Genomic DNA, 454953 nt, shown 5'->3' with positions numbered 1-454953 from the left:
TAGCCGGCCGGACCGGCACCGATGACGACGACGTCGTATTGCTGTGTTTCGCTCATTTCATTCGCTCACGGGATTCGGGATTCGGGATTGGAGATTCGGGATTCGTAAAAGCCGGAGGGGAGAGATCGGGACGGGAACGCTGTTACGAATCCCCAATCCCGGCCTCACAGACCGAACAACATCCGGCCCGGGTTCTCCAGCTGGTTCTTGATGTCCACCAGGAACTGCACCGAGTCCTTGCCGTCGATGATGCGGTGGTCGTAGGACAGGGCGATGTACATCATCGGCGCGATCACGACCTGGCCGTTCTCGGCGATCGGGCGCTCCTTGATGGCGTGCATGCCCAGGATGGCGCTCTGCGGCGGGTTGACGATCGGGGTGGACAGCAGCGAGCCGAAGGTGCCGCCGTTGGTGATGGTGAAGGTGCCGCCCTGCAGATCGTCCAGGCCCAGCTTGCCGGCGCGCGCCTTGGCGGCGTAGTCGGCGATGCCCTGTTCGACCTCGGCGAAGGACTGGCGCTCGACGTTGCGCAGCACCGGGGTGACCAGGCCCTTGTCGGTGGACACGGCGATAGAGATGTCGCTGTAGCCGTGATAGACGATGTCCTCGCCGTCGATCGAAGCGTTGACCAGCGGGAAGCGCTGCAGCGCGTTGGCGGCGGCCTTGACGAAGAAGCTCATGAAGCCGAGCTTGATGCCGTGGGCCTTCTGGAACTCGTCCTGCAGTTCCTTGCGCGCCGCGCTGACCTTGGCCAGGTTGACCTCGTTGAACGTGGTCAGCATCGCGGTGGAGTTCTTCGAATCCATCAGACGCTTGGCGATGGTCTTGCGGATGCGCGTCATCGGCACGCGCTCCTCCGGACGGGCGCCGGCGGCCTTGCCCACGCCGCCACCGGCGGCGAACTTGACGATGTCTTCCTTGGTCACCGCGCCGCGACGGCCGGTGCCTTCCACCTGGGCCGGATCCACGCCCTGCGTGATGGCGGTGAAGCGCGCGCCCGGGGGCAGGTTGTCGGTGCCGGCGGCGGCCTTGGGCGCCTCGGCCTTGGCCGGGGCGGGGGCCTGCGCCTTGGCCGGGGCCTCGGACTTGGCGGCCGGCTTGACCTCTTCCTCGGCCGGCTTGGCCGGGGCGGCCTGCGCGGTGGCGCCTTCCTCGATGATCGCCAGGACCTGCGAGGAGGTCACCGTGTCGCCCTCGGCGAACTTGATTTCCTTGAGCACGCCGTCCACCGGCGAGGGCACCTCCAGCACGACCTTGTCGGTCTCGAGGTCGACCAGATTCTCGTCGCGCTTGACGGCCTCACCGGCCTTCTTGTGCCAGCTGGCGATGGTGGCGTCGGAAACGGATTCGGGAAGGACCGGAACTTTGACTTCGGTGGCCATGCGGGAGCGTCCTAGGGATTTCTGGAGTGTTGATCGAAAGGGTGAAAGGCTTATTCGGCGACGAGGTCGTTGCCGAAGGTGTTGACCAGCGCGTCGGCGACCAGCTGCTGCTGCTCGGCCACGTGCTCGGCCATGTGGCCGGCGGCCGGAGAGGGCGAACGGGCGCGGCCGGCGTAGTGCAGCGACTGGCCCTGCGCCAGGCAGGCCTGCAGATGGTGCTTGATCTGATACCAGGCGCCCTGGTTCTGCGGTTCTTCCTGGCACCACACCACGTCGGTGGCGTTGGCGTACTTCTTCAGCTCGGCCGCCAGCAGCTCGCGCGGGAACGGATAGAGCTGCTCCACGCGCAGGATCGCCACGTCGTCCTGGCCGCGCTTGGTCGCATCCTCCAGCAGGTCGTAATAGACCTTGCCCGAGCAGGCCACCACGCGCTTGACCTTCTTCGCATCGGCCTTGGCGTCGGGGATCAGGTGCTGGAACTCGCCGTCGGCCAGCTCCTCGAGCGTGGACACGGCCAGCTTATGGCGCAGCAGCGACTTGGGCGTCATCACGATCAGCGGCTTGCGCGTGGTCATGCGCATCTGCCGGCGGATCATGTGGAAGCACTGGGCCGGGGTGGTCGGCACGCAGACCAGCATGTTCTCCAGCGCGCACAGCTGCAGGAAGCGCTCCAGACGCGCCGAGCTGTGCTCGGGGCCCTGGCCTTCGTAGCCGTGCGGCAGGAACAGCGCCAGGCCGGTGATGCGGCCCCACTTGGCCTCGCCGGCGGCGATGAACTGGTCGATCACCACCTGGGCGCCGTTGGCGAAGTCGCCGAACTGGCCTTCCCAGATGCACAGCGCGTTGGGATCGGTGGTCGAGTAGCCGTACTCGAACGCCATCACCGCCTCCTCGCTGAGCAGCGAGTCGATCACGGTGGCGTCCTGCGGGTCATCCACCAGCTGGCGCAGCGGCAGGTAGTAGCTGTCGGTCTTCTGGTCGTGCAGGATCGCGTGGCGATGGAAGAAGGTGCCGCGGCCCGAGTCCTGGCCGACCAGGCGCAGGGTGTTGCCCTCGGACAGCAGGGTGGCGTAGGCCAGGTTCTCGGCGAAGCCCCAGTCGCCCGGCAGCTCGCCCTCGGTCATCTTGGCGCGGTCCTCGTAGATCTTGGCCACGCGCGCATGCAGGCTCACCCCTTCCGGGATGGTGTTGATGACCTTGGCCAGCTGCTTGAGCTTGTCCAGCTTGACCGTGGTGTCGACCGGATCGGACAGCTTGCCCGACAGGTACTTGGACCAGTCGATGGCCAGCGGGTCGCGCTCGGGCTTGGCCAGCTCGGTGGTGTAGGCGCCGGAATCCAGCTTGTCGCGGTAGGCGTCGACCATGGCCTTGGCGTCGTCGGCGCCGATCACGCCGTCCTTCTCCAGCCGCTCGGCGTAGAGCTCGCGGGTGGTCTTGTGCTTGCGGATGACCTGGTACATCAGCGGCTGGGTGGCGGCCGGCTCGTCGGCCTCGTTATGGCCCCAGCGGCGGTAGCAGACCAGGTCGATGACCACGTCCTTCTTGAACGCCTGGCGGAACTCGTAGGCCAGGTTGGCCGCGAACACCACCGCATCCGGGTCGTCGCCGTTCACATGCAGCACCGGGGCACCGACCATCTTTGCCACGTCGGTGCAGTACAGGGTCGAGCGCGCGTCGTCGCGGGCGCTGGTGGTGAAGCCGACCTGGTTGTTGATGACGATGTGCACGGTGCCGCCGATGGCGAAGCCGCGCGCCTGCGACATCTGGAACAGCTCCATCACCACGCCCTGGCCGGCGAAGGCGGCGTCGCCGTGGATCAGCACCGGCAGCACGTGGCTGCGCTCGGTGTCGTGGTAACGCTCCTGGCGCGAACGCACCGAGCCTGCGACCACCGGGTCGACGATTTCCAGGTGCGAGGGGTTGAAGGCCAGCGCCAGATGCACCGGGCCGCCCGGGGTGGCCACGTCGGCCGAGAAGCCCATGTGGTACTTCACGTCACCGGTGTGGGCGCGGTCGTCGTGGGCGTGCTCGAACTTGCCTTCGAACTCGTCGAACAGCTTGCGCGGGTTCTTGCCCAGGGTGTTGACCAGCACGTTGAGGCGGCCGCGGTGGGCCATGCCCACGGCGATGTCGCGCATGCCGTCGCCGCCGCTGCGGCGCAGCACCACGTCCAGCATCGGGATCAGCGAGTCGCCGCCCTCCAGCGAGAAGCGCTTCTGGCCCACGTACTTGGTGTGCAGGTAGCGCTCCAGGCCCTCGGCCGCGGTCAGCCGCTCCAGCGTACGCTTGCGGGTGTCCGCGTCCAGGCCGTACTGGCCGCCGGCGGTCTCCAGGCGCTCGTACAGCCAGCGGCGCTGCTCGAAGTCCGGGATGTGCATGAACTCGGCGCCGATCGAGCCGGTGTAGGTCGCCTTCAGGCGCGCCACCAGGTCGCGCAGGACCATGCGCGGCTGGCCGCCCACGCCACCGGTGCTGAACTCGCTGTCCAGGTCGCGCTCGGACAGGTTGTGCCAGTCCAGGGTCAGGTCGGGCGGGTTGACCGGCTCGGTCAGGTTCAGCGGGTCGAGGCGGGCGTTCAGATGGCCGCGCGAGCGGTAGGCGGTGATCAGGCGGCCGACGTGACGCTCGCGCTCATCGGAGGGCGCCGCGCCATTGGCCGCGTTGGCGGCCTGCTTGGCGGCCTGGGTGATGTGCGAGATGGCGGCCGAATGCGGCACATCGCCGGCCTCGCGGCCCTTGAAACCGTCGAAATAGGCGCGCCATTTGGGATCCACGCTGTCCGGCGAGACCAGGTACTGCTCATAGAGGTCTTCGACGTAGGCGGCGCTGCCGCCGTTGAGCTGGGAGGACTGCACGAACTGCTTGAGAAGATTGTCCACGATGGTGGCCTTGAGGCGTCGTTTTGTGGGTTGGAAAGGCGGGCGCGGCGGTCGCGTCGCCCGCTCTGGCGGGTCCAACGCGCACCAATGCGGCGCAACCATCAAAGTATAGGCGTGGGCCTGAATCTCACCGGCGTGTGTCCGGCGTCAGCGGCGCGGCGTGGCGACAATGACCCACTATGCGGGACATTGCCGCGGACACCGCATTGCGGCCCTGCACAGGCGCTTCACAGGCCAAGCGCGCGCAGCTCGGTGCAGGGACGGGCGCGTTCCCAGTAGCGTGCGAAGGCCTCGCGCAGCTGGCGGCTGCGGCCGGGGGCGTCGGGCTCGAATTCGCCCTCGATACGATGGCCGAGCGGGCGGAAGTAATGGCCACCGGTGTCGTTGACCGCGAAGGCGGCGGCATAGACCCGGTCCACCGGCTCGGTCACCAGGCGCAGCTGGAAGCTGGTGGGCAGGCGCTGGGCCAGCGGGATCAGGGCCGAGCCGGCGTGCTGCGGTGTTTCCAGGTCCTGCATCAGGAGGCGGATCTCCACGCCGCGCTGGCGTACCGCCAGCGTGCGCAGGGCCTCCAGGACCGGCGGGGCGTCGAGCAGCCCCGGGTCCAGCTCGCGGGTGTAGCAGCACAGCAGGCTGCGGGTGGTGGCGGCCAGGGCGACCAGGGCCTCGACCGCCTCGGACTGGCGCTCGACCAGCATGGCGCGCTCAGTCGCGCAGCTTCAGGCGCATGAACTGGTGCGGGATGCCGACGTCGTCGAAGGGCTCGCCGATGGAGACGAAGCCGTGCCGGGTGTAGAAGCCTTCGTTGGCGACCTGCGCGTACAGGGTCAGGTCCTTCCAGCCGTTGGCGCGGGCCTTGTCGATCATGGCCTTGAGCAGGGCCTCGCCGACGCCGCGGCCGCGCCAGGGCTTGAGTACCGCCAGGCGGCTGAAGCGGCCGTCCGGGGTCAGGCGGGCGGTGCCGATCGGCGCGCCGGTCGAGCTGATCGCCAGCAAGTGGTCGCCGGCCGGGTCCAGCGAGTCCCACTCGGTATCCGGCGGGATGTGCTGTTCGGCGACGAACACCTCCTCGCGCACCCAGCGCAGCGCCTCGCGGTCGGCGATGAACGAGGCCGGTCGCAGCGTGAAGTCAGTCGGTGTCGAAGTCGTGGTCATCCTCATCGCTTCCTGGCAGCAGGTAATGGCCGGAACTTACCAGAACCGATGTCGCCGCACGGCCGGCTTCGCCCAAGGTCTGATATGCCGCCTGGTCCAGGACCTCGGCGGCGGCCAGCAGGCGGGCATCGCGCAGCGGCATCGGCAGGGCCTGGCCGCTGGCGAACAGCACCGCGCCCTTGCGCGCCCGGCGCCAGGCCATGCGCGTCATCGGGTGGCGCTGCAGCACCGCGCCCTGGGCCAGGGCGGCCTCGACCTCGGCCCGGTCCGGGGCGTGCTCGGGCACGGCCGCGGTGCCGGCGCTGCGGTAGGTGGTGATGAAGCGGCCGAACCATTCGCCCAGCCGGTCCGGATCGTTCATGCGCAGCGCGTTGAGCGCCTCGACCACCCGGCCCATCGCCGCCGCATCGATCTCGAAGGGATCGGCCGGGACGGTCAGATCGCGGTCCTGGTAGCGGATGCCCTCGTCGGCGTCGGCCACCAGCGTGTCCAGGTAGTCGCCGATCAGCTCGGCGGCCGAGGGCGCGCGCATGCCGACCGAGAAGGTCAGGCAGGCATCCTCGGCCACGCCGTTGTGCGGCACGCCCGGTGGCAGGTAGAGCATGTCGCCGGGCGCCAGCACCCAGTCGTGGCTGGCGCTGAAGCTGCGCAGCAGCTTGAGGTCGACATCGTCGCGGAAGGCCAGCGGCGGATTGGGCGAGGCATCGATCTGCCAGCGGCGATGGCCGTGGGCCTGCAGCAGGAACACGTCGTACTGGTCCACGTGCGCGCCGACCGAGCCGCCGGGCGCGGCGAAGCTGACCATGATGTCGTCGATGCGCCAGCGCGGCAGGAAGTCGAAGGCCTCCAGCAGCGCGGCGATATCCGGATCCCACTTGTCCACGTCCTGCACCAGCAGGGTCCAGTCATGGTCGGGCATGGCCGGGAACTCGGCCTCCTCGAACGGCCCGCTGCGCACGCTCCAGCCATCGCGGGCGCGGTCGTGCTGGATCAGGCGCGACAGCGCGGCCTCCTCGCAGGCCAGCCCGGCCAGATCGCCCGGCTCGATCGGCGAGACGAAGCCCGGGAAGGCGTTGCGCACCAGCAGCGGGCGCTTCTGCCAGTAGTCGCGCAGGAAGGCCTGCGGCGACATGCCCAGCAGCGAGCGGCCGCCGGCGTCGACTTCGATGGGCAGGGCGCGCGGGGCGCGCGCAGGCGGGGTGATGCGTTTGGACATGATGGGGTCGGATCGGGTCAGGAAGTCGGAACGGCGGCGTCCAGCGTGCGCTGGCGCAGATAGAGATAGAGCGGCAGCCCGGAGGACACGCCGATGCAGCAGGTGGCCAGCGCCGCGAGCCAGGCGCGCCGGACCGGCAGGCGCCGGTGCTCCAGCTGCATCCAGACCAGCAGGACCACGGCAGCGCACAGCACGTCCAGCCCGAAGAAGCCGCCCACGCGCGTGGAGAACAGCTCGCTTACCAGCGCTGGCAGGTCCAGGCCGTGGGCGTTCAGCCAGGGCCAGAACCACAGGAGCGGCACGGCGCTGCCGACCACGAACAGCGTCAGGTACAGGGTGCGGGCGAACCGGGAAGCAGGCGAGGGCATGGCGGCGGGCCTGGGCGTGCCGACGGGCGGCGGAAGACGCGCATTGTCCCGCGATTGCCCGGTGCTTACAGCACCTTGTTGTCGCGACCGTGGTCTTCCACCGCGGGCTTGCCGGACGGATTGAGGGTATTGCCATTGCCCAGGAAGCGGATCCTGCCGATCCGCGTGGCCAGCACGACGTTGTCGTCGCCCTCCAGCTGGACCAGGTCGACCTGGGTCAGGTTGAGGGTGTTGCGCTGGCCGGTCACCGTCGCCTGACCGAGCTTTTCGTTGAGCACGGTGATGTCGTGGCCTTCCACGCGCAGGGACTGGGCCTGGCTCAGGTTGAGCTCGACGTGCGAGCCGGTGATCACCACCGCGCCGCAGGCCCCGTCGATGACCACGCTGGTGCGGTCGCGGGTCAGCCGCAGGTCCTTGCCGCCGCACTGCGCGCCGCTGGCAGGATCGACCAGGGTCTGCGCTGCCGCGGCGGGCGAAGCGGTGGGCGAGGCGCTGGGCGAGGCGCCGCCGCAGGCCGTCAGTGCCAGAATTCCCGGCATCAGTCCAATCGTCACCATGGTCCGGATCGCGCGCATGATCCAACGCCTCCTCCTTTGCGGGAGGGCGGAGCCTAGCAAGCTCAGCGTGCGATCGCCGCGTAGCCCTGCGCGCTGAACTGGATCAGGCACCAGCCATGGCCGAACGGGTCGTGCAAAGTGGCGATGCAGCCCCAGTCGGCCTGCCGCACCTGGCCTTCGCGCACCAGGCCGGCCGCTTCGGCGCGGGCCAGGGCCTGGGCCAGATCGTCGACCACCACGTCCAGGTGCAGCGGCGTCCAGTGGCGCGCGTAGTCGCGCGGCCGGTCGGCCGCCGCGGGCGTGCCGGCCGAGGCCTGCAGCAGATAGATCGGCACGGCCGCGCCGAGCAGTTCCAGCACGCCTTCGCCCAGGCGCCGTCCGGGTCTCAGGCCAAAGGCGTCGCCGTACAGCGCCTGCGCGCGATCCAGGTCCGGCACGTCGATGTTGATCAGCAGCCGCATGGCGCTGGCGCCCGATCGCGGCGGTGGCTCGGCATCGGCCCCCGCGGCAGGGGTCAGATCTGGCGGGCCAGGGTCGCGGCCAGGCCGGTGTAGCGGCCCGGGGTCAGCGCGCGCAGCTGTTCCTTGTCCTGCGCCGGCAGGTCCAGGGTCTCGACGAAGGCGCGCATCGACTCGGCGGTGATGCCCTGGCCACGGGTCAGGGCCTTGAGCTGCTCGTACGGGTTGGGCAGGCCATGACGGCGCATGACGGTCTGCACGGCCTCGGCCAGCACTTCCCAGGCCGCGTCCAGGTCGGCCTCCAGGCGCTCGGGCGCCACGGTCAGCTTGCCCAGGCCCTTGGCCAGCGAGTCCAGCGCCACCTGGGTGTGGCCGAAGGCCGTGCCCAGCGCGCGCAGCACGGTCGAGTCGGTCAGGTCGCGCTGCCAGCGGCTGATCGGCAGCTTGGCGCTGAAGTGCTCGAACAGCGCGTTGGCCACGCCGAAGTTGCCTTCGGCGTTCTCGAAGTCGATCGGGTTGACCTTGTGCGGCATGGTCGAGGAGCCGATCTCGCCTTCCTTGAGCTTCTGCCTGAAGTAGCCCAGCGAGATATAGCCCCACACATCGCGCGAGAAGTCGATCAGGATGGTGTTGGCGCGGCGCGCGGCATCGCCCAGCTCGGCCACGTTGTCGTGCGGCTCGATCTGGGTGGTGTAGGGGTTGAACACCAGCCCCAGGCGCTCGACGAAGCCCTTGGCGAAGGCCGGCCAGTCCACCTCCGGGTAGCTGATGGCGTGGGCGTTGTAGTTGCCCACCGCGCCGTTGATCTTGGCGGTCAGCTCGACCGCGCCGAGCTGGCGGATCTGCCGCTCCAGGCGCGCCACGACGTTGGCGATCTCCTTGCCCAGTGTGGTCGGCGAGGCGGTCTGGCCGTGGGTGCGCGAGAGCATCGGCTGGTCGGCCTGGGCGTGGGCCAGCGCGCGCAGCGTGGCGGCGATGCCCTCCAGCGCCGGCAGCAGCACCTGCTGGCGGGCCTGGTGCAGCATCAGGCCATAGGACAGGTTGTTGATGTCCTCGCTGGTGCAGGCGAAGTGCACGAATTCCAGCGCCGGGCCCAGCTCGGCGTCGCCGGCCAGCTGCTCCTTGATGAAGTACTCCACGGCCTTGACGTCGTGGTTGGTGGTGCGCTCGATCTCCTTGACCCGCGCGGCCTGCTCGACGCTGAAGTCCTCGGCCAGCGCGCGCAGCCGGGCGATGGCCTGGGCGGAGAAGGGCGACAGTTCGACGATGCCCGGCTCGGCGGCCAGGGCCAGCAGCCATTCCACCTCGACCTTGATGCGGGCGCGGATCAGGCCGTACTCGGAGAAGATCGGGCGCAGGGCGTCGACCTTGGTGGCGTAGCGGCCGTCGAGCGGGGACAGGGCGAGCAGGGAGGCGTTGGTCATTGCGGCAGGCTGGCGAAGGAAGAAGCGGGGCGGACGCCGGCGCGCGGTGCGCAGGCCTGGCGTGGCGGGTGGGCCGCACAGTTTACCCGTCCCGTCCGGGTCACGCCCCGGGGCGTATCCTTCGCCGCGTCCAGCCAGCCGCTGCGGAACACGCGCGTGCCAGCCGTAGCCCTCGAAACAGAAGGAAACACGCTGATGTCGAACAAGGTCCGTCTAGAACACGACAGCATGGGCGAGCTGCAGGTGCCCGCCGAGGCCCTGTGGGGTGCGCAGACCCAGCGCGCCGTGCAGAACTTCCCCATCTCCGGCCGGCCGATGCCGCGCGGCTTCATCCGCGCCCTGGGGCTGATCAAGGCCGCCGCCGCGCAGGTCAACGCCGAGCTGGGCCTGCTGCCCAAGGCCACCGCCAAGGCGGTGCGCAAGGCCGCGCTGGAGGTGGCCGACGGCGCCTACGATGCGCACTTCCCGATCGACATCTACCAGACCGGTTCGGGCACCTCGTCCAACATGAACGCCAACGAGGTCATCGCCAACCTGGCCTCGCGCGCCGGCGGCAAGGGCGAGGGCGCGAAGAAGGCGGCGCAGGCCGTGCACCCCAACGACCACGTCAACCTGGGCCAGAGCTCCAACGATGTGGTCCCCACCGCGATCCGCGTCAGCGCGCAGCTGGCCGTGATCGAGGACCTGCTGCCGGCGCTCAAGCACCTGCGCAAGACCATCACCGCGCGCGGCAACGCGGCCGGCGGCATCGTCAAGACCGGCCGCACTCATCTGATGGACGCCATGCCGCTGACCTTCGCCCAGGAGTTCGGCGCCTGGGCCGCGCAGCTGGCCTCGGCCGAGGACCGCATCGCCGATGCGCTCAAGCGCCTGCGCCGGCTGCCGCTGGGCGGCACGGCCATCGGCACCGGCATCAACGCCGATCCGCGCTTCGGCAAGCAGGTGGCCAAGACGCTGAGCGAGCAGACCGGGGTCAAGTTCGAGAGCGCCGCCAACAAGTTCGAGGGCCTGGCCGCGCAGGACGACGCGGTCGAACTCTCCGGCCAGTTCAATGCGCTGGCCGTGGCACTGATCAAGATCGCCAACGACCTGCGCTGGATGAACTCCGGCCCGCTGGCCGGCCTGGGCGAGATCGAACTGCCCGCCCTGCAGCCGGGCAGCTCGATCATGCCGGGCAAGGTCAATCCGGTGATCCCCGAGGCCACGGTGATGGTCTGCGCCCAGGTCATCGGCCACCACACCGCGATCACCGTGGCCGGGCAGACCGGCAACTTCCAGCTCAACGTGGCCCTGCCGCTGATCGCCGCCAACCTGCTCGAATCGGTGCAGCTGCTGAGCAACGTCTCGCGTCTGCTCGCCGACTCGGCCATCGCCGGGCTGACGGTGCGCGAGGACAACGTGCGCGCCGCGCTGGAGCGCAATCCGATCCTGGTCACCGCGCTCAATCCGGTGATCGGCTACGAGAAGGGCGCGGCCATCGCCAAGCAGGCCTACAAGCAGAACCGGCCGGTGATGGAGGTGGCCATCGAGGTCACCGGGATGAGCGAGGCGCAGCTCAAGCCGCTGCTCGATCCGGCCGCACTGGCCAAGGGCGGCATCCATGGCAAGGCGGGCGGTGGCGGCGGCTGAGGTCGCGTCTTCTGTGCGCGATTCGCCCTGCGTCTTGCGCGCGATGAAAGAAGCCGGCGTATTTGCCGGCTTTTTTCTTGTTCTTCGCAGGATCGAGATCGCGGTGGATGCGCGTTGCGGCTTCGGACGGGCCGCGGTCCGACGGGCGGTGTCCGCTTTGCCCTCGATCAGGGCATTCAATCCGTTGCGAACGACAGGCCCGGCGACTTCGCGATGCAATCCAGGTCCAACGCCGCGCTGGGGTCGTGCAGAAACGCCAGGGTCAGCTGCCCGCCGCAGCGATTAAACATGGCGCCGTGCGCCTGGCCGGGGACCACCACGAATCGCGCGTTGGGCAAGGTCCGCAACAGACGCCGCCCCCAGGCCGGCGGCGTGACGGGATCGAACTCGCCGGCCAGGATGAGCGTTGGCACCTCGCTGCGGACCGGCGCGTTGGCGGTAGCATCGGCGGCGGCGACATGCCAGGCCGCGCACGTTTCGGCCGTGGTGGTGCGGGCGTCGAAGCCGCCCAGACCCAGTGCGGGCGAGACCTGCGCGGCCATGCGCTGCGGCGACTCGAACGGCATTTCCTCGCTGCACCAGATCGACAGGCGCAGCCCCCAGTTGAAGCGCGAGGGCGTCTGGTCGCGCAACGCCAGCAGTGCCTGCGGATGGCCGTCCGCCGCATCGGAGATCAGGCGCGGGAGCGTCGGAATCTTCGCAGGCTGCTGAAGCGCGCTGGCGAGTGCGTCCACCACCTCGCGCCCGCGCAGCACCTGGCCGTCGGGTCCTGCGATGCCCTGACGATCGGCCTGCGCGACCAGCGATGCGAAACGCTCCCGCAGCCGCGGATAGCGCGTCGCGCAGCCCGGCTCGCTCGAGCAGCCATCGAAGACCAGATCGAGCGCGCGCTGCAGCGCGGCCGTCGCCATTTCGTCGTAGTGGATGTCGATCGGCAGCACCGAATCGAGGATCGCGCTGCGAACGCCTTGCGGATGGCGCGCCAGCACGGTCTGCACCAGGCGGGTGCCGGAGGAATAGCCGATCAGATTCCACTGCGCGATGCCCAGCAGTCGACGCAGGTCCTCCAGGTCATCGGCGGTCTGCGCGTAGGTATAGCCGTCCAGATCGATGCCCGCCGCGGACAAGGCCGCACGGCAGCGCGCCGCGGTCGCGGTCTGCGCTGCCGAAGCCGCAGCGGAGGCGCGCAAGGTGTTCAGTTCCGGGCACGCCAGCGACGGCTCGGCGTGCAGGTTGCCGCGGCCCTCGAGCAGGATCTGATCGCGCTCGGCGAGAAACGGATTGCCTTTCCCCGAGACCCGGCCTTCCACGCTGCTCAGGCCCGGCCCGCCCGGCAGGTAAACCACCGGATCCGGCGCGGGCGCGGCGGCGGTACTGCGGAAGATCATCACCGGCAGGCGGATCGGCCGGGTCTGGCGGGCCTGGCGGTTCTCAGGAACGATCAGCACGCCGCAGCCGATGCGCTCGTCCCTGGCGACCGTCGCCGGGCAGGCGCCGGGTTCGAAACGCGGGGTCACCGAACGCGCGGTCGGCACCCCGGCGGCGGCGGACAGGGCGGCGCCCAGGCAGAGGGCCAGGACAGGAAAACGGCAAACCTTGAGCATCGCGCTCTCCTCGATCGGGAACGTGCGGTGGGCTTTACGTGTCGATTTCAACTGCTCGATGAGGCCGCCGAAGAACGGCGTGCCACGCACTGCGCTGCCCCTGCCGGCGTGCTGGCAGGTCTTGGATCAGGCGCCTGTCAGCCCCCCCCGAATCGCCGACTCAGCGGGCCTCGAGCCGGATGGTCTCCATGCTGGCCGAGTAGGCGCGCAGCTCGGGAAAATCCGTCAGCAGCTGCTGCTGCAGGGTACGCAGCTGCGCGTCGGGTGCGATGGTGACCGGCTTGCCACCGCTGGCCTGCAGCTGGTCGAGCACCTGCTGACGACGCATCTGCAGCTGGCCGAAGTAGTGCTGCAGCTCGGCGGTCTTTTCCGACGATTGCGGCAGCACCACGTCGTCGATCTTCAACGTCCCGCCCGGGCCGATGCCCACAGGCGCGCCCGGCGACTGGCGCAGGATGACCTCCATCGTGGTCACCGAGGTGGCCGGCTTCATGCGCTCGGCGCGGGCCGAAGGCTGGCCGCCATTGCCGCAGGCGGTCAGGACGAGCGCGGCCGCGGCCGCGAGCAGGGACGGGCGAAGGAATCTGGACATGAGGCGCATTGTAAGCACCGTGCCCCGTGACGCCCTTGCCCATCGCGGCCGCGTTGTCGTCAGAAGTCCCAGTCCTGCTTGTTCATGCAGTCCTTGACGTCGCTTTCGTCCATGGTCGCGTACGGCCGGAACTCCGGCTGGGCCGCGGCCCAGGCCTGCTGCGCCTGCAACAGGGCCGGCATGCGCGCGCACAGCTGTTGGACGCGTGGCTTGATCTTCTCCTTGACGGTGGCCTCGGTCTGCTTGCTGATCTCATCGTCGGACTTTCCGGACAGCACGCCCTTGAGCGCGCTGGCGGCGGCGTCGATGCCGAGCTTGGCGCCTTCCAGGCCGATGGCGATGCCGTCGCGGGCCACGCTCTGGATCTGCGTGCGATAGGCCCGGCCGAGCGCCTTCTGCTCGGCGTTCATCGGCACCGGCTTGCCCTCGATCAGCAGTTCGCCGTCCGGGGTCAGTTCGGCCTTGGGCAGGTGGCTGCCATCGTCCTTCAGCGAGAAGTTCTCGGTGGCCAACTTCTCCTGGGCCTTGGCCAGCTCGCCCTTGCTGTCTTCCATCTCGGCCGAGGCCTTCTCCAGGCCCTTCTGGGCCTCGGCCAGGCCGTTCGTGGCCGGCTGGCAGGCGGCCAGGATCAGCACGCCGGTGCTCAGCATCACGCGCAACGGGGACATCTTCATGGCGGATGGTTCCTTGCAGGAAGTGGATGTGGAGTTCAGCGGTCCTTGGGGACGCTGACCGTGCCGCTGACGTGCCCGGTGTCGACATCGCCGCTGCCGACGCTGTGGACGGTGAAGTTGCCGCGCACGTCATCCACGCGCAGGTCGCCCGAGCCGATCGAGCCGACCTCGACGTTCCCGGACACACCGCGCAGGCCGACGTCGCCCGAGCCGATCGACTTCACCGTCACCGCGCCGGTCTGGCGCAGGGTCAGGTCGCCCGAACCGACATCGCCGACCTCGACCGCGCCGCCGATGCGATCGCCCTCGACATCGCCCGAGCCGATCGAGAGCAGCCTGAGGCTGCCGGCGCCATGTAGCTTCAGATCGCCGGAGTTGACCTTGGCGGTCACCGGCCCGGCGATGTCGCGCAGCTCCACATCGCCCGAACCCACATCGGCGCTGGCCGCCCTGGCGCCGTCCAGCGTGGCATCGCCCGAACCGACGTCCAGCTGTACCAGCACATCGGCGGGCACGGTGCCGCTGATGTCCAGATAGGTATAGCTCTCGCCCATGGAGAAGCGCAGCGGCCGGTCCTCGGCCAGGCTGACCACCAGCTTGTCGCCCTGGCGCTGCTGGGTCAGGGTCAGATCCTTGAGGCGATCCTGGCTGGCCGCGCACGCGCGTCCGGAGAGCGCGCCGGAGGCGCCGGCCGAGGCCTTGAGCTTGAGGTCGTTGGAGCCGACCTTGAACAGCACCGACTTGGCCCCGGCCAGGTCAAGATCGAGCTTGCGCGGCTCGGAGAACTTGCAATGCGCCTCGTCGGCGGCATGGGCCAGCAGCGGGGTGGCGCCGGACACGGCCAGGGCGGTGAACAGCAGGCAGCGGGTGAGCGTTTGCATCGTCGAATCCTTGCGAGGAGATGAAGGGAAAATCAGGCGTCGTCGCGGCGGCGGCGGATGACCACGGCCAGGGCGATCAGCGCGATGCCGACCGCGGCGCCGATCCACAGGTCCGCGCTGGCGTAGATGGAAGGGTCGGTCAGGTTGTGCAGGCCCATGCGCAGGCTGTCGGTCGGATCGCCGGCGGCGTTGAGTGCGCTCTCGGCCGTCTCGTTGTGGGCCATGCGCGCCGGCTGCCACATGCCCGGGATCACGCTCAGCAGGCCGCGGTACATCACCGTGTACCAGACCGGACCCAGCGGCAGGCGCACGCCCGGCATCGCCGCCATGATGCTGACGACCAGGCACAGCAGCAGCGGCACCAGCACCGCCCACAGGAAGGGCACGCGCCGCGCCCAGGCCGAGCACAGCATCAGCCAGCCGATCGCCGGCAGCGACCACAGCATGTAGATGGGCAGGGTGGCCAGCACAGAGCCGATGATGCGGAACGGATGCGAGGCGGTGAAGATCGCGCCGGCACCGGGCAGACCGGCCGCCGACGATGCCACGGCGATGATCACCCACAGGCCTAGCCCGACCAGCAGGCCGACCACCAGCGACACCACCTGCGTCAGCAGCAGTGCCCAGGTCAGCTTGGAGGCGACCGTCATCGTGTCCGACACCGGCAGCGACTTCCAGAACAGCACGCTGCGGTCGTGGCGGTCGTTGTACAGGCTGCCCAGGCAGTAGAAGAACACCACGAAGGCGACCACCACGCTGGCGATGGCGAAGCCGGACAGCAGCGCGATGTCGCCGGCGATGCCGTAGCCGGTGGCCAGCTTGCTGAAGTCGCTGCCGACGGTGTCGCCGCCCATGTGGCTGCGCATCTGGATCGCGCCGATCACCGCGCCCAGCGCGGCGAAGAACAGCACGATGCCGCCGGTGATCACCTGGGCCCAGAGGAAGCCGCCGCGGTTTTCCCAGTATTCGCGGCGCAGCAGCCAGGCGAACACGCCGGGCTTGGTCAATGTGCGGGCAGGGGCGTTCATGCGTAGGTTCCTTTCATGATGGCCACGAACAGATCGGCCAGGCCGGGGTTGCGGGTTTCGCCCAGGGCGTCGAGCTGGGCGCGCGGCACGCCGTCGAACAGCATCACCGTCTTGCCGAACGGCAGGGCGCGCTGGTCGATCGGGCGCAGGCTGCGGGCCTGCTCGACGCTGGCCTCGGAGACCAGCAGCTCGGTGTAGCGCGAGCCGACCTCGTCCATGGTCGCGGTCAGGGCGATGCGCCCGTCGCGGATGAACATCACGTCGGTGAGGATGTGCTCGATCTCCTCCACCTGGTGGGTGGTGACGATGATCGTCTTGTCCTCGTCGAAGTAGTCCTCCAGCAGGCGCTGGTAGAACTGCTTGCGATAGAGGATGTCCAGGCCCAGGGTCGGTTCGTCCAGCACCAGCAGCCGGGCGTCGATGGCCATCACCAGGGCCAGGTGCAGCTGCACGATCATGCCCTTGGACATCTCGCGCACCCGCAGATTGGGCTTGAGCTGGGTGCCCTCGAGGAAGCGCAGGCACTTGGCCCGGTCGAAGCGCGGATGCACGCCGCCGACGAAGTCGATGGCCTCGGACACCTTCATCCAGCGCGGCAGCACGGCCACGTCGGCGATGAAGCAGACCTCGCGCATCAGCGCGTCGCGGCTGTGGCGCGGGTCCATGCCCAGCACCTTCAGCTCGCCCTCGAACGGGGTCAGGCCCAGGATCGCCTTGAGCGCGGTGGTCTTGCCGGCGCCGTTGGGGCCGATCAGGCCGACGATGCGGCCGGATTCGATCAGGAAGCTGGCGCCGTCCAGCGCGGCCTTGTTGCGGTAGGTCTTGCGCAGGTCGCTGGCCTGCACGACCGGGGTGGTCACGGCATTCATGGATTGCCTCCCTTGGGCAATTCTTCGAAGGTCAGGCCCAGGCGGGCGATGCGTTCGGCCACGGCCGGCCATTCGTCCTTGAGGAAGCGCTCGCGCTCGGTGGCCAGCAGTTTCTTGGCCGCCTCCTCGGTGACGAACATGCCCAGGCCGCGCCGTTTCTCGACCAGGGCCTCGTCGGCCAGTTCCTGGTAGGCACGCGAGACGGTGATGGGGTTGAGCTGGTATTCGGCGGCCACCTGGCGCACCGAGGGCAGGGCGTCGCCGGGCTTGAGTTCACCATCGAGCATCATGGCGATGACCTTTTCCTTGAGTTGGCGGTAGATGGGAGCGCCGTCGCTCCACTGGATGGGTGTCATGGTTCAGCTCCCGGGTCGCAGCAGTCGGGCAAAGGAGAAGTAGGGCATCGACAGCGAGTGCCGTCGTGCGCGGGTGCCGTCCTGGGCGGGTGAGGCGGTGGCCGCGGCGGTGTCGTCCAGCACCTGCGGCAGGGCGGGGGCGGCCGCGGCGGTCGGCAGCGAAACGGCCGAAGCGGCACGCAGATGGCCGAACAGGCCGACGGTGCCCATGGCCAGCAGCAGGAGCGCGAAGGCCACGGTCGGGGAGGTCCTGAGACGCTTGTCCATCGCTTCCTCTGCTTTGGGTTAGTGGTGTTGTAGATGACTATAACACCAAAGCGAGCGGCGTCAAGCGCCGTCCCCTGTTTTTTCCCCCAACCAATGGCAGGGGGGGTGCCACGTGCTGCAAAGCGGCAGCGCCGCCGTGCATGCCACAATGTGCGTCTGTCGCGCCGGGAGCCCCGGCGCTTTTTGTCGCACGAGGGATGCACTGGATGAAATCGATTGGCACTTGGGTGGCGGGCCTCGGCCTGGCTTCGGCCCTGATCGCAGGCACTGCGATGGCGCAGGACAAGACCACGCTGGAGACCCAGCGTGACAAGGTGAGCTATGCCATCGGCATGGACATCGGCCGCTCGTTCGCGCCGATCGCCGACTACATCGACCCGGCCTCGCTGCAGCAGGCCCTGCAGGGCGCCATGAAGGGCGAGAAGCCCACCCTGAGCGAAGCCGAGGCCCAGGCCACCGACACCGCGCTGCGCGCCAACATGGCGGCCAAGGCCGGCCAGACCCCGCCGGGCCAGCCGCCGGGCGCACAGCCACCGGCCGTGAACAAGCAGCACGTCGGTCAGCTGATCGGCAGCTACATGGTCGGCCCCAAGCTGGCCTCGCTGAAGGACGAAGTCGAACTGCCGGTGGTCATGCAGGCCGTGCGCACCGTGCTGGCCAAGGGCAACACCCTGCTCACCGAGGACCAGGCCAAGCAGACCGTGCAGGCCTACGCCAGCGAGCGCCAGGCCGGCCTGTCCCAGCGCAACCGCGACGAGGGCGCGGCGTTCCTGAGCAAGAACAAGGACGTCAAGGGCGTGGTCACCACCCCCTCCGGCCTGCAGTACATGGTGCTGCGCCAGGGCAGCGGCGAGCGTCCGACCGCCGCCAGTACCGTGCGCGTGAACTACGAAGGCAAGCTGCTGGACGGCACCGTGTTCGACAGCTCCTACCAGCGCGGCGAGCCGGCGACCTTCCCGCTGGCCAATGTGGTGCCGGGCTGGACCGAAGGCCTGCAGCTGATGCCCGTGGGCTCCAAGTACCGCTTCTGGATCCCGGCCAGCCTGGGCTACGGCGATGCCGGCGCGCCGGGCGGCGGCATCGGCCCGAACGCGACGCTGACCTTCGACGTGGAACTGCTCGGCATCGCCAAGTAATGTCCACGCCGTCCGACCCCCTGCCGGACAGCCTGGAACGGCGCTTCGTCGAACTGGAGATGCGCCTGGCCTTCCAGGAGCACGCGCTGGCCGAGCTGAGCGAGGCCCTGGCCGACGCCAGGGCCGAGGGCAGCCGCAATGCCGAACTGGTCCGCCACCTGCTGGCGGACCTGAAGAAGGTCCGCTCCGAGCTGTATTCCGACCCGGGCGACGAACCGCCGCCCCCGCATTACTGATCCACCGAACTGATCCACCGATGACCGATTCGTTGCGAGACCAGCTGCTGGGCCTGGGCTTCAAGCCTTCGCCCAAGCCCGAGCGCCCGGCCGAGCGCAAGCCCGGCGGCAAGCCGTCGCAAGGACACAAGCCGCAGGGCGCGCGTCCGGGCGGCGGCAAGGGCGAGGGGCGACCGCACGCCGGCGGCAAGCCGGGCGGGCAGTCGCACCACCGCGGCCCGCAGCCGCAGGGCGGGCGCCCGGGCGGTCAGCCGCAGCGCTCGGGCAAGCCGCGCTCGCGCGAGGACATCGACCTGGCCAAGGCCTATGCGATCCGCGCGCAGAAGGAAAAGGACGAGCGCATCGAGGCCGAGCGCCTCAAGCAGGAAGAGGCCCGCCTGCGCCGCGAGGCGCGGGCCAAGGTCGATGCCATACTGGTCGGCAAGACGCTCAACGACCCGGCCGCCGAGGTCGTGCGCCACTTCCCGTATGGCGGCAAGATCAAGCGCATCCACGTCACCGCCGACCAGCTCAAGGCGCTTAACGCCGGCGAGCTGGGCGTGGTGCAGCAGGCCGGGCGCTATCTGCTGGTCGAGGCGGCGCTGCTGGCGCAGATCGAGGAGGTCTTTCCCCAGGCGGTCGCGCTTAAGGTCGATCCCAACGCCCCGGCCGAGGACGATCCCTACGCCGACCCGAAGTACCAGGTCCCGGACGACCTCATCTGGTAGCACCCCGCCTCCCGGTAGAGCGGAGCTCGCTCCGCTGAGGCTTTCCCAAGTTCTCCCCAAGGCACTCCCGGGTCCGTTGGAAGAGCAGTTGGGCCCCAGAAAAAAAAGGGGATCAACAAGCTCCGTGCCATGCGCGCAGCGTGCTTCTCACAGACCAGGATCCGCCTTGATCCTGCGTAGCCTCAGCGGAGCTTGCTCCGCCGAGGCTTTGCCAAAGATCTGTACGGAAAGCAGCGGAGCAAGCTCCGCTCTACTGTAGATCCTTGATCGCCAGGCCGCGCAGCTTGGGGGCCTTGAAGGCGGTGATGCCGACCACGCAGAGCGTCACGCAGCCGCCCAGCACCACCGCCGGCACCAGGCCGAGCAGACGCGCCATCACCCCGTCGTAGAACGCGCCCAGCTCGTTGGACGAGCTGATGAAGATGCTGTTGATCGACGACACGCGGCCGCGCATTTCATCGGGCGTGGCCAGCTGCATGATCGTCCCGCGCAGCACCATCGACACGCCGTCGCACAGGCCATAGACGACCAGGATCGCGGCCGAGAGCCAGAAGTGCCGCGACAGCCCGAAGGCGATCGTGCACAGGCCGAAGGCGGCCACCGCGATCATCAGGATGCGGCCGGCGTTCTTGTCGATGGGGTGGCGCGCGACCCACAGGCCCGCGGCGACCGCGCCCAGCGACGGGCAGGCGCGCAGGATCCCCAGGCCTTCCGGACCGTAGTGCAGAATGTCGTGGATGAAGGCCGGCAGCATCGAGACCGCGCCGCCCAACAGCACCGAGAACATATCCAGCGCCATCGCGCCGAGCATGATCTGGTTGGAGAACACGAAGCGCATGCCCTCGGCGATGCTGCTGAACACCGGCGCGCGCGGCCCGGTGGCGACCGGCTCTTCGACCTTCAGCGGCACCAGCACGCCGATGGCGACCGCCGCCAGCACCGCGGCGACGGAATATGCCAGCGTGGTGCCGCCCCAGGCCACCAGGCCGCCGCCCAGCGCCGGGCCGAGCACCAGCCCGGTCTGGAAGAACACGTTGGCGATGCTGGTGCCGCGCGCGTACTGGCGGCGCTGCAGCACCCGCGCGAACAGCGCGTTGTACACCGGGGTCAGGAAGCAGCGGACCATGCCGGTCAGGCACACCGCCGCGTACATCGGCCACACGCCCTGGGCGGGCAGCCAGCCGCGGGTGACGCACAGCAGGATCAGCGGGGTGAGCAGCAGGCCGAAGGACGCGGCCATGCCCAGCTTGCGCCGCGGCAGGTGGTCCACCAGGTAGCCGGCGAACGGCGCGGTGCACACGAACGGCAGCACCTCGGCCAGGCCGATCAGGCCCAGCGCCAGCGGATTGCCGGTGATCTGGTAGATATGCCAGCCGACCGCGACCGAGACGACCTGGTAGGAGAGGATGGCGCCGATGCGGTAGGCGAGGGTGCGGATGAAGCCCGGCTGGGCCAGCACTTCGCGGACGCTGACGTCCGCTTCCGGGGCCGGCGGCGGCACGCTCACGCGGCCTGCGCCTTGGCGGTGTCCTGGATGAAGGCCAGCAGCGCGGCCAGGCCGTTGCTGCGGGTCGGCGAGAGATGTTTGGCCAGGCCGATGTCGGCGATGTAGCCGGGCTCGGTGGCCAGGATCTCGGCGGCCGGGCGGCCGGAGTACACGCTCAGTGCCAGGTAGATCAGGCCCGAGACGATGGCCGAGTCGCTGGCCGCCTGGAAGTCCAGCCGCTGCGCGTTGCCCTGCGGCACGATCCACACCATCGACTGGCAGCCGAGCAGGCGGTGTTCATCGGTCTTCCATGCATCGGGGAAGGGCGGCAGCTTGCGGCCCAGGTCGATCAGATACTGATAGCGCTCGGCCCAGTCGGAGAAGAACGCGAACTCCTCCTTGATCGCCGCCTGCGCTTGCACGGCGGTGGGTTCGAGCGGGAATACGGTGTCGGTCATCGGTCTTCCATAGTGCAGGGATCAGCCCCTCTCCCTCGGGGGAGGGGTGGGGTGAGGGCCGGGCGGAGCAGGGAGGTTCGGCACCGCGCGGACTTCGCTCCGACCTTTCTTTGCAGGCCTGCGGCTCCGATGTTCGCGCCTTGCGGGGCACCTTTCACCGGAGGATGCTCGGCGCCGACGGGAGCAGGCGACCGCCAAATCAGCCGCGCTTCCAGCGCACGCCCTGCGGGGTGTCTTCCAGCACGATGTTCTCGCTGGCGAGCTGGTCGCGGATCGCATCGGCGCGGGAGAAATCGCGCGCCTGCTTGGCCGCCGCCCGCGCGTCGATCAGCGCCTGGATGCGGGCATCGTCGTCGCCGCTGGTCCCGCGGCTGAACCAGTCGGCCGGCGCCTGCTGCAGCAGCCCCAGTGCCAGGCCGGCGCCGAGCAGCTGGGCCTTCAGCGCCGCCTTGTCCTCGTCGCGCTCGGCCTTGCGGGCCTCGGCCGCGATGCGCGCCAGCTCGGCCAGCGCCAGCGGCGTGTTGAGGTCGTCGTCCAGCGCCGCCTCGATGCTGTCGGGAATCCGGGCGCTCGCCTCGACCTCGCCCAGGTCGCGCAGCGTGCCGTACAGGCGATCCAGCGTGCGCACCGACTGCTCGATCAGCGCGTCCGACCAGTCCAGCGGCTGGCGGTAGTGCGCCGAGAGCAGGGCGTAGCGCAGCGCCTCGGGCGGGTGCTGCTGCAGCAGGTCGTGCACGCGCTCGATGTTGCCCAGCGACTTGCTCATCTTGGCGCCGCCGAAGTTGAGCATGCCGTTGTGCAGCCAGAAGCGCGCGAAGGTCGCCCCGCCGTGCGCGCACTCGCTCTGCGCGACCTCGTTCTCGTGGTGCGGGAACTGCAGGTCCACGCCGCCGGCGTGGATGTCGATGGTGGTGCCCAGGTGGGCGGCGGCCATGGCTGAGCACTCGATGTGCCATCCCGGCCGGCCGCGGCCCCAGGGCGAGTCCCAGCCGGGCAGCTCGTCGCTGGAGGGCTTCCACAGCACGAAGTCGCCGGCGTCGCGCTTGTACGGCGCCACGTCCACGCGCGCGCCGGCCAGCAGCTCGTCCGGGTCGCGGCGCGAGAGCTGGCCGTAGCGGGCGAACGAGCCGACCGAGAACAGCACGTGCCCGTCGGCGGCATAGGCGTGGCCGGCGGCGATGAGCCGCTCGATCATGGCGACGATCTGCGGGATGTGTGCGGTGGCCTCCGGCTCGATGTCCGGCGGCACCACGCCCAGGGCCGCCATGTCGGCGCGGTAGGCCGCGGCGAACTTGTCGGTGATGGCGCTGATCGGCACGCCCTGTTCGGCCGCGGCGGCGTTGATCTTGTCGTCCACGTCGGTGATGTTGCGCGCGTAGCGCAGGCCGCCATAGCGGCGGCGCAGCAGCTGCGCCAGCACACCGAACACCACCGGGCCGCGCGCGTTGCCGATGTGCACGTAGTTGTAGACGGTGGGGCCGCACACGTACATGGTCGGGCTGGCCGGATCCAGCGGCGCGAACGGCTGCACGCTGCGCGTGAGGGTGTTGAACAACTGCAGGGGCATGGAGGCGGGGGCGCGGAAGCAGGTCAGCGATTCTACCCCGGACCGCAGGCGACAGCCCGGATTCAGCGTGGGTGTGGGACCGCTGCCTACACTGTGGAGTCGTTGCTCGCTCATCTCCCCCGCGCTGCATGCCTCCAGCTTCCCGTGCCCTCCTGATCGCGTGCCTGTCCGTATGCCTCCCGGTGGCCGCGCAGCAGGTCGCTGTCGTGCCGGTGGAGAACGTGCGCATCGACTACGCCCAGGTCCTGTCGGTCGAACCGGTCTACCAGACCCTGCGCGCCACCCGCAGCGAGCCGCAGTGCGACCCGCCGGCGGCCGGCGAGGCCGACGACGCGCCCAAGGCGGAGGGGCGCATCGCGCGCCTGGTCGATTCGGTCAAGGGGGTCTTCAGCAGCGACGAGAAGAACGCCAAGCCCGAGGAGGCTCCCGCCAAGCCGCCGACCACCGGGCAGAACTGCCGCATGGTCACCGTCGAGCGCGAGTTCCGGCGGCCGATCGCCTACGACGTGGACTACGTCTACAAGGGCACCAAGTACCGCTCGCGCCTGCCCGAGGATCCGGGCAACCGGCTGCGCATCCGTGTCTCGGTCACGCCGTATGCGCCGGGCCAGCAGCGCGCCGGCAATCCTTGAGTGCCGCGGCGGCCTTGCGCCGCAGCATGGCGCGTGCGAGGATGCGCGCCCGATGAAGACCTCTTCGCACCTGTACGCAAGCGCCGCCCGGATGGCCTCGGGCATGACTTCGCGTGCTCGCCGACCGGAATCCGCACACTAGCTGGGTCCCCGGAGGTCTTGTCCTGCACACCGGAAAAACCCAGCCCCCAGGCTGGGTTTTTTCGTTTTTCCATGACGCCAAGGTTTCAACCGCAACCGCGCGCCCCGCGCCCCGACCTCTCGCAAAGGATGACCCGATGCCGCTGAAGCACTTCTTGAACACGCAGGACTGGAGCCGTCCGGAGCTGGACGCCCTGCTGACCCAGGCCGCGCTGTTCAAACGCAACAAGCTGGGCAACGAGCTGAAGGGCAAGTCGGTGGCGCTGGTGTTCTTCAACCCGTCGATGCGCACGCGCACCAGCTTCGAGCTGGGCACCTTCCAGCTGGGCGGCCATGCCGTGGTGCTGCAGCCGGGCAAGGACGCGTGGCCGATCGAGTTCGACTTCGGCAAGGTGATGGACGGCGAGGCCGAGGAGCACATCGCCGAGGTGGCCCAGGTGCTGGGCCGCTATGCCGACCTGGTGGCCGTGCGCGCGTTCCCGAAGTTCGTCGACTGGGCCACCGACCGCGAGGACCGGGTGCTGAAGAGCTTCGCCAAGTACAGCCCGGTGCCGGTGATCAACATGGAGACCATCACCCATCCGTGCCAGGAGCTGGCGCACATCATGGCGCTGCAGGAGCACTTCGGCACCAGCGACCTGCGCGGCAAGAAGTACGTGCTGACCTGGACCTACCACCCCAAGCCGCTCAACACCGCGGTGGCCAACTCGGCCCTGACCATCGCCACGCGCATGGGCATGGACGTGACCCTGCTGTGCCCGACGCCCGAGTACGTCCTGGACCGGCGCTACATGGGCTGGGCCGAGGCCAACGTCGCCGAGAGCGGCGGCTCGCTGCAGGTCAGCCACGACATCGAAAGCGCCTATGCCGGCGCCGATGTGGTCTACGCCAAGAGCTGGGGCGCGCTGCCGTACTTCGGCAACTGGGGCCCGGAGAAGCCGATCCGCGATGCGTACAAGCACTTCATCGTGGACGAGGCCAAGATGGCCTTGACCAACAATGGCGTGTTCTCGCACTGCCTGCCGCTGCGCCGCAACGTCAAGGCCACCGACGCGGTCATGGACTCGCCCCAGTGCATCGCCATCAACGAGGCCGAGAACCGGCTGCATGTGCAGAAGGCGATCATGGCCGCCCTGGTGGGCCAGGGCAGCCGGGATTCGTGATTCGGGATTGGGGATTCGCACAGCCGCACCCCGCTTCCGCTCCTACTTAGTCAACCGCAGAGAGACACCCCCATGTCGCAGCAAACCGCTCCCACGAATCCCGACTCCCCAATCCCAAATTCCGGCACTAAGGACATCGTCCTCGCCTTCTCCGGCGGCCTGGACACCAGCTTCTGCATTCCCTATCTGCAGGAGAAGGGCTATGCCGTGCACACCGTGTTCGCCGATACCGGCGGCGTGGATGCGCAGGAGCGCGATTTCATCGAGAAGCGCGCCGCCGAGCTGGGCGCGGCCAGCCACGTCACCGTCGATGGCGGCCCGGCGATCTGGAACGGCTTCGTCAAGCCCTTCATCTGGGCCGGCGAGGGCTACCAGGGCCAGTACCCGCTGCTGGTCTCCGACCGCTACCTGATCGTCGATGCCGCGCTCAAGCGCGCCGCCGAGCTGGGCACCAAGGCGATCGCGCACGGCTGCACCGGCATGGGCAACGATCAGGTGCGTTTCGACCTGGCGGTCAAGGCGCTGGGCGATTACGAGATCGTCGCCCCGATCCGCGAGATCCAGAAGGAGCACACCCAGACCCGCGCCTACGAGCAGAAGTATCTGGAGGAGCGCGGCTTCGGCGTGCGCGCCAAGCAGCAGGCCTACACCATCAACGAGAACCTGCTCGGCCTGACCATGTCCGGCGGCGAGATCGATCGCTGGGAGGCCCCGGGCGAAGGCGCGCGCGGCTGGTGCGCGCCGCGCGCCGAGTGGCCGCAGGCGCCGCTGTCGGTGACCCTGACCTTCGTCGAAGGCGAGGCCGTTGCGCTGGATGGCGAGAAGCTAGCCGGCGAGAAGATCCTGGCCAAGCTCAACAAGCTCTTCGCCCCCTACGGCGTGGGCCGCGGCGTGTACACCGGCGACACCGTGATCGGCCTGAAGGGCCGCATCGTGTTCGAGGCGCCGGGCCTGGTGTCGTTGCTGGCCGCGCATCGTGCGCTGGAGGATGCCGTGCTGACCAAGCAGCAGAACCGCTTCAAGCCGGAAGTGGCGCGCAAGTGGGTCGAGCTGGTGTACGAAGGCTTCTACCACGACCCGCTCAAGACCGACATCGAGGCTTTCCTGAAGTCCTCGCAAGCCAAGGTCAACGGCGAGGTGGTGTTGCGCACCGACGGCGGCCGGGTCGAGGCCGTGGCGGTCAAGTCGCCGCACATCCTCAACGCCAAGGGCGCGACCTATGCGCAGTCGGCCGACTGGGGCGTGGAGGAGGCCGAAGGCTTCATCAAGCTGTTCGGCATGAGCTCGACGCTGTACGCGCAGGTCAACCCCTGAGTCGCGCCGCGGGTGGCCGTGCCTTGGCCCGGTCATTCGTGGAGGATCGTCCACATTCCACCTGGACCCTACCGCCATGTCCGCCGTGATCGATCCGGTCGTGCGGCAGTTCGAAGCCTACAACCGCCACGACCTGACCGCCTTCCTTGCCTGCTTCGCCGAGGACTTCACGTCCTACCGGATGCCGGCCGTGTCGCCCGCGCTGCAGGGCAAGGACGCGCTCGCCGCGTTCTATGCCGAACATCGCTTCAACAACCCGGCCTTGCGGGCGGAGCTGCTGTCGCGAACGGTGCTGGGCCGGATGGTGTTCGATCACGAGCGGATCCACGGACTCGGTGCGCAGGCGCAGGAGACCATGGCGGTGTTCGAGGTCGAGGACCGCCTGATCCGTACGGCCTGGTTCTACGCCGCGTGAGCGGCGCCGGCCTGATCCCCACGCGTGTGGCAGCCGAGTCCATGCGCCCGATGCGTTCCATGAAGGATCCCGACACCATGCAGTCCCCATTGCGCATCAGCACCGACAAGCAGGAACTGGACGTGGCGCTGATCCACCGCTTCCTCTCGTCCGAGGCCTATTGGAGCCGGGACATCCCGCGCGACACCGTGCAGCGCGCCATCGACGGGTCGCTGTGCTTCGGCGGCTATGTGGACGGGGCAGGGCAGGTGGCGTTCGCGCGGGTCATCACCGACGGTGCCACCTTCGCCTACCTGGCCGATGTGTTCGTGCTGGAAGACCAGCGCGGCAAGGGCTACAGCAAGCAGCTGATGCAGGCCGTCATGGCCCATCCGCGGCTGCAGGACCTGCGCCGCTTCATGCTGGCCACCTGGGATGCGCACGGCCTGTACGCGCAGTTCGGCTTCCAGCCGGCCGCCCGGCCGGACCGGCTGATGGAGAAGCTGGACATGGAGCTCTACAGCCGCAACGCCGCGCAGCTCGCCGCACCCTCGCCTTGAGCCGAAGGGCAGGGCCGCGCGGCCCCGCTCACTCCTCACTTCTCGTTCCATCACTTACCGCCTGCCCCATGACGACCCTGCTCGAAAACACGCTGACGCATCTGGAGAAGCTGGTGTCCTTCGACACCCGCAACCCGCCGCGTGCGCTGACCACCGGTGGCATCTTCGACTACCTGCGCCAGCAGCTGCCGGGCTTCAAGGTCGAGGTGATCGATCACGGCGCCGGCGCGATCAGCTTCTACGCCGTGCGCGGGACGCCGAAGTACCTGTTCAACGTGCATCTGGACACGGTGCCGGATTCGCCGCACTGGAGCGCCGATCCGCACGTGATGCGGCGTCAGTCCGATCGCGTGATCGGTCTGGGCGTGTGCGACATCAAGGGCGCGGCCGCCGCGCTGGTCGCCGCGGCCAATGCCGGCGACGGCGACGCGGCCTTCCTGTTCTCCTCCGACGAGGAGGCCAACGACCCGCGCTGCATCGCCGCGTTCCTGGCCCGCCAGCTGCCCTACGAGGCGGTGCTGGTCGCCGAGCCGACCATGGGCGAGGCGGTGCTGGCCCATCGCGGCATCAGCTCGGTGCTGATGAAGTTCAGCGGCCGCGCCGGCCATGCCTCGGGCAAGCAGGATCCCTCGGCCAGCGCGCTGCACCAGGCCATGCGCTGGGGCGGCAGGGCGCTGGACCATGTCGAGTCGCTGGCCCACGCCCGCTTCGGCGGGCTGACCGGTCTGCGCTTCAACATCGGCCGGGTCGAGGGCGGCATCAAGGCCAACATGATCGCGCCGAGCGCCGAGCTGCGCTTCGGCTTCCGGCCGCTGCCCTCGATGGACATCGACGACCTGCTGGCCACCTTCGCCGGCTTCGCCGAGCCGGCCGCGGCGCACTTCGAGGAAACCTTCCGCGGCCCGAGCCTGCCTTCCGGCGATATCGCCCGCGCGGAGGAACGTCGCCTGGCCGCACGCGATGTCGCCGACGAACTCGGCCTGCCGATCGGCAACGCGGTGGACTTCTGGACCGAGGCCTCGCTGTTCTCCGCCGGCGGCTACACCGCGCTGGTCTTCGGGCCGGGCGACATCGCCCAGGCGCACACCGCCGACGAGTTCGTGACGCTGGAGCAGCTCGAGCGCTACGTGCAATCCGTCGATCGCATCATCAACGGCCGCTAAAGCCGCGTCTTATCCCTCCTTCCCAGACTTGCGCACACCGTGAACATCCCCGTCGCCAACGCCCAGACCCGCCAGACCATCGTGCGCCTGCTCTCCAGCATGGCCAGCGCGAAGGAGATCAGCCAGTACCTCAAGCGCTTCTCGCAGCTGGATGCCAAGCGCTTCGCGGTGGTGAAGGTCGGCGGCGCCGTCCTGCGCGACGAGCTGGACGACCTGACCTCCTCGCTGACCTTCCTGCAGGAGGTCGGCCTGACCCCGATCGTGCTGCACGGCGCCGGCCCGCAGCTGGACGCCGAGCTGGCCGCCGCCGGCATCGAGAAGCACACCATCAACGGCCTGCGCGTGACCTCGCCGCAAGGCCTGGCGATCGTGCGCCGCGTGTTCCAGGCCTCCAACCTCAAGCTGGTCGAGGCGCTGCAGGCGGCCGGCGCGCGGGCGACCTCCATCACCGGCGGCGTGTTCGAGGCCGATTACCTGGACCAGGCCACCTATGGCCTGGTAGGCGAGGTCAAGGCGGTGAACCTGGCGCCCATCGAGGCCAGCCTGCAGGCCGGCTCGATCCCGGTGATCACCAGCCTGGGCGAGACCCCGTCGGGCCAGATCCTCAACATCAACGCCGACTTCGCCGCCAACGAGCTGGTGCGCGAGCTGCAGCCATACAAGATCATCTTCCTCACCGGCACCGGCGGGCTGCTGGACGAGCAGGGCAAGGTGATCGATTCGATCAACCTGTCCACCGAGTACGACCACCTGATCCAGCAGCCGTGGATCCACGGCGGCATGAAGGTCAAGATCGAGCAGATCAAGGACCTGCTGGACAAGCTGCCGCTGGAGTCCTCGGTGTCGATCACCCGGCCGGCGGACCTGGCCAAGGAGCTGTTCACCCACAAGGGCTCTGGCACCCTGGTGCGCCGCGGCGAGCGTGTGCTCAAGGCCACCGGCTGGGACGAACTGGACCTGCCGCGGCTGACCGGGCTGATCGAGTCCAGCTTCGGCCGCAAGCTGGTGCCCGACTACTACCGGAACACGCCGCTGCTGCGCGCCTACGTCAGCGAGAACTACCGCACCGCCATCCTGCTCACCGAAGGCGAGGGCATGGTCTACCTGGACAAGTTCGCCGTGTCCGACGATGCGCAGGGCGAGGGCCTGGGTCGCGCGGTGTGGAACGTGATGCGCGAGGAGACCCCGCAGCTGTTCTGGCGCTCGCGCCACAACAACCAGGTCAACATCTTCTACTACGCCGAGTCCGACGGCTGCTTCAAGCAGGAGAAGTGGAAGGTGTTCTGGTACGGCATGGACGACTTCGCCCAGATCCAGCGCTGCGTGGCCCACTGCGCCACACGCCGGCCGACACTGGAGGGCTGAGGACGATGCAGGCCGCAGCCAACCACTGGCGGACCGTGCCGACCCTGCGCGGCGAACACGTCGCGCTGGAGCCGCTGTCGGGCGCGCATGCCGAGGGCCTGCGCGCGATCGTGGCCGACGGGGTGCTGCCGGCGCTGTGGTACACCGGCGTGCCCAAGGTCGAGGCGGTGGACAGCTATATCGCCGACGCGCTGGAGCAGCAGGCGCGCGGGGCGATGCTGTGCTTCGTCGTGCTGGACGCCCAGGGCAAGGTCGCCGGCAGCACGCGCTTCTACGATCTGGAGCCGGGCGTGCCGCGGCTGAGCATCGGCTACACCTGGTATGCGCCGCGCGCGCAGCGCACCGGCCTGAACACGCAGGCCAAGCAACTGCTGCTGGGGCATGCGTTCGAGGTGCTGGGCTGTGCCTCGGTGGTGTTCGAGACCAGCTGGTTCAACCATGCCTCGCGCGCGGCCATCGCGCGACTGGGCGCGCGCCAGGACGGCGTGCTGCGCAACCACAAGCGCCATGCCGACGGCACGCTGCGCGATACGGTGATCTTCTCCATCCTCGACCGCGAATGGCCCGCGGTCAGGGCTCATCTGCAGTTCCAGCTGGACAAACACGCATGACTTCCCCTGTTTTCACCGTCGGCATCGTCGGCGCCCGCGGCCACACCGGCACCGAGCTGATCAAGCTGATCGCCGCCCATCCGCAGCTGCGCCTGGTCTTCGTGTCCTCGCGCGAGCTGGACGGCCAGCCGGTGCGCGAGCACAACGCCGCCTACGCCGGTGAGCTGCGCTTCGAGAACCTGGACGCCGGCGCGGTCGCCGCCAAGGGCGCCGACGCGGTGATCCTGGCGCTGCCCAACGGCAAGGCGCAGGCCTATGCCGACGCGGTCGCCGCCGCGCGCCCCGAGACGGTGCTGGTCGACCTGTCGGCCGACTACCGCTTCGAGCCGAGCTGGTATTACGGCCTGCCCGAGCTGACCCGCGACGCCTACGCCGGGCAGAAGCACATCAGCAATCCGGGCTGCTACGCCACCGCGATGCAGCTGGCGATCGCGCCGCTGCTGGACCAGCTGGCCGGCCCGCCGCAGTGCTTCGGCGTGTCCGGTTACTCCGGCGCCGGCACCACACCGTCGGACAAGAACAACCCGGCGCTGCTGGCCGACAACCTGATGCCGTATTCGCTGACCGACCACATGCACGAGCGCGAGGTGTCTGCGCATCTGGGCGTGCCGGTGGAGTTCATGCCGCATGTGGCGCCGCACTTCCGCGGCATCACCATGACGGTCAACCTGTGGCTGCAGCAGCCGATGACACGGGAGGCGATCAAGGCCCGCTACCAGGCGCGCTACGCCCGCGAGCCGCTGATCGAAGTGGTCGACGACGCGCCCTGGGTCAGCCGCATCGCGGGCCGGCATGGCGTGCAGATCGGCGGCTTCACCCTGGCGCCGGGCGGCAAGCGCGTGGTGGTGGTGTCCACCCTGGACAACCTGCTCAAGGGCGCGGCCACCCAGGCGATGCAGAACCTCAACCTGGCGCTTGGCCTGCCCGAACTCACCGCGATCCCGCACTGAGACCGCATTGTTTGTAGAGCGGAGCTTGCTCCGCTGCTTATCCCGGTGAAGCCCCAGCGGAGCGAGCTCCGCTCTACAAGGGGCCAAGCGCTAAAACCCAATCAAGGTCGGTTTGACCGCCGCCTTCGCAGGAGCAAGACCGATGACAGACCTGTTGTGGCAGAAACCCGGCGTTGCCGTCGATGCCAAGATCCAGACCTTCCTGGCCGGCGACGACGTCATCCTGGACCGCGAATTCTTTCTTCACGACATCGCCGCCAGCACCGCGCATGCCGAGGGCCTGCAGCATATCGGCATCCTGTCCGAAGACGAGCTGGCCGGCCTGAGGCGCGAGCTGGCGGTCCTGGCCGACGATTTCCGCAGCGGCGCCTTCGTGCTGGATGCGCAGTACGAGGACGGGCACTCGGCCATCGAGGCGCGCCTGACCGAGCGCCTGGGCGATGCCGGCCGCCGCATCCACACCGGCCGCAGCCGCAACGACCAGATCCTGGTCGCCACGCGCCTGTGGCTGAAGGACAAGCTCGGCGCGCTGGCGCAGCTGAGCCGGCAGATCGCCGGCGTCGCTTTGGAGCGCGCGCAGGCCGAACAAAGCCTGCCGATCCCCGGCTATACCCATATCCAGCGCGCCGTGGTGTCCTCGGCCGGCATGTGGTGGGCGGGCTGGGCCGAGGCCTTCATCGACGATGCGGTGCGCGCGGCCGATACGCTGAAGCTGATCGACGCCAACCCGCTGGGCACCGCCGCCGGCTATGGTGTCAACCTGCCGCTGGATCGCGCCCATACCACCGCCGCGCTGGGCTTCGCCCGCCTGCAGGTCTCGCCGATCTACGCGCAGCTCTCGCGCGGCAAGTTCGAGCTGGCCGCGCTGGAGGCCCTGGGCAGCGCCACGCTGGACCTGCGCCGCATCGCCTGGGACCTGTCGCTGTTCACCAGCGGCGAGTTCGGCTTCGTCGCGCTGCCGGCGCAGTACACCACCGGCAGCTCGATCATGCCCAACAAGCGCAACCCGGACGTGATCGAGCTGATGCGCGCCACCCACGCCAGCGTCGCCGCGGCCCGCACCGAGATCGAGCAGCTGCTGTCGCTGCCGTCGGGCTACCACCGCGACCTGCAGGCCTCCAAGGGCGCGATCTTCCACGGCTTCGGCCGCGGCCTGGCCGCGCTGGAGCTGCTGCCGGCGCTGCTGGCCAATCTGGAATGGCGCGAGGACCGCATCCGCGCCGCGATCGATTCGGGCATGTACGCCACCGACGTGGCGGTGGAAGCCGCCGTGGCCGGCGTGCCGTTCCGCGAGGCCTACAAGGCCACCGCGGCCAGCGCCGACACGGCCGGGCAGGGCCGCACGCCCGAAGGCAGCCTGGCCGCGCGCGTCTCGCCCGGCGCGGCGGCGGACCTGCAGCTGGAGGTGCTGCGCCAGCGCTGGGAGGCGCTGCGCGTTTGAGGGGCCGCCGCCTTTCCTGAAGAGGAGGGCGGCGTTTGGTGGTCGCGACACGATCCGGCGATTGGATCGCGTTCCGATCACGAAGGGCGTCATCCCCGCGCAGGCGGGCATCCAGTGGCTTGCGCAGCGCACCCATCGCGCTCGGCCACGCAACGACAAGCAGGAGATGCATCGATGAAGCTGTATCTGGTGATGGCCATCCGCAAGGCCGACTTTCCCGCCGACGTGGTCGGCCCGCACAAGGACTGGCTGATCAATCTGAAGGTCGAAGGGCAGCTGCATATGGCCGGCGGCTTTACCGACGGCAGCGGCGGCGCCTACATCCTGAAGAACCTCGACAGCCTGGAGCAGGCCAAGGCCCTGGTCGCGACCGATCCGCTGGCGCTGCGCGACGCGTCCGAGTTGACCGTGTACGAGTGGAATACGCCCTAGCGCTTGCGATGGACCGTGGGATGCGAGCAGCCACCAAAATCCGTCATTCTCGCGAAAGCGGGAACCCAAGAACGTTGGTCCCCGCTCGCCAAGCCCCTGGATTCCCGCCTTCGCGGGAATGACGATAGGGCGGGTGCCGCCGGCTTCGCACTCATCGCACGATCCACCACGCGCTCCAGCCCCTTCCATCCCCAAACCCCCATGAACGACGCCGCCACGACCACCGCCACCGCGTTCACCGAGCAGCTGCTGCCGCCGTGGCGTCGCGCGGTGCTCAAGGTGGGCAGCAGCCTGCTGGCCGCCGATGGGGGGGGCCTGTCGCCGAAGTTCGCGCTGGGGCTGGCGCAGTTCGTCTCGGCCAACGTGCTGGACGGACGCGAGGTGGTGATCGTGTCCTCCGGCGCGGTTGCCGCAGGGCGCGCGATCGTGCCGAAGGCGGCCGAGGCCGGGGCCGGCATCGCCGCGCGCCAGGCGCTGGCCGCGCTGGGCCAGGCGCAGCTGATCGGGCTGTGGCAGCGCTTCTTCGAGCGGCCGGTGGCGCAGGTGCTGCTGACCCATGATGACCTGCGCAACCGCCGCCGCTACCTCAATGCCCGCGCCACGCTGCTGGAGCTGCTGGCGCTGGGCACGCTGCCGGTGGTGAACGAGAACGACACCGTCTCCATCGACGAGCTCAAGCTCGGCGACAACGACAACCTGGCCGCGGTGGTGGCCGCGCTGGTCGATGCCGACGCCCTGTTCATCGCCACCGACATCGATGGCCTGTACACCGCCGACCCGCGCAGCAACCCGGCCGCACGCCCGTTGGACGAAGTCACCGCGCTGACGCCGGAGGTGTTCGCCATGGCCGGGGGCAGCGGCAGCAGCGTCGGCACCGGCGGCATGCGCACCAAGCTGGAAGCGGCGGCCAAGGCCGGCGCGGCCGGCGTGGAGACCTACCTGTTCAACGGCCGCAGCGCCGAGGTCGTGCGCGGGCTGGCGCAGGACCGCCTGCGCGGCACGCGCCTGCATGCGGCGCAGACGCGCATCGCCGCGCGCAAGGGCTGGCTGCGGCACGCCCCGGTCGAACCCGGCGCGATCCTGGTCGATGCCGGCGCGGCCGGCGCCCTGGTCGAACGCGGCGCCTCGCTGCTGCCCGGCGGCGTGATCGGCGCCGAGGGCGACTTCCGCCGTGGCGACATGGTCGAGGTGCAGCTGCGCGGCGAGGACGGCCAGCGCCGGCTGGCGCGCGGCATCGCCCAGTACTCGGCCGCCGACATCCGCCGCATTGCCCGCCGGCACTCGCGCGACATCGAGGCCGTGCTGGGGTATAGCTATGGCGAGAACGTGATCCACCGCGACGACCTGGTGCTGCTGTGACCCCTGTTTGTTGTCTCTTCCGCTCGCATCGTGGCCTCCCTGTAGAGCGGAGCTTGCTCCGCTGCTCTTCGTTCGGTTCGTGGGGAATGCCCCAGCGGAGCAAGCTCCGCTCTACAGGGGGAGGCGCACGTCCAATGGTGGCTTCCACCGGAACCCTCTTCATTCGAGTTGAGTCCCTGCCATGACCGACGACATCAAGACCCAGGCGCTGGCCTGCCGCGACGCCGCCCAGGTGCTGGCGCAGCTGTCCAGCGCGGACAAGGCCGCGCTGCTGGAGGCCATGGCCCAGGGCCTGCTGGACCACGCGCCGGAGATCCTGGAGGCCAACGCCAAGGACCTCGACGCGGCGCGCGCCAAGGGGGTCGGCAGCGCCATGCTCGACCGGCTCACGCTCAACGCCGAGCGCATCGCCGGCATCGCCGCCGCGGTGCGCGAGGTGGCCGCGCTGCCCGATCCGGTCGGCCAGGTCACCCGCACCGACACGCGTCCCAACGGCATCCGCGTCAGCAAGGTGCGCGTGCCGCTGGGCGTGATCGCGATGATCTACGAGGCCCGCCCCAACGTCACCGCCGACGCGGCCGCGCTGTGCATCAAGGCCGGCAACGGCGTGATCCTGCGCGGCGGCTCGGAGGCCATCCACTCCAACACCGCCATCGCCACCGTGCTGCAGGCCGCGCTGGAGGCCGCGCACGTGCCGGCCGCCGCGCTGACCCTGGTCACCGACCTGCGCCGCGAGACCATGCTGGCGCTGCTGCAGCTGAGCGACATCGTCGACCTGGCCATTCCGCGCGGCGGCGAGGGCCTGATCCGCTTCGTCGCCGAGCACGCGCGCGTGCCGGTGATCAAGCACTACAAGGGCGTGTGCCATCTGTTCGTGGACGACAGCGCGGACCTGGACCTGGCGCTGAAGCTGCTGGTGGACGGCAAGGTCTCGCGCCCCAGCGCCTGCAATGCGCTGGAGACCCTGCTGGTCCATCGCGACATCGCCGACGCCTTCCTGCCCGCCGCGGCCAAGGCGCTGCTCGCGCGCGGCGTGGAGCTGCGCGGCGACGAGGCCACGCGCATCCTGGTCGCCGAGGCCAAGCCGGCCTCGGACGAGGACTACGCCGCCGAATTCCTCGACCTGGTGCTGGCCGTGCGCGTGGTCGACGGGCTGGAGCCGGCCATCGCCCATATCCGCCACTACGGCTCGGACCATACCGAGGTCATCGCCACCGGCGATGAGGCGCATGCGACCGCCTTCGTGGCGGCGCTGCGCGCGGCGGTGGTGATGGTCAATGCGTCCTCGCGCTTCTCCGACGGCGGCGAGCTGGGCCTGGGCGCCGAGATCGGCATCTCGACTACGCGCCTGCATTCCTACGGCCCGATGGGGCTGGAAGCGCTGACCGTGGAGCGCTTCGTGGTGCAGGGCGAAGGGCAGACGCGGGTCCCGATCGCGATCGATTGACCCGACGAAGCGCGATGGCCGACCGAGCAACGATCATGCGCCGATCGCGCTGGACCTTGGCTTTGCTGTGTCTGCTCTGCGGTTGTGAAGACCACGGGGCCCGCCAGACCACGAAGCCGGCCGTGTCCGAGCAGGGAAGTGCGTCGGCGCGCGCCACGCCGCAGGCGGTCGCGCCCACCGATCCACGCTGGCAGCGTGGACAGGGGCTTCCCTATGAATTGCTGGGCACCCAGGTCTGGGATGTGCCCGATCCGGTATCGGGCCGCGATTACCAGGTCTTCGTTTCCCTGCCGGCGAGCTATGACGACCGGCCGCAACGCGAGTACCCGGTGCTGTACGTGACCGATGCCGATTACGCATTTCCGGTCGCCCGCCAGATCGCGCGCCGGTTGAACGGCGAAGGGGCGCGGGTCCAGGACTTCATCCTGGTGGGGCTGTCCTACGCCAGGGGCGAAACCGGCATGAGCAGCCGGCGGCGCGACTACACCCCGACGCCGGCGGGTTCGCCAGGCGCACCGCCCGAGGCGGTCCATGGTGGGGCAGAGGCCTACATCGCCTATGTCCGGGATCAGGTGTTCGGCTTCATCGAGGGCCGCTACCGGGCGGCTTCGGATCGCCGCATCTTCCTGGGTCACTCCTACGGCGGCCTGCTGGGGACGCAGATCATGCTGACCGAGCCGACGATGTTTTCCGCCTACATCCTCGGTAGTCCTTCCTACTGGTACGACCAGCACGCCATGGCCAAGCTGGAAAAGGCCTATGCAAGGCAGCACGACGACCTCCCCGCGAAGGTCTACATGTACGTGGGGCAGTACGAGCAGGTGCGCTACGGCAAGCAGTACGACATGGTCACCGACGCGCGCGCCCTGACCGCCGCGCTGTCCTCGCATGGATACCGCTCGCTCGGCTTGAAGCTGGAAGTGCTCGATGACGAGGATCATCTGAGCATCGCCCCGCGCGGCATGACCCACGGTCTGCTGCAGATACTGGCAGCCGATCCGCCTTGAGCCCGCGTGCGGCGTGTGGCCCCTGGGCTGCACGTCGCTGCTCTATGCCATCAGTCACGGTGCCTTGTGGGTCGGCGCGCCCATAGACTGTCCGTTCAGTCACCCCGCCTGGAGCCCCACGATGCGCATCGCCGCGTTGCGTCCGACCCTGCTGTCCCTGCTCATGGCCGCCGCGCTGCCCGCGCTGGCCCAGACCTCGCCCATGACGCCGGACATCACCGGCAAGCCCTTCGTCGCACCGGACGCGGCCAACGACTACATCAAGCGCGTCGTGGAAATCCCCATGCGCGACGGGGTCAAGCTGCACACCGTCATCGTCATCCCCAAGGGCGCGCACAACGCGCCGATGCTGCTGACGCGCACGCCGTACAACGCCGATGGCCGCACCTCGCGTCTGGATTCGCCGCATATGCGCGATCTGCTGGGGCAGGGCGACGAGGTGTTCGTCGATGCCGGCTACATCCGCGTGATTCAGGACGTGCGCGGCAAGTACGGCTCGGAAGGCGACTACGTGATGACCCGGCCGCTGCGCGGCCCGCTCAACGACACGGCCGTGGATCACGCCACCGACGCCTGGGACACCATCGACTGGCTGGTCAAGAACGTGCACGAGTCCAACGGCAAGGTCGGCATGCTCGGCTCGTCCTACGAGGGCTTCACCGTGGTCATGGCGCTGACCAACCCGCATCCGGCGCTGAAGGTGGCCAACCCGATGAGCCCGATGGTCGATGGCTGGATGGGCGACGACTGGTTCAGCTATGGCGCGTTCCGCCAGGTCAACTTCGACTACTTCACCGGCCAGCTGAGCAAGCGCGGCAAGGGCAGCGCGATCGCGCGCGAGGGCTTCGACGACTACAGCAACTTCCTGCGCGCCGGCTCGGCCGGCGACTACGCCAAGGCCGCCGGCCTGGACCAGCTGCCGTGGTGGCACAAGCTGACCGAGCACCCGGCCTACGACGCCTTCTGGCAGGAACAGGCGCTGGACAAGGTCATGGCCAAGACCCCGATCAAGGTGCCGACCATGTGGCTGCAGGGCCTGTGGGACCAGGAGGACATGTGGGGCGCCAACCACAGCTACGAGGCGATGGAGGCGCGCGACACCGGCAACGACAAGAACTACCTGGTGATGGGCCCGTGGCGCCACAGCCAGGTCAACTACGACGGCAGCAGCCTGGGCGCGCTGCAGTGGGATGGCGACACCGCGCTGCAGTTCCGCCGCGACGTGCTGCTGCCGTTCTTCAACCAGTACCTCAAGGACGGCGCGCCCAAGGCCGACACCCCGCCGGTGCTGATCTACGACACCGGCGCCAACCACTGGGACCGCTACAAGGCCTGGCCGCAGGTGTGCGACAAGGGCTGCAAGGCCAAGCCCAAGGCGCTGTACCTGCTGGCCGGCGGCAAGCTGGGCTTCCAAGCGCCTGCCGCGGAGGGCGCACAGTACGACGAGTACGTGTCCGACCCGGCCAAGCCGGTGCCGTTCGTGCCGCGCCCGGTGGACTTCTCCGATCGCCAGATGTGGACCACCTGGCTGGTGCAGGACCAGCGCTTCGTCGATGGCCGACCGGACGTGCTGACCTATGTCTCCGAGCCGCTGACCGAGCCGCTGACCATCGCCGGCCGCCCGCAGGTCAACCTGCAGGCCTCCACCAGCGGCAGCGACAGCGACTGGGTGGTCAAGCTGATCGACGTGCAGCCCGACGAGGTGGCCTCCAACCCGAAGATGGGCGGCTACGAGCTGCCGGTGGGTCTGACCATCTTCCGCGGCCGCTATCGCGAGAGCTTCGAGCATCCCAAGGCGATCACGCCCAACCAGGCGCTGGCCTACGACTTCGACCTGCCCAACGCCAATCACACCTTCGGCAAGGGCCACCGGATCATGGTGCAGGTGCAGTCCACGCTGTTCCCGCTGTACGACCGCAACCCGCAGACCTTCGTGGACAACATCTTCTTCGCCAAGCCGGGCGACTACCAGAAGGCCACCCAGCGCGTGTGGCATACGCCGCAGCAGCCGAGCTTCATCAGCCTGCCGGTGAAGTAAGGCGCACGAAAAACCCGCAGGCGGCGAGCGCCTGCGGGTCCGGGTTGAAGCGCTGATGCAGGCTTGCCTTACTGCGGCGAGAACTCCACCGGCACGCGCACCAGCTGGGCCACGGCCTTGCCATCGCGCATGGCCGGGCTGAAGCGCCAGTCGCTGGCGGCCTTCAGCGCGGCGCGGTCCAGGTCGCGGTTGCCGCTGCGCTGGGCGATGGTGATCTGCGAGGGCTCGCCACGCGCGTCGACCTGCACGTTGAGCAGGACCGTGCCGCCCTCACCGGCGCGCAGCGCCGACGGCGGATACTTCGGCTGCGCATTGCTGGCCAGCAGGGCCGGGGCGCGATCCGGCGCGACCTTCCTGGCCGGCGCGGTGCGGGTGGACTCGCTGCGCTTGGCGACCACCGGCTGATTCGGACGATCGGCCGCCGTGGAGTCGGCGGTCGGCTGCGTGGCAGGCACCGTGCCGTCGGTCGGCGCGGCCATCTCGGCGCGGCGATCGCCGCTCAGCCACCATGCGCCCGCGGCCAGCATGACCAGCAGCAGCAACCACAGCAGCGGGCGCGCCCCAGGGCGCTGCCCATCCGGCCGCGCGTCGGCGTGTGCGTCGCTCTGGGCCTGGGCATTGAATTCGGTCTGGGTCTGCGACATGTCAGGACTCCTTGCTAGGCGCCGTTGGCGGCGCGTAGGGGAGTGTCTGCAGCCATTCGTTGCTCACACGTGAGAGGCCGGTAAAGGCCGGCCATGCTGCACCTGCACGGTTCAGCGATGCGAAACGCGTGTGGTGGGCGCTCAGCGCTCCAGGTTGAACTCCACGGGAATGTCCACTGCGCCTGCCACCGGCTGGCCATCGTCGATGGCCGGCTGGAACTTCCACTTGCGCACCGCCTCCATCGCCGCGCGGTCCAGATCGCGCGAGCCGCTGCGCCGGATCAGCGCCACGCCGCCGGGATTGCCCTGCGCATCGACCTGGATGCGCACCATCACCGTGCCGGTCTCGCCCTTGCGCAGCGCGGACGGCGGATAGGTGGGCGGCGGGCTCTGGCCATCGATCGGCAGGGGCGTGGCGCGGTTCTGCGGCGGCGCGGCGGCGGCCGGCGCGGAGGCGACGGGCGGGGCGGTCTCGCCGCTGGAATGGGCGGGGGCGTCCTCCACGACTGGCGCCGGGAACGCGCTGGCGCCGCTGGTGCCCGCGTCGGCCTGCGCCTGCGCGTCGGCCGAGGGCGCCTGCATGCCGCTGGCGCCCTGGTTGGCGGCCGCCGGCTCGGGCAGCGGCGCGGTGGCCGCCTCGGTGCCGCTCTGGTCGGCCGGCTGGACAGAATAGAAGCTCTCGTCGCCCCGGTTGGACAGCCACACGATGCCGAACAGCAGCAGCCCGGCCACGAACGCCCCCAGGGCGATCCACAGCGCCTTGTGCGGCAGGCGGAAGGTGAAGGCACGATCGCGGGAGGTGGACATGGTGCGGGCAGGGCGTGAGGAGCAGGCCGCGATTCTTGCACAGGCCGGCCGCGCGCTCCCGACTGCGCGCTGGCTGGCGGCGGGCGTGGCGCTGTGGAAAAGGCGATAATCCACGCCTTTCCCGCTCACCGCCGCACGACCGCCACGATGCTCGATCCCGCACTGCTCCGCACCCAGCCCGCCGAACTCGCCCAACGCCTGCGCCTCACGCGCGGCTTCGACTTGGACGTGTCCGCGCTGGAATCCCTGGAGGCGCGCCGCAAGCAGCTGCAGGTGCGCACGCAGGAGCTGCAGAACCTGCGCAACACCCGCTCCAAGGCGATCGGCCAGGCCAAGGCCAAGGGCGAGGACGTCGCCCCGCTGATGGCCGAGGTCGCCGGCTTCGGCGAGGAGCTCAAGGCCTCCGAGGTCGAACTGGACCAGCTGCGCGCGCAGATCGAGGCCATCGCCTTGGGCATCCCCAACCTGCCGCAGGCCAGCGTGCCGCCGGGCAGTGACGAGTCGGGCAATGTCGAGCAGCATCGCTGGGGCACGCCGCGCGCGTTCGACTTCGCGGTCAAGGACCATGTGGAGCTGGGCGCGCGCAACGGCTGGCTCGATGGCGACACCGCGGCCAAGCTCTCCGGCGCGCGCTTCACCGTACTGCGCGGGCCGATCGCGCGCCTGCACCGGGCGCTGGCGCAGTTCATGCTGGACCTGCACACCGGCGCGCACGGCTACCAGGAGACCAATGTCCCGGTGATCGTCAACGCCGAGAGCCTGATCGGCACCGGCCAGCTGCCCAAGTTTGAGGAAGACATGTTCGCCACCCAGCTGGGCGAGCACCGTCGCTATCTGATCTCCACCGCCGAGATCTCGCTGACCAACATCGTGCGCGACAGCATCGTCGAGGACGCCGCGCTGCCGATGCGCATGACCGCCCATTCGCTGTGCTTCCGCTCCGAGGCCGGCAGCGGCGGGCGCGACGTGCGCGGCATGATCCGCCAGCACCAGTTCGAGAAGGTCGAGCTGGTCGCCATCGCGCGCCCGCAGGACAGCGACGAGGAACACGAGCGCATGACCCGCTGCGCCGAGGTGGTGCTGGAGAGCCTGGGCCTGCCGTACCGGCGCATGCTGCTGTGCTCGGGCGACATGGGCTTCTCGGCGTCAAAGACCTACGACCTGGAAGTGTGGCTGCCCTCGCAGGACACCTACCGCGAGATCTCCTCGGTTTCCAACTGCGAGGCCTTCCAGGCGCGCCGCATGCAGGCGCGCTGGCGTAACCCGGCCACCGGCAAGCCGGAGAGCGTGCACACGCTCAACGGCTCGGGCGTGGCCATCGGCCGCTGCCTGATCGCGGTGATGGAGAACTACCAGAACGCCGACGGCAGCATCGACGTGCCGCAGGCCCTGCGCCCGTACATGGGCGGCCTGGAACGCATCGCCTGAGCCCACGGCGGCGGCCATGTCCGCGTGCGCGCTGTCATGTGCGGCCGCGCGCCAAGCTGTGTCAGCGCCGCCACGTGTGAACCTCCGGCAAGCGCCCGCCGCGCGCGGGCTTGCCTGACATTTCCGACAGGATTATCAAGCGCGGGCGTCCTCGGCCGCGCTCGATCCGAGCGCCTCGCCGCCGGCGCATTCGTCCTCAATCGGAAGGTCATTGTCATGAACACCAATCAGCTGCTGCAGATCGCGACCCTCGGCGCCGCCCTGGCGCTGGGCACCACCGCCTTCGCCAAGACCCACACCGGCACCGCGCAGACCCATCACTGCAAGCTGGCCGACGGCAGCACCGACACCAGCAAGACCCACAAGCAGTGCACCGCGGCCAAGGGCACCTGGGCCAAGGACGCCGCCGCGCCCGCCGCCGCCCCGGCACCCGCGCCCACCAGCACCAGCAACTGACGCCAGCTGGAGGCCACGCGTCGCGCTTGGCGGGCGCGTGGCCCTGGGGCAGGGGCCGATTGGCCCACCGACGGGGCGGAGAATCCCACCCCATTTGGTCCGTTTTCGTTGCATGGGCAAACATGCGGGTGTTAAATACCCTGAATCGTTCCAGATTCGGGATGGCGCCATGCAGGACCTCAACGACCTCTACTACTTCGCCATGGTCGTCGACCACGGCGGTTTCGCCGCCGCCGAGCGCGCGCTCGGCATCCCCAAGTCGCGTCTGAGCCGGCGCATCAGCCAGCTGGAGACCGACATGGGCGTGCGCCTGCTGCAGCGCTCCACGCGCCGCTTCGCGGTCACCGACGTGGGCATGAGCGTGCACCGCCACGCCCAGACCATGCTGGCCGAGGCCCAGGCCGCCCGCGAGGTGGTCGACCGCCTCTCGGCCGAGCCGCGCGGCGTGGTCCGCGTCAGCGTGCCGGTGGCGGTGGCGCAGATGCAGCTGCCCAAGATCCTGCCGGCCTTCCTGGACAAGTACCCCAAGGTGCGCCTGCAGCTGCACGTCAACAACCGCCGCGTGGACATCATCAACGAGGGCTACGACGTGGCCCTGCGCGTGCGCGCCAAGCTCGACGACGACGGCAGCCTGGTGATGCGCAGCTTCGGCCAGATCCAGGAACTGCTGGTGGCCAGCCCCAAGTACCTGCAGCGAGCCGGCCGCCCGCAGGCGCCGGAAGACCTGGCCCAGCACGTGACCATGTCGATGAGCGAGGACGAGGCGCGCCAGCGCTGGGAGCTGCACGGCCCCAACGGCGAGGTGCGCAAGATCGAGCTGCAGCCGCGCCTGGCCGGCTTCGACTTCCCGCTGCTCAAGGCGCTGGCCAAGGACGGCTACGGCATCACCATGCTGCCCGAGACCGTCTGCGCCGACGCGGTGCGCAGCGGCGAGCTGGAAGTGGTGCTGCCGGAATGGTCGCTGCCGCAGGGCATCTGCCACGCGGTGTTCGCCTCGCGCCGCGGCCTGCTGCCGGCCGTGCGCGTGTTCATCGACTACCTGGCCGAACACCTGCCGCAGCAGATCGAGGAATCGCGCCTGGACTGCGGCGGCAAGTGCACCGAGCGCCTGGTCGAACTGGGCCTGCGCAAGGCTTCCTGACCCGCACGCCGCGCGCGGCTACACCTGCGCCCGCGCCCCATGCGAGAATGCGACGCCCGGCCACCACGCCGGGCGTTCTGCTGTCGGGCCAGGCCCCCGACACGCACCCGGAGAGATGGCCGAGCGGTTTAAGGCACCGGTCTTGAAAACCGGCGAAGGGTCAAACCTTCCGTGGGTTCGAATCCCACTCTCTCCGCCATATATCATATAAATCAATGACTTACATTTGATTTTGGCGAGGAATTGAGGTCTGGGGCAGGACACAAATCGGGACACATCTCCCGATGCGCATTCCCTATCACCTCGTTCGGTCCTCCTCCGGCTACTGGTCCTTCCGTCAACGTGTTCCCATCGATCTGCAAACGGTCTTGGGCCGGAAGATCATCAAGCACACCCTTCATACGCCAAAGCCCTTCCTGTTTGAAGACACAGAAGCCGTGGCGAACGCTGTGAGGCGTTATGCGCATGCCGTGACCGGGCCTCATCGTGCACGGCTTAGAGTGTTTAGGGCAGAAGCGAAACTCTCGGAGCATGATCCATCTTCCAACACGCAAGCGGCGCAGCGCGCACGACGGCGCGTGGCGCGCGCGAAGATGCATGTATCTCCTCGGATCCAGGCCATCCAGCGATGGCGGTTAGACAAGGCGCGTCAAGAGATGAGGCAGGCCTGCGAAGCGTTGGAGAAGAACTTCAAGATGGAGCTACAAGAGGGCATCGCGTCAACGAGTGCTATGACTTCGAACGTGGAAGCTGGGGCTGACCAACAGTCCGGGCATTGGGAACTGAAATTCCGCCGCGCAAAGCCATCGATGTAAGAAGGAATGGTGCGATTGTCCTCTTCAAAAAGAGGAGGGCAGTCGCGGTAGGTGATTTATAGTGGCCCAACTTGTTAGCGGAACTTGCTGTCCAGATACTGGAAAACGGTTCTCGCCGCGTTGATCGTGAGCATGGCCTCGTCCTTGCCCAAAAGTTCTTCATTAGCGTGCGCCAAACTCGCATTGTTGCGCACGGGATTGAGACAGTCGATGACATTGCTCAGCGAGGAAAGGATTCGGCCCATGGTTTCCGCCTGACTTCCTAGGTCGCACAAGCGAGGATGCTCTGCGCGCAGCTGCTTGAACAAGCTGGTGATCGTGGCGCTTGGTGAAGACTCGATGCCATGACTGGCGCACACGGCTTTGAGATACGCGTGAAGAGCTGTGTGGATTCGATCCACCGCGTGCGTAGGTCAGGAGCTTTGGATAAGCATGTTCGCGTCAGCAAGCGCACGCTTCAAGACATCGCTGGTGATGGCTGGACTGCTGTCCTGGACCGAGAGCCCATCGGCACAACGCTTGGCCAGCTCTAAAAGCTTTTGGTAGGCCGGTGGCGTCCGGAAGTGCTCCCCACCTTGCGGATACTTCTTGGCGATGCCTCGAAGAATTGCCGCTTGTTGGTGTCCTTCCACGCCACTCAGGACGGCCAGAAACCGCTCGCGCGTGGTGTTGCCGCCGAAGGCGTCGAGATCTAAGTCCAGGTCGCAGAATGCTGAATAGAACTCCCGGTGGGTCCGGTAGGAGAAATCGCCCAAGTAGCCGCCTTCTACGCCGATGTATTGGTGGACCACCCAGTGAATCTCACTGCTGCGCAACTCGCCCACAGATCCCCCTAATCGGCTGGAACACGCGTCACTTTGGGAGCATTATAGGCAGACGCGTTGGGGCAGCGGATGGGGGCGTTCGGACGCCTGGCCATGCTCCGTAATAGGGGACAGTCAATGGATCAGACGGCGCTAGCACAGGCAGGTGAAGAGTCTTCTTCGCTCCGAGGGGCAGGTGATCTCAAAAGCAAGATCGAAAAAGCCCGCCTGGAGCTTTTGGATCTGTCCACACGTAATCGACTGCTTCATACCCCAAGAGGCGGGCGCGCGAAGACCGTGGAGGTCGTCCATGAGCTGGCAAAGGCCATGTATCAGACCTTGGTCATCGACGGGAAGCGCTTCACCTTTGTAGCGGGAAAAGAAGACCCAAAGCAAGGCGGGGCGCTTCCTGAGCTTGATGAAGACGATGAAGCGGTTCTGCTGGATGAGGCGCCGGAAGACCCTGAGCTGATCGCACAGCCTGATTTCGAGCTGGACGAGAATGGGCGCGTTAAGGCGCACTGGGACGCGCAGCTAACCACGCGCTTGACTCCCACAGGGCTCCAAAAGCGCCTGCTGGATCTTTACACCGATGCGCGCACGCTCCAAGAAGAGCAAGGCGTCAATGTTCTTTACTTAGCAGTTGGCTATCTGCGCTGGCGCGCTACTTCCACCCCGCAAACGGACCGCTTCGCGCCGTTGGTGCTCATCCCCGTTCAACTGGAGCGAAGCACTGCGGGTGAGAAGTTCCATCTTAAATGGACCGGAGACGATATTCAGGCCAACTTGTCGTTGCAGTTGTTTTTGCAGCGCGAGTTTGGGTTGCGCTTGCCCAACATCGAGGAGTTCGAAACGCTCGATGTTGATGCTTACTTGGCGTCGGTTGAAGTGATGCTGGAAGGCAAAGACACCTGGGGTGTGCTTCGCGATGACGCCATCCTGGGTCTGTTCTCGTTCGCCAAGTTCATGATGTATCGGGACTTAGACCCCCACGGCTGGGAGGCGCTGGGCGGGATGGAGGCCATCCCGACGCTTCGGGGCGTCGTTCAGGACGGCTTCCCGGGTGCAAGTCTCACGGATGAGGCGATCAATCTGGACCGCATCATCCCGCCCGAGAAGATGCGCCATGTCGTTGACTGCGATTCGTCGCAAGCCTTGGTTGTGCACGACGTGCTCCAAGGGAACAACATCCTGGTGCAAGGGCCGCCTGGAACGGGCAAGTCTCAAACCATCGCGAACATCATCTCAGCCGCTGTGGCTGAGGGTAAGCGCGTGTTGTTCGTGGCGGAGAAGATGGCCGCGCTCGAAGTCGTAAAACGGCGTTTGGATCATGTCGGTGTGGGGGTGGCCTGTCTGGAACTCCATAGCAACAAAGCCAACAAGCGCTCCTTACTGGAAGAACTTCGCCACACGCTGAACTTGGGCGAGCCGAAGCGAAGCAGCGCTGCGCCCATCATCGAGCAGCTCACCGAACGACGTGACACGCTCAACGCCCATGTGGAACGGCTACACGAAGCTCACCAGCCGTCTGGACTGACGCCTTACCAAGTCTTCGGACACATGGTGCGCCTGCGTCGCTTGGGCTACACGACCCAGAGTTTGCCTCTGGACGCCCCGACCTCCTGGGCGTCCCATCAAAAAGAGGAGCGGGAATCGCTCCTGCGCGAACTGATCGAGCGAGTTGAAGAAATCGGCGTTCCAGATGAGCACGCTTGGAGCGGCGTTCAGAACGACGGTCTCTTGCCGAGTGAACGCGACCGGTTGCTCATTCTGGTCGCAGGATTGTCCCAGCGGCTGGGGGACTGGGAAGCGTCAAGCACTTCGCTCCATCACACACTGGACCTTGCCCCTCCGGCGCGCTTTGGTGATGCGGGCCTTGCGGTTCAGCGCGTGAAGGCGCTCCTAGAAGCGCCAAAGCTTGGCTCCAACGCGCTCCAAAGCGAGGTTTGGGACGAGCCAGGTCGTGCTTCGACTGTCATCGATGCGCTGGAAAGCGCTCAGAAGGCCAGGGCGGCGGTCGAAGCTAAGATCAAAGTGGGCGCGTTGGCGCAAGACTGGGACGCCACTAAGGCCACCATGGGTGCCTTGCCAAGCAGTTTCGTCTTGGGGAAAGAGCTTGCAACGCTCGGTGGGGCACACGGCGCGCTGGTTCGGCTTCTGCCAGACCTCACTCGCTTGACGCAGCTTCTGGCTGAGAAGTCGCCGCTGACGTTGGATCTCGCCCTCCGCCTCGTTGCGATCGCTGAGCGGGCCACGAGCATTCCGGAACTCGATCGCGATGCGCTGGTGGCTCACATTTGGGACCGCGGGGTTGATGCGGTCGAAGAGATCGTCGTGGCCGTTGAAAGCGTCCAGCAGGTCAAAGCAAGCCTCTCAACGGTCTTCCGGGACAGCGCCTGGAACAAAGACCCTGCGGAACTTGAAGCGGCGCGTGGGCAGTTGGCCATGCGCGGCACGAGCCTATTTCGCTTTCTCAGTGGTGATTGGCGTCGCGCCAATCAGACAATCCGCACACTGCTCTCTAACCCCAAGCTTCCAGCTTTGGACATGCTTGGGTCTTTGGATGTGCTGCTCGATGCCAAGTCGGCACAGCGCAAGATCGCCGAGCACGACTCCCAGGGCCAAGAGGCTTTTGGCTCGAACTGGCAACGCGAGCGCTCAAACCCTTCGTTCCTCAGAGGCGTTGTGGCTTGGATGCGCACGCTTCGTCCCTTAGGAAGTGGGGTGCGCGAACGCTTAGCTGACATCGGTGATCGGGTGCTGGCGACCGAGATTGCCAAGCGCGTGAAGCCAGTTCTGGAAGAACTCGGTCGTAATCTTTCGTCCGTGCACGAAGCATTGCTTGCGGCTGAGCGCAATCCTTGGGGCGAGGAGACCGTCTTAAAGCGTGTTGCGCTTTCTGATCTCAGTGAAAGGTCTGCGTTATGGCAGGCGGCGTTTGAGCAGAGCGCGCTCCTGCTCAGTGCAGAGGAGCTGACTGTTGAGCAGGCGCTAGCGGTGATTGGGGAGATCCAGCAGGCACAAGCGGCCCATGCTGCTTATAAGGCCGTGGCAGAGGATGGGGTTGATGCGTTTGGCCCGTTTTGGCTGGCGCTCGACAGTAAGCCGGGCGAGCTTCGACCAATCGTGTCTTGGATTGAGCAAAATCCCGAGCTTCGGCCCTTGGCCGCACGCATCAGTGAGCCTCAACCGCTGCTGGACCAAGCCGAACGAGTGTCGTCAGCTGCGGGCATCCTGGCAGGCGAAGTGATGGATCTTCTGGTTGGCTTGCAGTTTGAAGGCAATGCTGAGATCACGCGTGACCCAAGCCAAACACCCTTGGCAACGCTCAAATCACAGCTGGCGAGCTGGCAAGCCGACCCGGAAGGTCTCAGGACTTGGGTGGCGTATTTGGCCATCGCCAATGAGGCCAAGCGCAAAGGCCTTGGCGCAGTGGTGAATGCGCTTGCCAAGGGGGACTTGGCAGTTGCTGACGCTCTTGGGGTGTTTGAGCTGTCTTACTACGAAGCGGTGCTTCAAGCACTGGTGCAGCGCGATCGAGCGCTGGCAAGCTTTGACGGGCAGCGTCAATCGCAGGTGGTAGCAAGCTTTGCAAGCCTCGATCAAGAGCGCATGCAGCTCGCGTGCTACGAGGTCGTCAAGGCGCACCACAGCAAGATCCCGCGCCAAGGTGGAGCAACCGGCCCGACCGCTGTCTTGATTGGCGAGATGGCGAGGAAGAAGGGGCATCTGCCGATCCGGCAACTGATGCAACGGTGTGCCCCTGCGATCCAGGCGCTCAAACCCGTCTTCATGATGAGTCCGTTGTCGGTGGCGCAGTTTCTGCCGGCAGGCGCGCTGGACTTTGACATGCTGGTCATTGACGAGGCGAGCCAAGTGCAGCCGATCGATGCGCTCGGTGCGATTGCGCGCGCCAAACAGTTGGTCATTGTTGGTGACGAGCGACAGCTCCCGCCCACGCGTTTCTTCTCCAAAGCGCTTGGCGACGGGGGTGATCGGGAAGACGATGAGGGTGGGGCACAGGCATCAGATGTGGAGAGCATCTTGGGCCTTTGCCGTGCGCGAGGCTTGCCTGAGCGCATGTTGCGTTGGCACTACCGGAGCCGCCATCAGTCCTTGATCGCTGTTTCTAACCACCAGTTTTACGAAGGCAAGCTCTTCATCGTTCCAAGTCCTTACACGAGCGAAGCCGGTGTTGGGTTGCGACTGCACCATTTGCCCGAAGCCATCTATGACCGAGGCAACACGCGCACCAATCCCAAGGAGGCCAAGGCAGTGGCGTTGGCAGTGCTTGCCCATGCGCGGAGCACGCCGCAGCTCACGCTTGGTGTAGCTACCTTCTCAACGGCTCAGCGCCGCGCCATTCTCGATGAACTAGAACTCTTGCGCCGCCAGCACCCTGAGACGGAAGGGTTCTTCGCCGATCACCCGGCTGAGCCGTTCTTCGTCAAAAGTCTGGAAAACATCCAGGGCGACGAGCGCGATGTCATCTTTATCTCGGTCGGCTATGGGCGCGACGCGCAGCGCCACATGACGATGAATTTCGGTCCCGTGAGCAGTGAAGGGGGCGAGCGTCGCTTGAACGTGTTGATCAGCCGGGCCAAGTCGCGCTGCGAAATATTCACTTCGATCACTGACGAAGACATCGATACCGATCGGGCCAAGGGCAAGGGCACTTTCGCTTTGAAGCTTTTCTTGAACTACGCCAGGACTGGGCGTCTGACGCTCAACACGGAGAAGCGCGACGTCAAGCAAAGCGTGTTCGAGCAAGAGGTCGCCCAAGCGCTTCGCGCGCGGGGCTACGATCTGCACACAGATGTGGGCTTGGCGGGCTTCTTCGTCGATATCGCGATTGCCAATCCGGACGAACCTGGACGCTACATCTTAGGGATTGAGTGCGACGGGCAGTCGTATCGGGACGCCCGAAGCGCGCGTGACAGGGATCGTTTGCGTGCGAGTGTGCTGCGCGACAAGGGCTGGCAGGTCTACCGAATTTGGAGTTCAGACTGGTTCCATCGGCCTGAGGCGGAGCTTGAAAAGCTTGTTGCCGCTATTGAACGGGCGAAGTCAGAGTCAGTGGACTCAGAGCCCAGTCCCAAGCCTTCGCACCGTGCGGTGCCGGTTGAGATCCTGACAGTCGATCGCGGTGAGGTGGCCGAGATGGGGCTCATCGAAGCGCAAAGTCCTCCGGACACCGAGCCTTACATCGAAGCGTCCTTTGCTGTGCCAAGCAATCAGTTTGAGTTGCATCTGGTTCCAGCAGGGCACCTTGCGGCCATCGTGCGGCAGATCGTGGAGGTGGAAAGCCCCATTCATCGCAGCGAGGTCGTGACGCGTGCCCGAACGCTTTGGGGCTTGCAGCGCGCAGGTTCGCGCATCCAGCAAGCTGTTGAGGATGCGATTGCGTCGGTGGTGTCGATGGGGGGTGTGCAGATCCTCGACAAGGACTTCTTGGTCATTCCGGGCAAAGAGGTCCGCGTGCGGGACCGCTCGATGGTCGACTCATTGACGCTTCGACGCCCAGAATTTTTGCCTCCTTCCGAAATCGATTCGGCTCTTATCAAGGTCGTGCAGGACAATTTGGGCGCGAAAGCTGAGGAGTTGGTAACGATGGTCTCGCGGCAGCTCGGCTACAAGAGCACGAGCCCACAACTCCGTCGGGTCATTCTTGATCGCTGTGAGGCTCTAGTGGGGACGGGGCGACTGGCGTCAAAGGGAGATCTTTTAGTAGCGCCCTGATCTGCGGCTGAGGTCTTCATTCTTGTCGCTGATCTTGAGTTGGAGATCGGTGGGTTAGGAAGCGTTTGCTTTACGTTCCACTCTCTCCACAAGGTGGAGCTGAATCGGTGGAATTGCCAAAGATCCGAAAAATAGTTCGGCTCTTCCCCCGCTAAGCCGCTATGAGGTTTAAGGTTGCGCGGGACGTTGGCATTATTGCTAGTGAACCCCCATGCCTCCATTCCATTCAGTCAAATTTGAGGCGAGCATCCGAACCATTCCTGTGCATCTGAAGCTAATTGAGCTTGGCCTGTTGGAGTGTCATAGCTTCGGGAATGATGAAAAGTGGTTTTTTCCGAAGAAGACGATCGGCGGGGTCAATGCCCTGAAAGCTTGTTGTCAAAGGCTTTTAGTTCCTCTGCTCAGAAAATTGGATAGGGATTCTGGTTGAGGTAAATGGCTGGAAAGAATAATGAAGAGCAAAAAAAGAATAACCCATGCCTACTGTGTGGAAGCTGACGCTGTACTGCCTATCGCAGGTGCTAGACAGTTCTATTTCTTAAATCCAGGCCGCGAGTACTTGAGTTTCCTTTGTTCGACCGATATTTGCCGCAATCGAAAGGTGAAGGTCACCGGGGTTAACTATCGCATCCTACCCCAAGAAGGGTCCAATCTTCAGGTCGCCCACTACAGAGCCAATCCTATCGATGAGCACGATCCGAGCTGCGAATGGGTGGGACTAGAAGAGGCGTTGGCGCAACGCCCTGGCGAAAGCACTGAGCAGTTTTTAGAGCGCAAGGCGAAGGGAAAGCTAAATGACCACGTCGATTACTTCGACCCAAGCAGCGCCGACAGTGAGGACGAAGAGAGGCCCGGAAGCTTTGCAACGGACATGGGAAGCAGAGTCGCCGGGAGGTTGCCTCGGAAGGGTGGTGGCTCATCTAAAGCTAGATACGCGACGAACAGTTTGGAGCGGCTGGTTCAGTACTACAGGGAAGCGAAGGATAGCCTCCCTAAGGAAGAGTTCGAGGCGCTGACCTTGAATATAGGGGGCACGAGTGTCATCCCCCTGCGTACCTACTTCCGGTCGATGGAAAAGGCTCGCTCGGGCGAAAACAACCGGGTGCTGGTGGGTGGGGCTAAATACAAAGAGTACGGCAAGGGCTTTCGCTTTGATTTCTTCGATAAGCTCGATGGGAAGCCGATTTCGCTTTACGTAGATTCCACGACCATCGAAGCCTACCGATTCCGAGGATACTGGCGCGAGTTGTTCAAGCAAGCGGGACAGGTCAAGTACTTCCGGGTGTATGTGCTTGGAAGCCTCAAGGAGCGCCTGGAGGGGAAAGGGTATAACGTCGTGGTGGCCGACCTCAGACACCTTGCGATAACGCTAGGGCCTGAGAAGATCAGTTAGTCCGAACTAAGCACGCGCGGATTGATGACCACCGATCCGCCCTGAGAAGCTCGGCGACCTGGCCGATGCACCGCTCAAGACAGCGTGTGCGATGCCGATCCGCACGACGGCGCTGCGACTCAGCGGACAGGAATAGCGGAAAAATTGCTTCGTTCGCGCTCCGCGCGCCCGACGGCCATGGCGCGTCGCACGGCCGGCCTTGCCATCACGGTGTCGAGCCAGGTTTTCAGGCGGGGGAAGTGTGCGAGCTCCTGACCCTGCCTGGCGTGCGGCACGATCCAGCCCACGCAGGCCATGTCGGCGATCGAGTCTTCGCCGGCGATGGAGTCGCGATCCGCCAGGCGGCGCTCGAGCACGCCGTAAAGCCGTGCGACCTCGCGGGTGTAGCGCACGATGGCGTAATCGATGGCTTCGGGTGCGTACTGTCGGAAGTGATGGGCCTGGCCGGCCATCGGGCCGAGGCCGCCGACCTGCCAGAACAGCCACTGGTCGACCTCCACACGCTGCCGCTCGTCATCTGGATAGAAGCGTCGGAACTTGCGGCCCAGGTACTGCAGGATCGCGCCGGACTCGAAGATCGAAAGCGCTGCTCCGTCCGGCCCTTGGGGGTCGACCAGCGCCGGAATGCGGTTGTTGGGGGAGATCCGCAGGAACGCGGGCGCGAACTGCTCGCCCTTGGTGATGTCGACGAAGTTCACCCGATAGGGGACGCCAAGCTCCTCCAGCATGAGGGTGATCTTCCAGCCGTTGGGCGTCGGCCAGTAGTGCAGTTCAAGCGCATCGCTCATCCTCGCGCGCCCCTTCGTCACGCATAAGGAAAGGCAGAGAAGGCCTCGGTCGCCTCCGCGTGGGTGGAAAGACGCGAGAGCGCGGCATGGGCCTTCGCGTCGATGATCTCGGGCAGCATCTCGCGCGAGAAGCGGAAGGCGACGGCGCTGGTGACATCCGCCTGGAGCGGCCGGCCATCGAACAGCCAGGGATCGGCGCGAGCCACTTCGGCTTCGAGCAGGCGATAGGCGGCCACCAGCTGACCCTGGACGCGATCGACCCAAGGTTGATGCTGCTTCTCGGCCGGACGCAGGTTGCGCTCGTAGACGATCTGCACGGTTTTCTCGCAGGCCGCGAGCGCCAGGCCGATGACGCGCTGCGAGCGGACGTAGGCGTCCATTTCATTCGGGATGAGCCGCAGCTCGGGGGCGGCCAGCCGCTCGCCGAGATCGAGGATCAGGCCGGAGTCGATCAGGACGGTTCCGTCGTCGGTGACCAGCGTCGGCGCCTTCACGATCGGATTGATCGCGGCAAAGGCATCGAAGGTCGAGAACACCGACAGCGGCTGATGGTCGAAGTGCAGGCCCTGGAGGGAGAAGGAGATCGCAACGCGGCGCACGTAGGGAGAATCCAGCAATCCGATCAGCTGCATGGGGGCGTGTTCCTTTTCCGGGTTGGCGTCGTGGGGTGTGACCTCTTCGATCGGCAAGGTAGCGAGCGGGCAGCCGCGTTGTAAGTGGCCGGATTCGCCACTATCGTAAGGATCATGCCAAAGGACGCCGGGCCGCTTGTCGTCATCCCTGTCTACGACGCGCTGTGCACGTTCGAGTTCGGCTGCGCCTTCGAGGTGTTCGGCCTGTCGCGCCCGGAGATGGGGCCGGGCTGGTATCGCTGCCGTACCGCGGCGGTCGAGCCGTCGCCGATCCGCGGCGCGGGTGGCCTGCGGCTCGAGGCGGACGGCGGACTGGAGCTGCTCGAGGCCGCCGATACGATCGTGATCCCGGGTTGGCGAGGCGCGGATGCGGCTGCGCCTCCCGCGTTTCTCGAGGGGCTGCGCCGGGCGAGCGCGGCGGGCGCCCGGATCGTCTCGATCTGCGGCGCGGCCTTCGTGCTGGCGCAGGCCGGCCTGCTCGCGGGCAGGCGGGCGACGACGCATTGGCATCACCTCACCACGCTGGCATTGCGCTATCCGGAGATCGTGGTCGAGCCGGATGCGCTTTACGTCGATGAGGGCGACATCCTCACCTCGGCCGGAAGCGCCGCCGGCCTGGACCTGTGCATCCACATCGTGCGCAAGGATTTTGGCGCCAAGGCCGCCAACAGCGTCGCGCGCCGCCTGGTCGTCGCCGCGCACAGGGACGGTGGCCAGGCGCAATTCATCGAGCGGCCGCTTCCGCCACCCTCGGGCGCAAGGCTGTCGGAGCTGCTCGAAACGATCCAGCGCCGGCTCGACGAGAAATGGACGGTCGAACGCATGGCGGCCGAGGCGCTCGTCAGCAGCCGCACCCTGCAACGCCATCTGCGCGAGGCGACCGGGCTTGCCCCGGGAGAATGGCTCCAGCGGCAGCGCGTGCACTACGCCCGCGATCTGCTGGAGGAGACGAGCCTGTCGGTCGAAGAGATCGCCCTGCGCGCCGGTTTCGGGACGGCGACCAATTTCCGCCAGCATTTCCGGGTCGCCACCGGCTTGCCGCCGGCCACCTATCGAAGCCGCTTCCATCGCGATGCCGAGGCACGCGCTCGATAGGTCGGGACGCGGCCGCAGAAACAAGAAAGCCCTTGGCGGCCAAGGGCTTTGTCTTGCATCACTGCTTGCGAGCCTGATCCGACCCGCCGCGCGCCGTGCGTGGCGGGTCGGTCCGCAGCGTTACGGAGTCTGCGTCGGCGGCGTTGGCGCCTCCGGCGGCGGCGGTGCCATCTCGGGCGGCGGCGGGGGCGGCTGCCGGTCGCCGTGGGCATGCGGCGGGGGCGGCGGCGGGCCGTCGGGGCGGGGGTGGGGGGCGCAGGCGGCCAGCGCGAGACACGCGGCGGCCATGAACACGGACGAGCGAACGAGGCGCATATCGGTTCCTTGGGTGGTCGGGCGCATCGACCCTATCGGCGGCGTCGTGTACGCGGGGTCAGCACGGTTTGCCGGGCTGTGTCAGCCCGCATGCCGCCTGGCTTTCAGGAAAGTGCCTCGGTTCCGCGCGATGGGCCGATCGCCTGGCGCACCTGGGCCGGGGTTCTGCCGCAGATGCGCTTGATCGCGTCGATGAAGCCGGCATAGCTGCTGAAGCCTGCCGCGTCCGCCACCTGCACCAGCGTCGCGTTGCTGTCGTGCAGCAGGGCAAGCGCGCATTGCGCCCGGGCGCGCAGCACGTACTGCCAGATCGAGCAGCCGAGCGCGGCGCGGAAGGCGCGGTTGAGGTAGTAGGGGCTGGTCGCGGCCGCATCGGCGATCTGCGCGATGTCCAGTTCCTCGCCCAGGTGCGCATGGATGAAGGCCAGGGCCGTGCGCACGCGCCAGGGCTCGCCGCCACGGCTGGCGTGCGCGGGGCGCGCGGCGCGGGGCACCAGCTGGGCGGCCACGGCGAGGAAGATGGCATCGCCGATCAGCGTGCCGTGCGGCTGGCCGGCCGAGGCGTCGGCCAGCAGGGCGCGCAGCAGCCGCGCCATGCCGGGCGCGCGATAGTGCAAGCGGCTGCGGATCGCCTGGCGGACGCCTTCGGGCGCCACGCCCAGCGCGCCGGCCATAGCCCCGTCGGTGAAGTAGAGACAGGCCGATTCCATCGGCGCATCCCAGCGCGCCGATCCGGTCACGCCGGCCTGGATCATGGTCAGCGTCTCGGGCGGGGCGCGCCCGTGCTCATGGCCGCTGTCCACCTTCAGGACCACGCGCGGCCGCGTCGGGCCCAGCGGCAGGGCGAGGTGATGGAAGGCCCAGCCCGGTTCCTCCAGCTCGATCGCGGGGATCAGCGAGTGCTCCATGGCGCAGGACGACCACTGGCCGCGTGCGCGCAGCAGGTCGGGGCGGTCGTCGGGGAGCTTGCGCAGCAGCGTCACGGGCGGGTCTGACGTCATGGCGGTCCCTTGGCAGGCCAGGAGGGCACGAATTCGCAATACGCCGGATCCTCGGCGCTCCAGGATGCGTTTTCAAGCGGTATCCCATACCACACGGAGGCACCATGGTCCCCTTGCTGCTTGCGCTCGCGCTGTCGTCCGCGCCGACGTGCGTGGCCGGCGTCGAGCCGGTCATCGACATCCACATCCACAGCTACGAGCGCGATGGGCGCTTCGAGGCGCGCGTGCCCAACCTCGGCGATGGCCAGCCCATGCGGGTGTTCAACGGTGCGGACCACGCCCGGGCCACCGCCGCGGCCCTGCGCGAGGCCGGGGTGGTGCGGGCGATCGTGGGCGGCGCCAGCACGGCGACGGACGACCGCATCATCGCCCTCGATCCGGCGCGCCTGCGCGGCGGGTTCGAGATCGACGACATCCCCGATGCCGCCACGCTCGACCAGATCCGGGCGCGGCATGCGGCGGGCAAGCTGGCGATGATCGGCGAGGTCGAATACCAGTACCACGGCATCGCCCATGACGACCCGCGCCTGGAGCCGCTGTGGGCGCTCGCCGAGGCGCTGGACGTCCCGATCGCGGTGCACTCGGGCGCCGGGCCGGCGGGCATCGTCTACCGCGGCCAGCCGCTGCACCGCGAGCGCCTGGGCAACCCGTCCTCGTTCGAGGAGGTGCTGGTGCGTCACCCGCGCATGAAGCTGATCATCCTGCATGCCGGCTGGCCCTTTCTCGACGACACGGTGGCGCTGCTGCATGCCTATCCGCAGGTCTACGTCGACTTGGGCGCGATCGACTGGGCCGAGCCGCGTCCTTTTATGGATCATTATCTGCAGCAGCTCATGATCTACGGCTTCGGCAAGCGCATCCTGTTCGGCTCGGACCAGATGGTGTGGCCCGAGGCCACCGCGCAGGCGATCGCGCGGTTCCGCACGGCGCCTTACCTCTCCGAGACGCAACGCCGCGACATCCTCTTCAACAACGCCGTGCGGCTGTTCGGCTGGACGGATCTGGCAGATTGCGGCAAGGCGGACGGGTGAGTTGCGCTTGCGGGCGCTGCGAACGGGCCACGCAGCGCACTGCAACGAACGCGTCGGCATGACAGACCGCACAGCTTGGCGTTAACAAAGATTGACGCCGGCGCGTGCCTGCTGTGCTACTGCGCTAACGGCACGGCGAGGAGGGTGGAAGGCCCGACTCACCGGAGATCCGAAGATGAAAGCGTTGACCTACCATGGTTCCAAGGACGTGCGCGTCGAGACCGTTCCCGATCCGCAGCTGGTGGAGGCCGACGACATCCTCCTGCGTGTGACGGCGACCGCGATCTGCGGATCGGACCTACATCTGTTCCACGGCAAGATCCCAGAGACCCGACACGGCGACATCTTCGGCCACGAGTTCATGGGCGTGGTGGAAGACGCGGGCTCGGCGGTGACCGAGGTGAGCGTGGGAGATCGGGTGGTCATCCCGTTCGTGATCGCCTGCGGCAAGTGCTTCTTCTGCGAGAACGAACTGTTCGCCGCCTGCGAGACGACCAACCCCGACGAGGGCGCCAGCGTGCGCAAGCGCTCGAAGATGACGCCGCCGGCGGCCCTATTCGGCTACTCGCATCTGTATGGCGGCGTTCCGGGTGGGCAGGCCGAATATGTGCGCGTACCCAAGGCGAACGTGGGACCGTTCGCGGTGCCCGGCAGTCTGGCCGATGAGAAGGTGCTGTTCCTGTCCGACATCCTGCCGACGGGCTATCAGGCCGTGCTCAACGCCAGGGTCGAACCGGGCTCCACGGTCGCCATCTTCGGCGCGGGTCCCGTGGGCCTGATGGCCGCGGCATGCGCACGCATGCTGGGCGCCGAGCGCATCTTCATGGTGGATTCGGAGCAGTACCGGCTGAACTTCGCGGTGAGCGCCTATGGCGTGATCCCGATCGACTTCAGCGAGGGCGACGCGTCGGAGCGGATCCTGGAACTGACCAACGGAAGAGGCGTCTCCGCGTCCATCGATGCGGTGGGCTTCGAGGCCAAGGGCAGCACCACCGAGACCGTGCTGAGCACGCTGAAGATCGAGACCAGCTCCGGCGAAGTGATCCGCCAGTGCATCTCGGCCACGCAGCGCGGCGGTGTGGTGAGCGTGCCCGGTGTGTATGCGGGCTTCATCCATGGCTTCCTGATCGGCGACGCCTTCGACAAGGGGCTCTCCTTCGCCATGGGCCAGACCCATGTGCACAAGTATCTGCCGGAGCTGCTGGGCTTCATCGAGGATGGCGATCTGGACCCGGACATCATCATTTCCCATCGCATGAAGCTGGCCGATGCGGCGCAGGGCTACAAGATCTTCGACGAGAAGCGGGAAGACTGCCGCAAGGTCGTGATGACGCCGTAGCAGGGGAGCAGAACGCGCCGCTCGCGAGCGGTGCGTCTGCGAAAGCAGGCGGCAAGTAACGCGCGCGAGGTGCGGTAGTGCGCTGATCGGATCACTCAAGGAAGCAAGGTGGCACCTTGCTTCCTTCTTCTTTGCACGAACCGGATCGCGCCGCCCTAGCGCGCCAACCAGCCGAACATGCGCCGCGCCAGCCCCGTCCACGGCGGACCGATCCGCTGGAACACATTGACCGGCCCGACCTTGAACACCGCGCGCGCATGGCTGAAGCGCTTGAAGCCTTCCTGCCCGTGGTAGGCGCCCATGCCGCTGGGGCCGATGCCGCCGAAGGGCAGGCTGTCCTGGGCGATATGCAGCAGCGTGCCGTTGAGCGTGACGCCGCCGGAAGTCACGCCGTCCAGCACGCGTCGCTGTACGGCGCGCTCGCCGCTGAAGCAGTACAGCGCCAGCGGGCGCTCGCGCGCGGCGGCGAAGGCGATGGCCTCGTCCAGATGGTCGTAGCCGATCAGCGGCAGGACCGGGCCGAAGATCTCCTCGCGCATCAGCAGGCTGTCCAGCGGCGGGTCGAGCACCAGCGTGGGAGCGATCTTCTCCGTCGCGCCGCCCGCATCGAGCGCCTGCACGCGCGCGCCGGCCGCGCGCGCCTGGTCCAGCGCCGACGCCAGCCGCTGCCGATGGCGTGGCGTGATCACCGCCGAATAATCCGCATTGCCCGCCACCGTCGGATAGCGCCGCCGTGCCGCATCCAGCACGGCGGCGGCGAAGTCGTCCAGCTTCGCGCGCGGCACCAGCACGTAGTCCGGCGCGATGCAGGTCTGCCCGGCGTTGAGGAACTTGCCGAAGGCGATCGCATCGGCGGCCTTGGCCAGCGGATAGTCCGCCGCGACGAAGGCCGGCGACTTGCCGCCCAGTTCCAGCGTCACCGGGGTGAGATGGTCGGCGGCGGCGCGCATCACCTCGCGCCCGACCGCGGTCGAGCCGGTGAACAGCAGATGGTCGAAGGGCAGGGACGAGAACGCCCTGGCCGTGTCCACGCCGCCGGTCGCCACGGTCACCAGGTCGGGCGCGAAGTAGCGCGCGACCAGCTGCGCCAGCAGTGCTGAAAATCGCGGGGTCAGCTCGGACGGCTTGAGCATCGCCCGATTGCCGGCGGCCAGCGCATCGGTCAGCGGGCCGATCGACAGCAGCAGCGGATAGTTCCAGGGCGCGATGATGCCGATCACGCCCAGCGGCTCGTAGCGCAGCCAGGCGCTGGCCGGCTGGAACACCACGTCCACCGGCCGGCGCACCTGCCGCATCCAGCGCTGCACATGGCGCTGGGCGTGGCGGATGCCGCGCAGCGCCGGCAGCACTTCCAGCATGCGCGTCTCGTCGTGCGAGCGTCCGCCGAAATCCGCGTCGATGGCCTGCACGATCTGCTCGACGTTCTCGCGCACCAGCTGTGCCAGCGTCTCCAGCCATGCGCGCCGCGTCCGCGCATCCGCCGCGGGCGTGACGCGCGAGGCCCGGTGCAGCGGTGCGAACAGCGTCTGCAGGTCATCGTGGTTCATGCGGCGCTCCTGCCGAGGATGAGATCGGCGGCCTTCTCGCCGATCATGGCCGACGGCGCCTGGGTATTGCCGCTGATCAGCGTCGGCATGATCGAGGCATCGGCCACGCGCAGGCCCTGCAGGCCATGCACGGTCAGGTCCGGGGCGACCACCGCGCCGACGCCGCGGCCCATGCGGCAGGTGCCGACCGGATGGTAGATGGTGTCGGCGTGGTCGCGGATCAGGCGCAGCAGTTCCGCGTCGTCCGGACGCGGGCTGGCGTAGAGCAGCTTGCCGCCGTAGCGCGCCAGCGGCGCGGCATCGAGGATGCGGTGCACGGCGCGTGCGCCCTTGAGCGTCAGCGCCACATCGTCCGGCGCGGAGAGGAAGTTCGGATCGATCAGCGGCGCCTGCGCCGGGTCCGGCGAGGCCAGGCGGATCCAGCCCCGGCTCTGCGGGCGCAGCGCGCACACGTGCAGGGTGACCCCACGCACCAGATGCGTATGCCGCGCGTGGTCGTCGACCAGCGCCGCGCAGAAGTGGAACTGCAGATCGGGGCGGTCCACTTCCGGCGCGCTGCGGACGAAGCCGCCGGCCTCGGCCAGGTTGCTGGTGAGCATGCCGTGGCCGCGCCGCCACGCCGGGAACGCCGCCGCGCCGCGCAGCAGCGTGTCCGGGCCGAAGCCGAGCAGGCCCGGGCCCTGCATGCGCTTGAGGCCCACATAGTCCAGGTGATCCTGCAGGTTGGCGCCCACGCCGGGCGCGTCGTGGACCACACCGATGCCGTGTTCGGCCAGGTGCGCGCCCGGCCCGATGCCGGAGAGCATCAGCAGCTGCGGCGAGCCGATCGCCCCGGCCGAGAGGATCACCTCGCGGTGGGCGCGGATCGTCTCGCGCCCGTGCCGGGTCACCACCTCCACGCCCGTCGCGCGGCGGCCTTCGCAGACGACGCGCTCGGCACGGGTGTCGCTGAGGATGCGCAGGTGCGGCCAGCGTGCGGCGTCGGCCAGGTAGGCCGAGCCGGCGTCCAGCCGCGCGCCGTTGCGCTGGAAGACCTGGTACAGGCCGATGCCTTCCTGGCTGGGGCCGTTGAAATCCGGGTTGGCCGCATAGCCCGACTGCAGCGCCGCCTCGATGAAGGCCTGCGAGACCGGGCTGGGCGAGGCCAGGTCGGACACCACCAGCGGCCCGCGGTCGCCATGCAGCGCATCGGCGCCGCGCTGGTTGGCCTCCGAACGCCGGAACAGCGGCAGCACGTCCTGCCAGCCCCAGCCCGGGCAGCCGGCGGCGGCCCAGCCGTCGTAGTCCTGCGGCTGGCCGCGCATGTAGATCATCGCGTTGATCAGGCTCGAACCGCCCACGCCACGCCCGCGCGGCACGTAGCCGCGGCGCCCGCCCAGCCCGGCCTGGGGCACGGTCTGGAACGCGTAGTTGCGCGCCGACTTGAACGGCACCAGCGCGGCGATGCCGGCGGGGATGCGCGAGAGTAGTGACGGGCCGGGCGGGCCGGCTTCGATCAGCGCGACGCTGGGCTTGTCCGCCGCGGCCGCCAGGCGCGCGGCCAGGGCGCAGCCGGCCGGTCCCGCCCCGACGATGACGTAGTCCGCTTCGCGCATGGTGTGGTCCTCCCGGCGCGGAGCATGGACATACTTGAGGAAGTCGTCAAATTTGTTGCGCTGCAGCCAGACTGCCGATGCCGCCGATCACCAGGCGAGTCATCAGCCCGGCCACCTCGTCGATGTCGATACGGTCGCGGCCCTCCAGCAGCAGCAGCGTCTCGATGCCGTTGGACACGATCAGGCTGGCGACCAGCGAGACCTGCCAAGGGGCCAGCGCCAGCCCCGGCATGCCGCGCACCACGTCGCGCCGGATGTCGCCGAGCAGCGAATCGATGCCGTCCAGGTCGTACAGCCGGGTGCGGATGTGGTGCTGGTTGCGCGCGATGAAGGGCAGGGCCGCCTCGATGCCCAGGATCAGCACCAGCAGGTCGCGGTAGGACAGCTGCAGCATGGTCTCCAGGTCGTCGGCACGGGCGCGCGCCTGCGCGGTGACCGCGCGCACCTGCGCCAGCAGGTCGCCCAGCAGTTCGTCGAACACCGCCTGCTTGGTGCGGTAGTCGTTGTAGAAGCTGCCGGTCGACGCGCCGCTGGCGGCGACGATGCCCGAGATCGTCGCCGCATCCAGCCCCTGCTGGGCGAACACCGACCATGCGGCCTGCTTGATGCGCTGGCGGCGCTGTTCGGAGGTCGCTTCGCGGCGTTTGGACGGCTTGTAGCGGCGCGGGGTGGTCATGGACTTCGGTGCATCGATCGGGCGCGGGCAGGCGAGCAGGGCGGCGCGGTCAGGATAGCCAGCCGCTCGTTGAACCCGCAGGCAGGCGCGCAGCGCTTCATGGTGCGATCGCTTCCTTGAGCAGCCGCTCGACCCAGTCGGCGAACACCTGCACCCGCCGCGACAGGTGCTGGCGATGCGGATACAGCAGGGTCATCGGCAGCGGCGCGGCGCGATGCCCGGGCATCACTTCCACCAGCGTGCCGGCACGCAGCGCGTCGCGCACGTCGTAAGCCGGGATCTGGATCAGCCCCAGGCCGGCCAGACAGCAGGCGATGCAGGCCTCGGCGTTGTTGACCGTGACCCGGCCGGGCACGTGCAAGGTCTTCGGCGTGTCGCCTTCCATCCATTCCCAGGGTTCGACCCGGGCGCTGGACGGTGAGGCGTAGTGGATCGCCCAGTGGCTGGCCAAGTCTTCGGGCGCGTGCGGCGTGCCGTGCCGGGTCAGATAGGCGGGGCTGGCGACATTGATCAGCGGCAGCGTGCCGAGCGTGCGGGCGATCAGCCCCGAATCGCTCAGCGGCCCGACCCGGACCACGCAGTCCACCCGCTCCTCGACCAGGTCGACCGCACGGTCGGTGACGCCCAGGCTGATATCGATCTCCGGGTATTCGTCGAGGAAGCCACCCAGCGCCGGGGCGATGATCAGCCGCCCGATGCGCCCGGGCACGTCCACGCGCAGTTTGCCCGAGGGCTTGGTCTTGCCCTGGCGGAACAGCGCCTCGGTCTCCTCGACGTCGGCGATCACCCGCAGGCAGCGCTCGTAGAAGGCCGCACCGTCCTGGGTCGGGGCGACCTTGCGCGTGGTCCGGTGCAGCAGGCGCACGCCGATGCGCCCTTCCAACTCGGCCACGGCGGCCGAGACCGAGGAGCGCGGCATGCCGAGCGTGTCGGCCGCGCGGGTGAAGCTGGCCACCTCCACCACCCGGACGAAGATACGGAACAGGTCGATCCGGTCCACGGCGCTGCGTTCCTCGATTGGTCAGGATCCACGACATGTGAAGTCACACATGCCAGCTTTATGTTCTTGTCCTGGATTATATGGTGTGAGGCACGCCCGCAAGCGGGGGAGGCGGTCTTCGTATCGCGTTCTTCCGAAGCTGGCCGACGTGGTTCCCGTCTTCCACAGCCAAGGATCTTCCAATGACCGACCATTCCCTCCAGGGCAAGACCGTCCTCATCGCCGGTGGCGCCAAGAATCTCGGCGGCCTGCTCGCCACCGACCTGGCCAAGCACGGCGCCAGGGCCGTGGCGATCCACTACAACAGCGCCTCCACCAAGGCCGACGCCGACAAGACCGTGGCAGAGATCAAGGCGACGGGCGCCAAGGCCTTCGCCTTCCAGGCCGACCTCACCACCGCCGCGGCGATGGAGCAGCTGTTCGCCGATGCCAAGGCCGCGATGGGCTCGATCGACATCGCGGTCAACACCGTGGGCAAGGTGCTGAAGAAGCCGATGACCGAGATCAGCGAGGACGAGTTCGACCAGATGAGCGCGGTCAACTCCAAGTCGGCGTTCTTCTTCATCAAGGAAGCCGGCAAGGCGCTGAGCGACAACGGCAAGATCTGCACGCTGGTGACCTCGCTGCTGGGCGCCTACACGCCGTTCTACTCCAGCTATGCCGGCACCAAGGCCCCGGTGGAGCACTACACCCGTGCCGCCTCGAAGGAGCTGGGCGACCGCGGCATCTCGGTGACCGCGATCGGTCCGGGCCCGATGGACACGCCGTTCTTCTATCCCGCCGAAGGCGCCGACGCGGTGGCCTATCACAAGACCGCCGCCGCGCTGTCGCCCTCGTCCAAGACCGGCCTGACCGACATCGAGGACATCGTGCCGTGGATCCGCTTCCTGGTGAGCGACGGCTGGTGGATGACCGGCCAGACCATCCTGGTCAACGGCGGCTACACCACCAAGTAAGCGCGGCGCCGCGGCCGGCCTCCAGGCATCCGGCTTTCACGCCTCCACCTGAAGCCGCCGCAAACCCTCCTACCGTCATTCCCGCGAAAGCGGGAATCCAGGGACTTTGGGGCTTGCGCGCGGAGCCGCAGCAGGCGCCCAGGCCTCCACCGGACGTCGCCGCTAACCCTCTACCGTCATTCCCGCGAACGCGGGAATCCAGGGACTTTGGGGTTTGCGTGCGAACGTCCATGGATTCCCGCCTTCGCGGCAATGACGGGGGCTTGTCTGCGGGTGGGCGGGAATCTCTGGACACTCCCGCCGCTGAGCTCGTTCCCATCCGGGCAACGACACCGGTTGATCCAACTTCCCGGCGCGCCCGTGTCCGGTGACACCCCGCGCACTTCGCCACCGCAACCAGCTCGCGCCCTTGCCCAGTTTCACCCGCCGCGAGTAGGCTGACCACGGGAGCGGCATATGCCTACAAGGGGATGGCAAGGATGACGATCCGGGTATTTCTGGTGGACGATCATGCGCTGGTGCGGACTGGCCTGAAGCTGATCCTCGCCGGCCAGGTGGATATCGAGGTGGTCGGCGAGGCCGAGAGCGGCGAGGAAGCGCTGCCGGCCATCCGCAAGCTCAAGCCCGATGTGGTGTTGTGCGATCTGCACCTGCCCGGGCTCAGCGGCTTCGACGTGACCGAACGCATCGTGCGCGGCGACTACGGCAGCCGCGTGATCATCGTCTCGGTACTTGAGGATGGCCCGCTGCCCAAGCGGCTGCTCGAGGCCGGTGCCTCGGGCTATGTCGGCAAGGGCGGCGATGCGGCCGAGCTGCTGCGCGCGGTGCGCGATGTCTCGCGCGGCAAGCGCTACCTGGGCAGCAACGTGGCGCAGAACCTGGCGCTGTCGAGCATGAGCGAGGAGGCCTCGCCGTTCGACGACCTCAGCGCGCGCGAGCTGGAGGTAGTGATGATGCTGGTGCAGGGCCTGCGCCAGAGCGAGATCGCCAAGCGCCTCAACCTCAGCCCCAAGACCGTCAGCACGCACAAGACGCGCCTGCTGGAGAAGGTGCAGGTGCAGGACACGATGGCGTTGGCGCGCCTTGCGGCGCAGTACGGGCTGATCGATCCGTCGAAGAGTCTTTGATGGTGCGAGGGCGGCACGTGCGCGCGCGGCAGATGCCGGTGTGCTGCAGGCGTGTGATCGCTTTGCGTGCGCCGCTCAGGCTGGGGCTGGGTAGGGCGCTGGCAGAGCGAGCTCGCCGAGTGTTCCCCTGATCCGATCAATCGGCGCTCGTCATTCCCGCGAAAGCGGGAATCCATGGACGTTCGCACGCAAGCCCCAAAGTCCCTGGATTCCCGCTTTCGCGGGAATGACGGGCTGTTGGTCCGGGCGCACAGACTGTTCGTCCCTTCGTAGGGACACGCAAAAGGCCACTCAAAGCCCGCGCAAAGCACCACGGGCGTGTGGGTCCCCGCCGCAGCGAAACCTCTACCGTCGTTCCCGCGAACGCGGGAACCCAGGGACTTTCGCTCCGCAGTGCAGCGGGCGCTGGATGGTCAGATATGCGTCTGCCAAGAAGCACTCCCCGCGTTCGCGGGAATGACGGACCGATGGTCCAGTCGTAAGGACTGTCGGTTGCTTCATACGGGCTAGTCGTCCCTTCGTAGGGACGCGAGAACGTAAAGGCAAAGAGCCACTCAAAAGGTCACGCAAAGCGAAACGGGCGCCTGAGGGCGCCCGTTCCGTTTCATCCCGATGCCGGGCCTGGCGATGAAGCCGGGCCCAGCCTGCGTCGCTGGCTCAGGCGCTGCGTTCGCTGTCGGTCGTGCCGCTGTGGCTGTCGTTCTGCGCGGGCGCCTGTTCGTCGGGCACGCGCGGGGCGGGCGCCGGCTCGAACAGGTGGCGCGTCACCGAGCGCGGGGTCTGCGCGTCGGTGGCGAAGAACAGCGAGCCCGAGGCCGCCGCGGGCTTGGACGTCGGGGCATCGGCCGGCGTCTCGTCCTCGGTGGCCTGCGCGGTTGCCGGGGCTTCCTCGGCGGGCGGGGCCACTTCGGCCTGGACGGGCAGCTCGGCCTCGGGCGCGGTGCTGGCCATGGGGGCCTGCACCTCGGACGGCGCCTCCGCCGAAGTATCGGCGGTCGGGGCGGGGGTCGTCACCGGAAGCTGCTCGGGCGCGATCTCGGCCACGACCGGAGACGGCTCGGGCTGCACTTCGACGCTGACGTGCACTTCGGGACCTGCGGGAGCCGCTTCAGCGGTCACCGGCTCGGTCGCCGGAGCAGGCGTTGCCGCTTCGACGACCGGGGCGGCGACCTCGTGGGTCGGCGCCGGCGCATCGAACGACGACGCGACCTGCGGCTCCTCGGCGGGCGCCGACGGCTTGCTGTCCGGCGCGACGGCGGCGACCACGGCGGTGGCGCTGGCCGCGGCGACCGCGGCGGTGGCGGCCTCGGTGCGCACGCGCGGCTTGACCGCCGGCGCCGCCGGGGCGGGCGTCTCGGCGTCGTCGAAGTCGAACTCCGGCTGCGAGGACGACGGCACGACCACCGGCTCTTCCTCGCCGGCGGCATCCTGCTCGAACGCATCGCCAGCGGCCTGCTCGCCATTGCCACGACGGCGGCGGCGGCCACCGCGACGGCCGCGACGACGGCGCGGCGTGCCGTTGTCGTCGCCGGACTCGGCGCCGTCGGCGTTCAGTTCGTCCTGCTCGTCGCGCGCGTTGTCCCCGGTCTCGGCATCGGCATCGACGGCCAGCGGTGCGGCCGGCGCGGGCTTGGGCGCTTCGGCGACCGGTTCGGTCGTCGCTGCCGGCACGGGCTGGGGCGCCTCGGCGTTCAGGCCGGCGGTCACGGCCGTGGCGGCCAGCAGCTCGGGCGTGGCCTCGACCGGCTTGGCCGGCTCGCGCGGCGGCCTGGGCGCGCGCGGCTGCGCGGGCTGGGCCTGCTGCGCCGGGGCGTCCTGCTGCGGCTTGTCCTGCTGGGGCTTGGGCTGCTTGGGCGGGTTCTGGTTCTGCGCGGCCTTGGGCTGCTGCTGGGGCTGCTTGTTCTGCTGGCCCTCGCCCTTGTTGCGCGGCGCCTGACCGTTGCCGGCCTGCGCCTGGCCGCCGTCCCGGTTGCCACGCGCCTCGCGGTTGTCGCGACGCGCCTGGCCGTTGCCGTTCTGCTGGCCGCCGCGGGCGTTGTTGCCGCCCTGGCCGCGGTTGCCTTCGTTGCCGTTGCGACGCTGCTGACCGGTGTTGCCGCGCTCGTTGCGGGCCGGACGCGCCTCGCGCGCCGGCTGCGGCTGCGCGGCGACCGGCGCCGGGGCGCTGGCGGCGCCGAACACGCGCTTGAGCCAGCCGACCACACCGCCGGTGGCGGCGGCGACCGGCTGCGGCGCCGGGGCGACCGGCGCGGGGGCCGGTTCGACCGGAGCCGGCGCCTCGCGCTCCTGGCGGATCGGCGCGGGCTGGGCGTGCTTGACCGTAGTCACCGCCGGGGCGGCGGGGATGTTGAGCTGGGCCTTGGTCAGCGCATGCACCGGCAGCTTGCGCGGGGTACCGCGCTGGTAGCTGGGCTTGCTCGACTCCTCGCCCAGCTCGTTCTCGCGCAGGCGGGTCACTTCGTAGTGCGGGGTATGCAGCTGCTCGTCGGCGACGATGATGATCGGCGCGTCGTGGCGCTGTTCGATCTCGCGCAGCGCGTTGCGCTTCTCGTTGAGCAGGTAGTTGGCGATCTCCAGCGGCGCCTGCACCAGGACCTGCCCGGTGTTGTCCTTCATCGCGTGCTCTTCGGCCACGCGGATGATCGACAGCGACAGCGACTCGACGCTGCGCATGCGGCCATGGCCGTCGCAGCGCGGACACACGATCTGGCTGGATTCGCCCAGGCTCGGGCGCAGGCGCTGGCGGCTCATTTCCATCAGGCCGAAGCGCGAGATGCGGCCAAGCTGGACGCGGGCGCGGTCGTACTTGAGCGCGTTCTGCAGGCGGTTCTCGACCTCGCGCTGGTGCTTGGAGGAGGACATGTCGATGAAGTCGATCACCACCAGGCCGCCCAGGTCGCGCAGGCGCAGCTGGCGGGCCACTTCCTCGGCCGCTTCGCAGTTGGTGTGGAACGCGGTCTCCTCGATGTCGCCGCCCTTGGTGGCGCGCGCCGAGTTGACGTCGATGGCGGTCAGCGCCTCGGTCTGGTCGACCACGATCGAACCGCCCGAGGGCAGGCGCACGTTGCGCTCGTAGGCGGCCTCGATCTGCGATTCGATCTGGAAGCGGTTGAACAGCGGGATGTCGTCGGTGTAGTGCTTGAGCTTGCGCAGGTTGTGCGGCATCACCTGCTGCATGAATTCCTTGGCCGTCTCGTACAGCTCGGCGGTGTCGACCAGGATCTCGCCCACGTCGGAGCGCAGGTAGTCGCGCAGGGCGCGCACGATCAGGCGCGACTCCTGGTAGATCAGGAACGGTGCCGGCTTGGCCAGCGCGGCCTCGGCCACGGCCTTCCACACGCTCAGCAGGTAATCCAGGTCCCACTGCAGCTCTTCGGCATCGCGGCCCACGCCGGCGGTGCGGATGATCACGCCCATGTCGTCGGGGATGGTCAGCGCGTCCATGGCCGCCTTCAGCGCGGCGCGGTCGTCGCCCTCGATCCGGCGCGAGACGCCGCCGGCGGTGGGCGAGTTGGGCATCAGCACCATGTAGCGGCCGGCCAGGGAGATGAACGTGGTCAGGGCCGCGCCCTTGTTGCCACGCTCGTCCTTGTCGACCTGCACCACCACTTCCTGGCCCTCGCGCAGCAGTTCGCGCAGGCCGGCCTTGTGGTGGTCGACCCCGGACTGGAAGTAGTCGCGGGAGATTTCCTTCAGCGGCAGGAAGCCATGACGCTCGGCGCCGTAGTCGACGAAGGCCGCTTCCAGGGAGGGTTCGAGCCGGGTGATGCGGCCCTTGTAGATGTTGGACTTCTTCTGTTCCTTGGAGGGCTGCTCGATATCGATGTCGTACAGCGTCTGCCCGTCCACGATCGCCACGCGCAGTTCTTCCGCCTGCGTGGCATTGATCAACATACGTTTCATTGTTGCGTTCCTCGCGCTGCTACCGCGCGGGGCGCCATGGCGTTTTGCCTCTGGAACGTTCGGCCGCCCCTCGCGCGCTGCGCGGGTGGGGCGGGTTGGAGCTTCCAGCGCTTCGACACCACGGCGGGCCGCGGGAGCGCTTTGTCATGTGTCGGTGTTGCGGGACCGTCGGCGACCGCCCGGGAAGGGCCGTTACCGCGCGGGACGTGTTCAGCTTCGGATGTCTGACGCATCCGGCGGGTGTCGGGGCCTGCCGGCGAGCCGCTAACATGGCCGCCCCGGGGGCGGTGGTCGCGCACTGTGCCGGGCTTTCGCGAGGGAAGCTGGGCTTCTGGCCCGTGTAGAACTTTCCTGCGAAATCAAACCCTTATCTCGCATCGCCGAGTGTAACAGAGAAGCTGCCGGAAATGACCGTACCGCCACGCCCCGACTCGCCGCCCGCCCGCAGTGCCGTGCGCACGGTGGTCGTGCCCGCCGACCGCGATGGCCAGCGGCTGGATAATTTCCTGCTAGGCCAGCTCAAGGGCGCCCCGCGCAGCCTGGTCTACAAGCTGGTGCGCAGCGGCCAGGTCCGCGTGAACGGGGGCCGGGCCAAGGCCGAGCGCAAGCTCGCCGCCGGCGACGAGGTGCGGGTGCCCCCGGTCAGCCTGGAGGAGGCCGGGCCCAAATCGGCGCCGCCGGCCGGCTTCCTGGCGCGGATGGAGGCGGCGATCGTGTTCGAGGACGCCCGCCTGCTGGTCATCAACAAGCCCACCGGGGTGGCCAGCCACGGCGGCAGCGGCATCAGCCATGGCGCCATCGAGACCATGCGCGCCCTGCGCCCCAACCAGCCGCTGGAGCTGGTCCATCGCCTGGACCGGGACACCTCCGGCCTGCTGGTGCTGGCCAAGAAGCGCTCCGCCCTGACCGAGCTGCAGGCCCTACTGCGCGAGGACGCCGGCCCGGCCAAGGGCATCCGCAAGCGCTACCTGACTCTGCTGATCGGGCGCCTGCCCGACGGCACCATGACCGTCGACGCGCCGCTGCTGGTCGGCCTGCGCCAGGGCGGCGAGCGCCACGTTCAGGTCAACGACGGCGGCAAGCCCAGCGTCAGCCACTTCAAGGTGCTCGAGCGCCGCGGCGGCCAGTCCTACTGCGAAGTCCTGATCGAGACCGGCCGCACCCACCAGATCCGCGTCCACGCCCAGCACATCGGCCACCCGGTCGCCGGCGACGACAAGTACGGCAATCCGGAGGCGAACAAGCGCCTGCGCGAGCAGATCGGCCTCAAACGCCTGTTCCTGCACGCCGCCTCGCTGGAGTTCTCCCTCGACGGTGGCCGCACCCCGTACCTGCTCAACGCTCCGCTGGCCGACGATCTGGCTGCGGCGCTGGACGCGCTGGGCTAAGAGCAGGCGCGAGCGCAGAGCAGTGAGAAGTGAGTCAGGGCGAAAGCAATCCCCTTCTGCTCACTCCTCACTCCTCTTCACTCACTCCTGTTGTTTCGCCAGCCGCCGCAGACGCGGCGTGGCCATCGGGATGGAGAGCATGGTGCTCATCACGGCCATCAGCAGCAGAGCGGTGAAGGTGGCGCTGGTGATGATCGCCTTGTCCAGCAGGATGTTGGCGAAGATGATCATGATCAGGGCCTTGGTCTGCAGCAGCCAGCCGATCAGGCTGGCCTCGCCGGGCTTCCACTTCAGCAGGCGGCCGGCCAGGTGTACGCCGGCCAGCTTGCCGGCGACGGCGGCCACCAGCAGCGCCAGCGCGGCCAGGAACACGGTCGCGCCACCGACGCTCCAGGCGGTGCGCAGGCCGGTGCTCAGGAAGAACACCGGCATCATCACCAGCAGCACGTTGTGGCGCAGGCGGTCCATGTCGGCCTGGTCGAACCAGTGGGCGTCGATCACCACGCCGGCCAGGAACGCGCCGACCATGAAGTGCAGGCCCGACCAGTCCGCGCCGAACGCGCACAGCGCCAGCCAGATCAGCATCACATACCAGCGGTCGCGCTCGCCGATCGCGCGCATCAGCCTGCGGAACAGCACGCAGGCCACGGCGAAGCTGACCAGGAAGCCGACCTGTCGGCCGATCCGCTCCCAGTCCAGCAGGACCAGGGCCAGCACGCCCCAGATGGCGATGTCATCCAGGCTGGCATAGCGCAGGATGCGCTGGCCGATGGGCTGGCGCAGGATCGCCAGCTTCTCCATCAGCAGGATCAGGATCGGCAGTGCGGTCACCGCGCAGGCCATGCCCACGCCGGTGACGAACTGCCAGGATTGGCCCTGCGCACCGATCCAGCCCGGAAAGCGCAGCAGCCCGACCGCCGCCAGCCCGCCGAACAGCAGCGGCACGCCCAGCGCCAGGCCGGCGGTGATGCCGCTCTCGCGGCGGTTGGCCCAGGCCTGGCTGAGGTCCAGCTCGATCCCGGCGATCAGCACGAACAGCATCACCGCCCAGCCGCCCAGGCCGGTCAGGATCTGCACCACCTGCGGGGTGAACACGAATGCGTAATAGCCCGGCAGCGCCGCGCCCAGGATGCCCGGCCCGAGCAGGATGCCGGTGATGATCTGCACCACCACCAGCGGTGCGAAGTACTCGGTGCGGCCCAGCCGCCAGATCAGGAAGGGAACGCAGAAGATGATCGCCATGGCGATCAGGAACACTTCCATGGTGCTGATCGGATGCATCGGCGCTGTCGTCCCTTCGGCAGGTGCCGCGAGGGCGCGGCGGTGCGCGACTGTAGGGCCAGCCCGGCCGTCGCGACAAGCCCGAGGGCAGGCCGCCGGCTGTGAATCGCGATGGGATCTTCAACACCGCTCGCCCCGGGGATGCGACACTGGCCCGCCCGCAACGGACCTGCGACGCAAGTCCCCTGGCATGACGCGATGAAGACTCCCCCCGGCCTGCTGGCCTTGATCGACGATGGTGTGATCGACGAGGTGCTGCGACCGCTCAAGAGCGGCAAGGAAGCCTCGGTGTACGTGGTGCGTGCCGGCGACGAGGTGCGCTGCGCCAAGGTCTACAAGGACATGGCCCAGCGCAGCTTCCAGCAGCGCGTGCAGTACCAGGAAGGGCGCAAGGTGCGCGGCAGCCGCGAGGCCCGCGCCATGGGCAAGGCGACCAAGTACGGCCGCAAGCAGGCCGAGGTGGCCTGGAAGAACACCGAGGTCGATGCGCTCTACCAGCTGCGCGATGCCGGTGTGCGCGTGCCCGAACCCTTCGGCTACTTCCACGGCGTGCTGGTGATGGAGCTGGTGACCGATGCCGAGGGCTTCAGCGCCCCGCGCCTGGGCGAGGTCGAACTGGAAGCCGACCAGGCGCGCGCGTTCCATGCGGTGCTGATGCGCCAGGTGGTGCGCATGCTGTGCTGCGGCCTGATCCACGGCGATCTGTCCGAATACAACGTGCTCGTCGGTCCCGACGGCCCGGTGGTGATCGATTTCCCGCAGGTGGTCAGCGCCGGCGGCAACAACGCGGCGCGGCGCATGCTGCTGCGCGACGTCAACAATCTCACCGCCAGTCTGGGACGCTGGGCGCCGGAGCTGCTGGACACCTGGTATGGCGAGGAGATGTGGGCGCTGTTCGAGGCCGGTGCGCTGCAGCCGGACACGGTGCTGACCGGTGAGTTCACGCCCGATACGCGCACCGCCGATCTGGACGGCGTGCGCGAGGCGATCAACGAGGCGCGGATGGAGGCCATGATCCGTCAGCAGGGGCGCGAGGCCGCGGCCGAGGACGATTGAGCCAGGCATCCCGGCGGGCATGACTTCGGATGGATGCAGCGGCGGCGGTTTGCTGGCACGCTGCGCCGGTTTCCCTTTCCGCCAGGCCTGCCATGTCCCGTTCCCGTCTGCTCGTCTCCACCCTGGCGCTTGCGCTGGCCTGCGTGTCCCAGGCGCACGGCGCCGAGCTCAGTCCCGTGACCAAGCAGACCGGCCTGCCGCGCACGCCGGAGCAGCTGGCGGTGAGCTTCGAGCACGCCGACCTGGGCTTCAAGGTGATTCCCGACCAGCGCCGGATCGAGGGCGATGCGACGCTGACCTTCAAGGCGCTCTCCCCGCTGCAGGCGCTGGTGGTCGATCTGGATCCGGAATATGCGGTCAGCCGGGTCGAGGTGGACGGCAAGCCGGTGGCCCGCGAGGCCTGGCAGAACCCCGAAGGCCGCATGCGCGTGACCTTGCCGCGGCAGGTACCGGCCGGCGCCAGCGTCAAGCTGCGCGTGGTCTACGCGGGCCAGCCGCACGTGGCCAAGCGCGCGCCTTGGGACGGCGGCTTCGTCTGGGCGACCGCGCCCACCGGTGAACCGTGGGTGGCTTCGGCCATCCAGGGCGAGGGCTGCGATCTGCTGTGGCCGTGCATCGACCATCCGCAGGGCGAGCCCGCGCTGGTGGACGAGCACATCACCGTGCCCGCGCCGCTGGTGGCGCCGGGCAACGGCGTGTTCGTCGGCATGCAGGAGCGCAACGGCTGGCGCACCTACCACTGGCGCGCCAAGAACCCGGACACCTACGCCATCGCCCTGGACGTGGGCCCGTACGAGCAGCTCAGCGGCAGCTACAAGAGCCGCTACGGCAACACCATCCCGCTGGCCTACTGGTATCTGAAGGGCGACAAGGACGCGCAGGCCAAGGCGCTGTTCGACGAGCTGCCCAAGATGCTGGACTTCTTCGAGAGCCAGATCGGCCCGTATCCGTTCGGCGACGAGAAGGTGGGCGTGGTGCAGACCCCGCACCTGGGCATGGAACACCAGACCATCAACGCCTACGGCAACGACTACAAGAAGGACAAGTACGGCTACGACTGGCTGATGCAGCACGAGTTCTCGCACGAGTGGTTCGGCAACCAGCTGACCAACGCCGACTGGGACGACATGTGGCTGCACGAAGGCTTCGGCAGCTATATGCAGCCGCTGTACCTGCAGTACCTGCGCGGCGAGATGGACTACCACGCCGCGCTGCTGGACCAGCGCGCCGCGGTGACCAACCGCGTGCCGATCGTCAGCGGCAAGTCGCAGACCGAGGAGGCGGTCTACAACCGCGAGCACGGCGCGGGCCTGGACATCTATTACAAGGGCTCGCTGATGCTGCACACGCTGCGCTCGCTGATCGGCGACGAGGCGTTCTTCACCTCGATCCGTCTGGCGGTATACGGCAGCGCGCATCCGCGGCCGGGCCACTTCAAGCCGCGCTATGTCTCGACCAGGGACTATATCGACATCGTCAACAAGGTCACCGGCAAGGACTACGGCTGGTTCTTCGACGTGTACCTGTATCGTGCTGCGCTGCCGGAGCTGATCGCCGAGCGCGATGCCGGCGGCCTGTCGCTGCGCTGGAAGACGCCGGACGATCTGCCGTTTCCGATGCCGGTGGACGTGCGTATCGGCCCGACCAGCGGGCGCACCGTCACCGTGCCGATGACCGACGGCCGCGGCCACGTCGCGCTGCAGGACAACGACCTCTACACGCTGGACCCGCAGTCCAAGCTGCTGCGTGAGGAACCGCGCTTCGCCGCGGCGGTCAAGGATGCGGCCGAGCGCAAGGCGGCGGCGGACAAGGCCGCCGCCGACAAGAAGACGGACAAGCCCAAGCCCTGATCGGACGCTCCGGCACGAGGCGATAGACTGGTCCGCATGACATGCCTGGGAGGGACTCATGTTCAAGCGCGTATCGCCTCGTGCCGGCCTGCCGGTGTTGCTGTTGATCGCCGCGATGAGCGGCAACGCCTCCGCGCAGACGCCCAGCGCCGAACAGGTGCAGGCCATGCAGCGGCAGCTGGCCGACTGGCCGCGGCTGTCGCGCTACCGCGATGAGAACGCGGCGCTGGCCGCGCCGGCGCCCGGTGAGCGGCGCGTGGTGTTCTTCGGCGATTCGATCACCGAAGGCTGGGGAAAGACCGGAAGCGAGACGTTCTTCCCAGGCAAGTCCTACGTGAACCGCGGCATCTCCGGGCAGACCACGCCGCAGATGCTGGTGCGCTTCCGCCAGGACGTAATCGATCTCAAGCCCGCCGTGGTGGTGATCCTGGCCGGCACCAACGATATCGCCGGCAATACCGGGCCGGCCACGCCGCAGATGATCCAGGACAACCTGGCCTCGATGGCGCAGCTGGCCAAGGCCAACGGCATCACCGTCGTGCTGGCCTCGGTGCTGCCGGCCAGCGACTATCCGTGGAAGCCCGGCCTGCAGCCGGCGCCGAAGATCCGCGCGCTCAACGACTGGATCAGGCAATACGCCCAGCGCACCGGCGCGGTGTATCTGGACTACTACAGCGCGCTGGACAACGGGCAGGGCGGCCTGGATGCGAAGGTTTCCGGCGACGGCGTGCATCCCAACGCGGCCGGCTATGCGGTGATGGCGCCGCTGGCCCAGGCGGCCGTGCAGCGCGCGCTGCAGCAGGCGCGCTGACGCAGGTTGCGGTCCGTCAGCGCTGTGGCGCTTCCGGCGGGAGCGTCGTGCAGGTCTTGTCGTGGGGGTCCTGGGCGAGCGTCAGCGTGGCCCGGTCCATGCCCTTGGCCCAGAAGGCGTTGCCGGCATCGTCGGCGTAGCGCGCGCCATCGGCGGCGAGGGCGGGCTTGAGCACCAGCAGACGCGCGTCCAGCGTCACTTCGGCGCGCGCCTGGCCGAAGAAGGCCACGGCGATGCGGGTGCCCTCGCAGTCGTAGTCGGCGTGGCGGATCGGCGTGTCGGGCGGTGAGGCGTCCGGCGCTGTCTGCGGCGATGGAGCGGGAGCGGCGACTTCCGGGGTCGTTGTTGGCGCGCAGGCGGCCAGGGCCGCGGACAAGGCGATGGGTGCCAGCAGGATCAGGGATCGCAACGCGGAGCGCTCCTGCCGCCGTTGCGGCATATCGAACCAGGGGCCAGCCTAGCCGGGCCTGCCTGGCGCAGGATGATTGGTGGATGAAGCGGCCCGGGATCTGGCGCGTGGCTGGGATTTGGCGGCAAGCAGGCTTTCATTGCTTCACCCGCTGATCCGCGGCTCCTTCAGGTCGTCATTCCCGCGAAGGCGGGAATCCAGCTTTTGCTTTTGCTTCTGCTTCGAACGCCTCGCACCAAGCAATCCGCGACCTGGTCCAACCCCCTCCCGGCCTCCCCCTGCTGCGCAAGGGGAGGGGCGGAGCGCGCGGGCTCAGGTGTAGGCGATCATCCGGCCGGCGACCAGGATGGTCGGCCACGCCAGCAGCGAGAGCGCGGCCATGGCGCGTCCCAGCGGCGGCGGGCGATGGCGCCAGGCTTGCAACCTTCCGCCGAAGCACAGGCGGAAGACCAGCGCGTTGATCACCGCCACGGCGATGGCGATCAGCTTGAACTGCATCATGCGGTTGCCGAGCAGGGCGGTGGCGTCGGCGCTGAACAGCATCGCGCCGGTGACCACCAGCACCAGCAGCCCGACGATGCCCAGCGGCGTGAGCAGGCGCGAGACCTGTTCCAGCTCCAGCCGCCGGCCGAAGCCCAGCAGGCGCAGGTCGAGCAGGCCGATGCTGCCGAGCAGCAGCACCAGCCCGCCCAGATGCAGCACGTTGGCGAAGGGATAGCCCCAGCCGGCCCGCATCCACTGGCCCAGCGCGGAGGCTTCCAGCTGTTGGGCCCAGGCCATCGCGTCCATGGCGCTGCGAGATCAGCGCAGTTCGATGGTCTTGCCGTCCACGGTGATGCGTTCGGCGCGCAACTCGGCCGTGCCGTCCAGGCGCGGATAGCCTTCGATCGTGACGGTCTTGCCGACTACGAGCGCGCCGTCCGGCAGGCCGCGCGAGGTCATGCGGCTGATCGGCGCCAGCACCGCGTTCCAGCGCTTGCCCTGGTAGTCGACGCCGACTTCGGCATGCGGGTTGCGGTACTGCACCTGGGCGAGCGGTGCGGAGATATTCAAGGTCTTGTTGGCGTCATAGCTGCTCCAGCCGTGGTGGGCCAGGGCGGGCAGGGCGATGAGCGCAGCGAGCAACACGGGCAGACGACGCATGGCGCAACTCCGGGCGGTGTCGGGTGTGTGCCGGTGATAGCACGCGTGCGCTTGGGTTCCCGGCAAATGCGCCGCTGCAGGCATGACAATCAGGTCAGGCCCGGATCGCCTGAGGATTCAGGCCTCGGGCGTGGCGTGCAGGGCGACATTGAGCTGATCGACCACCACGGCCCAGTCGGCATCGTCGATGCGTTCTTCGCGCAGCAGCTGAGCCTGGGCCGGCGACCAGAACGGGGCCTCCTCCAGACGCATGGCATTGGGCAGCGGCGCGTGTTCGGCGATGAAGGCGCGGATGCTGCGCTCGTCCGAGGCCAGGCCGAGCTGGGCGAACAGTTCGGAAAAGGGATGGACGGTCTGTTCCATGGTCAAGCTCCGCAAGGTGAAAGGAGAGGGTGACGGCGCCCGCGTCAACGCGGGATCAGCGCCGCGGGACTAGAGTGAACTGGCGATGCGCTGGCGCAAGGCCGCCAGGGCCTGCGCATCGAGCGCGCCCAGCACGCCGCGCCTGGCTTCGGGGATATGCGCGGCCGGGTCTTCCTCGCCGAAGACGTAGTGCTCCAGCAGCGCCCGCCAGGCCTGACGCTCGTGCGTGGGCAGGCCGGCGAAGGCCAGGCGCGCGTGCAGCAGCGCCACGATGCCGGGGCTGGGGGCGCGGCCATCGGCCAGGGTCGGCTGCCACCAGAAGTTCACCAGCGCGTTCAGGCGCTCCAGCGAGGCGACGTGGTGCCACCACAGCGGCGGCAGGTACAGCGCATCGCCGGGCGCCAGTTCGGCGACGAAGGCGTGTTCGCGCGCCTGGGCCAGGCGCGGGAACTGCGCCGTGTCATCGTCCAGGTCGGCCAGACTGATCGCCGCACCGGTCGGCGCGAAGTCCAGCGGGCCGATGTAGAGATTGCGCACCTGCTCGGGCGCGAACACGCTGAAACGCCGCCGCCCGCAGACGACCACGGCGATGTTGTGGAAGGCGTCGAAGTGCGCCGGCGTGGTGACCCGGTTGCCCAGCCACAGCCGCGGCGCAATGGTGGCCGGCAGGCCCTCGATCGCATGGTCGGCCAGCAGGCCGGGCAGGCAGCCGGCGATCGGTGCGCTCTGCAGGGCCACGCCGTGTACCGGGCCTTCGCGGCGGCTGTACTGCGCCAGCCGGGTCAGCACATCGGTCACCGACACCTTGAAGTGCTGGTAGTTGAAGCCCTCCAGCGTGGCGTCGTAGCCGACCAGGCCGTTGGCCTCCGGCGGCATCAGCAGCGTGTCCACCGCCGCGCCGCTGTCGTGCGCGGCCAGCAGTTTGGCGAACTCGGTGTCCGAGCGCCGCGCCGCCTGCACCATCGGCCAGTGCGCGCACAGGCCGCGCAGGACCAGCGGCGTGCCGCGCTCGACCAGCATGGCCGGGTCGACTGCGCCGGCGTCGCGAAGTTCTTCGATGGCAGACGGCATGCGCGGGCGGCCCGGCGGCGGTGGAGCCGTGCATGCTAGCGAAACCGCACCGATCCGGTCGGGCGAGGGCGTCTGGCCCGCGCGGCTCGCTGCGGATTCATCTGGATCGGCGTAGGGTCGGGGACTCGTCCACAGGCAGGAGACGGCCATGGCCACCGGTTGGGCCAACGATGGCGCGGTGCAGGACCAGATCGATGCGACGGTGAAGGACGCGATCCAGCGCGCCCGCAGCCAGTTGCCCAGCGGTCCCGGGCTGACCCATTGCGAAGAATGCGATGCCCCGATCCCGAAGGCGCGACGCGACGCCATCCCCGGCGTGCGCCTGTGCGTACAGTGCCAGGCCGCGCACGACGCCGAGCAGAAGTCCGCCAGCGGCTACAACCGCCGCGGCAGCAAGGACAGCCAGCTGCGCTGAGTCAGCTGCCGGCGATGCGCTGCGCGTCGCGCCAGCGGCGGATGCCGCGCTGGAAGAACCAATTGTTGGGCACCTGCACCGAGGTGGCCGGCGCGCCGTCGCCGGCCGCTTCTTCCTGTAGGGTGGTGTAGAGCAGGTTGACGTCGATCACCTTGCCCTTGATGCCGGGCTTCTCGCCGTTCTCGAGCAGTTCCACCGTTTCGTACAGGCGGAACGGACGCACGATGAAGATCAGGAACGTGCAGAAGATATTGGACAGCACGCTCCACGCGGCGAAGAAGGCCACCGCGCCCACCGTCGCAAAGCCGGTGAACGCCGTCCACAGCACGGTGCCCGACACGCCAAGACGCTCCAGGATCAGCAGGGTGGCCGCCATCAGCAGCACAATGTTGAGCACCCGGCGCACGCCCATGGCCAGCTCGGGCGGCAGGTCGTAGCGCGCTGCGGCCCGGCCAATCAAGCGCTTGAGCAACAGCTGCAGCAGCCGCGTCAGCAGCAGGATCAGCAGGACCTGCGCGACGGGCAGGATCACGCCCAGCCAGTCCTGCAGCAGCGGGGGAAACGGGATCTTCATCTTCGGCACAACGGATCGCACAAGCGGTCGACCATGATGCCAACCCTGCGCAGGGCCGGCAAAGCTGGCGATCGCGGGTCCGCTGCGCACACCGGCGCGAGGCTGCGCCGGTGCGCCGGCGTGAAGCTCACTCGGTGATCGGCGTGCCGACCGGGCCCAGGTAGTCGAGCTTGCCGACGGGCACGCCGTGGTGGCGCAGGATGTCGTAGGCGGTGACTACGTGGAAATAGAAGTTCGGCAGACCGAACTGCAGCAGATAGTCCACGCCTTCCAGGCGCGTGCCCAGCTTGCCGAACTTCAGCGTGATCTCGCGCGTGGCGCCGCCATCGATCTGTTCGGGCGTCAGCGAGGCCAGATAGTCGGCGGTGGCCTGGATGCGCGCCTGCAGCTCCTCGAAGGTCTGCTCGGTGTCGGCCAGCTTGGGCGAGGGCACGCCGGACAGGCGCTCGCCCGTGCCCTTGGCGGTGTCGCTGACGCGCTGCACCTGCGCCGCCAGCGGCAGCATGTCCGGCGCCAGCCGGCCCTGGATCAGCGTGGCCGGGTCCAGTCCGGCCTCGGCGGCGTGGCGCGCGCCGCGTTCCAGCACATGCGAGAGCTGGCGCAGGCCGCGCTGCAGGGACGGGATGGCGACTTGGTAAAGGGACAGCGACATGGTGTGTTCCGGGCTGGAGATGAGCGCGCAGCCTAGCGCCGTCCCCCCGCCCACGCAGCGCCCGTCACGAAGACGCGGCGTTGCAGGCCGATGGCCTTGTGTGAACGCAAGGCCGACCCGCGCTGCAGCCGGGCGCGGCGACGGGCACAATCGGACGATGCGCCACGTGCTCCCCCTGTTCTGCAATGCCCTGGCCCTGCTGCTGTTCGGCATCGGATTGACCGGGCCGCTGGTGCCCAAGGGCGGCACGCCCGGCTGGTGGGTCCAGATGGGCTTCGGCGCCGCGCCGATCGCGCTGCTGTTCGTCTGCGGCTATGCCGCGCGCGGCTGGCCGGCGCGGATCGCCTTCGTGCTGCAGGGCGCGGTGCTGCTGGCGGTACTGCTGGCGATCCTGTCGATCCAGGCCGGCGCGTTGGGACTGCCGCCGCCGCGCTGACGGCGGCGGGCGCCTCACGGCATCTGCGGCTGCAGGCCCACGCCGAGCCGGTTCCAGGCGTTGATGGTGGCCACGGCCATGGTCAGGGTGGCGATGGCTTCCTCGTCGAAGTGCGCCTGCAGCGCCTGGTACGCGGCCTCTTCCGGTTCGCCCGAGGGCAGGGTGGTCAGGCCCTCGGCCCAGGCCAGCGCGGCGCGCTCGCGGGCGTCGAACAGGCGGCTGTCGCGCCAGGCCGCCACGGTATCGAGCTTGCGCGGCTCCACGCCGGCCTTGCGCAGCGCCGTGGCATGCATGTCCAGGCAGTAGGCGCAGCCGTTGAGCTGCGAGACGCGCAGGAATACCAGCTCCACCAGCGTGTGTTCGAGCACGCCCGCGTGGACGTGCTGGCTGAGCGTCAGCAGCGCCTGGGCGGCCTTGGGCAGATGGCGGGTGTAGTCGATGCGGGCGAAGGTGGTGGCGCTCATGCAAGATCCTTTCGGCGTGGCGACCGACAGGGCCGCCTTCCCTGCAAGGACGCGCCAGAGGTGGCTCGCGTGACAGCCCCCGCATCTCTTTCCGCACAGGGGAGGTTGAACAAGATCACCGCCCGGTTAGAACTCGGACACGCACGGTCGGCGCTACGGGCGGCCTGCCTGGACCGCCACCGCAGCCAGCTTGTCCGGATTCATCAGGGTCAGGATGTCGCTGATGCGCTCGCCATCGCTGACCAGCATGGTCAATGAGTGCAGCTGGCCGTCCACGAAGCGCAGGATCGCCGGCTCGCCATCGACCCAGCCCACGCGCGCCTCCACCTGCGCACCACGCCGGGCGATGGCCCAATAAAGCCGCGCGATGCGCCCGGCGCCCAGCAGCGGGCGCAGCGCAGCGGTGACCTTGCCGCCACCGTCGGACACCAGCCGCGCATCGGCGCGCAGCAACGCGGCAATGGCCGCCTGGTCGCCGGACTGCGAGGCAGCCATGAACTTTTCCAGCAGGCGGCGATGGCGTTCGGCCGGCACCTCGAACCGCGCGTGCCCGGCCTGCAGCCGCGCGCGGGCCCGGTGCACCAGCTGCCGGCAGTTGGCCTGGCTGTGGCCCAGCAGCGCGGCGATCGCCTCGTAGTCGTAGTCGAACACTTCCTTGAGCAGGAAGGCCGCGCGCTCGTCCGGCCCCAGCCGCTCCAGCAGTGCCATCAAGGCCCAGGACACCGATTCGGCCTGCTCGGCGCGTTCGGCCGGGTCGGGCGCCAGCGCCACCTGCAGCGGCTCGGGCAGCCATGGGCCGACGTAGTCGATGCGGGCGTTGCGCACCGCGCGCAGCCGGTCCAGCGCCAGGCGCGTGGTGGCGGTGGCCAGCCAGGCCTCCTCGTCGCGGATCTCCTTCTGCGCCGCGCCCTGCCAACGCAGCCAGGCCTCCTGGACCACGTCCTCGGCCTCGGCGCGGCTGCCCAGCAGGCGATGGGCCAGCGCCAAGAGGCGGGAACGGTGCGTTTCGAAACGGATGGCGGGTCGCATGAGTCCCAGGACGCGGGAGCGGGCGCCGGTGTGACAGCGGGGCCGGCGCGGCAGTTTGGCCTAAAATGTCGGGATTCCTCACTCCCCACCGCTAGCGTCGAGCCAGCCATGAACCTCCACACCCATGCCGCCCCGCCGGCGTCCACCGCGCCGGTGTCGATCCGGCAGGAAGACCTGATCCAGTCCGTGGCCGATGCGCTGCAGTACATCAGCTACTACCACCCGGTGGACTACATCAAGAATCTCGCCGCCGCCTACGAGCGCGAGGAATCGCCGGCCGCCAAGGACGCCATCGCCCAGATCCTGATCAACTCGCGCATGTGCGCCGAAGGCCACCGCCCGATCTGCCAGGACACCGGCATCGTTACGGTGTTCCTCGAGATCGGCATGAACGTGCGCTGGGACGACGCCACGATGGGCGTGGAGGACATGGTCCACGAGGGCGTGCGCCGCGCCTACAACGACCCGGACAACAAGCTGCGCGCCAGCGTGCTGGCCGATCCGGCCGGCAAGCGCATCAACACCCGCGACAACACGCCGGGCGTGGTCAACGTCAAGGTGGTGCCGGGCAACAAGGTGGAGGTGATCGTGGCGGCCAAGGGCGGCGGCTCGGAGGCCAAGTCCAAGTTCGCCATGCTCAATCCCTCCGACTCGATCGTGGACTGGGTCCTCAAGACCGTGCCCACCATGGGCGCCGGCTGGTGCCCGCCGGGCATGCTGGGCATCGGCATCGGCGGCACCGCCGAGAAGGCGATGCTGCTGGCCAAGGAAGCGCTGATGGAGCCGATCGACATCGTCGACCTGCAGGCCCGCGGCGCCTCCAACCGCGCCGAGGAGCTGCGCCTGGAGCTGTACGAGAAGGTCAACGCGCTGGGCATCGGCGCCCAGGGCCTGGGCGGCCTGACCACGGTGCTGGACATCAAGGTCAAGGACTATCCGACCCACGCGGCCAACCTGCCGGTGGCCTTGATCCCCAATTGCGCCGCCACCCGCCACGCCCACTTCACCCTGGACGGCAGCGGTCCGGTAATGCTCGACCCGCCCTCGCTGGAGGACTGGCCGACGCTGACCTACAACCCGCAGGGCGCGCGTCGCGTGGACCTGGACACCATCACCGCCGAGGAGGTCACCACCTTCAAGCCCGGTGAGGTGCTGCTGCTCAACGGCAAGTTGCTCACCGGCCGCGACGCCGCGCACAAGCGCATGGTGGACATGCTCAACCGCGGCGAAACGCTGCCGGTGGACCTCAAGGGTCGCTTCATCTACTACGTCGGACCCGTAGACCCGGTGCGTGACGAGTGCGTCGGCCCGGCCGGCCCGACCACGGCCACGCGCATGGACAAGTTCACCCGGCAGATGCTGGAGCAGACCGGCCTGCTGGGCATGGTCGGCAAGGCCGAGCGCGGCCCGGCAGCGATCGAGGCCATCCGCGACAACAAGGCGGTCTATCTGATGGCGGTCGGCGGTTCGGCCTATCTGGTGTCCAAGGCGATCAAGGCCGCGCGCGTGCTGGCCTTCGAGGACCTGGGCATGGAGGCGATCTACGAATTCGAGGTCAAGGACATGCCGGTCACCGTGGCGGTTGATGCCACCGGCGAGTCGGTGCACAAGACCGGCCCGCGCCAGTGGCAGGCAAGGATCGGCAAGATTCCGGTGGTGGTCGAACCGGCGTAAGCGCCGGGGCGCCAACGCGTGCAGGACAGCAGGGCCGGCGTGCATACTCCGGCCCTGTTCGTTTGCGGCAGGAGGGGTGGTGAAAGCATGGATCCTGGCGGCGTGTCTGCCGCTGCTCGCCGCCTGCGCCAGCACCGATCCCGGCGTGTCCGAGACCACGTTGCTGCGCCCGGCCACCCCGCAAGGCCAGGCCTGCGCGCGCCAGTGCGACACGCTGCGCGCGGCCTGCACCGGCGCGCCGATGCACAGCGCGCCCGCCACGCTCGGCGGCGCCCGCTCCGATCCCAAGCCGACGGCGGCCTCCTGCGCCACCACGCACCGCGACTGCGTGCTGGACTGCGGCGGCCGCCTGGTCGGCGACTGACCACCCCAGCCAGACCATCCCATGACCGACGCCGTTCTCTACTACAGCCCCAGCACCGCCAGTCTGGTCGTGCATTGGCTCCTGATCGAACTGGACATCCCGCACCGGCTGGAGCTGGTCGATTTCGACACCCGCGCGCAGCGATCGCCCGAGTACCTCCGGCTCAACCCGCAGGGCCGCGTGCCCACGCTGGTGCTGGACGGGCAGGTCCTGACCGAGTCGGCCGCCATCGTCATGCACCTGGCCGAACTGTATCCGCAGGCCGGCCTGGCCCCAGCCGTGGGCACGCCGGAGCGCGCCGCGTACTACCGCTGGCTGTTCTTCTGCGCCTACACGCTGATGCCGGCGTATCGCAGCTGGTTCTATCCGGACGAACTGGCGGGCGAGGTCAACATCGAACCGGTCAAGGCCGCCGCGCGCGCTGCGCTTGAGTACGCCTGGCAGCAGGTGGCCGACCACCTGGAAGCCAACGGCCCCTACCTGCTGGGCGAGCAGCGCAGCGCGGCCGATTTCGTGCTGACCATGCTGATGCGCTGGTCGCGCTACATGCCACGGCCCACCGACGACTGGCCGGTGCTCAAGGCCTTTGCGGCGCGGATGAAGGCCTTGCCGTCTTTCCACGAGACCTACCGCCGCGAAGGCATCACCGACTGGCAGTAGATCCGGTCCGTTGCCATAGGGAGGGTGACGATGGGAAACGGTCTGCTGATTCGTGCCGTGGCGATCCTGCTGTGCGCCGCGGCGCTGAGCGGTTGCTGGGCCGACAAGGTGCATCGGCCGGCCAGTGCGGCCGGTGCCCTCTGTGCCGAGCAATGCGACCAGCAGCGCCTGCAGTGCAATAACGCGGCCGAGTCCCTGGCGCTGAGCGCACGAGGCAGTTGCCAAACGCAGCGGGATCACGTCGAGCAGCGGTGCTCGCCCTGGGTGAAGGATGCGGACAAACAGCGCTGCCAGCGAGTCAATAATCCGGGCGGCCCGACATGCGTCGATCCCAGTCCCGATTACGCCAGCTGTACCAGCACCTGGCGCGGCTGCATCACCTCGTGCGGCGGCTGGTTCGAGTAGCCCTCAGTCCGTCAACAGCGTCAGCACCTGCTCCGGCGGTCGGCACAGCCGCGTCCCGCGTGCGGTGATCACGATGGGGCGGTTGATCAGCACCGGATGGCGCAGCATGGCCTCGATCAGCCCCGCGTCGTCGATGCCCGGATCGTCCAGGCCCAGCTGCGCGTACTCGGGCTCCTTGCGGCGCATGAGTTCGCGCAGGGGCTGGCCGGTGGCCGCCAGCGTCGCGGTCAGCGTGGCGCGATCCGGCGGGTCGCTGAGGTAGTCGACGATATGCGGCTCGATGCCGGCCTGGCGGATCAGCTCCAGCGCCCCGCGCGAATTGCCGCAGCGCGGGTTGTGCCAGATCACCACGATCTGCGGATCATGACTCGGCGTCTGGCTCATCGCGCGCCGCCCCCGCGCAGCCGTGCGGAACGCGGTGGCTCGGTGCCGGGATCGTGCATCGCGGAGTTCCTTGAGAAGGCCTGGGACGGCCGACCATTCTACGTGAGGCCAGGGAGAGGTCCGCGCCGAACGGGCGCGCGACCAGGCCGGTCTTCCTGACGCCATGTTTCCAGTCGCTGCGCGACAGTGGGCTGCATCCGGTCGACAGGAACGCTGCCATGTCCGCCTCAGACAGTCCCATAGCCGTTCTCCCGGCCGGCACGCAGGCGCCGGATTTCAGCCTCAATGCCACACCCGACCAGGTGCTCGCGCTGCATGAGCTGCGCGGCCGGCCGGTCGTGCTGGTGTTGTATCCGGCGGACTGGAGCCCGGTCTGCGGCGACGAGCTGGTGCTGTTCAACACCGCCCTCCCGTTGATCGCCAAGTCCAGGGCCACGGTGCTCGGCATCTCGGTGGACAGTGTCTGGTGCCACCAGGCCTTCATCGCCGACCGCAAGCTGGGGTTCGAGCTGCTGTCGGACTTCGAAGCCAAGGGCGCCGTCGCCCGACGCTACGGCGCCTACGACGCCGAGCACGGCTACTGCAAGCGCGCCCTGTTCGTGATCGATGCACAGGGCACGATCGCCTGGAGCTATCTCTCGCCGACCGCGATCAATCCCGGCGTGGACGGCGTCCTCGACGCGCTCGACGCCCTGCCCAAAGGCTAAAGGCCGAGCCGGCCGCACAAGGAGACTGCCATGTCCACGCTCCGCATCCCGGTCGGCCCCGACGACCACGCCCAAGGCCCGGCCGAGGCGCCGGTCACGCTGGTCGAGTACGCCGACTACCAGTGTCCGTACTGCGCCCAGGCCTTCCCGGTCGTGCGGCAGCTGCAGGACCGCTTCGGCCACGATCTGCGGCTGGTGTTCCGCAATTTCCCGCTGAGCCAGGCCCATCCCCAGGCCTTGCCGGCTGCGCTGGTGGCCGAATTCGCCGGCCAGCACCGCAAGTTCTGGCCGGCCCACGACGCGCTGTTCGAAAACCAGGACCGCCTCGGCGGATCGCTATACGCCGAACTCCTGGAAGCCCTGGGGCTGGGGGCCGATGCGCTCGAGTCGGCGCTGCAGTCGCGCCCGCTGCTCGAACGCGTCCAGGCCGACTTGAACGGCGGCCTGCGCAGCGGCGTGAACGGCACGCCGGCGTTCTTCCTCAACGGCCAGCGCTACGACGTGCGCAGCGGCTTCGACGAACTGGCGGCGCCGATCGAAGCCCTGATTGCCCAGTCGAGGGCTTGAAGCGCGCTGGCACGCCGCTGCGCGCCAGCGCCGGGCCTCAGTACCACTCCAGCAGCGAGATGCCCAGGCCGATGTAGGTGGCCTTGTGGTTGTAGTCGATCAGACTCTCGCCATAGCCGTGGAAGATCTCGATGTGCCCGCGCAGGTTGCGGTCGATCGGGAAGCCCCAGGAGGCCTGCAGTGCGCCATGCGACTGGTCGCCGCCGCGCAGCGAATGCCGGCCCATCAGCGAGAACTCGTGGCCATCGTGGCTATAGGTCAGCGTGGCGTCGCCACGGCCCATGTAGTTCTCGATGTCCGGATTGTCGTCGTCGTGGCCCTCCGGGATGCGGTACCAGGGCCGCACCACCAGCGCCCAGTTGTCACGGTCGAAGCCGATCATGCCGATCACCCGGTTCCAGCTGCGCGAGAGCGGGTCGCCGCGGCCGTTGGACTGGTGATTGAGGCTCAGCCCGGCCAGGCGCCCGTGCCAGTCGCCGAGCGCATAGTTGGTGCGGAACACCATCATCACTTCCGGCTCGTAGTTGGTCTCGCGGAACGGGCGCGAGGCCTCGCTGTTGTAGGTCTGCCAGCGCGAGCTCTGCGTATAGCCGCCCCAGATGTCGCCGTTGTCGCCGAACAGGTTCTCCACGAACTTGGTCTTGAAGCTCAGCTGGAACTTGGTCTCGATGCTCTGCAGGTCCTGCGCCACGGTCACCGTGTTGTCCGGGTTGGGCGAGGAGGGCATCTCGTTCTTCTTCGACGTCCAGAACGCCGGCAGCAGGTACACCGGCTTGTAGGCGCGCATCTGGAACACGCCCAGCTTGGAGGCGGCCGCCAGCTCCCAGCGCGAGTCCAGCAGCGAGCCCTTGCCCGCATTGGCCAGCACCGCGTCGTAGTCGTCGTCGGCGTACATCGAGCCGCCACGGCGCTTGGCCTTGGCGCTGCTGGCGTCCAGATCCTTCTGCTCCTTGGCGATGCTGGCCGCCGCATCGGCCTGCGCGGTGCTGGGCGCCACGCGCTTGATCGCCGTGTCGTAGCAGGCCAGGCGCTGGGCGTCGACGGTGATCAGACCGCAGGCCTCGACCGAGGCCGGGGTGATGGTGGTGGTGCCGTCCTGGGCAGCCGCCGCGCCAGGCGCGGCGGCAACGCACAGCAGGGACAAGAGTCGGGGCAGGGGGTGCGGGCGGCTCATAGCTGTGACCTGATGGGAAGGATGAGGGTTTCGAACAGTTTCTCCCGCAGCGGCCGTGTGCGCCAGCGCGGCAGGGAATAAGGCGTGGCCTTGGCCAGATCGCTCTCGTACAGCGCCGTCATGCGTTCGGCCAGCGCCGGGTCGTAGACGTTGAGGCTGGCCTCGTCGTTGAGCCGGAACGAGCGGATGTCGAAGTTGGTCGAGCCCACCGACACCAGCAGGCCATCGACGATCAGCAGCTTGGTGTGCAGCATCGTCGGCTGGTACTCGCTGATCTGGATGCCGGCTTCCAGCAGCGGCCCCCAGCTGGCCCGCGAGGCCAGCCGCACCGACAGCGAATCGATATGCGGGCCGGGCAGCAGTACACGGATGGCCACGCCGCGCGCCCGCGCCTCCAGCAGCGACCGGGTGATCAGCGCATCGGGGACGAAGTAGGCCGCGGCCAGGTCGATCGTGCGCGTGGCCGCGGCGATGGCCAGCAGATACATCAGATGCATGCTCTCGCTGCCGCCGGAAGGCGAGGCCAGGAACAGCTGCGCCGGACTCTCGCCGACGGGATCCAGCGGCGGATAGAAGGCCTCGCCATCGAGCACCCGGCCGGTGGACTTGATCCAGTTGTCGTTGAAGGCGGTCTGCACCTGCGCCACGACCGGACCTTCGATGCGGTAGTGGGTATCGCGCCAGTGCTCCGGATCCTGCGCCTGTCCCAGCCACTGGTCGGCCACGCCGACTCCGCCGGTGAAGCCGATGCGGCCATCGATCACCAGCAGCTTGCGATGGGTGCGGTTGTTGATGCGCTGCAGGTTGTACCAGACCAGCGGGCGGTAGCGATGGACCTCCACGCCGGCCTGTTCCATCTCTTCGACCAGGCGCCGGTCCATCTTCAGACTGCCGCCCCAGTCGATGGTCACCTTGACCTGCACGCCTTGCCGGGCGCGCTCGGCCAGCGCCTGACTGAACTCGCGTCCGATCCGGCCCGACCAGTAGATATAGGTCTCGAAGGTGATGGTCCGCCGGGCGCCGGCGATGGCGTCCAGCATCGCCGGGAAGATCTCGTGCCCGTTGTTGAGCACCTCGATGCGGTTGCCCGGGGTGATGGCCGGACCGAGCAGCACGGACATCTCGCGCATGAACTGCGGATCGTCCACGGCATGGCGATGCGGCGGCACGTGTTCCAGTTTTTTCTCCGGCGTGGCGAAGTTCAGTGCGAGCAGCACCACCACCAGCGTCAGCACCACCGCTGCCGCGATCATCCAGGTCATGCGACCGACATCCCCAATCCCCGCAGGCCGCCTTGGGCCCAATGCGGCGGGATTCTGGCAAAGCCGCCTTCACGCGTTGCGTGAAGGCGTTGGGTCTACCCAGGAGCGAGGACGGGCCTAGTAGAACCAGGCGATCAGGAACACCGCCAGCATGGCGAAGGCCAGGCCCACCTTGAGCACCACGCCCACCACCAGCCCGACCCAGGTCGCCAGCCCGACCTTGCCGGCCTGGCGCAGCTCGCGCCCGTGGATCAGCTCGCCCACCAGCGCACCGGCGAAAGGCCCCACCAGCAGTCCCAGCGGCATGAAAAACAGGCCCAGCACCGTGCCGATCACCGAGCCGATGATGGCCAGGCGACTGGCGCCGACCCGCTGCGCGCCCATCGCGGTGGACAGCACGTCCACGGCCAGCGACAGCGCGGTGAGCAGGCCCAGCACGGTCAGCGTGACCCAGCCGACCTGCTCGAATCCGCCGGCCCATGCCGCAAGCAGCATGCCGGCGAAGGCCAGCGGAAGTCCCGGAAGTACCGGAAGCACCACGCCGAGCACGCCGGCCAGGATCATCAGCGCCGCCAAGACGTACATCGCCGTCTGTAATTCCACTTATTTTTCCTTTAGTAACATGGGGTTATGATTTTATGAACGTGCGTTGAAGGGCGTTGCTTTTTCATATTGGCCGCGCTACTGTCAAGCCGCTGCGTTTGCCAAGGTCACCGTGAATCGTGGCCTGATGCGGTAGATCCAAAGATCCGCTACATCGTCGTACCTCGGCTCCTCCTTGCAACCAGCCGCCCGACCCGGCGTACCCAACCCCTGTTCCAAGGAGATCCGCAATGGCAGACCGCGAAACCGGAACCGTGAAATGGTTCAACGATGCGAAGGGTTTTGGCTTCATCAGTCGTGAGAATGGCGAGGACGTGTTCGTGCACTTCCGTGCCATCCAGACGCAGGGCTTCAAGAGCCTCAAGGAAGGCCAGAAGGTGACCTTCACCGTCGTCCAGGGCCAGAAGGGCCTGCAGGCCGACGCTGTCCAGCCTGTCTGAGCCTGCGCGGGTCGTTCCCCCGCGACCAGGCGCAAACGAAAAAGCCCGGCGGAAGCCGGGCTTTTTCGTGCCTGCCATTCGGCTGTCGACAGGTCAGCGGATCACCACACGGCCGTTGACCACGCGCACGTAGGTGTTCTCGGTCACGCCGCCCAGGTCGCGCTGGTTGATCACGATGGTGCGGCCATCGTCCATGCGCACGGTCACGTCGTAGGTATCGCCGGTGACGCGGTCCTGGATCGCGTTGCCGGCCAGCGCGCCGCCCACCGCACCGGCGACGGCGGCCACGTTCTTGTTGCCCTTGCTGCCGCCGGTCTCCTTGGAGATCTCGCGGCCGGCGACCGCGCCGACGATGCCGCCCAGCACCGCACCGGTGCCGGTGGGCGCGCTGCGGTTGGAGGAGACCGGATCGATGCGGGTGACGATGCCGCAGTCGGCGCAGTAGCGCGACGAGGCGGGCGGATAGGAGGAACCGCGGTAATCGTCGCGGTAGCCATAGTTCGGGCTGGTGGTGGCGCAGCCCGCCAGAGTCAGCGCGCCAGCGCTCATCAGGACGAGAGTTTTGAACTGCATCGGATGACTCCTTCGCCCCGCGGGCGTGCCAGGTGGGATGCGGCCAGCGCCGCGTGCCCGGCATCGTGTTGTCATCGCCATGAACGCGGCATCAATTGAAACCGCTTGCCACGGGCCCGACCGAAGGCCTCATCAGACGCCGTTCATCCTCCGCCGCCGGTCAGTGCGCGAAGTCGTCGTGGCAGGCCTTGCAGGCCTCGCCGATGCGCGCGACCACGGCCTTGGTGTCCGGGCAGCCGACCGGCGGCGCCGACAGCGCGCCGTCCAGCGTGGCCCGCAGCTGACCGGCATGGGTCACGAACCTGGAGTCTTCGGCCAGATCGGGGAACGCCGTTTCCAGGTCGTTGCTGACCGCGCGCAGCGTCTGCAGCCGGGGCAGGGCGTCGCTGGCCGTGCAGCGGTTGGCGGCCAGGTTCGCCTTGAGCACATCGGTCTGCTTGGCCATCACGTGCATCACGCTGTGCGGGAACGGATCCTGCCGCGCCTGCAGCGCGCGCATGCCCATCACCGTGATCACCCCGCCGACCAGCAGGCCGAGCAGGAACAGGAACAGGAAACGGGATGCTTGGCTGGCCACGGGGCGTGCTCCTTGGGACGGTGTGATCGATGGTACGACGGCCGAAGCCGCGCTCCTACAATAGCGGCATGAACGCCGCCGCCTCGCCAACTGTCAGCCCTGTCACCACCCTGTGGAAGGAACGCTTCGCCGGCGTGGACCGCCTCTATGGCGTCGGCGCGGTCGAACGCCTGTCCCAGCGCGCGGTCGCGGTGATCGGCATGGGCGGGGTCGGCTCGTGGGTGGTCGAGGCGCTGGCACGCAGCGGCGTGGGCAGGCTGGTGCTGATCGATGCCGACGACATCTGCCTGTCCAATACCAACCGCCAGCTGCCGGCGCTGGATGGGCAGTACGGCCGCAACAAGGTCGTGGTGATGGCCGAACGCTGCCGCGCGATCAATCCGGAGATCCAGCTGGAGGTCGTCGAGTCGTTCCTGACCTCCTCCAACCTGGAGGCGCTGCTGGGCCAGCCGCTGGACCTGGTGATCGATGCCTGCGACAGCTTCCGCACCAAGGTCGAGACCATCGCCTGGTGCCGCCGCCGCAAGCTGCCGATGATCACCGTGGGCTCGGCCGGCGGGCGGACCGACGCGACCCAGGTCCGCGTGCGCGATCTCTCGCGCACCGAGCACGATGCGATGCTGGCGCTGGTGCGCAAGAAGTTGCGCGCCGAGTTCAACTTTCCGCGCAATCCGCAGCGCTACTTCGGCGTGTCGGCGATCTACTCCCTGCAGAACGTCCAGTACCCACAGGCCGATGGCAGCGTCTGCGGCTTGCGGCCGGTGCTGGGCGCCGAGGCGGCCTTGAAACTGGATTGCGGCGCCGGCCTGGGCGCGGCCACCCACGTCACCGGCACCTTCGCTTTCGCCGCGGCGGGCCGGGCCCTGGAACTGCTGCTCAAGCCGCGCAAGTAAGCAGCGCCCGCGACGACGTAGGCGGATGCCGTCTTCCCCGTCGATGGCCGGGACATCGTGGAGCTGCGCGGGAACCGTGAGCCTTGGGCGCCAGCAGCTGGGACCCTGGGCAGGGCTCAGTCCCGAAGTCCGAACAGCCGCGTGGCGTTCTCGGACGTGACCCGCGCGATCTCTTCATACGGCTGGCCGCGCAGCTCGGCGATCACTTCGCACACGCGCGTCAGGCGCGCCGGCTCGTTGCGCTGTCCGCGGTGTTCGGCATCGGGCTGATCGGGCGCATCGGTCTCCAGCAGCAGATGCTCCAGCGGCATGCGCGCGGCCAGGCGGCGCAGGCGCTGGGCGCGCTCGTATGTCACCGGTCCACCCAGGCCGATCATGAAGCCGTTGTCCCACAGCTGCCGAGCCTGTTCCTCACTGCCGGCATAGCTGTGCACCACGCCACGCAGCCCGCCGACCTTGCGGATCGCCACGATCACCGCTTCCACCGCGCGCCGCGCATGCACGATCAGGGGCAGGTCGAACTCCCGCGCCAGCGCCAGCTGGCCCTCGAAGTAGAGCTGCTGCGTCTGGTGGTCCAATCCCTCGACGAAGAAATCCAGCCCGCACTCACCGATGGCCACAGGGCGCTCGCGCTCGATCCATTCGCGCAGCAGGTCCAGGTGCTCCGGCGCGTGCGCCTGCAGAAACATCGGATGCAGGCCATAAGCCGGATACAGCCCCGCGTGCTGGCTACACAGCGTGCGCAGCGCCGGCCAGCCGGCCGCATCGATCGCCGGAACGACCTGGCGTTGCACGCCGGCCGCCAAGGCACGGGCGATGACTGCGTCGCGATCGGCGTCGAACTCTCCGGCGTCGAGGTGGCAGTGGCTGTCGGTCAGCACGCGATCAGCGTGCCGAGCGCGGCCGGGTGTCCAGCGAGGGCTGGGCGCGGCGGTCCTTCCAGTTGGCCAGCAACAGCGTGCCCAGGCCCAGCAGGATCTCGTCGACGAAAGGAATGAAGTCCGGCACCGCCAGGTCCACGACGAACAACAGCGCGGTGAGCTTGAACAGGGTGGGGTGGCGCAGCCGGCGCGCCCAGCGCAGCAGCGGGGAAACGAGAAGGCTTTGCATGACGGCCTCGCAGCGATCTGGATCTGGAAACGCTAACACGGTGCCGCCTGGCACGGCGTTTAGCCGCTAGCGGGGTTCGGCTGTGTCGTTCGGTGCCTTGTTCAGCTTCATGCGACAACAATCCGGGCCAACACAGTGCGGGCAAGGCCCGTGATGGAGAGGCGTCATGAAGAACACCACCACCCTGATTCTGGTCGGCGCTGGGGCGCTGCTGTTCGGCGGCGTTGCCACTGCGGCTTACATGAACCACCGGAGTTCGGCGGAGACTTTCGCCACCGCGCCGCAGGGCGAGCTGGCGGCGACCACGCCGCTGGAGAACGGCGATGCCTTGCCGGCCAGCGCGGTGCCCACGGGCACGCAGGTCGATTACGCCGATATCGTCAATGTCGTGCCGATCACGCAGAAGGGCACGCTGTACGCCACGGTGATCGGCACCGACCCGGTACGCGAGACCACCACGACCACGACCCCGCGTGAGGTCTGTGAGGACGTGGTCGTCAACGACCGTCTGCCCGAGCGCGATGGCAATGTCGGCGGCACCGTCGTCGGTGCGCTGGTCGGCGGCCTGGTCGGCCACCAGATCGGCGGCGGTCACGGTCGCGACCTGGCGACCGCCGCTGGCGCCGTGGCCGGCGGCTTCGCCGGTAACCGCATCGACCGCAACCACGTGGGCGGTCGCGTCGTGCAGCGCACCGAGCGCCAGTGCCATACCGAGAACGCCACGTCCGAGTCATCGCGCGTGACCGGCTACAACGTGACCTATCGCAACCCGGACGGCACCACCGGCACCATGCGCATGGACCAGAAGCCCGGCAGCCGCATCGCCATGGGCAAGTCCAGCGAGGTCACCGGCTACAACGTGACCTACCGCTACGACGGCGCCGAGAAGACCGTGCGCCTGGACCGCAAGCCCGACTCGGACCGCCTGCCCGTGATCGACGGCCGCGAGGTCACCCAGACCGCCGCACTGGATTCCAGCCCGCGCGGCTGAGGTTCCCAGACAACAAGGGCGACAAGCAGGGCCGGCTCGAAAGAGCCGGCCCTTTGCGTATGGGGCAGGTCGATCGCCCAGGCCCGGACGGTCCTACAATGAAGCGCGCGCCGTGGGGACGGCGCATCGGCGTCGGGGTGTTTCGGCAGCCTTGGGCGCACCAACAGGAACTGCCCGCCATGACGCGGGCCACGGGGAAAGGATGATTGGCAAGGTGTGGTTTGGCATGGCGCTGTGGCTGGCGGTCGCGGCGGCGGCAGGGGCGATCGATCGTCCGGACATGGCGGCAACGCCGGCCTGGGTCGCCGATGAACCGACGGAGAGCGGTCATCCCGCACCGGCTGTGGGCAATCTCCGGTATGAGGTCGTGTCCGACCAGGTCGATCTGACTGGCGCGAAGCCGGTTTGGTATCGGCATATCGGATTCACCGTCCTGCGCGAGCAAGGGCTGACCGACGGCGGAAACTTCAGCGTCGATTACCAGCCGGAGTACCAGCGCCTGGTGCTGAGCGAGATCGAGGTCCTGCGCGACGGCCGCCGTATCGACATGCGGGACCGCGCCAGCTATGCCCGTCTGCGCCGGGAGCAACAGCTCGACTCGGGATTGCTGGATGGGCGGGTCACGCTGAACGTCACGGTGCCCGACCTGCGGGTCGGGGATCGGCTCGACTACAGTTTCATGGTGATCGGGCAGAACCCGATCTTCGGGTCCGCTTACTACGACGACTTCGGGGCGCGCTACAACGTGCCGGTCGGCTGGCGGCGCGTGCGGGTGCGCTACCCGCAGACCCAGCCGGTCTTCGCGCAAGTGAGTGTTCCGGGATTCGCGATCTCCAAGACCGGTGCTGGCGGTGTGGAGACGTTGGATATCACCGCGCGCAACCTGCCATCGGTGATCGAGCCGGAGCAAACGCCGGCAGGGTATGACAGCTTGGGCACCATCCGCCTGTCCACGGCCAGGAGCTGGGCCGACATCGTGGCCTGGGCGGCGCCCCTGTATCCACGCAGCTTCCGCGATCCGGCGGTGGCCGCCGCGATGGCCTCGCAGCTCAAGTTGGATCCGGCCCAGCCGGAGGCGTCGCTGCAGCGCGCCGTTGCGTTCGTGCAGGGCCAGATCCGTTACACGGGCCTGGACATGGGCGTCAATTCGCATGCGCCGCACGCGCCGGAGGCGACGCTCGCCGACCGGTTTGGCGACTGCAAGGACAAAACCACCCTGCTGGTCGCCCTGCTCGGGCTCGCCGGTGTGCGCGCCGAGCCGGTCCTGGTCAACACCCAGCCGGGGAAGGAACTGCGCGAAGCACAGCCATCTGCGAACCTGTTCGATCACGTGGTCGTGCGTGCGCATCTGCCTGGCGGCGAGGTGTGGATCGACGCCACGCGCGACCGCGAGTTCGGCGCCCTGGACGAGCGCCTGGCGCTGCCTTATCGCGTCGGCTTGCCGCTGGTGGCCGGTGGTGGTGCCCTGGTCGACATTCCATACCCGCTGCCGGCCAAGCCGCAGATCGAGGTCGCCGAACGGGTGCAGGTGCGCTCGACCGATGATGGTTACGAGGCCACGTTAGATCTGTCCACCCGCTACCGGCAGGGAGAGGGCGATTCGGTCGCGTCGGGGTATCGGCGCAACGGCGACCAGGCCACCGGCGAGCGCTATCTCAGGTACATGCAGGATTTTTACGAAGGCCTTTCAGCACTAGGCAAACCCGTCATGCAGGAGCCCGGCGAGGGCATGGTCGACATGCATGAGCGATATCGCCTGATGTGGAAACGCGTCGACGGGACCGTGCTCGATCTCTGGCTGTTCCAGCTCAACGACTGGATGACCAAGTTGCCCAATAAGGCGCGCAGCACGCCGTATGCGCTGGGCGGTCCCCGCTTCGCGGTGCAGACGATGGAAGTGCAGGCCGGGAACGGATTCGACATTCCGGATGCGCGCGAGGTTGTCGAAAACCCCTGGTTCCGCTTCGTGCGCAGCACGCGCGTGGAGGGCAAGACACTGCACATCACGGGGGAGTGGACGCGCCTGGCCAAGCAGATTCCCGCGAGCGGCATGGAGCGCGCGGCGCGGGACATGGCACAGGCACGCGAACTGCTGGTGTTTCCGTTGGAACTGGAGTCCCGGCAGTCGCTGTGGGGGAGCTGGCGGGACTGGCGCTGGCCGTTTGCCGGCCTGCTGCTCGCCGGCCTGCTGGTCCTGGCCTGCTATCCGTTGCGCCGCGGCAGTCTGCCGATGTCGGTTCTGTTCGCCCCGCGTCATGCAGCCCTCGCGGTCCCGGCAAGGCCCTGGAGCATGGCCTGTGCCTGGCTCGCCTATTTCGGTCTGACCTACTTCGACATGGCGGCCGACAAGCTGGTCCCTGGCACGAAACTTCCGATCCAGGCGGTTGCGCTGGTGCTGATCTTTGCCGCCGTCATCGGCGGCTGGCTGCGGGCCGCGATCAGCGCTGGCCTGCTGCGGATGGCGCTCGGTTGGCTCCGGTGCAAGGCCGCGACATTCGACGGCATTTGCCAGGCGCTGGTGGTCGCAACTTTCTCGGCGCTGCCCTTCAGTCTGGGCGCACTGGTGGCGCTGCAGGGTCATGTCACCTGGCTGAACAGCGAGGCAGAGTTGGATAGCGCGCGATTCCCCAGCCTGATGTCGGCTGGCCTGCTCATGCTGTGTGGATGCGGATGGGGGATGGTTTCTGCGATCAACGCGGTCGCGGCGAGCGCCGCGACGTCGCGGCGGCGTGCGCTGGCGGGCATGGCCATCGCCGCAGGCATCGTGCTGTTGTTGATCGGGGTCGTCGTCGGCATCGTGAGGCTGGCGCGCTGAAGGCGGGTGAGCCAGCGCGCGACTGATCGCCTCGACGGTGGCTCAAAGCTCATCCACCCCACCAGGCGGTGGATCCTGCCGGCACAATAGGGTCGGGCCGACCCACGGGGAGCAGTGATGACGATCAAGGTGTACGGCATGTCCTCTTCGGGCAATTGCCACAAGGTGCGCATGGCGCTGGCGCTGCTGCAGCGTCCGTGCGATTGGGTCGAGGTGGACAGCGCGGCCGGGCAGACGCGCACGCCGGAGTTCCTGGCCAAGAACGCCAATGGGCGCGTGCCGATCCTCCAGCGCGAGGACGGGCAGGTGCTGGCCGAGTCCAACGCGATCCTGTGCTGGCTGGCCGAGGGCAGCGCCCTGATGCCGGCCGATCCCTGGCAGCGGGCGCAGGTGCTGGCGTGGATGTTCTTCGAGCAGTACAGCCACGAGCCCTATGTGGCCGTGGCGCGCTTCATCTGCGGATGGATCCCGCCGGACTCACCGCGCCACGCGGAGCTGCCACGGCTGCGCGAGCGCGCCGCCGATGCGCTGGCGGTGATGGAGCGTCACCTGCAGGCGCAGGCCTGGTTCGGCGCGGAGACGATGTCGATCGCAGATCTGGCGCTGTTCGCCTACACGCACTGCGCCGACGATGGCGGTGTGTCGCTGGAGGCCTTCCCGCAGGTGCGCGCCTGGCTGGCCCGGATGCTGGCCGTCGATGGCATCACGCCGATGCCAGGCCCGCCGCTGCTCGCCCACGCCTGAGCGAGGGCGGCGCCTCAGCGCGCCAGGCCGTCGAGCAGGACGCGCTGGACCAGGCGCTGGTCGCCGCTGTACAGGTCGGTAGCAGGGAGCTCCAGCGGCAGGATCGCCAGCACCGGGCCGGGGGCGCGATGGCTGGCGCAGACCACCTGGCCGACTTCGCGCTCGGCGTCCGCGACCGGCGCCCCCGCCTGCAGCAGGGTGTCGCTCTCCAGGAATGCCAGGCCGCGCTTGGCCTTGCCGAGGAAATGCGTGCGGGCCACGATCTCCTGGCCGGGATAGCAGCCCTTCTTGACGCTGAAGGCGCGCAGACGCTCCAGCGAGAGCTGCTGCGGCGTCCATTGTTCGCGCTGGCTGGCCTCCAGGCGCGGCAGGCCGTGCGCCAGATCCAGGTCGCGCCAGCGCTCCAGCGCGGCCGCATCCGCTTCGCCCGCGGTCTTGCCCAGCAGCAGCGTGCGCGGCTGATGGGCGCTGCCGACATCCATCGCGATGCCGGCGTCGTCCTGGGCGAGCAGGGCGCCTTGCGCGTCCGTCCAGGCGGCGAACAGCCCCTGGGCATGCAGGTCGGACACGGAGACGACGACCTTCTTGCGGAATACGAAGCGCTTAAGCGCGGTGGCCAGCTCGATGGCCGGCACATCGGGCACGACCAGCACCAGTCGGTCCGTGGCCAGACGCAGCACGGCGAAAACGGCGATCACTCGGCCCTTGGGCGTCAGCCAAGCGTTCCACTGCCAGCGACCGTCCTCCAGCGCATGCAGATCGTTGGCGAACTGCGCCTGCGCGAACGCCACCGCATCCGGACCCTCCAGGCTGATCACGCCATGGTCGGGGAGGGCAATGGCCCGTTCACTGGGATTTGCGTGGTTGTCAGTCAAGATCGTGAGGATTAACATTTTGTGCGTTGCGAGACTCACATGATAGGCCAAACCCCTCCCACCCCCGTCCCCGAGCCTGAAACGCAGAAGCCCGAACAGGCTCCGGCGCAGAAGGAGATCGGCGGCCGCGACGGCCCCGAGCCGACCCGCTACGGGGACTGGGAAAAGAACGGGCGCTGCATCGACTTCTGAAAGTCGAATCCACGGCGCCTTCCAGCCAACGCGGCCTTTCCCGACCGCCCAGCCGAGACTAAGAGCCAATCCAATGGCGACACGTCAACGTCCGCTTTCCCCGCACCTGCAGGTGTATCGCTGGCAGATCCAGATGGCCACGTCCATCCTGCATCGCGCCACCGGCGTCATCCTGTCCCTCGGCGCATTGCTGATCGCCGCTGCGCTGGTCGCGCTGGCCTCCGGCCCCGATGCCTGGACCTGGATCTCCGCCCAGGCGAGCACCTGGTATGGGCTGGTCTTCCTGTTCCTGTGGACCTGGGCCTTCACCTACCACCTGCTCAACGGCATCCGCCACCTGGCGCAGGACGGCGGCCTGGGCTATGCGGTCTCGGCCTTCGTGCGCAACGGCTGGCTGGTCAGCGCCGGTAGCCTGGTCCTGGCGCTGCTGGTCTGGGGCGGCGTGCTGGCCAAGGGAGGTGTGGCATGAGCTTCCGCAACCCGCTCAAGCAGGCCAAGGGCCTGGGCTCGGCGCACGCCGGCCTGCATCACTGGGTGGTGCAGCGCTATACGGCCGTGGCCCTGATCTTCCTCGGGCTGTGGTTCGTCTATTTCGTGGTCGGCCTGATCCACGCCGACTACCTGGCCGCCACCGACGCCATCGCCCGGCCCTGGAACGCCACGCTGCTGGTGGCCTTCCTGGTGGCGATGTTCTGGCACGCGCAGTTGGGCCTGCAGGTGATCCTGGAGGATTACGTGCACACCCCGCTGACCGCCTTCGTGTCGCAGCTGCTGGTCCGCTTCGTCTGCTTCCTCGGTGCGCTGGCCAGCGTGTTCGCCGTGGTCCGCATCGCCTTGGGGAACTAACGCCACCATGTCTTCCGCATACAAGATCACCGAACACAAGTACGACATGGTCGTGGTCGGCGCCGGCGGCGCGGGCCTGCGCGCCACCTTCGGCCTGGCGGCCAAGGGCCTGTCCACGGTCTGCCTGACCAAGGTGTTCCCGACCCGTTCGCACACCGTGGCCGCGCAGGGCGGAATCTCCGCCGCGCTCGGCAACATGGGCGAGGACGACTGGCGCTACCACTTCTACGACACCATCAAGGGCTCGGACTGGCTGGGCGACCAGGACGCCATCGAGTACATGGTCCGCGAGGCGATCCCGGCGATCATCGAGCTGGAGCACTACGGCGTGCCGTTCTCGCGCACCGAGGCGGGCAAGATCTACCAGCGTCCGTTCGGCGGCATGACCACCAAGTACGGCGAAGGCCCGGCGGCGCAGCGCACCTGCGCGGCGGCCGACCGCACCGGTCACGCCATGCTGCACACGCTCTACCAGCAGTCGCTGGCGCACAACGCGCGCTTCATGATCGAGTACTTCGCGCTCGACCTGATCTTCGACGAGGAGGGCGTGTGCCGCGGCGTGCTGGCCCTGGACATGGCCGAGGGCACGCTGCACCTGTTCCGCGCCCATGGCGTGGTGCTGGCCACCGGCGGCTACGGCCGCGCGTACTTCAGCGCCACCTCGGCTCACACCTGCACCGGCGACGGCGGCGGTCTGGCCATGCGCGCCGGCCTGCCGATGCAGGACATGGAGTTCGTGCAGTTCCATCCGACCGGCATCTACGGCGCGGGCTGCCTGATCACCGAGGGCGTGCGCGGCGAAGGCGGCATCCTGCGCAATTCCAGCGGCGAGCGCTTCATGGAGCGCTATGCCCCGCACTACAAGGATCTGGCCTCGCGCGACGTCGTGGCGCGCTCGATGACCATCGAGATCCGCGAAGGCCGCGGCGTGGGCGAGCACAAGGACCACATCCTGCTCGACCTGACCCACCTGGGCCCGGAAGTCATCCACGAGAAGCTGCCCGGCATCGCCGAGAGCGCGCGCATCTTCGCCGGCGTGGACGTGTCCAAGGAGCCGATCCCGGTGCTGCCGACCGTGCACTACAACATGGGCGGCATCCCGACCAACTACCACGGCGAAGTGGTGCGCAAGGTCGGCGACGACCCGGATGCGGTGGTGCCCGGCCTGTACGCCATCGGCGAGGCGGCCTGCGTGTCGGTGCATGGCGCCAACCGCCTGGGTTCCAACTCGCTGCTGGACCTGGTGGTGTTCGGTCGCGCGGTGGCCAACCGCTGCGCCGAGACCATCCAGCCCAACCAGCCGCACAAGACCCTGCCGTCGGACGCCTGCGACAAGGCGCTGGGCCTGCTGGACAAGCTGCGCCACGCCAATGGCGACACGCCGACCTCGGTCATCCGCGACAACATGCAGCGCACGATGCAGGCCGACGCGGCCGTGTTCCGCACCAGCAAGACGCTGGCCGAGGGCTGCGAGAAGATGGCCAAGGTGTTCGACAGCTTCCAGGACGTGAAGGTCTCCGACCGTTCGCTGGTGTGGAACTCGGACCTGATCGAGACCTACGAGCTCAACAACCTGCTGCTCAACGCGGTGGCCACGATCAACTCGGCCGAACAGCGCCACGAGAGCCGCGGCGCGCATGCGCACGAGGACTACCCCGAGCGCGACGACGTCAACTGGCAGAAGCACACGCTGGTCAGCGTCGACGAGCAGGGCAAGTGCAGCTTCGACTACCGCCCGGTGCACATGTACACGCTCAGCAAGGATGTTGACGTGGTTCCGCCCAAGCCGCGCGTTTACTGACCAGAGCCGGGATTCGGGATTGGTGATTCGGGATTCGAGAACGCTTCGGCTCCTGCTTTCAACCCATCCCTAATCCCTAATCCCCAATCCCGGATTTTAAAGCCATGGCTGAGTTTGCACTCCCCAAGAATTCCAAGATCGGCAAGGGCAAGCATTTCCCCGCCAAGGGCGCCAAGAACACGCGCACCTTCAAGATCTATCGCTGGAGTCCGGACGACGACCAGAACCCGCGCACCGACACCTACGAGGTGGATCTGGACAAGTGCGGCCCGATGGTCCTGGACGCGCTGATCAAGATCAAGAACGAGATCGATCCGACGCTGACCTTCCGCCGCTCCTGCCGCGAAGGCATCTGCGGCTCGTGCGCGATGAACATCAGCGGCACCAACACGCTGGCCTGCACCAAGGCCATCGAGGACTGCGGCCGCGGCGAGGTGCCGATCTATCCGCTGCCGCACATGGACGTGGTCAAGGACCTGGTGCCGGACCTGACCCACTTCTACGCCCAGTACGCCTCGATCAAGCCCTGGCTGCGCACGCAGAGCCCGGCGCCGGACCGCGAGCGCCTGCAGTCGCCCGAGGACCGCAAGAAGATCGACGGCCTGTACGAGTGCATCCTGTGCGCGTGCTGCTCGACCAGCTGCCCGAGCTACTGGTGGAACGGCGAGCGCTACCTGGGCCCGGCGATCCTCCTTCAGGCCTATCGCTGGATCATCGATTCGCGCGATGAGGACACCGGTGCGCGCCTGGACGATCTGGAAGATCCGTTCAAGCTCTACCGCTGCCATACCATCATGAACTGCGCGCGCACCTGCCCGAAGGGTCTGAACCCGGCCAAGGCGATCGCCGAGATCAAGAAGCTGATGCTGGCCCGCGCGGCCTGATCGCCTCGACTGCTGCACGCACGGCGCCCTCCGATGGAGGGCGTTTTGCTTTCCACGAACTGGACACGCCCATGAGCGATGCGAGCGACCCCACCTTCGACCCGGTGATCAAGCGCCTGCGCTGGCGCAGCCGGCGTGGCATGCGCGAGCTGGACCAGCTGTTCGAGCGCTACCTGGACCACGCCTGGCAGGACGATTCCGAGGAACAGCGGGCGGTTTTCCTAGCGCTGCTCGAATGCGAGGACGATAAGCTCTGGCGCTGGTTCATGGGCTACGAGGAATGTCCCGATGCCGCGCTCGCCCAGCTCATGGAACGCATCCGCCAGCTGCCGGCTTGAGTGGCGCCCCTCGCGCCTGCTGGGCGCGATGCTGGCGCTCATCGGCGTGCTCGCGGTCTGCGCGGTGCTGGCCAGCGGCCTGCCGGGCTGGGGGATCGCGTTGCTCGGGCCGTGCAGCGCGGCGCAGGCGAGCGTGTCGCTGCGGCGCTATCTGCGGCGGCCATCGTGCCTGCTGGTCTTCCCCGGCGGCGACGCCGCGCCCACGCTGGATGGCGTAACGCTGGCGCGCTGCCAGGTGCAGTGGCGCGGACCGCTGGCGTTTTTGGCCTGGCGCGACGCCACCGGCCGGCGCGGTCACCTGGTCTGGTGGCCCGATACGCTGCAGGCGCGCGCACGACGTGAACTGCATCTGGCCGCCGACGGGCTGGCCATTTCCGCGCGCGGCGCGGCGATGGCACCATAGCGCACCGCCAGGCCCGCGACGGCCTGGTTCACCTCACCGCAGGCCGCAATGTTCAAACCCATCCCGGTCGCCATCGGCCTGCGCTATCTGCGCGCCAAGCGACGCAACGGCTTCATCTCCTTCATCTCGATGGCCTCGATCATCGGCATCGCGCTGGGCGTGATGGTGCTGATCACCACGCTGTCGGTGATGAGCGGCTTCCAGCGCGAGATCCGCGACCGCCTGCTGCAGATGACCGCGCACGCGACCGTGTCCTCGACCGGCGAGCCCATGCGGGATTGGCAGACGGCGGTGAAGCTGGCGATGGAGGATCCGCGGGTGGCGGGGGCGGCGCCGTATGTGGATGGCGAGGGCCTGATCGCCGGCAACGCGACGCAGAACATGCCGGCGGTGGTGCGCGGCATCGTGCCCGACCAGGAGGCGCACGTTTCGGTCCTGGCCAAGAAGATGGACCAGGGCTCGGTCGATTCCCTGCAGCCGGGTAAGTTCAACATCCTGCTGGGCAGCGAGCTGGCGCAATGGTTGAACGTGCGCGTGGGCGACAAGGTCAACGTGCTGACCAGCGACGTGCAGAGCACGATCGTCGGCGCCCTGCCGCAGACCAAGCGCTTCACCGTCACCGGCATCTTCACCGTCGGCTACAACGACATCGACAAGGGTATGGCCTTCGTCGACATGCAGGACCTGCAGCGGCTCAAGCGCATGGGCGACGGCGTCACCGGCGTGCGTCTGATGCTGCACGACATGGACCAGGCGTCCGATGTGGCGCGCGACCTGGCCATGCGCCTGCAGCAAGTGAATCCCTATCCATACCGCATCAGCGACTGGACCAGCGACAACGCCAACCTCTACCAGTCGTTGAAGATGGAGAAGACGGTGATGGGCGTGCTGCTGTCGCTGATCATCCTGATGGGCGCCTTCACCCTGGTCAATTCGCAGGTGATGCTGGTGACCGACAAACAGGCCGACATCGCCATCCTGCGCACGCTGGGCCTGACCCCGCGCGGGGTGATGCAGGTGTTCATGGTGCAGGGCTCGCTGATCGGCGTGATCGGCACCGTGGTCGGCGTGATCAGCGGCATCGTGCTGACCATGAACCTGGAGCGCATCCTGGAGCTGATCGAGCACACCTTCCACGTGGTCCTGCTGCCCTCGGACGTGTACTACATCACCGGCCTGCCGTACGTGCTCAACCCGCACGAGATCGTGGTGATCGCCCTGGTCGCGCTGACCATGAGTTTCCTGGCCACGCTGTATCCGGCCTGGCGCGCGGCGCGCACCGACCCGGCCGAGGCACTGCGCTATGAGTAAGCCGATGCAAGACAGCAGCGTGATCCGCGCGCAGGCGCTGGCCAAGACCTATGCCGAAGGCAAGATGAAGACGCCGGTCTTCGACGGCCTGGATCTGGACGTGCAGGCCGGCGAGACCGTGGCCATCGTCGGTGCCTCCGGGGCCGGCAAGAGCACGCTGCTGCACCTGCTGGGCGGCCTGGATACGCCGACCTCGGGCGAGGTCTTCGTCGCCGGGCAGAAGATGTCGGGCCTGTCCAATGCGGCGCGCGGCAAGCTGCGCAACCGGGCGCTGGGCTTCGTCTACCAGTTCCACCACCTGCTGCCCGAGTTCACCGCACTGGAGAACGTGATGATGCCGGTGGCGCTGGGCGGCGGCGACCTGAGCGAGGCGCGCCAGCGCGCGACCACGCTGCTCGAACATGTCGGCCTGGGCCATCGCCTGGAGCACAAGCCAGGCGAACTCTCCGGTGGCGAGCGCCAGCGCGCGGCCGTGGCCCGGGCGCTGGTCAACAACCCCGGCTGCGTGCTGGGCGACGAGCCCACCGGCAACCTGGACGACAAGACCGCCGAGACCGTGTTCTCGCTGATGCTGGACCTCAACCGCGCTCAGCGCACCAGCCTGGTCCTGGTGACCCACGACCGCGGCCTGGCGGCCCGCCTGGACCGCACGCTGGAGCTGCACCAGGGCAAGCTGCGCCCGATCGCGCTCTGAGGCCAAAAACGCACGCAACGAAAAAGCCCGCCGATGGCGGGCTTTTTCGTTGTCTCAAAGCCGGTCGAAACCCAGCTTGTTCTACAGCGCCTGCCCGTTAACGACGGTCAGCAAGTGCACCGGAGATTGCAGCGCCAGCGACTGTCCATCGCGCAGACCCACCGGATCGAAGGACTGCTCAGCCTCGGCAAGCCAAGGAATCGGCGTGCGGATGATGGTCGGAAGTTCCTGCCACCCGTTGATGGGGGATTTGGACTCGCCCAGCCAGAACGTCACCGGAAGGATCAAGGTGGCATCGGCGACATCGCCGAACTCGACATTGGCTGGCGTGAATTGCCATTTCCTGGCGGCTTCGATGGAGGCCTTGCCGAAGGCCTTGGCCCATTGCGCGCTCTGCTTCGGCTTCATGTCGCGATATGGAAACGCGACCTGGGTCGCCATTGCATCCACGACTTGTCCCTGCGCATTAATGCGCACGGCCAGGAGCACGTTGCCCATCACGCCGGCGCGTGCCGCGTCTACGGGATAGCGTGGCGGCTCCATGGATGTCGCGGGCTGTCGGGTCGAATAGAAGCGGACATCGCGTATGTGCAACTGGTAGCCGCTGTCCACCTTGGTCGCCACCAGTGCCAGCTGCATCGACGTCTTGGCATAGCCGGGCTTGCCGTCGTGCATCACAGGCTCGAACTTCCACTGCCGCACCGACTTCTCGATGAGGTCCTTCAGCGGTGGAGTGACGATGGTGCGGATATCGATCGCGAAGACCTTACCCTGCGGATCGATGCCCAGTTCGCCGGAAACCGGCAGGATCATGTCCGCTGTCTCCGCGGCCGGAACCGCGTCCCCAGCCGCAGCCATCCCCGGCGCTGCGCCGGCCAACAGCAGCGCCCAGCCAAGCATCCACTTGTACATACGGCATTCCCCAATGCGTAGACGGGACGACTATAGGACAAGCGCGCATGTGCGGGAATGTCCGCCTGGGTGGCCTCCAGGCGCAGTGGCGGCGAGGAAGACGTGATGGCAATCAGCACCCCAGCGGCCAGGTTCTAGTGGGGCGCCCGGCCCATGGCCAGCCAATGAACTTTCCAGCTCCGACCTCGTGGACACGGGCTGCTGGGCGTCAGCGAGGGTTGGTACGCGAAGTCGGCGAGGCCGCGCCAAAGCTGCAAACAAAAAAGGCCTGATTCTCAGGGAAATCCCTTTAAATCAGACCTTTGTCGAACATTTGCGGATGAACGCAAACGGGAAACTTGGTGGAGCCAGGGAGGATCGAACTCCCGACCTCGTCATTGCGAACGACGCGCTCTCCCAGCTGAGCTATGGCCCCAAGGGGAGCGCCATTCTAGCGATGCGCCTGCGGATTGCCAACCGGTCTGCGTGCGATCGTCAGGCGACGGCGCGAAGGCGTTCTGGGGCGGACCGGGCACGCGCCTGGCCGGTGCTCAGCCCTGCCGCGGCGGGTCCAGGGCGGGCAGGGGACGCTCGCCCGGGGCGCGGATGGCCTTGGTGACCACGTAGGTGGAGTAGCGGGCGATTCCCAGGTCCTCGCGCAGCAGTTGCTCCATGAAGGCCTGGTACTGGGCGATGTCGCTGCACTCGATCATGGCGATGTAGTCGATGCCGCCGCCGGTGGCGTAGCAGAACGCCACTTCCGGGGCGTCGGCCATGCGCTGGGCGAAGGTGCGCATCGAGGCGGCGGTGTGCTGGCCCAGCACGATCTGCACCAGCACCTGGCTGGTCTTGAACAGGCGTTGCCAGTCGATCACCGCGCGGTAGCCGCGGATCAGGCCGGCGGCCTCGAGCTTGCGCACGCGCTCCCAGGTCGGCGTGATCGACAGGCCGATCTCGCTGGCCAGGGTGGACTTGGTCACGCGCGCCTGGCGCGAGAGGATCTGCAGGATCCTCAGGTCGTCCTGATCCAGGCGCAGGCCCGGATCGATACGCAGCGGCCGGGCGGCCGCCTCGGGGGGGACATCGGAAGACATGCGAGGGATGCTGGCGTCGGCTTGCGCAAGGGCAAGGCGGCGTCGAATCGACGCCGCCGTGTTGCATCACTTGAGGCCGCTGACCACCGGCAGCAGCACCGAACTGGCCTGCGCGCCGCCCAGCTTCACGCTGATGGTGGCCTCGCGGTAGTCCTTGGGCTGGGCCAGGAAGATATTGGGCACGAAGGTCTGCGGATTGAGGTCGTACAGCGGGAACCAGCTCGACTGGATCTGCACCATCACCCGGTGCCCGGGCAGGAAGGTGTGGTTGGCCACGGGCAGGTCGAAGCGGATCGGCACGGTCGTGTTGGACGGGATCGCGCTGGGGTGCTCCAGGCTCTCGCGGTAGCGCCCGCGCAGGATGTCGGCCGAGACCATCAGCTGGTAGCCGCCCAGCTTGGGATCGTCCGGTACCACGTCGGGGTAGACATCGACCAGCTTGACCACGAAGTCGCCGTCGCTACCGGTCGTGGACAGGCGCAGGTCCACCTTGGGCGTGCCGCTGATGCGCAGCGGCGCGTCCAGCACATCGGTGACGAAGGTCAGCACGTCCGGGCGCGCGGCGGCCTGGCGCTGGTCGCTGACCAGCCAGCTCGGCCACGGGTTGTCGTCGTAGCCGGTGGCCGGCAGCGGCCGGGGCAGGAAGGGCACGGGGTTGGACGGATCGGACACGTACTCGTCGCTGCCGGCGGTGGCCTGCGCATCGAACCCCGCGGTGCCGTTGTCCTTCAGATACAGCGGCTGCTCGGCGATGCGGCAGCCCGAGGCGCAGCCCTGCGGCCAGGACTTCAGGTGCTCCCAGTGGTTCTCGCCGGTGCGGTAGACGGTGACCGGCGAGACCTGCATCGGCGGCGCGTCGTCCATCAGATAGTGATCCAGGAACGGGCGCAGCACCTCGCGGCGGAAGCTCGCGGCGGTGTCGGTGTCGAACTTGATCGCACCCAGGTGGGTGCCGTCCTCGCGCTGGCCGCCGTGGTTCCACGGGCCCATCACCAGGAACACCTTGTCGTTGCGCGTGTCCTTGGGTTCCAGCGCCGCGTACACGGCCATGTCGCCGTAGATGTCTTCCTGGTCCCACAGGCCATGCACCAGCATCACCGGAATGCTGAGCGGCTCCTTGGCGAGCAGCTTGTCCACCGCCTGTTCCTGCCAGAAGGCATCGTAGGACGGGTGCGCCAGCAGCTTGCGGAAGAAGCCGAGCTGGTCCATGCCGCGGCGCTTGCCGATCAGGCCGGCCGCGCCGCCCTTGAGGTAGAAGTCGTAGTCGTCGGCGTCGGTCTGGATCCAGTGGATCGTGTTGCCGCGCGTGGCCTCCTGCTCGTAGATGTAGGGCAGGTTGGTCTGGCGGAAGGCGCCGTTATGGAACCAGTCGTCGCCGCGCCAGCCGTCGACCATCGGGTTCATCGGGATGGCCACCTTCAGCGCCGGATGCGGATGGAACAGCGCCATCAGGCTGGTGAAGCCGTCGTAGGAGATGCCCAGGATGCCGACCTTGCCGTTGGACTCGGGCACGTTCTTGGACAGCCAGTCCACCGTGTCCCAGGTGTCGGTGGAGTGGTCGACGTTGCTGTCGTTGAGCGGGCCGATCTGCGGCCGGTTCATGACGTAGTCGCCCTCCGAGCCGTACTTGCCGCGGATGTCCTGGACCACGCGGATGTAGCCGTGCTTGTTGAACAGCTCGGGGAAGTTGTCGTAGCCCTGCAGCACGGCGGCCAGGCGGTTGCTCTTGGCCAGCGTGGTCATGCCGTCGGCGTCGTAGGGCGTGCGGGTGAGCAGCATCGGCGCGCGATGGGCGCCCTTGGGCACCAGGATGACGGTATGCAGCTTGACGCCGTCGCGCATCGGGATCTCGACCTCGCGGCGGACGAAATCCGCCTCCGGGTCGTCGGGCACGACGAAGTGCGCGGGGCGATCGGGCTCGGGCTTCTGCTGAGCCAGCAGCGTCGGCATGGTCAGCAGCGCGGACAGCAACAGCGTGGTGCTGGCGAAGAACAGGGCAGGACGGTGCAACCGAGACATCAGCTTCTCCGAGGCGGGCGACGGGGCGTCCCGCGCCGGGCTCGCGTTCGCAGCGCGAGGCCGCGCGTGCGAAGGACCGGTCCGGAGGACGTCGTAGCGTAGCGCCTGGCCTGCCGGCGCGATAGCGGGATTCGCGCCCTCGGACGGGGCTTGTGGTCAGGCCCGTGGCGAAGCCAGCAACGGCGCCAGCACCGGTTCGAGCTGGGCGCGGCGCCAGCCTTCCAGCGCGGCCGGCCACTGGCCGTGCTCCATCAGCGCCTCCAGCCAGCGGCGCGAGGCGAGGATGCCGTCGGGCAGGCCGAGCGCGGCCGAGTGCGCGGCCACGGCGTCCTGCAGCTTCTTCAGGCGCTGCTTGTCCTGGTCGCCGTTCTTGGCCAGTGGGGCGTCGGCTTCGTCCGGCAGCGGCGTGGACAGTGCCTGCCAGAGCGCGTCGGCCAGTTTGCGCGGCGACTTGGGCTGGCGTTCGAGCCAGTCGATCAGCGCCTCACGCGAGGCCATGGGCGTGCGCGCCAGGGTCACGGCCAGCTCGTTGTCCAGAATCCAGCTCTTGGGCCGGTCGCTGGCGCGCGCCTGCGCCTCGCGCCAGCGCAGCAGCCGCAGCAGGCGATGCTGTGCCGGCGCATCGAGGAACTGCGCGCTGCGCAGGGCCAGATGCGGCCAGCGCTCGCCGCCATCGTCCTCGCCCTGGGCGATCAGCCGCGCACCATCGGCCTGCAGCCAGTCCAGCCGGCCCAGCGCCTGCAGCTTCTCGGTCAGCGCCGCGTACAGCGCGCCCAGGTGGACCACATCGTCGGCCGCGTATTCGAGCTGCGCGGGGCTGAGTGGGCGCTTGAGCCAGTCCGAGCGGGTCTCGCCCTTGGCCAGGGTGACCCCGGTGATCTGCGCCACCAGCTTCTGGTAGCCCATGCCGCCGCCGATGCCGGCCAGCGCCGCGGCGATCTGGGTGTCGAACAAGGGCGAGGGCAGCACGCCGCAGGCGCAGCGCAGCGCGATCAGGTCCTCGCTGGCGCTGTGCATCACCTTGACCACGCTGGGATCGGACAGCAGTGGCGCCAGGGCCTGCGGCATGCCGGGTACCAGCGGGTCGACCAGCAGGATGGTGTCGCCGATGGCGATCTGGACCAGGGCCAGTTGCGGCCAGAAGGTCTTCTCGCGGATGAATTCGGTGTCCAGGCCCACCCAGGCGGGCAGCTGCTGCAGGTGCGCTCGCAGCGCGTCGGGGGTGTCGATCCAGAGGGGCACGCGGGTCTCGAGGTTGGGAACCAGGGGGCGCCCCGTCGCGCAGGCTTGCACACGCCTTGGCGCGGTTGGGGCGACAATAGCCTAACGTCCCCGGCCATCGGCCGCCTTTGGATCATGACGGGAGGAACCTTGCGGCGATTCGCCCCGGCGCTGCTGGCGCTGCTGCTGACAGCCTGCGACCGCGCGCCCGAGCCCGCCGCGCGGCCGGCCACGCCTGTGGCCAGCCCGGCGCCCGCGGCCGACCAGACGCCGGCGCGCACGCCCAGCGTGACCATCAGCGACAGCAATGGCGATGCCGCGCTGAACTGGTCGCCGCCCGCGCTGGCGCTGGAACCGAACCAGGTGCGCCAGGCGCGCCGCGAGGCCGCAGCCGCGCTGCGCGCGGGCGACCTGTTCGAACAGCCGCGCGATGCCATCCCGCTGTACCTGGCGCTGCTGCGCCTGAATCCCAACGACGCCGTCGCCAAGCGCGGCCTGGCCAACGCCGGCACCGCCCTGCTGGCCCAGGGCCGTCGTGCGGTGGCCGCCGCCCAGGACGATCCGGAGGCGCTGGCGCGCGCGGTGCGCATCGCCGCGGTGGTGCGCACCGTGCTGGCGCAGGACCCGCGCGCCGAACCGTATCTGGAGCAGGTCGATCTGGCCGAGCAGCTGGCCCGGCTCAATGCCACCGGCGAGAGCCAGCTGCGCCAGGGCCTGCTGGGCGAGGAGGGCAAGGACGGCGCGCTGAGCACCTTCCGCGCCGTGCTGGCGCAGGCGCCGGACCAGCCGCGCGCCTTGCAGGGCATGGCGGCGACGGAGAGCGCCTTCATCCGCCGCGCCGAGGACGCCGCGCGCGCCGGCGACTTCGACGAGGCCGCCCGCTGGATGGGCTTCGCCAACGGCCTGCGCCAGGACGCGCAGACGGTCAAGGACGGCTATGCGCGCATCGAAGCCGAGCGCACCCGCCAGATCGCCGCGCTGCGCGACGCCGGCGTGGACGATCTGGTCTCGCCGCTGGGCCTGAAGGACGCGCGGCAGAAGCTGGAGGCCGCCCTGCGTATCGCCCGGCCGGGCGATCCGGTGGCCGCCGATCTGCGCCAGCGCATCGACCTGGCCACGCACTACGGCCTGTTCCGGCCCGGCCAGTCCTTCACCGATGCCATGCGCGGCGGTGGCCGCACGCCGGTGATGGTGGTGGTGCCGCATGGCGCCTTCCGCATGGGCGCCGACGAGGACGAGCCGGGCGCGTCCGAGGCCGAGCAGCCGGCGCATTACGTGCGCTTCGACCGCGGCTTCGCCGTCTCGCGCACGGCGGTGACGGTGGGCCAGTACCGGCGCTTCGTGCAGGCCACGCAGTACCGTTCGCGGGCGACGCGGCGCGGGCATTCGATCGTCTACGACGAGCGCAGCGGCAACTTCGTGCGCCGCAGCGGCGTGGATTGGCAGTCGGACTACGCCGGCGCCAAGGCGGCCGACGACATGCCGGTGCTGCACGTCAGCGTGCGCGACGCGGAGGCCTACGCCGACTGGCTGGCCGAGCAGACCGGGCACGCCTACCGCCTGGCCTCGGAGGCCGAGTTCGAATACATCCTGCGCGCCGGCAGCCAGGGGCGTTATTCGTGGGGCAACTCGACCCCGCCGCCGGCGGGCGTAGGCAACCTGACCGGCGGCAACGACGTCTCCCCCAGCGGTCGCCACTGGGGCAACGCCTTCGTCGGCTACGGCGACGGCTGGTGGGGCCCGGCGCCGGTGGCCACGTTCAAGCCGAACGCCTGGGGGCTGTACGACGTGGGCAGCAACATCAGCGAGTGGGTCGCTGACTGCTGGCACGCCAGCTTCCGGCGTGCGCCGGGCGACGGCGCGGCGTGGTTCAATCCCGGCTGCCGGGCCCGGGTGATCCGGGGAGGCGGGTGGGCCTCCTCGCCGCAGCAGGCACGGGCGGCGTGGCGTGCCTCGCAGGACTCGGACATGACCAGTGCGCGGGTAGGCTTCCGCGTGGTGCGCGGCATCTGACAAGGATCAAGGCATGAATGCGGCTTATGGCAATGGGGGCATGCAGCGGCGGCGCGGATTCGGGATCCGCTGGTGGATCCTGTTGCTGTTCGCCGGCTATGCGGCGTTTCAGTGGATCTCCAGCCGTCAGACCGATCCTTACACCGGCCAGGACGCGCATTACGGCGCCACGCCCAGCGAGGAATCCGAGCTCGGCGTGCAGGCCTACCAGCAGGTGCTGGGCGAGGCGCGCCAGCAGGGCGCGCTGCTGCCGGCCAGCGACCCGACCAGCCAGGAAGTGGCGACCATCGCCCAGCGCCTGATCGCACGCGTGCCGCAGGTGGCGGCCGACCTGGCCAAGCAGCACGACCAGCCGGTGCCGGACCTGTCCGGCTACGACTGGCAAGTCAGCGTGCTGCGCTCGGACGAGGCCAATGCGTTCTGCCTGCCGGGCGGCAAGATCGCCGTCTACACCGGGCTGTTCCCGATCGCTCAGACGCGCGATGCACTGGCGGTGGTGATGGGGCATGAGATCGCCCATGCGCTGCTGCGCCACAGCTCCCAGCGCATGGCCCAGCAGAAGCTGGTGCAGATGGGGCAGGTGGCCGCCGGCATGTCCGGCATGGACCAGCAGACCATGGCCGCGCTGGGCGCCGGCGTGCAGTACGGCGTGGTGCTGCCGTACGGCCGCAACCACGAATCCCAGGCCGATGAGGTCGGCCTGATGCTGGCCGCGGCGGCCTGTTACGACCCGCAGCAGGCGATCCCGCTGTGGGAGCGCATGTCCCAGCTGGGCGGCGGCGAGCGTCCGCCGGAGTTCGCCTCTACCCACCCCGACCCGTCCAACCGCATCGCTCGCCTGCAGCAGCTGATGCCCGAGGCCGAACAGTTCCGCGCCCGCTACTGCAGCGGCCAGCCGGCGAGCGACCAGCCGCTGTAGCGCGTCTTCAGAAGCCCATGTACAGCCCGCCGTTGACCGGCAGGTTGGCGCCGGTGATGTAACCGGCCGCGTCCTCGGCCAGGAAGCGCACCGCGCGGGCGATGTCCTCCGGCTCGCCCAGCCGGCCTACCGGCACCAGGCCCGTGGTGCGCTGCAGGACCTCGGCCGGCATGGCCGCCGTCATCGGCGTGCGCACATAACCCGGGGACACGCTGTTGACGGTGACGCCCTTGGAGCCGACCTCGCGCGCCAGCGACATGGTCAACCCATGCAGGCCGGCCTTGGCCGCCGCGTAGTTGGCCTGGCCGAAGTTGCCGGTCTGGCCGCTGACCGAGCTGATGTTGACGATGCGGCCGTGGCCGCGCTCGACCATGCCGGCGATGACGTGGTGGCACAGCTGGAAGGCGCTGGTCAGATTGACCTGCAGGACCGCGTTCCACTGCGCCAGGTCCATCTTGCGCAGGGTCGCATCGCGGGTGATGCCGGCATTGTTGACCAGGATGTCCAGCGCGCCGTGCGTGGCCTGGACGCGGGCGATCAGCTGCGCGCATTGCGCATCGTCGCCGACATCGGCCGGTTCGAAGGCCACGCGCCCGTCGGTGGCCGCCTGGAAGGCCTTAAGGCGCGCAGGCTCGGCCGGCAGGTCGGTGGCGATGACGGTGTGGCCGGCCTCGGTCAGGGCGCGGCAGATCGCCGTCCCCAGGCCGCCGATGCCGCCGGTCACCAATGCGATGCGTGGAGTCATGGATGCAGGATCGATGAAGGACAGCGCGCAAGGATACTCCGCAGGCTTGCGGCCCCGTCTGTGCGGGCTGTTGTCGCCGCGGTGCGCGGCAATCCATGCTGCGCAGCATGGCGTGGAGCAGGGCAATGCCGAGGGTGTCGCTCAATGCTCACAATCGCGTCTGTCTTGGGGCCGCGATCTGTGCCGGACACCTGCCTGACCGAACGCGGAGATGCGTACAGGCACCCTGAGCGGACGGCGCTTGCTGCGCCTGCCGCTTGGTTATCGCTTGAAGAAATCTGGCTCAGGGTCGGCGTTGCGGGAGTGCGCGACGCACCAATGACTCGAGCCGTATTGCCGGCGCCATCGCCGTCGGTCGGATCGGACGCCGCGGGGCCAGGCCGGGGCGTCGGTGGGTCGAAGCGGATCGGCCGCTTCGCCGCGGAAAAACGCCGCGCTCAGCGACGCGTGGACTTGCTGGAGCTCTCGCGCGTCGTCGGGCCATCCTTCGCCCCGTTGCTGCCGCCCGTGCCGGGCGTGGAACTCGGACGCGTAGGGCCACGGCTCAGGCCGCTGGTGAGATTGCGCTGGAAGTCCTGCCAGATCTCCAGGTTGCGCTCGGTGAGCTGGTTCATCATCGCCCACGGCGTCTGCCCCAGCAGGTTGCCCATCTGCTGGCGGAACTGCGCCTGCTGGTCCATGAACATCTGCATCGAGCGCTCGAGGTAGTTGCCCATGAAGCCCTGCAGCGAATCGCCGTAGAAACGGATGATCTGGCTGAGCAGTTGGGTGGACAGCAGCGGCTCGCCGTCCTGCTCCTGGTCGCTGATGATCTGCAGCAGCACCAGGCGGGTCAGGTCCTCACCGCTCTTGGCATCGCGCACTTCGAACTCTTCGCCATCGACGATGAGCTGGCGCACATCCTCGATGGTGATGTAGCTGGAGATTTCGGTGTCGTAGAGACGACGGTTGGGGTACTTCTTGATGATCCGGATCGCAGCCATGGAGCAGTCACCTCAATCAATGTGCGCGGAGCATGCGCCCGGGTTTTTTGCGGCGCAACCATACTTTGGGAGCGTTTGGGGTGTGGAGTGGCACTGTCGGGCGAGGCCGCCCGGGCACGCGCCGGGCACCCTGGTCGGACTCACCAGCCCATGTACTGACCACCGTTGGCCGACAGGTTGGCGCCGGTGATCCAGGCCGCCTCCTCGGCCACGAAAAAGGCCACCGCGTAGGCGATGTCCTCGGGCGAACCCAGACGGCCGGTGGGGATCTGGGCCACGATCTTGTTGCGGATCTCCTCGGGCACGGCCATCACCATCTCGGTGGCGATGTAGCCGGGCGAGACGGTGTTGACGGTGACGCCGAACTGCGCGCTCTCCTGCGCCAGGGAGATGGTGAAGCCATGCATGCCGGCCTTGGCCGCGGCGTAGTTGGCCTGGCCGTATTGGCCCTTCTGGCCGTTGATCGAGCTGATCTGCACGATCCGGCCCCAGCGCCGGGCGCGCATGCCGGCGATCACCGGCCGGGTCATGTTGAACACCGAGGACAAGTTGGTGTCGATCACCTCGTTCCACTGCGCCGCGTCCATCTTGTGGAAGGTGGTGTCGCGGGTGATGCCGGCGTTGTTGATCAGGATGTCGACCGGCCCCAGCGTCGCGGTGACCTCATCGACCATGGCCTGCGCCTGCTCGGGATAACGCACGTCGCCCTGCACCAGGGCGATGTCCACGCCCTCGTCGGCCATGCGCTGCTGCCAGGTGCGGGCGCGCACCGGGTCGCGGTAGTTGGTGGCCACCCGATGGCCCAGACCCGCCAGCTTGCGGCAGATGGCCGTGCCGATGCCGCCGGTCCCGCCGGTAACCAGTGCAACGCGAGGAGTCATGGAGAAGTGCATCTAAGGAGGCAAGGGGCCGGCGATTCTAGTCAGCACCTGCAGCATGTTTGTTGTGCGGCGCAGCATGGATTCCCGCCGAAGCGGGCAAGCGCGCGGGGTCGAAGCCATGCTGCGCCGCATGCAGCAGCGTGTCCACCGTATCGGCACCTGCCAGCACGCGCGCCGCCTGGCCCAGCTGGACCCAAGCCGAACGCAGCGCGGGCAGCAGGTCACCGGCGTCCAGGGCCTGCGCGCCTTCGGATTTGGACAGCTTGTGCCCGTGGGCATCCAGCAGCACCGGCAGGTGCAGGTAGCGCGGCGTGGGCAGGCCCAGCGCCCGCTGCAGCAGGATCTGGCGCGGCGTGGAGTCCAGCAGGTCGGCGCCGCGCACGATATCGGTCATGCCCTGGTCCGCGTCGTCCACCACCACCGCCAGCTGGTAGGCCCAGGGTCCGTCGGCGCGGCGCAGGACGAAGTCGCCGACCACGCGCCCGACTTCCTGGCGCTGCGGGCCCTGCAGGCCGTCGTCGAAGGTGACAATGCAGTCACCGGGTACGCGCAGCCGGATGGCCGGATCAGGCCGCCGGGCCCGGGCGACGCACCGGTGGTGGACCCCACCGGTGGCGGCCAGGTCGGCGCGGCTGCAGTGGCATTCGAAGGCCAGCCCGCGCGACAGCAGGCGCTCGAGCGCGACAGCGTAGGCATCTCCTCGCGTGTGCTGCCAGCGCACCGGTCCATCGCTGCGCAGGCTGAGTTTTTCCAGCAGTTGCAGCTGTGAGTGCGCGGCGCCGGGAACTTCGCGCGGTGGGTCCAGGTCCTCGATCCGCACCCACCACTGCCCGCCGGCGTGGCGTGCCAGCAGCCAGCTGCCGAACGCCGCCAGCAGCGAGCCGGCGTGCAGCGGGCCGGTGGGCGAGGGCGCGAAGCGGCCGCGGTAGGAGCTTGATGACATTGACGAAATCGACGCGCAATCGCTGAACAACCGGTCAGCCGGCAGCTTGAAGTCAAACCGGGGCGTCCACAAGATTCATCTCGTTCCCCCTCATTCCTTTTTCCCTGGAGTCGACCGTGTTTACCCGCATCGCATTGTTCCTGCTGACCAACCTGGCCGTGCTGGCCCTGGCCAGCGTTGTGATGTCCCTGCTTGGGGTCAATTCGGCCAGCATGGCCGGCCTGCTGGTGATGGCCGCGCTGTTCGGCTTCGGCGGCTCGATCATCTCGCTGCTGATGTCCAAGTGGATGGCCAAGCGCGCCACCGGCGCGATGGTGATCGAAACCCCGCGCAACGAGGCCGAGCAGTGGCTGCTGGAGACCGTGCGCCGCCAGGCCCAGGCCGCCGGCATCGGCATGCCCGAGGTGGCCGTGTACGAGGCGCCGGAGATCAACGCCTTCGCCACCGGCGCCAACCGCAACAACGCGCTGGTGGCCGTGTCCACGGGCCTGCTGCGGCAGATGAGCCGCGACGAGGCCGAGGCCGTGCTGGGCCACGAGGTCAGCCACGTCGCCAACGGCGACATGGTGACCATGGCCCTGCTGCAGGGCGTGCTGAACACCTTCGTGATCGTGCTAGCGCGCGTGGTCGGCGGCGTGATCGACAGCTACCTGTCGGGCAACCGCGAGGGCAACAGCCGCGGCTTCGCCTACTACATCATCGTGTTCGCGCTGGAGATGGTGCTGGGCCTGTTCGCCACGATGATCGCGATGTGGTTCTCGCGTCGCCGCGAGTTCCGCGCTGACCATGGCGGCGCCACGCTGGCCGGCCGGCAGAAGATGATCGCCGCGCTGGAGCGTCTGCAGGCCAACCACAGCACCAGCACGCTGCCGGCGCAGGTGGAGGCCTTCGGCATCGCCGGTGGCATGGGGCAGGGCCTGAAGAAGCTGTTCCTCAGCCACCCGCCGCTGCCCGAGCGCATCGCCGCCCTGCGTGCCGCGCAGGTCCAGCAGCGCGCCAGCACGGTGATGTAAGCCGGCTGACCGCCATGCCTGGCAACGAAAAGCCCGCCTTCCGGCGGGCTTTTCGCATCCGGCGGGGCCTTCGCTCTTTCGCTCTAACGCTTCAGGCGTTGAAGTCGAAGCTCATCTCCGGCATCGCATTGGCGACGAACGAGCCTTCCACGTAATCCAGCCCGGCGCCGAACAGCAGCGACATCGTGCCCGGGTCCTGCACGTGCTCGGCGATGGTGGTGATGCCGTCGCGCTGCGCGCGTGCGGTGATCTCGCGGATCTTGTCCTGGTTCTCGGCCACGCGGGTGTGGTCCTGGGTGAAGCTGCGGTCCAGCTTGAGGAAGGCCGGGGTGAAGTGCGCCAGCAGCTGGAAGGAATCCAGCCCGGTGCCGAACTGCTCCAGCCCGACCTTGCAGCCCAGGCGCGCCGCCGACTGCAGCAGCTCCTGCGCCGCGCGCAGGTGGGTGAAGACCTTGGCTTCGGTGGTTTCCAGCCAGAGCCGCTCGCCCGGCAGCCCGGTGGCGGCCAGTTCGTGGGCGATGGTCTCAACCAGGCGCGTATCGCCGAAGGAGGCCTGGCTGATCTTGACCATCATGCGCGTGGGGCGCCCGGCACGTTCGCGCGCGGCCAGTGCGGCGATGGCCGCGCGCACCACCCAGCGGTCGATGTCGGCCAGCAGCCCGGCTTCCTCGGCGATGGCCAGGAAGGTCACCGGCTTGATCCGCTCGCCGCTGCCGTTGTCCAGGCGCAGGAAGCCTTCGTAGAAATCGCCCGGCGCGCCGAGCAGCGGGATGATCGGCTGGTAGTGCAGGGCGAAGCCGCTGCCGGTCAGCGCCTCGCGCACCAGGTCCAGGATGCGCTGGGCGTACTCGGCCTCGGCGCGGTCCACCGCGGCCGGGTCGAAGATCAGCACGCCGTTGCCGCCGACGCTGGCCACCGACTGCAGGTTCTCGCTGGCCCGCGCCAGCACCTGGCTGACGCTGGCGATCTTCTCGCCGATCTGCACGCCGCCCACGCTCAGGGTGGCGGTCACCGCGTGGCTGCCGATCTCGAACACATGCGCGGCGAAGCCGGCGCGCAGGCGCTCGGCCAGCGCGGCGGTGTCGGCATGGCTGCAGTGGCACAGCACGGCGAAGCCGTGTTCGCTGAAGCGGGCGGCGACCATGCCTTCGCCGATCAGGCTGGAGAAGCGCGCCGCCATCGCCGCGATCAGCGCATCGGCCGAGCCCAGCCCGATGTCCGGCAGCAGGCGCGCGTAGTGATCCGGTTCGACCAGCAGCAGGCCGTACTGCTGCTCGCCTTGCCCGACCTGGGCCACGGCATCCTCGAGCGCATGCAGGAAGGTGGGGCGGTTGAGCAGGCCGGTGACCACGTCGCGCTGGCGCAGGTCCTCGACCTCGCGCGCCAGTTCGGTATCCAGCTCGCGGCGGCGGAACACCACCTGCACGCAGGCCTCGCCCTCGTAGGTGGCGGTGGCGAACTCCATCACCGCCGGGAAGGCCTCGCCGTCGAGCGTGCGCGCCTCGCACTCGTAGCGCGGCGGGGGCGGCTCGCCCTTGCCGATGCGCTTGAGCAGCTGCTTGAAGTCCTCCACGTCCTTGGGCGCGATCAGGTCCAGCAGCGACAGACCCTCGATGTCCTCGAAGGACGCGAATCCGAACATGTCCAGATACGCATCGTTGGCGCGGATGTGCATGCCTTCGTGCACATAGGCGATGGGATCGCGCGAGGAGGCGATCAGCGCATCGCAGCGGCGCTCGGTCTCGCGCAGCTGGGCCTCCAGGCGGCGCAGGCCGCGGCGGGCCTCCAGGTCCTCCCATTCGGCGCGCAGCACGCTGAGCAGGTGATCGGGACGCGAGCGCACCGCGACCGCGCTGGCGCCATTGATTAGGTCGTCCACCACCGAAGGCGTGCCGGAGGCGTCGACCATCACCACCACCGGGATGTCCTTGCCGACGGCGGCGACCTGCTCCAGCACCGCCGAGACCGGGAGGGTGCGGGCGGTCTTGGCCACCAGGATCAGGTCCACCGGCTGGCTGGCCAGCTGCTGGACCAGTTCCTCCGCATCCAGCGGGCGCAACGGCCGCACGGCGATGCCGTCGTTGCGGAACGTGCTGACCACGCCCTCGGCCGCCTCACCGCTGTCGTCGATGATCATCAGCCGCACGGGCGTGTCTTTGCCGATCTGCATGGCGCTTCGTGCTGGGAGCGGGGGACGGCGTTTAATACAGCATGGTCACCGGAGCGTCCATCCTGACCATCGGCTGGCTTGCGGATTCGTGAAGGCCGTCCTGTGCTACGGCCGCGCACGCTCAGCGCAGCGGGCGCTTGCCGGTGTCGCCCGGGATCTCGCGCACCAGGCGCGGCACCAGGTAGCCGGACAGGCGCGCGGCCAGCTCGGTATGCAGCGCCAGCGCGGTGGCGTCGTCCACCTCGAAGTGGGCCACGCCTTGCACACGGTCGAGCTGGTGCAGGTAGTAAGGCAGCACGCCTGCGGCGAAGCCGCGTTCGGACAGCGCCGCCAGCGCATCGACGCTGTCGTTGACGCCGCGCAGCAGCACCGCCTGGTTTAGCAGGGTCGCGCCGCTGCCGCGCAGCGCGGCCAGGGCCGCATCGACGCTGGCATCGAACTCGTTGGCGTGGTTGGCGTGCAGGACGAAGGCCACCGGCCAGGGCAGCGCGCCCAGCCACTGCAGCAGGGCGGCATCGACGCGCTCGGGCAGGACCACCGGCAGGCGGCTGTGGATGCGCAGGCGCCTGAGGTGCGGCACCTGGCGCAGGGCATCGGTCAGCTCGGCCAGCTTGGGCGTAGACAGCGACAGCGGATCGCCGCCGGACAGGATCACCTCGTCGATGCTCGCATCCTCGCGCACCCGGGCGATCGCCTCGGCCCAGTGATCGCGCGCGGCGGTCTCCTCGCCATACGGGAAGTGCCGGCGGAAGCAGTAGCGGCAGTGGATCGCGCAGCTGCCGGTGGCCACCATCAGGGCGCGGCCCTGGTACTTCTGGATCACGCCGGTCGCCGAGCGCGCGGCCGCGTCGCCGACCGCGTCCAGGCCGAAGCCGGGCAGCAGGCGCAGCTCCTGGTCCAGCGGCAGGACCTGGCGCAGCAGCGGATCGTGCGGGTCGCCGTGGCGCATGCGGGCCACGAAGCCTTCGGGCGCAAGCAGCGGGAACTGCGCCGCGGCCTGCGGGCAAACCCCCAGCGCGGCCTCGTGCAGGCCCAGCCGCGTGAGCAGTTCGCCCGGATCGCGCACGGCCCGACGCAGCGCCTGCTGCCAGCCCGAAGGCTGCAGCGGGGCGGGGGCGGTGGCGCTGGCGGCGGGGGCCGTCTGTCTGGAAAGGGGTGCTGCAGGTATCATGAGCGTTTGAACGAAGCATGCGCTCGCCGGTTGCGGCGGGCGTCCCCATTGTATCCGGCCGCTCGCGCATGGCGGCGGGTCTGTCTTATCTCCAGGAGTTTGCCCATGGCCACCTACGGCATGAACGACGTCAAGAACGGGATGAAGATCCTGGTCAACAACGAACCCGCCATCATCACCGAGACCGACTACGTCAAGCCCGGCAAGGGCCAGGCGTTCACCCGCATGCGCTTCCGCCTGATCCGCTCGGGCCGCGTGCAGGAACTGACCCTCAAGAGCACCGACTCGATCGAGGCCGCCGACGTGGTCGATACCGACATGCAGTACCTGTACAACGATGGCGAGTACTGGCACTTCATGCAGCAGGAGACCTTCGAGCAGGTGCAGGCCGACGAGGCCGGCGTGGGCGATGCCAAGAAGTGGCTCAAGGGCGAGGAAGCCTGCGTGGTGACCCTGTTCAACGGCAACCCGATCCAGGTCACGCCGCCGAACTTCGTCGAGCTGAAGATCACCGAGACCGACCCGGGCGTGAAGGGCGACACCGCCGGCACCGGCGGCAAGCCGGCCACCCTGGAGACCGGGGCGGTGGTGCGCGTGCCGCTGTTCGTGGGCACCGACGAGATCATCAAGGTCGACACCCGCACCGGCGAGTACGTCAGCCGGGTGAAGTAACCCCCATCCAGCGCGCAGGGAGCGTCGCATGCAGGATCTTGGCTTGGTGCAGGAACAGCAGGGCGATGCCCCGGCGCGCGCGGATGTGTTTCCGCACGACCGGGTGGTCTTCTTCAGCGATGCGGTCTTCGCCATCGCCATCACCCTGCTGGCCATCGAGCTCAAGCTGCCCGACGCGGAAATGGTCGAGCGCCTGGGCGAGGGCGCGGCGAACGGCCATACGCTGGCGCTGTTCATCGCCTACTTCGTCAGCTTCCTGGTCACGGCCACCTTCTGGATGAGCCATATGCAGACCTGGCGCCACGTGCGCCATGTCAGCGGCCGGCTGGTGTGGGGCACGATCTGGCAGCTGATGTTCGTGGCGCTGATGCCGTTCGCCACGCGCGAGTACTCCGAGTCGGTCAGCAGCGCCTCGCCCGGGCGCTTCGCCTTCTATGCGGTGGTCTTGGCGACGATCTCCTTCTTCGGCTTTCTCACCCGGGTGTGGGTGGCGCGGCAGGAGTCGCTGGCCGAGCGCCTGGGCGCGGCCCAGGCGCGTTGGTTCGTGGTGCGCAGCACGGTGTCGATCGCGGTGTTCCTGCTGGCGATCCCGCTGGCCTACCTGTGGCCCAACCCGTACTCGGCGTTCTTCTTCATGCTGATCTGGCCCGCTTCGTTCCTGACCCGGCGCCTGATGCTGGGCAAGGCCGGCTGATCCTCTTTGGTAACCAAGGCACCCGTGAATCCGTCCGACGTTGAATCCTGCGACCTGTTGATCGAAGCCGGCTATGTGGTGCCGGTCGAACCGCACGCGGTGGTGCTCGAGCAGCACGCCGTGGCCATCACCGACGGGGCGATCGTGGCCATCGCGCCGATCGCGCAGGCCCGCACGCGCTTTGCCGCCAAACAGGTGGTGCAGCGGCCCGAGGCTGCGCTGATCCCCGGCCTGGTGAACGCCCACACGCACAACCCGATGACCCTGCTGCGCGGCATCGCCGACGACCTGCCGCTCAAGGTCTGGCTGCAGCAGCACATCTGGCCGGTGGAAGGCGCGGTGATGGGGCCGGAGTTCATCGCCGACGGCATCACCCTGGCGATCGCCGAGATGCTGCGTGGCGGCACCACCTGCGTCAACGAGAACTACTTCTTCCCCGACGTGCAGGCGGCCACCTACAAGCACCATGGCTTCCGCGCGCGCATCGGCCTGCCGGTGATCGACTTCCCCACCGCCTGGGCCAGCAGCGACGACGAGTATTTCGACCGTGCCGGGCAGGTCCACGACCAGTGGCGCGACGATCCGCTGATCGCCACCGCGTTCGCGCCGCATGCGCCGTATACGGTCAACGACGCCAACTTCGAGCGGGTGCGCATGCTGTCCGACCAGCTCGACGTGCCGGTGCACCTGCATCTGCACGAGACGGCGCAGGAGGTGGAGCAGTCGCTCAAGGACTACGGCCAGCGCCCGATCGCGCGCCTGGACCGCATGGGCCTGATCAACGACCGCCTGATCGCCGTGCACATGACCCAGCTGACGGAAGGCGAGATCCACCTGTGCGCCGAACGCGGCGTGTCGGTGGTGCACTGCCCGGAATCCAACCTCAAGCTCGCCTCCGGCTTCTGCCCGGCCTGCGCGCTGGCCCGCGCCGGAGTGAACCTGGCCATCGGCACCGACGGCTGCGCCTCCAACAACGACCTGGACATGTTCGGCGAGACCCGCACCGCGGCGATCCTGTCCAAGGCCGTGGCCCAGGACGCGGTGGCGCTGGACGCCTTCGCCGCCCTGCGCGCGGCCACGCTGGGTGGGGCCAGGGCGATCGGCTTCGACCATCTGGTCGGCACGCTGGAGGTGGGCAAGCAGGCCGACATCGCCTGCGTGGACCTGTCCGCGCTGGAGACCCAGCCGCTGCACCACGTCGTCTCCCAGCTGGTCTACGCCACCGGTCGCCACCAGGTCACCGATGTGTGGATCGCCGGGCGCGAACGCCTGGTCGACCGCCAGCCGGTCGGGATCGACATGGCCGGCGTGGTCGCCAACGCGCGCCAGTGGCGCCAGCGCATCGCCGGCCTGCATCCGGCCTGACCCCTCACGCTCCCTGATGCGGCCCTTGCGCATGCTGGCCGCTGTTTCCCGCGGCCCCACGGCCGCGAGGCCTTCGAAAAGGAACGCGCCATGACCCCCGCATCCAACGCCAATTTCCACCAGGCCGAGCTGGACAAGTTCGGCGCCCTGGCCACCCGCTGGTGGGACCCGGACGGCCCGCAGAAGGCGCTGCATGCGCTCAACCCGGTGCGCCTGCAGTACGTCGCCAGCCGCCTGCCGCTGGCCGGCAAGCGCGTGCTGGACGTGGGCTGCGGCGGTGGCCTGCTGAGCGAGGCGCTGGCCGCGGCCGGCGCCCAGGTGGTCGCCATCGACCTGGCGCCCGAGCTGCTGAAGGTCGCGCGCCTGCACAAGCTCGAATCCGGGGTGGAGGTGGACTACCGACAGATCGCCGTCGAGGCGCTGGCCGAGGAGGAGCCGGAAAGCTTCGATGCCATCACCTGCATGGAAATGCTCGAGCACGTGCCCGATCCGGGCGCGGTGATCGACGCCTGCGCGCGCCTGCTCAAGCCAGGCGGCCAGCTGTTCATGTCCACGCTCAACCGCACCCCGGCCGCGTTCGCGCTGGCGGTGGTCGGTGCCGAGTACATCGCCAAGCTGCTGCCCAAGGGCACGCACCGCTATGCCGATTTCATCAAGCCGGCCGAACTGGCCGCCTGGGTGCGCGCCAGCGGCCTGCAGATGCGCGATGTCAGCGGCCTGGTCTACGAACCCTGGCGCAGCGCCGCCCGCCTGAGCCGGCGCACCGAAGTGAACTACCTGGCGTGCGCGGCGAAGGCATGAGCGCCGGGACCGGGGACCGGGGACCGGGGACCCGGGAAAGCAGAGCGACCACTTCCGAAGGGAGCGGGCATGGTCTGACGCGGGGAACTGCGCTTTCCCCGGGTCCCCGGTCCCCGGTCCCCGGTCCCGGCTTTCCGCCTGTGGCGTTGTTCGACCTCGACGGCACGCTGCTGGACAGCGCGCCGGACATGCTGGCCACGGTCAACCGGATGCTGGTCGCGCGCGGCCGGGCGCCGATGGTGCTGGCCGACATCCGGCCCCACGTGTCCAAAGGCTCGAGGGCGATGTGCGGGGCGGCGTTTCCCGAACTGTCGCCGCAGGCGCGCGAGGCGCTGGTGCCGGAGTTCCTGCAGGTCTATGCCGAGGAGCTGGGCCGGCATGGCGCCCCGTTCGACGACATCGAGGCGATGCTGGCGGCGCTGGAGGCCCACGGCAGCCGCTGGGGCATCGTCACCAACAAGCCCGAGGGCCTGGCCCGCGACCTGATGCCGCTGCTGGGCTGGCAGACGCGCTGCGCCGTGCTGATCGGCGGCGACACGCTGGCCGAGCGCAAGCCGCATCCGCTGCCGTTGCAGGAGGCCGCGCGCCTGCTCGGCGCGCGCATCGACGACTGCGTCTATGTGGGCGATGACGCGCGCGATATCCAGGCCGCGCGCGCCGCCGGCATGCCCGCGATCGCCGCGCTGTGGGGTTATCGCCTGGACGACGACGATCCGGTCAGCTGGCAGGCCGAGGTGATGCTCGACACGCCGGCGCAGCTGCTGGACCCCGCGCATTGGCCGCAGCTCGGAGAGCGCTGATGTCCACCGCCCTGGACAGCTTCCTGGACAAGTGGCGCGCCCGCTGGCCCGAGTGGCCGCTGGTGCAGGCCTTCGTGCCCGCCGCGCAGCGACCGCTGGCAGAGGCCTGGTTCGCGCTGCTGCAGGAGCTGTTCGATGCGATGAACATCGCCGGCGATCCGTTGCCTGCCGATGCCAAGCTGGCCTGGTGGGGCGAGGAACTGCGCGACTGGTCGCGCAGGCGTTCGCGCCATCCGCTCGGCCGTGTGCTGGAGCCGGTGCCGGCGCCGTGGGAGGTGCTGGCCGATGCGCTGCCAGGGCTGACCCTGATGCGCTCGTTGCCCGAATCGCCCGATGCTGCGCTGCCGCTGGTGATGCCGCTGGCCAATGCGATCCAGCAGGTTGAGGCGGCGCTGTTCCCCGGCGCGCGCAGGGTCAACGCGCTTGAGCCGATGGCCGCGCAGTTGCTGTTCCTGCGCTGGATGGAAGTCCCGCCGCACGCCGATACCTTCGCCTGGCGCGATGCGCTGCTGGCCCGCTGGCCCGCGCGTGTGGACGGACCGCGCCCCCGGCGCCTGATCGCCGCGCTGCTGCGCCTGCGCCTGGCCAACCTGCATGCCGATGCGCAGGGCAGCACGCCGGCGAGGCCCGCCAGGCTGGTGTGGACCGCGTGGCGCGCGGCGAGTGGCGGTCACTAGAGTCGCGATTGCGGTACTCGCTGCCGCGCGACGCTCGGTACATCAGGGCAATCGAGAGAATTCGATTGTCGTTTCCGCGCAGGCGGGAACCCAGTGTCTTGGCTTCGGCATGCGAAAAGTCCATGGATTCCCGCGTTCGCGGGAATGACGTGTCTGGGGTCTCGCTGTGTAGATCCTCTATCGTTCGGTGGACGAGGGGACGGTCTGCGTTCAAGCGACACACTCTTTAAAAGCCAGTGTCGCGAGCGATCAGAGTCCGTCATTCCCGCGAACGCGGGAATCCATGGACGTTGCACCCCGGTCGTCAGGCGCCCAGGCCTCCCCGCGACGCCTGCGGGCCACGGCGCCACGGTCGCCTCAATCCTTCCCCGGCAACAGGAAGTTGCCCGGTCGCGGCCCATCGCTCTCCAGCAGCACCGGGGCCTGGGCCTCGTCCTTGAGCTGCACGCCGGAGAGCTGGCGGCGCATCGCTTCGCCCATCAGATAAGCGAGCTTGTGCATGGCCGTGTCGTAGGACAGGCCGGCGGCGCGGATGTTGGAGATGCAGTTGCGCGCCGCATCGGTCAGGCCCACGCGCGGGGCGAAGGTCAGGTAGGCGCCCAGGCTGTCGGGCGAGCTCAGGCCCGGGCGCTCGCCGATCAGCGTCACGCACAGGCGCGCGCCGAGCCGTTCGGCGATCTCATCGCCCACCGCCACGCGGCCCTGTTCGACCACGCAGACCGGGGCCAGCGACCAGGCCTGCGTGCGCGCGTGGTCGCGCAGGCGCTGCAGCATCGGCGCGGCGTGGGTGTGCACGGCCAGGGCGGACAGGCCGTCGGCGAGGACGATGCAGACATCGCAGCTGCGCGCCTTCAGCGCCGCGTGGGCGCGCAGGGCCTCGGCGGAGGCGTCGTCGAGGCGACGGCCCAGGTCCGGGCGCTGCAGATAGGTCTCGCGGTCCGCCGCGGCGCTGTGCAGCGGCAGCACGTCCAGCGCCAGCGCGCCGGCGGCCTGTGCGAGCGCCGCGCTGTCCAGCGGCAGATGCACCGCATCGCGCGCCTGCGCATGGGCGAACTGGAACTCCAGCTGCGGGCGTGTCGGCAGGCTGGTGCCGGCGCGGCCCAGGGCGATGCGCGCCGGCGTGAGGCGACGCAGCGCGGCCCAGGCATCGGGCGCGGTCGGCGAGGGTGGATCGTCCTGCGCGCTCACAGCTGCCCCAGCGCCTTGCGGAACGGTGCAGGCACATCGCGCCCGAGTTCGAAACGCCCCTCGCGCAGGCGCAGGATCTGCATCTTCTCCAGCCAGGCCTCGAACTCCGGCGCGGCGCGCAGGCCCAGCACCTGGCGCGCGTAGAGCGCATCGTGGAACGAGGTGGTCTGGTAATTGAGCATCACATCGTCGCTGCCGGGGATGCCCATGATGAAGTTGATCCCGGCCGCGCCCAGCAGGGTCAGCAGCACGTCCATGTCGTCCTGGTCGGCCTGCGCATGGTTGGTGTAGCAGATGTCGCAGCCCATCGGCACGCCGAGCAGCTTGCCGCAGAAGTGATCCTCCAGCCCGGCGCGGATGATCTGCTTGCCGTCGAACAGATACTCCGGCCCAATGAAGCCCACCACCGTGTTGACCAGCAGCGGCTTGAACTGACGCGCCACCGCGTACGCCCGCGCCTCGCAGGTCTGCTGGTCCACGCCGTGATGCGCCTCGGCCGACAGCGCGCTGCCTTGCCCGGTCTCGAAATACATCACGTTGGCGCCGACGCTGCCGCGGCCCAGCGCCAGGCCGGCCTCGTAGCCTTCCTGCAGCAGCGCCAGGTTGACGCCGAAGCTGGCGTTGGCGCCCTCGGTGCCGGCGATCGACTGGAACACCAGGTCCACCGGCGCGCCGCGCTCGATCGCCTCCAGCGTGGTGGTGAGGTGGGCCAGTACGCAGGACTGGGTGGGGATCTCGTAGCCGCGGATCACGCCATCGAGCATCTTCAGCAGCTCGACGATGTCGCCGGTGCTGTCGCTGGCCGGGTTGATGCCGATCACCGCATCGCCGTTGCCGTACAGCAGGCCGTCCAGCACGCTGGCGGCGATGCCGGCCGCATCGTCGGTGGGATGGTTGGGCTGCAGGCGCGTGGACAGCCGCCCGCGCAGGCCCAGCGTATTGCGGAAGGCGGTGGTCACGCGCACCTTGGCCGCCACCAGCACCAGGTCCTGCACGCGCATCAGCTTGGACACCGCGGCGACCATCTCCGGCGTCAGCCCCGGCGCCAGCGCGGCCAGGCTGGCCTCGGTCGCGGCCTCGCCCAGCAGCCAGTCGCGGAAGTCGCCGACGGTCAGGTGCGCGATCGGCGCGAAGGCCTCCGCGTCATGGCCATCCATGATCAGCCGGGTGACCTCGTCGTCCTCGTAGGGGATCACCGCCTCATCGAGGAAGTGCCGCAGCGGCAGCTCGGCCAAGGCCATCTGCGCGGCCACGCGCTCGCGGTCGGTCTGCGCCGCCACGCCGGCCAGGCGATCGCCCGAACGCGCCGGCGTCGCCCGCGCCAGCAGGGTCTTGAGATCGGCGAAGCGCCATTGCGCCCCGCCCACGCTGTGGACGAATCCGCTCATTCGGGCAGCATGCCGATGGGCGGATTCAGGCCGCGTCGACCGCGCGGTCCGGCTGCGGGCCGCCGCCGCGCAGGCTCAGCCGGCACACGCCCATGCCCAGTGCCATCAGCAGCACGAACACGCCGGCGATCTGCGGGTTGAACCACACCATCGCCACCAGGCAGACCACCGCCAGCAGCAGCGCGATGCCCGGCACCACGGGGTAGCCCGGCGCGATGAAGCTGCGCGCCAGGCCGGGTTCGCTGCGGCGCAGCTTGAACAGGCTCAGCATGCTCATGATGTACATCACCACCGCGCCGAAGACCGACATGGTGATCATCGCCGCGGTCAGGCTCATGCCCTGCAGGCTGACCAGCCCGTCGCTGTAGATCGCCGCCACGCCGATCAGGCCGCCGGCGAGGATGGCCCGGTGCGGCGTGCGGAAGCGCGACAGCTTCGCCAGTCCGTGCGGCAGGAGGCCGGCCCGCGCCAGCGCGAAGAACTGGCGCGAATAGCCCAGGATGATGCCGTGGAAGCTGGCGACTAGGCCGAACAGGCCGATCCACACCAGCATGTGCAGCCAGGTCGAGCTGTTGCCGACCACCGCCTTCATCGCCTGCGGCAGCGGATCGTTGATGTTGCTCAAGGCGCGCCAGTCGCCCACGCCGCCGGCGAAGAGCATCACGCCGAACGCCAGCACCACCAGGGTCAGGATCCCTGCGATGTAGGCGCGCGGGATGGTGCGCCTGGGGTCCTTGGCTTCCTCGGCGGCCATGGCCGCCCCTTCGATCGCCAGGAAGAACCAGATCGCGAACGGGATCGCCGCGAAGATCCCGGCCAGCGCCGCGGCGCTGAAGCGGTCCGAGCCCGCCCAGCCGCCGGCGGCGAAGTTGGCCAACGAGAAGCCCGGCGCGACCACGCCCATGAACACCAGCAGCTCCAGCACCGCCAGCACGGTGACCACGACCTCGAAGGTGGCCGCGATGCTCACGCCCAGGATGTTCAAGCCCATGAACACCACATAGGCCCCGACCGCGGCCAGCTTGGGATCCAGCGCGGGGAACTGCACGTTGAGATAGGCACCGATGGCCATCGAGATCGAGGGCGGGGCGAACACGAATTCGATCAGCGTGGCGATGCCGGCGACCATGCCGCCGGTGGCACCGAACGCGCGCCAGCTGTAGGCGAACGGACCGCCCGCGTGCGGGATGGCGGTGGTCAGCTCGGTGAAGCTGAAGATGAAGCAGGTATACATCGCGGCCACCAGCAGCGTGGTGACCAGGAAGCCCAGCGTGCCGGCCACGCCCCAGCCGTAGCTCCAGCCGAAGTACTCGCCGGAAATGACCAGCCCCACCGCGATGCCCCACAGGTGCAGCGTGCCCAGCGTGGGCTTGAGTTGCTCGTTGGACATCGCGCATCTCCAGGGGAAAGGTTGTGACGCTGCGAGCGATGCGCCGCGCCGGAAAGGTGGGCGAAGCCGCAGTGCCGCAGGCCACACATCGCGACCCGGATCCACGCCACAAGGCCGCAGACGCCGAGCGCTGACGATCCGGTTATACCGGCAATGCCTGGCCGATGGGCCGACAGCGAAGGGTAGGGGGTAGGCCTGCATGCCCGTGAGCCGCCATGGCGGCGATGAGGCTCTACTGGTAAAGCCCTATCGCCGCCATTGGCCGAAAAGGCCATAAAGGCGGCTCCCACGGATCAACTCGCTGACCCAACTCGCGGACGCTACTTCCCGCGCTCCAGCACCAGCAGCGGATCGATGCGCACATCGAACCAGTTCATCCCCCAATGCAGATGCGGCCCGGTCGCGCGCCCGGTGGCGCCGACCGCGGCGATCACCTGGCCCTGCCGCACCACATCGCCCACCTTCACGTCGATGCGCGAGAGGTGCAGGAAGTTGGAGCTCACGCCGAAGCCATGGTCCAGCACCAGCGTGCCGCCGGTGAGGTACAGATCGGGCGCGGCGAAGGTCACCACGCCGCCGGCCGGCGCCTTGACCGGCGTGCCGGTCGGCACGGCGATATCCATGCCCGAATGCCCGGCGGACGAGGGCTGGCCGTTGTAGACCCGGGCATTGCCGAAGCGCCCGCTGATCCGTCCCTGCACCGGCCAAATGAAGGGCGTGGCGAAGTCGGTGCGGTCGTCGTCGCGCGTGCGCACCGCCGTCACCGCGGCCTGTTCGCGCTCGATGCGCGCGGCGATCTCAGGCGGCGGGTTGACGGACTTGGGCGGGACGCCGTTGACGCGCTCGGTCGGCCAGTCGCGCGGCGTCACCGCGATCTCGACGGTCTGCGCAGCCGCGCCCGGCGCGCTCACCTGCACGCGCAGCGGCCCGGTTTCGTTGCGGCCCACGCCGAACACCACCGTGCCATAGCCGCTCACCCGCAGCGTGCGTCCGCCGTAGCGCACCACGCTGCCCGGCGCGACCTTGCCGAACACCAGCGCGCCCTGCGACACCGACGCGGGGAAGGTCGCCGCTTCAGCCTGCTGCGCCTGCGCCGCGGCCCCGTCCAGGACCGTGGCGCCGCCGGCCAGCGCCAGCAGCGCGGCCAGCCACAGCCGCCTCAACGCTCGAACTCCAGGCGCATGCCGCGCGGTGTACCGACCAGCTGCTCGCCGTTCCACACCATGCGCCCGTTGACCCAGGTCGCGTCGATCTTGTGGTGGAAGGTGGTGCCCTCGAATGGCGACCACTCGCACTTGGACAATACATCCTCGCGCCTGACGGTGAAGTCCTCGTCCTCCACCAGCACCAGGTCGGCCCAATAGCCCTCGCGCAAGAAGCCGCGCTCCTTGATGTCGAACAGCTGCGCCGGCGCATGGGCGAACTTCTGCACCACCTGGGCGATGCTGAGCTTCTTCTCGTGTACCAGCTCCAGCGCGGCCACCAGCGCGTACTGCACCAGCGGCAGGCCGCCGGGCGCCTTGGTGTAGTCGGTCTGGGACTTCTCGTCCAGGGTGTGCGGCGCATGGTCGGTGGCCAGTACGTCGATGACGTTTTCGGCCACGGCCTTGATCAGCGCGATGCGGTCGGCCGGGTCCTTGATCGCCGGATTGCACTTGATCAGGTTGCCCAGGCGCGCGTAGTCGGTGCGGTCGAAGCGCAGGAAGTGGATGCAGGTCTCGGCGGTGATCTGCTTCAGGCGCTTGCCGGCCTTGTCCACCAGCGGCCCGGCGCTGAACAGCGCCAGCTCGTCGGCGGTGGACAGGTGCAGCACGTGCAGGCGCGTGCCGTGCCGCCTGGCCAGCGACAGCGCCAGGCGCGTGGAGGCGATGCACGCCTGGCGCGAGCGGATGTCGGGATGGAACTCCACCGGGATCTCATCGCCGTACTGCGCGAGGTAGCGCGCCAGGTTGGCGTTGATGGTCGGGGTGTCCTCGCAGTGGGTGATGATCGGCACCGGCGCGTCGCGGAAGATCGCGTCCAGCGTGTCCGGATCGTCTACCAGCATGTTGCCGGTGGAGGCGCCCATGAACACCTTCACCCCGGGCGTGGCGCGCGGATCGACGCGCTGGATCTGCGCCAGGTTGTCGTTGCTGGCGCCCATGTAGAAGCCGTGGTTGCCCCAGGCCCGCCCCTTGGCCAGCGCGTACTTGGCCTCCAGCGCCTCGGCGGTGAGGGTGGGCGGGTTGGTGTTGGGCATGTCCATGAAGCTGGTCAGCCCGCCGGCCACGGCCGCGGCCGACTCGGTGGCCAGATCGCCCTTGTGGGTCAGGCCCGGCTCGCGGAAGTGCACCTGGTCGTCGATCATGCCCGGCAGCAGCCAGCGGCCGCCGGCCTCGATCACCGTCTGGCCGGCGTTGATCGCGATCTGCGGCGCGATGCGCGTGATGCGGCCGTTCTCGATGCTGAGATCACCTGTGGTCTCGCGCCCCTCGTTGACCATACGGGCGTTGACGATCACGGTGGCGGGCATCGGCAGGATCCTGAATGCGGTGAGGAGGCGTGGGGCGCGGGCGGCACCGGGTCGTCGCCGCCCGGATGCAGCGGATGGCAGCGGCCGATCCGGCGCAGCGCCATCCAGCCGCCGCGCAGCGGGCCGAAGCGCTCGATTGCCTGCATGGCGTAGACCGAGCAGGTCGGCTCGAAACGGCAGCGTGGGCCCAACAGCGGGCTGATGAAGCGCTTGTAGCCGCGCAACAGGGCGATGAGTCCGCGTTGAAGCATGGTCCGATGATAAGCCATGGTTTTGCGCGCCTGTGATTGGTGTGGTTGCCGCACCTGTCCGGGTAGGCTATAAAGGCCCGCTTTTCCCGGCCCGGGAATGATTCAAGGACGCTGTTCGTGGCAGCCAAGAAACCCGCAAAAAAGGCCGTCAAGGCCGCCAAGACCGCTGTCGTCGCCAAGAAGGCGGCCGTCGCCAAGTCGCCGGCCAAGGGCGTGGTGGCCAAGAAGGCCGCGCCTGCACCCGCCAAGAAGACGGCAGGCAAGACCGCACCCGTGAAGAAGGCCACGAACCCCAGCACCGCCGCCAAGACCACGGCGGCGAAGAAGCCGGCGCCCGCGCCGGCCAAGAAGGCCACGGCAGGGAAGGCCGCGCCGAAGACCGCTCCGCAGCCGGCTGCCAAGCCCGCTCCGGCTAAATCCGCTCCCGCTAAGGCGACCAGCCCCAGCAAGGCCCCCGCAGTGAAGACCGCCGCGACATCGGCCCCTGTAGCGTCGGCTGCCAAGGCTGCCCCTGCAAAGAACACAGTGCCCGCTTCCAAGACCCCTTCGAAAACCGAAAAACCCGCCGCCCAGGCCAAGCCCGCCGTTGCCCGCGTGACCGGCAAGATCGCCGTGGCGGTCACCGGACGCACCCCGGAGCCCGCCCCCAAGGGCAAGGTCCGCAAGGTCGAGTACACCGTCGATGAGGCCACCGGCCGCCCCGTGCTGCCGGCCGGCTACAAGCCCAAGGCCGACGAGGAATACATGGGCCCGCTGCAGCTGGAGTACTTCCGCCAGCGCCTGCTGCAGTGGCGCGCCGACCTGGTCGAGGAATCCAAGCAGACCATCGAGAACCTCAAGGACGAAGTGCGCGACGTCGGCGACGAGGCCGAGCGCGCCACCCGCGAGACCGAGAACTCGCTGGAACTGCGTACCCGCGATCGCTATCGCAAGCTGATCGGCAAGATCGACAGCACGCTCAAGCGCCTGGACGCCGGCGACTACGGCTACTGCGTCGACACCGGCGAGGAAATTGGCCTGGAGCGCCTGGAGGCGCGCCTGACCGCCGAGCGCACCCTGGACGCGCAGGAGCGCTGGGAGCACCTGCAGAAACAGCAGGGTGACTGACGCCTGACCTGATTGTCATCAAGAAGCCCCGCTGACGCGGGGCTTTTTTGTGGGGTGATAAACGAAGCAGGGCTAGTGGGAGCCCCCCTTGTGGCCTTTTCAGTCAATGGCGGCGATGAAGCTTTCCCATGAAGCTCGTTCGCCACTACTCCGGGTCGTAATCCAGTTTGGAAGTGAGGCGGCATTCGGCGGGGTGCCAAATACACGACTTCACGCTCGGGCGTAGTCAGCGAACCGTTCCTGTTCGGAACTCGGCACGCACGCGCCAAGGCAGACATTTGGCCATGGCCTGCGACGGCCTCGCGTCGGATCGCGTTGCGTGGTCGGACGCGGCTTCGAAGCGCGCCACTCCGCTCCCGGAGCTCCATGCCGAGAACATGGTGATTTTCAGCCAGGCAGCTTGGCCGCCAGCACGTCAATCTTCTCGATGGACGGCGGAGTGGAGAAGAGATCATTGGCCTGGGCCGTGAGCGCGGCCGCCACCTTGCCAGCAAGATGCGCCTGACGGCCTGCCTCATCGGGAAAAGCGTCGAAAATACCGAACGTGGAGGGTCCCAGCCGCAGACCGAACCATGCTGTCGTGGCAGGCTCGGCCTGGACCAAGGGGAGTCCGGAAAGCAGAAACTGCTCCACTTCCTGCGCTTTTCCCGCCTTTGCTTCCAGGCGGACGAATAATGCGACGTTGACCATGACACGTCTCCTGCGGTTAGGAGCGACCCACCATACGCCCCATTCTGTAAGGCCACCCTGGTGACAGATGGACGGTGGCTCCGATGACACGAACTGGGACGTGTGTCATGGCGAATGGATCGAGTGCCAGAGGGAACTAAGAAGCCGACTTGATCGCCGCATTGATCTCAGCGACTCGCTGGACGCGGCCCGGAAGGACACGCCGCCTTCGCCCTCCGATGCCTGCGCCGAGAACGCGTGTGCGTTGTGGCAGCAAGCGCTATTCCGGGTCGTAATCCAGATTGGAAGCCAGCCAGCGTTCGGCCTGGGCCAGATCCACGCCCTTGCGCCGGGCGTAGTCGGCGACCTGTTCCTTGGAGACGCGGCCGACGACGAAGTACTGCGCGCCGGGATGGCTGAAGTAGTAGCCGCTCACCGCCGCGGTGGGCAGCATGGCGAAGCTCTCGGTCAGGGTCATGCCGGCGTTCCGGGGGGCGTCCAGCAGCTCGAACAGCAGGCCCTTCTCGCTGTGCTCCGGGCAGGCCGGATAGCCGGGGGCAGGGCGGATGCCGCGGTACTTCTCGGCGATCAGCGCGGCGTTGTCGAGCGCTTCGTCGGCCGCATAGCCCCAGAACTCGGTACGCACACGCTGGTGCAGGCGTTCGGCCAGGGCCTCGGCCAGGCGGTCGGCCAGGGCCTTGAGCAGGATCGCGTTGTAGTCGTCGTGGGCGGCCTCGAAGCGCGCCACGTGCGGCTCGATGCCGATGCCCGCGGTCACCGCGAACGCGCCGATCCAGTCCTGCTTGCCGCTGTCCTTGGGCGCGATGAAGTCGGCCAGGCAGAAGTCCGGACGATCGGCCGGCTTGTCGACCTGCTGGCGCAGGAAGCGCAGGAAGTGCCGGGATTGGGGATTCGGGATTGGGGATGGGGCTAGCTGCGTTGAATCTCCAATCCCGAATCCCGGATCCCGGTGGTCCCCTACGACCACCTCGACATCGTCGCCCACGCTGTTGGCCGGCCACAGGCCGAACACGGCCTTGGCGGTCAGCCATTTCTCCTCGACGATCCGCTTGAGCATCGCCTGCGCATCGCGGAACAGCTCGCTGGCTTGGGCGCCGACCACGGCGTCGGTCAGGATGGCCGGATACTTGCCGAACAGCTCCCAGGCGTTGAAGAACGGCGTCCAGTCGATGCAGTCCACCAGCTCGGCCAGCGGATAGTCGTCCAGCACGGTGATCCCCAGGCGCCTGGGCGCCGGCGGGGTGTAGTGGTCCCAGCCGCCGTCGAACTTCTGCCCGCGCGCCTTGGCTAACGTGACCAGGCGCTTGGCGTCGCCGCGATTCTTGTGGCGCTCGCGGATCTCGGCGTAGTCGGCGTCGTTGGCGGCGACGAAGGCGCTGCACATGTCGCGCGAGATCAGCGACTGGGCCACGCCCACCGCGCGTGAGGCGTCCTTGACCCAGATCGTCGGCGCGCTGTAGTGCGGATCGATCTTCAGCGCGGTGTGCGCGCGCGAGGTGGTGGCGCCGCCGATCATCAGCGGCATCTCGAAGCCCTGGCGCTGCATCTCGCGCGCCACGTGGGTCATCTCCTCCAGCGAGGGGGTGATCAGGCCGGACAGGCCGATGATGTCGGCATTCTCGGCACGGGCGCGGTCCAGGATGGTCTGGGTCGGCACCATCACGCCCAGGTCGACCACGTCGAAGTTGTTGCAGGCCAGGACCACGCCGACGATGTTCTTGCCGATGTCGTGCACGTCGCCCTTGACCGTGGCCATGATGATCTTGCCGTTGGACTTGCCCACATCGCCGGTGCGCAGCTTCTCCTCTTCGATGAAGGGCAGCAGATAGGCCACCGCCTTCTTCATCACCCGCGCGGATTTGACCACCTGGGGCAGGAACATCTTGCCGGCGCCGAACAGGTCGCCGACCACGTTCATGCCGTCCATCAGCGGGCCTTCGATCACATCCAGCGGACGCGCGGCCTGGGCGCGCGCCTCCTCGGTGTCGGCCTCGACATAGGCATCGATGCCGTTGACCAGCGCGTGGGCGAGGCGGTCGCGCACCGACTTCTCCCGCCAGGCCAGGTCCTCGACCCGCTTCTCGCCTTTCTTGCCCTTGTAGCGTTCGGCAATCTCCAGCAGGCGCTCGGTGCCGTCCTTGCGGCGGTTGAGGATCACATCCTCCACGCGCTCGCGCAGCTCCGGGTCCAGGTCGTCATAGATCGGCAGCGCGCCGGCGTTGACGATGCCCATGTCCATGCCGGCCCTGATGGCGTGGTACAGGAACACCGAGTGGATCGCCGCGCGCACCGTCTCGTTGCCGCGGAAGGAGAAGGACACGTTGGACACGCCGCCGGACACGTGGCAGTGCGGCAAGGTGTCCTTGATGATGCGCGTGGCCTCGATGAAGTCCACCGCGTAGTTGTCGTGCTCCTCGATGCCGGTGGCCACGGCGAAGATGTTGGGATCGAAGATGATGTCCTCGGGCGGGAAGCCGACCCGCTCGGTGAGGATGCGGTAGGCGCGTGTGCAGATCTCGACCTTGCGCGCGCAGGTGTCGGCCTGGCCGGTCTCGTCGAAGGCCATCACCACCGCGGCGGCGCCGTAGCGCAGCACCTTGCGCGCGTGTTCGATGAAGGCGTCCTCGCCTTCCTTCAGCGAGATCGAGTTGACCACGCCCTTGCCCTGCAGGCACTGCAGGCCGGCCTCGATCACGCTCCACTTGGAGCTGTCCACCATCACCGGGATGCGGGCGATGTCCGGCTCGGAGGCGATCAGGTTGAGAAAGCGCACCATCGCCTTCTCCGAGTCGATCAGGCCCTCGTCCATGTTGACGTCGAGGATCTGCGCGCCGTTCTCCACCTGCTGGCGGGCGACCTCCACCGCCTCCTCGTAGCGCTCCTCCTTGATCATCTTGCGGAACTGCGCGCTGCCGGTGACGTTGGTGCGTTCGCCGACGTTGACGAACAGCAGCTGTGGAGTGATGACCAGCGGTTCCAGGCCGGACAGGCGGGTGTAGCGGGGCGAGGGTGCAGCAGTGGACATCACCAGACCTTGTAAATCTGTCCGGTCTGCACGCCCTCGATGCTGCGCTGGAAGGCCAGCGCAGCGCGGGCGGCGGGGACCGGCTCGAAACCGGGGAAGAAATCGGCGTACGCGTCCCACGCCTCGGCCAGGACCGTGGGGCTGACCGCGTTGATGCGCAGGCCGCGTGGCAGTTCGCACGCCGCCGCGCGCACGAAGCCTTCCACCGCCGCGTTCACCGCGGTGGCGTTGACGCCCTGGGCGATCGGCTGTTCGGCCAGGATGCCGGTGGTCAGCGTGATCGAGCCGCCGTCGTTGAGATGCCGCTGGCCCAGCAGCGCCAGGCGCACCTGGCCGAGCAGCTTGTCCTGCAGGCCGCTGTCGAACTGGGCCGCGGTCATCTGCGCCAGCGGGCCGAAATGCACGTTGCCGGTGGTGGAGACGATGGCGTCGAGGCGGCCCACGCGTTCGAACAGTGCCAGCACGCTGGCCTCGTCGCGCAGGTCGACCGGGTGGCTGGCGTCGTGGCGCGAGGCGGCGATCACCTCGTAGCGCGGCGCGAGCAGAGCCTGCACGGCACGACCGAGCGTGCCGCTGGCCCCGATGAGCAGGACCTTCCTCATGCCCATCTCAGGCCGCCTGCGCCAGGCGCTGCGGCAGCTGGCGCGGCGCGATGCCGGCCACGGCCTCAGCGATGGCGCGGATGTGGTCCGGCGAGGTGCCGCAGCAGCCGCCGACCAGGTTGAGCAGGCCGGCGGTGGCGAACTCGTGCAGTGTCTCGGCCATTTCCTCCGGCGTCTCGTCGTACTCGCCGAAGGCATTGGGCAGGCCGGCGTTGGGATGCGCGCTGACATAGCAGTCCGCCACGGTCGCCAGTGTCTCCACGTGCGGCCGCAGATCCTTGGCGCCCAGCGCGCAGTTCAGGCCGATCGACAGCGGGCGGGCGTGCATCAGCGAGGTGTAGAACGCCTCGGCCGTCTGCCCGGAAAGCGTGCGCCCGGAGGCATCGGTGATGGTGCCGGAGATCATCACCGGCAGCCGCGCGCCGCGCCCGTCGAAGGCTTCCTCGATGGCGAACAGGGCGGCCTTGGCGTTGAGCGTGTCGAAGATGGTCTCGACCATTAGCGTGTCGGCGCCACCGTCGATCAGGCCTTCCACCGCCTCGCGATAGGTCTGGCGCAGGGCCTCGAAACTGGTGTTGCGAAACCCCGGGTCGTTGACGTCCGGGCTGATCGAAGCCGTGCGGCTGGTCGGCCCCAGCACGCCGATCACGAAGCGCGGCTTGTCCGGGGTTATGGCCTCGATGGCGTCGCAGCACTGGCGGGCGATGCGCGCGCCTTCCTTGTTCAACTCGTAGACCAGGTGTTCCAGGTGATAGTCGGCCTGGCTGACGGCGGTGGCGTTGAAGGTGTTGGTCTCCAGCAGGTCGGCGCCGGCCTCCAGGTAGGCCGTGTGCACGCCGGCGATGACCTGCGGATTGCTGAGCAGCAACAGGTCGTTGTTGCCCTTGAGGTCGTGGCCGTGGTCGCAACCCGGGCCATGCGTGTGATCCTGCGCCTGAAGGCTGTCGAAGCCCCCGGCGAAGCGCTCGCCGCGGTAGTCGGCCTCTTCCAGCCTGTGGCGCTGGATCATGGTGCCCATCGCGCCATCGATGATCAGGATGCGGCTGGCCAGCGCGTCCAGCAGCAGCTGGGTGCGGGCCGGGTTGAGCCAGGGCAGGGATCGGGTGGTACTCATGCGGCGCTCCTCACGGCTTGATGCCGGTCAGCGAGATGACTTCGAAATGCGGCGGGCGGCGTTCGCGCGTGACCACCTGCAGGCTGGCCACCTGCAGGCCGCTCTTCTCGGCGAACCGGCGCAGTTCGGCGTCGGTGAAGCCCAGATTGACGTGGCCGTAGGCGTTGACCACCGACTGGTGCTCGTGCCGGCCCAGGCTGGACAGCAGCAGCTTGCCGCCTGGGCGCAGCACGCGCGCGGCCTCGGCCACGGCCTTGGCCGGGCGCTGCGAATAGGTCAGCGCATGCATCAGCACCACCAGGTCGAAGGTGCCGGCCTCGAACGGCAGCGCATGCATGTCGCCTTCACGCACCTCCACATTGGGGAAGCGGCGCAGGCGTTCACCCGCGGCGGCGACCACGCGCGCACTGGTGTCCACGCAGACGTAGCGGTGCGAATGCGGCGAGAGCAGCTCGGCCAGCACGCCGTCGCCGGAGGCGATGTCGAGCACGTCGCCGGTGTGCAGCAGCGGCAGGGCGGTGCGCGCCAGCGCCTCCCAGGTGCGGCCCGGCGAATAATGGCGCTCCATGTCGCCGGCCACGCTGTCGGCCCAGTTCTGCGTGGCGGCGCGCGCGGCCAGCACCTCGGCCACGCGCTCGGCGTCCTGGCGCAGCAGCGGGTCGTCGCTGCCGGCGCGCAGGCTGCGCCACAGCTCGCGCTGGGCCGGATCCAGGTTGTCCTCGTCGAAGCGGTAATACGCCGACACGCCGGCGCGGCGGTCGCGCACCAGGCCCGAATCCTTGAGCTTGGCCAGATGCGTGGACACCCGCGGCTGGGCCAGCCGGGTGATGGCCGACAGCTCGGCCACGGTCAGCTCCTCGCCGGCCAGCAGGGCCAGCAGACGCACACGGGTGGCGTCGGCGAAGACCTTCAGGCGCGCCGACCAGGCTTCCAGATCCATATTTATCTCTATATCAAGATATGGAGATATTTTGCCGGCGCCGCCGCTCCCGGTCAATTCCATACGCAACCGCATGGTGGTTCGATACAATCCTCGCCATTACCCAATGGGAGGGGAACGACCGTGGATTTCGGATACACCGACGAGCAGCTGATGATCCAGGATGTGGCCCGCCGCATCGCCCAGGAAAAGATCGCGCCCAGCGCCGAGCACTTCGACAAGACCGGCGAGTTCCCGCTGGAGAACATCCAGCTGCTGGGCGAGAACGGCCTGATGGGCATCGAGGTACCGGACGAGTACGGCGGCGCCGGCATGGACCCGATCAGCTACGTGCTGGCGATGATCGAGGTGGCGGCCGGCGACGGCGCGCACTCGACCATCATGTCGGTCAACAACTCGCTGTACTGCACGGGCCTTTTGAAGTTCGGCAGCGAGGAACAGAAGCAGACCTATGTGCGCGCCATCGCCGACGGCAGCCAGATCGGCGCCTTCGCCCTGACCGAGCCGCAGTCCGGCTCCGATGCCACGGCCATGCGCTGCCGCGCGGTGCGGCAGGCCGACGGCAGCTTCGTGATCAACGGCAAGAAGAGCTGGATCACCTCGGGGCCGGTGGCCAAGTACATCGTGCTGTTCGCCATGACCGACCCGGACAAGGGCGCGCGCGGCATCACCGCCTTCATCGTCGACACCGACAGGGCGGGCTTCCACCGCGGCAAGACCGAGCCCAAGCTCGGCATCCGCGCCTCGGCCACCTGCGAGATCGAGTTCGCCGACTACGTGGCCCAGCCGGCCGAGGTGATCGGCGAGGAAGGGCAGGGCTTCAAGATCGCCATGGGCGTGCTGGACGCCGGCCGCATCGGCATCGCCTCGCAGGCCCTCGGCATCGCCCGCGCCGCCTACGAGAAGACCGTCGAGTACGTGAAGGAGCGCAAGGCCTTCGGCGCGCCGATCGGCACCTTCCAGATGACCCAGGCCAAGATCGCCGACATGAAGTGCAAGCTGGACGCCTCGCTGCTGCTGACCCTGCGCGCCGCGTGGCTCAAGGGCCAGGGCAAGCCCTTCAGCAGCGAGGCGGCCATTGCCAAGCTCACCGCCTCGGAGGCGGCGATGTGGATCACCCACCAGGCCGTGCAGATCCATGGCGGCATGGGGTATTCCAAGGAAATGCCGCTGGAGCGCTACTTCCGCGACGCCAAGATCACCGAGATCTACGAGGGCACCAGCGAGATCCAGCGCCTGGTGATCGCGCGCGCGGAGACGGGATTGCGCTGAAAGCCGCGCGGGGTGCTGGCCGCCCCGTGCGTGCCGGCGGCTTTGCATTTGCAATCGGCACCAACGCTCCTACCGTCGTTCCCGCGCACGCGGGAACCCAGGGACTTTCGCGCGGGCAGGCGCAAGGCACTGGATTCCCGCGTTCGCGGGAATGACGGTTCTAGTTGATGCTTGCTGACTCAAAATTCAGGAATCACGTGCGGCGCCTTTCACAAGAGAGAGGCCAGCCGCTTGGCACCACCGTGGGAGCCACCATGGCGGCGATGAGGCTTTCCCGGTAAAGCCCCTCGCCGCCATGGCGGCTCCCACCAAACAAGACCGACCCCAAGCAACACCCGGCCCCAAACAAGAAGCCCCGGTATGGCCGGGGTTTCTTGCGTTTCAGGACCTCAAGGCAGGCGGTCAGTGACCGGCGTGCCCCTGCGGAGTGTCCTGACGCGGCGGCTGGCCGTCCTGCCCGCCGTCCTGGTGCGCGGCCAGGTATTCCTTGGAGGGCTCGTCCATCTTGTCGCCCAGCAGGCGCCGCACCACGATGAAGAACATCGGGATCAGCAGCAGGCCCAGCACCGTCGCGAACACCATGCCGCCGATCACGCCGGTGGAGATGGCGTGGCGCGCGTTGGCGCCGGCGCCGCTGGACAGGGCCATCGGCACCACGCCCATGATGAAGGCGAAGGAGGTCATCAGGATCGGGCGCATGCGCAGGTGCGCGGCGTTGACGATGGCGTCGTGCAGCGTGCGGCCCTGTGCGCGTTCCATCACCGCGAACTCCACGATCAGGATCGCGTTCTTCGCCGCCAGGCCGATCACGGTGATCAGGCCGATCTGGAAGAAGATGTCGTTGGACAGGCCGCGCAGCATGGTGAAGGCCAGCGCGCCCAGGGCGCCCAGCGGCACCACCAGCAGCACCGAGACCGGGATCGACCAGCTCTCGTACAGCGCCGCGAGGCACAGGAACACCACCACCAGCGACAGCACCAGCAGCAGGGTCTGGCTGTTGCCGGCCAGGATTTCCTGGTAGCTCATGCCCGACCAGTCAAAGCCGAAGCCGGCCGGCAGCTTGTCGCGCACGATGCCTTCCATGGTGGCCATGGCCTGACCCGAGGAGCTGCCCGGCGCCGGCGAACCGTTGATGTTGACCGCCGAATAGCCGTTATAGCGCGCCAGCGACGGCGGCAGCGAGGCCCAGCTGGTCGACACCACGTTGGACAGCGGGATCATCGACGGATTGCCCTGCGCATCGCTCTCGGTGCTGCTGGGCACATAGAACTGCTCCAGCGACTCGGGCCCGGTGCGGAAGGGCGCGTCGGCACGCATGTTCACGCGCTTGATGCGGCCACCGTAGAAGAAGTCGTTGACGTACACCGGCGCCAGCATCAGCTGGATCGAGGTGTAGATGTCGCTAACCGACAGGCCCATCGACTGCGCCTGCACGCGGTCGACCTTCAGCTGCAGCTGCGGGGCGTTCTCCAGCGTATTGGGGCGCACCTGCATCAGCGACTTGTCCTGCGAGGCGATGCCCAGCAGCTGGTTGCGCGCGGCCATCAGCGCATCCTGGCCGGCGCCGGTGCGGTCCTGCAGCCACATGTCGAAGCCGCCGAACTGGCCCAGGCCCTGGATGGTCGGCAGGTTGACCACGAAGATCTGCGCGCCCTTGATGCCCTGCAGCGCGCCGTTGGCCTGGCCGATGAACTGCGTGGCCACCGGGCGCTCGTCCCAGGGCTTGAGGCGGATGAAGGCCATGCCCACGTTCTCGCCCTGGCCCAGGAAGCTGAAGCCGGTGATCTGCATCATGCCTTCGAAGCCATCCAGCTTGCCCAGCGTGCCGCGGATCTGGTCCATGACCTCGTTGGTCTTCTGCATCGGCGTCCCCGGTGGGGTCTGCACGATGGCCAGCGCGTAGCCCTGGTCTTCCTCGGGGACGAAGCTGGTGGGGATGCGCGTGAACAGGAAGCCGGTCAGCACCACCAGCACGGCGAACAGCAGCATCCAGCGCGGCGCGTGGCGCACCTGCCGGCCGATCATCCCCACATAGCCCTTCTCGGTCTTGCCGTAGTACTTCTCGAAGGTGCGGAAGACGATGTTCTTCTTCTTCTCGTGGCTGTTCTCATCGTGCTGCTTGAGGAAGCTGGCGCACAGCGAAGGGGTGAAGCCCAGCGCCAGGAACGCCGAGAAGCCCATCGAGATGGCGATGGTCAGCGCGAACTGCTTGTAGATCTCGCCCGAGGCGCCGCCCTGCAGGGCCGAGGGGATGAACACGGCCGCCAGCACCACGGTGATGGCCACCACCGCGCCGGTGATCTGTTCCATCGCCTTGATCGTGGCCTCGCGCGGCGGGAGCTTCTCCTCGGCCATGATGCGCTCGACGTTCTCGATCACCACGATCGCATCGTCCACCACGATGCCGATCGCCAGCACCATGGCGAACATGGTCAGCTGGTTGATGGTGAAGCCGATGATGTCCAGGCCCATGAAGGTGCCCAGCAGCGCCACCGGGATCACCAGGGTGGGGATGATCGTCGCGCGGAAGTTCTGCAGGAAGATCAGCATCACCAGGAAGACCAGGATGATGGCCTCGATCAGCGTGTGGACCACTTCCTCGATGGAGATCTTGACGAAGGTGGTGGTCTCGTACGGCGTGAACCAGGTGACGCCCGGCGGGAAGCTGGCCGCCAGGTCGTTCATCTTGGCCTCGACCGCCTCGTACACGCTCAGCGCGTTGGCGCCGGGCAGCAGCTGGATGGCGAAGGCGCCGACCGGCTTGCCGTTGTACTTGGTGTCAAAGCCGTAGTTCTGCGCGCCGAAGGCCACCCGCGCGACGTCCTTCAGGCGCACGGTCGCACCGTCGTTGTCCGCGCGCAGGATGATGTTCTCGAACTGCTCGGGCTCGGTGAAGCGCCCCTCGGCCGAGACCGTGACCTGGAAGGCCTGGCCTTCCGGCGCCGGGTCCGAGCCCATCGAGCCGGCGGCGAACTGCACGTTCTGCGCCTTGACCGCCGCCAGCACCTGGCTGGCGGACATGTTGTAGCCCTGCAGCTTCAGCGGATCCAGCCAGATGTTCATGGCGTACTCGGAACCGAAGTGCTGGGTGCTGCCCACGCCCGGCACGCGCGAGATCTGGTCGAGCACGCGCGAGGCGATGATGTCGTTGAGGTGGTTGCGGTCGATCGAGGCGTTCTCGGACTGCACGCCGACCACCATCAGGAAGCCGGCGTTGGCCTTGGCCACCACCACGCCCTGCGCGGTCACCTCACTGGGCAGGCGCGGCTGGGCCAGCGACACCTTGTTCTGCACCTGCACCTGAGCGATGTCCGGATTGGTGCCGGTCTCGAAGGTCAGGGTGATCGTGGCGCGGCCCGGGGAGCTGGACGTCGAGCTGAAGTACAGCAGATTGTCGATGCCGGTCAGCTGCTGCTCGATCACCTGGGTGACCGAACGTTCGGTGGTGCTCGCGCTGGCGCCGGGGTAGGTCGCCTGCACGGTGATCTGCGGCGGCGCCACGTTGGGGTAGGACTCGATCCCCATATTGAGGATCGAGATCACGCCGGCCAGCGAGATCAGGATCGCGACGACCCAGGCGAAGACCGGGTGATTGATGAAGAACTTGGGCATGGGGGTGAATCCTTACTTGGCCTGGTCTTGCGCAGGCTGCTGGGTGTCGCCCTGCTTGGCGTCGGCGCCCGCGGCGGCGGCGCCCGCGGCGGCGGGCTGCTGGGGCTTGCCGCCGGCCTGCTGCTGGCTGGCCGCCAGGGCCTGCGCGTAGGGCACGGCCTTGACCTGGCCGCCTTCCTTGGCCTTCTGCAGGCCGACGCCGATCACGCGGTCGCCGGTCTTCAGGCCGCCGGTGACGATCCACTTGTGGTCCACCGGGGTGGTTTCCATCTGCACGTCCTTGCGCACGACCTTGCCGTCGGCACCGACGACCAGGGCGTAGGCGCCGTTGGTGTCGCGCTGGATGGCCTCCTGCGGCACCAGGTACACGCCGCTGCGCGTGCCCAGGTCGGCCTCGACGGTGACGAAGCTGCCGGGCAGCAGCGCCTTGTCGGGGTTGGGCACGGTGGCGCGCAGCGAGACCGTGCCGGTGGCCTGGTCGACCACCACGTCGGAGAAGCCCAGCGTGCCGACCTGGTCGTAGACCTGGCCGTTGGGGAGCTTGATCTTGACCTTGGTGTCCTTGGTGTCGGTCAGGCTGACGCTGCCCTGGCCCTGGGCCTGGCGCAGCGACTGCAGCTCGGAGGAACTCATGGTGAAGTTGACGTAGAGCGGATCGATCTGGTCCACGGTGGTCAGCAGGGTCACGCCCTCGGCGCCGACCAGCGCGCCCTCGGTGACCTGCTGCTTGCCGGCGCGGCCGGAGATCGGCGCGGTGACGTTGGCATAGCCCAGGTTGATCTGGGCGTTGGTCACCGCGGCCTTGGCCTGCTGCAGGGCGGCCGCGGCGCTGCGCTCGGCGGCCTCGGCGTCGTCCAGGTCGGACTGGGACACGTACTGCTGCGGGGCCAGCTTGCGGGCGCGCTCGGCGGCGATGTGCGCGTTGGTGTAGGTGGCCTGGGCCGAGGCCTGCTGGCCCTGGGCCGAGCTGAGGTCGGCCTGCAGCGGCGCCGGGTCGATCTTGAACAGCACCTGGCCTTCCTTCACGTCGGTGCCTTCCTCGTAGACGCGCTTGAGCAGCACGCCGGGCACGCGGGCACGCACGTCGGCGCTGCGCACCGGCGCCAGGCGACCGCTGAGCGCGCGGGTCAGCGGCACGCTGGTCGGCTGCACGTCGATCACGCCCACTTCCGGCGGCGGCGGAGCCTGCTGCTCCTCCTTCTTGCAGGCGGCCAGGGCCAGCATGAGAGCGAGGCTGAGCAGGAGCGGGCGGGTTGGGGCGGTCATGGGAGAGGGCTCCGGAAAAACTGAAGGGTGGTGAGGTGGCAGGAAGTGGGCGGCGCTAGCAGCGGCAGCGGGCGGCGTGTGCGTCGGGCGCGAAGGCGCGCAGGAAGGCCTCGACCGCCCGGCTCGCCCAGGCGCGGCGCGCGGCGGGCAATCGCTGCGGCTCGGCGAAGCGCACGCGCTCCAGGTCCAGGCCGAGCAGCATGCCGAACAGCAGTTCGGCCGACGCGTGCGGATCGTCATGCCTCAGCAGGCCGGCCTGCATGGCCTGGGACAGCCATTGGGCCAGATGCTGATGCAGGCGCTCGCCGCCATCGCGCCAGATGCCGCGGGCTTCGTCGGGGAACTGCGGCGACTCGGCGCTGAACAACCGACAGGCCGCGACCACGTCGGGCTCGGCCAGCCGCTCGAGGTATTCCTCGGCGAAGGCCAGCAGCGGCGCACGCACGCCCTCCTCGAAACTTCCCAGCCGCGCGGTGGTCAGCTGCAACTGTTCGTGCATCAGATCCCGCAGCAGCGCGTGCTTGCTGCCGAACTGCGAATATAGCGTCTGCTTGGAGCAGCCGGCGCGCTGGGCGAGCGCATCCATGCTCACGCGAAAACCTTGCTCGGCCATCAGCGCGCGCATGGCAGTAAAGACCCGCTGGCGTCGCTCGGCTGCGGTCGGAGTGGCGTCAGACAGGCTCATGGGGGCTGGACTATACCGTCCAGTTCAGAATTTGAATACCCCGAAAATGCAGTCGCGACGCGGTTTATCCGCGCTTGTGAAGATCGAGTGATGGGGCGGTGACGGGATCGACATGCAATGACCGTTTATCCGCGCGTCGAGCAAACGCGTCAGCGCGTGACGCACGGCTTCCAAGGCTTGCAAACGCGCTGGAAGTGTGAGCAATCGGCATGCGCTCAGGTCGATTGATCATGATGCCGCGCAACACGAAGGTTTAAGAGAGCAGGCCTACAATGCGCGATTAACTTCCTCGATGTAAGCGACTGTATGAGCACCACCGGCAGCAGGCTCCGCAATAAATCCGCTTCGACCTCCAAGGCCGCCTCGGCCCCGTCCTCAGGCAAGTCCAGCAGCAAGCCCGCCAAGGCCATCGCGCCGTCGGCCAAGCCCGTTCCCGCAACCCTGCCCAAGCCGCGCGCTACGAAGGCCGGCGCGTCCACCCCAGCGTTCTCGCTGCAGCCCATTCACGACGCCTTGAAGACGCTGGTGCCCAGCGCCAAGCGCGAACAGGCCAAGGTCTTCGCCGATGCCTTCTACCGGCGCATGGAGCAGGACGAGTTCCCGCACCACAGCGCGCAGGGCTGGGCCGCGATGGCGGTGGACATGCTGGAGTTCGCGCGCGTGCGCAAGCCCGGCACGGCCAACGTGCGCGTATTCAACGCCAGCGCCAAGGCCAATGGCTGGGAGTCCTCGCACTCGGTACTGCAGATCGTCAACGACGACATGCCCTTCTTGGTCGACTCGGTGAGCATGGCCCTGGCCGGCATGGGCGTGGGCGTACATGTGCTGGGCCATCCGGTGGTGCGTTTCGAGCGCGACAAGTCGGGTAAGGCCACGGCGGTGGGCGAGGGCAAGGCCGAGTCGCTGATGATGCTGGAGATCGACCGCCAGCCGGCCGAGGCGATGCCGCGCATCGAGGCCGAGATCCGCCGTGTGTTGGCCGAGGTGCGTCAGATCGTCGGCGACTGGAGCGCGATGCGCGAGAAGATGCTGGCCGTGGCCGAGGACCTGGCCACGCGCCGCATGCCGGTCTCCGATGGCATGCGCCGCGAGACGCAGGAATTCCTGCAGTGGGCCGCCAACGACCACTTCACCTTCTTCGGCTATCGCGAGTACCGCGTGCAGAAGCAGGGCGGCGAGGAAGTGCTGGTGCCGCAGGAGGACACCAGCCTGGGGCTGATGCGGGGCCATGCCTCGGGCAAGCCGCGCGCGGTGCGCTCGCTGGCCGCCAATCTGCTCAACGAGGCCGGCGAAGCCGAGGCGATGATCCTGACCAAGACCAATGCGCGCGCCACGGTGCATCGCAAGGGTTACATGGACTACATCGGCGTGCTGTCCTTCGACGCCAACGGCCGCATCACCGGCGAGCAGCGCTTCCTGGGCCTGTTCACCTCCAGCGCCTACAACCGCCGCCCGTGGGAGATCCCGCTGGTGCGCGAGCGCCACGAGCACGTCATGCGCCAGTCCGGCCTGTCGCCCAACAGCCATAGCGGCAAGGCGCTGCGCCATATCCTGGAGACGCTGCCGCGCGAGGAGCTGTTCCAGTCGCGCCAGGACGAGCTGGCGCGCACCGCGATGGGCATCCTGGGCCTGCAGGAGCGCGTGCGCAGCAAGCTGTTCCTGCGCCGCGATCGCTACGGGCGTTTCTGGTCGGCGCTGGTCTACGTGCCGCGCGACCGCTTCAACACCCAGTTGCGCCTGCGCATCGAGACGCTGATGAAGGAGGCCCTGCACGGCGACGCGGTCGACACCACCGTGCAGCTGGGCGAATCGCCGCTGGCGCAGTTGCACCTGACCGTGCGCCCGCGCCCGGGCGAGGAGGTCAGCGTCGATGCGGCCGAGCTGGAGTCGCGCCTGTCGCATCTGCTGCGCAACTGGCAGGACGACCTGCGCGAGACGCTGATCCAGCGCCACGGCGAGGCGCGCGGACTGGCGCTGGCGTCCAGCTTCGGCCGGGCGCTGCCGCAGTACTACATCGAGAACGTCTCCACCGAGCTGGCCGCCGACGACGTCGAGCGCCTGGCCCAGCTCAAGGACGCCGACGATCTGCGCCTGAGCCTGTACCGCTCGCCGCGGCACCGTGCCGGCGAGGGCGCGCTGCGCCTGAATCTCTATCGCCTGGGCATCGACATCCCGCTGTCCGACGCGCTGCCGCTGATGGAGAACATGGGCCTGCGCGTGATCTCCGAGCATCCCTTCCGCCTCGATCTGGACGGGCGCGTGGCCTACATCCAGGAGTTCGAGGTCGAGCCGGCCGGCGGCGACATTGACGTGGCCGCGCGTGCGGAGGATTTCGACGAGGCCTTCGCCCGCGTCTGGCGCGGCGATGCCGAGAACGACCGTTTCAACCGCCTGGTGCTGCGTGCCGGCCTGAGCTGGCGCCAGGTCGCGGTGCTGCGCGGTTACACCAAGTACCTGCTGCAGACCGGCGTGCCCTTCACCCAGGCCTCGGTCGAGGACACGCTGGGCCGCTACCCGCTGCTGGCCGCGCTGCTGGTGCGGCTGTTCGAGGTGCGCTTCGACCCGACGCTGGACGGCAAGGCCAAGGCGCGCGACAGCAAGCGTGCGCAGGACGCGGCGCAGGCGCTGCTGGCCCTGGCCGACACGGCCGACGAGGACACGCACAAGGCGCTGCAGGCCCTCGCACAGGCGGCCACCCAGTCGCGCGACGCGCAGACCGAGGCCGTGCATGCGGCCATGCTCAAGCTGCTCGACGGCGTCTCCAGCCTGGACGACGACCGCATCCTGCGCAGCCTGATGGGCACCATCGAGGCCACGCTGCGCACCAGCTACTACCAGGTCGACAAGGGCGGCGCGCCGGCGCACACGATCAGCTTCAAGTTCGATTCGGCCAAGGTGCCCGACCTGCCCAAGCCGCGCCCGTACCGCGAGATCTTCGTCTGCGGCCCGCGCATGGAGGGCGTGCACCTGCGCTTCGGCGCCGTGGCGCGCGGCGGCCTGCGCTGGTCCGACCGCCGCGACGATTTCCGCACCGAGGTGCTGGGCCTGGTCAAGGCGCAGATGGTGAAGAACACGGTAATCGTGCCGGTCGGCGCCAAGGGCGGCTTCTACGTCAAGCAGTCGCCGGCCAGCGGCGAGCGCGACGCGGTCATGGCCGAGGGCATCGCCTGCTACAAGATGTTCATCCAGGGCCTGCTGGACATCACCGACAACATCGTCGGCGGCAAGATCGTGCCGCCGGTGGACGTGGTGCGCCACGACGCCGACGACCCGTACCTGGTGGTCGCCGCCGACAAGGGCACGGCCACCTTCTCCGATATCGCCAACGGCCTGGCCATCGACCACGGCTTCTGGCTGGGCGATGCCTTCGCCTCGGGCGGCTCGGTGGGCTACGACCACAAGGGCATGGGCATCACCGCCAAGGGCGCGTGGGAGTCGGTCAAGCGCCACTTCCGCGCCCTGGGCCGCGACTGCCAGACCCAGGACTTCACCGTGGTCGGCATCGGCGACATGTCCGGTGACGTGTTCGGCAACGGCATGCTGCTGTCCGAACATATCCGCCTGGTAGCCGCCTTCGATCACCGCCACATCTTCCTGGACCCCAACCCGGATGCGGCCAGGTCTTTCGCCGAGCGCGCGCGCATGTTCAAGCTGCCGCGCTCGTCCTGGGCCGACTACGACACCAGGCTGATCTCGGCCGGCGGCGGCGTGTTCCCGCGCACGCTCAAGACCATCCCGCTGAGCCCGCAGGTCAAGCAGGCGCTGGGGTTGGACGCGGGCATCGCCGCGCTGTCGCCGACCGAGCTGCTCAGCGCCATCCTCAAGGCGCCGGTGGACCTGCTGTGGAACGGCGGCATCGGCACCTACGTCAAGTCCGCGCAGGAGACCAATGCCGACGTCGGCGACCGCGCCAACAACGCGCTGCGCGTCAACGGCGGCCAGCTGCGCTGCAAGGTGGTGGGCGAGGGCGGCAACCTGGGCCTGACCCAGCTGGGCCGCATCGAGGCGGCGCAGAACGGCGTGCTGCTCAACACCGACTTCATCGACAACTCCGCCGGCGTGGACACCTCCGACCACGAGGTCAACATCAAGATCCTGCTCGACGGGGTGGTGCGGCAGAAGAAGCTCACCGAAGCGGCGCGCAACGCCCTGCTGGCGAGCATGACCGACGAGGTCGGCCAGCTGGTGCTGACCGACAACTACCGCCAGAACCAGGCGCTGAGCCTGATGGAGCGCATGAGCGTCTCGCGCCTGGGCTCCAAGCAGCACTTCGTGCAGGTGCTGGAGGCGCGCGGCCTGCTGGACCGGCAGATCGAGTACCTGCCCAGCGACGCCGAGTTCGCCGACCGCAAGGCGCGTGGCCTGGGCCTGACCCGGCCGGAGCTGTCGGTGCTGCTGTCCTATGCCAAGCTGGTGGCCTTCGCCGAGCTGCTGCACACCGACATCCCCGAGGATCCGTACCTGTCCAAGGAGCTGCAGCGCTACTTCCCGCAGCCGCTGCAGAAGAAGTACGCCACGCAGATGGAGCAGCACCGCCTCAAGCGCGAGATCATCGCCACCGCGGTGACCAACTCGACCATCAACCGCATGGGCGCCACCTTCCTGCTGCGCATGCAGGAGGACACCGGTCGCGACATCGGCGAGGTCGCCAAGGCCTACACCATCACCCGCGAGACGCTTGACGCGCGGGCGCTGTGGGCGCAGATCGATGCGCTGGACGGCAAGGTGGCCGAGGCGGTGCAGATCGACGCCCTGCAGGTGATCTGGAAGCTGCAGCGCAGCTTCACCCGCTGGCTGCTGACCCGCACCGGGCCGATTCCGGCCATCGCCACGGCGGTGGAGCGCTACCACGCCGGCTTCAACGACATCCGCGCGGCCGACGGCGTGCTGCCCGATTCGCTGCGCCCGGCCTACGAGGCCGCGCTGGCCGACTGGAAGGCCAAGGGCGTGCCCGATGCGCTGGCCGGCCAGCTGGCGGCCCTGCCGTACCTGGAGCCCTCGGCGGACATCATCGAACTGGCGCGTGCGCACAAGCTCTCGGCCGTGGCGGTGTCCAAGGTGTACTACCGCCTGGGCGATGCGCTGCACCTGCCGTGGCTGTTCGCGCAGATCGACGCGCTGCAGGTCGACGGCCGCTGGCATGCGGTGGCCCGTGGCGTGCTGCGCGACGAGCTCTCCGCCCACCTGCGCGCGATGACCGCGCAGGTGCTGGCCCTGCCCGGCGACAGCGCCGAGGCCAAGGTCGGGCGCTGGATGCAGCGCGACGATCCCACCCTGCGCTTCACCCGCTCCATGCTCGACGACATCGCCGCCCAGCGCACGCTGGACTACCCGACCGCCTCGGTCGCGGTGCAGCGCCTGTCGCAGCTGACCTGATCCAGGCCAGCCGAGAAACACACGCGGGGCCGGGTGGCGACACCTGGCCCCGCTTGTTTTGAGTCGGTTGAAGACGCAACACGCGCCGCGGGCGGGCGCCGGGTATCCTTCACCGCATGACCGCGCCGCGCCTTGCCTTCCTCGCCAGCCATACCGAAGCCGCACAGCAGGCCCTGGCCGAACTGAGCCAGCGCTACGGCCAGCATGCCCCCGACCAGGCCGACATCCTGGTGCCACTGGGCGGCGATGGCTTCATGCTGCAGACCCTCCACCGCCACGGCCTGCTCGGCAAGCCGGTGTTCGGCATGAAGCTGGGCACGGTCGGCTTCCTGATGAACCACCACCGCGACGACGATCTGCCCGCGCGCATCGCGGCGGCCGAGCCGACCAAGCTGCGCCCGCTGGAGATGCGCGCGCAGACCGAATCGGGCATCGAGGTGACCTCGCTGGCCTACAACGAGGTCTCGCTGCTGCGCCAGACCCGCCAGGCCGCGCAGCTGCGCGTGGATCTCAACGGCCAGACCCGCATCGAGGAGATGACCGGCGACGGCGTGCTGGTGGCCACGCCGGCCGGCAGCACGGCCTACAACTATTCCGCGCATGGCCCGATCCTGCCGCTGGGCAGCCACACCATCGCCCTGACCCCGATCGCGCCCTACCGCCCGCGGCGCTGGCGCGGGGCCATCCTCAAGGCCGACACCGAGGTGCGCATCCAGGTGCTGGACCCGTACAAGCGCCCGGTCAGCGCCACCGCCGATTCGCACGAGTTCCGCAATGTCACCGAAGTGACCATCCACGAATCGCGCACGCACACCGTGACCCTGCTGTTCGACCCGGAGCACAACCTGGAAGAGCGGATCCTGAGCGAACAGTTTCTGGTTTGAGGCGGGGCCAGCGGCAAGGGCCCAGAGGCCAGAGCCCGCAAAAACACCGCGACCGGCGGCAACCCGACCATTCGCAGCCACTAACCAAATCGTTCTGATCCCAAATCCCGAATCCCGAATCCCTGCTAGATGCCCGACAACAGCCCCCGCCTGCTCACCGTCGCCGTCACCTCGCGCGCCCTGTTCGACCTGGAGGAGAGCCACGCCCTGTGGCAGGCCGAAGGGCTGGACGCGTACGCCGCCTACCAGCGTGCGCACGAGGACGACGTGCTCGGGCCGGGCGTGGCCTTCACCGTGGTGCGCAAGCTGCTGGCGCTCAACCAGGGCGCGCCGGCCGATACGCCGCGCGTCGAGGTGATCCTGCTGTCGCGCAACTCGGCCGACACCGGCCTGCGCATCTTCAACTCGATCCAGCACTATGGCCTGGACATCGTGCGGGCCACCTTTACCGCCGGCGAGCCGACCTGGCCTTACATCAAGCCTTTCGGCACCGATCTGTTCCTGTCGGCCAACCCCGACTCGGTGCGCAGCGCGCTCAGCCACGGCATCGCCGCGGCGACCATCCTGCCCAAGCCTCCGGGCGAACGCGCCGAGGAGGCCGCTGCGGCGGCGGGGGAACTACCGGCGGGACGGCTGTCCAACCAGCTGCGCATCGCCTTCGACGGCGATGCGGTGATCTTCGGCGACGAGAGCGAACGCATCTCGCGCGAGCAGGGCGTGGAAGCCTTCGGCCGCCACGAGCAGGAGAAGGCGCGCGAACTGCTCTCCGGCGGCCCGTTCCGCGGCTTCCTCGCCGCGCTGCATCAGCTGCAGGCCGCCTTCCCGCCCGGCGAGCACGCGCCGATCCGCACGGCCCTGGTCACCGCACGCTCGGCGCCGGCGCACGAGCGCGTGATCCGCACCCTGCGCGAGTGGGGCGTACGCCTGGACGAGGCGCTGTTCCTGGGCGGCCGGCACAAGGGCCCATTCCTGGCCGCCTTCAGCGCCGACATCTTCTTCGACGATTCCCAGCACAACATCGACAGCGCCCATCCGCACACCGCGGCGGGGCATGTGCCGCATGGGGTGGCGAACGAATAGGTGCGGAGCGTGATCAGTGACGGTCCATCGGCTTGAAATCTTCGCGGATTATTTCCAGTTCTATCTGCAGGACGAATGCTCGTCGGGCGACCTGTCGGCCGCTTGGGACCAGCCTGCGGTGGACAGGATGTTGGCGGTGTCGTCTGGCGTCGTGGGCATCCGCACGGTCCGCAACGTGACCGTCCCGGTGGAACTGGAAATACTTGAATCCGAACCCCGGCCGGACCTCGATGGGTCCGACCAAGTCGTGCAGGGCACGCTGGTTCTTCAAAGCTCGCGGCTCATCGTGGCAGGCTGGGCTGACGATCTTGCCGATGCGCCGCGCTTTGATGTCGCGCCAGGCCCCTATCGCGTGATGCTGTCTGCGTCAGGTCTGACCACATTGTCCCCGGACGGTCTCGAGGGCGAAGACCGCTATCTGGTTCAGCTTTGGCCGGCCTCGCCGATTGATCCTTTCGTACTCAAGCAACACGCCTGACGTCGAGATCTGGCCCTATCCGGGGCGTTATAGAGGCAAGCGGATGTCCGTCAGCTTCCACACCAGGCCCTGGCGCTCGAACACGAAGGTGATCGGGGCGCCGCTGTCGGTGTGGGTGGTGGCGGTGAAACGCGAGAGCGACGCGTAGTGGTGCTCGGCACCCTTGAGCGGTTCGGCCGGCGCGGGCGGGCCGTAGGTATCGCCGTTGGCGGTGTCGCCGAGGGCGCGCTTCCAGACCGAGCGTCCCTGCAGGAGCGCGGCGATGCCGGTCGGGGTGACCATGGCATCGACGCCGACCCCTGCCGCGCCGCCGGCCAGCGAGAGCGCCAGCGCGCCAAGAAAGCTGGACTGCGCGTCCACGCCGGCGGCGCGGACCATGCGGTCCTGCAGCTTCGCGCGCAGATTGAAGCGCAGGGTGGGGAAGTCGACGTAGCGGTCCAGCTTGCCGGTGTCCTGCTCGGCCAGCGCGTCGCGGATGCCGTGGATGGCGATGTACGGCCCGGCCGCGACGAAACCCGCCAGCAGCAGCAAGGCCAGCAGGGGCACAGCCAGCATCCACTTTCGCATCGTGTTACCCGGCGCTTGGAGTGAGTTGAAGAGTACAGAGCGCGGCAGGTGGTGCCGTCAAGGCGCGTGGCGCGAGGGCTTGTGATCGAAGGCGGCCGATGGAACCATAGTCCGGTTCCATGCGAACCCGGGGATCTGCATGTCGAAGTTGGGGTGGGGACTGGCGCTGGCCTTGGCTTGCACCGGTGTGGCGACGGCGGCGGTGCCGGCTGGTCAACGGATCGAGGTCGTCGACCGCGATGTCGCACTGTTCTGGCAGGCCTACGATCAGGTCAAGGGTCTTCCGGACCGGGCGCAGCAGATCCAGGTGCTGCAGACGACCTATCTGGATCGCGGCAGCCCGGGGCTGGCGGCCTTCGCGCTCGCCAAGGACTACGACGCGGCGACCTATGTCGATGCGATCCGCGCCTATCCGCGCTATTGGGACTCGGTGCGGCCTCGCACCGCCCTGGCCGGGGCGGCGATGGACAAGGTGCAGCACCACCTGCGGCGCTTCGCGCAGCTGTATCCGGCGCTGAAGCCGGCCGGCATCTACTTCGAGGTCGGCGCGCTGCGATCTGCCGGCACCACGCAGGAGGACAAGGTCCTGATCGGGGTGGAGATGGCCACCGGCGATGAGCGCGTGGACCTGTCGCAGATGCCCGAGCGCCTGCAGCGCTTCTTTCGCGGCTATTTCGCCAGCCGGCCGCTGGAGAACCTGGACCTGCTGGTGATCCACGAGACCGTGCACACCCAGCAGCGTGGCGCACGCGCCAGCCTGCTGGCCCAGGCGGTCTATGAGGGCGTCGCGGACTTCGTGGCCGAACAGGTGACCGGCCGCCTTCCGGACCTGCCTTATGTCGCCTACGGGCCTGCGCATGACGCCGCGATTCGCGCGGCCTTCCGCAAGGACATGGGCGGCAACGACTACAGCGCCTGGCTCTACAACAACACCGACAACGGCTTCGGCACCCGCGACCTGGGCTATTACGTCGGCTATGCCATCTGCCAGGCGAACTATCGCCGCAGCGCGGACAAGGCCAAGGCGCTGGCCGAGATGATCGAGCTCGACTATGCCGACGCCGCGGCCGTCCAGCGCTTCGTCGATGCCTCGGGCTACTTCGCGCAGGATTCCTAGCGCGCCGGGACCTTCAGAACTCCAGGTCCAGCGCCGCGCACAGATAGTCCATGAAAGGACCCAGCGCGACCAGATCCGTGGCCAGGGTCTGGCGCAGCCGCGGCCCGGTCATCGTCGCATCGTCCAGCGAGCGCCAGAACACGAAGTTCTTGTGCTTGAGATCGTCGATGAACTCGAACTCGGCCGGGAACCCGCGCGGCGCACGGCTGAGCATCTCCGATTCCTCGAACTCGAAGCGCTTGCGGAAGGCCGGCGCATGCGCGGCGGCCTTCCAGGTCATCGGGTTGTCGAAGATGAACTGCCGCAGCTTGCGCAAGGTGTCGGGCTCCGGGTGCCACAGGCCGGCGCCGACGAAGCTCTCGCCCGGCTGCAGGTGCACATAGAACGAGGGCGCGGGCACCTGCTTGCGGCGCTCGTGGTACAGCCGCGCGCCCTGCCAGAGCTTGTAGGGCGACTTGTCGTTGGAGAAGCGCGCATCGCGATAGATGCGGAACAGAGAGCCGCCGACCGTCTTCGGGTCGGAGCGGAACTTGTCGCTGACCGCGGCCAGATCCGGCTGCAGGTCGGTCAGCAGGCGCAGGAACGGCTGGCGGACATGATCCTCGTACTGCTGCTTGTGCGCGGCGAACCAGGTCTTGTCGTTGTGGCGCGCCAGCGCCTTGAGGAACTTGAAGCTGGCGTCGGAGAAATAGGGGCTCATGCAGCGAACGGGTCTCGGATCAGGTCGGTAGCGTGGCGGCCGGGCGGCTAAGGCGGCGTGCAGAGGTTACAGCCCGATCTGCAGTTCACGCCCCCAGACCTCCAGGCGGTCCAGCAGCACCTGCTTGGCGCCGTCGGTGGTGGGCTCGGCGCGCAGCTGCGCGATCTGCGCGAAATAGTCGGGCAGGCTCTGCTCGGCCAGCACGGTGCCCGGTGCCAGGCGGGCGCGGCGGTAGTCGTCCCAGCGTGCGCGTTCGGCGGCGTCGAGCGTCTCGGGCCAGTTGCGGGCCCGATAGCGGAACAGCAGCTCCTGCAGCCGCCCATCCTTGAAGCCGAAGTCGCGCGTGCCCAGCTGCGCCGGCGGGGTGCCGCGCACCTCGGCCAGCTTGCGCCGCTCGCCCTCGGCCAGGAAGCCGTGGTACAGCGAGGCATCGGCGTCCGGCGTCTCCTGCGCGCGCTCGCTGGCGAACACCTGACGCACTTTCTCGGCCACCGCGGGCGCATGCGCGCGCAGCAGGTCGGCCTGGGCCTGTACGGCCTCGGGGACGATGCCCAGGCGCGCGAAGTCGTCCGCGCGCAGGTAGTGCCAGGGCACCAGGGCCGGGCAGCGGTTGAGGTGCACTTCCTTGAGCGGCACGCGGCGCACGTCCTCGGGCAGGTCGCCGCGCGGGGTATAGAGCCGGTCGGCGATGTCCTGCGCATCCAGGTCCAGCAGCGCCTGGGCATCGCCGTCCAGGTCGAGCACGATGACGCGGCTGTCGATGCGCGGATGGCGCGCCACCGGCAGTACCGGCGCGGCGCACAGGCGCTGGGCCGGATAGCGCTGCGAGACGTGCAGCAGCGGCGTCATCCCGACGGTGTCCATCAGGCCGGCGGCGAAGCGCTTGTTGCGCAGCTGCAGCGCGTAGTCCCACAGGCGCGGCTGCGCGCGGCGCATGGCGCGGGCGATGCCCAGCGTGGCGCGCACGTCGGACATGGCCTCGTGCGCCTCGCCGACGCGCACGTCGTTGGCCAGGGCCAGGTGTTCGAGCTTGAACGAGGTGCCCTTGCCGTCCTCGCGCTGCGGCCAGTGCACGCCTTCCGGGCGCAGCGCATGGAACAGCCGCGCCACGTCCAGCAGGTCCCAGCGGCAGTTGCCGCCGCGCCACTCGCGCTCGTAGGGATCGAAGAAGTTGCGGAACAGTCCGTGGCGCACGAACTCGTCGTCGAAGCGCAGCGTGTTCCAGCCCAGCGTGCAGGTCTGTGGCCGCGCCATCTCCTCGAAGATGCGCGCCATCGCCTCGCACTCGCGCACCCCGTCGGCCAGCGCCTGCTGCGGGGTGATGCCGGTGATCAGCGTGGCGATGGGCGAGGGCAGCAGGTCGTCGGCCGGCCGCACGTAGAAGGTGACCGGGTCCTCGATCGGGTTCAGCGCCGCATCGGTGCGCTGGGCGGCGAACTGGGCGATGCGCGTGCGGCGGGGGTCCTGACCGAAGGTCTCCAGGTCGTAGAAGAAGAAGCTCTCAGCCATTGCGGATACGGCGCGACGAACGGCCGCACAGTATGCCGCCGGCGCACACCGGCGGCCGAGTGCCGCGCTTAGAGACTGAGATCGAACCTCAGTCCCGCGACCCAGGCATTGGGCAGGTCCTGCAGGCGGCCGGGCGCGTTGAACTGGTCCGGATGCATCACGTAGTGCAGGCTGGGCGCGATGCGCAGGTGCGGATTGACCGCAAAGCCGTAGCTCAGCTCCATCATCGTCTGGCCGCTTTGCGGGGTGCCGACGCCGCCGGCCGCGGCGCGGGCCAGGCGCAGGTTCTCCAGCGCCGCATCGCTGTACTGCTGGCGGGTGACCACCAGCGCGACATCGTCGTGCGGGCGGCTGGCGAAGGTGCCCTTGTGCACCAGGCCGGCCTGGGCGAACCAGTCCTCGATCAGCTGGCCCGAGGTGCCCTTGAGCACGGCGCCGAACAGGGCCAGCCCGTGCGTGGCGTCTGGCCCGCTGACCTGCTGCTCGAAGCGCGCGTACACGCCGGAGCGGCCATGCCGGCTGGCGTAGTCCTGGCCGCTCAGCACCGCCGGCGTGCCGGCGGCGTCGTACAGCGGATCGCGGTAGGGGGCGTTGTCCTGCCAGCCGCCCAGTTCGTACATCGCCTTGTGGCGCGCATCGGCCGAGCTCTGCCAGCCGACCGCGTAGGGCACGATCCAGCCGGTCGCCTCGCGCGTGCTCCAGCGCAGGCCGTGCTCACCGTCCTTCGCCTGGCTAGGGTCCACCTGATAAGCGCCGACGTGCACGTAGACCTGCGGCGTCACCCAGGCCTTAGCGTCGGCCATCCAGCTGGAGACCGGCCACCAGGTGAAGCTGCTGGTCCGGAACACGTAGGTCGGATTGCCGCAGGCCGAGTTGCCCTGAAAGTACTGGCACAGGTCCGAGCCCAGGAAGTGGATGTTGGCCACGCTGCGCCCGGCCTCGAGCACCAGGCGGTCGTCGAGCAGCTTCTGTTCCAGCGTCAGGTTGGCCAGGCGCGTGCCTTGGCCGCCGTAAATCTCCTGCACCGAGGTGCTGTTGCCCAGGCTGCTGTTGACCAGGTTGGTGCCATGCCGGTTGATCACATAGGCCTTGAGCGTGGCGCCGGACCAGCCGAAGGCCTTGTCCAGATCGACGTCCACACCGGCCATCGCCTGGCCCGCGTAGGCGCTGCCCGAACCCTCGCCGCCGTCGAGCATCGCGGCGGCCTCGCCGGTGTAGGACAGTTTGGGCGTCACCGCCTCCTGGGCATGGGCCAGGGGAGCGAGAGCCAGGGTGAGCGCGGCCGGCAGCACGCGATGGAGGAGGGTGGACATGCGTCGGGTTCCTGATCAGGAGAACGGCGTGGGTAAGAACGCGCGGCTGCGGCGCCGCGCGAGGCAGTCGAAGCGAAACGGGTCGGCGCGGGCGGGTCAGCCCTTGGCCACGACCGGCTTCTTGAACAGGCGCAGGGCCACGGCCGTGACGACCACGCCCACGACCAGGGCCAGCAGATAGGTGCCCAGGTGGGTCACCGCATTCGGGATCGGCAGGACGAACACGCCGCCATGCGGCACCTTCAGCTCGGCGCCGGCCGCCATCGAGATCGCGCCGGCCACGGCCGAGCCCAGCACCAGCGCGGGGATGGTGCGCAGCGGATCGCGCGCGGCGTAGGGGATGGCGCCCTCGGTGACGAAGGCCAGGCCAAGCACGCCGGCCGCACCGGCGGTGCCGCGCTCCTCGGCGGTGAAGCGATTGCGGAACAGCCAGGTCGCCAGCGCGATGCCCAGCGGCGGGGTCATGCCGCCGATCATGGTCGCGGCCATCGGGGTATAGACCTGGCTGGAGATCAGCGCGGTCGAGAACGCGTAGGAGGCCTTGTTGACCGGCCCGCCCATGTCCACGGCCATCATTCCGCCCAGCAGCAGGCCCAGCAGGATGGCGCTGGTGCCCTGCATGCTGCGCAGCCACTCGGTCAGCCAGGTCAGCAGGTGCGCCACCGGCGTGCCGATCACGTACATCATCAGCAGGCCGACCAGCAGCGTGCCCAGCACCGGCAGGATCAGGACCGGCTTGAGCCCCTGCAGGCTGCGCGGCAGGCGCAGCACGCGGTTGATCCAGGCCACGCCGTAGCCGGCGACGAAGCCGGCCAGGATGCCGCCGATGAAGCCGGCGCCCATGTTCGCCGCGACCACGCCGCCGATCATGCCCGGCGCGATGCCCGGCCGGTCGGCGATCGAGTAGGCGATATAGCCGGCCAGCGCCGGCACCATCAGCAGGAAGCCGCCCTTGGCGCCGATCTGCAGCAGGGTCCAGGCCAGCGTGCCGCGATTGGCATCGTCGCCAGCGTAGATGCCGCCGATGGCGAAGGCCAGCGCGATCAGCAGGCCGCCGGCGGTGACGAAGGGCAGCATGAACGACACGCCCGTCATCAGGTGCTTGTACGGGCCGGCGCTCTTGGTCTTCTCGCTCGGTGCGGCCTGCTCGGCGCCGCCGGCCTGCACGCTGGCCTCGGCCAGCGCCTTGCGGATCAGTGCCTGGCCATCGTTGATTGCGGGCTTGGTGCCGCTCTTGAACACGCGCTTGCCGCCGAAGCGCGACAGCTCCACCTCGCGGTCGGCGGCGATCAGGACCACGTCGGCCTGGGCGATCTCCTCCGCGGTGAGCGTGTCCTGCGCGCCGACCGAGCCCTGGGTCTCCACGCGCAGGTGGTAGCCCAGCGCCGCGGCGGCCTGCTGCAGGCCCTCGGCGGCCATGAAGGTGTGCGCGATGCCGGTCGGGCAGGAGGTGATGGCGACGATGTGCTTGCTGGCCTGCGCCGCCGGCGCGGCGGCGGCCGCGCCGACCCAGCCGGCCAGCACGCCTTCGGGATCGTCCAGCACCGCATCCAGGCCGACCTCGGTGATCGCGGCCTGGCCGAAGCGCGCGCGCTCGGCATCGCCGTCGCCGACCAGCAGCACGGCGCTGGCACCGGCGCATTGCGCGGGCTGCAGCGCCCCGGTGATGCCCTGGTCGCTGCGGATCTCCACGGCCGGCTCCAGGCCGCGCTGACGCGCCGCCCGGCGCAGCGCCTCGGCGGCGAGGACCGCCTCGGTGCTGCGCGCGCCGGCAGCGATGACCACGATGGAAGCTTGCATGGGAGAACTCCTGGGACTCTGGGATGTGCCGGGCCGCGAAGGGTCAGGCCACGCGTTCGATCTGGACCTCGCCGGCCCAGGCGCGGACCTGGGCCGGATCGAGCCGGCGGGCATCGCCGCTGTGCAGGCGGCTCATGGAAAAGGCGGTGGCCCGCTGCGCGCAGCCGGCCAGGCCGAAGGACGGCTCCAGCAGCGACGCGGCGATGCCGGCCACCATCGCGTCGCCCGCGCCGACGGTGCTGCCATCGGCCAGGCGCGGCGGCCGGGCGAGCAGGGCGCCGCTGCGGTCGAGGAACAGGGCCCCGTCGCTGCCCATCGAGATGGCGACCAGCGACACCCCGCGCGCCAGCAGGGCGCGGCCGGCGTCCAGCACCGCCTCGCGGTCGTCCAGGGACTGGCCGGTCCAGGCTTCCAGCTCGTGGCGGTTGGGCTTGACCGCGAACGGCACCGATTCGCCGTCCAGCGCGGCCACCAGCGCCGGGCCGCTGCTATCTAACAGCACGCGCGCGCCGGCCGCCTGCACCTGGGCCTGCAGCTGCGCCCAGGCGGTGGGCGGCAGGCCGGCCGGCAGGCTGCCGGACAGGACCACCGGCATCTGCGGCGTCAGCAGCGCCGCCAGGCGCTGGCCGACGGCGTTCAGGGCGCCGGCGTCCAGGCACAGGCCGGGCAGGTTGATGTCGGTGGTGCGGCCGTCCTTTTCCACCAGCTTGATGTTGGTGCGGGTCAACCCCGGCACGCGCAGGCAGGCATCGGCAATGCCGCGCAGCTCGAACAGGCCGCGGAACACCGCCTCGTTGTCCACGCCGATCACGCCCAGCGCCGTGGTCGGAATGCCCCAGTCGGCCAGGCAGGCGGCCACGTTGATGCCCTTGCCGCCGGCGTCGTCCCGGCTGCGCCCGGCGCGGTGCACGTGGCCAGGCTCCAGCGTGTCCAGCCGAACGGTCTGGTCGATCGCCGGATTCAGGGTGACGGTCAGCACGCGTGGGCTCATGCGCCGGCTCCCTCGAGCGCGCGCACCTGGCTGGCGTCGGCGCAGGCCAGGGCCTGTTGCGCCAGCGCCTGCAGATCGGTCAGCGCCGCGGCGCGCAGGCGCGCCTTGACCGCCGGGATGTCGTTGGGCGTCATCGACAGCTCGTCCACGCCCAGGCCGGCCAGCAGGCAGGCGCCGAACGGATCGCCGGCCAGACCGCCGCACACGCCGACCCAGCGCCCGTGCGCGCGGGCGCCTTCGACCGTACTGTGGATGGCGCGCAGCACGGCCGGATGCAGGCTGTCGGCCTCGGCCGCCAGCTCGGGGTTCTGGCGGTCGATCGCCAGCACGTACTGGGTCAGGTCGTTGGTGCCGATGGAGAAGAAGTCGGCGTGCTGGGCCAGCAGATCGGCCTGGGCGGCCGCGGCCGGCACCTCGATCATGATGCCGATCGGCACCTGCGGGGCGTCCAGCTCGGCGCGCAGCCGCTCGCAGATGCCGCGCAGGGCGACCAGCTCGGGCACCGAGGTGATCATCGGGAACATGATCGACAGGCGCGCGCCTTGGGCGGCGGCGCGGTACAGCGCGCGCAGCTGGGGTTCGAGCAGGTCGGGGCGGCGCAGCAGCAGGCGCGCGCCGCGCACGCCCAGGAACGGATTCTCCTCGTGCGGCAGCTCCAGGTGCGCCACCTGCTTGTCGCCGCCGATGTCCAGGGCGCGCACGATCAGCGCGCGCCCGTCCAGCGCGGCGGCCATGGCCACATAGGTCTGGAACTGCTCTTCCTCGTCCGGCGTGCTGCTGCGCTCCAGGAACAGGAACTCGGTGCGCATCAGGCCCACGCCCTCGGCGCCTTGCTCCAGCGCCAGCGGCACCTGGTCGGGCAGGTTGACGTTGGCGCCGATGTCGATGCGATGGCCGTCGGTGGTCTGCGCCGGCTGCGCTCGCTGCTGGGCCTCGCGTTCGCGCACCTGGCGCTGCTCGTCGATCCAGGCGCGCGCGGCGGCCAGGTCGTTGGCCGAGGGCGACAGGTACAGGCGCCCGCTGTTGCCGTCGAGGATGGCCGCGGTGCCCGGCGCCACGGCCAGCAGGTCGGCGCCGCCGGCCACCAGCGCCGGCACGCCGAGCGTGCGCGAGAGGATGGCGGTATGCGAGGTCGGGCCGCCCTGCGCGGTGGCCAGGCCGAGCACGCGCTGCGGATCCAGGTTGGCCGTGTCCGACGGCGACAGGTCGGCCGCCAGCAGGATGCAGGGATGGTCGGGCAGGTCGGCCAGGCCGCCGCCGGCGGCGCTGGGATCGAGCTGGGCCAGCACGCGCCGGCCGACATCGCGCAGGTCCGCGGCGCGTCCGGCCAGCACCGGGTTGCCCAGCGCCGCCAGGCCCGAGGCGGTCTGTTCGATGGCCTGATGCCAGGACCAGGCCACGCCGTGCCCTTCGACCATCAGCTGGCAGGCGCGGGTGATGAGATCAGTGTCGTCCAGCAGCGCGCCCTGGGCCTTGAAGATCGCCGCGTCCGCCGCGCCGAGCCGGCGCTGGGTGTCGTCCTCCAGCGCCCGCAGCTGCTGGCGGGTCCGGCTGAGCGCCTGATGCAGCTGCGCGCCGCCTTCGCCCAGCGGCGTGGGGCGGTCGGCCACCTCGGTCTGCGCGCCGGCCAGCACATGCACCGGCGCGATCGCCAGGCCGGGGCTGGCGCCGATGCCGACGATGGCCGCCTGCGCCTCGGGCGGGGTCCAGCCGTTGACCGGCGCGGCGCGGCGCTGGGCGGCGCGTTCGGCGTCGGCCTTCTCCTGCAGGATCAGCCCGTCCATCGCCTTGCGCAGGGCGGCCAGGGCGGGCTCGGCGTCCTGACCCTCGGCCGAGACCACGATCGCGTCGCCCTGGCGCAGGCCCAGCTGCAGCAGCGCCACCAGGCTCTTGGCGTCGGCCGCCTGGTCGCCGGCACGGACCTGCAGGCGCGCCACGAAGCGGCGCGCGGCCTCGGCCCAGCGCGTGGCGGGGCGCGCATGCAGCCCGTTGGGGTAGGCGATGGTCCAGTCGAAGCGATGCTCCAGGTCGCTGACCGGCGCGGCCGGCTGGCTGGCCGTCTCGCCGGACAGCGCGGCGACGATCTGGTCCGCCTCGGTGGTGGTGAACAGGCGCTGCAGCGTCGCCTCGTCCTGGATCAGCCGCGTCAGCCGGCGCAGCAAGGTGATGTGCGTGTCGGACTGGGCGGCGATGCCGACCACCAGATGGGTGATCTGGCCCGGATTCCATTCCACGCCCTGCGGCAGCTGCAGCACGGCGATGCCGTCGCGGCGCACCAGGTGACGGTCCTCGCCCAGGCCGTGAGGAATGGCCACGCCGTGCCCGAGGAAGGTGTTCGCCAGCTCCTCGCGACGGGACATGCTGGCCTGGTAGCCCTCGGCCACGCAGCCGCCCGCGGTGAGCAGCTGGGCGACCTGGGCGATGGCATCGGCCTTGTCGCGGGCCTGGGCATTGAGGCGAACGAGTTCCAGCGCGACCGGCGCGGGGGAGGGTTGTGGCGACACGAGGAACTCCAAGCAGATCTCTTGGGACGCAATTGGGAACGTTCCCAGCCAAAATTTCAATGTGCACTGCACAAAAGCCAAAAGCCGCGGCCGCGCTACGCTGTGGCCAGGCCACGGCAGCCGGCAACGGCGAGTAAGCGAGGGAAACGATCCCAGTGAGCATCAGCATCAACGACGTGGCCCGCGTGGCGGGCGTGTCCAAGTCCACGGTCTCGCGCGTGATCGGCGGCGGCGCGGTCAGCGCCGAGGTGCGCGCGCGGGTGGAGGCGGCCATCGCCCAGACCGGCTACCGGCTCAACCTGCAGGCCCGGCGCCTGCGCTCGCGCCACAGCGGCATCGTCGGGGTGATCGTGGCCGACATCCGCAATCCCTTCTTCACCGCCCTGATCCGCGCGGTGGAGGCGGTGGCCTATCAGCAGGGGCTGCGCGTCATGCTGTGCAACACCGACGAGGATCCATCGCGCGAAGCGCTGTACCTGCAGATGATGCAGGAGGAGCGCATCAGCGGCCTGATCTTCGCGCCCACCCGCACCACCGTGGGCCGGCTCGAGCGCATGCAATGGGACTATCCCACCGTCCTGGTCGATCGCGCGCCGGCCAGCGGACGGCACGACAGCGTGGTGATCGACAACGCCGCGGCCATGACCGAGCTGGTCGGGCATCTGCTGGCGCAGGGCTATCGCCGCATCGGCGGCCTGTTCGGCAGCACCAGCACCACCGCGACCGAGCGCCGCGACGGCTATCTGGCCGCGATGCAGGCGCACGGCCTGGCGCCGGACTACCGCGAGATCGAGCCCACGGCGGAGGCCGCCATCGCCGAGGTCGGCCCGTGGCTGGCGCAGCCGGACCGGCCGCGGGCGCTGGTGACCAGTAACAACCTGCTGTTGATGGGCGCGCTGCGTGCCGCGCGCGCGGCGGCGCTGTCCATTCCCGATCAGCTGGCCCTGGCCGGCTTCGACAACGAGCGCTGGACCGAGCTGGTCGAGCCCGGCATCAGCGTGGTCGAACAACCCGTTGAGGAGATGGGCCGGGCCGCCATGTCGCTGCTGCTGGAACGGATGAAGTCGCCCGAGCTGCCCGTGCGCCGGCTGGTGATGGCCACGCGCTGCGTGCTGCGCGGTTCGACCGGCGCCATGCAGCCCTGACGCGACGTGGCAGCTTGGAACCGCTCGGACGTGCGCCATCAGCCATGTGGATGGGGGCTCTAAACCCGCGCGCGCTTTCCCGCATCCAAGCGGCAGTCATCGAAACCCAAAGGTCTGTGGATGCGCCGTTTCACCTTTGCTTACGCCCCGAAAGGCCATCGGGTCCGGCTTCGCATGCCGGCCTTCATGGCAGCGCTCCTGGTACTGCTGGCCGGCCTCTCGGGACAGGCTCTGGCACAGGTCCGACCCGCCGAGCTGAAGCAGTTGGTCGACAGCTACGCCACGAACCGGGACTTCAACGGCGTCGTGCTTGTCGCCCAGCACGGACGTGTCGTGTACCGGGCCGCCTACGGGCTGGCCAACCGCGAATGGCAGGTGCCGAACGCGGCCGACGCGGTGTTCCGGATCGGCTCGTTGAGCAAGCCGATCACCGCCATCCTGGTCCTGCAACTGGTGCAGGAGCACAAGCTGCGGCTGGACGGAACACTGGGCGAGTATCTGCCCGCGCTCTATGGCGACACGCCCGCTGCCGCGGTCACGGTGGCGCAACTGCTCAACCATACCTCGGGCATCGTCGATGTCCCCAGCAGCTACGACGATCCCTGGTGGCAGACCCAGGCACGCCAATCGTTCGCGCCGCAAGACTTCGCCAAGGCGTGGATCCCGGGAAAACTGCAGAGCGCGCCGGGCACGGTGTGGCGTTACAACAACTCCGGCTACTTCCTGCTCGGCCTGCTCATCGAGCAGGTGACCGGCGCCAGCTATGAGGCGAACCTGCGGAGCCGGATTCTGGACAAGGCCGGCATGGCGCACAGCGGGCTGTATCACGCCAGCGAGGTCATCCCGCGCCTGGCCGAGGGCTATCAGACCAGGCCCGACCTCAGCCTGGTACGCCCCATGCCGATCGATCCGACGGTCTCGTTCTCGGCTGCCGGTCTGTATACCACGGTCGACGATCTGTTCCGCCTGGACCGCGCCCTCTATGGAAACGCGCTCCTGGACGAGCGCTGGCGGCAGGCCATGTGGACCGACTACCGCTCGGAGTACGGCTATGGCTGGGGGGTGGAGCAGTGGCACACGCCGTCGGGCGGCACCTACAAGGTGGTGTCGCACACGGGCAGCGTGCCGGGTTACCAGAGTTTCTGGCTTCGCTCCGAACAGGACGAATCGATGGTGGTCATCCTGGACAACTATTGGCAGGGCGATACCGTGGTGACCCTGGGCAAGGACTTGATGGACGTGCTGCACGGCAAGCCGGTGGCGCTGGCCAAGAAGAACCTGGGCGACCTGCTGATTCCCCTGGCCCTGTCGCAGGGCGTGCCGGGCATGCGCAAGGCTTACGAGACGCTGGGCGCGAACGCCAGCCAGTACGACACTTCCGAAAGAGCGCTGAACACGCTGGGCTATCGCCTGCTGAGGATGCAGCGCGTGCCGGAGGCCATCGCGGTCTTCCAGTGGAATGCCGGCGCGCATCCGGCATCGGCCAATGTGCATGACAGCCTGGGCGAGGCCTATCGCGCCGACGGACAGCGTGAGCAGGCGATCCGCAGCTACCGGAAGGCCTCGGAGCTCGCCCCCGACGATGCCCGCCTGCGCGGCATTCTGAAGGAGCTGGGAAGCCAGTGAACGGGCAAGCGGCGTCACCGGCGCCCAGGGTGCTGGCGCCTCAGACCGGCGAGTCAAGCGCTGGCAAGGTCTCCTGGATGCGCCGGTCCAGCAGGGGCCAGTCGATCTGCGACAGGTCCGCATGGCCGGCGATCGCCTCCCGCAGCAGCTGGCGCTGGAGCTCGCTGCGTTCCAGCGCCACCGCGTAGGGGATGCGCATGAAGGTGACCATCGTGTAGTGCGGCACGAAGCGGTTGGGGTGGCGCTGCTGCAGCGCCTGCTCGAGCTGGCGCTGCAGCAGGAAGTCCGCATCGTCCACGCGGTCGCGCATCTCGATGTAGTTCTCCAGGGCCATGGCCTGGATCGCCGCGGCATTGGGCTTGCGCTGGGCCTCGAACGCCGCATAGGCCTGCGCCAGCGAATCGGCCCGGTCCAGCTGCTCGGCCAGCGCCACGCAGTCCTCGAAGGCGCAGTTCATGCCCTGACCGTGGAAGGGCACCATCGCGTGCGCCGCATCGCCCAGCAGTACCGCGCGCCCGCCCAGGTGCCAGCGGTCCAGGTAGAGTGTGCCGAGCAGGCCGGGCGGATGCGCCTCCCAGTCGTGGACCAGATCGGGGATCAGGGGCAGGGCGTCGGGGAAGTCGCGTTCGAACAGGGCGCGGGCCTGCTCGCCGCTGGCCACCGTGGCGAAGCTGGTCGGCCCCTCGTTGGGCAGGAACAGGGTGACGGTGAAGGTGCCCTCGTCGTTGGGCAGGGCGATGCACATGTAGTCCCCGCGCGGCCACAGATGCAGCGCGTTGGGCTCGATGCGGAAGCCGCCATCCTCGGCCGGCGGGATCTCCAGTTCCTTGTAGGAATGGCCCAGGAACTCGGTGCGCGCGCCCAGCGGGCTGGCGCGGTCCATCGCCGCGCGCAGCGCCGAGCCGGCGCCGTCGGCGCCGATCAGCGTGTCGAAGCGGATGTCGTGCGGCGAGTCGTCGCGATCGTCGATGAAGCGCGCATAGCCGGCGGGGAAGTCGACCGTATGCAGGCGCCGGTAGAACTGGATCTTCGCCCCGGCCGCCTCGGCCAGGTCGAGCAGGGCGATGTTGAGGTCGGCGCGGTGGATGGACCAGATCACCTCGCTGTCGTCGCGGCCGTAGCGCTGCAGCTGCGGCGCTTCGCCGAGCGCATGCACCATGCGCCCGCGCATCATCACCGCGCGTGCCATCACCGCATCCTCGGCGCCGGCTTGGCGCAGGGCGTGGCGGCCGCGTTCGGCCAGGGCCAGGTTGATCGACCGGCCCGACTCGTAGCCCTTGATGCGCGGATCGCCGCGTCGCTCGAACAGGGTCACCTGCCAGCCGCGCTGCGACAGCAGGATCGCCAGCAGGCTGCCGGCCAGGCCGGCGCCGATCAGGGTGATGGGGCGTGCCGAGACGTTCAACGCATGGCGCCCGCTGTGGCGACCGGGCTCATACGCCGCGCCACAGTTCCACTTCCTCGACGAAGCGGTAGACGTCCTTGAAGCTGTTGTACAGCGGCACCGGCGAGATGCGGATCACGTCCGGCTCGCGCCAGTCGCCCAGCACGCCCACCGAGACCAGATAGTCGAACAGTTCGCGGCCGCGCTCGCGCCCGCCGGCCACGCGCAGCGAGAGCTGGCAGCCGCGGCGCTCGGGCTCGGCCGGGGTGATGATCTCCAGCGTGTCCAGCACGCGCGCCTCGATCAGCTCCTCCAGGAAGCCGGTGAGCTGCTCGGACTTTTCGCGCAGCGCCGCCATGCCGCCGGCGCGATCGACCAGCGCCAGCGAGGCCAGCAGCGGGGCCATCGCCAGCACCGGCGGATTGCTCAGCTGCCAGCCTTCCGCGCCCGGCGTCGGCGTGAACTGCGGCGCCATCAGGAAGCGGGTCTGCTTCTCGTGTCCCCACCAGCCGGCGAAGCGCGGCCGGTCGGTGTGCGCATGGCGCGCATGCACGAAGGCGCCGGCCACCGCGCCCGGCCCGGCGTTGAGGTACTTGTAGTGGCACCACACGGCGAAGTCCGCATCTGCATCGTGCAGCGCCAGCGGCAGGTTGCCGACCGCATGGGCCAGGTCGAAGCCGGCCACCGCGCCAGCCGCATGCGCCAGCCGCGCCACCTCGGCCAGGTCGAAGGCCTGCCCGGTGCGGTACTGGATGCCGGGCCACAGCACCAGCGCCAGGCGATGGCCGTGCGTGGCGATGGCCGCCTCCAGCGCCGCCATCGAGATCGTGCCCTCGGCCTCGTCGGGCTCCAGCTCGATCAGGTCGGTGGCCGGGTCGAAGCCATGGAAGCGGATCTGCGATTCGACCGCATGCCGGTCGGAAGGGAACGCACCGGCCTCGATCAGGATCGCCGGGCGCTCGCGCGTGGGCCGGTAGAAGCTGACCATCATGAAGTGCAGGTTGGCGGTGAGGGTGTTCATCGCCACCACCTCGCTGGGCAGCGCGCCGACCACGCGTGCCAGCGGCTCGCGCACCTGCTCGTGGTAGGTCATCCACTGGCCCTGGCCGCGGAAGTGGCCCTCCACCGCCTCGTGCGCCCACTTGTCCAGCACCTGTTCGACCGCCTTGCGCGCCCCCTTGGGCTGCAGGCCGAGCGAGTTGCCGCAGAAGTACACCTGTTCGGTGTGCTTGTGCCGGGGGATCAGGAATTCCTGGCGGAAGCCACGCAGCGGATCTGCGGCGTCCAGGGCGATGGCGTGCGTGCGGGCGTCGGACATGGAAGCTTGGGAACTTGAGCGAATCGAGGAAGCACCGGCGTCCGACAGCCTCGGAGCGCGCGGCGAAGCCTCGGAGTCTACCCGGGCGCGCCGCCCGCCGCCGCGACCGGGGCCGCAGAAGACCGGGCATGGCGGCGGCGCAGCAGGTGGGTGACGGTATCGACGCTGTCAGCGATGCGGTCGGCCGCATCGAGCAGGGCGAAGGCGGTCTCCTGCTCGTGCGGCACCGCCTCGGCCAGGCGGCGCTCGTCCGGGCGCAGGGTGGGGATCTCAGAGAACTTGCCGGTCTGGCGCAGATAGCGCACCTGGGCGCCCAGGGCTGCGTCCAGCGCCTGGGCGAAGGCGCCAAGCTCGGGCAGATCGGGCAGCGTGGCGCCCTCGCGCAGCTGGGCTTCCAGCGTCAGCGGCGCGCGCATCAGGCGCGTGGCGTTGGCCAGCAGCGATTCGGCCAGCTGTGCCTCGTCGCGGTTGCCGTGGCGGCGTGGCTCGGCGCGCAGCCGGTCGATGGAGGCCTGCACATTGGTGCGCGCCGCGCGCGCGGCCACGCGCGTGTCGTCCAGCACGTCCACGCGCCCGGCCAGCAGCGCGCTCAGATGCCGCTGATCGGCCTCCAGCAGCGTCGCCAGCGCGGTGCGGGTGCGCTTGCCTTCCCAGGTGGGCCACAGCGCATAGGTCAGCATCGCCAGCGCGCTGCCGATCAGCGTGGCGACCACGCGCGCGCTCAGCGCCTCGCCCGGCGCGTAGCCCTCGAAGGACAGCAGCATCACCAGCATGCCGGTCAGCAGGGCCACGCCCAGGCCGTAGTTCATCTGCGTGGTCAGGCGGAAGCCGAAGCAGAACAGCCACAGCAGCAACAGGCGCACCACCGTGCCGTCCATCGCGTAGTGGATCAGCGCCGTGCCGACCACCAGCCCGGCCAGCGTGCCGACCACGCGCCCAGCGCCGAAGCTCAGCGTGCCGCCGAAATCGGGCTTGAGCACGATCGCGGTGGTCATCGGGATCCAAGTCCCGTGCGGCAGCTTCAGCGTCTTCTCCAGCACCAGTGCGACCATCAGCGCGGTGGCGCAGCGCAGGGCGTGGCGGAACGCGGCCGAGGACAGCGTCAGGTTGGCGCGCAGCGTCACCCAGGGCGAATTGGGCCGCATCGACGGCGGCAGCCGCGCCTCGACCTGCTGGGCGTTGATCTGGCCCTGGCTGCTGGCCCAGTAGCCGTTGCGCACCAGCGCACGCAGCTGTCCGGCCAGTCCGGCGGCGCGGCCGCTGGCCAGGCGCAGCAGGCGCTGATCGCGGGTCGTGGCGGCCTGCTTGCGCGCGGCCTCGACCGCCGGCACCAGCGCCTGCAGCCGGGCCACGTCGCCCTCGGCGCGCTGCGGCGAGGCGGCCTCGCGCAGCGCCGCGGCCAGATGGTCGAGCACCAGGGCGGCCTGCTTGAGCACGGTCTCTAGCAGCTCGCGCGCCTTGGCATCCTCCAGGCGCGCATGCACATCGGCCAGTGCCAGCAGGTCGATGCGGGTGCGCTCGCACAGCTCGGCCATGATGCGGAACGACTGCAGCGCCACCCCGCGCGTGTGGTGCTGGCCGTGCAGCAACAGCAGCGTGTCCTGCGCCGCCTGCAGGGTCGGCGAGGGCTGGCTGGCGTCGGGACGGGTGCGCGCGGTGATGGCCAGCTGCTGCAGGATGGTCGCCAGGGCGAAGCGCTCGGGCCGGTAGCGCTGCAGCGGCCAGGCGGCCACCGCCATCACCATCTGCAGCAGACCGCCGGCGAAGATCAGCAAGGCCACGCCTGGCGCCTGGGCGGGCGACAGGCCCATGTTGGCGCAGACCATCAGCAGGATCATGCTGGCCAGGCCGTTGCGCGCGGCCAGCGGCCCCAGCGCCACCACCAGGCCGCCGGCGAAGCCCACCGCGAACACCGCCACCGCCAGCAGCGCCAGGTGCTGGCCGACCAGGATGCCGACCGCCGCCGACAGGCCGGCGATCGAGGCGGTCATCAGCATGCGCCGCATGCGCAGCCCGTAGGCGCCGGGCTGGTCGGCGAACATGGTCTGCAGCGCGCCGATCGCCATGCCGAGGCCGATCGCCGGCTCGCCGGCCCACACCCCGCCGGCCAGCGAGGCGAACACGGCGAAGGAGTTGCGCAGCGCCACCCGCACCGGGATATCGCGGGGCTTGAGGCGGATCAGGCTGCGCAGGAACGGGGACATGGTGGGGCGAGGCGTGAGCGCGAAGAGGTAAGGAGTGAGTAAAGCAAAGGCAAGCGCGCGAGGCCTAAGCCGCTACCGCTCACTCCTCACTTCTCGCCGCACCACGCACTCCTGCTCACGTATCCGGCATCACATAGCGCGTCGGCGCCGGGTTGAGGTGACCACAGGCCTGGCAGGTGCGGTGCTCGCGCGAGGCGTAGAAGCGGTCGAACACCGGCGGGAAGTCGGTCTCGATGTTGCGCAGCGGGAAATACTCTTCGTAGAGCTTGTGGTTACAGCGCTCGCAGAACCACAGCAGCCCATCCTGCTCATCCGACAGGCGACGGCGCTCGATCACCAGCCCGACCGAGTGTTCCATGCGCTGCGGCGAATGCGGCACGCGCGGCGGCAGCAGGAAGATCTCGCCGGCGCCGATCGGGATATCGCGCGGCGCGCCATCCTCCTGGATGCGCAGCACCATCTGCCCCTCGAGCTGGTAGAACCACTCCGGCCCCTCGTCGTAGTGGTAGTCGGTGCGCGCGTTCGGCCCGCCGACCACCATCACGATGAAGTCGCCGGCGTAAATCACCTTGTTGCCGACCGGCGGCCTGAGCAGGTGGCGGTGTTCCTCGATCCAGGCCTGCAGGTTGAGCGGGGCGGGCAGCATGGCGGACTCCTGGGAACGAGGCGGGGCAGGCTAGGCGTCGCGCTTGCCGGTGGTCGGCATCGCCGCCAGGGCGCGCGCGTAGGCCGGCTGCAGATCGTCGGGCCCGGCCACGTCCATGCCCAGCTCGCGCACGCGGCCGTCGGACAGGCTGTAGCACCAGCCGTGCACCGCCACCTGCTGGCCGCGCGCCCAGGCATCCTGCAGGATCGTGGTATGGCACACGTTGGCGACCTGTTCGATCACGTTGAGCTCGCACAGGCGGGCGTGGCGCAGGGCCTCGTTCTCCACCCGCTCCAGCCGCGCCGCGTGCTTGCCCGCCACGTCGCCCACATGCCGCAGCCAGTTGTCCACCAGGCCCATCCGCGCGCCGGTCATGCTTGCATGCACGCCACCGCAGCCATAGTGGCCGACGATCAGGATGTGCTCGACCTTGAGCACATCGACCGAGAACTGCACCGCCGAGAGGCAGTTGAGGTCGCTGTGCACCACCACGTTGGCCACGTTGCGATGGACGAACACCTCGCCCGGGTCCAGCCCCAGGATCTGGTTGGCGGGCACGCGCGAATCGGAGCAGCCGATCCACAGATAGCGCGGCGACTGCTGCTTGGACAGACGTTCGAAGAAGCCCGGATCGTCCTTGCGGACCCTGTCGGCCCAGTCCAGGTTGTTGCGCAGCAAGTCTTTGAGATCGCTCATGCCCGCGATTATCGCAGAAGCCCCCGCGAAGACGGTATGGAATCCCTGGCCCAGCGCTTGGTGCGAGTAGGTGGCCACCTGTAGAGCGGAGCTTGCTCCGCTCGGGCCTTACCCACGAACCGAACAAAGAGCAGCGGAGTCCCCAAAAGGGGATTGCCACAAGCTCCGCTCCATAGGTAGGCCACTGCGAGATGTGAGGAGACAGTTTCTCTCACCCACAGCAACACAAGGCTACCGCTGGCAATGCGCGCAGTCGTACAGCCGTCGCCCCGCCAGCTCGCGGCGACGGATCAGCGTGCCGCAGTCCAGGCACGGCTCGCCGGCGCGGTCGAAGACCTTGAAGGCGAAGCCATCGGGCGTATCGGTCAGGTAGTCGGCACGCATGCCTGCGGCCTTGCGGATGCCGCGGCTGCGATAGCTGCGGCGCGGCACGTCCAGCAGCGCCCTGGCCAGCAGCCGGCGCTCGTCCGGGTTCAAGCCCGCCGCATCGCGCGTGGGCGCGATGCCGGCCTCGAACAACACCTCCGACCGCAAATAGTTGCCCACCCCGGCAAGGAAGCCCTGGTCCAGCAGCAGCGCGGCCAGCGACATGCGCATGAAGCGCGGCTCCTGCAGCCGCTGCTCCACCGCCGCCGCGGTCAGGCGCTTGTCCAGCACGTCCGGCCCGAGCTTGGACAGGAAGGGATGGCGGGCCAGGTCCGCGTTCTTCCACAGCGCGATGTCCGAGGCCGAGTACAGCAGGATGGCCTTGTCGGCCGTCTCCAGCGCCACGCGCAGGCTGCGGGTAGTCTCCGGCCGCTCGCCGGCCTCGGCGATCCGCCACACCCCGTAGAGCTGGTTGTGCGTGTACAGCGTGGTGCCGTTGTCGAAACGCGTCAGCATCGCCTTGCCATGCGTCTCGATGGCGGTGATGCGCGCGCCGATCAGCCCGCGCTGCTTGGATTTGAGCGAAGGCGGGTAGAACCACACCTGCTCCAGGGGCTGGTTGCCGACCGCCTCGAACAGGCGATCGGCGGCGCGACGGATCTCGGGACCTTCAGGCATGGGCGGATTCGATCAGATGGCGTGTGGCCGCGCCGTGGAGGTCGGCCATCAATGGCCTACTTGCAGAAAATCGACCCTGCCCAGGACTTGATCGTCCTCATCGATCGCCACCAGCGCGAACTGGCCTGCAGGTAGGGCGAGAGATGTGACCGTCTGGGCACCCCGAAGCAGCACCATGTCCGCAGGCACGGCGTCATCGGTGTCGGTGCGATGACGCGCAGCAACCGCGCAGGGGAAGTGACCGGCGCAGAGGGTTGGATCCAGGGCCACGGGATGCCGTTCCAGCACCGGCTGCCAAAGCCAGCCGGGCCGGCCATTCCTCGCGGGCGGATCGGGCAGGACGACGCTGACGTCGTATTGACGAGGTTCCAGGCTCCATGGCTTCCCTTGATCATCGACGAAGACCGCAGCCGTCATCTGCGCAGCAGGTAGGCGTTCAAGCAGTGCTCGATAACCGGAGCGCTCTCGCGTATGCGGCTGGGCGTGCTGAAACTCGACCTGATCGATCGTCAGAGGGTCGATGCCGGTCAGGCGCTTGAGTTCGGCTGCCATCGGCAGGTAGTCCGCATGGCGGGCCTCTCTGACATGGCTGTAGCCCACGTGGACCAGGACCCTGGCATCGGGTCGGTCCTTGAGAAGCCTTGCCAAGTTCTGCGCCTGGCCTGTCTCGCGCGCCTGCTGGTCCTGTTGCTCACCGACATACTCGTGGGCGTCAAGGCGATAGCCCAAGCCCGCTGCGCTGCGCAGCAGCTGTCCAAAGACCGGCTCGCGCGTATAGATCCCGTCGCGTTGCACCGCATAACCGCGCCGCTCAATATCGCCGATGGTGTCCCCCGCCGGGGCCTCAGCCGCATAGTCGGTAAATCCCGCTGCTCGCAGGAGGGGGAGCAGCTCGGCCACCAAGGCGCGTGTCTGTGGAACATGGTGTGCCTCGTTGATGATCACCACGCGTCGACCCTTGGCCAGCTTGGCAATCGCAGTCGCTGCATCGACAGCGCGATAGCGCGCGTCTGGAAGCGCGTCATAGGGGCCTGTTCCGAGTGCGTTGAACACTGGGTAAGGGATCTGCACCAGCGCGTCCTCGTACATGCCCGACTGTGCGAGCAGTGTGGCCTCAAGCTCCCGCTTGAACCGCTGTGCGCCTGGATTGGCCGAGGTCTCGATGCTCCTGAGCTGTTCCAAGGCGGGGAGCGGGCTGCGCGATGTCGCCGAGGCCTGGAACGTGGACAGGATGGAGGCCGTGGGATCCGATCCCGCTTGCGCAACCCAGGCGGTGGCCGCACCGGCAAGGCAAGCAACCAACGCCGACATATTTTTCCTCATATCCAACCCATTCGGCCCGCATCGATTACACTTGTAATATATTGCCTAGAGCGACTGCAGGCGGCCGCCGTCCACGGCCAGGCTGACGCCGGTGATGTAGCCGGCAGCGGGGCTGGCAAGGAAGGCGATGGCCGCGGCGATGTCGGCCGCCTCGCCGAGGCGGCGCACGGGCACGCCCTGCGCGATGCCGTCCAGGATCTGCTCGGCGCTCTGGCCGCTGGCCTGCATCCGGTCCTGGACGATGTGGTCCATGCGCGCGGTGCGGGTGAAGCCGGGCAGCACGTTGTTGATGGTGATGCCGTCGGGCCCCAGTTCGCGCGACAGCGTCTTGGCCCAGCCGGCCACCGAGGCGCGGATGGTGTTGGACACGCCCAGGTTGGGGATCGGCTCGTACACCGAGGTCGAGACCACGTTGACGATGCGGCCCCAGCCGGCGGCGCGCATGCCGGGCAGCACCGCCTGCACGCGCACATGATTGGCCAGGGTGTGGTGGCGGAAGGCGGTGAGGTAGGCGTCCAGGTCCGCGTCGATGGCGCGTCCGCCCGGCGGCCCGCCGCCGTTGTTGATCAGCACGTGCACCGGCTTGCGCGCGGCCAGGCCGACCACATCGGTGGAGAGCATCTCGGTCTTGCCGTCGTCGCCGAACAGCCAGCCATGCGTCTGGCCTTCCCGCACGACGGGCAGCTCGGCCACCAGCTGCTGCAGCATGGCCTGGCGCCTGGCCAGCACGGTGACATCGCAGCCCAGCAGCGCCAGCTCGATCGCCGCGGCCCGGCCGATGCCCTCCGAGGCGCCGCAGACCAGCGCATGGCGGCCGGAAAGGTTCAGGTCCATCGCAATACTCCGATTCGGATCGCGGGGCGTTACTGTGACGCCCAGCGTGTTATGGCGTCGCGTTCTGCCTGGCGGAAGCAACCGCGCTCACATCAAGCCGCAACCTCCTTGTAGAGCGGAGCTTGCTCCGCTGGGGCTTGCCGACGATCCGGCCGAAAGGCAGCGGAGCAAGCTCCGCTCTACAGATGGGCGCCGCCTCGTCAGTCTGCGGTATCGGTCAGGCCCGCATCGCCACGCATCAGCGCGGCAACCTCGCGCGCCTCGGGATCGTCACGCGCGGCCAGATCCTCGATCACCGCCTGCTGATTGGCATGCGGATGGTTCTGGCTGAGCTTGAACTTCAGCTCGGCCCGCTCGACCACCAGCCGGAAGCCAACGATGCCGGCCAGTTGCCGGATCAGGCGCGCATCGTCGTGCTCGAAGCGCCAGTCGCGGCCGACGCTGGCCTCGTAATGCGCGCTGAGCCGGTCGACCAGGTCGGCCAGGGCGTCGGTGTCGTCGATGCGTTCGAGCACGCCGTGTAGATGGGCGACGGCGTAGTTCCAGGTCGGCACCCGCGCGGCCTGCGCCTTGTCCGGATAGACCGAAGGCGAGACATAGGCATGCGGGCCGTGGACGATGGCCAGGGCCTTGCCCGTGTGGCGTGCCTGCGGGTTGGGCTTGGCCCAATGGCCTTCCAGCACGATGCGCGCGCCGTCGCGGGCGTAGAGCACCGGCAGATGGCTGACCTCGGGCGTGCCGTCGTCGTGCTGCGTGATCAGGGTGACGAAGGCATCGCGCGCGATAAGCCCATCCAGCCGCGCCAGGTCGGTCTGCGCGAAGGCGCGCGGGGTGTACATGCCACGCGCGCTCAGGCGTGCCCGCCGCCCAGCCGCTGCACCATCAGCGGTTTGAGCGCGGCATCGTCGTCGGCGTGCGGCGGGACGACCTCGTGCAGCGAGAAGCCGCGCAGCAGCGCGTCTTCCTCGTCCAGGCCGTCGTAGGCGACGAACTCGGCGTCGAACAGCGCCCCGCGGGCGCTGTCCTCACTGTCGTAGGCCAGCGTATTGCCATCGCTGTCCAGCACCTCGGCGGTGCCGGCCTCCTTGATCCGCAGCCGGGCCCAGATCAGGGTCTGGCCCAGGGTGGCCAGCCACCACTGGACGCGCGTCGTCTCATTCATTTCACCACCTCGTAGGCCAGCCACAGCAGCCCGGCCATGGCCAGGCCGCACACGATCACCAGCGCGGCGATGCGCGCCGGCGTGGCCAGGCCGTTCAATGCGCCGTCCCGGCGCTGCAAGTAAGTGCCGCGCAGCAGCCAGACCAGCGCGGCGGGTTTCATGAAGGCGCCCGGGCCCAGTTCCTCGGCCACCTGCGGATGGCGGTCGCGCACGTGGATCAGGGTCAGCGGCCAGAAGATCACGAACGCGCAGAACCCGGCGATCGCCGTGGCCACGAACAGCAGGGCGAAGAACAGGATCACGCCAGCACCAGGCGGGCCAGCGAGGGCAGCGCCACCGAGCACACGGCCAGCACCGTGGCCCACAGCAGCGGCGCGCGCAGGCCCTGCATCGCCGCGCGCACCTGCGGATCGGCCTTGGTGGCGCGCACGTCCAGCCCTTGTTCCTGCTTGGCCATCAGCAGCTTCTGCATGCGCAGGCTGCGGGCGATGCCGACCAGGCCGAAGCCGAAGGCCGCGAACCCGGCGATGAACGTCGCCACCTGCACCACCAGCTGCGCATGCATGGCGCTCAGAACTCCGCGTTGCCCGGTGCGCGCGGGTAGGGGATCGCGTCGCGGATGTTGGACAGGCCGCAGACGTAGACCACCAGGCGCTCGAAGCCCAGGCCGAAGCCGGCATGCGGCACCGTGCCGTAGCGGCGGAAGTCGCGGTACCAGCCGTAGTGCGACGGATCCAGGCCGAACTGCGCCATGCGCGCGTCCAGCACGTCCAGGCGCTCCTCGCGCTGGCTGCCGCCGATGATCTCGCCGATGCCGGGCGCCAGCACGTCCATCGCCGCGACGGTCCGGCCGTCGTCGTTCAGGCGCATGTAGAAGGCCTTGATGTGCTCGGGGTAGTTGGTCACCACCACCGGGCGGCCGACGTGTTCCTCGGTCAGCCAGCGCTCGTGCTCGGTCTGCAGGTCCAGGCCCCATTCGACCGGGAAGTCGAACTTCTTGCCGGACTTGCGCAGCAGCTCGATGGCATCGGTGTAGTCGATGCGTTCGAACGGCGCGTTGATGAACGCTTCCAGCTTGCTGATCGCGGTCTTGTCCACGCGCTCGGCGATGAAGCTCAGATCGTCCATGCGCTCGTCGAGCACGGCCTTGAACAGGTACTTGAGGAACTCCTCGGCCAGGCGCGCGTCCTCGGCCAGGTCGGCGAAGGCGATCTCCGGCTCGATCATCCAGAACTCGGCCAGGTGCCGGGTGGTGTTGGAGTTCTCGGCGCGGAAGGTCGGGCCGAAGGTGTAGACCTTGCTCAGGGCCAGGCAGTAGGCCTCGACGTTGAGCTGGCCCGACACGGTCAGGAAGGTCTCCTTGCCGAAGAAGTCGCGGCCGAAGTCCACCTCGCCGGCGGCGTTGCGCGGCAGGTTGGCCAGGTCCAGCGTGGAGACGCGGAACATCTGCCCGGCGCCCTCGGCGTCGGAGGTGGTGATGATCGGCGTGGAGATCCAGTTGAAGCCGTTCTCGTGGAAGAAGCGGTGCACCGCCTGGGCCAGGCAGTTGCGGATGCGGGTGACCGCGCCGAACAGGTTGGTGCGCGGGCGCAGGTGCGCCACCTCGCGCAGGAACTCCAGCGAGTGCGCCTTGGGCTGGATCGGATAGGTCTCCGGATCCTCGACCCAACCGACCACCTCGAGCGACTCGGCCTGGATCTCGAAGCGCTGGCCCTGGCCCTGCGAGGCCACCAGGGTGCCGGTGGCGATCACCGCGCAGCCGGCGGTCAGGTGCTTCACCTCGGACTCGTAGTTGGGCAGGGTGTTGGGCGCCACGACCTGAATGGGGGCGAAGCACGAACCGTCGCTGACGTTGACGAAGGACAGGCCGGCCTTGGAGTCGCGCCGCGTGCGCACCCAGCCGCGTACCGTCACCTCGCCGCCGGCCGGGAGCTTGCCCGCCAGCGCATGTTCGACGCTCACCACCGTCATGTCTTGAATCCCGGCCCGTTCGGCTCGATCTGAATGAACGCGCAAGTCTACCGGTTGGCGCACGCGGCGGGCACGCTCCGTTCGCTCCGTGGGGCCGCCGCCGGCGCACCCACACCTTATAATTCCGGTCCGCAGCATCGCAGGCATCGTCATGGCCATCACTCTCACGCCGCTCGCCCACCAGCGCGTCCAGCGCTTCGTCCAGACCACGCCCGGCGCGCTGGGCCTGCGCTTCGGCGTGACCCGCACCGGCTGCTCGGGCTGGGGCCATGTGACCGACCTGGCCCGCGAGCAGCGCGAAGACGACACCGTGTTCGAGCAGGACGGCGTGCGTATCTATGTCGATGCCGACAGCCTGCCGCTGGTGGACGGCACCCGGATCGACTTCGGCAAGCGCGGGCTGGGCGAGGAGTTCCTGTTCGCCAACCCCAATGCGACGGCCGAATGCGGCTGCGGCGAGAGCTTCACCACCGACGCCAACGCGGCCTAAGGCGCAGGGCCAGGCGGGGCGGGGGCAAGCGCGTCGCTGACGCTGCCTGCGCAGCCCTGATGCCGGCTCCGGCTGCCGGGTCGGCAGCCGCCCGAATCGCGCCCCATCCCCGCGCGATTGCACGCAACCCCTTGACCTGACATAATTTCCTGCTCCCTGCCGGCCGCCAGGCCGTCGGGGCTCTTGCTCCACCGCATCGGCGGGGGGCTGTCCGGCCGGCGGCATCGCGCCTTCGGCCATCATCCGAAAGGGAACGACAATGCGTTTTTACGAAATCGTGTTCCTGGTCCACCCGGACCAGAGCGAGCAGGTGCCGGCCATGGTCGAGCGCTACAAGGGCATCATCGAGAACGGCAACGGCAAGATCGTGCGTCTGGAAGACTGGGGCCGCCGTCAGCTGGCCTATCCGATCCAGAACCTGGTCAAGGCCCACTACGTGCTGATGAACGTCGAAGTCGACCAGGCCACCCTGGCCGAGCTGACCGAGACCTTCCGCTTCAATGACGCCATCCTGCGTCACCTGATCATGAAGCGCGACGGCGACGTGGCCGACACCGAAATGTCGATCATCATGAAGAGCAAGGACGAGAAGGGCGACAAGCCCGAGCGCGGCGAGCGCCGCCGTCGCGACGACGAAGGCGACAACGCCAAGTCCGACGACGATTCCGACTCCGCCGAAGCCGCCTAAGGAACCCTGACCATGTCCAAGTTCTTCCGTCGCCGCAAGTTCTGCAAGTTCACGGCCGAAGGTGTCAAGGAGATCGACTACAAGGATCTCAACACCCTCCGCCAGTACCTGACCGAGACCGGCAAGATCGTCCCCAGCCGCGTCACCGGCACCAAGGCGCGCTACCAGCGCCAGCTGCAGACGGCCGTCAAGCGCGCCCGTTTCCTGGCCCTGATCCCGTACACCGACAACCACGACGTCTGAGTGCGGAAGTGAGTGGCGGCTAGCGCCGCAGGGAGTGCGTAGTGAGCAAGGCCTCGGCTGTCGCTCGCTCCTCACTCCTCTCCACGCACTCCTGCTTCAACGACACCCGTCCTATTCGGACAGCAACCGTTGCGGCGCTCCTGCGCCGCTAACGAATAACGGAGCAAAGAAATGGATCTGATCCTCCTGCAGAAAGTGACCAACCTGGGCGTCCTGGGCGACAAGGTCAGCGTCAAGCCGGGCTACGGCCGCAACTACCTGGTGCCGCAGGGCAAGGCCGTGCCGGCGACCGCCGCCAACGTGGCCGAGTTCGAGGCCAAGCGCGCCGAGTACGAAGCCAAGGCCAAGGCCATCCACGACGAGGCCTCCGGCCGCGCCGGCAAGTTCGAAGGCGCCAGCGTCACCGTCAAGGCCAACGCCTCGACCGAAGGCAAGCTGTTCGGCTCGGTCGGCCCGCGCGACATCGCCGAGGCCTTCACTGCCGCCGGCCTGCCGCTGGAGAAGAGCGAAGTGGTCATGGGCGAAGGCCCGCTGCGCAACATCGGCGAGTACGACGTGCTGCTGAAGCTGCACGCCGACGTGGAAACCACCGTCAAGGTGGTGGTCGAAGCCGAAGCCTGATCCTTCAGGCAAGCGGTTCGATACGACGGGCGCCGCGAGGCGCCCGTTTTCGTTGGGGGTCTTCTTCGCAAGGTTGGTTGATCGCGACGGGCGTGCTTTGGGCATCGGAAGGGCAGCGGTCCGGCCCCCCACGACCAACGCAATCCTGGTTCGGGAAAGATCGACCACACCGCTTGCACCAGTGGCTCTTGGGTGCTGTGGCTTCGGTGGGAGCGACTGTCTCCACAAATCTCAGCGGCCTGCCTGTAGAGCGGAGCTTGCTCCGCTGCTTTTCGGCCGGATCATGAGGAAGCCCCAGCGGAGCAAGCTCCGCTCTACAGGCGGCCGCCATGGCGGCGATGCGGCTCTACCGGCAACGCCTGCGCCGCGATGAAGCTTTGCCGGAAAGCCCCGTCGCCGCCATGGCGGCTCCCACGGTCATGGGGCCAGACAAGCAATGATGCCGTCAGCATCTGCAGCATTTCAGGCGGGGCCGAGGCCCGGCCGCCGATGGATCGTGACTTCTGTCGAATCGAAGCCTTGAATCTCAACGCTGCCCACCCGAACTCAGGACGCCGACAAGCGCGGATTCGAGAGAAAGCCACTTCGATCCGCATCGCGTGCTCGCAGCCGCTGAGACGCGCAGCGCACATCTTCTCCACTACTTGTCCACAGGCTTATGCATACCGGTCGAGCGGCCGGCTGACTAACATGGGCGCGCGCGTCGGCGCGTTCGCCCTTCGAGACCTCACACCCATGGCTGCACCCCGTCGCGATCGCGAATTCCGCAACGATCCCACCGACACGCGCATCGAACAGCTGCGCATGCCCCCGCACTCGATCGAGGCCGAGCAGGCCGTCCTGGGCGGACTGATGCTGGTGCCCGATGCCTACGACCGGGTCAACGACAAGCTCACCCCGAACGACTTCTACCGCCGCGACCACCAGCTGATCTACCGCGCCATCAGCGAGCTGGCCGAGCGCAGCCGTCCGTTCGACGCGGTGACCCTGGGCGAGTGGTTCGAAGGGCAGGGCCAGTCGGATCTGATCGCCGGCGGCGCCTACCTGATCGAACTGGCCAGCTCCACGCCCTCGGCCGCCAACATCACCGCCTACGCCGAGATCGTGCGCGACAAGGCGGTGATGCGTCAGCTGATCGACGTGGGCACCGAGATCGTCAACAACGGCTTCCAGCCCGAAGGCCGCGAGAGCGCCGAGCTGCTGGCCGCGGCCGAGCAGAAGGTGTTCGCCATCGCCGAGGCCGGCGCGCGCGGGCGCAGCGACTTCGTGGCCATGCCCAACGCGTTGAAGGACGCGTTCTCGGTGCTGCAGGACCGCTACAACAACGGCGGCACCATCACCGGCCTGCCCACCGGCTATACCGAGTTCGACGGCATGACCGCCGGCCTGCAGCCGACCGACCTGATCATCCTGGCCGCGCGTCCGGCCATGGGCAAGACCACCTTCGCGCTGAACATCGCCGAGTACGCGGCGATCAAGTCGAAGAAGGCCGTGGCCGTGTTCTCGATGGAAATGTCCTCGGCGCAGCTGGCGCTGCGCCTGATCTCCTCCAACGGGCGCATCAACGCCCAGCGCCTGCGCAACGGCCAGCTGGAGGACGAGGACTGGAGCCGCGTCACCGCGGCCATCCGCATGCTCAAGGAGACCAAGATCTTCATCGACGACACCCCGGGCCTGTCGCCCGAGGTGCTGCGCTCCAAGTGCCGCCGCCTCAAGCGCGAGCACGAGCTGGGCCTGATCGTGATCGACTACCTGCAGCTGATGAGCGTGCCGGGCAACAGCGAGAACCGCGCCACCGAGATCTCCGAGATCAGCCGCTCGCTCAAGGGCCTGGCCAAGGAACTCAACGTGCCGGTGATCGCCCTGTCCCAGCTCAACCGCTCGCTGGAAACGCGCACCGACAAGCGCCCGGTGATGGCCGACCTGCGCGAATCCGGCGCCATCGAGCAGGACGCGGACATGATCGTGTTCATCTACCGCGACGACTACTACAACAAGGAAAACTCGCCGGACAAGGGCCTGGCCGAGATCATCATCGGCAAGCACCGCGGCGGCCCGACCGGTTCGTGCAAGCTGAAGTTCTTCGGCGAATACACCCGCTTCGACAATCTGGCGCACGATTCGGTGGGCAGCTTCGAATAAGCCCGTCGACGCGCGGCTTCACCGCCCCGCGCCGGCCGGGCGTGCACCATCGCGGCCGTCTCCTTCCGCCCCAAGGCCCGCATGCCCGCCGCACTGGTCTGGTTCCGCAACGATCTGCGCCTGGCCGACAATCCGGCCCTGCACATGGCGCTGGAGGCCGGCTTCGATCCGGTCCCGGTCTACATCCACGCCCCGCACGAGGAAGGCCGCTGGGCGCCCGGCGCGGCGTCCAATGCCTGGCGCCACCGCTCGCTCGAGGCGCTGAGCGCCGATCTGCACGCACGCGGCTCGCGCCTGGTCGTGCGCCAGGGCGACAGCAGCCGCGTGCTGGAGGCGCTGATCGCGCAGAGCAGGGCACAGGCGCTGTTCTGGAACCGCAAGTACGAGCCGACCACCCAGGCGCGCGATGCCACGATCAAGCAGGCGCTGAAGGACCAGGGCTTCGATGCGCGCAGCTGCAACGCCGCGCTGCTGGCCGAGCCCTGGGACGTGGCCACCAAGAGCGGCGGGCCGTACAAGGTGTTCACGCCTTACTACCGCAGCGTGCTGGCCGCGCTGCCGCAGCGTGCGCTGCAGGACGCGCCGCGCACGCTGCCGTCGGTGCCCGCGCGCATCGGCAGCGAAGGCATCGACGCGCTCGGCCTCAAGCCGCGGCTGGGCTGGGACGCGGGCTTCTGGGCGCAGCACCAGCCCGGCGAAGCCGGCGCGCACGAGGCGCTGGAGGTCTTCGTCGACGGTGCGCTGTCGGGCTATCTGGACCAGCGCGACCTGCCGGACCGGACCGGCACCTCGCAGCTGTCGCCGCATCTGCACTTCGGCGAGATCGCACCCTGGCGGGTGATCGCGCGGCTGGAGCAGGTGCGCAGCGCCAGGCTGGAGCGCGACATCGACGGCTTCATCCGCCAGCTGGTGTGGCGCGAGTTCGCCTATCACCTGATGCACCACTTCCCGCACACGATCGAGGACAACCTCAACCCGCGCTTCGACGGCTTCCAGTGGGCCAGGGCCGATGCCAGCCGGATGCAGGCGTGGCAGCGCGGTCGCACCGGCGTGCCCATCGTCGATGCGGGCATGCGCCAGCTGTGGCACACCGGCGTAATGCACAACCGCGTGCGCCTGCTCGTGGCCAGCTATCTGACCAAGCACCTGCGCGTGCACTGGCTGGAAGGGGCGCGCTGGTTCTGGGACACGCTGGTCGATGCGGACCTGGCCAACAACACGCTGGGCTGGCAATGGGTGGCCGGCACCGGCGCCGACGCCTCGCCGTACTTCCGCATCTTCAATCCGGTAACCCAGGCGCAGAAGTTCGATCCGAAGGCGCACTACATCACCCGCTGGGTGCCCGAACTCGAAGCGCTGCCGGTGCAGGCGCGCTTCGCGCCATGGGAGTCGCCCGACCTGCTCGAGCGCCTGGCGCCCGAGTATCCGCGCCGGCCCCTGGTGGATCTGTCCGAAGGGCGCGAGGCCGCGCTGGCCGCGTATGCGGCGACGCGTTGAACCTGACAGGAATTTCGCGCCGCTGAACCTCTCCAGGCTCGGCACTGCGCGATTCATCGGCATTTGTCGCAGCGGGCGTTAGCGTGCGCACACCGCAACACACCCGGATCCACCCCCGGAAAGGTTCTCTCACCATGAACACCTCCAAGTTGCTCTCGCGCACCCTGCTGTGCGGCGTCCTCTCCGCGACCATGCTGGCCGGCTGCGCCACCTACACCGGCCAGACCAGCGACCCGAACGATCCCAACCGCACCCGCAACAACGCGCTGATCGGCGCCGGCATCGGCGCGGCGGTCGGCCTGCTCAGCGGCCACGATGCGACCTCGCGTCGTCAGCATGCGCTGATCGGCGCCGGCGTCGGCGGCCTCACCGGCGGCGCGATCGGCGTCTACCAGGATCGCCAGGAGGCGCAGCTGCGTCGCCAGACCGCCGGCACCGGCATCGACGTCAGCCGCGACGGCGATGTCATCAAGCTCAACCTGCCGGACGGGGTGACCTTCGACTTCGGCAAGTCCGCGCTCAAGCCGCAGTTCTATCCGGCGCTCAACAACGTGGCCGCCACGCTGAAGGAGTTCAACCAGACCATCGTGGAAGTCAGCGGCCACACCGACAGCGTGGGCAGCGATGCGGTCAACCAGACCCTGTCCGAGGCGCGCGCCAATTCGGTCGCCGACTACCTGATCGGCCAGGGCCTGATGCGTCAGCGCTTCGAGGTGATCGGCATGGGCAAGCGCTATCCCATCGCTAGCAACGACACCGAGGCCGGCCGCGCGCAGAACCGCCGCGTCGAGATCCGCGTGCTGCCGGTCGAGCAGGGCGGCTGACCGACCGCAAGTTCCACACGTCGCACGACACGACGGGCCGCATCGCGGCCCGTTGCTTTTGTGACAGCGCGCCCGCGATGGTCTCTCGCGACCTCGCGCGTCATGGAAAGCTGCGTGTGATCAGGTCGATGTTGCGGCGCGTCATAATGCACGGCCTTCCGCATCCGCCAGGCATCCCCCATGGCCCCTGCGCCCACGCCCGGCACCGCGCCGGCTGCGCCCGTTTCCCGCCGCGTCTATGTGCTGATCCTCTTCGCCCTGTCGATGGGCGGTTTCGCGATCGGCGTGGGCGAGTTCGCCTCGATGGGGCTGATGCCCCATATCGCCCGCGGGCTGTCGATCAGCGAGCCACAGGTCGGCCATCTGATCAGCGCCTACGCGCTGGGCGTGGTCGTGGGCGCGCCGGTGCTGGCGATCCTGGGCGCGCGCCTGCCGCGACGCACGCTGCTGCTGCTCCTGATGGGGTTCTATGCGCTGGGCAACCTGGCCAGCGCGCTGGCGCCGAACTACGGCGTGGGGCTGGTGTTCCGCTTCATCGCCGGGCTGCCGCACGGCGCCTACTTCGGCGTGGCCGCGCTGGTGGCCGCCTCGATGAGCCCGCCCGACCGCCGCGCCGCCGCGGTCAGCCGGGTGATGCTCGGCCTGACGGTGGCGATGCTGATCGGCAATCCGCTGGCGACCTGGCTGGGCCAGGTGCTGAGCTGGCGCTATGCCTACGGGCTGGTCGGCGCGCTCGCGCTGCTGACCGTGGCGCTGGTGGCCGCCTTCCTCAAGCCGAACCCGAACGAGCCGCGCCAGGATCCGCTGCGCGAACTGCGCGACTTCCACCGCCCCCAGGTCTGGTACGCGCTGGCCATCGGCGCGATCGGCTTCGCCGGCATGTTCTGCGTGTTCTCCTACCTGGCGCCGACGCTGCTCGAGGTCACCCACCTGGACGAGCGCTGGGTGCCGGCGGCGATGGTGGCCTTCGGCGTCGGCGGCATCCTGGGCAACGTGGGCGGCGGCTGGCTGTTCGACCGACTGCAGTTCCGCGCCACGCCGGTGGTGCTGACCTGGTCGACGCTGGTGCTGCTGGCGTTCCCCGCCAGCGCCCATTCGGTGTGGACGCTGCTGCCGGCGGTGATCGCGGTCGGCACCATGGTCAGCCTGGCGCCGGTACTGCAGACCCGGCTGATGGACGTGGCTTCCAGCGCGCAGACCCTGGCGGCCGCGTCCAACCACGCCGCCTTCAACGTGGCCAACGCGCTGGGGCCGTGGCTCGGCGGCCTGGCGATCAGCGCGGGGCTGGGCTGGACGGTCACAGGCTACGTCGGCGCAGCCACCGCGGCGGCGGGCCTGGCGCTCTACGGGCTGGCGCGCCGCGCCGAGCGGCGCGAGGCGGGCGAGGGCGCGGCCGAAGCGGCAGGCTGAGTCGTGTCGGGCGGGTGGCGCGCGCCTTGCGCGTCACCTAGGCTGGCGGCTCCGACCGGCTTTCGCGCGCCTTGGTGCTGCGCTGCGGGATGCAATCCAATGCGCGGTATGCGAAATTTCAATCGATCTAAATCGGTTGAACACGGCCAAATGGCGATTCAGTCCCACCTCCCGCGCGCCCCTGCCGCGCCGTGTGCGCCAGCGCTGGCTCCCGCGCGCATGGCCGCACTGCAAGCCCGTCTCTTCCCGCTCCCTTCTGCGAATTCCCAGCATGCCGCATGACGCTGCGCCCGGCCGCCCGGCCTCTCTAGTCTGCTTCGGCGAAGTGCTGATCGACCTGCTGGCCCAGCCGCCGGTCGAAGGCCAGGCCCGCGCCTTCGAGCAATACGCCGGCGGCGCGCCGGCCAATGTCGCGGTGGCCGCCGCGCGCCTGGGCGCGGACAGCCAGTTCGTGGGGATGCTGGGGCAGGACATGTTCGGCGACTTCCTGCATGAGGCGCTGGCCAACTTCGGCGTTGGCGTGGGCCACACGGTGCGCACCGCGCAGGCCAAGACCGCGCTGGCGTTCGTGGCCCTGGACGAGGCGGGCGAGCGCAGCTTCAGCTTCTATCGCCCGCCTGCGGCCGACCTGCTGTTCCGGGCCGAGCATTTCGACGCCGACTGTCTGGCGCGCGCCGATGTCTTCCATTTCTGCTCCAACAGCCTGACCGATGAGGATTGCGCGCAGGCCACCTTCGCCGGCGCGCAGCGCGCCGGCCAGGCCGGCGCGGTGGTGAGCTTCGACCTCAACCTGCGCCCGGCGCTTTGGCCGGAGGGCGTCGATCCGACGCCCACGCTGTGGCAAGGCCTGGCGCTGGCCCAGGTCGTCAAACTCTCGCGCGAGGAGCTGCAGTTCCTCGCCGGCCACGATGCGCAGGCCGAGGCCGGCGTCATCGCCCGCCTGCTGGCCGGGCGTACCGAGCTGCTGGTGATCACCGACGGCCCCGGCGAGGTGGTGTGGACCACGCGCCAGGCGCAGGGGCAAGTGTCGGGCTTCGCCGTGCAGGTGCGCGACACCACCGCTGCGGGCGATGCCTTCGTCGGCGGGCTGCTGGTCCGGCTGGTCGAACTGGGCGGGGCGGGCGCGGGCTTCAGCGCGTTCTGCGCCGACCCGGCCCGTGTTGAAGCAGCCGTGCGCTTCGGCACCGCCACCGGCGCGCTGGCGGTCACGCGCAAGGGCGCGTTCGCGGCCATGCCGACCCGCGCCGAAGTCCTGTCTCTGCTGTGATCAATCCGATGGACGCTGCCCCGATGCCCAACTTCCGCTCCACCGACTTCCTGCGCGAGCACATCGCCCAGACGATGGCCTTCTACCACCCGCGCGCGATCGATCCGGCCGGTGGCTTCTTCCAGTACTTCAAGGACGACGGCACCGTCTACGACGCCGGCCATCGTCACCTGGTCAGCAGCACGCGCTTCGTCTTCAACTACGCCATGGCCTGGCGCGAGTTCGAGCGTCCCGAATACCGCGAGGCGATGCTGCACGGCCTGCGCTACCTGCGCCAGGTGCACCGCAACCCGGCCAACGGCGGCTATGTCTGGACCCTGCGCGACGGCGTGCCGGAGGACACCACCAACCACTGCTACGGCGTGGCCTTCGTCCTGCTGGCCTACGCCTGCGGGCTGAAGGCCGGCGTGGAAGAGGCGCGCGGCTGGATGGACGAGACCTGGAACCTGCTCGAGCAGCGCTTCTGGGAGGCCGGCCCCGGCCTATACCGTGACGAGGCCGACGCCGACTGGAACTTCAGCACCTACCGCGGCCAGAACGCCAACATGCACATGTGCGAGGCCATGCTGGCGGCCTGGCAGGCCAGCGGCGAGCGCCGCTACCTGGACCGCGCCCTGCTGCTGGCCGACCACATGACGCGCCGTCAGGCGGCCAAGGCCGGCGGCCTGGTGTGGGAGCACTACGACACCGACTGGAACGTGGACTGGGAGTACAACAAGGACAATCCCAAGCACCTGTTCCGCCCCTGGGGCTTCCAGCCCGGCCACCAGACCGAATGGGCTAAGCTGCTGCTGATTTTGGACCGCGAGCTGGACGGCGGCATCGACTGGCTGGTGCCGACCGCGCGTCACCTGTTCGACACCGCCGTGGGGCGCAGCTGGGACGAGAAGCGCGGCGGGCTGTACTACGGCTTCGCACCGCTGGTGACGCCGCTGCCCGCCGACAGCGGCGACATCGCGCAGCAGCCCACCCAGGTCTGCGACGACGACAAGTACTTCTGGGTGCAGGCCGAAAGCGTGGCCGCCGCCGCCCTGATCGCCCTGCGCACCGGCGATGCGACCTACTGGGAATGGTACGACCGCCTGTGGCAGTTCTCGTGGGCGCACATGATCGACCACACCTACGGCGCCTGGTACCGCATCCTCGATGCGGACAACCGCAAATACAGCGACGAGAAGAGCCCCGCCGGCAAAACCGACTACCACACCATGGGCGCCTGCTACGAAGTGATGGATCAGCTGCGCGCGCACGGCGCAGGTTAGGCAGCGGCCGGGTCGCTTCCCAGCGGTCGCGGAAGCCGGTCGGACGCCAGTCGCCGCCCGGGACGAGGGCCGGCGCACCTTGCGACGCCAGAATGAGGACCAGGCGGCGGCCATGCGGCGCGGCCTGCAGATGCGGGCCCGCGGTCACGATGTAGGTCTGCCCCACGGCGAGCACCCGTCGATCGGTCGGCGTTTCAATGTGATGGCCCGGAAACGAAGAAGGCCGCCCTCGCAGGCGGCCCGACTCGTTGAATCCATTCAAGTGTTTGGTGGAGGTGGGGGGAATTGAACCCCCGTCCGAAGGCACTCCATGCCCGGTACTACATGCTTAGCTCACCGTTGGATCTCGTCCCGGAGCAGCACGGCGTGCGAAGCGCACCCCAGGACCAGCCTGTTTTGGTTAAGCGATGACTGACAGGCAGCCGTCAACGCCGGTTCCGTGATAATGACCCTACATCCACGAGCACGGGCACAAGTGGGTTCGGGGCTTACGCCTTAAGCGGCGAGAGCGTAGTTGTCGTCGTTGGCAACTATGATTTTGCCGCTGGATTTACGAGGAAAGCTGCCCCCTCGGCATGCACCAGACAATTTCGCAACCCCCGTCGAAGCCAGTGCACCCCCGGTTCGAACTGGGTCGGAAGATCGTTCCGATGCAATCAGTGTAGGGGCGCAGGACACCGGTCACAAGGCGTGCGACGCGGCCCGGTTAGCCTGCAGTGGCCTGACCGCACCGGCCCAGCGCCGGCGTTGGCACGGACATCCCCCGGCAGGAGACGCGCATGGCCCGCAAGCCCCCGGCCCGCAAGGCCGCCCCGTCCACGTCCACAGCCCGGCGCAAGACCGGCGCCGCCACCAAAGCCGCGGCCGCCCCGCCGGAGACCCCGCTGGCGCGCAGCGGCTACATGGCCGGCGCCCAGGGCAAGGCGATGACCGTGGTCTACATCCACGGCATCGGCAACAAGCCGCCGGCCGAGGTGCTGCGCTGCCAGTGGGACCAGGCGCTGTTCGGCCGGGCCATGGGCGAGCGCACGCGCATGGCCTATTGGGTGGACCGCAAGCGCTATCCGGTGCCCGAGGCCGGCACCTGCAGCGATCGCGACGAGGGCCCGACCATCAGCCAAGCCGAGCAGCGCGTGCTGTCCGCCTTCGGCCTGCCGCCGGCCGGGGGCGACCTGCATGCGCTGGTCGATGCGCTGGCGCAGACCCCGCAGCAGCGCGCCCAGCTGGAAGCGGTGCTGGACCAGGTCCAGGACGGCGCGGCGCTCGAGGCGGCCGGCGGCCCTGGCGCGCGCGGCCTGTGGTCGGGTCTGAACGAGATCCTGCTGCGGCTGGTCTCGGCCGCGCTGCTGCAGGATGTGCACGATTTCTTCTTCGTCCCGGCACGGCGCGCGGCGATGGAAGACAGCCTGCGCGAGCGGTTGATGTCCGGCGGCGGGCCGTTCGTGGTGGTGGCCCACAGCCAGGGCTCGATGATCGCCTACGAGGTGCTGCGCAAGCTCAAGGCCAGCCAGTGCGATGTCGCGCTGCTACTGACGATCGGCTCGCCGCTGGGGCTGCCGGCGGTGCGCAGCATGCTCAAGCAGGACATCAAGCAGAAGAAGCTGCCGTTCCCGCCGTGCGTGCGCGCGTGGTTCAACGTCGCCGACCGCCGCGATCCGGTCGCGCTGGATGCCGACCTGTCCGACGACATCGCCGGCGCCGACGGCCGCTTCAGCAACTACGCCGCGCCGGGCATCAACCCGGACGGGCCGCGCAATCCGCATTCGGGCTCGGGCTATCTGTCCATCGCGCAGGTGCGCAGCCGGGTCCGCGACGTGGTCGGGGCCGGCTTCGATCAGCCGGTGACCAGCACGGTGGTGCTCAAGGACCTGTCCGACCGGATGGAGGCGATGGGCGGGGCGACGCGGCACGAGGTGTTGATCGAGCTGGACCAACTGCCCTCCGGCCTGCGCCCGGCCGAGGTCAAGACGGACCTGGTGGCGCGGATCCGTGCACTGGCCGGCCCGCAGACCGGGCTGTCGGGGCCGGCGCTGGATGAGGCGATCGTGCTGGAGGACACGCTGGACCGCTTCGTGTCGGCGCAGCTGACACGCTTCGAGATCGAATCGCTGCGCAACGACTTCAAGGCGCTGAGCTTCAAGCGGCTGTGGCGAGACGCGGGCAAGCGCGCCCTGCTGGACCGCTCGCGCAGCGTGATCCAGGCCGACGCCGCGCAGAGCGCCTATCACGCGCTGGGGCAGGGCATCGGCTGGGCGGTGCTGGACACCGGCATCGCCGCCGGCCATCCGCACTTCTACCAGGCCGGCAAGCGCGACCTGGTGCCGGCGCAGTGGGACTGCACCGTGCGTGGCGCGCCGAAGCTGCTGCGACGCGCCGATGGGCGCGCCTTCACCCACATGGACCGCAGCGGGCATGGCACGCACGTGGCGGGCATCATCGCCGGGCAGTGCAGCGCGCCGTATCCGGGGCAGGATGGTGGGGCGAAGGTCGCGTTCACCGCGATCGCGCCGCAGGCCCAGCTGTACGGCTTCAAGGTGCTCGACGATGAAGGCCGCGGGCGCGACTCGTGGATCATCAAGGCGATCCAGCAGGTCGCCAGGATCAACGACGAGGCCGGGCAGCTGGTGATCCATGGCGTCAACCTGAGCCTGGGCGGCTGGTTCGACGCCGAAAGCTATGGCTGCGGATTCACGCCGCTGTGCAACGAGCTGCGCCGGCTGTGGCGGCAGGGCGTGGTGGTGGTGCTGGCGGCCGGCAACGAGGGCCTGGCCTGGCTGGTCCAGCAGGACGGCGTGCCGCTGGCGGCCAACATGGACATGACCATCGGCGATCCGGCCAATCTGCAGGAGGCCATCGCGGTGGGATCGGTGCACAAGACCAACTCGCACAGCTACGGCGTGTCCTACTTCTCCTCCAAGGGGCCGACGGCCGATGGGCGCTGCAAGCCGGACGTGGTGGCCCCGGGCGAGAAGATCATCTCGGCTCACTACGATTACCGCCTGCGCGAGCCGTCCACCTGGATGCTGGAAATGAGCGGCACCAGCATGGCCGCCCCGCACGTGTCCGGGCTGGTGGCCGGCTTCCTGTCGGTGCGGCGCGAGTTCATCGGCGCGCCCGACCGGATCAAGGCGCTGCTGATGGCGCACTGCACCGACATCGGCCGCGATCGCTACATGCAGGGCTGTGGCGTGCCCAACCTGGTCAAGATGCTGGCGGCGACCTAGCGGGCGTGCCGAATGCGGCCTTGCCAGGAGGCCAGTCGAGGCACCGCGACCGCTAGAGGACCCGCGGCGCGCTCAGGCGTCGCGGTTGTGCCGGCGCATCACGCGCTGCTTGTCGCGCGCCCACTCGCGGTCCTTCTCCGAGGCGCGCTTGTCGTGGGTCTGCTTGCCCTTGGCCAGCGCCAGCTCCAGCTTGACCTTGTTGCCCTTCCAGTACATCGCGGTGGGGATCAGGGTGTAGCCGTCGCGCTCGACCTTGCCGATCAGCGAGTCGATCTCGCGCCGGTGCAGCAGCAGCTTGCGGGTGCGGCGGTCGTCGGCCACCACGTGGGTGGAGGCCTGGATCAGCGGGGTGAACTGCGCGCCGAACAGGAACAGCTCGCCCTGGCGCACCACCGCGTAGCTCTCGCCGATGTTGGCGCGGCCGGCGCGGATCGACTTCAGCTCCCAGCCCTGCAGGGACAATCCGGCCTCCATGCGCTGCTCGAGGTGGTACTCGTGGCGCGCGCGCTTGTTCAGCGCGATGGTGCCCGTGCTGTTTGCTTTATCCTTGTCCGACTTCTTTGCCATCCGTCCATTGTCGCCGATGGAGCCGGTCGGGGCGAGTCCGCCCTGTTTCGCCGCTCACTCGCACCTCACACACGATGCCCACCATCCGCCGCAGCGCCCTGGTCGAACATCCGGCCGAGTACATGTTCGATCTGGTCAACGACGTCCGCGCGTATCCGCGCCGCTTCAGCTGGTGCGACAGGGCCGAGGTGATTTCCGCCGACGAGGCGCACATGGTGGCGCGGCTGGACCTGGGCCTGGGCGCGCTGCGCACCTGGTTCACCACCGAGAACACGCTCGAGCGCCCGCGGCGCATCGACATGCAGCTCAAGGACGGCCCGTTCCGCAAGCTGCACGGGCTGTGGGAGTTCCAGGCGCTGGGCGAGGGCACCAGCAAGGTCAGCCTGACGCTGGACTTCGAACCGTCCAGCCGGCTGCTGGGGCCGGCGTTCACGCTGGGCTTCCAGACACTGGCCGACCGCATGGTCGACGATTTCGTGCGTACCGCCGACCGCGGCGACTAAAGACGATGAAGGTCGAGGTGGTGCTGGCCTGGCCGCGGCATTACCGCGCCGCGACGCTGGAACTGCCCGAGGGCGCCAGCGTGGCCGATGCGCTGCGCCAGGCGCGGCTGGAAGGTCAGGATCAGGCCACGGGCGTGGCGGTGTTCGGCGTGCAGGCCACGCCGCAGACGCTGTTGCACGAGGGCGATCGGGTGGAGCTGCTGCGTCCGCTGCAGGTCGATCCGAAGGATGCCCGCCGGCGCCGCGCGGCGACGCCTTAAGGCGTTAAGCTCCGACGCGGATCAGCCGCCGCCGCCTTTCTTCTTCTTGTCCTTGGCCAGGTTGGGGCCGAACTGGCGAACGCTGTTGCGGGCCAGTTCCTCGTCCTGGTTGGGGAAGTAGTCGCCTTCCCACTTGCTGACCGCATCGCCATTGAAGAACACGGTGAAGTTCTTCATCTGGGTGCGGCCCAGGCGGTCGGTGCGCTCGGTGGCGGTGTAGTCCCAGCGCTGGGCATGGAACGGGTCGGCCACCGACGGGGTGCCCAGCAGGGCCAGCACCTGCTGCTTGCTCTGGCCGACGGCGAGCTTGTCCACGTCCTGCTGACGCAGCAGGTTGCCCTGGTAGATCGGCTGCTTGTAGATGATGCCGCAACCGGAAGTGGCCAGGCCAAGGGCGGCGATAAGCAGGAATTTGCGCATGAAGGACGGGTCTGCAAAGGTCGGGAACAAGCCCGCCGATGATACACTGCGCCGCATCGCCGCGACCCAACCGCAAGGCAGCTGGCGTTAAACCGCCAATGAATGGGAGCCCCCGATGGAATCGCTCGATCTGCGCAAGGTCGGTTTGAAGGTCACGCATCCGCGCCTGCGCATCCTGGCGCTGCTGGAAGAAGCCAAGCCCCGGCACATGACCGCCGAAGACATCTACCGCGCGCTGATGGGCGTGGGCGATGAGATCGGCCTGGCCACGGTCTACCGCGTGTTGACCCAGTTCGAGGCCGCCGGCCTGGTGCTGAAGCACAACTTCGAGGGCGGCCAGGCCGTCTACGAGCTGGACCGCGGCGAACACCACGACCATATGGTCGACATCGACACCGGTAAGGTCATCGAGTTCTCCAGCGACGAGATCGAGGCGCTGCAGGAGAAGATCGCCGCCGAGCACGGCTACGAGATCGAGGAACACTCGCTGGTGCTGTACGTGCGCAAGAAGCGCAAGTAAGCCGCCTGGCTGGATGTGGTGAAAAAAGGCCGGGAAATCCCGGCCTTTTTTCCGCCCCCCTATTCATTGAAGGGCGCGGCGCGTGAGCGTCTTGGCTTCGGAGGGGCAGCGGTCCGACGGGCCGCTGCCCTGCACATCGTGTGGGAGGCTTCGGGTCGGCAGAAGTCGTGATCCACGCGCCGTGGGAGCAGCCGTCTCTTCCGATCACGCCGCAGCTTACCTGTAGAGCGGAGCTCGCTCCGCTGCTCTCCGTTCGGTTCGCGGGGACGGCCCCAGCGGAGCAAGCTCCGCTCTACAGGAGCGGCGTCACGCGTGGCCGGTCCTTTCCCATCCAGCAGGACTGGGCGTCGTCAGTCCACCGCTTCGAGCAGCTTGCCGGCGGCGGCGCGGGCCTCGGCGCTGACCTGGACGCCGCCGAGCATGCGGGCGAGCTCTTCGCGGCGGGCGCTGGCGTCGAGCGATTCGACCGAGGACTGGGTCATGCCGTCCACCGGCGCCTTGCTGACGCGGTAGTGGGCATGGCCCTGGGCGGCGACCTGCGGCTGGTGGGTCACGCACAGCACCTGGCGCGCGCGGCCCAGGTCGCGCAGCTTCTTGCCGACGATGTCGGCCACCGCGCCGCCGATGCCCGAGTCGACCTCGTCGAACACCATGGTCGGCACCGCGTCCGAGCCCAGCGCGGCCACCTCGATGGCCAGCGAGATGCGCGAAAGCTCACCGCCGGAGGCGACCTTGCGCAGCGGCCGCGGCGGCTGGCCGGCGTTGGCCGCCACCAGCAGCTCGACCCGCTCGGCGCCCTGCGCATCGGGGCGCTCGGTGTCCATGGGTTCGAGCTGGACCTCCAGCTTGCCGCCGCCCATGCCCAGCCCGCCGATCAGGGCGGTGGTCTGCTTGGCCAGGCTGGTGGCGGCCTTGGTGCGGACCTTGGACAAGGCGGCGGCGGCGGCCTTCCAGGCCTGGCGGGCGGCCTCGATCTCGGTGTTCAGGCCGGCCAGGCGCTCGCCGGCGCCGCGCAGGCCGTCCAGCTCCTGTTCGATGCGGGTGGCGACCTCGTCGAGCTGTTCGGGTGCGACGCGGTGCTTGCGGGCCAGGTCGTGCAGGCGGCCCAGGCGGCGCTCGGCGCGCTCGAACTGGGCCGGATCCACGTCCAGATCGTCGCGGACCTGGTTGAGCAGGGCCAGGGCCTCCTGCAGCTGGATCTGGGCGCTGTCGAGCAGGCTGTCGACCTCACCCAGGCGCGGCTCGTGGCTGAGCACGCGCGCCAGTTCGGCGCGGGTCTGCAGCAGCAGCCGGCTGGCCGAGGGGCCTTCGTCGCCGGACAGGCGGGTCAGCCCGTCCTCGCAGGCCTGGATCAGGCTGGAAGCGTGGGCCTGGCGGCGGTGCTGCTGGGACAGGGCCTCGATGGCGTCGGGGCTGAGGTCCTCGGCGCGCAGCTCGTCGAGCTGGTGCTGCAGATAGTTGAGCCGGTCGGAGACATCGCCCTGCGCGGTCAGGCGCTCGCGCTCGGCCAGCAGCGTCGACCAGGCGGCCGCGGCCTGGCGCACCTTGGCCAGCTGCGGCGCGCTGCCGGCGAAGGCGTCCAGCAGGTCCAGCTGGCGCGGCTTGGAGAGCAGCGCCTGGTGCTCGTGCTGGCCGTGGATCTCCACCAGCAGGCCGGCCAGTTCGGCCAGCTGCGAGACCGGCACGGCGCGGCCGTTGATCCAAGCGCGCGAGCCGCCGTCGGCGCGCAGTACGCGGCGCAGCTGGCAGGCGCCGGACTCGTCCAGGGCGTGCTCGGCCAGCCAGGCCAGGGCAGGGGCGGCCGGCGCGAGCTCGAACTCGGCCGACAGCTCGGCGCGCTGGGCGCCGTGGCGCACCACGCCGGCATCGGCGCGCGCGCCGGACAGAAAGCCCAGCGCGTCGACCAGCAGCGACTTGCCGGCGCCGGTCTCGCCGGAGATCACCGTCATGCCGGGGCCGAATTCCAGGTCCGTGGCGCGCACCACGGCGAAGTCCTTGATGGTCAGGTGTCGGAGCATAGTGGCCGGCATTGTAGGGGCAGCCGGCGCAGCGGTTGAGACAGGCGCGGCCCGGTTGCAAGGGCGGCGGCGGGACGCTATCTAAAGCGTCATGAAGCCCTCAAGTCCGGACCTCGATGCGCGCTCGCGGCAGCTGCTGCGCACCCTGATCGCCCGCTACATCCAGGATGGCGAGCCGGTCGGCTCGCGCACGCTGGCCCAGCACGCCGGCCTGGACGTCAGCCCGGCGACGATCCGCAACATCCTGGCCGACCTGGAGGACGCCGGGCTGCTGGCCTCGCCGCATACCTCGGCCGGGCGCATTCCCACCCCGCAGGGCTATCGGGTGTTCGTCGACAGCCTGGTGCAGATGCAGCCGCTGGCCGAGCGCGAGGTCGCGCGCCTGCGCGCCGAGCTGCCGGCCGGCACCGGGACCCAGGCGCTGCTGGGCAACGCCTCCGAGCTGCTGTCGGCCATGACCCGCTTCGTCGGCGTGGTCGGCGCGCCGCGGCGCGAGCAGTTCGCCTTCCGCCACATCGACTTCGTGCCGCTGGACGGGCGCCGCGTGCTGGCGATCGTGGTGTTCGCCGACAGCGAGGTGCAGAACCGGGTGATCGAGCCGCGCCGCAGCTTCGACCCCTCCGAGCTGGAGCGCGCGGCCAACTACCTCAACCACCATTTCGCCGGTCGCCCGATCGCCGACATCCGCGCCACGCTGCTGCGCGAACTGCGCGCGGCGCGCTCGGAGATGGAAGGCCTGCTGGCCCACGCGGTCGAGCTGGCCGACCACGCGCTGACCCCTTCGGACGATGACATGGTGCTGGCCGGGCAGACCCGGCTGATGGGCGTACAGGACCTGTCCGACCTGGACCGGCTGCGCGAGCTGTTCGAGGCCTTCGCTCGCAAGCGCGAGATCCTGCAGCTGCTGGAGCGCACCATGAACGCACCGGGCGTGCGCATCTTCATCGGCGAGGAAACCGGCCTGGCGCCGCTGGACGGCATGTCGCTGGTCGCCGCGCCGTACCGGGCCCAGGCCAGCGGCCAAGTGCTCGGCGTGCTGGGCGTGATCGGGCCCTCGCGCATGGCCTACCAGACCGTGATTCCGGTGGTGCAGGCGGCGGCCGATGCGCTCGGCGCGGCAATGCTGCGTCCCGGCGATGACTTGAATCCGTCCGCGCCGACCCCATAGGTGGGGCTTGCGGCGGACATGCGACCCGCCAGGACGGAAACGACAGACATGACTTCGAACGAACACCCGGCCGGCGAGCACGCCGCCGAGCGCCCCGACGCCCAGGCCTCCACCGAGGCCCTGCTGCAGGCCGAACTTGAGACCCTGCGCAACGAACTGGACCAGCTGCGCGCCTCGGTCCTGCTCGAGCGCGCCGACCTTGAGAACCAGCGCAAGCGCGTGGCCCGCGACGTGGACAACGCCCGCAAGTTCGCCAACGAGAAGCTGCTGGGCCAGCTGCTGCCCGTGTTCGACAGCCTGGACGCGGGCCTGACCGCCGCCGGCGCCGAGCCCAGCCCGCTGCGCGATGGCCTGGAGCTGACCCAGAAGCAGCTGCTCAAGGTCGCCGACGACAACGGCCTGACCGTGCTCGACCCGGTCGGCAAGCCCTTCGATCCCGAACACCACCAGGCCATCAGCCAGGCCGACGCCAACGGCGCCGCGCCGGGCAGCGTCGTGCAGGTGTTCCAGAAGGGCTATCTGCTAGGCGGCCGGCTGCTGCGTCCGGCGCTGGTGGTCGTGGCCCGCCACGACTGAACGCGTCCGGCGGACCTGTCCGGATCGAGATTTTGTGTTCTACGGGCGCTTGAAGCCCACCATCACATCCCTATATCGGGTTCATCGGCAGGCGCGATCCGCCCGCCACACCCCGACAACCACGCTTCCTAACGGAGTCACATCATGGGCAAGATCATCGGCATCGACCTCGGCACGACCAACTCGTGCGTGGCGATCATGGAGGGCGGCAAGGCCCGCGTCATCGAGAATTCCGAGGGCGACCGCACCACGCCTTCGATCGTGGCCTACACCAAGGACGGCGAAGTCCTGGTCGGCGCCTCGGCCAAGCGCCAGGCGGTCACCAACCCGAAGAACACCTTCTACGCGGTCAAGCGCCTGATCGGCCGCAAGTTCACCGACGCCGAAGTCAAGAAGGACCTGGACCTGGTGCCGTACACCATCCTGGCCCACGACAACGGCGATGCCTGGGTGGCCACCGCCGACGGCAAGAAGATGGCCCCGCAGGAAATCTCCGCCCGCGTGCTGGAGAAGATGAAGAAGACCGCCGAGGACTTCCTGGGCGAGAAGGTCACCGAGGCCGTGATCACCGTGCCGGCCTACTTCAACGACAGCCAGCGCCAGGCGACCAAGGACGCCGGCCGCATCGCCGGGCTGGACGTCAAGCGCATCATCAACGAGCCCACCGCCGCGGCCCTGGCCTACGGCCTGGACAAGGGCGACACCAAGGACCGCAAGGTCGCCGTGTACGACCTGGGCGGCGGCACCTTCGACGTGTCGATCATCGAGATCGCCAACGTGGACGGTGAGAAGCAGTTCGAAGTGCTGGCCACCAACGGCGACACCTTCCTGGGTGGCGAGGACTTCGACGCGCGCGTCATCGACTACCTGGTGGACGAGTTCAACAAGGACCAGGGCATCGACCTGCGCAAGGACCCGCTGGCCCTGCAGCGCCTGAAGGACGCCGCCGAGCGCGCCAAGATCGAGCTGTCCTCCTCGCAGCAGACCGAGGTCAACCTGCCGTACGTCACCGCCGACGCCTCCGGTCCCAAGCACCTGAACATCAAGCTGACCCGCGCCAAGCTCGAGGCCCTGGTCGACGACCTGATCAAGAAGTCGATCGAGCCGTGCCGCACCGCGCTCAACGACGCCGGCCTGCGCGCCAGCGACATCAGCGAAGTGATCCTGGTCGGCGGTCAGACCCGCATGCCCAAGGTGCAGTCGGCCGTGGCCGAGTTCTTTGGCAAGGAGCCGCGCAAGGACGTCAACCCCGACGAGGCCGTGGCGCTGGGCGCCGCGATCCAGGGCGGCGTGCTGGCCGGCGACGTCAAGGACGTGCTGCTGCTGGACGTGACCCCGCTGTCGCTGGGCATCGAGACCTTGGGCGGCGTGTTCACCAAGATCATCGAGAAGAACACCACCATCCCGACCAAGGCCTCGCAGACCTTCTCCACCGCCGAGGACAACCAGTCGGCCGTGACCGTGCACGTGCTGCAGGGTGAGCGCGAACAGGCCCGCTTCAACAAGTCGCTGGCCCGCTTCGACCTGTCCGGCATCGAGCCGGCCCCGCGCGGCCTGCCGCAGGTGGAGGTGTCCTTCGACATCGACGCCAACGGCATCCTGCACGTGTCGGCCAAGGACAAGAAGACCAACAAGGAGCAGAAGGTCGAGATCAAGGCCGGTTCGGGCCTGTCCGACGAGGAGATCCAGCGCATGGTCGCCGATGCCGAGGCGCATCGCGACGAGGACAAGAAGTTCCAAGAACTGGTCGGCGCCCGCAACCAGGCCGACGCGCTGATCCATTCGACCCGCACGGCGATCACCGAGCACGGCGCCAAGGTCGGCGGCGATGTGATCGGCAAGGTCGAGGCCGCGCTGGCCGACCTGGAGACGGCGATGAAGGGCGACGACAAGGCCCAGATCGAGGCGCGCTCCAAGGCGCTGGAAGAGGCCGGCCAGTCGCTGTACGCCGCCGCCGCGGCGGGCGAGCAGGGCGGTCCGGGCGCGGACGCCGGTGCGCAGCAGGCACGCGGTGCGGCCGACGACGTGGTCGACGCCGAGTTCACCGAGGTCAAGGACGACAAGAAGTAAGCAGGGATTCGGGATTGGGGATTGGGGATTCGCAAAGGCCTTGGCCTGCGGATCCTCGATCCCGATCCTTGTCCCTGTCTGCGGTGCATAAGAGCGGAAGAGACAGGATCTCTCCGCTTTTGCCTTTAACGAATCCCCGATTCCCGAATCCCCAATCCCCGCCTATGAGTAAGCGTGACTATTACGAAGTCCTGGGCGTGGCCCGCAACGCCAGCGACGAGGAGCTGAAGAAGGCCTATCGCCGTTGCGCGATGAAGTATCACCCCGACCGCAATCCCGGCGACCACACCGCCGAGGTGATGTTCAAGGAGTGCAAGGAGGCCTACGAGGTGCTGTCCGACGGCGGCAAGCGCCGCCTGTACGACCAGCACGGCCATGCGGCCTTCGAGCACGGCATGGGCGGCGGCGGTGCCGGCTTCGGCGGGCCGGACATGGGCGATATCTTCGGCGACATCTTCGGCAACATCTTCGGTGGCGCCGGCGGCGCGCGGCAGGCCCGTCGCGGTGCCGACATCGGCTATGTGATGGAGCTGGACCTGGAAGAGGCCGTGGCCGGGGTCGAGAAGCGCATCGAGATTCCGACCATGGCCGTATGCGAGCCCTGCCACGGCAGCGGTTCGGAGGACGGCAAGGTCGAGACCTGCACCACCTGCGGCGGTCGCGGCCAGGTGCGCATGCAGCGCGGCATCTTCACCATGCAGCAGGCCTGTCCGCACTGCGACGGACGCGGCCAGATCATCCGCAACCCCTGCCGCGTCTGCCATGGCGCCGGGCGCGTGGAGGAAGAGCGCGTGCTGTCGGTCAAGATCCCGGCCGGCGTGGACACCGGCGATCGCATCCGCCTGGCCGGCGAGGGCGAGGCCGGCCCGACCGGCACCCCGCCAGGCGATCTGTACGTGGAGGTGCGTGTGCGCGAGCATGCCATCTTCCAGCGCGACGGCGATGATCTGCACTGCGATGTGCCGATCCGCATCTCGCAGGCCGCGCTGGGGGACACCGTGCGCGTGCCGACCCTGGGCGGCGAGGCCGAGATCCGCGTCCCGGCCGAGACCCAGACCGGCAAGCTGTTCCGCCTGCGCGGCAAGGGCGTCAAGTCGGTGCGCAGCCGCGCCACCGGCGATCTGTTCTGCAAGGTCGTGGTCGAGACGCCGGTCAACCTGACCCAGCAGCAGCGCGAGCTGCTCGAGCAGTTCGAGGCCACCTTCGTCGGCGAGGACGCGCGCAAGCATTCGCCCAAGTCGGCGACGTTCCTGGATGGCGTCAAGGGCTTCTGGGACCGGATGACGTCGTGAGCCTGGGGTCCTGAGTCGGCTGGTTGACTCAGGGCTCCCCGACCTTGAATGCCGGGCCGTTGCAGCGCACTGCGCGCTGATCCCTACGATCCATCGAAACTCGCAAAGCACCCTGATCCGCCCCCTCCCTTGCGCGCAGCGCAGGGGAGGGCCGGGGAGGGGTGCTTTTGCTTTTGCCTTGCTCGCAAACAGCGACAGCAACGACAGAAGCAACAGCAAAAGCTCACCCCTCCCCAACCCTCCCCTGCGCTGCGCGCAAGGGAGGGGGCAGGAGCAGCGATGCGCGGGCGACGCTTCAATCCCCAATCCCCAATCCCCAATCCCAGCCCCATCACCCACCTACAATGCGCGCATGACCCAAAACACGCGCGAAAGCCATCTCGTCCACGGTCGACGCCAGCGCCCGGAAGGGCCGGCGCCGGTCGATGTCATGACCGTGCAGTCGCAGCTGGTCTATGGCCATGCCGGCAACAGTGCCGCAGCGCCGCCGCTACGCGCGCTCGGCCTGCGGGTAGCCGAGGTGCCGACCACGCTGCTCAGCAACACCCCCTTTTATCCGACCCTGCGCGGCCACATCCTGCCGGCGCAGTGGTTGGCCGATCTGCTGCTCGGCGCCAGCGAGCGCGGCCTGCCGCAGCGCGCCCGCGCCCTGGTCTCGGGCTACTTCGGCAGCCTGGCCAACGGTGAGGCCTTCGCCGACTGGCTGGAGCGCACGCAGGCGCAGGCCCCGGCGCTGCGCTACGTGCTCGACCCGGTGATCGGCGACACCCATACCGGCCCTTATGTCGAGCCGGCGCTGGAGACGGTCTTCGTCGAGCGCCTGCTGCCGCGCGCGTGGATGGTCACGCCCAATGCCTTCGAGCTGGGCCGCCTCACCGGGCTGCCCAGCCTGGCCCAGGACGATGCGCTGGCCGCCGCGCGGCAGCTGCTGGCGCGTGGGCCGCAGTGGGCGCTGGTACACAGCGTCGAGGGCGCGCCGGGCGAACTGGTCACGCTGCTGGTCGGGCGCGAGGCGGTGTATCGCTGGGCCACGCCGTGGCTGCCGGTAGACGTGGCCGGCACCGGCGATGTGCTGGTCGCGCTGACCCTGGGCCTGCATCTGCGAGGTGAGCCGCTCGAGAGTGCCATCGGCAGCGCCCTGGCCGGCGTGCATGCCGCGCTGGAGGCCACCCTGGCCGCGGGTGTGGAGGAACTGGACGTGCACGCCGCCGCGCCCGCGGCGCTGGCCACTCCGGCGCGTTTCCCCGCGCAGCGGCTGGCATGAGCCCGGTGTCCTGCGTCGGCATCGTCGGCAGCGCCGGCGCCTATGGCCGCTGGCTGGGCGCCTTCCTCGAGCGGCACCTGGGCGTGCGTGTCATCGGCCAGGATCCGGCCGATCCCGCCTCGCATAGCCCGCAGCAGCTGATCGAACAGGCCCAGGTGCTGGTGTTCAGCGCTCCGATCCGCATCACCGAGCAGGTGATCGGCGACTACGTGCGTCTGGCGGCCGGGCGCGAGGCCGGGCAGCTGTGGATCGACCTGACCTCGATCAAGACCGGCCCGGTCGCCGCGATGCTCGCCTCGCAGGCCGAAGTCGTCGGGCTGCATCCGATGACCGCGCCGCCCAAGTCGCCCACGCTCAAGGGCCGGCCGATGGTGGTGTGCGAGGCGCGCCTGGACGCCTGGCGGCCCTGGCTGCAGCGGCTGCTCGACGCGCTGCAGGCCCAGTGCGTGCGCACCACGCCCGAGCACCACGATCAGGTCATGGCGCTGGTGCAGGCGCTGGTCCATGCCACCCATCTGGCTCAGGCCGGCGTACTGCGCCGCCATGCCGAACACGTCGGTTCGCTGGCCGAGCTGTTCCCGTACCGCTCGGCGTCCTTCGAGATGGACGGCGCGATGATCGCACGCATCCTGGCGCTCAATCCGGCCATCTACGAGGACATCCAGTTCGGCAATCGGCACGTGCCGCAGGTGCTGGACACGCTGGTCGAGGAGGTCACCCGGCTGCGCGATCTGGTCGGGCAGGGCGATGAGGCGGCGCGCAGCGGATTCCGCCAGGATGTGCTGGCCGCCAACAAGGCCGCCATCGGCGCCACGGCGCTGGCCGAGGGCAACTACCGCTTCGAGCGCATCGGCTATCTGCTGGCCGACCTGGCCGAGACGCGCAGCCTGTCGGTGCATCTGCCGCTGGATCAGCCCGGCTCGCTGCGGGCGCTGCTGCACGTGTTCGAGCGGCACGGGGTGAGCATCGCCTCGCTGCATTCGCTGCGTAATCCGGCGGGCGAGCTGCACTTCCGGCTGGGGTTCGATGCGGATGTCGACTTGGGCGCGCTGGCGCGGGCGGCGGCCGAGGTCGATGCCAGCGGCATCGGCCGCGTGCTCGACGGGGCCTCGTCGATGCCGGCGCTGTCGCCGGCGCGGCGCCTGGCCGCCTCGCTGCAGCGGCGCGCGGCCACGCCGGACGACGTGCCGGCGCTGCTGGCCCTGCGCGAAGCGACCATGCGCGAGCACATGCACAATTCCGGGGTCGATACCTCGCCCGGCAGCATGCTGGCCCGCCTGTTGAACGGCTACCAGCATGCGCAGGTCCTGCTGCGCGAGGAGCGCATCGTGGGCCTGCTCAAGCTCGATCGCACTGGGCCGGACCATGTGGTGATGCAGATCCAGGTCGCCCCCGAGCTGCAGGGGCAGGGCCTGGGTCGGGCGCTGCTGGAGGAGTACATCGAGCAGGCGCGCGCCGCCGGCAAGGACGTCACCCTGCACGTGCTCAAGGCCAATCCGGCGCGCGGCCTGTACGAGCGGCTGGGCTTCGTGGTCGAAGGCGAGGATGCGCACGAGTTCCACATGCGGCTGTCGCACCGCTGAGGTTTTCCACACCGCCTGTGGATGACCGGCGGCACAACCCTGTGGACAACCCGGCGTCAGGCGCGCCGGACAAGGCCCGTTTCCGGATTGGTGGATTTTTCGCCAGCAGGATGGCCAGTGCCCACTCAGGCATTCCCGCGTCGCAGCGCGATGCGGCACCGGCGCGCGCGGTATCCTTGGCGGCATGAGCACCCAGATCACCCTGTCCCAGCGCGCCCTGGCCCTGACCAGCTCGGCGATCCGCGAAATCCTCAAAGTGACCGAGCGCCCGGAGGTCATCTCCTTCGCCGGCGGCCTGCCGGCCGCCTCGACCTTCCCGGTCGAGCGCATGCGCGCGGCCACCGACAAGGTGCTCACCGAGGCGCCGCAGGCCGCGCTGCAGTACGGCCCGACCGAGGGCTACGGCCCGCTGCGCGAGTGGGTGGCGCAGCGCCTGGCCGCCGCCGGCGCGCCGGTGCCGGCCAGCCGCGTGCTGATCGTGACCGGCTCGCAGCAGGGCCTGGACTTGCTGGGCAAGACGCTGATCGACGAGGGCAGCAAGGTACTGGTGGAGACGCCGAGCTACCTGGGCGCGCTGCAGTCCTTCTCGCTGTTCGCGCCGGCCTTCGCCGGCATGCCGTCGGACGAGGACGGCATCGATGTCGACGCGCTCACGCCCGCACTGCTGGACGGCGCGCGCTTCATGTACTGCCTGCCCAACTTCCAGAATCCCACCGGCAAGCGCCTGCCGCTGGCCCGGCGCAAGGCGCTGGTCGCCACCGCGCTGGCCGCCGGCGTGCCGGTGGTCGAGGACGATCCCTACGGCGAACTGAGCTACGGCGGTGAGCACCTGCCCAGCCTGCTTTCGCTCAACCCCGAGGGCGGGATCTACATGGGCTCGTTCTCCAAGGTGCTGGCCCCGGGCCTGCGCCTGGGCTATGTGGTCGCGCCCGAGCCGCTGTTCTCCAAGCTGGTCCAGGCCAAGCAGGCCGCCGACCTGCATACGCCGTCCTTCAGCCAGCGCATCGTCTACGAGACCGTGCGCGATGGCTTCCTGGACGAGCACATCCCGACCATCCGCGACCTCTACGCGCGCCAGTGCCAGCTGATGCTCGATGCGCTCGAGCGCTACTTCCCGGCGCAGGCGCACTGGACGCGGCCGCAGGGCGGCATGTTCGTCTGGGTGACCCTGCCGCACGGCATCGACACCACCGCGCTGCTGGCCAAGGCGATCGCGCGCAACGTGGCCTTCGTGCCGGGCGCGCCGTTCTACGCCACCGATCCGCAGATCAACACGCTGCGCCTGTCGTTCGTGACCGTGCCGGGCGAGAAGATCGAGGCCGGCATGAAGATCCTGGGCGAACTGGTGTCCGAGGCCATCGCCGCCCTGCCAGCCGCCGCGGCCGCATGACGGTGAAGGGCGACCGCACGAGCCCGCCGCTGCGGGTGCTGATTCACGGTGCCTCGGGTCGCATGGGCCAGGCGCTGCTGCGGCTGGCGGCCGGCGAGCCTGCGCTGCAGGTCGTGGCCGCGGTCACCCATCGCCCGCCGGCCACGCGCGTGGTCGATGGCGTGGCGTACTTCGCCGCCAGCGAGCTGCCTGGCGCGCCGGTGTTCGACGTGGCCATCGACTTCAGCCTGCCGGAAGGGTTCGACCCGATCCTGGCCCTTTGCCTGCAGCGCAAGGCCGCGCTGGTCTCCGGCACCACCGGGCTGTCCGAGGCCCAGCGCGCCGCGCTGCAGCAGGCCGGCGGCGACATCCCCGTGGTGTGGGCCTCCAACTTCAGCCTGGGCGTGGCCGTGCTGGCCGAACTGGTCGAACGCGCGGCCGCCGCGCTGCCCGGCTGGGACTGCGACATCATCGAGTCCCACCACATCCACAAGCAGGACGCGCCGTCCGGCACCGCCCTGACCCTGGGCCAGGGCGTCGAACTGGCCGGCGCCACGCCGCGCTATGCCAGCCTGCGCGCCGGCGACATCGTCGGCGAGCATCTGGTCCAGTTCACCGGCCTGGGCGAGCGGGTGGAGCTGACCCACCGCGCCACCAACCGCGACATCTTCGCCCGCGGCGCGCTGCATGCCGCACAGCGGCTCACGGACCGGCCGCCGGGGCTGTACCGCGTGCGCGATCTGCTGGATTGAAGCGGTGCAGCGGCCGCGGCGTCGCTCAGTTGCTCATCGCGATCATGCCGAAGCACGCCGCCGCCAGCAGGAGGGTCAGCCCGCCGATCGTGGCCAGGATGCCGATGATGACCTTGGCCCAGATCGGCAGGCCGCCGCGCTGCGGCTCGGGTGCGGGCGGGAGTTCGGGCGGCTGTGCCTGCGGTGGCGAGGTGTCGTCTTGGTCCGCGGTGTTCATGCCGTTGCGTCCTTGAGCGGGGTGCCGTCGACCCAGGCGCGCAGCGCTTGCAGCTGCTGACGCCGGTCGTCGCGGTAGAACAGGTTGAAGGTGTCGAACGGCACGATCGTGCCATCGGGCTGGGCGATGTGGACGCAACTCTTCTTCACCGAGCGCAGGTCGAAGCCCTCCGCATCGATGAAGGCCATGATCAGCACACGGAACACGTTGCGGTAGTCCAGCCCCTGCGGGGCCTGCACCTGCGGCAGGCAGCAGAGCAGGTCGGACAGTGAGCAGGCCTGCGACTGCGGCGAATGGTTGGTGGCGAACAGCTTGAACACGGCCTCGCGCAGCTGATCGTCCTTCTCCACCACGATGCTGTTGCGGCCGCCCTCGATCAGCACCTCCGGGGGGATCAGGCCGGTCAGCGGCACGACGCGGTCCTCCAGCTTCAGCGCGTAGGCCATCGCCAGCGCATCGGGATGGCAGGGGACCGGGATCAGGTCCTCAGGCCGGAACAGCGCGCTCTGCTCGAGGATGCCGCGCCGCACCTCGGTCAGCGTCAGACGGTCGCGCGCCGGGTCGTAGCCCTCGGTACGGCCTGCGTGCTGGATCGGCTGGAAGGTGACCCCGCGCACGCAGGGCTGGCGCCGGGCGAAGTCGATGATCTCGCCCAGCTCGCCATCGTTGAGGCCCTTCTTGACCGTGACCACCAGCGTGGTCGAGATGCCGAGCCGGTTGAGCGCCTCCAGCGCCCGGCGCCGGACCTCCACCAGGCGCGCGCCGCGCAGCTCCTGATGGACCTCGTCGCGCAAGGAATCGAACTGCAGGTACAGCTCGAAGCCGGGCATGTAACCGGCCAGGCGCTCGACGAACGCCGGGTCCTTGGCGATCCGCAGCCCGTTGGTGTTGACCATCAGGTGGCGGATGGGACGGGCCTTGGCCGCATCGAGGATCTCGAAGAACTGCGGGTGCAGGGTCGGTTCGCCGCCGGAGATCTGCACCACGTCCGGCTCGCCCTCGTTGGCGACCACCGCATCGAGCATGCGCTCGATCGTGGCCAGATCGCGAAAGCCGGGGCGATGCGGGCCCGAATCGGCATAGCAGATCGGGCAGCGCAGATTGCAGTGATCGGTGACCTCGATCAGGGTCAGGCAGCTGTGCTGCATGTGCTCGGGGCACAGCCCGCAGTCGTAGGGGCAGCCCCAGCGCCGCTCGGTGTTGAAGCGCTGCGGCAACTCGGGCGGCTTGATGAAGCGCTCGCGGCACAGCCGGTAGTACGCGATGTCGTCGGCCACCAGCACGCGCTCGCGGCCATGCTGCGGGCACCACTTCTCAAGGTAGACGCCGCCGTCCTTGAACAGGATGGTCGCCTCCACCCGGCGCAGGCAGGTCGAGCACACCGACACCGCGGTGTCGTAGAACAGGTAAGGCCTTACTTTTGCCGCCATGCAGGGGTCCATGCGATGCGTGGGAGGTCGCGCACATGGTAGGCCACGCCCAGGACGCACAGCAGCTGCAGGCCGGACAGCACACCGAAGTAGTACAGCGGGATCGGCCGGATCGACTCGACCGCCAGGCGGTAGAGCAGGTAGCCGACCAGGAACAGCTTGAAGCGGTCGCCCGGGCGCGGCAGGCGGCCGCCATAGCGGGTCAACAGCCCGCCCCACAATGCGACGAAGACGATCTCGTAAAGCTGGGTCGGGTGGCGCGCGATGCCATCGCCGAAGTCCACGCCCCAGGGCAGGGTGGTGGGGTTGCCGTAGGTATGGTCCGCCAGCCCGCCAATGAAACAGCCGATGCGCCCGATGATCATGCCCACCGTCAGCGGCAGGACGAAGGCATCGCCGGTCGAGCCGCGGATCCCCGCCAGGCGCTTGGCGAGCTCGACGCCGGCCCAGCCGCCCAGCAGCGCACCGATGATGGACTTGCCTTCCAGCAGGCGACGGAACGAAGGGAAGTCGGCGAAGGCATACGCAGGATCGTAGAGCCAGTAGGCGATCTTGCTGCCGACGGCCGCGCCCAGCACGGTGCCGGCCACCAGCAGCAGCGCCTGGACCCGGTCGGTCTGCCCCGGATAGGGCAGGCGGCGGCGCTCGCGCAGATAGAGCTGGAAGCCCACCGAATAGGCGGCCGCCTCCATGAGGGTGTGAAGCCAGTAGGCGTTCAGCGTCATCAAGGCCAGTGTAGCCGTCGGCGTGGCGTGTCGAGCTCCCGATCGCCGCTTGAATCACGCCACATCCTGCGGCCTTGCGTGGCAGGCGAGGGGGTTGCTCGCCCCGCTGCAACCTTGAGCGAATTTCGTCAGGCCAGGGCACCGTGCGAAAAAAGCGGCTGGCGCGGGGGGCGCCGGGTCCGTACAATTCGCACTCGCCTGTTAACCCACATCGCCTCGGACCGGAGAAGCGCCGCGTCCGCGGTTTCTTGCAGCCGCAAGTTGGACGTGGGCGCAGGGTTCCTCCCATCCCCAAGGCGAACCTGCAGTGACCCAACCCGCAATCCTGGTCCTCGAAGACGGCACCGTATTCGAGGGTGAATCGGTCGGCGCGAACGGCCTGTCCGTCGGCGAAGTGGTGTTCAACACCGCCATGACCGGCTATCAGGAGATCGTCACCGATCCGTCCTACGCCCGTCAGCTCGTCACGCTGACCTATCCCCATATCGGCAACACCGGCTGCACCGACCAGGACGACGAGGCCGCCAAGGTCTGGTCGGCCGGCCTGATCGTGCGCGACGTGCCGCGCCGTCCCAGCAACTGGCGCAGCCAGATCTCGCTGCAGGACTGGCTGGCCGCGCGCGGCGTGGTCGCCATCGCCGGCATCGACACCCGCAAGCTCACGCGCATCCTGCGCGAGAAGGGCGCGCAGAACGGCGCGCTGATGGCCGGGCAGATCGATGTCGAGCAGGCGCTGGAAGCCGCGCGCAAGTTCCCCGGCCTCAAGGGCATGGACCTGGCCAAGGTGGTCTCCACCGACAAGACCTATCCGTGGACCGAGGGCCAGTTGGACCTCGACACGGGCAAGCCGGTCCAGGCCGCGGCCAAGTTCAAGGTCGTGGCCTACGATTACGGCGTCAAGCTCAACATCCTGCGCATGCTGGCCGAACGTGGCTGCGAGGTGATCGTGGTGCCGGCGCAGACGCCTGCGGCGCAGGTGCTGGCGCTCGATCCCGACGGCGTGTTCCTGTCCAACGGCCCAGGCGATCCGGAGCCGTGCGACTACGCCATCGAAGCGATCAAGGAATTCGTCGCCAGGAAGGTGCCGACCTTCGGCATCTGCCTGGGCCATCAGCTGCTGGCGCTGGCCGCCGGGGCGAAGACGGTGAAGATGGGGCACGGCCACCACGGCGCCAACCATCCGGTCATCGACCTGGACTCGGGCCGGGTGATGATCACCTCGCAGAACCACGGCTTCGCGGTGGACGAGGCCAGCGTGCCGGCCAATGTGCGCGTGACCCACCGCTCGCTGTTCGACGGCACCAACCAGGGCATCGCGCTGACCGATGCGCCGGCGTTCTCCTTCCAGGGCCACCCGGAAGCCTCGCCCGGCCCGCATGACGTCTCGCCGCTGTTCGACCGGTTCGTCGAGCTGATGGAAACCCAGGCGCGCGGCTGAGTCCGCGCATCTGACCGCCTTGTCGGCATGGCCGCGGCCATGCCTTCCGATTCCAGCGTCGCCGCCGCCTGCGCGACGCCAACACGAGTAGCGAAATGCCAAAGCGCACCGACCTCAAGACCATCCTCATCATCGGCGCCGGCCCGATCGTCATCGGCCAGGCCTGCGAGTTCGACTACTCCGGCGCACAGGCCTGCAAGGCGCTGCGCGACGAGGGCTACCGCGTGGTGCTGGTCAACTCCAACCCGGCCACGATCATGACCGACCCGGAGATGGCCGACGCGGTCTACATCGAGCCGATCAACTGGCAGACGGTCGAGAAGATCATCGCCAAGGAGCGCCCCGACGCGCTGCTGCCGACCATGGGCGGCCAGACCGCGCTGAACTGCGCGCTGGACCTGGCCGATCACGGCGTGCTGGAGAAGTACAACGTCGAGCTGATCGGCGCCAAGCGCGATGCCATCCGCATGGCCGAGGACCGCGAGCTGTTCCGCGTGGCCATGGGCGAGATCGGCCTGGAATGCCCCAAGGCCGAGGTGGCGCGCAGCTTCGAGCAGGCCGTCGAGATCCAGGCCAAGGTCGGCTACCCGACCATCATCCGGCCGTCCTTCACGTTGGGCGGCACCGGCGGCGGCATCGCCTACAACAAGGAAGAGTTCGAGGAGATCATCAAGCGCGGCCTGGAACTCTCGCCGGTGCACGAAGTGCTGGTGGAAGAGTCGGTGCTGGGCTGGAAGGAGTTCGAGATGGAAGTGGTCCGCGACACCGCGGACAACTGCATCATCGTCTGCTCGATCGAGAATCTGGACCCGATGGGCGTGCACACCGGCGACTCGATCACCGTCGCCCCGGCCCAGACCCTGACCGACAAGGAATACCAGCGCCTGCGCGATGCCTCCATCGCGGTGCTGCGCAAGATCGGCGTGGACACCGGCGGCTCGAACGTGCAGTTCGGCATCAGCCCGACCACCGGCCGGGTGGTGGTGATCGAGATGAACCCGCGCGTGTCGCGCTCCTCGGCGCTGGCCTCCAAGGCCACCGGCTTCCCGATCGCCAAGGTCGCGGCCAAGCTGGCGGTGGGCTATACGCTGGATGAGCTGAAGAACGAGATCACCGGCGGCCTGACCCCGGCCTCGTTCGAGCCCTCGATCGACTATGTGGTCACCAAGATCCCGCGCTTTGCCTTCGAGAAGTTCCCGCAGGCCGATGCGCGCCTGACCACGCAGATGAAGTCGGTGGGCGAGGTGATGGCCATGGGTCGCACCTTCCAGGAATCGGTGCAGAAGGCGCTGCGCGGCCTGGAGACCGGCAAGGTCGGCTTCGACCCCACCGGCCTGGACCTGAGCAGCGAGGACGACCTGGCCACGCTGCGCCGGGAGCTCAAGGCCCCCGGCCCGGAGCGTCTGTTCTACGTGGGCGATGCGTTCCGCGCCGGCATGAGCGTGGAGGAGATCTACGCGCTGTCCTTCATCGATCCGTGGTTCCTGGACCAGATCGAGGAGATCATCGCCGAGGAGCAGCGCGTGGCCGCCGAAGGCCTGGGCTCGCTGGACAAGGCGCGCATGCGCAAGCTCAAGCGCGCCGGCTTCTCCGATGCGCGCCTGGCCCAGCTGGCCGGCACAGACGAGGGCGCCGTGCGCGTGCTGCGCAAGGCGCTGGGCGTCAAGCCGGTGTACAAGCGCGTGGACTCGTGCGCGGCCGAGTTCGCCACCAGCACCGCCTACCTGTACTCGACCTACGAGGACGAGTGCGAGGCCCAGCCGACCCAGCGCGACAAGATTATGATCCTCGGCGGCGGCCCCAACCGCATCGGCCAGGGCATCGAGTTCGACTACTGCTGCGTGCATGCGGCGCTGGCGCTGCGCGAGGACGGGTTCGAGACCATCATGGTCAACTGCAACCCGGAGACCGTCTCGACCGACTACGACACCTCCGACCGCCTGTACTTCGAGCCGCTGACGCTGGAAGACGTGCTGGCCATCGTCGAGCTGGAGCAGCCCAAGGGCGTGATCGTCCAGTACGGCGGCCAGACCCCGCTGAAGCTGGCGCGTGCGCTGGAAGCCAACGGCGTGCCGGTGATCGGCACCTCGCCCGATTCGATCGACCTGGCCGAGGACCGCGAGCGCTTCCAGCAGCTGGTCGACAAGCTCGGCCTGAAGCAGCCGCCCAACCGCATCGCCCGCAACGACCAGGAAGCGCTGCTGCTGGCGCGCGAGATCGGCTATCCGCTGGTGGTGCGTCCGAGCTACGTGCTCGGCGGCCGCGCCATGGAAATCGTCTATGGCGAGTCGGACCTGGCGCGCTACGTGCGCGATGCGGTCAAGGTGTCCAACGATTCGCCGGTGCTGCTGGACCGCTTCCTGGACAACGCGGTCGAGTGCGATGTGGACATCATCGCCGACCAGGATGGTGAGGTCCTGATCGGCGGCGTGATGGAGCACATCGAGGAAGCCGGCGTGCACTCGGGCGACTCCTCGTGCTCGCTGCCGCCGTACTCGCTCTCCGCCCAGACCCAGGCCGAGCTGCGCCGCCAGGTGGTGGAGCTGGCCAAGGCCCTGAACGTGGTCGGCCTGATGAACACCCAGTTCGCCATCCAGACCGGCGACGACGGCCAGGACGTGGTCTACCTGCTGGAAGTCAATCCGCGCGCCTCGCGCACGGTGCCGTTCGTGTCCAAGGCCACCGGTGTGGCGCTGGCCAAGATCGCGGCGCGCTGCATGGCCGGCAAGACGCTGGCCGAGCAGGGCGCCACGGTCGAGGTCGTGCCGGACTACTACTCGGTGAAGGAGGCGATCTTCCCGTTCGCCAAGTTCCAGGGCGTCGATCCGATCCTGGGGCCGGAGATGCGTTCGACCGGCGAGGTGATGGGCGTGGGCCGCAGCTTCGGCGCGGCGATGGCGCGCGCGCAGGAGGCCGGCGGCATCAAGGCCCCGCAGCCGGGCAAGGCCTTCGTCTCGGTGCGCGACCCGGACAAGCAGCGCGTGCTGCCGGTGGCGCAGGCGCTGGTCGAACGTGGATTCACGCTGGTGGCCACGGTCGGTACGGCACAATGGCTGCGCGCGCACGGCTTCGAATGCGCGCAGGTCAACAAGGTCACCGACGGCCGCCCGCATATCGTGGACCTGATCAAGAATGGCGAAATCGTCTACATCGTCAACACGACCGAGGGCCGTCGCGCGATCTCCGACTCGTTCTCCATCCGTCGTGAGGCGCTGCAGCAGCGCCTCACGTATTCGACCACCATCGCCGGCGCGCGCGCGCTGGTGAATTCGCTGGAGTTCCGCGGCACCGGCCCCGTGCTGGCGCTGCAGGAGCTGCACAAGGAGTTGCAAGCATGAGAGCCCCCATCACCAAGCAGGGCGCCCAGCGCCTGCGTGACGAGCTCGACCACCTCAAGTCGGTCAAGCGTCCGGAAGTGATCGCCGCCATCGCCGAGGCGCGTGCGCACGGCGACCTGAAGGAAAACGCCGAGTACCACGCCGCCCGCGAGCAGCAGGGCTTCATCGAAGGCCGCATCAACCAGCTGGAGAGCGAGCTGTCCACCGCCGAGGTGATCGACGTGGCCGCGCTCAACGCCGGGACGCGCGTGGTGTTCGGCGCCACCGTGGTGCTGGCCGACGTCGATACCGACGAGGAGAAGAAGTACCAGATCGTGGGTGACCTGGAGGCGGACATCAAGCAGTCGCTGATCGCCATCTCCTCGCCGATCGCGCGTGCGCTGATCGGCAAGAACGAGGGCGACAGCGTCACCATCCAGGCGCCCGCGGGCGAGCACGAGTACGAGATCGTCAGCGTCTCCTACGGCGCCTGAGCGCGTGGGCGTTCCGATGCGCGGCGTTGACCGCCTGCGGTGCGATGGCGTGATCGCGCGGCGCGGCTTCGGTCGAGCGCTGAAGCACGCCGCGCGTCTTCGCTCGATGCGTCACGTGCGCCTCGCCCTTGGTCCGTCGCACTAGCATGGCGTCCGCGACCTTGCTGCTGCCGGCGCGTGCCCAGCTCGCCGGCGAGCTGCCGCCCCAGGCCGGCAAGGCCCTGGCGCGCGCCGACCGCGACCAGGGCGAGGCGGGCGAACGCGCCCAGCTGCGGCGCCATTTCCAACTGGTCCCCGATCACTGGCCGGTCGCGGCGCTGACCCGGCAGCTCGACGCCGGCGACGCCGCCCAGGCGCGCTGGCTGCGCGCCGACCCCGCCTTTCTCGCGCCGGACATGACCGGCGCGCGCCTGCTCGCGCATGGACCCGCGCTGGGCCTGGAACAGGGCGACGTCGATGCGCTGCTGCCGGCGCTCAAGCCGCTGTTCGGCGCCGCCGGCTTCCTGCTGGACGCGCCGACGCCCGCGCGCTGGTATCTGCGCCTGCTGAGCGACACGCCACTGCCCGAATTCGCCGCGCCCGAGCAGGTGCTGGGCGACGACCTGTTCGGCCATCTGCCGCATGGCGATGCCGGGCGCCGCTGGCGCGCGCTGTTCACCGAAGCCCAGGTGCTGCTGCACCAGCACCCCTGGAACGCCCAGCGCGCCGCGCAGGGCAAGCCGGCGGTCAACGCGCTGTGGTTCTGGGGCCCCGGCGTGCTGCCGCAGGCGGTCACCACGCCGTATCGGCAGGTGCGCAGCCGCGACGAGCTGCTGCTGGCGCTGGCGGGACAGGCCGGCACCTCCGATGCCCTCGAACAGGGCGTCGACGCGCTGGTCGACCTGCGCCATCTCAGGTCGCCGGCGATGTTCACCGACCAGGTGCTGGCGCCGCTGTTGGCCGAGCTGCGCCGCGGCGAGTTGGCGCGCGTGGTGCTGGACTTCCAGGACGGCGCGCGTTTCACGCTCACCGTCGGCCAGCGCTGGCGTTTGCTGCGCCGCGCGCTGACACGCCTGGACGCATGAGGCCGGCCACCCGCATCACCCGGCGCAGCGTCGCCGCCGGCGGCCCGTGGTCGGACGCCGTGCCGCCGCTGCTGCAGCGGATCTACGCCGGGCGCGGTGCCCTGGCCGAAGCCCAGGCGCGCCCGCGCCTGGCCCAGCTGCATCCACCGGAGCTGCTCGGCGGCATGGACGCGGCAGTGGCGCTGCTGGCCGAGGCCATCGCGCAGGACCGGCACATCGTCGTGGTCGGCGACTTCGACTGCGATGGCGCCACCGCCTGCGCGGTCGCCGTGCGCGGGCTGATCCTGCTCGGCGCGCGCCACGTCACCCCCGCGGTGCCCAACCGCGTGACCCACGGCTACGGTCTCTCGCCCTCGCTGGTGTCCGAGCTGGCCGCGCTCAAGCCCGACCTGCTCGTCACCGTCGACCACGGCATCGCCTGCCATGCCGGCATCGCGCAGGCGCGCGCCCTGGGCTGGCAGGTGCTGGTCACCGACCACCATCTGCCCGGCGCCGCGCTGCCGCCCGCGCACGCCATCGTCAATCCCAACCTGGCCGGCGACGGCTTCCCCAGCAAGGCCCTGGCCGGGGTCGGGGTGATGTTCTACGTGCTGCTGGCGCTGCGCCGCAGGCTTTATGGCGATCATCCCTCGAGCGAGTCGAGGGCAGGCGCTGATCGCGAGCATCAGACGGCGCACCTCCATGGCCGCGTTCCTCAGAAAAGCCGGCCCGATCTGACTGCACTGCTCGACCTGGTCGCCGTCGGCACCATCGCCGACTTAGGTGGGGGTGGGTCTGGACACTTTCATCTGAGGTCAAGGCTCCAAGGTCTGCCCTAGATCGGGCTTTGCCCACCAATTTCAGAAAGGGAATCCTAGCTGGTTGCTCTTCTATGCAACTTTCGTTAACGTCATAGGCGCGGTCATTATTGGACTCATTATAAATCCTATTAGAGTCAATGACATCAATCGTATAGGTGTCCACTTGAAGTCAGACAGAGCCAGCTTGGCATACAAGGTGATTTCGTTCTTGGACCAGGACGCAGCCAGCCGATACGTTCTGACGCATCGGGAATCCGGTCGAGTGCCTATCGCTTCGTCCATCTATGAAACGCATCTCGCCCAAAAGAGCGACTCGCAGAAGACAAGGTCAGGATCGCTATACGGGATCGCAACCTTGTACTCCTGGGCTGACGAGCGCGGGATCGATTTGGACACGCGACTTCTGAGTGGAGAAGGACTTGCGCCGTCACAGATCTCCGCTTTTTCTGCTTGGTTGCGCACACGGTTAGGCGAGGGGGAAAAAGTAAAGCTCACGCCCGAATCGAGAACCACGCATAACCAGACGTTGCACTTCTGCCGACAAACCTTCGTCCATTTCATAACTCAATATGCAACGTCAACTTCAGCTGTCGCAGAGCGCGTTCTGCAAATCGAACTTCTCGCAAACTCGCAAGGTCGCGAATGGGCAAGGGTAAGGATCAAGACGCGGAAGAAGAGAGTGGCGCCAGATCTGACGGACGAGGAACTGGCGCGGATCGAAGAATTCCTATTGCCTGAAAACAGAAGTAGGCAGGTCGGCCAAGATATTGCATGGCGGGACTATCTTCTATGGAGATTGACGATTGAGTTCGGCTTGCGACTCGGCGAGGTGCTAAGTCTCAGGCTTCAGGACTGTCCGGCGCTGGGTCGCAACTACATTAGTGTCGTCAGAATCGAAGAGCGTGACGACGGAGTGATTGACCCGAGAGGGGCGCATGCGCCAAGGCCAAAAACCCTGAGTCGTGACCTTCGCTTTCTATGGAAGGAGACAAGGTTTCCGCACCTAATTGCCCAATACACGACTCGCTTTCGTCGCGCCTCGGTCAAGGAGCATGGCCGCCAGGTTTATCGGTGGGTTCTTCCGCATCCATTCCTGATCGTCGCAACGAACGGTAATCCGCTTTCTATCAGTACAGCGAACGATGTGGCGTCCGCGATCAAGGAGGCAACGGGCATCAATTTCCACTGGCATCTGGCGCGACATGCCTTCTTCAACCGAATGTACCTGCGTGCCAAGACCAATCAGGAACTGCAGGATCTCGTGTACTGGGGCGGGTGGGAGAGCGAAAAGAGTCTTGAGATCTATTCGCGGCGCGCTCGAGCCGATCGCGCGAGGGGCGTGATGCGGTCTGAAAACGAGAATTGGTCGTGGACGGCGCTGCAATGATGCAAAACCATGAAACCGGCTTGTGGGAAGAGTCAGATGGGCGAAAATTCATCCGCAATGAATTTAATCCAGACGCCCCAGTGTTTATCGACGTAACTGACGATGTCTGGCGGTTTAGCCTGGGTGGCTTGGCGAGGAAGTTGGATTGGCAGCAGGAGGGACTTACTAACGCTGTTATTAGGCCCTTGCAAGTTCTTGCGTTAGAGCATCTGCGAACCAAATCGGCGTCATGGGCGCAGCATGTGCATAGGATGTTACATGGCCTTGCAAAGGCGGCGAGCAGTCTCGGGATAGAGCTTTCTGGCGGGCTTGGCGCTCTGTCCATCAAGGAATGGGCAGCGATGTGGGTGCTGCTTTCAAACGAAGCCCGGACAATGCTTCGAATCTTCTATAGGGAGATGGCTCAGCGATCAATAGCGGGTGCGAGTCCAGCCATAGCACTCGAAATGGACGAATGGATCGCGTGGCCGCAGCCGGCGGGCATGCAGGACGTACTGACCTGGAATGCCGAAACAGGGGCGTATACATCGGGTGAGTCGGAATTGGCTCGACGCGCATTGGCTTGCCCTATAGGTGACGACGAGTCTGATGTTGAATATATCGTCCGGATCTTTGGCTGGATTCTGTTCGAGACCTACAAGCGTCCTCTGCAACTGCTAGGTATGCGCAAAGATGCCCTGGTCATCTTCAAGGGACATCGTTGGCAGTACTTCTTAAGAATTCCGAAGGTCAAAGCGCAGACGGGCGATGCTGCCGAGTTGTGGCCTGTCAGCGAGGCGCTTGGGAAATCGATACAGGCATTGGGCGATCGCCCAATGCTTCTGGCTCTACAGGAAAAATTCGACCGATTGATTGTCGTTCCCGGCAGAAAGCAAGGTGGCAACAATCGGAAAGAAATCACCATCGGCTCGCAAGAGCAATACGGTCTCGAACTCCCGATGGAATGGCATGAGCATGGGCAGGTACCTACGGGGACCATGACCAGATTGCTGCGCCGTTGGAGCATTGAAAGAAATATCGTCAGTCCAAGAACAGGGAAGGTACTAATTTTTGGAGCAAAACGCGTTCGTCATACCGGCGGAACGCGTCTTGCCATGCAGGGGACTCCTCGAGGCGAAATCCAGACAATCTTCGAGCACGATGATCCTACATCGGCTCAGGCCTACATAGACGCGGTGGCTTCGGAGTTGTTGCCTGCGATCGAACGAGCGGATCGTGCGCTAGGTGGGTTATTCGCCGGACTTAATGCGGCCTTCTTTCAAGGCGTGGTTGTGCCTGCGGTAGGCGAGAAGCAGATTCTTGTGCCGGATTTTCACTCGGGCGCCCCTGCTGTCGTTGGTTCGTGCGGCAGCAACGGGGCATGCCCCACTCATCCGTTTTGGGCTTGTTACGGGGGGTGTCCGCATTTTCAGGCATGGCGGAATGGCGATCACAGCGCCTCCATGAAGTATGTCCAGCGAGAACATGAACGATGGAGCCATGCCGAAGCTGGAAAGGAGCGCAGCAAATTGGGCAAGGATTTTGAGCAGGTTTATGCCGGCATCAAAGACGTGATCACGGCCATTGAGGGGAGCAAATAAGATGTCGGCCACACTTGCTCGTTGGCTTCATGAACATACGGAGGATTCCTCTATTGGGGAGTTGGGCGAGCATCTGCTTGCTTTGGTGCCGCCTGGCGCGTCATTCGAATCGGATCAGTGGAACGCAATTTCGTGGGTATTGCGCCCCGGTAATGGCATCAGCAGATACCTCTACTTCGACAAAATTGTTCATGTCAACTTGAAGGTCGCATGCAAAATTTGGATTCTCCATGGGCGGATGACGCGAAATCTGGGGGAAGGTTCGGCTCAAGCCCGTCTAACGGTCGTGGCAATCTTAGGGGAAGTTCTCGGAGCGCGACCCTTCGACACGCTCAAGAACGAAGATTTCTACGCTGCAGAGCGGCTAATCAAAAAGAATCGCGCACCAGCTGGTGCATACGGGCTATGCAAAGTGCTCGCGACCTTTGCGAAGTGGCTGAATTTGCGGACGCGATCGAGACTTGGCTACGTTTCCCGCATGAAGAAGCCGGCGAAGCACGGGCGCAAGGGTAACGATGCAGGCCGGAATGAAAAATTGATGCCAGACGAGGTCATACGCGACCTGATTGCCGTCAATTCCAGGAAAGATATAAGCGATTACGACCGGTTCTATTTGCAGATTTTCACTATCGATGTCGGGGCCGGATTTCGTGTGGGCGAGTTGGCTAATCTTCCGGAAAATTGCCTCGTTGAGCATGACGGCGCATTGCAGTTGCTGTACTTCCCTGAGAAGAAGGGGCGTCCCGTTCCAAAAGTCGTGCCTCCGAGCCTGGTGCCGGCAATCCGTGCCGCTGTTTCCGCATTGAAATCTTCCACCGAGGACTTGCGAAAGCTAGCCGCGCAACAGCGAGAGAATGAGCCAGTTGATTGGTTCAAGGTTTCTTCCAGCGAAACGGCTGCACACTACTTCGCATCAAAATTTGCCCACGAATGGACCGCAAATCCAGCCAATCGTCTTATCAATCCTGATGCGGTTTGGCATAAGTTCAAAAAGAAGCTAATCGATGCGATCGGAACGTTAGAAGAGTGCGGCGGTAACAAGTCTGAAGTACGTCGCAGACTGGGTGTGTCCGACATGAGCTTGGAAAGGATGCTGGCCGAGCAGAAAGCCGCCCGCGCGGGTGAACTCCGGACACTGACCTGCAAGGGGAAGGAGATACGCAGTTGGAATTTCGATCCTCGACTCATCAACGAGAATCAATTCAAGCTGCGCATGCGAACCACAACGAACAAATTGTATCCGTCTGTCCGGGCGATCATTCAAGACGCCAAAGAAATGCAGTTGCGAGGCGAGACCTACCCGAATCCGGATCGAAATGACGAATTGGAGACCCAATTCAGACGATCATTCGCGCTCATCAGAGGTCCAGAGGGTGAGTCCTGCCTGGAAGCTCATGAAGCGTTGCTGCTTCGGAAGCGCGGCCGGGGTGGAGATTCTCGCGCCGACGATTTCCTGGCGGTCACCACTACCGATCTGGCGAGGTGGCTAAATCGCAACGATGGGAAGACAAAGACGAGCGTCTTCCAGCGATTCGGGATTGTGGATCCAAGAACAGGCGAGATTGCCAAGTTTACTTGGCATGACGTGCGGCACTGGCTCAACACCCAGTATCAGCGAGGTGGCCTCAGCCAGCAGCAGATTGCATTGATCTTTGGTCGCAAGGACGTTGGACAGAATGCTACATATGACCAAACGTCGAGCGAGGAACGAGCGGAGCGCCTAAGAAATGCAGTGCGGGACGGGGTCATCGTCGGCGAGATCAGCGACACTTATTCGCGTCTTGCGGATATCTCAAGAGAGCAAGCGGAGGAATATCTAGCGGGTGCATTACGCATGATAAACATCATGCCGCATGGTCTATGCACCTTGAATTGGGCAATGAGCCCGTGCCCGCACTATCTCAGCTGCTTCACATGCGGTGGGGATACCGAAGAAAACAGTGGTGCTTGCGAGCATTTGATTGTGGACCGCAACAATTTCGGACATGTCGCTGAGATCAGGCGTCTTCGTAACGAGGCGCAGGTCGCATTAAAGGTTATTCCTTCACAGTCTCCCATGTTCAGTCACTACTTGCGCATATTCAGTAACACCACCCTCAAGCTGGAACAGATGGGGCTCGGGGTCGAGGCGACTTCGCAATGAGAAAACAGCTTCGTGGTGAAGAATTGTCAGATCGTATTCGCGCGGTGATCCATGAGCTGGCGGATGAGGCAGCCAAGATCGGTAGAGGCTACGTGTTCAACGCAAGCGAGGTTTCGGCGCGGGTGCCTGCATCGAGAACGACGTTGAGGCGCTATGAACACGTGGTATCGGAAACGCTGAAATCAATGAAAGCGGGGCGCCGGTCGACTTCTGGCGAAGCTTTGATTGCGATGTTTCGCGCTCAGAACGAACGGCTGCAGGAAGAACTCGCCGTGGCTCAGCGTCAAGTTCTGGCGCTTCGACAGCATCATGTAGAAATTTATAGGCGATTTCATCATAGCTCCGCAGACATCACTCCTTTGCTAACACAAATTCTGGTAGAGGAGTGCAAAGAGGCTTCAGCTTGCCTGTTCTGTGGGGGTGATATTTCTGCAGTCAAGGGCCGGAAGAAGAGCAGCAATGTCTTCCCAATCAAGCCTGTTGTAGGAAAGCCTGGACGATGACGGATAGCATGGACATAACGCTTAAGGAGCGCCCGCGCGACGGGCTTGTGGAGGAACAGGCCATAAGCCTCGGCTATACGCCATTACAGGCGCGGGTGATATCAGGCCGATTGCACGGGGTTCCCGCTTCGCAGCTTCGCTCCTTAATTACCCCAGCGTCTAACGAGATTGATGGGCCGCACGCATTGCCCGACATCGATAAGGCCTCCAGGCATCTCGCTGACGCAATCTCTGCGCACACACCAATTGCGCTGGTGACTGACCACGACGCGGATGGCGCCACATCCCACGCGATTCTCAAGCACGCGTTGATTACGATGGGGTATCCAATAGGCAGTCTTTTCAGTTTTCTCTCGCATAGGATGAGCGAGGGGTATGGCGTCAGCGATGCACTCGTCGACCGTATGCTTCCACAGCTTCCACCAAACACATGCATTGTTACGGCGGATCAGGGAAGTACCGATGAGGCGCGAATCTCCCGGCTAGTCGCTGCAGGCCATTCCGTTGTAGTGACGGATCATCACGGCATTCCCGAAGAAGGGCCGCCGCGATCAGCCCATGCAGTGGTGAACCCGGTGCGGCGTGATAGCAAATTTCCCGACAAGGCGATAGCGGGTTGCCACACTGCATTGCTGGTCATGGCGGCAACCCGTGAGCTGCTAATTGATCGTGGATCCTTGGCTTCGGACTCGCCACGCGTCTCCGATCTTCTGGATTATTGTGCGGTTGGAACCATTGCGGATGCATCGTCTCTTGCGTACTCGCTAAACAATCGCATGATTGTGCAGCGCGGACTCCGCTTGATGAATTCGAAGCCGCGACCTTGCTGGAAGGCCATGCGTCGCTTGCTCAATAAGGATGGAGATTGGACGGCCGCCGATATCGCATTCCAGATCGCGACACGCATAAATGCGAGAGGCCGCCTCACAGATGCCATGTTGGGCGTGGAGTTCCTGTGTGCCTCCACCGAGGAAGAGGCATTCAACTTCCTCCAAGAGCTTGATGCCAACAATCGCGAGCGGAAGGAGATTGAAGCGACACTGCGCTGCATTGCGGAGCCTTTGGCTAAAGCCGAAATCCGTGATGGGCGGCTTGGGCTATGTCTATGGCTGGGGGAACGGTCGCATGCCGGCGTGCATGGCATTACGGCGACTCGAATAGTGGAAGGGTTTGGAGTGCCAACAATATGCTTGTCGCCGCTTGCCGGTGACGAGAGCATTGCCACCGGCTCAATACGAACAACGCCATACGTTAATGTTCTGCAGACTTTGACCCTCATCAAGCAGCGTTGGCCTGGTCTGTTGTTGAGCGCTGGCGGGCATCGTGGTGCCGGTGGGCTTAAGGTGAAGCGAAGTGATATTCCTGCCTTGGCTGATGCATGGGATACATGCGTTAAGGAGGCCTATGGCGAGGAAAAGCCCTCACCGCATTTGCTGGTCGATGGGTTGCTCGAAACGCCTTGCCTGGATCAGGTGCGAGAGTTGTCGGCACTAGAGCCCTATGGTCGAGAATTCGAGCAACCAGTATTCATGGGCACGTGGCGTGTGAGCGATATGCGCCTAATTGGCGACGGAACCCATTTGAAGCTGCGGCTCTCAAATAGCGCAACTACTATGGATGCGGTCTGGTTCGGAGCCAACAAGGATGGAGTCCCTCCTGTAGGCGTTGGCGTCACCGCGAGGTTTGCTTACTGTCTGGACGCGCAAAGTTATCGCGGCAACACCCGACTGCAACTGGTCATTCGGGGTATTGATTTGCGTTAATTGCGCAGTGAGTATGACCGAGCCATGTATTGCGCGATGGGTAGGGCACCCGATGACGTGCAAGACGAAATCAGCGGATGGCAATCCGAAGAAGACGTTCGATTGGCGTGCGAGCAGAATGTGCGCGCAGTGATTATGCAAGATCCCATTGCACGGCGGTTGACTTAGGAGTTGCAGCCTGACGCCCTGTCTGAAGGTTCAGAAAGCGCTTAGCCGTTGTGCCTTGGCACGTGCATGACAGAGCAATATTTCCTCACTTGGGCTGCTTGTCCAATAGAGCGCGCCAAGGCCACTCGCCCATCGAACAATGGCCCGTCCTAAACCGCTTTCTGGAAGTGGATTGGTTGGCGAGAACGAACAGTTGGGCCAGACGCCACTGGCCACGGCCGCGGCACGGCGCTTGAGTTCCTGGTAGATGCTGTCCCGCAATCCATCGGCTTGCGGACCGTTTTGCATCGCCACGGAGGCGCCACGACGGACCGCGGCCCACCCGCAGTAGCGCCATTGGGCAATGGTCAGTTGTGCTCCGGGACCTTCGCGATAGGCGAAGGCCAGATCCTGGGCCCAATCGGCGGCGAATCGATGCTTCACCAGTTGCTGCTCGAAGTACCGTTCCGCTTCAGCCGGGGCCAAGTCCGACCACAGACGCACGCCTATCGCGACTGTGAAATCGGTCTGCTCCAGCGTGTCGAAGTAGTCATCCAGGGCTTCCAACAGACGCCAGGGTTCATAGACCGTCCACGCCAAACGCCACTGCAGTCCTTCAATCGGTGTGATCTGTGCGTCCGGCTTGAACTCCCAGCGCGTCTCCGGCCACGGCACTTCGATCACGCCATGGTCTTGCAGCAACGCCATCACTACAAGCGACATGCGCTTGGTCGGAGCGATCGGCAGCCGGCGCGTCTGACCGGTCAAGAGCGCCCAAAGATAAAGGCAGCCCTGCAGCCCGAGCTCATCGACTGTAGCGGGAGCGGGTGATGCCATGCGCGTAGGCGGAAGCCATTGTGAGGCTGCTAAGGATAACTTAGTATTCAGGAATCGGTCACTCCGCCATCCTTAAGGCCTTCTTAGGGGAGGCGGTGGTGGCGCGGACGACACAACATCCGGTATTCGCACTTAGGCTGGCCCAGGCACGGAAACGCGCCGGCCTGTCACAGCGCCAGCTTGGTGTATTGGCGGACTTGGACCCGACTGTGGCCTCTCCACGCATCAACCAGTACGAACGCGGCAAGCACGAGCCCCAGCTCAAGACTGCAAAGCGGCTTGCTGAAGTGCTGGGCATTCCGCCCGCATTCCTTTACACCGACGACGACGTGCTGGCCGAATTGCTACTGCGCTGGAACGACCTGACGCTTCGCCAGAAGAAGGATATGCTCAAGCTGGCTGAAACGGCATCGCCGGCGAAGCGGTCACGTAAGGCCGAGTAGGGCGGTTCCGCCCGAGGGATCAGCCGCATCTATACCAACGACTTAGGCCGCATAGGCTTCAGTGGAGCGTATTGACATATTTCTATATTTCCGGAAATATAGAAATATGAAGAGTGAATCGGCTGTCTCCGCCCTCAATGCCTTGAGCCACGAAACACGTTTGGCCGCGTTCCGCGCCTTGATTCAGGCCGGCCCCGACGGGCTGGCCGTGGGTGAGCTTCGCGAGCGCTTGGACACCCCCGCCGCCACGCTGACCGCGCACCTCAATGTGCTGCGGGCCGCCGCGCTCGTCCACGACCAGCGCGAGGGCAGGGTCATTCGCGTGCGCGCCAACTACCTGCAGATGAACACCTTGCTCGCCTATCTCACCGAGAACTGCTGCGCCGGCGCCGCGAGTTGCGAGCCGGTCGCCGTGTGCACCCCCGAGAAAACAGGAACCCGCGCATGAACCGCTTCCATGTCCATCTGAACGTGTCCGATCTTGCTGCCAGCGTGCGCTTCTATTCGGAGCTGTTTGCCGCACAACCCACCATCCTCAAGACCGACTACGCCAAATGGATGCTCGAGGATCCGCGAGTGAATTTCGCAATTTCCAACACTGGCCGCACGCCGGGCATCGACCATCTTGGCTTCCAGGTGGAGAGCCCCGAAGCGCTGTCGGCCATCGGTGAACGCCTGGACGCCGCGGGCGGCGCCGTGGTGCCGGAGGAAGCGACGATCTGCTGTTACGCACAGTCGGACAAGCTGTGGACCGAAGACCCTCAAGGCACGCGCTGGGAGACCTTCCGCACGGTAGGCGAGGCAACCACCTATTACGCCGGGGATGCGCCGTGCGCGACCGATGGCGCCGCCTGCAGCCCCAATGTGCAGTCCATGCAGCCGCGACCCGAACAGGTCTCGTCTTGCTGCGCGCCGCAATCCGGTTGCTGCTGATCTCTGCCCTTGGAACCCCGCCATGACTGCATCACAGACATTCAACGCCCTGTTCCTGTGCACCGGCAATTCGGCGCGCAGCCAGATTGCGGAAGCCTTGCTCAATCACATGAGCAAAGGTCGTTTCCATGCGTACAGCGCCGGCAGCCATCCCGCCGCAACGGTGCAGCCGCTCGCCGCTCAAATCATCAGCGAGCTAGGTCAGGATGCCTCCCGCCTTCGACCCAAAAGCTGGGACGAATTTGTCGGTCCTGGCGCACCGAAGATGGATTTCATCATCACGGTGTGCGACAACGCCGCCGGCGAGACCTGTCCCGTATGGGCAGGCCGTCCCGCCGTCGCGCACTGGGGCGTACCGGATCCGGCGAAGAACCCCGCCGAATCGAAGGGGTTCAAGGATGCGTGGCTCACCTTGCGTCGTCGGGTCGAGCTGTTGCTGGCGTTGCCGGTGGAAAAGCTCGACCACCTGGCGCGCGAGCAGGAACTGCGCCTGATCGGAAAGGAAGTCTGATCCCATGAAACGGGTTCTATTCGTCTGCGTCGAGAATTCCAACCGCAGCCAGATGGCCGAAGCCTTCGCACACCTCTACGGCGGCGATCAGGTCGAGGTATTGAGCGCTGGCTCCAAGCCTTCCGGTCAGATCAACCCGAAAGCCGTCCGCTTCATGGCCGAATTGGGCTATGACTTGTCGACGCACGCGTCGAAGTCGCTGGACGAGATCGACGGTGCATTCGATGCGGTGATCACCATGGGCTGTGGCGACAACTGTCCCTGGGTGCCTGCCAAGCGGCGCGAGGACTGGGCCTTGCCCGATCCGAAGCACTTCGATGACGACGGGTACCGGGCCGTGCGCAACGAGATCGCCGAACGCGTCAAGACGCTGCTGGCGGAACTCTGATGGCGCTGCGCAAGAAACTGTTGGCCGAGTTTCTCGGCACCTCGCTGCTGCTCGCGTGCGTGGTGGGCTCCGGCATCATGGGCGTCAACCTGTCCCAGGGGAATGATGCGATCGCGCTGCTGGCCAATGCCGGTGCGACTGCGGGCGTGTTGTACGTGCTCATCGCCGTGTTGGGGCCGATCTCTGGTGCCCATTTCAATCCCGCGGTCACCTTGGTGATGCGCTTGCGCGGCGAACTTGGGACACGCGATGCGGCTGCCTACATCGGCGTGCAAGTGCTCGCGGCTATCGCCGGGGTGATGCTGGCCCATGCGATGTTCGATCTGCCACTGCTGCAGCCGGGCACCCATGCGCGCACCGGCCAAGCACAGTGGCTGAGCGAGACGGTCGCCACCTTCGGTCTGGTGCTGACGATCCTGCTGGGAATCCGTCACCGTCCCGCCGCGATCCCGGCGCTGGTCGCCAGCTACATCTTCGCCGCCTACTGGTTTACCGCCAGCACGTCGTTCGCGAACCCTGCGGTGACGTTGGCGCGCTCGTTGACGCAGACGTTTGCGGGAATCCGGCCTGAAGATGTGGGCTTGTTCGTGGCCTCACAATTCGTCGGTGCGCTCGCGGGATTGGCTATTGCGCGGTTGATTGAACGCCCGGTATCGAGTGGCATTGCATTCAACGAACAAGAGACAGCCTGATGTGGCCAACGCTTGTTTGTCGGGACAAACCCTTGACTATGGTCAAAGGATTTAGAGGCAGCTATTCACGTTCCCTGTACACGTTGAGCAGGTCGGCGGGTTAAAGTAAGACCATGTCCACCCGTGCCATTCTGTTGCACTTGTTGCTGTGCATTGCCTTGGTATTCAACGGGGCAGCATCGGCCATGGCGTCTGTGCAGATGATGCAAATGCACGCGGATGGGCAGGGAACGGCGAGCGTTCCTGTCCCAACAATGGTGGCGGGCGCCGAACCTGCCATGCCGTGCCACCACGACGGACAGGCCTCGCACTCGCAAGACGCTGCCGCCGCGGCAACGCCTTCCAAGGACCAGCAGCCCCATCAGACGCCCGATTGCTGCAAGTCGAGCACCTGTACCTGTGCGTGCGTTCATCAAGCCGCCGCCATGGTGCCCATGCTGGTCTTCCAGGGCGCCACGCTCCTGCATGTCGGTAGCGTGCGTTCGATGACCTTGGGTCATCCCGCGCCTGCCTTGCCCCATCTGATCCGACCTCCCATCGGCTAAGTGTCCTTCGGCGCCCCCGGCGCCGGTTCGCCTGCGCGCGTCGCCGTTCGATGCGCCAGCAAGCTGTGGCTCAGCGCTTGCGCTGGCCAATGACACTTCGATGGAGTTCACATGTCTTCCGATGCTTTCGGCCGCAATGCCGACGGGTTGTTCAAACCGTCGCGGCGGCGATTCGTGCAGGGGTTGGCCGCGGGTGGTGCCGCTGCCGGCCTGGGGCTCTGGCCCAAACTCAGTTGGGCGCTGAAAGGTCCCGGCAATCCGAACGTCCTGTCGGGTACCGAATTCGACCTCGCCATCGGCGAGACGCCGATGAATTTCACCGGGCGCATGCGTCCTGCAGTCACCGTCAATGGCTCGATTCCGGCACCGCTGCTGCGCTGGCGCGAGGGCACGACCGTCAATCTGCGCGTCTCCAATGCGCTGCCGGAAGGCTCGATTTTCGGCCATGAAACCTCGATCCATTGGCACGGCATCCTGTTGCCGGCCAACATGGATGGCGTACCGGGGTTGAGCTTCAACGGCATCCACCGGGGCGAGGCTTACCAGTACCGATTTACGGTGAAGCAGGGCGGCACGTACTGGTACCACAGCCATTCCGGATTCCAGGAGCAGGCCGGGCTTTACGGTCCGTTGATCATCGATCCCATCGAACCAGAACCGTTCGCGTTTGATCGCGACTACGTGGTGATGCTGTCCGACTGGACCGACATGGATCCGACCCGGTTGTTCGCGCGCTTGAAGAAGATGTCGATGTACGACAACCACTACATGCGCACGGCCGGGGATTTCCTGCGCGATGCCGAGCGCAATGGTCTCGCGGCCACGATTGACGATCGCAAGATGTGGGGGCAGATGCGCATGTCGCCGACCGACCTGTCGGACGTCAATGCGAACACCTATACCTACTTGATGAATGGCAAGACATCGCTCAGCAACTGGACGGGCCTGTTCCGCTCCGGCGACAAGATCCGCCTGCGCTTCATCAATGGCTCGGCGATGACGCATTTCGATGTGCGGATACCCGGCCTGAAGATGACCGTGGTGGCCGCCGATGGCCAGTACGTGCATCCGGTCACCATCGACGAGTTCCGCATCGCCACCGCCGAAACCTTCGACGTGATCGTCGAGCCGTCGGGGCAGGATGCCTTCACGATCTTCGCGCAGGACATGGGCCGCACCGGTTTCGTTGCCGGCACGTTGGCCGTGCGCGAAGGCTTGCGTGCGCCGATTCCACCGGTCGATCCGCGCCCGTTGTTGACCATGCAGGACATGGGCATGGATCACGGAAGCATTGGCGGCATGGACATGTCCGGCGGCAAGGGCATGGAAATGAGCTGTGGCGCCAACATGGGCATGGCCGGCATGGATCATGGCGCGATGGCGCAGGCGTCGAAACCGGCCGATGCCGACCCGCACGCCGGCCATGACATGGCCGCCATGAAAGACGGCGCGATGGCGGGCATGAACCACGAAAACACGGTCACGCACCCGGCCAGCGAAACGCGTAACCCGTTGGTGGACAACCAGGCCATGGTGGTCAGTTCACGGCTTGACGATCCGGGCATCGGTCTGCGCGACAATGGACGCAAGGTCTTGAGCTATTCGATGCTCAAGAGCGCGTTCGACGATCCGGATGGGCGCGATCCTGGCCGCGAGATCGAACTGCACCTCACCGGCCACATGGAACGCTTCGCCTGGGGCTTCAATGGGCAGAAGTTCTCGGACGTCGAACCGCTGCGTCTCAACTACGGCGAACGCATGCGCATCGTGCTGGTGAACGACACGATGATGACGCACCCGATCCATCTGCATGGCATGTGGAGCGATCTCGAGGACGATCAAGGCAACTTCCTCGTTCGCAAGCACACCATCGACATGCCGCCCGGCAGCAAGCGCAGTTATCGCGTGCGCGCCGACGCACTCGGCAGTTGGGCTTATCACTGCCATCTGCTCTATCACATGGAGGCGGGAATGATGCGCACCGTGAGGGTCGACGAATGAAGACGACCATTTCTGTAGCACCCCTCGCGGCAGGTCTGCTGTTGGCCCTCAATGTCGCCGCACAGGAGCACTCGCAGCATCAGATGCCGATGCCGGCCGCGCAGGATCATTCCCAACATCAGATGCCGGCGATGCAGGAGCACACTCAGCATCAGGTGAAACCGAAAGCCAAGCCGAAGGTAAAACCAAAGCCAAAACCGAAGGCGAAGCCCGTCACCACATCGAAGCCGAAAGCAACGGCGCCTGCTGCGCCAATGGATCACGCGGCCATGGGCCACGAGATGCCAGCGCAGGTGCCGGCCGCCATGGGGCATGACGCCGCGCAACCGGCACCGATGGATCACGCCGCGATGGGGCATGCCATGCCGCATCCCGCGGATCAGCCCATCACGCCGATTCCGGTGCTGACGGCCGAAGACCGCGCGGCGGCCGTAGCGCCACCGAACGATCATCCGGTGCACGACAACAGCGTGCAGCACTATGTGTTGTTCAACCGTCTCGAAGGCTTCGATACCGATGATGGCACCGGCATGGCATGGGAAGGCCAAGCCTGGGTCGGCACCGATCTCAACAAGCTTTGGCTGCGCAGCGAAGGCGAGCGGGTCGGTGGCCACATTGAAGGCGCGGATCTTGAAGTCCTGTATGGCCGTGCATTCGCTCGCTGGTGGGATGTGGTGGGCGGTGTGCGCCACGACTTCAAGCCGGGCGCATCGCAGGACTTCGTCGCGATCGGTGTGCAGGGCCTGGCGCCATACAAGTTCGAGGTGGAGGCGACCGCATACCTCGGCCAGTCCGGCCAGACCGCGGCACGCCTGGAGGCCGAATACGAAACACTGCTGACCAACCGGCTGATTCTGCAGCCGCTGGTTGAAGTCAATTTTTACGGCAAGAACGACGCGCGCCGTGGTATCGGTTCTGGCCTGAGTACCGCCGAGGCCGGTTTGCGCCTGCGCTACGAAGTCACCCGGCAATTCGCGCCATACATCGGCGTCGTTCGCGAGCACGCCTTCGGCAGCACCGCAGATTTCCGCCGTGCCGCCGGCGAAGACGTCAATGACACCCGCGTCGTCGCGGGCATCCGCATTTGGTTCTGATCGGGGAGATCACCATGCCATTCGTGACTCGAAAGTCCCTGCTCACCTTGAGCATCCTGTCCGGCGTCGCCCTGGCGGCAGCCGCCGGTTTCGTCTGGTCAGGCGTCTACAACATCGGCGCCGATGACACCCACACCCGGCCCGTGTATTCGACGCTGCAAGCCCTGCGCGAACGCTCGATCGAGGTACGTGCCAACAAGCTGCAACGACCTGCCGATCTCAGCGATCCGGCGCGGATTCGTCAGGGCGCTGGCAACTACAACGCCATGTGCACCGGCTGCCATCTTGGCCCAGGCATGGAGGACACCGAACTGAGCAAGGGCCTGTATCCGGCGCCGCCGAATCTAAGCAAGGAGACGGTCGATGCCGGCAAGGCCTTCTGGGTGATCAAGCACGGCATCAAGGCCTCGGGCATGCCGGCCTGGGGCAAGAGCATGGGCGACGAATACATCTGGAACATGGCGGCCTTTCTGCAGGCGCTGCCCAAGCTCACCCCCGAGCAATACCAGACGCTCGTCGCCAGCAGTGGCGGGCATTCGCACGGCGGTGGCGAGTCCGACGGCCACGCGCATGCCGAGGGCGGCGAGGACCATCACGAGGACGGCGACGAGCACACACATGCTGAAGGCGACGAACACGACGCAATGGCGGGCATGCCGATGGATGAGTCGAAGCCTCACTCGCATCCTCCGGGCACGCCGCCGCACACCGATGTGCCCAAGGATACGAAGGCGCCGTCCGGTGAAGTGCACATCCATGCCGACGGCAAGAAGCACGTCCACAACGCACCGGCGCCTGCGACGGCCAAGCCGGCCGCCGCCGACCCGCATGCCGGTATGGACATGCCTGAAACCGCACCGGCCAGCGATGGCCATGATCACCAACACTGACCGGAGCCATGAACCCCATGATCCATCGAATTGTTTTCCTCGCCTTGCTCGCGCTTCCATTTACATCGCAGGCGCATGACCCCACGCAGCACGCGAAGGCCAATGTCCCCTCCATCAGTACGGAGGCGAAGCCGGCAGTTGCGGCCGTGGACGCGTTTTCGACCGCATTGCAGGCTGGTGATCTGAAGCGTGCCGGCACCTGGCTGGCCGATGATGTGCTGATCCTCGAAAGCGGTGGTGCCGAGCATTCGAAAGCCGAATACCTGGGCGGGCATGCGACGCATGACGCTGAGTTCCTGAAAGATGCACATGTGCAGTTGAAGCAGCGCACCGCCCAGGCGACGGGCGATCTGGCCTGGGTGGGGAGCGAGAGCGAACTGCACGCGACGAAGGACGGCAAGCCGTTGACGGTGCTGAGCACCGAAACCATGGTGCTCAAGCGCGGTAAAGCGGGCTGGCGCATCGTCCATATCCATTGGTCCTCACGGACCAAGCGATGAGGAGGCTGGCCATGTCGATGCATGTTGCAACGACCGTGCTGCTGTTGGGCGCAACCCTTTCACTGGGTGCTTGTGCCAAGCAGGCACCGGCACCGGAACGCGCCGCCGAGGTCACGGCCGAAACAACCGCAGTGCCCGCACCGACACAAGCGTTGCCGCTCGTCGTCGTTCACAAGAGTCCGAGTTGCGGGTGCTGCGGCTTGTGGGTAGACCACATGCGCCAGGCCGGCTTTCAGGTCGAGGTGCGCGACGAGGACAACGTCAATCCGGTGAAGGAGCGCGTGGGTGTGCCGTACGGCAAGGGGTCGTGCCACACCGCCGAAGTGGGCGGTTATTTCATTGAAGGCCACGTGCCGGCCGCGGACGTGAAACGCTTGCTGGCCGAGAAGCCCGACGCCAAGGGACTGGTGCTTCCCGGCATGCCGACGGGGTCGCCCGGCATGGAAATGCCGGACGGGCACACGGAGCCGTACACCGTCGAACTCGTTCGTCGGGACGGCACCACTGCGGCCTTTGCAGCGCACTGAACGCACATGGTGGGCCGAATGCAAAAGGGCTTGACTCTGGACTTTAGTCAAAGGTGGAGACTGGCGGCATCCCGTCACGAGAGATTCCCCAATGAAGATCGGTGAACTCGCCCAAAGCGCCGGTGTCCCCATCGACACAGTGCGGTACTACGAGCGGCAGGGCTTGCTGCCGGAGCCGCAACGTCAGCCGTCCGGCTACCGTCGCTACCAGACTGCGGATGTCCTGCGCCTGCGCTTCGTGCGTCGCGCCAAGGCGCTCGGCTTCACCTTGGAGGAGATCCGCGAACTGCTCGCGCTTTCCAGCCATCGCGAACACGACATGGGCAGTCTCAAGGCGGCCGCCGAGCAGAAGCTGGCGGGCGTCGAAGCCAAGCTGGCGGAACTGGCCCGGATTCGCGATGGCCTCCGGACCCTGATCAAGGCGTGTCCGGGCCATGGCGCGCTTGACGCGTGCCCGATTCTGCACGCCCTGAATGAGGACGCCGCATGAACACGCACATGCATTCTCACCACGACCATGACGCACATGAGCAGGGCGGTTGCTGCGCCAGCACCGCGAACCAGAAACCGAGCACGGTCCTCGATCCGGTCTGCGGCATGCAAGTCGACCCTGCGACCACGCCGCATCACGCCAGCCATGCCGGCACCGACTACCACTTCTGCTCGGCGCGCTGCCGGGAAAAATTCGTGGCCGATCCCGGGCGGTACACGGCCCCCACGGCCATGGAAGAAAAGAAGGGCAGTTGCTGTGCAAGCAAGGCGACTGCCGCGATCTCCGAGCAGACGGTGATTGATCCGGTCTGTGGCATGCAAGTGGACCCTGCGACCACACCGCATCACGCCAGCCACGCCGGGACCGATTACCACTTCTGTTCCGCGCGTTGCCAGGCGAAGTTCGTCGCCGATCCGCCTCGCTATCTCGCGCCGAAGGCCGAGGCGGCGCCTTCCGCGCCAGCAGGCACGATCTATACCTGTCCCATGCACCCGGAAATCCGCCAGGAAGGGCCCGGGACGTGCCCGATCTGCGGCATGGCGCTGGAGCCGGAAATGCCCAGCCTGGAAGACGAGGAAAACCCGGAACTGCGCGACTTCTCGCACCGCTTCTGGTGGACGTTGCCGCTGACCGTCGTGGTCTTCCTGCTGGCAATGCTGGGCGACCGGCTGACGTTCCTGAGCATGGGTGCCCGTACCTGGCTGGAACTCGCATTGAGTGCACCGGTCGTGCTCTGGGCCGGGTGGCCGTTCTTCGAACGCTGCATGCAATCGATCCGTAACCGCAGCCCGAACATGTTCACGCTGATCGGTATCGGCGTGGCTTCGGCCTTCGGCTACAGCGTGGTCGCCACCGTGGCGCCAGACCTGTTCCCGGACTCGTTCCGTGAACACGGCCGCGTCGGCGTCTATTTCGAGGCCGCCGCGGTCATCGTGTCGTTGACCCTGTTGGGGCAACTGCTGGAACTGCGCGCCCGCTCGAAGACATCGGCCGCGATCAAGGCCCTGCTCGGACTCGCACCGAAGACGGCGCGCCGCGTCAACGACGATGGCAGCGAAGAGGACATCCCGCTCGACCATGTCCACGTTGGCTACCGCCTGCGCGTGCGCCCGGGCGAAAAGGTGCCGGTCGATGGCGAAGTGCTCGAAGGGCGTTCCAGCGTCGACGAATCGATGCTGACCGGCGAGTCGATTCCGGTCGAAAAGACCGCCGGCAGCCGCGTGATCGGCGCCACGCTCAATGGCACCGGCAGCCTGGTGATCCGCGCCGACAGGATCGGCTCGGAAACGGTGCTATCGCAGATCGTGCAACTGGTGGCCCAGGCCCAGCGGTCGCGCGCACCGATGCAGCGCATGGCCGACAAGGTGGCGTTCTGGTTTGTCCTCGCGGTGCTGGCGGTGGCCGTGCTCACGTTCTTCGGTTGGGGCCTGTTCGGACCGGAGCCGTCGTGGACGTACGCCGTCCTTAACGCAGTGTCGGTGCTGATCATTGCCTGTCCGTGTGCGCTGGGATTGGCCACGCCGATGTCGATCATGGTCGCCACCGGTCGTGCGGCGCGTGCTGGCGTGTTGTTCCGCGATGCCGAAGCGATCGAGCAGTTGCGCAAGATCGATACCCTGATCGTCGACAAGACTGGCACGCTGACCGAAGGGCGGCCCGCGTTCCGCGCCGTCATGGCCGCCGACGGCTTCGACGACGATACCGTGCTGCGGTTTGCGGCCAGTCTGGAGCAGGGCAGTGAGCACCCGTTGGCGGACGCGATCCTGACCGAAGCCAAGCGCCGGAACTTGCCGCTGTCCGCGACCGATGACTTTGATTCGGTCACCGGCAAAGGCGTGCGCGGGCAGATCGCTGGGCAGATGCTTGCCCTCGGCAACAAGGCGCTCATGGCCGAGGTGGGCGCCGATGTCGCTCCGCTGCTCGCCCGCGCCGAAACCGCGCGAGGAGAGGGTGCCAGCGTGATGTTCCTGGCCGTTGATGGCCGGTTGGCGGGCGCAGTGTCCGTGGCCGATCCGATCAAGGCCACGACCTTGCCGGCCTTGAACGCCTTGCGTGCGGCAGGCCTGCATCTGGTGATGGCTTCGGGCGATGCGCAATCGACCGCCGAGGCGGTGGGTCGCACGCTCGGGATCGAGGATGTGCGCGGCGAAGTGCGTCCGCAAGACAAGGCCGCGCTGGTACAGCAACTCAAGGCGCAAGGGCGACGTGTCGCGATGGCCGGCGATGGCGTGAACGATGCACCGGCCCTTGCGGCGGCCGATGTCGGCATCGCCATGGGCACCGGTACCGACGTTGCGATGTCGAGTGCGCAGGTCACCTTGGTCAAGGGCGACCTACGGCGAATCCTGGAAGCCCGCGAGATTTCGGATGCGACGGTCGCCAACATGAAGCAGAACCTCGCATTCGCCTTCCTCTACAACGCCATCGGCGTGCCGATCGCCGCCGGCGTGCTGTATCCGGTCTTCGGTCTGTTGCTCAGCCCGATGATCGCGGCATTGGCGATGAGCCTGAGTTCCGTCTCGGTCGTCACCAATGCGCTGCGCCTCGGACGTGCTTCCCCTGCCGAATCTGACGCGGCCTTATCGCGCCAGGAACCCAAGCACGGCGCGTCCTGTCACTAGTTGTTCCTTCCCCACATAGGAGTCATGCCATGAAATACGTTTCCCTGTTCCTTATCTCCGCACTCGTATCAGGCGCTGCCTGGGCAGGTCCGCAGCAATCCGCTACGGCGACCGATCACAGCACGCATGCGGCGCACGCACAGCCGGCTGCACCAGCGAAGCAGGACACGTTTGCCGCCTACGACAAGGACAAGAATGGGTTCGTGTCCAAGGCGGAGGTCGCCAAGCATCCGAAGGTCGCAATGTTCGGTATGTCCGATTCCAATCGGGATGGCCGTCTGGATCGAGCCGAGTTCGCGATGATGGAAAGCATGTAACGAAATGCCGGCATGTGGCGGCAGATCACACTGCCGCCACCGTGCGAGTACCAGTGACCTGCGTACGGACTTTGTAGCCACTCAGGCGGTGAGTCCTGTGGTGATGGTATCGGGTTCGGACCAGTTCCGGCGGATGCTTGCCGGGGGCTTGTAGCCATGTGCGCTGTGTGGCCTGCGCTCGTTGTAGAACTGCCGCCAGCGCTCGATCAGCACCTTGGCCTCGGCCCGGCTGCGGAACCATTCGCGGTTCAGCAACTCGTCGCGCAGTTTGCCGTTGAAGCTCTCCACGAAGCCGTTCTGCCACGGACTGCCCGGGGCGATGAAGGCTGGGCCGATCGCGGCATCGCGCAGCCAGCGCATGACCTTCGCCGCAGTGAACTCGGCGCCGTTGTCCGAGCGCACGAACGCCGGCTTGCCGTACAGCCGCATCAGCCGCGACAGGGTCAGGACCACGTCCTGCGCCCGCAGGCTGGCCCCGACCTCGATGGCCAGGCATTCCCGTGTGTACTCGTCGATCACGCACAGCAGCTTCAGGCTGCGACCATCCACCATCTGGTCGTGCACGAAGTCGTAGCTCCACACGGCGTTGGGCCGGACCGCGCCGGGCAGGCGGATATCGCTGCCGCTGCGCCGGCGCCGCGGACGCCGACGCGGGATGTTCAGACCCAGCGAACGCCACAGGCGCCGGACCCGGGCCTCCCCCACGCCAAGCCAGGCCGCCATCCGCCGGTAGCCGAACCGCGGCACCTGCGGCGACGCCGCCAGCAGTCGCTCGGCCAGGGGCTTGTCCGCAGCCGGCTGGCGAAGCGCATAGCCGGCAATCCGCCGGCTCAGGTCCAGGTAGCGGCAGGCCTTGCGCTGCGACAGTCCCCGACGGGTCAACGCGACCAATGCAGCGCGTCGCCCCGACGGGGATGTCATTTTTTTCGGACGATCTCCTTCATCCCGTCGATCACCAGCATCTGCTCGGCCACCAACCGCTTGAGCCGGGCGTTCTCCGATTCAAGATCCTTCAGCCGCCTGGCGTCCGGCACGTCCATCCCGCCGAAGCGATTGCGCCAGCGGAAGAACGTCTGCTCGCTGATGTTGTGCTTCTTGCACAGCACCTTGATCGGTGCCGCGCCCGCTTCCGCTTCGCGCAGGATCGCGATGACCTGCTCATCGGTGAAACGCTTCTTCATGAGTTCTCCTTGCCTGTCGAGGGTAGAGAACTCACCTGCCGGTCGGCTACATGATTCGTCTCAGGTCACCAGTCTTTCGCATTAGCTGCCAAGGAGGTGAGCGATGGAACACGCCAAACATGAAGCGCATGCTGGAAAGGGTGGGCATGCGGAGGCAAATCACTACGGACGCCTACTGGCGATGCTCGGGTTGTCTTTCGCGTGCATGTACGCACTCATGTACGCCATGGTCGATCGCTTTGCCAACGTCGTGCCGAATATCAACCAGTTCTACATGGCCGCTCTGATGACCGCGCCCATGGCGATCCTGGAACTTGCACTGATGGGCGCCATGTACCAGGACAAGCGAAAGAACGCCGTGATCTTCGTCTTGGCTGGCCTCGTGTTGGTTGGCAGTTGGTTCGGGATTCGCGCGCAGGCCGGTGTCGGCGACAGGCAGTTCCTCAAATCCATGATTCCACATCATGCCGGGGCAATCTTAATGTGCGAAAAGAACCACTTGCAAAACCCTGAGTTGAAGCAGCTCTGCCATAACATCGTTGCTTCCCAGCGCGCCGAAGTCGAGCAGATGAAAGCACTGTTGGAAGAACGGTAATTCACGTCACGGTCAATCGCCTTCAATTCGCACAGGTTGTGCCTCGCTCATGAGGCCGTCGCAAAGCGCCAAGAATCGCGCAGCGGTCGCGCTCGCCACCGGCACACTGGGAGATGACGCGTTCGAGCTCGGCGGCCATGTTGCTCAGTTCGCGGATGCGATCGCGGATGTCGGCGAGGTGCTGGCGCGCAATGACGTCAACATCGCAGCAGGACATCGCCGGGTCGTCGTCGAGGCTGAGCAGGCTACGGATTTCTTCCAGGCTGAAGCCAAGCTCGCGGCCGCGGCTGATGAAGCGCAGCCGGTCGACCTCGGTGGGGCTGTATTCCCGGTAGCCGCTGGCGGTGCGGGCAGGGGCGGGCATAAGGCCCGAGCGCTCGTAGTAGCGGATGGTTTCCAGGTGACAGCCGCTGGCCGCCGCCGCTTCACTGATTTTCATTCGCATTTGCCCTTGACCCTGTAGCGGCTACGGACTTTACGCTGTGCACTTGTGCGGTGCCAACCCGGCGCCCTTTATGGATGTCCGCCGCCGTGCGATTCGTAGCCCGACTCGGTTTGCTGCTCTCCTTGGCCTGCGCATTTGGTGCGGCAGTGGCCGCCGAGCCCGCCAATCCGCGCCAGACCTGGCAACTGCTGGATTACATCGCCGTGGACTACGCCGGCGCGGTGCAGGGCGGGCAGGTGGTTGCGCCGGCGGAGTACGCCGAGATGCGCGAGTTCGCCGCGACCGTGCGAACGCAGCTGTCGGCGCTGCCGGCAACCCCGGCCCAGACGGAGCTGATCGCGCAAGCTGATCAGCTGGTGGCGACCGTGGAGGCCAAGGCCGAGGCGCATACGGTCGCCGCGGCCGCCCACCGGCTGGCCGACGCGCTGCTCAAGAGCTATCCCATCGCGGCGGTGCCTTCGACACCGCCCGACCCGGCACGGGCCGCGTCGCTATACGGGCAGCAATGCGCCGGCTGCCACGGTGCCTCGGGCCGGGGTGATGGTCCGGCGGCGGCCAGCCTGAATCCGCCCCCGATCAACTTCACCGATGTCGACCGCGCGGCGCGGCGCAGCCCACTGGCGCTGTATCAGGCGATTTCGCAGGGCATCCAGGGCACGGCCATGACGGGCTTCTCGCAGATGTCGGAAGCCGACCGCTGGGCCCTGGCGTTCTATGTCGGTGGCTTGGCGTACCCCGAAGAGGCGCGAGCGAAAGGCGAGGCCCTGTGGCGCGAAACCGAGGCGGTACGTCGTCGGATTCCGACCCTCGAATCTCTGACCCAGACCAGCGAAGCCGATCTCGCCGCCTCGCTCGGCGAGGCGCAGCAAGCCCAGGCGATCATCGCGTACCTGCGTTCGCAGCCGCGGGCGGTCACAACCCCCACCGCGGAAGCGAAGAATGACCCGTTCGCACTGGCGCGCCAGCGCCTCGCGGGCAGCGTGCAGGCCTTTGCCGCGGGCGACGCCACGCAGGCCAAGGCCCTGGCCCTCTCGGCGTACCTGGATGGCGTCGAGCCGGTCGAACCGACGCTGGCGGCCCGTGATAGCGCCCTGATGCGCGAAATCGAAACCGCCATGAGCGAGTACCGCGCACAACTCGGACGGAATACGCCAACGACCGAAGTGACGGAACAGGCCGACCGGATCAGCACGTTGTTCGATCGCGCCGCCAGCGTGCTGCAGGATAGTCACACCGACAGCACGACTGCCTTCCTCGGCAGCTTCACCATCCTGCTGCGCGAGGGCCTGGAGGCCTTGCTGATCGTGATCGGCATGATCGCCTTCCTGCGCAAGGCGGAACGACGCGAGGTGCTGCCTTACGTGCACGCCGGTTGGATCGGCGCTTTGCTGGCCGGCGTGGTGACCTGGGCGATCGCCACCTATCTGGTCGGCGTCAGTGGCGCCAACCGCGAGGTCACGGAAGGCCTGTCCGCGCTGTTCGCGGCGATCGTGCTGCTCAGCGTTGGTATCTGGATGCATCAGAAGAGCCTGGCGGGCCGCTGGCAGCAGTACCTCCACGCCAAGATGTCGGCCGCGCTGACGCGGCGCTCGGCGATCTTCCTGTTTTCGCTGGCCTTCATCGCGGTCTACCGCGAGGTATTCGAGACGATCCTGTTCTTCATCGCCATGTGGAGCGAGCACAACGGCGGCGCGATCGTCGCCGGACTGGTGGCTGGTAGCGCTGCGCTGGCCGCAATCGCGTACTGGATGCTGCGGATGAGCAAGCGCTTGCCGATCAGCCAGTTCTTCTCCATCAGTTCGATCCTGATTGCCGTGCTTGCAGTTGTGCTGGTGGGCAAGGGCATCGCCGCATTGCAGGAAGCCGGCTGGATCGGGCAAGCGCTGGTCGCCGTGCCGCGGATCGATTGGCTCGGCGTCTATCCGTCCTGGCAGTCGTTGACGGCCCAGATCGTGGTTGCCGTGATCGCGGTCGGCGGCTTCTATTTCAATGCCCGTTCTTCGCGTGCCCTGGCGCGCGCGGCCGATTGAGGATCTCTCGATGAGCGATTGTGGTTGCCACGACACCGCCGCCACGCTGAGCAAGAACACCGACCACGCCCGTCGCCGGGTGTTGTGGGTCGTGCTGGCGATCAATGTGTTGTTGTTCGTTGGTGAGTTCAGCGCCGGTTGGTGGGCCGACTCCAGTGCGTTGCAGGCCGATTCGCTCGACAGCCTGGGCGATGCGTTGGTCTATATCCTGAGCTTGTGGGTGATCGGCGGAACGCTGCGGCAACGAACCAAGGCCGTGTTTCTCAAAGGCGGCATCCAGGCACTATTCGGCCTCGCAGTGCTGGTCGAGGTTGGGCGTCGCGCATGGTTGGGGGCCGAGCCCGTCGCGCCGATCATGGCGATCGCCGCGAGCATCGCGCTTGTGGGCAATTTGATCTGCTTCGGGTTGCTGACGCGCTTTCGCAGCGACGACATGAACATGCGCTCGGTCTGGCTATGCTCGCGCAATGACCTGGTCAATAACGTCGGCGTGATTGCAGCAGCAGGGCTGGTGAAGTGGTTCGATAGTCCATGGCCGGACTTGCTGATTGGCCTGCTGGTCGCCGTGCTGTTCCTGCGCACGGCGGCCCATGTCCTCACTGGGGCGTGGCAGGACTGGCATCGTCCGGAGTCTGTGGTTGTCACCCAGCCGTCATCGTGTGGCGTGCGACGTTCCCCCGCACCCGACGCTGCCGCCAACCGTCGCGGATGAAATTTCATAACGTCCAGCCGGGTGTGTATTGTGCGCGGGTGACTTCGGCCGCCTCCCGTACCTTGCTCGCCCGCCTGCGCGCTTCTGCGCGGCTGGCCGTGCTTGTGCTGCTGGTGTTCGCGCTGAAGCTGGGTGCCGCCGCCGCCTGCGTCAAGCATGATTTCGCGGACATGGGCTTCGGCACGGATGGCAGCCATGCCGTGGCGGTGAAGGCGTCGCCGCTGGATGGCGGTAATGACGATTCCACGAAGCTCAAGCTCGGGCATGCCGCTTGCAGCCACTGCGGTTGCCATCACGCGGCCGCCATGGTGCCGGATACGCAGGTCGCGCTTGTGCTCGTGCCGCAGGCACTGCCTATGCGTACGTCCGGGTTGCCGCCCAGCGCGTCGCAGCCATTGGAGCTGAGGCCACCGATCGTCTGAGTCAGGTGTTATGCCCCTTGGGCGCGGAGCGCCCGAGGACACTGTCGACTCAGAGGATCCTCCAATGCACCTTGTTCGTTCGCCGCGACGACGTCGCGTCGCGCGGCTGGCCGCCCTAGCCCTGGCAGCAAGCTTGCTGTCGGGCCTGGCCGTGGCCGCCCAAGCTCCCGAGACACAGGCCCCCGCCGCACTTCGCAACGCGCTGCAGGCCGCCTGGCAACACCATCCCAGTTATCGTGCCATCGAAGCGCAACTGGCCGCGGCGCGCGCCCGGTTCGATGCAGCCGGACAGCCGCTCTACAACCCCGAAGTGGAGTTGGCTGGCGATGATGAAGGCCCGGATCGCACCACAACTGCGGGCCTCAACCTCACGCTCGATCTGAGCGGGAAACGCCGTGTGCGTCGCGAAGCGGCCTCCGCGCGGGTCGATCAAGCCACCGCTGAAGCGAAGCTGCGGCGCCGCGATTTCGCCAAACAGTGGTTCGCCAGTTGGGCGGAGCTGCAGACGATGCAGCAACGCGTGCGTACCGGTGAACGCCGATTGGCGTTGGTGACGCGCTTCGGCGATTTGGCGCAAAAGCAGTTTGCGGCCGCCGACATTTCCGGGTTGGAGCGCGATTTGGCGCTGCTGGCCCGTGATGAGGCGCAGGCGGAGCAGTCGCAACTCGTCGCCGAACAGGCGGAGGCCGAGGCGCGTTTCCGCGCGGTCGGCGGCTCACCGGAACTCCTGGCGAGCCTGGCGCTGCCCAGCAATGCATTGCCACCGCCGACGGCGCCCCAAACCGGCATCGAACAGTTGCCCGATTGGCAAGCCGCACAAGCTGCTGCGCTCGCCGCCGAACGCGAAGTCACCGTCGCCCGTCGTAATCGCATCGCCGATCCCACCGTGGGCGTGCGTGGAGGGCGGATCGATTATGGCAATGTCCAGGACAACGTGATCGGCGTGTCGCTCAGCATCCCGCTTTACGTGCGCAATTCGTATCGCGCCGAGGTGGTGGCGGCCCAGGCCGATGCGGATGTCGCGGTCGCGGAAGCCGAACGCGTGCGCGTTGAACTCGATGCCGATCGCCGCCGCGCCATCGACAGCTACGCCGCCGCGCAATCGGCCTGGGCGCGCTGGCAGGCGAGCCGCGGCACGGATGTGGAGCGTCGCGCCAATCTGCTGGAAAAGCTCTGGCGCGAAGGCGAGCTGTCTACCGCCGACTACCTGCTGCAACTCAAGCAGACCCTCGACACGCAGCTCGCCGGCGCCGAACTCGAAGCGCGCCTGTGGCGCAGCTACGCCGACTACCTCGCCGCCACCGGACAGCTCGAGCGCTGGGCCGGCCTGGAGGGCACCCCATGAGAGAAATTTCGATGACCCCGTTCCGCCTGATGTCCCCGCTGCTGGCCGCGGCGTTGCTGCTTGCCATGGCCGCGTGTTCCAAGTCCCCATCGACCGAGTCCGCCACGACCGAAGCCGAGGGCGCTGAAGCGCCTGCCGAAAGTGAAGCCGGCATCGCGCCCGTCAAGCTCGATGCTGCGGCGATGAAAGCGGCCGGCATCGTCGTGCAGGCGTTGCAACCCGCCTCGATGAGCGAGCAACTGCGTGCGCCCGGTGAAGTGCTCGACAACGCTTACGGCACGGCGCTGATCACACCCAGCGTCGAAGCCCTGGTCGTGCGTCGCCATGCCAAGCTCGGCGACGAAGTGCGTACTGGTACACCGCTGGTGACGCTGTCCAGCGTCGAGGTCGCCAATGCCCAGGCAGAGTTGCGCATCGCCGAACAGGAATGGCGTCGCGTGTCCGCGCTTGGCCGTGAAGCTGTGTCCGGGCGCCGCATCAACGAGGCGCAGGTCGCGCTCGATCGCGCCCGTGCCACCGCGCAGGCGTACGGCTTGCCGGGCACGGCGGCTGGGCGCAGCAACGGCCAATTCACCTTGACCGCGCCGCATGCAGGACGCATCACCGAGGATGCGGTCGTCATCGGCGAAAAGATCGAGCCGGGCAAGACGCTGTTCCGCCTGGTCGATGAATCGGTGGTCTGGGTTGACGCGAAGCTGCCGTCCGGGATCGTCCCGCGCATCACGCCTGGCACGGAAGCAACCGTCGTATTCAACGGCGAACGCCTGACGGGCACCGTCCAGCACCCCGCGCATCGCACGTCGGACGCGACCCGCAATGCGGTGGTGCGTATCGAGGTGCCCAACAAAGGCGACCAACTGCATAGCGGCGATTACGTCGATGTATTCTTTGAAGCCAGCGACGCCACCAATGGAAAGAGCCCTGCTGCGACGGTCGTGTCGGTACCGACCGACGCGGTGGTGCAGTTGGAAGGCGACACGGTCGTGTTCCGCCGCAACGCGGCAGGTGCGCTGGAACCGACGCCTGTTCGAACCGGTGAGGCGATCGGTGATCGAACCGTCATCCGCGAAGGCCTCAAGCCCGGCGACGCCGTTGTGGTCGAAGGCGCTTTTGCCGTCAAGGCGCAGATGCTCAAGTCGCAGTTGGGGGAAGAGTGATGACCCCTGACGCCAAGCCCGCCTTTGCGGGAGGTGCGCCATGCTGAATCGCCTGGTCGAACTCTCCCTGCGTTACAAGTTCCTGGTCCTGATCGTGTTCGCGGTGGTTGCGTTCCTTGGCATCAGCGCGGTACGCGACGTGCCGATCGATGCGTTTCCCGACGTGACGCCGGTCCAGGTCAACATCTACACCGAGTCCCCGGGTCTGGCTGCCGAGGACGTCGAGCAGTTGCTCACCACGCCGGTGGAATCGGCGCTGGCCGGCTTGCCGAAGGTGCAGGAAATCCGCTCGGTCAGCCTGTTCGGGTTGTCGTACGTGTCGGTCTATTTCAAAGACGACATGGACATCTACTTCGCCCGCCAGCTGGTCAACGAACGCCTGCAGGAAATCGGCGACCGCCTGCCAGAAGGCTATGGCAAGCCGGGCATGGGCCCGAACACGTCGGGCCTTGGGCAGGTGTACTGGTACACGGTCGAACGTGCCCCTGGTGTCACCAAGGATCAGGTCAGCGACATGGACTTGCGCACCTGGCAGGAGTGGACCGTGCGTCTGATCCTGCGCACCGCCCCTGGCGTGGACGATGTCAGCTCCTGGGGCGGCGGCGAACGCCAGTATCAGGTCCAGATCGATCCGCAACGCCTCTACGCCCGCGGGTTGGGCTTTGGCGATGTCATCAACGCGTTGCCCGCCAACAACGGTCAAGTCGGTGGCAACGTGATGGACGTGGGCCGCGAACAGTTCCTGGTGCGCGGCTTGGGCCTACTGAAATCGACCGAAGACATTGGTGCGATCGTGCTCAAGGCCGAGGACGGCGTGCCGGTGTACCTGCGCGACGTGGCGACCGTGATCGAAGCCCCCGCGCCGCGTTTCGGTGCGGTGACGCGCGACGGCCAGGAAGTCGTGATGGGGCAGGCACTGGCCCGGATCGGCGAGAACGCCAAGGACGTGGTCGAGGCGGTCAAGGGCAAGCTCGATGTGGTGCGCGATGCGTTGCCCAAGACCATGGTGCTCAAGCCCATCTACGAACGCACCGATCTCGTCAACAAGGCGGTGGAGACAGCCGTACGTGCATTGGTGGAAGGCTCGCTGCTGGTCGCGGTGATCCTGTTCCTGTTCCTTGGGGAGGTCCGCTCGGCGCTGGTGGTGATCGTCACCCTGCCGCTGGCTATGCTGATTGCCTTCATCGGCATGGGGCAAGTCGGCTTGTCCGCCAATCTGATGTCGCTCGCGGGCCTGGCGATCGGCATCGGCATGATGGTGGACGGCGCGGTGGTGATGGTCGAGAACGCGTTCCGGATCATGGCCGAGCGATTGGAGCACGGCGAGAAGGTCGACAAGACCTCCGCGGTGCTGGCTGCCGCCAAGGAAGTCGCCAATCCGATCACCTTCGCGATCGGCATCATCATTGTGGTGTTCCTGCCGCTGTTCTCGCTGGAAGGTCTCGAAGGCAAGATGTTCAAGCCAATGGCCTTCAATATCGCCTTCGCCATGGCCGGCTCGCTGATCCTGAGCCTGACCCTGATCCCGGTGTTGGCCTCGATGATCCTCAAGCCCAAGCCGGAGCGTGACACCTGGCTGGTCGCACGGATCAAGCGCGGTTATCGCCCGCTGCTGGACAAGGCACTGGCACGCAAGCGTGTGGTGGTGGTCAGTGCCGTCGTGGCGCTGATGGCGAGCCTCGCGTTGTTCCCGTTCCTCGGCAAGGAGTTCATGCCGCAGCTGCAGGAAGGCTCGATCATGTGGCGGATCACCGGCATCCCGTCGACCTCGCTCAACGAATCGATCCGCACCAGCAACACGATCGCGGCGGCGTTCAAGCAGTTCCCCGAGGTCGAGACCACGCTGGCGATGATCGGCCGCGCCGAGAAGGGCGAGACCGCCGACGTCAACTACATGGAGATCTACACCGCGCTCAAACCTGAGGACGAGTGGAAGTCGGGCCGCGACATCAAGCAACTCGAAGCGGCGATGCAGGAGACGCTGGAAAAGGTGGTTCCCAACGTGGTGCCCGGTTACACCCAGCCAATTCAGATGCGCGTAGAGGAGTTGATCTCTGGTGTGCGCGCCACGCTGGCGCTCAAGCTCTACGGCGAAGATTTGGGTGAGCTCGACAAGCTCAGCGGCCGGATCAAGCGCGTGCTGGACAAGGTGCCTGGCGTGGCTGATCTCGCCCTGGAAGCCAACATCGGCAAGCCGCAGATACGCATCGCGGTCAAGCGCGACGAACTCGCCCGACATGGCATGAACGCCGAGGAGGTGCTCACCATCGTCCGCAATGGCTTGGGCGGCGAACCGGTGAGCGTATTGCTCGATGGCGTGAAACGCTTCGACATCGCGGTGCGGCTGGATGACGCGACACGCGATTCGGTCGAGTCCTTGCGCCGCATCCCGTTGCGCACCGCGACCGGCGCCCTAGTGCCGCTGTCGGAGGTCGCCGACATCAACGTGGCCGAAGGCTACTCGTTCGTACGCCGCGAGCAGTTGCAACGCTATGCCGTGATCCAGATGGATGTGCGAGGCCGCGACGTCGATGGCTTCGTCCAGGACGCTGAGGCAGCGATCAAGCAACAGGTGAAGTTGCCGCCGGGGTACTGGATCGAGTGGGGCGGGGCGTTCGAGAACCAGCAGCGCGCCTTGGCCAAGCTGGCGCTGATCGTGCCGGTCACGATCTTCTTCATCTTCGTGCTGCTCTATACCGCGTTCAACTCGGTCAAGTACGCCGCGCTGATCCTGGCCAACGTGCCGTTCGCCACCATAGGCGGCCTGCTGGCATTGTTCGTCACCGGCCAGTACCTGTCGGTGCCCTCGGCGATCGGCTTCATCGCGGTGTTCGGTGTGGCAATGCTCAACGGCATCGTGCTGGTGAGCTTCCTCAACGAGCTGCGCGAGAAGGGGCTGTCGGTGCGCGAGGCGGTGGTGCAGGGCACGGCGCTGCGTCTGCGACCGGTGCTGATGACCGCGAGTGTGGCGATCCTTGGCCTGGTGCCGATGCTGCTCTCAAGCGGTGTGGGCGCGGAAACCCAGCGTCCGTTGGCAACCGTGGTCGTCGGCGGCCTGATCAGCTCGACGCTGCTCACGTTGATCCTGCTTCCGGTTCTGTACGAATGGCTTGAAAACCGTTCCGACCTCAAGACGGTCGAGCGCAACTCCAGGGAGACTGCGTCATGAAACAGATCAAGGCATTCGTGCACCGCAACCGCGTCTCGGACTTGATCCACGCGCTGGGAGCCGCCGGCTTCCAGCGACTCAGCCTGTTCGACGTGAAAGGCCTGCTGCGCGCACTCAGTGCGCGCGAGCAGGAGTATTCCGTCGAGTTCGGCGATCAGGTGATCAACGAAGTGCAGATGGAGCTGTTCTGCGAAGACAGCGATGTGGCCCGGGCAGTGGGGATCTTCCGCCAAGTCGGGCACACGGGTCGGCCCGACGCCGGCTGGGTCTATGTCAGCCCGGTCGAGCAGGCGTTTGCGATCGATGGCGCCGTGTAGTGGCGTGGCGTAGCCCCGGTTGAGGATCAGACACATGACCCGAGCACACAACGCAGTACGCGAGTTCGTGATTCCGGTGGGTGTGGCGGCGCTGGCAGTTGTGCCAGCGCTGTTCCTGCGCGTGACCGGTGGCAGCGTTGGTGCGCTGGGCGACATGACCCTGTTTGGCGTCGCCATCCTCGCGGCGGGGTTCCTGTTGTCCTGGGGTGCGGAGGCCGCGGAGAAATACGTGTCCACCGGCTTTGTGCTCGCAATCGTGGCGCTGATCACGGTGTTGCCCGAATACGCGGTGGACTTCTACTACGCCTACCGTGCCGGCCACGATCCGACATCCGGGTACGTGGCCTATGCCGCCGCCAACATGACGGGCGCCAACCGTCTGCTGATCGGCTTGGCATGGCCGTTGCTGGTGGGGCTGCATTGGTGGCGTTCGCGCCAGCGCGGCATTGCGTTGCAATCCGAAAATGCGGTGGAGATCGGCTTCCTCGCCTTGGCGAGCCTGTATGCCTTCGTGATCGTGCTGAAGGGCTCCATCGGCCTGATCGATTTCGTGGCTTTGCTGGTGTTGTACGGGTTCTACCTGAGACGGACCCTGCAGTTGCCCAGAGCCGATGAGGACGAAGAAGAGGAGGAACCTGGACTAGGTGCCATCATCGCCTCGATGTCTCCGGGTTTGCGCTGGACAGTGATGGGACTCATGGCGGCAACAGCCATGGTTCTTATCGTGCTGTCGGCCGAACCGTTTGCCGAATCGCTGATCCAGGCGGGGCGCAGCCTCGGCATCGACGAGTTCCTGCTGATCCAATGGCTGGCGCCTTTGGCGAGCGAAGCGCCGGAGGTTGTCGTGGCGATCCTGTTCGTGCTGGACGGCCGAGCGCGGGCGGGGTTGACCATGGTGATCAGCGACAAGATCAACCAGTGGACGCTACTGGTAGGCATGCTGCCGATTGCGATGAGCATCGGTGCCCACTCGTTGTCGACGCTGCCGCTGGACGCCCGGCAGCATGAAGAGTTTTTCCTGACGGCGGCGCAGTCGTTGTTTGCGTTGGCGCTGCTGTTGCCGTTGCGGCTGAGCCTCTGGAGCGCCGTGGCGCTGGTCAGCCTGTTCGTGATCCAACTAGCACTGGCCTTCTTCTATCAGGCAACGCCAGAGCGCGAGATTGCCGTGCTCACAGCGCTGGCCTGGGTGTATCTCGCTTTGGCCGTCATTTTGCTGGTGTGGCACGCGCGACGCGTACCTGCACTGGCACGGGCTGCCTTCGGCACAGTTCCACAGGCCGAATGACTCATCAATTCATCACGTGATTGCAAAGGAACTCTTATGGGCGCAGGACATGATCACGGTACGGGCGAGATTCAGCACGAGCGCCCCCTGTGGTGGGCCTTCGGGCTCACCGCAGCCTTCCTGATTGCGGAAGTGGCTGGCGGCTTGATTACCAACAGCCTGGCGCTGTTGTCGGACGCCGCCCACATGATGACCGACGTGATCGCGTTGGCGATCTCGCTGATCGCCGTGCGCCTTAGCCGTCGACCGCCGGATGCCAAGCGCACGTATGGTTATGCGCGGATGGAAGCCATCGGCGCGATGATCAACAGTGGCCTGTTGTTCGTGGTCGCTGGCTACATCCTTTGGGAGGCGATCGGGCGGTTCCGGCAGCCACCGGAGGTCGCTTCGATGGGCATGCTGGTGGTTGCGGTCATCGGGCTGGTGATCAACCTGATCTCGATGCAGCTCCTCAAGGCCGGCAGCGGTAGCAGTCTCAACGTCAAGGGCGCGTATCTGGAGGTCTGGAGCGACATGCTCGGCTCCATCGGCGTAATTATCGGCGCACTTGTCATCCGCTTCACTGGCTGGACGGTGGCCGATCCGATCATTGCCGTGCTGATTGGCCTATGGGTTCTGCCACGCACGTGGACTCTGTTGCGTCAGGCGGGCCATGTGCTGATGCAGGGTGTGCCCGAGGGAATTGAGTTGGACTCCGTCCGCAGCCTGTTGCTCCAGCATCCGGCAGTGGCCCAGATCCACGACTTGCACGCCTGGTCGCTGGGATCGCGGCAGACCGTGGTGACGGCGCACATCGTCCTACGAGAAGGGAAAGACGATCCCGAGGAGGTGCGGTTGTCGTTGTTGACGGCGCTGGAGGATCGTTTCAACGTGCATGACGCCACGTTGCAGGTCGAAAGGAAGGCCTGCGAGGACGGTCACGCCCATGCGTAATTCGCCGACAAACTGTGTGCCATCCACGTAGACCGCCGCATCCTGGTTCTCGAGAGCCTCGTATTGCACGGTTCCGGCAGGTGGAGCGCATCAAACCAGACCATTGGGGCCGAGTTGGCCATGCGCAATGTCAATGTCCGTGTCGGTGGTGCAAGTCCGGATAGTGTGGGTGCGAATGCACCATGGGCTCATGCTGATGCAGGTGAGAATGAGGTTCGCGCCCATCCCATGGAAAGTCGTGTGCGTGCTGATGGTGCATATCATGGATATGAAGATGTTCGTGAGCCATTGCCTCATGCGCATGCGCGTGGTCGTGGCGTTCACTGACATGCAGCCACACGCCCAGGGCCATCAGCGCGCCGGCGATCCAGAATCCAGGAGTGGGCGCATCACCCAGTAGCACTAGCGACAGGGCCGCGCCGACGAAGGGCGCGGTCGAGAAGTACGCTCCCGTGCGCGCTGCGCCCAAATGGCGCAGGGCTAGCACGAACGCCACCAGGCTGATTCCATAGCCGACCAGGCCGATGGCGCCAGCGGACATGACATGCGGCGCATCCGGCAGTTGCTGTCCGATCAGCAGGGCGATGGTGATGTTGATCGCACCGGCGACGCCGCCCTTGATTGCCGCGACCTGTACGGGGTCGCCCCCGGAGACTTCCCGGGTCAGGTTGTTGTCGATCGCCCAGCAGGCGCAGGCTCCGGCGATCGCGAATGCTCCCCACGGCAAGCCCGCCGCTGGGGTCTGACCCCAGGACAGGATCACTCCGCCGACGACGATTACCACCATGCCGAAGAAGATGCGGATGTCCACGTTCTCGCGGAACACCACCCAGGCGATCACGGCCGTCAGCACGCTTTCCAGGTTCAGCAACAGCGACGCGGTTGACGCGGGGGTGTGGCTCAACCCCAGCATCAACAGCACCGGCCCCAGTACACCGCCGAAGAACACCGCCCCCGCCAGACAAGGCAGATCCCGTCGCTGTAGTGGTGCTTCCGCCGCAGTCTCGCGGGGACGCAGGCGGCGCAACAGTAGCCAGGTGCCTAGCCCAAGGCCTGAACCCGCATACAGCAGCCCGGCCAGCAGCATGGGCGACACGTCGTTGATTAGCAGTTTCGCCAGAGGTGTACTGGCACCAAACAACAGCGCGGCGAGCAAGGCCGGGCCAAGGCCGGGTGTCAGTTTCAGCCAGTTCTTCATATACGAACGATGTGGCACTTCGAGCGCACAAATGCATTACTTGGCACAAGGTATCCCGTTTGCAACGGGACGGCTTCGGTGCACATCAGTGCAACGCCGCAATCAATGGGCACGACACCTTGCCGCGCTGGCGGCTGCAAGCCGTCACCAATTGCGACAACGCGGATTCCATGCGCTGCAAGTCCAGCAAGCGGGAACGCACGTCGGCGAGGCGCGCAGTGGCTAGGTCGGCTGCTTCCCGGCAGTGAGTGCCGTCGTCCAGCCGGAGCAACTGGACGACCTCATCCAGGCTGAACCCAAGACGTTGGGCAGATTTGACGAACTTGACCCGGGCGACGTCGTCGGCACCGTAGAGCCGGACGCCGCCATAAGGCCTCTCGGGCTCGGCCAGCAGTCCCTTTCGTTGGTAGAAACGGATCGTCTCCACGTTGACATTTGCCTGTCTGGCCAGGGCGCCGATGGGAAATTGCTCGGGGGACGCGGGCACAGTCTTGACTCCGTACTTAGGTACGGCCATAACCTTAGCGCATCGTGATACTGGGCAGAAGGTCGGTGGTGAACCAACAAGGAAACGGTCGGGGCGCCTTGGTGATTGGAGGCCTTGCTGCTGTGCTGGCCTCCACCTGCTGCCTGGGACCGTTGGTGCTGGTCTTGCTCGGCATCAGCGGCGCCTGGATCGGCAACCTGACCGCGTTGGAACCTTATCGGCCATGGTTCATCGGCATCGCGCTGATCGCGTTGTTCTTCGCGTGGCGAAGGATCTACCGCCCACTCCAGACCTGCGCGTCCGGCGAGGTCTGCGCAACACCACAGGCACGCACTGCCTACAAAGTGTTGTTCTGGCTCGTGGCGGTGCTGGTGCTGGTGGCATTCGCGTTCCCGTATGCCATGCCGCTGTTCTACTGAGCCAGTTAAATTGCTAGCCCAGACCTAAATTCAAAGGAGAATCCCGTGCGAAAGCTCATCGCGCTCGTCCTTCCGATCGCTCTGCTGTCCACCCCGGCATGGGCCGGGCCGCGGACCGTCAAGCTGACCGTGCCGGGAATGACCTGCGCCACCTGTCCGATCACGGTCAAGAAGGCCTTGCAGAAGGTCGATGGCGTCATCGACGCCAAGGTCACTTGGGAACCCAGGGAGGCGACGGTGACCTTCGATGATGCCAAGACCAATCTCCGCGCTCTGACCGAAGCCACCAGGAACGCTGGCTATCCCTCGACGGCGATAACGCCGTAACGAGCGGCCACCATCCATGTCTTCCATGATCGAGTTGCAGAGCACGCTGACGTGTCCACACTGCGGGCACCAGGCGATAGAGACCATGCCGACGACGGCGTGCCAGTTCTATTACGACTGCTCGGCTTGTGGCGAGTTGCTGAAGGCGGCACCGGGGGACTGTTGCGTCTTTTGCTCTTACGGCACGGTGCCGTGCCCGCCCATCCAGCAGCAGAGGCCCTGCTGCGGATAACGCGCCAACGCTGACAAAAGGGAACTTTTCATTCCGGATTGCGTCCATGAACCCGACCGCCTGATCCACCGACGGAGGAGTACCATCCGCCCATGACCCGCCGTGCCCGCCAGCGCCTGCGCATCGCCCTCGTGGCGGTGCTCTGTCTGCTGTTCCAGCAGGTGGCGTTGGCGTCGTACCTGTGCCCGATGGAGCAGATGCCGGTCGAAATGACGACCATGGCTGAGGACTGCGCCGAGATGGGCATGCCGAAAGCGCAGGACAACCCGATCCTGTGCGCGAAGCACTGCAGTCCCGACCAGAGCGTGGCAGCCGATTCGGCCAAGCTGTCGGTGCCGGCGCTGGCGATCACACCGCTGGCGTATCCCCCGGTCCTTGCCGAGCCCGTCTCGCATGTTGCCGTGCAGTCCGAAGTTTTCGTGGCCGGTGCCGACCCGCCGCCTCGACTCCGGTTCTGCAGTCTCCTGATCTAGACCCCGAAGCGACCTGACCCTCGCCCGGCGCTTTGCGCTGGCTGCTCGTTTGGCTGTCGTTTCGGAGGTTTTATGCCTTGTCGTTCCTTTGCTGGCGTCATCGGCGGTGCGTTCACACGCGCTGCCGGTCGATCCCTGCTCGTTGCACTGTTCGTCGTCCCGTGGATCGCTGCTGCGGCTCCTGCTGACGTGTCCCTGCAAGAAGCCATTCGCCGCGCCACCGAGCACGCGCCGATGCTTGAGGCACGCCGCGCTGCGGTGGACGCCGCCCAGCAGGAGTCCTATCGCGCCGGGGCCTTGCCCGATCCGATGCTGTTCTTCGGCATCGACAACTTGCCGATCACTGGCAACAACGCGTTCGATACGCGCGTCGATGACATGACGATGAAGAAGATCGGCCTGCGCCAGGAGATTCCTGCACGCGCCAAGCGTAAGGCGCAACGCGAATTGGCCGGACGCCAGATCGATGAGGCACAGGCCTTGTCCGAGGCCGAAGGGCTGACGGTGCGGCAGGCCGTCGCCGACGCCTGGATCGACCTGTGGGCGGCTCAGAACACTGCATTCACCCTACAACGGCTGCGCGAGCAAGCGAAGCTCGCGGCCAAGCTGGCCAAGGCCCGCTACGCCGGCGGTGGTGGATCGGCCGCGGACACGCTGGCTGCCGAAGCGGCCGTGCTGGAACTGGACAACCGCATCGAGGAAGCCCGTTCCATGCAGGCTGTGGCGCAAGCGGGATTGGCGCGCTGGCTGGGCGAACCGGCGATCGAAGCAAGCAAGGACATCCCGGACTTCAGCGTCCTGCCGGTGTCCGAAGCGCAGTTGCTGGACAACATCGAGCATCTCGGTCCGCTGCTCGCGGCCAATGCGAAGGTGGAGTCCAGCGCCGCACAGGTCGATGTCGCTCGCGCCGAGAAGCGTCCGGACTGGAGCGTCGCCGCTTCCTATGGCCAGCGCTCCGGTGGTCGCGACGACATGCTGATGCTGGAGGTTGGTATCGGATTGCCGCTGTTCGCGCGCAACCGTCAGGACCGCGGTGTGGCTGCCCGCCAGGCCGACTATCAGGCAACGCTGGCGACGCGCGAAGATCTGCGTCGGCAGGAGGCTGCCCGCATCCGCGCTGATGTCGCACGCTGGGAGGGACTCAAGCGCCAGGTCGCCTTGCACGAACAAGGCCTGCTCCCGCTGGCGCGCGATCGCAGCACAACGGCGCTGGCGACTTATCGCGCCGGCGGCGAACTGCAGCCGTGGCTCGATGCCCGGCGCGATGAACTCGCCATCCATCTCTCCCATGCCGAGCATCTCGGTGAACTGGGCCGCGCCTGGGCGGCGCTGGCCTTTCTGCTGCCGACGGAGGCGCAGCCATGAACAAGATTCCTAGACTCGCGACAGGCGTCGCGGTGGCCATTGCCCTGCTGGGCGCCTTGGGGCTGGGTTACTGGTGGGGGCACTCGCGCAGCGCCCGCGCCGATGCGATGTCGCCTACGAATGCCACTACGTCTGGCGAACGCAAACCGCTGTACTGGTACGACCCGATGGTGCCCGACCAGCATTTCGACAAGCCGGGCAAATCGCCGTTCATGGACATGCAACTGCTGCCGAAATACGCCGACGAAGCCAGTGCGGGCGGTGTCGCCATCGCACCGGGCGTGCAGCAAAACCTGGGCCTACGGACGGCGGTGGTGAAGCGCGGGCAATTGGCCTCGGACATTCGCGTGCCCGGCACGCTGGGTTGGGATCTGCGTCAGGAACGCATTGTCAGTGCGCGGGTCGATGCCATCGTCGAACACCAGTTCGTAAAAACGCCCTTCGAAGCAGTGCGCGCCGGACAACCGTTGGCCAGCCTGATTGCGCCAGTCTGGAGCACGGCACTGGCCGAAGCGCAGGCGCTGCGCCAGGCGGACTCGGCGTCCGCGCGGGCGCTGCAATCGGCGGCAAGCCAGCGTCTGCACGCGTTGGGCATGCCCAGCGGAGCGGCACGCAGCGGACGCATCGTCCTATCGTCGCCGGTCGATGGCGTGGTCAGCGAGATCGGCGTGCGCGAAGGACAGAGCGCACCGATCGGCACGCTGTTGTTCCGTATCAACGGCAACCGCAGCCTGTGGCTGGAAGCGGCGGTACCGCAGGCCGTCATTGCCGGCATTGAAACGACTACGCCGGTCGAAGCGAGCGTCGATGCACGGCCCGGAGAAACCTTCCGTGGTCGCGTCGAAAGCGTGTTGCCGCAGATCGACGCCGGCAGCCGCACCCAGCGCGTGCGCATCGTGCTGGACAACCCCGAGGGGACGCTGGCACCCGGCATGTCCGCGCAGGTATCGCTGCGGCCAACTGCGCCGGTTGAGCAGCCGCTGGTGCCGAGCGAAACGCTGATCGGCATGGGTGCGCAGGCACGGGTGATCGTGCAGGACGACAAGGGCGCCTTCCATCCCGTGGCCGTGCGCACCGGTCGCAGCGCCGACGGCATGACCGAGGTCGTGTCGGGCCTGCGGGGCGGCGAGAAGGTCGTGGTCTCGGGCCAGTTCCTGATCGACTCGGAAGCCAGCCTCTCCGGCGCACTGGAACGCCTGAATGCAGGCGACAAGGCCGAATCGCCGGGGCGGCAACCATGATCGCCCGGATCATCCGTGCCTCGATCGCCAATCGCGGCTTCGTGCTGGTCGCCGCCTTGGTGCTGGCCATTGCCGGCATCTGGTCCCTCTCGCGCACGCCGTTGGACGCCTTGCCGGACCTGTCCGATACGCAGGTCATCATCCGCACCGAGTGGCCGGGGCAGACGCCGCGGATCGTCGAGGACCAGCTGACCTATCCGCTGACCACGACGATGCTGTCGGTGCCTGGGGTCAAGGCGGTACGCGGCTTTTCGTTCTTCGGCGATTCGTTCGTCTACGTGCTGTTCGACGACAACACCGACTTGTACTGGGCGCGTTCGCGCGTGCTCGAATACCTGAGCCAGGTGCGCGACCGCCTGCCGGCGCAGGTCAGTCCTTCGCTCGGACCCGATGCGACCGGCCTAGGCTGGATCTACGAGTACGCACTGGTGGACCGGACCGGGAAGCACGATCTGGGACAGTTGCGCGCCTTACAGGACTGGTTCCTGCGCTATCAGCTCAAGACCGTTCCTGATGTGGCCGAAGTCGCCAGTGTGGGCGGCATGGTCCAAGCTTGGCAGGTCACACCCGATCCGCTGGCGCTGGCTGCACGCGGCATCACCATCGCGCAACTGACTGACGCGATCCGCGATGCGAATGGTGCCACCGGCGGCTCGGTGATCGAACAGGGCGAGGCTGAAGTCATGGTGCGCAGCGAAGGCTATCTGCGCACGCGCGAGGACTTCGAGAACGTCCCGGTCGCGACCGGCGCAGACGACGCGCCGGTGCTGTTGCGCGACATCGCCAGCGTGCAGCGCGGGTCGGCCCTGCGTCGCGGCATCACCGAACTCGATGGCGAAGGCGAAGTCGCCGGTGGCGTGATCATCCTTCGCTCTGGCAAGAATGCGCTGGCAGCGATCGACGCGGTCAAGGCCAAGTTGCAGGAACTGAAAACCAGTCTGCCGCCGGGCATCGAGATCGTACCGACCTACGACCGCTCCGGGCTGATCCGCGAAGCCGTGCGCAACCTGACCCACAAGCTGGGTGAGGAATTCCTCGTCGTCGCCCTGGTCTGCGCGCTGTTCCTCTGGCACCTGCGTTCGTCGTTGGTGGCGGTGATCACCTTGCCGCTGGGCGTGCTGGCGGCCTTCGTCGTCATGCATGCCCAGGGCATCAGCGCGAATCTGCTGTCGCTGGGCGGCATCGCGATTGCCATCGGCGCGATGGTTGATGCGGCGGTGGTGATGATCGAGAACGCGCACAAGCATCTGGAGCATTTCCGCGATGCGCATCACCGTGAACCTGCCGGCGAAGAGCGCTGGCGGTTGATCGCAGAATCCGCCAGCGAAGTGGGGCCCGCGCTGTTCGTCAGCCTGCTGGTGATCACGCTGTCGTTCGTGCCGGTGTTCGCGTTGCAGGCGCAGGAAGGCCGACTGTTCTCGCCGCTGGCCTACACCAAGACCTATGCGATGGCGGCGGCGGCGGGACTGGCGATCACCCTGATCCCGGTGCTGATGGGTTATCTGGTTCGCGGGCGCATCCGGTCCGAACGGGACAACCCGATCAACCGCGGCCTGATCGCGTTGTATCGGCCTGTGCTGGAAGCGGTGCTGCGTTTTCCCAAGGTGACCTTGCTGGCAGCCGGCTTCGTGCTGGCGCTGAGCCTGATCCCGCTGCTGCGTCTGGGCAGCGAGTTCATGCCGCCGCTGGAGGAAGGCACGCTGCTATACATGCCGACCGCGCTGCCCGGCCTATCGGCGGGCAAGGCTGCCGAACTGCTGCAGCAGACCGACCGCATGATCAAGACGGTACCGGAAGTGGACCATGTGTTCGGCAAGGCCGGGCGCGCAGAGACCGCCACCGATCCGGCCCCGCTGGAAATGTTCGAGACCACGGTGACGTTCAAACCGCGCAGCCAGTGGCGTCCCGGCATGACCCCTGAGAAGTTGCGCCGGGAACTCGACGCCGCGGTGAAGGTACCGGGCCTGACCAACCTCTGGGTGCCGCCAATCCGCAACCGCATCGACATGCTAGCCACCGGCATCAAGAGTCCGATTGGGATCAAGGTATCGGGGCCGGACGTGGAGGTGCTTGCCAAGCTCAACGAGCGCATCGAACAGGTGGCACGTGGTGTGCCCGGCGTCAGTTCCGCGCTCGCCGAACGCATCGCCGGTGGCCGCTATCTAGACGTAAAGATTCGTCCCAGCATCGCCGCACGTTACGGCTTGAGCCAGGCCGATGTGCAGCGGCTGATTGCCACGGTGGTCGGCGGCGATCCCATCGCCGAAACCATCCAGGGCCGCGAACGCTATCCGGTGGTGCTGCGATATCCGCGCACCTTGCGCGATTCGCCTGCTGCGCTGGCCCAGCTTCCACTCATCGCGTCGGGCGGCGCGCAACTGACGCTGGGGCAGGTGGCGGAACTGGGCTTCAGCGAGGGTCCGCCGATGTTGCGCAGCGACGATGCACGCCTGAGCACCTACGTGTACGTGGACGTCGCCGGTCGCGATCTCGGTTCGGTGGTCGGCGATCTACAGAAAGCGGTGGCGAAGGAAGTACCGATGCCGGCCGGCTATGCCGTGGGCTGGTCCGGCCAATACGAATACCTGCAACGCGCCCGCCAGCGATTGCAGTGGGTGGTACCGGCCACGCTGGTGATCATCTTCGGCCTGATCTTCCTGGTGTTCCGGCGTGCGTCCGAGGCGGCGATCATCATGCTCAGCTTGCCGCTCGCACTGGTCGGCGGCCTGTGGCTGATCTGGGCGATCGGCCATGCGGTGTCGGTGGCCACGTTGATCGGTTTCATCGCGTTGGCGGGCGTCGCGGCCGAGTTCGGCATCATCATGCTGCTGTACTTGCGCCACGCTTGGGAGCGTCAACTCGCCGTCAATCCCGAAGCCGGTGAAGCTGAACTCGATGCAGCCATCCGTGAAGGCGCGGTGCAACGTGTGCGCCCGAAGGCGATGACAGTAGCGGTGATCCTGGCCGGTCTGCTGCCAATCTTGATCGGCAGTGGCGGCGGTTCCGAAGTCATGCAGCGAATTGCCGCGCCGATGGTCGGCGGTATGTTGAGCGCGCCGTTGTTGTCGATGCTGGTGATTCCGGCCGCCTATCGGTTGTTGCAGCGTCGGCGGCTAACGCGCCAAAGCAAGCCAGCGGGGCATATCCAATGAGCCTGCTGTCGCTTTTCATACGGTTTCAGATCCGCGCGCGTGCAGGCTGCCGCGCCATGGGTCTTTTTTCATGCAGCCAATTCCCAACCCACAGGACCACTCTCATGAAAATCCTCGCCGCATTGTTCGCCACCGTCCTGCTGGCCGCCTGTTCGTCGCCACAAAGCGAAGCGGCCAAGACAGCGGAGCCGGCTGCGCCTGCACAGCCTGCAGCATCGAGTTCAGCTTCACCGGCCTCGGCACCCATGGCCGACATGCCTGCCGGCACCTCTGTGGCCTCCGCCTCAGGTAAAGTCGAAGCCGTGGACATCACCGCCGGCACCGTCACCATCGCCCATGGCCCAGTCGAGGCATTGAAGTGGCCAGCGATGACCATGACCTTCAAGGCCGGCAGCGTCGATATCAGTGGTTTGAAGTTCAACGACCAGGTGGATTTCGAGTTCACTTCGACCGGCATGGACGGCACGCTTACGAAAATCACACGAGAGTGATCATGACTATGAAGCCGCGTCAGGAGCGACTGGCGCGGTTGTTGGTTCTGGTTAGGCATATATGCATGAGTCGCTGTCTGCTTTTGGCCAGCCATGACAAGGCGCGGCAGTCCGACAGCAGTGATTGCCTCAGGCGGTATAGTGCCCCCATCTGAATGGAGTCTTGGGCATGAATCAATGTGACCCCGACTTGTTGGCAGCTTTGCCAGAGTTATCGGATGACGAGAAGCATCAGCGGATACTGCTCGGATTGGCCGATGCGGAAGCTGGTCGACTAATCCCTCACGAAACAGTGATCTTGTGGGCAGCATCACTGCTTGACTCAGGTGACACCAAAAATGGCACCAAATATGGGGGGCTCACTTCTGGGTGGTCAAGAGGCCGTAATGCCGCCGATCAGTACTGGTGAGTTGATCGCTTCGAATTAGCCAATCTCATTTGTATGCGCAAGTGAGCATGTCCGTAGTTGATTAGCGTCACACTACGATTGTCATGGTTTTGGGAGGGTGCGAGGTATCCACCCATTTTTCCCAGTCCCCGCAATTAAACAGCACGACATTGCGGTAGTGGTGATCGGGATCCCCGCGCACGCCGGGAACAATCATTCCATCAATCCCAAGTGACCGAACCACATCGGCGAGCTTCTGGCTTGTTTCATACGGCGTGTCCAGGCGCTCTGCTCGATCGAATGCCAACTGCAGTGCGGCATGTATGCTGGTATCCGATAAGTCAACGACCGAAAGCGAGTCGACAGGGTGATAGCGGGCGTAGTAGAGGTGATTTGTATCGTCTTCGCTTCGCCCCATTTCGGCTTTCAGTCCGAACAGATCCGCGCTCAGATATAACGCCGATTGCCCGACTCTGTTGTAACGCCCTTTGGAGAGGTTCCCTGGTGGCGGCCCAAATTGGAGCGGACTTGTCGGAGGCGTCGCACGAGGAAAGAAGCGTGCACGGTAAGTCGCTGAAACATCGCACCTTGGGAGATCCCGAACCAACTCCTGCACCAGTTTCAAGCCAAACACCGACCCAATGTCGATGCGCCCGTCCAGCCAACTATTGACCAGTCTTTCGCAAACTTGCTCTTCAGCAGTAAACGAATTGGACACTCTGCCCGTGTGAGCGCGCCAGACCGATGTTCCGATTTCTGGATTTGGGGAATCGCGAAGCACCCCTCTGATGAATTCGAGCGTCGAGCCCATATCGCGAAAACCTTAGGAGCGGTCTGGATAACGAATTTGTGGGTCGGTATCGACAACGGGAACAAGCAGGGATGGCGCTGGTTCGCCGTTTGAGACTAGGGCGACACACACGCCCGTCGTGCTGCGATCTGTTCCAACGATGACTGCGACCAATTTGCGCAATGCGATGCCGCCCCCTTGCAGGTTGCGATGGAATGCAGCGAGGTCGCGCGCCGAAGGCCGTGGTGTGCGTTCTGGATGCGTATGCCAGTAGCCAATAAAATGCAGGCCGCGCGAGAAGCGTTCCGCTATTTCGTCCAAGCATCGTTGATGATCCAATTCGAGCCAATTCCAACCCGCACGGTCGTTCGGATGAGGACTGGTCGCGTCAACAATCTCAAGCCGACCGTCGGTTCCGATCGATTCGGCAAATAGCACGCCTCCACGTTCTCGTTGCCACAGTTGTTGGCGCGAATCATCGAACAAGCGCAGTACAGACGGCGCAATTGATACCGTCAGGCAGCTATTCGGATCTCGGTACTGCCAAAAATCAGGAAGCATGGGGAAGGGGGAGTGCTATAACGCTTGCACGGGTATTGGTGGGTGGAGCGTCAATCCAAGCACCTCCAAGACGACTGAGCGTCGCACCATCGCCCAACCAAATGCGGTGTTCATCGCATGAGGCGGGTTCTAGCAATACATCGATGGCGTGTTCCACGATCAGGCCAGCAATATGCTGCAGTCGGTTGAAGGTGCCAGGTTGGTGGCTCGCGGCACACCCCGGCAATGCCCACGCCACTTCCGGCCAATGTGTCCGCCGCCGGATGGACAAACCGTCTTGATCGAAGAGAGCCGCCAGCCGACGCTCCCCTGAGATGTCGACCGCGGAGTGACCCGCCAGCGCATGTGGCTCGGCCCAACTCAAGAGCAGCGGAATACTACGATCTGCCAGCGTATTCATCGCATAGCGCTCTGCCGGCCAGTCTGCCGCAGTGCATATGACCAGGTCGGTATTCTCCAGGGCGGTCGCCGACGGTGGATCTTGGATGCGATACGGCATTGGGCGCACGTTCAAATGCGGCAATTGGTCGCGGAGGTGTGACGCCAACGCTTGCGCCTTCCCCTGACCCAGGACCTTCGCGTCGAGGACATGTCTTCCCAGATTGGCCGGCTCCAATTTCTCAGGGTCGACTAGCGTCAAATGTCCGATGCCCGCATGTGCCAATGCCTGCGCGACCAGTCCACCCAATGAGCCGCATCCAATCAATGTCACGCGTTTGCGCATTAGCGCGATTGCTTCGGCGTCGAAACTGCGGCCATGGATCCAGGCAGGATCCGCGCGTTCGATGGATTGGACACGAACGCGCCAGGCATGTGCTGCCACACGTTGCCACTCCCGCTGCTGTCGCTTTTGGTCACGCTGGTGGGCGGGGCGAACCGCTGTCGGTGGGTTGGGGGCGAGCTCCAAGGCCGCGACCACTTGCGGGCATGCACCCCGTACCGCGACAACGATCCAGAACGGGGCTGGTTCCGGCCTTCGCAGATATTGGTCGAGCATCGCCAATGCGTTGCGCGACTCGGCCAGCAACTTGCGCACGTCATCGAGTGTCTTAGGCGCCCCAATGGGCGCCTGCGTGAGGGAGACGAACAATGCCCCTTCATCCGTGATGTCGGCTTTGGGATCACCAAGCACCTCTCGCCATGAGTGCAACGAAGCAGAGCTCGACCCGAGGAGCAGGCTGGACTGCTGCGTGCCACGATTCAGCACAACGCATGTTGCCAATGCGGTCGTCTCGCTCGAAGGAGGCGTGACGAGAAGGCCTTGCCCCTTTGCACGATAAGACCCTTCCACGCGCTGAGCCCAGTAACTCAGCCATTCACGCGCAAATTCCGCTTCACGTCGTCCGGCATCCGCATCAACCCCCACTAGGGCAAGAATGTCCTGGATGCGCTCGAGGCAATGATCGATTTGTGCCTCAGGCGTGTATGCCACTGGAGCGAGGGCCTCCGGCCATAGGCACAGATGTCCATCGGACTCGGCATGCGGCCATTCCAAAAATGCCACGGGATGAATGAATGCTTGGACAGGCTCCGCAGGAAACTGCGGCGGCAAGATCAGTCGCAACTCGCGCGATTGACCGAGATAGTCCATCGGCAGGGGCAAGGACCACCCATGGGACGCACCCCGCACCGCCTTGTCGATGACGGCGCGGGGGAGGGGGGCGAGTACACCTGCACGCCCGAAGTGGCGCTCCAGTTGGGCGTGCGCCCGCGCAGGCGGGAGCCCTGTCGCGGCGGCGGGCCCCTCAGCCAAGGCGGCCCAACGATTTGGGTTGCGCAGCTTGCCGCGGCTCTGCATCGCCCAATCCGCGGAACGTCGCGCCCACTACGCCTGCTTTGCGCAAGCGTTCGGCCGTGGTGTCGTCCAGCCCCGGCAGCGGATGCCCCAAGCCGGCCTCTTCCAGAAGGAAGCTACGGGTTTGCTTGCGCGCTTCTGGGCCAAACGCGGCCAGCACCTCTTCCTCGAAGGCGCGTTCTTCGCTGAACGCCGCAAACCCAAGTCCGACGGCGCTCGCGAGCTCGCCGTGCCATTTTTCGAACAGTGCAGCATAGGCAGGATCGCGATTCCATTTCTCGGCGAAATTTTCGGCTCTGCGTCGCGGGTTGCACAGCCTCCATTCCGAGCCGGTGCGACCATCTTCGTCAAACTGATTGGGCATGCGCGTGATGATTTCCCGAATGGCCTGCAGCGCCGTCAACGGTTGTTTCTGCGAAAGCTCCGCGACCTCCTTGTAAGCCTTGGCCGCCAACGTGGTGATGACGACTGAAATTGGCACGGGAGCTTCAGCACCATGGCGCTCGCGAAAGACGTCGCGATGCCGCTTCATCAACTTGACCGTTGCCCGCAATGGATCGAAGGCATTGATGGCCTCGTGGCTCGGCAGTTGTTCGGCGTCCGCCCGCTTTCGCGCTTCGGTGAATGAGACAGTTCCCTGTTCAAGGAGGATGGGTGTCTCGCTGATATCGTTGAACCAGTCCGCAAAATCCCGAGGATTGGTCGGATGCCAGTCCGCCTGTTTGTAGTCGGGCACCTCCAATGGCCCCCAACCCTCGTCATCATTGTTGCCATTGCTTGCAATGGCCGGGGTGACGTCGAGATGCGCCGGAAGGCTTGCATCGGCGTAATGCACCGTGACGCAGCGATTGCGCCGTTCGACGCCGCCCTGGGTTCGGGCCCGCGCTTCGAGCTCGGCATGCAAGGTCTCGAGGAGTGCACGCGGTGTCAGTGCCGTTTCCTGGAGCAGCAGGATCGCATCGACATCAATCTCGCCCTTGCCCAACGCACGCACCACAGTGCGCGTCAAAAACGAGCCCTGCGGAAACACATGCCCATCCGCCAACTCAGGGTCATCCGGTTCGATCAGGATCTCGCTGATCGCGTTGTAATGGCTTTCGATGCGCTCGTAGTCCGATGCCGGAACCGAAACGGCCTCCACAATCTCCAGCAACAGTTTTTCCCAAGCCACTTCTTGCGGCGAAGCACGGCGTGTGGGGAACGTCGAAGTGGTCAAACCGTCGTACATGAGTGTCTCCTACGCGGACGAGGGGAGGGGGAGGGTGAGCGCTGGATGAAACAGGCCATTCGGTCCTTCGGCGTCGTAGACCTGAATGGGAAAGCTGACCTTTGGCTTGATGGCCATACCAAACGCCACGGCCAAGGACGCAGGCATCGCCGGGAACACATGGATCGACACAGTCTTCGGCAACAGTGTTTCCAGTCGCGCGATCACCCCCGCGACTTCAATCCGAAATGCGTCGATCGTCGCCGCGCACTGCACGAGATCCAGCTTCGGCAAATCGACAGACATGTGAATAATCGCGGGGACTTCCCCGGGGAATGCGCTGCGCACGCGGTCGAGATCAATCGTGCCGGACAATGAAAAGACCAGCGCCACTGGGGCATCCAGTGTGTCCGGCCAGTCGACACGGAACTCGCTGGCGGGCGCGTCATTCGCCGGAAACAGCCAACTGTGCGCGTAGCGATCCCACTGGAAGGGATAGAGTTCGGCGGCGTGGCCAAGCGCGAAACCCAGCGCCATCAATGCCGGCATGTCGGCCAGTCCAAACAAGCCGATCGTGGATCGCCCTTGGCCTTGCATCTGCAGTTGCCCGACCTGCTTGCGGACTTCCGTGACGACGTGGCGCCAGTATTCGGGGCTTTGAGGTGTGTAGCCGCTCGCATCGACACGAAGTTCGAACGGCTTTTCCGTGAGGACGAGTCCCCGTTGGAGCGCGGCGAGGGGGATGGTATTCGCACTTCCCGCGACGACCTGCCGACCAATGACGCCCAGGTAGTGGAGCGCGATTGCAACGCGTCCGTGGCTATGCCGACCGGCCACGCGAATGACCGCTTCATGTTGCCGCTTCCACTCGGCAAGCATGGCTTCCGGGTAGTCCTGTTGCCAGCCAGGCTTGTCGACCAAGGTGTGGCAGGTGGGGCAGAGCAGGATCAAATTCTCCGGATCATCGGAGAGCTGCGGCGAGCGCGTGGCATCGCCGCGCGGTCCATCCTGGCTGGCCGCGACGTTATGGGCCAACTCGCCGAAGGGACGGGTCTTGAAGAAGACCGGATCCTCGTAAAGGATGCTGTCGCAACCGGGGCGCGCGCAGATGCCCCCACTGCGCGCCCAGACGGCGCGCTGGGTCGCTGACGAAAGCTCCTTTCGCCTGCGTGAGGTCCGCGACGGTTTCGCCGTCGATCCCGTTGAAGCTCCGCTCATAAGCCCCTCATGGAGTGCTAACACCCCTGAGCCTAAGAGCACCCGGTCGCATGTCGTGCGACGCTTACAACCCCAACCCTTGGGTGCAGATCGGCCCAGCTCCACTGCATATAGGGATGCGTGTCACGCTTTTCAAGGGTGTCGCGGGATCGCGTGCTATTCCGGGCGGGCAGATTTCGGCATGACTTCGCTTGAATCGGCGCGGAGCAGGTCGGTGCCTCGGCTGCTGAGCAACGTGGCGGCCTGGAAATACCCCATGACCGTGGCCAAACCGCGATGTTCGGTCAGCGCCATGACCTCGCCGAGCGGCACCCCTTGGCGCCCGGCCTCGGTGACGAACCCGGAGCGCAGGCTGTGCGCCGCCCAGTCGCCGGACACGCCGGCGAGGCGGGCGCGCCGTTGCACGATGCGCGCGACCTGATCCGCGGTCAGCGCGGTGCGCCCGACGCGACCGCCCCGGAACAGGCGGCGGAAGAGGGGGCCGTCCTGCAGTTGCGCCGCCGCCAACCAGGCCTGCAGGGCGATCACGGCGTCGCCCTTGAGCGGCTTGCCCGCGCGACAACGACGGAACTACAGCCACACTGTCAGGCGCTACAGACCACAGTCGACCTGACTGCTTTTGAACCAGGTGATCTCCCGGATTGGTTAAAAGATGCCGAAATTGAAGCGTTCTATCTACGCGCTATAGGCGAGCGGATAGTGCCGGCCCCACAGGGGTTGCAGTGAAGACTTTGCCGTTCGAACTCCTCGCTGAACAGATAGCCGCAGACTTCGTGCATCACATGTTCCCGAGTTTTCGCATACCAGGCTTTCTGACCTGCCCTGATGATCTATGTGCCCAAGCGGTGCTTGCCGCGGTTGAACGCGCGGCTATTGCCAAAGGAGTTTCCATGGAGGTAATTGATTTGCGGCCAGCGCCCGCTGAACTCCTGGATGCGGTGACCCAACGGCTGTGCGGGTTCGAGGGCCAACGAGTAAGAAATCAGGCGCCCGCGGTGCAGGTATTGGCGCTGGATGGGTTCGACCTGCTGGAAGGGCCGAGCCATGATGGACCGACTTACCCGTTCCGCTCGCAGTTCCAGTTCGACGAAGACTTTCGCTGGCTCTTTCTAGGGCGCGACTGGCGCCGGCTCCGACGGCTGTTTGGCAGCTACCGGCTCCCCCCTGTATCACGCGGCGTCTGACCTTACGCCTGAGCCTTGGCGAACGTAAGAAGGGGTAGGGTGCCTGAGTAAGGGGCTGCTCTAAGCCGGGTTATGTGTCCCCTTCCGACGGCAGCACATGGCTGCTAGGGTTGATGCGAGTTGTTAGTTCGCCTTCTTCTCGCACGATGCGCCAAGGCCAAAAGTGCACAATTAAGGGAATATCTAAAGTGTTCGGCTTGACCTCCTATCAGCGGTTAAAGGCGCTTAAATTTGTCAAAACTCGAAAAAGTGTCCAGACGGGCGCCGCGCCCTAGCCGACCTGGTGCCGCTGGATGCCAACAACCGTGCGCTGGTCGCCGCCGGCCTGCGCCGGCTGCGGGCGGGGCAGGGTTGCGCCGGCCTGCGGGCGCTGATCGAGGTCTGCGGCCGCCGCGTCGAGACGCTCAGCGCCGCCGATGTCGGCTTCGCCGTCGCACCGCGTCTGAACGCCGCCGGCCGGCTGGAGGACATGGCGCTGGGCATCGCCTGCCTGCTGTGCGACGAGGACGGCCCGGCGCGCGAGATGGCCGGCGTGCTGCACGCGATCAACGCCGAACGCCGCGGCGTGCAGCAGCAGATGACCGATGCGGCCGAGGCCGCGCTGTCCAAGGTCGCCGCACTCGATGGCGAGGTGCCGATCGCGGTGTGCCTGTTCGATGCCGACTGGCATCCGGGCGTGGTCGGCCTGGTCGCCTCGAAGATGAAGGATCGCGTGCATCGCCCGGTGATCGCCTTCGCCCCGGCCGAGCCCGGCAGCGACGCGCTGCGCGGGTCGGCGCGCTCGATCCCCGGCTTCCATATCCGCGATGCGCTGGCGGCGGTCGATGCCCAGCATCCGGGGCTGGTGCAGAAGTTCGGCGGTCATGCGATGGCCGCCGGCCTGAGCCTGGAGCGCGCGCAGCTGCCGGCGTTCGAGGCCGCCTTCCACGCGTACGCCGCCGCCACGCTCGATGCCGCGCTGCTGCAGGCCGAACTGCTCAGCGACGGCGAGCTGCTGCCGCACGAGTTCGACCGCGCCCACGCCGAGGCCCTGCGCGACGGCGGGCCGTGGGGGCAGGGCTTCGCCGAGCCGCTGTTCGACGGCGTGTTCGAGGTGATCGACTGGCGGCCGATCGGCGAGCGCCATCGCAAGCTGGTGCTGCGCTGCCCGCAGCGCAGCAAGCCGCTGGACGCGATCCACTTCAACGGCCTCACCCGCGAACCGCCACCCCCCCGACTGCACATCGCCTATCGCCTGGCCCCGGACGACTATCGCGGCGGCGACGCGATCCAGCTGATCGTCGAGCACTGCGTTCCAGCCTGAACTTTCCAGGTGCTCGTTCAGGGAAACGGCTAATCCAGGGAGAACACTTGGATTATCCGATTTCCGCTTGTCGCCGTGACGGCCAAGTGCTAGAAAAAAGACGGGAATTGTTCCCGCACAAGGAGAGTTTCGGATGAAGAGCTATACGGTTGGAGCTGGGGTTATCATCGCCGTTCTGCTGTCGTTCGCTAGTTCGGAAGCAAGTGCGTCCTGCGAGAGTATCTGTACTCACCAGTATCAACTCTGTATCAGCGACGGTCACCCGGCGTCGCAATGTTCTGCCGAACGCACCCAGTGTCTGAGCGAGTGTGCGGGCGGAAGCGGCATTTCCGCCGGAACCAGAATGAATATCAAGGATCAGAATGGCCAAGAGATCGTCCTTGGTCAGAGCCATCCGACGAGTTTGTTTCCAAAGCAGTCCAAGCCAGACGACAAGGCCTGAGGATCAAGAGAAAGAGGGCGCCGGCTTCGAGCCGGCGCCTTTTTGTTTCATTGCTTGACAATGCTGATTTGAAACCCTTGTTTTCTAGTTGCGTTCGGAGTGTACGTTGGACGCTCTTAAAACCATCAAACTCGGCATGCATGCGTGACGCTCGCCAAGCTCCCGCGCCGCTCAACCGAACCGCGGCTTGACGCCCCAGATCTGCGGCCAGATCGGCGGGATGTCGCGGCAGACGAAGATCGCGTAGCCGTTCGCCGATTCCTCGTTGGCTACGCCCTCGCGGTTGCGGAAGACGCCGTGTGAGGTGCATTTGGCGACGCTGCCGGGCTGATCCTCTTCGGTATTGCCCAGTTCGATGATCACACTGGGCGGCGGGTTGCCATAGCCGCGATACCAGGCCGAGTTGGTCCGGCTGATCACCGGCGGCAGGCCGAGCGCCGGGCCGTACAGGGCCATGGCGCCGGCTTCTCCATAGTTGTTGGCCAGGATGGCGGTGTGCGCCCGCTCGGCCTCGGGCAAGGCGCGATAGACCGTGGCCACGCGCTGGGCCAGTTCCTGCCAGCCCACCTGCTCGGCATAGTCGCCGTGCAGGCGCCGGTTGAAGTGCCACAGCGGCGAGTTGATCGGCGCGATCGGCAGATGCAGCGCCGCGCCCAGCGGCAGGCCGACCGCCAGCAAGGCAGCCACGGCGATGCGCAGTCCACGCGCGCGGCCTACCGGCATGGAGGCGCACCAGCGCTCGATGGCCACATAGCCGGCCGCCAGCAGCATCGGATAGCCCGGCGCCATGTAGTAGCCGCGTCCCCGCGAGAGCGCGAACAGCAGCAACGGCACCGCATACATCCAGGCCAGCACGCGGTAAGGGCGCATCGAACCGGCCAGCGTCAGGAATCCCAGTCCCGCCAGCCAGATCGGCAGGGTCAGCGCGCTGGCGTTGGCGTAGAGCTGCTCGGGGAAGAACAGGTCCGTGCGGCCGATGGCCACATCGCGCGCATGGATGTGGGCGACGAAGTCCAGGTAGATGAAGTCGTGCCGCACCTGCCAGACCAGGTTGGGCAGGAAGATCGCAAAGGCCACGCCCACGCCCAGCCAGGGCCAGCGCGTGCGCAGCTGCGCGCGCATCGGTCCGGCCAGCACGCCCGCGGCCAGGCCGATGGCCCAGTACACGATGGTGTAGCGCGTCATCAGCCCAAGGCCGAAGACCGCGCCAAGCGCCAGCCACAGGCGTAGATCGCCGCCCTTGGCCAGGCGCAGCACCAGCCACGCGGCCGCCACCACCCACAGCAGGTCCGGGCCGCAGTACATGAGGATGCTGCTGTTGACCAGGCCGAACGGCATGCACGCCGTGGCCAGCGCCGCGCAGACCTGGGCGAAGCGCCGGCCGCCGAGCTCGGCGGCGATCAGTCCCGCCAGCACCATCGCACCGCACTGGGCGAGCACGGCCACGATGCGGAAGCCGATGAGCGAGGTCCCGAACACGGCCAGCTCCAGCCGCGCCAGCCATGGCACCAGTGGCGGGTAGGGCACATAGCCCCAGTCCAGATGCCGGGCGTCGTCCAGCACCTGCAGTTCGTCCCGGTGGAAGCCATAGGCGCCGTTGAGCCACAGATGGACGATCAAGCGCAGCAGCCCCAGCGCAAGCAGCAGCATCAGATCGGCACGGCGGTCACGCGCACCGACCGGAGTAGCCGCAGACAGCGCGGAGCCATCGGGGTGGTGATCGGGGAGAGGAGCAGGCAAGGGAGTGGTCATGGCAGAGCGTCGGCCGGGATGTTGCTCAGTGTTTCCCCTGCGTCCTGGCCGGACCAGCCGAAAGTGACCACACCCCGCGGGTTTGGGACCAACCGCGGGCCTGCGGGGACGGGGCCCCGTGCACGCGCGGCGGCAAGCGCCGCGATGGGAGCGGCACGGACCGAAGGACTCGTAGAATGGCCGGATGCCTGCACCCGCACCAACCGCCTACGAACGCTTCCTGCCGTGGAAGCGCTGGTTCGAGATCGGCTTCTGGGTGCTCAACGCGGTGGTGGGAGCGACCTTCAGCAGCGTCACCGTGATCATGGACATCCACAAGGTCGGGCTGCACTTCGCCGACTGGGAGCCAGTGGTCTGGGAATGCTCGAGTCACCTGATATGGCTGGCGATGGTCTGGCCGATCGCCTGGTTCACCCGCCGCTATCCGTTCCACTGGGACACCTGGCGCAGGCAGCTGCCGCGGCATCTGCTGTTCAGCGTGGCGGTCTCGGTGACGCACGTGTCGGGCATGGTCGCCCTGCGCACGCTGGCCTACTGGTGGATGGGCGGTCACTACGACTTCGGCGACTGGCCCAAGGGCCTGTTCTACGAGTATCTCAAGGACGTGCGCGGCTACTTCTGGTGCGTGCTGCTGATCGAGCTCTATCGCCTGGCCATGCGCCGCCTGCAGGGCGAGGCCAGCCTGCTGGCCCCGCCGGACGAGGGCCAGCCGCTGGAGCCGGTGGACCGGCCCGAGCGCTTCCTGGTGCGCAAGCTCGGGCGCGACTTCCTGGTCGCCACCGATGAGGTCGAATGGGTCCGTGCGGCGGGCAACTACGTCAACCTGCGCGTGCGCGGCCACGACTACCCGCTGCGCAGCACGATGACCGAGATCGCCGCCAGGCTGGACCCGGACCGCTTCGTGCGCATCCAGCGCAGCTACATCGTCAACCTGGCCCAGGTGGCCTCGATCGAACCCATCGACGGCGGCGAGGCCCGCCTGCATCTGAAGGACGGCACCACGCTGCCGTGCAGCCGCACCTACCGCGCCGCGCTGCGCGAGAAGCTGGGCGTGGGCGAGGGCTGAGCAGCGGCATAGGTCCTGCGCGCCTGCGCGTGCAGGGCAGGGGCCTTCAGTCCCACGCTCAGCCGTGCCGCTTGCGCGCCGCCTCGAACGCGGCCAGCTGCTCGGCCGTGGCCTCGGGCTGGTGCCGGGCCTTCCATTCGGCGAAGGGCATGCCGTAGACCGCCTCGCGGGCCTGGTCCTTGGTCATCGGCGTGCCGGCGGCCTCGGCCGCCTCGCGGTACCAGTCCGACAGGCAGTTGCGGCAGAAGCCGGCCAGGATCATCAGGTCGATGTTCTGCACGTCCGGCCGCTCGACGTTGAGATGCTGCAGCAGGCGGCGGAAGGCGGCCGCTTCCAGGTGCGTGGTGTCGGTCATGGTGCCAATCGGGGACAATAGGGGGCCTGCACTCTATACCGCGCCTTCGATGACCGCTTCCGCCCCCGCCCGCATCCTCGATGGCCGTCGCATCGCCGAGGACCTCCTGGACCAGCTCAAGCAGCGGGTCGACGCGCGCGTGGCCGCCGGCCAGGGCGCGCCGGGCCTGGCCGTGGTGCTGGTGGGCGGCGACCCGGCCAGCACGGTCTACGTGCGCAACAAGCGCCGCGCGGCCGAGAAGGTCGGCATCGTCGCCCACGACTACGACCTGCCGGCCGGCACCACGGAAGGCCAGCTGCTGGCCCTGATCGACCAGCTCAACGCCGACCCGAAGATCCACGGCATCCTGGTGCAGCTGCCGCTGCCGGGCATTCCCGACGCGCGCCGGCTGATCCACCGCATCGACCCGCGCAAGGACGTGGACGGCTTCCACCCGGAGAACGTGGGCCACCTGGCCCTGCGCGAATTCGGCCTGCGCCCCTGCACCCCGCGCGGCATCGTCACCCTGCTGGGCCACACCGACCAGCCGGTGCGCGGGCGCAACGCCACCATCGTCGGGGTGTCCAACCACGTGGGCCGGCCGATGGCGCTGGAGCTGCTGATCGCCGGCTGCACGGTGACCTGCTGCCACAAGTTCACCCCGGCCGACGTCCTGGAGGCCAGCGTGCGCAACGCCGACATCCTGGTGGTCGCCGTCGGCCGGCCGCAGCTGATCCCGGGCGAATGGGTGAAGCCCGGCGCGGTGGTGATCGACGTGGGCATCAACCGCCTGGACGATGGCCGCCTCACCGGCGATGTGGGTTTCGAGGCCGCTGCCCAGCGCGCCAGCTGGATCACCCCGGTGCCCGGCGGCGTGGGCCCGATGACCGTGGCCACGCTGATGCAGAACACGATCGAGGCTGCTGATGCGGCGGGGATTGGGGATTCGGGATTCGGGATTGGTTGAAAGCAAGGGCAAAAGGCATGCGTTGGCCGATTCGTTTGCGTCCGGGATCGGCCGGCAGCGGGACGCTTTGTTGTTGCAAATCCCCAATCCCGAATCCCCAATCCCAGCCCCAATACGTTAAAATGTCGCGCTTCCCTAGAACCGGTTAGGTGAGCCGATGCTCCGCATCCTGGCTGAAGCACTGACGTACGACGACGTTTCCCTGGTCCCCGCGCACTCGACCGTCCTGCCCAAGGACGTGAACCTGGAAACGCGCCTGACCCGCGACCTCAAGCTGAAGCTGCCGCTGCTGTCGGCGGCGATGGACACGGTGACCGAGCATCGCCTGGCCGTGACCATGGCCCAGCTGGGCGGCATCGGCATCATCCACAAGAACCTCACCGTCGAGGCCCAGGCCGCCGAAGTGGCCAAGGTCAAGACCTTCGAGGCCGGCGTGATCACCGAGCCGTTCACCGTCGGCCCGGACACCACCATCGCCGAGGTGCTCAAGCTCACCCGCGCGCGCAACATCTCCGGCGTGCCGGTGGTCGACGGCAACCAGCTGGTGGGCATCGTCACCAGCCGCGACATGCGCTTCGAGAAGAAGCTCGACGATCCGGTCCGGCACATCATGACCAAGAAGGATCGCCTGATCACCGTGCGCGAAGGCGCCAGCGACGAGGAAGTGCTCGAGCTGCTGCACAAGCACCGCATCGAGAAGGTGCTGGTGGTCAACGACGCCTTCGCCCTGCGCGGGCTGATCACGGTCAAGGACATCCAGAAGAAGTCCGACAGCCCCAACGCCGCCAAGGACCGCGACAGCCGCCTGCTGGTGGGCGCCGCGGTCGGCGTCGGCGGCGACACCGAGCAGCGCGTCGAGGCGCTGGCCGCCGCCGGCGTGGACGTGATCATCGTCGACACCGCGCACGGCCATTCGCAGGGCGTGCTGGATCGTGTGGCCTGGGTCAAGAAGACCTATCCGCAGCTGCAGGTGATCGGCGGCAACATCGTCACCGGCGACGCCGCGCTGGCGCTGATGGACGCCGGCGCCGATGCGGTCAAGGTCGGCGTGGGCCCGGGTTCGATCTGCACCACGCGCGTGGTGGCGGGCGTGGGCGTGCCGCAGATCACCGCGGTCAACATGGTCGCCGAGGCGCTGCAGGATCGCATCCCGCTGATCGCCGACGGCGGCATCCGCTACTCGGGCGACATCGGCAAGGCGCTGGCCGCCGGTGCCTCCACGGTGATGGCCGGTGGCCTGTTCGCCGGTACCGAGGAAGCCCCTGGCGAGGTCGAGCTGTTCCAGGGCCGCAGCTACAAGAGCTACCGCGGCATGGGCTCGCTGGGCGCGATGGAGAAGGGCTCCAAGGACCGCTACTTCCAGGACGCCTCCGACGCCGACAAGCTGGTGCCCGAAGGCATCGAAGGCCGCGTGCCGTACCGCGGCCCGCTGAGCGCGATCATCCACCAGCTGATCGGCGGCCTGCGCGCCACGATGGGCTACGTGGGCTGCGCGACCATCGAGGAGATGCGCACCAAGCCGCAGTTCGTGCACATCACCGGCGCCGGCCAGCGCGAGAGCCACGTCCACGACGTGCAGATCACCAAGGAACCGCCGAACTACCGCGCAGGCTGATGCCTGCGTGCGGGATTGGGGATTCGGGATTGGGGATTCGTATTAGCCCGCCGCATCTCCACCGGCGATGCGCATCGCCGCCATCCCGCTGTTGCGAATCCCTAATCCCGAATCCCCAATCCCGGCCCCGATGACCAACATCCACACCGACAAGATCCTGATCCTCGATTTCGGCGCGCAGTACACCCAGCTGATCGCTCGCCGCATCCGCGAGATCGGCGTGTACTGCGAGATCTGGGCCTGGGATCACGACCCGGCCGAGATTGCCGCGTTCCAGCCCAAGGGCATCATCCTCTCCGGTGGTCCGGAATCGACCACGCTGCCGGGCGCACCGGCAGCGCCGCAGGAAGTGTTCGACTCGGGCCTGCCGATCTTCGGCATCTGCTACGGCATGCAGACCCTGGCCGCGCAGCTGGGCGGGGCGACCGAAGCCGCCGACCAGCGCGAGTTCGGCCATGCCGAAGTCAACGTGATCCACGCCGATGAACTGTTCAAGGGCCTGAGCGACCACGGCGGCGAGCCGCGCCTGAATGTCTGGATGAGCCACGGCGACCATGTGTCCGTCGCGCCGCCGGGCTTCACCATCACCGCCACGACCGACCGCATCCCGGTGGCCGCCATGGCCAACGAGGACAAGCGCTGGTACGGCGTGCAGTTCCATCCGGAAGTCACCCACACCCTGCAGGGCCAGACCCTGCTGCGCCGCTTCGTGGTCGACATCTGCGGCTGCCAGACCCTGTGGACCGCGGCCAACATCATCGAAGACCAGATCGCCCGCGTTCGCGCCCAGGTCGGCGAGGACGAGGTGATCCTGGGCCTGTCCGGCGGCGTGGATTCGTCGGTGGTCGCCGCGCTGCTGCACAAGGCGATCGGCGACAAGCTGACCTGCGTATTCGTCGACACCGGCCTGCTGCGCTGGCAGGAAGGCGACCAGGTGATGGCCATGTTCGCCGAGCACATGGGCGTCAAGGTGGTCCGGGTCAACGCCGCGCAGCGCTACTTCAAGGCGCTGGAAGGCGTCAGCGATCCGGAAGCCAAGCGCAAGATCATCGGCAACCTGTTCGTGGAGATCTTCGACGAGGAGGCGAACAAGCTCAGCAACGCCAAGTGGCTGGCCCAGGGCACCATCTACCCGGACGTGATCGAATCGGCCGGCAGCAAGACCGGCAAGGCCCACGTCATCAAGAGCCACCACAACGTCGGCGGCCTGCCCGAGCACATGAAGCTGGGCCTGGTCGAGCCGCTGCGCGAGCTGTTCAAGGACGAGGTGCGCCGCCTGGGCGTCGAGCTCGGCCTGCCGCGCACCATGGTCTATCGCCATCCGTTCCCCGGCCCCGGCCTGGGCGTGCGCATCCTGGGCGAGGTCAAGCCCGAGTACGCCGAACTGCTGGCCAAGGCCGATGCCATCTTCATCGACGAGCTGCGCAAGGCCGACCTGTACGACAAGACCAGCCAGGCCTTCGCCGTGTTCCTGCCCGTCAAGTCGGTCGGCGTGGTCGGTGACGCCCGCGCCTACGAATGGGTCATCGCCCTGCGCGCGGTGGAGACCATCGACTTCATGACCGCGCACTGGGCGCATCTGCCGTACGACTTCCTCGGCACCGTCAGCAACCGCATCATCAATGAGCTGCGCGGCGTCTCGCGCGTGGTCTACGACATCTCCGGCAAGCCGCCGGCGACGATCGAGTGGGAGTGAAACTCCGTCTTCCGGGAACGATCACCGGCGATCGGCAGCGGCGGTAGCATCGCCGATCGCGCTCGCTGACCATGCGCGTGTCAGGCGCCTGACGCGTGAGCTGCCCGCCCTTGTCAAACAGCGCGTCGAACTCTTGCTGCGCTTGCGCTTGCCGCCACACGGTTTCCGTCTAGACCGCTGGCGGCGAGTGCGTCGCGAAGCTCCCGCAGGCGTCATGTTCCGCGGTTCGTCGACAGGTCGACGACGACGGCAACATTTCGCCGGCAGCTCAGGGGATGAAAGGCCTGCACGCCGCTGGGCGAAGGCGATGCGTTCTCCGCGGGCGGTTGATCGCGTGCTCGCTGTCGCACGCCGGGGATGAACCGGCCGGGCGCGGTGTGGGCGCAAGACGACGCCACCCAGGCTGCGGCATTGCTCCCAGTGAGCAGCGTGAGCTCGCCTATCGACGCTGGTAGACCACGCCCTGAACCAGCACCTGATCCGGCTCCGGCTGCGCGTCGAAACGCTGATGCGCCTCGGCGATGGCGCCCTGGTTCTCGTTCGCCCAGTGGACCAGCGCCATAACCGGCTTCAACAGCGTCACTCCCAGGTCGGTCAGTGCGTAATCGACGCGCGGCGGGATCGTCGGATACAGCGTGCGTGTGATCAGTCCATCGCGTTCCAGTCCGCGCAAGGTCAGCGTCAGCATCCGCTGGGAAATGCCGTCGATGCCGCGCTTCAATGCGTTGAAGCGCTGGGGACCGTTCGCGAGCATTGCGACGATGTACAGACTCCACTTGTCGCCGATGCGATCCAGGATTTGACGGGTCGCCAGACAGCCACCCGCGTCGGGTGCCGCCATTTCGACATGGGGCTGGATGTGACTCGGTGACATGCGTGTGCCTTCTTGTGGGCCGACCAAGGGGACCATACCATCCTTTGTACTGATCGGTAATTTAGGAATTAATTACTACTCAGTTCTTATTTTATACCTAGGAGCCGTCATGCGTCGCACGTTACTTGTCACGTCCAGTCCGCGCGGAGCGCACGGCCTTTCCACGCGCTTCGCCACCGAGATCGCCGAAGGCCTGCAGGCTCGCTCTGGCGGCCCGTTGACGGTGCGCGACCTGGTCGCGAATCCGCCGCCGCACATCACCTCGGCCTACATCCAGGGCCGGATCGTGGCGCCCGAAGATCGCACCCCGGAACAGGGCCAGGCGGTGCGGGTCGCGCAGGAGCTGGTCGATGAATTGAAGGCCGCGGATGTGATCGTGCTCGGTTCGGGCATGATCAATTTCGGCCTGCCCTCGCAGCTCAAGGCGTGGTTCGATCACGTCACCTGGCCACGCGTCACTTTCGGCTATGGCGACACCGGGCCGAAAGGACTGCTGACCGACAAGAAGGTCTATCTTGTGACGGCCTCTGGCGGCGTGTTCTCCGAGGGTGTCTGGGCGCCGTTCGACTTCCAGACCAACTACCTGCTGCATCTGCTCGGTTTCATCGGTCTGACCGATGTCGAGGTGGTGCGTGTCGAAGGCACGGTCTTGGGCCCCGATGCGGAAAAGGCGGCGATCGCCAACGCCAGAACGGCCATCCAGGCCTTGTTGGCGAAGGCTGGATGACGTCATGAGCGGTGAAAAGACCATCGCCCTGTTCGGTGCGACCGGACCGACCGGGCGCCACCTCATCGAGGAAGGCCTGAAGCGTGGCGATCGCTTGTCGGTCTATACGCGCGACGCCAGGAAACTCGCATCGTTCGCGGGACGGGTCGACATCGTGGTCGGCGACCTGCAGGACCGCGCCGCCATTGCCAAGTGCGTCCAGGGAGCCGATGCGGTCATCAGCGCCCTTGGCCCCAGCGGCCTGAAGGTGCAAGGCGACAGGCCGGTCATGCATGGCCTGGCCAACATCATCGCCGCGATGAAGCAGGCCGGTGTGCGCCGCCTGATCCAGATTTCCACCGCCGCGTATCGTGATCCCCGCGATGGATTCGCCTTCAGCACTCACGCGTTCGCGCTGCTGTTCAAGGTGATCGCGCGCAAGGGCTACGAGGACATCAAGGCGACCGGCGAACTGGTCGCCGGTTCGGACCTGGACTGGACGCTGGTACGCATCCCCAATCTCAAGGATGGTCCCGCCGATGGCGGTGTGGACGTGGGGTGGTATGGACAGACCAGGCTCGGCACGAAGCTTTCCAGAGGCAATCTCGCGAAGTTCCTGATCGACCAAGTGACCGATACGCGAATCGTGCGTGCCGCGCCAGGCATCGCCAACCATTGACGCTGGCATGCCTCCGCGCCATCGAACAGGAAGATGACGCGCGTGCTTGTTCTCATGACGACCCGAAGGATGCCGGCGAGGGGCTGCGGGCCAGCTGAGCCACTAGGAGCACGCCTCCCAGCGCAGGTCGCCGGCATAGCGTCTGGTCATGCGGCCTTGGTCGTCCAGCGCGAACAGATGCAGCCAGCGGTTGTCGAACAGGGCGCGGATCTGCGGATGACGCTGCAGCACCTTGGCGATCGCCTCGGGCGGGGCCTCGATCAGGACGGACAGGCGCAGCGGTTCGTGGATGAGCCGTTCGCCGTCGTGCACCGATTGCCAGGGCAGGCCGCCGCGCAGCAGGCCGCCGTTGCCTTCGACCACGCCGATGCCGCCGGTGACGTTGTGCAGCAGCTTGTTGCCCGCGCCGAAGACCTCCGGCGCGACGGTCGAGCCGTAGTACTGCAGGCTGATCCAGCTGGCGACCACGACCGGGGCGGTCAGGATCAGCTCCAGCACGCCGAAGCCGTCGTCGCGCCGCCAGTCGTAGTCGTGCAGGAAGACCTTGCCCGCCAGATCGCGCCCCGCGGTGCGCGATCGCGGCGCTGCGATGAAGGCCTGGCAGCCGGCCAGCGCCCATTCCGGCCGAAGCTCGGCCCAGTCGCGGGCACGCTGGGCGATGTCCTGGCCGCGCTGGGCGCGGGGCAGGCGCAGGGCGCGTTCGCTCCGTGCCAGTGCGCCGGCGGACTGCAGCCAACGCGCCGCCTGTTCGAGATCGGCGGCATGCTCGGGCGAGGGATGATCGGCGGCGTAGAGCTGGACCGCATCGGTCGTGGTGTCGTGCAGCGCGGCCAGGAACAGCGTATCGGCGGGGACCGCGATGCCGCGCTCGGCAAGCCCGGCGCGCACCTCGGGATCGTTGAGCAGCGAGGCCAGCAGCCGCGCGTTCGTCTCACCCGAGTAGCCGCCGCAGGCGCCGCAGTGCAGGGCGCTGGCATGCGGATTGTTGACCACGTTGGCGCCATGGCCGGCGAGCACGACGAGCCTGGCGAAGCCGGTGGTGAGCGACATGGCCTTGAGCACGCGCGTGGCCATCGTCAGTCGCGTCTCTAGGTCGAGACTGCTGGCCGGATGCGGTGCGGGATCGTTCGGCGCGCGATGCCGCGTCAGCGCCAGCCCGTCGCGCAGCAGCTTGGCGACGTAGACCGGGCCCGTGGCCTCGACGAAGGCGAAGGAGGAAATGGCGGCCAGCTTGAAGCGGCCCCAGGCGCGCTTGGTCCGCGCCTTGATCCGCGCGCGCAGATCCGCATCGGCCAGTGCAGGTGTGTCCTCCCCGGAGCGGGTGAAGACAGCCGGCGCCAGCAGCACGGGCAGCCGCGCCTCGACCACGTCCGAGGCGAAGCGCCGATGGCCGATCCCCAGCCCGAAGAAGCCGGCGAACCCGAGCGTCCGGATGCCGGGATCCAGGCTTTCCAGCGCACGGCGGAACACTTCCGAGCGCACGTCGATGCAGAAGGCCATCTGCAGCTGCGCACGACCAGCGGGCGGACAGGCCGGGGATGCGTCTGCAAGCACGGCGCCGAGCCGCCGCTGCGCCGCGCACTCGGCCGCCTCCTGCAGAAGGCTGTCGACCAGATCCCCAGACGTCGCGGACACCGGCGCGGCGTAAGCGCAGAGGGCCATCTGCCATCGGGACGCCAGCTGTGCGCCGAACTTGCGCAGCAGCGCCACCTCCCAGGCCATGCGGATGGCGAGCAGATCGATGACGGACGCATCGTGGCCGCCGTTCAACTCCGCTTGCCACAGCCGATACCGGGCAAGCTGCCCCCAGCCGCCAAGCGTGCTCAGCAACCGGTGGAAGTAGCTCTCCAGCGCGTCCTGTGCGAGCCCGAGGCTGGCAACGCCATCGACGATCGCGTCCTCGGCGCTGACGGGCATCTGCGCCACGTGCCGCGCGAACCCTGTCAGGCCGGCGACCTCCGGGCTCAGGTCGTGGGTCGCGATGACGCGCCACGCGGCGTAGGCGCCGCCGGATGGCCCGGCGCTCCACAGTGCCTGGCCCTGGTCGAAGTAACTCGATGCCCAGTGCCCGATGCGCTCGTTAACGATGCCCGGCCAGTCGATGGTCGCGACCTGGCGTGCCAGATCGGCCACGGTCGGGATCGCCTGCGGCGCGCCGCGCGCGCCTTGCATCGCGTGCTTGAGGGTGGACAGGCTGGGTGGGCGCGGCCCTGCCGGAGCGCGCTGCAAGGCCGCCTGCAGGTCGGCTTCGGCGATCTCGCCGGCGTGCCAGCGCTGCGCATACCAGGCCCGCGGCATGGTCAATGCGGTGCCGGCCGTGCGCCGCAGGCGTGCCGCCGCGGTCGCCAGCGGCTCGCCCGTCTGGCCGAGGAAGGGATTGACCGCAACGCTCGAGGCCAGCGGCCAGAGCGGGGGGATCGCGCGCGCCGCGCGATGCGCCGCCTCGATGATCCCGTCATGGGACAGGCGCGGCGATTCGGTCGAGGTCATCGGCATGAGCAGTGTCCTGTCGCTTGTGGGGTCACGAGGCCTTGGGGACCGACCAGCCGCCGAGCAGGCGGTCGAGCGCGGCGTTGACGTACAGGCCATTGGAGAGATGGACGCGCAGTCCGGCGGCCGCGGGATGCGAGGCCCAGAGCGGGAACAGCGCCTGCGCCACGGCGACCAGCCCGAAGCTCAGCACCGCGAGCGCTAGGAGCGTCCACTCCAGTCGTCCCGGCGCCGGCGTGGCGGGCAGAACGCCCGCGGTCAGCCACTCGGCGACACTCTGCAGCGCGAAGTAGCCGACCGCCGCGGCGCAGGCATAGAGCGCCGTCCTGCGCGTCAGCGCGCGCGGCGCCGCGTCGGCCAGGCCTTGGGCCAGCAGATAGGCCACCCCGAAGATCAGGATCGCGCCCAGCGCCAGCGCCTGGGGCGACTTGTGCCCGAAGCCGAACGTGAGCCCGAAGACCGCGCCGATCCCGACATAGATCGCCAGCGCGATCAGGAAGGCCCGACCGACCGCCGACACGCTGGGGACCGCGACCGGGCCGGGCCGGCGCGTGGCCGCCACCTGCTCGACCGCGCCGCCGGAGGCGAGGAAGGCATGGGCCTTGTAGAGCGAGTGCGCCACGATATGCAGCAGCGCCAGTGGAAACAGCGCAAGGCCGCACTGGAGGATCATGAAGCCCATCTGCGCGACCGTGGACCAGGCCAGCGAGGTCTTGACCGCGGGCTGGGTCAGCATCACCAGCGCGCCGAACAGCGCGGTGAAGCCGCCCAGCATGGCCAGCACGGCCAGCACGCCGGGGCTGAGCAGCATCAGGTCGGCGAACCGGATCAGCAGGAAGCCGCCGCCGTTGACCACGCCGGCATGCAGCAGGGCCGACACCGGCGTGGGCGCTTCCATCATCTCGGTCAGCCAGCCATGGGTCGGGAACTGGGCGGACTTCAGCACCGCGGCCAGCGCGAGCAGGGCAGCCGCCACGACCAGGGTCCAGGAGTGCGCTCCCGCGCGGGCCATCGCATTGATCGTGGCGATGTCGGTGGTACCCAGGCGCGTCCAGATGAGGGCGACCGCGCCTACCAGCGCGACGGCGCCGAGCGTGGAGAACAGCCGCTTCTTGCGTGCCGCACGCCGCGCGGCCACGCGCTCGGGATAGAACAGCAGCAGGCGACGCAGGGCGAGGCTGGTCGCGATCCAGGCGATCACGAGCTGGACCAGATTGCCGGCCTGGACGAGCAGCAGGACGGCCGCGAGCGCGGCGCAGAGCCAGCCGATGAAGTACCCCTGCCGCGCCTCGCCGTCCAGATAGGTGCGGGCATAGCGCACCACGATCCAGCCGACGAAGGCCACCAGCAGGAGCATCGTCGCGCTCCCCGCATCCAGCCGCACCGACAGGCCGATGCCGCCCCAGCCCAGCAAGGCGCTGGTGCCCGCGCCTTGCACGATCAGCAGCGCAAGCGAGGCCAGCGCGATGAGCAGGGCGCCAAGCGCCGCCCCTTCGGCAACCAGGGGCAGCAGGGGCGGGCGCCGCCCGCTGCGCAGGCCGCCCAGGCCGGCGGCGAGAAGCAGGAGGAGCGGGGCAGACAGCGGCAGCAGATAGAGCGACAAGGCGGTCCCCTGGATCGAGCGCGGTGGCAGGCGGGCGCCACGATAGGGATCGACGGGGACGAACAAAAATTCATTGTGTTCGCCACTTCGTTCGCTAATATCGAACGATATGGCCGCGTTGAACTACAACCACCTGCGCTACTTCTGGGCCGTCGCGCACGACGGCAACCTCACCCGTACCGCGGAGCGGCTGCATCTGACCCAGTCGGCCTTGTCGGTCCAGATCCGCAAGCTCGAGGAGCGTCTGGGGCATGCGCTGTTCGAGCGGCGAGGGCGGCAGCTGCATCTGACCGAGGCCGGGCAGATCGTGCTCGACCACGCCGATGCGATCTTCGCCACCGGCGATGAGCTGCTGGGCACGCTGCGGCAGACCGGCGCGGCGCGGCAGGCGCTGCGCGTGGGTTCGCTGGCCACGCTGTCGCGCAATTTCCAGATGGAGTTCCTGCGCCCGGTGCTTGGCCGCACGGACATCGATCTGATCCTGCGCTCTGGCAGTGCGGGCGAACTGCTGCGGGCGCTGGAGGCGCTCAACCTGGACGTCGTGCTGCTCAATCAGGCGCCGCCCGGCGACGCGCTGACCCCCTTCGTCACTCACCGGCTGGCGCAGCGCCCGGTCAGCCTGGTGGGCACGCCGGACCGGCTTGGCCATGCCGCGAGCCTCGCCGAACGCCTGCGAGACCACCCCATCATCCTGCCGACCGTGGACAGCAGCGTGCGCACCGGCTTCGACGCCCTGGCCGATCGCCTGGGCGTGCGACCACAGATCGTGGCGGAAGTGGAGGACATGGCGATGATGCGTCTGCTCGCCCGCGAGGACATCGGCCTGGCGGTCCTGCCGCCCATCGTCGTCAAGGACGAGATCGCCGCAGGCGTGCTGGTGGAAGGCGATCAGCTGCCCGACATCGTGGAGACCTTCCACGCCGTCACCATGTCGCGACGCTTCCCCAATCCGCTGGTGCGGCTGCTGCTGCAGCCTGCGGACGCGTCGGCGGAGCGCTAGCGAAAATCTTGCGATGCCGACTGCTGGTGCCGCGGTCGCGAGTCGTGCTTTCTGCTGCGGATAGGCCGCCACGCCCGAGACACGGCCGTGCCGTCAGCGCTGCCGCTGCGCGGGACACGACGATCCGCGGCATTAGACTGGCCGGGTCAACGACGACGAACGAGGGTCCCGGTGATCGTTCAAGCCTGTCTCAACGGCGCGAGGCCGCCTGGCTTCCATCCGCGGCTTCCTCTGACGATCGAGGCGATGGCCCGCGATGGCATCGCCTGCGTCGCGGCGGGCGCGGGGGAACTGCATATTCATCCGCGTGGAGCCGATGGTCGTGAGCATCTGGCCGCGGTCGATGCGCTGATGCCGGCCATGCGTCAGGCCTGCCCCGGCACGTTGATCGGGGTGTCCACCGGGGCGTGGATCGAGGACGACGAGGCGGCCACGCGCGCCTGCATCGCGGCATGGCGGCATCTGCCCGACTATGCCTCGGTCAATCTGTCCGAGCCGGACGCGCCCGCGGTGATGTCGCTGCTACGCGAGATCGGCGTCGGGGTCGAAGCGGGGCTGTCCACGGTCGATGACGCCGAGCGCTTCATTGCCCTGGAGGACCATCGGCGTGTGTTGCGCGTGCTGATCGAAGTGGGCGAACAGGACATCGACGAAGCGGACCGGATCGCCACCGACATCGTGCAGGTGCTGACGCGGGCCGGCGTCGCGCGTCCCATCCTGCTGCACGGCTTCGATGCGACCGTCTGGCATTTCATCGAGCGTGCCCACGAGCAGCGCTGGTCCACCCGCATCGGGCTGGAGGACGGGTGCCTGAGCCGCGATGGGCGCGTCACCGGCGGGAATGCCGATCTGGTGGCCGAGGTGGTCGCGCGGTATCGCGCTGGCGGATGAAACGTCTGACCCAGTGCTCCATGCACTGGATCAGCTGCCGACAGACAGCCAACTCGATGCGGCAGCATCCAGGTGCACCGCGCGATTGCAGTGGCGGGCTTGGCCGGCCACTCCTGGCGCCAAGCCGACATCGCGCGGCGCGATGAGGCGATGTTCATCTGGACCGAGCGGCAGCGTCTCTCGCCCGGGTCGGGCGAGCCTGTTCTTACCGGACTGCTCGCGCGCTAAAGGCGGTCCTTGATGTTGCGATAGTCGCGCGGGGACATCCCGAGGGTGGCCTTGAACTGGCGCGCGAAGGCGCTCTGGTCGGCGAAGCCGCACTGCTGGCCGATGCTGGCGATGCTTTCATCGCCGTGCAGGAGCCGCATCGCCGCCTCGATGCGCAGCTTGGTCAGCAGTTGCTGCGGCGTGACCTGGAAGACGCGGCGGAAATGGCGCTCCAGCTGCGCCACCGACAGTTCGGCCAGATCGGCCAGCGACTGCACGCGGATCTGCTCGCCGAAGTTGCCCTGCATGTAGTCGAGCACCTTGCTCAGGCGCTCGAACGCCGAATGCCGGTTGTCGGGTTGGCCCAGGTCGCGCGAGATCCCGATCACGCCGACCACGTCCTCGCCCCGGCAACGCGGACGCTTGAAGGTCAGGCACCAGCCGGGCATGCGGTTGGGATAGAGGTGCATCTCGAGCTGGTTGTCGATCACCTCGCCGCACAGCACGCGGCGGTCCTGCACCATGTAGCTACCGCCGAACGGCAGGGGGAACAACTCCAGCACCGTTCTGCCGATTACGTCGCTGCGCTGTTTTCGCCCCAGGCGCCGGACCAGGGTCAGATTGCAGTGCGTGTAGCGCCCCTCCTGATCCTTGATGAAGAAGACCACCTCGGGCAACGCATCGAACAAGGCCTGCATTTCAAGGCCGGAGAGGCTGACGTCCATCGGATCGGCTGGCGGTTGGCTGGGGGCGCTTGGCCTTGATGCTAGCGCAAAGCGGGCCCCGCGACGGGAACGCGATTGTGCGGATTTCCGCATTTTCCGCCGACATTCGGAACTAGTCGGGGCAGCGCGTCGAATGGGAGCATCCCCGGATGCACAAGATCGACGTGATCGACTCCCACACCGCTGGCGAACCGACCCGGGTCGTGGTCGCCGGTTTTCCCGAACTGGGCGAGGGCGACCTGGCGCAGTGCCGCGAACGCTTCGCCCGCGACTTCGATCGCTGGCGCAGCGCGATCGCCTGCGAACCGCGCGGCTCGGACACGATGGTCGGCGCGCTGCTGCTGCCGCCGCGTCGTGCCGATGCCTGCACCGGCGTGATTTTCTTCAACAACGTCGGCTACCTGGGCATGTGCGGGCACGGGACGATCGGCGTGGTGCGGACCCTGGCCGAGCTCGGCCGGATCGGTCCGGGCCAGCACCTGATCGAGACGCCGGTCGGCACGGTCGGCGCCTCGCTGGAGGCCGATGGCCGGATCGCGATCGACAACGTGGAGAGCTATCGCCACGCCGCCACGGTGGCCGTGCAGGTCGCCGGCTACGGCGAGGTCACCGGCGACATCGCCTGGGGCGGCAACTGGTTCTTCATCACCGAACAATCGCCGTGCGCGATCGACCTGGATCACCAGCGTGCGCTGACCGCCTATACCGAGGCGATCCGGCAGGCGCTGGAGGCCGCCGGGATCACCGGGGCCGACGGCGGGGAGATCGACCATATCGAGGTCAACGGCCTGGCGCCGGACGGCAGCGGCCAAGCGCGCAACTTCGTGCTGTGTCCGGGGCTGGCCTACGACCGTTCACCCTGCGGGACCGGCACCAGCGCCAAGCTGGCCTGCCTGGCGGCCGATGGCAAGCTGGGCGAAGGGGAGCGCTGGATCCAGCAAGGCATTCTGGGCAGCGTGTTCGAGGGCAGCTATCGGCGCGGCACGCGCGGCATCCTGCCGTGCATCGCCGGCACGGCCCACATCACCGCCCGTGCGCAGCTGCTGATCGATCCGGCCGATCCTTTCGCCTGGGGCATCGGCGCGGAGCCCAAGGCGCCGTAATGCGCCGCTACGACCTCATCGTCGTGGGGGCGGGCATCGTCGGCGCCGCCTGTGCGGCCGAGGCGGCCGGCGAGGGCTTGAGCGTGGCCCTGGTCGAGCCAGGCCCGATCGGTGGCGGCGCCACGGCCGCGGCGATGGGGCATCTGGTGGCGATGGACGACGATCCGGCCGAGCTTGCGCTGTCGGCGTACTCGCTGCGCCTGTGGGAGCGTTACGCGCAGCTGGAGGAGGCCGAGTTCAGCCGGTGCGGCACGCTTTGGCTCGCGCGCGACCCGCGTGAACTGGCCACGGTGCCGGCCAAGATCGACCGCCTCGCCCAAGCGGGCCTGCACGCCGAGCAGCTCGACGCGACGCAGCTGTACCGGTTCGAACCCGCCCTGATCGAGGGCCTGGCCGGCGGCATGCGCGTGCCGGGCGAGGCGGTGGTGTATCCGCCGCGCATGGCGCGGCATCTGGTGGATCAGGCCGTCCAGGCCGGCGCGCGCCTGTACGCGGGCCGGCGCGTGACTGCGCTGGTTCCCGGCGGCGTGCGCCTGGACGACGGCGAGGAGTTGAGCGGTGCGGTGCTGGTGGCCACCGGCGTGGCGCTGCCGCAGCTGCTGCCCGAGCTGCCGATGCGACCGCGCAAGGGCCAGCTGGCCATCACCGATCGCTATCCGGGGCTGGTCCACCACCAGCTGCTGTCGCTGGACTACGCCGATTCGGCGCATGGCGACGCCGACAGCAGTGTGGCCTTCAACGTCCAGCCACGGCCGACGGGCCAGCTGCTGATCGGTTCGTCGCGGCAGTTCAACGTCGCCGATCGCCAGGTCGATTGGCCGCTGCTGCGGAAGATGCTGCGCCAGGCCGCGGCGTTCCTCCCGGTGCTGCGCGAGCTGCAGGTGATCCGGGTCTGGACCGGCCTGCGTCCGGCCACGCCCGATGGACGTCCGTACCTGGGCCCGGTGCCCGGGCGGCGCGAGGTGTGGGTCGCGGCCGGGCACGAGGGCCTGGGCGTGACCACTGCGCTTGGCACCGCGCGGCTGGTCGTCGATGGTCTGCTCGGACGCGCGCCGGAGATCGACCCGGCGCCGTACCTGCCCGATCGGGCGATCACGGGCAAGGCGGCATGAGCACCCGCCTGCGTCTGACCGTGGATGCGCGGCTCGTGGAGGTGCCGGCGGGCGCCACCGTGGCGGCCGCCGTGGCGATGGCCGGCGGGCCATTTCGCCGCTCTCGCAGCGCTGAGCCACGCGCGCCCCTGTGCGGCATGGGCGTGTGTTTCGAGTGCCGGGTGCGCATCGATGGGCTCGCCCACGTGCGCGCCTGCATGACGCCGGCGCGCGAGGGCATGCAGGTGCGCACCGATGGCTGAGCCGGTGCGCGAGTACGACGTGCTGGTGGTCGGCGCCGGCCCGGCCGGACTGGCGGCGGCGCGGGCGGCCTGCGCGCGTGGCGGTCGGGTCGGCCTGGTCGATGCGCAACCCCGCGCCGGCGGACAGGTCTGGCGCCACGACATCGGGCACGGGGTGCCGGCGCGTGCGCGGCGCACGATCGCCGCCGCGGTGGGGCAGGGGATCGAGTTCCTCGCGCAGGCCGAGATCGCCCTGGCTCAGCCAGGCTGGCTGCTGGCCGAAGGGCCGGCCGGCGCGCTCGAGCTGCGGTACCGCAGCCTCGTGCTGGCCACCGGCGCGCGCGAACTGCTGCTGCCGTTCCCTGGCTGGACCTTGCCCGGCGTGACCGGCGCGGGCGGCGCGCAGGCGCTGGCCAAGCAGGGATGGCCGCTGGCGGGCAAGCGCGTGCTGGTCGCCGGCAGCGGGCCGCTGCTCCTGGCCAGCGCGGCCACGCTGCGCCGCCACGGGGCGCAGGTGCTGGGCATCCACGAACTGGCCGGCGCGGCGGCGTTGGCGCGCTTCGCGCTGCGCCTGCCGCGCTGGCCGGGCAAGGCCGCCCAGGCGCTGGCGCTGCGGGCGCGGCTGGCCGGCGTGGGCTATCACCACGACAGCGTGGTCGTGGCCGCGCATGGCCAGACGCAGCTGCGCGAAGTCGAGATCGAGGGTCCGCGCGGCCGTCGCCGCATCGCCTGCGATCAGCTGGCGGTCGGCTATGGCCTGGTGCCCAACGTGGAACTCGCCCAGCTGCTGGGCTGTCGCCTGGACCACACCGGCACGCACCCGCGCGTCGCCGTGGATGCGCAGCTGCGCAGCAGCGTGGACCACGTCTTCGCCGCTGGCGAGGCCCTGGGGATCGGCGGTGTCGACTGCGCCCTGGTCGAAGGCGCCATCGCCGGGCACATGGCCGCCGGTGACCTCGACGCCGCGCAGGCGCTGCTGCCGCGGCGCCGCCGGGCGCGCGCCTTCGCCAGCCTGCAGCAGCAGACCTTCGCGCTGGATGCCCGCGTCCACGGGCTGGCCAGGGACGACACCCTGGTGTGCCGGTGCGAGGACGTCCCGCTGGGCCAGCTGCGCGGCTTCAGCGACGCGCGCGAAGCCAAGCTCGCCTCGCGCTGCGGCATGGGCGCCTGCCAGGGCCGCATCTGCGGCGCCGCGCTGGCCGAACTGGGCCTGCTGGATCCCCGACTTTCCACCGATGGCGGCCGCCGGCCGCCGTTGTTTCCGGTCCGCCTCGCGACGCTGGCCGACTCCTTCACCGACGACTCGCAAGGGATATACCCATGAGCAATGCCGCTTTCTGGAAGGGCGTCCTGCCCGCCATCACCACCCCGTTCAATGCCGATGGCAGCGTCGACCATGCCTTCCTGGCCAAGCACGCGTTGCAGCTGGTCGAGGCCGGCTGCACGGCGATCGTGCCGCTGGGCTCGCTGGGCGAGGCGGCCACGCTGTCCTTCGAGGAGAAGATCGCGATCATCCGTACCCTGGTGAAGGCCGTCGACGGCCGCGTGCCGGTGGTGCCGGGCATCGCCTCGCTGTCCACCGATGAGGCGGTCAAGCTGGCCCAAGCCGCCAAGGCGGCGGGCGCGGGTGGCCTGATGGTGCTGCCGGTGTACGTCTACACCTCCGACTGGCACGAGGCCGGTGCCTATGCGCGCGCGGTGCTCGGCGCCACCGACCTGCCGTGCATCCTCTACAACAATCCGGTCGCCTACCGCACCGACATCCTGCCGGCGCAGATCGCGCAGCTGGCCGGCGAGTTCCCCAACCTGCAGGCGGTCAAGGAGTCCTCGGGCGAGATCCGTCGCTTCGCCGCGATCAAGGAGCTGCTGGGCGATCGGCTGGTGCTGCTGGTGGGCATGGACGATGCCATCGTCGAAGGCCTGGCCATGGGCGCGCAGGGCTGGATCGCCGGCCTGGTCAATGCGTATCCGGTCGAGTCGGTGAAGCTGTTCGAACTGGCGCGCGACGGCGGCTATGCCGCGGCCGCCGAGCTGTACCACTGGTTCCTGCCGCTGCTGCGCCTGGACACCGTGCCCAAGTTCGTCCAGCTGATCAAGCTGGTGCAGGCCAAGGTCGGCATGGGCAGCGAGACCGTGCGCGCGCCGCGCCTGGTGATCGAGGGCGCCGAGCGCGAGGCCGTGCTGAAGGTGATCGACCACGCCATCGCCACCAAACCGTCGCTGTGATCCAGCGCGGTGTGTCTGTCGCAGGGACCAGCCCCGACAGACGCGCCGCGAGAACACCGGGGCGCCGCGCAGGGGATGCGGCGTGCCCGGCCTGCTGTGCTTCCGGCCGAACGCGATGCATGCCCAGGCCGGGAGTCGTGAACACCAAGCCGTGAGAAAGATCCGATGAACGAGGCGATCCAACCTGTCCTGCTGGCCGGCCAGTGGCAGCCCAGCCTGGGCGCTGCCGGCCACTTCCGCGCGGCCGACCCGACCACGGGCGAGGCGATCGGCCCGCTGTTTCCGGTCAGCGGCGCGGCGGACGTGGAGGCGGCGGTGGCCGCCGCCAGCGCCGTGGCCGCCGAGCTGGCCGCCACGCCGCCAGAGCGGATCGCGGCGTTTCTCGAGGCCTATGCCGATGCGCTGGACGCCGATGCCGACACACTGGTCGCGCTGGCCGCGGCCGAGACGGCGCTGGCGGCGCCTACGCGCCTGCGTGGCAACGAGCTGCCGCGCACCAGCGGTCAGCTGCGCCAGGCCGCGCAGGCCGTGCGCAGTTACAGCTGGACCCAGCCGACCCTGGATACGGCCGCCGGCCTGCGCGCGCACCTGGCGCCGTTGGGCAAGCCGGTGCTGGTCTTCGGCCCGAACAACTTCCCGTTTGCCTTCAATGCGATCGCGGGCAGCGACTTCGCCTCGGCGATCGCCGCGCGCAACCCGGTGATCGCCAAGGCGCATCCGCTGCATCCGGCCACCAGCCAGCGCATGGCGATGCTCGCGCACGTCGCGCTGGGCAAGGCCGGTCTGCCAACCGCGGCGGTGCAGCTGCTCTATCACTTCGACAATGCGCTCGGGCTCAAGCTCGCAGGCGATCCACGCCTGGGCGCGATCGGCTTCACCGGCAGCCGGGGTGGCGGGCTGGCGCTGAAAGCGGCGGCCGATGCGGCGGGCATCCCGTTCTACGCCGAGCTGTCCAGCGTCAACCCGGTCTTCCTGCTGCCCGGCGCGCTGGCCGAGCGCGGCGACGCGCTGGCGCAGGAGTTCTTCGCTTCCTGCACGCTGGGCAGTGGCCAGTTCTGCACCAATCCCGGCGTGGTGGTCGTGCCGCGGTCGGCGGCCGGCGATGCCTTCGCCGCGGCGGCCACCGCGCACTTCGCCGGCGCCGCGCCGATGGTGCTGTTCTCGCAGGGCGGCGTGGACCATCTCGCCGCCAGCGTGGCCACGCTGCGCCAGGCCGGCGCGGCGGTGCTGGCCGGCGGCGCGAGCGGGCAGGGCGGTGGCTTCCGCTTCGCGCCGACGCTGCTGAGCGTGGACGCGCGCGGCTTCATCGATCAACAGGCGCTTCAGACCGAGGCCTTCGGGCCGGTCGGCCTGCTGGTGCGGGTCGGCGATGTGCGGGAGATGGTCACGGTGGCGCAGGCCTTCCAGGGCAATCTCACCGGCACGCTGTATCGGGCCAACGATGGCGGCGATGATGCGGCCTGGCAGGCGATCGCGCCGGTGCTGCGCGCGCGCGTCGGACGCCTGATCAACTCCAAGATGCCCACCGGCGTGGCGGTCAGCGCCGCGCAGAACCACGGCGGGCCGTTCCCCAGCACCGCGCATCCCGGCTTCACCGCGGTGGGCATGCCGGGCGCGATCCGCCGTTTCGCCGCGCTGCACAGCTACGACGCGGTGCCCGACGCGCTGCTGCCCGTCGAACTGCGCGACGCCAATCCCGCGGGCGTGCAGCGCCTCGTCGATGGCGTGTGGACCACGGCCAGCCTGGGCGATGCGGCATGAGCGCACAGATCGCTCATCTCACGCTGGAACAGGCCGAGGCGCAGCTGGTCCCATGGGCCCACCGCGCACCAGCCATCGGCGAGGCGGAGTACCAGGCGCGCATCGCCCGCGCACGCACGCTGATGCGCGAGCAGGGCGTGGACGCGCTGCTGGTCAACGCCGGCGCCTCGCTGCGCTACTTCGCCGGCGTGCCCTGGGGCGCGAGCGAGCGTCTGGTCGCGCTGCTGATCACCGCCGAGGATGCGCCGGTGCTGGTGTGCCCGGCCTTCGAGGAGGGCTCGCTCGACGCGGTGCTCAAGGTCCCGGCCGATAAGCGCCTGTGGCAGGAGCACGAGGACCCTTACGCGCTGGTCGCCCGGGTGATGGCCGAGCGCGGCGCGCGCACGCTGGCGCTGGACCCGACGGCCGCCTTCTTCATCCACACGGGTCTGCGCGCCCATCTGGACGCGGCGCTCATCGGCGATGCGCACGCCATCATCGACGGCTGTCGCATGTGCAAGTCGCCGGCCGAGCTGGCCCTGATCCAGCAGGCCTGCGACATGACCCTGCTGGTCCACCGGCTGGCGGCCGGTATCGCGCGCGAGGGCATCGGCACCGACACCCTGGTGCGCTTCATCGATCAGGCGCATCGGGCCCTGGGCGCGGACAACGGCTCGACCTTCTGCATCGTGCAGTTCGGCCACGCCACCGCCTTCCCGCACGGCATCCCGGGCGTGCAGCACCTGCGGCAGGGCGAGTTGGTCCTGATCGACACCGGCTGCACGGTGCAGGGCTACCACTCCGACGTAACCCGCACCTGGATCTTCGGCGCACCCAGCGCCGAGCAGGCGCGGATCTGGGCGCTGGAACAGGCCGCGCAGGCCGCGGCCTTCGCCGCGGTCCGTCCTGGCGTCACCTGTGCGTCCATCGACGACGCCGCGCGCGCGGTGCTGGAAGCCGCCGGCCTGGGCCCCGACTACCGCCTGCCCGGCCTGCCGCATCGCACCGGCCACGGCTGCGGCCTGGCCATCCACGAGGCGCCGTACCTGGTGCGCGGCAACCAGACCGTGCTGCGGCCGGGCATGTGCTGCAGCAACGAGCCCATGATCGTGGTGCCGGGCAGCTTCGGCGTGCGGCTCGAAGATCATTTCCACGTCACCGAGGACGGCGCGCGCTGGTTCACGCCGCCATCGCCGGCGATCGACCGGCCGTTCGCATGAGCGGCCGTCGCCCGTTCGCCAGGTGCGGCGTCGGCGCCTGGCCTGGCATCGGGCTGGCCTCGACGTTCGTAAGCACCGCCACCGGAGTCTACGCATGAAGCTGATCCGCTCCTTCGCCGCAAGCGTGCTGGCCGCGGCGCTGTTCACCGCCTGCCAGCCGGCATCGCCGCCACCGGCGGCCACGGCCAAGCCGGTCGTGGACAGCGCGCAGGCCGCCAAGGCCTTCGATGCGCTGCTGGACCAGCAGTGGCAATACCAGCTGGCGCACAGCCCGGAGTTCGCCAGCATCATCGGCGACCGGCGCTACAACGACCGCTGGACCGATTACTCGCTGGCGGCCGTGCAGGCCGATCGGGCGGCCACGGCCGCGCTGCTCGAACGGTTCGAGGCCATCGACGGCAAGGCCCTGGACGAGCAGCGCCAGCTGAGCCTGCAGATGATGCTGCGCCAGCTGCGCGACAAGCTCACCGGGATCGACCTGAAGACCTATGAGATGCCGCTGGAGCCGGTCGGCGGCATCCAGCTGGCGCTGGCCGGGCAGGGCGATGCGTTCCCGTTCGAGAATGCCAAGGATTACCAGGACTACATCAAGCGCCTGCAGGCCATTCCCGCGCTGCTGGACCAGATCATCGAGGTCTCGCGCCAGGGGGCGAAGGACAAGCTGGTCCAGCCGCGTTACCTGCTCGAGCGCCTGCCGGCGCAGATCACCAGGATCGCCGCGGCGGCCGGCGCCGAGAGCGCCTTCGCCTCGCCCCTGAAGAAGCTCGACGGGGCCGTGCCGGATCTGGCCCAGCGCGAGGCCATCCGCGCGCAGCTCATCGCCGCCGTCGATGACGCGGTCCGTCCCGCCTACCGCAAGCTGGCGGCGTTCGTGAAGGACGAGTACGCCGCGCAGGGCCGCGAGCACGAGGGCATCTGGTCGCTGCCCGATGGCGACAAACGCTACCTGTTCGCGATCCATACCCAGACCACCACGGACAAGTCGCCCGAGGAGATCCATCAGATCGGCCTGCGCGAGGTGGCGCGCATCGAAGGGCAGATGAGCGCGATCGCCAAGGCGCAGGGCTATCCGGACCTGGCCAGCTTCCGCAAGGCGGTGGCAACGGACAGGCGGCATTTCGCCAAGTCCGGCGAACAGATCCTGGCGCTGTACCGCGGCTACATCGCCAACATGGAACCCGAGCTGCCCAAGCTGTTCGGCCACCTGCCCAGCACGCCGCTGGAGGTGCAGGGCATGCCGGCCTTCCGCCGCGAGGCCCCGGGCGCCGAATACTGGCAAAGCAACCCGGAGGGAACCCGGCCCGCGATCGTGATGGTCAATGCCAACGATGCCACCGAGCGCACCCTGGTCAACATCGAGACCACCGCCTATCACGAAGGCGTGCCGGGCCATCACCTGCAGATCTCGCTGGCCCAGACCCTGCCGCTGCCGCCGTTCCGCCAGCAGGCCGGATACAACGCCTTCATCGAGGGCTGGGCGCTGTACGCGGAGCGCCTGGCCGGCGAGGTGGGCTTCTACAAGGATCCCTACAGCGCCTATGGCCATCTGGCCGGCGAGCTGCTGCGGGCCAATCGTCTGGTGCTCGACACCGGCGTGCACTACAAGCGCTGGACGCGGCAGCAGATGGTGGACTTCTTCCATGCCCATCCTTCCGATGACGAACCCAGCATCCAGGCCGAGACCGATCGCTACATCGTCTGGCCCGGCCAGGCGCTGGGGTACAAGCTGGGTCAGCTGGACATCCTGGCGCTGCGGGCCAAGGCCCAGGCCGCGCTGGGCGCCCGTTTCGATATCCGCGCGTTCCACGATGCGGTGCTCGGCGGCGGGGCCATGCCGCTGGACCTGCTCGATGCGCGCATCGACGCCTGGATCGCCAAGACCCAGGCCGAAGCGGATCCCACCCCCACACCTGCCGCGAAGGAAACCTGATGGCCCTGCGCACGCCGCTGTCCACCGCCTTGCTGCTGGTCCTTGGCGTTGGCGGCCTAATGGACCCGGCACAGGCGGCACGCGCGGCCACGCCGGCCAGCGTCGCGCCACCCGCCGACGCGAGCGCGCGGTTCAAGGCGCTCTACACCCGCGAATGGACCTGGCGCCAGGAGCAGACCGCCGGCGCCGATGACGAGAACGGCGACAGCCGCGCCGCCGACCACCTGCCCAAGGTCGATCCCGCCACCCAGAGCATGCGCACGGCCTATTGGCAGCAGGTGATGGGCGAGCTGGACGCGATCCCGCAGGCGCAGCTCTCGGCCGAGGACCATGTCAACTACCAGGTCTACCGGCAGCAGATCGAGGTCTTCCTGGACCAGCAGCGCTTCCGTGCCTGGGAGATGCCGTTCAACAGCGACACCGCGTTCTGGACCAACCTGGGGTTCACCGCGCGCGGCACCTTCCACACGGCCGACGACTACCGCCGCTATCTCAAGCTGCTGGCCGACATCCCGCGCTATTTCGACGAACAGACCGTCAACATGCGCGCCGGCCTGGCGCGTGGCTTCAGCCAGCCGCGCGTGACCCTGACCGGGCGCGACCAGTCGATCGCCGATGTGGTCGATGCCCAGGGCGAGTCCAATCTGTTCTACACGCCGTTCAAGCAGATGCCGGCCGCGATCCCCGCCGCGCAACAGGCGCAGCTGCGCGCGCAGGCGCTCGCGGCGATCGACGGCAGCGTGATCCCGGCCTACGCCAGGTTGCTGAGCTTCATGCGCCAGGAGTACCTGCCCCGCGCACGCAGTACCCTGTCCGCCGAGGCGCTGCCGAACGGCAAGGCCTACTACCGCGCGCAGATCCGCGAGTTCGTCACCGAGGATATGGAGCCCGAGCAGATCCACCAGATCGGCCTGCGGGAAGTGGCGAACCTGCGCGAGCAGATGCAGCAGGTCATGGACGAGGTGGGCTTCAAGGGCGGCTTCGCCGACTTCCTGGCCTTCCTGCGCACCGACCCGCAGTTCTACGCCAAGACGCCGCAGGAACTGTTGAACCACGCCGCCTGGATCGCCAAGACCATGGACGGCAACCTGGCCAGGTACTTCGGCCGCGTGCCGCGTCAGCGTTTCACCATCAAGCCGGTGCCCGACGACCTGGCGCCGTTCTACACCGGCGGGCGCGGCGGCATGGATACCTACTGGCTCAACACCTACAACCTGCCGTCGCGGCCGCTGTACGTGCTGCCCGCGCTGACCCTGCACGAGTCCTCGCCGGGCCATTCGCTGCAGATGTCGCTGGCCGCCGAGGACACCGGCCTGCCAGACTACCGCCGCTACAACTACATCTCCGCCTACGGGGAAGGGTGGGCGCTGTACTGCGAGTACCTGGGGCAGGAGATGGGCATGTACACCACGCCCTATGAGCGCTTCGGCTACCTGACCTACCAGATGTGGCGGGCCGCGCGCCTGGTGATCGACACCGGCGTGCACCACGAAGGCTGGACCCGCGAACAGGCGCAGGCTTACCTGCGCGACAACGCCGCGCTGAGCGAGCACGAGATCACCACCGAGGTCGATCGCTACATCGCCTGGCCGGGCCAGGCGCTGTCCTATTACCTGGGTCAGGTGGAGATCCTGAAGCTGCGCAGGAAGGCCGAGTCCGCGCTGGGCGAGAAGTTCGACATCCGCGCCTTCCACGATGCCGTGCTGTCGCTGGGCTCGGTGCCGCTGCCCGTCCTGGACGCACGGATCGATCGTTTCATCGCCGAAGGCGGCAAGTCGCCATGGGCGGAGCCTGCCGTGCACTGAGCCGTCGCGCCACGCCTCTGCCTGTCGCTGTGGCGCCTGGGCCGCGGCGGCAGGCGCCCACCCAGCCCCGGGGGACCCCATGGCAACCGCAGGAAAATTCCACAAGCGCCTCAGCCTGACCGACCTGACGTTCATCGGCCTGGGCTCGATCTTCGGTTCGGGCTGGCTGTTCGCCGCCAGCCACGTGTCCTCCATCGCCGGTCCGGCCGGGATCGTGTCCTGGATCATCGGCGGCATCGCGGTCTTCCTGCTGGGCCTGGTGTACTGCGAGCTGGGCGCCGCCTTGCCGCGTGCCGGCGGGGTGGTGCGTTACCCGGAGTACTCGCACGGCACGCTGTTGGGCTGGCTGATGGGCTTCATCACCCTGATCGCCTTCTCCAGCCTGATCGCGATCGAGGTGGAGGCCTGCCGGTAGTACGCGGCGGCGTGGTTCCCCTCGCTGAGCCAGGCGGGCAGCTCGCGTCCGAGCCTGGCCGGCTGGCTGCTGCAGCTCGCGCTGCTGGCGCTGTTCTTCCTGTTGAACTACTTCAGCGTCAAGACCTTCGCGCTCGCCAACAACGTCATCAGCGTGTTCAAGTTCCTGGTGCCGCTGCTGGTGATCGTGCTGCTGCTCGCGCACTTCAACGGCGACAACCTGCACAGCCAGGGCTTCGCGCCGGCCGGCGCGGCGGGCGTCGAGGCGGCGATCTCGGCCGGCGGCATCATCTTCGCCTATCTGGGCCTGACCCCGATCGTGTCGGTGGCCAGCGAGGTGCGCGATCCGCAGCGCACCATCCCGATCGCGCTGATCCTGTCGGTGGCGCTGTCCACCGTGATCTACGTGCTGCTGCAGTTGTCCTTCCTGGGCGCCGTGCCGGGCGATGCGCTGGCGGCGGGCTGGGCAGGCATAGACCAGCGGTTCTCGCTGCCGTACCGCGATATCGCGCTGGCGCTGGGCCTGGGATGGCTGGCGACCCTGGTGGTGGCCGATGCGGTGATCTCGCCCAGCGGCACGGGCAACATCTACATGAACGCCACCCCGCGCGTGGTCTACGGCTGGGCGCGCAGCAGTCGCTTCCTGCCCGTGCTGACGCGCGTGGATGCCAAGTCGGGCATTCCGCGCCCGGCGCTGTGGCTGAGCTTCGCCCTGTCGGTGTTCTGGACGCTGCCGTTTCCCTCGTGGGAGACGCTGATCGGTGTGGTCTCGGCGGCGCTGGTGCTGAGCTATGCGATCGCGCCGGTCACGGTGGCCGCGCTGCGGCGCAGTGCGCCCGAGCTGGAGCGCCCGTTCCGGGTCAAGGGCCTGGCGGTGCTGGGGCCGCTCTCGTTCGTTGTGGCCGCGCTGATCGTCTACTGGTCCACCTGGCCGACGGTGTCGTGGCTGCTGGGCCTGCAGGTGCTGATCTATGTCGGTTACGTGCTGTCGCAGCTGCCGTCCGCGCCGCGCCGCGCGCGCGTGCTGCGCCAGGTGCGCAGCTCGGCCTGGCTGATCGTGTTCTTCGTGCTGGTGATGGCCGTGTCTTACCTGGGTAGCTTCGGCGGCATCGGCGCGATCGCCCATCCCTTGGATGCCATCTGCGTGGCGGTGATCGCCTGCGGCATCTATCACTGGGGCGCACGCAGTGGCCTGCGTGGCCACGAGCTGGCGCTGGAGGAGGACGACGGCCAATGAGACGTGGGCCGCAGCCAAGCGCATCGATGCGAAGCGCAGGAGCGCACATGCAGGCCTTCGCCGCGTCGCCGCTGCGGGCCGGTCCCGGCACCGCCAACGCAACGCAGGCAACGGCCGATGACGCGCGCGCGCTCGGCCTCTGCGCACCGTCGCTCGCTCCACAGGACCCATCGGCTCCGCCAGCCGCCGTCCATACGACTTCCTCGTCTTTCGCCACAGGGCGGCGCCACGCCGCACTGGAACATCTTGGGTCCCTCACCATGACCGCATCTGGCTTCAACACCCGCCGCGGCGCGCTCCGCCGGTCTCTCCGCCGGGCCGTGACCGGCCTGCTCCTGTTCGGCCTGTGCGCCACCGCCGCGGCCCAGGAACTGCCGCGCCTGATCCACGCGCAGGACCGCTATGCCTTGCTGGTGGACGGCGCGCCCTACACGGTGCTGGCCGCGCAGCTGCACAACTCCAGCGCCTGGCCGGCCGTGCTCCCCGGTGCGCTGGATCAGGTGGTGGCCCTGCACGCCAACACGGTCGAGGCGCCGGTGTACTGGGAGCAGTTCGAGCCATCGCCTGGCCGTTACGACACCACCAACCTCGATGCCTTGATCGCACAGGCACGCCAGCGCGACCTGCGCGTGGCGCTGCTGTGGTTCGGCAGCTGGAAGAACGGCCAGATGCACTACGTCCCGGAATGGATCAAGCGCGACGCCGCCACTTACCCGCGCGCCCTGGACGAGCGAGGACAGCCTACCGAGGTGCTCTCGCCCCATGCCAATGCCAACCTCGAGGCCGACCAGCGCGCCTTCAGCGCGTTGATGGCGCATCTGCGCAAGATCGATGGTCAGCGCCACACGGTGATCCTGGTCCAGGTGGAGAACGAGCCGGGCGCGATCGGCACCGTGCGCGACCATGGCGCCGCCGCCAACGCCGCCTTCGCCCAGCCGGTGCCGGCGGCGATCACGGCCCGCCTGGGCAAGCCGGCCGGTACCTGGCAGCAGGTGTTCGGGTCGGACGCCGAGGAGGCCTTCAACGCCTACGCCACCGCGCACTACATCGAGCAGGTCGCCGCCGCCGGCAAGCAGGTCTATCCGCTGCCGATGTACGTCAACACCTGGCTGCGCTACAAGGGCAAGAAGTATCCCGGGCTGGATTACCCCTCCGGGGGCGCGACGGTGAATGTGTTCGAGCTGTGGCGCGCGGCGAGCCCGTCGATCGACTTCATCGGCACCGACATCTATACCAACGACTACAACGAATACACCAAGGTGATCGGGCAGTACGCCCGCGCCGACAATCCGGCCTGGGTGTCCGAGACGGGCTTCGAGCCGGCCACCGCGCCGTATCTGTTCCATGTGCTGGGGCAGGGCGGCATCGGCTTCTCGGTGTTCGGCGTGGACGGCGCCGACTCGCCGGAGAAGGAGGCCGCCAGCGCGGCACATGCGGCCAACTTCGGGCTGCTGGCGCCGATGCAGCGGATCCTGGCCAAGGCCGCCTTCGAGGGACGCCTGCAGGCCGTGGCCGAGCAGCCCGGCCAGCCGCGGCGCACGCTGCGCTTCGGCGACTGGGAGGTGCGCGTGTCCTACGGCGCGCCCGCCTGGGGCGATGCCGATCCGATCCTGCCCGGCAACAGCGACCACGCCGGCCGCCTGCTGGTCGTGCAGACCGCGCCGGAGCAGTTCCTGCTGACCGGCTTCGCCGCGCGCGCGGAACTGGCGCGCGTGGCCGACGATGGTCGGCACGGCCAGTTGCTGCGGGTGGAGCAGGGCCGTTACCAGGACGGGCAATGGCGGTTCGAGCGCCTGCTCAACGGCGACCAGACCGATTACGGGCTCAACTTCGGGCGCAAGGATCCGCCGGTGCTGCGGGTCACGGTTGGCACCTACTGAGCCCGCACGCGCCGCGCTTGTGCGAAAAGCCGCACCTGCCAGCGGCGTGTCGGACAAGACGCGCGCGCGCCGGCATCGCACGATGCGGCTTGATCATTCAACCGCGTGGGCACCATGGACCGCAGAGACTTCCTTCGCCACGGCGTGGCTGCCACGGCGGCCGCCGGCCTGCTTCCTGCCGCTGCCGGGCTGACCACCGAACAGGCTGGCGTCGCCCCGGTTGCCGCCCCTCCGCCGCGCCTGCGGCCGGCCAGCAGCGTGGAGCTGGCGGGGTCGACCGCGCTGACCGCCTTCACCCATCGGGGTCAGGCCTGGACCGTGCACGAGGACCTGCGCACGCCGCAGGGGGCACTGGTGCTGGCCTGCGCGGCCGGCGTGCTGGAGCTGGGCAAGCGCACCGAGGCGGTGTGGGGCAGCAGCGACACGCCGTACTTCGGCATGCCGCTGGCCGAGCTGGCCATGGCTGAAGCCGACCTGCTGGCCGACCGGCTGCTGCGCCAAGGCGACCCAAGCGAGGCCGAGGTGCGCGATGCCGCACCGCCACCGGCCTCGCGCCTGGATCCGAAGGACTACAACGGGCGCCTGCCGTGGACGACGTTCGTGGGCACGGTGCAGGGCAAGGACACGATGCCGATCTATCCCGACGGGCGTAGCCGCACCTATCGGGCGATCCAGTACTTCCCGGAGCTGGCCGATGCCGACAAGGTCGCCCATCGCAGCGAAGGCCTGCTGGGCGGCTGGATGCCGGCCGTGCACAAGGTGATTCCGGCGGGCGAGGGGCGCTGGTACGACCTGCTGGTGTTCGCCGACGTCAATGCGCGCGACGCGTTCGTGGTGCAGACCTGGCATCGGGCGGTGCTGGTCGAGCAGGGCAAGGCCGTGCGCACGGTCTACGGCTACAGCTATCCCGACTATCCGCCGCGCCGGGGCGCGGCCAGTGCGCAGGACTTCTATCGCGGAATGATCGACTTCGCCGCCGCATGGCAGGCGCAGCTGGCGCAGATCAGCACGCTGGCACTGCCGGACGCCAGCTGGCCCGACATGGCGCGGTTCGCGTTCGCCCGCGAGCTGATCGTGCGGCCTGGCGGCGTGTTCCCCAAGTACGGCGCGGTGGACCGCGATTACGTCGGCAACGAGTACGACGGCTTCCAGGACACCTTCACCAGTTCGCTGTATGCCAACCTGGAATGGGGCCGCTTCGACCAGGCCCGGGCCGTGCTGGACAACTACCTGTCCGACTACACCCAGCCCGATGGCCTGGTCAACATGCGCGGCCCGGAGACGGGCCAGTTCGGCCTGACCCTGTCGCTGCTGGCGCGCTACCTGCGCTACACCGGCGATGTCGCACTGCTGCGCCAGTACCAGGGCAAGATCGAGGCCACCGCGCAGCTGCTGGTCGAGCTGCATGACGCCAGCCTGCAGCTGCCGCGCGACGATCGCGGTCATGGCCTGATCCACGGCTGGAGCGAATCCGACGCCTGCCTGTATCCGGACCCTTCGCTGTGGTGGAAGCCGTACTTCGGCAACAGCGCCCTGGCGATCCGCGGCTGGGAGGACATCGCGGCGGTGTGGACGACGATCGCCGGCGCGCCGGGCCGCTCCGGCCAGTGGCGCCAACGCGCCAGGCAGCTGCGCCAGCGCCTGTTGGAATCCATCCGCACCGATATCCGCACCGACCTCAATCCCGCCTATGTCGGCCCGCTGCCGGGCACGCGCGAGACCTTCCGCCAGGCGATGTCGCAGGAAGATCCCAGCAAGAGCGAGCAGCTCTGGTCGCATCGCGCCTATGCCGAGCTGCTGCAGGCCGACGTGCTGCCCGATGCGCTGGCGCACCTGGTGATCGACTGCCTGCGCGGCCACGGCGGCACCACTCTGGGCATCGTCTCCAATATCTGGAAGCCCACGCCGGAAGGGCGCGACATCCTGGGCTTCATTTCCTACGGCTACGCCCAGCAGCTGCTGCGCCTGGACCGGATCGAGGAATACCTGCTGTTCCTCTACGCGCACCGCTATCAGGCACATACGCGCGGCAGCTGGACCGCGGGCGAGGTGGCCGGCATCACCGGCGGCATGCCGCTGTTCTGCATGCCCGCGCAGATGACCGTGCCGCTGCTGCTGCGCTGGATGCTGGTGTTCGACCAGGATCAGGACCTGTATCTGGCGCGCGCGCTGCCGCGCGACTGGCTGGCCACCGGCAAGCCGATCCTCATTGAGGATGCACCAACGCCGTGGGGCAGGGTCGGCGTGTCGATCCAGGCCCAGCCCGAGCAGGGCCTGATCCAGGCGCAGGTCAGCCTGCCCGCGCTCCAGCCCAGGGCCGTCTGGCTGACGCTGCGCGCGCCTGCGGGCAAGACGCTGCGCGAAGTCAGCATCGCGGGCGTCCCGGCAGCGCTGAGCGGGCCGCATCGCGACCGCGTCGCGCTGCCCTTCAGCGCGAGCGGCAAGGTCAGCATCGAGGCGCGCTACGCATGAGGTCGCAAAGACCAGCGTCGACGGTGGGGCGCTGTGGACGGCCAATCGAGTGACCTTCAGGCCGGTGACCACACATTGTCTGCGCGCGGTTTTCGATGCGCTCCGAGACGGGATAAGCAACTGACCCACTTCGTGCTGGATTCCGCATGCCCTGACACGCTGGAGCTCAAGACGCTGCCTGCGGCGCGGTGTGATAGTCGGCCCGGCGAGGCGTCGGCCTCGGTCCCATGCTCTGCCTGCCTGGTCGCTTTTGCAGGACAGGCCCGCCTGTCGAGGAAGCCCTGATGCCGTTGCGCCCGGATGCCCATCTTCTCCTGATCGCTTGCGGGCGAAGCGCGTGACGGCGCCGCTCGATCCCCAGCCGCTGCAGGCCTGCGACCACGCCGCCGACACCCTGTCGCGTCGACGCTTCCTGCAGTGGAGCGCGCTGGCGATGGCCGCGGGCATGTTGCGGTTCCCGGCGGAGGCTGCGGCGTCCATGGCCGGCAAGGTGAACGCGCTGCCGCTGCAGGACGTCACGCTGAAGCCGTCGATGTTCCTGGACTCGCTACTGGTCAATCGCCGCTACCTGTTCGAGATCGAGCCGGACCGACTGCTCCACAACTTCCTGCAGTACGCCGGCCTGCCTCCGAAGGGTGAGGTCTACGGCGGCTGGGAAGGCGACACCATCGCCGGCCATACCCTCGGGCACTACCTGAGCGCGCTGTCCAAGCTATACGCGCAGACCCGCGACCCGCAGGTGCGGCAGCGCATCGCCTACATCGTGGCCGAGCTGGCCCGTGCCCAGGCGCAGGATCCGGATGGCTACGTCGGTGGCCTGACGCGCAAGACCGATGCCGGCGCGATCGAGGGTGGCAAGGTCGTGTTCGAAGAGGTGCGCCGCGGCGCGGTCAAGAGCAGCGCCTTCAACCTCAACGGCAGCTGGTCGCCGCTGTACACGGTGCACAAGCTGTTCGCTGGTCTGCTCGACGCGCATGCGCTGGCGGACGATCAACAGGCATTGCAGGTGCTCATCCCGTTGGCGACCTACCTGGCCGGGGTCTTCGACGCGCTGGATCATGCGCAGACGCAGAGCCTGCTGGATACCGAATTCGGCGGCCTCAACGAGTCCTACCTCGAACTGGGCGCACGCACGGGCAACGCGCGCTGGATCGCCATTGGCAAGCGTCTGCGCCACGAGAAGATCATCGATCCGACCCTGGTCGGCAAGGACGATCTGCCGCACCACCACGCCAACACCCAGGTGCCCAAGTTCATCGGCGAGGCGCGCCAGTTCGAGCTGGTCGGCGATGCGGATTCGGCCGCCGCCGCGCGCTTCTTCTGGGAGACGGTGACCACGCACTACAGCTACGTGATCGGCGGCAACGCCGATCGCGAGTACTTCCAGCAGCCGGACACCATCGCCGCGTTCCTGACCGAGCAGACCTGCGAGCACTGCAACAGCTACAACATGCTCAAGCTGACCCGGCACCTCTACCAGTGGACGCCGCAGGCGCGCTATTTCGATTACTACGAGCGCACGCTGCACAACCACACGATGGCAGCCCAGCATCCGGCCACCGGCATGTTCACCTACATGACACCGATGATCACCGGCGGCGAGCGCGAGTTTTCCGGCAGGTTCGACTCCTTCTGGTGCTGCGTCGGCAGCGGCATGGAGGCCCATGCGCAGTTCGGCGATTCGATCTACTGGCAGGACGGCAGCGCGCTGTACGTCAACCTCTACATCCCCTCGACGCTGGACTGGAAGCAGGGCGACCTGGCGCTGGAACTGGACAGCGGCATCCCGCACAACGGACAGGTGCGCCTCCAGATCACACGTGCCGGGGCTGAGGCGCCGAAGCGCCTGATGCTGCGCATCCCCGCCTGGTGCGAAGGGCGCTACACGCTCAGGCTCAACGGCCGCGCGGCCAAGACGACGCCCGTCGATGGCTACGCGCGGCTGGAGCGCGCCTGGAAGGCCGGCGATGTCGTCGAGCTGACGCTGGAGACGCCGCTGCGCCTGGAGCATGCGGCCGGCGATCCGGACAGCGTCGTGGTGATGCGCGGCCCACTGGCGCTGGCCGCCGATCTGGGACCGGTCTCCACGCCCTACGACCAGCCCGATCCGGCGCTGGTCGCCGATGTCTCGCCGTTGTCGGGCTTCGTGCCACTGCCCGAGCCCGGTCGTTTCCTGGCCAGTACGACGCGCCCGCAGGCGCTGGAGTTCGCGCCGTTCTATGCGCAGTACGATCGCCGCTGCGCGCTGTACTTCAGGCGCATGGACGGCAGGCAGTGGACGCAGGAGGCCGAACGGCGCACGCGCGAGCAGGCCGAGCACGCCGCGCTGCTGGCCAGTGCGGTGGACGTGATCCTGTTCGGCGATCCCGCCTCCGAGCAGGCCCACAAGCTCAGCAGCGAGACCTCCTTCAGCGGCGCCTACCGCCGGCAGGCGTGTCGAGACGTGCGCGGCAAGGGCTTCGTCGAGTTCCAGATGAAAGGCAGCCAGGCACCGCTGGTCCTGCGCCTGCGCTTCTGGGGCAGCGACAAGGGAGGCTTCAATATCCTGATCAACGGCGCGCTTGCGGTGGAGGTGCAGGTCGAACGCGGCCAGGTGATCGACTTCGTCGATCACGATTACCCGCTGCCGCTTGCGCTGACACACGACAGCGCGCTGCTGACCTTCCGCTTCGAACCACAGCATGGCGACACGGCCGGCCCCTTGTTCGGCGGCTGGCTGCTCCAAGCCTGAGCGCTCCCCGCGCGTTGCACAGGCACGATCATCCGACCGGTCCGTGCGATTTTCCGCATCCATAAGCGGTAAATGCGACAAGACGCTGTGGCAGGCAGGACGGCACATTGTGATCGTGTGATGAAGCATGCGTTACGTAGCGCGCAGACAGGCGATCCCGCCCGTTGCCACGACGCGCCTCATCCGCGCCCTGACATCCGCACCAGCAGGTAACACCGATCAAGCCGATTCGCTGGCATCCGCCGGCGCGGGGGACTGTTGCCCCCGATTGCCGTCGGAAGCACATCCCCCGAGGATCTTCGCCATGACGTCCACGATGTCCGCTTCGCCCAACGCACGATCGCATTACCGCCATCGCACTCTGCAGTATCGACTCACCGCCGCCATCACCGCGGCGCTGGCGCTGACCTGCACATCCACCGTGCTGGCCCAGGAAACACCGCCTGACGGCGGCGATGCGCCCAAGACCCTGGACAACGTCGTCGTCACCGGCTCGCGCCTGCGCCGCGTCGACACCGAGACCGCCAACCCCGTCGTGACGGTCACGCGCGAACAGATCACCGCCACCGGCAAGGCGACCGTGGGCGACCTGCTGCAGGAGCTGCCGTCCATCGCCGGCAACGCGACCAACCCGAACACCAACAACGGCGGCGGCACCGGTGCCTCGACGGTCTCGCTGCGCGGCCTGGGCGACAAGCGCACGCTGGTGCTGGTCAACGGCAGCCGCCTGGCCTACAACGACGTCAACGCGATCCCCGCCAGCATGATCGAGCGCATCGAGGTGCTGAGCGACGGCGCCTCGGCGGTCTACGGGTCCGATGCGATCGGCGGCGTGGTCAACTTCATCCTGCGCGACCGCTTCGAGGGCACGCAGTTCTCCATCGACTTCGGCAGCAGCTGGAAGGGCGACGGCGACCGCCGCAACTTCTCGCTCACCAGCGGCAAGGCCTGGGACCGCGGCAGCATCGTGGCCGGCCTGTCCTATCACAAGCTCGACGCGGTCTCGGCGGCCGAGCGCGACTACTCGAAGGATGCGCTGTATCTGATCGATGGCCAATCGGTGAAGCAGGGCTCGTCGGCGACTCCGACCGGCTCGGTCAACTTCAACGACGGCTCGGCCGCTTCCACTGCGTTGGCCACGGCCTACGGCTGCTCGCGGGTGACGCTCAACAGCGGTGTCCAGGGCAGGGCAGGCGCCGGCGATTTCCATTGCTACAACGCCGTCAACGATTCCTACAACTACCAGCCCTACAACCTGCTGCAGACCCCGCAGGAGCGCACCAACGCCTTCGCGCTGGGCACCTTGCGCCTCAACGACAATGTCGAGGCCTATCTCGATACCTGGTTCAGCAAGACCGAGTCGGCCTCGATCATCGCGCCGATCCCGATCTTCGCCAATGGCGACAACTTCCTGGTCTCGGCCGAAAGCGCCTACAACCCGTACGGCGTGAACTTCGGCACCGACCGCAGCACCGACACTTCGTACAACGATCTCAACACTCGCATCATCGCCCTGGGCAACCGGCGCTACCAGTACAACACCTACAATCTGCAGGTGGCGCCGGGCCTGCGCGGCAGCTTCGGCGACAGTTCCTGGCAGTGGGATGCACGCCTCAACTACGGCCGGGTCAAGCAGAAGTCGATCAATGACGGCTTCCTGGACTACGCCAGCTTCAACCAGGCGGTCGGCCCCTCGTTCACCGACACCGATGGCACGGTCAAGTGCGGAAGCGCCGGCAACCCGATCGCGGGCTGCACGCCGATCAACATCTTCAACATCAACGACGCGGCCTATACCAATGCCCTGCAGTCGATGGTGGTCGATCCGGTGGTGAGCAGCGTCTACACGGTCAGGCAGTTCGAGGCCAACGCCAATGGCAGCCTGTTCGAGCTGCCGGCCGGGACCGTGAGCCTGGCCGCGGGCGTGTCCTACCGCAAGGAATCCACCAGCACCCAGGCCGACCCGCGGTGGCAGGCCGACGAGAACGGCCTGTGCGGGACGATCGAGTTCTGCGCCACCACGCTCAACGGCAGCTTCCAGGTCAGGGAGGCCTACGCCGAAGCCCTGCTGCCCTTGCTCAAGGACGTGCCGCTGGTCCAATCGCTGAACCTGACCATCGGCTCGCGCTTCTCCGACTACAGCTCGGTCGGCAGCCGGACCAACAGCAAGCTCTCGCTGGAGTACCGCCCGGTGCAGGACCTGCTGCTGCGCGCGACCGCCTCGCAGGTGTTCCGCGCGCCCAACATCAACGAGTTGTATGGCGGCGTGGCCGGCGACGCCGCCACGGCCAACGACCCCTGCAACGGCTACACCGGCGGCCATGCGGCGGCCTGCGCCAACGTCCCCACCGACGGCAGCTACCAGCAGGCCGATGGACAGGTCTCGGCGAAGACCTCCGGGGCCGTGGTGGCCGGCTACCAGCTCAAGCCGGAGACCGGGAAATCCTACGACGTGGGCCTGGTCTACGACCCACGCTGGCTCGACGGCCTCTCGCTGAGCGCTGACTGGTGGCGCATCGACCTGGAGGACACCATCACCACGGTCTCCGCGCAGACCGTGATGAACCAGTGCTATGCGAACGCCGCCAGCAGCTTCTGCCCCCTGATCCACCGCAATGGCAACGGCACCATCAACTACATCGCCGAGCCGACCGTGAACCTGGGCAGGCTCTGGGCGCGCGGCGTCGACTTCGCCCTGGCCTACCGCCTGCCGGACGCCGGATGGGGCAGGCTGACCGCCAGCCTCAACGGCACCTACACCTCGCGCTACGACGTCCTGCCCGACACCACCGACCCGAGCACGGTCACCATCCACAATGCTGGCAGGTTCACTTATTCCTACGGCAACTTTCCGCGCTGGCGTGCGTTGGCCACGCTGAGCTGGAGCAAGGGCGACTGGAGCGCGTCCTGGCGCCTGCGTTATGTCGGCAAGACCCAGATCGGCAGCACGGATCTGGACCAGGGCCTGTCGGCGGATTCCGATCAGGCCGGTGTGGTTCGCGGCATCGGTGCCTATGCCTATCACAACGTGCAGCTGGGCTATCAGGTGAGTCCGTGGCACACCCGCTTCGAGGTCGGCGTGGACAACCTCACCAATCGGCAGCCGCCGCTGTACTACGCCAACAACGTGACCAATGCCAATACCGACGTGGCCTCCTACGACCTGCTGGGCCGCTTCATGTGGGCCCGCATGACGGTGACGTTCTAAGGCGGGGCGTGGTCTTCGCGGTTCACCAAGACGGCCGACATGGCGCCCCGCGTCAGGTCGGCCTTCAGTTCGAACAACCTGCAGTGCTAAGGCAAGAGGGATGAGGATGAAGCAGCTGCGTACGTCGTGCGCAAACACGGTCGGTGAGGCGCAGGCCCGGCGTGGCCGGGCGGATGCCGGCCGCCGGTCACGGATCAGACACGTGTTGGCGGCCACCGCCGTCCTGCTGCTTGCGCCCTGGTCGGCCGCGGCCGCCGACAAGCCAGCCTCCATCGTGCCCGGCGAGCGCTGGCACGACCGCCAGGGCGAGGTGATCAACGCGCATGGCGCCGGGATGCTCAGGGCGCCCGATGGAAGTTATTACTGGTTCGGCGAGTACAAGACCGCGGGCAAGGGCGGCAACGCGGCGCATGTCGGCGTGTCGGTCTATCAGTCCCGCGATCTGCTGCACTGGGATGCGCGCGGCATCGCGCTGCCGGTGTCGAAGGATCCCGCGTCGGACATCGCCGATGGCGCCATCATCGAGCGCCCCAAGGTGCTGCACAACGCGGCGACCGGAAAGTACGTGATGTGGTTCCACCTGGAGCGGGCAGGGCATGGCTACAAGGACGCCCGCGTGGGCGTGGCGGTCGCCGATGCGCCCGCCGGACCGTACCGCTACCTGCGCTCGTTCCGGCCCAATGGCCAGCAGTCGCGCGACATGACGCTGTTCCAGGATGACGACGGCTCGGCCTATCTGTTCTACAGCTCCGAAGGCAACGCCACGATGCATATGACGCGCCTGACAGCCGATTACCTGGACACCGAGCAGGACTATCAGCGCATCTTCGTGGACCAGTGGCTGGAGGCGCCGGCGATCTTCAAGCATGCCGGGCGCTACTTCTTCATGGGCTCGGAGTGCACGGGCTGGAAACCCAATACCGCGCACGGCGCCAGCGCGGCATCGCCGCTGGGTCCCTGGACCGAGTTCGGCAATCCCGCGCAGGGCGAAGATGCGGCACTCACCTTCCACAGCCAGAGTGCCTACATCCTGCCCATGCCGGGCCAGCCGGGTCGCTTCATCTACATGGGCGATCGCTGGAACCCCGAGAACGCCATCGACGGACGCTATGTCTGGCTGCCGCTGCAGGTCGAAGGCGACCGCTTCCGCGTCGATTGGCATGCGGACTGGTCTTTGGAGCGGCCGGCCGTCGCCGCAACGCCGCGCTGAAGTCCCGAATCCGACGAGGCGAGACGCGAGCCGTTCTTCACCCGGGATGCGGGGCTTGAGTAGCCTCGCTCCCGGGCCTGTTGCACGACGACTATTGCGCGTAGCGGGCCAGGTCGAGATCGGCGAGCAGCGTCGGCCCCGTCGGATGCCAGTGCAGCCGCGCCTGGGTGAGGGCACTGGAGGCCGGCATGTCCTGCGCGGCGAAGTGCATCAGCCAGCCGAAGTAGGCCGGCGCCTCTTCCGGCGCGACCGACACCACCGGCAGCTTCAGCCCGCGGCCGAGCGATTCGGCGATGTCGCGGCTGCTGACGCCTTCCTCGCCGACCGCGTGATAGCGCGCTCCGCGAACGGCCGCCTCCACGGCAAGCCGATACAGGCGCACCACATCGGCCAGATGCCCGGCCGACCAGCGATTGCGGCCCTCGCCGACATAGGCGACGTAGCCCTTGTCGCGGGCGACGGCGATCAGCGGCGAGACCAGGCCCTGCCGGAGCGGATCGTGGACCTGCGGCAGCCGCACCACCGACACGTTCACGCCAGCCTCCAGCAGGGCATTGCCGGCCAGCTCGGAGGCGACGCGCGGATTGGGATGGTCGGGTCTGAAGACGTCCTCGCTCGCCAGTTCGCCGTCCCGGGCAATGCCGAATCCCGTTCCCGAGGTGATGACCAGCGGACGGTCGGAGCCCTTGAGCGCCTCGCCGAGCGCGGCGATGACGCGCCCGTCCTTCTTGCAGTTCTCGACGAAGCGCGAGAAGTCGTGATCGAACGCGGTATGGATCACGCCGTCCGCCTGGGCGGCGCCGGCACGCAGGCCTTCGGGATCTTCGAGCGTGCCGCGATAGACCTCGGCGCCCGCGGCGCGCAGCGCCTGGGCGCCCGCGTCGGAGCGACTGACGCCGATGACCTGGTGGCCTGCGCCGATGAGTTCGGGGACGAGGGCCGAGCCGATGAAGCCGGTCGCGCCGGTAAGAAAGATGCGCATGGTGCGGTGTCCTGAGCGTGGAGCTGCGCACTATCTGGCCCATCGCCATACCGGTAAATTAGTGATCTCATCCTAGTAAAGCGACTAACAGGCTCCGCATGCCCGTCGGCACGGCCAAATCCCTCGGCGAATTCCTGAGAAGCCGTCGCACGCGCCTGGACCCGGCCAGCTTCGGCTTCACCGGTCGCAGGCGGACGCCCGGGCTGCGCCGGGAGGAAGTCGCGCAACGCGCCCACATCAGCCCGACCTGGTACACCTGGCTCGAGCAGGGCCGCGGCGGCGCGCCCTCGCCTGAGGTCCTGGACCGCGTGGCCAGCGCGCTGATGCTCACCGAGGCCGAGCGCGAACATCTGTTCATGCTCGGACTGGGGCGGCCGCCCGAGGTCCGCTACAAGGCGGTGGACAGCGTCAGCCCCCGCCTGCAGCGACTGCTCGATCTGCTCGACGCGAGCCCGGCGATCATCCGCACGGCCACCTGGGAGATCGTGGCCTGGAACCCGGCCGCCACCGTCGTGTTGACCGACTACGGCGCGCTGCCGGTGGGCCAGCGCAACATCCTCTACTTCCTGTTCCGCGATCCGGCCGCGCGCGCCAAGCAGCACGACTGGGACAGCGTGGCCCGCTTCGTGGTGGGCGGCTTCCGCGCCGACGTGGCGCGCGCCGGCCTGGCCTCCGAAGTCGGTGAGCTGGTGGACGAGCTCTGCAGGCTCAGCCCGGAGTTCGAAGCGCTGTGGCATGACAACGAAGTGCTCGACGCGGGCGGCGGCGAACACCTCAAGCGCCTGCTGCACCCGGAGCTGGGGCCCATTGAACTGGAATACTCGGCCTTCGCCGTCGACGGCCGGCCGGACCTGAGCATGATCGTCTACAACCCGACCGACCCCGACGTCGCGCAGCGCATCAGGGCGCTTGCCGCCGCGTCCGCCTGACGTGGATCGAACGCAGCATCCGTCAGGCTCGCCGCGAGAGGGCCGGGCGACCGACCCGGACGCCCGGCCTCATCCGGCCAGCACCTCGGCGAACAGCGGCGCATCCACATTGCCGCCGGTGAGCGCCACGCCGATGCGCTGCCCCGCCCAGAACCTGCGCTGCTGCATGGCCGCCGCCAGCGCGGCGGCGCCGGCGCCCTCGGCCACGTTGTGGGTGGCGGTGTAGAGCAGGCGCATCGCGGCGGCCACCTCGTCGTCGGTGACCGCGACCACGTCCTCGGCCTCGGCGCGCACCACCGCCATCGCCTCGGCCACCGGCAGACGGCAGGCCATGCCGTCGGCGAGACAGGTGTTGGCGGGCGAGTCCACCAGCATGCCGCTGCGCCAGGACTGCAGGCTGGCATCGGCATGCGCCGAGACCACGCCGACCAGGCGCGTGCTCACGCCGCAGTAGGCGCGCGCCGCCGCCGCGCCGGCGAAGCCCGAGCCCAGGCCGATGGGCACGAACAGCACATCCGGCGCCCCGCCCGCGGCCTTGGTCGCCTCGAAGAACTCCACGTAGGCCGTGGCCACGCCGCGCACCAGCTCGCGATGGAAGGAAGGAATGCGGTGCAGGCCATGCGCGCTCGCCAGCGCCGCGGCATGGTCCGAGGCGGCCTGGAAATCCTCGCCATGCTCGACCAGCTCCACGCCCAGCGCCCGCATGGCCGCGTTCTTCTCCACCGAGTTGCCGTGCGGCACCACGATGGTCGCCTGCAGGCCGTGGCGGCGCGCGGCGAAGCCGACCGACTGCCCATGGTTGCCGCGGGTGGCGCTGATCACCTGCCGCACCTCCGGCTGGGTGCGGCGCAGCTCCTCGAAATAGGTCAGCCCGCCGCGCACCTTGAAGGCGCCCACGGGCGTGTGGTTCTCATGCTTGATCCAGACCTCGGCGCCCAGCGCCTGTTCGATCAGCGGCCAGCGGTACTGCGGCGTCGGCGGCAGGGCGGCGCGCACGGTGGCAAGCGCTGCGGCGATCTCGTCGGAGGAAAAACGCATGGCGGACCTGGGAGCAAGCGCGTAGGGGAGACCCCAGAGGATATAGGCGAAATCAAACGACCGGGACGCAAGCCCGCGGCTGAGTCTCGGATGCCGTGCAACCAATCACTCAAGACCTCATGCCGCATCCACAGGAGGATCTGTGTAGATGCATCAATAGGGCAAACCCGCACCGTGATTTTCGTGCCTTCTGCGTCCTGATTTCCCACGATTGCGGGGCCTTGATGGACCGTGCTATTCCGACGGAATGGACGGGGTGCTCCAACTGCTCTCAAAGCTGCGGCGGGTCTTGGCCAGTCGCGGCCGTGCGGGCGATGAGATCGACGACCTGATGCAGGAGGCCTTCCTGCGCCTACAGCTCTACTGCCGCGAGCGCACTGTCCACAATACCGAGGCGTTCTTGGTGCGCACCGTGCTCAACCTGTCCGCCGAACAGGGCCGCAAGTCACCTGCCGGTCGTATGGTGCTCGACCAAACGGTGGCCGAGTCCCTGCCCGACCCGGCACCGCCGCCGGACGAACTCTACGTGCGCCAGGAGCGTGCCCAGCGCATGAAGACGGGTTTGGAGCGACTGAATCCACGGCCGCGGGAGGTGTTGCTGCTGCACCGGCTCGATGGCTTGAGCCACGCGCAGATCGCCGAGCGATTGGGCATCAGCGTTAGCATGGTGGAGAAACACATCGCCCGCGCATCCTTCTTCCTGCGCGACTGGATGGCGAGGAGTCCGGAATGAACCTGCGCAAGTCCACCGAGAAGGAAGACTCTCCATCGAAGACCATCCTGGCCGCGCGTGCCGAGGCGTCGGTATGGATCACACGCCTGCACGGCCCCGATCGAAGTCCCGAACTCGAGGCCGGCTTCCGCCACTGGCTGGCCGAACGCCCGGAGAACGCGCAGGAGTTCGAAGGCTTGACCGAGGTGTGGGACCTGCTGGGTGGCAGCGAGCCGGCCAGCACAGCGCCCCGGTTGGAACGCTGGGAGCACAGTGCCGAGGCCCGCGAACTGCGGGCGCTGCGCGCGCGGACCTGGCGCCCGCGCCGCGCAGGCTGGGCCATGGCGGCCTGTCTGGTCCTGGCTGTTGCTGGCCTGGTTCTGCATCTCCTGACGGCGGGCCCGACGTCCTACGTCACCGCCGTTGGCGAGCAGCGCACCGTGCGCCTGGAGGACGGCAGCCGCCTCACGCTCAATGCCGACTCCAGCGTCACACCCGATTTCACCGAAGCCGAACGCCGCGTACAACTTGACCGGGGCGAGGCCCTGTTCGAGGTCGCCAAGGATGCACGACGGCCCTTCGTGGTCATCGTTGACGGGCACAGCGTGACCGCGCTGGGCACCACCTTCGTCGTGCGCCGTGACGCGCGCCGGGTGGCGGTGACCCTGATCGAAGGCCGTGTGGCCGTCGCCACGCTTAACACGCCCCTTCCAGCCGGGGACACACGCCACGCCAGTTCCGTGCCTCCGCCCGAGATCCTCACGCCCGGCGAGCGCATCGTCCTGGGCGATCACGTGCCGGCGCGCATCGACACGCCGCGCCTGGATGCGGTGACCGCCTGGCGCCGAGGCGAGGTTCTGCTCGACAACACGTCGCTGGCCGAGGCCGCGGCGGAGATGAACCGCTACGACAAGACCAGCATCGTCCTGGACAGTGCCCGGGCACGCGGTGTGCGCCTGAGTGGCCTGTACCACGCCGGCGACAACGCCGGCTTCGCCGGCTCGGTGGCGCAGATGCACGGCTTGCAGCTCGAGCAGCGCGGCGGACGCATCCATCTGCGGTGATGCCGACATCATCACGCGCAGACGCGGGTGAGGCGACGGCGCGCGATGATCTGGGAGAAACAAGACAGCGTCTACGACCCTGGACGGCGATGCGATCCGCCCGAATGGAGGTGACCAGAAAGTGACGGTGCGGTTTCAGCGCCTACATGCATCTACGGAGTGACGGGGCACCGCGAAGCAGTCGCCCCGGTGACGCACACCATCCACGGGGAACTCTGTCAATGCACGTCCGCTTCCGCTCCACCCTTGCCACACACGCGCTGGGTCTGTGCATCGCCACGATCCTCGGGACTGTCCACGCCCAAGCGTTGGAACAGAGTCCCCCGCATGCGCTGACAGCCGCCTATCCCTTCGATCTGCCGCGCCAGCCACTGGCCGAAACCCTGCGTGCGATCGCGCGCCAGGCCGGCGCCAACGTGTTGTTCGACATCCAGGACGTGGATGGCGTCAACGCGCCGGCCCTGCAGGCGACCCTGACCGCCCGCGAGGCGATCGACCGCGTACTGGCCGGCAGCGGTCTGTCGGCGCAGCAGACCACGGCGACGACGATGGTGATCAGACGGTCATCCGACTCAAGCGGGCGGAAGCCACAGGCCTCGGTCGGCGATGGAACTTCGTCGGCAACGCAAAGGCGGACGGTGGACGATGGGGAAAGAACTCCGGTTGTGAATACCCCAGCGCCCTCGACCTTGGACACGATCGCCGTCACCGGCACCCGCATCAAGGGCGGCACCGTGCCTTCACCTGTGATCACCGTCGACAGCGGGCGCATCCGCGAGGAAGGGTTCTCCGACATGGGTGAGGTGATTCGCTCGCTGCCGCAGAACTTCTCGGGCGGACAGAACCCGGGGGTAGTGGCGGGTGCCGAAGGAGGTGGCATCGCCAACCAGAACATTTCTGGCGGATCATCGCTCAACCTGCGTGGTCTGGGGCCAGATGCCACGCTCACGCTGCTCAATGGTCGGCGTCTGGCTTACAGCGGATTTGTGCAGGCGGTCGATATCAGCGCCATTCCCGTCGAGGCCGTGGACCGTCTGGAGGTCATCCCGGACGGGGCCTCGGCCATCTACGGCTCCGACGCCGTCGGTGGGGTGGGCAACGTGATCCTGCGACGCGACTACGAGGGCCTGACAGTCCTCACGCGCCATGCTGGTGCGACCGATGGCGGCCTGACTACGCGGGAGTATTCCGCGACCGGCGGTGCCGCCTGGGCCAACGGTGGTCTGATCGCGGCGTGGAAGCGGACGTCGGCCGATCCGATCTATGCCGACCAGCGTGGCTACGCCGATCACCTGTTCGGCCCCACCACGCTCTACCCAGAGAGCGAGCTGGACAGTGGATTGCTCAGCCTCCACCAGGCGCTGGGGAGCCGTGTCGAGTTGCAGGTGGATACGCTCAGGACCAAGCGTGAGCAGCTCACCTACTACGTGGCTCTTCCAACACAGTTTTTCCCGGCCACGGCAGAGACCACGACCCGGTTTGTCTCCCCTGAGATCACGTTAGCGTTGTCCGGAGACTGGGCAATGACGCTCGGAGGCGCGTGGGGCAAGGACGAGAGCGTCTCTGGTCTTGGGATAGGCGTTCGTACCACGGGGCGGGTCACCCCCTTCGCGCGGAGTCTCTATCGCAATCGGAGCCGCGCTTACGAGCTGAGCGCGGAAGGCCCGATGTTCGCCATGCCGGGCGGGGATGCCCGGCTGGCGCTAGGGGCGGGCTATCGCGAGAACACGTTCCTGCAAGGCAACCTTCGCAGCGGCGCTGTCATCACCAACGGCGAAGACAGCAGCCGTTTCGCCTATGCGGAGATCAGCCTACCCCTGATCGGAGCCGACCAGGGTGTTCCTGGCGTGCAGCGGGTGGAGTTGACCGCTGCCATGCGCGGTGAGGATTACGCCAGCTTTGGAGGCGTGGCTACCCCGAAGCTCGGCTTCCTCTATGACCCCAGCGCCGATTTCACGCTCAAGGCCTCCTGGGGCAAGTCCTTCAAGGCGCCGACGCTTCTGCAGCGCTATCAGCCTCAATCGGCCTATCTGTATCGCGCAGCCTCGCTCGGCGGCCAGGGTTATGCCAGCGACGCAACGGTACTGGTGCCCTATGGGGGCAATCCTGACCTGCAGCCCGAGCGGGCGCGTACATGGAGCACGTCGCTCGCGTTTCATCCGGAGGCGGTGCCGGCACTCGAGGCGGAGTTGAGCTGGTACAGCATCAGCTTCGCCGAACGTATCGCGCAGCCGCTGGTTTACCAGGCGCAGGCTCTGAACAACGCCGCCTATGCACCGTTCATCGACGGCACCCCCACGGCGGACGAGCAGGCCACGATCATCACCAACGCTCAGTTCAGCAACTTCACCGGTGCGCCGTACGACCCCGCCAAGGTCGTGGCCATCGCCTACAACCGTTACGTCAATACAGTCGCACAACGGATCAAGGGTCTGGATCTCTCGGGTTCGTACCGCGTTGATATCGGCCGGGGAAAACTCGCGGTGCACGGCGCGGTCAGCTGGATCGACAGCGCGCAACAGGCCACTCGTGCCGACAGCACGCGGGATCTGTCCGGCACGCTTTTTTATCCAGCAAAGGTCCGCGGCCGAATCGGGACGGTCTGGAGGGGAGGCGGGCTGACGGCATCGACGTTCGCCAACTATGTCAGTGGCGTGATCAACAAGGTCGACGGCAGCAAGACGAGTTCATTCACCACATTCGACGCCACGCTGCGTTATGCCGCCGGCGAGCGACTGGGGCTGTTCCCTGGCCTGGAGTTCGCGCTTTCGGCGATGAACCTCTTCAATCGGGCGCCCCCACTCTACGCACCCGTTACCAGCAATCCGCCGTACGACTCGACCAACTATTCGGCGATCGGTCGGTTCGTGAGCCTCAGCGTGTCCGCGCACTGGTGACATCGTTTTCCCATTCCGAGCACGCCATGCATACGACGCGAAGTTGCGGAGCATTTTCTGCCCGCTTGCTGAAGTTCTTCATCATCCAGTGTCTGGCGTTCGGCACGCTGCCGGGTTTGGCCAGCGAGGGGCACGCCGGCGAGATGATCTCCCCAAGGCGCCTGATTGAAGTCGTCGACATCAGCGGCCCAGTGGTGTCGCCTGATGGTCTGTATGTGGCATTCCGTACCGAACAGGCTTCGGTCGAGCGTAACACCTATGACGCGTGGTGGTACGTCCAGGCAATGGATGGCGCGAGTGCGCCCCGGAGAGTAGGCGAAGGCGGTACGCCGCTACGTAGCTCGGCTGGGCTTTCGCTGCCGGCCCGTGCCGTATGGTCGCCAGACGGGGCATGGATCTACTACCTGGCCTTCATGGACGGGAAAACGGCCGTCTGGCGGGCAGGCGCGAATGGTTCAAGTGCGCAGCCGGTCACGACCGATCCAGCGGATGTACGCGACTTCTCGCTGAACGCGGACGGTAAGACATTGCGCTACAGCGTTGGCGCGACGCGCGATGAAGTGATCGCGGCGGAACAACGGGAGTACGAGCGTGGGATCCGCGTCGATAGCGCGGTACCCATTGGCCAAGGCAACCTGTTCCGCTCGGGAAACGTGGGCGGACGTCTTGCGACCCAACGACTGGATGTCAAGGGCGATGGCTTCGCCCGCGTGCCCTTGCTATCCGACGTCTCGGATCGTTGGAAAGAGGTCGATCCAGCGACTGGCGAGGTCCGTGCACTCGCGTCGGCCGATGCTCAAAGCGCGGATGCCGTCGACCCGCGCTTGTCATCAGATGAGCCCAAACCCTGGCGCTATGCGCTGGACGGGGGCGGCCAGCGCCTCGCTTTGCTGAGCCGGGTAGGAGAACAGGGCGACCAATTGCGAAAGCCGAAGGTCGAGCTGTCGGCCTCGCTGGGAAAGCACTCGCGTTGGTTCAAATGCCAAGCCGAAGCCTGTGTCGGCACGGCCATGACAGGCATCCAATGGCGACCCGGGAGCGATGAGGTGATCTTTACGGTCTCCGATCCGGCACAGGGAACGTCGCAATCGCTGTTCCGGTGGAATCTCGGCAGTGGCAAGGTCACTCCACTCGCGCGAGCGGCCGGCCTGCTCAATGGCGGGGACCGGTACGGGCGTGAGGATGCCGGCTGCGGCATGTCGTCCGTCGCACTGGCGTGCGTGTCGGCCGATCCTAACCGGCCGCCGCGCCTTGAGCGTATCGACCTGAAGACCGGCGAGCGTCAGATGTTGTTCGATCCGAACGCAGCCTTGGCGGCGGATGTCGGCCAGGCCGCGCGCGTGAAGCTGCTTCGTTGGCGTGGTCAGGGCGGGCAGTTGTTTACCGGACAGTTCTTCGAAGCGCGCAGGGTGGGCGCGCATCCGCCCCCATTGTTCGTCGCCTACTATCTTTGTCCTGGCTTCCTGCGTAGCGGATATGGCGGTGAATGGCCTTTCGCGACATTCGCCGAACATGGGATCTCGGTGCTCTGCATCAACTATGGAGCGGTCTATTCCGATGCGGCCCGGCGCTATGACGAGGGCTTGTCGGCCGTGAAAAGTGCGGTGGATATGTTGGCGGCATCCGGAGCCATCGACCCGTCCCGCGTGGGAATGGGGGAACTCAGCTATGGCACAGAAGTCACGATGTGGACGGCATTCAAGTCTGATCTTCTTGCCGCAGCGTCGATCACCGGCGCCGTTCTGTCGCGCAGCATGTACCTGCACGGCACCTTGAAGGGGGAGGAATTCGTGTCGCGTGCCAAGACGGTCTGGCAACTCGGAGCCGCGGACGAGACTCCGGAGCAGTGGAAGCGCATCGGACTGGAGTTCAACCTGGACAAGATCAAGGCGCCCATCCTGATGCAGGTGCCCGAGCAGGAGTACGAATGGCTGCTCGATTCCGCGGTTCCATTGATGCTCGCCCGCAAGGCCGATCTCTACGTGTTTCCCCAGGCGCCGCACTTCAAGTTTCAACCCAAGCAGCTTCTGGCCGCGAACGAAAGAAACCTGGATTGGTTCAGGTTCTGGTTGCTGGGCATCGAGGACCCGTCCGCGGACAAACAGGCCCAGTACCGTCATTGGCGTGAGATGCGTCAACCGAGTGGTGCGATGCCGGGCCAGGGCGCTGGCTCGTTTCTGCAGCGGTAACGACTCTTCCCGTTCTCGACCATGCGCAGATCGAAGATGCGCATGGGGACCTTGAGTGCGCTGAGCTCACGAAGACGGCAGCGCTGGCCGCCGACTGGACCGATCGCCCAGCCTAGGCGGACTGCGCTCGGTCTGCGGAAACACCCGCGCGCACAGGAAGTCGACCAGGGCCCTGACCTTGGGTGAGGGATGCTTGCCTGCCGGCCACAGCACGTGGAACACCCCGCTGCGCTCCACATGCTCGGTGAGAATCGACTTGAGTCGCCCCTCGGCCAACAGCGCATCGATGGCGAAATCCGGCAGGTGGGCGATTCCCAGTCCCCGCAACGCGAAACACAGGCGCGCCTCGATGTTGTTGCAGATCATCGAAGTGGGCAGCTGCAGCTCGGGTTCGCCCGGGGCCCGCCGCAGCGCCCAGGTCTCCAGCTTGCCGCTGTTGGGATAGCGATAGTGCAGGCAGGTGTGCCCACGCAGATCGGCGGGCGTCATCGGCGTGCCGCGGCGCGCCAGATAGTCCGGCGAGGCCACCAGCCGCATCTGGAAGCTGCCCAGGCGCCGGGCCGACAGGCGCGAGTCGGCCGGCTGGCCCGTGCGCACGACGGCATCGAAGCCTTCCTCGACCACATCGACCATCCGGTCGGTGAAGTCCAGGTCCAGCTCGATCTCGGGATATGCGCGCATGAAATCGCCGATGACCGGCAGGACCAGCGAGCTGACCAGGGGCAGGCTCACCCGCAGACGGCCGCGCGGCGCGGCCGACGCCTGCGACAGCTCCAGCTCGGCCGCCTCGATCTCGGCCAGGATGCGGCGGCTGCGCTCCAGGAACAGCAGGCCCTCGGCGGTCAAGGTGACGCTGCGCGTGCTGCGGTGGAACAGGCGCACCCCCAGCTTCTCCTCCAGCCGCGCCACGCGCTTGCCGACGGCCGAAGCCGACACCCCCAGCAGCCGGCCGGCGGCGACGAAGCTGCGTGTCTCGGCGACCTGCATGAACACCGCAAAGCCCGTCAGGCTTTCCACGATCGGCTCTCCTCGAGGATTGCGGACATTTGATTCCGCACATCGAGGAACTGTAGCCCGCTTTTTCTCCAGTCAAGGCATTCCTATCGTCGCGGCATTGCCCACCCGATCGAGGCGCTGCCATGACGCATTCCGTACTCCTCCAACCCCAGGGTGCTCTCCCTGCGCATCTGCCCGAGGGTCTTCAGGCCATCAGCACGCCGGCGTGCGCCGCCGCATGCCGGGCGCTGTCCGCACGCCAGTGCAAGGCGCGGCCATGAGTGGCACCCGGCCCTTGTTCTTCATCGCGCTGGGCCTGTTCGGCCTGTATGTGGTCGAGTTCGGCGTGGTCGGCGTCCTGCCGGCCGTGGTCCAGCGCTACGGTGTCGGCGTGGCCCAGGCCGGCGGGCTGGTGGCGCTGTTCGCGACCGTGGTCGCAGTGTGCGGGCCGGCCATGGTGCTGTGGCTCTCGCGCCTGGACCGGCGCAAGGTGCTGGCCGCCTGCCTGCTGGTTTTCAGCCTGTGCAGCCTGTTGTCGGCCTGGGCGCCGAGCTTCGGCGCGCTGATGGCGCTGCGGGTGCCCTCGGCCCTGCTGCATCCGGTGTTCTTCTCGGCGGCCTTCGCTGCGGCCGTGTCGCTGTACCCGCCGCAGCGCGCCGCGCACGCCACCTCGATGGCCTTTCTCGGCACCACGCTGGGGCTGGTGCTGGGCGTGCCGCTGGCGACCTGGATCGAGGCCACGCTGTCCTACGAGGCCTCGTTCTACTTCTGCGCCGCGGTGAGCCTGGTGGCCGCCGTCGGCGTGTGGAGCATGCTGCCGCCCAGGCATCATGCCAGGCCCCATGCTCCGGGGACGGTGCTGGCGGTTCTGCGCAGGCCGGCGGTGTGGCTGTCGGTCGCCACGACGGTGTGCGTGTTCGCCGCGATGTTTTCGGTCTACAGCTACGCCGCCGAATACCTGGCGCGACGGGCGCACCTGGGCGGTGAGGCCATCGGCCTGCTGCTGGGCGTGTTCGGGGTCGGCGGCGTGCTGGGCAACCTGCTGGCCGGACGCGCGCTGGGCCATCGACTGGCCGCAACCGTCCTGGTTTATCCCGTGGTCCTGGCGGCCGCCTATGGCGTGCTGCTGACGTACGCATCGGCCTCGTTGGCGATCATGCTGCCGCTCTGCCTGCTGTGGGGCGCCGCGCATACCAGCGGCCTGATCGTCAGCCAACTCTGGATGACCTCGGCCGCGCCGGACGCGCCCGAGTTCGTTACCAGCCTCTTCGTCTCCGCCGCCAACCTCGGTGTGGTGCTGGGCGCGGCGGTCGGGGGCGGTTTCATCGATGCATTCGGGATGCAGGGGACGGTCTGGAGCGGCTGGCTGTTCGCGGCGTTGGCCGCTTTCGCAGTGCTGGCACGGAGGCCCTGGCGGATAAGCCAGCCCTGAGTGCGGCGCGCTGGAAACGCGGACGTGGCGGGGGGCGGTTGGGCAGGGGAGGCGACACCGAACCTGCATCGCCGCCGCCATTGCCGTGCCATGCCCGAGACGGGAACGGAACGAAGGACGGCCGGGTCGCCGTGCACGCTGTCCAGACAGCGCCACTCCCTACGATATGCGCCCCCACACTCTGGATCACCGCCATGGCCGAACCGGTCGCGGAGCTGGACAATGTCCGCGAGGAAGAGCTCGAGGAACGCGCGCCGTCCAAGGCGGCCGCGGTGCACGAGCGCATCAGCCGGCAGGGCGAGAAGGAGCTGGCGCGCGACTTCTTCGCGCTGTTCTGGTCGGCCATCGCCGCGGGCATGACGATGAGCATGTCCTTCCTCGGCCGGGCGCTGCTGCAGGCGTATCTGCCGGATGCGCCGGCCGCGTTCCTGATCGAGGCCGCCGGCTATGCGCTGGGCTTCGTGTTCGTCATCAGCGCCGGGCAGCAGCTGTTTACCGAGAACACCATCACCCCGGTCCTGCCGGTGATGCGCAACTTCAGTCTGTACAGCCTGGGACGGCTGCTGCGGCTGTGGGGCATCGTGCTGTTGGGCAACCTGGTGGGTGGCTTCATCGCCGCGGCGGTGTTCGCCTGGCTGCCGATGTTCACGCCCGAGGTGGACAAGGCGCTGCTGGAGATCGGCCTGCACCTGGGCCAGGTGCCGCTGGCCACGACCTTCGGCACCGCGGTGTTGGCCGGCTGGCTGATCGCCACGCTGGTGTGGATGCTGCACGCGATCGAACAGAACAAGCTGGCGATGATCGTGATCGTGACCTGGCTGATGGGCGTGGCAGGCGTGGCGCACGTGGTGGTCGGTACGATCGAGGTGATGTACGTGATCCTGCTCGGCCAGGCGCAGGTCTGGCCCTCGATCGTCGGCGTGGTGCTGCCGGCCCTGGTCGGCAACGTGCTCGGCGGCACCTTCATCTTCGCGCTGATGAGCCACGCGCAGGTCAAGGCGGACGTGGAGTAGCGAGCCGCCTTGCGGATGCGGGACGCGACCAGGCCGCGTCCCGCAGCACGCGATGGAAGCGGTGGGCGCGCCATCGCAGCGCGCCCGCCGCAACAACTCAGCCCTGCCTGGCGGCCTGGTAGCGGCGCGCGACCTCGTTCCAGTCGACCACCTTGTAGAAGGCCTCGATGTATTCGGGCCGGCGGTTCTGGTACTTGAGGTAGTAGGCGTGTTCCCACACGTCCAGGCCCAGGATGGGCGTGAGGCCCTGCATCAGCGGGCTGTCCTGGTTGGCGCTGTTCTCCACGCTGAGCTTGCCGGCCTTGTCCACGCACAGCCAGGCCCAGCCGCTGCCGAAGCGGGTGATCGCCGCCTGGGTGAAGGCCTTCTTGAACGCCTCGAAGCCGCCCAGCTCGGCGTCGATCGCCGTGGCCAGTTCGCCGCTGGGTTCGCCGCCGCCCTGGGGCGACATCACCGTCCAGAACAGCGAATGGTTGGCGTGGCCGCCGCCATGGTTGGTGACCGGGCCCTTGAGCTTGTCGGGCAGCTCGCCGATGCGCGCCACCAGTTCCTCGACCGGCAGCTCGGCCCACGGCGTGCCTTCCACCGCCGCGTTGAGCGAGTTGACGTAGGTCTGGTGGTGCTTGCTGTGGTGGATCTCCATCGTCTTGGCGTCGATGTTGGGTTCCAGCGCGTCGTAGGCGTAGGGGAGATCGGGCAGGGTGTAGCTCATGGTGCCTCCATGGGGTGGATGATCGGGAGGGCAGGCCGGATCGAGCGCGCCGGGCCACGACCGGCCGCCAGACGCAGTGCAGGACTTGCCTGGAGAACCGGAGTCGAAGGAGAGGGCTGATCGATCATGACGCTGCGCTGGAGGGGCCGCGCGTGGGCGGCATTCGCGTTGCGTCTGCGGCGGGGTCGTTGGCCCGGGGCCGCACGTCAGCGGTGCTGGTGCAGGTCGAATTGTCGCCGCATCCGGGTAGCGCGGCGTGAACGGCGCAGGGGCGCCGCGTAGAATCGCGCCCTCGTCCCCCTCAAGAGACCGTGTCGTCATGGATCCCGCCGCCGAGGCCATCGCCCGCGCGCCCGATGCCCAGGACGAAGCCTGGATGCGTCAGGCCTTCGCCGTGGCCGATCAGGCTCAGCACGAGCTGGACGAGATCCCGGTCGGCGCGTTGCTCATCGATGCCGACGGCCACTGCATCGGCCAGGGCGGCAACCGCAACCGCTGCGACCACGACCCGAGCGCGCACGCCGAGATCGTCGCCATGCGCCAGGGCGGGGCGTATCTGCGCAACCATCGGCTGGTGGGCTGCACGCTCTACGTCACGCTCGAACCCTGCGCGATGTGCGCCATGGCCATGGTCCATGCCCGGCTGGCGCGCGTGGTCTATGCCGCCTCCGATCCCAAGACCGGCGCGGCCGGCAGCGTGTTCGACCTGCTCGCAGACCCGCGCCACAACCATCGCGTGCAGGTCACCGGCGGGGTGCTGGGCGAGGAGGCGGGCCGCCGCCTGACCAACTACTTCCGCGCCAAACGCGGCAGGCCGCTGCTGGACTGACCGTCGGACCGGCCGTGTCGCCGATCCGGCTCCCTCAGCCCGCCGGCACGGGATGCGAGGCGCCAAGCCGGCGGGTTACCCAGCGCTGCGCAGGCGTCTCGATCGCCCGATTGACCAGCGCGGCCAGCGCCACGCTCGCCAGGACGCAGCCGATGCCGGCGACCCATGGATTGAGATGGCCGAACAGGCCCAGCGCCTGCATCGCGTCCAGCACCGGCATGTGCAGCAGGTAGAGCGAGAAGCTGATGCGCCCCAGCTCGCGCACCGCGGCATTGGCCAGCAAGGCGTCCGACGCGCGGGTGCGGAAGGAGAAGGCCAGCACCGCCAGGGCCGCCATCAGCGTGCGCGCCAGATCGGAGTAGTACCAGTGCTCATGCTCCGCGACCTCGGCGGCCGGGAACAGCGGCAGCAGCATGTGCTGATAGGGGATCAGCAGCAGCACCACGCCCAGGCAGGCCAGCAGCTGCAGGCCGCCGATGGTCGCAGGCCGCAACAGCGCCTGGCGCTGCAGCAGGCGCCAGCGCAGCATGGCCACCGCCACGCCAGCCAGGAAGATATGCAGCTTGGTCACGAACAGCACGCCGGGCAGGGCAGGCGAGGTGAGGTAGCTGGCCACGACGAACAGCCCCAGCGCGCCCAGCGCCAGGGTCCGCGGCGTGCCCCGCAGCAGCGTCAGCCCCCAGAGCAGCACGAAGAAGCCATAGAACTGGAATTCCGGCCCCACCGACCAGAACACCCCGACCGAACCGACGAAGGCCAGATGCCGCACCAGCTGCGCCGCATCCATCTGGTAGTGGAAGCCCTGGTGGACGAAGTGCGAGACCAGGAACGACAGCACTACCACCAGGTAGTACAGCGGCACGATGCGCGCCACCCGCGCGACGCAGAAGCGGCGCACCGCCTGCGCATTGAAGTCCTGGTGCAGATGCAGGTAGGCCATCAGAAAGCCGCTGAGCGCGAAGAACAGCAGCACCCCGCACGCACCGAAGTTCACCCGGTCCCAGGCCGACGACTTGCCCGGAAGATGCGAGACCACCACCGCCAGCGCCGCCAGCCCGCGCACGCCATCCAGCGCCGGCATGTGCTCCTTGCCGACGCTCGCAACGCGCCGTTCCGCTTCCGTGGGAGCCGCCACGGCGGCGATGAGGCTTTCCCGATACAGCCCCGTTGCCGCCATGGCGGCTCCCACATTTCCACCGTCGCGCTGACGCGTCGCTGCGGGGATAGGACGTTTGGGCAATGCACCGGCGTCCGCCGCGGGCTGCAAGTAAGGCGGGTTGCGCACGCCGGGCTCCGTAATGGCTGATCTGCATCGTCCATAACGCGAGCGCGTCCCTGCACCGGACAGCCCGCGCCGACGGCCGCGCAGAAGCCCTGCGCTATGATGAACGACTGTTCCGCTCACTTCTTCGCCATGACCACAGCCCTCAACGCCAGCCACCTGATCTGGATCGATCTTGAGATGACAGGACTGGACACGGACCGCGATTCGATCCTGGAAGTCGCCACGGTCGTGACCGATTCCCAGCTCAACATCCTGGCCGAGGGACCCGAGTTCGCCATCGCCCATCCGCTCGACGCGCTGGAGCGCATGGACGAATGGAACCGCAACCAGCACCGGCGCTCCGGGCTGTGGGACCGGGTGGTGTCCAGCACCGTGACCCTGGGCCAGGCCGAGGCGGCGACCGTGGAATTCCTGGCGCGCTGGGTGCCGGCCAACGCCTCGCCGATGTGCGGCAACTCGATCTGCCAGGACCGCCGCTTCCTGCACCGGCTGATGCCGCGCCTGGAGCGCTACTTCCACTACCGCAATCTGGACGTGAGCACGCTCAAGGAACTGGCGCGGCGCTGGGCGCCGCAGGTGCTGGAGGGCGTCAAGAAGCAGTCCTCGCACACCGCTCTGAGCGACGTGCACGACTCGATCGCCGAACTGCGCCACTACCGCCGCTACCTGGCGCAGCTGGCGCTGCCAGAGCAGGGCTGAGCACGCTGCAATCTCGCGGCGAACTTAGCTCAGTGTGAGCCGCCATGGCGGCGATGAGGCTTTCCCGGTAGAGCCCCATCGCCGCCATGGCGGCTCACACAAGGGCGGCGACTGACAGACGCCAGCCACTTCCCACCGTCATTCCCGCGAAGGCGGGAATCCAGGGACTTTCGCGCGGTGGATCAAGACGCCGGGTTCCCGCGTTCGCGGGAACGACGGGTGTGAGTTTCCTCAGGAAGGGAAGTCTGACTTCTGGGTACAGCTGGGAGGGCCGAGAAACCGGGGAAAGCCCGTCGCCGCCACGGGCGGCTCCCACCTGTAGAGCGGAGCTTGCTCCGCTGCTCTTCGTTCAGTTCGTGGGAAAGCCCCAGCGGAGCAAGCTCCGCTCTACAGGCGGACCGCCGCGAGATTTGAGGAGACACCTGCTCCCACCCAGCTACAGACAGCAGGAAGGCGGCCTTGGCCGCCTTCTTGCTGTTCAACTCACACGATGAAGCCGCGCGCTAATTGCCCTTGGCCGCACCCGGCCCCGCACCCGTATCGCCATCGTCGCTCACGGCCTTGGTCAGCACCTCGGCCAGCGGACGCCCGTCGGCGTCGTGGTGATAGACATGCAGATCGCGCTGCGGGTAGGGGATGGACAGGCCCTGCTCCAGCAGCTGGTTGCGGATGGCCTCGATCACCGTGCTCTTGGCGCTGCCGAAATCGCCGTTGCTGGCATAGGCGAACAGCATCAGGTCCACGCTGCTCTCGCCCAGGTTGGTGACCTGCACGAACGGCTTGGGGTCCTTCAGCACCAGCGGATTCTGCTCGGCGATCTCCAGCAGGATGCGCTGGGCCTGCTTGAGGTCGTCGTCGTAGCCCACGCCCACCGTGATCTCCAGCCGGCGCGTGGGCAGGGTGGAGTAGTTGATGATCGGCGCGGTGGTGATGGTGCTGTTGGGCAGGGTGATCACGCGCTGGTCGAAGGCGCGGATGCGCGTCTGGAACACGCGGATCTCATCGACGATGCCCTCCTGGCCGGCCGCGACCACGTGGTCGCCGTCGCGCATCGGCCGCAGCACGATCAGCATCACGCCCGAGGCGATGTTGGACAGCGAGTCCTTCAACGCCAGGCCGACGGCCAGGCCGGCAGCGCCCAGCACGGTGGCCAGCGAGGTCGCCGGCACGCCGATCTTGGTCAGCGCGCTGACGAACACCAGCACCAGCAGCACCGCATAGGACACATTGCGCAGGAAGCTGCTGAGCGTGCTCTCCACGCTGGCGCGGGTCAGGGCACGCTCCAGCGCCAGGCTCAGGCGCTTGGACAGCCACATGCCCACCACCACGATGACCAGCGCGATCCCCCAGTTGAGGAGGATCCCGGCCCAGTCCACCGTGCTCCAGTCGAACGCCGGTGCGCCGGCCGCCCTGGCCGGTGCCGGCGCGGCGGTCGTCGCGGCCAGCAGCGTGTGCATCGCCCCCATCATGCGGCCTTGGTCTTGGCCAGCGCCAGCCAGGTATCGACCACGGTATCGGGATTGAGCGAGACCGACTCGATGCCTTCCTTCATCAGCCACTCGGCCAGGTCGGGATGGTCCGAGGGGCCCTGACCGCAGATGCCCACGTACTTGCCCTTGGCGCGCGCGGCCTTGATCGCCATCGACAGCAGCTTCTTGACCGCCGGATTCCGCTCGTCGAACAGGTGCGCGACGATCGACGAGTCGCGGTCCAGGCCCAGCGAGAGCTGGGTCAGGTCGTTGGAGCCGATCGAGAAGCCGTCGAAGATCTCCAGGAACTCCTCGGCCAGCAGCGCGTTGGACGGCACCTCGCACATCATGATGATCTTCAGGCCGTTCTCGCCCTGCTTCAGGCCATTGGCCTCCAGCACCTCGACCACCTTGCGGCCTTCCTCCAGCGTGCGCACGAACGGGATCATGACCCAGAGGTTGTCCAGGCCCATCTCGTTGCGCACCTTCAGCACCGCACGGCACTCCAGCGCGAAGGCATCGGTGAAGGAGGGATCGACGTAACGGCTGGCGCCGCGGAAGCCGATCATCGGGTTCTCTTCCTCCGGCTCGTAGCGCGTGCCGCCGATCAGGTTGGCGTACTCGTTGGACTTGAAGTCCGACAGGCGCACGATCACCGGATTGGGCGCGACCGAGGCGGTCAGCGTGGCGATGCCCTCGGCCAGGCGGTTGACGTAGAAGTCCACCGGCGCACCGTAGCCGGCGATCTTGGCGTCGATCTTCTTCTTGGTCGCTGCGTCCTGCTGGTCGTACTCGAGCAGCGCCTTGGGATGGATGCCGATGTGGCTGGCGATGATCATCTCCAGGCGCGCCAGGCCGATGCCGGCATTGGGCAGCTGGCCGAAGTCGAACGCGCGCTCGGGGTTGGCGACGTTCATCATGATCTTCAGCGGCGCCGGCGGCATGTTGCCCAGGTCCGTGGTGGTGCGCTCGAACTCCAGCACGCCGTCGTAGATGAAGCCGGTGTCGCCCTCGGCGCAGCTGACGGTGACCTCCTGGCCGTCCTGGACCAGTTCGGTCGCATTGCCCGAGCCGACCACGGCCGGCACGCCGAGCTCGCGCGCGATGATCGCGGCATGGCAGGTGCGGCCGCCGCGGTTGGTGACGATGGCGCTGGCGCGCTTCATCACCGGCTCCCAGTCCGGATCGGTCATGTCGGCGAACAGCACATCGCCCGGCTGCACGCGGTCCATGTCCTCCAGCGAGCGCACCACGCGCGCCACGCCGGCGCCGATCTTGGCGCCCACCGCGCGGCCCTCGGCCAGCACCTTGGCGCCCTTGGCCGACAGCGCGAAGCGCTCGATCTGGGTCGCATGGCTGCGCGACTTCACCGTCTCCGGGCGCGCCTGCACGATGAACAACTTGCCGCTGACCCCGTCCTTGGCCCATTCGATATCCATCGGGCGCTTGTAGTGCTTCTCGATGATCAGCGCCTGCTTGGACAGCTCCTGCACATCCTCATCGCTGATGGAGAAGGTGTTGCGCAACTCGCCCGGCGTGTCCTCGATGCGCACGCGCTCGCCCGGCACATCCGAATAGACCATGCGCACCTGCTTGCTGCCCAGCGAGCGGCGCAGGATCGCCGGCTTGCCCGCGCTGAGCGTGGGCTTGTAGACGTAGAACTCGTCCGGATTGACCGCGCCCTGCACAACCATCTCGCCCAGGCCAAAGGAGGAGGTGACGAACACCACGTCGCGGAAGCCGGACTCGGTGTCCAGGGTGAACAGCACGCCCGATGCGCCCACATCCGAGCGCACCATCAGCTGCACGCCGGCCGAGAGGAACACGTCCTCGTGCTTGAAGCCATGGTGCACACGGTAGGCGATCGCGCGGTCGTTGTAGAGCGAGGCGAAGACTTCCTTGACCTTGTGCACGACATCGTCGGCACCGGTGACGTTGAGGAAGGTCTCCTGCTGTCCGGCGAAGGACGCATCGGGCAGGTCCTCGGCGGTGGCCGACGAACGCACCGCCACGGCCACATCGCCGCCGCCGTTCTCGGCGGACAGCTGCGCGTAGGCGCTGCGGATGTCCTTGTCCAGCTCGGGCTGCAGCGGGGCATCGATGACCCAGCCGCGGATCTCCTTGCCGGCCGCAGTCAGCGCGCCGACGTCCTCGACATCCAGCGTCTCGAGCTTGTCGAAGATGCGCTTGGACAGATCGTTGTGCGCGATGAAGTCCTTGAACGCCTCTGCCGTGGTGGCGTAGCCGCCAGGCACCGACACGCCCAGCTGGGCCAGGTTGCCGATCATCTCGCCCAGCGAGGAATTCTTGCCGCCCACGCGGGCCAAATCCGACAAGCCAAGCTCATGCAGCCACAGGATGTTCTGGTTCAAGCGCTACGCTCCGATAGCAGCCGTTGCCACACCCGGTGGGGTTGCAGCGTCGGGCCGCGTCCTAGGGGGAAAGGCGGTTATGATGCAGTGCCAAAACAAGCATCACAAGCTTGAATTGGCGGGGTTTTCAGTTTCAACAGACAGGATGAAGGCAATGTCGAGTGTCCGGCCGGTGTTCTATGTCTCGGATGGAACCGGTATCACCGTTGAAACCATTGGGCATAGCCTGCTCACGCAGTTCTCCGGTTTCTCATTCATCACCGACCGGATTCCGTTCGTCGACGATCCGGAAAAAGCCAGCGATGCGATCGAACGCATCCGCGAAGCGGGCCTGCGCCACGATGCGCGCCCGATCGTGATCCACTCGATCGTCGATCCCTCCATCGCCCAGGCGCTGGCCTCCAGCGGTGCGCTGATGCTCGATGTCTTCGCGCCCTTCATCGATCCGATGGAGCGCGAACTGGGCGCGGTGCGCCAGTCGCGCGTGGGCCAGGCGCACGGCATCGTCAATTTCGAGGCCTATCACCGCCGTATCAACGCGATGAACTTCGCGCTGACCCACGACGATGGCGTGGCGATCAACTACGACGAGGCCGACCTGATCCTGGTCGCGGTGTCGCGCGCCGGCAAGACGCCCACCTGCGTCTATCTGGCGTTGCATTACGGGGTTAAGGCGGCAAATTACCCGCTCACCGACCAGGATCTGGAAACCGACCGGCTGCCCGCGAGGCTGCGCCCGTACCGCAAGAAGCTCTTCGGCCTGACCATCGACCCGGACAGGCTGTGCCAGATCCGCCAGGAGCGCCGGCCCAACTCGAGTTACGCCAAGTTCGAGACCTGCAAACGCGAGGTCGCCGCGGCGGAGGACATGTTCCGCACCGAGCGGCTGCCCACGCTGAGCACCACGCACACTTCGATCGAGGAAATCGCCAGCAAGGTGATGTCCACCCTGGGCCTGCAGCGCGAAATGCTCTGAAGCCGCTGGCATCTGCCCGGCTTTACGGCGCTGGAAACGGTGCCGGCCCGGCGGTTGGAAAAGCGCGGGCGGACCTCCACGTTAGGTGCACAACCCACCGGGCGTCAATGCTGCCGCATGCGCCTGCCAGCGTGTAGGATCCCCCCATGGCATTGACGCTCTCCCGCGCCGCGCACCTCCCCAAGCTGGGCCGCTTCGGCTGGCTGATGGGGCTGTACGCGGAAAACTACGGCCGGTTGGCGCGGCTGTTCGCTCCGATCGACCTGGCGCCGGGCCAGTACGTGTCCAGCATCGGCGATGGCCTGGATCTGCGCGTGGACGTGATCGAGACCCACCGCTACACGGTCGAGCTGCGCCTGACCTACGGCCTGATCGATCCGCAGACCGGCGAGCCGGATCCGTCGGCGTTCGTGCGGGTGTACCGCGATGCGCGCCAGGCCGAGGCCACGCACTGCTACGTCGGGCGGCGCTGGCAGGACGTGATCGGGCTGTTCCCGCCGCCGGCCGAGCTGATCAGCCACCGCATGCGCATGAACACCTTCCTGGGCAAGTGGCTGGAGTATCTGTCCGAGCGCGGCCACGGGGTGGCCACCCTGCGCCGCGTCGACGCGGTCGATGCCGAGGCGTCCGCGCTCGCCTGAGGCGGGCGCTTACCAGAAGTCGGGCAGGGGGCGCTTGACGATCGCGTCGGCGCAGTCGATCTGCGACTCCACATGCATGCGCGCCAGGGCCAGGTAGTTGGCCTTCGGGCCGCTGCCGCTGCCGGCCACTTCGCCCAGATACTCGCTGCCCGCCCACACGCGGCCGATCCACTCGGCCTTGTCTTCGCCGATGGTCATGGTGATGGTGTAGCGCAGCCGGCGCCCCTGCTTGTCGGTGCACAGATACACCGTGGGGAACTGCATGGCGAAGTGGTTCTCGGTGCTGAGCTTGCTCAGGAACACGCGGGTCTGCTCCACCAGCTCCGCACGCTGCTGCGCATCCAGATGCTCGGTCTCGCCCTTGAAGTAGGGCGATTCGTTCAAGAAGTACTCGACAGCCTCCGCGGGCGCATAGCCGTTGCGCCGGATCCAGCTGGCGAAAGCGGTTTCATAGCGGGCGAACAGGGCACTGGCTGGCTTCGACATCGAGACTCCTAGGGATCGGCAGGCGGAACGCGGGGCGACATCGCAAGCACGGCGTTGCGCCTGTTTATTTTGATGAAACCGGGGTGGTCTGGGCATGAAGATCCGGGCGCGTTCGCCTTCATGCGGGGCTAATGCTTGCCGACCTCGCGCGCTCGCGACTTGCAAGCTGAACTTGCATCCCGCGCTTGTGCGGTAAGCGCTATGGCCCCGACTTTGAGCGCTATGGCTTCGGAAGGGCATCGGTCCGGAGGGCGGCGTCCGCTTTTCCCTCGGTCAGGGCATCCTGCCCTGACTCGGGCGCTCGGCATCCTGCCTCGCTAGTCGCGGCCACCGCCCTCCGGCCCGCTGCCGCGCGCATCAGGTCACAGGACTTCGGTTTGCGGGGTCGTGCTAACCGCTTCCTTAAGCACAACGCGATCAGTGACGGGAAGGCATCGACTTGAGGCCCCCTCCCTTTCGCCAGAGGCGAAGGGGAGGGACGGGGAGGGGTCGGGGCTTTCCCGGTCAAGCCACAGAAAGCGAACAGCAAAAGCCCCCCTCAGTCGCTGGTTCGCGACTTCGAGCTCTCCTCCGCCTGCGGCGAAAGGGAGGGGGCAGAGCATGTGCTCGATGCCTTCGAGTCGAAAGAAGTCCTGATCCATCAGCCGCAGCGCCTCGACCCGCGCTCATGACCTCGACACTCTCACGCACGGCCGCGGGGCAAACAAAAAAGCGCAGCGGGTGAGCGCTGCGCTTTTCCGTAAAACCTGGCGTCCCCACGGGGATTCGAACCCCGGTCGCTACCGTGAAAGGGTAATGTCCTAGGCCTCTAGACGATGGGGACGCGTCTGGAACATCTGACGCGGACAGGTCGGTCTTCCGACCCGCGCGTCTTGGATGCGGCGATGAAGTGGTGGAGCCAGGCGGGATCGAACCGCCGACCTCCTGCATGCCATGCAGGCGCTCTCCCAGCTGAGCTATGGCCCCGAACTTCAAGAAAAAGCGCAGCCGGACAACGCTGCGCTCTTCGTACAACTTGGCGTCCCCACGGGGATTCGAACCCCGGTCGCTACCGTGAAAGGGTAATGTCCTAGGCCTCTAGACGATGGGGACGCGGTGAAACCTGTGTTGCTTCGCAGACGGGCCTAACGACTGCGATTGAAACGTGGTGGAGCCAGGCGGGATCGAACCGCCGACCTCCTGCATGCCATGCAGGCGCTCTCCCAGCTGAGCTATGGCCCCGGTGTCTTGGGAGCCCGGCATTCTAATGACGCCCTGGGCCTTCCGCAAGCATCACGCGAAGGAAATCGCACAGGGCATTGCCGGGCCTGACTTGTGCTGTGCAAACCCGCTCGCCAGGATGACCCCGCTGCACCAAAGCCGTCGCGGCAGATCTCGCCAGAACGATCAGGCCGGCGGTGCGGACACGTTCCAGCGCAGGATTACCGGCACGTTCGCGTGGCGGGCGTCCAGATCGAGCACGCACAGCGTGGCCGGATCCAGGATCAGATGCTGACCCAGGTCGACCGGCCGCTGCAGCCAACGCGCGGTCAGCACACGTCCGAAGTGGCCGTGACTGAAGACCGCCACATCGCCCGGCAGCGCACGCAGACGCGCGACTAGCCGATCGGCGCGCGCGGACACGGCCGCCGGCGATTCGCCGCCGGGGCAGCCATCGCGCCAGATGTCCCAGTCGGGTCGCGCGGCCTGGATCTCGGTCGAGCGCAGGCCTTCGTAGTCGCCGTAGTCCCATTCCGCCAGATCCGGCTCGATCTGCGCATCGCGCCCCAAACCAGCGAGCCGGCAGGTGTCCTGGGCGCGCTGGCGCGGGCTGACCAGCACGCTGGCGAAGCGCACACCGGCCAGCAGCGGCGCAAGCGCGCTGGCCATCTGCGCGCCGTGTTCGGTCAGCGGGATATCGGTGCTGCCGGTGTGGCGGCCGGACCGCGACCATTCGGTCTCGCCATGCCGGATGAGATAGATCGCCAAGGCCGTCTTTCCTGGAAGGGGGACGGCATCGTAGACAGTTCCGCGCGAGACGTGCACGCAACGCCGGTGACCCGTCTTCTAGCCGCCGCCAGCCCCGGGTGCGGACAGGGCCGGGTAGTCGGTGAGGCCATGCGCCCCGCCGCCGAACAGCGTGTCCGGATCGTGTGCGCTGAGCGGCGCGCCGGTGCGCAGACGCTCGGGAAGATCGGGGTTGGCCACGAAGGGCCGGCCGAACGCGATCAGATCGGCCCAGCCTTCCTCCAGCGCGGCACGCGCACGCTCGGCGGTGTACTTGCCCGCGTAGATGAGCGCACCGGGGAAGGCCACGCGCAGCTGCCGCTTGAACGCGAGCGGCATATGCGGCGCATCGTCCCAGTCGGCCTCGGCGATATGGAGGTAGGCCACGTCGATCTCGCCCAGCCGCTTGGCCGCGGCCAGGTAAGTGACCTGCGGCTGCGCGTCCGAGCAGCCGTTGAGCGTGGTCAGCGGGGCCAGGCGGATGCCGACGCGGCGCCTGTCCCCGGTGCCTTCGACCAGCGCCGTGGCCACTTCGTCCAGGAAGCGCAGCCGGTTCTCCAGCGAGCCGCCGTAGGCATCGGTGCGGTCGTTGGCGTTGGAGTCGATGAACTGGTTGACCAGGTAGCCGTTGGCCGCGTGCAGCTCGACGCCGTCGAAACCGGCGGCCATCGCCTGGCGCGCCGCCTGGCGGAACTCGTCGACGATGCCGGGGATTTCCTCGGTGGCCAGCGCACGCGGCATCGAGGCCTGGACGAAGCCGGGCTTCCCGTCGCGCTCGGCCACGAACACGTTGACGCCCTCGGCATGGATGGCCGAGGACGACACCGGCGATCGCCCGTCGAGCAGTCTGGTGTGGCTGAGCCGGCCGACGTGCCAGAGCTGGGCGAAGATCCGCCCGCCGGCGGCGTGCACGGCCTCGGTCACCTGGCGCCAGCCTTCCACCTGCGCGGGACTGTGGATGCCGGGCGTCCAGGCATAGCCATTGCCCAGCGGCGCGATCCAGGTGCCTTCGCTGACGATCAGCCCGGCGCCGGCGCGCTGGGCGTAGTAGGCGGCCATCAGCGCGCTCGGCACATCGCCCGGCTGGCTGGCGCGCGAGCGCGTCATCGGCGGCATCACGATGCGGTTGGGCAATTCGAGCTCGCCCAGGACATAGGGCTGGAAGAGAGGATCTTGGGTGTTGGACATCACGGGTCTCCTCGGCGGGCAGGCGAGCGCCGGCCGGCCGTTTGGAAAAGTAGGGAAGAAAGGACTCGGCCAAGCCGGGTGCGGAAGCCCGCGACCATCAGGCCGGCGACAGGCATGCGCGGCAGCGCGTCAGTCCCAGGCCGGCGCCAGACCGGCGGGATCGACCTCGCGGCCATTGCGCTCGAGCGTGGCGATCTGCGCCATGTCGTCCGCATCCAGCCGCAGGTCGCGTGCGAGCAGATTGCTGGCCAGGTTCTCGCGCCGGGTCGAGGAAGGGATCACCGCATAGCCCAGCTGCAGGGCCCACGCCAGCGCGACCTGGGCCACGGTGGCCTGGTGCTTGTCCGCGATCCGCATCAGCACCGGGTCCTTGAGGACCTTGCCGTAGGCCAGGGTCATGTACGAGGTGACCGCGATGCCTTGCTCCTGCAGGAAGGCGGTCAGCTTGCGGCTCTGCAGATAGGGGCTCAGCTCGATCTGGTTGGTGGCGATCTCGCCTTCGCCCACCGCCGCGATGGCTTCGCAGGTCAGGGCGATGTTGAAGTTGGACACGCCGATCTGGCGGGTCAGGCCCAGCGCCTTGGCCTCGGCCAATGCCGTCATGAACTCGGCGAGCGCCACGCCGTTGCCGGGCGCCGGCCAGTGGATCAGGGTCAGGTCCACGCGGTCGGTGCGCAGCCTGTCCAGGCTCTGGCGCAGGCTGGGGATCAGCTTGTCCCGGGCGTAGTGATCGACCCAGATCTTGGTGGTCAGGAACAGCGCATCGCGCGCGACGCCGCTCTCGGCGATGGCCTGGCCGACCTCGGCCTCGTTGCCATAGACCTGCGCGGTGTCGATGTGGCGATAGCCCAGTTCCAGCGCGTTGCGCACCGAATCGATCGCGGTCTGGCCGGTCAGCCGGAAGGTGCCGACGCCGAAGGAAGGAATGCTCATGGAAAAGCTCCGATTGCGTTGATAAGAAAGAGAGGAAAGATCAGGCGGTGTGGGCCAGGGGCGCGGCGTTGCGGCGATCCAGCCGGCCCGAGAGGACGGTCAGGCCCAGGGCGCCCAGCGTCACCAGCGCGGCGATCCAGGGCGTGTGGGCGAGCCCCAGATGCGCGACCACCTGCGCGCCGGCCCAGGAGCCGCCGGCCACGCCCAGGTTGAAGGCCGAGATGTTGAAACCGGCGGCGACATCGGTCGCATCGGGCGCCACCTGTTCGGCCTGCCTCACCACATAGACCTGCAGGGCGGGCACATTGCCGAAGGCCACCGCGCCCCAGGCGAGCACTGTCAGCACGACCAGCCATGGCGAGGGGGCGGTGAAGGTCAGCACCAACAGCACCAGCGCCAGCAGGCCGAAGATGACTTTCAGCGCGCTGACCGGCCCGCGGCGATCGGCCAGGCGACCGCCCCAGACGTTGCCGATGGCCACCGACACGCCATAGGCCAGCAGCACCAGGCTCACCATCTGCGGCCGGAAGCCCGAGATGTCTTCGAGGATGGGCGCGAGGAAGGTGAAGGCGATCAGCGAGCCGCCATAGCCGACCGCGGTCATCGCGTAGACCAGCAGCAGGCGCGGCTGCAGCAGCACGCGCAGCTGGCGGCGCAGCGGGGCCGGCGTGGCATGCGCGATGTTTCGCGGCACCAGCGACTGCGCGCCGATCATCGCCACCAGGCCGAAGACCGCTACCGCCAGGAACGTGGTGCGCCAGCCGAAGTGCTGACCGATGAACGTGCCCAGCGGGATGCCGGTGACGAAGGCCACGGTCATGCCGCTAAACATCGTGGCGATGGCGCTGGCCGCCTTCTCGCGCGGCACCAGACTGGTGGCGACGATGGAGCCGACCGAGAAGAACACGCCGTGCGCCAGCCCGGTCAGCAGGCGGGCGAGGATCAGGGTCGCGTAGCCCGGCGCCAGCCAGGCCACCAGGTTGCCGACGGTGAACAAGGCCATCAGCCCGACCAGCAGCGGCTTGCGCGGCACCCGGCCGGTGATGGCCGTGAGGATGGGCGCGCCGATGGCGACGCCCAGCGCATACAGGCTGACCAGCAGGCCGGCGGAGGGCAGGGCGACCCCCAGATCGGTCGCGATGGTCGGGATCAGGCCGACGATGACGAACTCGGTCGTGCCGATGGCGAAGGCCGCCAGGGTCAGGGCGAGGAGGGCGAGCGGCATGGTGGACTCACGTCAGGGCGCTTCACGGAAGGAAGCGATGGCGTGCAGTCTGGGCGCTTTACATTCGCGGAAAAACGCCCTAATAGGTCAGACACTTTTGATCTGGCATCAACAATGAAGATCACCCTGGACGAACTGCAGGCCTTCGTCGCCGTGGTGGACGCCGGCTCGATCACCGCCGCGGCCGAGCATCTAGAGCAGACCGTGTCCGGGATCAGCCGCACCCTGGCCCGGCTGGAGAGCAAGCTGGACACCACGCTGCTGCGCCGGACCACGCGGCGGCTGGAGCTGACCGAGGAGGGCGCCGCGTTCCTGGCCCGCGCCCGCGCCATCCTGGATTCGGTCGAGGCGGCCGAGGAACAGATGGCCACGCGGCGGCAGCAGCCCGTGGGCCGCCTGCGCGTGGATGCGGCGACGCCCTTCATGCTGCACGTGATCGTGCCGCGGGTGGCGGGCTTCCGCGCGCGGTTTCCCAAGGTGGAGCTGGAGCTGGCCAGCAACGAGGGCATCACCGACCTGCTGGAAAAGCGCACCGACGTGGCGTTCCGCATCGGGCCGTTGAAGGACTCGACCCTGCATGCGCGCCCGGTCGCCACCAGCCGGCTGCGCCTGCTGGCGAGCCCGGCCTATCTGGCGCGCGCCGGAACGCCCAGGCGCGTTTCGGACCTGAAGGCGCACTCGCTGCTCGGCTTCACCCAGCCGGAGTCGCTGAACCGGTGGCCGCTGCGAGACGCCGAGGGCCAGCCGCTGCAGATCCGCCCGGACCTGGCCTCCTCCAGCGGCGAGATCCTGCGCCAGCTGGCGCTCGCAGGCGAGGGCATCGCCTGCCTGTCCGACTTCATGACCGCGGCCGACCGCCAGCGCGGCGAGCTGGTCCAGTTGCTGCCCAAGGCCACCCTCGACGTGCGCCAATCGATCAACGCCGTCTACTACCGCAACACCACGCTCGCCTCACGCATCACCTGCTTCATCGACTACATGATCGATGCGCTCGCGCCGGGGAGGTTTGAGGCTTAGGTGGCGGAAGGGGCCGCCTGGTCCGCAAGACCGGCGGCCTCAGCAAGGCTCATGGGGCAGGTCCTGCCAGCCATTCGGCAGCCGCTTGAGCCGACGGCCGCCCATGCAGCGCTCATCGTCCGACAGCGGACGCCTGGTCCTGGTCGGCGCCGGCGCGTAGCTCGGCGTGGGCGGCACCGCAGACTGCGCCTGGCGCGTGGCCTGCTGCAGCTGACGGCTGAGCCGCTTCGCCGCATCTTCGGCCTGACTGGCCGCAAAGCCCGCCAGAAGGAGGAACGCGATGCCCGCCACAGCCGCACTCATCAGCTGGCCGACGAAGACGCCAAGCGCGATCTGCCACCACAATCCATAGTGCGGCCCACGTGCGGGCTGGTAGCGATCATTCATTGGCCTGTCCCTGGTCGAAGACCTGGAGCATAGCGGGGACGCGGAGGGCTGCCTCCAAAAGTAAGGCGGCAGCTTGGTGGGGAGCCAGGCAGGACCAGACCGCCAGCCTGGGATCCTGCCAGATCTAACTTCGCATAATGTATATCGGGCTATCGGCTGAATAGTCTTTGGACGCCGCTTGCGCGGGTTGCTGTGCGCTTCCCAGCACCATCACTATCAGCAGGGCGGCGCTGGCCCCCAGGCGCTTCGCTAGGGCAGCCCATGCGCGTCCTGCCGCGCCTTCGCTTCGTACTGCTTTGATTGCTAGCAGCCATTCGCCGGGATCGTCTCCCGCTAGGTCTGCAAGCTGCACGATCACTTCTTCGTCAGGGAACTTGTCCCCGCTGCGCCATTGGCTGACCACTTGCCGTGACCGCCCAAGCCTTTCCCCTAGCGCCATGTCGGTGGGTATGCCCCGGCGCTGGCGCGCTTTGTCCATCAAGGTTGCAACAAGCATGTTTCCCGCCTAGTTGACATCTGTCCGCCAGTCAGCTTACATGCGCCATGTTCCCCGAGCGGGGAACAGCCGGCCCCCTTCGCCCTTGGAGGGGTGACCGGCTCCAAGGGCCAGGGGCAGGGGACAACACGATGAATATCGATCAGTGGAAGACGCTTCAGCCGCGTGTGGTTGAGGTGCAGCGCTTGGCGCTTGAGTTCGCGGTGCTGGGTCAGTCTGAGGTTTCGCGGCTGTTGTTGGCCGCCGCGTTGAAGGCCGACAAGATCAAGCCCGATTCGGTGCGTGACGATAGGCCGGCCGAAGAGCCCGCCAAGCGCGGTTCGAAATGATTGCTGACGCGATCATCTGCTGTGTGCTGGTCGGCGCGTGTATGAGTGTCGCGTTTGGCGTGGTCTGGCTGGGCTCTGCCATCTTCGATGAGTGTGAGCGGCGCCGTCGTGCGGCATGGCGCGCCGATCAGGTCAGGCGCGAGGCGATTCGGGATCTTCCGAAGCTCACGCCCGGCCAGCTGCGTGCAGGCGATCAGGCGTCGTTCCGTGGCTGACGGTGGCCACATGCCAGTGTGCCGCGCATGCGGTGATGCCTATCCGCATGAGGATGGGTATTGCTACGACTGTCGAGACGTAGCAGGGCGCGTGGTGCTGAGCGATCAGCATCACGTTCCCACCATCGACGCAATCGATGCGTTCAACGCGCTCAACAAGGCCGCTGCTCGGCGTGCTGCGTTGGGCAATCGCGCCGTCTCCAATCACGGCGTTTCGGCTGCGGCCGGAGGCCGCAGCCTTGGGCTTGTCCCTTCTACAACAAGTGGCCACGGGCCACTGCGCCTAGCCTTTGAAATCGACGCGAACCGCATTCGGTCGCTGCGCCTAAAGAAATCCATCGTGACAGGAGCGAGGCTCCATGACGAAGAAGCGAAAAAAGGGTCCACGCGCGGTGCGTGGTACATGCTCACGACGACTTACAGACGTGGATGTGGCTCAAGCCCTCGTGACATTAGCGACCTACTTAAGCGACTCCGCCGCTTCGTCTGTGCAGCTATTCGATCCAGATACCGGGGTGACCGTCCGGTGTTCCGTTACCTCTGGGTTGGAGAACTTACAAAGGCCCTCGTTCCCCACTACCACGTCCTGATCTGGATACCGCGCGGCGTCTTCATTCCCAAGGCGGATGCGATGGGTTGGTGGGCGCATGGCATGACGAAGATTGAGCGTGCGCGCAATGCGGTTGGCTATCTCGCGAAGTATGCGAGCAAGTTCACCGCTGAAGTATCTGGTGCCTTCCCCAAGGGGTTCCGCACACATGGCGTGGGCGGTCTAAATCAAGAGTCCAAGCGTGAGCTGAGGTGGTGGAAAGCCCCGCTCGCGGCGCGGCAGGAACTCGGCCCGTTGGCCGACATTCGCAAGGCACTCGGCGGCTACGTCGATCGACTCACGGGCGCGTTCTGGGCCAGCCCGTGGCATGTCTTCTATGACCTGGCCCAGCACAAAACCATCGCGTGGAGATACGCATAGCCATGAACCACATCATCATCAAGTCCGCCACCGTCGAGCAGCGCCAGATCAAGCGCAAGGACGGCACGCTTGTCACCTTCCGTGAGCAGAAAGGTGCCATCGAAAAGGGTGAAGATTTCCCCACGCCTTTCCGCTTCAATCTCGGCGATCAGCAGCCTCCGTATCCGCCGGGCAATTACCTGCTCGATGTCTCGTCGCTGGAAGTGGGCGACTTCGATTCGCTTCGGGTCGGCCGCCGTCTGGCGCTGATTCCGATGCCGCAGCCCAAGGCCTAGGCCATGGCTACGGTTTGGGTGCTGTCGTGTGCGGAAGCTGACTTCGACGCCAGCACCCAGACGTGCGCCTCTCCGATTTACACCCCGCAGGTCGTTGCTTTGCCGACGATGACCATTGCGGATGCCCAGGTCATCGGGCAGAGCGTCGCGCTTCTCTGGGGCGTGGCGTTCGTGTTTCGGCTGATCCGTAAGTTCATCAACCAAGCCAACTGAGCGAGAGAAATCATGCGCAACAACCTGTTCAAGAAGTTCCGCAACAAGCTGCCGGCGCTCGCCGGTGCGGCCACCGCTGCTGTGGCGACCGCGCCCGCGTTCGCCGCCGTGGACGTGACCGAAGTGACCACCGAGATCGCGGGCGCCGCCGCTCCGATCGCGGCGATCGGTAGCGCCGTGCTGATCGTGATGGTCGGCATCAAGGTATACAAGTGGGTGCGCCGCGCGATGTAACGGCCGCCGCCCGGCAGGGTCCGACACCCTCCGGGCGGTTTCTCTGGTGTGTGGCAGGGCAGGGGTGCGACGTGGAAGGTTGGCTGTGGCTCGGGGCCTTCTTGGTGGCCCTCTATATCCTCCTTGGTGGGGACGACTAATGGGCTGGTTCGGTCGGATGTTGGCAAACGCCATTGCCCGACGAATTGCTTACGTGCTGGTGGCGTCTGTTGCGCTTGCGATGTGTGGCCGTGCACGCGCGGCTGACTATCCAGATCAGGGCGCAGCCTACGCGGCGTGCATGCAGGAGATGAACGCGACTAAGGCGCAAGTGGAGGGTACCGGTGGCATGTGCAACGGGCCCTTCGATGCTGGCGCCAAGAAGTTCTACGAATGCCGCGTGGTGATCGCAGGTAACGAGTCTGGCAGCCAATGCGGCTCCTTTGGCGATCATGAAACGAATTTCTTTTTTGAGCCGTGCCCGGCAGATAAGCCATGGGACGAGGCAACGCATACTTGTAAGGCCAATAAGTGCGAAGCCGGCAAACAGATCACCGTTGGAAACCGCGATTTCTACAGCGGCACGACGGAGTGTAGGGACGGCTGTACCGTCGTGTGGTCTGCGCAGGACCAGTCGGGCTTTGCGACCGGCACGCTGTCTGGTGGTCAGTGCGATCCCAACGATCCATGTCCGTCGGGTAGTAACTCGATTCCGATCTCGTTGTTCTTGCCTGGCAACAGCGACCACGCGTGCCAGCCTGAAACCTGCCCACCGGGCATGGAGAAGATTGACGGCGTGTGTAAGAAGAAGAACGAGTGCCCCGCCGGTCAGCACGTAAATCCTAAGGGTGAATGTGAGAACGACGGAAACAACTGCCCTGCGGGTCAGACCAAAGCGCCCGATGGTTCTTGCACCGATAACAGTTGCCCGAGCGGTCAAGCAAAGGGCAAGGACGGCACCTGCAAGAAGGATTCCGATGGCGATGGCACGCCGGACGGTGAGGGAGAGGGCGAGGGTGATGACGAGGGAAAGCAGTTCAGCGGCGGGGATAGCTGTGATACGCCGCCTAGCTGTGCCGGCGATGCGATCGCCTGTGGTCAGGCGCGCATCCAGTGGCGCATCGATTGCAACACGCGCGCCGATACCAAGATCGTTGGTGGTGGCTGTGACGCGATCCCCGTCTGTTCCGGAAAGAATTGCAAAGCTGATGAGTACGCGCAGCTGTTGATGCAGTGGCGCACCGCCTGTGCCGTTGAAAAGCTCGCCAAGGGTGATGGTGCTGCCGGCGACCCTAACGTGAAGAAGATCGCGGATGCCATAACGGGGACGGGTGACATTGGCGAGGATGGAAGTCCAGCCGGTGCTTTTTCGGAGAACGACTCGTTGCCTGGTGGCAATGGTGCTGGCGGTGAAGCTGGCGAACTTGATCAATCCGGCTTTGGTTGGGGGCGCAGTTGCCCGACCATCCCGGATGTCAACGTCATGGGCACTAGCTTGCACTTCGATACGTCGGTCTTTTGCCAGTGGGTGAACCTCGGCGGACAGCTGGTGCTGGTGCTCGCGTCGCTGATGTGCTTGCGGATTATTTCTAGCGGACCGGAGGGCTGACGATGCCTGTTGTGTGGGGTGCGCTCGTTGCAGCGTTTAGTTGGCTGATTCGGAGTCGGATCGGTCTCTGGATCATGACCGCGATGACCTGGTTGGGCATCAATTGGGGTTCGATGAAGCTGGTGGTTGAGCCCGCGATCGATGTGCTGAAGAACAGTGCGCATGCGTTCGGTTCTGGCAGTGGTCCGCTTGGCGCGGCCGCGCTCGCGTGGGCTGGCGTTCTGAACCTCGACAAGGCGATCACCATGATTATCTCGGCAGTCGTGACCAAGAAAGCGATCATGGCCGGCCGGCTGTTCCTGTTTAAAAAGGGCTTCGGTGCGAAGCCGCCGGTAGCGACCTAATGCCCATCGAGATCTATACCGGCAAGCCCGGCAACGGCAAAACGGCGCTCATGATGGAGCGTTTGGTGGCTGAGGCGAAGAAGGCTGAGCGGCCTATCTTCGCCAGTGGCATTGACGGTTTGCAGCCTGGACTCGCCACCGTTTTGGATGATCCGAAGCGGTGGAACGAGAAGGATGCGGACGGCAACTATGTGCTGCCCAATGGCGCGCTGTGGTTCGTCGATGAGGCGTGGAAGTGGTTCGGTCACCTCACCGATGCATCGCGGCAGGTCGCGCCGCCGCATGTCATGGCGTTGGCTGAGCATCGGCACCGCGGTATCGACATGGTGTGGACCACTCAGGGGCCGAATCAGCTGTATCCGTTCGCGCGCCCTCTGATTGCGGACCACTATCACACGGTGCGTCGCTTCGGCACGTCGGTGATTGATGTTTTCCACTGGGAGGAGATGCAGGAGGAGGTCAAGTCCACCGCGAAGCGCGAAGTTGCCCAGCGCACAACGCGCACGCTGCCGACCTCCACCTTTGGGACGTACAAGTCCGCTGAGGTGCACACGATCAAGCGTCGCATCCCACTCAAGGTCATGATGCTGCCGCTGCTGTTGGTCGTCGCCATTGTTTGCGCGTGGTTCGCCTACTCTCGCCTCAAACCGAGCGCCTACGCCGCGTCTCTTGGCGCAGGCAGGGAGTCGGCCGCGGCCTCGGCCGCGGCCGGCTCCGGATCCGCCGCGGAGGTTGCGTCGAAGAACGAACGTCCGCAGCCGAAGTGGAAGTCCTTGAGCGAGTACGCCGCCGACCACCTGCCGCGCTTCGCCTCCATGCCGTGGACCGCGCCCGTCTATGACAGCCGCGAAGTGACTGCGGATCCGATGGTGTATTGCATGGCCACGGGTGCGGGCCTGGACGCGAACGGGCGCCATACCGAGCCCGGTTGCGGCTGTCGAACAGAGCAGGGCACGGTCTACGAAATGACCGAGCCGGAATGCCGGCGGGTAGCGAACAACGGCATGCCGTACAACCCCTATCGGAGAACGGATGATAGGCGGTCGGGCGAGTCCGTCACGTCGAACCCGACCCCTCGGCAAGGGCAGGGTAGCGGGTCTGTGGTCAAGGGCGCTCAGATGGCGTCCTATGGCGATATCGGGGTGGCGCCGCCCCAGAAGACCTACAGCAGCATGTGATGTCTATCTACGGCGACCTTTCGCGCCCGCAGCGTGCCATCCTCGACGAGATGCTGCAGGAAAGTGCCGTGTCGGCTGATACGGCGGTGGTCTGCCTGCGGTGGGCGCGTGCTGATCCTTATCTGCGCCTGGAAGGTCTTGGCTTGGTGTGCGTGGCCTGGTCGCGGGATCGCTGGGGGCGGCCCGTGCCTTTGCGTGTATGGGGCACTGAGGCCGGTCTTGCTGAGGTTCGGCGTGTGCGGCGCAACGCCGCGACCAGCCGATACGCTCGATTCCGGCGCTGACCAGGTAAAGTGCCGTCTCGATCGACACGGCACTTGCTCCGCCGGCGGGCAGTGGCGTCGATCTTGATCGACACGGCACCTGGTCGATCTCGATCGGCACGGCACCTGTGCCTGGCCTAGCAGGGGTCGTATGGCATGTCGGCCCAGCCGTTCGGGAGCCGCTTGTATCGCCTGCCGCCGATGCAGCGCTCATCGGGTTCTAGTGGGCGTGTTGTGCGCACCTGGCGCGTTGGCGCGGAGTAGGTCGGTTTGACAGGCGCGGCGATCCGCTGGATCTGCTGTGTGAGTCGCTTGGTTTCCTGCTCGGTCTCGTAGGTCGTGGCGCTGGCCATCAGGAAGAACCCGATGCCAGCGACGACAGCCGTCATCAGTTGGCCGACGAAGATGCCTAGCGCGATCTGCCACCACAATCCATCATGCGGATCACGGGAGGGTTGGTAGCGGTGATTCATCGGCCGGTCCTTGGTTGAAAGCCGGGAGCATAGCCGGGGTGCAGGGGCGTTGCCCCTGCGGGTGCGCTGTCACCCTGCGCGCGTTCCGAAGTGGTGTCGATGCCAGTCCTCGTTTGGCACGCGGATCACGGTCACCATCCCTTGCCGAACCGCTTTTCGTGACGCGTTATGGCTGCGCAGTCGGTCCCGCCGTTCCTCGGTCTCCAGGCGCCACAGTAGGCCCTTCATGCGTTCTGGGCTGACGCGCTGGCCAGTTGGCGACACCAGGTCTTTGCCCGCCAGGCGCCAGCCCGTCCACGGCCCGGTGAGCTCGACGTGGTTGCGGGTCAGGTGGTCCATCCGGCGTGCGGCACAAGTGTTCGGGCACGGCGCACCCATGGGCCAGCACGGGGTGACTGTCTTGCCTAAAAAAGGGTGCTGTGGATCAACACGTACCTTTTTCATGCGGCGATCCTTGCGGAGAGGTGGGGCCCTCGAGGTTTGCGCTTGGAGCGCGCCCAGGTCGTGAACAGGTGCCATGCCCATTGCAGGCCACTTCGCATAATGTATATTATGTTAGATTCAGGCGGGCCCAATTTGCACGGCATGGACTACGGCAGCGGCCATGCTGGCCGCCGGACGGAGCCCTGCACGTTTCTACTCAAAGGCCCGTACTTAGTTAGCCCCCAAGGTACAGCGCTAAGCCCCCACCAACCCCGGCTGGCTTTTCCTGACCTGAGCTTTGGTTGAATACATCCGTTTAAGGACAGCGCCGCTTTGCCTACTTTACATATCTGTCATCTCCCGGCAGAGTCCGAACCATATGGCGCGGCTAGGGGATGCGAGCGATGGACAGCTCAGAGAGTAGGTTCGACCGGAACTTGTTTAATAATGAGGTTCTGACTCGGGCCGCCCATCGTTACTCGGGCAGTTTCTACGTCAGCCTTCGGTCGGAAGGCCCTGACACGATAATCACGTTGATACCCTTTGCCGGTACTGAGGTACCGCACGACCTGGTTGGTCGCCTTCAAAACGATGTGCTAGACGAACAACTGCGTAGCCTCATCCGGGCAGAGACCCACCAACTCCACGAGCAACTCATCACGGCCGCGTTTCGCGAGGCGACAGTACGACAGCCGGACGTCAAACTGTGAAATTTCGCTCTCCTGAGGCCTTTGCTAGCTCAGAGCCAGGCTATCAGCTACTCCCGATGCGCTTTCGACGTCTCCCTTGGAACGCCGAGCGTGTGTTCGTCTCATCCTTGGCCGGTGACTGGCTCTTAATGGACCACGAAACGTTCAAGCGCCTGGTGCGACACGAATTGCCAGCTGACGATCCGGTGCTGCGAGATCTTCAAGCCAGGCATCTGGTTGTAACTGATCCGCTAAGAAGCACGCTCGCTCCGTTACTCAGCCAATACAGGACACGTAAGTCTTATCTCTTGAAGGGGCCGGCGCTTCATATTTTCGTGGTTTCGCTCCAGTGTCACCACACCTGCAGCTACTGCCAGGTCTCCCGCCAGCAGACTGGTGCGACAGCGTTCGACATGGCCGACCAGACGAGCCGGCACGCTATCGATCGTTTGTTCGATTGGCCAGGTCAGGACCTGACCATCGAATTTCAGGGAGGCGAGCCCCTGCTCCACTTCGCTCGGGTTCGATCCATCACCGAACAGATCGTGGCGCGAAATCTTATCGAACGGCGCAGCCTGAGTTTTGTATTGGCGTCGACCCTGCACGATTTGAGCAACGAGCAATTGGCGTTCTTCAAGGAACATCGTTTCAAGCTCTCAACCTCACTGGACGGACCGGAATGGCTTCACAATGCAAATCGGCCGCGCCCAGAACGGGATAGCTACCGGCGCACGCTAGACGGCATAGAACGGGGGCGGGCTGCCCTTGGGGACGATGCGGTTTCCGCATTGACCACTTTGACCAGGAAAAGCCTAGAGGCGCCTGAAGCGATCATCGATGAGTATCACAAGCTTGGCTTCCACTCGATCTCACTGCGTCCCTTGAGTCCTTATGGATTCGCGCTCAAGACACGTGGTCGCACCGGCTACACCATGGACGATTTCCTGAGCTTCTACGGCAAGGCACTTGAGCACCTGTTGGCCATTAACCGCGGCGGATACAGGATGGAAGAGACTTACGCGAGTCTGCTGCTTTCCCAATTGCTTAGCCCCTTCTCACATGGGTACGTGGATCTGCGTTCTCCGACCGGAGCAGGGTTTGGTGCGATGATCTATGACTACAACGGCCAAGTGTACCCATCAGACGAAGCGCGCATGCTCGCGGCCATGGGAGAAGGACGCTTTTCGTTGGGGCGTGTGGAACAGCCTATAGAGACTTGGCTTGCTTCGCCTGCGATGAGAGCACTAGCCGAGGCAGGAGTTGCTGAGGCACTGCCCACCTGCAGCGATTGCGCATACGTGCCGCTGTGCGGAGCAGATCCCGTCGATCATTTTGCCCGTCAAGGCGATACCGTGGGCCATCGTCCCACCAGCGAATTTTGCCGACGCCAGATGGGCCTGTTGGATCTGCTGCTGGAACGCTACGAGCAAGCTGACCAACAGGACCGCGCCATTCTTGAGAACTGGGTATTCCATTCCGGCATTGCCCAGAATGAGGCATTCGATGCTGCCGCTTGAGACCAAAGCAAGTATCACTGGGCCTGTCAGCGATCGTCTACTCAAAGTCGGGGGCTTGGAAGAGATCGCACAAAGCAGATATCCGTATGAGCGAATGGCATTGGACGCCCGAGGCTTTCCAGACAGCATGCTCTCCCCTGCTCTCCTGGAACTGCCTTGGGCCGCCTTACTGGTTGATCGGGAAAGCGGCTCTTTGGGGGCTAACACTATTGTGCGACTGGAAGGCGATTCGCACATCGTCAGTGCCGGGGACGTGATCGAACTGGATGCGCTGCGCCAGCGCGCGGCTGTGCGCTATCGGCGTGGCGACAAAGGCAATGTTCTGTTTACAACTGAGCGCTGCAACAGTTTTTGTCTGATGTGCTCGCAGCCACCTCGTCAGGTTCAGGACGACTGGCGCCTTGAACAGCTTCTTAGGCTGATTGAGCTGATCGATGAGTCTGAGCCATCCCTAGCCATCAGCGGCGGCGAACCGACGTTACTAGGCGCTGGCCTGCATCATCTCGTTGCCAAGTGCGCTGACACGCTGCCAAAAACGCATCTTCATGTGCTTTCCAACGGCCGTCTGCTCAGCGACACGGAGTTGACCAACCGCTTCCGCGGTGCGCACCCGAACATGAGCTGGGGCGTGCCGCTTTACGGTGATCATTTCGACCTGCACGACTATGTTGTCCAAAGCCACGGCGCCTTTGCCCAAACCATTCGTGGGCTATATGCGCTGGACGCCGCACAGCAGAGGATCGAAATTCGTGTGGTGCTCGTGAGGCCATCGCTTGAACGCCTGGAACAGATAGCGCGCTTCATCATCCGCAACCTTCCGTTCATCGAACACGTGGCCTTGATGGGAATCGAACCCACTGGCTTTGCTAAGGCTCACTACGAAGCGTTGTGGGCTGACCCGGCGGATTACACAGACCAGCTCACGCGCGCGACACAGGCGCTTGCGTGCGCGGGATTACACGTCTCTCTTTACAACGTGCCGCTATGCGCCGTGCCACCGGCGCTTTGGCCTCATGCCAAGAAGAGCATATCGGGTTGGAAAAATGACTACCTGGACGAGTGTGGAAGCTGCTCGGCCAAATCCCAATGCGGCGGATTCTTCTCCTGGGTCACACCGAAGTGGACCAGCCGCGCAGTGCGTCCCATCAAGGAGGAAGTCGCATGTCCAGTCTTTTGATCGCTGCTGGCTCTGTTCTCGGCACTCTAGGGACAGAGCCTCCCAATCCAGCATCAGGCTTGTCTGACTTGGTCTCCCACGACAGCAAGTATTCAACTGTGCTCAGCTCTGGCTTGAACGATGGCCGGGTCAATTTGTACGCCAGCCATCGCTCGCATAGTTCTCACAGCTCTCACAGTTCCCACAGCTCCCACTCATCAGGTTCCGGCAGCTCGTATCGCTCTTACACCCCCGCGCCCACATATACACCTGCACCCACCTATACGCCCGCGCCCAGCTACTCGCCTTCCACTAATAGCTACGCACCCTCTCCCACTGCAACTCCCGGCGCACGGATCCCCCAACCCAGCAGATTGACCTCGCCAAGTTCAGCCAAGACGACGGGAAGTAATCTGGACTCACCTTCGTCTTCATCGATTCTGGTGCCCACCACACCAGCGCCTAAAAAGGATGCGGCTGATTTGCAGATGTTGATTATGAGAGTACAGGCCGCGCTTTATGCCAAGCGCTACGATCCGGGCGCAATAGATGGCGTTATGAGTCCGCAAACCCAGGCTGCGCTACGCAGTTTTCAGAAGGACCATGGGCTTGCGAGTACTGGCACGATGACGACACAGACACTTACTTACTTGGGCGTGCGTTTGTGAAGGCTGACCTCGCCCAAACGGCGCCAGGTATATCCGTTCTAATCAAGTAGCCGTCTACGCTTTCAGGCTACGGCCTTTCACCCTGCAAGAGCGACCACTCAACCGCCTCCCCCGCCCGCATCGGCACCACCACCGAATCGGCCAGCGGATAGGTCTCGGGCACCGTCCAGGCCTTGCGCTCCAGCACGATCCGCTCCTGATTGCGCGGCAGTCGGTAGAAATCCGGGCCGTGGAAGCTGGCGAAGGCTTCGAGCTGGTCCAACTTGCCGGCCTGGTCGAAGGCTTCGGCGTACAGCTCGATGGCGGCGTGGGCGGTGTAGAGGCCGGCGCAGCCGCAGGCGGTTTCCTTGGCGCCGCGTGGGTGCGGGGCGCTGTCGGTGCCGAGGAAGAAATGCGGGCTGCCGCTGGTGGCGGCCTGCAGCAGGGCCTGGCGGTGGGTCTCGCGCTTGAGGATGGGGGCGCAGTAGTTGTGCGGGCGGATGCCGCCTTCGAACAAGGCGTTGCGGTTGAGCAGCAGGTGGTGGGCGGTGATGGTGGCGCCGACATTGGCCGGGGCGCCGGTGACGAAGTCCACCGCGTCCTTGGTGGTGATGTGCTCGAGCACCATGCGCAGGCCGGGGAAGCGGGCCTGCAGCGGCAGCAGGTGGCGCTCGATGAACACGCGCTCGCGGTCGAAGATGTCCACGGCCGGGTCGGTCACCTCGCCGTGCAGCAGCAGCGGCAGCTCGTGCTTCTCCATCGCCTCCAGCACCGCGTTCACGCGGGCCAGGTCGCGCACGCCGGACTGCGAGTTGGTGGTCGCGCCGGCCGGGTAGTACTTGACCGCGAACACGTGCTCGCTGGCCTTGGCCCGGGCGATCTCCTCCGGCGCGGTGTCCTCGGTCAGGTAGAGGGTCATCAGCGGCTGGAAGCCGGACCCGGCCGGCAGGCGGGCCAGGATGCGCTCGCGATAGCTCTCGGCCTGGGCCACGGTGGCCACCGGCGGCTTGAGGTTGGGCATGACGATGGCGCGCGCGAAGCGCTGCGCGGTATGTCCCACCACCGAGGCCAGGGCCTGCCCGTCGCGCAGGTGCAGGTGCCAGTCGTCGGGGCGGGTCAGTTCAAGGCGCGTGGCGGTCATGGCGCGTTCGTCTTCAAGGTCGGATTGCGGGGCGCGGCATGGTAGCGCACGCCCTCGGCACTGCCCTGCCCCGGCCCTGCCCTCGCGGCCGCCCAAAACGCGACGCCCGCGGGGGGCGCGGGCGTCGTGTTGCAGCGATGGCGGCGTCCGCCTGGGCAGCTCAGCCCGGATAGGCCGGGAACTTGTCCTTCGGGTGGCGCGCCTTCCACTCGTTGTAGGCGGCGGTGCCTTCCCAGGCGGCGAAGGCCTTGGGCGTGCGGCCGCGGCCGGTCCAGGTCTCGCCGGTGTGCGGCAGCCAGTACTTGGGCGCCACGGTGGTGCCGCGGGTGCTGGAGCCGGCGGACTTCCTGGCGCGCGGCTCGCTGGCGCCGGTCAGCGCGGCGATCTCGGCCTTCTGCTTGGCGTTGAAGTGGCTGCCGTAGGTCTGCAGCAGCTTGATCACGTTGGAAAACGCGTCCGTGGCCTCCTGCTGGCGCAGCTCGACTTCCTGCGCTTCGAGCTTGCGCAGTTCTTCGGCCAGCTTGGCCTTGGCTTGGGCGATGGCGTCCAGGTTCAGCGTGTTCTTTTCGGTCATGGGTTCGTGTCGAAAGGGATCAAAGGCAGGGCTTGCCGGCTGCGCATTATGCCTGTCCGCGCGTGCAAGCCTTGGGCTGTCGCGCCGCCGCATGCGACACTGGGTCACATGTTCGAGCCATTCAAAGCGGGCGGCGCGCTGGCGCCGTTGTGGTCGCGGGAGCGCTGGATGCGGCGCGTGGCCTTGTGGGGCGGTGCCGTCGCGGTGGCGGTGGTGGCCCTGATCTTCGCCCGGGCGGCCGATGCGGCCTTCGGGCTGTTCTCGCGGGTCATCCACCACTCGGTGTGGTGGGCGCTGCTGCTGACGCCGACGGTGTTCGCCGCGCTGGCCTGGCTCACCAACGGGGCGCTCAAGCCGACCCGCGGCTCGGGCATCCCGCAGGTGATCGCCGCGCTGCAGCTGCCCGATCGCGAGTTCCGCAGGCGCAACCTGTCGCTGGGGGTGTCGGCCGGCAAGCTGGCGCTGACCGTGCTGGCGCTGTTCGGCGGGGCCTCGGTCGGCCGCGAGGGGCCGACGGTGCACGTGGGCGCCAGCCTGATGTATGTGATCGGGCGTGCGCTGGGCTTCAAGGATCCGCGCGATGCCACGCACTTCCTGCTGGCCGGCGGCGCGGCCGGCATCGCGGCGGCGTTCAACACGCCGCTGGCCGGCGTGGTGTTCGCGATCGAGGAACTGTCGGGCCGCTTCGAGCACACCTTCTCCGGCACGCTGCTGACGGCGGTGATCGTCGGCGGCGTGGTCTCGCTGGGGCTGCTGGGCGCCTACACCTATTTCGGCACCGTGCAGGCCGCCCTGCCGCTGGGGCTCGGCTGGCTGGCGGTGCTGCTGTGCGGTGCGGTCGCCGGGCTGCTGGGCGGGGTCTTCAGCCGCATGATCCTGGCGGCGATGGACGGCCGGCCGCGCTGGCTGGGCCGGATGCGCGCGGCCAATCCGGTGCTGTTCGCCGGCGGCTGCGGCCTGGTGCTGGCGCTGCTGGGCATCGTCTTCGGCGCCGGCGCGTTCGGCACCGGCTACGAGCAGGCGCGCAGCCTGGTGCAGGACCATGCGGTGGTCGGGCATGAGTTCGGGCTGATGAAGTTCGCCGCCAACCTGGTGTCCTACGTGGCGGGCATCCCCGGCGGCCTGTTCTCGCCGGCGCTGGCGGTGGGCGCGGGGATTGGCCACAACCTGGCGCTGCTGCTGCCGGGCGTGGACCCGTCCTCGATGGTGCTGCTGGGCATGTGCGCCTACCTGACCGGCGTGACCCAGGCGCCGCTGACCTCGTCGATCATCTGCCTGGAGCTGACCGACAACAGCGACATGATGCTGCCGATCCTGGCCACCGCCCTGCTCGCCCGCGGCGCCTCGGCGCTGGTGTGCCGCAAGCCGGTCTACAAGGCGCTGGCCGATCGCCTGCTGGCGCTGATGCCCGAGCCGGCGCCGCCGGCGAAGGACGGGCACGACGACGACGATGCGGACGGGCCGCGGCCGGCGCATACCTGAGCGATCGTCGTTCCGCGGACTTCGCGCGGCTGTCTGCGCCCGCGCTGAGGCCTCAAGAGATGCCTTCCGGCGCGTTGCGCAACGCGTCTTTTCTGCGGGAGACCTATGGGTGGCCTGTCAGGCGAACCGCGACGAGATGTCGCTGCATTGCAGCAGTACCGCGGGCCACCTATCATTGTTGAGAACAATTCGCGTTCTCAAGAATCTCCTCGATGCTTCTGCCCCGCTCCGCTTCCCTGTGCGCGTGCCTGTTGAGCTGCGCGCCGTTCGCCCTGCATGCCCAGCCCGGTGACGAGACCACCGCGGCCGACGCCGCGCCCCAAGCCAGGGAACTGGATACCGTGCGCGTCACCGGCACGGCGACGAGCGGCTTCCGTAGCCGCGGGCCTGCTCAGGTCGGCAAGTCCGGATTGGCGCCCGGCGCGTCGCCGCAATCGGTCAGCGTGGTCACGCGCGACCTGCTCGATGCGCAGCAGGCGCAGAGCCTGGCCGACGCCTTGCACAACGTCCCCGGCGTGGTCAGCAACACCTTCGGCCGGCGCGGCTGGGACGACCTGATCATCCGCGGTCAGGTCGCCTCCGATTCGCTGTTCGTCGATGGCTTGCGCACCGCCGCGTCCAGTCGCGTGGCCGAGCAGCTGTTCGGCTACGAACAGGTCGAGGTGCTCAAGGGCCCGGCCTCGCTGATGTACGGGCTGGTGCTGCCGGGCGGACTGGTGAACATGGTCAGCAAGCGTCCGCAGGCCGAGCGTTTCGACCATATCGACACCACGATCGGCAGCCACGGCTTGGTCCAGGGCACGTTCGATCTCAACACGCCGCTGTCGGCCGACGGCAGGGCCGCGCTGCGCCTCAACGGCCTGGCCATGAACAGCGACGACGCCACCGACCATGTCTGGTTCCGGGCACGCCACATCGCGCCGGCGCTGTCGCTGGATCTGGGCCCGGACACCGATCTGACCCTGCTGGCCAGCTATCAGACCCGCGAGTATCTGCGCCAGCAGGGCCTGCCGCTGGTGGGGTCGATCCTGCCCAGCCGCAATGGGCCGATCCCGCGCGACACCTTCACCGGCGAGCCGGGACAGGACCCCTACCGCGCGCGCCAGTCGCGCATCGGCTACGCCTTCAGCCACCGCTTCGGCAACGGCTGGACGCTCAACCAGAACCTGCGCGTGCAGGACTTCGAGGTCACCGGCCAGTTGGTCAGCAATACGGCGATGAACGCCGACCAGCGCACCCTGCGCCGCGGCGCGCAGGACCAGGCCTACGATGGCCATACCCTGTCGGTGGATACGCATGCGTGGAAGCAGGTCACCACCGGCGCCTTGCGCCACGACCTGACCTTCGGCGTGGATTACCTGGATACGCGCGAGGACGTGCTGTCCTATACCTGCACCGTCGCCGCGCTGAACGTGTACGCGCCGGTCTACGGCAGCCCGATCCGCTGCCCTGCCACGCCCCGCACCAACACCCGCGTCCTGGTCGAGATGCTGGGCCTGTATGCGCGCGATCAGCTGCAACTGGGCGAGCGCTGGCTGGTCAGTGCGGGCCTGCGCCGGGATTTCACCACCACCCGGACCACCAACCGCGCCAATGGCCGCGTCGAACGCGATCCGGCCGACGCCACCACCGGTGCGCTGGCGGTGATGTACGACCTCACGCCCGCCGTGCGGCCCTACCTGAGCTACGCCACCTCGTTCTATCCCAACACCGGCACCGACGTGGACGGACGCGGGTTCGAGCCAGAGGAAGGCCGGCAGTGGGAAGCGGGTCTGAAGATCGACCTGGCGCAGGGCCGCGCGACGCTGACCACCGCGCTGTTCGACCTGCGTCGGCAGCACGTGCTGCAGGGCGATCCGCTCAACGACGGTTTCAGCATCGCCATCGGCGAACAGCGCACGCGCGGCGCCGAACTCGGCATCGCCGCGGATCTGGGCCATGGCCTGAGCCTCAACGCCGGCTACGCCTACACCGACGCGGTGATCACCGACGACGGCGGCCAGGCGGTGTCGACGGTCGGCAACCGCCTCAACAACGTGCCCCGCCATAGCGCCACGGCGTTCGCGCGCTACCAGCTGCCCGGCGCGTGGTCGCGCTGGTCGGTCAACGGCGGCATGCGCGGGGAAAGCGACCGATCCGCCTACACCTACGTGTTGCCCGGCTACGTGGTCGCCGATGCGGGCGTGGCCTATGACGCGCCGCACTGGCACGCCGCCTTCAGCCTGAAGAACATCTTCGACACCCATTACTACAGCGGCGGCCTGGCCGCGGCGGTGGCGATGGGCGACGACCGCACCGCGATGTTCAATCTCGGCCTGCGCTTCTAACTCCCCTTTCGGCGATCGGCGCGCAGGAATCCCCACGTGCTCAAGAAGCTCCTGTTCCAGACCCATTGGTTCCTGGGCATCACCGCCGGCACGGTGCTGGCCCTGATGGGGCTCACCGGCGCCAGCCTGTCCTTCCAGGACGAGCTGTTGCGCGCCATGAATCCGCCGCTGGCCCAGGTCGCGCGCCACCACGCGGACGGCGAACAGGCGCTGCCCCTGACCACGCTGGTCGAGCGCCTGTCGCAGGGCCAGCACAAGCCGATCCTGCGCCTGCGCGTGGACCCCACCGGCAGGCATCCGTCCGAGGCGCGCTTCGATGGGCGCGGCGGCAAATCGCTGTACTTCGATCCCTACACCGGGCAGGTGATCGACGCGCCGCGCGGCGCGCGCTTCTTCGACTTCGCCGAGGACCTGCATCGGCGGCTGGCGGCCGGCGAGACCGGCAAGGCGATCACCGGCGCCTGCGTGCTCATGCTGCTGTTCTTCTGCCTGTCCGGCCTGTACCTGCGCTGGCCCCGGCAGTGGCGCAGTCCGCGCACCTGGCTGGCCGTGGAGTGGAAACGCAGCGGCCGCAGCTTCCTGTGGAGCCTGCATTCGGTGATCGGCACCTGGGTGCTGGTGGTGTACTTGCTGATCGCGTTGACCGGGCTGTGGTGGTCCTACGACTGGTACCGCGATGGGGTCAGCAGGCTGCTGGGCGGTGCCGAACGCGAGGACGCGCGCGGCGCGGCCGGCTTCGGGCGGCTCGACTTGGCGCGGGTGCAGGCCAGCCTCGACGCGGCGGTGCCCGCCCTGCGCGCGGGGGGCTACCTCGACCTGCGGTTCGCGCCCAAGGCCGATCGCCCGCTTACCGCACGGGTCAGGCTGGAAGGCGCCGCGCACGACCGCGCCTACGACACCTATCTGCTCGACCCGGCCACCGGTGGGGTGCTGGAGCGCAGCCCCTACGCCGCGCTGCCGGCGGGCCGCAAGGTGCTGACCAGCGTGTTCGCGCTGCACTCGGGCAGCTTCTTCGGCTTGCCGGGGCGGATCATCGTGATGGTCTCGGCCCTGTGCATGAGCCTGTTCTTCGTCACCGGCTGGATGCTGTACCTGGATCGGCGCCGAAGGAAACGCGCCGCGCGCGCATCGCGCCTGCCCTTGCTGCAGGCCGATGGCGAGCCGTGGCTGGTGTCCTTCGCCAGCCAGAGCGGCTTCGCCGAACAGCTCGCCTGGCGCGCCGCCGGCCAGCTGCAGGCGGCCGGCCTGCCGGTGCAGGTCGAACCGATCGCGCGTCTGGATGCCGCACGCCTGGCCCGGACCCGGCGGGCGCTGTTCGTGATCAGCACCTTCGGCGACGGCGAAGCGCCGGACACCGCGCGCCCGTTCGAGCGGCGCATGCTCGACCGGGTCCACGCCCTGCCCGAGCTGGGCTATGCCGTGCTGGCGTTGGGCGATCGCCAGTACGCGCGCTTCTGCGGCTTCTCGCGCCGGGTCGAACACTGGCTGCATGCGCAGGGCGCGCGGGCGCTGTTCCCCAGCGTCGAGGTGGACCGCAACGACAGCCAGGCGCTGGAACACTGGCAGCGACAGCTGGCCGAGCTCACCGGCGTGGCCGCCGATGCGCCCGTGGTGGAAGACGTGCCGTTCCAGGCCTGGCGCCTGCTGGGCCGCACGCGGCTCAATCCCTGCAGCGCCGCGGCGGCGATGTGGCACGTGCGCCTGCAGCCCCCGGCCGACGCGTCCTGGCAGGCCGGCGACATCCTGGAGATCGCGCCGCGGCACGGCACCGACCACGTCGCGGCCGTGCTGGCGCATGTCGGCCTGGACGCCGCCACGTCGGTGACGGTCGATGGCCGGACGCAGGCGCTGGCGAGCGCCGCCGCCGCGCTCGACCTGCCGCAGCTGGACCTGCCGATGGCCCCGGTGCACGACGCGCAGGCGTGGATCGACGGCCTGCCGCCGCTGCCGCATCGCGAGTACTCGCTGGCGTCGATCCCTTCCGACGGCGCCGCCGAGCTGGTCGTGCGCCTGGCCACGCGGCCGGATGGCCGCCATGGGTCGGGCTCGGGCTGGCTATGCGTGCACGCGCCGGAAGGCGCCGCGGTGCAGGCGCGCGTGCGCCGCAACCCCGGCTTCCACCGCGTCGACGGGCCCATGCTGCTGATCGGCAACGGCACTGGCATCGCCGGCCTGCGCAGCCTGCTGCACGAGGCCGCGGCGGCCGGCTCGCACGGCCACTGGCTGGTGTTCGGCGAACGCACCCGCGCCCACGACCATGTCTTCGAACAGGCGCTGGACGCATGGCAGCGCGGCGGCCATCTGGCGCGCGTGGACCTGGCGTTCTCGCGCGATCAGGCCGAACGTCGCTACGTGCAGCACCTGCTGGCCGCGCAGGCCGAGGAAGTGCGGGCCTGGGTCGCGCGTGGGGCCACGCTGTATGTGTGCGGCGCGCTGCACGGCATGGCCGCCGGCGTGGACGAGGCGCTGCGCGGCATCCTGGGCGAGGACGGCCTGGACCAGCTGCTGGCCGCCGGCCGCTATCGCCGCGACGTGTACTGAGTCCGACACCGCCTGTTCCCGACCGCCGAATCCGGGATACCGCCTGCCGGCGATGGTGCTGGCCTCGCGACCCGCAGCGGCAGCAAGTCGCTGCAAGTGGTCCCGTGGGGCGGCTCCGTTTCGCAAGTGCAGGTGCCCTGTGCATCCGACTGCAGGCCCGCGCTGACGTAATCGTCATTCCGACACCCGGATCAGCCCGTGCATTCCGGCGCGCGACCTCGGGGGCCTTCCTGCACCCGGGCGGCGTTCCCTAGCGCGCCGCGCCTTGCCGCCGAAGCGTGCGTCCGCCAGGCAACGACTCGAGACCAGGACAGACCGAAATGCGCATCGCCTTGCCGGCAGGTCATGGCGAAGGCCGGGCCTTCTAGTAGGATGGCCCAAGCGCATCGGGCAGGGAGCCCGCGCGCCTCTCCCACCTCGCCCTGCCGCGCATGACCTCCCCGATCCTTGTGACCGTTCCGTCCCCTCGTCCGTTCGATTGGGCCGCACCGCTGTTCGCCATCGTGCTGGCCCTGTCCGCCTGCAGCGCCCCACCGGCGCCCGCGTCGAAGTCCGCCCCCGTGGTCTCGGTGCTGACGCTGCAGCCCGAGACGCTGGCGCTGGAGACCGAACTGGCTGGCCGCACGATGGCCTCGGAAGAATCCGAGGTGCGCCCGCAGGTGGAGGGTGTGCTGCTCAAGCGGCTGTTCACCGAAGGCGAGACGGTCAAGGCCGGGCAGCCGCTGTTCCAGATCGAACCCACGCTCTACCAGGCCGCCAGCAACGAGGCCCGCGCCAACCTGGCCACGGCCGAGGCGGCGCTGGCCAGCGCCAGGCTGCAGGCGCAGCGCTACCAGGTGCTGGGCAAGAGCCAGCTGATCGCCCAGCAGGAGGTGGACGATGCGGATGCCGCCTACAAGCAGGCCGCGGCCAACGCCGAAGCCAGCCGCGCGGCGCTGGACACCGCGCGCACCCGGCTGCGCTTCGCCACGGTCACCGCGCCCATCACCGGGCGCGTGGGCCGCGCCCTGTTCACCCCCGGCGCGCTGGTGACCTCCGGCCAGGCCGATCCGCTGGCGCGCATCCAGAAGCTGGACCCGATGAACGTGGACATCAACCAGTCCAGCACCGACTACCTGGCGCTGCGCCGCGCGGTCGCCGCCGGCGGCGTACAGCCGGCGGCCACGCCGGTGCGGCTGAAGCTGGCCGACGGCAGCGACTACGCCGTGCCGGGCACGCTGGAGTTCGCCGACATCGACGTGGACCAGGCCACCGGCAGCATCACCTTGCGCGCGCGCTTCCCCAACCCGGACGGCACGCTGCTGCCGGGCATGTATGTGCGGGCGCTGGTCGGCCAGGGCGTGCGCCAGCAGGCGCTGCTGGTGCCGCAGGCGGCGGTGGATCGCACCCCGCGCGGCGAGGCCCAGGCCTGGGTGGTCGGCGCGGACGGCGTGGTGCACCAGCGTCAGTTCACCATCGTGCGCGCGGTCGGCAACCGCTGGCTGGTGGCCGAGGGCCTCAAGCCTGGGGAGCGCATCGTCACCGGCGGTCGCCAGAATCTGCGCGATGGCCTCAAGGTGAGCGTCAAGCAGGCCGCCGCCAGCGCCGGACAGGGCTGAGCGCCCGATGCTGCCGCGCTTCTTCATCCACCGGCCCATCTTCGCGTGGGTGCTGGCCATCTGCATCATGGCGATGGGCGCGATCGCCATCGCCACCCTGCCGGTCGAGCAGTATCCGGACATCGCCCCGCCGCAGGTCAACATCGCGGCCAACTACACCGGCGCCTCGGCCAAGACGGTGGAGGACAGCGTCACCCAGGTGATCGAGCAGCAGCTCAAGGGCATCGATCATCTGCTGTACTTCTCCTCGTCCAGCTCGTCCTCGGGCCAGTCGCGCATCAGCGTGACCTTCGACCAGCGCGCCGATCCGGACATCGCCCAGGTCCAGGTGCAGAACGCGGTCAACCAGGCCATCAACCGCCTGCCGCAGGAAGTGCAGCAGCAGGGCATCACGGTGTCCAAGTCGCAGGGCGACAGCCTGATGGTGGTCGCGCTGTACGACACCACGCGCAAGATGACGCGCGTGGACGTGGCCGACTTCCTGGTCAGCACGCTGCAGGATCCGATCAGCCGCATCAACGGCGTGGGCGAGATCAACGTCTTCGGCGCGCAGTACGCCATGCGCATCTGGCTGGACCCGCATCGGCTCAACGCCTACCGGCTGATGCCCAGCGACGTGCGCGCCGCGATCCAGGCGCAGAACACCCAGGTCACCGCCGGCGAGCTGGGCGCCCTGCCCGCCATCGACGGGCAGTCGCTCAACGCCACGGTCACCGCGCAGTCGCGCCTGCAGACGCCCGAGCAGTTCCGCCAGATCATCCTGACCACCCTGCCTAGCGGCGCCAGCGTGCGCCTGGGCGATGTGGCGCGGGTGGAGATCGGGGCGGAGAACTACCAGAACAGCAGCTTCCTCAACGGCTATCCCGGCTCGGGCTTCTCGGTGTCGCTGGCCTCCGGCGCCAACGCACTGGAGACCGCCGATGCGGTGCGCGCCGAGATCGAGCGGCTCAAGCCCACCTTCCCGCCCGGCGTGGAGGTGGCCTACCCGCGCGACAACACGCCGTTCGTGCGCGTGTCGGTGGAAGGCGTGGTGCACACGCTGATCGAGGCCATCGTGCTGGTGGTCGTGGTGATGTACCTGTTCCTGCAGAACGCGCGCGCCACCCTGATCCCGGCGATCACCGTGCCGGTGGTGCTGCTGGGCACCTTCGGCGTGCTGGCGCTGACCGGCTTCACCATCAACACGCTGACCCTGTTCGCCATGGTGCTGGCCATCGGCCTGCTGGTGGACGATGCCATCGTGGTGGTGGAGAACGTCGAGCGGATCATGCACGAGGAGCACCTGCCGCCGCTGGAGGCCACCGAGAAGTCGATGGGCGAGATCACCGGCGCGCTGGTCGGCATCACCGTGGTGCTGGGCGCGGTGTTCCTGCCGATGGCGCTGTTCGGCGGCTCCACCGGGATCATCTACCGGCAGTTCTCGATCACCATTGCCTCGGCCATGGCGCTGTCGGCGCTGGTCGCGCTGACCCTGACGCCGGCCCTGTGCGCCACCTTGCTCAAGCCGGTGGAGAAAGAGCGCAGGCCGGGGCGGTTCTTCCAGTGGTTCAACCGCAGCGTCGAGCGCAGCCAGCACGCTTACCAGCGCCGGCTGGGCGTGCTGCTGACCCGTCCGAAGCGCTGGATGGCGCTGTACGCGGTGGTGGTGGTGGTCATGGCCGTGCTCTATCTGCGCATGCCGACCAGCTTCCTGCCGGTGGAGGACCAGGGCCAGCTGTCGGTGCAGTTCACCACGCCCGAAGGCACGCCGATGGCCACCACCGAGGCGCTGGCCCATCGCATCAGCGAGTACTTCCTGGACAAGGAAAAGGCCAACGTCGAGGCGGTGTTTCTGGTGGTGGGCCGCAACAACGCCGGCATCGGCCAGAACGCGGGCCAGGGCTTTTTGTCGCTGACGCCCTGGGGCGAGCGCGACCGCCACAACACCGCCGCGGCGATCATCGAGCGGGCCAACAAGTATTTCCGCGCTCATGAGGACGCACGGATCAACGTGCTCGCGCCGCCGGCCGTGCGCGGCCTGGGCCAGTCCAGCGGCTTCGAGCTGTGGATGCGCGATGCGCAGGGCAAGGGGCGCGATGCCCTCGACCAGGCGCAGCGCACGGTGCTGGAACAGGCCGGCGACGATCCGGCGCTGACCTCGGTGCGCCTGAACGGCCTGGGCGACAAGGCCCAGCTGCAGTTGGACATCGACCACGCGCAGGCTGGCGCGCTGGGCCTGTCCCAGTCGGACATCAACGCCACCCTGTCGGCGGCTTGGGGCGGGACCTACGTCAACGACTTCATCGACCGCGGCCGGGTCAAGCGCGTCTATATCCAGGGCGATGCGCCCTATCGCGCCGTGCCGGAAGACCTGGGCCAGTGGTACGTGCGCGGCGACAACGGCCAGATGGCGCCGTTCTCCAGCTTCGCCAGCAGCCACTGGACGCGCGGCCCGCAGCTGCTGCAGCGCTTCAACGGGCTCTCGGCGCTGCAGCTGCAGGGCAGCGCGGCCGAGGGCCGCAGCTCGGGCGAGGCGATGGACCGGATGCAGGCGCTGGTGGACCAGCAGCCGGGCTTCGACCTGCAGTGGAGCGGGCTGTCCTACCAGGAGCGGCTGTCGAGCAACCAGACGCTGTACCTGTACGCGGCCTCGATCGCCTTCATCTTCCTGTGCCTGGCCGCGCTCTACGAGAGCTGGTCGATCCCGGCGGCGGTGCTGATGGTGATCCCGCTGGGCGTGCTGGGCACGGTGGCGGCGACCACGCTGGCGGGGTTCACCAACGACATCTATTTCCAGGTGGGCCTGCTGACCACGATCGGCCTGTCGGCCAAGAACGCGATCCTGATCGTGGAGTTCGCCGAGGCCGAGCAGAAGGCCGGCCGCACGCCGATGGCCGCCGCGCTGGAAGGCGCCCGCCTGCGCCTGCGGCCGATCGTGATGACCTCGCTGGCCTTCGTCGCCGGCGTGATCCCCCTGGCCATCGCCACCGGCGCCGGCGCCGCCAGCCGCCGCGAGATCGGCATCAGCGTGATCGGCGGCATGCTCTCCGGCACGATCCTGGCGGTGCTGCTGGTGCCGCTGTTCTTCGTGCTGGTGCGCGGACTGCGGCGCGAGCCGAAGGTGGGAGAGGCGCAGGCTCAGGGCTGAGCCTAGAGGCGCAGGCTCAAGGCTGAGCCTGCGGGCCTGGCATCGAGGCCTCAGGGTCTGCCCCTCCCCTTGCGCAGCAGGGGGAGGCCGGGAGGGGGTTGGCTCAGGTCGCGGCACTGCCTGGCTTGGACACGGATACCCGCAGCCACGGCAAAGCGCCGGAGCTGGAGGCATCAGGCTCCCTGCGAAGAGCACCCCTCCCCAACCCTCCCCTTCGCCTGCGGCGAAAGGGAGGGAGCAGAAGCTTCTGGTGCGACTCACCTACCGCACGTGCGTGCCGATTGAATCAGCTCATGCCGATTGGACCGGGATGCTGCTTACGAGGCGTGAGCCGGGGCGAAGCGTTCGACGAGGAAATCGACGAAGGCGCGCACCAGCAGCGAGGCCTGGCGGTGCTGGGGATAGAGGGCGTTCATCGCGATGGGGGCCGGTTCGAACGCCTCCAGCACCGGGACCAACCGGCCATCGGCCAGGCAATCGTCCAGCAGGAAGGCCGGCAGATGGACCAAGCCGTGGCCGGCGAGCGCGGCCTGCACCAGCACTTCGCCGTTGTTGGCGTGCAGGCGGCCGGAGACCTCCACTGCCAGGGCGCGGCCTTCGCGCAGGTAATGCCATTGGCTGGTGCGGCCGTGGCCGTAAAGCAGGCAGGCGTGTTCGCGCAATTGGGTGGGCTGGTGCGGCGTGCCGGCGCGCTGCAGGTAGTCGGGACTGGCGCAGGTGACCATGCGCAGCGCGCCCAGGCGCCGGGCCACCAGCGTGGACTCGGCCACCGCGCCGATGCGCAGCGCCACATCGAAGCCCTCGCCGACCAGGTCGACCGCGCGATCGCTGAGGTCCAGCTCCACGCTGACCTCGGGATAGTCGGCGAGGAAGGCCGGCAGCACCGGCCCCAGATGCAGGGTGCCGAAGGACATCGGCGCGCTGACGCGCAGGGTGCCGCGCGGACGCGCCCCGCCCTGCTGGCAGATGGCCATCTCGGCCTGGTCGACGGCGGCGACGATCTCGCGCGCATGCTCCAGATAGGCCAGGCCCAGTGGCGTGGGGCTCAGCCGGCGCGTGGTGCGGTTGAGCAGGCGCACGCCCAGCCGGGCCTCCAGCGCGGCGATGCGCCGGCTGACCAGCTGCTTTGAAGTGCCCACGCGCTCGGCCGCGGCAGTGAAGCTGCCGGCGTCCACCACCTCCTGGAATACGCGCATGTCTTCGAGGGCGTTGATTGTCATCGCTTGGTTGACAGTATTTCCATCCGAGACGGATTTATAGCACCACGAGGCGACAGTAGGATGCTCGCACGGTGAGGCCAGGCCCCACCGCCCCATCCCGAACACCCAGCCAGGAGTACCCCATGCACGACATCATCCGGGCCGACAAGCGCGGCGTCGCCAACCACGGTTGGCTCAACTCGCGTCATACCTTCTCCTTCGGCTACTACTACAACCCGCAGTTCATCGGTTTCTCGGACCTGCGCGTGATCAACGACGATCGCGTCGCCCCGGGCCAGGGCTTCGGCACCCATCCGCACCGCGACATGGAGATCTTCTCCTACGTGCTGGAAGGCGCGCTGGCGCACAAGGACTCGATGGGCAGCGGCTCGGTGATCCGCCCGGGCGACGTGCAGCTGATGAGCGCCGGCTCCGGCGTGGCGCATAGCGAGTTCAACGGCTCGGACCGGGAGAAGGTGCACTTCCTGCAGATCTGGATCGTGCCCAACGTGACCGGCGCGCCGCCGCGCTACCAGGAGAAGTCCTTCCCGGAAGCCGAGAAGCGCGGCCAGCTGCGGCTGATCATCTCGCCCGATGGCGCACAGGGTTCGCTGGAGATCCGCCAGGACGCGCGCGTCTACGCCGGCCTGTTCGACGGCGAGGAACGCGCCTCGCTGACGCTGGGCGATGACCGCCACGCCTATGTGCATGTGGCCCGCGGCTCGATCGAGCTGGACGGCCAGGCCTTGAACGAAGGCGACGGCGTGCGCGTGCGCGATGCCGGCACGCTGACCCTGGCCAATGGCCGCGGCGCCGAGGTGCTGGTGTTCGACCTGCGCCCCAACGAAGTGCCGGGCCTGCACTGAAGCCTGAAGGCGTGAATGCTGCGGCCCGCCGCGTGTGCCCCCAAGGGCCGCGCGGCGGGCCGTTTTGCTTCAGCCCCAGCGGCAGACCTTGAACACCGCCGCATCCCAGCGCGAGGCATCGTCGAAGGACCAGTGCAGGCCGCGGCGGGCATGGGCCGCCGCCCGCGCCGCGCGGGCACGCGCGCAGGCATCGGCCCGCGGGATGCGCATCGCCGCCGGCCTCGACCTGGCGCCGCGCGAGGCCCGCACGCGCGATGCGGCGCGAGATTCCGCCTGGGTCAGCGAGGCCTGCCAGGCCTCGCGCGTCGTCTCGATCCTGCGCTGCGCCTCGTCCCGGTCCAGGCGCGGGCCCGGCACGGCGACCAGCTCGGCCCGCGCCCAGGTCTGCAGCGGAAGGCCGGCACAGGGCGCCTCCTGGTAGGCCGCGCCCTGCGCGGCGCCGCAGCGATAGATCGCCTGTGCCCCGGCATCGCCGGCGGCCAGGCCCATCAGCAACAACAACAGTGCGCATCCGTATCGCATCGTCTCGTCCCTTGGTGTCCGCAGGGCCTCAGACTCTCGCGTCGCGATGCCCCCGCCCATCGGACAACGCCGCAGGGCGGCGTCGGACGATGCCGCCCTGCATCCGCGCCGGCGTCGCCGACGTAATCCCCGGTGTCGCCCCCGGAGCCGATGCCGATGTCCCCCGTCTTGAAGCCCTTGTTGGACGCATGCACGATCCCGGCTTCGGCATGCGCGCTCATGCTGCTGACGCGCCATGCGCAGTGAGCCTGTCATGGTCAGCGCGCCTGCCCTGCCGGGGCGACGGCACGCCCATCTGAATTGCGGAGGAAACGCGGCATGGTCAACGCCTACCTGTGGCTCAACGCGCTGCTCTACATCGCCCTGGCGCTGTGGTGCACGCTGGCGCCGGAAAGCACCGCGCAGGCGGTGGGATTCACCGCGCTCACCCCGGCCGGGCAGACCGAGTTCCTGGCGGTCTATGGCGGCATGGAGTTCGGGATCGGGTTGCTGTTCGCCTATTTCGCGCGCAGCCGGCAGCCGCGCAACGGCCTGGTCCTGGCCCTGCTGTTCTATGCGCCCATCGTGGCCTGGCGTGCCTATGCCATCGCGCGCTACGGGCTGCCGGGCGGCACGACCCTGGGGCTGGTGGCGGGCGAATGGCTGCTCCTGCTCGCCGCGGCGGGGCTGTTCCTGTGGCAGCGCAAGAGGGCCGGGTGAACGTGTCGAGAGCGCATTGACGGAAAGCCCCGTAGGATCTGCGGCACCTTCCGCCCCCTCTTCAGAAGACGCGCGCCGCATGGCGGATTTCCTCGAACGCGACATCCTGGCCGACGACGCCGACCAGCTGCTGCTGGCCACGGCCCGCGGCGACCATCTTGCGTTCGAGCGCCTGTACAAGGCGACCTCGCCGCGCCTGTACGCCGTGTGCCTGCGCGTGCTGACCCAGCGCAGCGAGGCCGAGGACGTGCTGCAGGAGGTCTATACCAACGTCTGGCGCAAGGCGGTGCAGTTCGATCCGGGCAAGGCCGGCGCGCTGACCTGGCTGTCGATGCTGGCGCGCAACCGCGCGATCGACCGCCTGCGCGCCGGGCGCAACGAGCGTCAGTCGGTGCCCATCGACCTGGGGCCTGAGCTGATCGACGACACGCCCGGCGCCGAACAGCTTGCCGACGCCGCCCTGCAGGCCCACGGCCTGGACGTCTGCCTGGAGGAACTGGAACCGCAGCGGCGCACCCTGATCCGCACCGCCTTCTTCGAGGGCTGCACCTACGAGGAGCTGGCCACGCGCAGCCAGACTCCGCTGGGCACGGTGAAGAGCTGGATCCGCCGCAGTCTGGCCAAGCTCAAGGCGTGCCTGGAACGATGAACACTCACGCCGAACCCTTCGAACAGGATCCGCCCGGCCACGGGCCGCTGGCCGGCGAATATGTGCTGGGCGTGCTCGACCAGGCGCAGCGGGCGCAGGTGCAGGCGCGCATCGCCCACGATCCGGTCTTCGCCGCCGAGGTGGCGCAGTGGGAAGCGCATCTGGCGCCGCTGCTCGAACAGCTGGAGCCGGTCGCGGTCCCGGACTATGTCTGGGCACGCCTGCGCGCAGCGCTGGCGCTGCCGGAAGCCAGGCCCTTGCCGGCGACGTCTGCGCCGAAGGCGGCGCCGCGCGGCTTCTGGAACAACCTGGGCCTGTGGCGCAGCGTCGGCATCGGCAGCCTGGCCACCGCCGTGGTGGCGGTGCTGGCGCTGGTGTCCACCCTGCGCAGCGTGCCGCCGGCTCCGCAGCCGCCCTCGGTGGCGCAGCAACCAGCCGGGTCCAGTGGCATGCCGCAGATGGTCTCCACCCTGGCCCAGGACGACGGCAGCACCGGCTACGTGGCGACCATGGACGCGCGCAACGGCCGCATGACCATCATGCCGATGCAGCCGATGCACCAGGACGGGCGCGTGCCTGAGCTGTGGATCATCCCCAAGGGCGGCAAGCCGATCTCGATGGGCGTGATGGATCCCGAGCATCCGGTCGAGCATGTCCTGCCCGAGCCGATGCGCAAGCTGCTGCGTGCCGACGCCCTGCTGGCGGTCACGATGGAACCGCCAGGCGGCGCGCCGGGCGGCGTGGCGACCGGACCGGTCGTCGCCAAGGGCGCCATCACCGCGCTGACGCTGGGCAGCTGACCCCTGCATCCGGGAGGGTGCGTGCGACGTACATCTCCTCACGCAATGCCTGAAGGAGTCTTCGTGTCAGACCCGGCCCTCGCCGATGCGCCCGTCTCCCCTGCCCCGCCCGTCGCCCGCGCGCGCTGGTGGCAGGCGCTGCGGCGCTGGTTCGACACCGCCGAAGACGCACCGCTCGATGCGGCCCGTGCCGACCGCATCGACTGGCTGCGCGCGGTGCCCTTCATCGCGCTGCACCTGATGTGTCTGGGTGTGTTCTGGGTGGGTTGGTCGTGGTTCGCCGTCGGCACCGCGGTGGCGCTGTACGCGGCGCGCATGTTCGCGATCACCGCCTTCTACCATCGCTACTTCGCGCACAAGGCGTTCAAGACCTCGCGCCCGGTGCAGGCGGCCTTCGCCGCGCTGGGCGCGATGAGCGTGCAGCGTGGCCCGCTGTGGTGGGCCGCGCACCATCGCCACCACCATCGGGTCACCGATACGCCGGACGATCCGCATTCGCCGCGCCAGCATGGCTTCTGGTGGAGCCACATGGGCTGGTTCCTGACCCCGCGCGGTTTCCGCACCGACTGGACCGCGATCCCGGATCTGCGCCGCTTCCCCGAGCTGCGCTTCATCGATCGCTTCGACCTGCTGCTGCCGGTGCTGCTGGCCACCGGGCTGTTCGCGCTGGGCATGGCGCTGGAGCGCTGGGCGCCGTCGCTGCGCACCGACGGGCCGCAGCTGCTGGTGTGGGGGTTCTTCGTCTCCACCGTGGTGCTGTTCCATGCCACGGTCACGATCAACTCGCTGGCGCACCGCTTCGGCTCGCGCCGCTTCGACACGCGCGATGACAGCCGCAACAACGCGCTGCTCGCGCTGCTGACCTTCGGCGAAGGCTGGCACAACAACCACCATCACTTCCCTGGCTCGGCGCGGCAGGGCTTCGTGTGGTGGGAAGTGGACCTGACCTGGTACGGGCTGAAGCTGATGTCGTGGATGGGCCTGGTGCACGACCTCAAGCCGGTGCCGCCGGGGCTGCTGCGCCGCACGCGGGGCGCGCGATGAGCCGCATCGCGGTGGTCGGCGGTGGCATCGCCGGCATGGGCGCGGCCTGGGGACTGTCGCAGCGTCATCAGGTGACGCTGTTCGAGGCCGGCGATTATCTGGGCGGGCATACGCACACCCACGACATCGAGATCGACGGGCGGCACTACGCGGTCGATACCGGCTTCATCGTGTTCAACCCGCTCCACTACCCGTTGCTAACGCGCCTGTTCGACACGCTGGGCGTGGCCTCGCAGCCGACCACGATGAGCTTCTCGGTCAGCGATGCGCGTAGCGGGCTGGAATACAACGCCGGCACGCTGGCCGGCCTGTTCTGCCAGAAGCGCAACCTGGTCAGCTCGACGTTCTGGCGGATGCTGGGCGACCTGCGCCGCTTCTACCGACAGGCGCCGCAGGTGCTGGCCGAGCCTGCGCCGGGTCCGACGCTGGGCGAATACCTGGCGGCGAACGGCTACTCGGCTACCTTCCGCGACGCGCACATCGTGCCGATGGCCTCGGCGCTGTGGTCCTCGCCGGCCAGGACGATCCTCGACTTCCCGATGCAGCATCTGGTGCGCTTCATGCACAACCACCACATGCTGCAGCTGACCGGGCGCCCGCCCTGGCGCGTGGTCAGCGGCGGCTCTAACCGCTACGTGCAGGCACTGCAGCAAACCTGGCGCGTGGAAGTGCAGCTGGCCACGCCCGTGCAAGGCGTCAAGCGCCAGGCGCAGGGGGTGCGGCTGTGGACTGCCGCGGGCGAGCAGGACTTCGATGCGGTGGTGCTGGCCTGCCACGCCGACGATGCGCTGGCGCTGCTGGAGGACGCCGATCAGGAGGAGCGCGCGGTGCTCGGCGCGGTCACCTACCAGGACAACGACACCGTGCTGCATACCGACGCGCGCGTGCTGCCGCGCGATCGGCGCGCCTGGGCCGCGTGGAATGCGCGCCTGCCCGAGCAGGATGGCGACACCTGCACGGTGAGCTATTGGATGAACGCCCTGCAGTCGCTGGACGCGCCGGTGCCCTTCATCGTCAGCCTCAACCAGGACGCACACATCGACCCGGCGCGCGTGCTGCGCCGGATGCGCTACCGCCATCCGCACCAGACCGTCGCCTCGGTGGCCGCGCACGCGGCGCTGCCGCGCATCCAGGGGCGCGGCCAGGTGTGGCATGCGGGCGCCGGCTGGGGCTTCGGCTTCCATGAGGACGGGCTGCGCAGCGGACTGGACGTGGCCCGCGCACTGGGATCGCCATGGCCGTGAGCCACGCCCGCGAGACGGTTTCGGCCGCTAGCCAGGTGCACGACGCCAGTGCGCGTGCCGATGGTTTCGAGCGCGCTGCAGCCCCGAACGCCTTGGCCAGCGCGCTGTACGTGGGCCGCGTGCGCCATCGCCGCCACGCACCCAAGCCGCATGCCTTCACCTGGCCACTGTTCATGGCCTATCTGGACCTGGACGAGCTGGACCGCGTGTTCGCCGGGCGCTGGCTGTGGTCGCGCGGGCGTCGCAACGTGGTCGAGTTCCGGCGCGCGGACTTCCTCGGCGATGCCGCCGTGCCGCTGGATCAGTCCGTGCGCGACCTGGTGCAGGCGCGCACCGGCCAGCGGCCGCGGGGCCCGATCCGCATGCTCACCCACCTGCGCACCTTCGGCTACAGCTTCAATCCGGTGACGTTCTACTACTGCTTCGCCGCCGATGGCCGCACGCTGGAGACGCTGGTGGCGCAGATCACCAATACGCCTTGGAAGCAGCGCCATGCCTATGTGCTGCCGGTGGCGCAGGCCACGGTCGATGGCGACTTCCTGCAGTGGCGCTTCGACAAGCGCTTCCATGTCTCGCCGTTCATGGCGATGGAACACGACTACCGCTGGCGCTTCGATGTGCCGGGGCAGGCGCTGCGCGTGCATATGGACGTGCTGTGCCCGCCGGATCCGCAGGGCGGCAGCGCACGTCGCTTCGACGCCACCCTGAGCCTGCGGCGCCGGCCGATGACCGGCCGGCACATGGCCGCCGCGCTGCTGCGCTATCCGCTGATGACCCTGCAGGTGATCGTCGGCATCCATTGGCATGCGCTGCGCCTGTGGATGCGCGGCAATCCCGTCCACGACCATCCCGACAAGAGGGCCGCCCCATGACCCGCCTCGACGCGTCCACCACACCGGCCGCCGGCGCGCCGGCCGATTCCGGCTCGTTCGTCGAGCGCCTGCTGCGCCGCCGCCTGCTCGACACCCTGGGCCAGCTGCGCGGCGGTCGGCTGGTGCTCGAGGAGGCCGGCCAGATGCACGTGCTCGGCCACTGTGAGGTCGACGAGCCGGCGCCGCTGAGCGCGCACCTGCGCGTCCACGACCCGGCATTCTGGCGGATGGCCGCGTTGAACGGCAGCGTCGGCGCGGGCGAGGCCTGGATGGAAGGGCTGTGGGACTGCGACGATCTGGTCGCGCTGATGCGCCTGCTGGTGCGCAACCGCGACCTGCTCGACGCCATGGACAGCGGCACCGCGCGCCTGGGCGGTGCGGCGATGAAGCTGCTGCATGCCTGCTCACGCAACACCCGCCGCGGCAGCCGGCGCAACATCGCCGCGCACTACGACCTGGGCAATGCGCTGTTCGCGCTGTTTCTGGACGAGAACCTGATGTACTCCTCGGCCATCTACGAGGACCAGGACGAGTCGCTGGAGGTCGCCGCCACGCGCAAGCTCGACCGCATCTGCCAGAAGCTGCAGCTGGGGTCGCAGCACCGGGTGGTGGAGATCGGCACCGGCTGGGGCGGCTTTGCCCTGCATGCGGCCGGGCGCTACGGCTGCCATGTCACCACCACCACGATCTCGCGCGAGCAGCATGACCTGGCCGCGCAGCGCATCGCGCAGGCCGGGCTGCAGGACCGCATCACACTGCTGATGCGCGACTACCGCGACCTGGAGGGCCGCTTCGACCGGCTGGTCTCGATCGAGATGATCGAGGCGATCGGCCACCAGTACCTGGACACCTACTTCGCCAAGGTCGGCGATCTGCTGGCCCACGACGGCCAGGCGCTGATCCAGGCCATCACCATCGAGGACCATCGCTATGCGCAGGCGCGCGATTCGGTGGACTTCATCAAGCGGCACATCTTCCCGGGCAGCTTCATTCCCTCGGTCGCGGCGATGACCGGGGCGATGGCCAAGGCCAGCGACCTGCGCCTGTTCAACCTGGAAGACATCGGCCCCAGCTACGCGCTGACCCTGCGCGCCTGGCGTGCGCGCTTCACCGGCCGGCTCGACGAGGTCCGTGCCCTGGGCTACGACGCGCGCTTCATCCGCATGTGGGTGTTCTACCTGGCCTATTGCGAGGCCGGCTTCCTGGAGCGCTCCATCGGCGATGTGCAGCTGTGGCTGACGCGGCCCGGCGCGCGCGCCGTGCAGTACCCCTACGCGTTGGCAGGCGCATGAACGGCTGGTTGATCCTACATGTGCTGCTGGTGGCGGCGGTGGTGATGCTGCTGGCCTGGCTGTGGCAGCGCCGCACGCGCAACGCCGGCGTGGTCGACGTGGTCTGGTCCGCGGGCATGGCGGGCAGCGCGGTGTACTACGCCCTTGCGGCGAACGGGGCGACCTTGCCGCGCACGCTGGTCGCGCTGCTGGGCGGGGCCTGGGGACTGCGCCTGGCCTGGCATCTGGGCCGGCGCGTGTTCGGCGATGCGCATGAGGATGGGCGCTATGCGTACCTGCGCGAGCACTGGCACGACCATCAGGGCAAGTTCCTGCTGTTCTTCCTGGCCCAGGCGCTGATGATCGTGCTGCTGTCGCTGCCGTTCTGGATCGTGGCGCACAACCCCAGCGTCGCGTTCTCGGCCTGGACCGCGGCCGGGATCGCGGTGTGGCTGGTGGCGGTGGCCGGCGAAAGCCTGGCCGATCGCCAGCTGGCCGCATGGAAGCGCGATCCCGCACACAAGGGCCGCACCTGCGATGCCGGCCTGTGGGCCTGGTCGCGCCATCCCAATTACTTCTTCGAATGGGTGCACTGGTTCGCCTACGTGCTGCTGGCCATCGGTCTGCCGTGGGGCTGGGTGCTGGCCGCCTTCAGCGGTCCGGTGCTGATGCTGGCCTTTCTCTATCGGCTCACCGGCATCCCCTTCACCGAGGCCCAGTCGCTGCGCAGCCGCGGCGAGGACTATGCGCGCTATCAGCGCCGGGTCAGCGCCTTCTTCCCGCGTCCGCCGAAGGCTTAGGCGTCATGGACTTCGGGATGAGCGCGGCCAACCACACCTCGTCGTTCCTGCGAAAGCGGGAACCCAGCGCCTTTGCTTTCTCGGCAGAAAGTCCATGGATTCCCGCGTGCGCGGGAATGACGGTAGAGGGGTCTTGGCGACTGAGCGCTCGGCCCTTTAAGCACGGCCCATGACGTACTACCCGAACTTCCTAGCGCCTCGCATTCGCTACAGATCCCATCACACGCATTGAATCCCCCTGGAGTTGCCGATGTCCGCCGCCCGCCCCCTGCCCGAACACGATGCCTCGCGCGAAAGCCTCGCCACGCGCCTGGCCGAATCCGGCCGCCTGCCCGATCCGCTGCTGCGCCTGGGCATCCGTCGCCAGTGCGCGCAGCGCCTGAAGGAAGAGCGTCGCGGCGGCCCCGAGGCCGTGCGCCAGCGTCAGAAGGCGCTGCTCGACGCGCTGCGCCTGGACGCCATCGCGGTGGAGACCCAGGCCGCCAACCGTCAGCACTACGAACTCCCGCCGGAGTTCTTCCGCCTGTGCCTGGGCAAGCACCTGAAGTACAGCAGCTGCCTGTGGGACGAACACACCACCGAGCTGACCCAGGCCGAGGAGAAGATGCTGCGCCTGTACGGCGAGCGCGCCGACCTGGCCAACGCCAGCCGCATCCTGGAGCTCGGCTGCGGCTGGGGGTCGCTGACGCTGTGGATGGCCGAGCGCTATCCGAAGACCATGATCACCGCGGTGTCCAACTCGCGCCCGCAGAAGGAGTTCATCGAGGCGCGCTGCCGCGAGCGGGCGATCTTCAACGTCGAGGTCATCACCTGCGACGTCAACACGCTGCAGCTGCCGCAGGGCATGTTCGACCGCGTCGTGTCGATCGAGATGTTCGAGCACATGCGCAACTACCAGACGCTGATGGGGCGCGTGGCCGGCTGGCTCAAGCCGGGCGGCAAGCTGTTCGTGCACATCTTCTGCCATCGCGAGCTGGCCTACCTGTTCCAGACCGAGGGCGAGGACAACTGGATGGGCCGGCACTTCTTCACCGGCGGGCTGATGCCGGCGGCCGACACGCTGCTGCAGTTCCAGGATGCGCTGACCCTGGAAGAGCGCTGGCTGCTGCCCGGCACCCATTACGAGAAGACCGCCAACGCCTGGCTGGCCAACCAGGACGCGCACCGCGACCAGATCATGGGCCTGATGCGCCAGACCTACGGCGTGGCCGAGGCGGCCCGCTGGTACCAGCGCTGGCGCATGTTCTGGATGGCCTGCGCCGAGCTGTTCGGCTACGCCGGCGGCAGCGAGTGGATGGTCGGCCACTACCGCTTCCGCAAGCCCGCCTGACCCGAGCGCTTCGCCCCTCCCCTTCGCGCGACCAGCGCAGGCGACCTGCCCCTCCCCTTTGCGCGAAGCGCAAGGGGGAGGCCGGGAGGGGGTGCTCTTCGCAAAGACCCCTCAGCCGCAGCGCTTCGACGCTCAATCAAGCCCCGGGCAACTCCACCGTCGCCACCGCCCCGCCCTCCTCGCCGTTGCACAGCGCCACCCGCCCCCCGTGCAGCCGCACCACCTCGCGCACGAACGGCAGCCCCAGCCCGGTGCCGCGGCGCCCGCTGGCCGGCGCGGGCAGCGAATAGAACCGCTCGAACACCCGCGCCAACGCATAGTCCGGCACGCCCGGCCCGGCATCGCGCACCCGCAGCACCACCATGCCCTCGGCGGAACCTGCCGACAGGACGATGCGCCCACCCCGCGGCGAGAACGCCAGCGCGTTGTCCAGCAGATTGGCCAGCGCCTGGCGCAGCAGAAAGGCATCGCCCTGCACCACCAGCCCCGCCTCGGCCTGCACCTCCAGCGCCACCTCCGCGGCCTGGAGGCGCGGCGCCATGGCCGCGGCCACCTGCGCGAACAGCTCTGTCACCGCCACCGGCGCCCGCGTCTGCAGCCAGCCATGCTGTTCGACCTCGGCCAGCGCCAGCAGCTTGTCGATGGTCTCGGTCAGGCGCTGCTGCTGGTCCAGGATATTGCGCGCGAAGCGCTGGCGCTCGGCCTCCGGCAGCGGCTCCTGCAGCAGCTCGGCCGCGCCACGGATGCCGGCCAGCGGGCTCTTCATCTCGTGGGTCAGCGACTGCACGTACTGCTCGACGTAGTCCTTGCCCTCCAGCTTGCGGCGCATGGTTTCCAGCGCCTGGCCCAAGTCGCCGATCTCGTCGCGCCGTGGCTTGGGCGGCGGCACCGGCAGGCCGGCGCTGACCGCTTGCGCATAGCGGTTGAGCCGGCCGATGCCGCGCGCCAGCCACCAGGTCATCAGCACGCCGATCAGCACCGACAGGCCCACCAGCCAGCCGCCGCGGCGCAGGATGCTGCGCTGGCTGGCGGCGATGAACGGCTCGAAGGTGCGGTTGGGCTGGGACAGCGTGAGCACGCCGATCAGCCGCCGCGACGCATCGCCCGGCGCATAGATCGGCGCGGCCACGTGCATCACCGTATTCACCTGATCGCCCGGCGTCTCGGGGCTGGAGCGCGCGCCGTACTGGCCGCGCAGCGTGCGGTAGACATCGTTCCAGCGCGAGTTGTCGCGGCCCAGGTCCTGCCCGCGCGAGTCGAACACCACCAGCCCGCGCGCATCGGTGATGCTGACCCGGTAGTCGATGCGCTTCTTCGGGATCTGCCAGATGTGCGCATCGACCTCGCGCTGGAAGGCGGTGTCCATCTCGCGCGCGAACCGCCCCGTACCAATGCGCCCGGCGGCCAGGTCGTCGGCGGCCATCACCGCCAGCACGTTGGCCGTGTCCACCAGCGTGGACTCCATCGCCTGGCGCACGCCCGGCTTGACCTCGGCCACGAACACGCGCATGACGAAGAACGCCGCCAGGCCGGTGATCAGGAAGAAGCCGAGGAACAGCCGCAGGCCCAGCTTCATCGGCTACAGCTCCAGCGAATAGCCCAGCCCGCGATGCGTGCGCACCGGGTCGGGCTGCGCGCCGGCCGCGCGCAGCTTGGCGCGCAGGGTCTTGATATGCGTGTCCACGGTGCGATCGGCGCTGTCGGCATCGCGGTCCCAGCCGCGGTCCATCAGCTGGGCGCGGCTGAGGATCGCGCCGGGACGCTGCAGCAGCGCGGCCAGCAGCGCGTATTCGTAGCGGGTCAGGTCCAGCGGCTGGTCGCGGAAGCGGATGCGATGGCCCTCGTCGTCGATGCTGAACGCGCCCTGCGCGCGCTCGGCCGGCGCCGCGCTGGCCGGCCGGCGCAGGCGGGCGCGCACGCGCGCGACCAGCTCGCGCGGGGAGAACGGCTTGGCAACGTAGTCGTCCGCGCCCAGCTCCAGGCCGAGCACGCGGTCGATCTCGTCGTTGCGCGCGGTCAGGAACAGCACTGGCACCTGGCTGAAGGCGCGCAGCTGCCGGCACACCTCGAAGCCGCTGCCGTCGGGCAGGCCCACGTCCAGCACCACCACGTCGATACCGCCGCCGCGCACGCGCGGCGCCACCTCGCGCGCCAGCGCCACGTGCTCGGCCTGCAGGCCTTCGCTGCGCAGCGCATAGAGCACCGCGTCGGCGATGGCGGGCTCGTCTTCCACGACCAGGACCTTGGGCATGCCGCGCAGCATAGCCGCGCCCTGCCGCGCGCTCTATCCTTGCGCGCATGAACTATCGACACGCCTTCCACGCCGGCAACCATGCCGACGTGCTCAAGCACATGGTGCTGGTCAACCTGCTGGAGGCGCTGAACCGCAAGGACAGCCCCTACTTCGTGCTCGACACCCACGCCGGACGCGGCCACTACCTGCTGGCCTCGCCGGAGGCGCGCAAGACCTCCGAGGCCGAGCACGGGGTGTTCAAGCTGTTCGGCCAGCCGCAGCTGCACCCCAGCATCGAGGCCTATCTGCGCGCGGTCCAGGCGCACAACCCGGTCGGCGCGCTGGTGGCCTACCCCGGCTCGCCGCTGCTGGTGGCCCAGCACCTGCGCGAGGGCGACCGCCTGGCCGCCTGCGAACTGCAGCCCGAGGAGGCCCAGGCCCTGCGCGAGCTGTTCCACCGCGACGCGCGCGTGGCGGTGCATGCGCGCGACGGCTACGGCGCGATCAAGGCCCTGCTGCCGCCGCGCATCGGCCAGGTCAAGTACGGCCGCGGCCTGGTGCTGATCGACCCGCCCTACGAGGCGCAGGACGCCGAGTACCCGCAGATCATCGCCGCCGTGCGCGAGGGCCTGACCCGCTGGCCCGGCGCCAGTTTCGCGGTCTGGTACCCGATCAAGCAGCGGCGCACGCTGCAGCCCTTCCTGCGCAAGGCCGCGGCGCTGCCAGCGCGTTCGGTCTGGCTGGCCGAGTTGCAGGTGCGCGCCGACGATTCGCCGCTGCGCCTGGCCGGCAGCGGCATGCTGATGATCAACGCCCCCTGGCAGTTCGAGCAGGCTATCGCCCCGGCCCTGCCGCAGCTGCAGCAGGCCCTGGGCGAGGCCGGCGCGACCACCCTGCTGGAATGGCTGCGGCAGCCGGACTGAAGCCTAGAACTTCTTGCGCAGGGTCACGAACACCTGCCGCGGCGCGCCGGCCTGCATGGTGTTGTTGAGCGAGGCGGCGGTGTTGAAGAACTGCCCCGAGCCCAGCGCGGCGATGTAGCGCTCGTCCAGCAGGTTGGTGGCGTTGAGCTGGATCTCGCTGTTGTCCCAGATCCCGCCTGCGAGGCGGTAGCCCAGCGTCGCATCGACCAGGGTGTAGCCCGGCGTGGTGACATCGCCGGTGTAGGTCACGTTGCGCTTGGAGGTGTAGGCGCCGGACAGGTTGCCGAACAGCGTGCCGTCGTCGTAGTTGAGCTCCAGCTTGGCCAGCTGCTCGGGCGTATCGACCGGCCGCACGCCGCGCGTGGGCACCGTGGTGGTGCCGTTGACGGTGTCGTCGTCGTACTGGCTGTCGTTGTAGGAATAGGAGCCGATCAGCGACAGCACCGGATCGATGCGCCAGGTCAGGCCGGCCTCCACGCCCTGGCTGGTCACGCTGCCCACGTTCTGCAGCACGCTGGGATTGCCCAGGATGTTGGCCGAGCTGAAGGCCGCCAGCAGGCGGTTCTCGAACTTGACGTGGTACAGCGTCAGCGAGCCGCGCAGCGCGTCCGCATCGAAGCGCCAGCCGCCTTCCACCGTGCGCGAGGTCTCCGGCTTGAGCGTGCCGCGGATCGCCTCGAACCCGGCCTGCGTGGTGCCGAACGGCCCGCGGAACGAGCTCTGGAAGGCGCGCATGTTCTCGGCGTAGTTGGCGAAGAACTCGCTGCCGCCCACGCGCCAGGCCGCGCCCACCTGCGGCTGGAACCAGTCCTTGGCCTCGATATGGCCGTTGATGAACGGCGTGCCGGCCCGGGTGACGATGCCGTTGCGCACCTTGGCGCCCTTGAAGCCGGCGTCGATGGTCAGCCGATCGTTGACCGACCAGCGATCGCTCAGCGAGACCTGGTTGGTGATGGTGGTGAGGTCGGTGAGGAAGTCGCTGCGGAACGGGTTGGACAGGAAGTCGGTCACGTCCGGGCGGTTACTCAGACTGGCCGCGTAGTAGTTGCGATCGGTCGAACCGCGGTTGTCCTCGTACCAGTAGGTCGCCTGCAGGCTGTGCGCGCCCAGCGTGGCGGTGGCCTCCAGCAGCGCGCCATCGCGGTCCACGCCGTATTCGGTGGTGCGCACCGACAGCGGGAAGCCGTCGGGGCTGAATACTGCCGGCGTATAGATCCCGCCCGAGCCCTTGTCGGTGTGGCGGTAGTAGGTGCCCTTCAGGCTGAGCCAGTCGCCCACCGGCACTTCCAGCGTGCTGGCGCCCAGCCAGTCGCGGCGGATGCCGCCGCTGTCATAGTAGGTGTCGTTGACGGTCTTGTACGGCGCCGGGAACTGGGTGCCGGCCGACGGGAACGGCAGCGGCTTGCGCGCCGCGGCGGCCTTGCGGTTGGCATCGACCTGCGAGAGCAGGATGGCCGTGGCGTAGTCCGGCGCCAGAAAGTCCAGGTCGTAGCCGATGGTGCGCAGCGTGGCCGGCGAGAGGTCGGCGTAGTTGCGCTCGCGGTGCAGCGAGTAGTTGACCCAGGTGGTCAGCGTGGCGCGGCCGATCTCCTGCTCCCACTTGGTGTTGAGCTTGCGGTCGGGCTGGGTGCCGCTGCCCTTCCACTTGTCCGCGTCGTGGTACACGCCGGAGATGGACAGGCGGGTGCCGGTGGACAGCTGGCCGGTCTCGGCGCGGGCGAAGACGTGCGTGGTCGCGTCGCTGCCATAGGTCGCGGCCACCTCGCCGCCGGCCTTGTCCTCCAGCGGCCGCGAATAGAACTGCAGGCTGCCGCCCAGGTTGCTGGTCGAGGCCACGCCCAGCCCGCCGGCGCCCTGGGCGAACACCACCCGGTCGATGTTCTCGGCGGCGATGGCGCGGCTGATGTGCAGGCCGTTCCAGGTGTTGTAGAACATGTCGCCCAGCGGCACGCCGTCCAGGGTGTAACCCATCTGGCTCTGGTTGAAGCCGCGCACCGACAGGCGTGTGCCCAGCTCGTAGGTGCCGAACGGATCGGAGGACTGCAGCGCCACGCCCGGCAGCCGGGCGATGGCCTTCAGCGGCGAGCTGCCCGGTGCCAGCAGGTCGATGGCCTGGGCCGAGACCGTCTGCTCGGCGCGCACGGCGCCGTCGCCGTACACCACGATCTGCGACAGCTCGGCGGGCTTGGAAGGATCGGTGGCGGCGGCGGCGTCGGTGGTCTGGGCGTGCAGCGGCGCGGCCAGCACGGTCAGGACCACCGGCAGCCGCGAGGCGAGCGCGAGGCGTGATGTCATGGGGAGATGGGGCAGATGCAAGGGCCAGCGACGATATCGGCGCTGCGCTGCAGCAATACGACGGGCAGATGACAGCCCGGTGTGGGTGACATGTCGGTGCGGCAGGTCCAGCGACGCGCGGCGATGGTGAACCCGGTTGACGCGACGCCTGGACGTCCATGGATTCCCGCGTTCGCGGGAATGACGAACAGAGGCATCTGACCAAGCCGGGGGTCTGACAGCGACCTGCAAGCAGGGCGTCCGACAGCGCTCACCCGAGACCTTTGATCCCAACCTTCGTTATTCCCGCGAACGCGGGAATCCAGGGACTTTCACGCGGCAAAGCGCAAGACGCTGGATTCCCGCGTTCGCGGGAATGACGGTCGGAGTTGTCACTGCCGTCGTTGTCGTGGCCGCTGCAGATGACGGCAGCGGCTAACCCGCGTCTACGCCGTGTTAGCGCCGGTCGCGTCGCGCAACGGTCATCAAGCTAGCCTGGTTAAGGCCATCAAGCTCGGAAGCTCACCCCGGTCGTCGAGCTTCGAACCCAACCCTCGTCGTTCCCGCGAACGCGGGAACCCATGGACGTTCGCGCGAACAGCGCAAGGCCCTGGATCCAACCCGCACTCGGGTTTCAGCCAGGCGACCACCCCGTGTCCAAGCCATGTCACCGAGACGCACAACCCCCGCTCTCCATGCGCCCTACCCTGTCCGCGCCGTCATCACCCATGTCAATCCGGACTTCACCCGGCCCGTGCCAGCATCGGTTCTATGAGCGGGCAAAAGCGACTGCCGCCGTGGCATGAGAACTTCCGGTTGCGTGACGGCCGGGAACTGCTGATCCGCCCCATCCGGCAAGAGGATGCGGCGCCGATCCGTGGTGCATTCGAGCTGCTGGAACCGATCGAGATCCGCCAGCGCTTTCTCACGACCATGGCCGAACTTCCGGCGGACCAGGCCGCGCGCCTGTGCAGCCCGGACCCAAGAACCGAATTCGCCCTGGTGGCGGCCGAGCCCTTGCCTCCCGGCGAGGCGCTGGTCGGCGCCGTGGCCAGGGCCCGGGTGCTGCCCGACGGCCAGCAGGCCGAGTACGCCGTGCTGGTCAGCCGCTTCATCGCCGGCCAGGGCGTGGGCCGCCACTTGATGCGCAGGCTGGTCAAATGGGCGCGCGGCCGCAATCTGCGGCAGCTGCTCGGCGATGTGCAGCACGACAACCAGCCCATGCTGCAGCTGGTGCGCTCGCTCGGCTTCCGCGTCCTGCCCGAGCGCCCGGCCCAGGGGCTGGTGCGGGTGGTGCTGGACCTGGACACCGCCGACGGTCGTCTGCCCGCCGAGACCACCAGCCCGGTCTGAAGCGCCTCGCCCGCCGGGCGCCCCCGGCGTACCGGCCGCCTCACGCGGCCGGGCTTGCCCGCCACGTTAAAATGGTGGGCTGATGAGCAAGCCCGTCCCCTCCCCGCCGCTGCCTCGCGCCGGCCACGCGCGCGCCTGGTGGCGCGCCCCCGCCTCCCCGACCGCTCTGGCCTGGTACCTGATCCAGGCCGCGCGCGCCCACGAGGGCCCGCTGCTGGCCATCGCCGCGGACAACCACGCCGCGCACCAGATCGAATCGGACCTGCACACCCTGCTCGGCCCCGACGCCGCACTGCCGGTGCTGCCGTTCCCGGACTGGGAAACCCTGCCCTACGACCGCTTCAGCCCGCATCCGGACATCGTCTCCCAGCGCCTGGCCGCGCTGAACCGCCTGCCCACCCTGGCGCGCGGCATCGTGGTGGTGCCGGTGCAGACCCTGATGCAGCGCCTGGCGCCGGTGGCGCGCATGTCCGGCAGCAGCTTCGACTACAGGGTCGGCGAGAAGCTGGACTTCGACACCGAGAAGCGCCGGCTGGAAGCGGCCAGCTACCGCAACGTGCCGCAGGTGCAGGACCCGGGCGACTTCGCCGTGCGCGGCGGCCTGCTGGACGTCTATCCGATGGGCGCCAAGGCGCCGCTGCGCATCGAGCTGTTCGACGAGAGCATCGACACCATCCGCGCCTTCGACCCGGAGACCCAGCGCTCGCTGGAGAAGACCGAGGCGATCCGCATCCTGCCCGGGCGCGAGGTGCCGCTGGACCCGCGCAGCGTGGAGAAGGCGATGAACGCGCTGCGCGAGCGCTTCGACGTGGACACGCGTCGCAGCAGCCTCTACCAGGACCTCAAGTCCGGTCTGGCGCCGGCCGGCATCGAGTACTACCTGCCGCTGTTCTACGAGCAGACCGCTACCCTGTTCGACTACGTGGGCGACAAGGCGCTGCCGGTGCTGGCCGATGCCGCGCTGGCCAATGCCGACGCGTTCTGGCTGCAGGCGCAGTCGCGCTACGAACAGCGCCGGCACGATGTCGAGCACCCGGTGCTGCCGCCCGAGGAGCTGTACCTGGCCCCCAACCCGCTGCGCGAGCTGCTCAACCAGCGTCCGCGCGTGGAGCTGTGCGGCCCGACGCATCCGCGCGTCGAGGACGCCACCCCGCTGGGCGACGTCACACTGCCGCCGCTGCCCCTGGCCCCGCGCGACGCGCCCGCCGGTCACGCGCTGCGCCAGTTCATCGAAGGCTACCCCGGCGGCGTGCTGGTGGCGGCCGACTCGGCCGGCCGCCGCGAGGCGCTGCTGGAGGTGATGCAGTCGGCCGGGCTGAAGCCCGAAGTGGTCCCCGACTTCAGGGCATTCCTCGATCCTTCTCCCTCCGGGAGAAGGTGGCGCGGAGCGCCGGATGAGGGTGCGACGGAGTCAGCCAGGTCCGAACCATCGCGCACGCCCCGAACCCTCACCCCAACCCCTCTCCCGACGGGAGAGGGGCTCACTGCCAGCGACGGCGAGGCCGCGCCGCTGAAGTTCGCCATCGCCGTGTCGCCGCTGGAAGACGGCTTCGCCCTGGAGGCCCCGCGCATCGCGGTGCTGACCGAGCGCCAGCTGTTCCCCGAGCGCGCCAACCAGCCGCATCGCCGGCGCCGCAGCGGCAAGGAACCCGAGGCGATCATCCGCGACCTGGGCGAGCTGTCCGAGGGCGCGCCGATCGTGCACGAGGACCACGGCGTGGGCCGCTACCGCGGCCTGGTCACGCTGGAGGCCGGCGGCATGCCGGCCGAATACGTGGAGATCGAGTACGCCAAGGGCGACCGCCTGTACGTGCCGGTGGCCCAGCTGCACCTGATCAGCCGCTACTCCGGCGCCTCGGTGGAGACCGCGCCGCTGCATTCGCTCGGCGGCGAGGCCTGGACCAAGGCCAAGCGCCGCGCCGCGGAGAAGGTGCGGGACGTGGCCGCCGAACTGCTGGAGATCCAGGCCCGCCGCCAGGCCCGCGCCGGCCTGGCGCTGGACGTGGACCGGGCCATGTACGAGCCCTTCGCCGCGACCTTCCCCTTCGAGGAGACGCCGGACCAGCACGCGGCCATCGAGGCGGTGCTGCGCGATCTGGCCAGCAGCCAGCCGATGGACCGCGTGGTCTGCGGCGACGTGGGCTTCGGCAAGACCGAGGTCGCCGTGCGCGCGGCCTTCGCCGCGGCCAGCGCCGGCAAGCAGGTGGCCGTGCTGGTGCCGACCACGTTGCTGGCCGAGCAGCACTACCGCAACTTCCGCGACCGCTTCGCCGACTGGCCGCTGCGCGTGGAGGTGCTCTCGCGCTTCAAGTCGACCAAGGAGATCAAGGCCGAACTGGCCAAGGTGGCCGAGGGCCAGCTGGACGTGATCGTCGGCACCCATCGCCTGCTGCAGGCCGACGTCAAGTTCAAGGACCTGGGGCTGGTGATCGTCGATGAGGAGCAGCGCTTCGGCGTGCGCCAGAAGGAGGCGCTCAAGGCCATGCGCGCCAACGTGCACCTGCTCACCCTGACCGCCACGCCGATCCCGCGCACGCTCAACATGGCCATGGCCGGCCTGCGCGACCTGTCGATCATCGCCACCCCGCCGGCCAACCGCATGGCGGTGCAGACCTTCGTCACCGTGTGGGACGAGGCGCTGCTGCGCGAGGCCTTCCAGCGCGAGCTCGCCCGCGGCGGCCAGGTGTACTTCCTGCACAACGACGTGGAGAGCATCGGCCGCATGCAGCGCGACCTGCAGGCGCTGGTGCCCGAGGCGCGCATCGGCGTGGCCCACGGCCAGATGCCCGAGCGTGAGTTGGAACAGGTGATGCTGGGCTTCCAGAAGCAGCGCTTCAACGTGCTGCTGTGCTCGACCATCATCGAGTCGGGCATCGACATCCCCAACGCCAACACCATCATCATCAACCGCGCCGACCGCTTCGGCCTGGCCCAGCTGCACCAGCTGCGCGGCCGCGTCGGCCGCTCGCACCACCGTTCCTACGCGTATCTGGTGGCGCCGGAGACGCGCGCGCTGACCGAAGATGCGCGGCGCCGGCTGGAGGCGATCTCCTCGATGGACGAACTGGGCGCCGGCTTCATGCTCTCCACCCACGACCTGGAGATCCGCGGCGCCGGCGAACTGCTGGGCGAGGACCAGAGCGGCCAGATGGCCGAGATCGGCTTCAGCCTGTACACCGAGCTGCTGGACCGCGCCGTGCGCTCGATCCGCCGCGGCCACCTGCCCGACGTGGACGTGGGCGAAGAGGCCCGCGGCGCCGAGATCGGCCTGCACGTGCCGGCCCTGATCCCCGAGGACTACCTGCCCGACGTGCACACGCGCCTGACCCTGTACAAGCGCATCTCCAGCGCCCGCGACGTGGACGAACTGCGCGAACTGCAGGTCGAGATGATCGACCGCTTCGGCCTGCTGCCCGACCCGGTCAAGCACCTGTTCGCCACGGCCGAACTCAAGCTCAGCGCCGACGCGCTGGGCATCCGCAAGCTGGAACTGGGCGAGAGTGGGGGGCGCATCGTGTTCGAGGCCAAGCCCAAGGTCGACCCGATGACCGTCATCCAGCTGATCCAGAAGCAGCCCCGCATCTACGCCATGGACGGCCCGGACAAGCTGAAGATCAAGCTCCCCCTGCCCGAGCCGGCCGACCGGTTCAATGCGGCCAAGGGATTGATGGCGGCGCTGGCGCCGGCGGGGTGACGAGCGCACGGATGTCAGGCTACGGTAGATTGGCGATGTCGGGGCCTCATGTCCCGCCGGGATAGCGTTTCTTCGGCGACCCGGAATCATGTAAATGAGCCCATCGCCATCACCAAAGCGGAACTCAAGTTCCGTCAAGCCGGAGCCGATTCGCGCTCCGGCTGACTGGAAGCGTTACGCGCCAACGGAGCCTCACATGCAGTTAGAAGCAACTTACAGGTTGACGTATTCCGAGCGGCTTCGCGCAATCTGGGACTTGTCGTGGGGGTCGCCGTTAGCGATGCTTTGGTTGTTGTTCTTTCCGGCCTGCGGCTTTGCGCTGCTCTGGTTCATGAGTCGGTCCACTAGCCAAAACACCGCTTGGGACTACATTTTCGAGGTCTTCTGCTTTGCATTCGTCCCGAGCATGTTCCTCTGGAACGCGTTTCGGGCCCAGCGCGCGGACCAGGTCAAGGGCCCATACACCTATCGTTTTGATAGCGAAGGTCTGCATGTTTCCACCCGGACCTCGGAACTCACGCAACGTTGGCCTGCCATCCTGCGTGTACGAATTAAAGGCGGAATGCTGTACCTCTACTTCGCCAAATCCTGCGCTCACTGTGTCCCGTTACGGGTGCTGCCGGACACCGACTCTGTGGCCGTTGTTCAACAACTCGCAACGGCAGGCGGCGTGCCTTATGTAGCCATCTAAGAACTTGTCCAAGCGACGTCACCTCTCGACGCCCTGCTTCAATTGTGAAGCGGTGTCGCCGTCGCTTCGATGCTCGATTATCGGATCTTGGTTATGACGTGGGTGCCTAACAAGTCATTCAAGCCGACGCCGCTTTGCGTCGCGACTTAATTCAAGCATTAGACCGCACAGACATGAAAGAGGTCGATACCATTTCTTGGATTTTTTTAGCAATCTGGTTCTTGGATAAGAGTACGGTAACGCGGCTAGAGATTTCCCATTCCGCCGACGCTATCAACCATGCTATGCAACTTGAAAGCGAGCTTGATCTTGCTATCGACTTCCTCGCCGCACATGGCCTCATTGAGCAGAATGGCGACCGCTATTCCCTCACAAAACCAGGCAAGCAAATGATCGCGGCGGCAAACCAGAATTCTGGCAACATCTTCGACACATGGGCTACCCTCAAAAATGGCATTGCCACCGCGGGCGCGTCCTGACAGTTCATTGAAGCCGAACTTGTCCGCCATGCTGCCAAGTCGGCTTAACTCAGGCTTTAGGCATGTGGCTTCTGTACCGGCTCGGCATTCCCTCTTGCCGCAGCCAAGCCGCCGGCCAACACTTGGCAGGTCACCTCATTAGAGCGTTCGAGTGATAAGCCCTGCATCGAAAGCAACACATGACAATGGAATCGTCGGCACGCGCGCCCAGCCGGCAACCTGCGTTTTGAGGCCAAGCCCAAGGTCGACCCGATGACCGTCATCCAGCTGATCCAGAAGCAGCCCCGCATCTACGCCATGGACGGCCCGGACAAGCTGAAGATCAAGCTCCCCCTGCCCGAGCCGGCCGATCGGTTCAATGCGGCCAAGGGGCTGATGGCGGCGCTGGCGCCGGCGGGGTGACGCGGCACCAAGTCCGCGAACTGAGGTAGATTGGCGTCGTCGGGCCGCGGCGGCGTGCCGGGGTCCTTTCCAAGGAGTTGGAATCATGAAGCGCGAACCGTTGATCCTGCTTGCGGTATTTATGGCCGCCCTTTTGATCCATTCGCTCGGCGCACCGGCCACACACTTCGCCGACGATGCATTCATCATGGGCTACCGCGTCGGCGCGGCCATTGGCGCGGCAGTGCGTGACATGGGTTACGCAGCCATCGGGCTGGTTCTGTTTCACGCCCTGGATCGACGCCGCACCGAACGCGCCAGGACCGCGGGCACGCTGGGAGCGCGCTGAGCCTTTTGAGACCCCGAAGCTGCCTGCATGCCAGTCTCGGCCCTCTCGTACTGTCGGCAGGACCTGATCATTCCGTCCTGACGTCGCTTTGCGGCGTGACTTAACTTAGACCCAGGTGCTCGCATGAAGTTGCTCGCACACTTAGTCCTCTTCATTGCCCTTATGGCGATCTGCGCGACGGTGCGCGCGACCTCATCCTTGTCGTTCGAGGGTCAAGGCTACTGGTTGGACCTTGAGATTGGACACACCGATCAGCCAGTTGTAGCAAGCATCACTTTCCACAAGCCAGGAGACTCGAAGGGCGTCGTTCTGCGCGACGATTTTCTGGTGAGAGTTTTCGACGTACGCGGCAAGAGACTGGTTCTTTACTACAAAGGCAGCGATCCTCGCGTAGGGCCGTTCACCTTCATCGTTCATGGTGAAAGAGCCACACTTGAAACGGCTGGAACCCACATAAATTCTGATTTCAACTGGCTCATGTAGGTGCGCGACCACGCACCTGCCACTCGGACGTGCACGCGCCTGGCCCTGTACAAGCGCATCTCCAGCGTCCGCGACGCGGACGAATGGTGCGAACGAGGGATTTATGGCGGCGCTGGCGCAGGCATCGTGACCGGCGCAGTGACTGAGGAGTGCGGTAGATTAGCCCCGCCGGGCCCCGGCGCCATGATGGCCAGAGACTCGCTGGAACTGAGCTGACCGTCCGACAATGCATTGTTGGCGCAATCCCGGCTACGCTCCGAAGTTTGAGAAGCCAAGAAGGCCACGATGGGCGCGAAGACATGGATGCTGGTGTGGGCAGAGCACGACGCGCGACTAGCGCTACTCGCGTCGCCCGTGCTGGACAGGGAGGCGACGCAGCGACTGGCGTCGCGCCTGTTCCCAGATGAGACGCTGACGCTGGCGGGTGAAGGCGACTTGTCTTTTACCTGCCCGCCCGATGACGAAGTGTTGATCGGCTGCTTTGCCGGTGTCAGCGTGATTGCGGCGAAAGAGTGCGCACTGGATCATCCCTCGCGCCTCCCAAGCCGCTTCATCGGTCCAGGCACGGTGACGCTTCATGCAATGCATAGTGTTGTTGACTGGCTCGCATTCGCGCAGTGGCGAGATGGCCAACTGCAACGCAGCTTGAGCTTGTCGCCAGACAGCGGCATTCTAGAAAATATCGGCAAACCGTTCGAATTTGAGCTGCCTTTTTGGGCAGGCCAGCATACGCCATTGGATCCGATCGAAATCGAAGCGGGCGAAACCTATCCATTCCCCTTCCATCCACTGGAGCTAGGTGAGGCAGCGCTTGTCGCGTTCTTTGGATATCAGCTGGAAGGCTTCATGGGCAGCGGGGCTCCATCGCTAGAACCCGAAGAGATTCCACTACTGGCATTCCGGCGAGGCAAACAGCCACATAAATCGTGGTGGAAGATTTGGTGATCCGAGAGCTGATCACCATGAGAATTATCGGCCATCTTGTATGCATCTTGTTACTTCTATGCCTTTCAGGTTGCGCGCCTCCCGGCACCAAACTCAATTCAGTTGCGAAGGACTGCGATGTATCCTGGATCGAACATAGCCAGCTCCCGGCACAAAAGGCTTGTGAGTTACGTGCGCTAGCAAGGCGGTGCGCCGTATCAGACCGCTGTCAGATCCAATGCGAGGCAAAGGGTGGCTTACCGAATATTGGAGGCGGTTGCAGCCACGTTTGCCAGGGCGGTGGCGCCGCCCAAACCGACGAGGACATTGCCAAGAACGGCGGCCTATATTCCACTGAAGAATCGATTGCTTGCTACAATCAATCACGCCAACAGCTCTAGTGACTCGCCCCAGCTTATGCGACTTCGCGGCGTAGTACAGGCCGCCCAACTCAGCCGAATGAAACGGTCGCCCGAAGCATAAATTCAAAACTGGCTTGGCTTTTTCCCAGTGCACCCACTGTGCTGATCGTGGCTCCCTCCATTCTGTTGAGAAAATGAATTGAATCTCTGTTCCCTCAACGGTCTCCAGCGCTGGTATCGCGTCTTCGGGGCGATACTCCTCATTCTCACTGGATGTTCGACCTCATCAGCCCGCACACATCACAACGCATACGACGCGGTATCCGCCGTCGAGCTCTATCGCGGCGAATGCTTCTGGGGTACATGTCCAAGCTACAAGCTCAAACTCGGTGTGGATGGTCAACTGAGCTTCACGGGTCTCAGTGCCGTCCCCGCACTTGGCGAACGCCAAAAGACCATTGCCGCGGCAGACGTTCAAGCCATTCTCGCAACACTTGATCAGATGAACTATTTCTCTCTATCTGATCGCTACACCACGCGGCAAGAGGGTTGCAAGGAAGTCTGGTCAGACGCGCCCGCTGCCGAAGTGACCGTCACACACCACGCCGTGCGCAAGACCGTGTTGTACTACTTCGGTTGCAGAGGCGGGAAGAAGCCGGAGCAGCTAAGCCGCCTCATCAAAGTCATCGAAGACCGAACGGGGATCGCCGACTGGATCGATGTCGACCTACAATCCAGACCCGAGCCACTTCCATCTCAGCCCTGAAGCGACACTGCCTCCCTACCCGTCAGCAGCTCCCGTTCCGCACGGCGCTGCCGTTCGCTGGCTCGATGGAAGTCCCGATTCAACTGAAGCGTCTTGGTGACTATCGATAAAGCTGCAGCGCCTTGGTAGCCCGCAAGATTTCAGGTTCATGCGCGCAACCTTCCCTCTCATAAAGGCTTTCGTTGCTGCGCGGGCGCCACCATCCGCAAGAGTCGTTACGAAAATGAACATCCGTAAAGCGCAGCCAGAAGACCATCCATCGCTCCTTGGCATCTGGGAACAATCGGTGCGCGCGTCGCACGATTTCCTGTCGGAGCAAGACATCCAATCGCTGCTTCCCCTCGTGCGCGATCACGCCTTGCCGGGGCTTGAAGTCTGGATCCTGTGCGACGAGACGTCATCGCCGATCGGCTTCATGGGGTTGGACGACAACAAGGTGGAGGCATTGTTCATTGCTCCTACCAGTTTTCGGCGGGGTGGGGGAAAGGTCATGCTTGAGCATGCGAGAAAACTGAAAGGCGCGCTGAAGGTAGACGTCAACGAGCAGAATCCCCGCGCGGTCGCGTTTTACCTCTCCAATGGGTTTGTCGTCTCTGGCCGCTCCCCCTTGGATGCCCAAGGGTTGCCATTCCCGTTGTTGCATCTGGATGAAGCCAGTCCGAGCGCCGCATAGCCGCTCGAGCCAACGCCGCCTCGCGGCTCGGTTTCAGGCCGGGGATGTGGGCGCTACAGGCGAGGTCAGGTTCGCTTGTTGAGCAGCGAGAGAAGCGATCCGACCTCTCCTTCTGCTACGCCAGATCTCCCGCTTTGAATCGCAGAACCCGTGCCGGTCATCAGCGCCAGCGCCGCAGCGCGCACATCGGCGTCCAGTTCGACCAGCGCTTCGAAGCGCTCGCTGGCCCAGGTCGCGATCGGCACGCCGTCGCGGTAGACCACGCGGTTGCCGGGCACGCGCGGGATGCGTTCGCCGGGCAGGACGGTGCCGAGCAGGTTGGCGGGGTCGCAGGCCGAGAGCGCCAGCAGGCCGCCCTCGTGCGGGCGGCGGCGGGTGTCGCGCAGCAGGCCGATCGCTTCGGGCAGGGCGAACTGTTCGCCGCTCAGGCCTTCGATGAAGCGGCCGCCGCGGATCTCGCCGCGCGCTTCCAGGCGCTGGTAGACGCGGGACAGTTCGCGCCAGGGCGGCAGCCAGGCGGCCTCGCGTTCGAGCAGGCGCCAGGCGACCACGCCATAGCGCTGCAGCAGCACGCGGGCGATGTGTTCGACCGAGGACGTGCGGGCCTCGGCCTGCAGGGCGCGGGCCTGCGCATCGTCGGCCTCGGCCTCCGGCGCGCTGCGCACCAGGGCCCAGCGGCCCGCGTCCTGGATGCCGAACAGCGGCACGCGCCGGCGCTTGCGCGACAACGCGGACGGGCGCTTGGAGGCCGGCACCAGCAGCGCGCGCAGGCCGCCGAAGCTGTCGCAGTGGGCGCGGCCGCGTGCGACCAGTTCGGACAAGGCGTCTTCCAGTTCGGTGGACAGCAGCCGCGTGCCCTCGGCGATCTCGTCGAAGAACGAGGCGCCATGCATCGCCAGATAGTCGGCCACCCGCTGCGCCCGCGAGCCCAGCGCGGCCTCGCCCTCGCCGTGCGGCGCCAGCCGCGTCCAGTGGGCGGCGGTGCGGCGCGGCAGCAGCAGGATCGGCGTGGCGCGTAGCGACGGACTGGTGCCGGTCGCCGGCCTTTGCGCCTTGCCCGCGTTCGCGCGCAAGGCGCTGGATCCCCGCCTTCGCGGGGATGACGAACCGACAGAGGACGAGGTCTCGGACGACAGCACCCCAGGCGCCGGACGCAGGCGCGTCCACAGGGTGCGGCCGGCGCTGCACAGTTCGTCCAGCCACGAAGGTGTGTAGTCGCGCATCCGCGCCGTGAGCAGTTCGTGCTCCCAGACCGCGGCCTGCGCCTCGTAGCCTTCCAGCTGCGCCAGGACGCCGGCCAGGGCCTCGGGGCCGGCCACGCGCGATTCGGCATCCAGATGCTGCCAGCGGAACAGGAAGCGCGCGTAGTCGCGCGCCGGGACCGGCTCGATCTCGCGCCGCAGCCGGCCCAGCGTGTAGCGGTGGATGCGCGCCAGCAGGTGGCGCTCGCACCACTCGTCCTGCGCGGCGCCGGGCGTGAAGCGGCCAGCGATGACGAAGCCATCGGCCTGCAGGGCCAGCAGGCCGGCCTGCACCTGGGTCAGCGGCAACTGCAGGTCCGCCGCGATCACGGCCGCCGGCAGCGGGCCGAATCCGGACAGGCGTGCGCGCAGCAGCTCGCGCAAGGCCGGCTCCGGCTGCCAGGCCTCCACTTCGTAGCCGCGCGGCGCGGCGATGGCCGGCTCGGGGACGGCGCCGGCGTACAGCGGGCCGAACTGGGCCAGGCGCTCGGCAGCGATCCACAGCCCCGGCGCCCCCTGCGCATCGACCAGCCACGCGGCGCGGCCGGCCTGCGTCAGCTGCTGCAGCCAGCCGGCCCAGCCGGCATTGGCCTGGATTTCCGCCGGCGTCAGCACGCCCAGGCCGCTCAAGGCCTCGTGCAGTTCGTCGGCGTCGCGCGCCTGCGGCCAGGCCTCGGCGCGCACGGCGGCGATGGCCTCGGGATCGAGCCGGCCCAGATCGTCGGCCGTCTCCGGGTCGCCGTAGCGCCGCGACTGCACGGCCTGGGTGCGGCGCTCCTCCAGCGGCGCGTCGTCGAGGAAGGCGTAGGGCCGCGCGTTGAGCGCCTCGGCCGCCAGCGGCGAGGGGCCGGTCAGATCGCGCGCCAGCAGGCGTACCTGGCCGCTTTCCATGCGCCGCAGCAGCGCCAGCCACCCTTGCGCGTCCATCGCCTCGTGCAGGCAATCCTCCAGCGTCTGCGCGACCAGCGGGTGATCAGGAACCTCGCGCTCGCCGACGATGTTCTCCAGGCAGGCGACCTGGTCGGGGAAGACCGTGGCCAGCAGATCCTCGGACTTCATGCGCTGCAGCTGCGGCGCGGTCCGGCGGCCGCCGGTGAAGCGCGGCAGCGCCAGCGCGTTGGTCGCATTCCAGCGCCAGCGCACGCCGAACAGCGGCGCATCCAGCAAGGCCTGCACCAGCACCTCCAGCGCGCTGCCGGACTTGAGGTAATGCCAGACCTCCTCCAGCGGGAAGCTGTGGCTGGTGGACAGGGACAGCACGATGGCGTCCTCGGTCGCGGCGGCCTGCAGCTCGAAGTTGAAGGTGCGGCAGAAGCGCTTGCGCAGCGCCAGGCCCCAGGCGCGGTTGAGCCGGCTGCCGTAGGGGCTGTGGATGACCAGTTGGGTGCCGCCGCTGCCGTCGAAGAAGCGCTCCATCACCAGCTGCTGCTGGGTCGGCAGCGCGCCCAGCGCGGTCGCCGCGGCGACCAGGTAATCGGCGATCTGCCGTGCGGCCTCGGCGTCGAGCCGCAGCTGCGTGCGCAGCAGCACGAGCACGGCCTCGCGTCCGCCCTGCTCGGCCGCCTGGCCCACCTCCGCGCGCAGGCGCGAGACCGCCTGCGAGAGTTCGTCGGTGCGGCCCGGCGCCTCGCCGAGCCAGAACGGGATATTGGGCGCGGCGCCGCGCGCATCCTCCACCCGCACCCGGCCCGGCTCCACGCGCAGGATGCGATAGCTGGTGTTGCCCAGCTGGAACACGTCGCCGGCCAGGCTCTCGACCGCGAAGTCCTCGTTGACCGTGCCGATGGTCTGCGCCTGCGGTTCCAGCAGCACGCTGTAGTCGCCGGTCTCGGGGATGGTGCCGCCGCTGGTCAGGGCCGTCATGCGCGCGCCGCGGCGCTGGCGCAGGCGGCCGTTGACCGCATCGCGGTGCACGTAGCCGGCGCGCTGGCCGTTGCGGGTGGCGAAGCCCTCGGAGAGCATGCGCACCACCGCGTCGAATGCTTCCCGCGACAGCCGCGCATACGGCCAGGCGCCGCGCACCAGCTCGAACAAGGCGTCCTCGTCCCAGTCCTGGGTGGCGGTCTCGGCCACGATCTGCTGGGCCAGCACGTCGCGCGGCGCCTCGAGCAGATGTAGCGCGTCCAGTTCGCCGCGCTGCACGGCATCGAGCAGCGCGGCGCATTCGACCAGCTCATCGCGCGACTGCGGGAACAGCCGCGCCTTGGGCGTGCCCCTGACCGCATGGCCGGAGCGCCCGGCGCGCTGCAGAAAGGTGGCGATGGAGCGTGGCGAGCCGATCTGGCAGACCAGGTCCACATCGCCGATATCCAGGCCCAGCTCCAGCGAGGCGGTGGCCACCAGCACCCGCAGCTGGCCGGCCTTGAGGCGCTGTTCGGCCAGCAGCCGCGCCTCACGCGCCAGGCTGCCGTGGTGCGCGGCCACCGCATCCTTGCCCAGCAGCTCGCCCAGGTGCCGGGTCACGCGCTCGGCCATGCGCCGGGTGTTGACGAACACCAGCGTGGTGCGGTGCTCCCGCACCAGGGCGGCGATGCGCTCGTGGATCTGCTGCAGCTGGTCGCCGGACAGCACCACCGACAGCGGCGTGGGCGGCAGCTCCAGCGCCAGATCGCGCTGGCGCGTGTAGCCGATATCGACGATGGCGCAATCCGGCGTGTCGCCGTGCACATGGCGGCTGCCGACCAGGAAGCGCGCGACTTCTTCGATCGGCTTCTGCGTGGCCGACAGGCCCACGCGCACCGGCGGGGTCTGGCACAGGTGGGCCAGGCGCTCCAGCGACAGCGCCAGATGGCTGCCGCGCTTGCTGGCGGCGACCGCGTGGATCTCGTCGACGATGACGGTGCGCACGTGGCGCAGGGAGGCGCGGCCCGATTCGCTGCCCAGCAGCACGTACAGCGACTCGGGCGTGGTCACCAGCACATGCGGCGGCAGCTTGCGCGCTGCGGCGCGCTCGCGCTGCGGGGTGTCGCCGGTGCGCACGGCGGTGCGGATGGCCACATCGGGCAGCGCCAGCGCGCGCAGTTCGGCGCGGATGCCGGCCAGCGGCGCTTCCAGGTTCAGATGGATGTCGTTGGACAGCGCCTTGAGCGGCGAGACGTACAGCACCCGGGTCTCGTCCGGCAGCGCGCCGCCGGCCGCCACGCCCTCGCGCACCAGCGCATCCAGCGCCGCCAGGAAGGCGGTCAGCGTCTTGCCCGACCCGGTCGGCGCGGCCACCAGCGTGTGCTGGCCGGACTGGATCGCCGGCCACGCCTGGACCTGGGCGTCCGTCGGCGACGGAAACGCTCCGGCGAACCAGCGCTGGACGGCGGGATGGAAGGACAAGGCAGGCATGGGCGATCGCACAAAAGCGTGAACCCAAGATGGGGACGTCCGGGGCCGCGGTCAACACGCCCGGAATACCGGCCTGTGATGCGATGCAGAACGCGAAATGGGACCGATGCCTCGGAACCCCACGCAACGCAAAGACTTTTGCAACAGTCAGTTCGCGTTTTCTTTAGGTCCTCATCGATAGCGTCCTACGTGCTGCGCCCCGGCATCCCCCGACTGAGCGCGAACAGGAGCAAGACCGATGATGACGCTGAAACACGCCCACCCATCCCAGGAAGAAGAGCATCACCAGGACCCACGCTGGTCACAGCACGTCACCGAAACCAGCCATTCGCTGGACCTCAAGCCCGGCGTCTTCGAGCAGGACGACCCGAAGGACATCGCCCACGCGCTGAAGCGCGCGGCCGAAGCCAGCACCCGGCGCAAGGCGCCGCCCTTCCGCTCGGCCATGTCGATGCTGGTCTTCTACATCAACCGCGCCGGCAGCACCCTGCCCCGACAGCGGCTGGACATCCTGGAACGCGCCAAGGACGAACTGCGGGCGCTCTACGGCAAGCCGCGCAAGGCGGCCGCCTGATCCCAAGCGGCGCGCGGGCGATCCGCTGCGCGGCGCCCGCCCTCCTCTTACTTGACGAACAGCCCCGCGTCTTCCGGCGCCAGATAGGGCGCGAGCACCTGCGCGGGCACGTCCACGGTCTGGGTGCCGTCCGAGTACGGCCCGACCTGATACGGCGGGAAGACGAACCGCAGCGCGGTGATCTTGCCGTCTGCATTCATCACCGGCTGGAACAGGCTGAAGTTCTCCAGCTTGGGCGCGGTGCCCTCGTCGATCATCTGGGTGGCCGACTGCAGCAGGCTGGCGCGGTCCTCCGGCGACATGCCGGGATCGTCGTTGCGCAGCGAGGCGGCGGTATGCAGCTGTTCGCGCACATAGCTGCTGACCGCCTCCAGGCCCTGGCCCTGCGTCAGCAGCGACTGGGTGGTGAGCAGCGTCTGCCGCTGCGGCAGCCAGGTGAAGCGCGCCACCAGCGGCTCGCCGTGCGCCCCGCCGGTGTAGCGGCTGCCGTTGCCCGACACCGCCACCACCTCGGGCGTGTTGGCGACCATGTCGAAGGCCAGCGACAGTTCGTACGGCGCGGTCGGCTTCTCCTGACCGAGGTCCCTCACCGCCTCCATCAGCCCCTGACGGGCGGCGCCGGCGTAATCGCCGACGGCCTTGGCCAGACCCGAGTACTGGTTGATCTGCGGCGGATAGCTGATGCCGATGACATAGCGCGGGTCGGATTCGGCCACGTCGGCCAGCGCGGCCTGGGCCGGCGGCGCCGAGGCGGCAGGCGCGGTGCTGGCGGGTGTCGTGCCGTTGGCCGGCGCGCTGGCCTGGGGCGGTGTCGACGACGGGCTGCATGCGGCCAGCAGGCCCGCCACCAGCAGTGCGGGGACGATGGTCTTTCCTGTACCCATGGAAGTCATTCCTTCTTGCAAAAAACGGCAGGAGTGTAGCGGCGCGCGGGCCTGCGGGGCGGGCCTTCAGGCCCGCAGATCGGCGTACTCGGGATGGCGCTGCAGGAAGTCCGCGCTGTAGCTGCACACCGGGACGACCTTCAGGCCCTCGTTCCGGGCCAGGTCCAGCGCCGCACGCACCAGCTCGCTGGCCAGGCCGCGGTTGCGCAGCGCGTCGGGTACGAAGGTGTGGGTGATGACCATCTGCGCCCCGTGGCGGCGGTACTCCAACTCGGCCTGCTGGCCGTCCTTGTCCAGGAAGAACTTGCCGGCGGCGGGATCATGTTGGACGTCGGGCACGGGGCGCTGACCTTGGCTGAGAGGATGCACAGCCTGCCACGCCCGGCGTGAGACCGGCGCATGGCAGGGTCTGACCCAGCGCGTCACTTTCGCGCCGCCCGGAAGGCGGATGCCGCCCCGTGACGCCCCGCCACGCGGAGTCGAATTTTGGCATGGAAGCTGCATATGCAGTCCCCACGAACCAAGCGACGAATCAGCTAGGGGGACGTGCGATGAGTCAGATCGAAGAGGCGGGCAGCGAAGCGGGCGTGTCGTCCAGCGATTTCACCCTGCTCGAAGGCCTGTATCAGCTTTCCGTGAATGGCAATACCCAGGACTGGGAGTTCGAGCGGCTCAATAACGCCGTGTACGAGCGCCTGCTCTCGTCCTATGGCAGCGACGATGTTCCGTTCGATCAAAGCAAGAGCGCGCTGGCAGGGTCCTGACCAGCCGCGCCACCGGATTCGCGATTCACCATTGGAAACGGGCAACGGGGGTTGCCCGTTTTTTTTATGCTTCGCCAGAGCGCGTGGCCGGTCAGCACGAGTCTGAACAGGCTTCCCCAACCGCCTAGACCCAGCCGAGTGCTGACCCTCCACTAGCCCCCTGGCCGATTCTTGGGATGGCCCGAGGCTCGCGCCTCAGCGGGAGCCTCCTTCGGTGAAACCCTGCTTCTGTGGGACAACTGTCTCTCGGATCGAGCCGCAGCATCTTGTAGAGCGGAGCTTGCTCCGCTGCGTTTCGACGGGATCATCGGCAAGCCCCAGCGGAGCAAGCTCCGCTCTACAAGTGGAAGCCGCCATGGCGGCGATGAGGCTCTCCCGGTAAAGCCCCATCGCCGCCATGGCGGCTCCCACAGGGATTCAGATGGATGTCGGCCAGTTAAGGCCTGTGACCGCCTGGCCTTACCCTGGGTTACCGCCCCAGCGGCGCGCTTGCTGTTACTTGGCCTTGCCCTGATTGGCCACCGCCTCGGCGGCGCGCTTGGCCGCCTCCGGGTCGCCCAGGTAGCGGAAGGACTTGACCTGCAGCTGGTCGTCCAGCTCGAACAGCAGCGGGATGCCGGTGGGGATGTTGAGCTCCAGGATCTCTTCCTTGCTCACATGGTTGAGGTACTTGTACAGCGCGCGCAGCGAGTTGCCGTGCGCGGTCACCAGCACCGTCTTGCCGTCCTTGAGCGCCGGCGCGATGGCGTCGTGCCAGTACGGCAGCACCCGCTCCAGCGTCGTGGCCAGTGACTCGGTCGCCGGCAGCGCATTGCGGTCGAGCATGGCGTAACGCCGGTCCTGCGCCGGATGGCCCGGATCGGCCGCCTCCATCGGCGGCGGCGGGATGTCGTAGGAGCGGCGCCAGATCTTGACCTGCTCCTCGCCGTGCTTGGCCGCCGTCTCGGCCTTGTCCAGGCCCTGCAGCGCACCGTAGTGGCGCTCGTTCAGGCGCCAGCTCTTGTGCACCGGCAGCCAGTCCTGGTCCATCTCCTTCAGCGCGCCCTGCAGCGTGTGGATCGCACGCTTGAGCACCGAGGTGTAGGCCACGTCGAACTTCAGGCCCTCGTCCTTCATCAGCTTGCCGGCCGCGGCCGCCTCGGCGCGGCCCTGCTCGGTCAGATCCACGTCGACCCAGCCGGTGAACCGGTTGGACAGGTTCCACTCGCTCTGGCCGTGGCGCAGCAGGACTAGGGTTCGGCTCACTGGGTCGTTCTCCGCGAAGCTGTCAGGGGGTCGCCGATTGTACGGCCAGCGCGGGGCGGCTACAGGCGCGGGCGGCTCAGCTCGGCCAGGAAGTGCTGCAGCACCTGCGGCTCCATGATCAGCATGAACATGATCCCGTAGGCCGCCCCGGCCAGATGCGCGCTGTGGTTGACCCGATCGCCGCCGCGGCGGTCCATCCAGATGCTGTAGACCACGTAGAGCACGGCGAACAGGATGGCCGGCATCGGGATCACGAACACCAGGATCTGCGACCACGGCGCCAGCAGGATGAAGGCGAACAGCACCGCCGACACCGCCCCCGAGGCGCCCAGGCTGAAGTAGTTGGGGTCCTTCTGGTGCTTCAGATAGGTCGGCAGGATCGCCATCACCAGCGCCGACAGATAGAACAGCGGATACGCCCACCAGGTGCCGGTCTGCTGTTCCATGAAGCCCTCGATCTGCCGACCGAAGAAGAACAGCGTGAGCATGTTGAAGAACAGGTGCATGAAGTCGGCATGGATGAAGCCGTGCGTGATCAGCCGGTCGTACTGGTGAAGCTTGTCGATGGCCGGCGGCCACAGGATCAGGCGGTCGGCGACGCGGCGGTTGTTCAAGGCCAGCAGCGAGACGACCACGGTGATGACGATGAGGATCAGGGTGATCATGCGGTTCCTGTAAGCGGGACGAAGGCGCGCGCGGGTCAGGCGGCCCGGTAATTGTCCTGCATCGGATAGCGCCGTGCGTAGCCGGCGAAGGCCAGCGCGGCCAGGAAGGCGAATCCGGCGAAGAAGAACATCAGGAACGCCGCCTCGCTCAGGCCCGTATCGCCGATGTGCGCGGTCACCGTGGCGTTGCGCACGCCGGCGTTGGTCAGCAGCACCCACAGGCTGCCGAAGGTGGTGGCCAGGTACCAGAAGGCCATGATCACGCCCTTCATCGCCACCGGCGCCTGGCTGTAGGCGAACTCCAGCGCCGTGGCCGAGACCAGCACCTCGCCCAGGGTCAGCAGTGCATAGGGCAGCGTCTGCCAGGCCAGCGACACCGGGTGGCCGCCATCCAGCGCCAGCTGCAGCAGGCCGGCCACCACCCAGGCCACGCCGGCCAGGGCGATGCCCGCGCCCATGCGCCGCAGCGGCGTTGGGTCGATGCCGATCCGGCGCAGCAACGGATACAGCACCAGCGCATTGAACGGGATCAGCAGCATCACCAGCAGTGGATTGAGCGCCTGCATCTGCGCGGCGTCCTTGACCAGCCAGCTCGGCCACCACGCCAGGTGATGCGGGATCTGCATGGCCTGGCCCTGCAGCACCCAGGTCGAGGCCTTCTGGTCGAACAGCGAGAAGAACGGCGTGGTCAGCGCGAACACGATCAGGATGCGCAGCACCGCGCGCACGCCATCGACCGCCGCATCGGGATGAATGCCCCGCGCGCGCTCCAGCTGCAGCGAGGCCCCGGCCCCACCGAAGGCGATCACCAGCCCCAGCGCCAAGCACGCGGCCGCCACGAAGCCCAGCACCGGGGTGGCCGCCAGCGCGCCCACGGCCAGCACCGCGCCCAGCACCGCCAGGGCCAGCCCGGGCCGGCCCTGCCCCGGCGCGCGCGCCAACAGCGCGCTGCGCACCACCTTGAGGAAGGCGTGCGGATCGGACGCCGCCGGCGGCACGTGCACATAGCGGTGCCGGCCCAGCCAGAACACGAGCGTGGCGATCAGCATCAGCGCCCCCGGCACGCCGAAGGCCACCGCCGGCCCATGGCTGCGCAGCAGGATCGGCGTCAGCAACGAGGCGAAGAACGAGCCGAAGTTGATGATCCAGTAGAAGGCGTCGAACACCTTGCGCGCCAGATGCTTGTTGGACTGGTCGAACTGGTCGCCGACGAAGGACACCACCAGCGGCTTGATCCCGCCCGAGCCCAGCGCGATCAGGAACAGCCCGGTGTAGAAGCCCTGCCGGTCGTGCTCGAAGATCGCCAGGCACGCGTGGCCGGCGCAATAGATCAGCGAGAACCACAGCACGGTGTTGTACTTTCCGAAATAGCGGTCGGCCAGCCAGCCGCCCAGCAGCGGAAAGAAATACACCCCGATCACGAAGCTGTGGAACACGTCCTTGGCCATCGCCGCGCGATCGGCCTCCGGCGCGTACAGCAGCAGGGTGCCGACCAGGAACGAGGTCAGGATGTTGCGCATCCCGTAGAAGCTGAAGCGCTCGCAGCCTTCGTTGCCGATGATGAAGGGGATCTGGCGCGGCAGGCGGGCCGCGGACGAGGTGGCGTGCATGGGAACTCGACGGCAAAAAATCGTGCGCCAGCTTAGCGAGCGCCCCGGCGCGCTTGGCTGACCACCCTGTCAGACCTTCCCCACCCGCGCGCGCGGGCCGGCGCGCGCGGGATCGCTGGCATGATGGCCGCCCCTTACACCAACCGTGCCCGTCCCGATGCGCCTGCGCCCCGCCCTGCTCGCCTGTCTGCTGTTGAGTCCCCTGGCGCCGGTCGCCGCCGCGTCCAGCGAGGCGGCGTTGGTCAGCGCCTCCGAAGCCTCCGGCTTCACCAGGACCGGCCGCTACGAGGAAGTGGGGCGCCTGTGCGCCGCCTTCGCCGCGCGCTGGCCGCAGGCGGTGCGCTGCTTCGACTTCGGCACCACGCCCGAGGGCCGGCCGCTGCACGCCATGGCCATCTCCACCAGCGGCGCGCTCGATCCCGCCGCGGCCCGCGCCCGCGGCCTGCCGGTGGTGCTGATCCAGGGCGGCATCCATCCCGGCGAGATCGATGGCAAGGACGCCGGCTTCCTGGTCGCCCGCCAGCTGCTGGAGGGCAAGCGCGCCAAGGGCACGCTGGACAAGGTGGTCTGGCTGTTCGTACCGGTGTTCAACGCCGACGGGCACGAGCGCTTCGGCCCCTGGAACCGCCCCAACCAGCGCGGCCCGGAAGAAATGGGCTTCCGCGCCACCGCGCAGAACCTCAACCTCAACCGCGACTACATGAAGGCCGACGCGCCGGAGATGCAGGCGATGCTGGCCCTGGTCGATGCCTGGGACCCGCTGATCGCCATGGACCTGCATGTCACCGACGGGGCCAAGTTCCGCCACGACATCTCGGTGCAGGTCGAGCCCTCGCACGAGGGCGATGCCACCCTGCAGCGCGACGGCCAGGCGCTGCGCGCGGCGATGATCGCGCAGCTGGACAGCCAGGGCTCGCACGCCCTGCCGTTCTATCCCTCGCTGGCCGAGAACGACAATCCGGCGGCCGGGTTCGCCGACGAGATCTATCCGCCGCGCTTCTCGCACGGCTATTTCCAGCTGCGCAACCGCTTCGGCGTGCTGGTGGAGACGCACTCGTGGCTGCGCTATCCGCAGCGCGTGGCGATCACCGGCAACGCCATCGTCGCCGTGCTGCAGCAGGCCGCCGCGCACGGCGCGGCCTGGCGCGGCGATGCGGCCGCGGCCGACGAGGCGGCCACCCGGCTCGGCGGCCAGCCGCAGGTGCTGGACTGGAAGGCCAACGACACCCCGCGCATGATCGACTTCCTCGGCTATGCCTATACGCGCACGCCCTCGGAGGTCTCCGGCGGGCTGATGACGCGCTACGACGAAGACACCCCGCAGGTCTGGCACATCCCGCTGCGCGACACCATGGAGCCGGCGGTGACCACCACCGCGCCGCGCGCCGGCTACCTGGTGCCGGTCGCCTGGGCGCCGATGGTCGAGCCGCGCCTGCGCGCGCACGGGCTGCAGTACCGCCGCCTCGATGCAGCGCTGGATGCGCCGGCGCAGGCCTACCGCGCCACGCGCATCGACTTCGACCAGACCTCCACCGAAGGCCACCAGCGCCTCAAGCTCGCCGGCGCCTGGGCCGACGAATCCGCACAGCTGCCGGCCGGCAGCCTGTTCGTGCCCATCGCCCAGCCGCGCGCGCGGCTGGTGGTGGCGCTGCTAGACCCAGACGCGCCGGACTCGCTGCTGCAGTGGGGCCTGTTCAATGCCGCGTTCGAGCGCAAGGAATACATGGAGAGCTACGTGGCCGAGGACGTGGCGCGGCAGATGCTGCGCGATCCGCAGGTCAAGGCGGCCTTCGAGCAGCGGCTGAAGGACGATCCGGCCTTCGCCGCCAGCCCGCGCGCGCGGCTGGAGTTCTTCGCCCGCCGGCACCCGTCCTGGGATACGCGCTACGGCCTGTATCCGGTGCTGCGCACCGACCAGACGCCGCGCTGACCGGGCGCCGCGCGGCCAGCTCGGCGGCCGCCGCGAAGACGTGAATATCCGTGGCCAGACGCCGCCTTGGTTTACAAGCCGGGGCGCTGCGACCAAACTGCCGGCTCCAAGCTGAATGGGGAAGGGCATGTCGGGTCGGGGACCGCGCCCACAAGGATTCTGGCAGGGACGTGGACGGCTGCTGCTGGTCGCTGTGGCGATCGCCGCGGTCGCCTGGCAGGCCACGCGCGCGCCGCGGCCTGCCACCGAAAGCACACCGGCGCCGATCGCCACCACAGCCTCCGGCGCGGCGGCGCAGGCCGACGCCCTGCCCGCCTTCCTGCCGCTCGAGGCGCGCGACACCCTGGCGCTGATCGCCCGCGGCGGGCCCTTCCCGTACCCGCAGGACGGCACGGTCTTCGGCAACTACGAGGGACGCCTGCCCGCCCAGCCGCGCGGCTGGTATCACGAGTACACGGTGCGCACGCCCGGGGCGCCCAACCGCGGCGCGCGCCGGATCATCACCGGTGGCACACCGCCGCGCGCGTACTGGTACACCGCCGACCATTACGAGAGCTTCCGCTCGTTCCAGGTGCCGCGTCCATGAACGCCGATCAGGATCCGCATCTGGAGGACGCCAGCCGCGCCGGCGTGTATTTCGTCGGCATGCAGGACCTGGACGTGCTGGCCGCCTACGCCTTCAGCGCGCGCCTGGTGCTGCGGCGGATCGACCTGCTCGGCGTGCGCGACAAACAGACCCTGCTGTTGCGCATCGCCGTGGCGCTGGACTTCCCCTTGGGCACCGGGCGCAACTGGGATGGCCTGCTGGACGGCCTGCGCGACCTGAGCTGGCTGCCCGGCGCCGGCTACGTGCTGCTGCTGGAAAGCGCCGGTGAGCTGCATGCGCGCAACGAGGCCGACTTCGACACGCTGGTCTCGGTCCTGGACCAGGCGCAGCTGGCCTGGCGCGAACGCGGCCTGCCGTTCTGGGCGTTCCTGGCGCTGCGCGACAAGGACATGGACGCGCTCGAGGATTAGCGCGGGCGATGCGCTGCGCTGGAGGGCCAAGCCCTCGGAGCGCCGCCGGAAGCGCGAGCCGCACGGTACGCCATGCGATCATGGTGCATGGATGATTTCTCGACACTGCCGCTGAGCGACGCGCTGCGGCGCGGCCTCGACGCCGCCGGCTACACCCGCCCCACCGAAATCCAGGCGCGCGCGCTGCCGGCCATTCTCGACGGGCGCGACCTCATCGCCCAGGCGCCGACCGGCAGCGGCAAGACCGCCGCCTTCGCCTTGGGGCTGCTGGCGCGGGTGGACACCAGCCTGGTCAAGACCCAGGCGCTGGTGCTGTGCCCCACGCGCGAGCTGGCCGATCAGGTCGCCCGCGCCGTGCGCCGTCTCGCAGTCGGTTTGCCTAATCTGAAGGTCTCGCTGCTGTGCGGCGGCATGGCGCTGGAACCGCAGCTGGCCTCGCTCGAGCACGACCCGCACGTGGTGGTCGGCACGCCCGGCCGCGTGCAGGAGCTGATGCGCAAGAAAGCCCTGCATCTGAACGGCGTGCGCGTGCTGGTGCTGGACGAGGGCGACCGCATGCTGGACATGGGCTTCGAGGACCAGATCCGCGAGATCGTCGGTCGCACGCCCAAGACCCGGCAGAGCCTGCTGTTCTCGGCCACCTGGCCGGACGCGATCCGCGGCATCGCCCAGGACATGCTGCGCGAGCCGCTCGAAGTGGCCGCAGGCCAGACCGCCGCCGCCGCGCCGGACATCCTGCAGCGCTTCTGCGAGATCGAACCCGCCCTGCGGCAGAAGGCCCTGGCCGGCCTGCTGCTGGCCCAGCGCGTGGAGCCTGCCGTGGTGTTCTGCAATACGCGCAAGGACGTGGACGAGGTGGCCAACTCGCTGCAGGGCTACGGCTTCTCGGCGCTGGCCCTGCACGGCGACCTGGAGCAGCGCGATCGCGAGGAGGTGCTGGTGCGCTTCGCCGGCGGCAGCTGCAATGTGCTGGTGGCCAGCGATGTGGCCGCGCGCGGCCTGGACGTGGAAGACGTGGCCGCGGTGTTCAACTACGAACTGCCGACCGACACCGACACCTACACCCACCGCATCGGCCGCACCGCGCGCGCCGGGCGCAGCGGCCTGGCCTTCAGCCTGGTCGCCCCGCGCGAACTGCCCCGGGCGCGGATGCTCGAGGAACTCACCGGCGCGCCGCTGGAATGGATGAAGACCCCGCTGGCCACCGGCCGCCCGGCGCAGCCGCCGCGCGCGCCGTTCGCCACCCTGCGCGTGGACGGCGGCAAGAAGGACAAGCTGCGTCCCGGCGATCTGCTCGGCGCCCTGACCGGCGACGCCGGCCTGCCCGGCAGCGCGATCGGCAAGATCATGATCGGCCCGGTGCGCAGCTATGTCGCCGTGCAGGCCGGCCAGGCCGACAAGGCCGTGGCGCGCCTGTCGGCCGGCAAGATCAAGGGCCGCAGCTTCCGCGTGCGCAAGCTTTGAGCATGGGGCCGGCGCTCAGGGCGCCGGCCGCAGCTGCAGTGCGATCCAGGCGCCCAGCGCGACCAGCACCAGCCCACCGGCCAGGCTGACCCCGAGGTTGGCGAAGGCCACCATGCCGCGCCCCGTGCGCACCAGCATCAGGCTTTCCATCATCAGCGAGGAAAAGGTGGTCAGCCCGCCCAGGATGCCGACCACCAGGAACGCGCGCAGGTACAGCGCCGAGGGCCCACGGTTCTCCAGCCACACCAGCAGGAAGCCGCCGACCAGCGAGCCGATGAAGTTGGCCGCCAGCGTGCCGTAGGGGAAACCGCTGCCGAACTGGCGCAGCATCTGCCCGCCGATCCAGAAGCGCAGGCCCGCGCCCAGCGCACCGCCGCCCATCACCAGCGCCAGCTGCTGCCACCACAGGGACGGATTCATGCCGCACCTCGCGAGGTGCGCATCGACAGGGCAAGACGGGGCAGTAAGGCGTGTTGCGGCATGACGGTCTCCGAAGGATCGATGCCGGGGCACGCACCTGCCACCCCGGCGTGGGGTTGGGCAGGCATCATCAGCACGACGGTGGCGCCGCCGGCGGTTCGAGGAGGAATGCCATCTCCTGTGGGCCGCGACGATAGCCGCTTCAGCCCGCCTTGTCAGCCCGCGCCTGCGCGCGCGCCGCACGCAAGGCATCGAGCTTCTGCTTGAGCTTGATCTCCAGCCCGCGCTCGACCGGCTGGTAGTAGATGCGCTCGCCCATCGCATCGGGGAAACCGGTCTGGTCCAGCGCGATGCCGCCCTCGGCGTCGTGGTCGCACTGATAGCCCTGGCCGTAGCCCAGGCCCTTCATCAGCTTGGTCGGCGCATTGCGCAGGTGCATCGGCACCTCCTGGGTGCCGGTCTCGCGGACCTCGGCCTTGGCCTGGTTGAAGGCGGCATAGCCGGCGTTGGACTTGGCGGTGGAGGCCAGGTACAGCACCAGCTGGGCCAGGGCGAGCTCCCCTTCCGGGCTGCCCAGGCGCTCGTAGATGTCCCAGGCCTCCAGCGCCATCTGCTGGGCGCGCGGATCGGCCAGGCCGATGTCCTCGATCGCCATGCGCGTGAGCCGGCGCGCCAGATAGGCCCGGTCGCAGCCGCCATCGAGCATGCGCGTGAGCCAGTACAGGGCCGAATCCGGATTGGAGCTGCGCACCGACTTGTGCAGCGCCGAGATCTGGTCGTAGAACTGCTCGCCGCCCTTGTCGAAACGCCGCGTGCGGTCGGCCAGCACCTGCACCAGCGTGGCCTCGGTGACCTGGCCGCCCTCGTCCACCGCCAGCTCGGCGGCGATCTCCAGCAGCGTCAGCGCGCGGCGCACGTCGCCATCGGCCGCGCCGGCGATCTGCATCAGCGCCTCATCGGAGACCTCCAGCCCCTGCCCGCCCAGCCCGCGCTCGCTGTCCTGGAGCGCATGGCGCAGCGCCTGGGCGATGTCGGCCGGCGAGACCGCCTCCATCACGTGCACGCGGCAGCGCGAGAGCAGCGCCGAGTTCAGCTCGAAGGACGGGTTCTCGGTGGTCGCCCCGACGAACAGGATCGTGCCGCGCTCGATATGCGGCAGGAACGCATCCTGCTGGCCCTTGTTGAAGCGGTGCACCTCGTCGACGAACAACACCGTGCGCCGCCCCTGGGCGAAGCGGTGCGCGGCCTCGGCCAGCACCTGGCGCACCTCCGGCAGGCCGGAGAGCACGGCGGAGATCGCCTTGAACTCCGCATCGGCGTACTGCGCCAGCAGCAGCGACAGCGTGGTCTTGCCGCAGCCCGGCGGCCCCCACAGGATCATCGAATGCACGCGTCCGGACTCGACCGCGCGGCGCAGCGCCGTGCCCGGCGCGAGCAGGCGGCGCTGGCCGACCATCTCGTCGAGCGTGCGCGGGCGCATGCGCTCGGCCAGCGGCTGCAGCGCGCTGCGATCGACGCTCAGCAGATCGTCGGTGGGAGGCTGGGAAGTGCGGGTGCGGGCCACACCGCCATTGTAGGCGGTGTGCGCCCAGGCGTCGTCGCGGCGGCCTTACTGCGCCGCGCCGACCACGTCCACGCCGGCGGCCGGCTTGTAGCTGAAGGTGCCGGCGGCGAAGGCCGGGTTGCGCTTCCAGCCGCTGAACTCCACCTCGGTGCGCTGGCCGACCGCGTCGGTCACCTTCATGCGCTTGAGCTGGCCGTTGGCGAAGCCCAGTTCGGCCACCTCGAAGCCGCTGGTCGCGTCATCCCGCTTGGGCGTCAGCGTCATCCATTCCAGGCCTTGCGCGGCCGGGGCCTGGGAGACGTCGAACTTGGCGTCCAGCTCCTTGGGCTTGAGCAGCGCGGCCAGCGGGCTGCTCTGCGCCTCGCTGCCCTGGTCGCGCACGGTCGCCTGCTGCAGGTCCGGCTCGTAGATCCAGACCTTCCGGCCGTCGGCCACGATCAGCTGCTCGTAGGGCTTGGCGTACTCCCAGCGGAACAGGTCCGGCGTGGACAGCGCCACGCGGCCGCTGGAGCGCTCCTTCACCGCGCCGTTGGCGTTGTAGACGGTCTGACTGAACTGCCCGTCCAGGCCCTTGAGGCCGTTGGTGAAGGCGACCAGCTCGGCGCGCGCGTCGGCCAGCGCGGTGCCGGCCAGCAGCGCCGTGCCCAGCACGGCCAATCTCAGCATGCGGATCATGCAAACACCCCTGATGTCGTGATGCGGCAAGTGTGACGCGTCGAATCTGAATCGGCGGGCCATGGCGGCTGCGGCGAACAGGCGGGATCCGGCTGCAGGCCCGCGCGCGGCAGGCGAGGCAGCCTCGACGATCCAGCGAAGGATGGCCGCGCGGCGTTACGCCGCTCCGCCGAAGTTCCCCGCCGCTTCAGCGCGGCGGCGGCGCCAGGACGCTGCGGTCGCCGTTGTGCTCGGGCGCGCTGACCACGCCGGCCGCTTCCATCGCCTCGACCAAGCGCGCAGCGCGGTTGTAGCCGATCTTCAGGCGACGCTGCACGCCGGAAATCGAGGCGCGGCGCGTCTCGGTGACAATCTGCACGGCCTGGTCGTAGAGCGGATCGGCCTCCGGATCGTCGCTGCCGGCCGACTCGGGCAGGCCGGTCGCGCCGACCACCACGCCATCGCCCATGGTCTGCACTTCTTCCAGCACGCCTTCGATGTAGTCCACCGGGCCGCTGGCCTTGAGGTGCTCGACCACGCGGTGCACCTCCTCGTCGGAGACGAAGGCGCCGTGCACGCGGTCCGGCATGGCCGTACCCGGCGGCAGGTAGAGCATGTCGCCATGGCCCAGCAGGGTCTCGGCGCCGGACTGGTCCAGGATGGTGCGCGAGTCGATCTTGGAGCTGACCTGGAAGGCGATGCGAGTCGGGATGTTGGCCTTGATCAGGCCGGTGATCACGTCCACCGAGGGGCGCTGGGTGGCCAGGATCAGGTGGATGCCGGCGGCGCGCGCCTTCTGCGCCAGGCGGGCGATGAGTTCCTCGACCTTCTTGCCGACGATCATCATCATGTCGGCGAATTCGTCGATGAAGATCACGATGAACGGCAGCGTGTCCAGCTGCCGCGGCATCTCGTCCAGGTCCGGATTGGGCTTGAACAGCGGATCCATCAGCGGCTGGCCGGCGTCCTGGGCGTCCTTGACCTTCTTGTTGAAGCCGGCCAGGTTGCGCACGCCCACCGCGCTCATCAACTTGTAGCGGCGCTCCATCTCGGCCACGCACCAGCGCAGGCCGTTGGCGGCCTCCTTCATGTCGGTGACCACCGGCGCCAGCAGGTGCGGGATGCCCTCGTAGACGCTCAGTTCCAGCATCTTCGGGTCGATCATCAGCATGCGCAGCTCTTTCGGGCTGGCCTTGTAGAGCAGGCTCAGCACCATGGCGTTGACCGCCACCGACTTGCCCGAGCCGGTGGTACCGGCCACCAGCAGGTGCGGCATGCGCGCCAGGTCGGCTACGGTGGGCTGGCCGGCGATGCCCTTGCCCAGGGCCAAGGTCAGCGGGCTGGCCGACTTGTCGTATTCCTTGGAGCGCAGCAGCTCGGAGAGATAGATCATCTCGCGGCTGGTGTTGGGGATCTCCAGGCCGATCACCGACTTGCCCGGGATCACGTCGACCACGCGCACCGCCTTGACCGACAGGCCGCGGGCGATGTCCTTGTCCAGCGAGGAGATCTGGCTGACCTTCACCCCCGGCGCCGGCTCCAGCTCGAAGCGGGTGATCACCGGGCCCGGATAGGCGCCGACCACCTGCACGTCGATGCGGAAGTCCTTGAGCTTGAACTCGATCTGCCGCGAGAGCACTTCCAGCGTCTCTTCCGAATAGCCCTTGGCCTGCGGCTTGGGATCGTCGAGCAGGGCCAGCGGCGGCAGGCCGTCGGCCGTGCCGCCGGTGCCGTGGAACAGCGGGATCTGGGTCTCGCGCTTGGCGCGCTCGCTCTTTTCCACCACCGGCGCGGCCGGCGGCTCGATCTTGACCGGCTCGCGCTTGGCGCGCACCTCGGCGTCGGCCTTGCGCACTTCCTGGCGCTGCTCGCGCAGGGTACGGGTCTGCTGCCAGTCCTCGGCCTGCTTGCTGCCCCGCCGCAGCAGGTCCGGCAGCGCCGACACGCCCTGCCCGATCCGCTCCATCACCGCGAACCACGACAGCCCGGTCGCCAGGGTCACCGAGACCAGGAACAGCACCAGCAGGAACAGGTTGCCGCCCAGCGCGCCGAACAGCATCTCCAGCGAGCGCCCGACCAGGCGCCCGAGGATGCCGCCGGGCCCGTTGGCGATGTCCACCGCCGAGATGTGGCGCACGTACAGCAGGCCCGAGGCCGAAATCAGGAACCCGACCATGCCCACCAGGCGCAGCGCCGGGCCCAGGTCGGACTCGCCATCGCCGTCCTTGTCCATGCCGAACAGCGCGATCCAGGCGATCGCGCCCAGGATGACCGGCAGCAGGAAGGCCACATAGCCGAAGAAGCCCAGCAGCAGGTCGGCCACGGTTGCGCCGACCCGGCCGCCGACGTTGTGGATCTGCCCGGTCACGCTGACCGACTGGGTCCAGCTGGGGTCGCTGGGCGAATAGGTGAACAGGCAGGCCAGCAGGTACAGCAGCACCGGCGCGATCACGATCAGCGCCAGGTCGCGCCACAGGCGCTGACGACGGGGATTGGGCGGCGTGGACGGCTTGGTGCGACGCGCCGCGGGTGCGCCTTTGGATTTGCCGCGTTCCGGGAGCGCTTTTGCCACCTTGGGATCCGACCTCAGAAATATCGTGTTAGTGCTTGATACTAAACGAATCGAATCCGGAATTCAGCGCCGCCTCGGCGTGCGGCGGCCCTGGCGCCCGGATCGGCGCTCACAGGCATCCGGAAGGGCCGCGGCGCCGTGAATTCCATCGGCGCGCCTTGATTCGCCCCCGCCCCGCCGTCACCCTATGCGCGGTCCGCAGCACGCCCGATGACACCGGCTTGCGCGCTTTTCAGCCCACTTTTTCGAGTATACATGAGCACTTCCAAGCACAGCCGCCTGCTGATCCTGGGCTCCGGCCCGGCAGGCTGGACGGCCGCGGTCTACGCCGCGCGCGCCAATCTCAAGCCCGTGGTCGTGACCGGCCTGCAGCAGGGCGGCCAGCTGATGACCACCACCGAGGTGGACAACTGGCCGGGCGACGCCCATGGGCTGATGGGCCCGGACCTGATGGCGCGCATGCAGGCCCATGCCGAGCGCTTCGAGACCGAGGTCATCTTCGACCACATCCACACCGCCGACCTGTCCCAGCGCCCGTTCAAGCTGTCCGGCGACAGCCACGAGTACACCTGCGACGCGCTGATCATCGCCACCGGCGCCACGGCCAAGTACCTGGGGCTGGAGTCGGAGGAGGCCTTCAAGGGCCGCGGCGTGTCGGCCTGCGCGACCTGCGACGGGTTCTTCTACCGCGAGCAGGACGTGGCCGTGGTCGGCGGCGGCAACACCGCCGTGGAAGAGGCGCTGTACCTGTCCAACATCGCCAACAAGGTCTACCTGGTCCACCGCCGCGACACCTTGCGCGCGGAGAAGATCATGCAGGACAAGCTGCAGGCCAAGATCGACGCCGGCAAGATCGTGCCGGTCTGGCACCACGTCGTGGACGAGGTGCTGGGCGACGAGGCCGGGGTCACCGGCCTGCGGGTCAAGTCGGTGCTGGACGGCAGCACGCAGGACCTGAAGGTGCACGGCTTCTTCGTGGCCATCGGCCACACGCCCAACACCAGCCTGTTCGAGGGCCAGCTGGGCATGAACAACGGCTACCTGACCATCCAGTCCGGCCTGGACGGCAACGCGACCCAGACCACGGTGCCGGGCGTGTTCGCCGCCGGCGACGTGGCCGACCAGCACTACCGCCAGGCGATCACCTCGGCCGGCTTCGGTTGCATGGCCGCCCTGGATGCGGAGCGCTATCTGGACAAGGGCGCCTGATCCCTGCCCAGGCGGCGGTCTCGCTGGGAATGGACGCCCACGGCCTGCTGAGGGCCTGGGTGCTCGACGGCGGTTGGCTGGCCCTGCCGGTCGCCGCCGTCGCACTGTGGGGCCTGTGGCGGGCGCGCCGCCTTGACCTGCGCCTGGGGCTGGCCGTGCTGCTCGCCGGCGATCTGCTGTTCGCCTGGGCGCGCTTCGCCGAGCCGAATCTGCTGCGGGTGCGCCACACCGTGCTGGCGGGCACCGGCGCCAGCGCCCGCACCGCGCTGATCGGCGACCCGCATGTCGGCCTGTTCAAGGGCGCCGACTTCCTCGAGCGCGTGGTCGAGCGCACCAACGCCGAACATCCCGACGCGGTCCTGATCGCCGGCGACCTCACCTACCAGCCGCAGGGCCAGTCGCTCGACGCGCTGCTGGCGCCGTTGGCCAGGCTTAAGGCCCCGACCTACGCCGTGCTGGGCAACCACGACCAGGGCAAGCCCGGCCCGGACATCGACCGCGCCCTGCGCCAGGCGCTGGCGCGCCATGGCGTGCAGGTGATCGAAGGCCGCGCGCTGCCGTTCAAGGGCTTCACCCTGGCCGGCCTGGGCGATCGCTGGGCGGGCAAGGACGATGCGCGCTTTCTCGATGCCCTGCCCGCCGACCGGCCGCTGCTGGTCCTTGCCCACAATCCAGACAGCGCCGACCGGCTGCGCAGCCGCCCGCATCTGCTGGTGCTGGCCGGGCATACGCACGGCGGGCAGGTGCGGATCCCGTGGCTGTACCGGCGCGTGCTGCCGGTCGAGCACGGCTTCGACCAGGGCGAACAGACCTACGAAGGCCCGCAGGGCCGCATCCGCGTCTACACCACCGGCGGCGTCGGTGAGAGTGGGCTGCCGCTGCGGCTGTTCAACCCGCCCACCATCGACCTGCTGGAGCTGAGCCCGTAGCATCAGCGCTTCATGCTCAAGCTTCGTGCGCTGCCTTCGCTGTCGTCGATTCCGCCCGCCACCTGGGACGCGCTGTACGACGGCCGCAACCCCTTCGTGCGCCACGCCTTCCTGTCCGGACTGGAGCAGACCGGCTGCCTGCGCAGCGACTGGGGCTGGACCCCGCACCACCTCACGCTGTGGGACGGCGAGACCCTGGTCGCCGCCGCCCCGGGCTATCTGAAGACCAATTCGCACGGCGAGTTCGTGTTCGACCATGCCTGGGCCAACGCCTACGCGCGCTATGGCCAGGAGTACTACCCCAAGTGGCTGTGCGCGGCACCCTACTCGCCGGTGACCGGCCCGCGCCTGCTCGCCCGAGATGGCGCGGCGCGCCAGGCGCTGCTGACCGCCATCTGCGGCTATGTCGCCCGCAACGAGCTGTCCTCGGCGCATGTGAACTTCCACACCGAGGCCGAGGACGCGGCCTTCGACGAGACCTGGCTGGCCCGGGCCGACGTCCAGTACCAGTGGCACAACACGGCCGGCTGGCGCGATTTCGACGCCTTCCTGGGCGCGATGGACCACAAGCACCGCAAGAACATCCGCCAGGAGCGCGCCAAGGTCGCGCGCGCCGGCGTGCGCTTCCGCGTGGTCCATGGCGACGAGGCCAGCGAGGACGACCTGGAGGCGATGTATGGCTTCTACCTGCAGACCTTCCACGAATACGGCAACTCGCCGGCGCTGACCCTGGAATTCCTGCGGCACCTGGCGGCGACGATGCCGCGCGCGCTGGTGATCTTCCTGGCCCAGCACGAGGACCGCGCGGTCGCCGGGGCGCTGTGCCTGCGCGGCGGCGACACGCTGTACGGCCGCTACTGGGGCGCCGATGCGACCCTGGCCGGGCTGCATTTCGAGACCTGCTACTACCAGGGCATCGACTACTGCCTGCGCGAGGGGCTGACCCGGTTCGAGCCCGGCGCGCAGGGCGTGCACAAGATCGCGCGCGGCTTCCTGCCCAGCTTCGTGCGCAGCCGGCACTGGATCGCCGATCCCGACTTCCGCGAGGCGCTGGCGCGCTGGTGCCGCGAGGAAGACGCCGCGGTGCACGAGCACGCCCGCGTCCTGGCCGCGCGCTCGCCGTTCCGCGCTCCGGATGCGGACTGAGCCGGTGACCCGTCGCCTGCCGTTCCTGCTCGACGCCGATCCGGGCGCGCCCTTTCCCGACCCGGCCCTGGCCCTGCGCGAGCCGGACGGGCTGCTGGCCGTCGGCGGCGACCTGCACCCGGCGCGCCTGCTCAACGCTTACCGCGCCGGGGTGTTCCCCTGGTACTCGGAAGGCCAGCCGCTGCTGTGGTGGTCGCCCGATCCGCGCACCGTGTTCCGCACCGACGGCGTGCACCTGTCCAAGCGTCTGCGCCGGCAGCTGCGCGGCAGCGGCTGGGTGCTGCGCGCCGACACCGCCTTCGCCGAGGTCATCGCGGCCTGCGCGCACGCCCCGCGCCCCGGCCAGGACGGCACCTGGATCACGGCGCAGATGCAGGCGGCCTATTTGGCCCTGCACCGGCTCGGCCATGCGCACAGCCTGGAGGTCTGGGACGGCCGGCGGCTCGCCGGCGGCATTTATGGCGTGGCGATCGGGCGGATGTTCTTCGGCGAGAGCATGTTCAGCGCGGTCTCCGGCGGCTCCAAGGCCGCGCTCGCCGCTCTGGCGCACGTGCTGCGCGGCTGGGGCTGGCCGCTGATCGACGCCCAGGTCGAGAACGACCACCTGCTGCGCATGGGCGCGACCGGCATGCCGCGCGCCGCATTCCTGGCCGAAGTCGCGCGCCAGGTCGCCCTGCCCGAGGCGCCGGGACCGTGGACCGATCGCGTCGGTGCGCTGCAGGTCGCTGATCTGGCAGGCATTTAACGGGAATTTTGCGACAGGCCGCCGCGCGGGGTACAATATGCGGCTTCGCGGGCCAGCATGTCCGCTCCCGCACTCTCAGCAGGCTTCCATGTCGAAAGACGATTCAATCGAATTCGAAGGCGCCGTCACCGAGACGCTGCCCAACACCATGTTCCGCGTGCGCCTGGAAAACGGCCACGAGATCATCGCCCACATCTCCGGCCGCATGCGCAAGAACTACATCCGCATCCTGACCGGCGACAAGGTCAAGGTCGAAATGACGCCCTACGACCTGACCAAGGGCCGCATCACCTACCGCATGAAGTAAACCGCCCCGGCGGTTTGCACCAAAGGCAGCCTCCCGCAGGCTGCCTTTTCGTTTGGGCGCGATTCGGGGATGCGCCCAGCTCGGGTCGAAAAGCGCTCCGCCGGCGTGCGGTGGCGTCAATCCGTCGATGACAGACGTGCGAGGCTGGGTGCGCCACTTCGCCAACCAGCCTGGAACCGGCTGAGCGCAGATCTACAGCCAGCTCAGCCAGCCTCCATGGCCAAACGCTTGAATTGACCCAAGCTCGCGGCTCCCACCTGTAGAGCGGAGCTCGCTCCGCTGGGGCCTTCTCCCAAGATCCGAACGAAGAGCAGCGGAGTCCCCAAGATGGGATTGCCACAAGCTCCGCTCTACAGGGACGTTGCGGGATTTGAGGAGACAGTTGCTCCCACGGGAACTGCGTCGGCCCTCCGCGAGGGCCGCACGTCGCCGCGCGCAGTCGCCGGCCATCCCGGCTGATCTGCCCCATGCCCGGCCGACTCGAAGCCTGGTGAGTGAAAAGGCCACGACGTCTTCGACTCGAAGCCCGTGGCCTCGACGCGCGAGGCAGGATGCCGAGCGCCCGAATCAGAGAAAAGCGGGAAACACCCGCTGGACCGCTGCCTCCCGAAGCCGAAACACGCACGCGCCAAGAAGATCCATTGACCGCCAGGAGACCAAAAAGAAAGCGGCCCGAAGGCCGCTCTCTCGTTCTGGCACGCCGGACGGCGCTTACTCGACCGTCGCCGGCAGCAGGCGCTCGGGCTCGGACTGGCTGGTGACGACCAGTTCGTCCTCGACCACGTCGATGCTGACCTTGCCGCCGTCGATGAGCTTGCCGAACAGCAGTTCGTCGGCCAGCGGACGCTTGATCTTGTCCTGGATCACGCGCGCCATCGGGCGGGCACCCATCTGCGGGTCGAAGCCATGCTGGGCCAGCCAGTCGCGCGCGGCCGGGGTGGCCGAGAGCGTGACGTGCTTTTCGTGCAGCAGCAGTTCCAGCTCGATCAGGAACTTGTCGACCACGCGCAGGATGTGGTCGAAGCCCAGCGCCTGGAACTGCACGATCGCATCGAGACGGTTGCGGAACTCGGGCGTGAACCCGCGCCGGATCACTTCCATCGCATCGGTGGAATGGTCCTGCTTGGTGAAGCCGATCGAACGACGCGAGGCCTGCGCCGCGCCGGCGTTGGTGGTCATCACCAGGATCACGTTCTTGAAGTTCGCCTCGCGCCCGTTGGTGTCGGTCAGCACGCCGCGGTCCATGACCTGCAGCAGGATGTTGAAGATGTCCGGGTGCGCCTTCTCCACCTCGTCCAGCAGCAGCACGCAGTGCGGCGTCTTGACGATCTTCTCGGTCAGCAGGCCGCCCTGGTCGAAGCCGACATAGCCCGGAGGCGCGCCGATCAGGCGGCTGATCGAGTGCGGTTCCATGTACTCGGACATGTCGAAGCGCACCAGCTCGATGCCCAGCTGCATGGCCAGCTGCCGGGTGACCTCGGTCTTGCCCACGCCGGTCGGGCCGGCGAACAGGAAGTTGCCGATCGGCTTCTCCGGATTGCCCAGACCCGAGCGCGCCAGCTTGATGGCCGAGGCCAGCGACTCGATCGCCGGATCCTGGCCGAAGATGACCATCTTCAGGTTGCGCTCCAGATGCTGCAGCACGTCCTTGTCGGTCGCGCTGACCTGCTTGGCCGGGATGCGCGCCATCTTGGCCACGATCGTCTCGATCTCCTCGATGTCGATCAGCTGCTTGCGCTGATCCTCGGGCAGCAGGCGCTGGCGGGCGCCGGCCTCGTCGATGACGTCGATGGCCTTGTCCGGCAGCAGGCGGTCGCCGATGTGCTTGACCGACAGGTCCACCGCCGCCTGCAGCGCCTCGTCGGCGTAGCTGACGTTGTGGTGGGCCTCGTACTTGGGCTTGAGGCCCTGCAGGATCTCGTAGGACTCGGCGATGGTCGGCTCGACCACGTCGATCTTCTGGAAGCGCCGGGCCAGCGCGCGGTCCTTCTCGAAGATGCCGCGGTATTCCTGGAAGGTCGTCGAGCCGATGCAGCGCAGCTCGCCGGAGGCCAGGGCCGGCTTGATCAGGTTGGAGGCGTCCATGGTGCCGCCCGAGGCCGAGCCCGCACCGATGATGGTGTGGATCTCGTCGATGAACAGCACCGCGTTGGGCACCTTCTTGAGCGCGCTCAGCACCGCCTTGAGGCGCTTCTCGAAGTCGCCGCGGTACTTGGTGCCGGCCACCAGGGCGCCGAGGTCCAGCGAATAGATGACCGCGTCCTCCAGCACCTCGGGCACATCGCCATCGACGATGCGCTTGGCCAGCCCTTCGGCCAGGGCGGTCTTGCCTACGCCGGCCTCGCCCACGTACAGCGGGTTGTTCTTGCGGCGGCGGCACAGGACCTGGATGGTGCGCTCGATCTCCTCGGCGCGACCGACCAGCGGATCGATCTTGCCGTTGCGCGCGGCCTCGTTGAGGTTGCTGGCGTACTCGGCCAGGGCGTCGCCCTTGGCCTCGCCCTCGCCCGCCTCGGCCTTGCCGCCCTCGCCCGGCTCGCCGGACGGCGCGGCCTCGCCATCGCCCTGCTTGGCGATGCCGTGGGAGAGGTAGTTGACGACGTCCAGCCGGGTCACGTCCTGCTGGTTGAGGAAGTAGACGGCGTGGGAGTCCTTCTCGCCGAAGATCGCCACCAGCACATTGGCGCCGGTGACCTCCTTCTTGCCCGAGGACTGCACGTGGTAGACCGCGCGCTGCAGGACCCGCTGGAACCCCAGCGTGGGCTGGGTGTCGCGGCCGTCGTCCTCGGCCAGGCGCGAGACCGAGGCCTCGACCGCCTGGTCCAGGTCGGTGCGCAGGCGCACGGTGTCCGCGCCGGTCGCCTTGAGGACGGCCTGCGCGGAGGGGTTGTCGAGAAGGGCGAGCAGCAGGTGCTCCACGGTCATGAACTCATGGCGTGCCTCGCGGGCGCGCTTGTAGCACTGGCCGATGGTCTGCTCGAGGTCTTTGCTGAACATGGATGGCTCCCAACTGCTGTTGCCAACAATATGCGGCCTGTCGCGGGGATTTCCACAGCCCCTTTGGAACTGGGTGTTCAGCCGGCGATGGGAACCGATCCGCGCCGGATCAGGACTGTTCCATGGTGCACAGCAAAGGGTGCTGGCTCATCCGGGAATACTCGTTGACCTGGGCCACCTTGGACTCTGCCACCTCGCGCGTGTAGACGCCACACACGCCACGCCCGCGGGTGTGGACGTGCAACATCACCTGGGTGGCCTTTTCCAGGTCCATGTTGAAGAACTGCTGCAGCACCGAGATGACGAAATCCATCGGCGTGTAGTCGTCGTTGAGCAGCAGGACCTGGTACAGCGGCGGCGGCGCGACCTCGGGCTTGCCGGTCTCGACCAGGACGCCGTGATCATGCTCGTGTTGGGGGGAACGGGGCATGGGACAATTATACGGATTGGACGAGGTGCGTCTGCGCACGCACAATTTGCGCACCCCCGCGCGCGTTTCAAGCCCGGCACCGGCCTGGATTTGTGCGCAACTGTCCCGATATCGGGCCAATCCTCCCTGCAAGGAATCTCTCGCCCGTGAGCGTCGCCGAAGACCGTATCTGGCAGCCGGACACCACCGTGGCCACCGTGGTGGTGCGCGAGGGTCGCCTGCTGATGGTCGAGGAGTACGCCGAGGGGCGGCTGGTGCTCAACCAGCCCGCCGGGCACCTGGAGCCGGACGAGCACCTGTTCGACGCCGCCGTGCGCGAGACCCTGGAGGAAAGCGCCTGGACAGTGCGCCTGACCCACTTCGTCGGCGCCTACCAGTGGAAGGCCGGGACCGGCCGCCAGTACCTGCGCCTGGCCTTCGCCGGCGAGGCGCTGACCCACCACGCCGAGCGCACCCTGGATGAGGGCATCGTGCGCGCGCTGTGGATGACCCCCGACGAGTTGCGCCAGGCCGCCCCGCGCCATCGCAGCCCGCTGGTGTGGAAGGTGGCCGCCGACTACCTGGCAGGTCGCCGCTTCCCGCTGTCGGCCGTGAGCCAGCTGGCGTGAGCGCGACCCCGCGCGTGGTGGTGGGCGTGTCCGGCGGCGTGGATTCGTCGGTGGCCGCGCTGCAGCTGGTCCAGGCCGGCGAGCCGGTGGCCGGCTTGTTCATGCAGAACTGGGCCGACGACGACGCGGGCCAGGGGCAGGACAACGCGGGTGGCTGCCGGGCCGAGGAGGATCGCCGCGACGCGGTGGCGGTGTGCGGGCGGCTGGGCATCCCCTTCCATTTCCGCGACTTCTCCAGGGAATACTGGGACGGGGTGTTCGCGCACTTCCTGGCCGAGTACGCCGCCGGGCGCACGCCCAACCCGGACGTGCTGTGCAACCGCGAGGTCAAGTTCAAGCATTTCATCGACGCGGCGCGCGCGCTGGGCGCCGAGAAGATCGCCACCGGCCACTATGCGCGCGTCGAGCAGCGCGGCCGCCGCTGGCACCTGCTGCGCGGCGTGGACACGGCCAAGGACCAGAGCTACTTCCTGCACCAGCTCGGGCAGGAGCAGCTGTCGGCCACCCTCTTCCCGGTCGGCCATCTGCACAAGCCGGACCTGCGCGGCCTGGCGCGCCAGGCCGGCCTGCCGGTGCACGACAAGAAGGACTCCACCGGCATCTGCTTCATCGGCGAGCGCGACTTCCGCCAGTTCCTGGGCCAGTACCTGCCGGCCAGGACCGGCGAGATGCGCGACCCTGACGGTGTCGTCATCGGTCAGCATCCGGGCGTGTTCTTCTTTACCCTTGGCCAGCGCGAGGGCCTGAACATCGGCGGCGTTCGCGGCCGCCCGGCGGCACCGTGGTACGTCGTCGGCAAGGACGTGGCCAGCAACGTGCTGTATGTCGACCAGGACAGCGCCAGCCCGTATCTGCAGTCCACGCGACTGCGCAGCGAGGCGATGCACTGGGTGGCCGGCAGTCCGCCCGCCGCGCGCTTCGACTGCCACGCACAGACCCGTTACCGTCAGGCCGCGCAGCCCTGCACGGTCCATGTATTGGAGGATGGAACGCTGGATATCCAATTCGCCCACCCGCAGCGGGCCGTGACGCCCGGCCAGTCGGTGGTGCTGTACGACGGCGACGATTGCCTGGGCGGCGCGGTGATCGACCGCACCGACGCGCCGCTGGAACTGCGTCTGCGGGAGCGCGCCGCATGAGCGCGCCCCTGCCCGAACGCGTGCTGGCCCTGGCCGCCTTGGCCCAGTCGCTGGCCCAGGTGCGCCGCATCGCCGAGACCGGTCATTCGGACAACGGCGCGACCGGCGTGGTGCTGGACAGCGTGTTCCGCATGGACGCCGCGTCGACCGAGGCGGTCTACGAGCGCGCCGCGAATCTCGGCCCCGGCCTGCGCCTGGTGCGCGACTATTTCAGCGGCGAGAACAAGGACGAGTCGCTGCCGCGCCTGGCGCTGGCGGTGATGCAGGTCGAGCGCCGCTTCGTGCGCGAATCCGAGACCGTGGCCGCCGTCAGCGGCGGCCTCGAGGAGATCGCACCACAGGCCGGCGAGCGCGGCAGCACCCATCCAGACGTGCTGATGGCACTTGGCACGCTCTACGCCGACACCATCAGTCACCTGCGCCCGCGGGTCATGGTCCAGGGCAATCCGCACTACCTGGCCCAGCCGGGCGTGGTGTCCGAGATCCGCGCCATCCTGCTGGCCGCCGTCCGTGCGGCCGTGCTGTGGCGGCAGCTGGGTGGCAGCCTGTGGGACTTCGTGTTCGCCCGCAAGGCGATGGTCAGCGCCGCGCGGGACTGGCTCAAGGCCTGAAGCGGCGCTTCAGCCAGGGCGGCAGGCGCGCGGACTAGCCGCGCCTGTCCGCGCTGGCGCTGATTTCCACGCGCCGGTCCGGCGCCAGGCAGGCGATCAGCGCGGCGCGCGCCTTGACCTTGGCGCAGTCGGCGAGCGGCTGCGTGCTGCCGCGTCCTTCGGCGCGGATGGCCGCGGGCGCCACACCACCTTCGATCAACACCTGCCGCACCGCCTCGGCCCTGCGCTGGGAGAGCTTCAGGTTGTGGGTGGCATCGCCCAGACGATCGGCATAGCCGACCACCAGGATGTCCTGCACCTGGCTGGCCTCGCGCACCTGCTGCAAAAGGCGCTCGATCCGCGCCTTGCCCCCGGCCGTGACCGTAGCGCTGTCGAAGCCGAACAGCGCGTCGGCGGACAGCCGCAGCGGCTGCGCCGGCAGGGCAGCCGCCGCTTCCGGCGTGGGCCTGGGGGCGGCGGGCGGATCGAGCACGGCGCTGCAGCTCTGCGGCTTCCAGTGCGCCTGCTGCGCGATGCCCTCGCGGTCGAAGATCACCATGAACTGGCACTGGAACGGTTCCTGGCCGCGGGCCGAGCGGAAGTTGAACAGGTAGTTCCACTCGCGCACGCCCCACATGCCCTCGCTGAAGTGCGGCGGGCCGAGCAACGCGTAGAGCTGCTCCTTGCTCAGGCCCGGCGCGTAGTGGCGCAGGTTGTCGACGTTCACGAAGGTGCCGCCGCGCGGGCGGGCGCGGGCGGGATCGGGGAAGGCGGGTTCCTCCGCGCTCGCCGGCCCCGCGTCGCGGGGCGGCGAAGTGCCGGCGCAGCCGGAAAGCGCCAGCGCGAGGAACGCCAGCCACCCCACCCAGGGCCTGACGCGGCCCGCTGTCCTGTCCATGGTCCCCTGCCCCCGCAACCGGTCCATGCCGCTCACCACTGGATGCCCGCGCCGACCGTCACGCCCGCATCGCCGCGCGTGTTGGTCGTCCCGCTGAGTCGATAGATCCAGCGCCCGCCCTCGGAGATCGCCGAGACGCCCAGGGCCACGCCGGCCTCGCCGTCGTAACCGCTGACCGCCATCGACGCCATGCTGCGGCCCGCCTCGTAGGGCTGCGGCAGGCCGGCCACCGCCATCGCCGAGGCCACGCCGGCCATGGCGCGGTTGTCCACGCGTTGCAGATCGCGCCGGGTCTCCTGGTAGCGCTGGTCGACATAGTTGCGCGACCACTCCTGCACCCCGGTCAGGCCGCGGTTGAACTGCGCCATGTTGACCGCATCGCCGTCGGCGGTGCCGGCGGCCACGTTGGTGATCTGCCGCTGCGCGCCGCTGCTGCCGACCGAGACCGTGCCCACGCGGTCGGCGACCGAGCCCGCGCCCAGGGCCACCGATCGGTCGGCGGTGGCCTGCGCGCCGCTGCCGATCGCGGTGCTGCCGCTGCCCGAGGCCACCGCACCGGCGCCGCCGGCGGTGGCGTTGTCGCCGCTGGCGGAGGGCTGGCCCAGCCCGGCGGTATCGTTGGCGCGGAACATGCCGCCCGACTCCACCTGGATGTTCTGCAGCTGCTGATCGGTATAGGCGTTGGCCCGGTCGATGGCGTAGTTCACCCCGCCCTGCAGCTGGCCGACATTGACCGCGTCGTAGCGGTCCGAACCGTCGGCCACATGGGTGACCTTGCGCTCGCCGCCGGTGCTGCCCACCGACACCTCGCCGGCCGAGCTGCTGCTGCCGGCCTGGACATAGGCGCCGTCGTAGCCGCTTTGCGCGCCGACCGAGGTGGTCGAACCGGCGCCCAGCGCCACGCTGTTGTCCTGGTTGGCACTGGCCCCGGCGCCGACCGCCACGCTACCGGTGCCAGAGGCCGCGGCCTCCGGGCCGACCGCGACGCCATCGGTACCGGTGGCCGTGGCGGCGGCGCGGGTGGACTGCACGGCCAGGTACTTCGAGCTGTAGGTGGCCGACTGCAGCTGGCCGATCCGGTTGTTGAGGTTGACCAGCGAGTTGCTGACCGCGCCGAAGGCATCGGTGACGTTGGTGAAACTGCTGCCGGCCGTGCCGCCCGTCCCGTCGACCTGGGTGATGTTGAAGGTCGGCCCGGTCCAGGTGGCGGTGCTGCTGTCGTACTGGGTGCTGCCGCCGAAGAACTGCGCGATGGCGCCATGCGTGGCGAACAGCTGGGCGCCGTTGACCGCATCGCTGCTGGTCGCGTTCAGCGCGCCTGCGGCCAGGTTGGAGAGGCCGACCGGGGCGCCCGATCCGCTCGCGCCCAGGGTGACGTGATCCTGCACCGCGCCATTGGCATCCACGTCGTACTGCACCGCCCGCGCGTTGAGGTTGTCCATCTCCCCGCTCACCGAGCGCAGCTGGGCCATGTTGACCGCATCCTCGTCCTGCTGGCCCGCCGCCACGCCGCTGAGCGTGCGCGCCTGGCCGGAGGCATTGCGGAAGCTCACGCCCGTGCCGCCGGTCTGTCCGGCCACGGTCACCGTCAGCGAGTTCGGATCCTGCCGCACCAGGCCGGCGGCGCCTTCGAGCAGGTTGGTAATGTTGGTGGTGTTGCTCGTCGTGCGGCCGTCCAGGTTCTCCAGCGCGGTGCCCACGTTGGTGTAGTTGGCCCGCGTGCCGGTATTGGTGCCGTCATCCAGCGAGTACACCGGCCCTGCGACCGCGCCGGTGGAAGCATCGATCCCGGCCCCACCGCCGAGTGCGGCCACCGCCGGCGCCAGCTGGCCGACGTTCACCGCATCGTTCTGCGCCACGCCGGCGGCCAGGTTGGAGATGCCGGCCGCCGCGCCCGAGCCGGTCGCGCCCAGCGTGACGTGGTCGAGCACGACGCCGCCGGCATCCACGTCGTACATCACCGCGCCATCGCCGATCGCCTGGATCTGCGACACCGCGCCGCGCAGCTGGGCGACGTTGACCGCGTCGGTGTCCTCATTGCCGGCCGCGACGTGGGTGAGCTGGCGCTCGCTGCCGGTGGCGCCGATCGCCACTTCGCCGGCCGAGGTCTGCGCCGTCGTCAGCCCGTAAGCGGTGTAGCTGCTGGCCGCGCCACGGCTGGCATTGGAGCGGTAGCCCAGGGCCACGCTGTTGGCCTGGTCGGAGGTGGCATCGGCGCCCAGGATGGTCTGGCCGTTGGCCGAGCCCGAGGCGTTGTCGCCGACCACGACCGAGTGGCCGAGCCTGGCGTCGTAATTGGCGTCGACGAAACCGCCGGCATACACGCTCGTCGCGTCCACGCTCGGCAGGGTGTGGCTGGCGTTGGAACCGATCACCACTTCCTTGGACCCGTTCGCGGTCGCGCCCTCGCCGACCAGGGTCTGATAGTCCTGGGCGGCGTTGACCGCCCAGCATTCGGCGGTGACTACGCCGAGCACGTTGACGCAGTTGGTGGCATAGGCCGGCGAGCCGTCGGGCAGCAAGATGCCCAACAGCCCCCCTGGATTGCCGCTGTTGACGTTGGTCAGATAGCTGTTGGAGACCACCCCGCCGATCAGGGTCAGGTGCGAGTTGCCGCCGGTCGCCGCGCCGCCCAAGGAACCCAGCAGCGCGCCCACGGGACTGAGCGAGACCACAGGCAGACCCAGGACGTTGACGCTGGTATAGGCCTTCTGAACGTTGTCGGCGTTGAGCGCCATGCTGCCGTTGATCACCCAGCCGTCGCCGCCGAGCGCACTGGACAGGGTCGGGTCAAGCAACTGCACCACGCCGCCGACCAGCCCACCATTGCCCACCACCGTGCCGTTCGGCGCACCGCTCAGGTTGGGCGCGCTGGTGGCCTGGGCGGAAACCAGCGCCGAGGTGGACGCGCGCAGGCTCGCGCCGCTGGTCGGCGCTGTGAGCGTGGCGGGCGCCGCGGCCGTCGCGGCGGCCGTGGTCGACACGCGCGCAGCCACGCTCGAAGTCCCGACCAGGTTGGGTGCGCCGACGGCCTGGGTCGACACCAACGCCGAGGGGGAGGCCTGCAGGTTCGCGCTGCCGGTCGGCTTGATGGACTCGTCGGACGCAGCGACTTTGGCGCCGGCGGTGGCCGAATCGGACGGGGATGCCGGGTCCGGCTTTGGTGCGCGTCCGACCACGGCGCGGCGCTTGCCGACGATTGCGCCAGGGCGTTGATCGTCCGGCGCCGTGTTCGGAACGGAGGGCACCGTCGACGCGCCCGCCACCGGCGTCGATGCGGGCTCGGAGGTCTGGGCATCTTCGACCAGGGTGTACTTATCCGCCAGAGCGCGCAGCTCTTCCAGTCTGGGATCGACCTGCTGGGCGTGGACGCCGGTACAGGGCAGGAACAGCAGCGCCACCACGCAGGCGCCGGCCAGCCGGCTTGTCGCAACGCCACCGCGTGTGCCGGCACTCGGCGAGGTGCCTGTTCTCACCCGAGCCAGTTCCGAGGCCACCACCGGTGCGCCGAGCGCGGAATTCCATATCAAGCGATAGACGCGATTCATTCGCCACCCCCCTGTCATGTCCGCTGTAATTTTTCGTTACAGCACGGTTACGTGGATTAGAGCGCGGCCCCATCGCAAGGTGGTGCGCCATTCCGGAACTAGTATGAGAAATAACGGGCATCGGCTATTCCATTTCGGCAAATTCCGAACGATTAACAGGGGTTCCACGCGGCTGAATACGCGCCACTTAATTCCCCTATCGAAATTGCCCGCGGCCCCGCGCTAGACGCGAGTATCCGCAGCCGCGCTTCCTCCGGTCCCGGGAGTCCGGAGGACCCTCGATCGTCGTCTCAGGCAAGGCGCGCCTGCGCCGATGCCCGCGATCAGCTTCGGCCGCGGAGCCATTAGATCCCGCTTCTTTTGCAGGTAGAACGAGATAAACGATTAGGCGGCGAACGTCTTCACATGCGCCAGAGCCCGACGGGAGGACTGCGCAGCAGCGTATCGCTGGGCAGCTCGCCGAAGATTCGCCGATATTTTCCCGCGAATTTGGAAAGGTCCCACAGACCGCAGTTCAAGGCGATCGACTTGACCGAATGACGGCTGGCATCGCTGGCCGCCAGGCTGCGATTTGCAGTGCACAGCCGCAGCATGGAGAGATAGCGGTTGGGCGATATTCCCAGCAGATCATCGAAGGCATAGCGCAGCGTCCGTTCGCTCACGCCGACGGTGTGACAGATTTCTTGCATATAAACATTTCTGTGCAGGTGCATGCGCATGAAATCCTCCGCGCGGCGCAGGATCCGGTAATGCATGAGCCTGCCGCGCGAGCACCGCGGACGGTCGTCCGGCGTCGCGGCGAACTTGGCCATCAGGTGGGCGCGCACGTAGGCGCTGGCGCCTTCCTGGCGATCGGTGGGCTCGTGCATCCCTGATTCGCGCGCCCCGCTCGCCAACCGTGTGGCGAGCTGTTCCAGCCTGCGCGCGGTCGCATCGCCGGAGGGCTTGAACAGCCGCACATACTGTCCGACCGCCGGCAGCGAGGCCCCCAGCCCGAGTTCGGAGAGGCGATGCTTCAAGGTGCTCAGCGGGATCAGGACCAGCGTCAGCCTGGAACCGGCGCTGAGGACGAACTCGCTGCTCGCCCCTGGCAACACGGTGACGACCATGCCCGTGTCCATGCTGACGCCATGACACCAGCTGGCGTCCGGACCGGTCTGGTGGACATAGCCGAACAGGCACCAGTCCGGCGGCAGCGTGAATCGCCCGCGGAAGGTGAATGCGTTCGCGACCGAATAGATCAGCGCGTCCTGATCGACGTAGGTCTTCACGTCCGGACTCGCGCCTTGCGGGTCCAGCAGGACCATGTCCAGATCGCAGACCCTGAGCAACCCGGCCAGTGCGGCCAGGTCCAGTGGCGGTCCTCCCGCCTGATCCGGCTTCGAATGCCGTTTCGATCGCGCCTCGTCCATCCCTGTCCTCCCCTTTTGATCCGGCCATCGATACATCCCGAGGCCGTGCGCCTTCTCTGTAAGCCAAGCAAGCGCGATGTCCCACTATGCATTGCCTTGGCGCGCGTCGCCACGCGCGGTGACCACGTGCCGCTGTGCTGGCCGGCACACTCCCTGGATGTTCTGGCTCTCCAAGCCGGCGCTCATAAGCGTCTGGCCGGCCTGCGCATTCACACCCTGTCCACGACCTTAGGCCGGCCGGATGTGTTGTCGGCGTGTAGAAAGTCACTGCCTGGCCGACATGAAAGGAGTCGCGGCGATGTCCTGGGACTCAGGTCACGCCGGCCTTCACTGCGATCGATCACCGCTTGGCGTGTTCGTTCGACCATTGACGCAAGTGCGGAACGCTGGACTGCCGGAAACAGCGCCAAACCGACACAACAGGCACAGCGACGCTGCACAGCGTCAAGGCCGAATGGGCGCGTCATTCGCCGGATGCTTGCCCGCCAACATCGCCTGCCGCAGTTGTTGGGGCGACTGGCCGAACTCATGCCGCATGGCCGCAATGAAACCCGCATAGCTGACAAAGCCAGCCGCCTGCGCTACCGCGGCCAGACTCAGACGCTCGTCGCGCAGACGCCAGCATGCACCGCGCGCGCGTTCGCGCAGCACGTACCGCCAGAGCGTGCAGCCCATGCGCGCCCGGAACGCGCGCGCCAGGTGGAATGGGCTGCTGGCCGCCGCGCGCGAGATCGATGCCAGATCCAGCGGCTCGCTCAGATGCGCATGGATGTAGGCCAACGCGCGCCCTACCCGCCAGTCCGCTGCACGAGGCCCGGGCGGCACGCGCGCCATGGGCATCAGCTGCGGGATCAGCGCCATGAACACCGCATCGCCGACCAGCGCGCCATGCGGCTGGCCGGTGGCGGCATCGGTGCGCAGCACGCGCAGCAGCCCGGCGATGGCCGGTGCACGCAGCTGCAAGGTGGAGCGCAAGCCATGCGATCGGTCGGTGACCTCATGCCCCACGACCTCGCCCAGCGCGGCGTCGGTGAAGTACAGGCAGGCCGAGTCCACGGGTCGGTCCCACCAGAAGCGTCCACCGTCGCCGGCCGCGATGATCCCGATCTCGTCCTGCCCCATGCGCGCGACATGGCGGCGGCCGTCCACGCACATGCCCATGCGCAGCGCACCACGATCCAGAGGCAGGCTGAGATGGTGGAACGGCAGCGCCGGCGCCTCCAGCTGCACGGGGCCGAAGCAGGACTGCTCCATCGCGCACCACGACCACGACGCCCGCGCCGACACCGTGTGGCTCAGCCAGGGCGGCACCTTGCGCAGTTCGGACATGGCGGCATGCATGGGACGCTTCCTGGCCGGCGGGAGCGCGCCCAACTTAGCAAGATTTCGAAGCTGGCGAAGCCGGCGACACGCTAGTCTTCTGGGCGACCGCGGACCGACCGCATGCAGCCCTGCCCTTGACCGAGAGCGCGCCGATGAAACGCCTGCTGATGTTGCTGAGCCTAGGTTTCCTCCTGGTGTCGAGCGCCCTTCGCGCCGCGGCCGCCGTGCCCGGCCCGCTCGCCCCTGGCGAGCACGACTTCGTCTCCAACGGCGTGCGCCTCTGGTACAAGGTGTCCGGCCACGGACCGGTGGCGCTGCTGCCCACGCCGGGCTGGGGGCCCAGCGCGGATTATCTGTTCCTCTCGCTGCAGCCGCTGGAACGCGACTTCACCATCGTCTATCTGGACACCCGCGCCACCGGCCGCTCGCAGGTCCCAGCGGCCGGGGCCGTCACGATGGAGGACTTCGTCGACGACCTGGACAATCTGCGCCGCCATCTGCAACTGGACCAGCCCTGGTTCATCGGCCACTCCATGGGCGGCACGCAGATCCTCGAGTACAGCCTGCGCCATCCGCAGCACGTGCGCGGCTTGCTGCTGCTGGCGGCGGCGATCACCAACAACGCGCCGGACGCGGCGCGCCAGGCCGAGGTGGAGCGTCAGGTCATGGAGCAGGTCGAGTCCCGTCGCGGCCGCCCCGGTTTCGAGACCGCGCTGAAGGCGTTCAAGGGCGATCCGCCGCCCACCACGGATGCCGAGTTCAAGGCGCAGATCCTGGCGACGGTGCCGATCGAGATGTACGACATGTCCAAGGCGGTCAACGGCAAGGACGCCTTCGAGCAGGTGCGCTTCTCCCTGGTGGCTTTCCAGCGCTTCGTCGCCGGCGTGCGCACCGACCTGGCGCCGGCGCTGCCGCGCATCCAGGTGCCGGCCCTGGTGGTGGCCGGCGCGGACGATGTCGAAGTGCCCTGGCAGCAGACGCTGAGCCTGCACCGTGGCCTGGCCCATTCCAAGCTGATCCTGATCCCCGACGCCGGGCACTTCGCCTGGCTGGAGCAGCCCGACGCCTGGTTCCAGCAGGTCCACGACTTCCTGCCCACCGTGGGCTATCGCGCGGATGCTCCCTGAAAGCAGAAAGCCCGGCGGATGCCGGGCTTTCTGGTGCCGCACTTCGCGGCGGATCAGGCGGCGGTCTTCTCGCCGACCTGGTAATCCTCGATCTGGTCGAAGTTCATGTAGCGGTAGATGTCAGCGGCATTGGCGTCGAGCACGCCGATGTCGGCCATGTACTCGGCCTTGGTCGGGATGCGACCCAGGCGCGAGCAGATGGCGGCCAGCTCGGCCGAACCCAGGTACACGTTGGAGTTGCGCCCCAGGCGGTTGGGGAAGTTGCGGGTGGAGGTGGAGAACACCGTCGCGCCCTCCTTCACCTGCGCCTGGTTGCCCATGCACAGCGAGCAGCCCGGCATCTCCATGCGCGCACCGGCGGTGCCGAAGGTGCCGTAATGGCCTTCCTTGGTCAGCTCGGCGGCATCCATCTTGGTCGGCGGGGCGACCCACAGCTTGGTCGGGATGTCGCGCTTGCCTTCCAGCAGCTTGGAGGCCGCGCGGAAGTGGCCGATGTTGGTCATGCACGAGCCGATGAACACTTCATCGATCTTGGCGCCGGCCACTTCGGACAGGGTCTTCACGTCGTCCGGGTCGTTCGGGCAGGCCAGGATCGGCTCGTGCACGTCGGCCAGGTCGATCTCGATCACCGCGGCGTACTCGGCGTCGGCGTCGGCCTTGAGCAGCTGCGGATCGGCCAGCCAGGCCTTCATCTTGTCGATGCGGCGCTGCAGGCTACGCGGATCCTTGTAGCCCTGTTCGATCATCCAGCCCAGCAAGGTGATGTTGCTGTTGATGTACTCGATGATCGGCTCCTTGTTGAGGTGCACGGTGCAGCCGGCGGCCGAGCGCTCGGCCGAGGCATCGGACAGCTCGAAGGCCTGTTCGACCTTCAGGTCCGGCAGCCCCTCGATCTCCAGGATGCGGCCGGAGAAGATGTTCTTCTTGCCCTGCTTGGCCACGGTCAGCAGGCCCTGCTTGATCGCGTACAGCGGGATCGCGTTGACCAGATCGCGCAGCGTCACGCCCGGCTGCAGCTTGCCCTTGAAGCGCACCAGCACCGACTCGGGCATGTCCAGCGGCATCACGCCGGTGGCCGCGGCGAAGGCGACCAGGCCCGAGCCGGCCGGGAACGAGATGCCCACCGGGAAGCGCGTGTGCGAGTCGCCGCCGGTGCCGACGGTGTCGGGCAGCAGCATGCGGTTGAGCCAGCTGTGGATCACGCCATCGCCCGGGCGCAGCGAGATGCCGCCACGGGTAGAGATGAACTCCGGCAGGGTGTGGTGGGTCTTGACGTCCACCGGCTTCGGGTACGCAGCGGTGTGGCAGAAGGACTGCATGACCAGATCGGCCGAGAAGCCCAGGCAGGCCAGGTCCTTGAGCTCGTCGCGGGTCATCGGACCGGTGGTGTCCTGCGAGCCGACCGAGGTCATCTTCGGCTCGCAGTAGGTGCCCGGGCGCACGCCCTGGCCTTCCGGCAGGCCGATGGCGCGGCCGACCATCTTCTGCGCCAGCGAGAAGCCCTTGCCGGTGTCGGCCGGCTGCTGCGGCAGGCGGAACAGGTCGGTGGCCGGCAGGCCCAGCGCCTCACGCGCCTTGGCGGTCAGGCCGCGGCCGACGATCAGCGGGATGCGGCCGCCGGCGCGCACCTCGTCGAACAGCACCTCGGACTTCACCTTGAATTCGGCGATGACCTGGCCGTCCTTCAGCGCCTTGCCCTCGTACGGGCGCAGCTCGATCACATCGCCCTGCTCCATCTGCGACACGTCCAGCTCGATCGGCAACGCGCCTGCATCTTCCATGGTGTTGTAGAAGATCGGGGCGATCTTGGAGCCCAGGCACACCCCGCCGAAGCGCTTGTTGGGGATGTAGGGAATGTCCTGCCCGGTCCACCACAGCACGCTGTTGGTCGCGGACTTGCGCGAGGAGCCGGTGCCGACCACGTCGCCGACGTAGGCGACCAGATGGCCCTTGTCCTTGAGGTCGGCGATGGCCTGGATCGGGCCGCGCTTGCCGTCTTCCTCCGGCACGAACGGCGCGCCCTCGCGCTTGTTCTTCAGCATCGCCAGCGCGTGCATCGGGATGTCCGGGCGCGTAGTGGCGTCCGGGGCCGGCGAGAGGTCGTCGGTATTGGTCTCGCCCGGCACCTTGAACACGGTCAGGGTCATGGACGCCGGCACTTCCGGCTTGCTGGTGAACCACTCGGCTTCGGCCCAGCTGCGCAGCACGGCCACGGCATTGGCGTTGCCGGCGTCGGCCTTTTCCTTGACGTCGTGGAAGGCGTCGAACACCAGCAGGGTCTGCTTGAGGCCGTCGGCGGCGATGGCGCCGACGGTGGCATCGTCCAGCAGCTCGATCAGCGGGTGCACGTTGTAGCCGCCGAGCATGGTGCCCAGCAGTTCGGTGGCGCGCTCGCGGCTGATCAGCGGGTTCTGCTCGCTGCCGAAGGCCAGCGCCGCCAGGTAGCTGGCCTTGACCTTGGCGGCATCGTCCACGCCGGCCGGCACGCGGTGGGTGATCAGGTCGACCAGGAAGTCGGCCTCGCCCGCCGGCGGGTTCTTCAGCAGTTCGATGACCTGCGCGGTCTGCTGGGCGGTCAGCGGCAGCGGCGGGATGCCCAGCGCGGCGCGCTCGGCAACGTGGTGGCGGTAGGCTTCCAACATGTGCGACTCCGGTACGTAACGTGTGTGAAGAGGGAGCGGGTCAGACCCGCGGCGCGATCAGCTTCAATCCCTTGAAGTAGTCGCGGTAAAAAGCGTGGTTGTGGGTGATCAGCGCATCGCACTGCAGCAGCGCGTGGGCCCCGATGAGGAAATCGGGCAGCGCATGCGGCCCGCCGCCGCGCTGGCGGTAGCGGCGCTGCATCTCGCCGGCGCGCAGGGCCGACTTGGATTCCAGCGCGCTGAAATGGATGCCCATCTCCTCCAGCACCGTCAGCGCCTCGGCGCCGTTGCGCAGGGCGCTGCAGACCTCGGCCAGGGCGATGTCGCAGACCACGACCCGGCCGCTGGCCAGGCATTGGCGCAGGCAGGCCTCGGCCGCATCGGCCTGCGGGCCGTCGGTCAGCAGGTCCACCAGCACGGGCGAATCGATGGCGATCACAGGCGCAGGATCAGCGCTTGGCCGGCTCGCGGGCGGCGCGCACGGCGGCCTCGGGCGAGTCGAAGCCGTCCAGCGCGAAGCGCCCGCGCGCCTTGGAGATCGCATCGTCCACGCTCTTGCGCAGCACGATGCGGCTGCCGTCCAGCTCCACCTTCAACAGCGTGCCCTTGGTCAGCCCCAGGGCATCGCGCACCGCCTTGGGCAGGGTGATCTGGCCGCGTTCGGCAACGGTGGCTTCCATGAGTGCACCTCTTGAAGTATGCACGGATTATACATACTTGGATCTCCATACCGATAGCGGAATCGTGCGCCGGCAGGCACACAGCAGGCCATCCGGACACTCCCCAGTCACGCCGGAAGGCCGATACTGAATAGCGAGGCCGTCATCGAACAGCCAGCGCCGGGCCACCAGGTCATGGCGCAAGTCACCTCGAACAGGAGCCCGAGCATGAGTGACACCTTCAAGACCCGCAGCACGCTGGACGTGGCGGGAACCTCCTATACCTACTTCAGCCTTCCCAAGCTCGGCGAGCGTTTCGACATCGCCCGCCTGCCCTACTCCATGAAGATCCTGCTGGAGAACCTGCTGCGCGGCGAGGACGGGGTCAGCGTCACGCCCGAGCACATCGAGGCGGTGGCCAAGTGGGACGCCAAGGCCGAGCCGGACACCGAGATCGCCTTCATGCCCGCGCGCGTGGTGCTGCAGGACTTCACCGGCGTGCCCTGCGTGGTCGACCTGGCCGCCATGCGCGATGCGGTGGTCAAACTGGGCGGCAAGGCCGAGCAGATCAACCCGCAGATCCCTTCCGAACTGGTGATCGACCATTCGGTGCAGGTGGACGTGTTCGGCAAGCCCGACGCGCTGGACCTCAACGGCAAGATCGAGTTCCAGCGCAATGCCGAGCGCTACAGTTTCCTGCGCTGGGGCCAGAAGGCCTTCAACGACTTCAAGGTGGTGCCGCCCAATACCGGCATCGTCCACCAGGTCAACCTGGAACACCTGGCGCGCGTGGTCATGACCGCCGACAAGGACGGGGTCAGCTACGCCTATCCGGACACGGTGTTCGGCACCGACTCGCACACCACCATGATCAACGGCATCGGCGTACTGGGCTGGGGCGTGGGTGGCATCGAGGCCGAGGCCGCGATGCTGGGCCAGCCGTCCTCGATGCTGATCCCGCAGGTGGTGGGCTTCGAGCTGACCGGCAAGCTGCCCGAGGGCGCCACCGCGACCGACCTGGTGCTGACCGTCACCCAGATGCTGCGCAAGCTGGGCGTGGTGGGCAAGTTCGTCGAGTTCTACGGCGAAGGCCTGCAGCACCTGCCGCTGGCCGATCGCGCCACGATCGGCAACATGGCGCCCGAGTACGGCGCGACCTGCGGCATCTTCCCGGTCGACGCCGAATCGCTGAACTACCTGCGCCTGTCCGGCCGCAGCGAGGACCATATCGCCCTGGTCGAGGCCTACGCCAAGGCCCAGGGCCTGTGGCACGACGCCAGCAGCCCGCATGCCCAGTACAGCGCCACCCTGCACCTGGACATGGGCGAGGTGAAGCCCTCGCTGGCCGGCCCCAAGCGCCCGCAGGACCGCGTCCTGCTCAGCGACATGCAGAAGAACTACCGCGACAGCCTGGCGCCGTTCGCCGAGGCGCGCGAGAAGAAGCGCACCAGCGACGCGCGTCAGGTGGATCGGCTGGCCAACGAGGGCGGCGGCGGCACCGCCGTCGGCGCGCGCGAGTCGGTCAACGAGCCGGCCGCCAGCAGTGGCGCGGGCTGGGAGCTGAAGGACGGCGCGGTGGTGATCGCCGCGATCACCTCCTGCACCAACACTTCCAATCCGGCGGTGATGCTGGGCGCCGGCCTGCTCGCCCGCAACGCGGTGGCCAAGGGCCTCAAGTCCGCGCCGTGGGTCAAGACCTCGCTGGGCCCGGGCTCACTGGTGGTCACCGACTACCTGAAGAAGGCGGGGGTCATGGACGACCTGGAGAAGCTCGGCTTCTACCTGGTCGGCTACGGCTGCACCACCTGCATCGGCAACTCCGGCCCGCTGCCGGAAGACGTCTCGGCCGCCATCGCCAAGGGCGACCTGGTGGTGACCTCGGTGCTGTCGGGCAACCGCAACTTCGAAGGCCGCGTGCACCCGGAAGTGAAGATGAACTACCTGGCCTCCCCGCCGCTGGTAGTGGCCTACGCGATCGCCGGCACGACCGACATCGACCTGACCACCCAGCCGCTGGGCAAGGGCAGCGACGGCCAGGACGTGTACCTCAAGGACATCTGGCCGACCAACAAGGAGATCGGCGACTTCATCGCCAAAACCATCGGCCCGGAGATGTTCAAGAAGAACTACGCCGACGTGTTCAAGGGCGACAGCCGCTGGAACAACATCGCCTCGCCCGACGGCGGCCTGTACCAGTGGGACGCCAAGTCGACCTACATCAAGAACCCGCCCTACTTCGACGGCATGTCGGCGCAGTCGGGCACCATCGACGATGTGCACGGCGCCCGCGTGATGGGCATCTTCGGCGACTCGATCACCACCGACCACATCTCGCCGGCGGGCAATATCAAGAAGGACTCGCCGGCGGGCCGCTTCCTGCAGGAGCGCGGCGTGCAGCCGGCCGACTTCAACAGCTACGGCAGCCGCCGCGGCAACGACGATGTGATGGTGCGCGGCACCTTCGCCAACATCCGCATCAAGAACCTGGTGTTCGGCGGCGAGGAAGGCGGCAACGCGCTGTACTACCCCAAGGCCGGCGGCACGCCGGAGAAGCTGGCGATCTATGACGCGGCGATGAAGTACAAGGCCGACGGTGTGCCCCTGGTGGTCCTGGCCGGCAAGGAATACGGCACCGGTTCCTCGCGCGACTGGGCGGCCAAGGGCACCAACCTGCTCGGCATCAAGGCCGTAATCGCCGAGAGCTTCGAGCGCATCCACCGCTCCAACCTGGTCGGCATGGGCGTGCTGCCGCTGCAGTTCAAGAACGGCGAGAACGCGCAGACCCTGGGACTGGACGGCTCGGAGGTGATCGACATCACCGGCCTGGACGACGGCACGTCCAAGACCGCGCAGGTCGTGGCGAAGAAGGCCGACGGCAGCGAGGTCAAGTTCGAGGTGCGCGTGCTGCTGCTGACGCCGAAGGAAGTCGAGTACTTCCGTCACGGCGGCCTGCTGCACTACGTCCTGCGCCAGCTCGCCGCCAAGCAGGCGGCCTGACCTCGGCATCGATGCACCCGCTCCCGCGCAGCTGCGCGGGAGCGTTCGAATCCGCGCAACCCTCTGCGCCGCGGCCGCGCGTTCATGAAATGCATGGCGCCGGTGGCCCATCAGACATCGGCAAGCACTCCATCGTCGTTCCTGCGAACGCGGGAACCCATGGACTTCCGCACAGACAGTCAACGGCACCGGATTTGCGCGTGCGCGGGAATACGGATCTGACCGGTCGCCCTTGAAACGACCGCGGCCGGCGCGCCAATGCTGCGCAAGCCCTGGACCTTCTTCTGCGCAAGACCGGTCCAAACCGCGCGCCCTCTAGCGCCCGCTCAGCCCTCCGCGCCTGATCCCTCCGCCCTGACCATTCGGAAAAGTATGGAAAGATTCCGGTTTGCGGCGACTGCCGGTATGCTCATCGCGATTTTTCGGGGGAAACGCCGGATCGGCCGGCCGCGCCTCGACCCTAGCACCCTGGGAGGGGCTTGACACGATGACGCAGGAACGGCCCTGGTTTGCCAGCTATCCCGCAGGAGTTCCGCACGAGATCGACGTCGATGAGTACCGCTCGATCGTCGATGTGCTGGACACGGCCATCGCCACCTACCGCGACAAGCCGGCGTTCTCCAACTTCGGCAAGGTGCTGACCTACGCCGACATCGACCGCCTCAGCCAGCAGATGGCCAGCTACCTGCTGCATGAGCTCAAGCTCAAGCGCGGCGACCGCGTCGCGGTGATGATGCCCAACTGCCTGCAGTACCCGATCTCGATCTTCGGCATCCTGCGCGCCGGGCTGACGGTGGTGAACGTCAACCCGCTCTACACCGACCGCGAGCTGCACCACCAGCTGCACGATGCCGGTGTGTCGACCCTGATCGTGGTCGACAACTTCGGCGTCACCGCGCAGAAGGCGCTGGAAGGCAGCGGCGTGCGCCACGTCATCACCACCGCACTGGGCGACATGCTGGGCTTTCCCAAGGGCCCGCTGGTCAACTTCGTCCTGAAGTACGTCAAGAAGATGGTGCCCGATTACGAGATCGCCGGCGCCGTGCGCTTCAAGGACGTGCTGCGCCAGGGCAGCAAGCCGCTGCCCCAGCTGGACATCCAGCCCGACGACATCGCCTTCCTGCAGTACACCGGCGGCACCACCGGCGTGGCCAAGGGCGCGATGCTGACCCACCGCAACCTGGTGGCCAACATGCAGCAGGCCTCGACCTGGGTCGGCATCAAGACGCGACCGGGCGAGGAGTACATCATCACCGCGCTGCCGCTGTACCACATCTTCGCCCTGACGGCGAACTGCCTGGTCTTCATGAAGTGCGGCGGCCTCAACCACCTGATCACCAACCCGCGCGACATGAAGGGTTTCGTCAAGGAGCTCTCCAAGGCACCGTTCACCGCGATGACCGGCGTCAACACCTTGTTCAACGGCCTGCTGAACACGCCGGGCTTCGACCAGATCGACTTCAGCCATCTGCGCCTGACCCTGGGCGGCGGCATGGCGGTGCAGCGCAGCGTGGCCGAGCGCTGGAAGAAGGTCACCGGCGTGACCCTGATCGAAGCCTACGGCCTGACCGAGACCTCGCCGGCGGCATGCATCAACCCGATGGATCTGGCCGACTACAACGGCGCCATCGGCCTGCCGGTGCCCTCGACCGACTGCTGCCTCAAGGACGACGACGGCAAGACCCTGCCCGGCGGCGACGACACGGTCGGCGAGCTGTGCATCAAGGGCCCCCAGGTCATGAAGGGCTACTGGAACCGTCCCGACGAGACCGCCAAGGTCATCGATGACGAGGGCTGGCTGCACACCGGCGACATGGCGCGGATGGACGCGCGCGGCTTCTTCTACATCGTCGACCGCAAGAAGGACATGATCCTGGTGTCCGGCTTCAACGTGTATCCCAACGAGATCGAGGACGTGATCGCCGGCATGCCCGGCGTGCTGGAAGTGGCCGCGGTCGGCGTGCCGGACGAGCACTCCGGCGAGGTGGTCAAGGTCTTCATCGTGCGCAAGGACCCGGCCCTGAGCGAGGCCGACGTCAAGGCGTTCTGCCGCGAGAACCTCACCGGCTACAAGCAGCCGCGCCGGATCGAATTCAGGGACGAGCTGCCCAAGAGCAACGTGGGCAAGATCCTGCGCAAGGAACTGCGCCAGCAGGAGAAAGCCGCGCGCTGAATGCGGCGGCGTGCGGCCGCCGGCGTCACGCCGGCGCGCCACACATTTCAGGAAGTGTGCGCCCGCCGCAGGCCGTCGGCGAGGGCCTCTGCACACTTTGGTGATGTCTATCACACTAAAAACGGACTTTCGCCCGGGTTACTCTAAGTCATTGAGTCACGGGCTTTTTTTGACGCATTTAACACTTGGTTCAGGTGTAGGATCGGCGTCGCCGCGGCCCCCGACGCGGCGACGACCCCCTTCTCTCTCACGCCCTTCAAGAGATCGCCGCCATGAACCTGATCGAAAAGCTCCAGCCGCGTCAGCGCACCTACTCCACCATCCGCACCGAAACGACCCACGAGGGCAACGCGCACTGGCTGTACATGCATGCCGATGCCGCTACGGGCGTGCGCCCGTGCTGCCGCAAGGACATGCTCGACGAAATGTGGGCGGTGATGAACCAGATCACCCTGCCCCCCGCGCAACGCGCCAGCGGCGCGCTGCGCCACTTCGTGCTGGCTTCGGACGCGGCGGCCTACAACCTGGGCGGCGATCTGAACCTGTTCACCCAGCTGATCCGCGAAGGCAACCGCGACCGTCTGCTGGCCTATGCCCAGCGCTGCGTGGAAGGTGTGCACCACCTGCACGTGGGCTTCGGCGGCGACGTGCGCAGCATCGCGCTGATCCAGGGCGATGCGCTGGGCGGCGGCCTTGAGATGGCGCTGGCCTGCCACACCATCGTGGCCGAGGAAGGCTGCGGCATGGGCCTGCCGGAGGTGCTGTTCGGCCTGTTCCCGGGCATGGGCGCCTACTCGTTCCTGTGCCGTCGCGTGGCGCCGCAGGTGGCCGAGAAGATCATCCTTGAAGGCCGCGTCTACAGCAGCGAGGAGATGTACAAGCTGGGCGTGGTCGACATCCTGGTGCCCAAGGGCCAGGGCGTGGCGGCCGTCGAGGACCTGATCCGCACCCAGCGCCGCATTCCGCACTCCTATCTTGCGATGAACTCGGCCCGCAACCTGGCCCAGGCCGTCAGCTACGACGAACTGATGGAGATCACCAAGGTGTGGGTCGAGACCGCGCTGGCCCTGGGCGACAAGTCGCTGCGTACCATGGACCGCCTGGTCAAGGCGCAGACCCGCCGCGCCAGCCTGGACGTGGTGGCCTGACCTGCCGGAATGGATTCCCAACCCGGCCGCAAGGCGGGGTTGGTCATTCCATCAAACCTGAAAGACGCTGCGCGCCCGTGGCCTCGGGCGCGGGATGATCAACGCTCGCCGCCATCGCGCGCCTTGCGGCGCTGCTGTGCACGCGCGGCCAGCGCCTCACGCCCCATGCGGAAGTGGCCGTCGAGCTGGTGCATGCGCTGGCGCCATTCGGCCAGCATCTGCCAGTCGGCCATGCGCATGAACTGACCGCTCTCCTCGGCCAGACGCGACATGCCCAGGTTGCCGGCGACACCTTTCAGCGCATGTGCGTATTCGCGCATGCGTTCCCAGTCCGGCTGCTCGCCGGCGCGCAGCATGCCGTGGAAACAGGCCTCGGCGTCGTTGAGGCATTGCTGGACGAATTCCTGTTCGAAGGCCTCGCCCATGCCCAGCTGCAGCAGTTCGTCCAGCACGTGCGGGTCGAACACCTCGGCCTGGCTCGCGCCGGCCGCCTCATTGCCACGCGCCACGCCAGGCTTGGCAGCCGTCTGCCGCAGGCCACTGTTGCTGGCGATGTCGTTGAGCGCATCCAGCAGCTTGCTCGCCACCACCGGCTTGGCCAGGAAGGCGTAGGCGCCGGCCTGCTCGCAGCTGCTGATCGATTGCGGGGTGACATCGGCGCTGAGCACCAGCACCGGCGTGCGCGGCCCGCCGCCGGCCTGCATCACGCGCAGTTCCTTGAGCAGGTCCAGCCCGCTCATGCCGGGCATGTGCAGATCGATGATGGCCGCGTCGTAGTCGGTCACCGCCAGGGCGTCGAGCACCTCCTCGCCGCCGTTGACGCAGACCACGCGGTGACCGGCCTTCTGCAGCAGGCGCTGCAGCACCATGCGGTTGGCCTCGTGGTCGTCGGCCACCAGGATCTGCATGCTGCGCACGCGCGCGCGATGACGTAGGAAGGGGTCGGAGAAGGCGATGACGTTCTCCGCGCGTCCCTCCGGCGCGGTACCCACCTCGACCAGCTCCTCGACCTCGGCGACGTCCTCGGCCAGCGCCGGCACCATCGGTGTCTCGCTGGGCACCACGCCGTCGAACGGCACTTCGACCCAGAAGGTGCTGCCCAGACCGACTTCGCTCTCGAAGCCGATGGCCCCGCCCATGGCCTCGGTCAGGCCCTTGGCGATGGCCGCGCCCAGGCCGGTGCCTCCGTAGCGACGGCTCAGGCTGACATCGGCCTGCTCGAAGGCCTCGAACAGCCGGTCCTGCAGCCGCGGCGGGATGCCCACTCCGGTGTCGATCACCGTGAAGCGCAGGCGCACGCGCGCATCGATCGAAGGCACGGTGACGACCTGGATGCGCACGCCGCCGCGGTCGGTGAACTTGACCGCGTTGCCGACCAGATTGATCAGCACCTGACGCAGGTGGCGCGCATCGCCCATCAGCGTGGCCGGCACGTCGTCGGCGAAGTGGACGGTGTAGTCCAGCTTCTTGGCCTTGGCCTGCGGCAGCATGATGAAGCCCACATGCTTGACCAGCTCGCGCGGGGCGAACTCGCTGATGTCCAGGCGCAGCTTGCCGGCCTCGATCGCCGAGATGTCCAGCACCTCTTCCACCAGCGCCAGCAGGCTGCGGGCCGAGGCCTGGATGGTGTTCAGGCATTCGCGCTGCTCGGCGTCCAGGCGCGTGGTGGCCAGCACCTCGGTCATGCCCGACAGGCCGTTGAGCGGCGTGCGGAACTCATGGCTCATATTGGCCAGGAAGCGGCTCTTGGCCTCGCTGGCGCGGCGCGCGTCGGCGCTGGCACGGGTCAGCTTGCGCAGCAGGTTGGAGAAGTACAGCGGCACCGCGGCCAGGCCGCCGATCAGACCGATGCCCAGCTTCAGATTGGACAGCCAGTAGTCGGTCATCAGGACCGTGGTGGTGAAGCTGACCATCGCCATGGCCACGGCCAGGTACAGATAGTTGTTGCCGTAGCGCATGCCGTTGCCGACGGTGACCCACATCACCACCACATACACCCAGCCCAGCGGCTCGCCCATCTGGATCATGCCGGCGGCCATCAGGCCGTAGTCGGCGAGCATGCCGATGATCCGGCGCGTGTCCGAGCGCTCAGGACGCAGCCACATCCAGCCCAGCAGGATGCAGCCCAGGGTCAGGCCGCTGAGCACGATGGCCAGCACGCCCTCGTACTGCGCGGCCGGCAGCTGCGCGCGCACCGGCGGCAGCAGCACGTACATCAGGATCAGGCTGATCAGCGCGATCCGGACCAGGGCCTGGCCGTGTTCGTTGTCGCGACGCGCCGGCAGGCGCTCTTTGAACTGTTGCAGCAGGGCGGCCATGGGACTACTCCAATCCGGGGCGTGCTTGCAGCGTCGAATAACGGTCGCAGATCTGGTCCAGCCGCTCGCGGCCGCGGAACAGCGCGTCCACGCAGGCCGGGTCGAACAACCGCCCGCGCTGCGCGTAGAGATAGGCCAGCGCCGCATCGCGCGTCCATGCCGGCTTGTAGGGGCGTGCGGAGATCAGCGCGTCGAACACGTCGGCCACCGCCACGATGCGCGCCTCGATCGGGATCTGCTCACCGCGCAGGCCGTCGGGATAGCCGCTGCCGTCGAAGCGCTCGTGATGGCGCAGGGCGATGATCGCGCCGGTCTGGATCAGCCGGTTCTGGCTGCCGCTGAGCAGCTCATGGCCGATCTTCGGATGCCGGCGCATGACCGCCAGCTCCTCGGCGTCCAGCGGGCCGGGCTTCATCAGCACCGCGTCGGGGATGGCGATCTTGCCCATGTCGTGCAGGGGCGCGGCCAGCTCGATGGCGCGCACGTCCTCCTCGCCCATGCCCAGCTGCTCGGCCACCAGCGCGGCGATTCGCGCCATGCGTTCCAGGAAGGCGCTGGTGCCGCTGTCGCGGTACTCGATGGCGCGGGCCAGGCGCGAGAGCGTCTCGCGCTCGCGCTCCTCGACCTCGTGCATGCTCGACAGCAGGCGCTGCTCCAGCGACAGCGCGCGCTGCTTGACGTTCTCCGACTGCTGGCGCAGCTGCAGCAGGTTGCGACAGCGGGCGCGCAGCTCACGCGGGCGCACCGGCTTGACCAGGAAATCGATGACCCCGGCCTCCAGCGCGGCCTGGCGGATCGGCTCGTCGCCGACCACGGTGATCAGGATCACCGGGATGTCGCGGTGCATGGGCAGGCGGCGGAAGCGGCGGGCGAACTCCAGCCCGTCCATGCCCGGCATGCGGTAGTCCAGCAGCAGCAGGTCGGTGCGGTGCTGGCTACACCACTCCAGCGCCACCTGCGGGTCGCCGAAATCGTGCACCGCCAGCTCGGTGGCGATGTCCTCGATCACGTGGCGCAGCATGGTCCGCGCGGACGCCTGGTCGTCGATGATGACGATGTTCAATTCGCTACCTGCGCCATTGGGCCAGCGTTGCTGGTCCGTCGGGGAGGACACCGCAGTGAACACGCGGCTCGGGGTAAGCATGAAACACCACCTCTCGGGGGATTACGAGGCTGCCAGAATGTGAAGGAACCCCGCCGCATCGGGATTCCCGCCTCGAATCGCGGCGCACGCCACGGATCGAGACCTACTGTCAAGCATGAAGCATGCCACCGAACCCGAGTCGGATCTTTCGGCAAAAAACCGTCAATCCCTGATGGAAAGACGTCCAACCCGGTGGAAAGGGGCCAAATGCCGCCATTTCCAGGCCTTTGGTCCGCGCGCAAAAAGTTTCCTATGCAACCAATTGAGAGCCAAGCAGGCTGGCCTGCCCGGCTGCGTCACTTTTCAACCCTGGGTCTCGGGCCGCATGTAGGGGAACAGCAGCACGTCGCGGATTGAGGAGGTGCCGGTCAGCAGCATCACCAGGCGGTCGATGCCGATGCCCAGGCCGCCGGTCGGCGCCATGCCGTACTCCAGGGCGCGGATGTAGTCGGCGTCGAAGTGCATGGCCTCGTCGTCGCCGCTGTCCTTGGCCTCGACCTGGGCGCGGAAGCGCGCGGCCTGGTCTTCCGGATCGTTGAGCTCGGAGAAGCCGTTGGCGATCTCCTTGCCGTTGATGAACAGCTCGAAGCGGTCGGTGTAGCCGGCCTCGGTATCGCTGGCGCGGGCCAGCGGCGAGACCTCGACCGGGTGGTCGGTGATGAAGGTCGGCTGCACCAGAGTGTGCTCGACGGTGGCCTCGAAGATTTCCAGCAGCAGCTTGCCCCAGCCCCAGGACGGCTTGAACTTGATGCCCAGCCGCTCGCAGTGGCGCCGCAGAGCGTCGCGGTCGGTGCAGTCGGCGGCGGTGATCTCCGGGTTGTGATGGCGCACGGCCTCGTCCATGCGCCAGCGGCGGAACGCCGGGCCCAGGTCGATCCGCGCGCCGTCCCATTCCACCTGCGTGGTGCCGAGCACGGTCTGGGCGGTATCGCGGATCACGCCTTCGGTCAGGTCCATCACCTCGTGGTACGTGGCGTAGGCCTCGTACAGCTCGAGCATGGTGAATTCGGGGTTGTGGCGCGTGGAGACGCCTTCGTTGCGGAAGTTGCGGTTGATCTCGTACACGCGCTCCAGGCCGCCGACGACCAGACGCTTGAGATAGAGCTCCGGCGCCACGCGCAGGTACAGCTGCAGGTCCAGCGCGTTGTGGTGTGTGGTGAACGGCTTGGCCGTGGCGCCGCCGGGGATGTAATGCATCATCGGCGTTTCCACTTCCAGGAAGCGGCGCGCGTCGAGCCAGGCGCGGATGGCGCGGATGATCTTGCTGCGCTTGATGAACACCTCGCGCGACTCAGGCGTCACGATCAGATCGACATAGCGCTGGCGATAGCGCTGCTCGACATCGCTCAGGCCGTGCCACTTGTCCGGCAGCGGGCGCAGCGACTTGGTCAGCAGGCGGATCGTGGTGGCCTTGATCGACAGCTCACCGGTCTTGGTGCGGGTCAGCGTGCCTTCCACGGCGATGATGTCGCCCACGTCCCAGCCCTTGAACGCGGTATAGGCCTCGCCCAGCGTATTGCCCTGCAGGAACAACTGGATGCGCCCGGACTCGTCCTGCACCTGGGCGAAGCTGGCCTTGCCCATCACCCGCTTGGCCATCAGCCGGCCGGCCAGCTTGACCTGGCGATCCAGCCCTTCGAGCACCTCGGCGGTGAAGGTCTCCGCGTCGGCGAACTCAGCCTGCAGATCGCCGGCATAGACCTCGCGCTTGAAGTCGTTGGGATAGGCGATGCCCTGCCCGCGCAGCGCGGTGAGCTTGCCGCGGCGCTCGGCGATGAGGCTGTTCTCGTCGGGGGGCGTGGTGGTGGGCTGGTCGGTCATGGGGTGAGGACTAAGGTTGGGAGAAGTGAGAAGTAAGAAGCGAGCAAGAGCGGGAGACGGCGAGTGTGGCGGCAGGCACGGCCCGCCTCGACTCACCTCTCACGCCGCTCCACGCACTCCTGCCTTCAGGCATCGACGCGCTTGGCGCCCGCGTCTAGGCCGGACTTGAGGCTGGCCTCGAGGAATTCGTCCAGGTCGCCGTCGAGCACCTTCTGCGTATCCGAGCGCTCCACGCCGGTGCGCAGATCCTTGATGCGACTCTGGTCGAGCACGTAGTTGCGGATCTGGCTGCCCCAGCCGATGTCGGACTTGGTGGCTTCCAGCGCGTTCTTCTCGGCGTTGCGCTTCTGGATCTCGATCTCGTAGAGCTTGGCCTTGAGCATCTTCATGGCGCGGTCGCGGTTGGCGTGCTGACTGCGCTCGGTCTGGCAGGCCACCACCACGCCGGACGGCACGTGGGTGATGCGCACGGCCGACTCGGTCTTGTTGACGTGCTGGCCGCCGGCGCCGGAGGAGCGGTAGACGTCGGTCTTCAGATCGGCCGGATTGATCTCGATGTCGATGTTGTCGTCGACCTCGGGCGAGACGAACACGCTGGTGAAGCTGGTGTGGCGTCGGTTGTCCGAGTCGAACGGCGACTTGCGCACCAGCCGGTGCACGCCGATCTCGGTCTTGAGCCAGCCGTAGGCATAGTCGCCCTCCACGCGGAAGGTCGCCGACTTGATGCCGGCCACTTCGCCGGCCGAGGCCTCCATCAGCTCGACCTTCCAGCCGCGGCCCTCGGCCCAGCGCAGGTACATGCGCAGCAGGATCTCGGCCCAGTCCTGGGCCTCGGTGCCGCCGGCGCCGGCCTGGATGTCGACAAAGGCGTTGGTGGCGTCCATCTCGCCGGAGAACATGCGCTGGAATTCCAGCTTGTCCACGTCGCGGGCGAAGCGTTCGACGTCGGCGACCACCGCGTTGGCGGTGTCCTCGTCGGATTCCATCTCGGCCAGTTCCAGCAGCTCGCTGGCGCCGTTGAGGCCTTCGGTCAGGTCGCGGATGCCGTTGACCGTGCGGTCCAGCTGGGCGCGCTCGCGGCCCAGGTTCTGGGCGCGCTCGGGGTCGTTCCAGATATCGGGGTTTTCGAGCTCGCGCTCGACTTCTTCCAGACGCTCGCGCTTGGCGTCGTAGTCAAAGATACCCCCTGAGCGAGCCCAGCCGCTCGGTCAGGTCGGCGATGCGCTGGCGGACGGGATTGAGTTCGATCATGGGAGCGATGCGATGCGTGGCGATGGATAGCCCGCCATTCTAGCAAGACTGCCTTAGAGGCCTCTTTTTCGGGTCTCGCAGCAGTTCGAGCCCGGTGAACAGACTTCGGTGCCCAGCCTCGACCCGGCCGGGCGACTCCTCGGCTCGGTCCGCAACCAGGGGCGATTCTCGGATGGAGCCGTGACCGCCTCATGCCTCTGTGGGAGCCGCCCTTGTGGCCTTTTCGGCCAATGGCGGCGAGGAGGCTCTACCGGGGGAGCCCCATCGCCGCCATGGCGGCTCACCTCCCACCTGTAGAGCGGAGCTTGCTCCGCTGCTCTTCGTTCAGTTCATGGAAAAGGCCCCAGCGGAGCAAGCTCCGCTCTACAGGCAGACCGTCGCAAGATTTGAGGAGACAGTTGCTCCCACAGGGATTGGGCCGGCATTCTGCAAGGACTGATTGCACCGGCCGCCGCTGCGGACCGTGCCGGCCCGTTCTCTGCCTAACCGGCCACATCGAGGCCAGCAGCTGATGGATCAAACCATTTCAACTTTTGACTAGAAGCCCCCTGACTCAACGCGCGCAGCAGCGGGCCGGCGGGCGGTGGCCGCGACGAGCGAGGCAGGAGCCGAGCGCCCGAATCAGGGCAGGATGCCCTGATTGAGGGAAAAGCGGACGCCGCCCGCCGGACCGCTGCCCTTCCGAAGCCGAGACACTCACACGTAGCGGCGCCCGATCGGGAGAAAAGCCCCCTCATCAGCAGCCCGAACGCGTCGCTGGAAAGTCACACGCACATTGCGTCGCGCTTGCACTGGCGCCGTGTCGCTGTCCTTCGCTCAGACCGCCGCGCGCAGCGCCGGCTGTCCTGCGTCCGAGTCGGCCGGCTGCGCCAGCAGCCGCGTGGCCAGGGTGCGGGCGGCGGCGCGCAGTTCGGGCACGGCGGTGATCTCCCACAGCTGGCCCCGCAGCAGCGGGCCCAGGCAGTACAGGCCCGGCACCGCACTGCCGGAACGATCGCGCACCTGCAGACGCTCGTCCACGTCCACGCCCAGGCCCAGCGGGTCCGCACCCAGCAGGCCTGCGTCGCGCAGGGTGGCCACCAGCGGATGGCTGGTGCGCTCGATGTCGGTATCCAGTCCCGTCGCCCGGATCAGGACGTCGAAGTGACCCACCCAGGCGCTGGTCGCGCCACGCGGCCGGACCAGCGCCTCGACCTCGTGCGCGCCCAGCCGCGCGCGCAGCAGACGTCCGGCCAGCACGCGCAGCTGGCCGCGATCCTGCAGGGCCTGCAGCTGCTCGGCGACCTTGGGCGCCACCCGATGGCGCAGCGCCTCCCAGTGCGAGCGCAGGTGGCGCAGAAACCGGGCGCGGTCGGCCTGATCCAGTCCGCGCCAGAACGGCTGCAGATGCGGGCGCAGCGCATCGATCAGGCGCCGCCAGTCGTCCACCACCGCGGAGAGCTGGCGCAGCGTGCGCACCAGTCCGCGCAGATCGTGGTCGCGCAGGCTCTGCTGCACGCTCGGCGGCAGCTCGAGCGGCGTCCCGGGCGCCTCCAGATGGGGCAGCGGCATCAGGCCGTGGCGCGAGAGCACCGTGATCGGCCCGCGATGGTCGCGCTGGCGCAGCGTCACCACCACATCGGCCATGGTCAGTCCGGTACCGACGATCAGCAGTCGCGCGTTCGGCGCGATGGCGTCGATCGCCCCGTCCTGCCACGGCCAGCCGATGTAGCGCCGGTCCACCGCCAGGCGCGGACCGACGCCGGCCAGGCGCTGCGGCGGAAGCGCGCCCACGCACAGGACCACGCGGTCGCTGAGGAAGTCCTCACCATTGCCCAGCAGCACGCGGAAGCCGCCGGGCACGCGGTCCACCGCAATGACTTCTTCCTCGATGCGGGCGAAGTTCCGGGCCTGCGCCGTGGCCTGGTGCAGCTGGTCCTGCAGATAGTCGCCGTACGCCAGCCTAGGCAGGAACCCCAGCCGCCCGCCCTCGCCCAGCGCCAGTGCGTCGGCGAACCCGGTCGGCGCGTCGGCGACCAGGCCCAGGTCCTTGGCGCGCGCATTGAGCAGGTGCTCGGGCCGCGCGGCACCATAGGCCACGCCGCGGCCGAAGGTCTCCGGCTGACCGACCAGCGTGACGCGGGCCTGTGGCCCGCCCTGGCGCAGCAGCTCCGCCGCGAGTGCGCTTCCACAGAAGCCTGCCCCGATCAGGGTGATGTGCATGGCGATCCTTCCTGTCTCCCAGCGGAACGCCCATCTGACCGCAGCCCGATGCGCCCGGTGTAAAGGAGGAGTTAGAACCGTGGAAACGCTTTCTGCCGGCTCGGCATGAGCACATGCCGCGTCGTTATCACGCGCTGGAGTCCTCGGCTTCGCCGCCGGCATCCAGACGCCGGCTCTCGCGGCGCGGCGCGGTGAACGGGGTCGGCGTGGCAGGCGCGGTGTTGCCGATCAGCAGCGGAATGCCGGCGCGGACATCGCCGGCGGCGACCTCCAGGTCGAAGCGCTCGGCGTCCAGCCGGCGCACTTCGCTGGCCGTGCGCGCCGCCACGTCCTCGTCCACGCCCATGGCCTCCAGCGCGGCCTGGCCGAAGCGCACCGCCGATTCGAAGGTCTCGCGGATCTGGAAGTCCACTCCGGCCGCGACCAGCTTGAGCGAATGCTCGCGGTCGAAGGAGCGCGCCAGCACCCTGGCCTGGGTGAACTCCTGCTGGGCCAGTTCGACGATCAGGCTGGTGGTCTCGGGCCTGTCGGTGCAGATGGCGATCAGGCGCGCGGTGGACGCACCGGAGGCACGCAGCACGTCCAGGCGCGTGCCGTCGCCGAAGAACACCTTGAAGCCGAACTCCTCGGCGCTGCGGATCATGTCGATGTCGCTGTCGATGATGGTCACATCGATGTCGCGCGCCAGCAGCGACTGGCTCATGACCTGGCCGAAGCGACCGAAGCCGATGATCAGCACGCTGCCGCTCTGGTCGTGCACCGCCTCGATGCCCTCCATCGAGGCGGTGGCCTGCGGCATGAAGCGACGTGCCACGAGCACCACCAGCGGGGTGAGCACCATCGACAGCACCACCACCGCGGTCATGGTCGCGCTGATGGTGGGATCGATCAGGCCGGCGGCCAGCGCGGCGGCATAGAGGACGAAGGCGAACTCGCCGCCCTGGGCCATCAGCACCGCGCGGTCCAGCGCCTCGCCATGACTGCTGTGGGTCAGGCGCGCGACCACATAGATGCACAGCGCCTTGGTCACCATCATCGCCACCACCAGCCCGGCGACAACCAGCACGTTGTTGGCCACCACCGACAGGTCCAGCGACATGCCGACCGAGAGGAAGAACAGGCCCAGCAGCAGGCCGCGGAACGGCTCGATGTCCGCCTCGATCTGATGGCGGAACGTGGACTCGGACAGCAGCACGCCGGCCAGGAACGCGCCCATCGCCATCGACAGCCCGCCCAGCTGCATCAGCAGCGCCGCGCCCAGCACCACCAGCAGGGCCGCGGCGGTCATCACCTCGCGCGCCTTGGCCCGCGCCAGCAGCCGGAACAGCGGATTGAGCAGCCACAGCCCGGCGGCGATCAGCCCGGCCAGGCAGGCCACGCTGATGCCGATGGACATCCCGCGCGAATGCCCCCCGCTCTCGGCTGGCAGCGGCGAGAGGAACGCGACCAGCGCCAGCAGCGGCACGATCAGCAGATCCTCGAACAACAGCACCGCGACGATCTTCTGCCCATGCGGCAGGGCGATATCGCCGCGCTCGCCGAGCAGCTGCATGACGATCGCGGTGGAGGTGAGCACGAAGCCGGCCGCGCCGACGAAGGCCACCGCCCCATGCAGGCCGAACAGCACGCCCACGCCGGTCAGCGCCGCGGTGCACAGCGCGATCTGCAGCGAACCCAGGCCGAAGATCTGCCTGCGCAGGCCCCACAGATGCGAGGGCCGCATCTCCAGCCCGATCACGAACAGGAACAGCACCACGCCCAGCTCGGCCACGTGCAGGATGGACTGCGGATCGTTGAACCAGCCCAGCCCGAACGGGCCGATGACCAGGCCGGCGGCCAGATAGCCCAGCACCGAGCCCAGGCCCAGACGGCGGAACAGCGGGACAGCGACCACCGCCGCGCCCAGCAGGGCGACCACGTTGACCAGTTGGCTGGATTCGGATTCGACGCTCATGCACCGAGTCTAACGGCGCATGTCAGCGCTGCAATGTGCGCCGTCGCGGATCAGTGTGTGCTGACCTGCTTGTCAGGCGGGCCGCCACGCGCGGCGGTTTCCAGCGACGCCGTGACGATCAGCACCACCGTAGTCAGCGCGTTCAACCACAGCAGCCCCAGCGACTGCGCCAGGCACGCCAGCGGCAGCAGCAGCGCAAGCCCGATCAGATGCGAGAGCGGAAAGCGCCCATAGACCGCGCGCTTGTACAGCCCGTTGCCCGCCAGGAACAGTCCGGGCCCGGCCAGCATCACCAGCACGAAGGCCAGCGTCATGTGGCCATGCGGATGGGCGATCATCAGATCGTTGCCGACCGCGGTGACGATGACGCTGCCGACGATGGCCACATGCAGATAGTGGAACAGCGCGCCATAGCGGCCCGGATCGTCGGCCTGGACGATGACCTCGGTCGCATCGCGCACGGCGATATTGAAGTACAGCCACCACATCGCCAGGCTGCCGACGAAGGCCGTGGCGAAGGCGATCATCTCCGCCGCGTCCCAGGCCGGCGCATGGGCCAGCGTGGCGCCGGTGATCAGGATCGATTCGCCCAGCGCCACGATCACGAACAGCGCGCAGCGCTCGACCAGGTGGCCGCCTTCGATGGTCCACTCGCGCGCGCTGTCCGACCGGCCCAGGCCGGGCACGGGGAAGCCGAACATGGGCGAGATGTACTCGCACGCCACCGCCAGGCCCCACAGCAGCAGCCTCCAGCCCGGCTCGGCCAGGCCGCCGCCGATCCACAGCGCCGCGCACAGGACGGCCCAGGCCAGGATGCGGCTGAAGTTCGGCCCCAGAGGATGGTCGCCCAGCTGCAGGCGCAGGAACAGCGCTCGCCCCACCTGCATGACCGCATAGCAGGTGGCGAACAGCAGAGCGCGCTCGCCGAAGGCCTCCGGCAGCGCTGCGGCGAACAGCAGCCCCACGCCCATCAGCGCGAACAGCATCACGCGGATCGGCCGGGTCTCCGGGTCGAACCAGTTGGTCGTCCAGCAGGTGTACTGCCAGCCCAGCCAGACCGCGAACCACAGCAGCAGCGCCTGGGCCGCCCCAAGCACGGTCAGATGCCCGAGCAGGAAGTGCGAGACCTGGGTGACGGCGAACACGTAGACCAGATCGAAGAACAGTTCGGCGTAGCTGACCTTGGCCTCGCTGCCATCGCGCACGCGCAGCAGCGGATGCGGCGTGGTCGCGGCCGGGACATCGCGTACGGGTGCGTGCCCGTGGCTCATGGCGAGACGCCGCGACGCGGCAGCTTGAGCGCCAGCACCCAGGCCAGCGCGACCGGCACGAGGAAGATCAGCGCCTGGATCGGCGCCTCTTCTTCCAGCGTGTAGCCGTGCGCCAGGCCGGTGCGCAGATTCCACAGCACCGCCAGCAGCCACAGCACGGTGAAGCCGATCGCGCCCTGGCGGCGCAGGCGCGCCGGCATGCGCAGCACGACGCCGAGCGCGATCAGCAGCCCGGCCACGATCAGGATCAGGGTACGCATGGGGTGCGGCGCGTCTCGGGCAGGAGGATGGCCGGCACGTTAGCGCAAGGCGGGCGCACGCCGCACCTCTTCGCCGGCCGCCTCAGGGTGCCGCGGCGCCGCACACCGGGCAGTCGGGGTCCGGCGGCAGTGCCAGCTCGTGGAAGCGCATGCCCAGCGCGTCGAAGCCCAGCAGCCGTCCGGCCAGCGATTCGCCCAGGCCCAGCAGCAGCTTGATCGCCTCGGTCGCCTGCAGCAGGCCGATCACGCCGGGCAACACGCCGAGCACGCCGGCCTGCGCGCAGTTGGGCGCCAGCGCGGGCGGCGGCGGCGCGGGGAACAGGCAGCGATAGCACGGCACCTGGCCACGCCGGCGCCCGGCGTCGAACACGCTCACCTGCCCTTCGAAGCGCTGCACCGCGCCGTACACCAGCGGCCTGGCCTGGCGCACGCAGGCGTCGTTGAGCAGATAGCGCGTGGCGAAGTTGTCGGCACCGTCGATCACCACGTCCACGCCGTCGAGCAGCGCCTCGACGTTGTCGGCCGTGACGCGTGCGGCCACCGCGTCGATGGCGATGTCCGGATTGAGCGCCTGCAGCGTCTGCGCCGCCGAGCTCACCTTGGACTGGCCGATGCGTTCCTCGCCGTGCAGGATCTGGCGCTGCAGGTTGCTGCGCTCGACCACATCGTCGTCGGCGATGCGCAGCCGGCCCACGCCGGCCGCCGCCAGATAGTAGGCGGCCGGCGATCCCAGCCCGCCGGCGCCGACGATCAGCACGCGCGCATCGCGCAGGCGCTGCTGGCCGGCCGGGCCGACTTCCGGCAGCAGCAGATGGCGCGAGTAACGCTCGGCAAAGCGCGCCTGCTCGGCGTCAACGAGCGGCATGACCAGGGGCAGCCCGTCGGCGATCCAGCGCGTGGTGCCGCCCTCGACCGAGGCCACGCGCAGATAGCCGCGCTCCAGCAACGCCTGCGCGGCGGCGAGCGAGCGCGCCCCGCTCTGGCAGATCAGCAGGACCTCGCGCGACAGATCGGGCAGGTGCGTCTGCGGCGCGGCCTCCAGCGCGGCGCGTTCGATGCCCAGCGCGCCTTCGGCCTGGCCCTGCGCGCGTTCGTGCACCTCGCGCACATCGATCAGCACCGCGCCGGCGGCCTGGCGCGCGCGCGCCTGCGTGGGCGTGAGCAGTTCGATCTTCATCCCCAGGATTATCGTCGACGCCGTGTCATGCCGGCATCGGCGCCCCGAGCGCGTAGATCACACGCCTGCTCGATGCTCGGTGGGCGCTGCCGTCTCTTCCGATCACAGCGCACCCTCCCTGTAGAGCGGAGCTTGCTCCGCTGCTCTTCGTCCGGTTCATGGGAAAGCCCCAGCGGAGCAAGCTCCGCTCTACAGATAGGGCCGCCCGAGCGGTCAGTAGGGCAGCACCGTCACCGGCGTCCCCGCCGCGTAATCCCGCTCGCCGGCCTCCAGCACGATCAGCGCATCGCTGTCGGCCGCCCCGCGCAGCTGGTGCGAGGCCTCGGCCGGATTGGGTTCGACCAGCAGCACGCCCGTCTCGCTGCTGCGCAGCCGCCCGCGCAGGAACTCCAGCCGATCGTGCGTCTTGCGCCAGTCGCTGGCCAGGCAGGCGGTGAACCGCGGGCGCGGCTCCGCCCTGCCCTGCAGCGCATCGAGCAGCGGCCGCCCCAGCGCCAGGAAGGTCGCCAGCACCGAGACCGGATTGCCCGGCAGACCGAGCATCAAGGCCCGCTCCAGCGCGCCGAACAGCACCGGCATGCCGGGCTTGATCCGCACCTTCCAGAAATGCACCTGACCCTGCGCCTGCAGCAGCCCGGGCAGCAGATCGCGCTCGCCGGCCGAGACCCCGCCGGCGGTGATCACCAGGTCGAACGCGCTGGCCGCATCGCGCAGCGCGGTCTCCACCCGCTGCGGATCGTCGGGCAGGCGCGGCCAGGCGACCGGCTCCAGGCCGAGCTGGCGCAGCAGGCCCATGAGCAGGTCGCGGTTGCTGTCGTAGATCTGCCCCGGCGCCAGCGGCATGCCCGGCTCGACCAACTCGTCGCCGGTGGAGAACACGGCCACGGTCGGCTTCGGAAAGACCGCCAGGTCGGCATGGCCGAGCGCGGCCGCCAACGACACGCGCGCCGGGGTCAGCACCTGGCCGGCCTCCAGCACCTGCGCGCCGGCCTGCACGTCCTCGCCGGCGCGGCGGATGTCGTGGCCCGCCTGAATCCCCGCCGGCACCGTGACGCGCGCGCCATCGACCTGGACCCGCTCCTTCATGACCACCGCATCGGCGCCGCCCGGCAGCGGCGCGCCGGTGGTGATGCGCGCGCACTGGCCCGGCTGCAGCACCAGGCCGGCCTCGGGTCCTGCGAATTGCTCGCCGGCCAGCGTCAGCGTGGTCGGCGCCTCGGGCGAGAGGTCGGCGCTGCGCACCGCGAAGCCGTCCATGCGGCTATTGTCGAACGGCGGCAGCGGGAACTCCGCGCCGACCGCCTGCGCCAGCACGCGGCCATCGACGCGCTGGATCGCCAGCCGCTGCGGCGGCGCGCGATGCTGCGCACCGATCCGCGCCACAATCTCCAGCGCCTGCACGTAGTCGATGCGCGTGGGGAACGTCATGGGCTTACTTGCCGCGCTTGACGTG

Annotated in this window: 401 protein-coding genes, 6 tRNA genes, 1 other RNA gene, 8 pseudogenes and 1 riboswitch (2 of these 417 only partly in view); of the genes and pseudogenes, 237 read left to right on the top strand and 179 right to left on the bottom strand. The window is 67.9% G+C overall.

The genetic code is table 11. The features are described 5' to 3' along the window. The 10 genes from lpdA to purB all read right to left on the bottom strand — a co-directional run. On the bottom strand, positions 1 to 56 hold the start of the coding sequence (gene lpdA, locus MWN52_RS11225) for a dihydrolipoyl dehydrogenase (protein WP_130532136.1). The gene continues 1387 nt to the left of window position 1, outside the view; the window shows 56 of its 1443 coding nt (coding positions 1-56); its start codon is at positions 54 to 56; its stop codon lies off the left edge, out of view. A gap of 108 nt (positions 57 to 164) precedes the next feature. After that, entirely contained in the window at positions 165 to 1382 is a 1218-nt protein-coding gene (gene sucB, locus MWN52_RS11220; RefSeq protein ID WP_286574704.1) for a dihydrolipoyllysine-residue succinyltransferase, read from the bottom strand. Positions 1383 to 1432: 50 nt separating this feature from the next. Continuing rightward, positions 1433 to 4261, bottom strand: coding sequence for a 2-oxoglutarate dehydrogenase E1 component (locus MWN52_RS11215; RefSeq protein WP_130553978.1), 2829 nt, complete (start codon positions 4259 to 4261; stop codon positions 1433 to 1435). A 227-nt stretch (positions 4262 to 4488) separates the two neighbouring features. Beyond that, the gene (locus MWN52_RS11210; RefSeq protein WP_130532133.1) at positions 4489 to 4959 is read right to left on the bottom strand and encodes a DUF7931 domain-containing protein; all 471 of its coding nucleotides are present in this window, start codon (positions 4957 to 4959) and stop codon (positions 4489 to 4491) included. Positions 4960 to 4966: 7 nt separating this feature from the next. Next, a complete protein-coding gene (locus MWN52_RS11205; RefSeq protein WP_165394515.1) occupies positions 4967 to 5416 on the bottom strand; it encodes a GNAT family N-acetyltransferase in 450 nt (149 codons plus the stop codon). Then, positions 5391 to 6632: a ribosomal protein uL16 3-hydroxylase gene (locus MWN52_RS11200; RefSeq protein WP_130532132.1), complete on the bottom strand. Its 1242-nt coding sequence runs from the start codon at positions 6630 to 6632 to the stop codon at positions 5391 to 5393. Before MWN52_RS11200 ends, MWN52_RS11205 begins: the two co-directional genes overlap by 26 nt. 17 nt (positions 6633 to 6649) lie before the next feature. Next, positions 6650 to 7000, bottom strand: a complete 351-nt coding sequence (locus tag MWN52_RS11195) for a DUF2834 domain-containing protein (protein WP_286574703.1) — start codon at positions 6998 to 7000, stop codon at positions 6650 to 6652. A 65-nt stretch (positions 7001 to 7065) separates the two neighbouring features. Continuing rightward, a complete protein-coding gene (locus MWN52_RS11190; protein ID WP_286574702.1) occupies positions 7066 to 7539 on the bottom strand; it encodes a DUF3060 domain-containing protein in 474 nt (157 codons plus the stop codon). Positions 7540 to 7619: 80 nt separating this feature from the next. Next, positions 7620 to 8018 carry a VOC family protein gene (locus tag MWN52_RS11185; protein ID WP_286574701.1) on the bottom strand — a complete coding sequence of 133 codons (399 nt, stop codon included), beginning with the start codon at positions 8016 to 8018 and terminating at the stop codon, positions 7620 to 7622. A 53-nt stretch (positions 8019 to 8071) separates the two neighbouring features. Next, entirely contained in the window at positions 8072 to 9439 is a 1368-nt protein-coding gene (purB, locus tag MWN52_RS11180; protein WP_286574700.1) for an adenylosuccinate lyase, read from the bottom strand. A gap of 195 nt (positions 9440 to 9634) precedes the next feature. On the opposite strand from purB, the gene MWN52_RS11175 reads away from it, so the two are divergent. After that, positions 9635 to 11068 (top strand): class II fumarate hydratase, encoded by a 1434-nt coding sequence (locus tag MWN52_RS11175; protein ID WP_286574699.1) that lies wholly within the window; start codon positions 9635 to 9637, stop codon positions 11066 to 11068. Between the two features lie 176 nt (positions 11069 to 11244). On the opposite strand, the gene MWN52_RS11170 is transcribed toward MWN52_RS11175, so the two are convergent. The 8 genes from MWN52_RS11170 to MWN52_RS11135 all read right to left on the bottom strand — a co-directional run bounded on the left by MWN52_RS11170 (position 11245) and on the right by MWN52_RS11135 (position 17339). Then, on the bottom strand, positions 11245 to 12762 hold the full coding sequence (locus tag MWN52_RS11170) for an alpha/beta fold hydrolase (protein ID WP_286574698.1): 1518 nt from the start codon (positions 12760 to 12762) through the stop codon (positions 11245 to 11247). Between the two features lie 70 nt (positions 12763 to 12832). Continuing rightward, positions 12833 to 13264, bottom strand: a complete 432-nt coding sequence (locus tag MWN52_RS11165) for a hypothetical protein (protein WP_130522772.1) — start codon at positions 13262 to 13264, stop codon at positions 12833 to 12835. A 59-nt stretch (positions 13265 to 13323) separates the two neighbouring features. Beyond that, a complete protein-coding gene (locus MWN52_RS11160) occupies positions 13324 to 13938 on the bottom strand; it encodes a YggN family protein (protein ID WP_130517905.1) in 615 nt (204 codons plus the stop codon). A 35-nt stretch (positions 13939 to 13973) separates the two neighbouring features. Beyond that, positions 13974 to 14819, bottom strand: coding sequence for a DUF2807 domain-containing protein (locus MWN52_RS11155; protein WP_234852514.1), 846 nt, complete (start codon positions 14817 to 14819; stop codon positions 13974 to 13976). A gap of 32 nt (positions 14820 to 14851) precedes the next feature. Beyond that, entirely contained in the window at positions 14852 to 15847 is a 996-nt protein-coding gene (locus tag MWN52_RS11150; RefSeq protein WP_130517907.1) for an ABC transporter permease, read from the bottom strand. Continuing rightward, the gene (locus MWN52_RS11145) at positions 15844 to 16716 is read right to left on the bottom strand and encodes an ABC transporter ATP-binding protein (RefSeq protein ID WP_130522771.1); all 873 of its coding nucleotides are present in this window, start codon (positions 16714 to 16716) and stop codon (positions 15844 to 15846) included. The genes MWN52_RS11150 and MWN52_RS11145 overlap by 4 nt, the downstream gene beginning before the upstream one ends. After that, positions 16713 to 17072 (bottom strand): GntR family transcriptional regulator, encoded by a 360-nt coding sequence (locus MWN52_RS11140; RefSeq protein ID WP_130532124.1) that lies wholly within the window; start codon positions 17070 to 17072, stop codon positions 16713 to 16715. The genes MWN52_RS11145 and MWN52_RS11140 overlap by 4 nt, the downstream gene beginning before the upstream one ends. Before the next feature lie 3 nt (positions 17073 to 17075). Further along, positions 17076 to 17339 carry a hypothetical protein gene (locus tag MWN52_RS11135; RefSeq protein ID WP_234852513.1) on the bottom strand — a complete coding sequence of 88 codons (264 nt, stop codon included), beginning with the start codon at positions 17337 to 17339 and terminating at the stop codon, positions 17076 to 17078. Between the two features lie 272 nt (positions 17340 to 17611). Here MWN52_RS11135 and MWN52_RS11130 point away from each other — a divergent pair, with 272 nt between their 5' ends. From MWN52_RS11130 to MWN52_RS11120, 3 genes are read left to right on the top strand one after another with little or no spacing between them, the layout of a single operon-like run. Next, positions 17612 to 18475, top strand: coding sequence for an FKBP-type peptidyl-prolyl cis-trans isomerase (locus tag MWN52_RS11130; RefSeq protein ID WP_379655308.1), 864 nt, complete (start codon positions 17612 to 17614; stop codon positions 18473 to 18475). Then, positions 18475 to 18711, top strand: a complete 237-nt coding sequence (locus MWN52_RS11125) for a SlyX family protein (protein ID WP_130517917.1) — start codon at positions 18475 to 18477, stop codon at positions 18709 to 18711. Before MWN52_RS11130 ends, MWN52_RS11125 begins: the two co-directional genes overlap by 1 nt. A 20-nt stretch (positions 18712 to 18731) precedes the next feature. Beyond that, complete coding sequence (locus tag MWN52_RS11120; protein WP_286574697.1) at positions 18732 to 19418, top strand: DUF2058 family protein; 687 nt, start codon at positions 18732 to 18734, stop codon at positions 19416 to 19418. 250 nt (positions 19419 to 19668) lie between these two features. Here the strand turns inward: MWN52_RS11120 and MWN52_RS11115 are convergent, their stop codons facing one another. From MWN52_RS11115 to cysS, 3 genes are all read right to left on the bottom strand, one after another. Continuing rightward, positions 19669 to 20919 (bottom strand): MFS transporter, encoded by a 1251-nt coding sequence (locus MWN52_RS11115; RefSeq protein ID WP_425477747.1) that lies wholly within the window; start codon positions 20917 to 20919, stop codon positions 19669 to 19671. Positions 20920 to 20921: 2 nt separating this feature from the next. After that, positions 20922 to 21362, bottom strand: a complete 441-nt coding sequence (locus MWN52_RS11110; RefSeq protein WP_286574696.1) for a SufE family protein — start codon at positions 21360 to 21362, stop codon at positions 20922 to 20924. A 199-nt stretch (positions 21363 to 21561) separates the two neighbouring features. Next, positions 21562 to 22929, bottom strand: coding sequence for a cysteine--tRNA ligase (gene cysS, locus MWN52_RS11105; protein WP_286574695.1), 1368 nt, complete (start codon positions 22927 to 22929; stop codon positions 21562 to 21564). Between the two features lie 128 nt (positions 22930 to 23057). On the opposite strand from cysS, the gene MWN52_RS11100 reads away from it, so the two are divergent. The 15 genes from MWN52_RS11100 to MWN52_RS11030 all read left to right on the top strand — a co-directional run bounded on the left by MWN52_RS11100 (position 23058) and on the right by MWN52_RS11030 (position 38946). Further along, a complete protein-coding gene (locus MWN52_RS11100; protein WP_228257898.1) occupies positions 23058 to 23561 on the top strand; it encodes a hypothetical protein in 504 nt (167 codons plus the stop codon). A 278-nt stretch (positions 23562 to 23839) separates the two neighbouring features. Next, entirely contained in the window at positions 23840 to 24865 is a 1026-nt protein-coding gene (locus tag MWN52_RS11095) for an N-acetylornithine carbamoyltransferase (protein ID WP_130517927.1), read from the top strand. Between the two features lie 72 nt (positions 24866 to 24937). Further along, positions 24938 to 26179 carry an argininosuccinate synthase gene (locus tag MWN52_RS11090; RefSeq protein ID WP_286574694.1) on the top strand — a complete coding sequence of 414 codons (1242 nt, stop codon included), beginning with the start codon at positions 24938 to 24940 and terminating at the stop codon, positions 26177 to 26179. Positions 26180 to 26255: 76 nt separating this feature from the next. Continuing rightward, complete coding sequence (locus MWN52_RS11085) at positions 26256 to 26594, top strand: nuclear transport factor 2 family protein (RefSeq protein ID WP_286574693.1); 339 nt, start codon at positions 26256 to 26258, stop codon at positions 26592 to 26594. 77 nt (positions 26595 to 26671) lie between these two features. Then, a complete protein-coding gene (locus MWN52_RS11080; protein ID WP_130523050.1) occupies positions 26672 to 27133 on the top strand; it encodes a GNAT family N-acetyltransferase in 462 nt (153 codons plus the stop codon). A gap of 68 nt (positions 27134 to 27201) precedes the next feature. Continuing rightward, on the top strand, positions 27202 to 28296 hold the full coding sequence (locus MWN52_RS11075) for an acetylornithine deacetylase (protein ID WP_130522762.1): 1095 nt from the start codon (positions 27202 to 27204) through the stop codon (positions 28294 to 28296). A 99-nt stretch (positions 28297 to 28395) separates the two neighbouring features. After that, the gene (locus MWN52_RS11070) at positions 28396 to 29661 is read left to right on the top strand and encodes an acetylglutamate kinase (RefSeq protein ID WP_286577722.1); all 1266 of its coding nucleotides are present in this window, start codon (positions 28396 to 28398) and stop codon (positions 29659 to 29661) included. Positions 29662 to 29666: 5 nt separating this feature from the next. Further along, on the top strand, positions 29667 to 30272 hold the full coding sequence (locus tag MWN52_RS11065; protein ID WP_286574692.1) for a GNAT family N-acetyltransferase: 606 nt from the start codon (positions 29667 to 29669) through the stop codon (positions 30270 to 30272). Beyond that, a complete protein-coding gene (argC, locus tag MWN52_RS11060) occupies positions 30269 to 31222 on the top strand; it encodes an N-acetyl-gamma-glutamyl-phosphate reductase (protein ID WP_286574691.1) in 954 nt (317 codons plus the stop codon). The genes MWN52_RS11065 and argC overlap by 4 nt, the downstream gene beginning before the upstream one ends. Positions 31223 to 31364: 142 nt before the next feature. Beyond that, on the top strand, positions 31365 to 32663 hold the full coding sequence (gene argH / locus MWN52_RS11055) for an argininosuccinate lyase (protein ID WP_286574690.1): 1299 nt from the start codon (positions 31365 to 31367) through the stop codon (positions 32661 to 32663). 174 nt (positions 32664 to 32837) lie between these two features. Beyond that, positions 32838 to 33095, top strand: a complete 258-nt coding sequence (locus MWN52_RS11050) for a YciI family protein (RefSeq protein WP_286574689.1) — start codon at positions 32838 to 32840, stop codon at positions 33093 to 33095. A gap of 201 nt (positions 33096 to 33296) precedes the next feature. Beyond that, positions 33297 to 34454, top strand: a complete 1158-nt coding sequence (proB, locus tag MWN52_RS11045) for a glutamate 5-kinase (RefSeq protein WP_286574688.1) — start codon at positions 33297 to 33299, stop codon at positions 34452 to 34454. A gap of 181 nt (positions 34455 to 34635) precedes the next feature. Next, complete coding sequence (locus MWN52_RS11040) at positions 34636 to 35901, top strand: glutamate-5-semialdehyde dehydrogenase (RefSeq protein WP_286574687.1); 1266 nt, start codon at positions 34636 to 34638, stop codon at positions 35899 to 35901. 35 nt (positions 35902 to 35936) lie between these two features. Continuing rightward, positions 35937 to 36908 carry an alpha/beta hydrolase gene (locus MWN52_RS11035; protein WP_286574686.1) on the top strand — a complete coding sequence of 324 codons (972 nt, stop codon included), beginning with the start codon at positions 35937 to 35939 and terminating at the stop codon, positions 36906 to 36908. A 163-nt stretch (positions 36909 to 37071) separates the two neighbouring features. Then, positions 37072 to 38946 carry a CocE/NonD family hydrolase gene (locus tag MWN52_RS11030; RefSeq protein ID WP_425608123.1) on the top strand — a complete coding sequence of 625 codons (1875 nt, stop codon included), beginning with the start codon at positions 37072 to 37074 and terminating at the stop codon, positions 38944 to 38946. Between the two features lie 68 nt (positions 38947 to 39014). Here MWN52_RS11030 and MWN52_RS11025 read toward each other — a convergent pair whose 3' ends face one another. Further along, entirely contained in the window at positions 39015 to 39590 is a 576-nt protein-coding gene (locus MWN52_RS11025) for an energy transducer TonB (protein WP_286574684.1), read from the bottom strand. 141 nt (positions 39591 to 39731) lie between these two features. Next, positions 39732 to 40408: pseudogene (locus MWN52_RS11020) on the bottom strand (energy transducer TonB). Positions 40409 to 40544: 136 nt separating this feature from the next. On the opposite strand from MWN52_RS11020, the gene serS reads away from it, so the two are divergent. From serS to MWN52_RS19560, 5 genes and pseudogenes are all read left to right on the top strand, one after another. Beyond that, positions 40545 to 41825: a serine--tRNA ligase gene (gene serS / locus MWN52_RS11015; protein WP_286574682.1), complete on the top strand. Its 1281-nt coding sequence runs from the start codon at positions 40545 to 40547 to the stop codon at positions 41823 to 41825. Positions 41826 to 42041: 216 nt separating this feature from the next. Then, the gene (locus MWN52_RS11010; RefSeq protein ID WP_286574681.1) at positions 42042 to 42281 is read left to right on the top strand and encodes a hypothetical protein; all 240 of its coding nucleotides are present in this window, start codon (positions 42042 to 42044) and stop codon (positions 42279 to 42281) included. A 169-nt stretch (positions 42282 to 42450) separates the two neighbouring features. Then, positions 42451 to 43422, top strand: a complete 972-nt coding sequence (locus MWN52_RS11005; RefSeq protein WP_165394514.1) for a LysR substrate-binding domain-containing protein — start codon at positions 42451 to 42453, stop codon at positions 43420 to 43422. A 109-nt stretch (positions 43423 to 43531) separates the two neighbouring features. Next, a tRNA-Ser gene (locus tag MWN52_RS11000) sits at positions 43532 to 43621 on the top strand. Between the two features lie 85 nt (positions 43622 to 43706). Next, a pseudogene (locus MWN52_RS19560) lies at positions 43707 to 43826 on the top strand (DUF6538 domain-containing protein); the annotation flags it as partial. Positions 43827 to 44311: 485 nt separating this feature from the next. Here the strand turns inward: MWN52_RS19560 and MWN52_RS10990 are convergent. Together MWN52_RS10990 and MWN52_RS10985 are read right to left on the bottom strand one after the other, a co-directional pair. Then, on the bottom strand, positions 44312 to 44545 hold the full coding sequence (locus MWN52_RS10990) for an abortive infection family protein (RefSeq protein ID WP_345783486.1): 234 nt from the start codon (positions 44543 to 44545) through the stop codon (positions 44312 to 44314). 105 nt (positions 44546 to 44650) lie between these two features. After that, positions 44651 to 45061 carry a hypothetical protein gene (locus MWN52_RS10985; RefSeq protein ID WP_286574679.1) on the bottom strand — a complete coding sequence of 137 codons (411 nt, stop codon included), beginning with the start codon at positions 45059 to 45061 and terminating at the stop codon, positions 44651 to 44653. Positions 45062 to 45178: 117 nt separating this feature from the next. On the opposite strand from MWN52_RS10985, the gene MWN52_RS10980 reads away from it, so the two are divergent. Together MWN52_RS10980 and MWN52_RS10975 are read left to right on the top strand one after the other, a co-directional pair. After that, a complete protein-coding gene (locus MWN52_RS10980; protein ID WP_286574678.1) occupies positions 45179 to 50779 on the top strand; it encodes a DUF3320 domain-containing protein in 5601 nt (1866 codons plus the stop codon). 451 nt (positions 50780 to 51230) lie between these two features. After that, the gene (locus tag MWN52_RS10975; protein ID WP_286574677.1) at positions 51231 to 52172 is read left to right on the top strand and encodes a hypothetical protein; all 942 of its coding nucleotides are present in this window, start codon (positions 51231 to 51233) and stop codon (positions 52170 to 52172) included. Between the two features lie 119 nt (positions 52173 to 52291). On the opposite strand, the gene MWN52_RS10970 is transcribed toward MWN52_RS10975, so the two are convergent. After that, entirely contained in the window at positions 52292 to 52960 is a 669-nt protein-coding gene (locus MWN52_RS10970) for a glutathione S-transferase N-terminal domain-containing protein (RefSeq protein WP_286574676.1), read from the bottom strand. A 17-nt stretch (positions 52961 to 52977) separates the two neighbouring features. Continuing rightward, positions 52978 to 53592, bottom strand: a complete 615-nt coding sequence (locus MWN52_RS10965; protein ID WP_286574675.1) for a glutathione S-transferase — start codon at positions 53590 to 53592, stop codon at positions 52978 to 52980. A 114-nt stretch (positions 53593 to 53706) separates the two neighbouring features. Here MWN52_RS10965 and ftrA point away from each other — a divergent pair, with 114 nt between their 5' ends. After that, positions 53707 to 54687 (top strand): transcriptional regulator FtrA, encoded by a 981-nt coding sequence (gene ftrA, locus MWN52_RS10960; RefSeq protein WP_286574674.1) that lies wholly within the window; start codon positions 53707 to 53709, stop codon positions 54685 to 54687. A 419-nt stretch (positions 54688 to 55106) separates the two neighbouring features. Here ftrA and MWN52_RS10955 read toward each other — a convergent pair whose 3' ends face one another. Then, the gene (locus MWN52_RS10955) at positions 55107 to 56003 is read right to left on the bottom strand and encodes a helix-turn-helix transcriptional regulator (RefSeq protein WP_286574673.1); all 897 of its coding nucleotides are present in this window, start codon (positions 56001 to 56003) and stop codon (positions 55107 to 55109) included. A 104-nt stretch (positions 56004 to 56107) separates the two neighbouring features. Between MWN52_RS10955 and MWN52_RS10950 the strand changes: the two genes are divergently transcribed. Both MWN52_RS10950 and MWN52_RS10945 read left to right on the top strand, forming a co-directional pair. Then, positions 56108 to 57034 carry an amidohydrolase family protein gene (locus MWN52_RS10950; protein ID WP_286574672.1) on the top strand — a complete coding sequence of 309 codons (927 nt, stop codon included), beginning with the start codon at positions 56108 to 56110 and terminating at the stop codon, positions 57032 to 57034. 175 nt (positions 57035 to 57209) lie between these two features. Beyond that, complete coding sequence (locus MWN52_RS10945; RefSeq protein ID WP_286574671.1) at positions 57210 to 58373, top strand: zinc-dependent alcohol dehydrogenase; 1164 nt, start codon at positions 57210 to 57212, stop codon at positions 58371 to 58373. A 155-nt stretch (positions 58374 to 58528) separates the two neighbouring features. Here the strand turns inward: MWN52_RS10945 and MWN52_RS10940 are convergent, their stop codons facing one another. The 4 genes from MWN52_RS10940 to MWN52_RS10925 form a co-directional block, all read right to left on the bottom strand. Next, a complete protein-coding gene (locus MWN52_RS10940) occupies positions 58529 to 59920 on the bottom strand; it encodes a coniferyl aldehyde dehydrogenase (protein ID WP_286574670.1) in 1392 nt (463 codons plus the stop codon). After that, positions 59917 to 61515 carry a GMC family oxidoreductase gene (locus MWN52_RS10935; protein ID WP_286574669.1) on the bottom strand — a complete coding sequence of 533 codons (1599 nt, stop codon included), beginning with the start codon at positions 61513 to 61515 and terminating at the stop codon, positions 59917 to 59919. Before MWN52_RS10935 ends, MWN52_RS10940 begins: the two co-directional genes overlap by 4 nt. A gap of 46 nt (positions 61516 to 61561) precedes the next feature. After that, positions 61562 to 62191 (bottom strand): TetR/AcrR family transcriptional regulator, encoded by a 630-nt coding sequence (locus MWN52_RS10930; protein WP_286574668.1) that lies wholly within the window; start codon positions 62189 to 62191, stop codon positions 61562 to 61564. Between the two features lie 97 nt (positions 62192 to 62288). After that, positions 62289 to 63191, bottom strand: coding sequence for a LysR family transcriptional regulator (locus tag MWN52_RS10925; protein WP_286574667.1), 903 nt, complete (start codon positions 63189 to 63191; stop codon positions 62289 to 62291). Positions 63192 to 63373: 182 nt separating this feature from the next. Between MWN52_RS10925 and MWN52_RS10920 the strand changes: the two genes are divergently transcribed. Further along, a complete protein-coding gene (locus MWN52_RS10920) occupies positions 63374 to 64147 on the top strand; it encodes an SDR family oxidoreductase (RefSeq protein WP_286574666.1) in 774 nt (257 codons plus the stop codon). A 479-nt stretch (positions 64148 to 64626) separates the two neighbouring features. Then, entirely contained in the window at positions 64627 to 65274 is a 648-nt protein-coding gene (locus MWN52_RS10915) for a response regulator (RefSeq protein ID WP_130522720.1), read from the top strand. A 657-nt stretch (positions 65275 to 65931) separates the two neighbouring features. Here the strand turns inward: MWN52_RS10915 and rne are convergent. Continuing rightward, the gene (gene rne, locus MWN52_RS10910) at positions 65932 to 69168 is read right to left on the bottom strand and encodes a ribonuclease E (RefSeq protein WP_286577721.1); all 3237 of its coding nucleotides are present in this window, start codon (positions 69166 to 69168) and stop codon (positions 65932 to 65934) included. Between the two features lie 416 nt (positions 69169 to 69584). Here rne and MWN52_RS10905 point away from each other — a divergent pair, with 416 nt between their 5' ends. Then, positions 69585 to 70565 carry an RluA family pseudouridine synthase gene (locus MWN52_RS10905; RefSeq protein WP_286574665.1) on the top strand — a complete coding sequence of 327 codons (981 nt, stop codon included), beginning with the start codon at positions 69585 to 69587 and terminating at the stop codon, positions 70563 to 70565. A gap of 81 nt (positions 70566 to 70646) precedes the next feature. Here MWN52_RS10905 and MWN52_RS10900 read toward each other — a convergent pair whose 3' ends face one another. Further along, positions 70647 to 71846, bottom strand: a complete 1200-nt coding sequence (locus tag MWN52_RS10900; RefSeq protein ID WP_286574664.1) for a cation:proton antiporter — start codon at positions 71844 to 71846, stop codon at positions 70647 to 70649. Positions 71847 to 72044: 198 nt separating this feature from the next. On the opposite strand from MWN52_RS10900, the gene MWN52_RS10895 reads away from it, so the two are divergent. The 3 genes from MWN52_RS10895 (at position 72045) to MWN52_RS10885 (ending at position 75563) form a co-directional block, all read left to right on the top strand. Then, positions 72045 to 72902, top strand: a complete 858-nt coding sequence (locus tag MWN52_RS10895) for a PA4780 family RIO1-like protein kinase (protein WP_130517991.1) — start codon at positions 72045 to 72047, stop codon at positions 72900 to 72902. A 92-nt stretch (positions 72903 to 72994) separates the two neighbouring features. Continuing rightward, positions 72995 to 74752 (top strand): M1 family metallopeptidase, encoded by a 1758-nt coding sequence (locus MWN52_RS10890; protein ID WP_286574663.1) that lies wholly within the window; start codon positions 72995 to 72997, stop codon positions 74750 to 74752. 115 nt (positions 74753 to 74867) lie between these two features. Beyond that, positions 74868 to 75563 carry an SGNH/GDSL hydrolase family protein gene (locus MWN52_RS10885; RefSeq protein ID WP_286577720.1) on the top strand — a complete coding sequence of 232 codons (696 nt, stop codon included), beginning with the start codon at positions 74868 to 74870 and terminating at the stop codon, positions 75561 to 75563. A 16-nt stretch (positions 75564 to 75579) separates the two neighbouring features. Here the strand turns inward: MWN52_RS10885 and MWN52_RS10880 are convergent, their stop codons facing one another. The 5 genes from MWN52_RS10880 to MWN52_RS10860 form a co-directional block, all read right to left on the bottom strand. Beyond that, entirely contained in the window at positions 75580 to 75972 is a 393-nt protein-coding gene (locus MWN52_RS10880; protein WP_286574662.1) for an MliC family protein, read from the bottom strand. Positions 75973 to 76284: 312 nt separating this feature from the next. Beyond that, positions 76285 to 76752, bottom strand: coding sequence for a hypothetical protein (locus MWN52_RS10875; RefSeq protein WP_286574661.1), 468 nt, complete (start codon positions 76750 to 76752; stop codon positions 76285 to 76287). A gap of 21 nt (positions 76753 to 76773) precedes the next feature. Beyond that, positions 76774 to 77115: a DUF6152 family protein gene (locus MWN52_RS10870; RefSeq protein WP_286574660.1), complete on the bottom strand. Its 342-nt coding sequence runs from the start codon at positions 77113 to 77115 to the stop codon at positions 76774 to 76776. A gap of 117 nt (positions 77116 to 77232) precedes the next feature. After that, the gene (locus MWN52_RS10865) at positions 77233 to 77478 is read right to left on the bottom strand and encodes a DUF2789 domain-containing protein (RefSeq protein ID WP_286574659.1); all 246 of its coding nucleotides are present in this window, start codon (positions 77476 to 77478) and stop codon (positions 77233 to 77235) included. 69 nt (positions 77479 to 77547) lie between these two features. Further along, positions 77548 to 78549: a cupin-like domain-containing protein gene (locus MWN52_RS10860; RefSeq protein WP_286574658.1), complete on the bottom strand. Its 1002-nt coding sequence runs from the start codon at positions 78547 to 78549 to the stop codon at positions 77548 to 77550. A 148-nt stretch (positions 78550 to 78697) separates the two neighbouring features. Here MWN52_RS10860 and MWN52_RS10855 point away from each other — a divergent pair, with 148 nt between their 5' ends. Further along, entirely contained in the window at positions 78698 to 78964 is a 267-nt protein-coding gene (locus MWN52_RS10855) for a DksA/TraR family C4-type zinc finger protein (RefSeq protein ID WP_130518006.1), read from the top strand. Between the two features lies 1 nt (position 78965). On the opposite strand, the gene MWN52_RS10850 is transcribed toward MWN52_RS10855, so the two are convergent. Together MWN52_RS10850 and MWN52_RS10845 are read right to left on the bottom strand one after the other, a co-directional pair. Further along, positions 78966 to 79538, bottom strand: a complete 573-nt coding sequence (locus MWN52_RS10850) for a mechanosensitive ion channel domain-containing protein (RefSeq protein WP_286574657.1) — start codon at positions 79536 to 79538, stop codon at positions 78966 to 78968. Between the two features lie 127 nt (positions 79539 to 79665). Then, complete coding sequence (locus tag MWN52_RS10845) at positions 79666 to 80190, bottom strand: DUF1993 domain-containing protein (RefSeq protein WP_286574656.1); 525 nt, start codon at positions 80188 to 80190, stop codon at positions 79666 to 79668. Positions 80191 to 80347: 157 nt separating this feature from the next. On the opposite strand from MWN52_RS10845, the gene MWN52_RS10840 reads away from it, so the two are divergent. Beyond that, positions 80348 to 80626, top strand: coding sequence for a hypothetical protein (locus MWN52_RS10840; RefSeq protein WP_130518013.1), 279 nt, complete (start codon positions 80348 to 80350; stop codon positions 80624 to 80626). 14 nt (positions 80627 to 80640) lie between these two features. On the opposite strand, the gene MWN52_RS10835 is transcribed toward MWN52_RS10840, so the two are convergent. Together MWN52_RS10835 and MWN52_RS10830 are read right to left on the bottom strand one after the other, a co-directional pair. Next, positions 80641 to 81090 (bottom strand): carboxymuconolactone decarboxylase family protein, encoded by a 450-nt coding sequence (locus tag MWN52_RS10835; RefSeq protein ID WP_286574655.1) that lies wholly within the window; start codon positions 81088 to 81090, stop codon positions 80641 to 80643. Between the two features lie 153 nt (positions 81091 to 81243). Then, complete coding sequence (locus MWN52_RS10830) at positions 81244 to 82119, bottom strand: RNA polymerase sigma-70 factor (protein WP_286574654.1); 876 nt, start codon at positions 82117 to 82119, stop codon at positions 81244 to 81246. Positions 82120 to 82227: 108 nt separating this feature from the next. Here MWN52_RS10830 and MWN52_RS10825 point away from each other — a divergent pair, with 108 nt between their 5' ends. The 4 genes from MWN52_RS10825 to MWN52_RS10810 all read left to right on the top strand — a co-directional run bounded on the left by MWN52_RS10825 (position 82228) and on the right by MWN52_RS10810 (position 85222). Further along, positions 82228 to 83793: a fumarate hydratase gene (locus tag MWN52_RS10825; protein ID WP_286574653.1), complete on the top strand. Its 1566-nt coding sequence runs from the start codon at positions 82228 to 82230 to the stop codon at positions 83791 to 83793. Between the two features lie 79 nt (positions 83794 to 83872). Further along, positions 83873 to 84157 carry a hypothetical protein gene (locus MWN52_RS10820; RefSeq protein WP_130533213.1) on the top strand — a complete coding sequence of 95 codons (285 nt, stop codon included), beginning with the start codon at positions 83873 to 83875 and terminating at the stop codon, positions 84155 to 84157. Between the two features lie 21 nt (positions 84158 to 84178). Continuing rightward, on the top strand, positions 84179 to 84817 hold the full coding sequence (locus MWN52_RS10815) for a glutathione S-transferase family protein (protein WP_286574652.1): 639 nt from the start codon (positions 84179 to 84181) through the stop codon (positions 84815 to 84817). Between the two features lie 30 nt (positions 84818 to 84847). Next, the gene (locus MWN52_RS10810) at positions 84848 to 85222 is read left to right on the top strand and encodes a hypothetical protein (protein WP_286574651.1); all 375 of its coding nucleotides are present in this window, start codon (positions 84848 to 84850) and stop codon (positions 85220 to 85222) included. 3 nt (positions 85223 to 85225) lie between these two features. Here the strand turns inward: MWN52_RS10810 and arsC are convergent, their stop codons facing one another. After that, on the bottom strand, positions 85226 to 85606 hold the full coding sequence (gene arsC, locus MWN52_RS10805; RefSeq protein ID WP_286574650.1) for an arsenate reductase (glutaredoxin): 381 nt from the start codon (positions 85604 to 85606) through the stop codon (positions 85226 to 85228). Between the two features lie 218 nt (positions 85607 to 85824). Between arsC and MWN52_RS10800 the strand changes: the two genes are divergently transcribed. Both MWN52_RS10800 and MWN52_RS10795 read left to right on the top strand, forming a co-directional pair. Beyond that, positions 85825 to 86313: a redoxin domain-containing protein gene (locus MWN52_RS10800; protein WP_286574649.1), complete on the top strand. Its 489-nt coding sequence runs from the start codon at positions 85825 to 85827 to the stop codon at positions 86311 to 86313. Positions 86314 to 86343: 30 nt separating this feature from the next. Beyond that, a complete protein-coding gene (locus MWN52_RS10795) occupies positions 86344 to 86880 on the top strand; it encodes a DsbA family protein (protein WP_286574648.1) in 537 nt (178 codons plus the stop codon). Positions 86881 to 86917: 37 nt separating this feature from the next. Here MWN52_RS10795 and MWN52_RS10790 read toward each other — a convergent pair whose 3' ends face one another. The 3 genes from MWN52_RS10790 to MWN52_RS10780 form a co-directional block, all read right to left on the bottom strand. Further along, on the bottom strand, positions 86918 to 88054 hold the full coding sequence (locus tag MWN52_RS10790; protein WP_286574647.1) for a phospholipase A: 1137 nt from the start codon (positions 88052 to 88054) through the stop codon (positions 86918 to 86920). Then, on the bottom strand, positions 88051 to 89316 hold the full coding sequence (locus tag MWN52_RS10785; RefSeq protein WP_286574646.1) for a phospholipase D-like domain-containing protein: 1266 nt from the start codon (positions 89314 to 89316) through the stop codon (positions 88051 to 88053). The genes MWN52_RS10790 and MWN52_RS10785 overlap by 4 nt, the downstream gene beginning before the upstream one ends. Before the next feature lie 117 nt (positions 89317 to 89433). Continuing rightward, positions 89434 to 89919, bottom strand: coding sequence for a DUF456 domain-containing protein (locus tag MWN52_RS10780; RefSeq protein WP_379655333.1), 486 nt, complete (start codon positions 89917 to 89919; stop codon positions 89434 to 89436). A 230-nt stretch (positions 89920 to 90149) separates the two neighbouring features. Between MWN52_RS10780 and MWN52_RS10775 the strand changes: the two genes are divergently transcribed. Beyond that, positions 90150 to 90359 (top strand): cold-shock protein, encoded by a 210-nt coding sequence (locus MWN52_RS10775; protein WP_130518035.1) that lies wholly within the window; start codon positions 90150 to 90152, stop codon positions 90357 to 90359. Between the two features lie 93 nt (positions 90360 to 90452). On the opposite strand, the gene MWN52_RS10770 is transcribed toward MWN52_RS10775, so the two are convergent. Together MWN52_RS10770 and MWN52_RS10765 are read right to left on the bottom strand one after the other, a co-directional pair. Then, positions 90453 to 90932 carry a glycine zipper 2TM domain-containing protein gene (locus tag MWN52_RS10770; protein WP_130518037.1) on the bottom strand — a complete coding sequence of 160 codons (480 nt, stop codon included), beginning with the start codon at positions 90930 to 90932 and terminating at the stop codon, positions 90453 to 90455. 160 nt (positions 90933 to 91092) lie between these two features. Next, entirely contained in the window at positions 91093 to 91509 is a 417-nt protein-coding gene (locus tag MWN52_RS10765) for a hypothetical protein (protein WP_130518039.1), read from the bottom strand. Positions 91510 to 91577: 68 nt separating this feature from the next. Here MWN52_RS10765 and MWN52_RS10760 point away from each other — a divergent pair, with 68 nt between their 5' ends. After that, positions 91578 to 92402, top strand: coding sequence for a tRNA threonylcarbamoyladenosine dehydratase (locus MWN52_RS10760; protein WP_286574645.1), 825 nt, complete (start codon positions 91578 to 91580; stop codon positions 92400 to 92402). A gap of 116 nt (positions 92403 to 92518) precedes the next feature. On the opposite strand, the gene MWN52_RS10755 is transcribed toward MWN52_RS10760, so the two are convergent. Both MWN52_RS10755 and MWN52_RS10750 read right to left on the bottom strand, forming a co-directional pair. After that, a complete protein-coding gene (locus MWN52_RS10755; protein WP_286574644.1) occupies positions 92519 to 93283 on the bottom strand; it encodes a TatD family hydrolase in 765 nt (254 codons plus the stop codon). Positions 93284 to 93287: 4 nt separating this feature from the next. Then, entirely contained in the window at positions 93288 to 93512 is a 225-nt protein-coding gene (locus MWN52_RS10750) for a DUF6116 family protein (RefSeq protein ID WP_286574643.1), read from the bottom strand. 166 nt (positions 93513 to 93678) lie between these two features. On the opposite strand from MWN52_RS10750, the gene MWN52_RS10745 reads away from it, so the two are divergent. The 3 genes from MWN52_RS10745 (at position 93679) to MWN52_RS10735 (ending at position 98062) form a co-directional block, all read left to right on the top strand. Next, positions 93679 to 94503 (top strand): glycine zipper 2TM domain-containing protein, encoded by an 825-nt coding sequence (locus MWN52_RS10745; protein WP_286574642.1) that lies wholly within the window; start codon positions 93679 to 93681, stop codon positions 94501 to 94503. Between the two features lie 226 nt (positions 94504 to 94729). Then, complete coding sequence (locus MWN52_RS10740) at positions 94730 to 97318, top strand: DUF3857 domain-containing protein (RefSeq protein ID WP_286574641.1); 2589 nt, start codon at positions 94730 to 94732, stop codon at positions 97316 to 97318. A gap of 117 nt (positions 97319 to 97435) precedes the next feature. Further along, a complete protein-coding gene (locus tag MWN52_RS10735) occupies positions 97436 to 98062 on the top strand; it encodes a glutathione S-transferase family protein (protein WP_286574640.1) in 627 nt (208 codons plus the stop codon). A 14-nt stretch (positions 98063 to 98076) separates the two neighbouring features. Here the strand turns inward: MWN52_RS10735 and ygfZ are convergent, their stop codons facing one another. Then, a complete protein-coding gene (gene ygfZ, locus MWN52_RS10730) occupies positions 98077 to 98937 on the bottom strand; it encodes a CAF17-like 4Fe-4S cluster assembly/insertion protein YgfZ (RefSeq protein ID WP_425608022.1) in 861 nt (286 codons plus the stop codon). Between the two features lie 39 nt (positions 98938 to 98976). On the opposite strand from ygfZ, the gene MWN52_RS10725 reads away from it, so the two are divergent. From MWN52_RS10725 to lolD, 9 genes are all read left to right on the top strand, one after another. Then, the gene (locus tag MWN52_RS10725; protein ID WP_130518053.1) at positions 98977 to 99129 is read left to right on the top strand and encodes a DUF1674 domain-containing protein; all 153 of its coding nucleotides are present in this window, start codon (positions 98977 to 98979) and stop codon (positions 99127 to 99129) included. A gap of 73 nt (positions 99130 to 99202) precedes the next feature. Next, complete coding sequence (gene sdhC, locus MWN52_RS10720) at positions 99203 to 99598, top strand: succinate dehydrogenase, cytochrome b556 subunit (RefSeq protein WP_130518055.1); 396 nt, start codon at positions 99203 to 99205, stop codon at positions 99596 to 99598. After that, positions 99595 to 99975 carry a succinate dehydrogenase, hydrophobic membrane anchor protein gene (gene sdhD / locus MWN52_RS10715; RefSeq protein ID WP_130518057.1) on the top strand — a complete coding sequence of 127 codons (381 nt, stop codon included), beginning with the start codon at positions 99595 to 99597 and terminating at the stop codon, positions 99973 to 99975. The genes sdhC and sdhD overlap by 4 nt, the downstream gene beginning before the upstream one ends. A 7-nt stretch (positions 99976 to 99982) precedes the next feature. Further along, a complete protein-coding gene (sdhA, locus tag MWN52_RS10710) occupies positions 99983 to 101776 on the top strand; it encodes a succinate dehydrogenase flavoprotein subunit (RefSeq protein WP_130532072.1) in 1794 nt (597 codons plus the stop codon). Positions 101777 to 101880: 104 nt separating this feature from the next. Next, the gene (locus MWN52_RS10705; protein WP_130518061.1) at positions 101881 to 102660 is read left to right on the top strand and encodes a succinate dehydrogenase iron-sulfur subunit; all 780 of its coding nucleotides are present in this window, start codon (positions 101881 to 101883) and stop codon (positions 102658 to 102660) included. A 71-nt stretch (positions 102661 to 102731) separates the two neighbouring features. Next, positions 102732 to 102998: an FAD assembly factor SdhE gene (locus MWN52_RS10700; RefSeq protein ID WP_130518063.1), complete on the top strand. Its 267-nt coding sequence runs from the start codon at positions 102732 to 102734 to the stop codon at positions 102996 to 102998. 28 nt (positions 102999 to 103026) lie between these two features. Beyond that, positions 103027 to 103401, top strand: coding sequence for a hypothetical protein (locus MWN52_RS10695; RefSeq protein ID WP_286574638.1), 375 nt, complete (start codon positions 103027 to 103029; stop codon positions 103399 to 103401). A 48-nt stretch (positions 103402 to 103449) separates the two neighbouring features. Continuing rightward, complete coding sequence (locus tag MWN52_RS10690; RefSeq protein WP_130518067.1) at positions 103450 to 104712, top strand: lipoprotein-releasing ABC transporter permease subunit; 1263 nt, start codon at positions 103450 to 103452, stop codon at positions 104710 to 104712. Next, complete coding sequence (gene lolD / locus MWN52_RS10685) at positions 104705 to 105406, top strand: lipoprotein-releasing ABC transporter ATP-binding protein LolD (RefSeq protein WP_130518069.1); 702 nt, start codon at positions 104705 to 104707, stop codon at positions 105404 to 105406. The genes MWN52_RS10690 and lolD overlap by 8 nt, the downstream gene beginning before the upstream one ends. 81 nt (positions 105407 to 105487) lie before the next feature. Here lolD and MWN52_RS10680 read toward each other — a convergent pair whose 3' ends face one another. From MWN52_RS10680 to rnd, 5 genes are all read right to left on the bottom strand, one after another. Further along, a complete protein-coding gene (locus MWN52_RS10680) occupies positions 105488 to 106318 on the bottom strand; it encodes an energy transducer TonB (protein ID WP_286574637.1) in 831 nt (276 codons plus the stop codon). 339 nt (positions 106319 to 106657) lie between these two features. Continuing rightward, positions 106658 to 106733 (bottom strand) — tRNA-Ala (locus MWN52_RS10675). A 115-nt stretch (positions 106734 to 106848) separates the two neighbouring features. Next, positions 106849 to 107391, bottom strand: coding sequence for an Lrp/AsnC family transcriptional regulator (locus MWN52_RS10670; RefSeq protein ID WP_286574636.1), 543 nt, complete (start codon positions 107389 to 107391; stop codon positions 106849 to 106851). A gap of 66 nt (positions 107392 to 107457) precedes the next feature. Continuing rightward, positions 107458 to 109410, bottom strand: coding sequence for a CocE/NonD family hydrolase (locus tag MWN52_RS10665; protein ID WP_286574634.1), 1953 nt, complete (start codon positions 109408 to 109410; stop codon positions 107458 to 107460). A 156-nt stretch (positions 109411 to 109566) separates the two neighbouring features. Continuing rightward, positions 109567 to 110652 (bottom strand): ribonuclease D, encoded by a 1086-nt coding sequence (rnd, locus tag MWN52_RS10660; protein WP_286574633.1) that lies wholly within the window; start codon positions 110650 to 110652, stop codon positions 109567 to 109569. Positions 110653 to 110766: 114 nt separating this feature from the next. Here rnd and MWN52_RS10655 point away from each other — a divergent pair, with 114 nt between their 5' ends. Together MWN52_RS10655 and MWN52_RS10650 are read left to right on the top strand one after the other, a co-directional pair. After that, positions 110767 to 112644 (top strand): formylglycine-generating enzyme family protein, encoded by a 1878-nt coding sequence (locus MWN52_RS10655; protein WP_425608021.1) that lies wholly within the window; start codon positions 110767 to 110769, stop codon positions 112642 to 112644. A 13-nt stretch (positions 112645 to 112657) separates the two neighbouring features. Beyond that, on the top strand, positions 112658 to 113563 hold the full coding sequence (locus tag MWN52_RS10650) for a M48 family metallopeptidase (RefSeq protein ID WP_286574630.1): 906 nt from the start codon (positions 112658 to 112660) through the stop codon (positions 113561 to 113563). Between the two features lie 7 nt (positions 113564 to 113570). Here MWN52_RS10650 and phbB (MWN52_RS10645) read toward each other — a convergent pair whose 3' ends face one another. From phbB (MWN52_RS10645) to gluQRS, 4 genes are all read right to left on the bottom strand, one after another. Next, positions 113571 to 114308 (bottom strand): acetoacetyl-CoA reductase, encoded by a 738-nt coding sequence (gene phbB / locus MWN52_RS10645; protein WP_286574629.1) that lies wholly within the window; start codon positions 114306 to 114308, stop codon positions 113571 to 113573. 437 nt (positions 114309 to 114745) lie between these two features. Then, positions 114746 to 115291, bottom strand: coding sequence for a polyhydroxyalkanoate synthesis repressor PhaR (gene phaR / locus MWN52_RS10640; protein ID WP_286574626.1), 546 nt, complete (start codon positions 115289 to 115291; stop codon positions 114746 to 114748). A gap of 140 nt (positions 115292 to 115431) precedes the next feature. After that, on the bottom strand, positions 115432 to 116172 hold the full coding sequence (gene phbB / locus MWN52_RS10635) for an acetoacetyl-CoA reductase (protein ID WP_286574624.1): 741 nt from the start codon (positions 116170 to 116172) through the stop codon (positions 115432 to 115434). 37 nt (positions 116173 to 116209) lie between these two features. Continuing rightward, positions 116210 to 117115 carry a tRNA glutamyl-Q(34) synthetase GluQRS gene (gene gluQRS, locus MWN52_RS10630; protein WP_286574623.1) on the bottom strand — a complete coding sequence of 302 codons (906 nt, stop codon included), beginning with the start codon at positions 117113 to 117115 and terminating at the stop codon, positions 116210 to 116212. Between the two features lie 116 nt (positions 117116 to 117231). Here gluQRS and htpX point away from each other — a divergent pair, with 116 nt between their 5' ends. Beyond that, a complete protein-coding gene (gene htpX, locus MWN52_RS10625) occupies positions 117232 to 118128 on the top strand; it encodes a protease HtpX (RefSeq protein ID WP_130518099.1) in 897 nt (298 codons plus the stop codon). A 91-nt stretch (positions 118129 to 118219) separates the two neighbouring features. On the opposite strand, the gene MWN52_RS10620 is transcribed toward htpX, so the two are convergent. Both MWN52_RS10620 and epmB read right to left on the bottom strand, forming a co-directional pair. Beyond that, positions 118220 to 120298: a GGDEF/EAL domain-containing response regulator gene (locus MWN52_RS10620; RefSeq protein ID WP_130532062.1), complete on the bottom strand. Its 2079-nt coding sequence runs from the start codon at positions 120296 to 120298 to the stop codon at positions 118220 to 118222. A 121-nt stretch (positions 120299 to 120419) separates the two neighbouring features. After that, a complete protein-coding gene (gene epmB, locus MWN52_RS10615; RefSeq protein ID WP_286574621.1) occupies positions 120420 to 121469 on the bottom strand; it encodes an EF-P beta-lysylation protein EpmB in 1050 nt (349 codons plus the stop codon). Positions 121470 to 121574: 105 nt separating this feature from the next. Here epmB and efp point away from each other — a divergent pair, with 105 nt between their 5' ends. From efp to MWN52_RS10585, 6 genes are all read left to right on the top strand, one after another. Continuing rightward, entirely contained in the window at positions 121575 to 122141 is a 567-nt protein-coding gene (gene efp / locus MWN52_RS10610; protein ID WP_130518105.1) for an elongation factor P, read from the top strand. A gap of 28 nt (positions 122142 to 122169) precedes the next feature. Further along, a complete protein-coding gene (locus MWN52_RS10605; RefSeq protein WP_130518107.1) occupies positions 122170 to 122835 on the top strand; it encodes a TMEM175 family protein in 666 nt (221 codons plus the stop codon). 24 nt (positions 122836 to 122859) lie between these two features. Then, positions 122860 to 124200: a TRZ/ATZ family hydrolase gene (locus MWN52_RS10600; RefSeq protein WP_130532059.1), complete on the top strand. Its 1341-nt coding sequence runs from the start codon at positions 122860 to 122862 to the stop codon at positions 124198 to 124200. 90 nt (positions 124201 to 124290) lie between these two features. After that, positions 124291 to 125001 carry a bifunctional 2-polyprenyl-6-hydroxyphenol methylase/3-demethylubiquinol 3-O-methyltransferase UbiG gene (gene ubiG / locus MWN52_RS10595; protein WP_130532058.1) on the top strand — a complete coding sequence of 237 codons (711 nt, stop codon included), beginning with the start codon at positions 124291 to 124293 and terminating at the stop codon, positions 124999 to 125001. A gap of 188 nt (positions 125002 to 125189) precedes the next feature. Continuing rightward, positions 125190 to 125801 carry a phosphoglycolate phosphatase gene (gph, locus tag MWN52_RS10590; protein ID WP_425608122.1) on the top strand — a complete coding sequence of 204 codons (612 nt, stop codon included), beginning with the start codon at positions 125190 to 125192 and terminating at the stop codon, positions 125799 to 125801. After that, the gene (locus MWN52_RS10585; RefSeq protein ID WP_286574618.1) at positions 125801 to 126478 is read left to right on the top strand and encodes a phytoene/squalene synthase family protein; all 678 of its coding nucleotides are present in this window, start codon (positions 125801 to 125803) and stop codon (positions 126476 to 126478) included. The genes gph and MWN52_RS10585 overlap by 1 nt, the downstream gene beginning before the upstream one ends. A 357-nt stretch (positions 126479 to 126835) precedes the next feature. On the opposite strand, the gene eutC is transcribed toward MWN52_RS10585, so the two are convergent. The 6 genes from eutC to yidD form a co-directional block, all read right to left on the bottom strand. After that, positions 126836 to 127666 (bottom strand): ethanolamine ammonia-lyase subunit EutC, encoded by an 831-nt coding sequence (gene eutC, locus MWN52_RS10580; RefSeq protein WP_286574617.1) that lies wholly within the window; start codon positions 127664 to 127666, stop codon positions 126836 to 126838. Continuing rightward, entirely contained in the window at positions 127663 to 129054 is a 1392-nt protein-coding gene (locus tag MWN52_RS10575) for an ethanolamine ammonia-lyase subunit EutB (protein WP_286574616.1), read from the bottom strand. The genes eutC and MWN52_RS10575 overlap by 4 nt, the downstream gene beginning before the upstream one ends. A gap of 25 nt (positions 129055 to 129079) precedes the next feature. Further along, entirely contained in the window at positions 129080 to 130444 is a 1365-nt protein-coding gene (gene eat, locus MWN52_RS10570) for an ethanolamine permease (protein ID WP_286574613.1), read from the bottom strand. A 320-nt stretch (positions 130445 to 130764) separates the two neighbouring features. Continuing rightward, complete coding sequence (locus MWN52_RS10565; protein WP_425608020.1) at positions 130765 to 131607, bottom strand: M23 family metallopeptidase; 843 nt, start codon at positions 131605 to 131607, stop codon at positions 130765 to 130767. After that, a complete protein-coding gene (locus tag MWN52_RS10560; protein WP_286574612.1) occupies positions 131604 to 132956 on the bottom strand; it encodes a dihydroorotase in 1353 nt (450 codons plus the stop codon). Before MWN52_RS10560 ends, MWN52_RS10565 begins: the two co-directional genes overlap by 4 nt. Then, the gene (yidD, locus tag MWN52_RS10555) at positions 132941 to 133225 is read right to left on the bottom strand and encodes a membrane protein insertion efficiency factor YidD (RefSeq protein ID WP_130518129.1); all 285 of its coding nucleotides are present in this window, start codon (positions 133223 to 133225) and stop codon (positions 132941 to 132943) included. The genes MWN52_RS10560 and yidD overlap by 16 nt, the downstream gene beginning before the upstream one ends. A gap of 99 nt (positions 133226 to 133324) precedes the next feature. Between yidD and dksA the strand changes: the two genes are divergently transcribed. Then, positions 133325 to 134314: an RNA polymerase-binding protein DksA gene (gene dksA / locus MWN52_RS10550; protein WP_130518131.1), complete on the top strand. Its 990-nt coding sequence runs from the start codon at positions 133325 to 133327 to the stop codon at positions 134312 to 134314. A gap of 387 nt (positions 134315 to 134701) precedes the next feature. Here the strand turns inward: dksA and MWN52_RS10545 are convergent, their stop codons facing one another. The 5 genes from MWN52_RS10545 to MWN52_RS10525 form a co-directional block, all read right to left on the bottom strand. Continuing rightward, the gene (locus MWN52_RS10545) at positions 134702 to 135004 is read right to left on the bottom strand and encodes a putative quinol monooxygenase (RefSeq protein ID WP_286574611.1); all 303 of its coding nucleotides are present in this window, start codon (positions 135002 to 135004) and stop codon (positions 134702 to 134704) included. Positions 135005 to 135263: 259 nt separating this feature from the next. Next, positions 135264 to 138029, bottom strand: a complete 2766-nt coding sequence (gene metH / locus MWN52_RS10540; RefSeq protein ID WP_286574610.1) for a methionine synthase — start codon at positions 138027 to 138029, stop codon at positions 135264 to 135266. Continuing rightward, positions 138029 to 138631 (bottom strand): short chain dehydrogenase, encoded by a 603-nt coding sequence (locus MWN52_RS10535; RefSeq protein ID WP_286574609.1) that lies wholly within the window; start codon positions 138629 to 138631, stop codon positions 138029 to 138031. The genes metH and MWN52_RS10535 overlap by 1 nt, the downstream gene beginning before the upstream one ends. A gap of 7 nt (positions 138632 to 138638) precedes the next feature. Next, positions 138639 to 139745 carry a homocysteine S-methyltransferase family protein gene (locus tag MWN52_RS10530; protein ID WP_286574608.1) on the bottom strand — a complete coding sequence of 369 codons (1107 nt, stop codon included), beginning with the start codon at positions 139743 to 139745 and terminating at the stop codon, positions 138639 to 138641. A 10-nt stretch (positions 139746 to 139755) separates the two neighbouring features. Further along, a complete protein-coding gene (locus tag MWN52_RS10525) occupies positions 139756 to 140685 on the bottom strand; it encodes an ArsR/SmtB family transcription factor (RefSeq protein WP_130518140.1) in 930 nt (309 codons plus the stop codon). A 123-nt stretch (positions 140686 to 140808) separates the two neighbouring features. On the opposite strand from MWN52_RS10525, the gene MWN52_RS10520 reads away from it, so the two are divergent. Then, positions 140809 to 141957, top strand: a complete 1149-nt coding sequence (locus MWN52_RS10520; protein ID WP_286574606.1) for an acyl-CoA dehydrogenase family protein — start codon at positions 140809 to 140811, stop codon at positions 141955 to 141957. Between the two features lie 402 nt (positions 141958 to 142359). Here the strand turns inward: MWN52_RS10520 and MWN52_RS10515 are convergent, their stop codons facing one another. From MWN52_RS10515 to MWN52_RS10505, 3 genes are read right to left on the bottom strand one after another with little or no spacing between them, the layout of a single operon-like run. After that, positions 142360 to 145569, bottom strand: a complete 3210-nt coding sequence (locus tag MWN52_RS10515; RefSeq protein WP_286574605.1) for a multidrug efflux RND transporter permease subunit — start codon at positions 145567 to 145569, stop codon at positions 142360 to 142362. Between the two features lie 12 nt (positions 145570 to 145581). Next, the gene (locus MWN52_RS10510; protein WP_286574603.1) at positions 145582 to 146835 is read right to left on the bottom strand and encodes an efflux RND transporter periplasmic adaptor subunit; all 1254 of its coding nucleotides are present in this window, start codon (positions 146833 to 146835) and stop codon (positions 145582 to 145584) included. A 55-nt stretch (positions 146836 to 146890) separates the two neighbouring features. Then, entirely contained in the window at positions 146891 to 147514 is a 624-nt protein-coding gene (locus tag MWN52_RS10505) for a TetR/AcrR family transcriptional regulator (RefSeq protein WP_425608121.1), read from the bottom strand. A 312-nt stretch (positions 147515 to 147826) separates the two neighbouring features. On the opposite strand from MWN52_RS10505, the gene MWN52_RS10500 reads away from it, so the two are divergent. From MWN52_RS10500 to MWN52_RS10485, 4 genes are all read left to right on the top strand, one after another. Further along, the gene (locus tag MWN52_RS10500) at positions 147827 to 152896 is read left to right on the top strand and encodes an NAD-glutamate dehydrogenase (protein ID WP_286574600.1); all 5070 of its coding nucleotides are present in this window, start codon (positions 147827 to 147829) and stop codon (positions 152894 to 152896) included. Between the two features lie 116 nt (positions 152897 to 153012). Further along, complete coding sequence (locus MWN52_RS10495; RefSeq protein ID WP_130518151.1) at positions 153013 to 153780, top strand: NAD kinase; 768 nt, start codon at positions 153013 to 153015, stop codon at positions 153778 to 153780. Positions 153781 to 153909: 129 nt separating this feature from the next. Continuing rightward, entirely contained in the window at positions 153910 to 154860 is a 951-nt protein-coding gene (locus MWN52_RS10490; RefSeq protein ID WP_286574598.1) for a 5'-nucleotidase, read from the top strand. Positions 154861 to 154876: 16 nt separating this feature from the next. Continuing rightward, positions 154877 to 155338, top strand: coding sequence for a hypothetical protein (locus tag MWN52_RS10485; protein WP_286574597.1), 462 nt, complete (start codon positions 154877 to 154879; stop codon positions 155336 to 155338). A 27-nt stretch (positions 155339 to 155365) separates the two neighbouring features. On the opposite strand, the gene MWN52_RS10480 is transcribed toward MWN52_RS10485, so the two are convergent. Then, entirely contained in the window at positions 155366 to 155905 is a 540-nt protein-coding gene (locus MWN52_RS10480) for a DUF2939 domain-containing protein (protein WP_286574596.1), read from the bottom strand. Between the two features lie 139 nt (positions 155906 to 156044). Here MWN52_RS10480 and MWN52_RS10475 point away from each other — a divergent pair, with 139 nt between their 5' ends. Then, positions 156045 to 157022 carry a DUF2268 domain-containing putative Zn-dependent protease gene (locus tag MWN52_RS10475; RefSeq protein WP_286574594.1) on the top strand — a complete coding sequence of 326 codons (978 nt, stop codon included), beginning with the start codon at positions 156045 to 156047 and terminating at the stop codon, positions 157020 to 157022. A 13-nt stretch (positions 157023 to 157035) separates the two neighbouring features. Here the strand turns inward: MWN52_RS10475 and MWN52_RS10470 are convergent, their stop codons facing one another. The 6 genes from MWN52_RS10470 to ptsP all read right to left on the bottom strand — a co-directional run bounded on the left by MWN52_RS10470 (position 157036) and on the right by ptsP (position 165839). Beyond that, complete coding sequence (locus MWN52_RS10470; RefSeq protein ID WP_286574593.1) at positions 157036 to 157722, bottom strand: DUF2461 domain-containing protein; 687 nt, start codon at positions 157720 to 157722, stop codon at positions 157036 to 157038. 66 nt (positions 157723 to 157788) lie between these two features. After that, a complete protein-coding gene (gene sbcB / locus MWN52_RS10465; protein WP_286574591.1) occupies positions 157789 to 159231 on the bottom strand; it encodes an exodeoxyribonuclease I in 1443 nt (480 codons plus the stop codon). A 68-nt stretch (positions 159232 to 159299) separates the two neighbouring features. Then, positions 159300 to 160544: a carbohydrate porin gene (locus MWN52_RS10460; RefSeq protein ID WP_286574590.1), complete on the bottom strand. Its 1245-nt coding sequence runs from the start codon at positions 160542 to 160544 to the stop codon at positions 159300 to 159302. A gap of 96 nt (positions 160545 to 160640) precedes the next feature. Further along, entirely contained in the window at positions 160641 to 162344 is a 1704-nt protein-coding gene (locus tag MWN52_RS10455; RefSeq protein ID WP_286574588.1) for a PTS fructose transporter subunit IIC, read from the bottom strand. A 43-nt stretch (positions 162345 to 162387) separates the two neighbouring features. Beyond that, on the bottom strand, positions 162388 to 163335 hold the full coding sequence (pfkB, locus tag MWN52_RS10450; RefSeq protein WP_286574586.1) for a 1-phosphofructokinase: 948 nt from the start codon (positions 163333 to 163335) through the stop codon (positions 162388 to 162390). Continuing rightward, complete coding sequence (gene ptsP, locus MWN52_RS10445) at positions 163332 to 165839, bottom strand: phosphoenolpyruvate--protein phosphotransferase (RefSeq protein WP_286574585.1); 2508 nt, start codon at positions 165837 to 165839, stop codon at positions 163332 to 163334. The genes pfkB and ptsP overlap by 4 nt, the downstream gene beginning before the upstream one ends. 155 nt (positions 165840 to 165994) lie before the next feature. Here ptsP and MWN52_RS10440 point away from each other — a divergent pair, with 155 nt between their 5' ends. Both MWN52_RS10440 and MWN52_RS10435 read left to right on the top strand, forming a co-directional pair. Then, positions 165995 to 166984, top strand: coding sequence for a LacI family DNA-binding transcriptional regulator (locus tag MWN52_RS10440; RefSeq protein WP_286574584.1), 990 nt, complete (start codon positions 165995 to 165997; stop codon positions 166982 to 166984). A 120-nt stretch (positions 166985 to 167104) separates the two neighbouring features. After that, complete coding sequence (locus MWN52_RS10435; protein ID WP_286574582.1) at positions 167105 to 168610, top strand: serine hydrolase domain-containing protein; 1506 nt, start codon at positions 167105 to 167107, stop codon at positions 168608 to 168610. 40 nt (positions 168611 to 168650) lie between these two features. Here the strand turns inward: MWN52_RS10435 and MWN52_RS10430 are convergent, their stop codons facing one another. From MWN52_RS10430 to asnS, 13 genes are all read right to left on the bottom strand, one after another. Continuing rightward, complete coding sequence (locus MWN52_RS10430; protein WP_286574581.1) at positions 168651 to 170015, bottom strand: FAD-dependent oxidoreductase; 1365 nt, start codon at positions 170013 to 170015, stop codon at positions 168651 to 168653. Between the two features lie 28 nt (positions 170016 to 170043). Continuing rightward, on the bottom strand, positions 170044 to 171312 hold the full coding sequence (gene kynU, locus MWN52_RS10425) for a kynureninase (RefSeq protein WP_130522657.1): 1269 nt from the start codon (positions 171310 to 171312) through the stop codon (positions 170044 to 170046). Between the two features lie 77 nt (positions 171313 to 171389). Continuing rightward, positions 171390 to 173516, bottom strand: coding sequence for an FUSC family protein (locus tag MWN52_RS10420; protein WP_286574579.1), 2127 nt, complete (start codon positions 173514 to 173516; stop codon positions 171390 to 171392). 115 nt (positions 173517 to 173631) lie between these two features. Next, a complete protein-coding gene (locus MWN52_RS10415; RefSeq protein ID WP_286574578.1) occupies positions 173632 to 174162 on the bottom strand; it encodes a 3-hydroxyanthranilate 3,4-dioxygenase in 531 nt (176 codons plus the stop codon). A gap of 30 nt (positions 174163 to 174192) precedes the next feature. Next, positions 174193 to 174858, bottom strand: coding sequence for a carbonate dehydratase (gene can, locus MWN52_RS10410; RefSeq protein ID WP_130518179.1), 666 nt, complete (start codon positions 174856 to 174858; stop codon positions 174193 to 174195). A gap of 231 nt (positions 174859 to 175089) precedes the next feature. After that, positions 175090 to 175902, bottom strand: a complete 813-nt coding sequence (nei, locus tag MWN52_RS10405) for an endonuclease VIII (RefSeq protein WP_286574577.1) — start codon at positions 175900 to 175902, stop codon at positions 175090 to 175092. A 48-nt stretch (positions 175903 to 175950) separates the two neighbouring features. Continuing rightward, positions 175951 to 177213, bottom strand: coding sequence for a hypothetical protein (locus MWN52_RS10400; RefSeq protein ID WP_286574575.1), 1263 nt, complete (start codon positions 177211 to 177213; stop codon positions 175951 to 175953). A 57-nt stretch (positions 177214 to 177270) separates the two neighbouring features. Continuing rightward, on the bottom strand, positions 177271 to 178059 hold the full coding sequence (locus tag MWN52_RS10395) for an SDR family oxidoreductase (protein ID WP_286574573.1): 789 nt from the start codon (positions 178057 to 178059) through the stop codon (positions 177271 to 177273). Positions 178060 to 178259: 200 nt separating this feature from the next. Then, on the bottom strand, positions 178260 to 178898 hold the full coding sequence (locus MWN52_RS10390; RefSeq protein WP_286574571.1) for an FMN-binding negative transcriptional regulator: 639 nt from the start codon (positions 178896 to 178898) through the stop codon (positions 178260 to 178262). Between the two features lie 11 nt (positions 178899 to 178909). After that, positions 178910 to 179221 carry a hypothetical protein gene (locus tag MWN52_RS10385; protein ID WP_130522651.1) on the bottom strand — a complete coding sequence of 104 codons (312 nt, stop codon included), beginning with the start codon at positions 179219 to 179221 and terminating at the stop codon, positions 178910 to 178912. Beyond that, positions 179218 to 179523 carry a hypothetical protein gene (locus tag MWN52_RS10380; RefSeq protein WP_286574570.1) on the bottom strand — a complete coding sequence of 102 codons (306 nt, stop codon included), beginning with the start codon at positions 179521 to 179523 and terminating at the stop codon, positions 179218 to 179220. The genes MWN52_RS10385 and MWN52_RS10380 overlap by 4 nt, the downstream gene beginning before the upstream one ends. Continuing rightward, the gene (locus MWN52_RS10375) at positions 179520 to 179786 is read right to left on the bottom strand and encodes a hypothetical protein (protein WP_286574568.1); all 267 of its coding nucleotides are present in this window, start codon (positions 179784 to 179786) and stop codon (positions 179520 to 179522) included. The genes MWN52_RS10380 and MWN52_RS10375 overlap by 4 nt, the downstream gene beginning before the upstream one ends. Before the next feature lie 5 nt (positions 179787 to 179791). Continuing rightward, a complete protein-coding gene (gene asnS, locus MWN52_RS10370) occupies positions 179792 to 181192 on the bottom strand; it encodes an asparagine--tRNA ligase (protein ID WP_286574566.1) in 1401 nt (466 codons plus the stop codon). 151 nt (positions 181193 to 181343) lie between these two features. Between asnS and MWN52_RS10365 the strand changes: the two genes are divergently transcribed. The 10 genes from MWN52_RS10365 (at position 181344) to MWN52_RS10320 (ending at position 191636) form a co-directional block, all read left to right on the top strand. Beyond that, entirely contained in the window at positions 181344 to 181682 is a 339-nt protein-coding gene (locus MWN52_RS10365; RefSeq protein WP_130531555.1) for a HesB/IscA family protein, read from the top strand. 259 nt (positions 181683 to 181941) lie between these two features. Then, positions 181942 to 182370: a 30S ribosomal protein S6 gene (rpsF, locus tag MWN52_RS10360; protein ID WP_286574564.1), complete on the top strand. Its 429-nt coding sequence runs from the start codon at positions 181942 to 181944 to the stop codon at positions 182368 to 182370. Positions 182371 to 182382: 12 nt separating this feature from the next. Next, the gene (rpsR, locus tag MWN52_RS10355) at positions 182383 to 182613 is read left to right on the top strand and encodes a 30S ribosomal protein S18 (RefSeq protein WP_093137332.1); all 231 of its coding nucleotides are present in this window, start codon (positions 182383 to 182385) and stop codon (positions 182611 to 182613) included. A 171-nt stretch (positions 182614 to 182784) separates the two neighbouring features. Continuing rightward, entirely contained in the window at positions 182785 to 183234 is a 450-nt protein-coding gene (gene rplI, locus MWN52_RS10350) for a 50S ribosomal protein L9 (protein WP_130518196.1), read from the top strand. 735 nt (positions 183235 to 183969) lie between these two features. Next, positions 183970 to 185376, top strand: a complete 1407-nt coding sequence (locus MWN52_RS10345) for a replicative DNA helicase (RefSeq protein ID WP_165394507.1) — start codon at positions 183970 to 183972, stop codon at positions 185374 to 185376. Positions 185377 to 185457: 81 nt separating this feature from the next. Then, positions 185458 to 186873, top strand: coding sequence for a cryptochrome/photolyase family protein (locus MWN52_RS10340; protein ID WP_286574560.1), 1416 nt, complete (start codon positions 185458 to 185460; stop codon positions 186871 to 186873). Between the two features lie 134 nt (positions 186874 to 187007). Continuing rightward, entirely contained in the window at positions 187008 to 187697 is a 690-nt protein-coding gene (locus MWN52_RS10335) for a YiaD family glycine zipper/OmpA-like lipoprotein (RefSeq protein ID WP_131658854.1), read from the top strand. 180 nt (positions 187698 to 187877) lie between these two features. Beyond that, complete coding sequence (locus tag MWN52_RS10330; RefSeq protein WP_286574559.1) at positions 187878 to 189107, top strand: MFS transporter; 1230 nt, start codon at positions 187878 to 187880, stop codon at positions 189105 to 189107. 271 nt (positions 189108 to 189378) lie between these two features. Further along, positions 189379 to 190374 carry a carbohydrate kinase family protein gene (locus MWN52_RS10325; protein ID WP_286574557.1) on the top strand — a complete coding sequence of 332 codons (996 nt, stop codon included), beginning with the start codon at positions 189379 to 189381 and terminating at the stop codon, positions 190372 to 190374. An 8-nt stretch (positions 190375 to 190382) separates the two neighbouring features. Beyond that, entirely contained in the window at positions 190383 to 191636 is a 1254-nt protein-coding gene (locus MWN52_RS10320) for an AGE family epimerase/isomerase (protein WP_425608019.1), read from the top strand. Between the two features lie 267 nt (positions 191637 to 191903). On the opposite strand, the gene ssrA is transcribed toward MWN52_RS10320, so the two are convergent. Continuing rightward, positions 191904 to 192257, bottom strand: a transfer-messenger RNA (tmRNA) gene (gene ssrA, locus MWN52_RS10315). Between the two features lie 158 nt (positions 192258 to 192415). Here ssrA and MWN52_RS10310 point away from each other — a divergent pair. Then, positions 192416 to 194860 (top strand): S8 family peptidase, encoded by a 2445-nt coding sequence (locus tag MWN52_RS10310; protein ID WP_286574556.1) that lies wholly within the window; start codon positions 192416 to 192418, stop codon positions 194858 to 194860. 72 nt (positions 194861 to 194932) lie between these two features. On the opposite strand, the gene smpB is transcribed toward MWN52_RS10310, so the two are convergent. Beyond that, positions 194933 to 195427 carry an SsrA-binding protein SmpB gene (gene smpB, locus MWN52_RS10305; RefSeq protein WP_130518223.1) on the bottom strand — a complete coding sequence of 165 codons (495 nt, stop codon included), beginning with the start codon at positions 195425 to 195427 and terminating at the stop codon, positions 194933 to 194935. Positions 195428 to 195501: 74 nt separating this feature from the next. On the opposite strand from smpB, the gene MWN52_RS10300 reads away from it, so the two are divergent. After that, positions 195502 to 195930: a type II toxin-antitoxin system RatA family toxin gene (locus MWN52_RS10300; RefSeq protein ID WP_130518224.1), complete on the top strand. Its 429-nt coding sequence runs from the start codon at positions 195502 to 195504 to the stop codon at positions 195928 to 195930. A 5-nt stretch (positions 195931 to 195935) separates the two neighbouring features. Further along, positions 195936 to 196190: an RnfH family protein gene (locus tag MWN52_RS10295; protein ID WP_130518226.1), complete on the top strand. Its 255-nt coding sequence runs from the start codon at positions 195936 to 195938 to the stop codon at positions 196188 to 196190. Between the two features lie 21 nt (positions 196191 to 196211). On the opposite strand, the gene MWN52_RS10290 is transcribed toward MWN52_RS10295, so the two are convergent. Continuing rightward, the gene (locus MWN52_RS10290; protein ID WP_286574552.1) at positions 196212 to 196610 is read right to left on the bottom strand and encodes an outer membrane protein assembly factor BamE; all 399 of its coding nucleotides are present in this window, start codon (positions 196608 to 196610) and stop codon (positions 196212 to 196214) included. Positions 196611 to 196725: 115 nt separating this feature from the next. Here MWN52_RS10290 and fur point away from each other — a divergent pair, with 115 nt between their 5' ends. Then, positions 196726 to 197130 (top strand): ferric iron uptake transcriptional regulator, encoded by a 405-nt coding sequence (gene fur, locus MWN52_RS10285; protein ID WP_130522640.1) that lies wholly within the window; start codon positions 196726 to 196728, stop codon positions 197128 to 197130. A 350-nt stretch (positions 197131 to 197480) separates the two neighbouring features. Here the strand turns inward: fur and recN are convergent, their stop codons facing one another. Then, the gene (gene recN, locus MWN52_RS10280) at positions 197481 to 199148 is read right to left on the bottom strand and encodes a DNA repair protein RecN (RefSeq protein WP_286574551.1); all 1668 of its coding nucleotides are present in this window, start codon (positions 199146 to 199148) and stop codon (positions 197481 to 197483) included. A gap of 91 nt (positions 199149 to 199239) precedes the next feature. Here recN and hrcA point away from each other — a divergent pair, with 91 nt between their 5' ends. From hrcA to dapB, 9 genes and pseudogenes are all read left to right on the top strand, one after another. Continuing rightward, complete coding sequence (gene hrcA / locus MWN52_RS10275) at positions 199240 to 200316, top strand: heat-inducible transcriptional repressor HrcA (protein WP_130531546.1); 1077 nt, start codon at positions 199240 to 199242, stop codon at positions 200314 to 200316. 48 nt (positions 200317 to 200364) lie between these two features. Continuing rightward, positions 200365 to 200892 carry a nucleotide exchange factor GrpE gene (grpE, locus tag MWN52_RS10270; protein ID WP_286574549.1) on the top strand — a complete coding sequence of 176 codons (528 nt, stop codon included), beginning with the start codon at positions 200365 to 200367 and terminating at the stop codon, positions 200890 to 200892. A gap of 144 nt (positions 200893 to 201036) precedes the next feature. Continuing rightward, positions 201037 to 202962 (top strand): molecular chaperone DnaK, encoded by a 1926-nt coding sequence (dnaK, locus tag MWN52_RS10265; protein WP_130522636.1) that lies wholly within the window; start codon positions 201037 to 201039, stop codon positions 202960 to 202962. Between the two features lie 164 nt (positions 202963 to 203126). Further along, a complete protein-coding gene (dnaJ, locus tag MWN52_RS10260) occupies positions 203127 to 204254 on the top strand; it encodes a molecular chaperone DnaJ (protein ID WP_130522635.1) in 1128 nt (375 codons plus the stop codon). Between the two features lie 352 nt (positions 204255 to 204606). After that, positions 204607 to 205518: a pyridoxal kinase gene (gene pdxY, locus MWN52_RS10255; protein ID WP_286574542.1), complete on the top strand. Its 912-nt coding sequence runs from the start codon at positions 204607 to 204609 to the stop codon at positions 205516 to 205518. Then, positions 205515 to 206618, top strand: a pseudogene (locus MWN52_RS10250) (prephenate dehydrogenase); the annotation flags it as partial. The gene pdxY and the pseudogene MWN52_RS10250, both read left to right, overlap by 4 nt. Before the next feature lie 15 nt (positions 206619 to 206633). Further along, a complete protein-coding gene (locus MWN52_RS10245; protein WP_345783518.1) occupies positions 206634 to 207101 on the top strand; it encodes a GNAT family N-acetyltransferase in 468 nt (155 codons plus the stop codon). Positions 207102 to 207285: 184 nt separating this feature from the next. Further along, on the top strand, positions 207286 to 208491 hold the full coding sequence (locus tag MWN52_RS10240) for an aminotransferase-like domain-containing protein (protein ID WP_130518246.1): 1206 nt from the start codon (positions 207286 to 207288) through the stop codon (positions 208489 to 208491). After that, on the top strand, positions 208488 to 209222 hold the full coding sequence (dapB, locus tag MWN52_RS10235) for a 4-hydroxy-tetrahydrodipicolinate reductase (RefSeq protein ID WP_131658865.1): 735 nt from the start codon (positions 208488 to 208490) through the stop codon (positions 209220 to 209222). The genes MWN52_RS10240 and dapB overlap by 4 nt, the downstream gene beginning before the upstream one ends. A 25-nt stretch (positions 209223 to 209247) precedes the next feature. Here dapB and MWN52_RS10230 read toward each other — a convergent pair whose 3' ends face one another. From MWN52_RS10230 to MWN52_RS10220, 3 genes are read right to left on the bottom strand one after another with little or no spacing between them, the layout of a single operon-like run. Then, positions 209248 to 209439 carry a hypothetical protein gene (locus tag MWN52_RS10230; RefSeq protein ID WP_286574541.1) on the bottom strand — a complete coding sequence of 64 codons (192 nt, stop codon included), beginning with the start codon at positions 209437 to 209439 and terminating at the stop codon, positions 209248 to 209250. Continuing rightward, positions 209436 to 210869, bottom strand: a complete 1434-nt coding sequence (locus MWN52_RS10225) for a radical SAM protein (RefSeq protein ID WP_130518251.1) — start codon at positions 210867 to 210869, stop codon at positions 209436 to 209438. The genes MWN52_RS10230 and MWN52_RS10225 overlap by 4 nt, the downstream gene beginning before the upstream one ends. Beyond that, positions 210854 to 211594, bottom strand: coding sequence for a prolipoprotein diacylglyceryl transferase (locus MWN52_RS10220; RefSeq protein ID WP_286574538.1), 741 nt, complete (start codon positions 211592 to 211594; stop codon positions 210854 to 210856). Before MWN52_RS10220 ends, MWN52_RS10225 begins: the two co-directional genes overlap by 16 nt. Positions 211595 to 211901: 307 nt before the next feature. On the opposite strand from MWN52_RS10220, the gene carA reads away from it, so the two are divergent. From carA to MWN52_RS10170, 10 genes and pseudogenes are all read left to right on the top strand, one after another. Further along, on the top strand, positions 211902 to 213032 hold the full coding sequence (carA, locus tag MWN52_RS10215; RefSeq protein ID WP_286574537.1) for a glutamine-hydrolyzing carbamoyl-phosphate synthase small subunit: 1131 nt from the start codon (positions 211902 to 211904) through the stop codon (positions 213030 to 213032). 95 nt (positions 213033 to 213127) lie between these two features. Next, the gene (carB, locus tag MWN52_RS10210; protein WP_286574536.1) at positions 213128 to 216370 is read left to right on the top strand and encodes a carbamoyl-phosphate synthase large subunit; all 3243 of its coding nucleotides are present in this window, start codon (positions 213128 to 213130) and stop codon (positions 216368 to 216370) included. After that, entirely contained in the window at positions 216367 to 216843 is a 477-nt protein-coding gene (gene greA, locus MWN52_RS10205; protein WP_130518259.1) for a transcription elongation factor GreA, read from the top strand. The genes carB and greA overlap by 4 nt, the downstream gene beginning before the upstream one ends. Before the next feature lie 146 nt (positions 216844 to 216989). Further along, entirely contained in the window at positions 216990 to 217907 is a 918-nt protein-coding gene (locus MWN52_RS10200) for a phosphoglycerate mutase (protein WP_286574535.1), read from the top strand. After that, positions 217904 to 218668 (top strand): annotated as a pseudogene (locus MWN52_RS10195) (DHH family phosphoesterase); the annotation flags it as partial. The gene MWN52_RS10200 and the pseudogene MWN52_RS10195, both read left to right, overlap by 4 nt. Positions 218669 to 218891: 223 nt before the next feature. Continuing rightward, complete coding sequence (locus MWN52_RS10190; RefSeq protein WP_165421926.1) at positions 218892 to 220094, top strand: site-specific integrase; 1203 nt, start codon at positions 218892 to 218894, stop codon at positions 220092 to 220094. Beyond that, the gene (locus MWN52_RS10185) at positions 220076 to 221674 is read left to right on the top strand and encodes a hypothetical protein (RefSeq protein WP_130518267.1); all 1599 of its coding nucleotides are present in this window, start codon (positions 220076 to 220078) and stop codon (positions 221672 to 221674) included. The genes MWN52_RS10190 and MWN52_RS10185 overlap by 19 nt, the downstream gene beginning before the upstream one ends. A 1-nt stretch (position 221675) precedes the next feature. Next, on the top strand, positions 221676 to 223817 hold the full coding sequence (locus MWN52_RS10180) for a hypothetical protein (protein WP_130518269.1): 2142 nt from the start codon (positions 221676 to 221678) through the stop codon (positions 223815 to 223817). Further along, positions 223814 to 224320: a hypothetical protein gene (locus MWN52_RS10175; RefSeq protein ID WP_130518271.1), complete on the top strand. Its 507-nt coding sequence runs from the start codon at positions 223814 to 223816 to the stop codon at positions 224318 to 224320. The genes MWN52_RS10180 and MWN52_RS10175 overlap by 4 nt, the downstream gene beginning before the upstream one ends. Continuing rightward, positions 224317 to 226083 (top strand): single-stranded-DNA-specific exonuclease RecJ, encoded by a 1767-nt coding sequence (locus tag MWN52_RS10170; protein ID WP_130518273.1) that lies wholly within the window; start codon positions 224317 to 224319, stop codon positions 226081 to 226083. Before MWN52_RS10175 ends, MWN52_RS10170 begins: the two co-directional genes overlap by 4 nt. Before the next feature lie 198 nt (positions 226084 to 226281). Here MWN52_RS10170 and MWN52_RS10165 read toward each other — a convergent pair whose 3' ends face one another. After that, entirely contained in the window at positions 226282 to 227067 is a 786-nt protein-coding gene (locus MWN52_RS10165; RefSeq protein ID WP_286574534.1) for a hypothetical protein, read from the bottom strand. 98 nt (positions 227068 to 227165) lie between these two features. Between MWN52_RS10165 and MWN52_RS10160 the strand changes: the two genes are divergently transcribed. From MWN52_RS10160 to MWN52_RS10090, 15 genes are all read left to right on the top strand, one after another. Further along, the gene (locus MWN52_RS10160; RefSeq protein ID WP_425478192.1) at positions 227166 to 227510 is read left to right on the top strand and encodes a helix-turn-helix domain-containing protein; all 345 of its coding nucleotides are present in this window, start codon (positions 227166 to 227168) and stop codon (positions 227508 to 227510) included. 106 nt (positions 227511 to 227616) lie between these two features. After that, positions 227617 to 227958 carry an ArsR/SmtB family transcription factor gene (locus MWN52_RS10155; RefSeq protein WP_130518279.1) on the top strand — a complete coding sequence of 114 codons (342 nt, stop codon included), beginning with the start codon at positions 227617 to 227619 and terminating at the stop codon, positions 227956 to 227958. Then, positions 227955 to 228443: an ArsI/CadI family heavy metal resistance metalloenzyme gene (locus MWN52_RS10150; RefSeq protein WP_130518281.1), complete on the top strand. Its 489-nt coding sequence runs from the start codon at positions 227955 to 227957 to the stop codon at positions 228441 to 228443. The genes MWN52_RS10155 and MWN52_RS10150 overlap by 4 nt, the downstream gene beginning before the upstream one ends. A gap of 22 nt (positions 228444 to 228465) precedes the next feature. After that, positions 228466 to 228954: an arsenate reductase ArsC gene (locus MWN52_RS10145; protein ID WP_286574533.1), complete on the top strand. Its 489-nt coding sequence runs from the start codon at positions 228466 to 228468 to the stop codon at positions 228952 to 228954. A gap of 4 nt (positions 228955 to 228958) precedes the next feature. Beyond that, positions 228959 to 229342, top strand: a complete 384-nt coding sequence (locus tag MWN52_RS10140) for an arsenate reductase ArsC (protein ID WP_130518285.1) — start codon at positions 228959 to 228961, stop codon at positions 229340 to 229342. Then, the gene (locus MWN52_RS10135) at positions 229342 to 230034 is read left to right on the top strand and encodes an aquaporin (protein ID WP_130518287.1); all 693 of its coding nucleotides are present in this window, start codon (positions 229342 to 229344) and stop codon (positions 230032 to 230034) included. Before MWN52_RS10140 ends, MWN52_RS10135 begins: the two co-directional genes overlap by 1 nt. A gap of 113 nt (positions 230035 to 230147) precedes the next feature. Next, positions 230148 to 230579 (top strand): CopL family metal-binding regulatory protein, encoded by a 432-nt coding sequence (locus MWN52_RS10130; protein WP_130518289.1) that lies wholly within the window; start codon positions 230148 to 230150, stop codon positions 230577 to 230579. A 111-nt stretch (positions 230580 to 230690) separates the two neighbouring features. Then, positions 230691 to 232580, top strand: coding sequence for a copper resistance system multicopper oxidase (locus MWN52_RS10125; protein WP_131658873.1), 1890 nt, complete (start codon positions 230691 to 230693; stop codon positions 232578 to 232580). Continuing rightward, the gene (locus tag MWN52_RS10120; RefSeq protein WP_286574532.1) at positions 232577 to 233674 is read left to right on the top strand and encodes a copper resistance protein B; all 1098 of its coding nucleotides are present in this window, start codon (positions 232577 to 232579) and stop codon (positions 233672 to 233674) included. The genes MWN52_RS10125 and MWN52_RS10120 overlap by 4 nt, the downstream gene beginning before the upstream one ends. Positions 233675 to 233688: 14 nt before the next feature. Beyond that, on the top strand, positions 233689 to 234564 hold the full coding sequence (locus MWN52_RS10115; protein WP_130518295.1) for a c-type cytochrome: 876 nt from the start codon (positions 233689 to 233691) through the stop codon (positions 234562 to 234564). An 8-nt stretch (positions 234565 to 234572) separates the two neighbouring features. Beyond that, on the top strand, positions 234573 to 235064 hold the full coding sequence (locus MWN52_RS10110; protein WP_131658875.1) for a YybH family protein: 492 nt from the start codon (positions 234573 to 234575) through the stop codon (positions 235062 to 235064). A gap of 17 nt (positions 235065 to 235081) precedes the next feature. Further along, a complete protein-coding gene (locus tag MWN52_RS10105) occupies positions 235082 to 235591 on the top strand; it encodes a DUF411 domain-containing protein (RefSeq protein ID WP_130518781.1) in 510 nt (169 codons plus the stop codon). Between the two features lie 91 nt (positions 235592 to 235682). Beyond that, the gene (locus MWN52_RS10100; protein WP_130518299.1) at positions 235683 to 236081 is read left to right on the top strand and encodes a heavy metal-responsive transcriptional regulator; all 399 of its coding nucleotides are present in this window, start codon (positions 235683 to 235685) and stop codon (positions 236079 to 236081) included. Further along, entirely contained in the window at positions 236078 to 238705 is a 2628-nt protein-coding gene (locus MWN52_RS10095) for a heavy metal translocating P-type ATPase (protein ID WP_286574531.1), read from the top strand. Before MWN52_RS10100 ends, MWN52_RS10095 begins: the two co-directional genes overlap by 4 nt. Positions 238706 to 238734: 29 nt before the next feature. Next, complete coding sequence (locus MWN52_RS10090) at positions 238735 to 239022, top strand: EF-hand domain-containing protein (protein ID WP_130518303.1); 288 nt, start codon at positions 238735 to 238737, stop codon at positions 239020 to 239022. Positions 239023 to 239103: 81 nt separating this feature from the next. Here MWN52_RS10090 and MWN52_RS10085 read toward each other — a convergent pair. Further along, a protein-coding gene (locus tag MWN52_RS10085; RefSeq protein ID WP_286574530.1) for an IS3 family transposase occupies positions 239104 to 240203 on the bottom strand; the annotation gives its coding sequence in 2 pieces (ribosomal slippage) (positions 239104 to 239954 and positions 239954 to 240203; 1101 coding nt in all). 103 nt (positions 240204 to 240306) lie between these two features. On the opposite strand from MWN52_RS10085, the gene MWN52_RS10080 reads away from it, so the two are divergent. Beyond that, complete coding sequence (locus MWN52_RS10080; protein WP_165421927.1) at positions 240307 to 240798, top strand: DUF305 domain-containing protein; 492 nt, start codon at positions 240307 to 240309, stop codon at positions 240796 to 240798. A gap of 22 nt (positions 240799 to 240820) precedes the next feature. Here MWN52_RS10080 and MWN52_RS10075 read toward each other — a convergent pair whose 3' ends face one another. Beyond that, on the bottom strand, positions 240821 to 241237 hold the full coding sequence (locus MWN52_RS10075; protein ID WP_130518305.1) for a MerR family transcriptional regulator: 417 nt from the start codon (positions 241235 to 241237) through the stop codon (positions 240821 to 240823). A gap of 80 nt (positions 241238 to 241317) precedes the next feature. On the opposite strand from MWN52_RS10075, the gene MWN52_RS10070 reads away from it, so the two are divergent. The 9 genes from MWN52_RS10070 to MWN52_RS10030 all read left to right on the top strand — a co-directional run bounded on the left by MWN52_RS10070 (position 241318) and on the right by MWN52_RS10030 (position 252613). Further along, positions 241318 to 243273 carry a cytochrome c/FTR1 family iron permease gene (locus MWN52_RS10070; protein ID WP_286574528.1) on the top strand — a complete coding sequence of 652 codons (1956 nt, stop codon included), beginning with the start codon at positions 241318 to 241320 and terminating at the stop codon, positions 243271 to 243273. 10 nt (positions 243274 to 243283) lie between these two features. After that, positions 243284 to 243985 (top strand): cation efflux transmembrane domain-containing protein, encoded by a 702-nt coding sequence (locus MWN52_RS10065; RefSeq protein WP_131658879.1) that lies wholly within the window; start codon positions 243284 to 243286, stop codon positions 243983 to 243985. After that, positions 243982 to 244407, top strand: coding sequence for a hypothetical protein (locus MWN52_RS10060; protein WP_130518311.1), 426 nt, complete (start codon positions 243982 to 243984; stop codon positions 244405 to 244407). The genes MWN52_RS10065 and MWN52_RS10060 overlap by 4 nt, the downstream gene beginning before the upstream one ends. A gap of 64 nt (positions 244408 to 244471) precedes the next feature. Continuing rightward, on the top strand, positions 244472 to 245752 hold the full coding sequence (locus MWN52_RS10055; protein WP_165421928.1) for a TolC family protein: 1281 nt from the start codon (positions 244472 to 244474) through the stop codon (positions 245750 to 245752). Positions 245753 to 245763: 11 nt separating this feature from the next. Then, positions 245764 to 246909: an efflux RND transporter periplasmic adaptor subunit gene (locus MWN52_RS10050; RefSeq protein WP_165421929.1), complete on the top strand. Its 1146-nt coding sequence runs from the start codon at positions 245764 to 245766 to the stop codon at positions 246907 to 246909. A 40-nt stretch (positions 246910 to 246949) separates the two neighbouring features. Continuing rightward, the gene (locus MWN52_RS10045) at positions 246950 to 250078 is read left to right on the top strand and encodes an efflux RND transporter permease subunit (protein ID WP_286574522.1); all 3129 of its coding nucleotides are present in this window, start codon (positions 246950 to 246952) and stop codon (positions 250076 to 250078) included. Further along, positions 250075 to 250395: a P-II family nitrogen regulator gene (locus MWN52_RS10040; protein WP_130518319.1), complete on the top strand. Its 321-nt coding sequence runs from the start codon at positions 250075 to 250077 to the stop codon at positions 250393 to 250395. The genes MWN52_RS10045 and MWN52_RS10040 overlap by 4 nt, the downstream gene beginning before the upstream one ends. 34 nt (positions 250396 to 250429) lie before the next feature. Next, positions 250430 to 251680, top strand: a complete 1251-nt coding sequence (locus MWN52_RS10035) for a sodium:proton exchanger (RefSeq protein WP_286574521.1) — start codon at positions 250430 to 250432, stop codon at positions 251678 to 251680. Between the two features lie 36 nt (positions 251681 to 251716). Next, positions 251717 to 252613, top strand: coding sequence for a cation diffusion facilitator family transporter (locus MWN52_RS10030; protein WP_130518323.1), 897 nt, complete (start codon positions 251717 to 251719; stop codon positions 252611 to 252613). 130 nt (positions 252614 to 252743) lie between these two features. On the opposite strand, the gene MWN52_RS10025 is transcribed toward MWN52_RS10030, so the two are convergent. Beyond that, on the bottom strand, positions 252744 to 253811 hold the full coding sequence (locus MWN52_RS10025; protein WP_130518325.1) for a DMT family transporter: 1068 nt from the start codon (positions 253809 to 253811) through the stop codon (positions 252744 to 252746). An 85-nt stretch (positions 253812 to 253896) separates the two neighbouring features. After that, a complete protein-coding gene (gene merR / locus MWN52_RS10020) occupies positions 253897 to 254298 on the bottom strand; it encodes a mercury resistance transcriptional regulator MerR (RefSeq protein WP_286574520.1) in 402 nt (133 codons plus the stop codon). A gap of 68 nt (positions 254299 to 254366) precedes the next feature. Here merR and merT point away from each other — a divergent pair, with 68 nt between their 5' ends. The 8 genes from merT (at position 254367) to MWN52_RS09980 (ending at position 261998) form a co-directional block, all read left to right on the top strand. After that, positions 254367 to 254717, top strand: a complete 351-nt coding sequence (gene merT / locus MWN52_RS10015) for a mercuric ion transporter MerT (protein ID WP_130518329.1) — start codon at positions 254367 to 254369, stop codon at positions 254715 to 254717. Between the two features lie 45 nt (positions 254718 to 254762). Continuing rightward, positions 254763 to 255044: a mercury resistance system periplasmic binding protein MerP gene (gene merP / locus MWN52_RS10010; RefSeq protein ID WP_130518331.1), complete on the top strand. Its 282-nt coding sequence runs from the start codon at positions 254763 to 254765 to the stop codon at positions 255042 to 255044. 16 nt (positions 255045 to 255060) lie between these two features. Further along, entirely contained in the window at positions 255061 to 255276 is a 216-nt protein-coding gene (locus MWN52_RS10005) for a GDCCVxC domain-containing (seleno)protein (protein WP_130518333.1), read from the top strand. Between the two features lie 92 nt (positions 255277 to 255368). Next, positions 255369 to 255749, top strand: coding sequence for a hypothetical protein (locus tag MWN52_RS10000; RefSeq protein WP_130518335.1), 381 nt, complete (start codon positions 255369 to 255371; stop codon positions 255747 to 255749). Between the two features lie 72 nt (positions 255750 to 255821). Continuing rightward, positions 255822 to 257114, top strand: a complete 1293-nt coding sequence (locus MWN52_RS09995) for a TolC family protein (RefSeq protein ID WP_130518337.1) — start codon at positions 255822 to 255824, stop codon at positions 257112 to 257114. Then, a complete protein-coding gene (locus MWN52_RS09990) occupies positions 257111 to 258355 on the top strand; it encodes an efflux RND transporter periplasmic adaptor subunit (RefSeq protein ID WP_235872351.1) in 1245 nt (414 codons plus the stop codon). Before MWN52_RS09995 ends, MWN52_RS09990 begins: the two co-directional genes overlap by 4 nt. Next, positions 258352 to 261507 carry an efflux RND transporter permease subunit gene (locus MWN52_RS09985; protein ID WP_130518339.1) on the top strand — a complete coding sequence of 1052 codons (3156 nt, stop codon included), beginning with the start codon at positions 258352 to 258354 and terminating at the stop codon, positions 261505 to 261507. Before MWN52_RS09990 ends, MWN52_RS09985 begins: the two co-directional genes overlap by 4 nt. A gap of 104 nt (positions 261508 to 261611) precedes the next feature. Further along, positions 261612 to 261998 carry a copper-binding protein gene (locus MWN52_RS09980; RefSeq protein ID WP_235872352.1) on the top strand — a complete coding sequence of 129 codons (387 nt, stop codon included), beginning with the start codon at positions 261612 to 261614 and terminating at the stop codon, positions 261996 to 261998. A 476-nt stretch (positions 261999 to 262474) separates the two neighbouring features. Here the strand turns inward: MWN52_RS09980 and MWN52_RS09975 are convergent, their stop codons facing one another. The 6 genes from MWN52_RS09975 to MWN52_RS09950 all read right to left on the bottom strand — a co-directional run bounded on the left by MWN52_RS09975 (position 262475) and on the right by MWN52_RS09950 (position 268485). Next, positions 262475 to 263197 carry an RES family NAD+ phosphorylase gene (locus MWN52_RS09975; RefSeq protein ID WP_130518341.1) on the bottom strand — a complete coding sequence of 241 codons (723 nt, stop codon included), beginning with the start codon at positions 263195 to 263197 and terminating at the stop codon, positions 262475 to 262477. Positions 263198 to 263209: 12 nt separating this feature from the next. Beyond that, a complete protein-coding gene (locus MWN52_RS09970) occupies positions 263210 to 263737 on the bottom strand; it encodes a Mov34/MPN/PAD-1 family protein (protein WP_130518343.1) in 528 nt (175 codons plus the stop codon). After that, a complete protein-coding gene (locus MWN52_RS09965; RefSeq protein WP_130518345.1) occupies positions 263727 to 265535 on the bottom strand; it encodes a ThiF family adenylyltransferase in 1809 nt (602 codons plus the stop codon). The genes MWN52_RS09970 and MWN52_RS09965 overlap by 11 nt, the downstream gene beginning before the upstream one ends. Next, positions 265483 to 266760, bottom strand: a complete 1278-nt coding sequence (locus MWN52_RS09960) for a nucleotidyltransferase domain-containing protein (protein ID WP_130518347.1) — start codon at positions 266758 to 266760, stop codon at positions 265483 to 265485. Before MWN52_RS09960 ends, MWN52_RS09965 begins: the two co-directional genes overlap by 53 nt. Positions 266761 to 266769: 9 nt before the next feature. Beyond that, entirely contained in the window at positions 266770 to 267957 is a 1188-nt protein-coding gene (locus MWN52_RS09955) for an HNH endonuclease (RefSeq protein ID WP_130518349.1), read from the bottom strand. A 156-nt stretch (positions 267958 to 268113) separates the two neighbouring features. Continuing rightward, on the bottom strand, positions 268114 to 268485 hold the full coding sequence (locus tag MWN52_RS09950; RefSeq protein ID WP_130518351.1) for a tyrosine-type recombinase/integrase: 372 nt from the start codon (positions 268483 to 268485) through the stop codon (positions 268114 to 268116). 194 nt (positions 268486 to 268679) lie between these two features. On the opposite strand from MWN52_RS09950, the gene MWN52_RS09945 reads away from it, so the two are divergent. From MWN52_RS09945 to MWN52_RS09935, 3 genes and pseudogenes are all read left to right on the top strand, one after another. After that, on the top strand, positions 268680 to 269141 hold the full coding sequence (locus MWN52_RS09945; protein ID WP_130518353.1) for a hypothetical protein: 462 nt from the start codon (positions 268680 to 268682) through the stop codon (positions 269139 to 269141). Positions 269142 to 269412: 271 nt separating this feature from the next. Continuing rightward, positions 269413 to 270444, top strand: a pseudogene (locus MWN52_RS09940) (DHHA1 domain-containing protein); the annotation flags it as partial. Between the two features lie 133 nt (positions 270445 to 270577). Next, the gene (locus MWN52_RS09935; RefSeq protein ID WP_286574512.1) at positions 270578 to 270886 is read left to right on the top strand and encodes a hypothetical protein; all 309 of its coding nucleotides are present in this window, start codon (positions 270578 to 270580) and stop codon (positions 270884 to 270886) included. Between the two features lie 171 nt (positions 270887 to 271057). On the opposite strand, the gene MWN52_RS09930 is transcribed toward MWN52_RS09935, so the two are convergent. Next, on the bottom strand, positions 271058 to 272536 hold the full coding sequence (locus MWN52_RS09930; protein WP_286574511.1) for a glycosyltransferase family 39 protein: 1479 nt from the start codon (positions 272534 to 272536) through the stop codon (positions 271058 to 271060). 286 nt (positions 272537 to 272822) lie between these two features. On the opposite strand from MWN52_RS09930, the gene MWN52_RS09925 reads away from it, so the two are divergent. Beyond that, positions 272823 to 273704: a LytTR family DNA-binding domain-containing protein gene (locus MWN52_RS09925; protein WP_286574509.1), complete on the top strand. Its 882-nt coding sequence runs from the start codon at positions 272823 to 272825 to the stop codon at positions 273702 to 273704. A gap of 58 nt (positions 273705 to 273762) precedes the next feature. Here MWN52_RS09925 and MWN52_RS09920 read toward each other — a convergent pair whose 3' ends face one another. After that, complete coding sequence (locus MWN52_RS09920; protein ID WP_130533134.1) at positions 273763 to 274059, bottom strand: DUF1244 domain-containing protein; 297 nt, start codon at positions 274057 to 274059, stop codon at positions 273763 to 273765. On the opposite strand from MWN52_RS09920, the gene folD reads away from it, so the two are divergent. From folD to guaA, 3 genes are all read left to right on the top strand, one after another. After that, positions 274058 to 275005 (top strand): bifunctional methylenetetrahydrofolate dehydrogenase/methenyltetrahydrofolate cyclohydrolase FolD, encoded by a 948-nt coding sequence (gene folD / locus MWN52_RS09915; RefSeq protein WP_425518663.1) that lies wholly within the window; start codon positions 274058 to 274060, stop codon positions 275003 to 275005. The two genes, MWN52_RS09920 and folD, sit on opposite strands and share 2 nt — an antisense overlap. Before the next feature lie 157 nt (positions 275006 to 275162). After that, positions 275163 to 276620, top strand: a complete 1458-nt coding sequence (gene guaB / locus MWN52_RS09910) for an IMP dehydrogenase (RefSeq protein WP_130518363.1) — start codon at positions 275163 to 275165, stop codon at positions 276618 to 276620. Between the two features lie 130 nt (positions 276621 to 276750). After that, positions 276751 to 278316 (top strand): glutamine-hydrolyzing GMP synthase, encoded by a 1566-nt coding sequence (gene guaA / locus MWN52_RS09905; protein ID WP_286574501.1) that lies wholly within the window; start codon positions 276751 to 276753, stop codon positions 278314 to 278316. A gap of 439 nt (positions 278317 to 278755) precedes the next feature. Here the strand turns inward: guaA and MWN52_RS09900 are convergent, their stop codons facing one another. Continuing rightward, positions 278756 to 279190, bottom strand: coding sequence for a winged helix-turn-helix transcriptional regulator (locus MWN52_RS09900; protein WP_286574498.1), 435 nt, complete (start codon positions 279188 to 279190; stop codon positions 278756 to 278758). A gap of 109 nt (positions 279191 to 279299) precedes the next feature. Between MWN52_RS09900 and MWN52_RS09895 the strand changes: the two genes are divergently transcribed. Continuing rightward, positions 279300 to 279917, top strand: coding sequence for an FMN-dependent NADH-azoreductase (locus tag MWN52_RS09895; RefSeq protein WP_286574497.1), 618 nt, complete (start codon positions 279300 to 279302; stop codon positions 279915 to 279917). A 4-nt stretch (positions 279918 to 279921) separates the two neighbouring features. Beyond that, positions 279922 to 280575 (top strand): NAD(P)-dependent oxidoreductase, encoded by a 654-nt coding sequence (locus MWN52_RS09890; RefSeq protein ID WP_286574496.1) that lies wholly within the window; start codon positions 279922 to 279924, stop codon positions 280573 to 280575. A gap of 102 nt (positions 280576 to 280677) precedes the next feature. Here the strand turns inward: MWN52_RS09890 and MWN52_RS09885 are convergent, their stop codons facing one another. Both MWN52_RS09885 and MWN52_RS09880 read right to left on the bottom strand, forming a co-directional pair. Beyond that, the gene (locus MWN52_RS09885; protein WP_286574495.1) at positions 280678 to 283071 is read right to left on the bottom strand and encodes a YbcC family protein; all 2394 of its coding nucleotides are present in this window, start codon (positions 283069 to 283071) and stop codon (positions 280678 to 280680) included. Positions 283072 to 283096: 25 nt separating this feature from the next. Beyond that, positions 283097 to 284668 (bottom strand): proton-conducting transporter transmembrane domain-containing protein, encoded by a 1572-nt coding sequence (locus MWN52_RS09880; protein WP_286574493.1) that lies wholly within the window; start codon positions 284666 to 284668, stop codon positions 283097 to 283099. A gap of 109 nt (positions 284669 to 284777) precedes the next feature. On the opposite strand from MWN52_RS09880, the gene MWN52_RS09875 reads away from it, so the two are divergent. Together MWN52_RS09875 and MWN52_RS09870 are read left to right on the top strand one after the other, a co-directional pair. Beyond that, positions 284778 to 285668 (top strand): LysR family transcriptional regulator, encoded by an 891-nt coding sequence (locus MWN52_RS09875; RefSeq protein ID WP_131658888.1) that lies wholly within the window; start codon positions 284778 to 284780, stop codon positions 285666 to 285668. Between the two features lie 171 nt (positions 285669 to 285839). Next, a complete protein-coding gene (locus MWN52_RS09870; RefSeq protein ID WP_286577660.1) occupies positions 285840 to 286559 on the top strand; it encodes a 3-keto-5-aminohexanoate cleavage protein in 720 nt (239 codons plus the stop codon). 224 nt (positions 286560 to 286783) lie between these two features. On the opposite strand, the gene MWN52_RS09865 is transcribed toward MWN52_RS09870, so the two are convergent. Then, positions 286784 to 287491 (bottom strand): AraC family transcriptional regulator, encoded by a 708-nt coding sequence (locus MWN52_RS09865; RefSeq protein ID WP_286577659.1) that lies wholly within the window; start codon positions 287489 to 287491, stop codon positions 286784 to 286786. Positions 287492 to 287640: 149 nt separating this feature from the next. Between MWN52_RS09865 and MWN52_RS09860 the strand changes: the two genes are divergently transcribed. The 15 genes and pseudogenes from MWN52_RS09860 to MWN52_RS09790 all read left to right on the top strand — a co-directional run bounded on the left by MWN52_RS09860 (position 287641) and on the right by MWN52_RS09790 (position 312000). Next, entirely contained in the window at positions 287641 to 288594 is a 954-nt protein-coding gene (locus MWN52_RS09860) for a proline racemase family protein (protein WP_286577658.1), read from the top strand. Continuing rightward, positions 288594 to 289706, top strand: a complete 1113-nt coding sequence (locus tag MWN52_RS09855) for an NAD(P)/FAD-dependent oxidoreductase (protein WP_286577657.1) — start codon at positions 288594 to 288596, stop codon at positions 289704 to 289706. The genes MWN52_RS09860 and MWN52_RS09855 overlap by 1 nt, the downstream gene beginning before the upstream one ends. Then, a complete protein-coding gene (locus tag MWN52_RS09850; protein ID WP_286577656.1) occupies positions 289703 to 289948 on the top strand; it encodes a 2Fe-2S iron-sulfur cluster-binding protein in 246 nt (81 codons plus the stop codon). The genes MWN52_RS09855 and MWN52_RS09850 overlap by 4 nt, the downstream gene beginning before the upstream one ends. Next, entirely contained in the window at positions 289941 to 291251 is a 1311-nt protein-coding gene (locus MWN52_RS09845; RefSeq protein ID WP_286577655.1) for an NAD(P)/FAD-dependent oxidoreductase, read from the top strand. The genes MWN52_RS09850 and MWN52_RS09845 overlap by 8 nt, the downstream gene beginning before the upstream one ends. Beyond that, a complete protein-coding gene (locus tag MWN52_RS09840) occupies positions 291248 to 292153 on the top strand; it encodes a dihydrodipicolinate synthase family protein (protein WP_286577654.1) in 906 nt (301 codons plus the stop codon). The genes MWN52_RS09845 and MWN52_RS09840 overlap by 4 nt, the downstream gene beginning before the upstream one ends. A 165-nt stretch (positions 292154 to 292318) precedes the next feature. Then, complete coding sequence (locus MWN52_RS09835; RefSeq protein WP_286577653.1) at positions 292319 to 293914, top strand: aldehyde dehydrogenase family protein; 1596 nt, start codon at positions 292319 to 292321, stop codon at positions 293912 to 293914. Continuing rightward, entirely contained in the window at positions 293911 to 295113 is a 1203-nt protein-coding gene (locus tag MWN52_RS09830; RefSeq protein WP_286577652.1) for a M24 family metallopeptidase, read from the top strand. The genes MWN52_RS09835 and MWN52_RS09830 overlap by 4 nt, the downstream gene beginning before the upstream one ends. Positions 295114 to 295207: 94 nt before the next feature. After that, the gene (locus MWN52_RS09825) at positions 295208 to 297043 is read left to right on the top strand and encodes a DUF885 domain-containing protein (protein ID WP_286577651.1); all 1836 of its coding nucleotides are present in this window, start codon (positions 295208 to 295210) and stop codon (positions 297041 to 297043) included. Next, positions 297043 to 298848, top strand: coding sequence for a DUF885 domain-containing protein (locus tag MWN52_RS09820; RefSeq protein WP_286577650.1), 1806 nt, complete (start codon positions 297043 to 297045; stop codon positions 298846 to 298848). Before MWN52_RS09825 ends, MWN52_RS09820 begins: the two co-directional genes overlap by 1 nt. A gap of 79 nt (positions 298849 to 298927) precedes the next feature. After that, a pseudogene (locus MWN52_RS09815) lies at positions 298928 to 300499 on the top strand (APC family permease). A 260-nt stretch (positions 300500 to 300759) separates the two neighbouring features. Further along, positions 300760 to 302379, top strand: a complete 1620-nt coding sequence (locus MWN52_RS09810) for a DUF5597 domain-containing protein (protein ID WP_286577649.1) — start codon at positions 300760 to 300762, stop codon at positions 302377 to 302379. A gap of 114 nt (positions 302380 to 302493) precedes the next feature. Continuing rightward, positions 302494 to 304851, top strand: coding sequence for a glucosidase family protein (locus tag MWN52_RS09805; protein WP_286577648.1), 2358 nt, complete (start codon positions 302494 to 302496; stop codon positions 304849 to 304851). Between the two features lie 337 nt (positions 304852 to 305188). After that, entirely contained in the window at positions 305189 to 307582 is a 2394-nt protein-coding gene (locus tag MWN52_RS09800) for a glycoside hydrolase family 127 protein (protein ID WP_286577647.1), read from the top strand. 316 nt (positions 307583 to 307898) lie between these two features. Continuing rightward, positions 307899 to 310790 carry a TonB-dependent receptor domain-containing protein gene (locus MWN52_RS09795; protein ID WP_286577715.1) on the top strand — a complete coding sequence of 964 codons (2892 nt, stop codon included), beginning with the start codon at positions 307899 to 307901 and terminating at the stop codon, positions 310788 to 310790. A 202-nt stretch (positions 310791 to 310992) separates the two neighbouring features. Further along, the gene (locus tag MWN52_RS09790; RefSeq protein WP_286577646.1) at positions 310993 to 312000 is read left to right on the top strand and encodes a glycoside hydrolase family 43 protein; all 1008 of its coding nucleotides are present in this window, start codon (positions 310993 to 310995) and stop codon (positions 311998 to 312000) included. Positions 312001 to 312091: 91 nt separating this feature from the next. Here the strand turns inward: MWN52_RS09790 and MWN52_RS09785 are convergent, their stop codons facing one another. Then, positions 312092 to 312982 carry an SDR family oxidoreductase gene (locus MWN52_RS09785; RefSeq protein WP_286577645.1) on the bottom strand — a complete coding sequence of 297 codons (891 nt, stop codon included), beginning with the start codon at positions 312980 to 312982 and terminating at the stop codon, positions 312092 to 312094. 98 nt (positions 312983 to 313080) lie between these two features. Here MWN52_RS09785 and MWN52_RS09780 point away from each other — a divergent pair, with 98 nt between their 5' ends. Further along, complete coding sequence (locus MWN52_RS09780) at positions 313081 to 313911, top strand: helix-turn-helix transcriptional regulator (RefSeq protein ID WP_286577644.1); 831 nt, start codon at positions 313081 to 313083, stop codon at positions 313909 to 313911. A gap of 69 nt (positions 313912 to 313980) precedes the next feature. Here the strand turns inward: MWN52_RS09780 and MWN52_RS09775 are convergent, their stop codons facing one another. Beyond that, positions 313981 to 314949: a threonine dehydratase gene (locus MWN52_RS09775; RefSeq protein ID WP_286577643.1), complete on the bottom strand. Its 969-nt coding sequence runs from the start codon at positions 314947 to 314949 to the stop codon at positions 313981 to 313983. 256 nt (positions 314950 to 315205) lie between these two features. Here MWN52_RS09775 and MWN52_RS09770 point away from each other — a divergent pair, with 256 nt between their 5' ends. From MWN52_RS09770 to MWN52_RS09755, 4 genes are all read left to right on the top strand, one after another. Further along, entirely contained in the window at positions 315206 to 315682 is a 477-nt protein-coding gene (locus MWN52_RS09770; RefSeq protein ID WP_286577642.1) for an RNA polymerase sigma factor, read from the top strand. After that, positions 315679 to 316725, top strand: coding sequence for a FecR family protein (locus MWN52_RS09765; RefSeq protein WP_286577641.1), 1047 nt, complete (start codon positions 315679 to 315681; stop codon positions 316723 to 316725). Before MWN52_RS09770 ends, MWN52_RS09765 begins: the two co-directional genes overlap by 4 nt. Positions 316726 to 316946: 221 nt before the next feature. Next, on the top strand, positions 316947 to 319622 hold the full coding sequence (locus MWN52_RS09760) for a TonB-dependent receptor (RefSeq protein WP_286577640.1): 2676 nt from the start codon (positions 316947 to 316949) through the stop codon (positions 319620 to 319622). A gap of 65 nt (positions 319623 to 319687) precedes the next feature. Then, entirely contained in the window at positions 319688 to 321811 is a 2124-nt protein-coding gene (locus MWN52_RS09755; protein ID WP_286577639.1) for an Atxe2 family lasso peptide isopeptidase, read from the top strand. Between the two features lie 66 nt (positions 321812 to 321877). Here MWN52_RS09755 and MWN52_RS09750 read toward each other — a convergent pair whose 3' ends face one another. Continuing rightward, complete coding sequence (locus tag MWN52_RS09750; protein ID WP_425608120.1) at positions 321878 to 322798, bottom strand: LysR family transcriptional regulator; 921 nt, start codon at positions 322796 to 322798, stop codon at positions 321878 to 321880. Between the two features lie 286 nt (positions 322799 to 323084). Between MWN52_RS09750 and MWN52_RS09745 the strand changes: the two genes are divergently transcribed. Both MWN52_RS09745 and MWN52_RS09740 read left to right on the top strand, forming a co-directional pair. Then, on the top strand, positions 323085 to 324239 hold the full coding sequence (locus tag MWN52_RS09745) for an MFS transporter (protein WP_286577637.1): 1155 nt from the start codon (positions 323085 to 323087) through the stop codon (positions 324237 to 324239). Positions 324240 to 324433: 194 nt separating this feature from the next. Then, the gene (locus MWN52_RS09740) at positions 324434 to 325252 is read left to right on the top strand and encodes a formate/nitrite transporter family protein (protein WP_286577636.1); all 819 of its coding nucleotides are present in this window, start codon (positions 324434 to 324436) and stop codon (positions 325250 to 325252) included. 97 nt (positions 325253 to 325349) lie between these two features. Here MWN52_RS09740 and MWN52_RS09735 read toward each other — a convergent pair whose 3' ends face one another. Further along, a complete protein-coding gene (locus tag MWN52_RS09735) occupies positions 325350 to 325964 on the bottom strand; it encodes a superoxide dismutase (protein WP_130518400.1) in 615 nt (204 codons plus the stop codon). A gap of 319 nt (positions 325965 to 326283) precedes the next feature. Between MWN52_RS09735 and tadA the strand changes: the two genes are divergently transcribed. Continuing rightward, positions 326284 to 326793, top strand: coding sequence for a tRNA adenosine(34) deaminase TadA (tadA, locus tag MWN52_RS09730; protein WP_286577635.1), 510 nt, complete (start codon positions 326284 to 326286; stop codon positions 326791 to 326793). A 34-nt stretch (positions 326794 to 326827) separates the two neighbouring features. Here tadA and MWN52_RS09725 read toward each other — a convergent pair whose 3' ends face one another. Continuing rightward, on the bottom strand, positions 326828 to 327874 hold the full coding sequence (locus MWN52_RS09725) for an acyltransferase family protein (protein WP_286577634.1): 1047 nt from the start codon (positions 327872 to 327874) through the stop codon (positions 326828 to 326830). A gap of 333 nt (positions 327875 to 328207) precedes the next feature. On the opposite strand from MWN52_RS09725, the gene orn reads away from it, so the two are divergent. Next, on the top strand, positions 328208 to 328777 hold the full coding sequence (gene orn, locus MWN52_RS09720; RefSeq protein ID WP_286577633.1) for an oligoribonuclease: 570 nt from the start codon (positions 328208 to 328210) through the stop codon (positions 328775 to 328777). Between the two features lie 503 nt (positions 328778 to 329280). Here the strand turns inward: orn and MWN52_RS09715 are convergent. Together MWN52_RS09715 and ppsA are read right to left on the bottom strand one after the other, a co-directional pair. Then, entirely contained in the window at positions 329281 to 330243 is a 963-nt protein-coding gene (locus tag MWN52_RS09715; RefSeq protein WP_425608119.1) for a mechanosensitive ion channel family protein, read from the bottom strand. Next, positions 330243 to 332618, bottom strand: a complete 2376-nt coding sequence (gene ppsA, locus MWN52_RS09710) for a phosphoenolpyruvate synthase (RefSeq protein ID WP_286577631.1) — start codon at positions 332616 to 332618, stop codon at positions 330243 to 330245. The genes MWN52_RS09715 and ppsA overlap by 1 nt, the downstream gene beginning before the upstream one ends. Positions 332619 to 332772: 154 nt before the next feature. Here ppsA and ppsR point away from each other — a divergent pair, with 154 nt between their 5' ends. Together ppsR and MWN52_RS09700 are read left to right on the top strand one after the other, a co-directional pair. Beyond that, positions 332773 to 333594: a posphoenolpyruvate synthetase regulatory kinase/phosphorylase PpsR gene (ppsR, locus tag MWN52_RS09705; RefSeq protein WP_130518795.1), complete on the top strand. Its 822-nt coding sequence runs from the start codon at positions 332773 to 332775 to the stop codon at positions 333592 to 333594. Positions 333595 to 333740: 146 nt separating this feature from the next. Further along, complete coding sequence (locus tag MWN52_RS09700) at positions 333741 to 334235, top strand: DUF1249 domain-containing protein (RefSeq protein ID WP_130518411.1); 495 nt, start codon at positions 333741 to 333743, stop codon at positions 334233 to 334235. A gap of 9 nt (positions 334236 to 334244) precedes the next feature. Here MWN52_RS09700 and MWN52_RS09695 read toward each other — a convergent pair whose 3' ends face one another. From MWN52_RS09695 to MWN52_RS09655, 9 genes are all read right to left on the bottom strand, one after another. After that, positions 334245 to 334721, bottom strand: coding sequence for a hypothetical protein (locus tag MWN52_RS09695; protein WP_286577630.1), 477 nt, complete (start codon positions 334719 to 334721; stop codon positions 334245 to 334247). A 747-nt stretch (positions 334722 to 335468) separates the two neighbouring features. Continuing rightward, positions 335469 to 335544: transfer RNA gene (locus MWN52_RS09690), tRNA-Glu, on the bottom strand. A 67-nt stretch (positions 335545 to 335611) separates the two neighbouring features. Continuing rightward, positions 335612 to 335687 (bottom strand) — tRNA-Ala (locus MWN52_RS09685). A 50-nt stretch (positions 335688 to 335737) separates the two neighbouring features. Then, positions 335738 to 335813: transfer RNA gene (locus MWN52_RS09680), tRNA-Glu, on the bottom strand. 53 nt (positions 335814 to 335866) lie between these two features. Beyond that, positions 335867 to 335942: transfer RNA gene (locus MWN52_RS09675), tRNA-Ala, on the bottom strand. Between the two features lie 165 nt (positions 335943 to 336107). Continuing rightward, entirely contained in the window at positions 336108 to 336689 is a 582-nt protein-coding gene (locus MWN52_RS09670) for a histidine phosphatase family protein (protein ID WP_286577629.1), read from the bottom strand. Positions 336690 to 336767: 78 nt separating this feature from the next. Further along, a complete protein-coding gene (locus MWN52_RS09665; RefSeq protein ID WP_286577628.1) occupies positions 336768 to 337895 on the bottom strand; it encodes an alkene reductase in 1128 nt (375 codons plus the stop codon). Positions 337896 to 338024: 129 nt separating this feature from the next. After that, entirely contained in the window at positions 338025 to 338828 is an 804-nt protein-coding gene (gene dkgB, locus MWN52_RS09660) for a 2,5-didehydrogluconate reductase DkgB (RefSeq protein ID WP_286577627.1), read from the bottom strand. A 40-nt stretch (positions 338829 to 338868) separates the two neighbouring features. Beyond that, a complete protein-coding gene (locus MWN52_RS09655; RefSeq protein ID WP_286577626.1) occupies positions 338869 to 340053 on the bottom strand; it encodes an MFS transporter in 1185 nt (394 codons plus the stop codon). A 114-nt stretch (positions 340054 to 340167) separates the two neighbouring features. Between MWN52_RS09655 and MWN52_RS09650 the strand changes: the two genes are divergently transcribed. Then, positions 340168 to 341070, top strand: a complete 903-nt coding sequence (locus MWN52_RS09650; RefSeq protein WP_286577625.1) for a LysR family transcriptional regulator — start codon at positions 340168 to 340170, stop codon at positions 341068 to 341070. 39 nt (positions 341071 to 341109) lie between these two features. Here the strand turns inward: MWN52_RS09650 and MWN52_RS09645 are convergent, their stop codons facing one another. Both MWN52_RS09645 and MWN52_RS09640 read right to left on the bottom strand, forming a co-directional pair. Then, positions 341110 to 341457, bottom strand: a complete 348-nt coding sequence (locus MWN52_RS09645) for a chloride channel protein (RefSeq protein ID WP_286577624.1) — start codon at positions 341455 to 341457, stop codon at positions 341110 to 341112. Between the two features lie 124 nt (positions 341458 to 341581). Next, a complete protein-coding gene (locus MWN52_RS09640; RefSeq protein ID WP_286577623.1) occupies positions 341582 to 341953 on the bottom strand; it encodes a helix-turn-helix domain-containing protein in 372 nt (123 codons plus the stop codon). Between the two features lie 131 nt (positions 341954 to 342084). Between MWN52_RS09640 and MWN52_RS09635 the strand changes: the two genes are divergently transcribed. From MWN52_RS09635 to MWN52_RS09590, 10 genes are all read left to right on the top strand, one after another. Continuing rightward, on the top strand, positions 342085 to 342282 hold the full coding sequence (locus tag MWN52_RS09635) for a hypothetical protein (RefSeq protein WP_286577622.1): 198 nt from the start codon (positions 342085 to 342087) through the stop codon (positions 342280 to 342282). Then, a complete protein-coding gene (locus tag MWN52_RS09630; RefSeq protein WP_286577621.1) occupies positions 342279 to 342497 on the top strand; it encodes a hypothetical protein in 219 nt (72 codons plus the stop codon). Before MWN52_RS09635 ends, MWN52_RS09630 begins: the two co-directional genes overlap by 4 nt. Continuing rightward, positions 342490 to 343467: a rolling circle replication-associated protein gene (locus MWN52_RS09625; protein WP_425608103.1), complete on the top strand. Its 978-nt coding sequence runs from the start codon at positions 342490 to 342492 to the stop codon at positions 343465 to 343467. Before MWN52_RS09630 ends, MWN52_RS09625 begins: the two co-directional genes overlap by 8 nt. A gap of 2 nt (positions 343468 to 343469) precedes the next feature. Next, entirely contained in the window at positions 343470 to 343742 is a 273-nt protein-coding gene (locus tag MWN52_RS09620) for a single-stranded DNA-binding protein (protein WP_286577619.1), read from the top strand. A gap of 3 nt (positions 343743 to 343745) precedes the next feature. Next, positions 343746 to 343955, top strand: coding sequence for a hypothetical protein (locus tag MWN52_RS09615; RefSeq protein ID WP_286577618.1), 210 nt, complete (start codon positions 343746 to 343748; stop codon positions 343953 to 343955). Positions 343956 to 343967: 12 nt separating this feature from the next. Beyond that, on the top strand, positions 343968 to 344189 hold the full coding sequence (locus tag MWN52_RS09610; protein WP_286577617.1) for a major capsid protein: 222 nt from the start codon (positions 343968 to 343970) through the stop codon (positions 344187 to 344189). A 157-nt stretch (positions 344190 to 344346) separates the two neighbouring features. Beyond that, on the top strand, positions 344347 to 345777 hold the full coding sequence (locus MWN52_RS09605; RefSeq protein ID WP_286577616.1) for a hypothetical protein: 1431 nt from the start codon (positions 344347 to 344349) through the stop codon (positions 345775 to 345777). Between the two features lie 74 nt (positions 345778 to 345851). Then, positions 345852 to 346121: a DUF2523 family protein gene (locus tag MWN52_RS09600; protein WP_425608102.1), complete on the top strand. Its 270-nt coding sequence runs from the start codon at positions 345852 to 345854 to the stop codon at positions 346119 to 346121. Then, on the top strand, positions 346121 to 347299 hold the full coding sequence (locus tag MWN52_RS09595) for a zonular occludens toxin domain-containing protein (RefSeq protein WP_286577614.1): 1179 nt from the start codon (positions 346121 to 346123) through the stop codon (positions 347297 to 347299). Before MWN52_RS09600 ends, MWN52_RS09595 begins: the two co-directional genes overlap by 1 nt. Continuing rightward, entirely contained in the window at positions 347299 to 347583 is a 285-nt protein-coding gene (locus MWN52_RS09590; RefSeq protein WP_286577613.1) for a hypothetical protein, read from the top strand. The genes MWN52_RS09595 and MWN52_RS09590 overlap by 1 nt, the downstream gene beginning before the upstream one ends. Positions 347584 to 347699: 116 nt before the next feature. On the opposite strand, the gene MWN52_RS09585 is transcribed toward MWN52_RS09590, so the two are convergent. Then, positions 347700 to 348035, bottom strand: coding sequence for a chloride channel protein (locus tag MWN52_RS09585; protein WP_286577612.1), 336 nt, complete (start codon positions 348033 to 348035; stop codon positions 347700 to 347702). Between the two features lie 69 nt (positions 348036 to 348104). Continuing rightward, complete coding sequence (locus tag MWN52_RS09580; RefSeq protein ID WP_286577611.1) at positions 348105 to 348479, bottom strand: DUF3653 domain-containing protein; 375 nt, start codon at positions 348477 to 348479, stop codon at positions 348105 to 348107. A 374-nt stretch (positions 348480 to 348853) separates the two neighbouring features. On the opposite strand from MWN52_RS09580, the gene hxsD reads away from it, so the two are divergent. Genes hxsD through hxsA form a run of 4 tightly spaced genes read left to right on the top strand, consistent with a single transcriptional unit; the run spans position 348854 to position 352488 of the window. Then, the gene (hxsD, locus tag MWN52_RS19625) at positions 348854 to 349168 is read left to right on the top strand and encodes a His-Xaa-Ser system protein HxsD (protein ID WP_425608101.1); all 315 of its coding nucleotides are present in this window, start codon (positions 348854 to 348856) and stop codon (positions 349166 to 349168) included. Between the two features lie 56 nt (positions 349169 to 349224). Then, positions 349225 to 350664, top strand: coding sequence for a His-Xaa-Ser system radical SAM maturase HxsB (hxsB, locus tag MWN52_RS09575; RefSeq protein ID WP_286577610.1), 1440 nt, complete (start codon positions 349225 to 349227; stop codon positions 350662 to 350664). After that, positions 350651 to 351841 carry a His-Xaa-Ser system radical SAM maturase HxsC gene (gene hxsC, locus MWN52_RS09570; protein ID WP_286577609.1) on the top strand — a complete coding sequence of 397 codons (1191 nt, stop codon included), beginning with the start codon at positions 350651 to 350653 and terminating at the stop codon, positions 351839 to 351841. Before hxsB ends, hxsC begins: the two co-directional genes overlap by 14 nt. Further along, on the top strand, positions 351751 to 352488 hold the full coding sequence (gene hxsA / locus MWN52_RS19620; RefSeq protein WP_425608100.1) for a His-Xaa-Ser repeat protein HxsA: 738 nt from the start codon (positions 351751 to 351753) through the stop codon (positions 352486 to 352488). The genes hxsC and hxsA overlap by 91 nt, the downstream gene beginning before the upstream one ends. Positions 352489 to 352555: 67 nt before the next feature. Here the strand turns inward: hxsA and pyrC are convergent, their stop codons facing one another. Continuing rightward, positions 352556 to 353608 (bottom strand): dihydroorotase, encoded by a 1053-nt coding sequence (gene pyrC / locus MWN52_RS09565; protein WP_286577608.1) that lies wholly within the window; start codon positions 353606 to 353608, stop codon positions 352556 to 352558. 160 nt (positions 353609 to 353768) lie between these two features. Beyond that, positions 353769 to 354182 (bottom strand): H-NS histone family protein, encoded by a 414-nt coding sequence (locus MWN52_RS09560; RefSeq protein ID WP_130522525.1) that lies wholly within the window; start codon positions 354180 to 354182, stop codon positions 353769 to 353771. 108 nt (positions 354183 to 354290) lie between these two features. Between MWN52_RS09560 and MWN52_RS09555 the strand changes: the two genes are divergently transcribed. The 5 genes from MWN52_RS09555 to MWN52_RS09535 all read left to right on the top strand — a co-directional run bounded on the left by MWN52_RS09555 (position 354291) and on the right by MWN52_RS09535 (position 365257). Beyond that, positions 354291 to 355664 (top strand): chloride channel protein, encoded by a 1374-nt coding sequence (locus MWN52_RS09555; RefSeq protein ID WP_286577607.1) that lies wholly within the window; start codon positions 354291 to 354293, stop codon positions 355662 to 355664. A 212-nt stretch (positions 355665 to 355876) separates the two neighbouring features. Next, the gene (locus MWN52_RS09550; protein WP_286577606.1) at positions 355877 to 357991 is read left to right on the top strand and encodes a TonB-dependent siderophore receptor; all 2115 of its coding nucleotides are present in this window, start codon (positions 355877 to 355879) and stop codon (positions 357989 to 357991) included. Positions 357992 to 358027: 36 nt separating this feature from the next. Further along, positions 358028 to 360532, top strand: coding sequence for a sulfite reductase flavoprotein subunit alpha (locus MWN52_RS09545; protein WP_286577605.1), 2505 nt, complete (start codon positions 358028 to 358030; stop codon positions 360530 to 360532). A 431-nt stretch (positions 360533 to 360963) separates the two neighbouring features. Further along, the gene (locus MWN52_RS09540) at positions 360964 to 362130 is read left to right on the top strand and encodes an efflux RND transporter periplasmic adaptor subunit (RefSeq protein ID WP_286577604.1); all 1167 of its coding nucleotides are present in this window, start codon (positions 360964 to 360966) and stop codon (positions 362128 to 362130) included. A gap of 7 nt (positions 362131 to 362137) precedes the next feature. Continuing rightward, the gene (locus MWN52_RS09535; protein ID WP_286577603.1) at positions 362138 to 365257 is read left to right on the top strand and encodes an efflux RND transporter permease subunit; all 3120 of its coding nucleotides are present in this window, start codon (positions 362138 to 362140) and stop codon (positions 365255 to 365257) included. Positions 365258 to 365574: 317 nt separating this feature from the next. On the opposite strand, the gene MWN52_RS09530 is transcribed toward MWN52_RS09535, so the two are convergent. Beyond that, a complete protein-coding gene (locus MWN52_RS09530; RefSeq protein WP_286577602.1) occupies positions 365575 to 366477 on the bottom strand; it encodes a LysR family transcriptional regulator in 903 nt (300 codons plus the stop codon). A gap of 122 nt (positions 366478 to 366599) precedes the next feature. On the opposite strand from MWN52_RS09530, the gene MWN52_RS09525 reads away from it, so the two are divergent. Beyond that, positions 366600 to 367322 carry a pirin family protein gene (locus MWN52_RS09525; protein ID WP_286577601.1) on the top strand — a complete coding sequence of 241 codons (723 nt, stop codon included), beginning with the start codon at positions 366600 to 366602 and terminating at the stop codon, positions 367320 to 367322. Positions 367323 to 367391: 69 nt separating this feature from the next. On the opposite strand, the gene MWN52_RS09520 is transcribed toward MWN52_RS09525, so the two are convergent. Then, a complete protein-coding gene (locus tag MWN52_RS09520; protein WP_286577600.1) occupies positions 367392 to 367823 on the bottom strand; it encodes a hypothetical protein in 432 nt (143 codons plus the stop codon). Positions 367824 to 368162: 339 nt separating this feature from the next. On the opposite strand from MWN52_RS09520, the gene MWN52_RS09515 reads away from it, so the two are divergent. The 9 genes from MWN52_RS09515 to MWN52_RS09475 all read left to right on the top strand — a co-directional run bounded on the left by MWN52_RS09515 (position 368163) and on the right by MWN52_RS09475 (position 376553). Beyond that, entirely contained in the window at positions 368163 to 368543 is a 381-nt protein-coding gene (locus MWN52_RS09515; protein WP_286577599.1) for a DUF4345 family protein, read from the top strand. Positions 368544 to 368622: 79 nt separating this feature from the next. Next, positions 368623 to 369192, top strand: coding sequence for a sigma-70 family RNA polymerase sigma factor (locus tag MWN52_RS09510; protein ID WP_286577598.1), 570 nt, complete (start codon positions 368623 to 368625; stop codon positions 369190 to 369192). Beyond that, complete coding sequence (locus tag MWN52_RS09505; RefSeq protein WP_286577597.1) at positions 369189 to 369992, top strand: anti-sigma factor; 804 nt, start codon at positions 369189 to 369191, stop codon at positions 369990 to 369992. The genes MWN52_RS09510 and MWN52_RS09505 overlap by 4 nt, the downstream gene beginning before the upstream one ends. Before the next feature lie 45 nt (positions 369993 to 370037). Then, on the top strand, positions 370038 to 371036 hold the full coding sequence (locus MWN52_RS09500; protein WP_425608099.1) for an acyl-CoA desaturase: 999 nt from the start codon (positions 370038 to 370040) through the stop codon (positions 371034 to 371036). Beyond that, positions 371033 to 372280 (top strand): NAD(P)/FAD-dependent oxidoreductase, encoded by a 1248-nt coding sequence (locus MWN52_RS09495; RefSeq protein WP_286577596.1) that lies wholly within the window; start codon positions 371033 to 371035, stop codon positions 372278 to 372280. The genes MWN52_RS09500 and MWN52_RS09495 overlap by 4 nt, the downstream gene beginning before the upstream one ends. After that, a complete protein-coding gene (locus MWN52_RS09490; RefSeq protein WP_425608098.1) occupies positions 372271 to 373152 on the top strand; it encodes a DUF1365 domain-containing protein in 882 nt (293 codons plus the stop codon). Before MWN52_RS09495 ends, MWN52_RS09490 begins: the two co-directional genes overlap by 10 nt. Further along, positions 373149 to 374444 carry an SAM-dependent methyltransferase gene (locus MWN52_RS09485; RefSeq protein ID WP_286577595.1) on the top strand — a complete coding sequence of 432 codons (1296 nt, stop codon included), beginning with the start codon at positions 373149 to 373151 and terminating at the stop codon, positions 374442 to 374444. Before MWN52_RS09490 ends, MWN52_RS09485 begins: the two co-directional genes overlap by 4 nt. Further along, positions 374441 to 375223, top strand: a complete 783-nt coding sequence (locus MWN52_RS09480; protein WP_286577594.1) for a DUF1295 domain-containing protein — start codon at positions 374441 to 374443, stop codon at positions 375221 to 375223. The genes MWN52_RS09485 and MWN52_RS09480 overlap by 4 nt, the downstream gene beginning before the upstream one ends. Positions 375224 to 375473: 250 nt before the next feature. Next, positions 375474 to 376553 carry an SAM-dependent methyltransferase gene (locus tag MWN52_RS09475; RefSeq protein ID WP_286577593.1) on the top strand — a complete coding sequence of 360 codons (1080 nt, stop codon included), beginning with the start codon at positions 375474 to 375476 and terminating at the stop codon, positions 376551 to 376553. Positions 376554 to 376689: 136 nt separating this feature from the next. Here MWN52_RS09475 and creC read toward each other — a convergent pair whose 3' ends face one another. Then, on the bottom strand, positions 376690 to 378129 hold the full coding sequence (creC, locus tag MWN52_RS09470) for a two-component system sensor histidine kinase CreC (protein WP_286577592.1): 1440 nt from the start codon (positions 378127 to 378129) through the stop codon (positions 376690 to 376692). A gap of 3 nt (positions 378130 to 378132) precedes the next feature. Beyond that, complete coding sequence (gene creB / locus MWN52_RS09465; RefSeq protein ID WP_286577591.1) at positions 378133 to 378816, bottom strand: two-component system response regulator CreB; 684 nt, start codon at positions 378814 to 378816, stop codon at positions 378133 to 378135. Between the two features lie 35 nt (positions 378817 to 378851). Between creB and MWN52_RS09460 the strand changes: the two genes are divergently transcribed. Continuing rightward, positions 378852 to 379709 carry a 23S rRNA (adenine(2030)-N(6))-methyltransferase RlmJ gene (locus MWN52_RS09460; protein WP_286577590.1) on the top strand — a complete coding sequence of 286 codons (858 nt, stop codon included), beginning with the start codon at positions 378852 to 378854 and terminating at the stop codon, positions 379707 to 379709. Positions 379710 to 379712: 3 nt separating this feature from the next. On the opposite strand, the gene MWN52_RS09455 is transcribed toward MWN52_RS09460, so the two are convergent. Further along, positions 379713 to 382004 (bottom strand): TonB-dependent receptor, encoded by a 2292-nt coding sequence (locus MWN52_RS09455; RefSeq protein ID WP_286577589.1) that lies wholly within the window; start codon positions 382002 to 382004, stop codon positions 379713 to 379715. Positions 382005 to 382754: 750 nt separating this feature from the next. On the opposite strand from MWN52_RS09455, the gene MWN52_RS09450 reads away from it, so the two are divergent. From MWN52_RS09450 to MWN52_RS09405, 10 genes and pseudogenes are all read left to right on the top strand, one after another. Further along, on the top strand, positions 382755 to 383336 hold the full coding sequence (locus MWN52_RS09450) for a GNAT family N-acetyltransferase (protein WP_286577588.1): 582 nt from the start codon (positions 382755 to 382757) through the stop codon (positions 383334 to 383336). A gap of 79 nt (positions 383337 to 383415) precedes the next feature. Further along, positions 383416 to 387030 carry a transcription-repair coupling factor gene (gene mfd / locus MWN52_RS09445; protein ID WP_425608118.1) on the top strand — a complete coding sequence of 1205 codons (3615 nt, stop codon included), beginning with the start codon at positions 383416 to 383418 and terminating at the stop codon, positions 387028 to 387030. Between the two features lie 196 nt (positions 387031 to 387226). Further along, positions 387227 to 387721: a YcxB family protein gene (locus MWN52_RS09440; RefSeq protein WP_286577586.1), complete on the top strand. Its 495-nt coding sequence runs from the start codon at positions 387227 to 387229 to the stop codon at positions 387719 to 387721. A gap of 173 nt (positions 387722 to 387894) precedes the next feature. After that, a complete protein-coding gene (locus MWN52_RS09435; RefSeq protein WP_286577585.1) occupies positions 387895 to 388200 on the top strand; it encodes a hypothetical protein in 306 nt (101 codons plus the stop codon). Between the two features lie 213 nt (positions 388201 to 388413). Next, positions 388414 to 388602: pseudogene (locus MWN52_RS09430) on the top strand (hypothetical protein); the annotation flags it as partial. Between the two features lie 85 nt (positions 388603 to 388687). After that, positions 388688 to 388930, top strand: coding sequence for a hypothetical protein (locus MWN52_RS09425; protein ID WP_286577583.1), 243 nt, complete (start codon positions 388688 to 388690; stop codon positions 388928 to 388930). Between the two features lie 123 nt (positions 388931 to 389053). Further along, on the top strand, positions 389054 to 389413 hold the full coding sequence (locus tag MWN52_RS09420; protein WP_286577582.1) for a hypothetical protein: 360 nt from the start codon (positions 389054 to 389056) through the stop codon (positions 389411 to 389413). 285 nt (positions 389414 to 389698) lie between these two features. Further along, on the top strand, positions 389699 to 390358 hold the full coding sequence (locus MWN52_RS09415) for a DUF6928 family protein (RefSeq protein ID WP_286577581.1): 660 nt from the start codon (positions 389699 to 389701) through the stop codon (positions 390356 to 390358). A gap of 540 nt (positions 390359 to 390898) precedes the next feature. Continuing rightward, entirely contained in the window at positions 390899 to 391465 is a 567-nt protein-coding gene (locus tag MWN52_RS09410) for a DUF6438 domain-containing protein (RefSeq protein ID WP_286577580.1), read from the top strand. Positions 391466 to 391688: 223 nt separating this feature from the next. Beyond that, the gene (locus MWN52_RS09405; RefSeq protein WP_286577579.1) at positions 391689 to 392138 is read left to right on the top strand and encodes a GNAT family N-acetyltransferase; all 450 of its coding nucleotides are present in this window, start codon (positions 391689 to 391691) and stop codon (positions 392136 to 392138) included. A gap of 65 nt (positions 392139 to 392203) precedes the next feature. On the opposite strand, the gene MWN52_RS09400 is transcribed toward MWN52_RS09405, so the two are convergent. After that, positions 392204 to 396712 (bottom strand): DEAD/DEAH box helicase, encoded by a 4509-nt coding sequence (locus MWN52_RS09400; protein ID WP_286577578.1) that lies wholly within the window; start codon positions 396710 to 396712, stop codon positions 392204 to 392206. Positions 396713 to 396950: 238 nt separating this feature from the next. Here MWN52_RS09400 and MWN52_RS09395 point away from each other — a divergent pair, with 238 nt between their 5' ends. Beyond that, on the top strand, positions 396951 to 397286 hold the full coding sequence (locus MWN52_RS09395) for a DUF3175 domain-containing protein (protein ID WP_130518538.1): 336 nt from the start codon (positions 396951 to 396953) through the stop codon (positions 397284 to 397286). Between the two features lie 47 nt (positions 397287 to 397333). Here the strand turns inward: MWN52_RS09395 and MWN52_RS09390 are convergent, their stop codons facing one another. Then, positions 397334 to 398170 (bottom strand): DUF3298 and DUF4163 domain-containing protein, encoded by an 837-nt coding sequence (locus MWN52_RS09390; protein WP_286577577.1) that lies wholly within the window; start codon positions 398168 to 398170, stop codon positions 397334 to 397336. A gap of 66 nt (positions 398171 to 398236) precedes the next feature. Then, on the bottom strand, positions 398237 to 398509 hold the full coding sequence (locus MWN52_RS09385) for a GNAT family N-acetyltransferase (protein WP_234852490.1): 273 nt from the start codon (positions 398507 to 398509) through the stop codon (positions 398237 to 398239). A 212-nt stretch (positions 398510 to 398721) separates the two neighbouring features. Between MWN52_RS09385 and MWN52_RS09380 the strand changes: the two genes are divergently transcribed. After that, on the top strand, positions 398722 to 398934 hold the full coding sequence (locus tag MWN52_RS09380) for a hypothetical protein (protein WP_286577576.1): 213 nt from the start codon (positions 398722 to 398724) through the stop codon (positions 398932 to 398934). Between the two features lie 495 nt (positions 398935 to 399429). Here MWN52_RS09380 and gpmA read toward each other — a convergent pair whose 3' ends face one another. Genes gpmA through MWN52_RS09365 form a run of 3 tightly spaced genes read right to left on the bottom strand, consistent with a single transcriptional unit; the run spans position 399430 to position 402454 of the window. Next, positions 399430 to 400179, bottom strand: coding sequence for a 2,3-diphosphoglycerate-dependent phosphoglycerate mutase (gpmA, locus tag MWN52_RS09375; RefSeq protein ID WP_130518546.1), 750 nt, complete (start codon positions 400177 to 400179; stop codon positions 399430 to 399432). A gap of 59 nt (positions 400180 to 400238) precedes the next feature. Further along, positions 400239 to 400844 carry a rhomboid family intramembrane serine protease gene (locus tag MWN52_RS09370; protein ID WP_286577575.1) on the bottom strand — a complete coding sequence of 202 codons (606 nt, stop codon included), beginning with the start codon at positions 400842 to 400844 and terminating at the stop codon, positions 400239 to 400241. A gap of 35 nt (positions 400845 to 400879) precedes the next feature. Continuing rightward, on the bottom strand, positions 400880 to 402454 hold the full coding sequence (locus MWN52_RS09365) for a POT-type proton-dependent oligopeptide transporter (protein WP_286577574.1): 1575 nt from the start codon (positions 402452 to 402454) through the stop codon (positions 400880 to 400882). Positions 402455 to 402611: 157 nt separating this feature from the next. On the opposite strand from MWN52_RS09365, the gene MWN52_RS09360 reads away from it, so the two are divergent. The 4 genes from MWN52_RS09360 (at position 402612) to dbpA (ending at position 406865) form a co-directional block, all read left to right on the top strand. Next, positions 402612 to 404384: a M14 family metallopeptidase gene (locus MWN52_RS09360; protein WP_286577573.1), complete on the top strand. Its 1773-nt coding sequence runs from the start codon at positions 402612 to 402614 to the stop codon at positions 404382 to 404384. A 127-nt stretch (positions 404385 to 404511) separates the two neighbouring features. Then, a complete protein-coding gene (locus MWN52_RS09355) occupies positions 404512 to 404970 on the top strand; it encodes a guanyl-specific ribonuclease (protein WP_286577572.1) in 459 nt (152 codons plus the stop codon). Next, complete coding sequence (locus MWN52_RS09350; protein WP_130522489.1) at positions 404967 to 405401, top strand: barstar family protein; 435 nt, start codon at positions 404967 to 404969, stop codon at positions 405399 to 405401. Before MWN52_RS09355 ends, MWN52_RS09350 begins: the two co-directional genes overlap by 4 nt. An 87-nt stretch (positions 405402 to 405488) precedes the next feature. Continuing rightward, on the top strand, positions 405489 to 406865 hold the full coding sequence (gene dbpA, locus MWN52_RS09345) for an ATP-dependent RNA helicase DbpA (protein WP_286577571.1): 1377 nt from the start codon (positions 405489 to 405491) through the stop codon (positions 406863 to 406865). Positions 406866 to 406880: 15 nt separating this feature from the next. Here dbpA and crcB read toward each other — a convergent pair whose 3' ends face one another. From crcB to MWN52_RS09325, 4 genes are all read right to left on the bottom strand, one after another. Next, positions 406881 to 407285 carry a fluoride efflux transporter CrcB gene (gene crcB / locus MWN52_RS09340; RefSeq protein WP_286577570.1) on the bottom strand — a complete coding sequence of 135 codons (405 nt, stop codon included), beginning with the start codon at positions 407283 to 407285 and terminating at the stop codon, positions 406881 to 406883. A gap of 114 nt (positions 407286 to 407399) precedes the next feature. Continuing rightward, positions 407400 to 407473: riboswitch (Fluoride riboswitch) on the bottom strand. Positions 407474 to 407487: 14 nt separating this feature from the next. Further along, positions 407488 to 408765: a replication-associated recombination protein A gene (locus tag MWN52_RS09335; RefSeq protein WP_286577713.1), complete on the bottom strand. Its 1278-nt coding sequence runs from the start codon at positions 408763 to 408765 to the stop codon at positions 407488 to 407490. 129 nt (positions 408766 to 408894) lie between these two features. Beyond that, positions 408895 to 409524 carry an outer membrane lipoprotein periplasmic chaperone LolA gene (gene lolA, locus MWN52_RS09330; RefSeq protein WP_130531360.1) on the bottom strand — a complete coding sequence of 210 codons (630 nt, stop codon included), beginning with the start codon at positions 409522 to 409524 and terminating at the stop codon, positions 408895 to 408897. Between the two features lie 187 nt (positions 409525 to 409711). Next, on the bottom strand, positions 409712 to 412075 hold the full coding sequence (locus MWN52_RS09325) for a DNA translocase FtsK (protein WP_286577569.1): 2364 nt from the start codon (positions 412073 to 412075) through the stop codon (positions 409712 to 409714). Between the two features lie 255 nt (positions 412076 to 412330). Between MWN52_RS09325 and trxB the strand changes: the two genes are divergently transcribed. From trxB to infA, 5 genes are all read left to right on the top strand, one after another. After that, positions 412331 to 413284: a thioredoxin-disulfide reductase gene (gene trxB, locus MWN52_RS09320; RefSeq protein ID WP_130518568.1), complete on the top strand. Its 954-nt coding sequence runs from the start codon at positions 412331 to 412333 to the stop codon at positions 413282 to 413284. Between the two features lie 29 nt (positions 413285 to 413313). Continuing rightward, positions 413314 to 414213: a metallophosphoesterase gene (locus MWN52_RS09315; RefSeq protein ID WP_286577568.1), complete on the top strand. Its 900-nt coding sequence runs from the start codon at positions 413314 to 413316 to the stop codon at positions 414211 to 414213. Positions 414214 to 414225: 12 nt separating this feature from the next. Continuing rightward, on the top strand, positions 414226 to 415359 hold the full coding sequence (locus MWN52_RS09310; protein WP_286577567.1) for a GNAT family N-acetyltransferase: 1134 nt from the start codon (positions 414226 to 414228) through the stop codon (positions 415357 to 415359). Positions 415360 to 415363: 4 nt separating this feature from the next. Next, a complete protein-coding gene (gene aat, locus MWN52_RS09305) occupies positions 415364 to 416104 on the top strand; it encodes a leucyl/phenylalanyl-tRNA--protein transferase (RefSeq protein ID WP_286577566.1) in 741 nt (246 codons plus the stop codon). A gap of 88 nt (positions 416105 to 416192) precedes the next feature. Beyond that, positions 416193 to 416411, top strand: coding sequence for a translation initiation factor IF-1 (gene infA, locus MWN52_RS09300; RefSeq protein WP_130518576.1), 219 nt, complete (start codon positions 416193 to 416195; stop codon positions 416409 to 416411). Positions 416412 to 417122: 711 nt separating this feature from the next. On the opposite strand, the gene clpA is transcribed toward infA, so the two are convergent. Both clpA and clpS read right to left on the bottom strand, forming a co-directional pair. Next, positions 417123 to 419408 (bottom strand): ATP-dependent Clp protease ATP-binding subunit ClpA, encoded by a 2286-nt coding sequence (gene clpA, locus MWN52_RS09295; protein WP_130518578.1) that lies wholly within the window; start codon positions 419406 to 419408, stop codon positions 417123 to 417125. A 109-nt stretch (positions 419409 to 419517) separates the two neighbouring features. After that, positions 419518 to 419838, bottom strand: a complete 321-nt coding sequence (gene clpS / locus MWN52_RS09290; RefSeq protein WP_130522480.1) for an ATP-dependent Clp protease adapter ClpS — start codon at positions 419836 to 419838, stop codon at positions 419518 to 419520. Between the two features lie 146 nt (positions 419839 to 419984). On the opposite strand from clpS, the gene MWN52_RS09285 reads away from it, so the two are divergent. The 3 genes from MWN52_RS09285 to hflD are packed head-to-tail and all read left to right on the top strand — an operon-like array spanning position 419985 to position 422196. Continuing rightward, positions 419985 to 420446, top strand: coding sequence for an NUDIX hydrolase (locus MWN52_RS09285; RefSeq protein WP_286577565.1), 462 nt, complete (start codon positions 419985 to 419987; stop codon positions 420444 to 420446). Continuing rightward, positions 420443 to 421585, top strand: coding sequence for a tRNA 2-thiouridine(34) synthase MnmA (gene mnmA / locus MWN52_RS09280; RefSeq protein ID WP_286577564.1), 1143 nt, complete (start codon positions 420443 to 420445; stop codon positions 421583 to 421585). Before MWN52_RS09285 ends, mnmA begins: the two co-directional genes overlap by 4 nt. Then, positions 421582 to 422196, top strand: a complete 615-nt coding sequence (gene hflD, locus MWN52_RS09275) for a high frequency lysogenization protein HflD (RefSeq protein WP_130522478.1) — start codon at positions 421582 to 421584, stop codon at positions 422194 to 422196. Before mnmA ends, hflD begins: the two co-directional genes overlap by 4 nt. A 34-nt stretch (positions 422197 to 422230) precedes the next feature. On the opposite strand, the gene MWN52_RS09270 is transcribed toward hflD, so the two are convergent. From MWN52_RS09270 to MWN52_RS09255, 5 genes and pseudogenes are all read right to left on the bottom strand, one after another. Further along, positions 422231 to 423073, bottom strand: a complete 843-nt coding sequence (locus tag MWN52_RS09270) for an OmpA family protein (protein ID WP_286577563.1) — start codon at positions 423071 to 423073, stop codon at positions 422231 to 422233. Between the two features lie 32 nt (positions 423074 to 423105). Continuing rightward, positions 423106 to 426474, bottom strand: a complete 3369-nt coding sequence (locus MWN52_RS09265; protein ID WP_286577562.1) for a YadA family autotransporter adhesin — start codon at positions 426472 to 426474, stop codon at positions 423106 to 423108. A gap of 63 nt (positions 426475 to 426537) precedes the next feature. Then, positions 426538 to 426621, bottom strand: a pseudogene (locus MWN52_RS19615) (ESPR-type extended signal peptide-containing protein); the annotation flags it as partial. Positions 426622 to 427022: 401 nt separating this feature from the next. Further along, positions 427023 to 428033, bottom strand: a complete 1011-nt coding sequence (locus MWN52_RS09260) for a helix-turn-helix domain-containing protein (protein WP_286577561.1) — start codon at positions 428031 to 428033, stop codon at positions 427023 to 427025. 444 nt (positions 428034 to 428477) lie between these two features. Continuing rightward, on the bottom strand, positions 428478 to 429374 hold the full coding sequence (locus tag MWN52_RS09255; RefSeq protein ID WP_286577560.1) for an AraC family transcriptional regulator: 897 nt from the start codon (positions 429372 to 429374) through the stop codon (positions 428478 to 428480). Between the two features lie 134 nt (positions 429375 to 429508). Here MWN52_RS09255 and MWN52_RS09250 point away from each other — a divergent pair, with 134 nt between their 5' ends. Further along, positions 429509 to 430483 (top strand): alpha/beta fold hydrolase, encoded by a 975-nt coding sequence (locus tag MWN52_RS09250; RefSeq protein ID WP_286577559.1) that lies wholly within the window; start codon positions 429509 to 429511, stop codon positions 430481 to 430483. 53 nt (positions 430484 to 430536) lie between these two features. On the opposite strand, the gene MWN52_RS09245 is transcribed toward MWN52_RS09250, so the two are convergent. From MWN52_RS09245 to MWN52_RS09235, 3 genes are read right to left on the bottom strand one after another with little or no spacing between them, the layout of a single operon-like run. Further along, complete coding sequence (locus MWN52_RS09245; protein WP_286577558.1) at positions 430537 to 433125, bottom strand: bifunctional aconitate hydratase 2/2-methylisocitrate dehydratase; 2589 nt, start codon at positions 433123 to 433125, stop codon at positions 430537 to 430539. Between the two features lie 40 nt (positions 433126 to 433165). Then, positions 433166 to 433564 carry a type II toxin-antitoxin system VapC family toxin gene (locus MWN52_RS09240; protein WP_130518614.1) on the bottom strand — a complete coding sequence of 133 codons (399 nt, stop codon included), beginning with the start codon at positions 433562 to 433564 and terminating at the stop codon, positions 433166 to 433168. A gap of 10 nt (positions 433565 to 433574) precedes the next feature. Then, positions 433575 to 433805, bottom strand: coding sequence for an AbrB/MazE/SpoVT family DNA-binding domain-containing protein (locus MWN52_RS09235; protein ID WP_130518617.1), 231 nt, complete (start codon positions 433803 to 433805; stop codon positions 433575 to 433577). Between the two features lie 207 nt (positions 433806 to 434012). Between MWN52_RS09235 and acnA the strand changes: the two genes are divergently transcribed. From acnA to MWN52_RS09220, 3 genes are all read left to right on the top strand, one after another. Beyond that, a complete protein-coding gene (gene acnA / locus MWN52_RS09230; RefSeq protein WP_286577557.1) occupies positions 434013 to 436781 on the top strand; it encodes an aconitate hydratase AcnA in 2769 nt (922 codons plus the stop codon). Between the two features lie 487 nt (positions 436782 to 437268). Continuing rightward, positions 437269 to 438954 (top strand): AMP-binding protein, encoded by a 1686-nt coding sequence (locus MWN52_RS09225; RefSeq protein ID WP_286577556.1) that lies wholly within the window; start codon positions 437269 to 437271, stop codon positions 438952 to 438954. 272 nt (positions 438955 to 439226) lie between these two features. Further along, a complete protein-coding gene (locus MWN52_RS09220) occupies positions 439227 to 440102 on the top strand; it encodes a crotonase/enoyl-CoA hydratase family protein (RefSeq protein WP_286577555.1) in 876 nt (291 codons plus the stop codon). Positions 440103 to 440200: 98 nt separating this feature from the next. Here the strand turns inward: MWN52_RS09220 and MWN52_RS09215 are convergent, their stop codons facing one another. The 11 genes from MWN52_RS09215 to der all read right to left on the bottom strand — a co-directional run. Next, complete coding sequence (locus MWN52_RS09215; RefSeq protein WP_286577554.1) at positions 440201 to 442420, bottom strand: ATP-binding protein; 2220 nt, start codon at positions 442418 to 442420, stop codon at positions 440201 to 440203. A gap of 4 nt (positions 442421 to 442424) precedes the next feature. Beyond that, a complete protein-coding gene (locus tag MWN52_RS09210) occupies positions 442425 to 443564 on the bottom strand; it encodes a response regulator (protein ID WP_130518628.1) in 1140 nt (379 codons plus the stop codon). 303 nt (positions 443565 to 443867) lie between these two features. After that, the gene (gene lysS / locus MWN52_RS09205) at positions 443868 to 445385 is read right to left on the bottom strand and encodes a lysine--tRNA ligase (protein WP_286577553.1); all 1518 of its coding nucleotides are present in this window, start codon (positions 445383 to 445385) and stop codon (positions 443868 to 443870) included. 125 nt (positions 445386 to 445510) lie between these two features. Continuing rightward, positions 445511 to 446636, bottom strand: a protein-coding gene (gene prfB, locus MWN52_RS09200) for a peptide chain release factor 2 (RefSeq protein ID WP_130518632.1) whose coding sequence is annotated in 2 segments (ribosomal slippage) — positions 445511 to 446560 and positions 446562 to 446636 — 1125 coding nt in all. Because the reading frame shifts where the segments join, the coding sequence is not laid out codon by codon here. Positions 446637 to 447452: 816 nt separating this feature from the next. Then, complete coding sequence (locus tag MWN52_RS09195) at positions 447453 to 448838, bottom strand: FAD/NAD(P)-binding protein (protein ID WP_286577552.1); 1386 nt, start codon at positions 448836 to 448838, stop codon at positions 447453 to 447455. Positions 448839 to 448965: 127 nt separating this feature from the next. Next, positions 448966 to 450792, bottom strand: a complete 1827-nt coding sequence (locus MWN52_RS09190) for a monovalent cation:proton antiporter-2 (CPA2) family protein (RefSeq protein ID WP_286577551.1) — start codon at positions 450790 to 450792, stop codon at positions 448966 to 448968. A 50-nt stretch (positions 450793 to 450842) separates the two neighbouring features. Further along, positions 450843 to 452063, bottom strand: coding sequence for a low temperature requirement protein A (locus MWN52_RS09185; RefSeq protein ID WP_286577550.1), 1221 nt, complete (start codon positions 452061 to 452063; stop codon positions 450843 to 450845). Next, positions 452060 to 452323: a hypothetical protein gene (locus MWN52_RS09180; protein ID WP_130533032.1), complete on the bottom strand. Its 264-nt coding sequence runs from the start codon at positions 452321 to 452323 to the stop codon at positions 452060 to 452062. The genes MWN52_RS09185 and MWN52_RS09180 overlap by 4 nt, the downstream gene beginning before the upstream one ends. 82 nt (positions 452324 to 452405) lie before the next feature. Beyond that, positions 452406 to 453500: a molybdopterin-synthase adenylyltransferase MoeB gene (gene moeB / locus MWN52_RS09175; RefSeq protein ID WP_286577549.1), complete on the bottom strand. Its 1095-nt coding sequence runs from the start codon at positions 453498 to 453500 to the stop codon at positions 452406 to 452408. Between the two features lie 213 nt (positions 453501 to 453713). Continuing rightward, positions 453714 to 454928: a molybdopterin molybdotransferase MoeA gene (locus tag MWN52_RS09170; RefSeq protein ID WP_286577548.1), complete on the bottom strand. Its 1215-nt coding sequence runs from the start codon at positions 454926 to 454928 to the stop codon at positions 453714 to 453716. Between the two features lie 4 nt (positions 454929 to 454932). Beyond that, positions 454933 to 454953: the 3' portion of a ribosome biogenesis GTPase Der gene (der, locus tag MWN52_RS09165; RefSeq protein WP_286577547.1), read on the bottom strand. Its footprint extends 1380 nt past the window's final position; the window shows 21 of its 1401 coding nt (coding positions 1381-1401); the start codon falls outside the window, past its right edge; it ends in the stop codon at positions 454933 to 454935.

The sequence above is a fragment of the Pseudoxanthomonas winnipegensis genome, assembly GCF_030322905.1.
Lineage (GTDB): Bacteria > Pseudomonadota > Gammaproteobacteria > Xanthomonadales > Xanthomonadaceae > Pseudoxanthomonas_A > Pseudoxanthomonas_A winnipegensis.
Note: the sequence above shows the minus strand (reverse complement) of the source record. Positions and strands in the feature narration are given on the sequence as shown.

What these genes read in the sequence shown, in the direction of transcription:
- MWN52_RS11100 (WP_228257898.1), top strand. Translation starts at nt 23,058, where the DNA reads ATGCCTCCAGCTTCCCGTGCCCTCCTGATCGCGTGCCTGTCCGTATGC.
- MWN52_RS10490 (WP_286574598.1), top strand. Translation starts at nt 153,910, where the DNA reads ATGCCCGACAACAGCCCCCGCCTGCTCACCGTCGCCGTCACCTCGCGC.
- MWN52_RS09600 (WP_425608102.1), top strand. Translation starts at nt 345,852, where the DNA reads ATGACCGCGATGACCTGGTTGGGCATCAATTGGGGTTCGATGAAGCTG.
- moeB (WP_286577549.1), bottom strand. Translation starts at nt 453,500, where the DNA reads ATGAAGATCGAACTGCTCACGCCCACGCAGGCGCGCGCGCGCCAGGCC.
- cysS (WP_286574695.1), bottom strand. Translation starts at nt 22,929, where the DNA reads ATGCCCCTGCAGTTGTTCAACACCCTCACGCGCAGCGTGCAGCCGTTC.
- MWN52_RS10965 (WP_286574675.1), bottom strand. Translation starts at nt 53,592, where the DNA reads ATGCAGCTGATCGGATTGCTGGATTCTCCCTACGTGCGCCGCGTTGCG.
- MWN52_RS10220 (WP_286574538.1), bottom strand. Translation starts at nt 211,594, where the DNA reads ATGACGCTGAACGCCTACTGGCTTCACACCCTCATGGAGGCGGCCGCC.
- MWN52_RS11070 (WP_286577722.1), top strand. Translation starts at nt 28,396, where the DNA reads ATGGCCAGCGCGAAGGAGATCAGCCAGTACCTCAAGCGCTTCTCGCAG.
- MWN52_RS09535 (WP_286577603.1), top strand. Translation starts at nt 362,138, where the DNA reads ATGCTGCCGCGCTTCTTCATCCACCGGCCCATCTTCGCGTGGGTGCTG.
- MWN52_RS10785 (WP_286574646.1), bottom strand. Translation starts at nt 89,316, where the DNA reads ATGACCTGGATGATCGCGGCAGCGGTGGTGCTGACGCTGGTGGTGGTG.
- MWN52_RS09170 (WP_286577548.1), bottom strand. Translation starts at nt 454,928, where the DNA reads ATGACGTTCCCCACGCGCATCGACTACGTGCAGGCGCTGGAGATTGTG.
- MWN52_RS09890 (WP_286574496.1), top strand. Translation starts at nt 279,922, where the DNA reads ATGAGCGGTGAAAAGACCATCGCCCTGTTCGGTGCGACCGGACCGACC.
- MWN52_RS10690 (WP_130518067.1), top strand. Translation starts at nt 103,450, where the DNA reads ATGTTCAAACCCATCCCGGTCGCCATCGGCCTGCGCTATCTGCGCGCC.
- MWN52_RS10935 (WP_286574669.1), bottom strand. Translation starts at nt 61,515, where the DNA reads ATGCGCGAAGCGGACTACGTCATCGTCGGGGCGGGACCGGCCGGCTGC.
- MWN52_RS10225 (WP_130518251.1), bottom strand. Translation starts at nt 210,869, where the DNA reads ATGGCGGCAAAAGTAAGGCCTTACCTGTTCTACGACACCGCGGTGTCG.
- creC (WP_286577592.1), bottom strand. Translation starts at nt 378,129, where the DNA reads ATGAAGCTGGGCCTGCGGCTGTTCCTCGGCTTCTTCCTGATCACCGGC.
- MWN52_RS09740 (WP_286577636.1), top strand. Translation starts at nt 324,434, where the DNA reads ATGGCCGAACCGGTCGCGGAGCTGGACAATGTCCGCGAGGAAGAGCTC.
- MWN52_RS09515 (WP_286577599.1), top strand. Translation starts at nt 368,163, where the DNA reads ATGGTCAACGCCTACCTGTGGCTCAACGCGCTGCTCTACATCGCCCTG.
- MWN52_RS10885 (WP_286577720.1), top strand. Translation starts at nt 74,868, where the DNA reads ATGAGCGGCAACGCCTCCGCGCAGACGCCCAGCGCCGAACAGGTGCAG.
- yidD (WP_130518129.1), bottom strand. Translation starts at nt 133,225, where the DNA reads ATGGCTTATCATCGGACCATGCTTCAACGCGGACTCATCGCCCTGTTG.
- MWN52_RS10515 (WP_286574605.1), bottom strand. Translation starts at nt 145,569, where the DNA reads ATGCCCAAGTTCTTCATCAATCACCCGGTCTTCGCCTGGGTCGTCGCG.
- MWN52_RS11195 (WP_286574703.1), bottom strand. Translation starts at nt 7,000, where the DNA reads ATGCCCTCGCCTGCTTCCCGGTTCGCCCGCACCCTGTACCTGACGCTG.
- lolD (WP_130518069.1), top strand. Translation starts at nt 104,705, where the DNA reads ATGAGTAAGCCGATGCAAGACAGCAGCGTGATCCGCGCGCAGGCGCTG.
- MWN52_RS09970 (WP_130518343.1), bottom strand. Translation starts at nt 263,737, where the DNA reads ATGCTTCCTGATTTTTGGCAGTACCGAGATCCGAATAGCTGCCTGACG.
- MWN52_RS11150 (WP_130517907.1), bottom strand. Translation starts at nt 15,847, where the DNA reads ATGAACGCCCCTGCCCGCACATTGACCAAGCCCGGCGTGTTCGCCTGG.
- MWN52_RS09920 (WP_130533134.1), bottom strand. Translation starts at nt 274,059, where the DNA reads ATGACCGACACCACGCACCTGGAAGCGGCCGCCTTCCGCCGCCTGCTG.
- MWN52_RS09185 (WP_286577550.1), bottom strand. Translation starts at nt 452,063, where the DNA reads ATGAGCCACGGGCACGCACCCGTACGCGATGTCCCGGCCGCGACCACG.
- MWN52_RS09460 (WP_286577590.1), top strand. Translation starts at nt 378,852, where the DNA reads ATGAACTATCGACACGCCTTCCACGCCGGCAACCATGCCGACGTGCTC.
- phaR (WP_286574626.1), bottom strand. Translation starts at nt 115,291, where the DNA reads ATGGCTGCGATCCGGATCATCAAGAAGTACCCCAACCGTCGTCTCTAC.
- MWN52_RS09585 (WP_286577612.1), bottom strand. Translation starts at nt 348,035, where the DNA reads ATGAATCACCGCTACCAACCCTCCCGTGATCCGCATGATGGATTGTGG.
- ftrA (WP_286574674.1), top strand. Translation starts at nt 53,707, where the DNA reads ATGCCAAAGGACGCCGGGCCGCTTGTCGTCATCCCTGTCTACGACGCG.
- MWN52_RS10105 (WP_130518781.1), top strand. Translation starts at nt 235,082, where the DNA reads ATGCATGTTGCAACGACCGTGCTGCTGTTGGGCGCAACCCTTTCACTG.
- MWN52_RS09450 (WP_286577588.1), top strand. Translation starts at nt 382,755, where the DNA reads ATGAGCGGGCAAAAGCGACTGCCGCCGTGGCATGAGAACTTCCGGTTG.
- MWN52_RS11135 (WP_234852513.1), bottom strand. Translation starts at nt 17,339, where the DNA reads ATGGACAAGCGTCTCAGGACCTCCCCGACCGTGGCCTTCGCGCTCCTG.
- MWN52_RS09225 (WP_286577556.1), top strand. Translation starts at nt 437,269, where the DNA reads ATGACGCAGGAACGGCCCTGGTTTGCCAGCTATCCCGCAGGAGTTCCG.
- rpsF (WP_286574564.1), top strand. Translation starts at nt 181,942, where the DNA reads ATGCGTTTTTACGAAATCGTGTTCCTGGTCCACCCGGACCAGAGCGAG.
- MWN52_RS09895 (WP_286574497.1), top strand. Translation starts at nt 279,300, where the DNA reads ATGCGTCGCACGTTACTTGTCACGTCCAGTCCGCGCGGAGCGCACGGC.
- MWN52_RS10750 (WP_286574643.1), bottom strand. Translation starts at nt 93,512, where the DNA reads ATGCAAAGCCTTCTCGTTTCCCCGCTGCTGCGCTGGGCGCGCCGGCTG.
- MWN52_RS10150 (WP_130518281.1), top strand. Translation starts at nt 227,955, where the DNA reads ATGAACCGCTTCCATGTCCATCTGAACGTGTCCGATCTTGCTGCCAGC.
- acnA (WP_286577557.1), top strand. Translation starts at nt 434,013, where the DNA reads ATGAGTGACACCTTCAAGACCCGCAGCACGCTGGACGTGGCGGGAACC.
- gluQRS (WP_286574623.1), bottom strand. Translation starts at nt 117,115, where the DNA reads ATGTCATCAAGCTCCTACCGCGGCCGCTTCGCGCCCTCGCCCACCGGC.
- MWN52_RS10335 (WP_131658854.1), top strand. Translation starts at nt 187,008, where the DNA reads ATGAACACCTCCAAGTTGCTCTCGCGCACCCTGCTGTGCGGCGTCCTC.
- MWN52_RS09935 (WP_286574512.1), top strand. Translation starts at nt 270,578, where the DNA reads ATGAAGAGCTATACGGTTGGAGCTGGGGTTATCATCGCCGTTCTGCTG.
- MWN52_RS11085 (WP_286574693.1), top strand. Translation starts at nt 26,256, where the DNA reads ATGTCCGCCGTGATCGATCCGGTCGTGCGGCAGTTCGAAGCCTACAAC.
- MWN52_RS09425 (WP_286577583.1), top strand. Translation starts at nt 388,688, where the DNA reads ATGAAGCGCGAACCGTTGATCCTGCTTGCGGTATTTATGGCCGCCCTT.
- MWN52_RS09220 (WP_286577555.1), top strand. Translation starts at nt 439,227, where the DNA reads ATGAACCTGATCGAAAAGCTCCAGCCGCGTCAGCGCACCTACTCCACC.
- MWN52_RS09845 (WP_286577655.1), top strand. Translation starts at nt 289,941, where the DNA reads ATGGCTGAGCCGGTGCGCGAGTACGACGTGCTGGTGGTCGGCGCCGGC.
- MWN52_RS11080 (WP_130523050.1), top strand. Translation starts at nt 26,672, where the DNA reads ATGCAGTCCCCATTGCGCATCAGCACCGACAAGCAGGAACTGGACGTG.
- MWN52_RS10860 (WP_286574658.1), bottom strand. Translation starts at nt 78,549, where the DNA reads ATGCCGTCTGCCATCGAAGAACTTCGCGACGCCGGCGCAGTCGACCCG.
- orn (WP_286577633.1), top strand. Translation starts at nt 328,208, where the DNA reads ATGACCACAGCCCTCAACGCCAGCCACCTGATCTGGATCGATCTTGAG.
- MWN52_RS11030 (WP_425608123.1), top strand. Translation starts at nt 37,072, where the DNA reads ATGGCCGCCGCGCTGCCCGCGCTGGCCCAGACCTCGCCCATGACGCCG.
- MWN52_RS09335 (WP_286577713.1), bottom strand. Translation starts at nt 408,765, where the DNA reads ATGCGCCCGCGCACGCTCGACGAGATGGTCGGCCAGCGCCGCCTGCTC.
- MWN52_RS10870 (WP_286574660.1), bottom strand. Translation starts at nt 77,115, where the DNA reads ATGCGTCGTCTGCCCGTGTTGCTCGCTGCGCTCATCGCCCTGCCCGCC.
- hxsB (WP_286577610.1), top strand. Translation starts at nt 349,225, where the DNA reads ATGCGCTTTCGACGTCTCCCTTGGAACGCCGAGCGTGTGTTCGTCTCA.
- MWN52_RS10005 (WP_130518333.1), top strand. Translation starts at nt 255,061, where the DNA reads ATGTCTTCCATGATCGAGTTGCAGAGCACGCTGACGTGTCCACACTGC.
- hrcA (WP_130531546.1), top strand. Translation starts at nt 199,240, where the DNA reads ATGAAGCCCTCAAGTCCGGACCTCGATGCGCGCTCGCGGCAGCTGCTG.
- MWN52_RS10800 (WP_286574649.1), top strand. Translation starts at nt 85,825, where the DNA reads ATGTCCGCCTCAGACAGTCCCATAGCCGTTCTCCCGGCCGGCACGCAG.
- MWN52_RS10745 (WP_286574642.1), top strand. Translation starts at nt 93,679, where the DNA reads ATGAAGAACACCACCACCCTGATTCTGGTCGGCGCTGGGGCGCTGCTG.
- MWN52_RS10065 (WP_131658879.1), top strand. Translation starts at nt 243,284, where the DNA reads ATGAGCGATTGTGGTTGCCACGACACCGCCGCCACGCTGAGCAAGAAC.
- MWN52_RS10855 (WP_130518006.1), top strand. Translation starts at nt 78,698, where the DNA reads ATGGCCACCGGTTGGGCCAACGATGGCGCGGTGCAGGACCAGATCGAT.
- MWN52_RS10180 (WP_130518269.1), top strand. Translation starts at nt 221,676, where the DNA reads ATGTCGGCCACACTTGCTCGTTGGCTTCATGAACATACGGAGGATTCC.
- MWN52_RS09875 (WP_131658888.1), top strand. Translation starts at nt 284,778, where the DNA reads ATGGCCGCGTTGAACTACAACCACCTGCGCTACTTCTGGGCCGTCGCG.
- greA (WP_130518259.1), top strand. Translation starts at nt 216,367, where the DNA reads ATGAGAGCCCCCATCACCAAGCAGGGCGCCCAGCGCCTGCGTGACGAG.
- MWN52_RS09495 (WP_286577596.1), top strand. Translation starts at nt 371,033, where the DNA reads ATGAGCCGCATCGCGGTGGTCGGCGGTGGCATCGCCGGCATGGGCGCG.
- MWN52_RS10460 (WP_286574590.1), bottom strand. Translation starts at nt 160,544, where the DNA reads ATGTCCACCCTCCTCCATCGCGTGCTGCCGGCCGCGCTCACCCTGGCT.
- MWN52_RS10655 (WP_425608021.1), top strand. Translation starts at nt 110,767, where the DNA reads ATGACGGGAGGAACCTTGCGGCGATTCGCCCCGGCGCTGCTGGCGCTG.
- MWN52_RS09995 (WP_130518337.1), top strand. Translation starts at nt 255,822, where the DNA reads ATGCCTTGTCGTTCCTTTGCTGGCGTCATCGGCGGTGCGTTCACACGC.
- MWN52_RS09435 (WP_286577585.1), top strand. Translation starts at nt 387,895, where the DNA reads ATGAAAGAGGTCGATACCATTTCTTGGATTTTTTTAGCAATCTGGTTC.
- infA (WP_130518576.1), top strand. Translation starts at nt 416,193, where the DNA reads ATGTCGAAAGACGATTCAATCGAATTCGAAGGCGCCGTCACCGAGACG.
- MWN52_RS10125 (WP_131658873.1), top strand. Translation starts at nt 230,691, where the DNA reads ATGTCTTCCGATGCTTTCGGCCGCAATGCCGACGGGTTGTTCAAACCG.
- MWN52_RS09865 (WP_286577659.1), bottom strand. Translation starts at nt 287,491, where the DNA reads ATGGACGTCAGCCTCTCCGGCCTTGAAATGCAGGCCTTGTTCGATGCG.
- rpsR (WP_093137332.1), top strand. Translation starts at nt 182,383, where the DNA reads ATGTCCAAGTTCTTCCGTCGCCGCAAGTTCTGCAAGTTCACGGCCGAA.
- MWN52_RS09260 (WP_286577561.1), bottom strand. Translation starts at nt 428,033, where the DNA reads ATGGACGAGGCGCGATCGAAACGGCATTCGAAGCCGGATCAGGCGGGA.
- MWN52_RS09215 (WP_286577554.1), bottom strand. Translation starts at nt 442,420, where the DNA reads ATGGCCGCCCTGCTGCAACAGTTCAAAGAGCGCCTGCCGGCGCGTCGC.
- grpE (WP_286574549.1), top strand. Translation starts at nt 200,365, where the DNA reads ATGACTTCGAACGAACACCCGGCCGGCGAGCACGCCGCCGAGCGCCCC.
- trxB (WP_130518568.1), top strand. Translation starts at nt 412,331, where the DNA reads ATGAGCACTTCCAAGCACAGCCGCCTGCTGATCCTGGGCTCCGGCCCG.
- MWN52_RS10090 (WP_130518303.1), top strand. Translation starts at nt 238,735, where the DNA reads ATGAAATACGTTTCCCTGTTCCTTATCTCCGCACTCGTATCAGGCGCT.
- MWN52_RS09540 (WP_286577604.1), top strand. Translation starts at nt 360,964, where the DNA reads ATGACCTCCCCGATCCTTGTGACCGTTCCGTCCCCTCGTCCGTTCGAT.
- lysS (WP_286577553.1), bottom strand. Translation starts at nt 445,385, where the DNA reads ATGACCGACCAGCCCACCACCACGCCCCCCGACGAGAACAGCCTCATC.
- MWN52_RS11155 (WP_234852514.1), bottom strand. Translation starts at nt 14,819, where the DNA reads ATGCAAACGCTCACCCGCTGCCTGCTGTTCACCGCCCTGGCCGTGTCC.
- MWN52_RS09640 (WP_286577623.1), bottom strand. Translation starts at nt 341,953, where the DNA reads ATGCTTGTTGCAACCTTGATGGACAAAGCGCGCCAGCGCCGGGGCATA.
- MWN52_RS10300 (WP_130518224.1), top strand. Translation starts at nt 195,502, where the DNA reads ATGCCCACCATCCGCCGCAGCGCCCTGGTCGAACATCCGGCCGAGTAC.
- clpA (WP_130518578.1), bottom strand. Translation starts at nt 419,408, where the DNA reads ATGTTCAGCAAAGACCTCGAGCAGACCATCGGCCAGTGCTACAAGCGC.
- gph (WP_425608122.1), top strand. Translation starts at nt 125,190, where the DNA reads ATGCTGGCCACGGTCAACCGGATGCTGGTCGCGCGCGGCCGGGCGCCG.
- MWN52_RS10115 (WP_130518295.1), top strand. Translation starts at nt 233,689, where the DNA reads ATGCCATTCGTGACTCGAAAGTCCCTGCTCACCTTGAGCATCCTGTCC.
- guaB (WP_130518363.1), top strand. Translation starts at nt 275,163, where the DNA reads ATGCTCCGCATCCTGGCTGAAGCACTGACGTACGACGACGTTTCCCTG.
- kynU (WP_130522657.1), bottom strand. Translation starts at nt 171,312, where the DNA reads ATGTCCGACGCCCGCACGCACGCCATCGCCCTGGACGCCGCAGATCCG.
- MWN52_RS10070 (WP_286574528.1), top strand. Translation starts at nt 241,318, where the DNA reads ATGTCCGCCGCCGTGCGATTCGTAGCCCGACTCGGTTTGCTGCTCTCC.
- MWN52_RS10825 (WP_286574653.1), top strand. Translation starts at nt 82,228, where the DNA reads ATGAACCTCCACACCCATGCCGCCCCGCCGGCGTCCACCGCGCCGGTG.
- MWN52_RS10000 (WP_130518335.1), top strand. Translation starts at nt 255,369, where the DNA reads ATGACCCGCCGTGCCCGCCAGCGCCTGCGCATCGCCCTCGTGGCGGTG.
- MWN52_RS10145 (WP_286574533.1), top strand. Translation starts at nt 228,466, where the DNA reads ATGACTGCATCACAGACATTCAACGCCCTGTTCCTGTGCACCGGCAAT.
- MWN52_RS10390 (WP_286574571.1), bottom strand. Translation starts at nt 178,898, where the DNA reads ATGTACACCCCGCGCGCCTTCGCGCAGACCGACCTGGCGCGGCTGGAT.
- MWN52_RS09370 (WP_286577575.1), bottom strand. Translation starts at nt 400,844, where the DNA reads ATGATCACCCTGATCCTCATCGTCATCACCGTGGTCGTCTCGCTGCTG.
- MWN52_RS11210 (WP_130532133.1), bottom strand. Translation starts at nt 4,959, where the DNA reads ATGCTGGTCGAGCGCCAGTCCGAGGCGGTCGAGGCCCTGGTCGCCCTG.
- MWN52_RS10415 (WP_286574578.1), bottom strand. Translation starts at nt 174,162, where the DNA reads ATGCTGCCCGCCCCGCTCAACCTGCAGGCCTGGATCGAGGAACACCGC.
- MWN52_RS09655 (WP_286577626.1), bottom strand. Translation starts at nt 340,053, where the DNA reads ATGCCGCTCGCCCTCCTCGCCCTGACCCTGGCGGCCTTCGCCATCGGC.
- MWN52_RS10700 (WP_130518063.1), top strand. Translation starts at nt 102,732, where the DNA reads ATGAGCGATGCGAGCGACCCCACCTTCGACCCGGTGATCAAGCGCCTG.
- MWN52_RS10510 (WP_286574603.1), bottom strand. Translation starts at nt 146,835, where the DNA reads ATGACCGCCCCAACCCGCCCGCTCCTGCTCAGCCTCGCTCTCATGCTG.
- MWN52_RS10375 (WP_286574568.1), bottom strand. Translation starts at nt 179,786, where the DNA reads ATGCATGCGCAGCTGGTGGTGCAGGTGGCGACGTTCATCGCCGGGTTC.
- MWN52_RS10345 (WP_165394507.1), top strand. Translation starts at nt 183,970, where the DNA reads ATGGCTGCACCCCGTCGCGATCGCGAATTCCGCAACGATCCCACCGAC.
- MWN52_RS09750 (WP_425608120.1), bottom strand. Translation starts at nt 322,798, where the DNA reads ATGCAGGTCGCCGAGACACGCAGCTTCGTCGCCGCCGGCCGGCTGCTG.
- MWN52_RS11095 (WP_130517927.1), top strand. Translation starts at nt 23,840, where the DNA reads ATGCCGCTGAAGCACTTCTTGAACACGCAGGACTGGAGCCGTCCGGAG.
- MWN52_RS10040 (WP_130518319.1), top strand. Translation starts at nt 250,075, where the DNA reads ATGAAACAGATCAAGGCATTCGTGCACCGCAACCGCGTCTCGGACTTG.
- MWN52_RS10525 (WP_130518140.1), bottom strand. Translation starts at nt 140,685, where the DNA reads ATGGATCTGGAAGCCTGGTCGGCGCGCCTGAAGGTCTTCGCCGACGCC.
- MWN52_RS11205 (WP_165394515.1), bottom strand. Translation starts at nt 5,416, where the DNA reads ATGACCACGACTTCGACACCGACTGACTTCACGCTGCGACCGGCCTCG.
- MWN52_RS10470 (WP_286574593.1), bottom strand. Translation starts at nt 157,722, where the DNA reads ATGAGCCCCTATTTCTCCGACGCCAGCTTCAAGTTCCTCAAGGCGCTG.
- MWN52_RS09255 (WP_286577560.1), bottom strand. Translation starts at nt 429,374, where the DNA reads ATGCATGCCGCCATGTCCGAACTGCGCAAGGTGCCGCCCTGGCTGAGC.
- MWN52_RS11035 (WP_286574686.1), top strand. Translation starts at nt 35,937, where the DNA reads ATGCGCCGATCGCGCTGGACCTTGGCTTTGCTGTGTCTGCTCTGCGGT.
- recN (WP_286574551.1), bottom strand. Translation starts at nt 199,148, where the DNA reads ATGCTCCGACACCTGACCATCAAGGACTTCGCCGTGGTGCGCGCCACG.
- MWN52_RS11130 (WP_379655308.1), top strand. Translation starts at nt 17,612, where the DNA reads ATGGCGCAGGACAAGACCACGCTGGAGACCCAGCGTGACAAGGTGAGC.
- MWN52_RS10900 (WP_286574664.1), bottom strand. Translation starts at nt 71,846, where the DNA reads ATGCATCCGATCAGCACCATGGAAGTGTTCCTGATCGCCATGGCGATC.
- MWN52_RS11050 (WP_286574689.1), top strand. Translation starts at nt 32,838, where the DNA reads ATGAAGCTGTATCTGGTGATGGCCATCCGCAAGGCCGACTTTCCCGCC.
- MWN52_RS10865 (WP_286574659.1), bottom strand. Translation starts at nt 77,478, where the DNA reads ATGGAACAGACCGTCCATCCCTTTTCCGAACTGTTCGCCCAGCTCGGC.
- MWN52_RS09980 (WP_235872352.1), top strand. Translation starts at nt 261,612, where the DNA reads ATGAAAATCCTCGCCGCATTGTTCGCCACCGTCCTGCTGGCCGCCTGT.
- MWN52_RS09985 (WP_130518339.1), top strand. Translation starts at nt 258,352, where the DNA reads ATGATCGCCCGGATCATCCGTGCCTCGATCGCCAATCGCGGCTTCGTG.
- MWN52_RS09455 (WP_286577589.1), bottom strand. Translation starts at nt 382,004, where the DNA reads ATGACATCACGCCTCGCGCTCGCCTCGCGGCTGCCGGTGGTCCTGACC.
- MWN52_RS10915 (WP_130522720.1), top strand. Translation starts at nt 64,627, where the DNA reads ATGACGATCCGGGTATTTCTGGTGGACGATCATGCGCTGGTGCGGACT.
- MWN52_RS10140 (WP_130518285.1), top strand. Translation starts at nt 228,959, where the DNA reads ATGAAACGGGTTCTATTCGTCTGCGTCGAGAATTCCAACCGCAGCCAG.
- can (WP_130518179.1), bottom strand. Translation starts at nt 174,858, where the DNA reads ATGAGCGATCTCAAAGACTTGCTGCGCAACAACCTGGACTGGGCCGAC.
- MWN52_RS10245 (WP_345783518.1), top strand. Translation starts at nt 206,634, where the DNA reads ATGCCGGCGCTGTCGCCGGCGCGGCGCCTGGCCGCCTCGCTGCAGCGG.
- MWN52_RS10050 (WP_165421929.1), top strand. Translation starts at nt 245,764, where the DNA reads ATGACCCCGTTCCGCCTGATGTCCCCGCTGCTGGCCGCGGCGTTGCTG.
- MWN52_RS10905 (WP_286574665.1), top strand. Translation starts at nt 69,585, where the DNA reads ATGACCGTACCGCCACGCCCCGACTCGCCGCCCGCCCGCAGTGCCGTG.
- hxsC (WP_286577609.1), top strand. Translation starts at nt 350,651, where the DNA reads ATGCTGCCGCTTGAGACCAAAGCAAGTATCACTGGGCCTGTCAGCGAT.
- MWN52_RS10815 (WP_286574652.1), top strand. Translation starts at nt 84,179, where the DNA reads ATGACCGACGCCGTTCTCTACTACAGCCCCAGCACCGCCAGTCTGGTC.
- MWN52_RS10170 (WP_130518273.1), top strand. Translation starts at nt 224,317, where the DNA reads ATGACGGATAGCATGGACATAACGCTTAAGGAGCGCCCGCGCGACGGG.
- MWN52_RS11145 (WP_130522771.1), bottom strand. Translation starts at nt 16,716, where the DNA reads ATGAATGCCGTGACCACCCCGGTCGTGCAGGCCAGCGACCTGCGCAAG.
- purB (WP_286574700.1), bottom strand. Translation starts at nt 9,439, where the DNA reads ATGACCAACGCCTCCCTGCTCGCCCTGTCCCCGCTCGACGGCCGCTAC.
- dbpA (WP_286577571.1), top strand. Translation starts at nt 405,489, where the DNA reads ATGGATGATTTCTCGACACTGCCGCTGAGCGACGCGCTGCGGCGCGGC.
- sdhD (WP_130518057.1), top strand. Translation starts at nt 99,595, where the DNA reads ATGAGCTTCCGCAACCCGCTCAAGCAGGCCAAGGGCCTGGGCTCGGCG.
- dkgB (WP_286577627.1), bottom strand. Translation starts at nt 338,828, where the DNA reads ATGAGCATTCCTTCCTTCGGCGTCGGCACCTTCCGGCTGACCGGCCAG.
- MWN52_RS10830 (WP_286574654.1), bottom strand. Translation starts at nt 82,119, where the DNA reads ATGCGACCCGCCATCCGTTTCGAAACGCACCGTTCCCGCCTCTTGGCG.
- proB (WP_286574688.1), top strand. Translation starts at nt 33,297, where the DNA reads ATGAACGACGCCGCCACGACCACCGCCACCGCGTTCACCGAGCAGCTG.
- MWN52_RS09580 (WP_286577611.1), bottom strand. Translation starts at nt 348,479, where the DNA reads ATGAAAAAGGTACGTGTTGATCCACAGCACCCTTTTTTAGGCAAGACA.
- MWN52_RS09210 (WP_130518628.1), bottom strand. Translation starts at nt 443,564, where the DNA reads ATGCTTACCCCGAGCCGCGTGTTCACTGCGGTGTCCTCCCCGACGGAC.
- MWN52_RS10850 (WP_286574657.1), bottom strand. Translation starts at nt 79,538, where the DNA reads ATGAAGATCCCGTTTCCCCCGCTGCTGCAGGACTGGCTGGGCGTGATC.
- MWN52_RS10670 (WP_286574636.1), bottom strand. Translation starts at nt 107,391, where the DNA reads ATGTCTTCCGATGTCCCCCCCGAGGCGGCCGCCCGGCCGCTGCGTATC.
- MWN52_RS10585 (WP_286574618.1), top strand. Translation starts at nt 125,801, where the DNA reads ATGTCCACCGCCCTGGACAGCTTCCTGGACAAGTGGCGCGCCCGCTGG.
- nei (WP_286574577.1), bottom strand. Translation starts at nt 175,902, where the DNA reads ATGCCTGAAGGTCCCGAGATCCGTCGCGCCGCCGATCGCCTGTTCGAG.
- MWN52_RS09785 (WP_286577645.1), bottom strand. Translation starts at nt 312,982, where the DNA reads ATGCGCATCTTTCTTACCGGCGCGACCGGCTTCATCGGCTCGGCCCTC.
- MWN52_RS09975 (WP_130518341.1), bottom strand. Translation starts at nt 263,197, where the DNA reads ATGGGCTCGACGCTCGAATTCATCAGAGGGGTGCTTCGCGATTCCCCA.
- MWN52_RS10175 (WP_130518271.1), top strand. Translation starts at nt 223,814, where the DNA reads ATGAGAAAACAGCTTCGTGGTGAAGAATTGTCAGATCGTATTCGCGCG.
- MWN52_RS10055 (WP_165421928.1), top strand. Translation starts at nt 244,472, where the DNA reads ATGCACCTTGTTCGTTCGCCGCGACGACGTCGCGTCGCGCGGCTGGCC.
- MWN52_RS10930 (WP_286574668.1), bottom strand. Translation starts at nt 62,191, where the DNA reads ATGACCACCCCGCGCCGCTACAAGCCGTCCAAACGCCGCGAAGCGACC.
- MWN52_RS10695 (WP_286574638.1), top strand. Translation starts at nt 103,027, where the DNA reads ATGCTGGCGCTCATCGGCGTGCTCGCGGTCTGCGCGGTGCTGGCCAGC.
- folD (WP_425518663.1), top strand. Translation starts at nt 274,058, where the DNA reads ATGGTGCCAATCGGGGACAATAGGGGGCCTGCACTCTATACCGCGCCT.
- MWN52_RS11125 (WP_130517917.1), top strand. Translation starts at nt 18,475, where the DNA reads ATGTCCACGCCGTCCGACCCCCTGCCGGACAGCCTGGAACGGCGCTTC.
- MWN52_RS09475 (WP_286577593.1), top strand. Translation starts at nt 375,474, where the DNA reads ATGTCCGCCGCCCGCCCCCTGCCCGAACACGATGCCTCGCGCGAAAGC.
- MWN52_RS09550 (WP_286577606.1), top strand. Translation starts at nt 355,877, where the DNA reads ATGCTTCTGCCCCGCTCCGCTTCCCTGTGCGCGTGCCTGTTGAGCTGC.
- MWN52_RS10340 (WP_286574560.1), top strand. Translation starts at nt 185,458, where the DNA reads ATGCCCGCCGCACTGGTCTGGTTCCGCAACGATCTGCGCCTGGCCGAC.
- MWN52_RS09310 (WP_286577567.1), top strand. Translation starts at nt 414,226, where the DNA reads ATGCTCAAGCTTCGTGCGCTGCCTTCGCTGTCGTCGATTCCGCCCGCC.
- MWN52_RS10530 (WP_286574608.1), bottom strand. Translation starts at nt 139,745, where the DNA reads ATGAGTACCACCCGATCCCTGCCCTGGCTCAACCCGGCCCGCACCCAG.
- MWN52_RS09355 (WP_286577572.1), top strand. Translation starts at nt 404,512, where the DNA reads ATGTCGGGTCGGGGACCGCGCCCACAAGGATTCTGGCAGGGACGTGGA.
- MWN52_RS09715 (WP_425608119.1), bottom strand. Translation starts at nt 330,243, where the DNA reads ATGGGGGCGATGCACACGCTGCTGGCCGCGACGACCGCCGCGCCGGCA.
- MWN52_RS09825 (WP_286577651.1), top strand. Translation starts at nt 295,208, where the DNA reads ATGAAGCTGATCCGCTCCTTCGCCGCAAGCGTGCTGGCCGCGGCGCTG.
- phbB (WP_286574629.1), bottom strand. Translation starts at nt 114,308, where the DNA reads ATGACTCCACGCATCGCATTGGTGACCGGCGGCATCGGCGGCCTGGGG.
- carB (WP_286574536.1), top strand. Translation starts at nt 213,128, where the DNA reads ATGCCAAAGCGCACCGACCTCAAGACCATCCTCATCATCGGCGCCGGC.
- MWN52_RS09900 (WP_286574498.1), bottom strand. Translation starts at nt 279,190, where the DNA reads ATGTCACCGAGTCACATCCAGCCCCATGTCGAAATGGCGGCACCCGAC.
- MWN52_RS09365 (WP_286577574.1), bottom strand. Translation starts at nt 402,454, where the DNA reads ATGCACGCCACCTCGTCCGCGGCCCGCCTGCCGCGCCAGATCCCCTTC.
- MWN52_RS09180 (WP_130533032.1), bottom strand. Translation starts at nt 452,323, where the DNA reads ATGCGTACCCTGATCCTGATCGTGGCCGGGCTGCTGATCGCGCTCGGC.
- MWN52_RS10950 (WP_286574672.1), top strand. Translation starts at nt 56,108, where the DNA reads ATGGTCCCCTTGCTGCTTGCGCTCGCGCTGTCGTCCGCGCCGACGTGC.
- MWN52_RS09840 (WP_286577654.1), top strand. Translation starts at nt 291,248, where the DNA reads ATGAGCAATGCCGCTTTCTGGAAGGGCGTCCTGCCCGCCATCACCACC.
- MWN52_RS09850 (WP_286577656.1), top strand. Translation starts at nt 289,703, where the DNA reads ATGAGCACCCGCCTGCGTCTGACCGTGGATGCGCGGCTCGTGGAGGTG.
- MWN52_RS09270 (WP_286577563.1), bottom strand. Translation starts at nt 423,073, where the DNA reads ATGGACAGGACAGCGGGCCGCGTCAGGCCCTGGGTGGGGTGGCTGGCG.
- epmB (WP_286574621.1), bottom strand. Translation starts at nt 121,469, where the DNA reads ATGATACCTGCAGCACCCCTTTCCAGACAGACGGCCCCCGCCGCCAGC.
- MWN52_RS10775 (WP_130518035.1), top strand. Translation starts at nt 90,150, where the DNA reads ATGGCAGACCGCGAAACCGGAACCGTGAAATGGTTCAACGATGCGAAG.
- MWN52_RS09830 (WP_286577652.1), top strand. Translation starts at nt 293,911, where the DNA reads ATGAGCGCACAGATCGCTCATCTCACGCTGGAACAGGCCGAGGCGCAG.
- MWN52_RS10120 (WP_286574532.1), top strand. Translation starts at nt 232,577, where the DNA reads ATGAAGACGACCATTTCTGTAGCACCCCTCGCGGCAGGTCTGCTGTTG.
- MWN52_RS10495 (WP_130518151.1), top strand. Translation starts at nt 153,013, where the DNA reads ATGACCGCGCCGCGCCTTGCCTTCCTCGCCAGCCATACCGAAGCCGCA.
- MWN52_RS10365 (WP_130531555.1), top strand. Translation starts at nt 181,344, where the DNA reads ATGGCCATCACTCTCACGCCGCTCGCCCACCAGCGCGTCCAGCGCTTC.
- MWN52_RS10940 (WP_286574670.1), bottom strand. Translation starts at nt 59,920, where the DNA reads ATGAACCACGATGACCTGCAGACGCTGTTCGCACCGCTGCACCGGGCC.
- MWN52_RS11185 (WP_286574701.1), bottom strand. Translation starts at nt 8,018, where the DNA reads ATGCGGCTGCTGATCAACATCGACGTGCCGGACCTGGATCGCGCGCAG.
- MWN52_RS10025 (WP_130518325.1), bottom strand. Translation starts at nt 253,811, where the DNA reads ATGAAGAACTGGCTGAAACTGACACCCGGCCTTGGCCCGGCCTTGCTC.
- sbcB (WP_286574591.1), bottom strand. Translation starts at nt 159,231, where the DNA reads ATGGCTGAGAGCTTCTTCTTCTACGACCTGGAGACCTTCGGTCAGGAC.
- MWN52_RS11190 (WP_286574702.1), bottom strand. Translation starts at nt 7,539, where the DNA reads ATGCCGGGAATTCTGGCACTGACGGCCTGCGGCGGCGCCTCGCCCAGC.
- MWN52_RS10420 (WP_286574579.1), bottom strand. Translation starts at nt 173,516, where the DNA reads ATGTCCCCGTTCCTGCGCAGCCTGATCCGCCTCAAGCCCCGCGATATC.
- argC (WP_286574691.1), top strand. Translation starts at nt 30,269, where the DNA reads ATGACTTCCCCTGTTTTCACCGTCGGCATCGTCGGCGCCCGCGGCCAC.
- hxsD (WP_425608101.1), top strand. Translation starts at nt 348,854, where the DNA reads ATGCGAGCGATGGACAGCTCAGAGAGTAGGTTCGACCGGAACTTGTTT.
- argH (WP_286574690.1), top strand. Translation starts at nt 31,365, where the DNA reads ATGACAGACCTGTTGTGGCAGAAACCCGGCGTTGCCGTCGATGCCAAG.
- arsC (WP_286574650.1), bottom strand. Translation starts at nt 85,606, where the DNA reads ATGAGCCAGACGCCGAGTCATGATCCGCAGATCGTGGTGATCTGGCAC.
- MWN52_RS10535 (WP_286574609.1), bottom strand. Translation starts at nt 138,631, where the DNA reads ATGAGGAAGGTCCTGCTCATCGGGGCCAGCGGCACGCTCGGTCGTGCC.
- MWN52_RS11065 (WP_286574692.1), top strand. Translation starts at nt 29,667, where the DNA reads ATGCAGGCCGCAGCCAACCACTGGCGGACCGTGCCGACCCTGCGCGGC.
- MWN52_RS09360 (WP_286577573.1), top strand. Translation starts at nt 402,612, where the DNA reads ATGCGCCTGCGCCCCGCCCTGCTCGCCTGTCTGCTGTTGAGTCCCCTG.
- MWN52_RS10790 (WP_286574647.1), bottom strand. Translation starts at nt 88,054, where the DNA reads ATGAGCCGCCCGCACCCCCTGCCCCGACTCTTGTCCCTGCTGTGCGTT.
- MWN52_RS09480 (WP_286577594.1), top strand. Translation starts at nt 374,441, where the DNA reads ATGAACGGCTGGTTGATCCTACATGTGCTGCTGGTGGCGGCGGTGGTG.
- lolA (WP_130531360.1), bottom strand. Translation starts at nt 409,524, where the DNA reads ATGATCCGCATGCTGAGATTGGCCGTGCTGGGCACGGCGCTGCTGGCC.
- sdhC (WP_130518055.1), top strand. Translation starts at nt 99,203, where the DNA reads ATGGCGACACGTCAACGTCCGCTTTCCCCGCACCTGCAGGTGTATCGC.
- MWN52_RS11175 (WP_286574699.1), top strand. Translation starts at nt 9,635, where the DNA reads ATGTCGAACAAGGTCCGTCTAGAACACGACAGCATGGGCGAGCTGCAG.
- MWN52_RS09510 (WP_286577598.1), top strand. Translation starts at nt 368,623, where the DNA reads ATGGCGGATTTCCTCGAACGCGACATCCTGGCCGACGACGCCGACCAG.
- MWN52_RS09390 (WP_286577577.1), bottom strand. Translation starts at nt 398,170, where the DNA reads ATGGGTACAGGAAAGACCATCGTCCCCGCACTGCTGGTGGCGGGCCTG.
- asnS (WP_286574566.1), bottom strand. Translation starts at nt 181,192, where the DNA reads ATGACGGTGGTGAGCGTCGAACATGCGCTGGCGGGCAAGCTCCCGGCC.
- MWN52_RS11090 (WP_286574694.1), top strand. Translation starts at nt 24,938, where the DNA reads ATGTCGCAGCAAACCGCTCCCACGAATCCCGACTCCCCAATCCCAAAT.
- MWN52_RS10650 (WP_286574630.1), top strand. Translation starts at nt 112,658, where the DNA reads ATGAATGCGGCTTATGGCAATGGGGGCATGCAGCGGCGGCGCGGATTC.
- MWN52_RS09440 (WP_286577586.1), top strand. Translation starts at nt 387,227, where the DNA reads ATGCAGTTAGAAGCAACTTACAGGTTGACGTATTCCGAGCGGCTTCGC.
- MWN52_RS11005 (WP_165394514.1), top strand. Translation starts at nt 42,451, where the DNA reads ATGCAGGACCTCAACGACCTCTACTACTTCGCCATGGTCGTCGACCAC.
- MWN52_RS10665 (WP_286574634.1), bottom strand. Translation starts at nt 109,410, where the DNA reads ATGTCTCGGTTGCACCGTCCTGCCCTGTTCTTCGCCAGCACCACGCTG.
- MWN52_RS09500 (WP_425608099.1), top strand. Translation starts at nt 370,038, where the DNA reads ATGCCTGAAGGAGTCTTCGTGTCAGACCCGGCCCTCGCCGATGCGCCC.
- smpB (WP_130518223.1), bottom strand. Translation starts at nt 195,427, where the DNA reads ATGGCAAAGAAGTCGGACAAGGATAAAGCAAACAGCACGGGCACCATC.
- MWN52_RS10725 (WP_130518053.1), top strand. Translation starts at nt 98,977, where the DNA reads ATGATAGGCCAAACCCCTCCCACCCCCGTCCCCGAGCCTGAAACGCAG.
- MWN52_RS10395 (WP_286574573.1), bottom strand. Translation starts at nt 178,059, where the DNA reads ATGGACCTGAACCTTTCCGGCCGCCATGCGCTGGTCTGCGGCGCCTCG.
- fur (WP_130522640.1), top strand. Translation starts at nt 196,726, where the DNA reads ATGGAATCGCTCGATCTGCGCAAGGTCGGTTTGAAGGTCACGCATCCG.
- MWN52_RS09415 (WP_286577581.1), top strand. Translation starts at nt 389,699, where the DNA reads ATGGGCGCGAAGACATGGATGCTGGTGTGGGCAGAGCACGACGCGCGA.
- eat (WP_286574613.1), bottom strand. Translation starts at nt 130,444, where the DNA reads ATGTCCAACGAGCAACTCAAGCCCACGCTGGGCACGCTGCACCTGTGG.
- ubiG (WP_130532058.1), top strand. Translation starts at nt 124,291, where the DNA reads ATGACCCCCGCATCCAACGCCAATTTCCACCAGGCCGAGCTGGACAAG.
- MWN52_RS10330 (WP_286574559.1), top strand. Translation starts at nt 187,878, where the DNA reads ATGGCCCCTGCGCCCACGCCCGGCACCGCGCCGGCTGCGCCCGTTTCC.
- MWN52_RS10705 (WP_130518061.1), top strand. Translation starts at nt 101,881, where the DNA reads ATGGCTGAGTTTGCACTCCCCAAGAATTCCAAGATCGGCAAGGGCAAG.
- MWN52_RS09590 (WP_286577613.1), top strand. Translation starts at nt 347,299, where the DNA reads ATGTCTATCTACGGCGACCTTTCGCGCCCGCAGCGTGCCATCCTCGAC.
- MWN52_RS10840 (WP_130518013.1), top strand. Translation starts at nt 80,348, where the DNA reads ATGCGCCACGTGCTCCCCCTGTTCTGCAATGCCCTGGCCCTGCTGCTG.
- MWN52_RS10895 (WP_130517991.1), top strand. Translation starts at nt 72,045, where the DNA reads ATGAAGACTCCCCCCGGCCTGCTGGCCTTGATCGACGATGGTGTGATC.
- MWN52_RS09555 (WP_286577607.1), top strand. Translation starts at nt 354,291, where the DNA reads ATGTTCGAGCCATTCAAAGCGGGCGGCGCGCTGGCGCCGTTGTGGTCG.
- MWN52_RS10620 (WP_130532062.1), bottom strand. Translation starts at nt 120,298, where the DNA reads ATGCAGATCGGCAAAGACACGCCCGTGCGGCTGATGATCATCGACGAC.
- metH (WP_286574610.1), bottom strand. Translation starts at nt 138,029, where the DNA reads ATGTCCACTGCTGCACCCTCGCCCCGCTACACCCGCCTGTCCGGCCTG.
- MWN52_RS10770 (WP_130518037.1), bottom strand. Translation starts at nt 90,932, where the DNA reads ATGCAGTTCAAAACTCTCGTCCTGATGAGCGCTGGCGCGCTGACTCTG.
- MWN52_RS09650 (WP_286577625.1), top strand. Translation starts at nt 340,168, where the DNA reads ATGAAGATCACCCTGGACGAACTGCAGGCCTTCGTCGCCGTGGTGGAC.
- MWN52_RS10400 (WP_286574575.1), bottom strand. Translation starts at nt 177,213, where the DNA reads ATGTCGGCGTTGGTTGCTTGCCTTGCCGGTGCGGCCACCGCCTGGGTT.
- MWN52_RS10735 (WP_286574640.1), top strand. Translation starts at nt 97,436, where the DNA reads ATGACGATCAAGGTGTACGGCATGTCCTCTTCGGGCAATTGCCACAAG.
- MWN52_RS10155 (WP_130518279.1), top strand. Translation starts at nt 227,617, where the DNA reads ATGAAGAGTGAATCGGCTGTCTCCGCCCTCAATGCCTTGAGCCACGAA.
- MWN52_RS09760 (WP_286577640.1), top strand. Translation starts at nt 316,947, where the DNA reads ATGCACGTCCGCTTCCGCTCCACCCTTGCCACACACGCGCTGGGTCTG.
- rne (WP_286577721.1), bottom strand. Translation starts at nt 69,168, where the DNA reads ATGTTGATCAATGCCACGCAGGCGGAAGAACTGCGCGTGGCGATCGTG.
- MWN52_RS09485 (WP_286577595.1), top strand. Translation starts at nt 373,149, where the DNA reads ATGACCCGCCTCGACGCGTCCACCACACCGGCCGCCGGCGCGCCGGCC.
- MWN52_RS10480 (WP_286574596.1), bottom strand. Translation starts at nt 155,905, where the DNA reads ATGCGAAAGTGGATGCTGGCTGTGCCCCTGCTGGCCTTGCTGCTGCTG.
- MWN52_RS09855 (WP_286577657.1), top strand. Translation starts at nt 288,594, where the DNA reads ATGCGCCGCTACGACCTCATCGTCGTGGGGGCGGGCATCGTCGGCGCC.
- MWN52_RS09665 (WP_286577628.1), bottom strand. Translation starts at nt 337,895, where the DNA reads ATGTCCAACACCCAAGATCCTCTCTTCCAGCCCTATGTCCTGGGCGAG.
- MWN52_RS10500 (WP_286574600.1), top strand. Translation starts at nt 147,827, where the DNA reads ATGAGCACCACCGGCAGCAGGCTCCGCAATAAATCCGCTTCGACCTCC.
- MWN52_RS10100 (WP_130518299.1), top strand. Translation starts at nt 235,683, where the DNA reads ATGAAGATCGGTGAACTCGCCCAAAGCGCCGGTGTCCCCATCGACACA.
- MWN52_RS09635 (WP_286577622.1), top strand. Translation starts at nt 342,085, where the DNA reads ATGAATATCGATCAGTGGAAGACGCTTCAGCCGCGTGTGGTTGAGGTG.
- MWN52_RS10475 (WP_286574594.1), top strand. Translation starts at nt 156,045, where the DNA reads ATGTCGAAGTTGGGGTGGGGACTGGCGCTGGCCTTGGCTTGCACCGGT.
- MWN52_RS10130 (WP_130518289.1), top strand. Translation starts at nt 230,148, where the DNA reads ATGTCCACCCGTGCCATTCTGTTGCACTTGTTGCTGTGCATTGCCTTG.
- MWN52_RS10920 (WP_286574666.1), top strand. Translation starts at nt 63,374, where the DNA reads ATGACCGACCATTCCCTCCAGGGCAAGACCGTCCTCATCGCCGGTGGC.
- MWN52_RS10680 (WP_286574637.1), bottom strand. Translation starts at nt 106,318, where the DNA reads ATGTACAAGTGGATGCTTGGCTGGGCGCTGCTGTTGGCCGGCGCAGCG.
- dnaJ (WP_130522635.1), top strand. Translation starts at nt 203,127, where the DNA reads ATGAGTAAGCGTGACTATTACGAAGTCCTGGGCGTGGCCCGCAACGCC.
- dapB (WP_131658865.1), top strand. Translation starts at nt 208,488, where the DNA reads ATGACGGTGAAGGGCGACCGCACGAGCCCGCCGCTGCGGGTGCTGATT.
- MWN52_RS09315 (WP_286577568.1), top strand. Translation starts at nt 413,314, where the DNA reads ATGGACGCCCACGGCCTGCTGAGGGCCTGGGTGCTCGACGGCGGTTGG.
- MWN52_RS09645 (WP_286577624.1), bottom strand. Translation starts at nt 341,457, where the DNA reads ATGAATGATCGCTACCAGCCCGCACGTGGGCCGCACTATGGATTGTGG.
- MWN52_RS10890 (WP_286574663.1), top strand. Translation starts at nt 72,995, where the DNA reads ATGTCCCGTTCCCGTCTGCTCGTCTCCACCCTGGCGCTTGCGCTGGCC.
- pfkB (WP_286574586.1), bottom strand. Translation starts at nt 163,335, where the DNA reads ATGAGCCCACGCGTGCTGACCGTCACCCTGAATCCGGCGATCGACCAG.
- MWN52_RS11075 (WP_130522762.1), top strand. Translation starts at nt 27,202, where the DNA reads ATGACGACCCTGCTCGAAAACACGCTGACGCATCTGGAGAAGCTGGTG.
- MWN52_RS10385 (WP_130522651.1), bottom strand. Translation starts at nt 179,221, where the DNA reads ATGAATGAGACGACGCGCGTCCAGTGGTGGCTGGCCACCCTGGGCCAG.
- MWN52_RS10875 (WP_286574661.1), bottom strand. Translation starts at nt 76,752, where the DNA reads ATGGCCTGGGCCCAACAGCTGGAAGCCTCCGCGCTGGGCCAGTGGATG.
- MWN52_RS09860 (WP_286577658.1), top strand. Translation starts at nt 287,641, where the DNA reads ATGCACAAGATCGACGTGATCGACTCCCACACCGCTGGCGAACCGACC.
- MWN52_RS09420 (WP_286577582.1), top strand. Translation starts at nt 389,054, where the DNA reads ATGAAGTTGCTCGCACACTTAGTCCTCTTCATTGCCCTTATGGCGATC.
- MWN52_RS09190 (WP_286577551.1), bottom strand. Translation starts at nt 450,792, where the DNA reads ATGAGCGTCGAATCCGAATCCAGCCAACTGGTCAACGTGGTCGCCCTG.
- MWN52_RS09725 (WP_286577634.1), bottom strand. Translation starts at nt 327,874, where the DNA reads ATGCCGGCGCTGGATGGCGTGCGCGGGCTGGCGGCGCTGGCGGTGGTG.
- MWN52_RS09605 (WP_286577616.1), top strand. Translation starts at nt 344,347, where the DNA reads ATGTTGGCAAACGCCATTGCCCGACGAATTGCTTACGTGCTGGTGGCG.
- MWN52_RS10795 (WP_286574648.1), top strand. Translation starts at nt 86,344, where the DNA reads ATGTCCACGCTCCGCATCCCGGTCGGCCCCGACGACCACGCCCAAGGC.
- MWN52_RS10230 (WP_286574541.1), bottom strand. Translation starts at nt 209,439, where the DNA reads ATGAACACCGCGGACCAAGACGACACCTCGCCACCGCAGGCACAGCCG.
- MWN52_RS10455 (WP_286574588.1), bottom strand. Translation starts at nt 162,344, where the DNA reads ATGCAAGCTTCCATCGTGGTCATCGCTGCCGGCGCGCGCAGCACCGAG.
- MWN52_RS10240 (WP_130518246.1), top strand. Translation starts at nt 207,286, where the DNA reads ATGAGCACCCAGATCACCCTGTCCCAGCGCGCCCTGGCCCTGACCAGC.
- MWN52_RS11160 (WP_130517905.1), bottom strand. Translation starts at nt 13,938, where the DNA reads ATGAAGATGTCCCCGTTGCGCGTGATGCTGAGCACCGGCGTGCTGATC.
- MWN52_RS09350 (WP_130522489.1), top strand. Translation starts at nt 404,967, where the DNA reads ATGAACGCCGATCAGGATCCGCATCTGGAGGACGCCAGCCGCGCCGGC.
- MWN52_RS09820 (WP_286577650.1), top strand. Translation starts at nt 297,043, where the DNA reads ATGGCCCTGCGCACGCCGCTGTCCACCGCCTTGCTGCTGGTCCTTGGC.
- MWN52_RS11120 (WP_286574697.1), top strand. Translation starts at nt 18,732, where the DNA reads ATGACCGATTCGTTGCGAGACCAGCTGCTGGGCCTGGGCTTCAAGCCT.
- MWN52_RS10290 (WP_286574552.1), bottom strand. Translation starts at nt 196,610, where the DNA reads ATGCGCAAATTCCTGCTTATCGCCGCCCTTGGCCTGGCCACTTCCGGT.
- MWN52_RS09765 (WP_286577641.1), top strand. Translation starts at nt 315,679, where the DNA reads ATGAACCTGCGCAAGTCCACCGAGAAGGAAGACTCTCCATCGAAGACC.
- serS (WP_286574682.1), top strand. Translation starts at nt 40,545, where the DNA reads ATGCTCGATCCCGCACTGCTCCGCACCCAGCCCGCCGAACTCGCCCAA.
- MWN52_RS10810 (WP_286574651.1), top strand. Translation starts at nt 84,848, where the DNA reads ATGGGAAACGGTCTGCTGATTCGTGCCGTGGCGATCCTGCTGTGCGCC.
- MWN52_RS11110 (WP_286574696.1), bottom strand. Translation starts at nt 21,362, where the DNA reads ATGACCGACACCGTATTCCCGCTCGAACCCACCGCCGTGCAAGCGCAG.
- MWN52_RS10760 (WP_286574645.1), top strand. Translation starts at nt 91,578, where the DNA reads ATGAACGCCGCCGCCTCGCCAACTGTCAGCCCTGTCACCACCCTGTGG.
- MWN52_RS09595 (WP_286577614.1), top strand. Translation starts at nt 346,121, where the DNA reads ATGCCCATCGAGATCTATACCGGCAAGCCCGGCAACGGCAAAACGGCG.
- MWN52_RS09505 (WP_286577597.1), top strand. Translation starts at nt 369,189, where the DNA reads ATGAACACTCACGCCGAACCCTTCGAACAGGATCCGCCCGGCCACGGG.
- MWN52_RS10435 (WP_286574582.1), top strand. Translation starts at nt 167,105, where the DNA reads ATGCGCCGTTTCACCTTTGCTTACGCCCCGAAAGGCCATCGGGTCCGG.
- MWN52_RS10045 (WP_286574522.1), top strand. Translation starts at nt 246,950, where the DNA reads ATGCTGAATCGCCTGGTCGAACTCTCCCTGCGTTACAAGTTCCTGGTC.
- MWN52_RS10035 (WP_286574521.1), top strand. Translation starts at nt 250,430, where the DNA reads ATGACCCGAGCACACAACGCAGTACGCGAGTTCGTGATTCCGGTGGGT.
- MWN52_RS10030 (WP_130518323.1), top strand. Translation starts at nt 251,717, where the DNA reads ATGGGCGCAGGACATGATCACGGTACGGGCGAGATTCAGCACGAGCGC.
- MWN52_RS09620 (WP_286577619.1), top strand. Translation starts at nt 343,470, where the DNA reads ATGAACCACATCATCATCAAGTCCGCCACCGTCGAGCAGCGCCAGATC.
- MWN52_RS10080 (WP_165421927.1), top strand. Translation starts at nt 240,307, where the DNA reads ATGGAACACGCCAAACATGAAGCGCATGCTGGAAAGGGTGGGCATGCG.
- pdxY (WP_286574542.1), top strand. Translation starts at nt 204,607, where the DNA reads ATGACCCAAAACACGCGCGAAAGCCATCTCGTCCACGGTCGACGCCAG.
- MWN52_RS09615 (WP_286577618.1), top strand. Translation starts at nt 343,746, where the DNA reads ATGGCTACGGTTTGGGTGCTGTCGTGTGCGGAAGCTGACTTCGACGCC.
- MWN52_RS09780 (WP_286577644.1), top strand. Translation starts at nt 313,081, where the DNA reads ATGCCCGTCGGCACGGCCAAATCCCTCGGCGAATTCCTGAGAAGCCGT.
- MWN52_RS10320 (WP_425608019.1), top strand. Translation starts at nt 190,383, where the DNA reads ATGGACGCTGCCCCGATGCCCAACTTCCGCTCCACCGACTTCCTGCGC.
- MWN52_RS10955 (WP_286574673.1), bottom strand. Translation starts at nt 56,003, where the DNA reads ATGACGTCAGACCCGCCCGTGACGCTGCTGCGCAAGCTCCCCGACGAC.
- MWN52_RS11165 (WP_130522772.1), bottom strand. Translation starts at nt 13,264, where the DNA reads ATGTCCAGATTCCTTCGCCCGTCCCTGCTCGCGGCCGCGGCCGCGCTC.
- MWN52_RS09405 (WP_286577579.1), top strand. Translation starts at nt 391,689, where the DNA reads ATGAACATCCGTAAAGCGCAGCCAGAAGACCATCCATCGCTCCTTGGC.
- MWN52_RS09400 (WP_286577578.1), bottom strand. Translation starts at nt 396,712, where the DNA reads ATGCCTGCCTTGTCCTTCCATCCCGCCGTCCAGCGCTGGTTCGCCGGA.
- MWN52_RS09245 (WP_286577558.1), bottom strand. Translation starts at nt 433,125, where the DNA reads ATGTTGGAAGCCTACCGCCACCACGTTGCCGAGCGCGCCGCGCTGGGC.
- pyrC (WP_286577608.1), bottom strand. Translation starts at nt 353,608, where the DNA reads ATGACCGCCACGCGCCTTGAACTGACCCGCCCCGACGACTGGCACCTG.
- tadA (WP_286577635.1), top strand. Translation starts at nt 326,284, where the DNA reads ATGGATCCCGCCGCCGAGGCCATCGCCCGCGCGCCCGATGCCCAGGAC.
- MWN52_RS09695 (WP_286577630.1), bottom strand. Translation starts at nt 334,721, where the DNA reads ATGTCGAAGCCAGCCAGTGCCCTGTTCGCCCGCTATGAAACCGCTTTC.
- MWN52_RS10200 (WP_286574535.1), top strand. Translation starts at nt 216,990, where the DNA reads ATGGCGTCCGCGACCTTGCTGCTGCCGGCGCGTGCCCAGCTCGCCGGC.
- MWN52_RS09775 (WP_286577643.1), bottom strand. Translation starts at nt 314,949, where the DNA reads ATGCGTTTTTCCTCCGACGAGATCGCCGCAGCGCTTGCCACCGTGCGC.
- guaA (WP_286574501.1), top strand. Translation starts at nt 276,751, where the DNA reads ATGACCAACATCCACACCGACAAGATCCTGATCCTCGATTTCGGCGCG.
- MWN52_RS11010 (WP_286574681.1), top strand. Translation starts at nt 42,042, where the DNA reads ATGAACACCAATCAGCTGCTGCAGATCGCGACCCTCGGCGCCGCCCTG.
- MWN52_RS10970 (WP_286574676.1), bottom strand. Translation starts at nt 52,960, where the DNA reads ATGAGCGATGCGCTTGAACTGCACTACTGGCCGACGCCCAACGGCTGG.
- MWN52_RS10165 (WP_286574534.1), bottom strand. Translation starts at nt 227,067, where the DNA reads ATGGCATCACCCGCTCCCGCTACAGTCGATGAGCTCGGGCTGCAGGGC.
- hxsA (WP_425608100.1), top strand. Translation starts at nt 351,751, where the DNA reads ATGCGGCGGATTCTTCTCCTGGGTCACACCGAAGTGGACCAGCCGCGC.
- MWN52_RS09925 (WP_286574509.1), top strand. Translation starts at nt 272,823, where the DNA reads ATGCCTGCACCCGCACCAACCGCCTACGAACGCTTCCTGCCGTGGAAG.
- ppsR (WP_130518795.1), top strand. Translation starts at nt 332,773, where the DNA reads ATGTCGAGTGTCCGGCCGGTGTTCTATGTCTCGGATGGAACCGGTATC.
- MWN52_RS09735 (WP_130518400.1), bottom strand. Translation starts at nt 325,964, where the DNA reads ATGAGCTACACCCTGCCCGATCTCCCCTACGCCTACGACGCGCTGGAA.
- MWN52_RS11025 (WP_286574684.1), bottom strand. Translation starts at nt 39,590, where the DNA reads ATGTCGCAGACCCAGACCGAATTCAATGCCCAGGCCCAGAGCGACGCA.
- creB (WP_286577591.1), bottom strand. Translation starts at nt 378,816, where the DNA reads ATGCTGCGCGGCATGCCCAAGGTCCTGGTCGTGGAAGACGAGCCCGCC.
- MWN52_RS11040 (WP_286574687.1), top strand. Translation starts at nt 34,636, where the DNA reads ATGACCGACGACATCAAGACCCAGGCGCTGGCCTGCCGCGACGCCGCC.
- MWN52_RS10325 (WP_286574557.1), top strand. Translation starts at nt 189,379, where the DNA reads ATGCCGCATGACGCTGCGCCCGGCCGCCCGGCCTCTCTAGTCTGCTTC.
- MWN52_RS09525 (WP_286577601.1), top strand. Translation starts at nt 366,600, where the DNA reads ATGCACGACATCATCCGGGCCGACAAGCGCGGCGTCGCCAACCACGGT.
- MWN52_RS09745 (WP_286577637.1), top strand. Translation starts at nt 323,085, where the DNA reads ATGAGTGGCACCCGGCCCTTGTTCTTCATCGCGCTGGGCCTGTTCGGC.
- clpS (WP_130522480.1), bottom strand. Translation starts at nt 419,838, where the DNA reads ATGCCCCGTTCCCCCCAACACGAGCATGATCACGGCGTCCTGGTCGAG.
- MWN52_RS10975 (WP_286574677.1), top strand. Translation starts at nt 51,231, where the DNA reads ATGAAGAGCAAAAAAAGAATAACCCATGCCTACTGTGTGGAAGCTGAC.
- MWN52_RS09990 (WP_235872351.1), top strand. Translation starts at nt 257,111, where the DNA reads ATGAACAAGATTCCTAGACTCGCGACAGGCGTCGCGGTGGCCATTGCC.
- MWN52_RS09250 (WP_286577559.1), top strand. Translation starts at nt 429,509, where the DNA reads ATGAAACGCCTGCTGATGTTGCTGAGCCTAGGTTTCCTCCTGGTGTCG.
- MWN52_RS10075 (WP_130518305.1), bottom strand. Translation starts at nt 241,237, where the DNA reads ATGAAAATCAGTGAAGCGGCGGCGGCCAGCGGCTGTCACCTGGAAACC.
- MWN52_RS09835 (WP_286577653.1), top strand. Translation starts at nt 292,319, where the DNA reads ATGAACGAGGCGATCCAACCTGTCCTGCTGGCCGGCCAGTGGCAGCCC.
- MWN52_RS10060 (WP_130518311.1), top strand. Translation starts at nt 243,982, where the DNA reads ATGAAATTTCATAACGTCCAGCCGGGTGTGTATTGTGCGCGGGTGACT.
- crcB (WP_286577570.1), bottom strand. Translation starts at nt 407,285, where the DNA reads ATGAATCCGTCCCTGTGGTGGCAGCAGCTGGCGCTGGTGATGGGCGGC.
- MWN52_RS11140 (WP_130532124.1), bottom strand. Translation starts at nt 17,072, where the DNA reads ATGACACCCATCCAGTGGAGCGACGGCGCTCCCATCTACCGCCAACTC.
- hflD (WP_130522478.1), top strand. Translation starts at nt 421,582, where the DNA reads ATGAGCGCGCCCCTGCCCGAACGCGTGCTGGCCCTGGCCGCCTTGGCC.
- MWN52_RS09560 (WP_130522525.1), bottom strand. Translation starts at nt 354,182, where the DNA reads ATGACCGAAAAGAACACGCTGAACCTGGACGCCATCGCCCAAGCCAAG.
- rplI (WP_130518196.1), top strand. Translation starts at nt 182,785, where the DNA reads ATGGATCTGATCCTCCTGCAGAAAGTGACCAACCTGGGCGTCCTGGGC.
- MWN52_RS10095 (WP_286574531.1), top strand. Translation starts at nt 236,078, where the DNA reads ATGAACACGCACATGCATTCTCACCACGACCATGACGCACATGAGCAG.
- MWN52_RS10980 (WP_286574678.1), top strand. Translation starts at nt 45,179, where the DNA reads ATGGATCAGACGGCGCTAGCACAGGCAGGTGAAGAGTCTTCTTCGCTC.
- MWN52_RS10310 (WP_286574556.1), top strand. Translation starts at nt 192,416, where the DNA reads ATGGCCCGCAAGCCCCCGGCCCGCAAGGCCGCCCCGTCCACGTCCACA.
- MWN52_RS10845 (WP_286574656.1), bottom strand. Translation starts at nt 80,190, where the DNA reads ATGTCGCTGTCCCTTTACCAAGTCGCCATCCCGTCCCTGCAGCGCGGC.
- MWN52_RS10740 (WP_286574641.1), top strand. Translation starts at nt 94,730, where the DNA reads ATGGCGCTGTGGCTGGCGGTCGCGGCGGCGGCAGGGGCGATCGATCGT.
- MWN52_RS09805 (WP_286577648.1), top strand. Translation starts at nt 302,494, where the DNA reads ATGGACCGCAGAGACTTCCTTCGCCACGGCGTGGCTGCCACGGCGGCC.
- MWN52_RS09960 (WP_130518347.1), bottom strand. Translation starts at nt 266,760, where the DNA reads ATGTACGACGGTTTGACCACTTCGACGTTCCCCACACGCCGTGCTTCG.
- MWN52_RS10560 (WP_286574612.1), bottom strand. Translation starts at nt 132,956, where the DNA reads ATGCCCGCCACCGTGATCGTCAACGCCCGTATGGTCAACGAGGGGCGC.
- MWN52_RS09700 (WP_130518411.1), top strand. Translation starts at nt 333,741, where the DNA reads ATGGCATTGACGCTCTCCCGCGCCGCGCACCTCCCCAAGCTGGGCCGC.
- MWN52_RS09530 (WP_286577602.1), bottom strand. Translation starts at nt 366,477, where the DNA reads ATGACAATCAACGCCCTCGAAGACATGCGCGTATTCCAGGAGGTGGTG.
- phbB (WP_286574624.1), bottom strand. Translation starts at nt 116,172, where the DNA reads ATGACTCCTCGCGTTGCACTGGTTACCGGCGGGACCGGCGGCATCGGC.
- MWN52_RS09810 (WP_286577649.1), top strand. Translation starts at nt 300,760, where the DNA reads ATGACCGCATCTGGCTTCAACACCCGCCGCGGCGCGCTCCGCCGGTCT.
- MWN52_RS10575 (WP_286574616.1), bottom strand. Translation starts at nt 129,054, where the DNA reads ATGAGCGGATTCGTCCACAGCGTGGGCGGGGCGCAATGGCGCTTCGCC.
- efp (WP_130518105.1), top strand. Translation starts at nt 121,575, where the DNA reads ATGGCCACCTACGGCATGAACGACGTCAAGAACGGGATGAAGATCCTG.
- MWN52_RS09795 (WP_286577715.1), top strand. Translation starts at nt 307,899, where the DNA reads ATGTCCGCTTCGCCCAACGCACGATCGCATTACCGCCATCGCACTCTG.
- MWN52_RS09630 (WP_286577621.1), top strand. Translation starts at nt 342,279, where the DNA reads ATGATTGCTGACGCGATCATCTGCTGTGTGCTGGTCGGCGCGTGTATG.
- MWN52_RS09235 (WP_130518617.1), bottom strand. Translation starts at nt 433,805, where the DNA reads ATGGAAGCCACCGTTGCCGAACGCGGCCAGATCACCCTGCCCAAGGCG.
- MWN52_RS09395 (WP_130518538.1), top strand. Translation starts at nt 396,951, where the DNA reads ATGATGACGCTGAAACACGCCCACCCATCCCAGGAAGAAGAGCATCAC.
- MWN52_RS09195 (WP_286577552.1), bottom strand. Translation starts at nt 448,838, where the DNA reads ATGCACATCACCCTGATCGGGGCAGGCTTCTGTGGAAGCGCACTCGCG.
- MWN52_RS10135 (WP_130518287.1), top strand. Translation starts at nt 229,342, where the DNA reads ATGGCGCTGCGCAAGAAACTGTTGGCCGAGTTTCTCGGCACCTCGCTG.
- dnaK (WP_130522636.1), top strand. Translation starts at nt 201,037, where the DNA reads ATGGGCAAGATCATCGGCATCGACCTCGGCACGACCAACTCGTGCGTG.
- MWN52_RS09380 (WP_286577576.1), top strand. Translation starts at nt 398,722, where the DNA reads ATGAGTCAGATCGAAGAGGCGGGCAGCGAAGCGGGCGTGTCGTCCAGC.
- MWN52_RS09930 (WP_286574511.1), bottom strand. Translation starts at nt 272,536, where the DNA reads ATGCTGCTGCTTGCGCTGGGGCTGCTGCGCTTGATCGTCCATCTGTGG.
- MWN52_RS10110 (WP_131658875.1), top strand. Translation starts at nt 234,573, where the DNA reads ATGAACCCCATGATCCATCGAATTGTTTTCCTCGCCTTGCTCGCGCTT.
- MWN52_RS10835 (WP_286574655.1), bottom strand. Translation starts at nt 81,090, where the DNA reads ATGAGCGCCACCACCTTCGCCCGCATCGACTACACCCGCCATCTGCCC.
- MWN52_RS10605 (WP_130518107.1), top strand. Translation starts at nt 122,170, where the DNA reads ATGCAGGATCTTGGCTTGGTGCAGGAACAGCAGGGCGATGCCCCGGCG.
- MWN52_RS10295 (WP_130518226.1), top strand. Translation starts at nt 195,936, where the DNA reads ATGAAGGTCGAGGTGGTGCTGGCCTGGCCGCGGCATTACCGCGCCGCG.
- MWN52_RS09955 (WP_130518349.1), bottom strand. Translation starts at nt 267,957, where the DNA reads ATGAGCGGAGCTTCAACGGGATCGACGGCGAAACCGTCGCGGACCTCA.
- MWN52_RS10945 (WP_286574671.1), top strand. Translation starts at nt 57,210, where the DNA reads ATGAAAGCGTTGACCTACCATGGTTCCAAGGACGTGCGCGTCGAGACC.
- MWN52_RS11200 (WP_130532132.1), bottom strand. Translation starts at nt 6,632, where the DNA reads ATGTCCAAACGCATCACCCCGCCTGCGCGCGCCCCGCGCGCCCTGCCC.
- MWN52_RS09610 (WP_286577617.1), top strand. Translation starts at nt 343,968, where the DNA reads ATGCGCAACAACCTGTTCAAGAAGTTCCGCAACAAGCTGCCGGCGCTC.
- MWN52_RS09490 (WP_425608098.1), top strand. Translation starts at nt 372,271, where the DNA reads ATGGCCGTGAGCCACGCCCGCGAGACGGTTTCGGCCGCTAGCCAGGTG.
- MWN52_RS09965 (WP_130518345.1), bottom strand. Translation starts at nt 265,535, where the DNA reads ATGCAGAGCCGCGGCAAGCTGCGCAACCCAAATCGTTGGGCCGCCTTG.
- sucB (WP_286574704.1), bottom strand. Translation starts at nt 1,382, where the DNA reads ATGGCCACCGAAGTCAAAGTTCCGGTCCTTCCCGAATCCGTTTCCGAC.
- MWN52_RS09885 (WP_286574495.1), bottom strand. Translation starts at nt 283,071, where the DNA reads ATGCCGATGACCTCGACCGAATCGCCGCGCCTGTCCCATGACGGGATC.
- MWN52_RS10545 (WP_286574611.1), bottom strand. Translation starts at nt 135,004, where the DNA reads ATGGTCAACGTCGCATTATTCGTCCGCCTGGAAGCAAAGGCGGGAAAA.
- sdhA (WP_130532072.1), top strand. Translation starts at nt 99,983, where the DNA reads ATGTCTTCCGCATACAAGATCACCGAACACAAGTACGACATGGTCGTG.